The sequence below is a fragment of the Opitutia bacterium ISCC 52 genome (genome assembly GCA_014529675.2).
Lineage (GTDB): Bacteria > Verrucomicrobiota > Verrucomicrobiia > Opitutales > UBA2995 > UBA2995.
This window is the reverse complement of sequence record CP076040.1, coordinates 1-461,373: the sequence shown is the minus strand read 5'-3', so window position 1 is coordinate 461,373 and position 461,373 is coordinate 1. Positions and strand designations below refer to the sequence as shown.

The 461,373-nt window shown below is 49.3% G+C and carries 384 protein-coding genes, 8 tRNA genes, 1 other RNA gene and 5 pseudogenes; 203 read left to right on the top strand and 195 right to left on the bottom strand.

All coding sequences use genetic code 11. The features are described 5' to 3' along the window. Positions 1-157 precede the first annotated feature (157 nt). The 3 genes from hflX (at position 158) to feoB (ending at position 3,963) form a co-directional block, all read left to right on the top strand. Complete coding sequence (hflX, locus tag GA003_01990) at positions 158-1,414, top strand: GTPase HflX (GenBank protein QXD30318.1); 1,257 nt, start codon at positions 158-160, stop codon at positions 1,412-1,414. Positions 1,415-1,492: 78 nt separating this feature from the next. Continuing rightward, positions 1,493-1,723, top strand: coding sequence for a FeoA domain-containing protein (locus tag GA003_01985; GenBank protein ID QXD30317.1), 231 nt, complete (start codon positions 1,493-1,495; stop codon positions 1,721-1,723). A gap of 11 nt (positions 1,724-1,734) precedes the next feature. Next, positions 1,735-3,963 (top strand): ferrous iron transport protein B, encoded by a 2,229-nt coding sequence (gene feoB, locus GA003_01980; GenBank protein QXD28770.1) that lies wholly within the window; start codon positions 1,735-1,737, stop codon positions 3,961-3,963. A gap of 75 nt (positions 3,964-4,038) precedes the next feature. Here the strand turns inward: feoB and rrtA are convergent, their stop codons facing one another. From rrtA to GA003_01950, 6 genes are all read right to left on the bottom strand, one after another. Further along, positions 4,039-4,710 (bottom strand): rhombosortase, encoded by a 672-nt coding sequence (rrtA, locus tag GA003_01975; GenBank protein ID QXD28769.1) that lies wholly within the window; start codon positions 4,708-4,710, stop codon positions 4,039-4,041. Then, on the bottom strand, positions 4,691-5,104 hold the full coding sequence (locus tag GA003_01970) for a hypothetical protein (protein QXD28768.1): 414 nt from the start codon (positions 5,102-5,104) through the stop codon (positions 4,691-4,693). The genes rrtA and GA003_01970 overlap by 20 nt, the downstream gene beginning before the upstream one ends. A gap of 15 nt (positions 5,105-5,119) precedes the next feature. Further along, complete coding sequence (locus GA003_01965; GenBank protein ID QXD28767.1) at positions 5,120-5,347, bottom strand: hypothetical protein; 228 nt, start codon at positions 5,345-5,347, stop codon at positions 5,120-5,122. Positions 5,348-5,680: 333 nt separating this feature from the next. Beyond that, on the bottom strand, positions 5,681-7,474 hold the full coding sequence (locus GA003_01960) for an amidohydrolase family protein (GenBank protein QXD28766.1): 1,794 nt from the start codon (positions 7,472-7,474) through the stop codon (positions 5,681-5,683). A 5-nt stretch (positions 7,475-7,479) separates the two neighbouring features. Further along, positions 7,480-9,090: an adenosine deaminase gene (locus GA003_01955; GenBank protein QXD28765.1), complete on the bottom strand. Its 1,611-nt coding sequence runs from the start codon at positions 9,088-9,090 to the stop codon at positions 7,480-7,482. Positions 9,091-9,113: 23 nt separating this feature from the next. Then, entirely contained in the window at positions 9,114-10,478 is a 1,365-nt protein-coding gene (locus GA003_01950; protein ID QXD30316.1) for an NCS2 family permease, read from the bottom strand. 22 nt (positions 10,479-10,500) lie between these two features. Here GA003_01950 and GA003_01945 point away from each other — a divergent pair, with 22 nt between their 5' ends. Both GA003_01945 and GA003_01940 read left to right on the top strand, forming a co-directional pair. After that, positions 10,501-11,574 carry a purine nucleoside permease gene (locus GA003_01945; GenBank protein ID QXD28764.1) on the top strand — a complete coding sequence of 358 codons (1,074 nt, stop codon included), beginning with the start codon at positions 10,501-10,503 and terminating at the stop codon, positions 11,572-11,574. A gap of 14 nt (positions 11,575-11,588) precedes the next feature. Further along, positions 11,589-12,053 (top strand): annotated as a pseudogene (locus GA003_01940) (nucleoside deaminase). Between the two features lie 2 nt (positions 12,054-12,055). Here GA003_01940 and GA003_01935 read toward each other — a convergent pair. Beyond that, complete coding sequence (locus GA003_01935; GenBank protein ID QXD28763.1) at positions 12,056-12,733, bottom strand: queuosine precursor transporter; 678 nt, start codon at positions 12,731-12,733, stop codon at positions 12,056-12,058. 39 nt (positions 12,734-12,772) lie between these two features. Next, positions 12,773-13,237: a RidA family protein gene (locus GA003_01930; GenBank protein QXD28762.1), complete on the bottom strand. Its 465-nt coding sequence runs from the start codon at positions 13,235-13,237 to the stop codon at positions 12,773-12,775. 62 nt (positions 13,238-13,299) lie between these two features. Here GA003_01930 and GA003_01925 point away from each other — a divergent pair, with 62 nt between their 5' ends. From GA003_01925 to GA003_01910, 4 genes are read left to right on the top strand one after another with little or no spacing between them, the layout of a single operon-like run. After that, positions 13,300-14,580, top strand: a complete 1,281-nt coding sequence (locus GA003_01925) for an amidase (GenBank protein ID QXD28761.1) — start codon at positions 13,300-13,302, stop codon at positions 14,578-14,580. Further along, a complete protein-coding gene (locus GA003_01920) occupies positions 14,573-15,346 on the top strand; it encodes an ABC transporter ATP-binding protein (GenBank protein ID QXD28760.1) in 774 nt (257 codons plus the stop codon). Before GA003_01925 ends, GA003_01920 begins: the two co-directional genes overlap by 8 nt. Then, positions 15,339-16,172, top strand: a complete 834-nt coding sequence (locus tag GA003_01915) for an ABC transporter permease subunit (GenBank protein QXD28759.1) — start codon at positions 15,339-15,341, stop codon at positions 16,170-16,172. Before GA003_01920 ends, GA003_01915 begins: the two co-directional genes overlap by 8 nt. Continuing rightward, positions 16,169-17,170: an ABC transporter substrate-binding protein gene (locus tag GA003_01910; GenBank protein QXD28758.1), complete on the top strand. Its 1,002-nt coding sequence runs from the start codon at positions 16,169-16,171 to the stop codon at positions 17,168-17,170. Before GA003_01915 ends, GA003_01910 begins: the two co-directional genes overlap by 4 nt. A gap of 130 nt (positions 17,171-17,300) precedes the next feature. Here the strand turns inward: GA003_01910 and GA003_01905 are convergent, their stop codons facing one another. The 3 genes from GA003_01905 to GA003_01895 form a co-directional block, all read right to left on the bottom strand. Further along, the gene (locus GA003_01905; GenBank protein QXD28757.1) at positions 17,301-17,525 is read right to left on the bottom strand and encodes a hypothetical protein; all 225 of its coding nucleotides are present in this window, start codon (positions 17,523-17,525) and stop codon (positions 17,301-17,303) included. Then, positions 17,506-17,955, bottom strand: coding sequence for a hypothetical protein (locus GA003_01900; protein QXD28756.1), 450 nt, complete (start codon positions 17,953-17,955; stop codon positions 17,506-17,508). Before GA003_01900 ends, GA003_01905 begins: the two co-directional genes overlap by 20 nt. A gap of 153 nt (positions 17,956-18,108) precedes the next feature. Next, positions 18,109-18,183, bottom strand: a tRNA-Gln gene (locus GA003_01895). Between the two features lie 171 nt (positions 18,184-18,354). Between GA003_01895 and pyrH the strand changes: the two genes are divergently transcribed. From pyrH to GA003_01865, 6 genes are all read left to right on the top strand, one after another. Continuing rightward, on the top strand, positions 18,355-19,095 hold the full coding sequence (gene pyrH, locus GA003_01890; GenBank protein QXD28755.1) for a UMP kinase: 741 nt from the start codon (positions 18,355-18,357) through the stop codon (positions 19,093-19,095). A 22-nt stretch (positions 19,096-19,117) separates the two neighbouring features. Continuing rightward, positions 19,118-19,675, top strand: coding sequence for a ribosome recycling factor (gene frr, locus GA003_01885; protein ID QXD28754.1), 558 nt, complete (start codon positions 19,118-19,120; stop codon positions 19,673-19,675). Between the two features lie 99 nt (positions 19,676-19,774). Continuing rightward, the gene (proB, locus tag GA003_01880; protein ID QXD28753.1) at positions 19,775-20,902 is read left to right on the top strand and encodes a glutamate 5-kinase; all 1,128 of its coding nucleotides are present in this window, start codon (positions 19,775-19,777) and stop codon (positions 20,900-20,902) included. Positions 20,903-20,983: 81 nt separating this feature from the next. Continuing rightward, on the top strand, positions 20,984-22,990 hold the full coding sequence (locus tag GA003_01875) for an ATP-dependent helicase (protein ID QXD28752.1): 2,007 nt from the start codon (positions 20,984-20,986) through the stop codon (positions 22,988-22,990). A 270-nt stretch (positions 22,991-23,260) separates the two neighbouring features. Then, on the top strand, positions 23,261-23,713 hold the full coding sequence (locus GA003_01870; protein ID QXD28751.1) for a hypothetical protein: 453 nt from the start codon (positions 23,261-23,263) through the stop codon (positions 23,711-23,713). Then, positions 23,706-24,581, top strand: a complete 876-nt coding sequence (locus GA003_01865; protein QXD28750.1) for a DNA-binding protein — start codon at positions 23,706-23,708, stop codon at positions 24,579-24,581. The genes GA003_01870 and GA003_01865 overlap by 8 nt, the downstream gene beginning before the upstream one ends. A 219-nt stretch (positions 24,582-24,800) precedes the next feature. Here GA003_01865 and GA003_01860 read toward each other — a convergent pair. The 5 genes from GA003_01860 to trpD all read right to left on the bottom strand — a co-directional run bounded on the left by GA003_01860 (position 24,801) and on the right by trpD (position 28,975). Beyond that, positions 24,801-24,885 (bottom strand) — tRNA-Leu (locus GA003_01860). Between the two features lie 160 nt (positions 24,886-25,045). Next, positions 25,046-25,948 (bottom strand): phosphatidylserine decarboxylase, encoded by a 903-nt coding sequence (locus tag GA003_01855; GenBank protein QXD28749.1) that lies wholly within the window; start codon positions 25,946-25,948, stop codon positions 25,046-25,048. A 7-nt stretch (positions 25,949-25,955) separates the two neighbouring features. Next, a complete protein-coding gene (locus tag GA003_01850; protein QXD28748.1) occupies positions 25,956-26,588 on the bottom strand; it encodes a tetratricopeptide repeat protein in 633 nt (210 codons plus the stop codon). Positions 26,589-26,591: 3 nt separating this feature from the next. Beyond that, a complete protein-coding gene (gene glmM, locus GA003_01845) occupies positions 26,592-27,932 on the bottom strand; it encodes a phosphoglucosamine mutase (protein QXD28747.1) in 1,341 nt (446 codons plus the stop codon). Next, positions 27,929-28,975 (bottom strand): anthranilate phosphoribosyltransferase, encoded by a 1,047-nt coding sequence (gene trpD / locus GA003_01840; GenBank protein ID QXD28746.1) that lies wholly within the window; start codon positions 28,973-28,975, stop codon positions 27,929-27,931. Before trpD ends, glmM begins: the two co-directional genes overlap by 4 nt. A gap of 128 nt (positions 28,976-29,103) precedes the next feature. Between trpD and GA003_01835 the strand changes: the two genes are divergently transcribed. From GA003_01835 to rpe, 7 genes are all read left to right on the top strand, one after another. After that, positions 29,104-30,084 carry an undecaprenyl-diphosphate phosphatase gene (locus GA003_01835; GenBank protein QXD28745.1) on the top strand — a complete coding sequence of 327 codons (981 nt, stop codon included), beginning with the start codon at positions 29,104-29,106 and terminating at the stop codon, positions 30,082-30,084. 111 nt (positions 30,085-30,195) lie between these two features. Beyond that, positions 30,196-30,375 carry a 50S ribosomal protein L32 gene (gene rpmF / locus GA003_01830; protein ID QXD28744.1) on the top strand — a complete coding sequence of 60 codons (180 nt, stop codon included), beginning with the start codon at positions 30,196-30,198 and terminating at the stop codon, positions 30,373-30,375. A gap of 36 nt (positions 30,376-30,411) precedes the next feature. Next, entirely contained in the window at positions 30,412-31,479 is a 1,068-nt protein-coding gene (plsX, locus tag GA003_01825) for a phosphate acyltransferase PlsX (protein QXD28743.1), read from the top strand. 51 nt (positions 31,480-31,530) lie between these two features. Beyond that, complete coding sequence (locus GA003_01820) at positions 31,531-32,529, top strand: ketoacyl-ACP synthase III (GenBank protein QXD28742.1); 999 nt, start codon at positions 31,531-31,533, stop codon at positions 32,527-32,529. 2 nt (positions 32,530-32,531) lie between these two features. After that, positions 32,532-33,617 carry a tetratricopeptide repeat protein gene (locus GA003_01815; GenBank protein ID QXD28741.1) on the top strand — a complete coding sequence of 362 codons (1,086 nt, stop codon included), beginning with the start codon at positions 32,532-32,534 and terminating at the stop codon, positions 33,615-33,617. Further along, positions 33,607-34,122, top strand: coding sequence for a hypothetical protein (locus tag GA003_01810; GenBank protein QXD28740.1), 516 nt, complete (start codon positions 33,607-33,609; stop codon positions 34,120-34,122). The genes GA003_01815 and GA003_01810 overlap by 11 nt, the downstream gene beginning before the upstream one ends. A 4-nt stretch (positions 34,123-34,126) precedes the next feature. After that, positions 34,127-34,777, top strand: coding sequence for a ribulose-phosphate 3-epimerase (gene rpe / locus GA003_01805; GenBank protein QXD28739.1), 651 nt, complete (start codon positions 34,127-34,129; stop codon positions 34,775-34,777). A 12-nt stretch (positions 34,778-34,789) separates the two neighbouring features. Here the strand turns inward: rpe and GA003_01800 are convergent, their stop codons facing one another. Further along, positions 34,790-36,409, bottom strand: a complete 1,620-nt coding sequence (locus GA003_01800) for an ABC transporter substrate-binding protein (GenBank protein ID QXD28738.1) — start codon at positions 36,407-36,409, stop codon at positions 34,790-34,792. 13 nt (positions 36,410-36,422) lie between these two features. Further along, the gene (locus GA003_01795; protein QXD28737.1) at positions 36,423-37,493 is read right to left on the bottom strand and encodes an ABC transporter ATP-binding protein; all 1,071 of its coding nucleotides are present in this window, start codon (positions 37,491-37,493) and stop codon (positions 36,423-36,425) included. A gap of 117 nt (positions 37,494-37,610) precedes the next feature. Between GA003_01795 and hpt the strand changes: the two genes are divergently transcribed. Next, complete coding sequence (hpt, locus tag GA003_01790) at positions 37,611-38,156, top strand: hypoxanthine phosphoribosyltransferase (GenBank protein ID QXD28736.1); 546 nt, start codon at positions 37,611-37,613, stop codon at positions 38,154-38,156. Positions 38,157-38,385: 229 nt separating this feature from the next. Here hpt and dnaE read toward each other — a convergent pair whose 3' ends face one another. Beyond that, positions 38,386-41,718: a DNA polymerase III subunit alpha gene (dnaE, locus tag GA003_01785; GenBank protein ID QXD28735.1), complete on the bottom strand. Its 3,333-nt coding sequence runs from the start codon at positions 41,716-41,718 to the stop codon at positions 38,386-38,388. A gap of 150 nt (positions 41,719-41,868) precedes the next feature. Here dnaE and GA003_01780 point away from each other — a divergent pair, with 150 nt between their 5' ends. Together GA003_01780 and GA003_01775 are read left to right on the top strand one after the other, a co-directional pair. Further along, the gene (locus GA003_01780) at positions 41,869-43,593 is read left to right on the top strand and encodes a B12-binding domain-containing radical SAM protein (GenBank protein ID QXD28734.1); all 1,725 of its coding nucleotides are present in this window, start codon (positions 41,869-41,871) and stop codon (positions 43,591-43,593) included. A 46-nt stretch (positions 43,594-43,639) separates the two neighbouring features. Further along, on the top strand, positions 43,640-43,966 hold the full coding sequence (locus tag GA003_01775) for a DUF971 domain-containing protein (protein ID QXD28733.1): 327 nt from the start codon (positions 43,640-43,642) through the stop codon (positions 43,964-43,966). Between the two features lie 323 nt (positions 43,967-44,289). On the opposite strand, the gene lpxA is transcribed toward GA003_01775, so the two are convergent. Together lpxA and GA003_01765 are read right to left on the bottom strand one after the other, a co-directional pair. Continuing rightward, entirely contained in the window at positions 44,290-45,060 is a 771-nt protein-coding gene (gene lpxA, locus GA003_01770; protein QXD28732.1) for an acyl-ACP--UDP-N-acetylglucosamine O-acyltransferase, read from the bottom strand. Positions 45,061-45,072: 12 nt separating this feature from the next. Next, positions 45,073-46,416: a bifunctional UDP-3-O-[3-hydroxymyristoyl] N-acetylglucosamine deacetylase/3-hydroxyacyl-ACP dehydratase gene (locus GA003_01765; GenBank protein QXD28731.1), complete on the bottom strand. Its 1,344-nt coding sequence runs from the start codon at positions 46,414-46,416 to the stop codon at positions 45,073-45,075. A 113-nt stretch (positions 46,417-46,529) separates the two neighbouring features. On the opposite strand from GA003_01765, the gene efp reads away from it, so the two are divergent. Then, positions 46,530-47,087 (top strand): elongation factor P, encoded by a 558-nt coding sequence (gene efp / locus GA003_01760; protein ID QXD28730.1) that lies wholly within the window; start codon positions 46,530-46,532, stop codon positions 47,085-47,087. Between the two features lie 76 nt (positions 47,088-47,163). Here the strand turns inward: efp and GA003_01755 are convergent, their stop codons facing one another. Continuing rightward, a complete protein-coding gene (locus tag GA003_01755; GenBank protein QXD28729.1) occupies positions 47,164-48,507 on the bottom strand; it encodes a thymidine phosphorylase in 1,344 nt (447 codons plus the stop codon). Positions 48,508-48,845: 338 nt separating this feature from the next. Here GA003_01755 and argS point away from each other — a divergent pair, with 338 nt between their 5' ends. After that, a complete protein-coding gene (gene argS / locus GA003_01750) occupies positions 48,846-50,609 on the top strand; it encodes an arginine--tRNA ligase (protein ID QXD28728.1) in 1,764 nt (587 codons plus the stop codon). Between the two features lie 8 nt (positions 50,610-50,617). Here the strand turns inward: argS and GA003_01745 are convergent, their stop codons facing one another. Continuing rightward, positions 50,618-51,766 carry an aminopeptidase P family protein gene (locus GA003_01745; GenBank protein ID QXD28727.1) on the bottom strand — a complete coding sequence of 383 codons (1,149 nt, stop codon included), beginning with the start codon at positions 51,764-51,766 and terminating at the stop codon, positions 50,618-50,620. A 29-nt stretch (positions 51,767-51,795) separates the two neighbouring features. Between GA003_01745 and GA003_01740 the strand changes: the two genes are divergently transcribed. Then, a complete protein-coding gene (locus tag GA003_01740) occupies positions 51,796-52,344 on the top strand; it encodes a DUF192 domain-containing protein (GenBank protein ID QXD28726.1) in 549 nt (182 codons plus the stop codon). On the opposite strand, the gene GA003_01735 is transcribed toward GA003_01740, so the two are convergent. From GA003_01735 to GA003_01680, 12 genes are all read right to left on the bottom strand, one after another. After that, entirely contained in the window at positions 52,341-54,896 is a 2,556-nt protein-coding gene (locus tag GA003_01735; protein QXD28725.1) for an insulinase family protein, read from the bottom strand. The genes GA003_01740 and GA003_01735 overlap by 4 nt on opposite strands. 11 nt (positions 54,897-54,907) lie before the next feature. After that, the gene (locus tag GA003_01730; protein QXD28724.1) at positions 54,908-55,360 is read right to left on the bottom strand and encodes a hypothetical protein; all 453 of its coding nucleotides are present in this window, start codon (positions 55,358-55,360) and stop codon (positions 54,908-54,910) included. A gap of 75 nt (positions 55,361-55,435) precedes the next feature. Continuing rightward, positions 55,436-56,890, bottom strand: coding sequence for an Asp-tRNA(Asn)/Glu-tRNA(Gln) amidotransferase subunit GatB (gatB, locus tag GA003_01725; GenBank protein QXD28723.1), 1,455 nt, complete (start codon positions 56,888-56,890; stop codon positions 55,436-55,438). 45 nt (positions 56,891-56,935) lie between these two features. Continuing rightward, positions 56,936-57,325, bottom strand: coding sequence for a GxxExxY protein (locus tag GA003_01720; protein ID QXD28722.1), 390 nt, complete (start codon positions 57,323-57,325; stop codon positions 56,936-56,938). A 13-nt stretch (positions 57,326-57,338) separates the two neighbouring features. Next, complete coding sequence (gene gatA, locus GA003_01715; protein ID QXD28721.1) at positions 57,339-58,805, bottom strand: Asp-tRNA(Asn)/Glu-tRNA(Gln) amidotransferase subunit GatA; 1,467 nt, start codon at positions 58,803-58,805, stop codon at positions 57,339-57,341. Positions 58,806-58,825: 20 nt separating this feature from the next. Then, positions 58,826-59,119 carry an Asp-tRNA(Asn)/Glu-tRNA(Gln) amidotransferase subunit GatC gene (gene gatC, locus GA003_01710; protein QXD28720.1) on the bottom strand — a complete coding sequence of 98 codons (294 nt, stop codon included), beginning with the start codon at positions 59,117-59,119 and terminating at the stop codon, positions 58,826-58,828. Between the two features lies 1 nt (position 59,120). Next, on the bottom strand, positions 59,121-61,565 hold the full coding sequence (gene pheT, locus GA003_01705; GenBank protein QXD28719.1) for a phenylalanine--tRNA ligase subunit beta: 2,445 nt from the start codon (positions 61,563-61,565) through the stop codon (positions 59,121-59,123). Positions 61,566-61,570: 5 nt separating this feature from the next. Further along, positions 61,571-62,611 (bottom strand): phenylalanine--tRNA ligase subunit alpha, encoded by a 1,041-nt coding sequence (gene pheS / locus GA003_01700; GenBank protein QXD28718.1) that lies wholly within the window; start codon positions 62,609-62,611, stop codon positions 61,571-61,573. 43 nt (positions 62,612-62,654) lie between these two features. Further along, positions 62,655-63,014: a 50S ribosomal protein L20 gene (rplT, locus tag GA003_01695; protein ID QXD28717.1), complete on the bottom strand. Its 360-nt coding sequence runs from the start codon at positions 63,012-63,014 to the stop codon at positions 62,655-62,657. An 82-nt stretch (positions 63,015-63,096) separates the two neighbouring features. Beyond that, positions 63,097-63,297: a 50S ribosomal protein L35 gene (gene rpmI, locus GA003_01690; GenBank protein QXD30315.1), complete on the bottom strand. Its 201-nt coding sequence runs from the start codon at positions 63,295-63,297 to the stop codon at positions 63,097-63,099. 172 nt (positions 63,298-63,469) lie between these two features. Then, complete coding sequence (locus tag GA003_01685; protein ID QXD28716.1) at positions 63,470-64,219, bottom strand: hypothetical protein; 750 nt, start codon at positions 64,217-64,219, stop codon at positions 63,470-63,472. Between the two features lie 12 nt (positions 64,220-64,231). Then, positions 64,232-64,483: a hypothetical protein gene (locus GA003_01680; protein QXD30314.1), complete on the bottom strand. Its 252-nt coding sequence runs from the start codon at positions 64,481-64,483 to the stop codon at positions 64,232-64,234. On the opposite strand from GA003_01680, the gene GA003_01675 reads away from it, so the two are divergent. Further along, the gene (locus GA003_01675) at positions 64,429-64,644 is read left to right on the top strand and encodes a DUF2249 domain-containing protein (protein QXD30313.1); all 216 of its coding nucleotides are present in this window, start codon (positions 64,429-64,431) and stop codon (positions 64,642-64,644) included. The genes GA003_01680 and GA003_01675 overlap by 55 nt on opposite strands. On the opposite strand, the gene GA003_01670 is transcribed toward GA003_01675, so the two are convergent. From GA003_01670 to fusA, 4 genes are all read right to left on the bottom strand, one after another. After that, positions 64,641-65,069, bottom strand: coding sequence for a hypothetical protein (locus tag GA003_01670; protein ID QXD28715.1), 429 nt, complete (start codon positions 65,067-65,069; stop codon positions 64,641-64,643). The genes GA003_01675 and GA003_01670 overlap by 4 nt on opposite strands. A gap of 221 nt (positions 65,070-65,290) precedes the next feature. Beyond that, positions 65,291-66,028: an MBL fold metallo-hydrolase gene (locus tag GA003_01665; GenBank protein QXD28714.1), complete on the bottom strand. Its 738-nt coding sequence runs from the start codon at positions 66,026-66,028 to the stop codon at positions 65,291-65,293. 74 nt (positions 66,029-66,102) lie between these two features. Next, positions 66,103-67,404, bottom strand: coding sequence for a cytochrome P450 (locus tag GA003_01660; protein QXD28713.1), 1,302 nt, complete (start codon positions 67,402-67,404; stop codon positions 66,103-66,105). 116 nt (positions 67,405-67,520) lie between these two features. Continuing rightward, positions 67,521-69,605 (bottom strand): elongation factor G, encoded by a 2,085-nt coding sequence (fusA, locus tag GA003_01655; protein QXD28712.1) that lies wholly within the window; start codon positions 69,603-69,605, stop codon positions 67,521-67,523. A 193-nt stretch (positions 69,606-69,798) separates the two neighbouring features. On the opposite strand from fusA, the gene GA003_01650 reads away from it, so the two are divergent. From GA003_01650 to GA003_01640, 3 genes are all read left to right on the top strand, one after another. After that, positions 69,799-71,580 (top strand): M3 family oligoendopeptidase, encoded by a 1,782-nt coding sequence (locus tag GA003_01650; GenBank protein ID QXD28711.1) that lies wholly within the window; start codon positions 69,799-69,801, stop codon positions 71,578-71,580. Between the two features lie 30 nt (positions 71,581-71,610). Next, positions 71,611-72,492: a TIM barrel protein gene (locus GA003_01645; protein QXD28710.1), complete on the top strand. Its 882-nt coding sequence runs from the start codon at positions 71,611-71,613 to the stop codon at positions 72,490-72,492. An 83-nt stretch (positions 72,493-72,575) separates the two neighbouring features. Next, the gene (locus GA003_01640; protein ID QXD28709.1) at positions 72,576-75,998 is read left to right on the top strand and encodes a HEAT repeat domain-containing protein; all 3,423 of its coding nucleotides are present in this window, start codon (positions 72,576-72,578) and stop codon (positions 75,996-75,998) included. Positions 75,999-76,017: 19 nt separating this feature from the next. Here GA003_01640 and GA003_01635 read toward each other — a convergent pair whose 3' ends face one another. From GA003_01635 to GA003_01615, 5 genes are all read right to left on the bottom strand, one after another. Next, complete coding sequence (locus tag GA003_01635) at positions 76,018-77,817, bottom strand: hypothetical protein (GenBank protein QXD28708.1); 1,800 nt, start codon at positions 77,815-77,817, stop codon at positions 76,018-76,020. A 159-nt stretch (positions 77,818-77,976) separates the two neighbouring features. Continuing rightward, positions 77,977-79,110: a mandelate racemase/muconate lactonizing enzyme family protein gene (locus tag GA003_01630; GenBank protein QXD28707.1), complete on the bottom strand. Its 1,134-nt coding sequence runs from the start codon at positions 79,108-79,110 to the stop codon at positions 77,977-77,979. A gap of 178 nt (positions 79,111-79,288) precedes the next feature. Further along, positions 79,289-79,579, bottom strand: a complete 291-nt coding sequence (locus GA003_01625) for a hypothetical protein (GenBank protein ID QXD28706.1) — start codon at positions 79,577-79,579, stop codon at positions 79,289-79,291. A gap of 315 nt (positions 79,580-79,894) precedes the next feature. After that, positions 79,895-81,346 (bottom strand): DUF1501 domain-containing protein, encoded by a 1,452-nt coding sequence (locus tag GA003_01620; GenBank protein ID QXD28705.1) that lies wholly within the window; start codon positions 81,344-81,346, stop codon positions 79,895-79,897. A 163-nt stretch (positions 81,347-81,509) separates the two neighbouring features. Beyond that, positions 81,510-84,293, bottom strand: a complete 2,784-nt coding sequence (locus GA003_01615) for a PSD1 and planctomycete cytochrome C domain-containing protein (protein ID QXD28704.1) — start codon at positions 84,291-84,293, stop codon at positions 81,510-81,512. 388 nt (positions 84,294-84,681) lie between these two features. Here GA003_01615 and GA003_01610 point away from each other — a divergent pair, with 388 nt between their 5' ends. The 3 genes from GA003_01610 (at position 84,682) to GA003_01600 (ending at position 87,799) form a co-directional block, all read left to right on the top strand. Further along, positions 84,682-85,302 carry a DUF1080 domain-containing protein gene (locus tag GA003_01610; protein QXD28703.1) on the top strand — a complete coding sequence of 207 codons (621 nt, stop codon included), beginning with the start codon at positions 84,682-84,684 and terminating at the stop codon, positions 85,300-85,302. A gap of 243 nt (positions 85,303-85,545) precedes the next feature. After that, entirely contained in the window at positions 85,546-86,271 is a 726-nt protein-coding gene (locus GA003_01605) for a hypothetical protein (GenBank protein ID QXD28702.1), read from the top strand. A gap of 262 nt (positions 86,272-86,533) precedes the next feature. Then, on the top strand, positions 86,534-87,799 hold the full coding sequence (locus tag GA003_01600; protein QXD28701.1) for a glycosyltransferase family 4 protein: 1,266 nt from the start codon (positions 86,534-86,536) through the stop codon (positions 87,797-87,799). A 149-nt stretch (positions 87,800-87,948) separates the two neighbouring features. On the opposite strand, the gene GA003_01595 is transcribed toward GA003_01600, so the two are convergent. The 4 genes from GA003_01595 to GA003_01580 all read right to left on the bottom strand — a co-directional run bounded on the left by GA003_01595 (position 87,949) and on the right by GA003_01580 (position 92,352). Then, the gene (locus GA003_01595; protein QXD28700.1) at positions 87,949-89,772 is read right to left on the bottom strand and encodes a biotin/lipoyl-binding protein; all 1,824 of its coding nucleotides are present in this window, start codon (positions 89,770-89,772) and stop codon (positions 87,949-87,951) included. 93 nt (positions 89,773-89,865) lie between these two features. Then, positions 89,866-90,996, bottom strand: a complete 1,131-nt coding sequence (locus GA003_01590) for a sodium ion-translocating decarboxylase subunit beta (GenBank protein QXD28699.1) — start codon at positions 90,994-90,996, stop codon at positions 89,866-89,868. 9 nt (positions 90,997-91,005) lie between these two features. Further along, positions 91,006-91,272 carry an OadG family protein gene (locus GA003_01585; GenBank protein QXD28698.1) on the bottom strand — a complete coding sequence of 89 codons (267 nt, stop codon included), beginning with the start codon at positions 91,270-91,272 and terminating at the stop codon, positions 91,006-91,008. Positions 91,273-91,386: 114 nt separating this feature from the next. Beyond that, positions 91,387-92,352, bottom strand: a complete 966-nt coding sequence (locus GA003_01580; protein ID QXD28697.1) for an alpha/beta hydrolase — start codon at positions 92,350-92,352, stop codon at positions 91,387-91,389. Positions 92,353-92,873: 521 nt separating this feature from the next. Between GA003_01580 and GA003_01575 the strand changes: the two genes are divergently transcribed. Both GA003_01575 and GA003_01570 read left to right on the top strand, forming a co-directional pair. Beyond that, positions 92,874-93,458, top strand: coding sequence for a YtoQ family protein (locus GA003_01575; GenBank protein ID QXD28696.1), 585 nt, complete (start codon positions 92,874-92,876; stop codon positions 93,456-93,458). Between the two features lie 18 nt (positions 93,459-93,476). After that, positions 93,477-94,970 carry a sulfatase-like hydrolase/transferase gene (locus GA003_01570; protein ID QXD28695.1) on the top strand — a complete coding sequence of 498 codons (1,494 nt, stop codon included), beginning with the start codon at positions 93,477-93,479 and terminating at the stop codon, positions 94,968-94,970. A 404-nt stretch (positions 94,971-95,374) separates the two neighbouring features. Here GA003_01570 and GA003_01565 read toward each other — a convergent pair whose 3' ends face one another. Both GA003_01565 and GA003_01560 read right to left on the bottom strand, forming a co-directional pair. After that, positions 95,375-95,578 carry a hypothetical protein gene (locus GA003_01565; GenBank protein QXD28694.1) on the bottom strand — a complete coding sequence of 68 codons (204 nt, stop codon included), beginning with the start codon at positions 95,576-95,578 and terminating at the stop codon, positions 95,375-95,377. A 20-nt stretch (positions 95,579-95,598) separates the two neighbouring features. Further along, on the bottom strand, positions 95,599-96,978 hold the full coding sequence (locus tag GA003_01560) for a hypothetical protein (GenBank protein ID QXD30312.1): 1,380 nt from the start codon (positions 96,976-96,978) through the stop codon (positions 95,599-95,601). 208 nt (positions 96,979-97,186) lie between these two features. Here GA003_01560 and GA003_01555 point away from each other — a divergent pair, with 208 nt between their 5' ends. Together GA003_01555 and GA003_01550 are read left to right on the top strand one after the other, a co-directional pair. Next, positions 97,187-97,447 (top strand): hypothetical protein, encoded by a 261-nt coding sequence (locus tag GA003_01555; protein ID QXD28693.1) that lies wholly within the window; start codon positions 97,187-97,189, stop codon positions 97,445-97,447. Between the two features lie 33 nt (positions 97,448-97,480). Next, complete coding sequence (locus tag GA003_01550; protein QXD28692.1) at positions 97,481-99,082, top strand: heparinase II/III-family protein; 1,602 nt, start codon at positions 97,481-97,483, stop codon at positions 99,080-99,082. A gap of 20 nt (positions 99,083-99,102) precedes the next feature. Here the strand turns inward: GA003_01550 and GA003_01545 are convergent, their stop codons facing one another. Both GA003_01545 and GA003_01540 read right to left on the bottom strand, forming a co-directional pair. Next, a complete protein-coding gene (locus GA003_01545; protein QXD28691.1) occupies positions 99,103-102,051 on the bottom strand; it encodes an FAD-binding protein in 2,949 nt (982 codons plus the stop codon). A gap of 16 nt (positions 102,052-102,067) precedes the next feature. Then, on the bottom strand, positions 102,068-103,024 hold the full coding sequence (locus GA003_01540) for a pyridoxal-phosphate dependent enzyme (protein QXD28690.1): 957 nt from the start codon (positions 103,022-103,024) through the stop codon (positions 102,068-102,070). Positions 103,025-103,133: 109 nt separating this feature from the next. Here GA003_01540 and GA003_01535 point away from each other — a divergent pair, with 109 nt between their 5' ends. Together GA003_01535 and GA003_01530 are read left to right on the top strand one after the other, a co-directional pair. Further along, on the top strand, positions 103,134-104,048 hold the full coding sequence (locus GA003_01535; protein QXD28689.1) for an alpha/beta hydrolase: 915 nt from the start codon (positions 103,134-103,136) through the stop codon (positions 104,046-104,048). Positions 104,049-104,153: 105 nt separating this feature from the next. Next, entirely contained in the window at positions 104,154-105,968 is a 1,815-nt protein-coding gene (locus GA003_01530) for an arylsulfatase (GenBank protein ID QXD28688.1), read from the top strand. A gap of 231 nt (positions 105,969-106,199) precedes the next feature. Here GA003_01530 and GA003_01525 read toward each other — a convergent pair whose 3' ends face one another. Beyond that, positions 106,200-107,816, bottom strand: coding sequence for a fucose isomerase (locus tag GA003_01525; GenBank protein ID QXD28687.1), 1,617 nt, complete (start codon positions 107,814-107,816; stop codon positions 106,200-106,202). Between the two features lie 173 nt (positions 107,817-107,989). Here GA003_01525 and GA003_01520 point away from each other — a divergent pair, with 173 nt between their 5' ends. Continuing rightward, complete coding sequence (locus GA003_01520; GenBank protein ID QXD28686.1) at positions 107,990-109,045, top strand: Gfo/Idh/MocA family oxidoreductase; 1,056 nt, start codon at positions 107,990-107,992, stop codon at positions 109,043-109,045. 2 nt (positions 109,046-109,047) lie between these two features. Here the strand turns inward: GA003_01520 and GA003_01515 are convergent, their stop codons facing one another. Beyond that, positions 109,048-110,397 (bottom strand): alpha-L-fucosidase, encoded by a 1,350-nt coding sequence (locus tag GA003_01515; GenBank protein QXD30311.1) that lies wholly within the window; start codon positions 110,395-110,397, stop codon positions 109,048-109,050. An 85-nt stretch (positions 110,398-110,482) separates the two neighbouring features. Between GA003_01515 and GA003_01510 the strand changes: the two genes are divergently transcribed. Next, positions 110,483-111,337: a hypothetical protein gene (locus tag GA003_01510; GenBank protein ID QXD28685.1), complete on the top strand. Its 855-nt coding sequence runs from the start codon at positions 110,483-110,485 to the stop codon at positions 111,335-111,337. Between the two features lie 5 nt (positions 111,338-111,342). Here GA003_01510 and GA003_01505 read toward each other — a convergent pair whose 3' ends face one another. The 5 genes from GA003_01505 to GA003_01485 all read right to left on the bottom strand — a co-directional run bounded on the left by GA003_01505 (position 111,343) and on the right by GA003_01485 (position 115,955). Beyond that, positions 111,343-112,119, bottom strand: a complete 777-nt coding sequence (locus tag GA003_01505; protein QXD28684.1) for a PQQ-binding-like beta-propeller repeat protein — start codon at positions 112,117-112,119, stop codon at positions 111,343-111,345. A gap of 51 nt (positions 112,120-112,170) precedes the next feature. Then, entirely contained in the window at positions 112,171-112,848 is a 678-nt protein-coding gene (locus GA003_01500) for a hypothetical protein (protein ID QXD28683.1), read from the bottom strand. A gap of 222 nt (positions 112,849-113,070) precedes the next feature. Continuing rightward, positions 113,071-113,814: a DUF1080 domain-containing protein gene (locus GA003_01495; protein QXD28682.1), complete on the bottom strand. Its 744-nt coding sequence runs from the start codon at positions 113,812-113,814 to the stop codon at positions 113,071-113,073. Positions 113,815-113,827: 13 nt separating this feature from the next. After that, entirely contained in the window at positions 113,828-114,484 is a 657-nt protein-coding gene (locus GA003_01490; GenBank protein ID QXD28681.1) for a ThuA domain-containing protein, read from the bottom strand. A gap of 10 nt (positions 114,485-114,494) precedes the next feature. Continuing rightward, entirely contained in the window at positions 114,495-115,955 is a 1,461-nt protein-coding gene (locus tag GA003_01485; protein QXD28680.1) for an arylsulfatase, read from the bottom strand. Between the two features lie 138 nt (positions 115,956-116,093). On the opposite strand from GA003_01485, the gene GA003_01480 reads away from it, so the two are divergent. The 9 genes from GA003_01480 (at position 116,094) to GA003_01440 (ending at position 128,802) form a co-directional block, all read left to right on the top strand. Continuing rightward, positions 116,094-117,311: a PQQ-binding-like beta-propeller repeat protein gene (locus GA003_01480; protein QXD28679.1), complete on the top strand. Its 1,218-nt coding sequence runs from the start codon at positions 116,094-116,096 to the stop codon at positions 117,309-117,311. Position 117,312: 1 nt separating this feature from the next. Beyond that, complete coding sequence (locus GA003_01475) at positions 117,313-117,933, top strand: PQQ-like beta-propeller repeat protein (GenBank protein ID QXD28678.1); 621 nt, start codon at positions 117,313-117,315, stop codon at positions 117,931-117,933. A 48-nt stretch (positions 117,934-117,981) separates the two neighbouring features. Next, positions 117,982-118,533, top strand: coding sequence for a hypothetical protein (locus GA003_01470; protein QXD28677.1), 552 nt, complete (start codon positions 117,982-117,984; stop codon positions 118,531-118,533). Positions 118,534-118,548: 15 nt separating this feature from the next. Next, the gene (locus GA003_01465; protein ID QXD28676.1) at positions 118,549-119,235 is read left to right on the top strand and encodes an NAD-dependent deacylase; all 687 of its coding nucleotides are present in this window, start codon (positions 118,549-118,551) and stop codon (positions 119,233-119,235) included. Between the two features lie 67 nt (positions 119,236-119,302). Further along, positions 119,303-120,808: a sulfatase gene (locus tag GA003_01460; protein ID QXD28675.1), complete on the top strand. Its 1,506-nt coding sequence runs from the start codon at positions 119,303-119,305 to the stop codon at positions 120,806-120,808. 261 nt (positions 120,809-121,069) lie between these two features. Then, complete coding sequence (locus GA003_01455) at positions 121,070-122,671, top strand: sodium/solute symporter (GenBank protein QXD28674.1); 1,602 nt, start codon at positions 121,070-121,072, stop codon at positions 122,669-122,671. Positions 122,672-122,867: 196 nt separating this feature from the next. Continuing rightward, positions 122,868-124,289, top strand: a complete 1,422-nt coding sequence (locus tag GA003_01450) for a sulfatase (GenBank protein QXD28673.1) — start codon at positions 122,868-122,870, stop codon at positions 124,287-124,289. A gap of 87 nt (positions 124,290-124,376) precedes the next feature. Beyond that, positions 124,377-127,370 carry a PSD1 and planctomycete cytochrome C domain-containing protein gene (locus tag GA003_01445; protein ID QXD28672.1) on the top strand — a complete coding sequence of 998 codons (2,994 nt, stop codon included), beginning with the start codon at positions 124,377-124,379 and terminating at the stop codon, positions 127,368-127,370. 7 nt (positions 127,371-127,377) lie between these two features. Continuing rightward, the gene (locus GA003_01440; protein ID QXD28671.1) at positions 127,378-128,802 is read left to right on the top strand and encodes a DUF1501 domain-containing protein; all 1,425 of its coding nucleotides are present in this window, start codon (positions 127,378-127,380) and stop codon (positions 128,800-128,802) included. Here the strand turns inward: GA003_01440 and GA003_01435 are convergent. Genes GA003_01435 through GA003_01405 form a run of 7 tightly spaced genes read right to left on the bottom strand, consistent with a single transcriptional unit; the run spans position 128,799 to position 135,038 of the window. Then, entirely contained in the window at positions 128,799-129,692 is an 894-nt protein-coding gene (locus tag GA003_01435) for a hypothetical protein (protein ID QXD28670.1), read from the bottom strand. The genes GA003_01440 and GA003_01435 overlap by 4 nt on opposite strands. A 53-nt stretch (positions 129,693-129,745) precedes the next feature. Then, positions 129,746-131,158, bottom strand: a complete 1,413-nt coding sequence (locus GA003_01430) for a tetratricopeptide repeat protein (protein ID QXD28669.1) — start codon at positions 131,156-131,158, stop codon at positions 129,746-129,748. 5 nt (positions 131,159-131,163) lie between these two features. After that, positions 131,164-131,841 carry an energy transducer TonB gene (locus GA003_01425; protein QXD28668.1) on the bottom strand — a complete coding sequence of 226 codons (678 nt, stop codon included), beginning with the start codon at positions 131,839-131,841 and terminating at the stop codon, positions 131,164-131,166. A gap of 19 nt (positions 131,842-131,860) precedes the next feature. After that, positions 131,861-132,268 (bottom strand): biopolymer transporter ExbD, encoded by a 408-nt coding sequence (locus GA003_01420; GenBank protein ID QXD28667.1) that lies wholly within the window; start codon positions 132,266-132,268, stop codon positions 131,861-131,863. Position 132,269: 1 nt separating this feature from the next. Beyond that, positions 132,270-132,869, bottom strand: coding sequence for a MotA/TolQ/ExbB proton channel family protein (locus GA003_01415; protein QXD28666.1), 600 nt, complete (start codon positions 132,867-132,869; stop codon positions 132,270-132,272). Then, positions 132,869-134,281: a MotA/TolQ/ExbB proton channel family protein gene (locus tag GA003_01410; protein ID QXD28665.1), complete on the bottom strand. Its 1,413-nt coding sequence runs from the start codon at positions 134,279-134,281 to the stop codon at positions 132,869-132,871. The genes GA003_01415 and GA003_01410 overlap by 1 nt, the downstream gene beginning before the upstream one ends. Beyond that, the gene (locus GA003_01405) at positions 134,274-135,038 is read right to left on the bottom strand and encodes a DUF3450 domain-containing protein (protein QXD28664.1); all 765 of its coding nucleotides are present in this window, start codon (positions 135,036-135,038) and stop codon (positions 134,274-134,276) included. The genes GA003_01410 and GA003_01405 overlap by 8 nt, the downstream gene beginning before the upstream one ends. Before the next feature lie 223 nt (positions 135,039-135,261). Between GA003_01405 and GA003_01400 the strand changes: the two genes are divergently transcribed. Further along, a complete protein-coding gene (locus GA003_01400; GenBank protein ID QXD28663.1) occupies positions 135,262-136,158 on the top strand; it encodes a hypothetical protein in 897 nt (298 codons plus the stop codon). A gap of 733 nt (positions 136,159-136,891) precedes the next feature. On the opposite strand, the gene GA003_01395 is transcribed toward GA003_01400, so the two are convergent. The 4 genes from GA003_01395 to GA003_01380 form a co-directional block, all read right to left on the bottom strand. Further along, positions 136,892-138,379 (bottom strand): DNA photolyase family protein, encoded by a 1,488-nt coding sequence (locus GA003_01395; protein QXD28662.1) that lies wholly within the window; start codon positions 138,377-138,379, stop codon positions 136,892-136,894. Beyond that, the gene (locus tag GA003_01390) at positions 138,376-139,461 is read right to left on the bottom strand and encodes a deoxyribodipyrimidine photolyase (GenBank protein QXD28661.1); all 1,086 of its coding nucleotides are present in this window, start codon (positions 139,459-139,461) and stop codon (positions 138,376-138,378) included. Before GA003_01390 ends, GA003_01395 begins: the two co-directional genes overlap by 4 nt. Before the next feature lie 1,293 nt (positions 139,462-140,754). Continuing rightward, entirely contained in the window at positions 140,755-142,278 is a 1,524-nt protein-coding gene (locus GA003_01385; GenBank protein QXD28660.1) for a leucine-rich repeat domain-containing protein, read from the bottom strand. Between the two features lie 273 nt (positions 142,279-142,551). After that, positions 142,552-142,627 (bottom strand) — tRNA-Thr (locus GA003_01380). Between the two features lie 267 nt (positions 142,628-142,894). On the opposite strand from GA003_01380, the gene GA003_01375 reads away from it, so the two are divergent. Then, positions 142,895-143,299, top strand: a complete 405-nt coding sequence (locus GA003_01375) for a hypothetical protein (protein QXD28659.1) — start codon at positions 142,895-142,897, stop codon at positions 143,297-143,299. Between the two features lie 70 nt (positions 143,300-143,369). Here GA003_01375 and GA003_01370 read toward each other — a convergent pair whose 3' ends face one another. Further along, positions 143,370-143,927, bottom strand: a complete 558-nt coding sequence (locus GA003_01370; GenBank protein QXD28658.1) for a VPDSG-CTERM sorting domain-containing protein — start codon at positions 143,925-143,927, stop codon at positions 143,370-143,372. Positions 143,928-144,075: 148 nt separating this feature from the next. Between GA003_01370 and GA003_01365 the strand changes: the two genes are divergently transcribed. From GA003_01365 to GA003_01335, 7 genes are all read left to right on the top strand, one after another. Then, positions 144,076-144,624, top strand: a complete 549-nt coding sequence (locus GA003_01365; protein ID QXD28657.1) for a hypothetical protein — start codon at positions 144,076-144,078, stop codon at positions 144,622-144,624. Between the two features lie 36 nt (positions 144,625-144,660). Beyond that, a complete protein-coding gene (locus GA003_01360) occupies positions 144,661-145,170 on the top strand; it encodes a hypothetical protein (protein ID QXD28656.1) in 510 nt (169 codons plus the stop codon). Next, a complete protein-coding gene (locus GA003_01355; protein ID QXD28655.1) occupies positions 145,163-145,405 on the top strand; it encodes a hypothetical protein in 243 nt (80 codons plus the stop codon). The genes GA003_01360 and GA003_01355 overlap by 8 nt, the downstream gene beginning before the upstream one ends. A gap of 93 nt (positions 145,406-145,498) precedes the next feature. Further along, positions 145,499-146,065: a hypothetical protein gene (locus GA003_01350; GenBank protein QXD28654.1), complete on the top strand. Its 567-nt coding sequence runs from the start codon at positions 145,499-145,501 to the stop codon at positions 146,063-146,065. Positions 146,066-146,128: 63 nt separating this feature from the next. Then, positions 146,129-146,578 carry a sel1 repeat family protein gene (locus GA003_01345; GenBank protein QXD28653.1) on the top strand — a complete coding sequence of 150 codons (450 nt, stop codon included), beginning with the start codon at positions 146,129-146,131 and terminating at the stop codon, positions 146,576-146,578. Between the two features lie 5 nt (positions 146,579-146,583). Further along, complete coding sequence (locus GA003_01340; protein QXD28652.1) at positions 146,584-147,348, top strand: DnaJ domain-containing protein; 765 nt, start codon at positions 146,584-146,586, stop codon at positions 147,346-147,348. 127 nt (positions 147,349-147,475) lie between these two features. Next, the gene (locus GA003_01335; GenBank protein ID QXD28651.1) at positions 147,476-147,697 is read left to right on the top strand and encodes a hypothetical protein; all 222 of its coding nucleotides are present in this window, start codon (positions 147,476-147,478) and stop codon (positions 147,695-147,697) included. A gap of 155 nt (positions 147,698-147,852) precedes the next feature. On the opposite strand, the gene GA003_01330 is transcribed toward GA003_01335, so the two are convergent. From GA003_01330 to GA003_01315, 4 genes are all read right to left on the bottom strand, one after another. Further along, entirely contained in the window at positions 147,853-148,368 is a 516-nt protein-coding gene (locus GA003_01330) for a hypothetical protein (GenBank protein QXD28650.1), read from the bottom strand. Positions 148,369-148,471: 103 nt separating this feature from the next. Continuing rightward, entirely contained in the window at positions 148,472-148,924 is a 453-nt protein-coding gene (locus GA003_01325) for a regulator (protein QXD30310.1), read from the bottom strand. Positions 148,925-149,511: 587 nt separating this feature from the next. Continuing rightward, positions 149,512-149,587: transfer RNA gene (locus tag GA003_01320), tRNA-Thr, on the bottom strand. A gap of 2 nt (positions 149,588-149,589) precedes the next feature. Then, positions 149,590-149,665: transfer RNA gene (locus tag GA003_01315), tRNA-Lys, on the bottom strand. 290 nt (positions 149,666-149,955) lie between these two features. Here GA003_01315 and GA003_01310 point away from each other — a divergent pair. After that, positions 149,956-150,282 (top strand): hypothetical protein, encoded by a 327-nt coding sequence (locus tag GA003_01310; GenBank protein QXD28649.1) that lies wholly within the window; start codon positions 149,956-149,958, stop codon positions 150,280-150,282. A 177-nt stretch (positions 150,283-150,459) separates the two neighbouring features. On the opposite strand, the gene GA003_01305 is transcribed toward GA003_01310, so the two are convergent. Continuing rightward, positions 150,460-152,697, bottom strand: coding sequence for a carbohydrate binding family 9 domain-containing protein (locus GA003_01305; GenBank protein ID QXD28648.1), 2,238 nt, complete (start codon positions 152,695-152,697; stop codon positions 150,460-150,462). A gap of 267 nt (positions 152,698-152,964) precedes the next feature. Between GA003_01305 and GA003_01300 the strand changes: the two genes are divergently transcribed. After that, entirely contained in the window at positions 152,965-153,396 is a 432-nt protein-coding gene (locus GA003_01300; GenBank protein ID QXD28647.1) for a hypothetical protein, read from the top strand. 81 nt (positions 153,397-153,477) lie between these two features. Here GA003_01300 and GA003_01295 read toward each other — a convergent pair whose 3' ends face one another. Both GA003_01295 and GA003_01290 read right to left on the bottom strand, forming a co-directional pair. After that, complete coding sequence (locus GA003_01295; protein ID QXD28646.1) at positions 153,478-154,602, bottom strand: Gfo/Idh/MocA family oxidoreductase; 1,125 nt, start codon at positions 154,600-154,602, stop codon at positions 153,478-153,480. A gap of 115 nt (positions 154,603-154,717) precedes the next feature. Next, positions 154,718-155,755 carry a galactitol-1-phosphate 5-dehydrogenase gene (locus GA003_01290; GenBank protein ID QXD30309.1) on the bottom strand — a complete coding sequence of 346 codons (1,038 nt, stop codon included), beginning with the start codon at positions 155,753-155,755 and terminating at the stop codon, positions 154,718-154,720. 119 nt (positions 155,756-155,874) lie between these two features. On the opposite strand from GA003_01290, the gene GA003_01285 reads away from it, so the two are divergent. From GA003_01285 to GA003_01275, 3 genes are all read left to right on the top strand, one after another. Further along, entirely contained in the window at positions 155,875-156,069 is a 195-nt protein-coding gene (locus GA003_01285) for a hypothetical protein (GenBank protein QXD28645.1), read from the top strand. Between the two features lie 269 nt (positions 156,070-156,338). Continuing rightward, positions 156,339-156,887: a hypothetical protein gene (locus tag GA003_01280; GenBank protein ID QXD28644.1), complete on the top strand. Its 549-nt coding sequence runs from the start codon at positions 156,339-156,341 to the stop codon at positions 156,885-156,887. A 156-nt stretch (positions 156,888-157,043) separates the two neighbouring features. Continuing rightward, positions 157,044-158,942: an endo-1,4-beta-xylanase gene (locus GA003_01275; protein ID QXD28643.1), complete on the top strand. Its 1,899-nt coding sequence runs from the start codon at positions 157,044-157,046 to the stop codon at positions 158,940-158,942. 151 nt (positions 158,943-159,093) lie between these two features. Here the strand turns inward: GA003_01275 and GA003_01270 are convergent, their stop codons facing one another. From GA003_01270 to GA003_01255, 4 genes are all read right to left on the bottom strand, one after another. Next, complete coding sequence (locus GA003_01270; GenBank protein QXD28642.1) at positions 159,094-160,386, bottom strand: TRAP transporter large permease; 1,293 nt, start codon at positions 160,384-160,386, stop codon at positions 159,094-159,096. Next, complete coding sequence (locus tag GA003_01265) at positions 160,386-160,901, bottom strand: TRAP transporter small permease (protein QXD28641.1); 516 nt, start codon at positions 160,899-160,901, stop codon at positions 160,386-160,388. The genes GA003_01270 and GA003_01265 overlap by 1 nt, the downstream gene beginning before the upstream one ends. A gap of 13 nt (positions 160,902-160,914) precedes the next feature. Beyond that, the gene (locus GA003_01260) at positions 160,915-161,931 is read right to left on the bottom strand and encodes a TRAP transporter substrate-binding protein (protein QXD28640.1); all 1,017 of its coding nucleotides are present in this window, start codon (positions 161,929-161,931) and stop codon (positions 160,915-160,917) included. A gap of 81 nt (positions 161,932-162,012) precedes the next feature. Further along, entirely contained in the window at positions 162,013-162,531 is a 519-nt protein-coding gene (locus GA003_01255; protein ID QXD30308.1) for a glycoside hydrolase family 5 protein, read from the bottom strand. A 262-nt stretch (positions 162,532-162,793) separates the two neighbouring features. On the opposite strand from GA003_01255, the gene GA003_01250 reads away from it, so the two are divergent. Next, positions 162,794-164,890 (top strand): glycoside hydrolase, encoded by a 2,097-nt coding sequence (locus GA003_01250; protein ID QXD28639.1) that lies wholly within the window; start codon positions 162,794-162,796, stop codon positions 164,888-164,890. Positions 164,891-165,158: 268 nt separating this feature from the next. Here GA003_01250 and GA003_01245 read toward each other — a convergent pair whose 3' ends face one another. Further along, entirely contained in the window at positions 165,159-166,229 is a 1,071-nt protein-coding gene (locus tag GA003_01245; GenBank protein ID QXD28638.1) for a mannonate dehydratase, read from the bottom strand. Positions 166,230-166,315: 86 nt separating this feature from the next. Here GA003_01245 and GA003_01240 point away from each other — a divergent pair, with 86 nt between their 5' ends. Continuing rightward, positions 166,316-166,579 (top strand): helix-turn-helix transcriptional regulator, encoded by a 264-nt coding sequence (locus tag GA003_01240; protein QXD28637.1) that lies wholly within the window; start codon positions 166,316-166,318, stop codon positions 166,577-166,579. 4 nt (positions 166,580-166,583) lie between these two features. Here GA003_01240 and GA003_01235 read toward each other — a convergent pair whose 3' ends face one another. Then, positions 166,584-167,654, bottom strand: a complete 1,071-nt coding sequence (locus GA003_01235; protein QXD28636.1) for an isocitrate/isopropylmalate dehydrogenase family protein — start codon at positions 167,652-167,654, stop codon at positions 166,584-166,586. A 518-nt stretch (positions 167,655-168,172) separates the two neighbouring features. Between GA003_01235 and GA003_01230 the strand changes: the two genes are divergently transcribed. Beyond that, entirely contained in the window at positions 168,173-169,210 is a 1,038-nt protein-coding gene (locus GA003_01230; GenBank protein ID QXD28635.1) for a Gfo/Idh/MocA family oxidoreductase, read from the top strand. A gap of 5 nt (positions 169,211-169,215) precedes the next feature. Beyond that, a complete protein-coding gene (locus GA003_01225) occupies positions 169,216-170,532 on the top strand; it encodes a cyclase family protein (protein ID QXD28634.1) in 1,317 nt (438 codons plus the stop codon). Here the strand turns inward: GA003_01225 and GA003_01220 are convergent. The 4 genes from GA003_01220 to GA003_01205 all read right to left on the bottom strand — a co-directional run bounded on the left by GA003_01220 (position 170,529) and on the right by GA003_01205 (position 174,502). Further along, positions 170,529-171,008: a magnesium-dependent phosphatase-1 gene (locus GA003_01220; protein ID QXD28633.1), complete on the bottom strand. Its 480-nt coding sequence runs from the start codon at positions 171,006-171,008 to the stop codon at positions 170,529-170,531. The two genes, GA003_01225 and GA003_01220, sit on opposite strands and share 4 nt — an antisense overlap. Before the next feature lie 92 nt (positions 171,009-171,100). Continuing rightward, positions 171,101-171,652: an OmpH family outer membrane protein gene (locus tag GA003_01215; protein ID QXD28632.1), complete on the bottom strand. Its 552-nt coding sequence runs from the start codon at positions 171,650-171,652 to the stop codon at positions 171,101-171,103. A 124-nt stretch (positions 171,653-171,776) separates the two neighbouring features. Further along, positions 171,777-173,723: an ABC-F family ATP-binding cassette domain-containing protein gene (locus GA003_01210; GenBank protein QXD28631.1), complete on the bottom strand. Its 1,947-nt coding sequence runs from the start codon at positions 173,721-173,723 to the stop codon at positions 171,777-171,779. A gap of 5 nt (positions 173,724-173,728) precedes the next feature. Next, on the bottom strand, positions 173,729-174,502 hold the full coding sequence (locus GA003_01205) for a class I SAM-dependent methyltransferase (GenBank protein QXD28630.1): 774 nt from the start codon (positions 174,500-174,502) through the stop codon (positions 173,729-173,731). A gap of 134 nt (positions 174,503-174,636) precedes the next feature. On the opposite strand from GA003_01205, the gene polA reads away from it, so the two are divergent. Then, positions 174,637-177,420 (top strand): DNA polymerase I, encoded by a 2,784-nt coding sequence (gene polA, locus GA003_01200; protein QXD28629.1) that lies wholly within the window; start codon positions 174,637-174,639, stop codon positions 177,418-177,420. Here the strand turns inward: polA and GA003_01195 are convergent. Next, entirely contained in the window at positions 177,417-177,857 is a 441-nt protein-coding gene (locus tag GA003_01195) for a hypothetical protein (GenBank protein QXD28628.1), read from the bottom strand. The genes polA and GA003_01195 overlap by 4 nt on opposite strands. A gap of 135 nt (positions 177,858-177,992) precedes the next feature. Continuing rightward, positions 177,993-178,145: a hypothetical protein gene (locus GA003_01190; protein ID QXD28627.1), complete on the bottom strand. Its 153-nt coding sequence runs from the start codon at positions 178,143-178,145 to the stop codon at positions 177,993-177,995. A gap of 138 nt (positions 178,146-178,283) precedes the next feature. Here GA003_01190 and GA003_01185 point away from each other — a divergent pair, with 138 nt between their 5' ends. Next, positions 178,284-178,703 carry a penicillin acylase family protein gene (locus GA003_01185; GenBank protein ID QXD28626.1) on the top strand — a complete coding sequence of 140 codons (420 nt, stop codon included), beginning with the start codon at positions 178,284-178,286 and terminating at the stop codon, positions 178,701-178,703. Positions 178,704-178,706: 3 nt separating this feature from the next. Here GA003_01185 and GA003_01180 read toward each other — a convergent pair whose 3' ends face one another. The 3 genes from GA003_01180 to GA003_01170 form a co-directional block, all read right to left on the bottom strand. Next, on the bottom strand, positions 178,707-180,878 hold the full coding sequence (locus GA003_01180; GenBank protein QXD28625.1) for an AMP-binding protein: 2,172 nt from the start codon (positions 180,876-180,878) through the stop codon (positions 178,707-178,709). Positions 180,879-180,950: 72 nt separating this feature from the next. Continuing rightward, on the bottom strand, positions 180,951-182,690 hold the full coding sequence (locus GA003_01175; protein QXD28624.1) for a sugar phosphorylase: 1,740 nt from the start codon (positions 182,688-182,690) through the stop codon (positions 180,951-180,953). Positions 182,691-182,699: 9 nt separating this feature from the next. After that, positions 182,700-183,977 (bottom strand): glycosyltransferase family 4 protein, encoded by a 1,278-nt coding sequence (locus GA003_01170; protein ID QXD30307.1) that lies wholly within the window; start codon positions 183,975-183,977, stop codon positions 182,700-182,702. A 155-nt stretch (positions 183,978-184,132) separates the two neighbouring features. On the opposite strand from GA003_01170, the gene GA003_01165 reads away from it, so the two are divergent. The 5 genes from GA003_01165 (at position 184,133) to GA003_01145 (ending at position 189,379) form a co-directional block, all read left to right on the top strand. After that, positions 184,133-185,308: a M20/M25/M40 family metallo-hydrolase gene (locus tag GA003_01165; protein ID QXD28623.1), complete on the top strand. Its 1,176-nt coding sequence runs from the start codon at positions 184,133-184,135 to the stop codon at positions 185,306-185,308. Then, positions 185,301-186,287, top strand: a complete 987-nt coding sequence (locus GA003_01160) for a glucosyl-3-phosphoglycerate synthase (protein ID QXD28622.1) — start codon at positions 185,301-185,303, stop codon at positions 186,285-186,287. Before GA003_01165 ends, GA003_01160 begins: the two co-directional genes overlap by 8 nt. Positions 186,288-186,305: 18 nt before the next feature. Further along, the gene (locus GA003_01155; protein QXD28621.1) at positions 186,306-187,760 is read left to right on the top strand and encodes a hypothetical protein; all 1,455 of its coding nucleotides are present in this window, start codon (positions 186,306-186,308) and stop codon (positions 187,758-187,760) included. Between the two features lie 3 nt (positions 187,761-187,763). Continuing rightward, on the top strand, positions 187,764-188,618 hold the full coding sequence (locus GA003_01150; GenBank protein QXD28620.1) for an HAD family hydrolase: 855 nt from the start codon (positions 187,764-187,766) through the stop codon (positions 188,616-188,618). A gap of 290 nt (positions 188,619-188,908) precedes the next feature. Further along, positions 188,909-189,379: a hypothetical protein gene (locus GA003_01145; protein QXD28619.1), complete on the top strand. Its 471-nt coding sequence runs from the start codon at positions 188,909-188,911 to the stop codon at positions 189,377-189,379. Here the strand turns inward: GA003_01145 and GA003_01140 are convergent, their stop codons facing one another. From GA003_01140 to rpsP, 4 genes are all read right to left on the bottom strand, one after another. Then, positions 189,380-190,585 (bottom strand): anaerobic sulfatase maturase, encoded by a 1,206-nt coding sequence (locus GA003_01140; GenBank protein ID QXD28618.1) that lies wholly within the window; start codon positions 190,583-190,585, stop codon positions 189,380-189,382. Between the two features lie 311 nt (positions 190,586-190,896). Further along, positions 190,897-191,262, bottom strand: a complete 366-nt coding sequence (rplS, locus tag GA003_01135) for a 50S ribosomal protein L19 (GenBank protein QXD28617.1) — start codon at positions 191,260-191,262, stop codon at positions 190,897-190,899. Next, positions 191,246-191,953, bottom strand: coding sequence for a tRNA (guanosine(37)-N1)-methyltransferase TrmD (gene trmD / locus GA003_01130; GenBank protein ID QXD28616.1), 708 nt, complete (start codon positions 191,951-191,953; stop codon positions 191,246-191,248). The genes rplS and trmD overlap by 17 nt, the downstream gene beginning before the upstream one ends. 44 nt (positions 191,954-191,997) lie before the next feature. Beyond that, a complete protein-coding gene (gene rpsP / locus GA003_01125) occupies positions 191,998-192,558 on the bottom strand; it encodes a 30S ribosomal protein S16 (protein ID QXD28615.1) in 561 nt (186 codons plus the stop codon). Between the two features lie 154 nt (positions 192,559-192,712). Between rpsP and ychF the strand changes: the two genes are divergently transcribed. Next, complete coding sequence (gene ychF / locus GA003_01120) at positions 192,713-193,816, top strand: redox-regulated ATPase YchF (protein ID QXD28614.1); 1,104 nt, start codon at positions 192,713-192,715, stop codon at positions 193,814-193,816. Between the two features lie 181 nt (positions 193,817-193,997). On the opposite strand, the gene GA003_01115 is transcribed toward ychF, so the two are convergent. Beyond that, on the bottom strand, positions 193,998-194,684 hold the full coding sequence (locus GA003_01115; GenBank protein QXD28613.1) for a hypothetical protein: 687 nt from the start codon (positions 194,682-194,684) through the stop codon (positions 193,998-194,000). A gap of 31 nt (positions 194,685-194,715) precedes the next feature. After that, on the bottom strand, positions 194,716-196,383 hold the full coding sequence (locus GA003_01110) for a DNA repair protein RecN (protein ID QXD28612.1): 1,668 nt from the start codon (positions 196,381-196,383) through the stop codon (positions 194,716-194,718). A gap of 146 nt (positions 196,384-196,529) precedes the next feature. On the opposite strand from GA003_01110, the gene GA003_01105 reads away from it, so the two are divergent. The 3 genes from GA003_01105 to GA003_01095 all read left to right on the top strand — a co-directional run bounded on the left by GA003_01105 (position 196,530) and on the right by GA003_01095 (position 199,951). Next, positions 196,530-196,606 (top strand) — tRNA-Val (locus GA003_01105). A 450-nt stretch (positions 196,607-197,056) separates the two neighbouring features. Further along, positions 197,057-197,875, top strand: a complete 819-nt coding sequence (locus GA003_01100) for a sulfotransferase domain-containing protein (GenBank protein QXD28611.1) — start codon at positions 197,057-197,059, stop codon at positions 197,873-197,875. Positions 197,876-198,040: 165 nt separating this feature from the next. After that, entirely contained in the window at positions 198,041-199,951 is a 1,911-nt protein-coding gene (locus GA003_01095) for a hypothetical protein (protein ID QXD28610.1), read from the top strand. 164 nt (positions 199,952-200,115) lie between these two features. Here the strand turns inward: GA003_01095 and GA003_01090 are convergent, their stop codons facing one another. Continuing rightward, positions 200,116-201,693, bottom strand: a complete 1,578-nt coding sequence (locus GA003_01090; protein ID QXD30306.1) for a sulfatase — start codon at positions 201,691-201,693, stop codon at positions 200,116-200,118. A gap of 383 nt (positions 201,694-202,076) precedes the next feature. Further along, positions 202,077-202,940: a glycosyltransferase family 2 protein gene (locus GA003_01085; protein ID QXD28609.1), complete on the bottom strand. Its 864-nt coding sequence runs from the start codon at positions 202,938-202,940 to the stop codon at positions 202,077-202,079. A gap of 383 nt (positions 202,941-203,323) precedes the next feature. On the opposite strand from GA003_01085, the gene GA003_01080 reads away from it, so the two are divergent. Both GA003_01080 and GA003_01075 read left to right on the top strand, forming a co-directional pair. After that, on the top strand, positions 203,324-203,836 hold the full coding sequence (locus GA003_01080) for a sulfotransferase family protein (protein QXD28608.1): 513 nt from the start codon (positions 203,324-203,326) through the stop codon (positions 203,834-203,836). Positions 203,837-203,912: 76 nt separating this feature from the next. Beyond that, the gene (locus GA003_01075) at positions 203,913-205,382 is read left to right on the top strand and encodes a sulfatase (protein QXD30305.1); all 1,470 of its coding nucleotides are present in this window, start codon (positions 203,913-203,915) and stop codon (positions 205,380-205,382) included. A gap of 142 nt (positions 205,383-205,524) precedes the next feature. On the opposite strand, the gene GA003_01070 is transcribed toward GA003_01075, so the two are convergent. Continuing rightward, on the bottom strand, positions 205,525-205,887 hold the full coding sequence (locus GA003_01070; GenBank protein QXD28607.1) for a transmembrane 220 family protein: 363 nt from the start codon (positions 205,885-205,887) through the stop codon (positions 205,525-205,527). A 318-nt stretch (positions 205,888-206,205) separates the two neighbouring features. Here GA003_01070 and GA003_01065 point away from each other — a divergent pair, with 318 nt between their 5' ends. Both GA003_01065 and GA003_01060 read left to right on the top strand, forming a co-directional pair. After that, positions 206,206-206,517, top strand: coding sequence for a hypothetical protein (locus GA003_01065; GenBank protein ID QXD28606.1), 312 nt, complete (start codon positions 206,206-206,208; stop codon positions 206,515-206,517). 217 nt (positions 206,518-206,734) lie between these two features. Continuing rightward, positions 206,735-209,158, top strand: coding sequence for a TonB-dependent receptor (locus GA003_01060; protein ID QXD28605.1), 2,424 nt, complete (start codon positions 206,735-206,737; stop codon positions 209,156-209,158). Positions 209,159-209,387: 229 nt separating this feature from the next. On the opposite strand, the gene GA003_01055 is transcribed toward GA003_01060, so the two are convergent. From GA003_01055 to GA003_01035, 5 genes are all read right to left on the bottom strand, one after another. Then, positions 209,388-210,422 (bottom strand): aldo/keto reductase, encoded by a 1,035-nt coding sequence (locus tag GA003_01055; protein ID QXD28604.1) that lies wholly within the window; start codon positions 210,420-210,422, stop codon positions 209,388-209,390. Further along, positions 210,419-211,051: an aldolase gene (locus tag GA003_01050; GenBank protein QXD28603.1), complete on the bottom strand. Its 633-nt coding sequence runs from the start codon at positions 211,049-211,051 to the stop codon at positions 210,419-210,421. Before GA003_01050 ends, GA003_01055 begins: the two co-directional genes overlap by 4 nt. After that, positions 211,044-212,321, bottom strand: coding sequence for a four-carbon acid sugar kinase family protein (locus GA003_01045; GenBank protein ID QXD28602.1), 1,278 nt, complete (start codon positions 212,319-212,321; stop codon positions 211,044-211,046). The genes GA003_01050 and GA003_01045 overlap by 8 nt, the downstream gene beginning before the upstream one ends. A gap of 43 nt (positions 212,322-212,364) precedes the next feature. Beyond that, positions 212,365-213,042 (bottom strand): hypothetical protein, encoded by a 678-nt coding sequence (locus GA003_01040; protein ID QXD28601.1) that lies wholly within the window; start codon positions 213,040-213,042, stop codon positions 212,365-212,367. A gap of 171 nt (positions 213,043-213,213) precedes the next feature. Continuing rightward, on the bottom strand, positions 213,214-213,753 hold the full coding sequence (locus tag GA003_01035; GenBank protein ID QXD28600.1) for a YbaK/EbsC family protein: 540 nt from the start codon (positions 213,751-213,753) through the stop codon (positions 213,214-213,216). 516 nt (positions 213,754-214,269) lie between these two features. Here GA003_01035 and GA003_01030 point away from each other — a divergent pair. Further along, positions 214,270-215,127, top strand: coding sequence for an alpha/beta hydrolase (locus tag GA003_01030; protein ID QXD28599.1), 858 nt, complete (start codon positions 214,270-214,272; stop codon positions 215,125-215,127). A gap of 56 nt (positions 215,128-215,183) precedes the next feature. Here the strand turns inward: GA003_01030 and GA003_01025 are convergent, their stop codons facing one another. The 8 genes from GA003_01025 to GA003_00990 all read right to left on the bottom strand — a co-directional run bounded on the left by GA003_01025 (position 215,184) and on the right by GA003_00990 (position 221,264). After that, positions 215,184-216,104 carry a tripartite tricarboxylate transporter substrate binding protein gene (locus tag GA003_01025; GenBank protein QXD28598.1) on the bottom strand — a complete coding sequence of 307 codons (921 nt, stop codon included), beginning with the start codon at positions 216,102-216,104 and terminating at the stop codon, positions 215,184-215,186. Positions 216,105-216,162: 58 nt separating this feature from the next. Continuing rightward, a complete protein-coding gene (locus tag GA003_01020; protein ID QXD28597.1) occupies positions 216,163-216,405 on the bottom strand; it encodes a hypothetical protein in 243 nt (80 codons plus the stop codon). Then, on the bottom strand, positions 216,402-216,998 hold the full coding sequence (locus GA003_01015; GenBank protein ID QXD28596.1) for a cytochrome c oxidase subunit 3: 597 nt from the start codon (positions 216,996-216,998) through the stop codon (positions 216,402-216,404). The genes GA003_01020 and GA003_01015 overlap by 4 nt, the downstream gene beginning before the upstream one ends. A gap of 11 nt (positions 216,999-217,009) precedes the next feature. Then, positions 217,010-217,408, bottom strand: coding sequence for a cytochrome C oxidase subunit IV family protein (locus GA003_01010; protein ID QXD28595.1), 399 nt, complete (start codon positions 217,406-217,408; stop codon positions 217,010-217,012). A gap of 17 nt (positions 217,409-217,425) precedes the next feature. Continuing rightward, a complete protein-coding gene (locus tag GA003_01005) occupies positions 217,426-217,998 on the bottom strand; it encodes a cytochrome c oxidase subunit 3 (GenBank protein ID QXD28594.1) in 573 nt (190 codons plus the stop codon). A 26-nt stretch (positions 217,999-218,024) separates the two neighbouring features. Next, positions 218,025-219,734 carry a cbb3-type cytochrome c oxidase subunit I gene (locus tag GA003_01000; GenBank protein QXD28593.1) on the bottom strand — a complete coding sequence of 570 codons (1,710 nt, stop codon included), beginning with the start codon at positions 219,732-219,734 and terminating at the stop codon, positions 218,025-218,027. 26 nt (positions 219,735-219,760) lie between these two features. Then, a complete protein-coding gene (locus tag GA003_00995) occupies positions 219,761-220,462 on the bottom strand; it encodes a cytochrome C oxidase subunit II (GenBank protein ID QXD28592.1) in 702 nt (233 codons plus the stop codon). A 151-nt stretch (positions 220,463-220,613) separates the two neighbouring features. Beyond that, positions 220,614-221,264, bottom strand: coding sequence for a cytochrome c (locus tag GA003_00990; GenBank protein ID QXD28591.1), 651 nt, complete (start codon positions 221,262-221,264; stop codon positions 220,614-220,616). Positions 221,265-221,514: 250 nt separating this feature from the next. On the opposite strand from GA003_00990, the gene GA003_00985 reads away from it, so the two are divergent. After that, positions 221,515-222,321 (top strand): NAD(P)-dependent oxidoreductase, encoded by an 807-nt coding sequence (locus GA003_00985; GenBank protein ID QXD28590.1) that lies wholly within the window; start codon positions 221,515-221,517, stop codon positions 222,319-222,321. 11 nt (positions 222,322-222,332) lie between these two features. Here GA003_00985 and GA003_00980 read toward each other — a convergent pair whose 3' ends face one another. Continuing rightward, on the bottom strand, positions 222,333-223,040 hold the full coding sequence (locus tag GA003_00980; protein QXD28589.1) for an N-acetylmuramoyl-L-alanine amidase: 708 nt from the start codon (positions 223,038-223,040) through the stop codon (positions 222,333-222,335). A gap of 518 nt (positions 223,041-223,558) precedes the next feature. Between GA003_00980 and GA003_00975 the strand changes: the two genes are divergently transcribed. Further along, positions 223,559-226,369 carry a peptidylprolyl isomerase gene (locus GA003_00975; GenBank protein ID QXD28588.1) on the top strand — a complete coding sequence of 937 codons (2,811 nt, stop codon included), beginning with the start codon at positions 223,559-223,561 and terminating at the stop codon, positions 226,367-226,369. Between the two features lie 37 nt (positions 226,370-226,406). On the opposite strand, the gene GA003_00970 is transcribed toward GA003_00975, so the two are convergent. Together GA003_00970 and GA003_00965 are read right to left on the bottom strand one after the other, a co-directional pair. Next, positions 226,407-226,862: a cyclic nucleotide-binding domain-containing protein gene (locus GA003_00970; protein ID QXD28587.1), complete on the bottom strand. Its 456-nt coding sequence runs from the start codon at positions 226,860-226,862 to the stop codon at positions 226,407-226,409. Between the two features lie 151 nt (positions 226,863-227,013). Further along, complete coding sequence (locus tag GA003_00965; GenBank protein QXD28586.1) at positions 227,014-230,529, bottom strand: PKD domain-containing protein; 3,516 nt, start codon at positions 230,527-230,529, stop codon at positions 227,014-227,016. Positions 230,530-230,748: 219 nt separating this feature from the next. Between GA003_00965 and GA003_00960 the strand changes: the two genes are divergently transcribed. Together GA003_00960 and GA003_00955 are read left to right on the top strand one after the other, a co-directional pair. Beyond that, complete coding sequence (locus tag GA003_00960) at positions 230,749-232,194, top strand: sulfatase (GenBank protein QXD28585.1); 1,446 nt, start codon at positions 230,749-230,751, stop codon at positions 232,192-232,194. A gap of 148 nt (positions 232,195-232,342) precedes the next feature. Beyond that, on the top strand, positions 232,343-233,767 hold the full coding sequence (locus tag GA003_00955; protein ID QXD28584.1) for a sulfatase: 1,425 nt from the start codon (positions 232,343-232,345) through the stop codon (positions 233,765-233,767). A 227-nt stretch (positions 233,768-233,994) separates the two neighbouring features. On the opposite strand, the pseudogene GA003_00950 reads toward GA003_00955, so the two are convergent. Next, positions 233,995-234,957: pseudogene (locus GA003_00950) on the bottom strand (TIM barrel protein). Between the two features lie 321 nt (positions 234,958-235,278). Here GA003_00950 and GA003_00945 point away from each other — a divergent pair. From GA003_00945 to GA003_00935, 3 genes are all read left to right on the top strand, one after another. After that, the gene (locus tag GA003_00945; GenBank protein QXD28583.1) at positions 235,279-237,000 is read left to right on the top strand and encodes a DEAD/DEAH box helicase; all 1,722 of its coding nucleotides are present in this window, start codon (positions 235,279-235,281) and stop codon (positions 236,998-237,000) included. Between the two features lie 131 nt (positions 237,001-237,131). Next, entirely contained in the window at positions 237,132-237,392 is a 261-nt protein-coding gene (locus tag GA003_00940; protein ID QXD28582.1) for a hypothetical protein, read from the top strand. A gap of 376 nt (positions 237,393-237,768) precedes the next feature. Beyond that, positions 237,769-238,194, top strand: a complete 426-nt coding sequence (locus GA003_00935) for a heme-binding domain-containing protein (protein ID QXD28581.1) — start codon at positions 237,769-237,771, stop codon at positions 238,192-238,194. Positions 238,195-238,199: 5 nt separating this feature from the next. On the opposite strand, the gene GA003_00930 is transcribed toward GA003_00935, so the two are convergent. The 6 genes from GA003_00930 to GA003_00905 form a co-directional block, all read right to left on the bottom strand. Further along, positions 238,200-238,580: a type II toxin-antitoxin system death-on-curing family toxin gene (locus GA003_00930; protein ID QXD28580.1), complete on the bottom strand. Its 381-nt coding sequence runs from the start codon at positions 238,578-238,580 to the stop codon at positions 238,200-238,202. After that, on the bottom strand, positions 238,577-238,807 hold the full coding sequence (locus GA003_00925) for an AbrB/MazE/SpoVT family DNA-binding domain-containing protein (GenBank protein QXD28579.1): 231 nt from the start codon (positions 238,805-238,807) through the stop codon (positions 238,577-238,579). Before GA003_00925 ends, GA003_00930 begins: the two co-directional genes overlap by 4 nt. Positions 238,808-239,129: 322 nt before the next feature. Continuing rightward, positions 239,130-239,909 (bottom strand): hypothetical protein, encoded by a 780-nt coding sequence (locus GA003_00920; protein QXD28578.1) that lies wholly within the window; start codon positions 239,907-239,909, stop codon positions 239,130-239,132. Between the two features lie 425 nt (positions 239,910-240,334). After that, positions 240,335-241,000 (bottom strand): discoidin domain-containing protein, encoded by a 666-nt coding sequence (locus GA003_00915; protein ID QXD28577.1) that lies wholly within the window; start codon positions 240,998-241,000, stop codon positions 240,335-240,337. A 4-nt stretch (positions 241,001-241,004) separates the two neighbouring features. Further along, on the bottom strand, positions 241,005-242,378 hold the full coding sequence (locus tag GA003_00910) for a Gfo/Idh/MocA family oxidoreductase (GenBank protein ID QXD28576.1): 1,374 nt from the start codon (positions 242,376-242,378) through the stop codon (positions 241,005-241,007). Positions 242,379-242,399: 21 nt separating this feature from the next. After that, positions 242,400-242,852 carry a hypothetical protein gene (locus GA003_00905; protein ID QXD28575.1) on the bottom strand — a complete coding sequence of 151 codons (453 nt, stop codon included), beginning with the start codon at positions 242,850-242,852 and terminating at the stop codon, positions 242,400-242,402. Between the two features lie 215 nt (positions 242,853-243,067). Between GA003_00905 and GA003_00900 the strand changes: the two genes are divergently transcribed. From GA003_00900 to GA003_00890, 3 genes are all read left to right on the top strand, one after another. Continuing rightward, positions 243,068-243,826, top strand: coding sequence for a glycosyltransferase (locus GA003_00900; protein ID QXD28574.1), 759 nt, complete (start codon positions 243,068-243,070; stop codon positions 243,824-243,826). A gap of 103 nt (positions 243,827-243,929) precedes the next feature. Next, a complete protein-coding gene (locus GA003_00895) occupies positions 243,930-244,079 on the top strand; it encodes a hypothetical protein (GenBank protein ID QXD28573.1) in 150 nt (49 codons plus the stop codon). A gap of 9 nt (positions 244,080-244,088) precedes the next feature. Continuing rightward, positions 244,089-244,499 carry a GAF domain-containing protein gene (locus GA003_00890; protein QXD28572.1) on the top strand — a complete coding sequence of 137 codons (411 nt, stop codon included), beginning with the start codon at positions 244,089-244,091 and terminating at the stop codon, positions 244,497-244,499. 67 nt (positions 244,500-244,566) lie between these two features. On the opposite strand, the gene GA003_00885 is transcribed toward GA003_00890, so the two are convergent. Beyond that, a complete protein-coding gene (locus GA003_00885; GenBank protein QXD28571.1) occupies positions 244,567-245,316 on the bottom strand; it encodes an SDR family oxidoreductase in 750 nt (249 codons plus the stop codon). Between the two features lie 69 nt (positions 245,317-245,385). Further along, on the bottom strand, positions 245,386-245,940 hold the full coding sequence (locus GA003_00880; protein ID QXD28570.1) for a hypothetical protein: 555 nt from the start codon (positions 245,938-245,940) through the stop codon (positions 245,386-245,388). Positions 245,941-246,326: 386 nt separating this feature from the next. Between GA003_00880 and GA003_00875 the strand changes: the two genes are divergently transcribed. Both GA003_00875 and GA003_00870 read left to right on the top strand, forming a co-directional pair. Further along, positions 246,327-246,953, top strand: coding sequence for a slipin family protein (locus GA003_00875; protein ID QXD28569.1), 627 nt, complete (start codon positions 246,327-246,329; stop codon positions 246,951-246,953). A 60-nt stretch (positions 246,954-247,013) separates the two neighbouring features. Continuing rightward, positions 247,014-247,160, top strand: coding sequence for a hypothetical protein (locus GA003_00870; GenBank protein QXD28568.1), 147 nt, complete (start codon positions 247,014-247,016; stop codon positions 247,158-247,160). Positions 247,161-247,261: 101 nt separating this feature from the next. Here GA003_00870 and GA003_00865 read toward each other — a convergent pair whose 3' ends face one another. From GA003_00865 to GA003_00835, 7 genes are all read right to left on the bottom strand, one after another. After that, positions 247,262-247,609: a VOC family protein gene (locus GA003_00865; GenBank protein ID QXD28567.1), complete on the bottom strand. Its 348-nt coding sequence runs from the start codon at positions 247,607-247,609 to the stop codon at positions 247,262-247,264. A 52-nt stretch (positions 247,610-247,661) separates the two neighbouring features. Next, positions 247,662-248,705, bottom strand: coding sequence for a glycosyltransferase family 9 protein (locus GA003_00860; GenBank protein ID QXD28566.1), 1,044 nt, complete (start codon positions 248,703-248,705; stop codon positions 247,662-247,664). A gap of 126 nt (positions 248,706-248,831) precedes the next feature. After that, complete coding sequence (locus GA003_00855) at positions 248,832-249,968, bottom strand: metallophosphoesterase (GenBank protein ID QXD28565.1); 1,137 nt, start codon at positions 249,966-249,968, stop codon at positions 248,832-248,834. A gap of 154 nt (positions 249,969-250,122) precedes the next feature. Further along, the gene (locus GA003_00850; GenBank protein QXD28564.1) at positions 250,123-251,493 is read right to left on the bottom strand and encodes a thiol oxidoreductase; all 1,371 of its coding nucleotides are present in this window, start codon (positions 251,491-251,493) and stop codon (positions 250,123-250,125) included. A 13-nt stretch (positions 251,494-251,506) separates the two neighbouring features. Then, on the bottom strand, positions 251,507-252,694 hold the full coding sequence (locus GA003_00845) for an iron-regulated protein (GenBank protein ID QXD28563.1): 1,188 nt from the start codon (positions 252,692-252,694) through the stop codon (positions 251,507-251,509). Between the two features lie 91 nt (positions 252,695-252,785). After that, positions 252,786-253,088, bottom strand: coding sequence for a hypothetical protein (locus tag GA003_00840; GenBank protein ID QXD28562.1), 303 nt, complete (start codon positions 253,086-253,088; stop codon positions 252,786-252,788). A gap of 241 nt (positions 253,089-253,329) precedes the next feature. Further along, entirely contained in the window at positions 253,330-254,310 is a 981-nt protein-coding gene (locus GA003_00835; GenBank protein ID QXD28561.1) for a D-glycerate dehydrogenase, read from the bottom strand. 92 nt (positions 254,311-254,402) lie between these two features. Here GA003_00835 and GA003_00830 point away from each other — a divergent pair, with 92 nt between their 5' ends. Then, positions 254,403-255,419 (top strand): glycosyltransferase, encoded by a 1,017-nt coding sequence (locus tag GA003_00830; GenBank protein QXD28560.1) that lies wholly within the window; start codon positions 254,403-254,405, stop codon positions 255,417-255,419. A gap of 6 nt (positions 255,420-255,425) precedes the next feature. Here GA003_00830 and msrA read toward each other — a convergent pair whose 3' ends face one another. Together msrA and GA003_00820 are read right to left on the bottom strand one after the other, a co-directional pair. Then, on the bottom strand, positions 255,426-255,950 hold the full coding sequence (msrA, locus tag GA003_00825) for a peptide-methionine (S)-S-oxide reductase MsrA (GenBank protein QXD28559.1): 525 nt from the start codon (positions 255,948-255,950) through the stop codon (positions 255,426-255,428). A gap of 99 nt (positions 255,951-256,049) precedes the next feature. Further along, positions 256,050-257,057: a galactose mutarotase gene (locus GA003_00820; protein QXD28558.1), complete on the bottom strand. Its 1,008-nt coding sequence runs from the start codon at positions 257,055-257,057 to the stop codon at positions 256,050-256,052. Between the two features lie 104 nt (positions 257,058-257,161). Here GA003_00820 and GA003_00815 point away from each other — a divergent pair, with 104 nt between their 5' ends. Both GA003_00815 and GA003_00810 read left to right on the top strand, forming a co-directional pair. Further along, a complete protein-coding gene (locus GA003_00815; GenBank protein ID QXD28557.1) occupies positions 257,162-257,920 on the top strand; it encodes a DUF547 domain-containing protein in 759 nt (252 codons plus the stop codon). A 139-nt stretch (positions 257,921-258,059) separates the two neighbouring features. Next, positions 258,060-258,383: a hypothetical protein gene (locus GA003_00810; protein QXD28556.1), complete on the top strand. Its 324-nt coding sequence runs from the start codon at positions 258,060-258,062 to the stop codon at positions 258,381-258,383. A 25-nt stretch (positions 258,384-258,408) separates the two neighbouring features. Here GA003_00810 and GA003_00805 read toward each other — a convergent pair whose 3' ends face one another. Beyond that, complete coding sequence (locus GA003_00805) at positions 258,409-258,561, bottom strand: hypothetical protein (GenBank protein ID QXD28555.1); 153 nt, start codon at positions 258,559-258,561, stop codon at positions 258,409-258,411. 53 nt (positions 258,562-258,614) lie between these two features. Continuing rightward, a complete protein-coding gene (locus GA003_00800; protein QXD28554.1) occupies positions 258,615-260,858 on the bottom strand; it encodes a hypothetical protein in 2,244 nt (747 codons plus the stop codon). Between the two features lie 171 nt (positions 260,859-261,029). Between GA003_00800 and GA003_00795 the strand changes: the two genes are divergently transcribed. The 11 genes from GA003_00795 to GA003_00745 all read left to right on the top strand — a co-directional run bounded on the left by GA003_00795 (position 261,030) and on the right by GA003_00745 (position 273,848). Then, positions 261,030-262,019 (top strand): MoxR family ATPase, encoded by a 990-nt coding sequence (locus GA003_00795; protein QXD28553.1) that lies wholly within the window; start codon positions 261,030-261,032, stop codon positions 262,017-262,019. Between the two features lie 34 nt (positions 262,020-262,053). Then, positions 262,054-262,971: a DUF58 domain-containing protein gene (locus GA003_00790; protein QXD28552.1), complete on the top strand. Its 918-nt coding sequence runs from the start codon at positions 262,054-262,056 to the stop codon at positions 262,969-262,971. Continuing rightward, entirely contained in the window at positions 262,971-263,582 is a 612-nt protein-coding gene (locus GA003_00785; GenBank protein QXD28551.1) for a hypothetical protein, read from the top strand. Before GA003_00790 ends, GA003_00785 begins: the two co-directional genes overlap by 1 nt. Then, on the top strand, positions 263,582-264,583 hold the full coding sequence (locus GA003_00780) for a VWA domain-containing protein (protein QXD28550.1): 1,002 nt from the start codon (positions 263,582-263,584) through the stop codon (positions 264,581-264,583). Before GA003_00785 ends, GA003_00780 begins: the two co-directional genes overlap by 1 nt. A 6-nt stretch (positions 264,584-264,589) precedes the next feature. Continuing rightward, entirely contained in the window at positions 264,590-266,548 is a 1,959-nt protein-coding gene (locus GA003_00775) for a VWA domain-containing protein (protein ID QXD28549.1), read from the top strand. Then, on the top strand, positions 266,535-267,584 hold the full coding sequence (locus GA003_00770; GenBank protein ID QXD28548.1) for a hypothetical protein: 1,050 nt from the start codon (positions 266,535-266,537) through the stop codon (positions 267,582-267,584). Before GA003_00775 ends, GA003_00770 begins: the two co-directional genes overlap by 14 nt. A 53-nt stretch (positions 267,585-267,637) precedes the next feature. Then, positions 267,638-269,458, top strand: a complete 1,821-nt coding sequence (locus GA003_00765) for a BatD family protein (GenBank protein ID QXD28547.1) — start codon at positions 267,638-267,640, stop codon at positions 269,456-269,458. Further along, positions 269,455-270,198 carry a tetratricopeptide repeat protein gene (locus GA003_00760; protein ID QXD28546.1) on the top strand — a complete coding sequence of 248 codons (744 nt, stop codon included), beginning with the start codon at positions 269,455-269,457 and terminating at the stop codon, positions 270,196-270,198. Before GA003_00765 ends, GA003_00760 begins: the two co-directional genes overlap by 4 nt. 304 nt (positions 270,199-270,502) lie before the next feature. Next, a complete protein-coding gene (locus GA003_00755) occupies positions 270,503-271,084 on the top strand; it encodes a hypothetical protein (protein ID QXD28545.1) in 582 nt (193 codons plus the stop codon). 50 nt (positions 271,085-271,134) lie between these two features. Beyond that, complete coding sequence (locus GA003_00750; protein ID QXD28544.1) at positions 271,135-272,631, top strand: carboxypeptidase M32; 1,497 nt, start codon at positions 271,135-271,137, stop codon at positions 272,629-272,631. Positions 272,632-272,870: 239 nt separating this feature from the next. Beyond that, positions 272,871-273,848: a hypothetical protein gene (locus tag GA003_00745; protein ID QXD28543.1), complete on the top strand. Its 978-nt coding sequence runs from the start codon at positions 272,871-272,873 to the stop codon at positions 273,846-273,848. Here the strand turns inward: GA003_00745 and GA003_00740 are convergent. The 8 genes from GA003_00740 to GA003_00705 form a co-directional block, all read right to left on the bottom strand. Then, a complete protein-coding gene (locus tag GA003_00740) occupies positions 273,845-274,915 on the bottom strand; it encodes a hypothetical protein (protein ID QXD28542.1) in 1,071 nt (356 codons plus the stop codon). The genes GA003_00745 and GA003_00740 overlap by 4 nt on opposite strands. A gap of 143 nt (positions 274,916-275,058) precedes the next feature. Further along, complete coding sequence (locus GA003_00735) at positions 275,059-275,640, bottom strand: hypothetical protein (protein QXD28541.1); 582 nt, start codon at positions 275,638-275,640, stop codon at positions 275,059-275,061. 66 nt (positions 275,641-275,706) lie between these two features. Next, complete coding sequence (cdd, locus tag GA003_00730) at positions 275,707-276,105, bottom strand: cytidine deaminase (GenBank protein QXD28540.1); 399 nt, start codon at positions 276,103-276,105, stop codon at positions 275,707-275,709. A 10-nt stretch (positions 276,106-276,115) separates the two neighbouring features. Continuing rightward, positions 276,116-276,826, bottom strand: a complete 711-nt coding sequence (deoD, locus tag GA003_00725; GenBank protein ID QXD30304.1) for a purine-nucleoside phosphorylase — start codon at positions 276,824-276,826, stop codon at positions 276,116-276,118. A gap of 167 nt (positions 276,827-276,993) precedes the next feature. Further along, positions 276,994-278,235 (bottom strand): phosphopentomutase, encoded by a 1,242-nt coding sequence (locus tag GA003_00720; protein QXD28539.1) that lies wholly within the window; start codon positions 278,233-278,235, stop codon positions 276,994-276,996. Continuing rightward, positions 278,232-279,572 carry a thymidine phosphorylase gene (gene deoA, locus GA003_00715; protein ID QXD28538.1) on the bottom strand — a complete coding sequence of 447 codons (1,341 nt, stop codon included), beginning with the start codon at positions 279,570-279,572 and terminating at the stop codon, positions 278,232-278,234. Before deoA ends, GA003_00720 begins: the two co-directional genes overlap by 4 nt. A gap of 234 nt (positions 279,573-279,806) precedes the next feature. Next, the gene (locus GA003_00710; protein QXD28537.1) at positions 279,807-281,045 is read right to left on the bottom strand and encodes a NupC/NupG family nucleoside CNT transporter; all 1,239 of its coding nucleotides are present in this window, start codon (positions 281,043-281,045) and stop codon (positions 279,807-279,809) included. 99 nt (positions 281,046-281,144) lie between these two features. Further along, a complete protein-coding gene (locus GA003_00705) occupies positions 281,145-282,764 on the bottom strand; it encodes a Na/Pi cotransporter family protein (GenBank protein ID QXD28536.1) in 1,620 nt (539 codons plus the stop codon). Between GA003_00705 and GA003_00700 the strand changes: the two genes are divergently transcribed. Then, entirely contained in the window at positions 282,670-282,945 is a 276-nt protein-coding gene (locus GA003_00700) for a hypothetical protein (GenBank protein QXD30496.1), read from the top strand. The two genes, GA003_00705 and GA003_00700, sit on opposite strands and share 95 nt — an antisense overlap. Before the next feature lie 160 nt (positions 282,946-283,105). On the opposite strand, the gene GA003_00695 is transcribed toward GA003_00700, so the two are convergent. Next, entirely contained in the window at positions 283,106-283,648 is a 543-nt protein-coding gene (locus GA003_00695; GenBank protein QXD28535.1) for a hypothetical protein, read from the bottom strand. Between the two features lie 137 nt (positions 283,649-283,785). Between GA003_00695 and GA003_00690 the strand changes: the two genes are divergently transcribed. From GA003_00690 to GA003_00675, 4 genes are all read left to right on the top strand, one after another. Continuing rightward, complete coding sequence (locus tag GA003_00690; protein QXD28534.1) at positions 283,786-285,378, top strand: sulfatase-like hydrolase/transferase; 1,593 nt, start codon at positions 283,786-283,788, stop codon at positions 285,376-285,378. A 48-nt stretch (positions 285,379-285,426) separates the two neighbouring features. Then, positions 285,427-287,022: an arylsulfatase gene (locus GA003_00685; protein QXD28533.1), complete on the top strand. Its 1,596-nt coding sequence runs from the start codon at positions 285,427-285,429 to the stop codon at positions 287,020-287,022. A gap of 19 nt (positions 287,023-287,041) precedes the next feature. Beyond that, positions 287,042-288,475: an arylsulfatase gene (locus tag GA003_00680; GenBank protein ID QXD28532.1), complete on the top strand. Its 1,434-nt coding sequence runs from the start codon at positions 287,042-287,044 to the stop codon at positions 288,473-288,475. A gap of 129 nt (positions 288,476-288,604) precedes the next feature. Beyond that, the gene (locus GA003_00675; GenBank protein ID QXD28531.1) at positions 288,605-289,450 is read left to right on the top strand and encodes a DUF4159 domain-containing protein; all 846 of its coding nucleotides are present in this window, start codon (positions 288,605-288,607) and stop codon (positions 289,448-289,450) included. A 110-nt stretch (positions 289,451-289,560) separates the two neighbouring features. Here GA003_00675 and GA003_00670 read toward each other — a convergent pair whose 3' ends face one another. Next, positions 289,561-290,568 carry a sulfatase-like hydrolase/transferase gene (locus tag GA003_00670; GenBank protein QXD28530.1) on the bottom strand — a complete coding sequence of 336 codons (1,008 nt, stop codon included), beginning with the start codon at positions 290,566-290,568 and terminating at the stop codon, positions 289,561-289,563. Between the two features lie 406 nt (positions 290,569-290,974). On the opposite strand from GA003_00670, the gene GA003_00665 reads away from it, so the two are divergent. From GA003_00665 to GA003_00630, 8 genes are all read left to right on the top strand, one after another. Then, positions 290,975-293,659, top strand: coding sequence for a c-type cytochrome (locus GA003_00665; GenBank protein ID QXD28529.1), 2,685 nt, complete (start codon positions 290,975-290,977; stop codon positions 293,657-293,659). 176 nt (positions 293,660-293,835) lie between these two features. Next, positions 293,836-294,681, top strand: coding sequence for an aldehyde dehydrogenase family protein (locus GA003_00660; GenBank protein QXD28528.1), 846 nt, complete (start codon positions 293,836-293,838; stop codon positions 294,679-294,681). 39 nt (positions 294,682-294,720) lie between these two features. Then, complete coding sequence (locus tag GA003_00655; GenBank protein QXD28527.1) at positions 294,721-295,140, top strand: aldehyde dehydrogenase family protein; 420 nt, start codon at positions 294,721-294,723, stop codon at positions 295,138-295,140. Further along, positions 295,058-296,104: a hypothetical protein gene (locus tag GA003_00650; protein QXD28526.1), complete on the top strand. Its 1,047-nt coding sequence runs from the start codon at positions 295,058-295,060 to the stop codon at positions 296,102-296,104. Before GA003_00655 ends, GA003_00650 begins: the two co-directional genes overlap by 83 nt. Positions 296,105-296,227: 123 nt before the next feature. Further along, the gene (locus tag GA003_00645) at positions 296,228-297,541 is read left to right on the top strand and encodes a Gfo/Idh/MocA family oxidoreductase (GenBank protein QXD28525.1); all 1,314 of its coding nucleotides are present in this window, start codon (positions 296,228-296,230) and stop codon (positions 297,539-297,541) included. A 219-nt stretch (positions 297,542-297,760) separates the two neighbouring features. After that, on the top strand, positions 297,761-298,150 hold the full coding sequence (locus tag GA003_00640) for a hypothetical protein (protein QXD28524.1): 390 nt from the start codon (positions 297,761-297,763) through the stop codon (positions 298,148-298,150). Positions 298,151-298,174: 24 nt separating this feature from the next. Beyond that, on the top strand, positions 298,175-299,185 hold the full coding sequence (locus GA003_00635) for a peptidoglycan DD-metalloendopeptidase family protein (protein QXD28523.1): 1,011 nt from the start codon (positions 298,175-298,177) through the stop codon (positions 299,183-299,185). Between the two features lie 77 nt (positions 299,186-299,262). After that, positions 299,263-301,278: a sulfatase-like hydrolase/transferase gene (locus GA003_00630; GenBank protein ID QXD28522.1), complete on the top strand. Its 2,016-nt coding sequence runs from the start codon at positions 299,263-299,265 to the stop codon at positions 301,276-301,278. A 46-nt stretch (positions 301,279-301,324) separates the two neighbouring features. Here GA003_00630 and GA003_00625 read toward each other — a convergent pair whose 3' ends face one another. The 3 genes from GA003_00625 to GA003_00615 form a co-directional block, all read right to left on the bottom strand. After that, positions 301,325-302,146 carry a PIG-L family deacetylase gene (locus GA003_00625; GenBank protein ID QXD30303.1) on the bottom strand — a complete coding sequence of 274 codons (822 nt, stop codon included), beginning with the start codon at positions 302,144-302,146 and terminating at the stop codon, positions 301,325-301,327. A gap of 337 nt (positions 302,147-302,483) precedes the next feature. Beyond that, a complete protein-coding gene (locus tag GA003_00620; GenBank protein ID QXD28521.1) occupies positions 302,484-303,107 on the bottom strand; it encodes a sulfatase-like hydrolase/transferase in 624 nt (207 codons plus the stop codon). Between the two features lie 27 nt (positions 303,108-303,134). Beyond that, positions 303,135-303,482, bottom strand: coding sequence for a sulfatase-like hydrolase/transferase (locus GA003_00615; GenBank protein ID QXD28520.1), 348 nt, complete (start codon positions 303,480-303,482; stop codon positions 303,135-303,137). Positions 303,483-304,697: 1,215 nt separating this feature from the next. Here GA003_00615 and GA003_00610 point away from each other — a divergent pair. The 7 genes from GA003_00610 to GA003_00580 all read left to right on the top strand — a co-directional run bounded on the left by GA003_00610 (position 304,698) and on the right by GA003_00580 (position 314,022). Continuing rightward, entirely contained in the window at positions 304,698-305,300 is a 603-nt protein-coding gene (locus GA003_00610) for a hypothetical protein (protein ID QXD28519.1), read from the top strand. A 105-nt stretch (positions 305,301-305,405) separates the two neighbouring features. After that, positions 305,406-306,302 carry a sugar phosphate isomerase/epimerase gene (locus GA003_00605; protein QXD28518.1) on the top strand — a complete coding sequence of 299 codons (897 nt, stop codon included), beginning with the start codon at positions 305,406-305,408 and terminating at the stop codon, positions 306,300-306,302. Positions 306,303-306,379: 77 nt separating this feature from the next. Then, positions 306,380-307,246, top strand: coding sequence for a hypothetical protein (locus tag GA003_00600; GenBank protein QXD28517.1), 867 nt, complete (start codon positions 306,380-306,382; stop codon positions 307,244-307,246). A 99-nt stretch (positions 307,247-307,345) separates the two neighbouring features. Further along, positions 307,346-308,623: a sulfatase-like hydrolase/transferase gene (locus tag GA003_00595; GenBank protein ID QXD28516.1), complete on the top strand. Its 1,278-nt coding sequence runs from the start codon at positions 307,346-307,348 to the stop codon at positions 308,621-308,623. 33 nt (positions 308,624-308,656) lie between these two features. Next, the gene (locus tag GA003_00590; protein QXD28515.1) at positions 308,657-310,051 is read left to right on the top strand and encodes a sulfatase-like hydrolase/transferase; all 1,395 of its coding nucleotides are present in this window, start codon (positions 308,657-308,659) and stop codon (positions 310,049-310,051) included. A 100-nt stretch (positions 310,052-310,151) separates the two neighbouring features. After that, positions 310,152-312,689: a DUF1592 domain-containing protein gene (locus tag GA003_00585; protein QXD28514.1), complete on the top strand. Its 2,538-nt coding sequence runs from the start codon at positions 310,152-310,154 to the stop codon at positions 312,687-312,689. A 7-nt stretch (positions 312,690-312,696) separates the two neighbouring features. After that, complete coding sequence (locus GA003_00580) at positions 312,697-314,022, top strand: DUF1552 domain-containing protein (GenBank protein QXD28513.1); 1,326 nt, start codon at positions 312,697-312,699, stop codon at positions 314,020-314,022. Here the strand turns inward: GA003_00580 and GA003_00575 are convergent. Continuing rightward, on the bottom strand, positions 314,019-314,759 hold the full coding sequence (locus tag GA003_00575; GenBank protein ID QXD28512.1) for a lysophospholipid acyltransferase family protein: 741 nt from the start codon (positions 314,757-314,759) through the stop codon (positions 314,019-314,021). The genes GA003_00580 and GA003_00575 overlap by 4 nt on opposite strands. A 402-nt stretch (positions 314,760-315,161) precedes the next feature. Between GA003_00575 and GA003_00570 the strand changes: the two genes are divergently transcribed. Genes GA003_00570 through GA003_00550 form a run of 5 tightly spaced genes read left to right on the top strand, consistent with a single transcriptional unit; the run spans position 315,162 to position 320,938 of the window. Then, a complete protein-coding gene (locus GA003_00570; protein QXD28511.1) occupies positions 315,162-317,174 on the top strand; it encodes a carbohydrate binding family 9 domain-containing protein in 2,013 nt (670 codons plus the stop codon). Positions 317,175-317,226: 52 nt separating this feature from the next. Next, entirely contained in the window at positions 317,227-317,940 is a 714-nt protein-coding gene (locus GA003_00565; GenBank protein QXD28510.1) for a hypothetical protein, read from the top strand. An 18-nt stretch (positions 317,941-317,958) separates the two neighbouring features. Then, the gene (gene madL, locus GA003_00560; GenBank protein QXD28509.1) at positions 317,959-318,339 is read left to right on the top strand and encodes a malonate transporter subunit MadL; all 381 of its coding nucleotides are present in this window, start codon (positions 317,959-317,961) and stop codon (positions 318,337-318,339) included. 5 nt (positions 318,340-318,344) lie between these two features. Then, positions 318,345-319,106 carry a malonate transporter subunit MadM gene (gene madM, locus GA003_00555; protein QXD30302.1) on the top strand — a complete coding sequence of 254 codons (762 nt, stop codon included), beginning with the start codon at positions 318,345-318,347 and terminating at the stop codon, positions 319,104-319,106. Beyond that, entirely contained in the window at positions 319,106-320,938 is a 1,833-nt protein-coding gene (locus GA003_00550; GenBank protein QXD28508.1) for a DUF1961 family protein, read from the top strand. Before madM ends, GA003_00550 begins: the two co-directional genes overlap by 1 nt. Positions 320,939-320,950: 12 nt before the next feature. On the opposite strand, the gene GA003_00545 is transcribed toward GA003_00550, so the two are convergent. Then, on the bottom strand, positions 320,951-322,006 hold the full coding sequence (locus tag GA003_00545) for a mannonate dehydratase (protein QXD28507.1): 1,056 nt from the start codon (positions 322,004-322,006) through the stop codon (positions 320,951-320,953). 159 nt (positions 322,007-322,165) lie between these two features. Here GA003_00545 and GA003_00540 point away from each other — a divergent pair, with 159 nt between their 5' ends. From GA003_00540 to GA003_00520, 5 genes and pseudogenes are all read left to right on the top strand, one after another. Continuing rightward, positions 322,166-323,098: a ThuA domain-containing protein gene (locus tag GA003_00540; GenBank protein QXD28506.1), complete on the top strand. Its 933-nt coding sequence runs from the start codon at positions 322,166-322,168 to the stop codon at positions 323,096-323,098. Between the two features lie 353 nt (positions 323,099-323,451). Beyond that, the gene (gene glpK / locus GA003_00535; protein QXD28505.1) at positions 323,452-324,945 is read left to right on the top strand and encodes a glycerol kinase GlpK; all 1,494 of its coding nucleotides are present in this window, start codon (positions 323,452-323,454) and stop codon (positions 324,943-324,945) included. Between the two features lie 139 nt (positions 324,946-325,084). Further along, positions 325,085-327,685 carry an alkaline phosphatase D family protein gene (locus GA003_00530; protein QXD28504.1) on the top strand — a complete coding sequence of 867 codons (2,601 nt, stop codon included), beginning with the start codon at positions 325,085-325,087 and terminating at the stop codon, positions 327,683-327,685. Positions 327,686-327,708: 23 nt separating this feature from the next. Continuing rightward, on the top strand, positions 327,709-329,322 hold the full coding sequence (locus tag GA003_00525; GenBank protein QXD28503.1) for an arylsulfatase: 1,614 nt from the start codon (positions 327,709-327,711) through the stop codon (positions 329,320-329,322). 63 nt (positions 329,323-329,385) lie between these two features. Further along, positions 329,386-330,473 (top strand): annotated as a pseudogene (locus GA003_00520) (adenylyltransferase/cytidyltransferase family protein). A 22-nt stretch (positions 330,474-330,495) separates the two neighbouring features. Here GA003_00520 and GA003_00515 read toward each other — a convergent pair. After that, positions 330,496-331,212, bottom strand: a complete 717-nt coding sequence (locus tag GA003_00515; GenBank protein QXD28502.1) for a single-stranded DNA-binding protein — start codon at positions 331,210-331,212, stop codon at positions 330,496-330,498. Positions 331,213-331,363: 151 nt separating this feature from the next. Here GA003_00515 and GA003_00510 point away from each other — a divergent pair, with 151 nt between their 5' ends. The 4 genes from GA003_00510 (at position 331,364) to GA003_00495 (ending at position 337,069) form a co-directional block, all read left to right on the top strand. Next, the gene (locus tag GA003_00510; GenBank protein ID QXD28501.1) at positions 331,364-332,539 is read left to right on the top strand and encodes a mandelate racemase/muconate lactonizing enzyme family protein; all 1,176 of its coding nucleotides are present in this window, start codon (positions 331,364-331,366) and stop codon (positions 332,537-332,539) included. Between the two features lie 39 nt (positions 332,540-332,578). Continuing rightward, complete coding sequence (locus GA003_00505) at positions 332,579-333,892, top strand: MFS transporter (protein QXD28500.1); 1,314 nt, start codon at positions 332,579-332,581, stop codon at positions 333,890-333,892. Positions 333,893-333,924: 32 nt separating this feature from the next. After that, positions 333,925-335,670 carry an arylsulfatase gene (locus tag GA003_00500; GenBank protein QXD28499.1) on the top strand — a complete coding sequence of 582 codons (1,746 nt, stop codon included), beginning with the start codon at positions 333,925-333,927 and terminating at the stop codon, positions 335,668-335,670. A 241-nt stretch (positions 335,671-335,911) separates the two neighbouring features. Then, on the top strand, positions 335,912-337,069 hold the full coding sequence (locus GA003_00495) for a peptidylprolyl isomerase (protein ID QXD28498.1): 1,158 nt from the start codon (positions 335,912-335,914) through the stop codon (positions 337,067-337,069). A 6-nt stretch (positions 337,070-337,075) separates the two neighbouring features. On the opposite strand, the gene GA003_00490 is transcribed toward GA003_00495, so the two are convergent. From GA003_00490 to GA003_00480, 3 genes are all read right to left on the bottom strand, one after another. Further along, positions 337,076-338,638 (bottom strand): carboxylesterase family protein, encoded by a 1,563-nt coding sequence (locus tag GA003_00490; protein QXD28497.1) that lies wholly within the window; start codon positions 338,636-338,638, stop codon positions 337,076-337,078. Between the two features lie 7 nt (positions 338,639-338,645). Continuing rightward, complete coding sequence (locus tag GA003_00485; GenBank protein ID QXD28496.1) at positions 338,646-340,061, bottom strand: aldehyde dehydrogenase family protein; 1,416 nt, start codon at positions 340,059-340,061, stop codon at positions 338,646-338,648. Between the two features lie 100 nt (positions 340,062-340,161). Continuing rightward, complete coding sequence (locus tag GA003_00480) at positions 340,162-340,914, bottom strand: SDR family oxidoreductase (protein QXD28495.1); 753 nt, start codon at positions 340,912-340,914, stop codon at positions 340,162-340,164. 118 nt (positions 340,915-341,032) lie between these two features. Between GA003_00480 and GA003_00475 the strand changes: the two genes are divergently transcribed. After that, positions 341,033-341,842, top strand: coding sequence for a helix-turn-helix domain-containing protein (locus GA003_00475; protein QXD28494.1), 810 nt, complete (start codon positions 341,033-341,035; stop codon positions 341,840-341,842). An 11-nt stretch (positions 341,843-341,853) separates the two neighbouring features. Continuing rightward, entirely contained in the window at positions 341,854-343,131 is a 1,278-nt protein-coding gene (locus tag GA003_00470; GenBank protein ID QXD28493.1) for an iron-containing alcohol dehydrogenase, read from the top strand. A 432-nt stretch (positions 343,132-343,563) separates the two neighbouring features. On the opposite strand, the gene GA003_00465 is transcribed toward GA003_00470, so the two are convergent. Then, entirely contained in the window at positions 343,564-344,724 is a 1,161-nt protein-coding gene (locus tag GA003_00465; GenBank protein ID QXD28492.1) for a PLP-dependent aminotransferase family protein, read from the bottom strand. A gap of 91 nt (positions 344,725-344,815) precedes the next feature. Here GA003_00465 and GA003_00460 point away from each other — a divergent pair, with 91 nt between their 5' ends. From GA003_00460 to GA003_00365, 20 genes are all read left to right on the top strand, one after another. Next, the gene (locus GA003_00460; protein QXD28491.1) at positions 344,816-345,691 is read left to right on the top strand and encodes a LysR family transcriptional regulator; all 876 of its coding nucleotides are present in this window, start codon (positions 344,816-344,818) and stop codon (positions 345,689-345,691) included. Between the two features lie 174 nt (positions 345,692-345,865). Continuing rightward, positions 345,866-347,917 carry a DUF1592 domain-containing protein gene (locus GA003_00455; GenBank protein ID QXD30301.1) on the top strand — a complete coding sequence of 684 codons (2,052 nt, stop codon included), beginning with the start codon at positions 345,866-345,868 and terminating at the stop codon, positions 347,915-347,917. 207 nt (positions 347,918-348,124) lie between these two features. Beyond that, positions 348,125-348,670 carry a sigma-70 family RNA polymerase sigma factor gene (locus GA003_00450; GenBank protein QXD28490.1) on the top strand — a complete coding sequence of 182 codons (546 nt, stop codon included), beginning with the start codon at positions 348,125-348,127 and terminating at the stop codon, positions 348,668-348,670. 1 nt (position 348,671) lies between these two features. After that, complete coding sequence (locus tag GA003_00445) at positions 348,672-350,105, top strand: FecR family protein (protein ID QXD28489.1); 1,434 nt, start codon at positions 348,672-348,674, stop codon at positions 350,103-350,105. 64 nt (positions 350,106-350,169) lie between these two features. Continuing rightward, complete coding sequence (locus GA003_00440; GenBank protein QXD28488.1) at positions 350,170-353,379, top strand: efflux RND transporter permease subunit; 3,210 nt, start codon at positions 350,170-350,172, stop codon at positions 353,377-353,379. Positions 353,380-353,540: 161 nt separating this feature from the next. Further along, on the top strand, positions 353,541-355,118 hold the full coding sequence (locus tag GA003_00435) for a sulfatase-like hydrolase/transferase (protein QXD28487.1): 1,578 nt from the start codon (positions 353,541-353,543) through the stop codon (positions 355,116-355,118). A 139-nt stretch (positions 355,119-355,257) separates the two neighbouring features. After that, complete coding sequence (locus GA003_00430; GenBank protein QXD28486.1) at positions 355,258-356,580, top strand: efflux RND transporter periplasmic adaptor subunit; 1,323 nt, start codon at positions 355,258-355,260, stop codon at positions 356,578-356,580. 151 nt (positions 356,581-356,731) lie between these two features. Further along, a complete protein-coding gene (locus tag GA003_00425; protein ID QXD28485.1) occupies positions 356,732-359,905 on the top strand; it encodes an efflux RND transporter permease subunit in 3,174 nt (1,057 codons plus the stop codon). Positions 359,906-360,038: 133 nt separating this feature from the next. Next, entirely contained in the window at positions 360,039-360,551 is a 513-nt protein-coding gene (locus GA003_00420) for a hypothetical protein (protein ID QXD28484.1), read from the top strand. A 120-nt stretch (positions 360,552-360,671) separates the two neighbouring features. Further along, positions 360,672-362,015 carry a DUF1552 domain-containing protein gene (locus tag GA003_00415; GenBank protein ID QXD28483.1) on the top strand — a complete coding sequence of 448 codons (1,344 nt, stop codon included), beginning with the start codon at positions 360,672-360,674 and terminating at the stop codon, positions 362,013-362,015. 12 nt (positions 362,016-362,027) lie between these two features. After that, positions 362,028-363,410 (top strand): sulfatase-like hydrolase/transferase, encoded by a 1,383-nt coding sequence (locus tag GA003_00410; protein QXD28482.1) that lies wholly within the window; start codon positions 362,028-362,030, stop codon positions 363,408-363,410. Positions 363,411-363,451: 41 nt separating this feature from the next. Then, positions 363,452-364,864: a sulfatase gene (locus GA003_00405; protein ID QXD28481.1), complete on the top strand. Its 1,413-nt coding sequence runs from the start codon at positions 363,452-363,454 to the stop codon at positions 364,862-364,864. Positions 364,865-364,894: 30 nt separating this feature from the next. Then, positions 364,895-366,553, top strand: coding sequence for a glycoside hydrolase family 32 protein (locus GA003_00400; protein ID QXD30300.1), 1,659 nt, complete (start codon positions 364,895-364,897; stop codon positions 366,551-366,553). After that, positions 366,543-368,312 carry an arylsulfatase gene (locus GA003_00395; protein ID QXD28480.1) on the top strand — a complete coding sequence of 590 codons (1,770 nt, stop codon included), beginning with the start codon at positions 366,543-366,545 and terminating at the stop codon, positions 368,310-368,312. Before GA003_00400 ends, GA003_00395 begins: the two co-directional genes overlap by 11 nt. A 37-nt stretch (positions 368,313-368,349) precedes the next feature. After that, the gene (locus GA003_00390) at positions 368,350-369,327 is read left to right on the top strand and encodes a family 43 glycosylhydrolase (GenBank protein QXD28479.1); all 978 of its coding nucleotides are present in this window, start codon (positions 368,350-368,352) and stop codon (positions 369,325-369,327) included. 64 nt (positions 369,328-369,391) lie between these two features. Next, positions 369,392-370,915 carry a sulfatase gene (locus GA003_00385; protein QXD28478.1) on the top strand — a complete coding sequence of 508 codons (1,524 nt, stop codon included), beginning with the start codon at positions 369,392-369,394 and terminating at the stop codon, positions 370,913-370,915. A gap of 136 nt (positions 370,916-371,051) precedes the next feature. Next, entirely contained in the window at positions 371,052-372,431 is a 1,380-nt protein-coding gene (locus GA003_00380; protein ID QXD28477.1) for a sulfatase-like hydrolase/transferase, read from the top strand. Positions 372,432-372,438: 7 nt separating this feature from the next. After that, complete coding sequence (locus tag GA003_00375) at positions 372,439-373,389, top strand: hypothetical protein (protein QXD28476.1); 951 nt, start codon at positions 372,439-372,441, stop codon at positions 373,387-373,389. 19 nt (positions 373,390-373,408) lie between these two features. Further along, entirely contained in the window at positions 373,409-374,779 is a 1,371-nt protein-coding gene (locus GA003_00370) for a sulfatase (GenBank protein QXD28475.1), read from the top strand. A 23-nt stretch (positions 374,780-374,802) separates the two neighbouring features. Then, positions 374,803-376,284 carry a sulfatase gene (locus GA003_00365; GenBank protein QXD28474.1) on the top strand — a complete coding sequence of 494 codons (1,482 nt, stop codon included), beginning with the start codon at positions 374,803-374,805 and terminating at the stop codon, positions 376,282-376,284. Positions 376,285-376,350: 66 nt separating this feature from the next. Here GA003_00365 and GA003_00360 read toward each other — a convergent pair whose 3' ends face one another. Beyond that, entirely contained in the window at positions 376,351-377,598 is a 1,248-nt protein-coding gene (locus tag GA003_00360; protein QXD28473.1) for an alpha/beta hydrolase fold domain-containing protein, read from the bottom strand. A 301-nt stretch (positions 377,599-377,899) separates the two neighbouring features. On the opposite strand from GA003_00360, the gene GA003_00355 reads away from it, so the two are divergent. Next, positions 377,900-379,294 (top strand): sulfatase-like hydrolase/transferase, encoded by a 1,395-nt coding sequence (locus GA003_00355; protein QXD28472.1) that lies wholly within the window; start codon positions 377,900-377,902, stop codon positions 379,292-379,294. A 217-nt stretch (positions 379,295-379,511) separates the two neighbouring features. Here the strand turns inward: GA003_00355 and GA003_00350 are convergent, their stop codons facing one another. Beyond that, complete coding sequence (locus GA003_00350; protein QXD28471.1) at positions 379,512-380,432, bottom strand: AraC family transcriptional regulator; 921 nt, start codon at positions 380,430-380,432, stop codon at positions 379,512-379,514. Positions 380,433-380,636: 204 nt separating this feature from the next. On the opposite strand from GA003_00350, the gene GA003_00345 reads away from it, so the two are divergent. The 4 genes from GA003_00345 (at position 380,637) to GA003_00330 (ending at position 387,597) form a co-directional block, all read left to right on the top strand. Further along, a complete protein-coding gene (locus GA003_00345) occupies positions 380,637-383,399 on the top strand; it encodes a PSD1 and planctomycete cytochrome C domain-containing protein (GenBank protein ID QXD28470.1) in 2,763 nt (920 codons plus the stop codon). Beyond that, the gene (locus GA003_00340) at positions 383,396-384,880 is read left to right on the top strand and encodes a DUF1501 domain-containing protein (protein QXD28469.1); all 1,485 of its coding nucleotides are present in this window, start codon (positions 383,396-383,398) and stop codon (positions 384,878-384,880) included. Before GA003_00345 ends, GA003_00340 begins: the two co-directional genes overlap by 4 nt. Positions 384,881-385,008: 128 nt before the next feature. Further along, the gene (locus GA003_00335; protein ID QXD28468.1) at positions 385,009-386,190 is read left to right on the top strand and encodes an aldo/keto reductase; all 1,182 of its coding nucleotides are present in this window, start codon (positions 385,009-385,011) and stop codon (positions 386,188-386,190) included. Between the two features lie 501 nt (positions 386,191-386,691). Continuing rightward, positions 386,692-387,597, top strand: coding sequence for a TauD/TfdA family dioxygenase (locus GA003_00330; protein ID QXD28467.1), 906 nt, complete (start codon positions 386,692-386,694; stop codon positions 387,595-387,597). Between the two features lie 79 nt (positions 387,598-387,676). Here the strand turns inward: GA003_00330 and GA003_00325 are convergent, their stop codons facing one another. The 4 genes from GA003_00325 to GA003_00310 form a co-directional block, all read right to left on the bottom strand. Continuing rightward, entirely contained in the window at positions 387,677-387,841 is a 165-nt protein-coding gene (locus GA003_00325) for a hypothetical protein (GenBank protein ID QXD28466.1), read from the bottom strand. Between the two features lie 33 nt (positions 387,842-387,874). Further along, a complete protein-coding gene (locus GA003_00320; GenBank protein QXD28465.1) occupies positions 387,875-388,435 on the bottom strand; it encodes a hypothetical protein in 561 nt (186 codons plus the stop codon). Positions 388,436-389,148: 713 nt separating this feature from the next. Then, complete coding sequence (locus GA003_00315) at positions 389,149-389,589, bottom strand: 6-carboxytetrahydropterin synthase (GenBank protein QXD28464.1); 441 nt, start codon at positions 389,587-389,589, stop codon at positions 389,149-389,151. 65 nt (positions 389,590-389,654) lie between these two features. Beyond that, on the bottom strand, positions 389,655-391,232 hold the full coding sequence (locus GA003_00310) for a Gfo/Idh/MocA family oxidoreductase (protein QXD28463.1): 1,578 nt from the start codon (positions 391,230-391,232) through the stop codon (positions 389,655-389,657). A 134-nt stretch (positions 391,233-391,366) separates the two neighbouring features. Between GA003_00310 and GA003_00305 the strand changes: the two genes are divergently transcribed. From GA003_00305 to GA003_00295, 3 genes are read left to right on the top strand one after another with little or no spacing between them, the layout of a single operon-like run. Continuing rightward, positions 391,367-392,647 carry a Gfo/Idh/MocA family oxidoreductase gene (locus GA003_00305; GenBank protein QXD28462.1) on the top strand — a complete coding sequence of 427 codons (1,281 nt, stop codon included), beginning with the start codon at positions 391,367-391,369 and terminating at the stop codon, positions 392,645-392,647. A 10-nt stretch (positions 392,648-392,657) separates the two neighbouring features. Next, positions 392,658-394,031 (top strand): sulfatase-like hydrolase/transferase, encoded by a 1,374-nt coding sequence (locus GA003_00300; protein ID QXD28461.1) that lies wholly within the window; start codon positions 392,658-392,660, stop codon positions 394,029-394,031. 26 nt (positions 394,032-394,057) lie between these two features. Continuing rightward, on the top strand, positions 394,058-398,272 hold the full coding sequence (locus tag GA003_00295) for a HEAT repeat domain-containing protein (protein ID QXD28460.1): 4,215 nt from the start codon (positions 394,058-394,060) through the stop codon (positions 398,270-398,272). Between the two features lie 389 nt (positions 398,273-398,661). Here GA003_00295 and GA003_00290 read toward each other — a convergent pair whose 3' ends face one another. From GA003_00290 to ffs, 5 genes are all read right to left on the bottom strand, one after another. Next, entirely contained in the window at positions 398,662-398,961 is a 300-nt protein-coding gene (locus tag GA003_00290; protein ID QXD28459.1) for a hypothetical protein, read from the bottom strand. Then, on the bottom strand, positions 398,906-399,160 hold the full coding sequence (locus GA003_00285; protein QXD28458.1) for a hypothetical protein: 255 nt from the start codon (positions 399,158-399,160) through the stop codon (positions 398,906-398,908). Before GA003_00285 ends, GA003_00290 begins: the two co-directional genes overlap by 56 nt. Before the next feature lie 485 nt (positions 399,161-399,645). After that, on the bottom strand, positions 399,646-399,903 hold the full coding sequence (locus GA003_00280) for a hypothetical protein (GenBank protein ID QXD28457.1): 258 nt from the start codon (positions 399,901-399,903) through the stop codon (positions 399,646-399,648). Between the two features lie 82 nt (positions 399,904-399,985). Next, complete coding sequence (dnaX, locus tag GA003_00275) at positions 399,986-401,131, bottom strand: DNA polymerase III subunit gamma/tau (GenBank protein QXD28456.1); 1,146 nt, start codon at positions 401,129-401,131, stop codon at positions 399,986-399,988. A gap of 26 nt (positions 401,132-401,157) precedes the next feature. Beyond that, positions 401,158-401,254, bottom strand: an RNA gene (ffs, locus tag GA003_00270) — signal recognition particle sRNA small type. Between the two features lie 122 nt (positions 401,255-401,376). Here ffs and GA003_00265 point away from each other — a divergent pair. The 4 genes from GA003_00265 to GA003_00250 all read left to right on the top strand — a co-directional run bounded on the left by GA003_00265 (position 401,377) and on the right by GA003_00250 (position 406,152). Further along, entirely contained in the window at positions 401,377-402,669 is a 1,293-nt protein-coding gene (locus tag GA003_00265; protein ID QXD28455.1) for a mechanosensitive ion channel, read from the top strand. 232 nt (positions 402,670-402,901) lie between these two features. After that, entirely contained in the window at positions 402,902-404,581 is a 1,680-nt protein-coding gene (leuA, locus tag GA003_00260; protein ID QXD28454.1) for a 2-isopropylmalate synthase, read from the top strand. A 122-nt stretch (positions 404,582-404,703) separates the two neighbouring features. Then, the gene (locus GA003_00255) at positions 404,704-405,402 is read left to right on the top strand and encodes an energy transducer TonB (GenBank protein ID QXD28453.1); all 699 of its coding nucleotides are present in this window, start codon (positions 404,704-404,706) and stop codon (positions 405,400-405,402) included. 294 nt (positions 405,403-405,696) lie between these two features. Then, entirely contained in the window at positions 405,697-406,152 is a 456-nt protein-coding gene (locus GA003_00250; GenBank protein ID QXD28452.1) for an energy transducer TonB, read from the top strand. Between the two features lie 274 nt (positions 406,153-406,426). On the opposite strand, the gene GA003_00245 is transcribed toward GA003_00250, so the two are convergent. After that, positions 406,427-407,857, bottom strand: a complete 1,431-nt coding sequence (locus GA003_00245; protein ID QXD28451.1) for an FAD-binding protein — start codon at positions 407,855-407,857, stop codon at positions 406,427-406,429. 86 nt (positions 407,858-407,943) lie between these two features. Here GA003_00245 and dgt point away from each other — a divergent pair, with 86 nt between their 5' ends. Beyond that, positions 407,944-409,209, top strand: coding sequence for a dNTP triphosphohydrolase (gene dgt, locus GA003_00240; GenBank protein ID QXD28450.1), 1,266 nt, complete (start codon positions 407,944-407,946; stop codon positions 409,207-409,209). 197 nt (positions 409,210-409,406) lie between these two features. Continuing rightward, the gene (locus tag GA003_00235; GenBank protein QXD28449.1) at positions 409,407-410,930 is read left to right on the top strand and encodes a glycine hydroxymethyltransferase; all 1,524 of its coding nucleotides are present in this window, start codon (positions 409,407-409,409) and stop codon (positions 410,928-410,930) included. Between the two features lie 159 nt (positions 410,931-411,089). Here the strand turns inward: GA003_00235 and xylB are convergent, their stop codons facing one another. Together xylB and xylA are read right to left on the bottom strand one after the other, a co-directional pair. Continuing rightward, entirely contained in the window at positions 411,090-412,625 is a 1,536-nt protein-coding gene (gene xylB / locus GA003_00230) for a xylulokinase (GenBank protein ID QXD28448.1), read from the bottom strand. Between the two features lie 78 nt (positions 412,626-412,703). Further along, positions 412,704-414,017 (bottom strand): xylose isomerase, encoded by a 1,314-nt coding sequence (xylA, locus tag GA003_00225; protein QXD28447.1) that lies wholly within the window; start codon positions 414,015-414,017, stop codon positions 412,704-412,706. A gap of 391 nt (positions 414,018-414,408) precedes the next feature. Between xylA and GA003_00220 the strand changes: the two genes are divergently transcribed. After that, positions 414,409-416,628 carry a sodium-translocating pyrophosphatase gene (locus tag GA003_00220; GenBank protein ID QXD28446.1) on the top strand — a complete coding sequence of 740 codons (2,220 nt, stop codon included), beginning with the start codon at positions 414,409-414,411 and terminating at the stop codon, positions 416,626-416,628. Here GA003_00220 and GA003_00215 read toward each other — a convergent pair. Further along, positions 416,625-417,269: a PEP-CTERM sorting domain-containing protein gene (locus tag GA003_00215; GenBank protein ID QXD28445.1), complete on the bottom strand. Its 645-nt coding sequence runs from the start codon at positions 417,267-417,269 to the stop codon at positions 416,625-416,627. The genes GA003_00220 and GA003_00215 overlap by 4 nt on opposite strands. 64 nt (positions 417,270-417,333) lie before the next feature. Between GA003_00215 and GA003_00210 the strand changes: the two genes are divergently transcribed. Both GA003_00210 and GA003_00205 read left to right on the top strand, forming a co-directional pair. Then, positions 417,334-418,854: a sulfatase-like hydrolase/transferase gene (locus GA003_00210; GenBank protein ID QXD28444.1), complete on the top strand. Its 1,521-nt coding sequence runs from the start codon at positions 417,334-417,336 to the stop codon at positions 418,852-418,854. A 296-nt stretch (positions 418,855-419,150) separates the two neighbouring features. After that, on the top strand, positions 419,151-419,408 hold the full coding sequence (locus GA003_00205; GenBank protein QXD28443.1) for a hypothetical protein: 258 nt from the start codon (positions 419,151-419,153) through the stop codon (positions 419,406-419,408). Here GA003_00205 and GA003_00200 read toward each other — a convergent pair. After that, positions 419,395-420,375 (bottom strand): MBL fold metallo-hydrolase, encoded by a 981-nt coding sequence (locus tag GA003_00200; protein QXD28442.1) that lies wholly within the window; start codon positions 420,373-420,375, stop codon positions 419,395-419,397. The two genes, GA003_00205 and GA003_00200, sit on opposite strands and share 14 nt — an antisense overlap. A gap of 1,281 nt (positions 420,376-421,656) precedes the next feature. Then, on the bottom strand, positions 421,657-422,370 hold the full coding sequence (locus tag GA003_00195; protein QXD28441.1) for a PEP-CTERM sorting domain-containing protein: 714 nt from the start codon (positions 422,368-422,370) through the stop codon (positions 421,657-421,659). 169 nt (positions 422,371-422,539) lie between these two features. On the opposite strand from GA003_00195, the gene GA003_00190 reads away from it, so the two are divergent. Further along, positions 422,540-423,556 (top strand): hypothetical protein, encoded by a 1,017-nt coding sequence (locus GA003_00190; protein QXD28440.1) that lies wholly within the window; start codon positions 422,540-422,542, stop codon positions 423,554-423,556. Between the two features lie 29 nt (positions 423,557-423,585). Here GA003_00190 and GA003_00185 read toward each other — a convergent pair whose 3' ends face one another. Together GA003_00185 and GA003_00180 are read right to left on the bottom strand one after the other, a co-directional pair. Next, on the bottom strand, positions 423,586-423,963 hold the full coding sequence (locus GA003_00185; GenBank protein QXD28439.1) for a lipid A deacylase LpxR family protein: 378 nt from the start codon (positions 423,961-423,963) through the stop codon (positions 423,586-423,588). After that, positions 423,866-424,636 carry a lipid A deacylase LpxR family protein gene (locus GA003_00180; GenBank protein ID QXD28438.1) on the bottom strand — a complete coding sequence of 257 codons (771 nt, stop codon included), beginning with the start codon at positions 424,634-424,636 and terminating at the stop codon, positions 423,866-423,868. The genes GA003_00185 and GA003_00180 overlap by 98 nt, the downstream gene beginning before the upstream one ends. Before the next feature lie 198 nt (positions 424,637-424,834). Here GA003_00180 and GA003_00175 point away from each other — a divergent pair, with 198 nt between their 5' ends. The 4 genes from GA003_00175 (at position 424,835) to GA003_00160 (ending at position 429,480) form a co-directional block, all read left to right on the top strand. After that, entirely contained in the window at positions 424,835-426,118 is a 1,284-nt protein-coding gene (locus GA003_00175) for a DEAD/DEAH box helicase (GenBank protein ID QXD28437.1), read from the top strand. 152 nt (positions 426,119-426,270) lie between these two features. Beyond that, positions 426,271-427,455, top strand: coding sequence for a glycosyltransferase family 4 protein (locus GA003_00170; GenBank protein ID QXD28436.1), 1,185 nt, complete (start codon positions 426,271-426,273; stop codon positions 427,453-427,455). Positions 427,456-427,710: 255 nt separating this feature from the next. Beyond that, positions 427,711-429,003 (top strand): glycosyltransferase, encoded by a 1,293-nt coding sequence (locus GA003_00165; GenBank protein ID QXD28435.1) that lies wholly within the window; start codon positions 427,711-427,713, stop codon positions 429,001-429,003. Between the two features lie 123 nt (positions 429,004-429,126). Beyond that, on the top strand, positions 429,127-429,480 hold the full coding sequence (locus tag GA003_00160; GenBank protein ID QXD28434.1) for a hypothetical protein: 354 nt from the start codon (positions 429,127-429,129) through the stop codon (positions 429,478-429,480). A 267-nt stretch (positions 429,481-429,747) separates the two neighbouring features. On the opposite strand, the gene GA003_00155 is transcribed toward GA003_00160, so the two are convergent. The 4 genes from GA003_00155 to GA003_00140 all read right to left on the bottom strand — a co-directional run bounded on the left by GA003_00155 (position 429,748) and on the right by GA003_00140 (position 436,545). Then, positions 429,748-431,010 carry a diaminopimelate decarboxylase gene (locus tag GA003_00155; GenBank protein ID QXD28433.1) on the bottom strand — a complete coding sequence of 421 codons (1,263 nt, stop codon included), beginning with the start codon at positions 431,008-431,010 and terminating at the stop codon, positions 429,748-429,750. Between the two features lie 104 nt (positions 431,011-431,114). Next, the gene (locus tag GA003_00150) at positions 431,115-432,920 is read right to left on the bottom strand and encodes a T9SS C-terminal target domain-containing protein (protein QXD28432.1); all 1,806 of its coding nucleotides are present in this window, start codon (positions 432,918-432,920) and stop codon (positions 431,115-431,117) included. A 49-nt stretch (positions 432,921-432,969) separates the two neighbouring features. Then, complete coding sequence (locus GA003_00145) at positions 432,970-435,801, bottom strand: TonB-dependent receptor (protein ID QXD28431.1); 2,832 nt, start codon at positions 435,799-435,801, stop codon at positions 432,970-432,972. A 387-nt stretch (positions 435,802-436,188) separates the two neighbouring features. Then, on the bottom strand, positions 436,189-436,545 hold the full coding sequence (locus tag GA003_00140; GenBank protein QXD28430.1) for an energy transducer TonB: 357 nt from the start codon (positions 436,543-436,545) through the stop codon (positions 436,189-436,191). Positions 436,546-436,841: 296 nt separating this feature from the next. Between GA003_00140 and GA003_00135 the strand changes: the two are divergent. Continuing rightward, a pseudogene (locus GA003_00135) lies at positions 436,842-437,861 on the top strand (hypothetical protein). Positions 437,862-437,963: 102 nt separating this feature from the next. Here the strand turns inward: GA003_00135 and asnS are convergent. The 11 genes and pseudogenes from asnS to GA003_00080 form a co-directional block, all read right to left on the bottom strand. Then, on the bottom strand, positions 437,964-439,361 hold the full coding sequence (gene asnS, locus GA003_00130; protein QXD28429.1) for an asparagine--tRNA ligase: 1,398 nt from the start codon (positions 439,359-439,361) through the stop codon (positions 437,964-437,966). 254 nt (positions 439,362-439,615) lie between these two features. Further along, positions 439,616-440,014 carry an aspartate 1-decarboxylase gene (locus GA003_00125; GenBank protein ID QXD28428.1) on the bottom strand — a complete coding sequence of 133 codons (399 nt, stop codon included), beginning with the start codon at positions 440,012-440,014 and terminating at the stop codon, positions 439,616-439,618. Positions 440,015-440,084: 70 nt separating this feature from the next. Continuing rightward, positions 440,085-440,855 (bottom strand): type III pantothenate kinase, encoded by a 771-nt coding sequence (locus GA003_00120; GenBank protein ID QXD28427.1) that lies wholly within the window; start codon positions 440,853-440,855, stop codon positions 440,085-440,087. Then, positions 440,839-442,104, bottom strand: a complete 1,266-nt coding sequence (gene coaBC, locus GA003_00115; protein QXD28426.1) for a bifunctional phosphopantothenoylcysteine decarboxylase/phosphopantothenate--cysteine ligase CoaBC — start codon at positions 442,102-442,104, stop codon at positions 440,839-440,841. Before coaBC ends, GA003_00120 begins: the two co-directional genes overlap by 17 nt. Then, on the bottom strand, positions 442,079-442,855 hold the full coding sequence (panC, locus tag GA003_00110; protein ID QXD28425.1) for a pantoate--beta-alanine ligase: 777 nt from the start codon (positions 442,853-442,855) through the stop codon (positions 442,079-442,081). The genes coaBC and panC overlap by 26 nt, the downstream gene beginning before the upstream one ends. Continuing rightward, the gene (gene panB, locus GA003_00105) at positions 442,852-443,643 is read right to left on the bottom strand and encodes a 3-methyl-2-oxobutanoate hydroxymethyltransferase (GenBank protein ID QXD28424.1); all 792 of its coding nucleotides are present in this window, start codon (positions 443,641-443,643) and stop codon (positions 442,852-442,854) included. The genes panC and panB overlap by 4 nt, the downstream gene beginning before the upstream one ends. Before the next feature lie 229 nt (positions 443,644-443,872). Continuing rightward, complete coding sequence (locus GA003_00100; protein ID QXD28423.1) at positions 443,873-444,298, bottom strand: SUF system NifU family Fe-S cluster assembly protein; 426 nt, start codon at positions 444,296-444,298, stop codon at positions 443,873-443,875. Beyond that, positions 444,298-445,518, bottom strand: coding sequence for a cysteine desulfurase (locus GA003_00095; GenBank protein ID QXD28422.1), 1,221 nt, complete (start codon positions 445,516-445,518; stop codon positions 444,298-444,300). The genes GA003_00100 and GA003_00095 overlap by 1 nt, the downstream gene beginning before the upstream one ends. Before the next feature lie 106 nt (positions 445,519-445,624). Further along, positions 445,625-446,552: pseudogene (gene tal / locus GA003_00090) on the bottom strand (transaldolase). A 107-nt stretch (positions 446,553-446,659) separates the two neighbouring features. After that, the gene (locus tag GA003_00085) at positions 446,660-448,075 is read right to left on the bottom strand and encodes an HD domain-containing protein (protein ID QXD28421.1); all 1,416 of its coding nucleotides are present in this window, start codon (positions 448,073-448,075) and stop codon (positions 446,660-446,662) included. Continuing rightward, the gene (locus GA003_00080) at positions 448,062-448,454 is read right to left on the bottom strand and encodes a DUF423 domain-containing protein (protein ID QXD28420.1); all 393 of its coding nucleotides are present in this window, start codon (positions 448,452-448,454) and stop codon (positions 448,062-448,064) included. The genes GA003_00085 and GA003_00080 overlap by 14 nt, the downstream gene beginning before the upstream one ends. 416 nt (positions 448,455-448,870) lie before the next feature. Between GA003_00080 and GA003_00075 the strand changes: the two genes are divergently transcribed. From GA003_00075 to ligA, 12 genes are all read left to right on the top strand, one after another. Next, positions 448,871-449,521 carry a TorF family putative porin gene (locus tag GA003_00075; GenBank protein QXD28419.1) on the top strand — a complete coding sequence of 217 codons (651 nt, stop codon included), beginning with the start codon at positions 448,871-448,873 and terminating at the stop codon, positions 449,519-449,521. A gap of 131 nt (positions 449,522-449,652) precedes the next feature. Further along, positions 449,653-450,075 (top strand): 50S ribosomal protein L13, encoded by a 423-nt coding sequence (rplM, locus tag GA003_00070; protein ID QXD28418.1) that lies wholly within the window; start codon positions 449,653-449,655, stop codon positions 450,073-450,075. Positions 450,076-450,084: 9 nt separating this feature from the next. Beyond that, positions 450,085-450,480, top strand: coding sequence for a 30S ribosomal protein S9 (rpsI, locus tag GA003_00065; GenBank protein QXD28417.1), 396 nt, complete (start codon positions 450,085-450,087; stop codon positions 450,478-450,480). A gap of 109 nt (positions 450,481-450,589) precedes the next feature. Beyond that, complete coding sequence (argC, locus tag GA003_00060; GenBank protein QXD28416.1) at positions 450,590-451,615, top strand: N-acetyl-gamma-glutamyl-phosphate reductase; 1,026 nt, start codon at positions 450,590-450,592, stop codon at positions 451,613-451,615. 18 nt (positions 451,616-451,633) lie between these two features. After that, positions 451,634-452,530: an acetylglutamate kinase gene (argB, locus tag GA003_00055; protein QXD28415.1), complete on the top strand. Its 897-nt coding sequence runs from the start codon at positions 451,634-451,636 to the stop codon at positions 452,528-452,530. Positions 452,531-452,550: 20 nt separating this feature from the next. Further along, positions 452,551-453,771 carry an acetylornithine/succinylornithine family transaminase gene (locus tag GA003_00050; protein QXD28414.1) on the top strand — a complete coding sequence of 407 codons (1,221 nt, stop codon included), beginning with the start codon at positions 452,551-452,553 and terminating at the stop codon, positions 453,769-453,771. A gap of 12 nt (positions 453,772-453,783) precedes the next feature. Then, the gene (gene argF / locus GA003_00045; GenBank protein QXD28413.1) at positions 453,784-454,725 is read left to right on the top strand and encodes an ornithine carbamoyltransferase; all 942 of its coding nucleotides are present in this window, start codon (positions 453,784-453,786) and stop codon (positions 454,723-454,725) included. Between the two features lie 16 nt (positions 454,726-454,741). Further along, complete coding sequence (locus GA003_00040; GenBank protein QXD28412.1) at positions 454,742-455,977, top strand: argininosuccinate synthase; 1,236 nt, start codon at positions 454,742-454,744, stop codon at positions 455,975-455,977. A 96-nt stretch (positions 455,978-456,073) separates the two neighbouring features. Then, a tRNA-Leu gene (locus GA003_00035) sits at positions 456,074-456,158 on the top strand. 84 nt (positions 456,159-456,242) lie between these two features. Beyond that, positions 456,243-456,319, top strand: a tRNA-Pro gene (locus GA003_00030). 60 nt (positions 456,320-456,379) lie between these two features. Further along, a complete protein-coding gene (locus GA003_00025) occupies positions 456,380-456,775 on the top strand; it encodes a VanZ family protein (GenBank protein QXD28411.1) in 396 nt (131 codons plus the stop codon). 4 nt (positions 456,776-456,779) lie between these two features. Continuing rightward, a complete protein-coding gene (gene ligA / locus GA003_00020; protein QXD28410.1) occupies positions 456,780-458,786 on the top strand; it encodes an NAD-dependent DNA ligase LigA in 2,007 nt (668 codons plus the stop codon). Between the two features lie 49 nt (positions 458,787-458,835). On the opposite strand, the gene GA003_00015 is transcribed toward ligA, so the two are convergent. The 3 genes from GA003_00015 to dnaA form a co-directional block, all read right to left on the bottom strand. Further along, positions 458,836-459,405, bottom strand: a complete 570-nt coding sequence (locus GA003_00015; GenBank protein ID QXD28409.1) for a hypothetical protein — start codon at positions 459,403-459,405, stop codon at positions 458,836-458,838. An 80-nt stretch (positions 459,406-459,485) separates the two neighbouring features. After that, entirely contained in the window at positions 459,486-459,968 is a 483-nt protein-coding gene (locus tag GA003_00010; GenBank protein QXD28408.1) for a hypothetical protein, read from the bottom strand. 1 nt (position 459,969) lies between these two features. Further along, positions 459,970-461,373, bottom strand: coding sequence for a chromosomal replication initiator protein DnaA (gene dnaA / locus GA003_00005; GenBank protein QXD28407.1), 1,404 nt, complete (start codon positions 461,371-461,373; stop codon positions 459,970-459,972).

The window sequence follows — 461,373 nt, the reverse complement described above, 5'->3', positions numbered from 1 at the left end:
AACATCCATTTCATACGACTCATAACGGCACTGCGAGGACGCAGTTTCCCTACCGACTTTTCCAAAGATGGTAGGGCCATCGCATCCCTGCGATGCCACCGGATGACTCACTAGATTCCTTATAAGTCAGATGTTTGACGTTAGAGAAAAGCCCAAGATGGTAGAGCGCACGCTGTTGATCGGTGTGCGCATCTCTGGCAAGACGGAAGACAACACCGACAATCTGCTGATAGAATTGGCCGACCTGGTAAACACCTTGGAGATCGGCGTTATGGAATCCATGGTTATTACTATCAGGAAGCCACATCCTCATTTCTTTATCGGGAAGGGTAAAGCCTACGAGATCATGGAGCACTGCAAGGAACAGGGTTACGATTGTATCGTGTTCGACGACGCATTGACGCCTGCTCAGCAACGCAATTGGGAAAGAGAATCCAAGCTCTGCGTCATTGATCGACAGGAGGTCATTCTGGATATTTTTGCCAATCGCGCTCAAACCAAGGAAGCCGTTCTTCAGGTTGGGTTAGCAAGAATGGTTTACAGCCTCCCTCGCCTCACACGCGCCTGGACTCACTTAAGCAGACAACGTGGTGGTGGTACCAATATGCGTGGTCAGGGTGAGACGCAGTTGGAGGCCGATCACCGAATTGTTCGTGATAGAATCGCGACTTTGAAAAAGAAACTCGTTGTCGTGCGTGCCCAGCGGGAGACGCAAAGGAAGCGGCGAATGAAAAAGCCAGTCCCATCAGCCGCTATCGTCGGCTACACAAACGCCGGCAAATCTTCGCTTCTCAATTTGATCACAGGAGCCAACATTTTAGCGGAGGACAAACTTTTCGCCACCCTTGATCCGACTACGCGACAGGTCATTTTACCCTCGGGTTTAAAGCTCCTCCTCACAGACACGGTTGGATTTGTCCGTAAACTTCCTCACAATCTGGTCGAGGCGTTCAAAGCGACACTCGAGGAAGCGGTTGTCGCAGACTTTCTAATCCATGTCCTGGATGTATCCAGCCCAGAAGTAGAGAAACACGCAGAAACCACTCTCGAAGTTCTCAAGGAATTAGGGGCCGACGAAAAACGAATACTGACTGTTTTCAACAAGGTCGACATCTGCGACGACTCCTTCGCTCTCCAACGACTGCAGGCACAATTTCCGGATGCGGAATTCATTAGCGTCATAGAGAACAAAGGAATCGAACAACTGATTCGCCGCATGGATGAAGTTTTAGAAACCGATTCCACGTTTGGTGAATATCTATTCCCCTTTGATCGATACGACTTGATCTCCCAACTACACCAAGCTGGTTGCGTGAAGGAAGAAACAACCCGGGACGACGGCATCTACATTAGCGGGTTCATCTCCCCTGCCCTGGAACCGCGTGTCTTAGAGTTTAAACTGAACGGGAAATAAGTAAAATCTGGCTCTTTTAATTATTTCTTTCGGTCGTTCTTGACAAAACTTCATTCTTGAGAGTCATTCTCAACTAGAATTGTGACTAATTTACTTTCATTAAAGATAGGTCAATCTGCACGCGTTACCCAAATCCGTGCCATAAACCATATTGACCAACGCATCCTGTCTCTAGGAATCGGGGCAGACGTGGTCGTGAAAGTGTGTAAAGTGGCTCCACTCGGCGATCCAATTGCGGTGGAAGTAGACGGCGCCCAGATCATCCTGCGCAAATCTGAAGCGCAGGGAATCCTGGTCGAACCAGTATAAGTTAATCCGCCATGGTATCCGCCGTCTCTCCAGCGCCTGAGCGCACCGTCCGCATCGCCCTTATCGGCAACCCAAACACGGGGAAGAGCACCATTTTTAATAACCTGACCGGGCTTCGCCAGCGAACCGGGAACTATCCCGGCGTAACCGTAAGCCGAAAAGCCGGGACCATGAAGCTAGGCGGCAGCAACGCAGAGCTTATTGATTTACCCGGCACTTACAGCCTGTCGGCCCATTCACCCGATGAACGCGTCGTTATTGACGTCCTCAACGGCCGTTTCACGGAGATAGGCAAGCCAGACATCATACTCTTCGTCGCTGACGCGGCCAATCTTCGCCGCAACCTTTTTCTGGCTTCCCAAATTGCCACCTTAAAGATCCCCATGGTCATGATCCTGAACCAATGGGATTCCGTCGCACCCTCGGGACAACAGATAGATCTAAATCTTTTAAAGGGTCGCCTGAAAGTTCCAGTCATTCCAACCATTGGAACGAAAAACAAAGGCACCCAGGAGATCATCGAAGCAGTCGAATCACTTCTGGAAGAACCACAATTTCTTCCCGAAATTCATTGGCCAAAATCCATGGCATCGGCAGTGGATCATTTAAAAGCCACTTTGCCCTGTGTTGAAAACGAGTTACTTAGCGAAAGCGAAACCCATCGCCTACTCTTTGACACTCACTCAGCGGAAGTCAGTCGACTCAAAGTAAGCGCAGAGGAAGCTAGAAAAGAAGTTAAGACGGCACGTGAGTTTCTTCGCAAAGACGGGATGAACCCGTTGGTCGCTGAAGCCATGCTACACTATCGTCATATCGATGGACTGATCGGTGGCGTTGTATTGAAGGACGCACAACTCGCTCATGGAGCAACCGAATCGATCGACCGTCTGCTCCTACACAGAGGCTGGGGATTAGCTGCATTCGTAGGCATGATGTATGTGGTCTTCCAGGCCGTATATTCCTGGGCAGGTCCTGTGATGGACATCATCGAAATGGGAAAAGTCTGGGCCCAGGATCTCATCGGCCCTGTGCTTGCAGGAACCCCGATGCTACAAAGCCTGGTGCTGGATGGCGTCATTGAAGGCGTCGGTGCTTTCCTGGTATTTCTTCCCCAGATCCTCATCCTGTTCGCTTTCATTTCCCTTCTCGAAGATAGCGGCTACATGGCACGTGCTGCTTTCATCATGGACAAGCTATTTAGCTGGTGCGGCCTCAATGGAAAAAGCTTTGTCCCTCTCCTTTCGAGCTATGCCTGCGCTATTCCAGGTATCATGGCGACCCGCACGATCGAGGATCCGAAGTCGCGCTTGGCAACCGTGTTCGTTGCACCCTTCATGAGCTGCTCTGCCCGTTTGCCCGTTTATATCCTTTGTATAGGAGCATTCATCGAGCCGGTCTATGGTCCATGGTGGGCAGGTTTCACCCTTTTCGCCATGCACTTTCTTGGGCTGGCAGTAGCGGTCCCAACGGCTTGGGTGGTAACACGTTTTGTTTTAAAAACAAAGTCCCAGCCATTCGTCATGGAGCTGCCCAAATACCGGACCCCTCGCATGAAGGACGTATTATTTCGCATGTGGCAGGCAGGTTGGGAGTTTATCCAAAAGGCAGGCACCATTATTTTCCTGATCACCATCATTATCTGGGCCAGTCTTTACTTCCCCCGTTCCGACGACAAAGCAGCAGATTTTCAAGCTAGTTTTGTAGCAGAAAAGGTGACTGAAGGAATCGGTAATGAAGCACAGATACTCGCCCTTCTAGAGGATGCCGATTCGGAGCTGTCTCATGAGTTCAATCTGTTCCTGGGTAGTTCACAAATCAACCAGAGCTACATGGGCCATATCGGAAAAGCGATCCAACCTATTTTCGAACCAGCAGGATTCGACTGGAGAATCTCCATCAGCGTCCTGGCCAGTTATCCCGCTCGTGAGGTCATCATCTCAACCCTAGGTATTATCTATAGTTTGGGTGGCGATGTAGACGAAGAAGACGGAAGCCTACGCGCCGCTTTAAAAAACAGCGAGTGGCAAGAAGGTGAACGATCCGGCACCCCCATCTACACGGTTCCAGTCGTAATCGGACTTATGGTATTTTTCGCCCTTTGCTCCCAGTGCGGAGCGACCACCTCCATCATCGTAAAGGAAGCCGGATGGAAATGGGCTATTATTTCATTCGTCTATATGACAGCCCTTGCCTGGTTTGGCGCGGTGCTCTGTTATCAAGTCGGAACCCATCTCTTTTAGCGATGCTCACCTGGGATGCCATTATAGTTAGCTTGTTAGTATTAGGCGCCGCCGCGTACCTGGGAAGGCACTACTTCAAGAAATGGAAGTCTCCGAAAGCTTGCGGTTCCGGAAGCTGTGGCTGCAGCCAGCCAAATTCCAAACTGTTTCCCAAAAAGAAATCGTTTTAAAAAGCGCCACCGCAACCAGGACTCCCAAGAGGTGAGAAAGCGGACTGGCTTCGATCCCTTCTCCAAAGTGAGAGACGAATAAGGCACCTCCCCAAACAGTCTCCATCACCGGCTTTAAAACACTCGTGACGAAGGCGAATCCCCACACAAGCATCAACGCGCTTTTCTTTCTTAAACGGCAGTAGCTCATCGCTTGCAAACAGATCGCTGTAAACAAACTCATATCCAGCGCACTTAGCCCTCGATAGAAGTTCATGTCGGGTTGCAGAATTAACAAAGCCAGTGAAATGGTCAACGGAGCCAATACCAGAACGACTACCCATAAGCTTCTTCGCACCCATTCAACGAAAAGACCACAGGCGAAAAAAACAGCCACATCCCACAAAAGATGCGCGGAATTCCAATGGACGAAGTGTCCGGTAAACAAGCGCCAGTACTCTTCTCCAAGAATTTGCTCCCGGTCATACTGAAACGCTGTTACAAGCGATTCGGGGAACAAAACCAAAAAGCAGGCAGCTACCCCGATAACTCCACTTATCCAGGGTAGCTGCTTTGATTTATCTACGACCTTTGACATTATCAGAGCTGTCAGTTGTCACACTGCCATGAACAAAATCGATGATCGGAATCGCGTTGAATAAGTTGATTCCAAAGTAGCCACGGCGTTCACGTGTATTGCGATCCTGCTTTACCTCCATCGAGTGACTGGAACGCGGAACGGAACAAGAAGGAGTAGGAACAGTTGCACGAGGTGCAACGCTTCTCACCGGCTCGTCCGCGAGCTTAACATTCCAAAATTGTTCAATAGTATTATCCAGAGAAGACCTCTGTTGAACCAAAGGCGGATTACTCAATCCACGATCTGTCCAACTGAAACGGTCCATCCTATTGGTCGCATTGGCGACATTGATTAAGCCAATTAACGCGATAACGATACAGGCTTTCTTCATTAGATTATTATATCTTTTCATGCTCCTTAATCCTTTCTATTTATTTGCACCCCGTTTAATTGTGACGTCATCAACCCAGAAGCTCCCAGGCTTAAGAACGTTGAGCTCAAAACGGATTTGTTTAAACTCATGGGGCACCGTGTATTTATATGTATAGCGTTTCCAATTTGAGATGCGCTCATTGGAGCGAATGATTGTATCCATCCGACCATCAAAGGCAGACACAGCTCCACAGTTCACAAGAAACTCAGCCCCATCATTCATAACCCAAAATTCAATCGTGTAGGTCTCACCAGGAATTGCATCCCACTGTTGACTGAATCCAGGGGAATGCCATCCGATTACTCATGGCCAGGAAACTTCCGCGAGTTGGAGCAATGTGTCCGCAATGTTATGGTGCATGGAGAATACCAATCCCAACAAACCAGGTCGGCATCAAATGAAGCGCCAAGTTATGTTGAGACTCCCACATTAAATCAGTGGATCCAGACACTCGTTAACCGCGAGTACGCTAAAACCCCCAATTTGGCTCAAGTAGCAGAACGTCTTCAAGTAGACCGACGAACAGTGAAGAAGTATTTAAATCTTAAACACCACCTAGAGTGATTTAAACAACGGTTCGATTTCCATTTCAGGGACTTTGACTAAACCTTTGTCTGTGAGTCGTATTTCCGGAATAACCGATAGCGGCAATAAGTTGAAGCCCATGTAAGGCAACGTACAACCGGCAGCGACCCAGGCTTCCTTCACCTTGGAGGCGGCCTCCGCCACATCCGGCGCTCGAAGGTCAGAAATCAACCCGGCAATCGGCAAAGGGATAAAGGCATCCACTTTCCCACCCTGCACAACTACGACCCCACCATGGGAGTTGCGAATCGTTTCAACAGCAAGAGACATGGAAGCTTCATCGTGACCAGCGACAATAACATTGTGCGCATCATGCCCGACACTACTGGCCACAGCCCCTTCTCGCAGACCAAAATTCTGCAAAAAACCATAAGCGATATTACCTTCAACACCATAGCGCTCGATAACCGCCATGTGACAGCAATCATTATCTTTAACGAATGCCCCCCAATCAGTGGAGCCGCCGTCCAAATTAGCTTTTCTGTGAAGGGTTACGATACCGGGTAACTCCGTTCTTAATACGGTTACCTCGGTGGCGACTTCTGGAACGTCCGGAATTAACTTGGGCTCAGCAGGCATATTGACTGTTTGGTATGCCTTTTTCGGATATTGGTAACGATGATTACTCAATTGCTCATCTAAAACGGCAGTCACCTTGCTATCCTCAACAGCCAGCTCTCCTCCATACCAAGTATTGATTACTTTCAGATCATCGTTCAGCAAAACCATATCCGCTCGCCGCCCATGACCTAGTGCACCAAAATCACCATCCATGGAATAACGAGTCGCCGGGTGCAGTGACCCCATCGACCATGCCGTGGGGATATCGATCCCAGCTTTGATGGCTTCGGTAACGACCCAGTCCATACCAAAGGTAAACAGATCATCCGCATCCCGGTCATCGGTGCACACGCAAACCCGTTTAGTGCTAGCTCCAAGCTCGGTCACTGCCTTGATAGCCTCAGGTAAACTGTGCCAAGGTGTGGTTGGAGGTCCACCGCGCAGGAATACCCAAATGCCCGCTTCTAGAAAATCATCTGCGATATCGCGATCAATGGCTTCGTGCGTATCCGTCACTCCACTCGCGGCATAGGCAGCGACAAATTCGCGCCCATAAATATGCCCGCTGACGGGTCTACCTCGCTTCAAAGCTTCCTGAATCACACCATGTGAGCGATCGTCCCCGAAACATACAGGCACAAAGTCCATCTTTTCACCTAGCGCTACAATCTCGGGCCAGGCATCGAACATGGCCCCCGCTTTATGGGGAGTCAGATCCCCGCCGCAGGTTTCCATTTCAGCGCTGGTAGCAGGAATGGTACTAGGCAAAGTTAGGAAAATATTTAAGGGAGCAACTCGAGCATCCTCCAGCATCCATTCAATGCCTTCGGTATCACTCACATTGCCAATCTCGTGGCTATCGCAAAAGATGGTCGTCGTTCCGTTCAGCAAGGCAGATTCTGCATAAGCACAAGCCGTCATCATACTACTTTCGATATGGATGTGTGGATCCACCAACCCGGGAGCAAGAATGCCACCGGCCACGTCGACTTTCCTGGCAGCACCTTGATGACTACCCGCAGGCTTGACGGCAGCTATGCGTCCATTGGAAATCCAAACTTCCTTTTCCGACAACATCCGTTCGGTATAGGTGGACAGGATACGGGCACCGGTCACAACCAGATCAGGTTCGATGGTACCCGAAGCGACCCCGGCCAGTGTTTGAGTTAAGGAATGAAGCGGAGCGACGCTAAATCGATTCATGAGTATTAGCTAAGATTGAGATTCAGGTAAGTTTTTCCGTAGTCATACGTGACGGCTTGGCTCGATCGAGCGACCGACTTCCAGCCATCATTCTCGAGTTTGTTTTGGAATACCATGACATCAGCGTAATATTCCGACAGAAGCCTCGCCTTTGTTTGATCATCCAGGAATGAGTGCTTCAGACTGTTTTCTCCAAGAGCAATCATCTCCTTCCAGGTCAGATTGAAACGACTAACTGCGACAAAATACTCATCCGTCATATTAGAATGCCACATGCCACGATCGTCCGTATTCAAACAGCAAGGAATTCCCTGCCGCATGTAGATTGGAAATGGATGCTGATCCAAATCAGGAGTATACCCGAGCAGGTGATTACTGATTAGATTGATTTCGATAAGGAAATTTTCACCTCGCATCATCTGCATGGTCGGAGGATCTCGAAACAGATTGATACCGTGACCAATACGAGTCGCTCCCAGGCGAAGGGTATCAAATATGTGCGTATCTTTTTTCTCAGCTTCACCGGCATGAATAGAGATACCCACACCGGGGAATTTCCTAATCATGCGATCAAATACATCCGTGAACTTACTGGGGTAGCCACGGTTATCATCCTCTCGACCGGCCATATTAATTCCGAGCCACAGCTCAGGATGATTGTAGGTGTATTCGAAATACTCCTCAACTCCCTGAATCGCATCTGGAGAAAAGCGCAACACAATCGTTTGAAAGCGCACGAGGACACCCGTCGCCTTTGCATCGGGCTGATCAAAACGGTCCAGCCACATCTTCGTAGCCTCATCCATGGAGATTACATTCCCCTGGGCATCATACCAACCGCGAAAGCGTGATTGAATCTCCAAGTAACGCACACCTTCAGCACCAAACCGTTTCATGTTCTCCACGGTCAGTTCCATCATCACCTCAATCGAGACCAAGACATCACCCAGGCGATTCCAGATGTATTCAAAGAATTCATCACGACCTTCTCCTTCGTGATCAAGGAACATGGCATTCATCCAAGCTCGCTTTTCTTTGTCATTAAGATCTGCCAAAGGCTTAAAGTCATTTTGCAGAGAAGCCGTCAGCTTTTCATAGGAATGCCCTGCGATGGTTACCCACCCAGCTATGCTCCTTGAGTCTGTATGGTGCCCCACTTCAGCGAGATTCAAAGTCGATATGCGCACGCGCGTATAAAACGTCTGCCCACCATTTCGCTTGGAGTCAGTGGCAATATCCCAAATCATTTCCGGCAACATACCACCACCCAGGTGATGATGAATATCTCCGCCTTTGGGCAATGCATAGAGCACTCGGTAAAGATCCTCGGCTGATGCTTCCTCTTTCACCTTTTTCCAGGCAGCCTCGATCCCATCTGAGTACTGTAATCTGGCAGAAACGTTTCTACGCCTACCTTCAATTGCCATTCCTGAGGATGGTGATTGGGACGTCTCCTGTGCAGTCGCTCCACGAGACCCTGCGAATAAACTACCCCCTAATGCGGCAAGAAAGCCATGCCCGAGGAATCGCCGGCGACTGGAAGATATCTGATCCTTGTTTCCGGATACTTTCTTATTTTCCCCGAAAATCCTTTGTTTCAATTTTTCTAATATCATTCGTATAAGTATCCAAATTTTCATTACTTCAATCCGTAATACACCAGGAACAAGGCCGCTACCAGATAGCTGAATATCGGCACCTCTTTCATACGGTTGAGTAATATCATGACAAAAACAAATACTACCAGTCCGATTCCGATTCCTTCCGTAATACTAAAGGTGAGAGGAATCATCAGCATGGTGATAAATGCCGGCGCCACTTCGGACAGATCGTCAAAGTTCAATTCCTTGAGCCCTTGAGCCATAAACACACCAACCATGACCAGAGCGGGCGCGGTCGCTACTGCAGGGACAATGGTTAGTATCGGAGTGAATATTAGCGCCAAAAGAAAACAGATTCCACAAGCGACCGATGTCAGCCCTGTTTTTCCACCCGACTCGATGCCCACTGCAGATTCTACATAGGACGTAGTGGTGGATGTGCCAAGTAACGCGCCGCCCATAGTCGCAATCGAATCGGCTGTGAGCGCTTTCCCCATATTAGGCATATTTCCGTTTTCATCAACCAACTTTGCCCTGCGCGACAATCCCACGAGCGTACCAATACTATCAAATAGATCCAGGATGAGCAGGGTCAGAATGACCGGTAAGGCCTCTTTCCAGAATTGAAAAGGATACCAGAAGTTGAGCTGCAAGAATGTCTCTCCAATGCCCGCGGGAGCGGAGACCACGCCGGAGGGTGTCGGCGTTATGGGCGAGCCACCGCTGCTGAGGAAAAAACCAAGAAATGTAATACCTAAAATTGAAAACAGGATTGCACCAGGGATTTTCTTTATCGAAAGCACCGTCATCAAAATAACCCCTACAACAACCAGGATTGATGCGGGCGACTTTAAACTACCTACTGCGACCAAAGTGGCGTCATTATTCACCACAATGCCCACATTCTTGAGTCCGATAAAGGCAATGAAGAATCCAATCCCTACCTGAATCCCCACTTTCATCCCATTGGGCAACGATTCGGCTATTTTCTTTCGCAACCCGGTAACAGAGAGGATCAAGAATATAACTCCATTCCAGAAAGTCATAGCCAACGCCGCCTGCCAGGGGACTTTCATACCGATACAGATGACAAAGGTAAAATAAGCGTTTGTCCCCATCCCAGGCGCAAGGGCTATGGGGTAGTTGGTCATCCAGGCCATCAGAAAACAGCCAAATGCGGCTGCAACCGCTGTTACCGTGATAAGCGCTTCTTGCGGCATTCCCGTTTTTGCCAGCATCGAAGGATTCACCACAAGGATGTAAGACATAGCCGCAAAGGTAGCGATTCCAGCGAGGAGTTCTTTGCGAACAGTGCTACCTTGAGAACTAATGTTAAAGAGTTGATCGAGCAATTTCACAATTAGATTAGAGCAAATAAAATGCCGGGGTTGCAAGAGCGGCATGGAATCTGCCAATATTCTTCTCATGCGTCCTATTTTATGCTTATGCCTGCTGCTATCAGCATTGGCTTATTCTGCTTGTTCAAAATCATCCACCCAAGATGCTCCCATCCCCATCAAGGTGGTTGTCGTAGCCATGTTTGAAATCGGCGATGTCGAAGGGGACCGACCAGGAGAATTTCAATACTGGGTAGAAAGACTGCCGCTCAGTGAAACCATCGACTTCCCGCAAGGCTACTCTCCGCTCCGTTACAATGCGGATAAAGGAATACTAGGAGTCACGACCGGCATAGGAACTCAATTTTCGACGGCCACCATCATGGGGCTCGGCATGGATCCACGATTCGACCTATCCAATGCGTATTGGTTGGTTGCGGGCATCGCTGGTGGAGATCCAGAAGACACCTCGCCAGCGGATACCGTATGGACCGATTGGGCCATTGATGGTGATATCGGTCACGAGATTGATCCGCGTGAAGCGCCTGAAGACTGGCCGACCGGATACATACCGTTCCGAAATAAATCTCCCTACCAAATGCCGTTGCCCGCCGAAGATCAGCATTGGGGTGTTCGCTATAAACTGAATGCAGGACTCCTCAACTGGGCCTATGAGCTGACCAAAGATATTGAGCTAACCACCAGTGAGGGAGCAGAAAACCTGAGACTTAAGTTCAAGGATTTCGAAGGTGCCCAACACCCACCACGCGTTCGTGTGGGTGCCCAACTGGCAGCAGCTACTTACTGGCATGGAGCACTGATGAACGATTGGGCCAACGGCTGGGTGGATTACTGGACCGAGGGTGAAGGAGATTACTTTACATCCGCCATGGAAGATACGGGAACCTTGCAGTCACTTACCCGACTCGATAAAGCAGGCAAAGCAGACCTGGAGCGAGTCATGGTTCTACGCGGTGTTACTAATTACACACGTCCCATCGACAGCGTTTCTGCCTACGAAAGCTTGAAAGGCGAAACCGTAGGGCACTACTCCGCTTACATGCCTACGATGGAAAACGTATTTCGAACCGGTAATCCGATCGTCGAAGAACTAGTAGAGAATTGGGACACCTACAAAGATTCGGTTCCTTCAGGGAATTAAGTTACGACCACACGATGACCCACGATCAAATGCTCGCTCATCTAAGAGCGGCCAACCAAGAGGCTTTAAAGGCACTGCAAGAAGGCCATATGCCGTTTGGGGCACTCCTCATTGCACCCGATCACGAAACAGTCCTTCTCCGTCAGGGAAACATAGATACCGTTCGTCACGCTGAAAACGAGTTAGCTCGACGCGCTTCTAAACTCTACAATGAAGACTACCTATGGAATTGCACCTTGGTGACTACAATCGAACCCTGCGCTATGTGCGCGGCTACGCAATACTGAGCGAATATTGGAAACTTGGTTTATGGAGTGTCAGAGGATGACTTGAGAGCAATGACAGGTAACCATCCCGAAAATCCTACCATGAGCCTTCCCTGTCGCACGGTATTTCAGTCAGGCCAAAAAGAGGTTCAAATCCATGGTCCTTTTGAGGCACTGAAAACCGCTATTTTAGAACCCCACAAATCCTGCTGAAACTAATTAGTTTCGGTCTCCAGATCTCCTTTTGAAGTCCAATTTCCGGTAATCCAATATACGACCAAATAAACGATAGGAGTATCGATCAACGCCACCAACAGTTTCAACAGGTAACTGCCAAAAATCAATTTGGGTAGCACGTCATTCGGAATGACTCCATAGAATGCGATTACGAAAAAGATGGACGTATCCATGAGCTGGGAACCAAGAGTCGATACATTGTTTCGGAGCCATAAAAAACGAGGGCCCGTCTTTTTCTTCACCCACTCAAAAACATAAACGTCCCACAACTGGGCACAGACCGACGCAATAAGCGAACCTGCTACAATACGAGGAGCTCCACTGAAGAGTGCACGGTAAGCTTCATTATGCTCCCAGCCAGTAGCCGGAGGCAATTTCACTCCAATATATAAAAGGATAGTGGCTAGAATGTATACCGCGGTGCCGACATAAACCATCATCCGGGCCCGCTTCGCACCCCACACTTCCGCCACTGCATCGGTGCAGGGAAATGTGAAGGCATGAGCAAAGCTACCAAATCCAAATGCCAGCACTCCTAGGCCCAGCCAGGACAGATCCAACGGGACCAACTTCACCGTTAATACCTGCAACATTCCCCAAAAGCCTACATAGAGGCCAAAGAGGACTAAGAACTTCTGCTCTTTAGGGTCTTTCAATAAAAGTGAAGAAGAGTTGTGATTCGAGATCCGTCAGAATCAATCTTTGAAGGCCAAAGTGATCTGCACCTCAGTGGAGGTGTCTAAGGGCAGCCCAGAAGTCGAAACCGCTACTCGTGCGTGTTTACCTACCTCACCAAAGATCTCTACCAATAAGTCACTCGCCCCGTTGATGACAGCCGGAGCCTGAGTAAATCCATCCACCGCATTCACAAAGCCGGATACGAGCAATATTTTGTCTACACGATCTAAGTCACCCAAGGCAGCTTTCATGACTGCAATGGCGTTCAAGGTGCAAACCCGGGCGGCTTCATAACCATCCTCCACGGTTTGAACATCACCAACTTTTCCTGTGTGAGTGAGAGCTCCATTTACCATAGTAATGGCACCGGCAATGTAGAGCGTATCGCCATGCATTCGATAAGGCAGGTAGTTTCCTGCTGCTGCAGGAGCAGCCGGTAGTTCTAATCCCAGTTCTTTTATTTTGTTTTCGATATCACTCATGGTTCTCTAATAGAACTACACAATTAGGAATCGGCGACAAAGAAGCCACTGAAAATAAACGCATGAACTCCCAAGCCTATTGGTCCATTTCTGAATGGTCGACAAACAGCCGCAAAAACCCGCAGGCCGCTGCCGAGCATTTCTTTTCCCACCTGGACCAACAACCAAAGGATCAGCGAGCTGCGGCGATTGCGAAGACGCTCTCAAAAGAGCAGTTGATAAGCGCCTTTGAGACATCTGTCCAAGGCGATGGACCCCTATCTGGAGTACCCTATCTACTCAAGGACCTGTATGACGTAGCCAGTTGGGAAACCAACGCCTCCTCCCTATTTCTCAATGAACTTCGCGGCACCCCAACACAATCCAGCGCACTAGCCAGGTCACTGGATCAAGCCGGCGGTGTATTCGCAGGGAAAACCCATCTGGTAGAATTTGCCTACGGCATGGAAGGCAGCAATTGCCATTTTGGTGACGGAGTTCACCCCCATTTCCCCACCAGGATCTCGGGCGGCTCAAGCAGCGGATCGGTCTGGGCGGTAGCCAACGGCCTCGTCCCTCTCGCATCAGGATCAGACACCGGTGGATCCGTTCGTGTCCCTGCAGCCTATAACGGTCTCTATGGCATCCGAGTCACTCCCGATCATGCTTGGTCGAAAGACGGCTGCTTCCCCCTGAGCCCCAGTTTCGACACCTCCGGTTGGTTCACACGCTCAGCAGAAGACCTCTTGATCACGCTGGAAGCGTTGTTTCCAAATTTCCCTAAAGAAGCAGATGAGCCTAAGGGCCTAGAACTATTCCCCAACTACTCGTTTATTGACCAAAACCTGTCTACCCCACACGAGGAGGCCATTTCAGAACTACCACTCGAATCAAATAGTGAAGCAACTGATCGGCTGCTTTCCCTTCCGGACCTGGTGAGAGCTTACCTCGTAACCTCCAGTCATGAGGCGTATGAAGTCCATAAGGAATGGCATGAGGAAAAGAATGAGCACTACGATCCGCAAACCTGGGAACGGGTAGCCAAAGGAAACACTTGGCAGCCTTCAGAACTTGAAGAGGCCGCAGAAATCAAAAACCAGGTTCATACATTTTTCGATGACGTGTTCGCAGACTACGACTTCGCAGTGCTACCTGTCGCTCCCTGCCCGGCTCCACTTCTGGGCGAGGCAACCGAACTACGCGAAGCTCACCTTCGCCTGACCGCCCCTGGCAGTCTGGGCCAGCTGCCCATACTGACTGTTCCCTACTTTTTGGAATCAGGCCTGAGCGGTGGTCTACAGATCATTGTCCCAGATCTAAGCGAAAAGTCCCTATCCATCTGGAGGTATGTATTGAATGGTTGAAGGTAACGCTATCGTTCAGCTCAAAAATTTGAGCAAACGCTTCGACCAGGATCAAGATGTTCTCACCGACATCGATCTCAAAGTGAAGGAAGGAGAGTTCATTTCCTTCGTGGGGCCCAGCGGTTGCGGAAAGAGCACACTATTGCGAATGCTGGCCGGCCTCACCTCTGTATCCGGAGGCTCACTACTGATCGACGGAGCAACACCAACCGAACCACGAGATGACCTTTACCTCGTATTTCAAGAGGCCAACCTACTACCTTGGGCCCGGGTGAGAGAAAATGTGGAATTGCCCATGAAGCTTCAGGGTAAGCCTAAAATCGAACGACAATCTGTGGCAGATGCGATGGTAGAACTCGTGGGGCTTCAAGAGGCAGCTGATCGCTTTCCCAGACAACTTTCCGGTGGCATGAAAATGCGTGTATCCATTGCACGTGCACTTTCGGTGTCGCCGCGGATCCTATTGCTCGATGAGCCTTTTGGAGCGTTGGATGCCATCACTCGCAATCAGCTCAACGAAGACCTATTACAAATCCGCGAGAGGGATCCCTTTACCGCCTTTTCCGTAACTCACTCGGTGGCCGAAGCGGTTTTTCTCTCCACCCGCATCGTGGTTCTGGAAAACAATCCCGGAAGAATCGCCGATATCATCGACGTTCCCCATGACTATCCAAGAACCGCAGAGTTCAGAGAAAGCCCTGAGTATTTCGACTTGCTCGCCCGCACGAGCAAAGCGCTACGCAAACAGAAAGGCGGAAGTGAATAAGTCCGTATTCACATCCTGGATATATCCAATGATCTCCGGAGGCGTGATCCTTCTAATCTGGATACTCATAGGAACGATGCTGGGAAGTACGGATGGCGGTAAGCTAAGTGAAGAGCAAGCAGACAGTATTCGCAGGGTCGTGCTCCCCTATCCCAACGAGATCTGGCAAGCGGCGGTTGAAGAGAGGACTCATTTGGCTGCGGCTACCTTTAACACATTCAAAGCAGCAATCATCGGATTCCTATCAGCGATCGGCATAGGACTGAGTTTAGCGCTGATACTTTCATCGTCACTCGCACTAAAAAAATCTCTTTATCCCTGGATCCTGGTTCTCCAGATGACTCCTATCATTATTCTAGCTCCCATCATAGCAATCTGGCTGAAACAGGGAGCCCACAGTGTAACCATCATTGCATTTCTGATAAGTTTCTTCCCTATTGTAGCGAATACAACCCTGGGACTTACCAGTACGGATAAAAACCTCCTCGAACTGTTTGCCGTGAGCAAAGCAAGCAAGCTGCAAGAGATCTTGCACCTGCGACTCCCCTACGCACTTCCCCACTTTCTAACCGGAGCAAAAATAGCTGCAACCTTGGCGCCCATCGGAGCTATCGCCGGGGATATTTTTGTAGGCACCACTGCTGGTGGCCAGGGTGGCCTCGGATTCCTAGCCATATTGTACAAAGGAGACGTAAACACACCGGCGTTATATGCTTGTGCGGCAATCGCTTGCCTTATGGGCTTTCTCTTCGTGGGACTCATCCACTATGTGCAATGGGCGTTGCTTCATAGCTGGCACGAGTCGACGTTGGAAAGCGACACATGAAACAAAATCTTCTTCGAAGCCAGCGACTGTTCTGCCTGAAGCTCTTGAGCCTCACCGCGATCTTTCTCAGCGGATGCGGGAAACAGGATAATAAGAGCACAGGGTCATTGACCAGAGTTGTACTACAAACCGATTGGTATCCACAACCGGAGCATGGCGGCTTCTACCAGGCACTGGTCGAAGGCTACTACGAGGAAGAAGGCCTGGAAGTAGAGATCTTGCCAGGCGGCCCCAATACGGTGAGCGCCGAGAAGGTAGCCCTTGGACAGGTACAATTTGCTATGGGCAAAAGTAACGATCTCATGAATTACGTCGCGCGAGGGGTTCCCTTGGTCATGGTCGGCGCGTTACTTCAGCACGATCCCCAAGCATTGTTATTTCACCAGGAAAACCCCATTAACGATTTCGCCGATCTCGACGGCAAACGAATCATGGTCGGTCCGGGTAGTGCGTTCATTGATCTGATCCGGAAAAAATACCAAATCGATTTCGATGTTATTCCGCTCGACTACAGTATCGCCCAATACCTTTTAGATAAGACCTTCATACAACAGTGTTATATCACCAGTGAGCCATACTTCGCCAAAAAAGAGGGTGCCAACCCAGGCGCACTACTCATCAAGGAAAGCGGATTTGATCCCTACCATGTGTGGTACACACGGTCTGACTATGCGTTGAAAAATCCAGAGATCATGGAAGCCTTCAGCCGCGCCAGTATCAAAGGGTGGAAGGAATATCTCTTCGGTGAGTCTTCTAAAGCGGATAAACTTCTCAAGTCATTGAATCCGAAGCTCGATGATGATTTTATAGCCTACTCCAAGCAGGCGATGATAGACTATGGGTTGGTGACCGGAGAAAGCGGCGACAAGCAGGTCATTGGTACGATAACCCGATCGCGCATCGAGAATGAAATCTCACAACTGGTTGACTTGGGGGTGCTGAAAGAATCGCTGGATTCTGGAACGATTCTGTATTCCAGCGAGCGGGTGAAAGAGTAGGAAAATATCAAAATAGGTAGGGACGGATCGCCGAGCCGTCCGTCATTTTCTACTGTGGACGAACGGACAGCCCGGCGGTCTGTCCCTACCTTGTCTTCTTAGAATGAATGCTCCTACAATTTTCATATATCTACTTACCATTCGCTCCTGGCTCACAATAGCAGGACGAAGTAGGCCGCACATCGGCCTTTGCCCAGGCAGTTTTGATCTTCGTATCCAGGGATTGGGCTTCATCATACTTTCCTTGAGCGCGGAGAGAATTCTGAAGAGCAATCAGTCCCCAGCCGTTGTTCCGGTTCCTGACCAGATCCTCGCGATACACCGTTTCCGCTTCTTCAGCTCGACCATCGGCCATGAGCAAAGCACCTAACGCATGACGAACAGGGAGCATCCATACTGGAGGAATAAGCCCGAAGATCGTCACTCACGACCGGCTCCCCGTTCTGAAGCAGGCCTGGAATATTTTGACCTAGGAGATACAACAGTTCGGGAGGTCCTCCCAAGCTTCCCTTAAATACTCCGCGCAGCTCATCTTCACCCACAAGGATGGTTGCCATGAAGGTAACTGCCCCGGATTCATCCATAGATACTGGAAACTCGGAACCAGAGCCGGTTGTTAAAATCTGCTCAAATGCCAATCCCTCAGGACCAGAACCTGAATCTCCCGTTTGAGTTACAACCTCAAGCTGCAAATCACCGGGTGCAGCAAACAACGTTCGACCTAACAACAGCACCAGGATGACATAATAAGCCTTCCTCCAACTACAAACTCCCTTTACTGGCATCCGGAGATCACAGCTAAGGATATTACCTCATACAAATATATATTCCAAAAAACCTTGAACCATAAGGTAGATGAATTTCAGACGGATTTGAAATCAGCTCCAATACCAAGATTGAAAAACAAAAAAAGACGCCTCGAAAGACGTCTTTTTTTATGGCAGCCCGACAAGGACTTGAACCTTGAATGACTGGACCAAAACCAGTTGTGTTACCAATTACACCATCGGGCTACAATAAAGGCAGGTAAGGTGGTAAGATTTTTTTGGCACGTCAAGTACTGAAAACAGTCGAATATGAGGACTCACTTCTGCTCACAAACCAGCAAATCCGAGGGATAAGTTAGAATCTTTCCTTTTCAACGATTGACGACCCACCTGGGATTCACCTACAAGAAGGCTTTAATGCAAACAGACTCTTCTGCGACCCGCGAACTGAAGTATAAACGCATCATTCTCAAGCTGAGTGGTGAAGTATTAAAAAATCCCGATTCCGGTGATCCGATCGATCCCGAGATTCTGCTGAGAATTTGTAAACAGCTGAAAGAAATCTGGGATTTTGGGATGGAAATCGGCGTCGTAGTAGGCGGCGGAAACATATTCCGAGGGCTCCAGGGCGAAGGTAAAGGCGTGGCTCGAACCACCGGCGATTACATGGGCATGCTGGCCACCGTGATCAACTCTATGGCGTTGATGGACTGTTTGGAAAAACTGGGAGTGGTCACTCGAGTGCTTTCCGCCATACGGATGGATGCAGTGGCAGAACCCTACATTCTACGTCGAGCGACCCGTCACTTGGAGCGAGGACGCCTGGTCATCTTTGGTGCTGGGACCGGGAACCCGTACTTTTCCACGGATACGACGGCAGCGCTCCGAGCCAACGAAGTGCAGGCCGAAATCATTTTGAAAGCCACCAAGGTCGACGGTATCTACGATAAAGACCCAATGAAACACGACGACGCAGTCAAATACGACACGCTCACCTATATGGAATGCTTGAATCAGCGTCTCAAAGTCATGGATTCCACCGCATTTTCTCTCTGCATGGATAATCAGGTCCCTATTCTCGTGATTGACCTCAACGATCCAGATGCCATTAAAAAAGCTGTATCAGGAGAAACCATCGGGACCCTAGTCCACGGATAAGATCACTCAATCACACCCATTTATGAGCCAAGAAATTATTAACGATACCAAACAAAGCATGGGCAAGGCTGTGGAACACACCTTGCACGATTTCTCCACTCTCCATACGGGTAAGGCATCCCCTTCCATGGTGGAGAATGTCATGGTCGACGCCTACGGAAGCAACATGCGTTTGCGTGATATGGCAGCGATCACCACGCCCGATTCCAGAACGATCCAAATTCAGCCTTGGGATAAGTCAGTGATGCAACCGATCGAGAAATCTATTATGACGGCCAATCTGGGACTCAACCCATCGATTGACGGAGCCATCATTCGGATTCCTATTCCAGAACTCAGCGGTGACCGCCGCCAGGAGCTGGTCAAAGTAGCCCACCGGATGGCCGAGGATGGCCGTATCAGTGTGCGTCATGCACGTAAGGACGGACTCGATCTTCTAAAAGAAGCCAAAAAGGATGGAGAAATTTCCGAGGATGACTTCAAACGCTGGGAAAAAGAAGTGGAGAAAATCACCCACGACCATGTGGAAGACATTGACAACCACATGAAGAGCAAGGAACAAGAGCTCCAAGCGATGTAAGCCCGTTCTCATCCAATTTCAAAGCGCCGTTATCACGGCGCTTTTTTATTGGCGTTTTTAGGAGAAATCTAATCCCATCCGCCCAAGAACTCAGTTGATTTGAACGAAGAGACCACATTAAAGCATTTTTCAGACGCACGCCGAATGGTCGTGAAGGTGGGCACGAATGTACTCACTTCTGGAAACGGTGAAATGAACGAATCGTATGTCCGCTCATTTTGTGAACAAATCGCCAGCTTGAGAGAAAAGGGAATTCAGGTCATCCTGGTAAGCTCGGGAGCCGTGGGCCTCGGGATGGGGAGACTGGGATTAGAGAAACGCCCCAAAGCTATTGAAAAGCTTCAGGCCTGTGCCGCAGTTGGCCAAAGTATATTGACCCAAACCTGGCAAAAGCATTTCGAGCCATTTGATATTGTCGTCGGGCAAATTTTGCTGACTCGGGACGATGTCCACGGTCGGAGGCGCCACCTGGCCATTATGCACACGATAGAGACACTGCTTGGCGAAGGCGTGGTTCCTATTATCAACGAGAACGACTCAGTGAGTGCAGAGGAGCTTGAAATCAAATTTGGAGACAACGACATCCTCTCTGCCCTGGTAGCCAGTATTACGAAATCCCAAGTACTTTCTATTCTCACAACGGTTCCTGGACTACTTGATCTCGATGATGGTGACAGACTGATTCCCGTCGTTGAAAATATCAACCCTGAAATTGAAGCGCTCGCGAAAGGAACCACCAGCGAGACCTCCATCGGCGGAATGACTTCAAAGATCGAAGCGGCCAAAGTCGCTACACGGTCAGAGTGCGGAGTATTCCTCGGCGCTGGGGATGCACCTCACATTCTAACTGATCTTTTCAAGGGCAGTGCTGAGGGAACCTACTTCATTCCATCCGACATACCTCTTGAGAGCCGGAAGCGCTGGTTAGCCTTTTTTGCCAAGCCTCAAGGAAAAATCGCTGTAGATGAGGGTGCCGCCACCGCATTGGTTGAAGAAGGCTGCAGTTTGCTTGCCCTCGGAATTCGGAGCTGCGAATCGGATTTCCCGACTGACTCGCTCATTGAAGTAGTAGATCAGAATCACAATCTGATCGCACGTGGGCTCGTCCGCTTCAGCAGCGAAGAACTGCAATCTATTTTGGGGAAGTCGAAAGAGGAAATCGCACAATCGTTTCCTAACCGCAGTAAGTGGGACGTCATCCATCGCGATGATCTGGTGCTCGTCTAAGCGGAGCTAGTCTCGGCGAATTATTCACAATTGGGAGAATTTGTTTCCCTCCTCAAGGTCGATCCCTAACGTCGGCTCTTTATGGATTTAGACAGCTGGACATCATCGCCTCAAGATATGGGTTATCCACCCATTGATTTTCGTGCCGAACTCAATGACGAGCAATACGCCGCTGTAACGGCACCGGAGGGTCCAGCACTGGTCTTGGCAGGAGCCGGTTCGGGGAAAACCCGCACCCTGACCTATCGTGTGGCTTACCTACTAGAACAAGGTGTTCATCCCGGAAACATATTGCTGCTCACCTTCACCAACAAAGCTGCCCGAGAAATGCTGGCCCGGGTTGAGGAGCTAACCGGTGTGCAAAGACGAGCCTTCTGGGGGGGCACGTTTCACTCCATCGGACAGAGAATGCTGCGCATGCATGGGGAGCCGCTGGGCATAAAGTCCAACTACACCATCATGGACCAGTCCGATGCCGAGTCACTGCTGACGACGGTCATCCGCAGTAAAGACGCCTTGTTTCTTAAGGATAAGAATAACCCCAAGGCCAAAGTTATATCCAACACCCTCAGCCTCGCTCGTAACACCTGCCAATCGATCGAGGATTCTGTAAATCAATTCTCTCCCTACTTCCATGAGTACATCCCCGACTTCGAGAAATTCGCAGAGGGCTATACGGAAAGAAAGAAGACTCAGCAGGTTGCTGACTATGATGATCTACTCGCCTACTGGTTGGAGATTTTAAAGACCCAGGAGCAGGTTGCGAAATATTACCAGGATCGATTCCAGCACATACTCGTGGACGAGTATCAGGACACCAATAAGATCCAGGCACAAATCATCGACCTGATCGGCAGTCGGAACCAGATCATGGCGGTAGGAGACGATGCCCAGAGCATTTACTCCTGGCGCGGGGCCAACTACGAAAACATCCTCCATTTTCCTGACAATCACGACGGCACAGAAATGTACCGTATTGAAACAAATTACCGAAGCACGCCAGAGATTCTGTCATTTGCGAACGACATCATCAACCAGTTCGACTCAGGGCAAGGCTTCCATAAAGAACTACGCCCAGTCAGAGATTCTCACCTTCAACCCATGATGATCCAGGCTATGGATGGAAGGGAAGAAGCCTCAGTGGTTATACGAAGAATTCAAGCGCTTCTCGAAGAAGGTCGATCGCTTAGCGATATCACCGTACTCTACCGGGCTCACTACCAAGCAGTGGATCTTCAAATGGAGCTCACCCGTCAGCACCTGCCCTTTCAAATAACCAGCGGTGTTCAGTTCTTCGAACAAGCCCACATCAAGGATCTGGTGGCTCAAATAAAATTTGCCTATAACTCAAACGACTCCCGAGCCTTTCATCGTTTCTGTGGATTGCTCCCTAAGGTGGGTGAGAAAACGGCTGAGAAAATTTTCATTACTGCATATGAGGAAGCTAAAACAACCGGTGAACACATATCCGACATGTTTCTGACGAAGCCGGTCATAGCCAAAGTCCCCAAAGGCGCGCGCGATCATTGGGAATCCCTGGCAGCTACTGTTCAGTCAATTGTGAAAGCAGCTAACTCCGAGTCACCGAGCGAAGTAGTGGCTCTGGCCGTGGAAGGCTGGTATGCTGATTTCATAAAGACCCTCTACCCCAATTACCTGCAAAGGATGGATGATCTGCAGAGTCTGATCGGTTTCGCACAGCGCTTTACAGATCTGCAAGAGCTACTGTCGCAACTCGTGCTGATGAATTCGGAGACCTCTCAGAAATCCATCGATCCCGACGAAGACCAATTGCGCCTGACGACGGTTCACCAAGCTAAAGGATTGGAGTTTCCAGTGGTATTCCTCCTTGGTTGTTCAGAGGGACTATTTCCACTCAAACGAGCTATCGACCGCGGCGACCTCGACGAAGAACGTCGCCTTTTCTATGTAGCGGTTACTCGAGCTATGGACGAACTCTATATGACCTCGCCACGTATGACTCAGTTTGGAGGCAACACGAACTTCATGAACCCAAGTCGCTTTATCCAGCGGGTAAATCCGGATCTTTATGAGGTGGTGCGACTTAAGCGCTACTCCTCATGGTGATTCCGGACGGTTCACCGGATTGGTAAAAATACTAATTAGTTCGAATAGAACCTAGCCTAACAGGGGCTAACCAGCTCAAAAACTCTCGTTTTTTACGAATCCTCGGAACATTTCCGTGACCCGCCCGAAATCTCAGGCGAGTCTAAATATATAGTTCTTTCTCTTACTTTCCATTCAGGTACAATTTACTCATTCACCAACCCTCACGTCCTTCGTCCGGTATAATCCGGAACATTGACTCCCCTCTCCTTTTCCCAATCATTTACAACCATGCCGCTGATTCGATCCATTATCACTTTGCTAGCACTCACCTGTTCGGTGGGTTTTGCTTCTATCGATTATTTGGAGCAACGCTACTACTCTGAGGAATCCTTCACTCGAATCTCAGAATATTTCAATGGAGTCGAAGTAGCCGGCAACAGAACGATCCTGCGATCCGATTCAGAAGCGAGGACGGGTCACTATGTTACTTTCCAATTGTCCACTTCCGATGCGGTCGATCACTTCAAGCTGGAAGTGTATGAACCAGGCTCTCCAGACCTCAAAGAGTACATCTTTCAAGCAAGCTCGTCGATCGAACCTTCAAAACCCATCTACCTGGGGCTAACCGGTGAAAAGTGGGCGGATAAGACTCATCCTCCGGTAGCGTATAAATTATCGGTGATCGGCAAGGATGGTACTACGTTAGACTCAGCATCGAGTTTCTTGTGGGGAGATGATTGATTCGTGGTCTCCCTGGAAAGCCTACAGCGATTGGCAACCAGACCTAAATTCATTTAAGGAGACTCTGGATGGGGGCCAGGCATTTTGCTGGAACTCGATGGACGAATATTCCTACCAAGGAGTCGTATTGAATTTCCCGCTACGACTTCGCTGGCTAGAGAACAAGCAAGTCGAGTGGAGTTGTCTCCTGGAACAACGCGAAGGAGCTGAGAAATTACTAACCGACTACCTGGGAACGAACAAAGCTTATAAAGCTTACTACGACACACTCCCCTGGCGTAGTGATTCGCATTTAAAACGCTGCATGGAGACCTATCCAGAATTACGAATTCTGGCACAACCTCATGGCGAGACGCTCCTTGGATTCCTCTGCAGCGCTACCAAACAGATTGTGCAAATCAAAGAGATGATCCATCTGGTGCGCAATCGCTTCGGTCGTCCGCTGGAAGATCAGATAAATCAGCTACCTACTTGGGCGGATCTCACGACTATTGAGGAATCAGCTTTACGGGCGTGTAAGTTCGGATTTCGTGCTGCCAACATTCACAAGACGGCACTCAAAATTGCCGAAGAGAACATCGACCTAAGCGCACTCAGCTGGCAGCCCTACGAAGAGGCGAAAGATGCCCTGTGCGAATTTCCAGGAGTGGGCGAAAAAGTGGCCGATTGTACTCTCTTATTCGGCTACCATATGCTGGAAGCCTTTCCTGTAGATACCTGGATTCTGAAAGTCATGCGACGCCACTATGGGTTGGATGATTGGTCTCCCAAACAAGTCGCACACTTTGGTCGAACCCACTTCGGTTCTTATGCCGGACTGGCTCAGCAATTCCTCTTTGCCTGGGAAAGAAATCACGGAAGTAAGTAGCGAACATCGAAGGGAGTGGTAAATCTTTTACAAGGCATCTCGCCACAGTTTCGAACTTCGAAACGGCGGCGGATGGCACCTGGGAGGGGGGTCGTTCCGAAGGAGCATTGGCGACTGACAAGACCGGGGCCGAAGGCAACCGGAACACGCCGTATGGGGTGAGACCGTGAAATTTAGAAACAGATCAAGATCAATACGAAGAGCAAGATAGAGATTAAGTGGTACCTGGGAGGGGGGTCGAACCCCTACGCCTCGCGGCACTGGATCCTAAATCCAGCGTGTCTGCCAATTCCACCACCCAGGCATCTGTAACTCCGAAGAGTTATGAAAAATCTAAACTGTCAATTAACTCCTGAGTGTTTTGAGGTGACCTTTACTCGGCAACACCACCCAAATATGAATGAGGGAGAAAAGCTAAGTGGAGGTTTGATGAATGCAAGCCCTTTTTAGCATGGCTGTTTACCTTAACGACATACCGCAAATGGCCTCCCCATTTGGTCGTAAGATTCAACGCCTTCATGGGATTGGGAAGCAAGGCTTTCATCAAGTTGTACATATCCCGGAGGCAAGATGGTTGCTACACAGGAACCACCAAAGAGGAAGTAGCCGAGCTCTTGCCCTTTTTCAACGAAGCCGGGCTCAAAAGTAAACTCCGCGCTCCCGACAAAGGTGGCACCGATCACAACTACCACCGCAATCTTTCCATCCTTCAATTTGAAGGGGATTATCCAACGACGATTTTCAGTTAGATACTCCAGCTTTTGAGAAAGAGCCAACGGATTGACTGAATACAAAGATTTCCCAACCATTTGCGGAGTCATGGCAGTGCCTGAAAACGGAGCATGAAACCGATGGTAATCCACGGGACACAATCGCGAGATGAGGACAGTGCCGCCTTCTAACCCATGAACAAGAGACATTTCCCCGAGAAACTGCTCGAGATTAAATACCTGACCCTTTGCATAGATTGTATCCGCTTTCTGAATATTCGGAAAGGCGAGGTGCCGACCATCGGCAGGAAACACGATAGTGCCTTCTCCTTCTTCGATGGGGCGGCTCTCCGGCTTTAGTTCCCGATAGAAGAAATCATTGAAGTGACGGAAAGATTCAGGGGACTCGAGGAATTCATCGGGGTTCACTTTGTACTGTTCGATAAAGGGGAGGATCTTTTTGCGACTACTTGATCGACTCATCAGCCAACCATAAAAACGTGATAAGATAGGGTTCTTTACTATCAGCTTCGTAACAAGCTTCCCGATCGGATTATAGTAAGCCCATCGAAGAGACGCCTCGCCATATATATGTTCCTCTTCGAGCTTACCGGATAATCGGTTGTAGAATTTAACCTTTTGAATCGCTTCTGACATACCTTAGTTAGGACTGTTTTTTAGAATGAAAGGAAGTTCCCGAATCTTCCCAATTCCCACGTTGCAAGGTTTCCGCAACGGAGGCATTCTTAAGGAGGGTTTGAGCACTCGCATTGGAAGGCTCTTTCGATAGAGCCCATTCTAAAGATTCAATAGCCTGCTGAGGTCGACCTACTTCTATTAACAATTGGGCCAATGCAAGCCGGGGAGCTACTTTCTCTGATTCCAATTCAGATAATGCCTTGCAGGCAACCACGCGCGATTCCAACCAACCCAGGGCCTCCGCAGCCTTGTCCATAGAAACAAACAGTTCCGTAAATATCTGCTTTCCCCGCAGTTGCTCATCGCATTTGAGTAACAAGGCCAATGGATCCGTTTTTAATAATGATCGGGTCGAGAGCTTGAATTGGAAGCCACTCGATTTTTTGTTCGGCCAAGACAAGCCGGATGACTTTTGAATTTCTGAGTAGAGCGCTTTCCAGAGTAAGTCACGAACTTCAAATGCACCTGGATGATGCTTCAATAGCTCCCCACAGATTTGGACGATATAATCGACGCCTCCTCTTCCAAGTGCTTCACGAGCTGAATGCAACTGCTTCTGCAGGCGGTCGTCCAATTCAGAAATTTTCAGTTCATCCATAGGTCAGGTAAGGTGATCACAGACTACTGTTTCGAGCTGTTGATACCAAGCTTCTACAGCATCGGCATCCTCTCCCTCAACTAGGAGACGGATCTTGTTCTCAGTTCCTGAATAACGCAACAACACACGCCCAGCCTCACCCATCTCAGATTCCAACCCGTCGAGGACCGACTGTATTTCCGCCAGGTCCTCCAATGGTTTTTTTTCGACGACCTCTATGGCCTGAGAAATCTGAGGGAATAAGGTCACTCGCGATTGCAGCTCCGAAAGCGGTCTCCCTTCTTCCACCAAAATAGCGAGGAGTTTTAATGCAGCAGCCAACCCATCCCCTGTAGAATTGATATCGGACACTATAACATGACCCGAGCTTTCTCCACCCAGGTTGTAGCCCGACTTCGACATTTCTTCTAACACATGGCGATCTCCAATGGATGTCCTGACGACGGAGACGCCCGCTTTCCCCAAGGTGTGGTCTAAACCAATATTACTCTGCTTCGTAGCTACGAGCGTGTTCTTCTCCAGGCGACCGTGCTTGGACTCGTGTAAGGCAAGTAACCCGAGCAGTCTATCTCCTGAAACCACCTTACCCGACTCATCACAAATGAGTAGACGATCGGCATCTCCATCGTGAGCAATTCCCAAATGAGCCTGATGCCCGAGGACTTTTTCACTGAGATGATTTGGATACTGACTTCCTACACCTTCGTTGATGTTCAACCCATTCGGTTCATTGCCATAAACGAATAATTCAGCTCCCAACTCTTTCAATAAAGCCGGCGTGGTATTACAGGCCGCCCCATTCGCTGTATCTACAACGATGCGAAATCCTTTAAGCGATCCTTCAGGCAAAGTCGGACGAAGAAGATCCAGATAGGCTAATATGCCTGAAGAGCAAACTTCAACCTGAGGAGCATTCAACGTATCAGGCAATTCAATACGATCAACTAATGACTCAATCTCAAGCTCCTGACTATCGGTTAATTTCTTACCCAATGAATTGAAAAACTTGATGCCGTTGTCTTGGGCCGGGTTGTGCGATGCGGTGATAGCAACTCCAAGAGTCGCGCCAACGTTTCTCACGCTTACGGCTATCGCAGGAGTGGGAAGTGCTCCGAGGTCGACAACACGAATGTTGCTTTCCGACTGTAAGCCACGAGCAAACGCATTCAACAAAGCTGGACCTGAAGCTCGAGTATCGCGACCGATCGCAATCGTGAGGGCCTCTCCATCCGCTCTAATCCATTGAGCAACTGCTCCACCCAGACGCGCAGCAAACGCATCAGTAAGTACAGACACACCGTAGGCACCTCGGATGCCATCCGTTCCAAAGTATTTCCGCTTCATGCACTGAAATAGTCTCGTATCTTCACGAGGTGGTTGGCCACGGCTCCTCCGAGCATTTGCTCACGTGCAAGGGCGATACCTTCCTTAATAGAACTCGACTTACCAACGACTGAGAAGGCCACGCCGGCATTGAGTGCCACGGTATCTTCAAGCCCCTTAGGAGCGTTACCAGTCAACAATACATCTAGCAAATTCCTATTAAATTCCAAGTCACCTCCCTTAAGATCCTCTTCCGAGCACGCAGCCAAGCCGAGGCTATTCCAGTTCCAATCGATGGACTGTTCCCAGGAAGCACCGAATCCGGCACTGACAGGTTTACCACAGCAAGCGAGCTCATCCATACCCCGCGTTTCATCGAGTACGGTGTGGACGACGACTCCATTCTTCAGACCAAGCGTGTGAAAGGCCTCAGCCATAGGTTCCACCCAGTTTTTGGAAAATACACCCGTTAATTGGTGGGAGGGAGACCCAGGATTAATCATGGGTCCTAGAATATTGAAAATAGTTCGCTTACCTTCCTGAGCTAACTGCTGGCGGACCGGCATGATCTCCTTGAAGGCAGGATGATAATTAGGAGCAAAGAAAAATACAAAGTTCAGAGCCTCCATCGCCTTCCGTAGCTCTTTAGGATCAGTCAGAAACTGAACCCCAAGGGCTTCAAGCAATTCGGCAGAACCACATTTTGAAGTAATCGAACGATTGCCGTGTTTAAATACCTTCACTCCAGAAGAAGCGACAATCAGTGTTACGGCGGTCGAGATATTAAAACTGTGAGATTTGTCCCCACCGGTGCCACAGACATCCACCGCTTCATCAGCAAAGTCTTCTAAGCGAGGTTTGACAGCCAGGCGCCTGAACGCAGAAGCAAATCCAGCTACTTCTGCGGGTGTCTCTCCCTTTTCATTCAAGGCAATTAAGAAGTTTTTCTTCACTTCAGGTGAGATCTCAGCTGAAGCCAGTTCATTGGCAGCGGCTTCGGCCTGGATCAGTTCGAGGGCAATGCCTGATTTGAGATCAGGCAGCGATGTTTCAAGAACGCTCATAATATCGTGAGGATTGGCAATTTACCCTTGCGGGTCAGATAATCAGAGCCACAAGCTGCCAAACGGTTTCTTTGAACTCAAGTCCTGCTTTGAAAAATACCACTCAACGATTCTTTTGCTGCCTAGTCATGTCCATTTCCGTCCTCATTTCAGAGGTCCATGGGCAAGCTCCCGATCAGGAGGAACCACCTTCGGCCGAAGCGATCGAGCTTTCGTTATTTGAAACCGTCGTCCTGGGCGTGGTGGAAGGCCTGACCGAGTATCTACCGGTTTCTTCTACTGGGCACTTGATCCTTGCAGCCCAATTTATGGGATTATCCGAGGAGACGGTTCTAATCGATCAACAGGGCTCCATCGTATTCCTGGAAGAACCGTCACCAGAAAACCCGAACGGCACGCCCCTGACTCTCAAAGCAGGGATAGATGCCTATGTGATCATCATCCAGTTTGGAGCTATTGCCGCTGTTGTTCTGCTCTACTGGCAGCGCTTGATGGGAATTCTACAAGGCATGATGGGCAAAAACCCCGATGGATTACGCTTACTTAGAAACCTTATTTTTGCCTTCCTGCCCGCCGCGGTTATCGGCCTGCTTTTTGAAAGCTTGATCGATCAGTACCTTTTTGGTCCAGGACCTGTCATTGCAGCGCTGTTCATCGGCGGAATCGGCATTCTAATCGTCGATCGGTGGCACGACAAAAATATCGATGATGAGAAATCCCCGGAACTCCACGAGCTATCGATAACCCATTGCCTGTTTATTGGATTTCTACAATGCGTCGCCATGTGGCCAGGAACCAGTCGTTCCATGATGACAATTATCGGCGGATATCTGGTTCGCCTCTCACCCACCCTAGCCGCAGAATTCAGCTTTTTGTTGGGATTAGTGACCCTCACAGCCGCTTCAGTCTATAAGGGTTACAAAGAAGGACCCCCTATTATCGAAGCTTTCGGTTTGGGCATGCCACTACTGGGCTGCCTGATCGCAGCAATCTCCGCCGCCATAGCCGTAAAATGGATGGTTAACTTCCTGGGAAAGCATGGCTTAGCTCTTTTTGGCTACTATAGAATCATCATCGCTTTGATTCTCGTTTTCGTTTTCTACTTTTAAGAGCTTTGAATAATATCCAAAGCGTACTTGACCCGCAGAAAACCGACCCCTAATTAGATGCGTTTCCCAAAACTCGAGGAATAGAGAAAACACTTCAATTTTTGCAAAAACATGGCCAATCCAAAACGCAAACAGTCCAAGCAACGCAGCCGTCTACGCCGCGGTGCCAATCGTTTTAAAGCTCCCGAATTGTCAAAGGATTCAACCGACGGCACACTATTTCGTCCACACCGAGTGAATCCTGCCAACGGCATGTATCGTGGCCGTCAGGTAACAGATATCGACGTCTAATTTAGGAGGCCTGCCACTTCCCTTTTTCGCTCCGCAATGGCAGACCAACCGGGTGTATCCAAAGCTTCGATCGCGGTCGATGTCATGGGCTCAGACATGGGTCCAGGTGAAGTGATTGCTGGCGTTGCGCTTGCAATTAAAAGCCTGAGGCATCTTCCCAAGGACTTCATACTCGTGGGTGACGAGGCGCAAATCAAAGCCGCCCTTCAAGAAGAGGCGATTGATAATCATTCCCATATTCGGACTTTTCACGCGTCAGAGGTCATCCAAATGGATGAAAAGCCTCTCAAATCGCTGAAGTCGAAGAAGGACTCCTCTATGGTTCGAGCCATTGAGTTGGTAAAAGAAGGACAAGCTCAAGTCGTTCTCAGCTGTGGCAACACAGGTAGTCTCATGGCAGGAGGCACCATCAAGCTTCGAACCATTCCCGGCATTGCCAGGCCTGCTCTGGGCGTAATCATTCCCAATCAGACGAAGCACTGGGTACTCATTGACGCAGGAGCTAATCCAAGCCCTTCGCCGGAAAATATGGTTGGAAACGCTATATTGGGCAAAAACTACTGCAAAGTCGCCTTGGGTATCGAAAACCCAAGAGTCGGACTGATTTCGATTGGTACGGAAGAAGGAAAAGGCACGGATTTCATTAACGAATCCAATCAACTCCTGAAACAGCTCGGGGGATTAATCAATTACCATGGGCCCATCGAAGGAACCCAATTATTTAATGATACCGTGGATGTAGTGGTTTGCGACGGGTATGTAGGCAATGTCCTATTGAAAGCCTGCGAGGGCTTACTCTCCACACTTTCAGGCTTTCTTAAGCAAGAGCTCACGGCCACCCCGATTCGCAAAGCAGGTGCCTTTATGAGCCAGGGTGCTTTTAAAGCCATGAAAGCACAACTCAGCCCGGAACGCTACAGTGGTGCGCCGCTCCTGGGTCTTAATGGCGATGTACTCAAGGCACACGGGTCCAGCGACCGATTTGCGATTGAAGGAGCACTCACCATTGCCATGCAATTTATCGAGCAGGATATCGATCATCTTATCCGAGATGATGTCACCAAGAGTGTGGCTCTACTCAATGAGGCAGCGAGGCATAAATAGCCCCCGATTGCTCTAGACAGCCATTCTCTCAATCTATCTAGTTTCCAGCTTATGACTCGATCAGCACCTGGAGTTTTCATTGTAGGGACCGGATCCTATGCGCCTTCCAGAGTTGTTTCAAACGACGAAATTTCAACGTACGTGGAAACCTCCGATGAGTGGATACGTACGCGTACGGGCATTCGAGAACGACGGTTTGCAGAAGAGGGAGAAACAGCCTCCACGATGGGTGCAGAAGCAGCCAAGGTAGCCATGGAATCGGCGAGTGTATCGGCCTCCGAAATCGACCTGATCATCGTGGCTACTTTGAGCCCTGATATGTTCTTCCCTTCCACCGCATCGCTCATTCAACCCAAGCTGGGAATTAACAAAGTAACCAGCTTCGATCTTTCTGCCGCTTGCTCCGGATTTATTTACGGCATTGAAGTAGCATCCAATATGATGAGAAGTGGTGCGTTCCGAAATGCACTGGTAATAGGATCAGAAAAGATATCATCCATTCTGGACTGGGAAGATCGAACGACTTGTGTCCTATTTGGAGACGGTGCAGGAGCCGTGGTTCTGAGCAACACAGATAAAGAAAACACCGGGATTATCGACTCCTACACAGGTAACGACGGATCAAAAGCCCAACTCCTTTGCTTGCCTGGAGGAGGAAGTGCGATTCCACCAACTCACGACTCACTCGAACAACGCCAACATTTTCTCAAAATGAATGGCCGGGAGGTTTTTAAAATTGCTGTCCGCTGGATGGAACAATCGGCCCGTATCATGCTCGAAAGACATGGATTGAAACCTGAGGACATCAATCTCATCATTCCACATCAGGCCAATCTACGAATTATCGATGCTCTGGCACGCACCACAAAAATCCCAAAAGACAAGTTTTTCGTGAATCTAGACCGCTACGGCAATACCTCCGCTGCTTCTATTCCTATTGCCCTGCATGAAGCCCGGCAAAAAGGTTGCATTCAATCTGGAGACTATGTCCTATTAGTGGCTTTTGGAGCTGGATTAACTTGGGGCTCAACTCTTATTAAATGGCATTAATTATGCGAAAATTGACTTGGCTATTTCTAACAGGGCTTCTGGCCCTCTCTCAAGGTTCACTACAAGCCTCCCTCGTATGGAGTCCAGTGGAGGGATGGGAGTATAAAGGAGACATGTCGAGATTGTTCATCGGGGATCCCGAAGAACATGAAATGATCCGCGACATGATGAATGTTGCACGTGAGGCACAGGAACGTGGAAAACACAAAAAAGCGATTAAGATGTATCGCCGAGTATGGGACCGTTATCCAGGAACTATTTTTGCCCCTGAAGCTCTTTATCAGACCGCCTTGGTTGAATACGACCGCAGTTCTTTCCGTCGTGGCTTCAATGCATTAACGACCGTCATTCTGGGGTATCCGGATTATGAAAGGTACGATGAAGTCGTGCGGCTTCAGTTCAGTATTGCGACGGATCTCTACGATGGGAAACGGGCAAAATACTTCTGGGGTCTAATACCAGGTTTCAAAGGTTATGACCGGGCCATTGTCATGTATGAAACCATGGTTTCCAACGCACCGTTTAGTGATTATGCGCCGATGGCCTTGATGAAGGCGGCTGAACTCCACATCGGTCTTAAGAATGACTTCTACGCTCTCGATTCATTGGACCGCCTGATCAACAATTATCCTGAAAGCATGCTGGCCGGAGATGCCTACCTAATGCTGGCAGAAACATTTGCACGTCTGGTTGATGGGCCTGAATACGATCAAGGAGCCACCCGTGAAGCGATCAGTTATTTCGAAGATTTTCTAATCCTCTTTCCAAACCACCCAAATGTAAAAGCAGGGGAAGATGGCCTAAGTAGAATGAAAAGTGTGGAAGCTCAGAGCCAGATGGTGAAAGGAGACTTTTATTATTATAAATGGAAGGACTTCAGAGCCGCCAAAGTATTCTATAATGAGGCGATCACCACGGCACCGGAATCTCCAGAGGCTGAAAGAGCCAAAGAAATGATCGAGGTAGTAGATGCGAAGATTAAATCACTGGCAGAGAAAGCAGGAATCAAGGTGGATACGCTTGTCCCAACTTCCGATGACGAGGGGGTCAAGGATCCGACTAAATTCGAAGCATTCTATGACAACTAGGATCCAGCTTTGGATCTTACCCTTAGTGGCTGCCTTGGGCCTATTCTCACAAAGCTGCACCCACTATCAAGCTGGGGATGGATCGTCAGTTCCGTTCAGTTCCATTCAGGTCAATCCGGTTAAAAACCAGAGTCAGGCGCCTCAAATCACACAGGTGTTGAATCACGATTTGAGGCAGGCGTTTGTTCAAAGTGGAAAAGTGATTGTTGAAAGCAGCGGTGCTGATACCCAACTCAATGTAACTCTTACACGTTATGAACGTGAAAACATTGCCACCAATTCCCAAGATACCGGCCTTGCGAGAAAATATGCATTAACTTTGGTTGCCACCTGCGATCTAACGAATACGAGTGAGGACTCAGCCTACTTCCGTGAACGCACGGTGACTGCGACACTGGATATCTTTCTAGATTCCGGGCAAACGAGAGCCGAAACAAACGCCATTCCTCTTTTAAGTAAAAAGTTGGCAGACACCATCGCCAACGAAGTGCTGCAAACTTGGTAATTCTATGAATTCACCGCTTCTTGCCCCCTCCATACTTGCGAGCGATCACGCCAGATTGGCTGAAGGTGTTGCCACGATTAAGTCCAGCGGGCTGGAATGGGCGCACATCGATATCATGGACGGACACTTCGTGCCGAATCTAACCTTCGGGCCTGAGATAGTTGCCGCTTTAAGAAAAGATTCTGATCTGTTTTTCGATGTCCATCTGATGCTCGATAACCCCCACCTTTACGTGGAGGCCTTTGCAAAAGCTGGAGCCAATCTAATCAGCATTCACGTCGAACCAGACTACCCGATTGAGGAAACGCTTGATACCATTCATAGCTTAGGCTGCCAAAACGGCGTTGTCTTCAACCCAGGCACACCGACTGAAGCCGTGGCGCCTTATCTGGATAAAGTTGATCTCGTATTGGCCATGACGGTCCAGCCAGGATTTGGAGGCCAATCGTTTCAGACACCCGTTCTGGAAAAAGTGGCTGAGCTTGTTGATCTACGAGCACAAAAAGGACTGTCTTTTCGGATAGAGGTCGATGGCGGCATCGATCCGGATACCCTGCCCCTCTGCCGAGATGCGGGTGTGGATACCTTTGTTGCTGGAACCGCGTTTTTTAAAGCAGAAGACAAACAAGCGTTGATCGACTTGGCACAATCTTAGACTTACTGCCGACTATTTGTTCGCCAGGGAAAGAACTGCTTCATACTGCTCTCTAAAGCGCGCACCCAACTTTCTAGCCAAGGCAACTTCTGCTTCAGGATCCCCTGAACCAATCACCAGAGCGTATTTCTCCTGAACGAGATCGTAGTCCAGAATGGAAAGATCATCGAAAAGCTCGGTCGCCTGTTGAGGAAAATCCTTTTCAACTAAGGCCTTCCAGGCAGCTTTCAATTCCGGATGAAGGTCCAGGCACATTACACGAATCAGGAATCGGATTTCGCTAAACAGCGGTCCAGTCCACTCTGAGTGATAATAAAAATCGGCAGCACGATCGTAAGGCTGATAATCGGGATCCGACATGTGTGGTAGAAACTCAGAATTATACATATCTGGCCGGATAGCCGTTCTTCGCAGTGAGAATCTCGCAGGCGCGCCTTCAACAGAAGGGTCCGCTTTAAAGCTCCATAATTTCTGCCCTTCTTGAGACATGACGTATTCGATGAAAGCCTCTGCCAGTTCACGATTCGGGGCACCTCGTAATAGTGAAATAGGATCAGCTGAAATGGTCGTTCCCCCAACAGGCGTTACAAAGCCAAGTCGCTGTCTATCGGTTCGGTTTTCGATACTTTCGACTTGGAACTGCCCGTAGAAATCAATGGTCATGCCGACCGCCGCTTGACCAAGCGATACATCAATCGAGGGTTTCATCGATGAATCGGTAAAGTAACGCGCGTTTCCTGAAATCCTTTTGATTAGACGCATTCCTGAAGCCCATCCGCTTCTGATCGCCTGGCTCTCCGCTTGCTCTGAAGGGATTCCTTGGGACTTCAAACGATTATACTCCAACTGCATTTGCTGTTGGATGATCATTTCGAACGCCTGGGTTATAGAACCGCTTTTTGTCGGATCACAAACAGCAACTTCCCCCAACAAGCGAGGATCCATCAAATCCCACCATTGCTCAGGTGGTTTCGAAATCCCCAAGCGCTCAAGCGAATCCAAGTTATAGATCATACCATACGAGGATAGCACTGCCCCCAGCCAATGACCTTGTTCATCCCAATACTGTTCACCGGAAACCAACATGGGGATACCTTGATCTCCAAACCATTCAGGGCGCTTTTGCAGTAACTGGCTGGCTACCGTATTTCCGATCTGGGCCTGCCGACCATGATCGTAAGTACCTCCCCCAAAGAACACATCTATTCCAGAGGAAACTTCTGACTCTAAATACGCGCGTCTTGCTCTTTCTGATTCCGAGTCATCTTCGGGTGAATCATCAGGTGTTATTTTTCGATTCGAAAAATTAAGGAGCACCTCGGAGCTCCAAGCTCTACCCAACTCATTGACCCAATGACTGCGAAAAGCCGCGGTGTATTCTCCCTCCAAATAACGTGCAATCTCACTGGTGCCTCCCAAGACACGCCAATCCACATAGACTTCTTTCCCGGTTTTCTCTCGGTACCATTCTTGGAATCCGCGACCAAATTCATGGCGAATGGATTCATTGTGTGGTGAGACAATTACAACCGATTCCGCCTGCAGCGCATGCACTTGTTTCTCGTTGCGAAATAAAAACGGTAGCCCGACCACTAGGGCTAGTAAGAGGAGAATAGACAGGTTTCTGATCATTGGATCGCCGGATTCAGTCCTTTAAAATAACGACATCCTCCGCATCGGCCCATAGATAGAGGTCCTGCTCTCTTTGCCCCCACATGAAACGAGGATTCAACTCGAAGACCTTCAACTCCACACCGCCACTTTGAAAATGATATTGGGCTACTTCACCAAAATAGGTCGCATCCCCGACCTTCCCCTGGAAGCAATTCTCTTCCGATTGAAAGGTCTCGATCTTCAAACTTTCCGGCCGGATCACCGCAGTCGCTGTCATACCCGCCTCCAAATTTTTGGATGAGTCGGCCAGTGTCCCCGTAACAACACCCAATTCCGTTTCAATCGAAGCCATGGAACCAGAAGCATCCAGGACCGTGCCCTTCACAAAATTCGCTTCGCCAATAAAGTTGGCGACAAACTTACTTTGAGGTCGGCGGTATACTTCCTGGGGAGAACCCACTTGTAGCACTTTGCCCTGATCAAGAATCGCAAGTCGATCAGCCACCGACAGTGCCTCCTTCTGATCATGAGTCACATAAACCGTAGTGAGTTTGAAATCTTTACAGACTCGGCGAATCTCCAGCCGCATCTCATTTCGCAATTTTGCGTCCAAATTCGATAGTGGCTCATCGAGCAACAAGCAGCGTGGCCGCACCACTAACGCTCGGGCCAATGCGATACGTTGCTGCTGGCCCCCGGATAATTGATTGGGCTTCCGCTCGGCGTAGTCCGCCATTCTTACTGCCTCAAGGGCCTCAGCCGTTCTCAATTTCACTTCATCCTTGGGAAGCTTCTGTTCCTTGAGACCAAAGGCTACATTCTCATGCACCGTCATATGCGGCCACAGAGCATAGCTCTGAAATACCATGCCGGTGTTACGCTTATGCGGTGGAACCGCATTGACCCTATCAGAACCAAAAAGAATATCTCCTTTCTCTGGAACATTGAATCCAGCAAGACTTCTGAGGAGGGTCGTTTTTCCACAACCACTGGGTCCCAATAAGAAAAACAACTCACCCGGCTCAATCTTAAGGTCCACATCGTCCAACGCGATGGTTTCACCAAATGACTTCGTTAATTTTGCGACCTCAATAGATATCATACGATGGGAAAACCTTAGGCTAGAGCTTCGCTTGCAACTGAAAAGACAAAACTTATTCACAATGCCAAGAGAGTCATTGTCCTGCTCCACTAAAGTTGTCACAACAGCCCATCTATCATGTATAAAGAACTCGACGAAATCCTGGTTACTGAACAGCAAATCCGCATGCGTACGCACGAGCTCGGAAAAGAAATTTCCGATACTTACGGCGACGAAGAGATCTCGGTTATCTCAATTGTCAACGGTGCAATTATTTTCACGGCGGACCTTCTTAGGACCATTACCAGCCCAGTCCGACTCGACTGCATTCGTGTAAGCAGTTATGGAAATTCAACAACTCCGGAAACGGCACCTGAGATCTTAGACAATATGAGGCTCGATCTCGCTGGTCGCCATGTCCTGATTGTCGATGACATCCTTGATACAGGAAAAACTATTTCCAAAGTGGTAGATGTTATCACCAAGCAAAACCCTGCCAGCATTCGCTCCTGTATGCTTTTGGAAAAGATTGGTACCCGCGAAGTGGTTTATCAGTCTGATTTTGTTGGATTCTCAATCCCCAACAAATTTGTCGTTGGTTACGGCCTGGACTTTGCTGGTCGCTACCGGAACATTCCGGTCATCGGTGTATTAAAGGAAGAGCTACAAACAGTAGCGGTATAGGTAAGCAGGTTACCGAGGTGTCAGTGTTCAGGGGCAGGTATTTACTGCTTTCAGATCAGTCTCTTCCTCCTAGTCTTCCTCTTGTTCCGGTTCACTTCGTGCCCGGTCTTGTCGTCATTTCATTCCTCGGAACTCTTCTTCATCACTGATCACCGATTACAGATTACCGATTACTGATCACCAATGGACACCGGTATTCCTGACACCGGAACACTGACACCTGCCTTACCTACACCGCTCTCGCCAAAGCCTTGTCGACATCCTGAATGCCAGTACGGCCCTCGATCAAAGCAACTCCCTGAATACTAATTGAACTCTCGGTCTTGTCCCACTCGATCTTCACCCGAACACGTATGGCTCGAGACCGTGAGACTAAGTACCCCATACGTTTGTAAGCTCCAGGAAACAACGTCACCTCCGCGACTCCCGTTTCGTCTGCAATAGAAACGAACTTCATAGGCTTCCCGTTTACCGCAATGAAATTGCGCACCGCGACAATGCCCCCGACGATCTCGACCTCGCGGCCCACGTAATCCAGAAGCTTGTAGATCGACACTGAGCTTATTCGATCGATTCCCTCGAGCCAGAGATTAAACGGAGACACCGTAATAGGATAACCGAGTAGGTCCGACTCCCAACGGCCAAACACTTCGAGATCTTCCGCCTGGAATGGAAAAGGCTCCTGAGTGGGCTCAGGCTCGAGCAAGCATTCACTCCGTTCCGCATACGCTTCCCGCCTGTAGTGTTTCGCTCTCCAGATCGCCTCGTAGCGATTTTCGAAGAAAGGGTGCAGGGCCCCCGACCTGGCCAAAAGCAGCAAATCAGCCTGATCGGGAAGCACCCGCACCAAAAAATCATCCCAGTCACGGAAAGGTCGCTGCTCCAGTTCCGGCTTCCACGCGTCCAAGAATCTTCTGCTCAATCCTTTGATGCGAGAAACAGGGTACAACACCGTGTCGTCGCGAAACCAGAATGTGAAGATCGGGCGTGTCACATCGGGCAAAGCGAATTTGTACCCCCACCGCAACAACTCCAGCATATAGACCAAAGCACTGTAAAAACCCCGACTACTCTGCAAAACAGCCGTCAGAAAATAGCCAACGTAATGCTTTTTCAGGTACGCACCTTGAAAAGCCTCCACGGCGTAGGCCGCTCCATGAGCCTTGTTAAACATGTACCCCGAGAAACCGACCAATAACTTCCACACCGTTTCGATCGAAGCATCGTCTCTCCCCTTCCCTTCAGCACAGTGACGAAACTCTTCTTCCAAATCTCGCAGGTCACGCCCCTTGAGTTTCTTGATGAGGATTCGTCTTAGTAAATCGGCTCTCCCCAAGTCCATCCCGGCCCAGTGATGCGCAACTAGAAGAATATGCTCTTCATACACCATTAAGCCAAAGCAGTCTTTCAACACCGGCTCCAGGTCAGGATGCACATAACTCGGTTCTTCGAGTCCCAGATAACGTCGGGCAAACAAGGTCTTCTTATCTTCATTGGCCGCGCCCGGACGGATGACCGAAACCACACCTACCAGGCAATCAATGTCCGCACAGCGACACATTTTAAGCAAACTCGTCATCGCGGGTGACTCGATGTGGAATACTCCCCTCGCCTCCCCACTAGCCATAAGCTCAAAGATCTCAGGGTCGTAGTAGTTGATTCCCTCTAATGGATCGTGCACCTCCAACTCGTGAGCAAGGTTCTCGCAGGTGTCACGAATCACACTCAACCCAGCTTGCCCGAGTAGATCCAACTTGAGCAGGCCCAAGTCTTCCACTGGCTGCATCGACATCTGGGTCATCATAAAGCCTTTATTGGAAGGCATGAGCGGCATAAAGTCCGTCAATGACCGGTCAGCGATCACAATGCCGCAGGGATGCATCATCGGGTGGCGCGGCAAGCCATCCAGGCACAATGCAAACTTCAGGATCTCTTCGAAGCGCTCCTCATGTTGCAGATGCTTATTCTCCTGATGGTCCTTTCGCTTATACATCATATCGGCCATGCCGTTGTAAGGCATGTGGCGGGTCATCCGGCGGGCGTCGTTTTCCGAAATCCCCATCGTCTTAGCCACATCGGCAATGGCGGCCCGGCTCTTAAAGGTGCTGAAACCACCGATCATCGCGACATGGTCGGCGCCGTACCGGTTGTAGACATATTCGATCACTTCGTCCCGACGATCCCAGGGCAAATCCAGGTCGATATCCGGCAACTTCGAGTGCTTCAATCGCTCCCGGTTTAAAAAGCGCTCAAAATTCAATTCGAAGCGGAACGGACATACGTTACTCACTCCCAGGCTGTAGCAAACCAAACTCCCGGCCGCACTGCCCCGAGCCAGCAAGGGAATGTTCCGATCCTCGCAAGCGAGTACGATATCATAAAAAATTAGAAAGTATCCCGCATAGCCCGTCTCCCGAATGATGGCTAGCTCGCGTTGGATACGCTTCAACAAAGCTTTGCGCGACGGTTTACCTTTCCACGGGTATTGCTCTTTCACATAGCGAAGGATGATCCCTCTCAAGCACAGGTAGCGGAGCTTACGAAAGTCGCATTCTTTGCGAGCGTCAGTTGATTGCTCCGAATCTCTTCCATAGGTGCTGGCGTCTTCGGCGGCTATGAGTAAATCGTCGTTATCCTTCTCCTCGAAACGGCGCCCTCGGCGAGATCGCCCTACCCTTTCAAAAGAGTTTTGATCCATCTCGAAAAAACCCTCGTCCCGCGCCTCACGGCCCGCGCCCCGTTCTCCCTGCTCCACACTAGGCAGCCACAACTGGTCGAACACAAAATCAAAATCACAGTCCCCCACAAATTTCTGGGTCTGCTTAAGCACCCAAGGGACTTTCCCAAATCGATGACGTAAGGCTTCAGCTGCAATGAACGAGTAGTCCCCAGGAATGAGTTTATTCGGGTGAGCCTGACTCACCCGAGTTAAGGTGCCGATCGATTGCAGTACACGGAGCACCTTCCACTGCTCTCGCGCAACACAACGAGCACTACTCATCACCACCCAGCGATCCGTCAATGAGGAGAGCTCGCGGTAAACACGACGTTGTAATTCCTGCTCCCTCGTATTGCTCCATTGTAATTCAATCCACAACTCCGGCCCAAGCACCTCGATGCAGGCATCCCAGGTTCGTTTCCAGACGATCCAGTCACTGGTCTGTGGAGATGCGTTGCGCGGTGGAACGGGTCGCACCGATAAATGGAAGTGCCCTCCGAACTCTCTCCAAAAAAACTGGAATGCAGCCAGCGGGATCCGTTCACCCTGCATTCTCCACAAAGACAGGTAGCGTGACAGCACCTGATAGCCATCGGTGTTCTTGATCGTCAGTTGCAACCAACCAAGCCGCTCTACCTCTAAGCGGCAGCCAAAGATCGGCTGTATTTCCATCCGCCGACAAGCCTGAGAAAACTCCACCGTACCCCAAAGTCCACCCACATCGGAGATTCCCACCGTGCGGTAACCCAGGTGGTGAGCCAGTTCAGCTAGCTCCTCCGGCGACAACAATGAGCCGTAGAAGGAGTGAAAGCCGTAATTTCCCAAACTCTCCATAGTATACATATGTTCACTATATTTACCCCTATGAAGTCAAGCCCGAGATTTAAACAAGGGCTTGTAAGTCACTTTAGAACCAGGTCCGACCAACAATCGCTTGCACGGAAGTACAATGGGATAGACAAGCCGCACTCGAATGCGTAAACCCACACGCTGATGATCACATTAATCCGTCCACCTGCCACCGACGTGCTGCGTTTTGCAACCACGTCCATCAGCCCGCCTATTGGCTTGGCTTATATCGCAGGTGCCCTCGAATCCAAGGGCTACAAGGTGGACATCGTGGACGCCGTAGGGGAAGACCCCAAAAAGACGACCCGGTCCTTCAAAGGCTTCTTGGTTGGGTTGCGAATCGAAGACATTGTCGCACGGATCCATGAGGACACGGAGATGATCGGCATCAGCACTATTTTCAGCCACGAATGGCCGGTCGTGGTCATGATCATTCGGGCCATCCGTAAACGCATGCCAGAAGTCCCCATCATGGTGGGAGGAGAGCATGTCACATCGATGCCAGAGTTTTGCCTCAATTCATCGGAAGCGGATTTTATGGTTCTGGGAGAAGGGGAAGAAACCTGCCTGGAGCTAACCGATGCCGTGGTCAACGGATCGTCCCACAAAGACATCCACGGTATCGCCTACCGGAACGGAGACTCTGTAGTGGTAAATCCACGACGTCAGCGAAATGCGAAAGTTGATGATATTCCCCGACCTTCCTGGCATCTATTTGATATCGACAACTACAAGAAGCATGGATTGATCGGTGGCATTGATACCGATGGAGTAACCATCCCCATGCTTGCGACTCGTGGTTGTCCCTACCAGTGCACTTACTGTTCCTCTCCCAACATGTGGACCACTCGTTGGGTGGCACGCACACCCATGGATGTCATTGAGGAAATGGAACACTACATGCGAGAGTTCGGAGCGAGTAATTTCCCGTTTCAGGATCTCACAGCAATCATCCAAAAAGATTGGATCGTAGAATTCTGCCAGCTCATCGTAGACCGGGGCTTGGACATCACCTGGCAACTCCCTACCGGAACACGTGCAGAAGCCATCGACGAAGAAGTTGCCGAGCTCCTGAAAAAGAGCGGCATGGTTACCATGGCCTATGCCCCTGAATCTGGCTCGGATGAAATTCGCGAACTGATCAAAAAGCGTATCCACAAACCCAAACTGCTGGAAAGCATGCGAGCGGCAGTGAAGCATGATCTTCACGTAAGCTGTTTCTTCGTTCTAGGGTTTCCTCAGGATACCAAAAAACATTTCCGGGACTCGCTGGCCTTCGTTCGCCAACTCGCAGAAACGGGAGCCCAAGATGTTGCCATCGCCTTCTACATGGCACTCCCAGGAACAGAGCTGTTTCGCCGACTCTATAACCAGGGCAAGGTCGACTTCGATCGACGTTACTTCCGCCACATTCTGGACAGCCAGACCTTGGCCCCTTCCAATCTCTACATGGAGCAAGGTTCTCGATTGATGCTCATCTATTGGAAGCTGCGCATCTATTTTGAATTCTACGGAGCCAAGTCGCACAAGAACACATTCCTGGGCGTAATGCTAACGCTGCTCAGCGTCATTCCAGGAAGCTTCAAAAAGAAGCATGTCACGCGCCTGGAAACCGTATTTAAAAACTTCGTCGTAAATTATTTCCGCATGCTGAAGTCCCAGTTCGGCCAACGATGGATTACCAAGCAGGAAGAGAAGGACATGTTTAAAACCTGGCCCAAACTCTTTGCTACGACCATGGATAAAAAATCCGCCGGAGCACCCGAGCTCCAACAAGACGGGAAGATCAATTTCATGAAAGTACTCAAAGCGGAACACACGGAACGCGTTGAGTATTCACCCAAGAAAGAGGCAGAGGTTTCACAATAAGATTGGTGCTTGTAGAAATCTATGAAGCAACCTTCATTGAAGTAGTATGAAACGACCGAAGGACGTACAAATCATCGGCAATGAAATCGCCATTCTCTGGGACAACGGTGAGGAAGATTATTTCCCCATGGCATTTCTCCGGGAATTTTCCCCTAGTGCCGAAAACATGGGTGAGATGGATGTACTAGGCAACGTCCATGGAGGCACCGGTCCCATGAAATATCCCGACATCCAAGTCGTTGGCTGGGGATTCATGGGCAACTACGCCATACGTTTCGACTTCGACGACGGACACGACACAGGTTTGTTCAGTTACGACTACCTGGAAAAACTCCGCGAGCCGCTGAAGTCGTGGTCGGTGAAGGAAGACTAGAGACGAAAGGCGATTTTTTTGCTCTAACGAAACGGCCATAGCGCCCTACCATTCATTATCTATAAATTCGGTAATACTACGAATTTCGATCACGCCAACGACGCGAAGCAGGGCTTTGACGGGTTCGAGCTGTGGAGCTTGACGACTGAACAACGCAGGCGCGCACTGAATGTGCGTAACTAAGGAGTGAAGAAGGAACACTCCGCATGGAGACCCGAGGAAGGGATTGAATGGGAAAGTCGATGATCCGCTGTTCCTTCAAAAAGACACAAAAGTCCTAATGTATTAAAAGCAATTCAATCCCTTCCGCTCAAAGCCCTGCTTCAGTAGACACCGCGTTCGCTGGACTCCATAAAATCCAAAAAGAGCTTCGCACGTGGGTGGCTGGCATAGTCGGAGGCCAAGGCTGTTTCCATAGCCTGCCTTCGGTTGAGGCCTTCCCGGTAGAAGATCTTATATAGATACTTCACTACAGACATATCTTCCTTGGTGAAACCATGACGCTCGAGTCCCACCTTATTGAAAAACTTAACTTCGGGATCGCGACCATCGATCAACATGTAAGGGGGCACGTCTTTTACGGTCTTAGACATGCCACCAACAAAACAGTAGTCGCCGAAACGACAGAACTGATGTCCTGCAGCCCCCCAGGATATAATCACGTGGTTGCCGACTGTACAATGACCCGCCAAGGCATTTTGACCACTCATGATAAGGTGATCACCAATGATGCAATCGTGGGCTACGTGCGCATGGGCAAGGAACACATTATGATTCCCGATGGTGGTAAAGGTATTATCCTTAGTTCCCCCATGGATAGACGTAAATTCACGAAAAACATTTTGATTCCCGACTTTGAGGCCGGGTTTACCACCTTCGAATTTGAGGTCCTGAGTTTTGGTACCCACACAGGCATAAGGAAAGACCTCATTGTCTTCTTCTAAAAAAGTATAGCCCTCAACCGTGGCGTGATGATGCACCGTGGTGTTTTTTCCAATCGTTACATCGTTACCTATGAATGCATAAGCGCCTACTTCGGCACTCGGATCAATTTGGGCTCCGGACTCAACAACCGCTGTCGGATGAATACTCATACAAAATGTTCTTTATGAATCATCTTCGTCGACGAGAGCAAACATCATCTCCATAGAGGACACAACCGCTCCGTTGACTTTGCACCTAGCCTCGGCACTTCCAATTTTATTTCCGCGAAGCTTAAGAATCTTGGCCTCTATGATTAACTGATCCCCTGGGGTCACAATCTTGCGGAGTTTAACTTTGTCAGCATTTATAAAGAGAGGTATCTTCCCTTCTCCTCCACAGCGTAAAAGCATAAGGACGCCTGCGACCTGGGCCATCGCCTCAATCTGCAAGACACCAGGCATAATCGGATTCCCCGGATAGTGGCCGGTAAAGTGCGGCTCATTGACCGTAACATTTTTAATGGCGGTCAGTTCAGTATTGTCGTCCTTGATTTCAATCACACGATCCACCATCAGAAATGGATATCGGTGCGGAAGCAGGTTAAGAAGCTGCTGAATGTTTAGCTCCGTGACATCAGAAATATCGACTTTCGGTGAGGCCTTTTTTTCGGGAGCCTTCTTCTTGGGTGGCTCAGCTTCCTCAATCATCTTCTCATAAAGCGCCTGAGTCAGCTTTGCATTCAATGCATGTCCGGGAATCAGCGCTACGATGTGAGTTTTGATCGGTTTGCCGAGAAGGAAGATATCTCCGATGATATCGAGAATCTTGTGGCGAACCATCTCATCAGGGAACCGAAGGGGTTCTTTGGAGAGAATCTTATCCCCCTTGATAACCACCGCGCAGTCGAGGCTCCCCCCTTTGATTTTGCCCATTTTAAGTAAAGGCTCGATCTCCTCATAGATGGTAAATGTCCGTGCGGCAGCAATCTGCGTCGCATAGGTATCAGGATCAATATCGATCGATAAATGTTGGGTATGGACTGCTTTTTGGTCGGTAGAGGTGCAGGTCACCTTAAACCCGTCGTAGGGCAACGCGACCAGTGACCGGTTACCATTGGAAACAGAGATGGGCTCTTTGAGCACAAAATACTCACGATCTTTGTCCTGCTCAACCGGTTCGGCCTCCTGAATCATATTCAGGTACTCCTTCGCGGAGCCATCAAAGACGGGCAACTCATTGCCATCGACCTCAACGAGAATGTTGTCCACCCCCATACCATTGAGCACACTCAAAAGGTGCTCCGTCATCTCTATCTTGGTGTAACCATCGGAAACGGTGGTGCTACGTACAACCTCAGAAACGCTGCCAATGGAGGCTTTCACTTCTGGTTTGCCATAGAGGTCGACCCGCCGAAATACCACACCATGATCCACTGGAGCTGGTTTGATTGTCAGGGAAACCTCTTCACCCGTATGAACAGCTTTGCCCTTGGCGGTCACTTCTCTGAGAATGGACCTTTGCTTCATGGGTGGGTATCCTTAGCAATCTATTTGAAAAGGGAAGCCCGAATTTTCCAGCTTTTGGGCGGTTGACAAGCCGCTGGGTGAAATCTACGAAACCGATTAAACTTCAATTACATATGGCATCACCAACGGATATTCGTAAAGGACGCGTCATGGATCACCAGGGCACGCCACACCTCGTATTAGACATGCTTCACCGCACTCAGGGTCGTGGCTCGGGGTGGGTTCAAGCAACGCTGAGAAACCTCAAGACCGGCAGTAGCTCTACCGTCAAATTTCGTTCCAGCGAAAACGTAGAATTCATGCACACCGAAGTGCATAAGTTGGAGTTTAGTTACGATGATCCTACAGGGTATTTCTTCATGGATCTGGAAACCTATGAAACGATTGAGATCTCCGCAGACATAGCGGCCGCCCACAAAGAGTATCTAGTGGCCGGAAATATGTATGACATCCTCTACGTGGACGACAAACCGATCGACGTCACCTTGCCAACCGCTGTTGAGATGGAAATCACCGTAGCACCGGAAGGTCTGCGAGGCGACACAGCAAGTGCTGCCACCAAAGCAGCCACTACAGAATCTGGTCTGGTCCTACAGGTTCCGCTTTTTGTTAAAGTGGGAGATCGAATCAAGATCAATACAGCGGACAAGTCCTATCAGGGACGGGTTTAAGCAACTGGCGAAATTTAATTACTAAAAAGCCGCTCTCGAAAGAGAGCGGCTTTTTGTTAAATGGTTGTGCGAATCTTTAGGCCACACGCTCAACAATGAGCTGCGGAGGATTCGGACGCTTGGGAGCGAGACGGTAAGCTTGCTTGAAGTATTCGAGCGTGCTTTCGAGTTTCGCTTCATCGTTGTAGTGAATCATCATGAGTGGTTCACCCTGTTTGACTTGGGTGCCCACTTTCTTGATCTCAGAAACTCCAACGGATGGATCGACATGCTTGCGACGTCCCTCACGGTTTGCGCCGAGCATTTGAACTCCACGCGCGATCATACCAGCATTGATCGTGTGAACGTATCCACGCTTCGGTGCTGGCAGCTTGCGGATGTGCTTCGCAGTCGGGAATTTTTCAGGATCATCAATGTAACTGGAGTCTCCCCCTTGCACTTCGATGAGCTCTTTGAACTTCTTGAGAGCAGAACCATCAGCCAAGTGACGTTGAACGGTTTGCTTCGCAGATAGCGTTGATCCGGCTACTCCTGCGAGACGAACGATTTCCATACCGAGTTTCAAAACTAACTCTTGGAGATCTTCAGGACCTTCGCCCTTCAGCAATTGGATGGCTTCTTGAATTTCTAAAGCGGTTCCAACGGTGTCACCGAGAGGCTGATTCATATCCGTTACCAGAGCCACACAACGGCGTTTCAAGGAACGTCCAACACGTGTGATAGAACGAGCCAATTGACGGGCTTGCTCTACGTCTTTAATGAAAGATCCGTTACCCCATTTCACATCGACCACTAAGCCTTCCGCTCCTTCTGCCAATTTCTTACTTAACACACTACCGGTGATGAGTGGCAGACTTGGAATGGTCGCTGTATTTTGGCGAAGACGGTAAAGCGAACCATCGACCGGCGCGATTTCCGTGCTCTGGTCACAGATCGTGCAACCTGTGGTTTTCAGCTGATTTACGAATTGCTCAAGATCCAACTTGCTGTTGAAGCCTGGAATCGCATCCAACTTATCAAGGCTGCTTATTAAAAACTCTTCATCCTGACCGACCATCATGGGCATAACAACGCCACATGCTACTGCAAGAGGAGTAAGCACTAGAGAGGTCTTGTCCCCTACTCCTCCCGTAGAATATTTGTCGATTTTCGGACGGGTAATCTTGGAAAGATCAACCACTTCACCGGAGAGCATCATCTCTTCAGCCAAAATAGCGGTTTCCTGAGCAGACATCCCCTGAAAATATATGGCCATTGCAAGCGCAGCCATTTGATATTCAGGCATTTCCTTATCGAGCAAGGAATCTACAATGTATCGAATTTCTTCTTGGGAAAACTCCCCTCCGTCGCGCTTTTTCTCTACTAAATACGCGTAGGACGGTTTAATGAACTTCCTAGGTGTAAGGATATTTTTTCTCATAGATAACGTTTACAGACGAGCTTAGGTGCCTCGCTTATCAAAATTGTAAACTTTTAATTAGTAGGTAATTAGGGCCTCCCTGTCGAGCATATTATCATAGATCCGGCACTTTTTACAAAGCCTCCCTAAATGACGCCCAAACAGCATTCCTAATGCCCCGGTTACACCTTTAAGACAATTCTGGATACATAGGAATTTTAATTCCTGGCCCCAACTGTGATGGTCAAAAGATGGGGCTATCACTTAATATGCTTACTTGTCAGACAGAAGATATAACTCATTAAAATCCACCTAGGTATAAACTTGCAGTTTTAAATCCACCTACATTCCTTGGTTGGATGACGATATGGTTCGACATAGCCACTGGCCTCAACGAGACGGTCGCAGCAATAGCAGAGCAATTAGAAGACTTCGATGAAACGTTTTCTCCTGACGTAAGACAGGCGGATCCACGCTTTGGAGACTATCAGGCGAATGGCGTATTGCCCTACGCAAAACGCAATCAAAAGAATCCACGTGCCCTGGCAGAAACCCTGATCACCGCCCTGGTTGATTCGGGAAAGTTTGATACGGAACAAGTCGAGGTTTCGGTCGCAGGCCCTGGGTTCATCAATGTTAAGCTGAGCAAAGAATATCTTTTTGAATGGTTAAATCAGTTCCGCACCGCCGACGACTATAGCAATGCAGCAGCCCAAAGATTGAAGGGGAAAAAGATCGTCGTCGATTACGGCTCCCCCAACTCAGCCAAGCAAATGCACGTAGGTCACCTAAGGTCTACTGTTATTGGAGAAGCAATTAGAAGAATGCTGGCCTACTTTGGAGCTGAGGTCATCGGTGACAATCACTTGGGCGATTGGGGTACTGCTTTTGGTAAACTCATCCTGGCCATCAAAAGGAAGAACTTCGAACTGGATGCTGATCACGATGATCCACTTGCAGAGTTGGAGGCGCTCTATAAATGGGGCAACAAAGTCACGGACGAAGATGAAGCTGCCCTAAAAGAAGCCCGGGAAGAACTCGTGAAGCTCCAGGAAGGCGACGAAGAGAACGTTGCCATGTGGGAAGCGATCAACCGGATCAGTAGTAATGGTTTTAATAAAATCTACAGCCGCCTCGGAATCGAATTCGACTACGAGCTCGGCGAAAGTTTCTACCGGGACAAGGTACAACGTATCTATGACGAGCTTGAAGAAACAGGAGTTGGAGAAGAGAGCGAAGGTGCCCAAGTTGTTTTCTTTCCAGACCATAAACGATACAAGAAGCAACCGTTCCTATACCGGAAGTCCGATGGGGCTTCCAATTATGCGAGTACAGATCTAGCCACCATCCTCTACAGGCTAGAGGCCTTCAATGCGGCTGAGGTCATTTACGTAACCGATGACCGGCAACGGGATCACTTCGCCCAACTCTTCATTACGGTCGATAGATGGTTCAAAGCAAAAGGCTATAAAGAGCCAGAGCTGCATCATGTATATTTTGGCACCATTCTTGGCGAAGATCGTAAACCCATCAAATCGAGAAGCGGCACTCCCGTACTTTTGAGTGACTTGCTGGATGAGGCAGTCGAGCGCTCGAGAAAGGTGGTAGAGGCGAAGAATCCAGATCTTTCGGAAGAGGAAAAGTCCAATATCGCGGAAACCGTCGGTGTATCTGCGGTACGTTATGCAGACCTGATGCAGAACCGCTCCACGGACTACATTTTCTCTTGGGAAAAGCTACTCAGCATGGAAGGTAACACCGCGCCTTACCTTCTCTACGCCGTTGCTAGAAACAAAAGCATTTTTCGTAAGATAGGCGTTAGCGAAGATGATGCTCTTGACCATGCCAGTATGCTAGAAACGGATACAGAAATCGCACTTGCCAGAAAGATATCTGCATTCCCCTACGCTCTGGAACTAGCCATCAGCGATCTGAGGCCGCACCTCCTATGTTCATATCTCTTTGAACTCTCCGGGGCCTACAGCTCCTTTTTCAATGCAGATCACGTCAATGTGGAGGATCTAGCGGTTAGAGACAGAAGACTTTTACTCTGCAAACAGACGATGCTCGTTCTGGAAACCGGCCTTGAGCTCCTGGGGATTGATACGCTGGATCGGATGTAGGCCCGGTGTCAGGGTATCTCCCAATCATAGGGTGCACTAGAAAGCATTTCACAACCATCTTTGGTCACCCATAGGACATCCTCGATTCGGCAGCCTCCCAATCCGGGATAATATAAACCGGGTTCGATAGTCACAACAAATCCAGGTCGAAGAGTTTGTTTTATGTTTCCAATCCTTATCGATTCATGGATCTCGAGACCTAATCCATGACCGGTGCCATGGAAGAATCCGGTGGGAACTCCATTAACCTCTTTGGTCTCATAGCCTTCCTTGTCGAAAAGTGCCTGAATCGCTCGATGAATCTTTCGGCCTTGAGCATTTGCTCGAACCATAGAGATAGCCATTTTCTGAGCTTCGTGAACAGTCGAAACCAAGCGGCGTTGCTCCTCACTCGCTTCTCCTTTTAAGAATGTTCGAGTCATATCCCCAAAGTAGCCGTGATTCATCATCCTCGGAAAGATATCTACAATGATAAGCTCATTTGCTGATAGCGGCCCAGAGCCAACACAATGTGCGTCACAGGCCTGATCTCCACCGGCCACGATCGTGTTCATCGCAACACCTCCCATCCTCATGCAGTTGACGTCAATTTCCTGCCGGAGGCGCTCACTGGTCAGTGGCTTACCTTCAAAGTAAATAAGGCCCTCTTTGATCTCGGAGGCTTCGAGCATTTGCTTTACGATATGGAATCCCGCGGCAGAGCAACGGTTTCCCTCGCGCACCATCTCAGCCTCGATGACGGTCTTCTCTAAGCGCGCAGGAAACAAGGCTCCTTTTACAACCTGAAAATCAATCTTGTGCTTGTGTAGACCTTCCGAAACCCAAACAGGGAAGTTTTGAGGCAAACGGAGAATATCAATATAATACACATTTACCAACCAGGCGATCTGGTCGGCAACCGTTACGGTACGCCGGTCTCGCCATTCCTTGGCCGACCGATCAACCGCTGTCAGAGACAATATTTCAGTGAATCGAGATTCTTTCTGCGCCCGGTTAAATTCGAGGTCGCTAAACACACCAATCGACTTTCGTCCTATCCGCAGACTGAGAAATGGATCCGGGACAGAAAATCCCGATAAATAGCGTTGATCAGGATCCTGCTCAGAATCTGCGAAGATGCAGTCAGCAACAACGGGACGTTTTTTCCTTTTGACCATCGTCTAAGACCATTTAACTCCTAAAGAAAATGTCTAGGATATTAGATCTCAAGTCCTCAAGATCCATCGTTCTTGTTTGGAGCCTCATCCTGATAATCACCTCCATGTCGGCTGGTTGCGATAAACCGGCTGAAGGAGCAGGCACCACCACGGATCCAGCTACCGTAGATGAATGGCTCCCCCTGCAATTGGATGGCAAAGCTATACAGATCCAGATCGCATACAAACAGCACGAGCTAAGTAAAGGACTCATGTATCGAGCGTCTATGGGCGAAGACCAGGGAATGCTCTTCTTTTATGGGCCACCCAAGCAAATGAGCTTTTTTATGCGAAACACCAAGATACCCTTGGACATCGGTTATTTCACTTCTGACGGTGTGTTGAGGGAGATTTATCCCATGTATCCCATGGATGAACGCAGCGTAAGATCTAGGCGGAACGATATTCTTATAGCCTTGGAAATGAATCAGGGCTGGTATGCCAAGAACGGCGTCAAACCAGGTGCAACTTTCGATCTGCCAACTTTAAAGGCGGCCTTACTTCGTCGTGGGATCCCCGAATCGAAGATTCTATTCTAGGCCTCTGCAGGGCGAACGATGAGTTCCAGCTGCTGTTCTTCTTTGAAGTAGGTCTCAGCAAAAGCAGCCAGATCATCAATCGTCACAGCATCTAGCTTAGCGTCGAAGTTCATCCAATCATTCACGGCGAGGTCGTAAGTTGCATTCAGGCCGGCTTGCATCGCCCGAGCACCAATCGTTTGTAAACTCATTCGTCGCTGAGCTTTCAAACGGATCTTTATACGATCCAGTTCATCTGGCTCTACTTTGCCCGAGCGAATGCGCTCCATTTCGATCGACATTTCTTCAAGGACTTGCTCAGCAGTAGAAGGGTGAGTGCCGCCATAGAGAAACAGCATTCCGGAATCTAAACCAATGACACGACTGCTACCGACGAAATAGGCCAAACCCAAATCATCACGAACTCGTTCGAACAGTTGACTGCTCATCCCACTGAAAAGCTCATCCAGGACTGAAGCCTTAATCATCAAATCATCCTGCCTTACTCCAACACAAGGGAATGCTTGGAAAACCACTGCTTGTTCCCGATCCATCGCCACTTCAGATCGGCCTGTATTAGCTGGACGATGAAAAACTGGAAGGTCCTCTGGAACACCATTGGAAGGAAGTCTCAAAAATAGCTCTGATAACCGCGGCTCAACGGTAGAGCGATCAAAGAGCCCACTCACTGAAACCACACAGTTTTCTGAATGGATCATAGAAGACAGGTAAGCCTGCACGTCTTCCGGCTTCAAAGATTCCAAATGTTCGACTTTACCGTACGCATTTACTGAATACGGGAAATCACCAAAGAAAAGGTTTCGCAGTTCTCGAATCCCAAAGTCCACAACGTCGTCCAAGGTCTCTTTAATATGCGCAATCTGTCCTTCGCGTTCACGTTCAAAGGTTTCGGGATTCACCTTTAACTGAAACAGGGACTGCTCCAGCAATTCCAACCCTAGCTCCAGATCCTGAGGCAAGACTTCCAAGCTCAATCCGAAGGTGTTGTTTCCGGAGAACTCTGAGAAAGACCCGCCAAGCGACTCAATAGAGGTGGCCACATCGGAAGCGGATCGTACTTCCGTATCTTTTGTCAGAAGATTTGCCGCTAGAGCAGAGATACCGCGTTGCTCAGGTCTTTCCCACAAAGCGCCTCCCTTGAAAATAACGCGGACATGTACCTTGGGAAGATCGGGGCTTTCCTGAAATAACAAGCGTGCTCCGTTCTCCAGAGATACTTCATCAAACTCATGTCCTCTGACTTCTACCTCCCCAGTGGAAATGGATTCTTGTTCATCCTTCTCAGGATCAAATGTAATTTGTGTGAGCCGATCTGGAACTACGTATTCATTCAGAAGACGTTTCAAATCTTCTGGTTTTACGGAACGTAACTGCTGGAGATAGACACGTGGATAATCCAGATCACCTACCATAACTTCCGCAGCTCCAATTCGAGCGGCCTGCCCACTCATGGTCTTACGATTGTTAATCTCACCGACCATGGCTTGACGCAGTGACTTCTGGATGCGGGAGTCTTCAATTAAAGATTCCTTTAGAGTATCGACCTCTTCCCAAAACGCTTTCAGAGCCTCTTCCTTTTTGTCAGGGCCGGTCATCATTGAAACCCACAAGAGTCCTGATGTTCCCGGATTCCAGCTCGAGACGTCCACGTGGTGTACCACCCCTCGATCTTGGCGAAGTCGCTGCCAAAGAATGGAGCTATCGCCATTCCCAAGGATACTTGAAAGCAAGCTGAGCCCCGTTGCATCCGGATGTCGTAAACCGGGGATGGTAAAGCCAAGGCCAATCCTGCTCACATTTACATCGCCATTCAATGACTGCTGGCGTTTCGACAACGCCTTCGGTTCTTCAGGAATGTAAAGCGACTCCAAGCGCTGGCGTGGAAACACCTCCAGGATCTCAGAAGAAGATTTAAAAATCTCTTCTGCATTCACATCTCCAGTAATTACCAATACCATGTTGTTGGGCACGTAACGGGACTTATAATAATCCATCAACTCGTCACGTGTCACCGTCTCAAAAATATCCTTGTAACCAATTACTGGGTACTTGTAGGGATGAACTCGGTAAGCTGTTTCAAAAACGGCCCGACCAAGGAGATGATCAGGATCATCCTTGCCCATATCAATTTCCCGAAGAATCACCTGACGCTCCTTCTCCACTTCCTCCTCCGGTAAGGTAGAATTGAAACCAGCATCGGCGAGAATATCAATGGCACCGATCGTATTCTCACTTGGAAGGTCTATATAATATACAGTCCTATCAAATGTTGTGTAGGCGTTGATGCAGCCTCCCAGGCTTTGGACCTCTCGGCTAATCTGTTTTCCGGATCTTTTTTCAGTCCCCTTAAACAGCATATGCTCAAGATAATGAGAAACGCCTGCACCCAACAACGGGCCTTCATGAATACTACCCGTGTTCACCCAAAGCTGTACGGAACTTACCTGACTACTCGAATCCTCACGGACCAGAATGGTCATTCCGTTTTCAAGAACACGACGATGAACAGGTTGCGCAAAGAGCGGTTCAAGTACAGTATCAAGTGAATCCATTCAGTAGCGTGCTAATTTTCCGACACGTCCTTTTTGGATGGTCCTTTGCGATTCCTATCACGAAATGAAGGGATTCTTCGGTCTTTAGGAACAAAGGGATTAAGGAATGCAGATTTGAAATCATAGCCCCCATCGAAGTCTTCCCTACGATCCGTATCTGTCTTACCTAAGACGCCAAATTCGACCAGGTTGAATACAATATCACCAAAGTCACGGCAGCGCTTCACATTCCAATCTTTAAAGACGGTCAAGGTGAGAGGACCATATTGGTCGAGCGCATACCTACGAATTCCTTCGAGCAACTCTTGGCCGGAAACATGGTGGGAGGTACGCGTTTTATCCTCACTTAATTCTTTCACAGTAAAGTCTAAAGCTTTCCTGATGAAGAAATAAGCGCCTTTGCTAAAACGGCCGTCATCCTTGATAACAAGGTCTACCACTTCCGAAAAATCTTTTCCGCTCATAGGTGCTCAGTCTGTGCAGGTATTATTTGAGAAGTATGGATTCATCAGGGATAGAAGAAAGGCGAAATTTCAGATTTAGCCTTTTTTATCAATCAACTCCTTAAGCACTTGGTCGACAAGCGAGGGGTTGGCTTTCCCACGCGTGGCTTTCATCACCTGCCCTTTAAGGAAATTGATCGCCTTGTCATTTCCACCTTGAATCTCTGCCACGGGTCCGGGATTTGCATCGATGACTTCCTGGCAAACGGGCTCCAGCTCGCCCGTGTCGTTGCTTTGTTTCAAGCCTTTAGCTTCAACGACAGCAGCAGGCATATTGCCGTTTTCAAACATATCCCCGAAGACTTGCTCCTTCGCTATGTTTTTAGAAATAGCACCCTCCTTGATCAAGCCAACCAACTCTGCGATATGAGCAGGAGTCACTTTGCTGTCCGCCAGGGCCAGGCCAGCGTTGCCAAGCTCACCGAGCAAATTGTTCACGATCCAATTGGCCGACTGCTGAGCTTCACCGGAGGCTTCTGCCGCCTCTTCAAAAAAAGCACAGAGTTCAGGATCAGGAATCAGGACCGACGTAACCGTAAAAGGAAGATCGTAGTCCTCATAGTAGCGGCGTTGACGATCGAAAGGTCTCTCAGGAATGGTCTTCGCGACTCGCTCACGCCACGCTTCGTCGATACGCACAGGCATCAAATCCGGATCCGGGAAATATCGATAGTCATGCGACTCTTCTTTGAATCGCATATGGTAGGACACGTTTTTCGCCGCATCCCATCCACGCGTTTCCTGATGAATTGTTCCACCCGCTTTTGCAGTTTGGATCTGACGCTGAATCTCGTAGGCCAAGCCGTTCCGCACTCCGGAGATAGAGTTCATATTTTTAATCTCTACTTTAACTCCCAGTTCTTTCTGACCAACAGGGCGAATACTTATATTTGCATCGCAGCGCATTTGCCCCTTCTCCATGTCGCAATCGGAAATGTCGCCATAGATCATCAAGTTGCGCAAAGCAGTGAGATAAGCCCAAGCTTCATCGGGGGTATGTAACACCGGCTCAGTCACGATTTCCAAGAGCGGAGTTCCAGCCCGGTTGTAATCAACCAAGCTATCGCTATCGAAGTGATTGAGCTTCCCAACATCCTCTTCCAAATGAGCACGAGTCAGCTCGACCCACATGTGCTCACCCATGATGTTTCGCGAGGGACCGGGAAGTTCGATTTCCACTTTACCACCCTCACAGATCGGTTGATCGAATTGAGAGATTTGGTAGTTCTTCGGACTATCCGGATAAAAATAATTCTTACGATCCCACTTTGTAATTTCAGGAATCGTACTTTCTAGAAGCATGCCTACCTTGACCGATTTCTCAACTGCCTCGCGATTGATCACGGGAAGTGCACCTGGAAACCCAAGAACGACCGGATCGGTCAACGTATTCGGGTCCTGCCCGAAACCGACCCCCACCGAAGTAAATATCTTCGACTTAGTCCGAACCTGGACGTGCACCTCTAAACCAATAACAACTTCGTATTCCATGGAATTAAAAATTAACCACGAATGGACACCAATTGACACGAATATTCATAATACTACTCGCTCCCATTGCAGCTTAGCATGTTTAAAGTTAATAATTAGACCAAGGCGTAACTTGGTGAGTCGTAGATAGTTCAACATCTGACCCCGTTCGTGATCAGAGATACGATCAATCGTTTTTGTATCTACAACGATTTTTCCATGAGAGATGAGATCAGGGATATAATATCCCAATTCAACCCCCTTATACTGGACATCGTATTTCGCCTGCTGAACATATTGGATTCCATTCTCCTGAAGGTCTACAACGATTCCGTTCTCGTAAATCTTCTCATGGTACCCGTGGCCAACTTCCTTTAGAATACTTAAGGAGAATCCTACGAGCTGATAAACCTCATCAGCATACAGAACATCAGATTCGTGTCCATTCGTGTCCATTCGTGGTTACTTCCTATAAAACCGGATGTTGGTTTGAGTGATCGTGGGCCTCTTCGTAAGCATTCCCAATAGCAAGCAGGTCAGCCTCACCAAATGGTTTGCCGAGAATTTGCAGCCCGATCGGAAGCCCTTCGGAATTGAGACCACAAGGAAGGGATAGTCCAGGAATGCCAGCCAAGTTGGCAGAAATGGTATAGATATCGCTCAGATACATGGCCAATGGATCTTCATTCTTTTCACCGGCTTTGAACGATACAAAGGGTGAGGTCGGAGTCAGAAGTGCATCTACCTGTTCGTAGGCATTCATGAAATCCTGACGAATCAAGGTCCGCACTTTTTGTGCTCGAAGGTAGTAGGCATCGTAGTAGCCGGAACTAAGCACGTAGGTTCCCAGAATGATCCGCAACTTCACTTCGTCGCCAAAGCCTTCGGCGCGACTTTTGAAATACAAATCAATGGCGTTTTCTACGTCCTTACTTCGGTGAGTGTAACGCACCCCGTCAAATCGTGCCAGGTTAGAAGAAGCTTCTGCAGTAGCGATGATGTAGTAAGTCGCTACAGCCAAATTCATATTAGGCATGGACACCTCTTGGATCTCACACCCTTGATCGGCATACCAATCGATGGCTTTTTGAACGCTCTCTTTAACTTCCGGATCCAGGCCTTCTCCAAAATACTCTTTAGGCACCCCTAGCTTCCAAGGTCCTTTGCTACTTCCCAAATGCGCAGAATAATCAGGGGCATCCTGTTCAATGGAAGTTGAGTCCTTAGGATCGTGGCCTGCAATTGCTTGCAGGACGGATGCGACATCCTTCACCGAGCGACCAAAGGGTCCAATCTGATCCAAAGACGAAGCGTAAGCGACCAAACCGAATCGGGATACCCGACCATAAGTAGGTTTCATCCCAACCACTCCACAGAAAGAAGCAGGTTGACGAATAGATCCACCCGTATCACTTCCGAGAGATAAAGGTACCGAACCTGCGGATACAGCAGCAGCACTCCCCCCACTCGATCCACCAGCAACACGCTCGAGGTCCCAGGGGTTATATGTGGTTTTAAAAGCCGAATTCTCCGTAGAGGATCCCATGGCAAACTCGTCCATGTTCAGGCGGCCAAACAAAACTGCACCGGCATCCTTTAACTTGGAAGTGGTGGTTGCATCGTAGGGAGAAACAAAATCCTCCAACATTTTACTCGAACAAGTCAGCGGGCGGTCTTTGACCGAAATAACATCTTTGAGTCCGATAGGAATTCCATCAAGGGATCCTTTTATCTCTCCAGCTGCACGTCTTTGGTCCGCAGCTTCGGCTTCAGCGAGTGCGCCTTCACTATTCAGAGAATTGAATGCCTGAACTTGAGGATCAACCGCTTCTTTGCGATTAATCAAAGCTTGGGTCAATTCAACTGAAGACACATCGCCGGATGACAAAAGCGATTGAAGCTCTGTGAGTGTTTTAAAATGTAGGTCGTCCGCCATTTCGTAGATAAAGAACGGGGTTAACCTTCCACCACTTTGGGGACTTGTACCATGTGGTTTCTTTTAGCAGCGGCATGCTTAACCGCTGTTTCAGGATCGAAACCTTCAACTGCAGCATCGTCACGTAAAACATTCTCAACTTGGAAAGCGTGAGCCATCGGCTCAACTCCATCTACGTCCACCTGGTTCAACTGGTCGAAGTACTCCAGTATGCCGCCAAGCTGTGAGCTGAATCTTTCACGTTCCTCATCGGTCAATTCGATGCGGGCCAAGTTAGCAACGTAATCAATATCAATGGATCCTTTATCACTCATACTAAGATCGTAACTCGTAGGAGGTTTTGGATTCAATTTCCTGCTGGACGGTATTGAAAACTTCACCGACCTCTTTGTCAGTAAGCGTACGGTCGTTGGAGCGGAACTTCATGTTGAAGGCCAAGCTTTTCTTACCTTCCGGAACACCTTCCCCGGTATATACATCAAACACGCTTACCGATTCCAACTCGTAGCGATTATTCACCGCACGTTTGGTAATTTTGTGGAGGTCACGGCGCACGGTTTCAGCAAGAAGAGTATCATCAACCAGCAATGCGAGGTCCTTCTCAGTCGGAGGAAATTGGCTGAAGGGCTTGAACTTCACAATCTTCCCACTGGCTTTTACGCGCTCAGGTAAGATTTCAAAGGAACCTGCTAGAACCGTTCCTTCAAGGTCCCATTCCTTAACTAAGTTCATATTGAGCATACCTAGCTTAGCTTCGAAGCCTTGCTTGGAAATGCTACCCACATGTGCGGAATGATCTTCCTGCCAAATAGAAGTTCCCCAGGACAGACTCCTGTAGCCCACTCCATCAAGATTCACATTAGCCAAACCACCCAGTGCATTTAAAATATTCTTTGCGGTGTAAAAGTCTCCTTCTTCACGGCTCTTCCAACTGGAATAACGATCGGGTTGGAAAATGGCAAAGGCAACTGAGACCATTTCAAAAACTTGGCCTTCGTATTCGTGAAACACTTTACCGACTTCAAAGACTCGCTCCATCCCAGTCTTACGGGCGAAATTCAACTTCAAGGTATCGAGCAACCCAGGAATCAATGAAACCCGCAAGTGCGTTTGGTCGGAGGTAAATGGATTCGCCAATTTAAGAGTATCTAAGCTGAAACGACTGAACCATTGGCTCGCTTCATCACCCGAACGCAGGCTGTAGTGAACACACTCCTGAAAATGTTGCCCTGCCAGGTAGGATGAAAAACGATCGTTCAAACTAGCCGTGTTAGCGTCCTGATGGATAAGGCCAGATACTTCCACTGGTGATTCAGGAATCTGGTCAGTACCAAACATCCGAATGATCTCTTCAGAAAGATCCGCAGGGCGGTAAAGGTCGCCGCGCCAGCTTGGGACTTTGATTACCCAAGATTCTCCACCATCACTCACTGAGCATTCCAATGATTCTAGAATCTCACGGATGCGCTCATCTGAAATGTCATAGCCAGCGATGTCGCGAATGAATTGAGGATCCAGCTCTATTTCACGTTCAATAACCGGCTCGGTACCCGCTTGGATGTAAGGACCGACTAATTCACCACCCGCGATGTCCAGAATGAGATCAATGGTTCGCAAGGCGGCAAAGTTTGCACCTTGAGGATCCACTCCGCGCTCAAAACGATAAGAGCTATCAGAAGACAGTCCGAGTGATCGGCTGGTTTTACGAATTCCGGAAGGATCGAAGTAAGCAGATTCGAGAACGACATCAACGGTGTTGTCATCGACCTCAGCATTAACCGATCCCATAACGCCTGCAACGACGAGAGGCTTCTCCGCATCGGCGATGACCAGCATATCCGAATTCAGGGTACGTTCCTTTTCATCGAGGGTGACGATCTTCTCATCCTGAGTCGCTTTTCGAACAATGATCTTGTTGCCACCAATTTTATTGGCATCGAAGGCGTGTAGTGGCTGCCCAAACTCGAGCAGCACAAAATTGGTGATGTCTACGACGTTATTGATCGGGCGTTGATCAACTGCTTCCAAGTATTGTCTCAACCAATCGGGACTGGGGCCGATCTTAACTCCCTTGATGCTATGGGCATAATAGTTGGGGCAATCATCAGGAGCCTGAACGTCAACTTCAGAAATCAATGTGGGCTCACCTGTTTTTCGAATGCCATCAAAGTCAGTTTCAAGAATGGGGTAAGTTAACACCTTTCCGAAATAGGCTGCCATTTCTCTAGCGATACCCACGTGACTCAAACAATCGGGGCGGTTCGGCGTTACTTCGATGTCAAGGACCGTATCCGAATCGGTGAACACCTCATTGATAGGTGTGCCAATCTCAGGACGCTGATCTAGAATCAACAAACCATCATGATCTTCACCGAGGCCAAGCTCACGAGGACTACACATCATGCCAAAAGATTTTACACCGCGCAGCTTGGAGGCCTTGATCTTAAAGTTTCCTGGAAGGCGAGCGCCCACCGTTGCAACGGGTATGCGGTCTCCAACTTTGTAGTTATTGGCACCACATACGATTTGAAGGGCTTCTTTTTCACCTACATTCACTTCACAGACACCGAGTCGATCTGCATCCGGGTGTTGTTCGCGTGAGAGTACTTCTCCAACGACCACCTTTGGCAGATCGGGCAATCCAGTTTCTTGAGTTCCTTCGACCTCAAAGCCAATCATGTTCATGGCATACTCGATCTCCTCGACACTCTTATCAGACAGGTCGACGTAATTACTTAACCAACTAAGTGAAATGAGCATCGGATCTAGCTAAATTGTTTAAGGAACCTCAGGTCGTTTTGATAGAAGTAACGAATGTCATCGATACCATACATGATCATCGCGATACGCTCGATACCGAAGCCAAACGCATAACCCGAATAAACCTCGGGATCGTATCCCACAGATTCGAATACATTGGGATCGACCATACCACAGCCACCGAGCTCGACCCAATCCTTGCCGACTTTGGCGAGGTGAGAGGATTGCGCATCCATCTCGAAACTGGGTTCAGTGTAGGGAAAGAAATGAGGACGGAAACGCGTCTTCGCATCATTTCCCAGGAGCGACTTCATCAAGAAATCCAAAATCGCCTTCAGGTCACGAACCGTCACACCTTTATCTACATAGAGGCCCTCTACCTGAGTGAAGCTGGCACTATGGGTCGCATCCGTCGTATCGCGACGGAAACAACGACCAGGAGAAATGATTCTCACGGGTGGCTCTTGTTCGAGCATCGTCCGAATCTGCACCGTCGAAGTATGAGTCCTGAGTAGGTAACGCTCGTCTTCATGCTTCGAGACATTGCCTACCGAGGCATCGTTGGGCAGGTAAAAAGTGTCCTGCAAATCGCGAGCCGGGTGATCCTTGGGCGTATTAAGCGCATCGAAGCAGAAATGTTCTGTTTCCACTTCGGGACCTTCGGCGACTATAAAGCCGACCGACTTAAGAACGCGAACGATCTCGTTCCGAACCTGGGTCAGAGGATGTAGTCCCCCTACTGCGGGATCCGGGCTAGGTAGCGACGGATCAATGGGATCGCCCAATTTAGCTGCCAGTTCGGCCGCTTCGATTTTATCCAAAGCAGTCTGGAAGATAGCTTCCAAAGCTTGTTTGTTCTTGTTGAGAAGCTGTCCGATCCTTGGCTTGTCTTCCTTCGGTACCTGCGCCATGCCACGCATGGCTTCCTTCAACGACCCATTGGGGCCGACAAAGCGGGCTTTGAATGCTTCAAATTCCGGGCGGGTATGAACCGATGGGATTCCTTCCTCAGCCTCGGATACTAAGGCCTTGAGTGTATCCTCCATGGAGCTATGCGGGGCAAGTAGTCTTTAACTTGTGTGCCTCAGATTAAGCTCCTTGAGCTTCTTTAGCCTTATTGATGAGTGCGATGAACGCGGTCTCGTCATGAATGGCCATTTCCGAAAGCTGTTTCCGATCGAGTTCGATCCCGGCCTTCTTAAGTCCATTCATAAATCGGCTATAAGTTGTGTCATAGGCGCGACACATCGCATTGATGCGAACAATCCAGAGTGAACGCCAGGTGCGTTTCTTATTCTTCCGGTCGCGATATGCGTATTGCTGGCCGTGGTTGACGGCCTCGTGAGCGTAACGGAAAAGGCGGGAACGGTTTCCCCAAAAGCCTTTAGCCTGTTTTAGAACGCGCTTGCGGCGTTTACGTGATGCGGGTGCGTTGGTTGCTCTAGGCATGTTTCAATGAATCCTTAATGTTAAAACCGGCAGGCCGCCTAATCTAGAGTGTCGCCTGAACGATTAATTAGTAAAAGTGTTTCTAGGTACGGTTGCTGTGTGGAAGTGCTTTGTGAACAATCGCAGTAAAACCTTTAGAGGCTTCCTGATCTTGTCCGCTGCGGCGCTTCTGCTTAGTAGATTTACTGGTCAGCAGGTGACGACGGTTCGGGCTACGGCGCATGACCTTACCTGTTCCGGTTACCTTGAAACGTTTAGCAATAGACTTTTTTGTTTTTTGCATGTGAATTGCGGAAAAGCGGATCATAAAACCCCTCACGCCTCTGCTTGTAAAGGGCGAAATCACCGATTTTCAGGGAAAAATCGTCAAGGCCGAAGATCCCCCAATCTCCGGCCTTTTCTCCCCTATAAATAAAGAGATTCCTCTCCTCTTTTCCCTATATAGCCTCGCTAAATTATCCCAGATACTCGCGAACGGTCACTCCGGGTTCGGAACCGGTCAGCAAATAGACGTGCATATCGGTCACCCAACCGCCGGTTTCAAGGTCGTGGCTGACCAAGACTTCGTCCAAATTTGCAATGGCTTCTTCTGAAAACCCGTCGCGCTCAGCAACGAACATGTGAATGATCTTGCCGTCCTCGCGATGGAAGCAAACCAGCGACACATCTTGGCCCCTCCAGCTCATCTTTTTACAGCCGATGGGTTCCTTCGCCGCTAGCATAGCTGGCACGGACTCATACAGAGGCGCGTCTTCCTCCTCCAGCCAGTCACCGATATTCTCGAGATCCTTGTCCAGATAATCCAAAATGAAGTGGGATCCGGCAATAAAGTGAGACATGCCCTCACGGAGCGTGGCGTATTCGTGGATCTTGCTATTGTAATTCGCAGTGTATCCCCAGAATCTACCGCCTCCTATAAGCAATACAGCGGCCAGCGTAGTCGCCCACTTTACATAGCGGATAACGTTGTTACGCTTGGTTTTCTTATGATTCTGCAGCAGCTTGTCCCGCAGGCCTGCTGGCTCGGGTGCTTCGCTGAGTGCAGCTTTCACCTGTTGATCGAAGGCGAGCTGGTGCTCAAACCATTCGGCAAGTTCGGGATCCTTCTCAAGCATACTGAGTGCTTCGAGCATATGGGGATCGGAAAAATGATCTTTATCACTGTGATAAGAACTAAGCAGTTGTTTTGCTTCTGTAATGTCCATGATTCGTTTCGGCTAAATTTGTTGGGATTGACATTGGGACTGCGGATCCTTGAGCTGCTTGCAGAGCTCAGCTTTGCCGCGATAGAGACGCGACATCACCGTGCCCATGGGCAGATCGAGTGTTTCAGCAATTTCCTGGTAGGAATAATGTTCAAAGTAAAAGAGGGTCAGAGGAAATAGTAGTGATTCCTTCAAGTTTTTAAGAGCGGATACGACCGATTTGCGATCGAGGTGAATCACCTCTTGGGACAATTCTCGACGCAGCTGAACGACTCACCTCGAACCAAGACCTTGTAATCATCGTTCCTTTCGAACCGCTCCCACTATATGGGCTGCTGGCACAGCGAGGCTTTTCCCACAGCAGTAAACTACGGTCGGAGGACGCCTGGGAAGTGACCTTTCACCCAGATTCTAATCTATTCTAACAACGAATGTCGTCGTACATTGCAGCCAAGAGTCGGGTCGCAATAAAGGTGTAAATTAACACCCGCCATCGACGCCAACTCTTTGCATATTTCTGGGTCCACTCTTTGCAAATGCGAGCACGATCGTCGTCGCCACATTCACCACGAATCCAGAGTTCTTTATGCATTTCTTCACCTTGATCCAGCATTTCAGATGCTTGGTCCAGGGTACCATTTCTGAGCAGAAGGTCGATGAGCTCTCGTGATATTTTATCCCCATCACCTTGGGGGCCGAACTCTGTCCTGATAACCTTCTCCTGTTCCTCGATAAAATCACTTACCAAGGGAACGTAATTTTTAAGCTCTCCTTTGTTCCAGCCAGCTTCCAGGACAAGAAGCTCCACTGGCTTAAAGGAAAAGCATTCGTCTTCCTTTTCATTTTCCATAGCACAACACAAGGTTGAGCGGGACATCATCACCAATTATTACACCGAATCAAGCCTTGTGAAATCGTTCTCCAAACAGCTCCATTTCAGTCATTTATCGATCTGATATTTTGAGCCATTCTGACACCCGTGAACGGCTCGAATATCAGAAATGAAACAAGTGATTCTGAGATAAGGATTTATGCACGAAGCAGAAAGAATCCATAAGATCCTACTCTAAACTAAAGAGAATAAAGCTCCCCCTGCCGGGCGCAGCGTATTTGAGAAGGTTCCTCAACAAAGTCATCCTGATAGTGAACGAGCCGCATTTTTTCACGGGTTTCTGCAGGGAGTGATTTGAGTAGATCGTAGTCAGAATGCCCAGGCCCTACATTGGTTTCATGAAAGATCAAATCAGCCGGACTCAGAAATTCGATTAGCTGTGGATCAAAACGAGTGTCGCAGGAATAACCGAATGACTTACCACCAACGGATATTTTCAGCGCAGTCGCTCGAAGATGGTGAAGAGTCAGGTAGGCTTCTACTGAAAAGGGTCCTATCTGTATCACCTCTCCAATAGCCAATGAATTAAAGTTGAAATATTCTTCGCAGGTATTTGTTCCCCAACCCTCTCCATTAAACATGGGTTCGAGGGCTACTTGTAAACGCTTAGGCCACAAGTCTTCCAACACCTGGTCTTGTGCCCACAGATCTACTTTTCGACGTTCCCGGAATTTCCGATAGAAGGCAACCGACTCCAAGCCATTCACGTGGTCACCGTGCAAATGAGTAATAATAAAGGCATTCACATCCTCCAGAGTTAGATCGAGACTGGTCTCTTCCGAGGCCGACGCCAAAACACCCCGATAACGATCAGGACAGTCAATCGCCAGGGTGTAACCCTCGTGACGAACTAAAAAGGAAGTATTGAAGTATTTGCTGGTGAATGCTTCACCCACGCCGAGCACAACGATTTCCATAAAGATAAAGATTGATCGCTTATATTAAAAATCGGAAGTCCAATCTTCGCCTCTATTTTGCCTGCATGGCACCCTTACTGATCCCCTAGCTTCAATCGCCCGACCAAGTCAGAGCTTTGAGGAACTCCATAATTAAAGTTCACCTTAATGTCCGGTAATTCATCGACTTCCAAATCAAAGTATCGCACCAAATTGGCCATGACTATGGGCATGTGAATCCGAGCCAGATTCATTCCCAGACAAATGCGAGTGCTACCTCCAAACGTGCCGTGAGCCTTTTTAGGATAATCATTCTCGATCCATCGTCTTGCGTTAAACCGCAATGGTTCTTCATAAATCTCATCCAGGAAATGCGTAAGCGTATGCAAATGCAGAATACGCGTACCTTGCGGAATCTCATATCCTTCAAACTCTAAATCCTCAGCTGCTAAGCGTGGGTGCAAAGGAGCGGCCGGGAAAACACGTTCCATCTCCATGATCGTTGCTTTTAGCTTTGGAAACAAATCCATGCCACGGAGTAATTTGTCGGGCTGGTAATCTTTTACTTCCTCTTTTAGCTCGGCGAACCAATCGGGTTGCTCCTGCAAGTAATGAAGCCCGCAGTTAATGGTCCGCGCAGTATTACCGGTTCCGGCCATTAATAAAAGATAAGCTTCAGGGATGAGCTCCCCTAGACCTGGAGGGAACTCTCGGTCTTCACGATTATCGATCATCGTTTGGAAACTATCATTCTCACGATGGCCATCCAAACGCTTCGCAACCAGCTGTCTCAAAAATTCGAATACAATGGGCTTGAGCTGATAAAATGTAGAGCTATCGTAATAACGAGTTCGTTGCTCAGGAGTCATAGCCACTCCAGGAAGAAAGACTTCCTCAAATTCGATAAAGATGTGCCGCTCTTCAGGAGTAAGCGGGGTCACGATGACTGACTGAGAGTTCGCTTCTGTCAGCGCTTCCATGAAAAGATCCATCATGGTCCAGGTCTCGCCACAGTGATCTTTAAAAAACTGCTTCACCACTTGATCGATCTTTGGAATCTGCTGCGCGATGAGGCTCATAGCAAAACCTGGCTTGAGTGCTTTCCGCTTGGCTCGGTGCCGAACGCCATCGAGCTGCGTAACATGAGTCTCACCCATAACTTCACGGAATGCCTTCATGGGATCTTCATAATTCCAACGATCAGGATGCCCCCAAGCCCACTCATTGGCCTTAAGCCCCCCCACACACGCCCATTCCTCACCCCGGTATTGGATACGGTAAATGGGCCCCAGTGCTTTATAGGCGGACAGGTGATCGAATTGCTCCAAGTCATCCTCATTGATGCCTGAAGAAAGGCCGAGAGAGTCGTAGTGAGGTATTTCAGAAAAGCACGCCATACCCTATAAGAATCACAATCCAAACCGTGAGCCGAGTTCTTTCGGACTGTTTTCTGTATAAAAAAACACCCGATCCTTTCGAATCGGGTGTCTTAAATATTTGGTAGCAGGAAAATTTATTTTTTAGCGTTACGCTCTGCAGCCTCAGCGATCACTTCCTCGGCAATATTGCGAGGGCAGGCTTCGTAGTGGGAGAACTCCATGGAGAACTGACCACGACCAGAAGTCATAGAACGAAGGTCACCAATATAACCGAACATGTCACTCAAAGGTGCATCGGCCTTTACGCGAACACCGGTCGGTGTGGTTTCCTGTGTCTTGATGATTCCGCGACGGCGATTCAAGTCACCGATCACATCACCTACATTGTCGTCTGGACAGAAGACATCGATCTTCATGATAGGCTCGAGAATCTGAGCACCTGCCTTTGGCATGGTCTGCCGGTAAGCAGAACGGGCTGCGATTTCGAAAGCAACAGCCGATGAGTCAACCGCGTGGAAGGCTCCATCGACGAGAGTAACTTTTACGTCCACGGTTGGATATTCGGCAAGAACACCCTTTTCCATGGAACTTCCAAAGCCCTTCTCAACGGCCGGCCAGTATTCCTTAGGAACGTTTCCGCCAACAACTTTGGATTCGAAAGTGAAACCTTCACCACTCTCACCAGGCTCAACGATGTAGTCGATTTTACCGAACTGACCGGAACCACCGGATTGCTTCTTGTGAGTGTAAGAATCTTCAGTGCGCTGAGTGATGGTTTCGCGGTAGGCAACCTGTGGCTTACCTACATCCACTTGAACACCGTGGGTACGTTTAAGGATGTCGACCTTAATATCGAGGTGAAGCTCACCCATTCCCTTAAGAATGGTTTCTCCACTGTCTTCATCGGTCTCAACGCGGAAAGAAGGATCTTCTTGAACCATCTTACCGATAGCCGCACCCATCTTTTCAGCATTGATCTTATCCTTAGGCGCTACAGCGATTGAAATAACAGGGTCCGGGAAGACCATAGGCTCCAAGGTCGCTGGGTTGTTCGGATCGGCCAAGGTGTGACCCGTTTGAACATTCTTAATTCCCAGCAATGCGACAATGTCACCCGCTTGAGCAGAATCAATTTCCTCACGGCTATCGGCATGCATCTCAACAATACGACCGATTCGCTCTGTCTTGCCTGTGAAGGTATTGACGACGTTAGAACCTTTTTTGAGCGTTCCGGAATAAATACGGGTAAAAGTCAACGCGCCGTATTTGTCATCCATGATTTTGAATGCAAGCATACGGAGAGGACCATTGGGATCAACAACGGCGAAATCTCCAGTTGCATTACCATCGATGTCCATTTCTGGCTGAGGTTTAACTTCTGTCGGATTCGGCAGATAATCTACAACCGCATCGAGAATAAGTTGAACTCCCTTATTCTTGAAGGAGGATCCACAATAGGTGGGAAAGAAATCAAGATTGATGGTGCCCTTGCGGATACACTTCTTAAGCGTATCAATATCGGGCTCATTTCCTTCGAGATAAGCTTCCATCGCATCGTCGTCCTGCTCAACTGCAGTTTCGACGAGCTTTTCGTAGTACTCATTCACCTTGTCCACCATGTCGGCAGGAGGATCAGAGACTTCAAAATTCATTGGATCTCCAGAATCATCCCAGATGTAGGCTTTCTTGGTCAAAATGTCGACCATGCCAACAAAGTCATTTTCAGCACCAATAGGGAGCGTCATAACGAGAGGTCTGGCAGCGAGCACGTCTTCCACTTGTTTTACCACACGGTAGAAGTCAGCACCTACCCGGTCCATTTTGTTCACGTAAATAATACGAGCAACTTCAGACTCGGTAGCATAACGCCAGTTAGTTTCTGACTGAGGCTCAACACCACCAGATCCACAGAATACACCTACGCCACCATCCAGAACCTTCAGGGAGCGGTATACTTCAATGGTAAAATCCACGTGACCCGGAGTATCAATGATATTGAAACGGTGATCGTCCCAGTAACAAGTGGTAGCAGCAGATTGAATCGTGATTCCACGTTCCTGCTCCTGATCCATAAAGTCAGTGGTAGCCGCACCGTCATGCACTTCACCCATCTTGTGAATCTTACCGGTAAGCTTCAAAATACGCTCGGTTGTCGTAGTCTTGCCCGCGTCCACGTGAGCAAAAATGCCAATGTTTCTATATTTGCTTAAATCTGCCATAATTCGGTCCTCTTTGGTTGGCCAACTTAGGAAAAGCAGACATGGCTAAGGCTTAAATTCGTTTTGGCAATACCAGAATGCATATTATTGCCTATGTATATGGGGCCTCTCAGAAGAACGGTCTTCTGGAATTTCTCATACACCCGTCTCAAGCAAGCTTGATTGCGCTCTCATCCATCCTAACGTCAACACCATGGATTGGGATTTAAGCAGTTATTTTAAGGAATTCAACGGACCAGACTACCGGGCATTCAAAGCCGATCTTCTACGGGATCTAAAACAAGCAACAGATACCCTCTCTCGGCTCGATCATCTGTCGGATAGGAATGCCGAGGTCTGGACGCAAACTATCGAAGCGATAGAGGACCTATCGAGCCGTTTCGGGCACCTAAGCAGCTACCTTGAGTGCCTGTGCGCCGCAGATGCGACTGACGACAGGTATTCAGGAGAATATGCTTGGATGAAGGAGCATGCGGCGGGCATGAATACCTTAAACGCCCAATTTAACAGTCTTTTAGGCCAAACATCAGATGAAGCGTTTTCTAAATTAAGGGGTCAACCAGAGCTGGAAGACGCGACCTTCTATTTGTCAGAATGTCGGTCCAAAGCGCAGTACCAGATGGAAGACGCAGCGGAAGACCTGGCATCAGAGCTCAACGTCAATGGCATCAATGCCTGGAGTCAGCTTTACGATAGCCTATCCGGTCAGCTGAAATTTCAATATGTCGACGAGCATGGGGATACTCAGACCGCGCCCATGGGCCAACGCGTATCGCTCACCTCAGGGAGTAATCGCGACGTGCGAATTTCAGCCTTTCACGGCTCCAATGCGGCCTGGGAAGAACACGAGGCGACCTGCAACGCAGCGCTCAATGCACTGGCAGGCACCCGGCACAGTCTGGATAAGCGACGAGGCTCAGACCATTTCCTCAACGAAGCTTGCCGAGAGGCACGACTGGAACCTGCAACCCTCGATGCCATGTTCCAGGCAATCGACGACACGATTGATCTTCCAAGAGATATCTTGGCCTATCGCTCCCAACAGATGGGATTTGAGAAAGCGGGCTATTACGACCTCTACGCACCCATGGATCTTTCAGACCAGACACCTATCTCCTGGGAATCTGGAACCCAATTGGTCCAAGAAGCTTTTGACGCCGCCTACCCTGCCTTGGGCGCCTTCAATAAAGAACTTCTGGAAAAACAATGGGTGGATTACCAACCCCGTGACAACAAACGCCCTGGTGGGTTTTGTACAGGCAGCCACCTCAACCACGAGTCCAGGATCTACATGACCTTTAAGGATACCATGACTGCGGTGACTACCTACGCACATGAAGTAGGGCATGCGTGGCATTCACGTGTGATGTCCAGCCAGAGACGGTTCGCCAGTGAGTATCCCATGACTTTGGCCGAATCAGCATCCACATTTGCCGAACTGCTTCTCTCAGATGGAGTGTTATCTAACAGCGCGTTTTCTGATGCACAAAAACTAACGTTCTTGGATTCAGACGCGACTCGAATCATGGCCTTCCTTCTCGATATCCCTGTTCGCTGCCGATGGGAAAAACGGTTCTACGAAGAACGACGAGAAGGAATCGTATCCGTCAAGCGGATGAAGGAAATCATGATCGAAGAACAGCAGAAGCAGTTTGGTGATACGCTCAGCGAAGATGGACTCGATCCCTACTTCTGGTGCTCGAAACTTCACTTCTACATTGATGAGCTCCGATTCTATAATTTTCCCTATACCTTCGGTTATCTTTTGAGCGTCTCTTTATTCGCGCGATTCAAGGAGGAAGGAGCCAGTTTTCTACCCAGCTATGAAACCTTTCTTCAAAAATCAGGGTCCATGTCTTGCGAACAAGTCGTTCAAGAAACACTCGGTGAAAACATTCAGGATCCCATTTTCTGGAAACGAGCCATCGAGAGTCTCAATGAACCATTTACAAAACTAAAAGCGCTACTAGACTGAGCTCTTTAACAATTTACCACACTCATAATTATGAAAGATTCCATGCCCCGCAGAACCGCCTTGAAAACGATGGCCACCGGAGCAGCCGCTGTTGCAGCTACTCAAGCCATCAGCAATCAGGCAAGCGCCGCCGCACACAGCGGAGGTCTCAAAGGAAATATCAACCACTCGGTCTGTAAGTGGTGTTATAAAGGGATCGAGCTCGATCCCTTCTGCAAAGCTGCCAAGGACATGGGAATAAAAGGCATCGACCTAATGGGCGTAAATGACTTCCCGACCCTGAAGAAATATGGGCTCGAGTGCTCGATGGTATCAGGCGTCCCGGGTGGCATTAAAACAGGCCTCAATCGCGAAGAAAATCACGATGCGATCATTGAATTCTTTGAAAAAACGATCCCTGTCACCGCGAAAGCTGGCTACAAAAACATCATCTGCTTCTCCGGCAATCGGGATGGCATGAGCGATCTGCAAGGCCTGGCAAACTGTGCGGCAGGGCTAAGGCAGATCACCCCTCTGGCAGAGAAACACGGAGTCACCATCATCATGGAATTACTCAATTCCAAGGTGAACCACGCAGACTACATGTGCGACCTCAGTAACTGGGGAGTGGCCCTTTGCGATGCGGTTGGCTCTGACGCATTCAAGCTACTCTACGATATTTATCACATGCAGATCATGGAAGGTGACGTCATCGCCACCATTCGCAAAAACCACAAGTACTACGGCCACTATCACACAGGTGGAGTTCCCGGTCGCCACGAAATCGACGAGACTCAGGAGCTCTATTACCCGGTCATCATGGAAGCCATTCTCGAAACGGAATACGACGGATATGTAGCCCAGGAATTCATTCCTGCTGGTCCAGATCCTCTGGCTTCCTTGAAGCAAGGCGTTCACATCTGCGACGTATAAGAACTTTAAATGACTAAAAGCCCCTTTTTCGAAAGGGGCTTTTTTTATAAGCGCAAAACGATTGAGCGATACCAGCGAGATAGATGCAGCTCCACCGTTTGAAGCTTGCATCACCCTTCCAAGCTCACGATTTTTCCCACTTCAAAAACCACATCATGTACCCAAAGATCTGCCTAACAACCTTGTCTTTTCTACTCGCCGGAACAGTCCTGGCTCAACAATTGGACCTCGTTCCTGCTGACCGGCGGTCAGAGCCCATCATTGCGCCAGCCACCAATGAAGGTGAGCTCGCCTTGCAGATTATACAGGTTCCAGACGATTTGGATGTAAACCTTTGGGCTGCAGAACCGATGCTGGCCAATCCCGTGGCCATCGACATCGATGAAAAAGGAAGGCTCTTTACTTCTGAAACAAACCGCTACCGGACCAGCACGCTGGATATCCGCGACTACATGGAAATGCTCGAGCTCGATCTGGCTAGCCGGACCATCGAGGACCGCCAAGCTCTGATCCATACCGTCTTTGAAGAGGAAGCTTCGCAGTTTGAATTAGAAACGGAAGTAATTCGAGTATTGGAAGATACCGACGGCGACGGGAAGGCAGACTCAAGTAAGATATTTGCCGACGACTTTGACGAACCGCTAGATGGTATCGCCTCGGGAGTACTTGCGAGAAACGGAAAAGTCTGGTTCACCAATATCCCAAGCCTGTGGATGCTTGAGGAAGACGAGGCAACTGGCACAGCGAGTAAACGGACGGAACTAGCACGAGGCTTCGGAATTCATTTCGGTTACACGGGGCATGACTCACACGGCATGGTGTTTGGACCCGACGGAAAACTTTACTTCTCCATAGGTGACCGTGGTACCAATGTGACTACTCAGGAAGGCAAAGTCATTGAGCTTCAGGATGAAGGGGCCGTTTTTCGCTGCAATCCCGACGGTTCAGATTTCGAAGTCTACGCAACCGGGCTGCGCAATCCACAAGAGCTAGCTTTCGACGAATACGGCAACCTGTTTACCTTTGATAACGACTGCGACAACGGAGACAGTGAGCGCCTGGTCTACATTGCCGAAGGGAGTGACAACGGATGGCGTGTGGGTTATCAATACGCACCCCTTGGGAAAGCCGGCCCATGGATGCTGGAAAGCATGTGGACCCCAAGACACGAAGGTCAGCCGGAGTACATCATCCCTCCACTCGCCAACATTGAAGATGGACCATCAGGCGTGGCTTACTACCCTGGAAGTGGGCTCCACCCACGTTACAAGGGACATTTCTTTGTCTGCCAATTCAGAGGAAGCATTGCGAGTAGTGGCGTCTACACTTACACCGTAAAACCCAATGGCGCTTCATTCGAGTTGGACGAAAAAAAGCTATTTTTAAAAGGCGTATTGCCGACCGACGTGGTCTTTGCACCAGATGGAAAATTCTATTTGTCCGACTGGACACCCGGTTGGCCAAAGTCGAGCAAAGGACGTATCTACACAGTTAGCCATTCAGATACTCAAGCATCAGACTTGGTAAAGGAAACCCAATCAATCATATCGCAGGGAATGGGGAAACGCGATACCCACGAATTACTCAGGCTACTATCTCACGAAGATTGGCGCGTAAGACTCGAAGCTCAATACGAACTGGTTCGCCAAGAAGTAAATCCCGAGTATCTCTACCAGGTGGCTAGTGCCGATACAGAAGGCTACCATCAACTGCATGCAACCTGGGCCCTCGGACAACTTATTCCAAACAACCCGGAGGCTGCTCGCTCTGTCTTACAACTTTCAAATGCATCCAACCCGGAAGTTAGAGCTCAAGCAGCAAAGCTCATCGGTGATCACAACTTGTCAGCAGGCTACCATCAATTGATTGCCTCACTCGATGACGATTCAGATCGCGTGAAGTATTTTGCAGGAATCAGCCTTGGTAAGCTAGGTAATCCCGAAGCAGCCGACGCACTGATCGGCCTGCTACTTCTGAATAACGATCGCGATGTCTATCTCCGGCATGCTGCCATAATGGGCTTGGTAGGCAGCTCAAATAAATCTGCACTCGCAAGGGCGTCTAAGAGCAGCTACCGAGCAGCACGACTCGGCGCACTTCTCACCTACCGGAGGTTACAAGATCCAGCGGTTGCTAATTTCTTAACAGATTCAGACCACTCGCTAGTTCAGGAAGCTGCCCGAGCCATCATCGGGGCAAACATCTCAAAGGCGTTCCCAGCATTGGCAGCACTGAGCAATCAACCAGACTCACTGGACTACCTTCTCGGCCTACGAGTACTCAATGCACATTTCCGGCTAGGCTCAAAGAAGGATGCGCAGGCCCTGGCAGCATTTGCAGCAAACGCAAACGCAAGCGACGAACTTCGCGCAGAAGCCGTTCACCATCTGTCCACGTGGGAGCATCCGCCAGCTCGTGATCGAGTGATTGGACTTTTCCGCCCCCTCCCCTCGCGCGATGTGCAAGCTGCCAAGGACGCTCTCACCAGCGTATTCGACACGCTCTTAGAAGCACCTGAGCAGGTTCAATCAAAAGCGATCGAAACAGCTACTCAGCTAAACCTGGCTCCTCTCACGAAGAATCTTTTTTCAAAATTCCAGAGCAGCAACACACCTACCTCTGTTCGTATAACAATTCTGAATACGCTCTTAAAGCTCAATGATTCTCGACTGGAGGAAGCTGCGAAAATCGCAAACGCTTCCAACGACCAGAACATAAGACTGGCGACACTGCCCATTCTGGCAAAGCTATCCCCGGCAAGTTCAGCTCCTCTCCTACAAAAGCTGGCGACCACGGGTAGCTCCAAAGAAAAACGGGCAGCGTTCAAGGCACTGGGCACGATGTCTCATCCAATCGCCATAGCTACCTTGAAAGAGAACCTGCAAAAGCTGGCGTCTGGAGGCATTCCACAATCCGCACACTTGGAACTCCTTGAAGCTGCAGAAGCTGCAGGCAACACGGAGCTCAACAAACTTCTTGAGGAAAGAAACCAGGCAATCGCAGCAACAGGCGATCCTCTAGCCCCATACGAGTATGCACTGGCGGGAGGCAACCAAGATAAAGGGCGTAAGGTTTTCGAGTCCAATGGAGTCATGCCCTGTATTCGCTGCCACGTTGTCGACGGACCCTACAGCGGAGAACCTGGGCCTTCCTTAATGGGAATCGGTTCCATATTTGACGCGAAGTATCTTCTGGAATCCATTATCAAACCCAGTAACCAAATGGCGGAAGGCTTTGAGATGGCCATAGTTACTACCAAAAGCGGTGAGATCCTTGCCGGGTTTGTAACAGAAGACTCAGATGCTGAATTGAAACTGAAACTCACAGACGGAAATACCAAAGCCATTGCTAAAACGGAAGTCGCTAGTCGGCAAACAGCACCTTCCACCATGCCGGAGATTTTTGGTTCAACTCTAAGCCGTCAGAACATGCGCAATTTGATTACCTACTTAACAGGGCTTACAGAGACCTTCGAAGAGTCTGATCACGCATTGGAAGGCTTCTAATCCGTCCCCAAAAGAGTCTTTAATCACTCCGGTGGTCAGTATGACAGGCCTTACAGTTGACGGCAGTCTTATAGGCTGCGGCCGCGCCTTCATTCCCATCTAACAAATCTTGGGTCGAATCAATAAGTGCGTTGATCTTGATCTTCCAATTATCGGCCTCTCCTTTCGGCGGTGTCAGGCCAAGAATTCCGTGATAAGCCTCAAGCATTTTTCCCAAATCTTCTTTCTTGGCTTTGCCTTCTCGTGCCTGCACGGCAAGCGCCTCTTTACCTTTGTGGAAATCAACCATGACATCCGATATGGAAATAGCCGCAGACTCTGCTGGCTCAACGACCTTCAAGGGCTGGATTCCAAAATCAAACGCCGAAACAATATCCACTTCTAAATTATCCCGATCTTTTTCAAGCTGTTGAATCTGTATACGCAGGCGATCGGATTCAACGGCCGGGAAGAGAGACCCATGTAATCCTTCTACAGCCTCCTTCGTAACGTTCGTTTCCCAGAGGAAAATCTTTTTCAATGATTTGAGGCGACGAAGCACTTGCAAGGATTCATCGCTTACCTCCGTGCCGTACAAATTAATGTATTCCAGTTGGTACAGGTTAACTAACTTTTCCATACCAGCATCTGTCACCGCCGTATTATTCAAATGAAGGTGCGTCAAGTTGAGCATTTCACCGATCAGGTCTAGACTGGCATCGGTAACAGAGGATCCTCCCAGATTGAGCTCAACGATGTTGGCTACTAGTGGCCGTAAATTTTGAAGATCGCCATCATTGGTTTTATTGGCACGTACTCCTAAGCGATGATCGTCCAACGCAAGAAAATGCACCGCGGTTGTGGCCGGGATCTCCATGGCATCCATCTCAGCCTGCACTTCTTCACGGGTCTTGAAATCCAACGTTTCAATCTCCATGAAATGCTGAGCGACATCTGAAGTCACGTTCAATTCATCCAGCTTCGCCGTCTCACTGGCTCCTTGATCAATCCACCAGGAGAGGAGTTGGACCACTTCCTCAGTCGGCTGCGGTTTACCTTTTGGAGGCATATGCTCTTCTTCTTCAATCGGAAGATGAATCCGATGAATCATAGAACTTGCCTCACTGTCTCCAGGCACAAGCGCATCTCCATTTACTCCACCAGCCATGATCATTTCAAAAGTATCCAGCCTCAGTTCACCTTTCACTTTCTCCGGGTTATGGCATTCAGTACAATAGTCCTTCAATACAGGTTGTATGTGTGACACAAATACAGGAGTATCCTCAGTGATTTCTACAACTTCTTTCTCGGCCGCAAATGGGTTATATTGAGTCAGAAAATCAGAGCCGTGAGTGAGTGAACCCCCCTGATGCCCTGTAACAGTCATCGCCACAACGGTTGCCACTAAACCAGCCAGGTACGCGGTTGGCAGTTTGTCGGGATGACTTTCTCGAGACTTAGACAACCAATCCAAGGCTAAGATGAGCCCCGCGGTCACCACTCCAGCCCATTTGTGAAATCCCACTGCATTACCTTCATAACCACCCTCCCAAGATAGGAAGATGCCAAACAGAGCAGAAAACACAGTAGTGAAAAACGCAGCGGCTAATAAGAAATGAATTTTTTCCGGAACTCGTGATACAGGACGAAGAAACAGATAGCACTCCAGTAAGACGACGGCGGCAAATATGCCTATTGGTAAATGTAACAATACAGGATGCATGCGCCCGAGGAAAGGCACCCATTTAGAGGTGATATCCAACCCTGAACCGTCAATCAGAGATAACACCACAAGCAAGAGAAGCACCAGTACGCCGGACAATTTGGAAAGCAATTTCATAGAGGTAAACTCATGAGCAAAAGGATAAGATCAATTAGCCTGTGGGGTAACAATCGTCTAAATGGTTAAGCCACTCACCATTGGAGTAACGTGGGTAGAAACTTAAAGCTCCACAATTTTGCACAAAATTGCCAATATTTTCTTCGCCTATTTCCAATTTCACTGGGCCTTTGCTAATTCATCCTTAGCCACCTTTTCAATAAAGTCCGGCGTAATGAATGAGGTTCCATTTCCAGGTTCAGTTGAAGGCGTAACCATGAGACCCTCATGGGCCAGCAGCTCTGGCTTCTGTTCTGACAACCATTGATGAACGAAGTGATACTCTACCGAGTCACAGTTGGGAATCGAGCAAGCGAAATGGGTACTCGTAGAAAACAAGCCCACCCCCAGTGCCGAATGCACCGTACATTTGAGCCCTTCGGCCTCGGCCAAAGCAGCGATCTTCAAAGCTTCTGTGATTCCCCCGCAAACCGAGAGATCAAAATGCACATAGGTGGCGCCTCGGTGCTCCAGCAAATGCTTGAACTGATACACTCCTGAGAGTGACTCATTTGCGCAGACATCAATACCACTTTTAGAATTGATCACTCCATGGCCGGCTTGATCTTCCAAAGCGACCGGAGACTCAAACCAGTAAATATCATAGTCTCTGATCGCATCTGCAGCTTCCATAGCCTGAGGGACATCGTAAGCGTGCAATGAATCGACCATCAATCGCGCATTCGGACCTATTGCCTCACGAACCACTCGCACGCGTTCTGCATCTGCCGCAATACTGACCCCGCCAATTTTCATTTTCACGCCCGTGAAACCATCCTCAACGTACCCTTTTACTTCGGCCGCCAATTCATCAAGACCCTTATCCTTCCCATAAAGACCTCCACTCGCATAAGTGTAAGCGGATTCCGAATACGAGTTCAGCAATTTATGCAACGGGAGATTCAAGAGCTTTCCGCGCAAATCCCAGAGTGCAATATCAACACCACTAAGCGCGTTCATCATCACTCCAACCATGGTTCCCAAGGGCGCTATCCCATAAACTTTCTTTCGAATATGGTCTATGTCGTGTGGACTTTCTCCTGCAATCAACGGTGAGATATCGTTATTTACCACATGGACCAGTGTTTCAGGAGTACCGTGAGCAGACCATACTTCACCGACGCCGATTTCACCGGAATCCATTTCCACAAAAACATAGACGATGTCCTTGGTTGCGAACTTCATCATCGGGTTCCACAACTTGCCACCCATGTAGTAAGCAACCTTCTGGGCAAAACAACGCTTTATAACCATAGTGAAAAATCAGGGGAATTCAGGGGAAATGATACCTCTAGCAAAAGAAGCGAAGCGGATTTGTCGAAGGCAAATGTTGGTAACGCCCTAAAAACTATGGATTACCGTCACCCTGCGTCGTCATGCAAAAGCCAAAAACGAAAATAAAACCAAAGGACAAATCACCATTGTCACTATTCTAATCTTCTTTCCGCTTTTGTAGCTTTCGAATCGTCTCCCAATTCATAAGTTGGGTGACAGAATGCTTACCGTCTGTCCAAAAGACACTCTCGTAATCATCACGAGGAATCTTATACATTTCTCGAACGAAAGGGTTGTTTTCTGGCTCCTTACGAAGAAAATCGAGGAAGTCCGGAAATACCTCCTTGGGCGGTACGATTATATAGGTACAGGGGAGAAAATCATTCGCGATCGCCTCCCCTAGAATGTCAAGGGGAATGGTAGAGGCAGCTGTCAGGATGTTTCCCATATCAGATATACCCGGTTACACTCAGAAGGTTGCAGATAAATTCATGAGGGCAGCTTAATCCGCACGGAGAGCGTTTGATGGCTCGAGTTGAGCTGCTTTACTAGCAGGCACCCAACAAGCCAGAACCCCGATGATCCCTCGAGTCATGGATGCGAGCACCACCACCATCTGAGTATGTACGGGAGAATCTTCCCATGAAGTCTCTTTTTACGCACCTCGGCAATATCTCCGACATTCGGGAGGCAATACCGACCTCGCCATTTTCGTGGACGTCTTGGATGAACTTGAAAAAGTCGTAACGCTGTTCGCAGAGAACTAAGCAATCAGCTCGCTGATCACCTTCCCGCCGAACTGGGAGAGTTGCTTGAAACGCCCGCCACTGAAATAGGTCAGGCGGTTATCATCGAGGCCAAGGAGATGTAGCAAGGTTACATGCACATCGCGGATAGGGTGAACAACATCAACAGCTTCGGCACCGATCTCGTCAGTGGCTCCCACGGTGGTTCCACCAGCGACTCCACCTCCAGCAAACCACATATTCATCGCTTGTGAGTTGTGATCGCGGCCATAAGTTGTTCCTCCATCACGAATACCGTTGTCCGGACTTCGGCCAAACTCGCCACACCAGATGATGAGTGTGTCATCCAGCATACCACGGGCTTTGAGGTCTTTGATTAAACCTGCCATGGGTTTGTCGATGCTTGTAATGCGGGAGCCATGGGCACGTTCCAGGAAATCGTGTGAGTCCCATCCGCCGGAATATACCTGAATGAAGCGTACGCCTTTTTCAACAAGCCGACGAGCCAGGAGTAGTTTACGACCAAACACTTCGGTCTCGTCCGTGCCGATGCCATAAAGCTCCTTGGTTTTTTCATCCTCCTCGTCAATGTCGAGGATACCTGGCACCTGCATTTGCATACGGAAGGCCAATTCGTAATTCGACATACGAGCCTGCAAATCGTCCTGCCAGGGATGTTCCTCCAAATGGTCGTGATTGAAGCGACTGAGCAGATTCAGGTTTTTGCGCTGACGCTCGGGCGTGACTCCCGGAGGAGGCTTGAGATCTAAAATAGGCGATCCTTGCGGACGTAAGGGCGTGCCTTGATAGTGTGCGGGCAGAAAACCATTTCCCCAATTGGGGGAACCGCCCTGTGGATAGGAAACTTCCGGTAAGACGATAAAACCAGGAAGATCCTGATTGTTAGAACCGAGCCCATAGGTGACCCAAGATCCCATGGCTGGATCTCCACCAAATCGATTGCCGGTATTCATATGAAACATCGCGGTCGGATGATTCACGGACTCGGCCTGACACCCCCGGTAGAAACAGATGTCATCCGCCACATCAGCCAGGTGAACCCATTTCTCGGTCATCCAGGCTCCGGACTGGCCTACCTGGCGTGCCTCCCATGGGCTCTGCACGTAGTAGCGGGTACCACTCTCCATGGCCGATTTGTTTTCGCCACTGCGAGTAAATTTATGCAAATGGATGTTATTGAGTTGCGGCTTGGGATCGAAGGTATCGATGTGACTCGGACCACCCTCCATCATAAGGAAAATCACATTCTTAGCCTTAGGAGCATGATGCGAATCCTTGACGGCTAGAGGACCGGAAGCAGCTTCACTAGCAGCTGCCTTCTGAGCCGTCATTCCTGCCAACGCAACACTCCCCAGACTTGCACCCATGCTATAGATGAAATCACGACGATTAAGTGACTTGGCCGTCTTAAAGTTTTGGAGAAGTTCCTGCTTAAATTTCTTAGTCATGGCCTTACAGATAAGGTGATCTGATTTGGGAAAAGGTAGGGCTCGATCGCCGTTTCGAGCGCAGCGACACCAACACGAGCCGATGCTGAACCACCGACAAATAAACGGCTCGCTCGGCGATCGAGCCCTACCCTAAAACGAAACAATAAAAATTGGTTATTCATCAGTACACGTAGACAAACTCATTCGAATTAAACACCACCAGGCAGAGTTCTGCCAGTGCTCGCGTTTCGATGTCCACATCGGCCATGCCCGGATCTGGTACGTAGTCGTCGAAGCCAAAGAGAACCTCGGTAAATGAAAATTCCTCCCCGCTCATTTCTTCCACCGCCGAGCGGTGTACTTCGCGCTCAAAAGTTCCAGGCGGAAACTCCGTATTGGCATCACTTTCCTCCATGGTTTCCCAATGCTCGAGACTAAGTCTCATATCCGTACGATCCGGCTTCCGGCCATAAGCCCGCATAAACAGGTCTTCGACGACCCGCTTCCGACTCTTGTTCTTTTCCAGAAGGTCAATCGCTGTACCTATGGAACGATAGAGCGTGTCTTCACCGTTGAACAAACTGAATACCTGAGGCGTCACCGTGGATGCCTGACGCGCCTCGCAGGACTCATCCGGACTTGGTTGATTGAATACTTCCATGAATGGATTCCTCAACCCACGGATCTTTTTTGCGTACACGGATCGGCGGTTGCGCTCTTCCGGTGTACGGGCCGGCTCGTAGGAAGCCGCGTACGAACCCATGACCTGTCGTGGCTGAGTGGCCACATCGCGATTAATTTCCGGCAAAGCGGGAAGGCCTCCCATCGTGGTGCTCAATTCACCCGAGACATAGAGCATGCTATCCCGCAACTCCTCTGCGCTCAAGCGACGCGGCAGAAAGACGGCGTAAGATTTTCCGTTCGGATCTTTCTCGGCCAATCGATCGCGGTGTTTATACTCCGTGGACCGGCGATAGGCTTTCGAATTCATAATCAGCCGGTGCATCTCCTTGATCGACCATCCCGATTCGATAAAGCGACTGGCCAGAAAGTCGAGCAACTCGGGATGGCTTGGTTTACCGCCCATGGCTCCAAAATTATTGGGTGTATCCACAATTCCCTGACTAAAGTGATAGTGCCACACCCGGTTCATCATCGATCGCGATACCAGAGTGTTCTTGGGATTCGCCAACCACTCGGCGAACGCCAAGCGCCGTCCCTGGACCGATTCCGGGATCGAGTTATACCTGGTGCTCTCCAAGGTATCATTAGAATCCGGCAAAGCACTGAAAACACCGGGTGAAACTTCCTCCGCATAACCAAACGGATCTCCGCCGGCCAGGATGTGCGTCTCGTCCCGTTCACCTTTTCCCATGGGATCCGACGGCATGGCCAGCATGCTTCCCGAACGCTGGGGATTTTCCGGAGCAAGCCCACTATACACCGACAACGCGTAGGGCTCGAACTTCTTCATTTCGAAGGTGGTGCGCTGAACATTCTTGCTGCCCACTTTTCTGATCCCTATTTCTTCAAGAGTCAGACCAATATTGCGTGGCAGGTCGTCCACTGGAACTCCCCGATCCAACAATTGTTTGCGTGTTCCAAACTCGTACCCGTTTTCCTCGCACCAGGCTTTCAAGGCTTCCAGTGACTTCTTGTTGAGCCGACCGCGCATCTCTTCGAAATAGGCATTCCGCTTCTCCATGACCACTTTCTCTTCCCAACCGGCCAAGGTCTCGTTGTCCTGAAATGGCACCTTGCGGTCAGCAAAGTGGGTAGTGGCGAACACCGCCTGCATACGGTAGTAATCTTTAGTCGGAATCGGATCGAATTTGTGGTCGTGACAACGAGCGCATTGGAGTGGGTGAGACATGAAGACCTGGCCCACACTGTCGGTCACATCATCGAGAAATTGTTGACGGGTGATGCGTGCGACCGACATGCCGGTGTGCTCCCAGGGACCCATCCGTAGGAACCCAGTCGCCAGAATCGCTTCCGGGTTTTCAGGATCCCATTCATCACCTGCCACCTGCTCGATGACAAATTGATTGAACGGTTTGTCCTGATTGAAAGAGCGAATCACATAGTCACGGTAACGCCAGGCAGATGGCCGTTCATAGTCATTGGAGAATCCAGCCGAATCGGCATATCGAACGACATCGAGCCAATGACGTCCCCACTGTTCGCCATAACGAGGATCCGCGAGCAGTCGATCTACCACTTTAGCAAATGCCTTATCATCAGAACTACGATCACGCAAAAAGCCATTCACTTCCTCCGTTGTCGGTGGCAGTCCAATCAGGTCAAAGGTGGCTCGCCGAATAAGGGTGCGCCGGTCCGCCAGCTTCGCCGGGCTCAGCCCGATCTCATACAACTTATCATCGATAAATGCGTCGACCGGATGCGCACGCTTGGAACGGGCCGGTGGTTTGGGGTCCGCAATTGGCTGGTAGGCCCAAAGGTTTTCTTTTTCGTAGCGCCGGTTGGTCCAATCGTCATCAAGTCCTCCGCTGGTTTGTACGATGATACCCTCAGCGTATTTCTCCTGGATAATGGCTTCATCCTCCTCGGACGGCCAGGGCGCTCCGGCATTGATCCAGTCCCGGATCATCCAGGTCTGTTCCTCGGTCAACTTGTCTGCCTCTTTGGGCGGCATCTCGTAATCCGGATCCGACCAGGTGGTGGAGATGTACATCAGGCTCTTTGCCGCATCCCCCGGGACAAGCACCTCATCCGAGGACTCACCTCCCAAGAGCGAGTCTTCAAGATTGGTCAGAATCAGGTCCCCCTCAAGGTCCTCATCATTATGACAGCCAAAACATTTCTGCTTCAGTAGCGGTTTCACCTTCAGGGCAAATAGCTTCTCGCCATCGGTGTAGTCATCGGCTCCCCAAGCTGGAAAAGCCAAACTGGCTCCAAGAGCCAACATACAGGCTCGGAAAATGTGATTTAGGGTAAGTTTCACAGGGAAATTCATTCAGGGTAAAAAGCGAAGTAAGCGTACACAATCCGACACAGTATAGAAGGAAATAAGCATTTTTTCTATAAGGATCCGGGCATAGAGTTTTATTATTAGTTTTCATCAACTATCAGGCCTGGGGCTTTTTCCCGGCCTGACAACTCCCATGTCATCTTTTGATCCTCCGGCATGCAACCAGGACAACTTTAGTGCTGCTTCAGCTCAATGTTAATGTTTTGCGTTTGCCCCCTTTTGATCCTCCAAACATTGATCTAGCGACGTGTTACGAGACTCCGTACGCCGAGGAACGGTATCGTCTTTATCGATACGGCAGAACTCCTTTGTCGACGTATTCAACGTGACAATGCAGGAGAATCCGTGATTCTATTTCGCCATGAAGATTTTACTAAGCACGTTATCGATTTCATTGCTCCTATCGTTGGGTCTGGGCGCCGCGGAGAAAGCACCCTTTACGAAACTGTTTAAGCTCTCTGATTTCGAGACGAAGGGTAATTGGATCGAAGAGAAAAAGAATGTGCTCCACCTGATACCACGGGAAGGCGAGTCAGGCTGGAAACGTTACGATGCCTACCTCTGGTTTCCTGAACAGTATCAGGATTTTGTCTGCCAGTTTGATTTCAAGTTGGGAAAAGGAGGAAACTCAGGCTTTTATTTCCGTATATCGGATCAGTCAGATGCCACGCTGCACGGTTTCGAAATTCAATTGAAAGACGATCACGGCAAAGACAAGCTGGGACCTCATGACGTGGGCGGTGTCATAAAAACCTCAGGACCTATGGTGAATGCCGTAAATCCCACAGGAGAATGGAACACAATGGTCGTTCGCCTAAAAGGCTCCAGGCTCAACGTAAAACTCAACGACCAGGTTGTCCAGCAAGTGGATATCGATACCGCTCGCCCCCAAGACAAACCACTTGCTCAAAATGGTTGGATTGCCATTCAGGATCACGGGCAGGAATTCTGGGTCCGCAATGTCCGTATCCGGGAACTTTGAGAGCGCAATCTTAGGGATTACCTTTGGCCGATAGACTACCTTCCTACCCGTAATCTTGATTAAAAAGACACATCCAGCCAAAGAGCTGCAATCGGCATCATCGTATCGGGTTATTCCTATTCTAGCTTGGAATCTCCTCAGCCTTGATGCTCATCCAAATCGACGCCACAAAGCATAAGACAAGCTCTAAACCTTTCCTCTCGTTTTTCCAGACGGAATGTTCAAGCTTTCCAATCCTCAAGCATGTTGGAAATTGTATACAGAGACGAAACCTGCGTTGTTATCAACAAACCCGCGGGGATGTTGGTACATCGGACGTCGCTAGACTATGGCGAAACGGTATTCGCAGTTCAACGACTCCGTGATCAGATCGGGCTGAAGGTTCATCCGGTTCATCGTTTGGATAAACCCACGTCCGGACTCCTTTTGTTTGCACTCAACGTGGAGGCGTTGAAGGATTTGCAAACTCAGTTTATGGAGAGGAAGGTTGAGAAAACCTATTGGGCGGTAGTTAGAGGATTTTTAAGTAGGAAGGGAACCATCGATTATCCACTCAAGCGAGAGGTCGATCCTTACTCACCAGCTACGGCCGAGGTGACTCAAAGCGCTATTACCCACCACCGGTGTTTGGCGCAAACCGAATTACTGATTCCAGTGGGACGGTATCCAACAACCCGATACTCATTCGTTGAACTCAAACCTGAGACCGGACGTAAGCACCAGTTGCGAAGGCACATGGCCCACTTACGTCATCCAATCGTTGGAGACATACGTCATGGCGATGGCGTGCATAATCGTTTCTTCCGGGAACGTTGGGGTATTCATCGACTACTGCTGCACGCTCAACAAATCTCGTTTATACATCCAACTAGTACAGATCGAATCACGCTGACAGCACCGGTGGATGAAGCATTCCAAGAGGTACTCGAGAAAACCAACTTGGAGGCAACAAGAGAAGTCAGTCCTTGAGGCTAATCGAATGGGCGAGAACTGTTTTGCATTCGGTCTCCGAAACCACTCTATCTTAAATCATTGGAAGTAATAGCTTCCTGCCGATTTATAAAAACCTTCAATCAATGGGTCGAATATACGCTTCGATATGACTTTTAAAATTGTTCATGTGACCGTCCAGCCTCCGAGCCAAGCTTGTTTTACAGGGGGGTATTGGAGCAGTACGAGAGGGTTGAGCATCGCTTTGTTAGATCTTGGCTATGAAGTAGAATATATATCTATGAAAATTGCGGGGGATCCATCCTATGAGGTCGTCTCGGTCAATCTGGGCGAGAAAGAATATCGTCTACCCGTGCACAGGATTGAAGTCAGTGATTCAGAGACCATAAGAACCTTTAAGGAAGGGAATTGGGAAGACCACTTCAACCGAGCAAAAGAGTTTTCTGAAAAGGTACCGGCAATGGTGAAAGGCCAATACCCAAACCCGACGATAGTTGTTATTCATTGTCATGGTTATGGTTTCATTCCAACCATTCGTGGGCACTTGGCCGGCTATAATATAACCACAGACCATAATTCGATTTGGACTGAGCGGGCGAGAATGAGCCAAGGTATAGATCCTGAAACATCACCCGCGTTCTCTCAATACATTCCCATTGAGTTGGCTTCCTTCTATGCCAACTCCAGAAATCGAGCCATTTCTGAGGGGGTAAAAGATGAAATACAATCGGTTGCCGTAAGAAGTTTGAGTGTGTTCAAAGATCAAGCTCTCCAGTTAGCAATTGAAAGCGGCTTGTCTGTTCACGGACTTGCTGAAGCAACTCCAGATGATACAGGGCTCGAGAACAGGATTGTGGTAATCCCTCATGGAGTTAGACAGGAGTTTCTGCAGGAGAATACTCCTCGCTTATCTGAAAGAGACGAAGATGCAGTGCTGTCATGGGGAAGGATATCTATAGAAAAAGGCTTCAAACATCTATTGGAAGCAGCCAAAAAATTCCCAAAAAAACAGTTTGTGGTTTCAGGCTCTATAAGATCCGGACAACGTGAGAAAACAAAGTACGTTCAAGAATTGGAAGCGCAGGAAAAAGCCCAAACGAATGTGCATCTAAATTGTGTCGAAGGAGGTATTCATGGGGATGACCTGATTCAGCTGGTGGATAGAGCTGGGATTATCGTTGTGCCCTCCCTCCACGAACCATTGGGTAATACCCTGCTTGAGGCTTTGGCGAGGGGACAGGTTCTCATCACAACAGCTACTTACGGAGGCAGTGAAGTCATGGGCATGAGCCTAGGAAGCGATCAGCTCTTTTGTAAGCATGCGCTCGGATACCTCATCTCTTCTGATCCTACTAAAATCACCGAAGGTATCACTGCTGCCTTATCTGACTTCTTCCGTTTGGATCACTCTGAAAAGCAGGCGATGAGAAAGGCTGCAAAACGAAGAGTCGAAGAGCATTTTACATGGAAGCTCATGGCCCCAAGACTCATTGAAGAGTTGTACTGGCCAAGTTCTCCCGAACATCATCTGAAAGAAACGGACTAGCTAATTCCTATTTAGAAGAAGCTAATGATTCATTATGAAGAGCTGATCGATGCGGAAGCATCAGTGGCTCGCTTTGCAGCTTTCGTCTACACAGTGCCTAGCCCTATCCATGAAAGCGGATCTACTCAGTCTATCTATTACCGATATATCTAGTCCGTACCAATGACTGCGATCGTCTGGCCGCCTGTTACGTGGTCACCTTCGTTAACTTTAATCTCTAAGACAGTACCATCCACCGGAGCCCCAACTGCGTTCTCCATTTTCATCGCTTCAAGAATGATAATCGTGTCGCCCGCGTTAACCTTGGCGCCTTCCTTGGCAACCAACTTATAGACAACACCAGGAATGGGAGCCTTGAGTGGCGTGCCATCGCCCGACACCACGGGTGCCTTAGACTTTGTGGTCTGCGTATCGGACGGCGGCGGGACGGAATCAGGATCGTAGGGCTGTAAATCGATATTGTATACCTTACCGTCCACAATGGCCTGGTCATCCTGCAAAACCACGTAATGGCTGCGACCGTTGACTGTGACCTGGTAGTGGTCGGTGTCCTCTTCATCTTTGGTCGGCTCCACCTTGCGTACCCCCAACTCGCCCTCATTTTTCAGGAATTTCACCCCTTTGTCTTTGCAAGTCGCAACAATGAACAAGTTCTCATCAGTCTCGGCCAGCCCCTCCGCGATCAAAACCTCGCGCGCCGGCTCGAGCCCCTTGCTCGGGTCCTCATTATTCATCTCCAGCGGTACTCGAGTCGTGGGTTCCTTGCCCAATTGTTCGCTGGCCAATTTGACGACCGCTGGATCAGGTTCCACCGGTGTCTTACCAAAATAACCGAGCACCATTAATCCGTAAGGCTCGGCGATCTTGGCCCACGGCCCGAAAAGCACGTTGTTAAACGCCTGTTGAAAGTAAAATTGGGAGACGGGAGTCACCGAAGTGCCGTAACCGCCTTTTTCCACTACCACGCCCATGGCTTTGATGATAGCCGGGTATTTGTCCATGATGTTGTTATCGCGCAACATCTGCGTGTTCGACGTCAACGCGCCACCGGGCATGGGACACCAGGGAATGATCGGTTCAACCCGTTGTGCTTCTGGCGGAAGAAAATAGTCCGACATGCACTCCTGGAAGATTTCCTCGGCGGTCCGAATCTTGTCGATATCGATATCAAGGTCGTAATCCGATCCGCGCAAAGCATGCCACATCGAGAGAATATCGGGCTGGCTGGTTCCGCCGGAAACCGGGTCCATGGACAAGTCAATGGCATCCGCTCCGGCATCCAGTGCAGCGAGGTAACCAGCAATCGAGGTACCAGCCGTCTCGTGAGTATGGAAATGGATGTAGGTGCCCTCAGGCAGCATTTGGCGAGCCCGCTTGATCGTTTCGTGAACCGTCTGCGGGGTTGAGGTACCGCTGGCATCCTTGAAACAGACGGAGTCGAAGGGGACATCTGCGTCGAGAATGTCTTTCAAGGTCTTGCTGTAAAAGTCAGGGTCGTGGGCACCGCTGCAGCCGGGAGGTAGTGCCATCATGGTTACACAGACTTGGTGCTTCAATCCGGCGTTGGTAATCGCCTGCCCACTGTAGATCAGGTTGTTGACATCGTTGAGTGCATCAAAGTTGCGGATCGTGGTCATGCCATGTTTCTTGAACAACTTGGCATGCATATCGATTACGTCGCTAGGCTGGGACTCCAGGCCGACCACGTTGACTCCCCGGGCCAGGGTCTGGAGGTTTGCCTTCGGCCCCGCGGTGTTGCGGAACGCATCCATCATCTTAAACGCGTCTTCCTGGCAGTAGAAATACAGCGACTGGAACCGCGCGCCCCCGCCCGCCTCAAAGTAGGTAATGCCAGCATCGCGGGCGGCCTCAAGGGCTGGGAGAAAGTCGGGGGTAAACACCCGTGCGCCAAAGACTGATTGGAAGCCGTCGCGAAACGCGGTGCACATGAAATCAATTTTTTTCTTTGCCATGATCAGTTCGTCAAATGGTGGAAATCAGAGAAAGTAGTTTAAAAGGTTCGGGGATAATCGGGCGGGAAAGATGAAGTGTGAGAGCCATGTATCTTATCCTCCCACTAGTACGGACCAGAGAATGCCAGCGCCAATGGCACTGCCAAGAACCCCGGCCACATTGGGCGCCATCGCATGCATAAGCAGGAAGTTCTCGGGATCTTCTTTCTGGCCAACCATCTGGACTACGCGGGCCGAATCAGGCACAGCGGACACGCCAGCAGCACCGACCAGAGGGTTAATCTTGTCCTTAAGGAACAAGTTCATGAATTTGGCAAAGAGCACTCCTCCAGCTGTGGCGACGATGAAGGACAAGGCGCCCAATCCAAAAATCATCAAGGATTGCGAGGTGAGAAAATTATCGGCCTGTGTACTGGCCCCGACTGAGAAGCCAAGCAGGATGGTGACGATATCAACCATGGCGTTTCGGGCGCTATTGGCCAGACGCTCGGTAACGCAGCTCTCTTTAAGCAGGTTGCCAAAAAACAGCATACCGACCAACGTCAGGGAACCCGGGGCGATCAACGCCGCAATCAGGAACCCAGCAATAGGAAAGATAATCTTTTCTCGTTGGCTCACATGGCGGGGCGGCTTCATCCGAATCAGCCGTTCCTTTTTCGATGTCAAAAGGTACATCACCGGCGGTTGCAGCACTGGAACCAGAGCCATGTAGGAATAGGCGGCTATGGCGATGGCCCCCAGCAGGTGCGGAGCGAGCTTAGCCGAGAGGAAGATCGCGGTCGGTCCATCCGCTCCTCCGATAATCCCGATAGCGCCGGCCTCCTGGCCAGTGAATCCAAGGAAAAGGGCTCCGAGCAATGTGAGAAAGATGCCAACCTGCGCCGCTGCACCAAGCAGGATCAGCTTTGGATTGGAGAGCATAGTGCTGAAATCGGTCATCGCTCCAATGCCGAGAAAGATCAGTGGCGGGTAGATCCCGTTGCTAACTCCAAAGTAGATATACTGAAGGACACTCCCATCATCATAGACCCCGAGGGCCATACTCTCGACACTGGGGATGTTCCCCACAACAGCGCCCATCCCGATCGGTACTAGCAGGAGAGGTTCGTAATCCTTGGTGATCGCCAGGTAAATAAACACTAAGCCGACCAGTATCATGACCGCGTTGCCCCAGGTCATTTGCGCGAAGCCGGTCGTTTCTAAGAAAGAAATAAAAAGATCCATAATCGCAGTCTAGCGAGTCTCCTTAAGTTTCCGCCGGCGCCGAAATGCAGTGGCGATCGCCGCAGCAACCATCAAGTCCTCTTCTTCCGATACTTTGCCTTCAGCCCGCTGATGGCTCGATTTTTGTTCCGGAAGAATCTTGTCCAGGTGTTTGAGCAGCGTTGGCAGAAACGCGATATAGAAGGTGATCAGGAGTAGCGCGATAAATACGATACTCATACCGGTGATCGCAAGGCCGATGCCTTCCTGCTCCAGGATGTTTTCGATTCCGTTCATAGATTTCTGAAGGACAATATTTGTGGCATAGATACCGACAAATGAAAGCGAAAAATTAAGCGATAAAATTTTACCCTGCGCCAGCGCCCACCCGTTCGAGCAATCTAGGCCTCTTTATCTCCCCGACAATAGCCCTTGCGTAAACAACCATTCATGAAACCGATCGATCCAACCGGCGACGGCAGGTGAGTTCCTCGGTTGGATACCGAATCCATGTCCGACACCTGCATAAATATGCAACTCGGCTGATACGCCGGCAGATTTTAGTCGAAGATAAATATCAGGATAATCCTCCGCTATCAGATCGTCCCCACCGGCAATTAGAAACACGGGTGGCATATCTTTTCGAATTTTTGTTTTCCAGGAGCTGTTGGAACCAAAAGGAGAACCGTAACCCAGGCCGATAAAAGCTGGCTTGGCGCTCAGGTCATCGATCGCATCTGTCCGATCTTTCACGGGCTTATCAAAATGCGTGCCCACTAGACCCGAAAGTACACCGCCGGCAGAAAAACCCATGACCCCGATGCGTTCAGGATCGATCAACCATTCGGATGCACGGCTACGAACCGTTCGCAAGGCGCGTTGCGCATCAGCCAGGGAATGTTCCATCGTGGAGTAGTCAGACCCCAGGTCGCGTTCCAGCCGATACTTCAAAACAAAGGCGGCAACACCATGACTGGCCAACCAGTCCCCTACTCGATATCCTTCATGGGTAATCCAGTTCGAACGAAAACCTCCTCCCGGTATTACGACCACCGCCGCTCCAGTTGCGACTTCAGCAGGCGGAAGATAAACTGTGATCGATGGATGATGAATATTGGATAGCACCAACCGGTCATTGAGCGTTCTATAACGAGCGCCTTCGGTTTTGCCTTCCGATCCCGGAGCTTCGTCCGGCCAAAGCAATACTTCCGGATGCAATCGTTCGTTTGGAAGAAAAGAAGCAGGCGGTGGCCCGGCGAAAGTTTCGGGTGGTTGATCAGGTTCTTGACCTAGGACCACGGAGAAAGTTGTTGCGAGAATAGTCGCGACCAAACTCGACCAACGCCGTATCGCAGGGTAGTTTTGTTGAGAATGCATCGATCGTTTAAGTATCAAGTTCGACAAGGTTATTCAGATATTCTTCCAGATTCGTAAATCCATCATGGTTCTTATCACCATTTCTATCACCAGGGTCTTTTGGATTTAAACCGTTTTGTTTTTCCCAGGTATCGGGCATCCTGGGTATGGGGTACCGTTTTATTTAAAGGAGATTATTTCGTTTGGAAATAGGAACTCCGGATGATCAAAACCATAGGATGCTGAATTATGGGCAATGGTCTAGTTATTTAGCAGGAGCGAAATGGGGCAATCTGAAAGATTCGATGAATAAGGAAATATACCATCGATTCGCCGATCAAGAGATTCGAACATTCGTTACCAAAATAGCTGCTTCGCTTGCGAAAGAAGAAGGTGTTTCTAATACTTTTAAGATGATCGAAAAAAACCAACCTTCGCATGACACGGGAAGGAAGGTTTAAGGTGTATGTTTCTTAGGACGAGAAGAATAGACAGCGACCCCATTGAGAAACACCTTATCAGAACTCAATGAAATAAATATCATGAATTGGAAAATATATCTATCCGGCGAGATACATACTGACTGGAGGCAACAAATAGAAGATAGCTGCAGGGCAAGCAATCTACCAGCCACGTTCTCAGCACCCGTAACCGATCATGAAGCCAGCGACGAGGCAGGCGATGTACTCGGAGCCGAAGAGAACCGTTTTTGGCGTGACCATAAGTCTGCTAAGGTGAATACCATACGAACTAAAACACTGATTAATAGTTGTGATCTAGCGATCGTTCGTTTTGGAGATAAATATAAACAGTGGAACGCCGCATTTGATGCCGGCTTTTTCGCCGCTTTGGGAAAACCTTACATAACCCTCCATGATGAAACGATCATACATCCACTGAAGGAAGTAGACGCCTCTGCCTTGGCATGGGCCACAACACCCGAGCAAGTGGTTGAAATATTAAAATACGTGATCACCAAAGAATGGCTATTGGCTCCCAAGAGCCTCGATCATTCTTCTGATACCGAACGTAAATATGGTTTCAACGCACTCCCAATTCTGAGACGCTTGAAACGGTTCCATCTGAAGGCCGTTGCTTTCCATAAGCCCCATCGGCATGTTAGCTAGTTTACTACTTTAGATACCATGAGATATCCCACCTATTTTCTATCGGCTTTCCTAGTGGCTCTTTGTTCGTCGCTCTTTTCATCCACTCCAGCGGATCGCCCCAACATCCTCTATATCTTTACAGACGACCAAAGCATCCGGACCATCAGTAGTTACACTGAAGCTCAACCCTGGATTAATACCCCCAATATCGATGCCTTAGCTGAAAAAGGTCTGCGATTCCGCTACAGTTACACGGGCGCGAAATGTGTCCCCTCCCGGGGCAATGCCCTCACGGGTATGCTCCAGTTCAACTACCACAAAGGAACTCCCTACTGGGCCACTCACTTCCGATCACAAGGTTACTACACGGGCATGATCGGCAAATGGCACTGGAATGTCCCTCGCTACAAGGAAGCCTGGGATTGGTCTGCCGTATGGGAACATCACTTGCCAGGAAACGGTAAGAATTACTACTGGGATCAATCCCTGCGCATCAATGGGGAAGAGTCGGTAGAATTGGAACAATACAGTACGGACGCCTACACTGACCGGACGATCGCATTCTTGGAGGAACGTGCAACCGAACCAGATCATCCCTGGTATTTCTGGCTATGCTATGGTGCCGTCCACGGACCCTACACACCTGCCGATCGGCACATCGGCAAACTGGAAGAAGCTCCTGAAATGGTTTACCCGAAGGATATTTTTCCTCCCCGTCCCGACAAGCCGGCACACATGGTAAATCTGGAGACCAATCCCCCTCACCCGAAAACAGGTATCCCCATGAAGGGAAACAACACGCTCGATGAGACAGTGAAGATGTATCATGAAGCGGTCATGGCTATCGATGAAGGCGTAGGGCGTATCATGAAGGCCTTGGAAGCAAACGGACAATTGGAAAACACCGTAGTCGTCTTCACTTCAGACCAGGGCTACGCCTGGGGACAGCATGGCTTTAATCTGAAAATTGCTCCCTACGATGCCAACCTCCTTGCTCCTTTAATCATTCACTGGCCGGGCAAGGTGCCCTTCAACACCCGCAGCACCGTGCCGGTAAATGGCGTAGACCTCATCCGCACCTTTCACAGTCTGGCGAGTATCGAACCAGCAATGAAACTGGATGGCCGCGATCTGACGGACCTCTTCCTCCACCCGGAAACGCGAAGCTGGGACGAACGCCCCATGCTACAAACCTACACCGGAAACATTTACGGCCAGGAGCAGATGATCGAGGAGCTAAAAAAAGCGCACGAAACAGGAGACTGGGAAAAGTTCAACACCCACAAGACCGAGATCAAAGCCTGGCTCATGGTCCGTCAGGGAAAGTATAAGTATATCCGATACATCTACAAAGATTATCTGGATGAACTCTACGACATAGAAGCCGATCCGGAAGAACTAAGCAACTTGGCCGTGCGACCAGAATACCATAAAACTAAACTGGAGATGCGTGCGCTCCTGACTAAGGAGTTGGAGAAGAAAGGAACTCAGTTTCTTTCTCTACTTCCGGAACCAATCCAGCGATATTAGGTCGATCATCGATTAGGGCCTATTCTCATAGTTCAAATTCGTAATACATCCTAGCATACAGGAGGAACGCCGCTATCAAGAGCTCGTGTTTCAACTTGATTGGACGAGACGGATTTCATTTTAAGAACTCGCCCCCTCTTTCGTCCATTCATTATCTTGCCGATCACAGAGGAGCGGACTCATCTGCCGCAGCGATGCAATCAGACGCTGAAAAGGCTCAAAGCGAAGCAGCTGCTATGGCCAAAGATGCTGAAGCGGAAGCTAAAAAGAAAGCAGCCGAACTCGAGAAGGAAGCCGAGAAGAAGCTGTCAGAGCTTAATAAGTAAGCACTTACCTTTTATCACCCTCGACCGACTTGATGACAAAGTTGGTTGAGGGTTTTTTTGTACCTTCGAAGTAGTAGCTTACAATGGATCACTTGCATGACTCATTGCTGCTTCCTCATGTTTCTTTTGCAAGAGAGGCGCGGCAACCAGCCACAAAATAGTGCCGAGCATCATCACCCACTTGGCAGTGCTTAGGGTCATCCCATCAAAAAGAAAGAGTATGGCTGGTAGAATAGTTAGAAAAAGTCCAACGCGTGCCAGAATAGTCAATACGAGAGTCATGATTGAAATAAGTTCTAGGTCTAAGCTGAGGCGGTCGCCTCTTTTTTGTTAAGAGCCAGGTAAAGTACTCCGCAACCAAGCCAGCAGGGTAAAGGCAGATACCAGGCGGATACTCCATGGAATTTATAGAAATATAATCCTATGGATACTGGGACGAGCCAGGATATGAGCACAGGTATGCTGAAAGAAGAAGCAGGTCCGGCACTATGGAAATTCGCTGAATCCCCGTTTCGTCTGAAATACCAATCAAAGAAAATGATCGCCCCAATAGGTGCCAGGATAGTTCCGTAGATGCCTACAAAATCGAGTAGCTGCCATGCGATTGCAGGAAAGGTTCCTGCCACAGTAGCTATAAATCCGGTGAACAAAGTGACCTTGAAGCGTGACACTTTGGGAACGATAGCCTGAAAAGCGAGACCCGCGCGGTAGATGGTTGGGTTGGCTGTAGTCCAGCCGGCCACGATCACACAAATAATTCCGGCAATACCTGCGACACTGTAGGCCATGGGGCCAGGAACCGGATTGGCATCGCGCAGGAGTTTAATCTGAGCGGCCAGCATGAAGGCCGCGGCTATCCAAGCCATATAGTGACCGACATACATGCCCGCAGCGGAGGCCCAGCCATAACTAGGCTTTTTAGCAAAACGAAAAACAGATAGGTCGGACATACCTACGTGCATCGCGGCATTACAAAACCAGCCAAAAAATACCACGCTCCAGAAACTCATGGAGGATGCAGCCTCTTCTTCCTGAGCGAATACAATGGACTCACTCCACAAGCTGTTGAGTGCTGCCCAGTCCGAGACTTCCAGCTGTTTGAAAGCAACAATGCCACAAGCAGCAAACACCAGAATCATCCAAGGGGCAGCAACATTGGCGAACTTGGCAACGGTATCGTAGCCCTTGGCCGCTACCAAGGCGATGACAGAACCCACCGCAAGAACTATGACAACAAACGAAATACTGTTGGGGAAAACATCCTCCTTTGTTGGCATGGGAATATCGAAAGGGATCCCCACCGCCGTCGCGGACACGGTAATCATGGCTCCGGCTAAGAAACAAAACAGAATGCCGTTCGCCAGGTTGTAGAGAATCACCAGTTTATTGCCGGCGATCTTTTCCAAATGATAATAGAGTGTGAGCCGAGCCTGAGTCGCAATCGGTGCGCACAGGAATCGCCAACTAAGCACCGCCAGTAAGTTTCCTAGAAGAAGACCGAGAAAAATGTTCTGCAGACTCACTCCATTTAGGAGAAACAGTGGGCCGATCATAAACTCCGTTCCAGCACAATGCTCGCCCGCATACATACCCCAGAACTTATTGGCGCCTTTAAGCTCGGATGGAGGAACGGGTTCGCGTTCAAATTCGCCGGAAGAAGTGGGTGCTTGCGAAGGAGTAATTGGATCTGAGATATCGGACACGATTCGGAGTAAAATGATTAAGGAGTCACACCATGTTTTAGATCATCCATAAGAAGTTAATCAGAAGCAAGACCTTAGACCGGCAACCGGTATCTACCGTAAACTCAGAGGCACTTTGAGCAACGAAAATGACTGTTGCAAACTTTCTGCGGTTCTTTGAGTGATGAACTCCATTTGTTATCCAATTATGCCTAGATATTTCATTCTAACTTTTCTATGTTTCACTCTTGGTCTTTGCGCTGCGGAGGGACCGTTTTCAGTCGACCAGCTTCAGCAAGAGCATCCGATGATTTTGGCCTCGGCATCCGACTTCACACGTCTGCGAAACGGACTACCGGATGAGCTTGGGCAAGACCTGCTCGCGTTCCTTCAGAATACGGGAGAATCGTTATTTACCGCCGAGCCAGCACAATATGAGTTGGCCGGCATACGACTCCTCGCCGAATAGTGCCTAGCTCTAAAACACATCAGCACATTTGCAATGCTCTATCGTGTATATGAAGAAGATAGATACAAAGAGAAAGTCATTGAATACCTGGACAACGTTACCTCTTTTCCAGACTGGAACCCCCAACACTTCCTCGACATAGGCGAAATGACCCTCGCCGTTGCCATCGGCGTGGATTGGTTATGGCAGGACCTGACAACTGAGCAACGTGAACGCTACCTGATAGCCATCATCGAAAAAGGCCTCCACCCTTCCCTCGATGAAGAAACGGAAAAGAATTGGTGGATCTACTATAACAATAACTGGAACCCGGTTTGTCATGCCGGGCTTACTGCAGGCGCCATCCTCATTGCCGACCGGGAACCGGAGTTAGCTGAGAAAATTATTAACCGCGCCCTCAAAGCAGTTCCCATCGCCATGGCCGAAACCGATCCCGAAGGCGTTTATCCGGAAGGACCCACCTACTGGGCTTACGGTACGGAGTTCTCAGCCATCTTCATGGACCTTCTGGATCGTGCGGTCGGTCACAATTTTGGATTGGAGGATCACGAGTCCTTCAAGAAATCGATGGGGTTCCGCACCATGGCCGTCGCTCCCACCGGAGCTGCCTACAACTTCTTTGATAGTGGAAGCTATATCTACTACTCACCGGGCCCCACCTGGTTCGCCCAAAAATATGACGACCCGGTTGCTCATTACGAATACCGCAGACAACTCAGCTCGTTTCTAAAATCCGACGAGTGGACCAAAGGTAATAACCGGAATCGCCTGCTTCCTTTCGCCGCCTTGTGGTATCCAGAAAACGCCAACGATATTGATCCCGCCGAGATGGACCTACCAAACACCTGGTATGGAAATGGGAGTAATCCCATAGGAATGGTCAAGTCGGCGTGGGGAGATCCAGAGGCATTCTTTCTGGGTTTCAAAGGAGGCCTCTGTTCCATCAGTCATGCTCACATGGATGCAGGTAGTTTTATCTATGAAGACGAAGGCGTACGCTGGGCCGTGGATCTTGGCGCTCAGACTTACCTGACCCTGGAGTCGAAAAATATTGGCATCTGGGACCAAAGGCAAAGCTCTGATCGATGGCGCACATTTCGGCTGGGTCCGTATAGTCATAACATCCTTCTCATTGATGAACAACCACACTTGGTAAACGAACAGGCCTCAATCACTCACTTTTCCGAAAACGGAAATAAGATCTCTGGCACCGTCGACCTGAGTTCGGTGAATTCAAAGAACGTGCAAAGCTATGAACGCACCTTCACCACGCACGACATGAAGGTACTTCAAATTGACGACCGTGTTGTGGGTGCACGCAAACCCTTCGAACACGAAGGCAGAAACTCAGCGACTCTCCATTGGCGCATGGTAACCAAATCCAAGGTAGAAGTTGTAAACAAGTCCGCTGTCCTCAAACAAGAGGGCAAAACCTGCCACCTGAAAGCCATCATACCTGAAGGCGTTCGTTACACGCTGGAAGCACGCCCGCTGGATCCCCCCCCTTACTTCTGGGACGAACCCAACCCCGGACATACGGCTATCGACCTGTGGCTGATGGCCGATGAAGAAGGTCATCGAAACCTTCGCGTTCTACTCAGCACTGACCTCGCAGCGTTGGAGGCAGTTGAGTAATTCGATAGAGCAACGTGCACTTATTTCAATGCACGCAACAGTATCTCGGCCGGGTGTAATGCCTCTCGCTGTGCTCCATCGAGAATCTGATGCCGACAGGAGGTGCCTGAAGCGGCTACCAAAGTTGTATCCGCTTCATTCTTAACAGCCGGAAGGAGTACCAGGTCTGCAATGTTCATGGATACATCGAAGTGCTCTTTTTCATAACCAAAAGATCCGGCCATACCACAACAGCCACTGGGGATCGCCTCGACCGTATAGTTCACCGGAAGACTGAGCGCAGCCAAAGTGGGTTGAATTCCAACTAAAGCCTTTTGGAAACAATGCCCGTGCAAGAGTACCTTTTCCGCATCCTCAACAAAGTCTCCTGAACTGACACGACCGGCCTTTGCTTCGCGTTCGATAAACTCTTCTAACAACAAACAATGAGGTGCCATTTGTTGAGCAGTCTCTTTCAAATCCGGTTCGGCAAGATCGAGCGCCTCATCCCGAAAGGTAAGAATGGCGGATGGCTCGACGCCCACCAGGGGTCGCTCTTCATTTACCTTTTCCGAGAGGGTCTTAAGGTTATCATTGATGATGCGTTTGGCTTTTCGAACAAAGCCTTTCGATAACCAGGTTCTGCCGCTTTCACCATGCTCGGGAATTTCAACTTTATAGCCCAGACGTTCCAATAACTCAATGGTCGAAATTCCTGCACGTGTATCCTGGTAATTCGTAAACTCATCGTTGAAGAACCATACACTACCGTTCGATCCGGCGTTAGCATGCGGAGTACGATTCTTGAACCATCGCTCTAAGGTTTGCTTCGGAAGTAGTGGAATAGACCGCTCTGGATGGAATCCACTCAGGCTATTTAAAAAACGTCGAATGAAAGGTGTTCCGAAAGCCATGTTCCATAGCCCCGGAAGCATGGCCGCCCACCTTTGCATCGAGGCATAGCGCGCTATTAACTTCGAGCGAAGAGAAGCGCCATTCGCATCGTAATAATGCTGCTGAAACTCAGCCTTGAGCTTCGCCATATCGACCGAGGTCGGGCATTCTTTCTTACACCCCTTGCAGGAAAGGCAAAGGTCCAAAACGTCTTTGAGATACTCGTCATTGAACGGATTTTCATTTTCCGATGAGGTCAACACATCGCGAAGCATATTGGCCCTAGCCCGAGTTGTGTCTTTCTCATTGCGCGTTGCCATGTAACTGGGGCACATCGTTCCGCCGGCCAGATGGGTCTTGCGGCAATCCGCTGATCCCGTGCACATCTCAGCCGCCCCCAATAACCCACTGGTCGCAGACCAATCGAAATGTGTTTCAACCTCAGGGGGTGCCACGCCCGGCTGATAACGAAGATACTCATTCATCGGAGGGGTGTTCACGATCTTGCCAGGATTAAAGATATCCTGGGGATCCCAGCTACGCTTAACCGCTTCAACCAGAGCATAGTTTTGCTCGCCCAACATTTGCTTGAGAAACTCTCCACGAAGACGACCATCGCCATGCTCCCCAGAGAGCGAACCTCGATACTGTTTTACCAGATCGGCAATCACCTGGGCGACTTCCCGGAACTGCTGTTTACCTTCCTCCGTCTTGAGATTGATAATGGGCCGTAAATGTATCTCACCACTACCGGCATGGGCGTAGTGAATGCACTGCAGACCAAAGCGCTCAGCTAACAGACGATCAAATTCGGCAATATATTGTGGAAGGTCTGCCACATCGACAGCCGTGTCTTCCACCACCGGAACGGGTTTCGCATCGCCGGGAATATTGTTCATCAATCCCAAGCCAGCTTTTCTCAAATTCCAGATTTTTTCCGTATCCTGACCAAACAAGACTGGGTAGGCATAACCATATCCGGCGTTACGAAAGGCTTCTTCCAATTGATGGGTTATCTTCAGAACCGCATCCTCCGAATCCGCCCGAATCTCGGTAACGAGTACCGCTCCCGGCGAACCTTCGATGAAGAAGCGGCTGTTACGATGTTCCAGGCTCCGCTCAGTGCATTCGAGGATGAAATCATCAATCAGTTCACAGGCATAACAGTCAAAGCCGACAGCAATCTGTGTGGCTTTCAAAGCCTGATCGACTGAGTCAAATTGAGCACACTGTATACCAACCACTTTGGGTGGCAGAGGATTACAGTGGAGTTTCATTTCCGTGACCAGACACAAGGTGCCTTCACTCCCTGCAATGAGTTTAGCAAAATTGAATGCCTTATCACTCGCGGGATCCATGCAAGAGGCGTCCATAAGTAGATCCAGAGCATAACCGGTGTTGCGTCTCGGAATGGACGGCTTGGGAAATTCTTTTGCGATCTCTGCTCTCACTGACTCGTCACCAAGCTGATCTCGAATAGAACGATAGAGTCGCGTTTCTAAGGATTCCGGACCCTCGCATTTTGCCTCAAACGCCTCCAGACTTATAGGGCCAAAGATCACTTTCGAGCCATCTGAGAGTAAGGCGGTAACTTCTAGTATATGATCCCTTACACTCCCATACTTAACCGAATTCGAGCCACAGGAATTATTGCCCAGCATCCCGCCCACCATAGCTCGATTTTGGGTCGACGTTTCTGGGCCAAAGAAAAGACCATGCGACTTGAGAGCAGCATTGAGCTCATTTCGAATCACGCCTGGTTGGACACGTACCCAAGATTCCGATTCGTTAATTTCCAGAATATCGGTGAAGTGGCGGGATACATCCACAACGATTCCGTTCCCCACGACCTGCCCAGCGAGTGAGGTTCCGGCCGTTCTTGGGATAAGCCCTACTCCGTGCTCACCAGCGAAACGGATGAGTTCGATCAAATCTTTCTCAGACTCAGGAATTGCCACGGCGAGTGGCATCTCTTGATAAGCTGACCCATCCGTTGCATACAAGGTCCGCATGAGGCGACCGGTATGTAACTCTCCTTCGAGGAGGGAGCTGAGTTCAACGAGCTTCTGGGAAATGTCGTCTTTCACGTGATTCATATTTTCAATGAGACAATTATTTGAGCCACGGCAATCGCTCCAGATCAATATTGCCTCCCGAGAAGATCACTCCCACGCGCTCGCCAGGAATCTCACTGCGTTTTTCAAGTAGTGCGGCAACGGGTACGGCTGCAGACGGTTCAATAATAATTTTCATCCGCTCCCAAACCAGGCGCATGGCCTCGACAATGGATTCTTCGGAAACGGTTACGATACTGGAACAGCGTTCTTGAATGATCGCAAAGGTCAATTCGCCCAGGCTGGTAAGGAGTCCATCAGCTATAGTTTGAGGATTATCGGAAGGCTGTATCTCACCTGTTTGCGTCGAACGATAAGCATCATCTGCATTCAACGGTTCAGCGCCGATGACTTTCGTGGTTGGATTCGATTCACTGAAAGCGATGGAAGTACCGCTCAGCAATCCACCCCCACCGACCGGGGCCATAACAACATCCAGCTCGCCGACTTCTTCTAGCAGTTCGAGGGCTGCAGTCCCTTGCCCGGCAATAATACGCGCATCGTTGTAAGGATGAATCAGTACCCGGCCCTCATTCTCCAGGATATGGGCCAAAGTCCTCTCACGCGCTTCCAGGGTGGGTTCACAATAAGTAATTTTTGCGCCGTAACCCTCTACCGCAGCCTTTTTCACGGCCGGGGCATTCGAGGGCATGACGATGTGAGCACTCGATCCAGCCAGTTTGGCAGACAAAGCCAGGGCGGCGGCGTGATTGCCCGATGAATGAGTAGCTACTCCTCGCTTGAGTTCCTCCTCAGACAAACTGGTAACCGCGTTGCAGGCACCGCGAAATTTAAAGGCTCCTACTTTCTGAAAATTCTCGCACTTGAAGTAGAGTTGGGCATCCAGGGTTTTATCCAAAGCAGAACAACGTAACACAGGTGTCTTGTGCGCAAAGGGAGCAATACTACCTGCCGCTGCTTGAATATCATCGAGGTGAGCACAAAGTTCAGACATAATCTTAAAGTTTCAAACGCCTTCAAAAGTGCAAGAGGTTTAATAATAAGGTAGTACCAGATTCAGCCAATTTTCTTGTAGACGAATTGCTTCGTCCTATGATTTCCCTATGATCTACTCTAGGAATGTTCGCCATCTTCTTCCCACCATCCTATTCATTGCAGCCTTTGGCATCAGTACCCAGGCACAGCAAAGGGCCCCCATACCGCCGATAACCTACGAGGATGTTTCCTATGGGAACCACAGTAATCAAGTGATCGACTTTTGGAAGGCGGATGTAGATGGTCCTGCACCTTTGGTTGTTTATATTCACGGTGGTGGATTCACAGGAGGTTCACATAAAAAGGTCACTGCAAAGAAAATCCAACAATACCTGGATGCGGGGATTCACCATGCCTCAGTAGAATACCGCTTTATGAAGCATGCGAGACTTCCAGCCGCGCATGAAGATGCAGTTCGTGCATTACAATTTATCCGGAGCAAGTCAGATGAATGGGGCATCGATAAAAATCGGATCGCGGCCTACGGCGGATCAGCCGGGGCACAACTGGTCGCCTACCTCGCCTGGGGCGATGATTTCGCCGACCCGGAAAGTGATGATCCAATTGCACGTGAATCAACCCGCCTTGCAGCTGTTGCGCCATTAGCCGGTCAGTCGACCATGGACTTTGACTGGTGGGTAGAAAATATTCCTGGTTACAGAAAAGCCTTTCACGACAGGGACCGTTCGGAGTTTGATCTCTCGGACGTAGAGATGCGTGCACTGATGAAGGAGCTCTCTATCATCAACCACATCAGTTCGGATGATCCTCCTAGCTACATGAGTTATGGAATGAAACCGGATGATCAAATTCCAGATAACCCGGAGCGTGCGCGAGGCTGGTCGATTCACCACGTAAATTTTGGAATTATCATGGAAGAAAAACTACGAAGAGCAGGTGTGGAAGTATTTCTTAAGTATCCGCAAATACAGCTGCCTTTCGAAAACGAAGTGCCATTTCTGATCCATCATTTAAATAAGTAGGACGTCCATTACTACAAAAACAACCGCCCACTTGATGATTTAAGAGGACGGAAACAGAAGGATCCCGAACGGTTTACCAGACGTGACACAATTCATTTTTATTCTATGACTATCTTTAAAGAAATACCACGCTTCCCTTTTATTTTGCTTACAACCTTTACTTTGGTTGCGACATCCCACTCCAAGCTGGCAGCACAAGGTTCTTCCACCACTCCGGATCATCCGGCAGCTGAAAGGTTTCAAGGTAGCATAGGTCGATTAGCTGCGGACTCGACACCAGATCACCTTCAAGAAGTGAAAGCTCCCCAACAAAGCCCGAACGTCATCTACATCGTATTGGACGATACGGGCTTTGGAGATTTAGGTTCCTACGGGTCGATAGTTTCAACGCCTTACATGGATACGCTGGCTACTGAAGGATTGCAGTTTAACAACTTTCATTCGAAGGCGGTTTGTTCACCTACCCGAGCATCTCTATTGACCGGTCGCAATTCCCACGCAGTGGGTATGAAAGAATTAACAGGAAGCGATCAAGGCTATCCTCATACGCGAGGACAAGTAAGCGCAGCGGCAGCGAACATTGCTCAAATTCTTGGACGAAACGGGTACAGCACGCTGATGGCGGGAAAGTGGCACCTGGTACCTGCGGCCGAAATGTACGCTGCTGGTGAACGCACCCACTGGCCGCTGCAAAAGGGTTTCGATCGCTTTCATGGATTTCTCTATGGCTGGACAGATCAATACCGTCCCGACCTAGTCATCGATAATCGACATGTTGATCCACCTGAAGACCCCGACTATCATTTTTCCGAAGACATCGTAAATCAATCGATTCAAATGATCGGTGCGAATTTAGATGACAAACCGGACAAGCCATTCTTTCTCTACCTCACTTTTGGAGCGGTGCATTCACCTATACAAGTGCCCAAACGCTACATCGAAAAATACAAGGGCAAGTTCGATGAAGGCTGGGATAAGGTTCGGGAACGACGCTTTCGTAAGCAGCTCAAAACCGGACTCATTCCTGCCAGTTCCAAATTACCGGCGCGAGGGCTGGGAGATCCAGCCTGGGCAGATCTGAGTGAGGTCGAGCAAAAAGTATTTGCCCGCTTCATGGAAGCCTATGCAGGTTTCCTTGAACACACGGACGATCAAATTGGTCGCCTCATCAATTTTCTCAAAGAGAAGAATCACTTTGAGGATTCTCTAATTATTCTGATCTCGGACAACGGTGGAGCGCCAGAAGCTGGCGTGGAAGGCAATTTCGAACATCCCTATAACGGGAAGCTTACAGTGGAAGAAATGTATGAGCGACTCGATGACCTCGGCTCTCGCAATTCGCAGCCTCAATATCAAAGGCCCTGGGCAATGGCTTCAAGTGCCCCTTTCCAATATTACAAACTGTGGCCATTTAATGGAGGCGTTCGGACACCGATGATAGTGTCGTGGCCCGAAGGAATAGAATCAAAAGGCCTTCGCGAACAATTCGTCGATGTCATTGATATTACACCAACCGTGCTCGACCTGGTTGGCATCGAAGCACCGGATACCTTTGATGGTGTTCCTCAGATGCCACTTCATGGTAAAAGTCTGAGGGCCGTATTCCAAAGTCCGGAAGCACCGGCTCCTCGAGACACTCAATACTGGGAGCTTTGGGCAAGCCGATCCATTTATCATCAAGGCTGGAAAGCCATGGCTTTCCACAAGCACGGAACCCATTTCGCAGACGACCATTGGGAACTCTACAATCAAAACAACGATTTTACAGAGTCTACTAACCTCGCAGATACACATCCCGAGAAACTCAAAGAGCTCCAGGCACTCTGGTGGGCGGAAGCCGAAAAGTATGGGGCTCTCCCCCAACTCGAAGCAAGAGGCGGCAGAACCAGAAGCTATAATCAGATATTTCTCGACAAATAAGGTTGGAAGATCGCCAGGAAAAACAGCCTAAAATCACTTTTCCATTGAATAGAGTTCTGCGAGAACCATAAATTTTGATCTGAGAATTCGGGAGCCATTCAGAAAATACAATGAGCTTAACACAGCTAAAACACCCCAGTTCACTGATTTTATCAAAAACAATTTTTGATGGAGGGGCTGAATCTATCCCAAACTGCCCAGACTGGCTTGTTTACAGCCAATAAAATGAAACTAAGACAAAGGTGCCCCGCCCTTGCCCGTTCCGCACAGAGAGACCTTAATTCCTAGTTTGGCGGCCAATGCGGCCTTCGTTTGCATGGCCAGGTCCGCGTCTTCAGCGCTGTTGGCATAAGCAAGCTGAATGTGGTTGGCCTTATGACGGGCCATCATCTCGTCGCGCGACACTCCATAGGTGATACAATGCATGATCGGCCATTGAGGAGTCGTTTCATTGAGGCGGCGTTGAGTTTCTTCTTCCGGTAATTCAATAGCTTCTCCACGACCCAGATCCATGCAGAGCTGGCCGCCGGGCACAGATCCATCAACCCAGATACGACTCCACACCACTTCGCCGGGATGAGATATACCCTGCAAGGTGGATCCACCTTTACCAAAGTACATAATGGGCTGGCGATAACCATGACAGTTTTCATAGCCACCGTTGTGCTCGACTGGGACAGACCCACTGATGAGAAACACCCAGACGTATTCGTCGGTGGTGCCACTTTTGTCAGCATCGCCCCAACGTAAATCGTGCAGAGTATTTTCCGGCGGTTGACCCAGTGCATCGTGCACTCGCTGGGTCAGCAATCCATCCAGTCCGGCACACTCGTCAACTTCGTTGAAATGAGTAAATGGTTTCCCGGCCTTGATGACTTCTCCAGCATCATTGGTCACTGGGGGACGCTCGCTGCTATTAAGTAAACCTTCGGCAAGGTCAGAGGCAGGACACAGGTCTTTGAGTCCTTGTTGATATTGAATACCAATCGCGTCGCACCCGAAGAAATCTCCGATCCGACAGGCAGCAATATACAATTTGCACTGCTCAAGTACTTGCGCCTCGGTCAGGTCCTCAACTTCGTCTTCACCGAAATGAAAGTTGAATCCACGATCACAAATCCACTGATAGGCACTCGCAGCTTCCTCGTCGCTGACCTCCTGCATCCCAGCATAAAGGGCCGATTGGCTCAGACGTTCTTTGTAAACTCCGGTCGAGAAAAGCAGGTGATCAGGTATGATGGCATTGAACATTCCCATGCAACCTTCGTCGAAGACGCCCATTATGGCTTTGTCCCTCTGTAACTGTCCAGCTAGTTGGCCAGCAACTTCATCGGCCTGCCCCGATGCTCCGCCAAACGGGTTTACCTGCGGTGTGGCATGAACGACTTCGCCAGTTTCCAACCAGGATGTTAATCCGTTTAAGAACAAATCGTCACTAAAGTCCTCGCTCCAGAGCGTCGAATACTTCACTCCAGCTTTCGTAAGTGAGCCGTTAAGATTAAGCATACCAACAAGCCCTGGCCAGGTACCCGACCAGTTCGCTACAGTGAGTATGGGCGCCTGGTGGCTGATGAGCCCGTGCAAGATGTGGTGACTGTATTGCCACACCGCCTCTGCCACAATGATGGGTTGCTTAGGATCTATCTTGGAAAAGACATCCATGCCTTCCTTTTGACTTCCAATGAAACCATGGCCACGGGCTTTATTGTAGAGATGCGCCCGTTCAAGCTCATGCCCGAGCTTCGCCACCACGTCGCTAAGCTGCGCTTCCATTTCGGCTTGTTTCTCCCAGCAGGTTTGGTTGGCACTTTCGCGTAAGTCGCCACTCGCAATTAGGGTAATTTTCATAGTAGAGGATTCTATTAATAAGCTTTGTCCTTCGGATGAAAAGGCAAAGCTAGGGAAACTTTATCAGTAAAGCAGAAGTTAAGGCCGTTGATTAGATCCTTTTCTTACCGTCGAAAGGACAACCATTGACGCATTTAGTTCGCTATTCAAAGTCTAATCATCAATACAATACCATGAAAAAGATACAGTTCGGGCTCATCGGCGCAGGACAAATAGCAGATATTAGTGCAGGAGAAATCAACCAGCATGCAGCGGCTCAGGTAGTTGCTATCCAGGACCTCAACCAAGGAAGGTGCGAAGCACTCGCCACCAAACACAAGATAGCGGAGACATTTGCAAGCAGCGAGGAGTTACTCGCCAGCGATCAGGTGGATGCGGTTTACATAGCCGTGCCCAATAAGTTTCACGCACCCTTGGCAATCCAGGCACTGCAGGCAGGAAAGCATGTCATCCTTGAAAAACCATTTGCTATGAACCAACCACAGGCAGAGGAAGTCGCAGCGGCAGCCAGAGTCAGTGGTAAATGCTTTACTCTGGGCATGAACCTTCGCTTCTTCGAGGAAGTCCAACGAATCAGATCTGTAGTCGAAGAAGGCGAGCTTGGAGAGGTCTACCATGCCAAGGCCTATTGGTTCCGCCGTTCTGGTATCCCTAAACTGGGTACCTGGTTCGGAAACAAAGAATTGGCTGGCGCAGGAGCCATTAACGATATCGGTGTCCACTACCTGGATGCCTGTTTATACCTGATGAACAATTTTGAACCTGCTTCAGTATCGGGCGTCACTTATACAAAATTTGGCAACCGCGGTTTGGGAGAAGGTGATTGGGGGAACTCAGACAAGGAGGATATTACCTTTGATGTAGATGACTTTGCTTCTGCCCTCATCAAAATGAAGAACGGAGCGACCGTTCACCTGGAAGTTACCTGGGCCTGTCACGCCGCTGAGGAAAACCGGCAAGGGATAGAGCTCTTTGGAACGGAGGCAGGGGCATCCATGAGTCCAGCCAAGCTTTATCGTCCCGGTTCCAAACCGAATGACTACCATGCAGTTGAGATAGGAAGCCGATCCAATCCATTTCCACACGGCAATCGTTTCCACAACTTCATCAATCATCTGACCGGCGACGAACCACTGGCCATGAATCTAGAGCAAGGCTTGGCAGTTCAAAAAATCCTAGATGCCGTATCCGAATCGAGTCGGACCGGCAGAGAAGTGGTCTTCGACTAAAATCAGTACTCGAGCTTCACAACGGTGGCAATTGCATCCTGCATTTCTAACGGGAGAGAAATAAATGCATCGTCACCGCGGATCTCCCAAGCCAAGTCATCGCAACAATCGATAATCTGGATGCTTTTATATGGCATCCCATCCATGAGCGGAATTCGCAGCGTTCCGTCTTCTGGCCATTCAAAAATGTGAGCAAATACCTCACCCTCTTTCTGTGTGAACCGACCCCAATCAGGTTTTTCAAACGGACTCGCATCTGAGCCGTAAATCGATTCCCCATATACGGCCAGCCAGTCACCCATCGCACGCAGACGCTCGATACTGGGAGCAGGAATGAGACCTTCATGAGTAGGGCCAACATTCAAGAGGTAGTTCCCCCCCTTGGAAGCGATATCAATGAGGTTTCGTATCAGGAGCTCATCCGACTTCCACTCATTGTCGTAAGCTTTCCAACCCCAGGTTCTGTTCATAGTCATGCAAGACTCCCAATCAACACCGGGCAGCCCAGTATCAGGAATTTCCTGTTCAGGGGTTCCATAGTCGCCAGCAAAGTTGCCTTCCGCATTCAACCCTTCCATACCTTTGCGCCCTTTATCGACCCGGTTGTTTATAATGATGTCGGGTTGAAGATTGCGAACGAAGTTGTAGATGTCCTTTCCTATTTCGGTTTTGTAATCTGGAATCCACTCGCCATCAAACCAGAGAATCCCCAGGTCCCCATACCCGGTAAGCAGTTCCTTCAACTGGGGCTTCAAGTAGTTTTCTACATACAGGGGGAAGCGGGGATTTTCGCGCTTGCGATCATTATATTTGGGATAGAACGGTCCCTGGGCATCCGGGTGATGCCAATCCATGATCGAATGATAGAAGCAAAGTCGAATGCCATACTTCTCACACGCAATGGAAAGCTCTTTCAAAATGTCCTGTTTGAAGGGCGAAGCATCCATGATATCCCAATCGCTGACCTTCGAGTCCCACAACGCGAAGCCGTCATGATGCTTGGAGGTGATGACGATGTATTTCATACCTGCATTCTTGGCAATACGCACCCACTCCTCGGCATCGAAAAACACAGGATTAAACATTTCAGCATATCCTTCATATTCATCTACGGGAATAGGAGCTTTATTCATAATCCACTCACCAATACCCGGAACCTGATTCCCCTTGTAGGTTCCACCGTGAACGGAATAGACGCCCCAATGGATAAACATGCCGAAGCGCGCTTCCTTCCACCAATCCATCCGAGCATCCCGGTCTTCAGCGTTTTCTTCCAAATAATTTTTGCCCATGAGTGAGCAGACCAACATCAACAATAATCCTGCCCACAGTACACGATTTACCATTCGCATATTCATAAAATCAACATGACGAAAATAGACCTTCCCGAAACCAGGTTGCTGAGTTAGAAACCCAGCTTCTAATTCTCATTACCATATGTCTCGTATTATTATTTTTGGCGAAATCCTCTGGGACTGCCTCCCATCCGGCCCCCGGCTGGGTGGCGCACCTCTCAATGCAGCCGCAAACCTCAGCCTCCTCGGGCACGAAGCAGTTATGGTTTCAGCACTCGGCAAAGATGAGTTTGGCGAGCGTGCGTTGGAAGCAATGAAGCGATACGGTTTAAACACGGACTTTGTTCAAGTCGGCGACTACCCGACTGGAACGGTCGAAGTAACGCTCAACGAAGAAGGAGACGCCAGCTACGCCTTTACCCCCAACTGCGCCTGGCACCATCTTGCAGAATTGATGGAGACAGCACCACTTCCAAAAGGCGACGCGCTGCTCTATGGTTCCCTCGCGAATCACGTTCCGGAAAACTGGTCCTGGCTAAAAGCTCAGTTAAAGAATTTTCCCGGATTGAAATGTTGCGACATCAACTTGCGCGATCCCTGGGAACTCGAGCTCGTTCAAGAAATCGCAGCCACCCCCGATGTCTTAAAATGTAATGAGACTGAGTACGAAGCCATCACTCAATTGGAAGCATCCGTGAGCGACATGAGCCTGTTGAGATCCGCTAAGGAAAAGTTCTCTAATTTCCCCAAAAATCTTTGTGTCACCTTTGGGAAAGAGGGCGCGCTCTACTTTTCAGAAAAAAATGAAATCTTCTCAGGAGCCACTTCCGCAATCGAGGTGGCAGATTCTATTGGCGCTGGAGATGCCTTCATGGCAGGGCTCATGCACCAACTCGTTTCATCCGATCAAGATCCAGAATTGGACTTCCTCAATGTCTGCTGTCAACTCGGAGCAGAAGCGGCATCGAGAAGTGGAGCATTGCCTGAACTTCAATAGCCGAGTTAATCCTCAGCGATCGGAGTAAAGTGAATCGCTTTCAAATGGGCTTCCTCCCGTTTCCCTTCCAGGCGACGGACTACGACTTGATAGGTACCGGATTCGGGGAAATTTATCCAGCCCATAGGATACTCTTGGTAAATATTCGATGAGCTCTGTTGGTTTTGAAGATGCTCTCCACCAACCACGTTGACTGCCCAGGCCATACGTCCGTCCCCGGTATAGGTCAAACTCACATTGTAGTCTCCAGGCTGATACACTTCGATCTCCCAGGTAACTTTACCACGTGGTGACCAATCATGAACTGGACGAACACTCTTCCATTCTCCGAATTTTTCCGTCCACCGCTTGGTCGAGATCTGTGCACCTTCCACCGTGGCGAACTCGGCCAGTATTTCTGTTTCAATATTTGGATCCAGGCCGATCGTCGTATCCACTTCCGAAGTACACGCTAGTTCGATTTCAATCACTGAGACCAGGCTATCGGGAGCGAGTGGCGGCAAATCGATGGCGGTCCACCCGGGTGTCTTAGCACTCGTATCCGTTGGAGCATGACGCGACCACACAACAGAACTGTCGGCGACATTGAGCGCATTGAGAATACCCGTTGCCCCCAAAGCATATACCCGATCACCGCTTAGAGCTGGCGTGCCCCTGGGGCCTGCTCCAGCGTTCGCTTCCCAAAAACGAGTCGTGTCGCTGTGCATCCAAACGGGCCGCCCTGTTTGAAGATCGTAACAGGCAACCACTTCTTCTTCACCTCTTTGCTCCTGAGTAAACACAAGGTCACCCTGAACCGCAAAGGAAGACCATCCGGGTCCGATCGAACGACGCTATAACTCCTGAGGAGGAGAAGAATCCCAATCAGTATCGATAAAAACATTGCGAATAATGCTGTCCCGGTTTTCCCCACGAAATCCGGACCATTTTACATCTGTGTCGAGTAGCGCAGAGGCAACAGCAGAACCTGACAAATCGGCATTTGATTCAACTAGCAGTTTTTCCTCCGCTGTCTTTGACCAACGCCAGGAAAAGTCGTGATTCATGTCACTTGAGAAACCCGCTGTCTTTACCAAGCTCCAGATACCGGTCGACAAAAATAAGGCGATGGCGATGGTCGCCCATTTCGGACTTTCCGAATGTCGTCTGCAAAACACTGCCCATAGAAGGAACGCAAGGCACAATCCCGGAATAGCGAAAACAGGGAACATGATGCCCATCATCGCTGAGGATATGCTGTCATGGAGCAACAGTGAGCCCACTAGGAACGCCAGCCCCATAAGCAGTATCCCGCCAATGCGCTCCGCCCATCGCACTCGACTAAAAAACAACCACCAAAGCATAAAGATGATCCCAAGAGCCATCGACCCCAGCACTCCAACAATCATAGCACCGGGAATTATCACAGGAACGACAAATCGTAGCACCCACTGGAGCGCCACGATGGTTACTCCCGGCCATAGCCGAAGGTTAGAGGCAGAGTTTGATGATTCGGAAAGGTTTTTAGACATGTCTTATTTGCTCGAACGATTTTCTACACCTATTTTTAGCTATGGAACGATTGATTCCTCTATTACACAAACGAAACCGAGTAGTTGCAGGGAAATTCAAAACTTGAAGCTAACGACGGCACTGCGAGGACGCAGTAGCCCTAACTTTCTCGTTTCTAGTGGTAGGGCCAGAGCATCCTTGCTCTGCCGTCCGAAGTTCTAAGAACCTTGGAAAAGTCAAAGCTACTGATCATACTCCCCCATCGGCCGGATCCAAATATTTCGAAACCGAACCAGGTCGCCGTGATCTTGGAGTTTCAATGGGCCCGTTGATGCATGAGCCTCAGAAGGAGGGAGTTCTTTGTGCATAGTGGGCCCGAGAAGCTCTTTTGCATGGTGGACGACCACACCGTTGAGCAATGCGGTAATGCGTGCTGGCCTTTTCAATGCCTCATTTTCGAAGACAGGACACTCCCAGAGAATCTCATAAGTGTTCCACTCGCCCGGCTCACGAATGGCATTAACCAGGGGTGGACGCTGTCCGTAAAGTCCACCTACTGTGCCGTCTGCATAAGTAAGGTTCTTGTAATTATCCAAGACCTGAACCTCGTATAAACCCATGAAAAAAACTCCACTATTTCCACGGCCCTGCCCTTCACCTTTAATCTCAGTTGGACAGCGAAACTCGAGGTGCAATTGAATGTCGCCGAAAGATTTAAGTGTTTGAATGTCTCCGGTGCCAGGTACGACTTCCATCGAACCATCCTCAATTAGTTTCCATTGAGCAGGTCCCTCTTCCTTTACGGACTCCCAAGCATTCAGGTTTGTGCCGTCAAAAAGAACAGTAGCGTCAGAGGGTGCGCCATTCCCATCTGCTGTTACCACCGGTGGCTGCGGTCGGGTGCCATCGTGCACCGTGTATCCAGAATCTGGAAACACAGGTGTATCGCTATAACCAAAGTGTTCGTTTTCGGGTGATCGATTCATGACAAAAAGAGAGCTAGGAATGGGCAACCCAATGAATGCCCTGCCTAAGAATCGTTTCGAAGGACGAGTGATTCCATCCGATAGCATCGTGCCCCAATTGAAAACAAAATACACGACTGCTCCCAACCTCACGCGTCCAAGCCGTGGGTCGAATAGTCTTAGGATGATCCACTTTCAGAAGCATATGCCCCTGGGCATCCTCATCAGGCATGTGATAACCTTCATCGATCGCCTCGAAGGACTCGATTCCGGCCAGAATGGGATGAACTGAATCAAGAACCTCCACGCACTGTTCTACGTCGAAGTGAAATTCAAACCCCGCCTCTGGATCCGACTGGCGATTCTTTAACCCAATCACCTCATCCCAGAACGACCAATCGGGTAAGGCAAAGAACGAATGATGAAGCACAACGACTCCTTGCCCTCGTTCAAAGAGCCTCTCAATGGCCGGTCGTGGATCCCGCTTGAACCAGGTATCCTCATAAGCCACCAACTGCTCCATGGTGTAAAACACAACGGCATCGTAACTATCGCGAATTTCATCCGGCGATGTGCCGAAGTCATCCAAGCGCTGGATATGGGCATCGAGTCCTTCCATCTTCCGGAAGAGTTGATGAAAGGAAGGAAGGTCGAAGGGATGCCCACCGGTTATGACTGCAATTTTCAGCATCGTTTCACTCTCAATCCGTTGTGAGGTCCCAGGTCTCGTCAAAGGGTGTATGCTGTTCCATCATCATGGCCAAAAGCTGCTTGGCCAAGCCTGGATGCGCCGCCGCAACATCTGTCTGCTCGCCCACATCCCAAGTGATATCGTACAACTCAACAGGAGCATGCTTGTTTTCATACAAGTTGTGCCGGATCGCCTTCCATTGGTTTAAATAGAGCAGTGCTTGCCTGCCATCCAAAGACGGAAACTCCCAGTATAAAAACTCATGTCTCTTCTGGGCATCCCTGTTTGCAGTGAGGGTCGGAACGATGGAAATGCCATCAGTATCCGGTGATTCGGTACCGATCAGTTCAGCCATCGTGGGCATCATGTCATGGAAACCAGACATCAAGTCGCTTTCTTGGCCCACGGGAATCGTGCCAGGCCAGGATGCAATAAAAGGAACTCGCACACCGCCATCAAAGAGCGCGCGTTTGTAACTGCGGAAGTCTCCGTTCGAATCAAAAAACTCGTGATCATGGTTACCTTCATGGTGTGGACCATTATCACTAGAGAACATAACGACCGTATCTTCGGTCAGGTCTAATTCATCTAATAGAGCCACGATCTCCCCCACCCAATCGTCAATGTATTGAATCATGCGAGCAAAGCCTTGCTCTTGAATAGGCCAGTCCTGCATTGCGAATCCTCCAACATCGGGCACTGCCATGCCGTTAAACTGAGTTCCGCGGATGCGTTCGCCTGTCTCAGTATAACCACTACCACCTTCGTTGTTAGCATGCGGGATATTCAACGCATAATAGAGGAAGAAGGGATTCTTTTCATTCTCACGAATAAATCGCAGCACGTCGTCCTGAATAAGCTGTGGCGCGTAATCGACTTTCTTTGTAGCCACTCCCCGACCCTCCAGATAATAGGCATTCTGCATGTAATTGGTCGGCTCGTCAAAAAAGTCCGGCACCTCATTGCGAAGCATTTCTTTCTCTCCGTTTCGAATGAGAAACTCCGGCCAGTAGTTGTGAGCGTGAAACATGTTCAAATAACCGTAGAACTCATCAAAGCCGGCACGCTGCGGATCGTCATCGTCGGGGGGAGTACCCACACCCCACTTACCGATACAGGCCGTTCGATAGCCCGCCTTTTTAAACAGTTCGGCGATTGTGAACTCTTCTTCGCCCATGGCTTTGATGCGATTGTTGCGAATACCCGCATGACCATTGTGCTTCCCGGTCATCAGGACATAGCGCGAAGGCGCACACACCGTTGCTCCGGAGTAATGACTGGTGAAGCGAATACCGTTTTGGGCCAAACGATCGAGATGCGGCGTTTTCAAGGTTTCCTGACCGTAGCAAGACAGGTCATTGAATCCTAAGTCATCCGCCAAAATGTAAATGACATTGGGCGCAGCCAGACTAAAAACACCGGTACTTAGAAGGATCAGGGATGCAGAGAAAATAGCTTTCGGGGAACACATAGACCGATAGTGTTTCAATACTCCTGGGTCGGGAGCAAGCCCCAAGCATTGTCAGATGGCAATTCGCATTGAAGTTCCAAAACAATACGGGAATATTAGCCGGCAAAACACATCCACTTTAAAACCCTAAACGATATTATGATTTTAAGAAAACACTTTCTCACAGGCCTGTTGGCTAGTTTGTCGGTTACCGCGTTCACTCTCCAGGCTGAGGATTGGCCTCACTGGCTCGGCCCCAATGGCGATAATATCGTTGCCGCTGCCGACAACTTTGACCCGGACCTGAATAACTGGAAAATTGCCTGGCAAAAGGACGTGGGGCTTGGTTACTCCACGGTCACCAGCGCGAACGGTCTGGCTTACACCATGGGGCACGATGGCCAGTCTACAGAAACCATTCTCTGCTTCAATGCCACCACCGGCCAGAAACTGTGGGAACATTCCTACCAGGGGCAATTAATCCCCGCCATGCATGTAGGCGGCCCGAATGCCTCCGTAACGGTTAGCGGCGATGTCGTTTACACCATCAGCAAGGATGGCCGTGTGCTATCATTGGATGCTAAAACCGGGAAGGTGAAGTGGAGCACTCAGTTGACCGAGATTTTAGGCATGGAGGTTCCGAAGTGGGGTTTTGGAAGTTCTCCCATTGAATACCAGGGTGACTTAATTATCAGCGCTGGAAAGACAGTCGCTTTAGATAAAAACAACGGCCGGCCGAGTTGGACATCTGAGACGGCATACAAACCAGGCTATGGCTCGCCCGTTGTTTTCACCAACGGAGGGAAGGATTTTATCGCTAGTATGGATTCGAGCGGACTCTCTATTCTGAATGCGAAGAACGGAGATGAAATCGCACGCCACGAAGTTCGATCCAAATACACTATGATCGCCACCACGCCGGCTGTTTTCAATAAGGGGAAAGACATCTACATTTTCACGGATATGAAAACGGAGGTCCTTGGCTTCGATGGGTCCAGCTTATCCTCTCAATGGGAGGACCGGAAACTAAAGAACTCCCTATCCGGTTCATTGCTGATCGACGGAACGCTTTATGGCGTAAACGGCACCCATAAAAATAGCGGCACAGATTTGTATGCCCGGAACTTTTCCACCGGAGAAGAGAAATGGTCCGTACCCAACTTCGGATACGCATCGATGATCGCTGTGGGAGATACGCTCCTCATCCTGACAGAAGATGGAGACTTGGTAACCGCTCCTGTCAATGCCAAGCAGTATACAGAAATTTCACGCAAAAAATTACTCGACGCCATTTGCTGGACTCATCCTACTTACGTGGACGGACGTATCTACATCCGCAATGAGCACGGGACCTTGATTGCCCTGAAAAAGGGTTAAGATGCTCAACCCAGGACTCAAGCACTGCTGGTTAGCTACCTCCGCAATCATTTTCGGCCTCGTCTCCGCTGTACAGGCATCCGAGTGGAGCACCTGGTTAGGCCCTCATGAAGACAATACGACACGGACTCAGGATGGGTTCGAATCTGATCTTTCTCAATGGAACGTAGCCTGGACCAAGCAAGTTGGCCGTGGTTACTCAAGCATCACGACTTCAGGAAAGCGCCTCTATACAAATGGGCACGACCAGACTTCGCAGGAAACGATCGTGTGCTTGGATATTCAGACCGGGGAGGCCCTCTGGACGCACAGCTTTGAGGCCGACTTGATTCCGCGAGCTCATGGAGGTGGACCCAATGCATCGATCGTCATAGATAATGACCGTCTCTATGCCATCAGTAAAGATGGTCAGTTGCTTTGTCTCCGTCCGGAAACGGGTCAACTCATACGGGAATACCAACTCACTGACCTATTGGAAGTCGACCGCCCTAGCTGGGGTTTTGGCGCATCTCCAATCGTGACGGAAGAACAACTGATTGTCAGCGCGGGACCGGTAGCCGGACTCAATAAATTCAACGGCAAACTGATCTGGATGAAAGAAGTGGAAAGGCGCGCCAGCTAAGGGACGCCAGTTCCATTTAAACTGGACGACCTATCGTTTATCGCGGCCATGGATGGCAACGGATTTGCCATCCTAAGCTCTTCCGGAGAGGAGCTCTTTCACAAGCGAATGGTGACCAAAAACAATGTCATCTCGAACACCCCTCTGGTTTTTGCGGAAGGTACGCGTATCTTCATTCACACCAACGCATTTTCGGAGATCTTGAGTTTTGACGGCGTAGCGGTTGAAACCGTTTGGAATGATCGAAAATTGCAAAACTCGCAGAGTGCCGCGGTCATTGTGGATGATGTCCTATATGGCTTAAACGGCCTTCCGGAAAACAATCGAACTCGGCTCTACGCACGTAACCTGCAGACCGGGGATGCCTACTGGTCTGTTGCGGATTTCGGTTTTGGGAGCCTGATTGCCATCGATGACACTCTGCTCGTCCTGACCGAAGATGGAGAGCTGATAACGGCCCAAGCGGATCCTGACGCTTATCAGGAAATCTCAAGAAAAAAGGTTCTGGAACCCACCTGCTGGACCAAACCTACTTACGCACACGGGCGTATTCTCCTGCGAAACGATGCTGGTCAGATCGTGTGCCTTGTGCAGAACTAAAGCGCGGACGCACACATGGATGAAAAAGCTAAAATTGTCGTCCTGACCGGGGCAGGTATCAGCGCTGAAAGTGGATTGTCCACATTCAGGGATAGCGGTGGCTTGTGGAAAAGTTTTTCTGTTTACGAGGTAGCCACGCCAGAGGGCTGGGCTGAAAACCCTGAGCTGGTATTGGAATTCTACAATCAACGCCGCCGGAAAGTGGAAGAAGTTCAACCCAATGCGGCACATTTGGCCCTGGCGAAACTGGAAGAGAGTTACGACGTAACCATCATTACGCAAAACGTGGATAACCTGCACGAAAAAGCCGGATCCGCGAATATTGTGCACGTGCATGGTGAAATCACCAAGGCTCGTAGTTCAGCTGATCCAACTGCGATAACCGATATCGGCTATGCAGATATTCAACTAGGCGATACCTGCGAGCTCGGTAGCCAGTTGAGGCCACACATCGTTTGGTTTGGCGAGTCGGTCAATCATATGGAAGAAGCCGCCAGTTTGGTTGCCCAGGCAAACAAGGTTCTAGTGATAGGAACTTCATTGTCCGTTTACCCCGCCGCAGGCCTCGTCGATTATTGCCAAGCGACCGCAGAAAAGTTGCTAGTCGCCTTAGAAGTCGACCACCTCCCTGGTGGATTCCACTTTTACCAGGGCAAAGCGTCTGAGCATGTGCCCAAGATTGTAAATAACTGGTTGAGTTAGCTTGCTGCCACAAAAGGGTTGGCCAAGGGCCATTTATCTGGTCACTTAGAAGTTTACTACAAGCTCTATGACTCAACCCAATATTTTATTCTGTATTGCTGATGATGCCGGCATGCACTTTGGCGCTTATGGCTGTCCCTGGGTAGACACACCTAGCTTTGATCGAGTAGCGAAAAACGGTATCCTGTTTCAGAATACCTACACGCCGAACGCTAAATGCGCTCCGTCGCGCGCTTGTATCCTGACCGGACGCAACAGCTGGCAACTGGAAGAAGCCTGCAACCACATGCCCTACTTCCCTGCCAAGTTTAAGACCTTTGCAGAGACGTTGGGAGAAAATGGTTACCACGTCGGTGTGACCAATAAAGGCTGGGCACCCGGTGATGCAGGAATGGTGGACGGAAAGCCGAGGCAACTTTGCGGCACGCCGTATGATGAGCACACATGCAAGTCACCCACAGATTTTACCTCCTCTAACGACTACTCAGCCAATTTCAAAGCGTTTCTCGATGACAGGGATGGAGACCAGCCTTTCTGCTTCTGGTATGGTGCGCAGGAACCTCATCGCCCATACGAATACGAATCAGGGTTCAAGCGCGGGACTAAAAAATTGGAGGACATCGACGAAGTGTACGAGATCTGGCCTGACAATGAAGTCGTCCGCAAGGACTTGCTGGATTATGGATACGAGATCGAGTATTTCGATAAGCACCTCGGGCAAATGCTCGATGAACTGGAAAAGCGGGGAGAGTTAGAAAATACTCTGATAGTTGTCACCTCAGACAATGGCATGCCTTTCCCCACCATCAAGGGGCAGGAATATTATTACTCGAACCACCTGCCTTTGGCGGTCATGTGGCTGAAGGGGATCCAATCAACGGGCAGATCGATCGACGACTTTGTAAACTTCATTGATTTTGCCCCAACCTTTCTTGAGGTCACTGAGCTGGATGCCGAAGCGAACGGCATGAAGCCAATCACGGGACGCAGCTTGACCGAGTTTTTCAACACCGATCAGCAAGGTCACATCAACCCTGACCGCGACCATCATCTCATGGGCAAAGAGCGCCACGACATCGGGCGACCTCACGATCAAGGCTACCCCATTCGCGGAATCATTAAGAATGGCTACCTCTACTTACGCAATTTTGAGCCGACTCGCTGGCCAGCCGGAAATCCAGAAACGGGTTATCTAAACTGCGACGGCAGCCCCACCAAAACCGAGATCCTCAAATGTCGGGAAAATCCGGATACGCGACACTTCTGGGACTGGGCTTTCGGCAAACGTCCTTTTGAGCAGCTGTATGACATCAATCAGGACCCTGCCTGCATCACCAATCTGGCACACGACGGGGAACACAGAGCTCGCAAAGAGTCTTTGCGCGACCAGCTATTCGCTGAGCTGGCGGAACAAGGTGACCCGCGGATGTTTGGCCAAGGCGATGTCTTCGATAATTACCCATGCGCAAATCCTGATATGAACGGCTTCTACGAACGTTATATGGCTGGCGAACAAATGCCAACGTTCTGGGTAAACGATAGTGATTACGAAAGCTGGCCACTCGAATCATAAGAGCTGTAGGAGCGGCTTTACGCCGCGATTCATACGTCGTTGGCATATTGAAAGCTGGCCGCGGAAAAAATAAAACATTGTCGGAGGGACTTAACACAGCGATCCTATCACAACCTCTACGCAATCGCGGGATTACCGAAACTTTAGTCGACACATCTACAAGTAAAACGCTGAATAACAAACCGCTCCTACAATTTTTGTCCTTTCTTCGACGAATTTTTCATCCTTCAATCTTCTTCCTTCAGCCTTAATTCCTACCCCATGACTCTAGAAACCATTGATATCACCATCGTCATAGTTTACCTCGTAGGCGTGTTGGTTTTCGGCATCTGGATTGGTCGCCGAGAAAAGGCGGACCGCGAAGGCTACTTTCTAGGAGGTCGACATTTTACCTGGTTGCTGATCGGAACCTCATTGTTCGCGACCAACATCTCCAGCGTTCAGTTCGTGGGGCAATCGGGTCTAGCCTACCAGATTGGAATTGCCGCAGCGAACCCTCAACTCATCGGAGGCATCTGCCTGGCAACATCGGCCCTGTTTTTTATTCCGGTCTACCTTCGCACCAAGATATTTACCATCCCCGGTTTTCTCGAGCAGCGGTATAGCAAACCAGCCAAGCTGGTCTATTGTATTACGATGATCAGCTTCGGTCTGTTTATGACCTCGATCATTCTCTACACGGGAAGTCTGGTGATTCTCCAGCTGTTTGGCCTTGGAGAAGACATGCTTTTCACATGCTCATTAATTCTGGGAATAGCGGTAGGTGTTTACGCCATCATCGGAGGACTCACCTCCGTTGTATATACGGATCTTATCCAATCAATCGTCCTGCTCGTGGGCGGTGTGTTGGTTCTGGTTCTAGGCACCCTCTCAGTGGGTGGACTCGGCGAACTCTTCGCCACGGTGCCAGAAGAAAACTTTGAGCTATTGCTGCCTTCCGACCATCCCCAGATGCCCTGGACGGCTGTGTTCAGTGGCCTTCTTATGATCAGCTTTTTCTGGGCCATCAGTAATCAAGAGCTTCTACAGCGAACGCTGGGAGCCAAAGACACTCGCAACGCCCAACTAGGGATGTTGCTCGGAGGTTTTCTAAAAATCATAGCCATTTTCGTCCTGGTTTTCCCAGGCATACTCGCGTTCAAATTGGTTCCCGGCATCAACCCCGATCAAGCTTACCCGGCTCTCATCCAGAAAGTGCTGCCCATTGGAATATCCGGAATCGTATTGGCAGGTTTCCTAGCCGCGTTAATGTCGACCCTGGATTCCAGCATCATGTCTCTGAGTTCGATATTCGCGATCGATATCTATCCTCTGTTCGATAAAAAGATAAGCGAAAAAAAGGCGCTCAAAGTGGGCCGTATCTTTGCCATCTTTATTCTCGCTTGGGCCATCTTCACAGCTCCCATGGTCAAGGATGCGGGCGAAATCGTGTATCTGTTAATGCATCGGGTTTCCAGCTTCCTCCTGCCTGCCATCGGCGTGTGTTACGTGGTTGGCCGCTTTAGCAAACGTGCCAACGGATTCGGTGCCATGATTACTCTAACCGTCGGGTATGTGTTCGGAGTTACGATCCTTTCACTGAGGACGGTGCCAGCACTCCAGGCTTACTGTCCGGAAATTATTCTAAACAGCAATTTGTACCACATCAATTTCTTCCTCGTAGGAGCGTATGTAGTCGTCCTGTTAGTAAGTAGCCGCTTACGCCCGGCCCCAACAAAGGAAGATCTGGCCTTTTTGCAGCCATCGGAAGAAGAGAAACAGGAACGGGCAGCCACCATCAAACGCGTTGGTATCTTTGGAACCTTTAAGTTCTGGCTGGGCGTTTATATTTGTGGATTCGTGGGCGTGTATTTGCTGTTCTAAACAGATCCTCCCCACTTATACACTGTATTCTTACCATAGATACAACTTACATAACCATGACTGTAGCTGGTCGATCAATCTTCGAAAATTGTGTTACTTTACGCTTTGAATATAGAAGCCTAAATCATCGTGCGTCCCGGAATCTGGTTGCTGCCAGAGGAATCCGTTTTTAGGTCTTGAAGAAACTTTTGAGTTTATGATTACCTTTCTCCGCTTTGGCTTGCTTGCTCTTCTTTTTAAACTAGGTCTTTTGGCCCAAGGTCTTGCTCAGCCAACTCAACCCAACTTACTACTCTTTCTGTCAGACGATCTGACCTACCACGATATAGGTTGTTATGGAAATGAGGAGGTACGAACCCCAACGATCGATCAATTAGCCAAAGAGGGCTTACGATTTGAATACTGTTTCAATTCAGCCCCGATGTGCGCCCCGACCCGGATGAGCCTTTATACTGGCATTCATCCCGTCCGCAATGGAGCCCACCCCAACCACAGCCGTGTTTACGATCACATCCAGAGCATGGCCCATTATTTGCGACCCTTAGGCTATCGCGTAGGACTTATGGGAAAACGCCATGAAGCTCCGATCGAAAATTTTCCCTTCGAATTCCTCGGCGGCCAACACGGGGACCGTGGTGGTGGAATTGACCTGGACATGACACTTTTGGATAAATTTATCGAGAACACCGGAGACCAACCCTGGTGCATGGTCGTAGCATCCAATCAAGCTCACACACCTTGGAACCGGGGCGATCCCAGTGTCTATGAGGCTGATAAACTGACCTTGCCACCCTACCTTATCGACACGCCGGTGACCCGTGAAAACCTCACGCGCTACTATGCAGAGATCAACTACATGGATAACCAGGTCAAACAATGTCTCGACTATCTGGATACACATGGGAAGACCGAGGAGACCTTGGTCCTCTTTCTGAGTGAACAAGGTTCCAATTTTCCCCATTGCAAATGGACCTGTTACGACACCGGGCTGAGATCGGCTGCAGTGGTTCGCTGGCCAGGTGTTATCGAACCCAGGCGCGAGACAAAGGCCATGATTCAATACATCGACGTCCTGCCTACCTTCATCGAGGCAGCTGGAGGAGACCCTACAGACTTTAATTTCGATGGAAGAAGTTTCCTGGGAGTCTTAAAGGGGCAGTCGGACACACACCACGCCTACTCGTTTGGCGTGCAAACATCCAAGGGTATCTACTCGGGTCCCGAACCCGATGGATACGGCATACGAACGGTGAGAAGTGAACGCTACCGCTTGGTGTGGAATCTAAACTGGGACCAGGCCTTTAGTAATACGGTGATCACCAGGATGGATGCTTACCAGAGCTGGAAAACCAAGGGTGAGCAAGGCGATGATTTTGCAATGGAGCGATACAATTTTTATCAACGGCGCCCGGAATTCGAGCTCTACGATCTTGAGGAAGATCCCTATGAGCTGGAGAACCTGGCTGGAAAAGCACAGGTTCGATCGATCCAGGAAGACCTAAAAGCTCAACTCGTGGCTTGGATGAAACAGCAAAAGGATCAAGGTAAACAAACGGAGTTCGATGCATTGAGCCGTAAAGGCGAACACGACACAAGACCCCCTACAGCAAGCCCTTAACAAAGCGATTTCCTGATATCATTGACTGAATAGATCGCAGAAGTAAAAACTAGCAGTCGAATAAGCCGCTATTGGGCGCCATTACTTATGTTTAGATCTACCCTGTCAGTTATACTTTCTCTAATCTGCGTCTCAACTGCTTCCACAAGTGGAAACGAAGCGGCCCAAGCCGAAGTCGATGCCATTCAGGAGGTCGACTTCAACCGGCACATCCGCCCCATCCTGTCCAATAATTGCTTTTTCTGTCACGGACCGGACGAGGCAAAGCGGGAAGGCGACCTAAGGCTCGACATACGCGAGGACGCGATTGAGAGCTTCGCGTTTGTTCCAGGTGATACGGAAGATGGAGAGCTGCTGCTGCGAATCTTCAGCGATGATCCAGACGAGGTGATGCCGGAACCCGGCTCCAACAAGGTGCTAAGCGAAAAGGAAAAACTGCTCCTTAAACGATGGATTGCAGAAGGCGCCGAGTACGACAGTCATTGGTCCTACAATCCGGTGGAGAAACCAGACTACAACGGCATTGACGAAATCGTAGGGAAAGAACTCAAAGACCGCGGCTTGAAGTTCTCAAAAGAAGCCACCAAAGAAACCCTGCTTCGTCGAACCTATTTAGATCTTATTGGCTTACCACCCACACCAGACGAAGTAGACACGTTCATGAAAGACCGTAGCTCGAAGGCTTACGAGACTATGGTCGATCAGCTACTGTCCTCTAACCGTTACGGCGAAAAGATGGCCATTCACTGGCTCGATGCGGTGCGTTACTCGGATACGGTTGGATACCATGGCGACCAGGAACGCGATGCCACTCCCTATCGGGATTATGTGATCGAGTCCTTTAATAACAACAAACCCTACGATCAATTTACCATTGAGCAAATCGCCGGTGATCTCCTTCCCAATCCAACCATCAAGCAACTGGTTGCAACCAGCTATAATCGTATAAACCAACTCAGCCGGGAAGGTGGCATTCAAGACAAGGAGTACGTGAAAAAGTATCAGGCCGAACGCGTGAGGACGACGGCAACGACCTGGCTGGGTTCCACCATGGCGTGTGCCGAGTGTCACGATCACAAGTTTGACCCCTTTACTACCAAAGACTTCTACAGCATGGCGGCCTTCTTTGCAGACATACTTGAAAAAGGTGCCTACACCGGAGACGGTAGCTACCAGGAATCAATCGATCCTTATCTGGAAAAAGACTTCACTCATGAAGGATGGTTTGGCCCGGAGATGAGCGTCCCCAATTATGTCTTCCACGAAACACCTGATGAACTCCGGAAGAAAATTAAGGAACAAGAAGCTAAACTCGCGAAAGGGGCCGAAGAAGCATCCCAGGAATTTGAAAGCTGGTTGAGCCAACAATCCGAACTCGCTCGCCGCAATATCCGAACGTATCTGCCATTCAATTACACGGATAAATATTTAGAAACGGCCAACTCGGAATCCATTGAGGTCAGCAGCTACCCATACCCACTCAAAGAAATCGCAGCGCTGGAATTCGAAGCCAGGATGCTAGGGGGTGGAGGAAGAGGCAGCCTGGGATTGGAGGTGAGGTACGACGTAAACGGGAGGCTCCACAAACGCGCCTACCATATGGGCGATAACTACGAACGAGAGCTGGACAGCAAATCTACCGCCCCATGGCGCATCCAGGTATCCCCCAAACTTTACAAAGGGCCTTGGCACTCTATCAAACTGACCCAGGACACGCTCAACCTGCCACGAGGAGCCAAATTGATTTCTCTGCGCCCACTCAAAGGCAACTCCTCCAGTTTCCGAAACTTCAAAATGCGTACCCTAAGAAACGGGTCTCAATACGCTGAACTCAGCGACAGGGATTCCAAGCTCCTGGCTAAACAGTTGGAGGGAAATGCGACTCAGCAAGACACGGACCAACTCAAGCAAGTATTCTTTGTCCACCACGCGGACAGCTTTACCGAAGAACGTTCAGCAATAGATGCTCTCAAGCAGGAGCTCCACGGCAAGCGCTACACCCCGCTCACGGTCAGTGCCAAACCAAGGGAAGTAAAAGTGCTTCCCCGAGGAAACTGGATGGACGACAGCGGTGAAACCGTCTTACCAGCCAGTCCGGGGTTCCTACCCAACTCAATCGCATCCAACAACAATCGACACCTAACCCGTCTCGATCTCGCTCACTGGATCGTTGACCGAAAGAATCCGCTGACAGCTCGCACCTTTGTGAATCGGATCTGGGCGATGTATTTTGGAATGCCCCTTAGTAGTGCACCGGAAGACCTCGGGTTGCAGGGTGAATATCCACCCTACCCTCAACTCCTGGATTGGTTGGCTGCAGAATTCATGGACTCAGGTTGGGATATCAAGCACTTGGTCAAAACCATTGTAAGCTCTCGCACTTACCGCCAATCGAGTGACGTTTCAGAGAAACTCCACGAGCTCGATCCCTACAATCGATTGCTGGCACGCCAGAGTCCGGTTCGACTTCCAGCAGAAGTGATTCGTGATAACGCATTGCAGATCAGCGGCCTTCTCGACACCAAGATGGGAGGCATTGCGGCACGGCCTTACCAACCCGACGGGCACTACCGAAACCTGAACTTCCCGAGACGTAAGTACACGGCCGACACGGATGACGATCAGTACCGGCGTGGCGTGTATGTCCATTGGCAGCGCACCTTCCTTCATCCCATGATGACCACGTTTGACGCCAGTAGTCGCGACGAGTGTGTGGTAAAGCGGGACCTTTCCAACACGCCGCTCCAAGCGCTCACCCTGTTGAACGACCCTACCCAAGTTGAAGCTGCCAAGGCCCTGGCAGAGATTCTACTCACGGAAGAAAGCACGGATGCGGATCGGATCAAGGCCGCCTATACCAGAGCCTTGGCTCGAACACCCTCGAAGAAAGAACTCACGACACTTTCCTCATTTCTTAATCGCGAACGGGAACGTTTTAAAAAGTCGGAGAACCAGGCAGATGCCCTACTCCAGATTGGACTTTATTTCCCAGACCCAGATTTGCCAACCATTGAACTCGCTGCCCTGACCAGCCTGAGTCGAGCCATCCTCAATCTGCACGAAACCATAACCCGATACTAATCGAACTATGTCATCATTTTCTGAATACGCCACAGAAGTAAATCGGAGAACTTTCTTAAAGAAGTCTCTTTCCAGTTTGGGAGTGGTAGCACTCGGTGATCTATTTGCCACCGATGCTATAGGAACTTCAAGCCCCATCCTGGGAAGTGAAGGCTTACATCATCCAGCAAAAGTGAAGCGAATCATCCACCTGTGTATGGCTGGTGGCCCCTCCCACCTGGAAACCTTCGATTACAAACCGGTATTGGAAGCTCAACACGGACAAGCCATGCCGGCATCAGTGACTGACGGTGAACAGATCGCCCAGCTACAGGGTGCGGAGCTCAAGATTAAAGGCCCCACTTTCAAGTTTTCCCGCCATGGACAAAGCGGCATGCAAATCAGCGACCGCTTCCCGCACATCGCGGGTCTAGCCGATGAAATTGCGGTGATCCGATCCATGTATACGGAGCAGATCAATCATGACCCGGCCCACACCTTCATGAATACGGGATCGATCATCCCAGGACGCCCAAGCATGGGAGCCTGGACCCTCTACGGTCTAGGTAGCCTGTCCAACGATCTACCCGGTTACGTGGTTCTTACGTCCGAAGCTGGTGGCCAAGGGCAACCCATTTCCGCCAAACAATGGCACAATGGCTTTCTGCCAAGCAAACACCAGGGCGTAGAACTACAATCCAAGGGAGATCCGGTCTATTACGTCGGAAATCCCGACGGTGTCAGCCGCGGTTCCCAGGGGGACCTGGTTGAAACCATCAATTCCCTCAACCACCACCTCGCCTCTCGAAGGCATGATCCCGAAATCGCAACCCGCATCGCTCAATACGAGCTCGCCTTTCAAATGCAGGCCTCCGTGCCTGACTTGGCCGATTTCTCAAAAGAACCCCAGCATATTCTGGAGAGCTATGGTTGTACTCCGGGCGACGGTTCCTATGCATCGAATTGCTTGATGGCACGACGTTTGGCCGAGCGAGGCGTGCGTTTCATTCAACTCTACCACCGCGGCTGGGATCATCACAGTAATCTCGAGAAGAACTTTACATCGGTTTCTAATCTGGCTGACCAACCGACCGCTGCGTTAATCAAGGACTTGAAAGAACGAGGCATGCTGGGTGAGACCCTCATCATCTGGGGCGGCGAATTTGGCCGGACCCCGATGAGTCAGGGTGGTGGCGGTGATGGCCGGGATCACCACATAAAAGGGTTCTCCATCTTTCTAGCCGGTGGAGGCATCAAGGGAGGCACCACTTATGGGGCGACCGACGACTTTGGTTACAATGCGCAAGAGAATCCAACAGCCGTGCACGACCTGCATGCCACCATGTTGTACTTACTCGGTGTCGACCACAAGCGCCTGACCTACAAATTCCAAGGACGTGATTTCCGTCTCACGGATGTGCACGGTCACCTGATCGATGGTATCCTTGCTTAGCCGGCTGACTCAGCTGACTCAAGTTTCTCAAGCTCGCGAAATTTCTCCAACTGCTCAGGTGTAATCTCCTTGATCGCTTTGGCGATGTTGGTCGCTACGTGATCCCCATTTCCATCAAAGAGGAAAATATCCACCTTGGCATCAGATATGTTATGCTCAGGGAAGGTACAGGTAGATTTCATTTGTCGAGCAACTCCGGATTCAATATCACCTATGGGGATGACACGCACCACAGAGCGACGAATTCCTTGCAAACGCTTTTGGGCATTCTGCTCTTTGAAACTAAGTACTACAGCAGCATATGCATTTTCGATAGACTGCCTCGGTTGAAGCTCAAATCGCAGGGAGATCGTATCCTGCAAGATATTAGCTCCAAAAGCATCAGGATCATCTATGGATTGATTATACGAGAGCTGGTCCAGTTCATCTACACTCTGAGCACTATTCTCAAACGACTGAGATCCTCCTCCCTCTTCTAGCGACACTCCGCCTCCGTTTCCGAAAAAGGTACCGTTCTGCGTGGCTTGCTCAAAATTCTGCCCCTGTTCAAAACGCATCTGTTCGGAATTCATCTCATTGATTGCCATCAGTTCCGTCATATCGGCTCTGTTGGAGTTGAAACTATAGCTAAAGCTACTCACCTCCGCATACTTATTACTGATGGCGACGATAGGTTTCATCTGACACGGCAAATTCCCAGCCGGTCTTAGGCGCTTCTTGATGCCTTCCAATCGTAGGCGATCTCCGTCAAAGGTATCGATGGGATAAAAGTCTTCACTCACCGCGGCACTAATCTGACCACTTAGAAATACATAATGAGGTCCGGATTCAGCAGTCCCAACAATGACTGAGACGATCAATAAGCAAACTGCAGCGATACTGATTTTCATAATTTGATTTAGTTTAATGTTAGTATGGTTCTGTGGTCAGGGTTGGAAAATGATTATTGGAGCGTTCCGTGAGTCAGGCTGATTCGATCGAGTTCTTGTTTTCGAGCAGCGTGCATACAATCTTGGTAAAGGTTGGACGCGTGGTCACCAGCGCCCTCGGCAATGGCCACTTCCAGTTTCTCCCCCGCTGCATAGTAAGATTGAATACTCATAAGAATTTGCGCCTGCGCAATGAGTGCATTTCGACGAGATGATGCGTGGGACTCGGCAAGGGCTAGGGTTTCCAAAGAAGCTTCAGATTGGCCACTTTGAAACTGGACGATTCCCAAACGAAGTCGAATGTCTCCCAATCGCTTTCCTATTTCAAGCCCTTTTGTCAGGATCCGCTCGGCCTCCGACAGCTCCCCAGCAAGCTCAGCCCGCTTTGAACCGATCAGAACCAACAACGCCCGGCTCTCATCCGACAGTGAATCCTCATCCGCCGTTAGGCTATCGTCTAAACGATCGGCCAGGTCGACCCACTGGTTTTTGTAGAGGCCATTGACGCAAATGAGTAAAGCATCGCCATCCGGGACATGCCCCTTGGCGATCATCTCAATAAACACTTCGGCTGCGAGATCGAAGGACTCCGTGTTGATGTAAACACGCGCCAACATGTCGTATTCCTCAAAATTCATTTCGTTCGTCATCCGCAGAAACTCCATACAAGCAGCTGCTTTGGTAAAGTCTTCCTCTTGAATGTAGAGGTTAGACAAGGTTCGCCAGAATTCGCCCTCTTCCGGCTGGCGGCGCGTGAGGCTCTCCAAAATAACAATAGCCGCCTCATTGTTGCCCAAGGCAATGTGGCAGGACAGATTACCCCGCATCCAATCCAGGTTGGTCGGATCGTAGAGCAGCGCTTGTGAGTAGGCCGACTGGGCTGCCATATGGTCCCCCTGCAGGTAGTAACAATAACCAATCTGCCCAAAGGTGTCAGGTTCAGTATCACCAAGCTTGATCGCTTTACCGAAAGCGTCCAAAGCGGTCTCGTAGTCTTCCGCGTACAAACTGATCCAACCAATGGATCGCCAGGCACGCATGTAGTCCGGGTATTTTGCCAAGGCTTTCTTGTAAGACTGTAAGGCGTCCGGCTCACGCTGAGACTGATAGTAAAGATTTCCCAGGACAAAATCGAAAGAAGCAGAGAGGTCAGGATTATTGGCCGTCAAACCCTCGATCATTTCCAGGGCAAAATCCGGATCCTCTTCCAGGAAAGGCAAGAACTTCTCCACGATCGCATACTCTCCTTGATTCAAGGCAGGCTCGCGGTTGCTCAGGAACCCATAACTGCCTTGGATTTTTTTCGCCAACTCAGACTCAGTGATCGGCTTGTCGACACTGATTGATTGCGCAGTACCCATCAAGGGGATACAAAGCATGATTGCTGCTGCGAAAGCTATAAGACGAACTGTTTTCTGATTCCCCATAAAAGTTACAACCCAAACCTGGAGCTGGCTTTGTTGATAATGATTTTTTGTTTTACCCAACAGCGCACCTTCATGCCGTTTTTCTCTGCAGGAGAATAAGTCCATGTTTTGACGCATGCGACAACCTCCTCATTGAACTGGGCATTCGTGGTTTCAAGCACATAGGTATCACCCACGGTACCGTCGACGTTGACTACATAGATAAGCTGAACGGTTTCCTTGGGTTTCTTAATTTTCAAATCCGGCATCACGCGGTAGATGTGCTCCGGGCGTTTATCGACTTCCCTTCCCTCGTAGACGACCATGTCGTTTATGTCCCGACCTTTCACCTCAAACTTGGATAGATCGAAGTCCACTTTCTGCACGATATCCTGGGCACGTGTTGGGCGAATGTTGGAAGCCAACAATTTGATGGCCAAATTGTCCTGCGCCAAAGCAAAGTCGACCTTTGCGGATATGGTGTTGTCCGGCTCATCCGCCGGTTGCTCTACTTCGGGAGGCTCGGGGGGCGTGATCTGGACTGATTGAGTCACGAAGGCACTCACTTGCTCCTCCGGCTTCGCGTCATTTTTCAAACTCAAGGAGACGGTGTAGAAAAGACCAGCCGATACGTACACGCCAATAACCACATGGAGCAGCTTTTGGCCCCAGGTGTATGGTGTGGTTGTATTCCAGTCTTTCATATATGTTTCCCCAAAGAATTCAATACTCCGTGGCAAAGTTGACTTTCGTCGCCCCCGCTGCTTTAGCCTCTCCATAGACGCGGGAAAATACACCATGGTCGGCCCGTTCATCGGCCTGGATTATCACGGGGATCTCAGCGATCTCCATCTGACGTTTGACGATTCCAGCCACGCCGGAAATGCCGATCTCCGTTCCCGCATAGACGACGTTGTTCTCAGCTGTGATGGCAATGAGCAGGCTCTTCTTATCCAACTGGGTCGAGGCCGCGGCCTCCGGTTTGTTTACTTCGACTCCGGTTTCCTCGATGAAAACGGTGGTGACAATATAGAAAATCAAAAGAATGAACACACAGTCGATCAAAGGAGATAAATTGATCTCCGCGCTGTCGAAATCCCCGTCCGGGTTACTGACACGATTTCGGATCATACTAGCGCGTGCCCTCCATCGCGTTTAGAAATTGAGTTTCCAGGCTTCCAAAAACAGCCAGGGTTCGGTTCAAATGACGCTGCACCAGATAGGTGAGAAAGATTGCGGGAATCGCCACCACCAATCCGGCATTGGTGGTGAGCAGTGCCTTGGAAATTCCACTTGCAACCAGATTAGATGCATCTTCGCCCATACCTGTACTCAACGCTGAGAAGGTTTGAATCATCCCGGTAATGGTTCCCAACAACCCCAGGAGCGGTGCAGCAGCAATCGCAATTTTTATATGGGCCAACTTGGACGTCACCAACCTCTGGATACCCCGTCGAGCAAACTTCAGGTAAGAGATAGCCAGATGGGTGTTGTCGCTGAAGCCATCCAGTCCTTCCGACAAATTCCTCCAATAGCGATTCAGCTTAGCATTAGGTGGAAGAGCGTTCCCCTGAATCCTCACCACCTTGTAAGGAGCCGAGGTAGTCAAAGTCAGGTGAAGCGCACGCAACAGGGTTCCATACAAGAGGATGGAGAGCACAAAGATACAAATAATGATAGGACCTCCTGCTTCGGCCACTTCTATAAAGGGAGCCAACCATTCCGTCGTCATCAAGCACTCTCCTTTCTCGATTCCTGTAAGGAGATAACAAACTCAGAAGCGAGGTCTTCCAGGGACCCCAGCTTTTCTCGAGCTGAGCGCAACAACACACCATGTAAGATCAACGCCGGGATTGCTACGATGAGCCCAAACTCAGTCGTGACTAAAGCTTCAGAAATGCCGGCGGAAAACGATTGAGCATTACCCGATCCAAAGACGGTGATCAGCGAAAAGGTTTTAATCATACCCACCACAGTTCCCAGCAAGCCCATCAACGGGGAGGTGGCAGCAATGATAGCCAGGAACGGAAGCAAGCGCTCAAGCCGAGTCTTTACATTGCGAATCTCACCAATGATCACCTCTTCTATCACATCACTTTGGTGATCCGCATATTTTAATGCCACTGACAACACACGGTTGGCAGGAAAGGGTTTCTTCTCTGCCAAGGCGAGCGCCTCGTCGTTGCCTTGAGTCAATCGGTGTTCGATCAAGTCGGCCACGGGCACACTGTGAAGTCCACGTACCCGGGAGAGGTCGAGCATCTTGACGAGCACAATCAGCAAGGCCGCAGCGGCAAACCCGAGAATGACATAACCAACCATGCCCCCTTTCTCCACATGCTGACCAAGAGACCACTCCGTTTGACCAAACTCTTTGGCCTGTCCCAAAGTGATATCGATGGGGAAAACCGTGGAGCCGCCAGAGGACAGAGCATTGATTTGATCAATCGCTATGTCAGGCACAGTGCTCAACTCAGGTAATAAGGAATTGGTCTCAAACTCCAGTTCTCCAACCGACTGTTTATCTCCTCCAGCAAAGTAGGCTGTCGGTCCGGTTAAGCTGATGGATCCTTCTAAAATATCGCCAGCCTCATTCACCGCCTTGCCGTCAAAGCTGTAACCGCCCAAGGCCTTTTCGATGCGTTCGAAGGACAGGTCGATCACTTCAAGCTGAGCCAGCATCTGCTCCTCACGGGAAGCACCTTCGTTCTTCTTATTCCTCAACTCAGTAAACCTTGGTCGGTAAAGCTGATCTTCAGCCGGATGAATCAAGGTATCGAAATTGGAGAGGTGATCCACGAGGAGAGCGTCAATAAAGTCGATCTGATCAGCCTGTCCTGTATTTTGTTCCTCGATACGCTCAACCACGCTCAATCGTTCTGACCGCTTGAGCAAGAGCATGTCCGTTTGGTTACGCAGCTGACTTACTCGCATACGCTTGCCGTTCAGCGGGGTAACCAAGGTCAATTTCTTTTTAGATACCTCAGCCGATAGCTGTTCGTATTCCTCCAAAGCTTTCTCAAACTGAGCTTCAAGCGTGATGCTCTTTCCAGCGATGTTGAGCTCTTGAGCACGGAGGATTGAGCACGACAAAATTACAATGCCGACCACACCCAAAAAAGTTTTCCAAAGGCGACTACTCATGAGAGCTCCTGAGTGGAAGTTGAATAAAGGCCGGGATCTCAACGCCTTCATGAATAAAGAAGGCCTGGCGAATCCCTTCAAGGTGATCGTTCGCATCTTCCCAGACCCAGGCATCGTCCCCGGGATGCCCTACTTGAGCAATTGTGTTGGAAGGATCAATCCGATAGCCCGTGGCAATTCCCCAATAGAGGGTATCCAACTGCTTAGCTCCGTCTCCCCCCTCATAAGACTCCTTGGTGAAAAACGGTTTCTGATTAAAACGATGGACCAGATTAAGCGCCGATACGAGGGACTGATAGCGGGCACCTATAGTTTTAATTTCCCGATCTGGCGCCTCGCCCAATTCATCTTTAACCTGAGTGCTCAGCGGATCCGGTAGACGAGGTGTAAGTTTCAGTAACAAGGATTCATAATTCACAGCGCTCTCTTTCAGACGCTCCAAAATACGATCCTGATCATCAGCCGAACCGGTGGCCACGTCTTCCCGTGCTAGCAACTCGTTATTGATACCAAGTAGAACTTCCAGCTTCTCTTCCAAGCCTTTAAGCTCTGCATCCAACAAGTTTTCCTCCTGTTTGAGTTCAGCCTGGTCCAGCTCCCAATCGCTGCGCAACTTCGCGGTGTCTTTTTTGATTTCGATGCGTTTTTCCAACAGCTCAATGGCCTTGTCTACTTCGACCGAAGTCGCGCCAGCCAGGACCATTGGAATGAAACATAATAGAGGGATAGCCTTCGTAGGTAATTTAAGAAGAGTCATATAAACTGAAATGATGGTGCCAGAGCCAGGAGAGTCCTGAAAATGGCACTAAAAAGAGACGTCACAAAGAGTAACGGGATCTTGAAGGCTAGGGTTACTCGATAGTGGAAGAATCTTGAAATGAGGAGCAATGTTTTTATCAGCAGTCTTCCCAAGTTTCCCTTGCCGTTTGACTCAAAATTGAATCTGGATACGGTAATAATCTGCAAAAATCTACCCGATTATGAGAAACATTACTGTTATCAGCCTACTCCTCATTTCTATTTCTTTAGCCCATGGCCAAGAAAACGCCTCTTCTTCTGAGAAATCTCACTACCTCTTCCTGAGCGGGAAAGTGAGCGTTGATGTGAAGGGAGAAATGGTTCCCATCACAAGCTTCGACGGAAAACGCTACCAGGCAGGAGGAAAGAACATAAAGCCCTCCCCGAAATTGGCCGCTGGGCTAAAACCCATTCTAGCTGTCAGCACCATGTTCGCGGAGGTAGCCGAATTTAGTTTCAACCTCCACTCCTTAGAATCCGAGATCCGTGCACTACATTCGATGAACGAGGTCGGAGCCGAGGATTTACAAAATCAGATGGGGCTTGATTTTGAGCATGCTGCGCTCGCCTCTGACAGACTCTCCGCCACTGCCGCTGGAGACAGTGCACGGCTTAGTGAGATTCAGAACCAACAACGAGATCTCTGGAATAATGAAGATACTCAAGAAGATCTCAGCTATAACCAGAACATCGATCAAATCGACAATTTAAATGGCTTGGGGTTCATGGATATGATCAAAGGCCAGTGCACCTTCATATCCACGAAGAACATTGAGGATGCTTACGGCGCCTTGTCTATAAGCCTTCAAGTAGCCCAAAAAGATGGATCATTAAAAAAGGCGGCCCTCATTCGAACCTTTCCAGTGGGAGACCTAAAAGAAGGGAAAACCCAACCCGTGGAATTCGAATGTCAATTTCCTGAGCTGAAAGTGGCTGGAGCCAAGGTCGACCTCTTTCTCTTCGACAGCAAAGGCAAGCACGTGGCCACCAACATGGCTCGAGGGCTTAAGAAAGTTAGCAAAGAAGAACTTGAAGAGTTGCGCGCGCAAAGCAGATCCAAGCAAGGGAAAGAGAGCTAACTCGTTTTAAAATTAGCGACCTCAAATCGGCTCCAATGTCCAAATGAGATTTAGCTTCATGCCTACAGAAATGAGGAACACCCACAATCTGCTGATTGTAAATCACTTGTTTTTCCAATTTTCACACGGCCTCCAGAGACACTGTATACGGTCTTGTAGCTAGATTGCTTTCAGAAACAGCCTTGGCTCATCTTTTTTTGTCGTACACCCCGACGAGAGGAGATCTTATTTTTTTATGACCTGGCTATATGGGGACCAAGACGCTCCTCCCAGTCCAGATCAAGTTGTGGCCCCTGTAACAGCTCAGGGTACGCTTTCCTTCGAAAACATGTTTTTCGCGGAACGCCCTTCAAAGATTGAGAGACTCATCTGGGAAGAGTTGACTGAAGGGCCTAGAATCCCGAAAGGTCTTAGTTATTCTTCTATGCCGGATAAATAGTAGATGTCACCTAGCTCATGAAAAACCGGGAGAGATGCGGACTCTGTTAATTCGATCAGCTCAAAAAAGCCTTTCGAACTTTTGCAATGACACATTTACTGAAAGATCCGCATCGAATCGCTGGAGGTATGAAGTGGGCAGCAGAAAAAGGTTTCATGCATAACGAACTACGATACTGTTCAGCTTTGCCTATTTTGAGCAACCTGCTCAGCGGTTTGTGATCTTTGAGCCTGGATGATTTGTTTCACAATACAAAGTGGAAATGCATAATCATTTGGGACTCTTTTATATTCCTTAAATTTGTTGAGCCGGTTGAGCTACGCTTGAAGTGTTACGGGTATGTGTCTTGAGAATGCGGGCGCGTTCTGATCTGACCAACGGATTACTACGATGGCCCCATATTTTCTTACGAGCCTGTTTAGCTCGCTCCAATGGGTCTATTATAGGACAAGGGTAAGTCTCTCCGATTTTTACGCCACACATGGTTTGTTCCAATAGCTCCATTTTCCATGGGGTATGTGTAAATGCGTTCGGGACGCCCTCAAGTTCTGGAACCCAGCGATGAATGAAATGACCCAGCGGATCATGTTCCAGGGATTGTTTTACAGGGTTGTAGATTCGTATGGCATTTGTACCAGTAGTTCCGGCCTGCATTTGAAATTGGGTGAAGTGTATCCCCGGTTCGTAATCGAGAAAAAGTCGCGCCAAGTGGTTAGTACCTCGTCTCCAGTCTTGGTCCAAGTGGTGACACAAGACAGAAACCAACATGGCTCGCATGCGAAAATTGATCCAACCGGTTTCATGAAGGCAACGCATTAATGCATCGACCAGTGGCAAACCTGTATGACCGGTTTTCCAAGCCTCCAGCCAATCCGATCTGTTCTCGTGTTCCAGCGACTCATAACCTCGATTCACGCACTGGTATTCGTAACTACATTCGACTTCGAACTTTTGCATAAAATGGCAATGCCATTTGAGACGTTGCAGAAATGCCGAGAAGGGACGTTTGTGATTTGCATATTGGTCATGCTGCTTGATGAATCGATAGGCTTGTTTAACAGAAAGATTGCCCCATGCGAGATGAGTAGAAAGGCGGGAACAGGATACGCGACTCTCTGCCGGTTTAGAAATGTGCTTGTGGTAATTTAGTCCCCTTTCTTCAGCGAAAGAGGAGAGCTGATGGTATGCCTCCGGTTCTCCAGGTTTTTGGAAGGCATGAGGATAACTTTCCAATTCCTTAAGGAGATTGGCATTGAGGGTAAAGGGATGCTTTTTGAGGGTAAGGGACTGCATGGAATAACGATTCTCAATGCCAGGTGAATGCATAATAAAAAACCACTTTTTATCCCAACCCTTTCGGTCCTTGATTCCACGTAAAATGCCGTCACGTTGAAACTCCGTCCACTGCGTTCCGTGCTCTTGGAGAATCGTTCTAACCTGTTTGTCCCGGTTCCAGGTGGTTTCCGTCCCCGTCTCCTGATAACTAAAAACATTCCTTACTGAATAATGTTTTAGGGCCCAGCAAAAAACCTCGGTGGCCTCTCCAAAGAAAAGATCCACTTTTCGCCCAGAGGACCCAAGCCCTCGGTTCATGGAAGGCAGGCTGTGATAAGTAAACTGCCAATGACGTAGACTCCAGTCGGGATGCTTTTGGAAGGATGGTTCCAGCAAACAGCAAATAAAGTAAGGGATACCTGCCTCCTCTGCAGCTTGCAGAGGTGCATGATCGGCAAGACGTAGGTCTCGCTTGAGCCAGACAATGTTAATGGGGCACTTAGTCATCTTGTTTCTCGCTCGCAGCGTTTCCAAAAGGCAAAGAAAGAGCGGAAATAGCCTGTCGTTTCAAACATCCATTCCCGAGGCTCTTCTGTCCCTTGAAACTGATTCAGGGGATGCTCTTTGAACCGTACTTCTGTCCCGCCCAAATGTGATTGTAAAGCAGCAAAGCTTCCGGTAAAAATTTGGATGCCTGGTATATTTTTTGCGAGCTCTAAGACAAAACGTATACAAGGCTCCGATACTGGGTATTTGGAGAAGACCTCTGGCTCGAGTAAAAGTACACGATTTGCCTTCATTTCAACATGCCATCGCGGATCGAGGTTGTAATAATTGTAGATAAGTGTTGGGAGTTCTGCATCGATTTCAGAAGGTGTGGTTTTCGGCAGCTTGGTCGTTAGTTCGGGATCGGCGAGAGGCACCAAAGCTTCAGGTTTCGGGTCGGTCAACAATCGACTGTAGGGTTTATCGAGGAAAGTTCCGCGTTGCTGGGAATGACAATAACGGTTGATATTCTCCTGATTTGCGATGTATTGTTTGCGGCTGTTGGAGCCCGCTACCCACTGCCAGCTCAGCGCGTTACTCGCCCAATCCCCATCGAGAAGATGATGATACATCCAGCGAGCCGGGGCTCTCCAGTGACTTCTACCAAGGTTACAAGCCATGGCTGCAACATACATGCGAACATGGTTATGAAGATAACCGGTTTCATAAAATGTTTCGATCGCTGTATCAATCGCATGAATACCTGTTTCAGCCCGAATAATGGAAATCGCCAATTGATGATTGTCGAATCCAGGCTGAGGGTGAAGCAGATCCTTTTCAATCGCCGACCCCTTATGAATCCATACCTGCTGCCAGTAATCCCGCCAAGCCAACTCTTGAATGAACTTTTTAATCTTTTCTGGATTGTATCCCCGACCCAACACTGAATGGAGCACCTGTTTTGTAGAAATAACACCTCTGGAGATGTAGGGTGACAAGTAAGTTACGGCACCATCCACAAAATTTCGACTCCGCCCATAAGCAATGGGATCTACCTGCTCTATCCTGTTGAGAACCTCGTTGTATTGAGTTGGGAATATCATTACAGGATGATGTTTTCTTCAACAAGGCACCGGAAACTGTTGCTTCGGTCGTGTTTTGTTTTGGATCCGCTGAGCTCGAGCCGCAAAAGATGGAGGTCTACAGCTTCGGTTTGGACCCGAATTTTAAATTTCAGATCAGTAGCGGTTTGCTTCAATACCTCGCCGCAATATGCGAACAGGCTATGGGTTTTGGGGAACATTTTTTAGTTATTGGTTACAGCTTGGCTTTCCAAAAGATCTGCCATTCGAAATGGGGTTCTTGATAGAGAGTTGTAGAGTGGGCTTTTGGACTTAGTAAAATTGCTGGAAGTCTTCGCAATGGGGGAGATTTTGATGCCATGTTGAATTGAGTTGAAAACGCGCAAATGCTCGATCCAGTGCATCCGTAACGACGCTGCGGATGAGACAATAAGGAAATTCCAAAAACATTTTGTTTTGTGTATAACTTTGAGCAGAGAGAAAAACCACAAAAAGGCTGAAATTAATCTTGGTCACCAGCAACCCAACCGCGCTATTTGGATAAAATTAGATTATTCAAATACGACTCAGTGTGCCTGCTGTGCATCCTGCTTTTCCGTTCCTTAAAAGATACCTCAATAGGGAGCATGAAATGCTTTTTAAATCTCACAACATACAATCGGGCTGGTCGAATACCTCTCGTTGGAAGCTGTAAAACCAGATAAAAGTGCCATAACAAAAGAGAGTTAATAGTGAACCTCCCTTTTCAAAATGAAGCCGGCGATGGGACTTATTACGTGGAGCCTAGCGAGGATAAGACAGACTGCGAAGCAGATTGGAACACCCGCGCAGGTGAAAGAACCGAAGCTGGAAACATTTTTACAGGATAGCCAATCCCCAATTTATTGATATCGAATTAAAAGAAAGCATCGCTGAAGCGGTCGATGAGTTTGCCAAGCAGAAGAAGCTGGAGGGAATTAAAAGCTTGAGCCGATACAATCCAAAGAAGGTCGGACTGATCCTCTATCTATGGAGTCAGGGCGTCAGCCAATCGACGATGGTGAAGAAATATCATTTGTCTCACGGCACTATCAAACACACACTAATTGAGTATGCCAACCACACAACACGCTGGCGCAAGTTGGGTGTTGAAATTAATAGACGACTATTCCTTGAGCTAAGCTCCATTGAAGAGGACATGGTGTCAGATTTACAGCAGCGACTCAGCTCCGGAGAATTGAAACCAACATTCAGTGATTTGTTGCCGGTGAGCGTTGCTTTGGACAAGGCGGAACGGCAAGCGATGAGAGCTATAGAAGATGTTGGGCAGGTGAACTATTCGTTTGAAACCCTAACTCTCAAAAACTCTTTGTCTGAGCTTGGAATCAATTCGTATTCTGGAGCATCAAGGGTGGTCCAGTTTTGTAGGTCGTCCGAAGCTTGAATTTGGAAATCAAACAACAACTTACCCTCACTGTTCTTCCTCATCATCGGGGCACCTATTCTTACGTCTTCAACAGTGTTTTCACCAAATAGTCCATGAATGGTAGGGTTATTGATAACATCCGTTTGCCCTAGTGTGCGTGCGGCTGTTTCGGCATTAGCTACGAATGTATCTATTGAAGTCTTTTCCACACGAACTTGATCGGCTGACAAACTATAAGAACTATAGTTTTCCTCCATAAAGAGGGTTACCGGAAGAGTTACGCTGGTAAGGCTGGTGCAACCAAAGAACGCATATCCCTCAATATACGTGACGCTGTCAGGGATGGTGATGCTTGTAAGGCTGATGCAATGAACGAACGCCTCCCATTCAATAATCGTCACGCTGTCAGGGATGGTGACGCTGGTAAGGCTCCGGCAAGCGGCGAAAGCAGCATAACCAATACTCGTGACGCTGTTTCCGATGGTGACACTGGTAAGGCTGCTGGAACCAAAGAACGCACTAGGACTAATACTCGTGACGCTGTCGGAGATGGTGTAAGAGTCATTCTCTTTTGCAGTTGGGTATTTAATCAATGACGTTTGCAGTTTATTAAATAATACACCATCTACAGAACTATAATTTGAGTTATTAGTATCAACCGTGATACTAAAAAGATTATAACATGCATCGAAATTATTTTCCCCAATAGTCGTCACGCTGGCAGGAATAGTGAAATTGATAATGCCTTCGACATGATAGAATGCATAACGCTCGATAGTGGTCACGCCGTCTGGGATGATGATACTAATAAGCTGCGATCTCCCATATAAGAAAGCGTGATCACCAATAGTCGTCACGCCGTCTGGAATGGTGTAAGAACTATTTTCACTTCCGATTGGGTATAAAATTAATTCAGTCTGTAGTTTATTGAACAATACGCCAGCTAATGAGCTGAAACTTAAGTTGTCTGGATCAACCGTGAAGCTGGTGAGCTTGTAGCAAGTTCCGAAGGCTCTATCACCAATACTAGCTATACCTTTGGGAATGTTAACACTTGAAAGTTTAATACACGAGTTAAAAGCAAACCACTCAATAGACGTGACGCTGTCGGGTATGGTGACGCTTGTAAGGTTGCTGCAATTATAGAAAGCGCATTGACCAATGGTCTTAACGCCGTCGGGGATGGTGACACTTGTCACGGAGGAAGATGAGGGGTCGAAGATAGAATTAAAAGAGCCTCCCTCGACCTTGACGACCGACTTACCGTCAACTTCAGCTGGGATTACCACTTCTGTGTCATCACCCGAATAGCCCGTGATGGTAGCTTGGTTGTCGGAGACCGTGTATGTCCAATCTCCTGAAGTTTCTCCAAACAAAGTCTGATGGACGGAGGCAATAACAAAGGCAGCGAGAAGGGCTAGTGATCTTTTCATCAAGCTAGTGTTCGCACAGCTTGCCTAATAAGTGAACAATTTTTTTCGAGGGTGGTTAATGTATAAATATATCCGGAGACTGGATCCCCTCGACCCCCTCCCCGTGCGGTTCCAATCCTGACGAGTGCAAGGTGGCTGGAAAACAGTGGCTCGCAGGAAAATTGGGTTTTTATCGGAGATTTTTCGGAGATTTTACCCATATACCCACATCCCAAAAAATATTGTCAGAGCTTATGCTGGTTCTCAAGTCGTTGAACTACAACTATTTAAAAGTGGAGCCGGCGATGGGACTTGAACCCGCAACCTACTGATTACAAATCAGTTGCTCTACCAATTGTGCTACGCATGCAAATATCTTATAAATAGTAACTTATAAGATTAAAATCTGTTATTTTATCTGGATAAAAAAAGTTGATGCCCCTATATTGCCTCTAAGGATCTTGCCCTACTAGTGGAACCGTGAACCTAAAAGCTTCCTTTTCAAAGATTATCAAGAGCATTTTCCCACGGCAAGGGGGTCGGGGTCGCGGGGGGCGGCAGCATCGCAATATATATACATCAACTGCCCCCAGAAAAAATTGTCGCCCTATGGGGCAATCTCTGATTTGGTTAAGATATGAAATCGCTCTCCATCCTACTCGCCCTCGGTTGCCTCTTTTTTCCAGGCTGTGAGACTGTACCGAAAGTAGCTGAGACTCAATCAGCCCAAATCCCCGAAGCGGATGAAGAACCGCTCGGCGGCAATTTCCTTATTAAATATGTTAACCCTTGGCGAGGAGCGGAAGAGAATTCGGAACTACGGTTCAATGAAGCGAGTGAAGGATTTTCGGGTGCGGTTATTACTCCAACAGGCGAGGCACCACTCAAAAACGTAGTCCTTGAATCTGATGGCTCGGCAACTGCTAATTTTACAATTAGTGGTTATTCTTTTGATCTCAAAGCTGTCATTGATGGAGATGACATTGAGGGAGAGCTAAGTGGTCAGCGGAAAATCAGCTTTAGTGGATCGCGATTAAAATAGTGCCTTGATCGCATACCTAAGCAACTGCCCCCAGAAAAAATTGTCCCTCAAAGGGCGTCTGAAGCTATTCTTATCCCAGCTTCCGCCTAGCGAAGGCTAGAGCCGCAACACCCACTCCAAGAAGGGCTGCTGTGGACCCTGTGTCGGGGACGGAACTGTATTGAACTATAAAAGTATCGCCGTCATCCTCATACGTACCTACGTTGAAATCGCCAAACGTATGCCCTTCTCCCCCAAGGTCTATCGTTGCACTGCCTGAAATCTCATACGAGCCGGGCGTTGAAGTGAAGATGGCAAACCAAATCCACAAATCGTCATCGTTTGAGCCGCCACCATCGTTCAGCTGAATCCTAGTTAATGCATGTCCTGATGCAGTTATCCCAGATGACGGAGTAAACCATGTAGCATTTAACCCGGAGCCGTTTGTGATAAAATCCCCTATATTTCCAAAATATTTATCGCCGGCCGGCCAAAAGGTTTGAGAAATATAAGCCTCCCCAGTGGCCGTGAGTGTTATTTCGGTCGCCGAGTCGTTCAGAGCCGAAATGGTAATGGTTATCGCCGATGCCGAAGCAGGGAGGCATGCCAACAGGAGACTGACTTTGAGCAGGGGTAACACTCTTTTCATATCGTAACACAATATTATGCGTTGGCCGATGTGAAGCAGACCAACGGGGACGGGGTCGCGGGGGGCGGCAGCATCGCAATATATATACATCAACTGCCCCCAGAAAAAATTGTCGCCCTAACAGGTCTTCTTCATGTTTGGTTTTATTATGAAAACAAACACCTTCATCACCTTAAGTACAGCAACTGCCAATGTCGGGGTCCTAGTCGGACTGGTCTTCCTTATCTTTGAAATTAAACAGAATTCTGCCATCGCACTATCCGAGATAAGACAGGAAAGAACTCTTAGTATTATTAATGAATACACCGCTTACGCCAGAGATGAGCAATTCAACTCTCTTCTTCACCGAGCGATAGATAATGCGGATTTTGACTCTGTACCCAATAATGAATGGGGACAGATAAGACACTATGAACTAGCAAGGGGCTTCCGACTTGAAGACGTTTTCTTTCAGTACCAGGAAGGATTAATTGATGAGAATGCATACCGTTTCAGCATAGCTATGGCTGCAAGCAGAACGCCTCTTTGGAAATGGTTAAGAATTCCAGATCCTAACCCTAAATTTCGGGCGGCTATTAAGAGCTACATGGAAGATTCAGAATTCAAGGAGAGCAACTTTGCGATATTTTTCAAAAAATGGAGTGAGGGCAAGATAAGTCCCTCCAAAGGCTTAGGCTCACCCTTTGTGTTTGAATAATCTCACAGCTTCTTAATTCCCCAGTTTAGCGTAATTATGAAAACAAACACCATCCTTACTATCACCACAGCACTTGGAAACGTAGCTGTACTCGCTGGCCTCGTTTTCCTGATTATTGAAATGCGGCAGACTTCAAGCATCGCTCGGTCTGAGATCAGGCAGGATCGCAGTAACGCGATGATTGAGGAATTCAGCCAGATATACTCCGAAGATTCAGTGCTTTCTGTTCATATGGCTCTAATGGAAGGTGATTTTGAGGCAATCACTGGCCTAGATAAAGAAAGACTGTTCTGGTTTGAGAGGGTAAGGTACCAACGATTTGAAGACGTATACTATCAGTTCATAAATGGGTTGATTGATGAAAGTCCATTCAGGGAAAGCATGGCGTTTGCTGCAAACAGGAAGGCTTTGTGGGGATGGCTAGGTATACCTAAACCCAATGCTGGAATGAATGCTGAGGTTGATAGGTTTCACACTTCCGAATACTTTTCTCCAGAGCCATGGGCCATACGTTTCTCTAACTGGCTAGAATCAAAAGATGCCTAAAGTCTACTCACTAAAGAAACTCAATCCACAGGACTCCATCTGGAAACACTATCCAGAGGATGATTTTGTCCGCTGGGTCGGAGATGATGAGGAAGAAGCTAGGAAGAACGCGGCCAGAGGATCCCTTCCAAGGAACAAGGCCATGAGCATGTCTCCATGGCTAAATAAGGAGCAAACTTCCTGTGAGCTTGAGTACAACTCGGAACAGGATGGTGTCGCTGGAGTTACTGATTAGGGACACCCTCCCATCACAAGATGGGTTGAGAGCATCAACTAGCCTCCGAAAAAATGTTCTTCCTAAGCTCTAGTTTTTATCTACACTACAGCGATGAAAATAAAAGCTCTAGTTATATCCTTTGGACTGATTTCACTCCTTTTTCTAGGTTGCAGCACTACACAAAAGACAGCTGGAACTGGAGGCTACAGCGCAGTTGCCCAAAACGTAGTGAGAATTGCACTAGTTGAGGCTTCTAAAAATTTAGATTTTTCACCTTACGCTGGCCAACCAATTTCCTGCCAGATCATAGGATTTGCCGATGAAAATATGCGTCCATATTTCCAATATTTCTTTGAATCAAAAATAGAAAATGCAGGGTGTATTTTAAGCGGACCCGACTCTGATTTAGTACTTCAAGTAGTTGTCCATTCAGCAGGTAATGATCAGGGTGTCTCAGCAATCCCTGTTATTCAGAACCGCACTAGATCGGAGGGAAAAGTAAATATGAGCATCATATTAAGAGATAAAAATAACCAAAAGCTCATGGATGAAGATATTTCAGGTGAATCCAAATTTGAAAGTCGCACTACTCTGGGAATTGCAGCGATGGATGGAGCGTATTACGTCAATGAAAATGGGTTGAGATGGGTTAAAATTGATGACCCTAATAATTTCTAGTTAACCTAACCGCTCTCCCATTATTCCTTCACAAGCTGAAGGATGGGTGCTATATATTAAGCAATGAAAGCACTCCTAACAATTATTCTCCTTCTCGCCTTCGGCGCATGTGTTTGGGGCGACACGCCCACTCCCGAACAAATTGCGGAATGGAAAGAAGCTGCTGAAAATGGGAATGTTGATGCTCAGTATAATCTTAGTGTTATGTATGAGTACGGGAGAGGCGTTCCTGAAGACGACAAGGAAGCTTTGAAATGGCTTATGAAATCAGCCGAACAAGGGAATCCTCTGGCTCAGTTCAAGCTTGGATATTGGTATTATGTTGGGCAAGGAGTTCCTAAAGATTTCAAGGAATCAGCTAAGTGGTGGCTCATTGCTGCTGCCAATGGGGATGAAGATGCCAAGGAAGTGAAAGCAGATTTGGCTGAATTAATGACCAAAGAACAAATTGCTAAAGCTCAAGACCTCTCACGGGAAATGCTTAAGGCCAACCCGAAGTTGATGGGCGACTAGCCATAATGAGTAAGGACTACTATTCAATTTTGGGTGTTTTGCCCAGTGCAGAGCCAGCAGTAATCACAGCGGCATACAAAGCTCTTTCTAAGCTTTATCATCCCGATCTCTATCAAGGAGAGGATTCTCATGATCGCATGGCTGCTATAAACAAAGCCTACGATACATTATCAAATGAGGAGAAGCGAACCGAGTATGATGCTTCAAGAAAGGATGAACTACCTGAAGAAGATCCATTCTTCACTGAATCTCAAGGTGGGTCTAATGACCCTTTTAAGGATGAATGGGAAATTGCCCTGTCCTATCACCCCGAAGTGAAGGAGTATTCTGAGGAGCTTTCTTCACTATCATCACGGCTAGGATTTATCTTTAGAATAACACTCTTGGAATCCAAAAAATTTATGGAAGCTGAGGAATTAAAACAGCGTCTTAGAAAGGCTTTTTTGGAAACCTATTTTGGGGAAAATAGAAGTGTTATCGAATTAGCCAATTTCCTGATTAAGAAGAAAAATAAAGAGGTTTTAAGAGAACTTAATAAGGCCGTTAGTATCTTAGGAGATAGCAGTGCCATAGAAATTATAAAACGCTTAATAGAAAAGCATTCTCTACCATTGCGATGGGATGGATACCAGTATATAGCCTATGACCCTGAGAAAGAAAAGGCCAGTGTGAGAGAACCTGAGTATGATACTGATAGTTGGGTGATGCTTGGTGGATCAGTTTTGCTATTTATCATTTTTCTTATAGTTGTAGGCTCTTGTGAATCTTAATCCACCAATGAAAACCCTCGCTCTATTGGTGTTGTTAGCCACCTGCTCTTTGCTACAGGCGAAACGCCTGTACCCTGAAAGCCACTACTAGCAATACTACGCCAACTTAGTTGGAGGGGAAACGGAAGTGGTTCTTGAGGATAGAACTCGCTGCGACATTGTTACAGCCACTCACGCCATTGAGGTGGACTTTGCGGACAAATGGGCGGAAGCCATTGGGCAGAGTCTTAATTACGCTATGCAGACAGGCAAGAAGGCTGGCATTGTTCTGGTCCTTAAAGACAGAGGTGATGAAGAAGCACCTGGAAAGGCTAAGGAAGATGGCGAGACACTACTCAATGGACATTGAAATTTTCCCGCACAGAGTGTTCTGAAAAAAGCTTCACAAAGAATCTCAAAATTAGTAAATCCTCAGTAGAATGAAACACCTCCCCTTATTAGCACTCGCACTCCTGTTCTCTTTCCCAGTCTCTTCCTTTTTAGATTAACATCTGGGGGCTAAGTTCAGGCTTTCATCCTCTCCTTAGCCTTAGCTAGGACCTTTTCATAGTCTTCTTGGCTAACAACATTCCTAGTGTAATTTGTTTCCTCTCTCCGCTCCTCAATTCTGTGAGCTTGCTGCCAAGATTTTTCCTTAGCTGTTGAGACGTAATAGACATCGCGGAAGTTGGGCTTCAATTTACCGCTCTCCATACGCTCCCTGACATCTTCAATAATATCTTCCTCCAATGAATGAAGATTGAGAAAAAGCTGTTTGGAAAGCCTCGCTCCAACCTCGGCCCATTTACCCAAATGATCAGCGTACTCCATCAAGGTTTTCTTGATCGTCTTGTGGCATATTTTGTGTCGCTTTACCATTTGGCTCTGACTTACGCCTAGGGAGAACAAATAGAGGATCTGGCCAACCTTCTCAGGATTCATCCTAGAAAGACTCTTTACGCCCTCCTCCTGCTTCTTGCTCGCGTACTCATGCACCGCATCAGCGATACTCTCCTTCAACCCTGTGGCTTCCAATATCAAGGTACCATTATAGCACATGAACGCCGTGATTGCCCTTGGAAACCCATCTACTCTAGGCAGAAAAAAATATCTTCGTTAGCCCTAACGCTGAATAATATTTTTATTAGGAATATGCTTCGTAAAGTTCCTTAAGATCGTCAAAACACATGCCTGCAACAACTTCTAAGTTTTCATCTAGTATTTCATATATAGGGTCGGTCGATGTGTACGGCCTTAAACTAAAATATACGACTACGTCTTCATCGCCTCCACCCTCAGTATGTGCCTCTCCTGGAGTTCCCGCTTTAAATACACCTGCAGGACGAACGCTTTTCAAATTCCCATCGGTATCATAAGTGTGAAGTTCTCCCTGAACAGTGAAGGTACTGTAATTTGAGGAATGTTTATGCATAGGAATTTTTGCATTGGCTGAAAATTTAAACAAGATATCGATTACTTTTGCTTTCTCGTCGATGTTCAAAAAAGACAAGGAAACATGCTCTGTTGGTTCTCCATCGGGACCTGGTAGTGGTTTCCAGTCGATTTTTGTTTCATCAAAGGTATTGGCGACTTGGATTTCATTACCGTCACCCGCTTGCGCAAACCCTGCGACAGGGAGCATAGCCGCTGCCGCGACACCATTTTTGAGAAAAGCCCTTCTTTTGATATCTGTCATGTTTGAATTAAGGCAAAATCTGTTCCTAACAGTCAATTGCCTTCATGCATTATTTCACTAATAGCCAGAATGTCTCAGAGGGAGGTTAACTAGAGGGCCTTTTCGGGGAGTTTTTAGGATACTTTGAAATTGCAAAGATAGAAATTTTTGGAACTGCCTCGCCAGAACTAAAAGCGGTTCTCAAGTCGATGGACATGCCAGCTTTTTACAGATCAGCGATGGCAAGTTTCAGTAGGTCGAAATAAAAAAAGAAGCAGCCCTGTCGCCGACGGGGGCGGGGGTAGCGGGGGAGGTCGCCCTAGAATGTATATGCATCAACTGCCGCCACTTCCCATCACCCACTTTTACGGGCTTCAGCTTTGTTGTCCTTGGCATTACTGCCCTTATATTGCCCCTAAAACGGCTGAAAACAAGCTAAATCTGCCTACAATGAAATACAATGGAAATTGCCTTAACATTCACAACTCCCTCTAAAACAGTGTTTTAAATGGAGCCGGCGATGGGACTTGAACCCGCAACCTACTGATTACAAATCAGTTGCTCTACCAATTGAGCTACACCGGCCTTGGTACCCCCCCGGGGACTTGAACCCCGAACCAATTGATTAAGAGTCAACTGCTCTACCAATTGAGCTAGAGAGGCACTTAAGAGCGGACAAAGCTCCAAGGATTTCCGATAATGTCAAACATTATTGGCCCGATATTTAGACTCCTTTACCAATACCTTTAGCAACCAGATCCGAGGCTCTTTTCCAATGCGGAGCGATAGGGATCTTCCAGGGTCAGAACCAACTCCCTCGTCCCGACAGAGCGCAGCGTTTCTCTCTGGACCCAAAAGTATGCTTCGCTCAGGATACCAAATGAAGGAATCCACCGGTGCCATAGCCACTCTGCGCTCCTTCAATTCAATCACCATCGCTTACAAAAGTTTCCATGGAACCAAACTCAGACGAACAGTTCACAGCCGCCGTTGAAAAGTACTACCAGGAGACGCTGAGCTTCCGTTATCAACTGGATAACCGAACGGAAGAGGAGCTGGTTCGCGATGATTACGTGCTGGATCAGTATTCCCAAGGGAAACGCCTAAAAGTGGTTTTGCGAAAAGCCAGTAAGAAACTAAATCTCCCAGACCTGGCACCCGACTCACCCCAACATGCCGCGTGGATTAAATACTATCAGGACCTGATGGCGATCATCGCTAACGACATGAAGATAGAGGCCTACCAAAAGAGCAAAGCCAACTCGGACTCAGATTTATAAAACAGGCGCTCCTTAAACGCTTATAAAGCAGTCAGATATATCCTTACGGCTCTATGAATTCTGAACAGGAATCAAAGTCGTCTAGACCGAATCTAGAAACGCTACCTCTTAATGGAATCTGGCGAATAATTTGACTCAGGATGCTGAACGAATGACGGGAGAATAAAACTCTTTGCCTTAAAACCGAAAGATTGAGCTCAGTTTTATGGTGGTATCAGATTGCTGGCGGACGAAACCGGTCGTTTCATCCAGATAACTTTGGTTGAGTACGAGAAAGACTTTGGCGCCGGGTTTGTATTCCCAGATCAGGCGACTGTTGATGCCCATGCTGTCGGAGATGTTGTCGTACTGAACCAGATTCGACCAGGTGAAGTCGGGGGTAAAATTGATCAGAGCCGTAAGCGAGGCCAGCTTGATATCGAAGTCACCTTGGGGCAGTTCGACGCTTTGTTTGGTATGACCGACAATCGATGCAAAGTGCTTGGATGGGGCCCAGGTAATCTCCGAGGAGTTTTCAACTCGAGTCCCGTCGTAAAAGTCCCCGAATGACAGTTCATGGGTGAAGCTGACGGAACGCTTGGTTGCCGTTTCGAGTACCACTACACCGCGTGTCCAGGAATAGTCGTCCGCAGGAATGACCACGCCTTCTGATATTTCAAACTCTTCGCTCGGCACATCGGACGAGTGCTCCAAACTAAACTCCAAATACTCGGCACTCTCAAAAAGTAGCCCAGCCGGCGTCAGGGTATGGGTCTCCGACTGCAAATTACCAGACAGGTCGGTTACGACTTCCCCTTCGTAGGACAGATAATAGCGTCGCAACCAGGGGATCGACTGCGGTTGAGGCTGATAGGTCGCATTGGTAAAGAAGCGCCGGATGCCGCGCCGAGGAGCAAACCCCAGGGCCGGGTTGAAATCATCATCGATCTGCAGAAAGGCTCCCTCGACTTCGAAGTTGTCAGTCGGAATAACGACATTGCCACCGAAGCTGGGCGAAAGACTATCACTGAACCTTGGATCATCTGACTTGGTACCGAGCACAAAGACATTTGCCTCCAGTCGATATCGGGAAAGGAAATTATTAGTCAGGAAACGAAAGTCCGAACCGAGCAATAGGTTGTCGTACTCAGAATTTGGATCTCCGTGCGTTGCGAGGACTCCCAAAGAGGATTGCTCAAGCACCTGCCGGGATACCCGACCCACAAATGCATTATTAGAATCGAGTGTATCCGTATTATCCAGAACAGCATCGATGATCCCGATGTCGAACTCCCCGACCCTACCCGTCAGTTTGGCCGCGCCGACCAAGGGAACAACCTGTCCCTTGCTACTTAATCCAATGCGTCGACTGAAGTAAGGAAGGAATACCGGCGTGGTTCTCGAGCGACGGCGAAAGCGGCCGCCCAGCCCCCCAAAGTTGAACACTCCACTATCTTCTAAAAAGAAGCGTCGCTTTTCCGGAAAGAACAAAGAGAAGCGCGTGAGGTTCACCTGGCGCGCATCGGTTTCGGCGGCGGCAAAGTCGGTATTGTAACTGACCGTGGCACTCATCTTGGGCGTGATCCGATAACGGAAGTCTCCACCCCAATCAAATTCGAAGTCGTCTTTTCCCAGGACCTTGTCATCGGAATATTTGCCGAGAATGTAAGGATTGAACTCCAACCCAAGCCCCTGCTTCAACCCCGACAAACCTTTGAGCTTCCCTGCCTCCGACACATAGTAGGACCGCATGGATCTACGTGGTGATGACCAGATGCCGCGCTGATCATTGCGCTTGATGTTCCGAGTTACGTTTAAGCCCCAAGTGTCCGACTGAGGATCAAAACTGAACGTGGTCAGCGGAAAAGCCAACTCAGCGAACCAACCGTATTCGGTCACTTGAGTCTTAGCATCCCAAATACCATCCCACTGGGTATTAATGTTTCGGTTGTTACTGGTAATACCGTCCTGACGCGTACCATTGGGGTTGATACGAAACCAGTAGCTGTTGCGCTCATCGTTAAAGGTATCCAATACTACAATCGAGTAGTCATCTGGTCTCAGAGAGTCATCCCGCCGCATCAAGCGCGCTACAATCTTGTCCGGCTCCGAATCCCAATGCCATAAGGCCACGTAAATGAAGTTATCATCGTAAGCGACCCTGAACTCAGACGGCTGAAGCATCGGCTCACCAGAGTAAGGTGAATTTTGAATTAAAGGTCCGCTGGATGGTGCCGTTCGCCAAACTTCCTCATCCAGGAAGCCGTCAATCTTCGGAGGCGTATCCACTCGCGTCGCTATGATTTCCGGCTTAAATCCCTTTTCCATACGGTGCTCAGGCACTTCCTGCGTTTCGGGAATGGGAGCCTCCCAAGCTGACAAGCCGAGGCAAAAGGCAAAGGTTAGGATAAGGATTCTTGGGAGGCAGGTAGACATGGAAAGAGATCTCCGGCGAAGCCGCGGAAGAGAGATCACCAACAACCTGATGGCTTATTTCGCTGAAGTCATTCCTAAAAGTGGAAAACAACCGAATCTATTACCAGTTTTATGTCACTGACTATTTGCTAATTAAGCAGATAAGGAGAGCCATTAACTGCCAGATAGACCCTTCAATGAATCGACGATTCAACTTATTTGGTTATCATTAAGCTGTTTAAAAACGCCTATCTATTCTCTTTGAATTTACCCACGAAAGGTAGCTCTATGAAAAGGAACCCAACCTACGCTCTCCTCACAATCGCAGTAGGATGCCTTTCGATCATGCACCAAGTCGAAGCGGCCTACTGGGGATCCCAATGGAATGCGGATCCGGATGGCGATGAGGTGATCAATTTATTGGATCCCGATTCAGACAATAACGGGATTATTGATAGTGAAGATGTCCCGACCCTGGTCATCGATCCAGCCCTAAACATTACCGAAGTGGCTATTACGGGAGAGGTGATCACCTTCGTTTTGAAATCCTCCGTCGGTAAAAGCTATCAACTCCGTTATAGTGAAACACTGAAGTCTGGTGACTGGCAATTATTGGGCGATCCGGTGATGGGAACAGGCGAATTCCTGGTTCTGGAGCACACCATCGGCTCGACCAGTTCAGACAAACGATTTTACGATGTACTGGTAGCCGATCTCTAGATGAGAACGAAAATCGAAACCGCGTCTTCGGCCAAATTTAAGGAGGAGGACGAGTAGAAGGAAGAGGACGATTTTCCGCTTTTAGCTATCTGCTTTCAACCGTCCATCAAAGTCATCGCGGTCAGCCTCAGGAGCTAATGGAAACTTGATGGCCTTGCCATCACGTCCGCTGCGATAGATTGCGGCAAAGAGCTCAACCGCGTTGCGGCCTTCCAGACCGGTGGTGCTGGGTTCACGGTCTTCGATTACTGCTTCGATGAAGTCGTCAATCTGCAGTTGATGATAATGCTCCTCGGGATTGATGGATTGAAAGCGTTCGTTGTCTTCCGCACGGAACTGTTCGAGCAGTTGCTCTTCACCGGGTACGGTCCAATAGTCATTGAGCGGTGGCTCGGTGATGGCTGCCATTCCGGGAATGAACATCTGGCCGCCATCCGTTTGCACACCGACCTTGGCACCGGTCGATCCGAGAACACTGACCTTTCCGAACAATGCAGGATTAAAAGAGTTGCTCACGAGGATGTGCCCCATAGCTCCGTTTTTGAAACGCAGCGAAGCAACCGCTGTATCCTCAACTTCAATACCGGGGTGATTGAGGTTATCCCACATGCCGACGAGTTCATCGACCTCGCCCATATACCAGAGCAGCAGGTCCAACTGATGCACTGCCTGATTTACAAGAACGCCTCCACCCTCTTCGCTCCAAGTCCCGCGCCAGGGATCGGAATCGTAGTAGTCCTGATCGCGCCAACCAAGCATCGTAACCATACCCAAAATGGGCTTTCCGATCTTACCGGAATCGACGGCTTCTTTCACACGAACCACTGGCTCATAAAAGCGTCGCTGGCAAACCATCCCCATCTTGGCGTTCCCTTTCTCAGCTGCAGCCAACATGGCGTCGCAGTGCTCCAACGAGGACGCCAACGGTTTTTCAATGCAGAGATGCATACCTGCTTCCGCCGCCGCGACGGCTGAATCGACATGGGCTGGATGGGGCGTGCAAATGGTAGAGGCCTGAACGCCAGAATCGGCTATGTAGGCTTCGAGATCAGTGTAGGCTTTGACGCCGTACTGGTCAGCGAAGAACTGGGTCCGCTCAGGAGAACGACCGAGGACGGCTGTAAAGTTGCTGTTAGGGTTTTTAGCAAGAGCCGCTGCATGTAAATGAGCCACTTTACCTGTTCCGATGATACCGGTGGAGATCATGAAAATGAAGTTAGGAGATGGGAGCTAAAAGATGAAAGACGGCATTGCGGGGACGGAATGTTACTCTGCACTTCGTTTGTTGACGTGTCAGCATTCGCCTCGGTGGCCTTACCTATTAGGGATTTAGAATAACTTTAGTCAGGCCGGCTTCGCCTTTGTGCAGACGAGAAAACCAATCGCCACCTTCTTCTAGTGGACGTACCTGACTGATGAGTGGGCCCACATCGATCTTGCCGCTGGCGATCAGGTCGAGGCAGGCCGGGTACTCTCCGGATGAAGCGCAGCTACCAATCAGATTAATCTGACGGGTCACGACTTCCTGGAGAGGCATCTCTACTGTCTGGGCAATGTTACCGACCAGCGTGCAGCTGCCCCCTTTTCTGAGCGTGCGTATCGCCGTTTGGGTTGCAGCGGTGATTCCAACCGCTTCCATAGAGAGATCAGCACCTCGACCGTGGGTTTCTTTCACCACGGTTTCGATGACATCGACTTCGGATGGATTGAGACAAAAGTCGGCCCCAAATTGTTTGGCCACTGCCAGGCGCGATTCATCAAGATCGACTACAAAGGTTTTTCCGCAACCGGCAGCCTTAATCGATTGGAGACAAAGCAGACCAATCATACCAGCACCCACGACAACAACCGAGTCGTTCAGCTCGACCGGGGTGCGAGCCACAGCATGCACAGCCACGGATACAGCCTCGACCATAGCGGCTTGCTCGAAAGAAATTCCATCTGGTAGTGCGTAAAGAATGTGATCCGGAATGGTTACATACTCTGCAAATGCACCGTGTCGACGGTAGTCGCCACAGGATACGCCAAGGACCATACGATCGTCGCAGAGGTTTGTTTCCCCACGATTGCAGTGGTAGCAGTTGCCGCAATAGATCATGGAGTCGAAGGTTACGCGGTCGCCTTCACTCCATTTGGAAGCGTCCACGGAAGACCCCAGCTTGGTAATCGTACCGGCAGCCTCGTGCCCCATGATGATAGGTGGTATACGGCGTCCACTGGAGCCATCCATACCGTGCACATCACTTCCGCAAATCCCGCAGGCGGCTACTCGGACCAGCACTTCATTGGGTGCGATTTCCGGCAAGGGAACTTCTTTATATTCAAATTTTTCGTACTCAATTAACTCAAGGGCTTTCATGGAGCTCATGTTCAATAGTGGTGGGAATTCGGTAATGAAAAGGAGTAGATCAGGAATTCGAGTGGGTTCAAGGATAGGTTGCTTCCTATTAGCCGATACATGTAACAGGTAGCAATGCAGTGGCCCTGCTATACCTTTTCTCAGGCGGATTTACGGCGGAGCTGGGACGTTGGGAGTTTGGAGGTCCTGACCGGATGAAATCGGCAGCAAGCTACCTCCTACAATTGAGTTTCGATGCTTTGTTGCAGGACGTAGCTTACTGCCGAAACGAATTCCACGTTAACATCCATGGTCTCACGACCATGGCTATATAATTTGTATAAACCTGCAATCAATCTCAGGATCTTGACGTGGGTTTGCAAAAACTTCAGAGAGGAATACCTTGCCTAACGAAAGTGGGTGTCTGGAAATTTACTCATGTCGATGACGAGCGATCTTTGTTATCCAAAATTCAGTGCTGTAAACTCGATGAATCTCGATTCACCTCATTTTTGAGCTATATTTTGATTACCAAATCTCATCTTATCATCTCGTTCCAAAATCCCCAGTTACTCACTAGCCTCTCTTGAGGAAAATTAATAACATGAAAGATTACCCGAGAAAATGCTTTTGGATGCTAGTGACCTGGATCACCGGCGTCACATTTTCTAGCCAGGCTGCCACAAACCTGCCTGAGGGCGGCGTATCTATGATCGCAGCCGACCCCATTGCGGCTCATGGATTCTGGAACGGCAACAATGATGGGCCGGTCGGTTCCCGCGAGGTCGTGGAAGCGGACCATCCAGACTTCGATCAAGCCATCCGGGTAACGGTGACCAATCCCAATGGGGCTTTCTTCAATGGTCAGGTTTCTTTTTCATCCATTGAGGATACCGAAAACGGTGATGTGATGATGCTGCGCTTCTTCTTTAGATCCATCTCACCGGAGGACGAAACCGGAACCTCCTTCACAACCGTTTACCCACAGAGCCCAGCACCAAACTTTACTAAGTATCTCGTAAGGGAGGTCTCAGCATTCAAGGAAGATGGATGGCAGGAATTTCTGTTTCCATTCCAGATGACTGAGGAGCAACCGGCAGGTGATCTTGCCCTCCTATTTGGTATTGGCGGAGGAGCGCATCCTCAATCTTAAGAGTTAGGCGGTGTTGAGTTTCTGAACTACAAAAATAGTCTTACTGTCGAAGACCTGCCAAAGACCAAACCCAGCTATTTAGGCAGAGATCCAGATGCTGCTTGGCGATCGGAAGCGGCAGAACGAATTGAGCAGTACAGAAAGGGGCCGATTCGGTTGCACGTATTCGACGCCAATGGAAACCCGGTCTCAAACGCAGATGTTTCCCTTGAATTTCAACGACATGCATACCACTTTGGAACGGCCGTATCGGCAGGACGAATCGTGGACGACAGCGCCGAGAATGATCAGTACCGTGCAAAGGTTTTGGAATTGTTTAATCAAGCCGGACCTTTCAATGCCTTTAAGTGGCCTCCCTGGGCTGGTGACTGGGGAGGGGGGCCTGAGGAGGCCTTGGCAGCTGCGCAATGGATGAAAGAAAACGGACTCTATGCACGAGCCCATGTTATGGTTTGGCCGTCGGAACGCCACTTGCCGAACTTCATGAAAGCCTACATCCCGGATGGGGATCCGGCAAACACAGATCCCGCAGCGAAAAAAGCAGTCTTGGATCATATCGCCGATGTTGGGACACAATCCGCGCCATTCATCGATGAGTGGGACGTCATCAATGAAACCTTTGACAATCACGATCTCATGGACGCCTTTGGTAACGAAGTGATGGTGGACTGGTTCAATGCAGCGCGCGCCGTACTTCCTACTCAAGCACTCTACCTGAACGACTATAGCATTTTATCGGGTAGAGGTCGCAACGCGACTCACCAGCAAAACTACGAAGACCATATTCAATTCCTATTAGACAACAATGCCCCCATCGACGCCATGGGCATGCAGGGTCACTTCAACAACTCACCTACTCGCATTCCAATTCTTTGGGATGTTCTTCAGCGCTATACCGCTAAATTTCCGGAGTTGGATATTCGTGTCACTGAGTTTACTATTGATACCGAAGATGAAGCAATGCAGGCCGATTACCTGAGGGATTTCCACACCCTGATCTTCAGTCATCCGAAAACGGTTGGCATTCAGCTGTGGGGTTTTTGGGAAAGCCAAATCAACAAAACCAATTCTGCCTTATTCAGGAATGATTGGAGCCCAAAGCCCAATGGCCTGGCTTATGAAGCGTTAGTTTTCGGAGATTGGTGGAATGATTTCAATGGAAGGACCCATACAAGTGGGAGTTTCTCTGAAAGGGGATTCTTTGGAGACTACCATGTTTCTGCCAAATTAGACGGTATCGAAAGCTCAACTGATTTTAGCCTGATAAAAAACCAGGAAAGCTCCTTCACGCTCATGCTCTCCAATGCACAAACAGATGAAGTCCCTATACAAAATGGAAACTTTGAAACTGGGGGCACGGAAGGCTGGACCATCACGGCAGTCGACGAGTTCGAGCTCGCTCCCAATGTTGAATTCCGAGGTGCCGGTTCCTGTTTTCCGATCGAACCGACGGTTGGAAATGCAGCCCTAACGCTTGGACTAAGAGGCCAGGAAGTGGGCACCATTGAAGTGGCACAATTAATTCAAGTTCCGAACATTGAGAATATAAACCTATCGTTTGATTATCGAGGCTCTGCCCAATTGTTGGGTGCATTTAGCGGAACCCCGTTTGACCTGCACATTGAAAGAGAAAACGGAGATCCAGTAATGACTCCCCTAGCAATTTACCACCCTAGTTCAAGCGCCATAAGCCCAGATTCCGGGATTCAAAGACGAAGAGTTAGCCTGAGTGATTTTCGAGGAGACACACTCCGCATTCGATTCACACTGAGCAATAATGGAAGTGGTGAGAACAACTACACTTTTGTGATGCTGGATAATATTGTGCTCGTGCCGTACTCGCCACCAAGCATTCAAGCGGAAGTGAAAGGTGATAAAGTCAGCCTTAATCTATCGGCGGCCGACGACAGCACTTATGAATTGGAAATTTCCACCGACTTGGAAGTCTGGACAAGCGAAGGCATATTTGAGGATCTCGACCTTGAAGGTCAGTTTCCTTACGTAGATGAGAGCTTTTCGGGTGAGACGAAATTTTACCGATTGAAGGAAAGGTAGGGACAGATCGCCGTTTCGAGGAGCGAGGTAACGACACCAGCACTGTCTGCTTACAACGACGAACGGCGCCCTCAGGCTTCGCGCGAGGCTTCGACCCGACACAGTCGGCGAGGTCGCCCTACCCTCGTGGGACATAAATGGAACATGTCTACTACAGCCCAAACACACCTGGCAACCAGGTCGAAAGCGCGGGGACATAAGTAATCAGCAACAAGCCTATGACCATAGCCACAAAGATCGGGATCAAAGGTTTTACAACTTTGGCAATGCTGGTTTTTCCAACACCACAACCAATGAATAAACACGTACCCACTGGAGGGGTACAAAGGCCTATACAGAGATTGGCTATCATAAAGATGCCAAAGTGGACCGGTTCAATTCCCAGTTTTTCAACAACCGGCCAGAGGATGGGTGTAAAAATCAAGACCGCCGGAGTCATGTCCATAAATGTACCAACAATCAACAGCAGCAGATTGATGATGAGCAGAATGACGAACTTGTTTTCCGATATTGCGAGCAAGGCGGAACTGACGGTTTGAGGAATTTGCTCATACGCGAGCACCCAGCCCATTGCTTGGCTGGCACCCACCAAGATCATAACCACAGAAGTGGTTTTTGCAGCCCGTAACAATATTCGCGGAAGATCACTCACGCTTACCTCACGGTAAATAACTACTCCAAGGATAACGGCGTAAAGAACAGCGACAGCAGAGGCCTCCGTTGCAGAGAAGACACCTCCAAGAATTCCTCCTATAACAATAAATACTAAAAATAAACTGGGGAATGCCTGCCAGAAACTCACGAATACCTGCTTAACGGAGGCCACCTCACCGGACCCGACTTCCTGTGACCGATTCATAAGGAAACAGGCGCCCATAATTAACAGACCCATGATTACACCAGGTACAATGCCCCCAAGGAAAAGGCCGGCAACGGATACGTTCCCAGCCACGACCGCGTAAACGATCATGATGTTACTAGGCGGAATTAAAAGCCCAGTCGTTGCAGAGGTGGTAGTCAGAGCGACACTGAATTCGCGGCCATAGTTTTTTCGCTCCATCTCGGGAATCATAAAGCCACCAATCGATGATACCGCAGCAGCTGCTGAGCCCGAAATGGCGCCAAACATCATGCAGGTCATGGTATTCACGTAGGCAAGCCCTCCATGAAAACGACCGACAACCGCATTGGCAAAATCCATCAGTCTCCGAGCCATGCCACCCTCCCCCATCAAAACGCCTGACAATACAAAGAAAGGAATGGCGAGTAGCGGGAAACTGGCAATTCCAGCTGACATCTTCTGGGCAACGATATAGCCGGTGGGTACGTCACCCAAAGACAAAATGGTAACGATCGTGGCCACCGCAATACACACGGCGATTGGCACGTGAAGGATTAGCAACCCAAAGAAAACAACAACGAGGATTAAAACTTGTGGATCCATTAGAGGTCTCCTCCTTCCTCCGAGACTGAATCAACCTGAGTTGTGTAGCCGGTAAATAGCTGAATCAAATGTTCGATACTGAAGATTATGAAAAACAGACCGGAAATAGGCGCAGCGGTGTATAGATACCCCTTTTGCCAACCCAGTGCGGGAGTCACTTGTCCTGCGGCGAGCGTTTCGCTCACCGACAACCAACCACCGTATAAAAGACCGAATCCGGCAAAGAAAAGCACCATCAGCTCTACAAATACCGCACCCAGCTTTCGGGCTTCCGGATGCAGCTTACCGACAAAGTAGTCCACGCCCAGGTGTCCCTTCTCCTCATAAGTGAGAGCCGCACCCAAGAGAGATACCCAGATCAACAAATTGATAGCCAACTCCTCCGTCCAAACAGATTGAGCACCCAGGACATACCTGGAGAAAACGCCCCAAAGAACATCCAGTGTTAAAACTGCGAAAGCGAAGATCAGAAACCACTCAAGGAATTTGACCAGGATATCTCGTAAGGATTTCATGGGTACGAGTCCTTTATTTGATTGATTGAATTTGCTCGATCAATGACCGAACGGGCGTTCCATCGAAATTACTATACATCCCCTTCGCCATTTCTTGAAACGGTTCTTTGGAGGGGCGGTATATCTTGACGCCTTCTGCTTCCAGGTTTGTTAAGCATTCTTCTACATACTCACTCCAAATTTGCCTTTGATAGACCACTGACTCGTCCGCAGCCTCCTGTACCCACTGTTTCACTTGAGGAGAGAGAGATTCCCAAATCTTTTGACTGAATAAAACGATATCTGGAATGCGTGCATGCTCATCCATACTGTAGTGCTTTGCTACTTCCCAGTGACGGGTATCATACATGCTGGGTGGATTATTTTCAGCGCCATCAACCATACTCTGCTGCAAAGCCGTATAGAGTTCACCAAACGGAATGGGCGTGGGTGACCCGCCCAAGGTGTCGACCATATCCATGGCTGTCTTGCTGTTCATCACTCGGATTTTCATACCCTGCAGATCCGCCGGAGTAAGCACTGGTTTATCGACCGTGTAGAAACTTCGAGCGCCACTATCATAGTAACACAAACCTCGAATCCCAACCTCCGCACCTTTTCGCAAAACGCCTTGCCCGATATCACCATTGAGCACCTTCCAATAGTGATCCTCGTCGCGGAAGAGATACGGCACGCTAAACACAGCCATCTCGGGTATGAACCCTTCCATAGGTGCGGTCGATGCCTTCACCATCGCTAACGCTCCACGCTGCATTTGCTCAATCGTCTCGGTTTCACCACCGAGTTGGCCATTGGGAAATACCTGTATGTCTACGAGTCCAGCGGATTTCTCAGCTGCAAGTTCCGACATGCGAACCATGGCTTTGTGAACCGGTGCGGAAGCTGGGAGAACGTGAGCTAATTTAAGGACCACCTTTTGTTGGCCTCCCTCGGAACCCCCTCCACCGGTAATGAGCGAGAAGATGCCCGTTGTGAGCACGGCACCTATGACAAGGCCCAGAGCAAGAAAAGAAACTGATTTTTTATCCATGAGACGAATAGATTAGACAATATGCCTCATTTTCGAATGGCGGAAAGCTCAATCTCTTAATAAAAAGATATCGCTTCCCATTCAGGGCAAAACCGCGTCCCTTAGCCCCAATCTCCACTCATCTCTAGCACCGTCATAAAGCCCGAAGTTCGCAATGAATTCCCAGCAAGCCACAGACATACCGAGACGACGTGCTTCGTCGGCAACAAATTCAGTCCAGCGAATCCGCGATTCCATATCAGCCGCCTGATAGGCCCCGGACTCACCCAGATAAATGGGGACCTCTTTCTCCCGGGCGTACTCCACAGCAATCATAAAATCGCGTGTAATTCTTTGTTTTTCTTCTTCCGTACCCATCCATCGAATACCCTTTGCATCCCGATACTTGGGCTGAGACCAAGGAGTCCCTTGATGGGTAAACTCATGAGGGCTATAATAATGAGAGCTCAATATAAGATGGGGATCTGAGGGCAAAATCAGCTGAGGCAGATATTCTACATTACTCCAATGTGCAACTCCCAGCACCAGAGGACGTCCTCGATTCGTTGTTCGGATAACGTCCACTACCTGGGGGATCAAAGCATTCCGCTTTTCGGGTATTGGCTTGTTATTCGGTTCATTTAATGGCTCGAAGAATACTCTGGATGGTAAATGCTGTTAACGATTGGCGGATCCGTCCAGGGCAAGAGTGGGAAATCTCCAATATGTTTACTTTCTAAGCTAAGTGCCTAACCCATTTAAGCACCTCTGGGAAACCAGGGGCGCTTTTTTGTACCCAATTCCTATTGCGTGTTGCAGGTCACTAAGGGAAAAGGGAACTATTCCGATCGAATATTATCTCTAAAACCATCCTACTTTTTTCATGCTGCCATTGACCCTCCCACCCTTTAAAATTAACCACTATTGCCTGAGCTTTCTATTCCTCACCCAAGGCATTTCATTGGTATTAGCAGGCTCGGAGATTCAACTCGAATCCTCCGATTTCTCGACCGACTTTACGATCCAACTCCAAGCTACAGATAGCACCGAAATGGTTACGTGGTGGTTCCCTGAAGGAGCTACCTCTTTCAAATTACCCATCGCAGCTGGCGTTGAAGTTGATCCAAAAAATCCAGCACAAATAAAGTGGCTTCTCGAAAGCCGCTCTTGGTCGCTCATGGAGCTACCTGTTCTCGGCGCTAACTACGGAGATCAAACCTTAATCATAATCGCACCTTGGCCACACTATGGGAAAATAGTGGCAGGTAAATCACTAGGTATTCGCATAGAATTACCCCCTGGCAGACTAGATGCAAGCCCAGTAGAGATCGTAACGGTCAGGCGACCAGCAACTCCGTTAGCGGCTGCACACGCTTTTCGGGATTGGAGGAAGTCAGCCAAGGAATTAGGGGCCATCCCACCAGTAAGAACTTTGGGACAAAAGATAAGCGACCTTCCGAAGGTTGAAAGACTATTGGGAGCCCCCCATTTTTACCTATGGGGATCTGCACTATTCAGCGATCATGATGTCCCAAGAAACAAATGGGTGGGATTTGCAAAAGCCTTAAACAACTCCCCCTCTTCCAGTTTTGGAGACAAGCTCACACAGCTTTTTGCTCCTGAACAAAGGGAGCAGCTTAAAGAACTTTCTCAGTCAGACTGGCCTGCCGCCTATCTAACTCAAGGAGTCGCCGACACCATCAATGCGGCTCTTACCGACTCAAGCTTGCTTGGACTCAACGAGACTGCTCACCCGACTGAAGTTTCAGGACAAAACAAAGCGGCCTTTAAATCTCAGTTCCCTCACTTCCTAAAACCCACAGATCAATGGGGAGATGGATTTTCAAAGCCACTCCTCGATGCGATAAGCGAAGCAGGAATTGATCGAGCAAACCTAGTCCTCAGTGATCTTTACGGATATTCCGCAAAACCTGATGTGGCGGCCTACGCCAAAGAGCTGGGCTTCCTTATAGGCCCCTATGATTCCTATCATTCCGTTCACTCGCCAGAGGCCGAACCCGACGACACCTGGGAAACCGCACAATTCGACAAGGACGCATTTGAAGTAGGTCGTGTTATTAATTTCGATGGTTCAGGCCACGGAGGCTTCAAGGGAATCGGCTATCATTTTTCCCCGCAAGCAGCATGGCCGTATGTGCAAGACCGTGTGAACGGTATCGTTAGCCAAACAAACTATTCGACCTGGTTCATCGACTGCGATGCCACCGGAGAATGTTTCGATGACTATCATGCATTACACTCGGCTAATCGCATGGATGATTCACAACTGAGACGTCACCGGCTAAACTGGATTGAATCCAGTAAGGGCATGGTCGTGGGAAGCGAAGGTGGTTCAATAGTTTTTGCTGATGTAATTCATTACGGCCATGGAGTAAACACACCCTACATTGGCCATCTTTCTCCAGCATTTAAGGACAAACAGAGTCCTCATTTTTTAGGGAGGCATTGGCCTCCTCATCAGCCCGAAATGTATTTCAAACCCATTCCGGTTCCACCTGGCTTGAATGCCCCTTATTTTGATCCTGTAAATCGGATCCCACTATATCAGGCCGCGGTCGGGGATGAGCTCGTTACCACTCATCACTGGAATTTTGATTCCCTTAAGTTTGCAGATATCGAGCACACACGTGAATTAATCGAAATCCTCTACATGGTTCCACCCATGTACCATCTCAATCGTGCTATTTGGGAGACGCGGAAAGAAAAGATCCTTAAGCATTACACATTCTGGTCTCCACTTCATCGAAAGCTAGCCCCGGCTCCGCTTATAGACTTTGAATACTTGAGTGATGATCGACTCATTCAAAGAAGCACTTTTTTGACACCAGAGGGAGAGGTATCTATCACCGTAAACTTCGGGTCTCAACCTCAAGCTGGACTGACTCCTTTCTCAGTTGAGGTGGGCGGTGCGATTTCTCTTTCACAAATGAGTTACCAGGCACTTCCCAACGAAGGATAGTCCACGCTCAGACCAGCAGTAATGAAACCCCAAACGTTTCAAACGCCTTCAAATGTGCAGGTTGTTCCGGCAACCAAGTACCTCATAAAAAGAGCAAGCTCATCAAATTCGACTATCAATAAGCTTCTAAAGATTTCACAAGCTGCGCTCAGACTCTTTGCAATTACAGCCAGGAGAATAGCAAGTATACCAGTTTCATAGATTTCTTAGGTAGACCGGTAAAACGCAGAAGGTTTCCACTCATTCTGCTCTTGCAATCAATCCTCCACTATTCTGCTTCGAGCAGGCGGATCGCTGCTTTGAGGTAACCAAGGGCATAGGCCATTCCGGCATGCCACGGAGCCTCACAACTCATTTGAGGAGTATGGTCGGGGATCAATACCCCTTCATACTGATTTCGCTTTAATATTTGTAGGACTTTGACCATGTCTACGTCCCCTTCATCGATAAAGGTTTCCTTATAATCGGGAACTTTCCCCCGCACATTACGAAAGTGCACATAGGCAATCTTCTGCTGCGCGCTATACTGCTGTACTGACTCATAAATGTCCCCTTCCGTCATTTCGGCGAGACTACCAATACAAAACTCCAGGGTATTTGCTGCATGTGGTTTCAGATCGAGTAGTTTCTGATAAAGATGTGGCTGATAAACAAGACGCGGTTGCCCCCTTACATATTCACAAGGCGGGTCATCCGGGTGTGCGGCCATTTTAACACCGGATTCCTCAGCAACCGGTAAAATTTCCTCCAGGAAATACTCAAGACGCTGCCAAAGCTCTTCATGAGTGGCAGGCGGGACATTCCCTTCCGGAGCATCCGGATCGTAAATCATATTCCAAACCATGCCATTGGGCATAGGGGTATCCTCCGGTCCCTCCATGCCAACGGACTCCGCTCCTCCCCTGGCATAGGGTCCCTTCGTACGACCAGCCACTCCTGCCAGACTGAAGTTGTAGCCAAAGACAGGGATCCCTGCTCGCCCCACATTCCGGATAATGGTTTTCACATTCTCCATTTGCTCCGCTTTTTTAGGGCCATCCAGCAACACATCGTGCCAATGAGCTGGATCGAAATTTTCCAAGGCTTCCAAGACCAATCCCTCAGCTTCAACCGCCTTTCGTAGAGCCTTTAACTCCTCATAGGACCATACTTGATTTGGATCACCTGCCAGTCCCCATCCCTGATTGGAACCGGTCGGTTGGTCTTCCCGACTGTTGAGGGTGCCACTGTTAAAGTAATCTGTGTAGTGAGCTACAATATGAGTGGCTCCCGCCTGCTTAGCAAAGCGGAAGTGCTCAGGCGTCAACATGTGACGGTACAATCCCAGACCTAGTTTCATATTAGAATCGATAAAATAGAATTATCAGAGGGAAACAATAGCTTCCAAGCCTCTTTCATCTCGGTCTTTTAATCAGGGTGATTATAATGCCGCCAACCAATGAGATCAATGAGAACGACAGTGGCCTGGAACGACGGTTCAGAAAGTACCTCGGCAAAACACTTCAAGTGGACATCCGGGGAGTGCAGATTCAAAAAGTCAAACAGCTACTACTGGAAACCAATTATACACTGGCCCACATTGCGTCTCTGACGGGATTTGAACACCCCGAATACATGTCCGTCGTGTTTAAGAAAAATAACGGCATGACCCTGAATCAGTATCGGCAGAAGTTTAAAATCGAGCGCTGATTAATCAGCTCGCCTCGGCTAACATTTCCAGTGCCTCAATAATAAGAGCACCCATCAAGGTTGTGGTCAGTGATCCGCCCATGTCGGAAGTGCGATTCTCGGAAACTTTGAATACATTTTCAACTGCACCGTATATGAGGTCCGCCCCTTGCCTGGTTTCATCTGTATCCAACCATTCCAGCATCATAGCGGCAGATAGGATCGTGGCAATCGGGTTGGCTATGTTTTGACCCGCAATACTTGGTGCCGTGCCATGCGAAGGCTGGAAAACCGCATACTTGTCTCCGATATCCGCCGAAGGCGCCATGCCCATACCACCAACAATACCCGCCAGGAGATCTGAAAGAATATCTCCAAACATGTTCTCGGTTACAACCACGTCGAAATCACTCGGACGCTGTACCAGGAACAAGGCCATCGCATCGATATACTGCCTTTCGGTTGCCACCTCGGGGAAATCTTTGGCCACCCGATCAAAGATATTTCGGAAATAAGCCATGGAGGGCAGCACGTTTGACTTGTCGACCAAGGTCACATGCTTGCGCCGTTTCATGGCCTGCTCAAAAGCGGCCCGACAAATTCTTTCTGCGCCCTTGGCGGTTATCCGCATCAAGTCTTCCGCTGCTTCCGCTTCCATATCAGCCAAATTCTTCCGACCATAGAACAAACCTTCGGTATTTTCCCGAACGAGCATGATGTCGATATCCCCAGCTCCATAACCTTTCAAAGGAGTATCTGATTCATGGAACAACCTCACAGGGCGTAGCCCATTGTAGAGATCCAATTGTTCACGAATATCAAGTTGAGGAGTTAATTCTACCCCTCCTGGTCCTCGAACATCAGGAAGCCCCATTGCGCCGAGAAGAATAGCATCACATGCTGCACACTTCTCCAAAGTCTCTGGCGGCAGTGCATCGCCGTTTTCCAGAAATTCGTTCGCCCCAACTGAATAAGTCTCTCCAGTGAAGGAAAAGCAGGAAAGCTCCGCTACTTTTTCCAGGACCTTGACAGCCTCATCGGTAATTTCGGCGCCGATACCATCGCCAGGAAGTAATGCTATACGAAAATGCTTCATACAAGAAAGAATGGAAGAGTAGATCGATCCGGGGCACTGCTCTTACCAGTTTTAAATAGAGGATAGGCTTGAGCCTACAAGTTCAACTCCAATTTGTTCTAATTCCTCCTATCGGAGGACTGAGTCGAAAAACAACCACCTCTAAAAGGTTCAGGGGTCCTCCCAAGGGCCCCCGACCCACTGCGGGCGGACTAATTCGGCAAAAAGAAACGGCGCCCGGACTTCTCCGGACGCCGCAACAACAAACTACAAACGAGACTGAACTATGAACTTGTTTTGATTACATAGACGGGCCGTTCATGGATTCGTTCAAAATTTTTCAAAAAAAACTTAGATTTATCGAAAATAGGCTGAATTCAGTGATTTTCATGAAACAATGGAGCCAGATCCTGCCCCCCAATATGGCCCCCCAAACGACAATCGGATGGACAGCCTAAGTGAAACAGGTCATAAAATTATAGCGGTTGACACACTGGTCTGACCAGTCGAAGATTCCCAGGTTCTAAGATAGATACCAGATGTCACCTTTTCCTAGCACCCCACTGACCGGAGCCATTATTGGCGCAGGATACTTTTCCCAATTCCAGTACGAAGCATGGACTCGAATTCCTGAGGTAAAGATCGTAGCCGCTAGCAACCGAACCGTCTCTCGTGCGGAAGAAAAATGTGCTGCCTACCAGATTCCCAACGCATACAGCGACTGGAAGGAGATGATCGATCAGGAAAAACCGGATTTCGTGGATATTATTACGCCTCCTGAAACGCACCTTGAGATATGCGAATACCTGGCAGAGCGAAATATCCACATGATCTGCCAAAAGCCTTTGGCCCCTACCTTTGAAGAGAGTGTGGCCATCGCACGGATCGCTTCATCGACTGAGGCCCGATTTATGGTGCACGAAAATTTCAGATGGCAGCCTTGGTATCGAAAGATCAAAGAGCTCCTAGAGGATTGTACTGTGGGAGACCTCTTCAGCATTTACTTCCTTGCCCGAATGGGAGATGGCTGGGGTGAAGACGCTTACCTCGACCGCCAACCCTACTTTCGCGACTACCCCAAACTACTGGTGTTTGAAACCGCAGTTCACTGGCTCGATACTTACCGCTATCTAGGAGGCGAAATAGAGTCGATCTATGCAAAGCTGGACAAACGCAACCCGGTCATTGCCGGTGAGGACTCTGGCCTTATCATTTGTAACTTTCAAAATGGAGCAACCGCCACCCTCGATGCAAATCGATACAATGAAGCTCTTACCAATGATTCTCGCTTCACATTCGGCACGCTTCGCCTTGATGGATCCAATGGGCACCTTCAGATGGACTTGAATGGGAATCTCCTATTCAAGCCTCTGGGTAAAGATCCGCATGAAATTGAGTACGAGCATCCGCGACTCAACTTTGCTGGTGACTGTTGTTATCACCTGCAAAGACATTTTGTAGATCAACTTTTAGCCAATCAGCCTTTCGATTCCGAAGCTGAAGATTATTTGAAAACGCTAAGACTTGTAGAGGCCTGTTATGAATCAGCCTCCACGGGACAAGCGGTAACCCTGTAATAACTATGCCTGAAGAATCCAAAGTCTCTGCCTCGGAAGTGATCTTCCATTACTTTAGAGAAAAAATCAAAAGTGGTGAACTTAAGCCCGGTGACCCTCTACCCAGCGAGCGAACTCTCCAGAAAAAACTGGGCGTCAGCCGCTTCAGCCTTCGCGAAGGTCTAGCCCGACTCAATGCGATTGGAGCCATCGACACTCACCATGGTAAAACGACAAGGGTTTCCCAACAAGTGAACATGGACTCTCTGAAGAATGTGTTCCTTCCCATGCAGGCCAAAAGCGACACCCAATCCAGGGGTGACCTTGATGAAGCCAGAGTTGTGTTGGAAACTGAGATCGCCGGCTTGGCTGCACAAAGACACACCGAAAAAGACCTGGAAGGCTTACGCTCAAATTTACATGCAGCGGAATTGGCTCTCAATGAGGAAGACACATTTGGTTCACTTGACCTCGAATTCCATGAACGAATTGCCGATGCCGCTAGGAATCGTTTTTTCAACCAAATGCACGCCGTGATCCGTGATCAACTGGAATCTGTAATGAAATTGCATGCCAACGCGGAGGAACAACGACGGCTCATCTTAAAAAAAAACAAAGATCTATTTGAAGCTATTGAAGCAGGTGACGCACGAGCAGCCAGGCAATTGGCCCGCGATCATCTAGGCGTATTCAAAACTCATTACACTTTAGCCATGGCGACCATAATTGACCTTACCCATTCTGTAACCCCTGGAGATCGCGGCATCGAATTTGAGGATAGCCACTTGGTCGATCGAGATGGATGGAATGCTCGCACCTGGCACCTGTATTCCCATTCGAATACTCACATGGATGCGCCCAAGCATTTCTTCAATGAGGGCAACACGATCGACAATACCCCCTTGGAGGTTTGCATTGGATTGGCCTGGGTCATCGACCTCGGCATGGTGGAAGCTCGTCAGCTTCACACGGTAGAAGATTTGGGAGCCTATGCTGAAAAGATTCAGAAAGGGGATCGCATCCTTTTAAAAACAGGCTGGGAGCGAACTTTTGGCTCCGACGAATTCAGAGATGGATTGCCTAGAATCAGCAAGGAATTGGCTGAATGGTTTGTAGAAAAAGGCGTCAGCTTAATAGGCGTTGAGCCTCCCTCAGTAGCTGACGTCAACGACTTGTTGGAGGTAACTGAAATTCACCAAATACTGCTCGGAGCAAACATCACTATTGTTGAGAGCCTGAAAAACCTCCACCTCATCAAGCAAGATCAGGTTGAATTCATTGCCCTGCCCCTGAAACTCAAAGATGGAGATGGTAGTCCGGTAAGAGCTTTGGCGATCGTCTAGCTTCTAAACAACTCCAGGCCTTGCTTGAAAAGGCTATGGTTCAATCCATCAGGAACAAAGATGCACTGAATCCCAAGAGGCTGCAGGTCATGTAGATTCCTCATTTCATCATCAAAGAACAATATCTCGTCGAGACTAACACCGCTCGAGTTGCAGAGCTTATTCAGATGAGTCACTTTCGATCCCGGAAAGATTTCCTCAAATTGAAAACGACCGCGAATTCCCAGACGGCCTAATAGCTGCCTTGCCCAATCAGGTCTCTGCGTCCGTGAAGCAAGTGCCATGGGAATGTGCATGGCATCCAATGTGTCGAGAATAAGGAGCACGTCTTTGTAAAGCTGAACATGCCGACCGTGGGCATCATAGACGCCTTCAGCCTCTCCTGAAAACGGCGGAGTCAAGCAATCGCACCATGTACCGCCACCATCCCACAGGGTGAAATCCAGATCAAAGACTACCAAATCTGGCTGGTTCATAAAAATATTTGAAACGAGATAGCAGCTATAAACAATACAGGCCGAGAGCGCGAACGCTCTCAGCCTGTATGGAAAGTGATAAAGTAGAGAAACTACTGTTGCCCACCAGAAGCCGCATCAATCGTGGCTTGGTCCACACCCAATGCAAGGAGAACAGCCTTGGTAAGATTGATATCAACGTCGCCATAAACAACACCGGCTTCTTGAACATCAAAGACCAGACTATAATTCTGAGACTTGGAGACTTCCTGAATGGTTTCATTGACCTGTTTCAGGATGGGCTTGAACAGGACTGAACGGCGTTTCACCAAGGCATCCTGAGACTGTTGATTGTAATCTGCGAGGTCTTGCTGAAGTTGACCCATTTCCTGCTGACCTAGCTGGCGTAAGTTGTCAGAAAGCTGACCGGCTTCATTCTTAGCCAACAAATCATCGTATTTGGCCTTCATTTCTTCTTGGATGCTCTGGCCTTGAGCCAAGAACTTGGTCTGCATCTCTGCCAACTCTTCATTGGCTTTCTTGGTAACGGGAAGCAGCGCAATGACTGCCTCGGTGTTGACATAACCAACTTTTTGCTGGGCTTGAGCCCCAAGAGTAAGTGATGCGAATAGAGCAAATAGAGATAATAATTTAGATAGTTTCATAGCCTGAAATTTTGTGAAAAGGCATAGAATGGGGATTGACCGCAGAAATACAAGCAGGTTTCACACTGGCTTATTTTAGCAAAATGAAGCGGAATGGCCGAAATCTCGGAACACCCTGGTTTTCCTAGGAATTTTTCAATTCTGCCTCTAAGTCAGTGTAGGCTTGGGTCGCTTCCTCCCACTCTTCGTATAATCGGTCCACCTTGCGTTTGATGGAGTCATACTCCTGCATACCCACCTGCGTTTGTTCGCCTTGCTTGAAAAACTCAGGATCCTTCATTTTGTCCTCCCATTCCGCGAACCGGGCTTCGTATTTGGCAATGCGCTCCTCGCAGGTGGTCAGCTTCTTTTTTAAGGGCTTCAACTGTTCGCGGACTCGGGCGTTATGCTGCCGCCGTTCCTTTGAACTCATATTAGAGCTGTTCGATACCTCTTTGGGGGCTGCTACCGCCTGAGCCTCTAGGGCTTCCTCTTCTTTTTTCGCAATATAGTGCGAGAGACTCCCGTAATACCACCGGATCGAATTCTGGCTCACTTCCAGCACTCGTGTAACCAAGGGTTCCAAGAAATCTCGATCGTGAGAAACGATGAGTAGAGAACCCGTATAATCCAGCAGCGCGTTTTGAAGTTGATCCTTGGAACGCATATCCAAGTGATTGGTCGGCTCATCGAGAATGAGAAAATTCGAACGAGCCAACAGAATTTTGGCGAGCGCCAGTCGATTGCGTTCTCCGCCTGACAATACACCGACCTTTTTAAATACATCATCTCCTTCAAAGAGAAATGAGCCCAAAATACTGCGGGCACGCCCCACCTCCCCGACAGGCGATGCTCGTTCAACCACACTGAGAGCAGTGTCTTCTACATCCAATATATCAGCTTGATGCTGGGCAAAGTAAGCAGGCACCACATTATGACCAATTGTTACCTCACCTTCCTGGTAAGGCTCTTCTCCGGCAATGATACGCGCCAAGGTCGACTTGCCTGCGCCATTCACACCCACGACGGCAATGCGGTCGCCCCGCTCCAAGCTAAAATCAATTCCGGCTAACACCTTCAAATCATCGTAGCTTTTGTGAACGCCCTGCACTTCGAGTACCTTCTGGCCTGAGCGCGGTGGAGGTAGAAAGGAGAAATCGATTTCCTTTTCCGAGGACTCCAGCTCAATGCGATCCACTTTCTCCAAAGCCTTGATACGACTCTGGACTTGTTTAGCTTTGGTATTCTTATATCGAAAGCGTTCTATGAAACGCTCCGTCTTCTCCAGCTTACGTTGTTGATTCGCCTGAGCTTTAGACAACAGGTCCAACCGCACTGCACTTTCTTCTTCAAAATAACTGTAGTTGCCCGCGTAGACATCGAGCCGCCCCATTGAGAGCGCAAAAACCTTGGTGCACAGAATATCGAGAAAGGCTCGGTCGTGAGACACAATCAGCAATGCACCCTCGTAGGATTTTAGATATCCCTCGAGCCATTGAAGCGATTCAATGTCCAGGTGGTTGGTCGGCTCATCCAACAAGAGTAATGAAGGCTGCTTGAGCAAGAGTTTGGCCAAGGCGATGCGCATCTTCCAACCACCACTAAACTCATTGGTCGATCGCTCCATATCGGACATTTGAAAACCCAATCCCAGCAGCACCGTCTCAACCTTACTTTTCACTTTGTGCGCTTCATGCATGTCGAGCTCGTGCTCCCAAGCACCCATTAACTCGAGCAGCTCGTGGTATTCCTCAGACTCGGCAGACAACTTATCCAACTTGCTGTTGGCTTCATCAATCCGTTGTCGGAGCTCGATGACGGATTCGAAGGCCTCTTCAACTTCCTGTAGCAACGGTTGGCCTGAAGTCGAAACTCCATCCTGCGGCAAATAGCCCAGAGTCACAAACTTGGCTTTATCGATACGACCTTCATCTACCTCAGCCAGGCCCAGCAGCGCTTTTATGAAAGTCGTTTTTCCTGCTCCATTGGATCCAACTAAGCCGATTCGGTCTCGTGCATTGATGACCACTCCAATTTCATTAAAAATGACTTTGGGACCATACCGTAAAGAAATCTGTTCAAGCTCTATCATTCATCTCAAGAATTCCGGGCGAGAAAAACGGCATGAGGGGTCTGCTCATCCATCGGCTCATCCTGAAAATCAGAGTATGTGTCCAACAGTTCAAAGCCACATTCTTCAAGCAGCAAATGAAACTCATGTGGATAAAACCAGAGCAAACGGATATCACGCAGCTCTTCACTGAGCTGATTTCGATCGTTGTCCAGAAGCGTGTAACGATTCTCTACCACCAGGCTTTGGTCCTCGTAGTTGATCACCGTGGACTGGTGGCACACCAGTCGAGTGCCATCCGGCCGCTTGATTTTCTTTCGCAATCGCCACTCTCCGGGTTCGTCTTCTTCGAGCTCTTCCCATGGGAAAAAGAGAGAGACTGCCAACTTACCACCTGGATTCAGGTGGTTGTGGAATTGCTTCAATGACTGCTTTAGCAACTCGCGAGACTCGACCATCTGTAATGAGAATCCGGGAATGAATACCAGGTCATAGGATTTCCCCATATTCAGATCTTCCATCACCTGAACCCGAGCATCGACAGTCAGATTAAGTTGATCCGCTTTCTTAAGAAGCAGATCCACCATACGTTTCGAACTGTCCATGCCATCGATAGGATGACCCTCTTGAATGAGAGGCAGCATGATCCGGCCGGTACCACAACCCACCTCCAGGGCCGGCTCGGAATTCACCTCCATCAGCTTTCTCCAAAATGGGAGGTCTTCCAGCTCCCCTTCCAGTAGCTCATCATAAAATTCGGCATCGAGCCCGCTGTATAATTCCTCCTTCATTGTGCTCATGCCTTATCAGAGCAGTTTGCAGACCGTAAACTTAAATACGCATACCGAAACCAATTTGTAACATTAGGCGGCCACACAGTGATTCCGCTTTAACTCTCTATGGGCGCTGCTAGGCTTGTCCAAAATACTCATTCATGGCCTCCGAAAAAACGCTCTATCTCCTCGACGGCATGGCGCTCATTTACCGAGCGCACTTTGCTTTTATTCGCAACCCGATCGTAAACTCCAAAGGTGTAAACACCAGCGCCGCTTTCGGATATGTGAACACGGTTCTCGATCTCATAAAAAATCGCAATCCAACGCACATAGCCGTTGCATTCGACACTTCAGCACCTACGCAACGGCATATCGATTACCCTCCGTATAAAGCCCAGCGAGAAGAGATGCCAGAGGACCTGCGCGCAGCGATTCCATCGGTCTATGAAATGACCGCAGCACTCAACATTCCCGCCTTGAAAAAAGATGGCTATGAGGCAGACGACCTTATCGGCACCATAGCCAAGCGCTATGTGAAAGAGGGATTCGACGTCTACATGGTGACTCCAGACAAAGATTTCGCACAGCTGGTTGAGCCAGGCATTTTTCTTTATAAGCCAGGCCGTCAGGGCTCCGACGCCGAAATCATGGGCGTTGAGGAAGTGAAAGAAAAATACGGACTTGATTCACCTGAACAAGTCATCGACCTCCTGGGACTTTGGGGAGACAGCGCGGACAACATTCCTGGCGTCCCTGGTATTGGACAAAAGACCGGTGCAAAATTACTCCAGCAATTTGGATCCATTGAGCAGATTTTAGCCAACACCGACCAATTAAAGGGTAAACAAAAAGAGAACTTGGAAAACTTCGCCGAACAGGCCCGTATATCACGGAAGCTTGCCACTATTTGGACCGACTCACCGATCGAGGTAAGCGAAGAAGAACTGCTGATTCAAAAGCCGAACGCAGAAACACTAAAACCTCTCCTGGTCGAGCTTGAGTTTAATGCTCTGGGAAAACGACTCTTCGGTGACAACTTTATCGCCGGTCGTGGGCAAGGGGCTCAAATGGATCTCCTGATGGATGGGGATGGAGAATCGACCGCCCCCGAGGATGCAGAGATCAGTTTAAAGACCTTCGAAACAGAAAAGCCCGACTACCAGCTGGTTGATAGCCTGAAGGCTGTTCAATCGCTCGCTACACAATTAGCAAAGCAAAAGACCTTTTGCTTTGATACAGAGACTACGGGCCTGGATGCCCACACAACTGACCTGCTCGGTATCGCTTTTTCATATAAGGCAAAGACCGGCTACTATGTGGCCGTTCCAAAAGATTCTAAATTGAAGCAGGACTTTCTCGATGCTCTTATCCCTGTATTCAAAGACCCGGACATTAAGAAGATTGGCCACAATCTGAAGTTTGATTATAGCGTCATGCGACAACAGGGCATCGAAGTGCAAGGGCCGTTGTTTGATACCATGATCGTGCACACTCTGGTAGATCCCGACCAACGTCACAACATGGATTTCCTCGCTCAATCGATGTTGGGATACAAGCCAATCTCCATCACCTCCCTGATAGGGGAAAAAGGGAAAGATCAAAAGTCCATGGCCGACATTCCAGTCGACCAAGTATTCAACTATGCAGCCGAGGACGCTGACATTACCTTTCAACTCAAAACCATACTCGAGCCCCTCCTCAAGGAGTCCAAGCAGGAGAGGGTTTACTATGAGGTAGAAGCCCCTATCATTTCAGTGCTGGCAAAAATGGAAGCCACAGGCGTACGCATTGATCCTGACACATTAAGGAAATTCTCTGGGGAACTGGAAATCGAGATCAACGCACTTTCTGACCGTATCCATGAACTCGCCGGGACTGACTTTAATCTGAACTCACCCAAACAACTCGGGCAAATCCTCTTTGATGTCCTAAAACTCGATCCCAAGGCCAAGAAGACTAAGACCGGCCAATACGCGACCAACGAACAAGTGTTAACCCGCCTGGCTCCCAAACACGAGATCGTTCAGTGTATATTGGATCATCGAGGAGCTAACAAACTCAAGAACACCTACGTAGACACACTCCCCGAATTCATCGCCGAAAGTACAGGCCGAATCCACACAACTTACAATCAGACGATCACAGCCACGGGGCGCCTCAACTCGACCAATCCAAATCTCCAGAATATTCCCATCCGGACGGACAAGGGGCGACGCATTCGAGAAGCATTTATCGCCGGGGGAAAAGACTACACGCTACTAGCGGCCGACTACTCGCAAATCGAACTGCGTATCTGTGCCGCCTTAAGCAAGGAGGAGGCAATGATGGAGGCCTTTATCGAAGGCAAAGATATCCATACAGCAACAGCTGCACGGGTTTATGGCACGGAGTTTGAAGACGTCACTGCCGACATGCGCCGGACGGCCAAAATGGTAAACTTTGGAATCATCTACGGAATCAGTGCTCATGGCCTGGCTCAACGCTTGGGCATCCCTCGCGGTGAATCCGCCGAAATCATCGCAGAGTACTTCAATCAGTATCCGAAGATCAAAGAGCTTATGGAGTCGACCATCGTGACGGCACGAGAGAAAGGCTACGTCGAGACCCTACTGGGTCGTCGTCGCCCCTTACGCAACATCAACTCCGCGAACGGAACCGTTCGCGCTGGAGCCGAACGTGTAGCCGTCAACACACCCATTCAGGGCACAGCAGCCGATATGATCAAAATCGCCATGTATAAAGTTCAAGATCTTCTTGAAAAGGAGAAGACTCAGACGCGTATGCTTCTTCAAATACATGACGAACTTGTCTTTGACCTCCACAACGACGAAGCCGACACGCTCCCTCAAAAAATTGCCGAGTGCATGGAAGGAGCGTTACCATTGGAAATACCCATAGTCGTAGAATTGGGAACGGGTTCGAATTGGTTGGAAGCGCACTAGCCCAAAAAACTAAGCAGCAGTCCTGCCCTCGCAGTCCATAACAGTGTCCGTATCCAATTTGTCGATATGAGTGAGGAAATGGATTCCTCGTTCATGTTTTCGTTAAGACGACGGTAAATGGGAAACATCCTCAGGAAAGTCACACCCCAAACAAGAAAGAGAAGGGCCAGATTGATCAAAAGGTAGTTCCCATACTGTGTAATCCAGGAGCTGAACATAAGAAGAATGCCCGTTCCCATTTCTACCAGCACCAATGGGATGACAAGCATGCTCGTATTGCGCTGATGGATCCGCGCAGCTTCGCTCCCCTTATCATCAGCCACAAAACGAAAGCTAGGATAATGCACCAACTGCACAAACCAAACCACACCAGTCATAAGGAGTGTAGCAAAGAGGTGCAGCTGAATCACCAGCTGTTGGTTTGAGGGATCTAACATAGAGAGCCATTCTTCTACTCACATCTATTGGGTCAATAGCCATGAGATCTAATCCTCAAATAAAACCGTAGGTTTGAAAGCACCGGAGATTGCGGCGCTCAAGCAACTTCTAGGGATGGAACGAAAGCAGCTGAATCAGGCAGCCGCGATCGACCAGAGATAGTACTTTCCATATGTTTTCACCTCTACGGTCGTTTCCCGTTTCTCGACATTCGGATCGAGATTAGGAACCGCTTGGTCGACAAAGACTTTACCGCCTGGGCAAACACCGCAGAGGCGTGTGGCCACGTTGATAGGGCGACCGATGTAATCACCATCGAAAGGTAGCTTACTACCTAGTCCGATAGAAATTCCTACTCCAAGTGAGTCGGGTTTTCCCTCCGTAAAATGAGGACTTTGGCGAAGCTTTTGGTACCGACGGTTAAGATGGAGACATCCATCGAGAGCCGCAATCAGTTTAGCTACGTAGTAGATGAAATCGTGAAAAGCAGCCAGGACCGTGGGTGGGAAGCCTTCAAGTGGGGAAACAGGAATCAGTCCGATTACAGTCACCCCATCACCTATGGAGTTCCCTTCCTATCCAGACTACTCAACATGCCAAAGATTGGCCTTAGCGGCGATCACTATTGCCCAAAGGTCTTGAGCTACAGTTTGGCCAACGGTGTGAGAATGGTCATAAGTCTAGGCAAGCTCGAGGACAGTATTTTCCAAATGGGTTGTGGTCAAAGCGGGCATCCACTTTCTCCGCACTACAGGGATCTCCATAAAGTATGGTCAACAGAGGAGTATCTGCCATTCCTGCCTGGGGAGCCTAAACAGACACTGACTATTTATCCAGAACAGTAAGGCCTAGTCAGAAGCAAGCGCCTGACAGCCCTTGAGATCTAACTTCCCTGTGGCCAGAATCGGTATCTCTTCAACACGTTTGATTATCTTCGGAATCCAAAGATTGGGCAACCCTTCCTCGGTTAGCTTCTGCTTCAAGTCGTTCTCTTCAATGTCGATAGTTGAAAGAAGAACCAGCGCCTCTCCTTTGGCATCATCAGGTCTGGCACTGACCACGATGGGGACCATTTCGGCTTCCTTGAGGTCGAGCACTTCGATGATCTTTGTTTCGATGGTTTCATGAGGAACCATCTCCCCTCCAATTTTGGAGAAACGAGATTGCCGACCTTCAATATGGAGAAACCCATCTTCATCGAAACGAGCAAGGTCTCCGGTTTTAAACCAACCGTCCTCCAGGATTTCAGCATTGCGTTCGGGATCGTCCAAATATCCGCCGAATATGTTGCCTCCCTTTAAGTAGAGCATGCCCGGCTCAAAAAGACTTCGAGGCTCTCCAGTATCCGGATCTTTAATACGAGCAGTTATCCCCGGCACCAGGCGTCCGGCAGATCCCCGGCGATAGGCTTCCTGAGGCGCAGCTTGCTTATCCGGCTGGCCTGGGTTTTTCAAATTCACACTCGCAACGGGCGATGTTTCGGTAAGCCCGTATCCCTCATTGATGTCAGTTCCAAATTTGTCTTTCCACAAATCGAAAAATTCGGGAGTCACTTTCTCTGCACCAGCGACCACGAGATCTAAAGAGACCATTTTCTCGGCAGGAACCCGTTTTATGTAGGGCTTGAAAAAAGTACGCGTACCAATGAATACGGTGACCTTTTCCTTTTCGATGGCCTCCGCGATCTTCTTTTGTTCCAGCGGTGAAGGGATGGTGATCATCTTCAAACTACGAATCAACGGGTACCAAAGCGTAACCGTGTATCCAAAGCTGTGGAAAATCGGGAGACAGCACATGAGAGTGGTATCGTCTTTGCTCAGGAGCGCGATTTCATTAATCTGCAAAACATTGGAGAGAATGTTTCGATGCGACAATGGAACCCCCTTGGGCTCACCAGAGCTTCCACTCGTAAAGAGCAACCCAACCTCTTCGTCATTCCCATACTTGGGGATACCCATCATTCGAGCTAGAAGGCGTGCTGGGAAAATAATGATCATTAGATAACGCAGAATGATAGCTTTCTTATCCGCGCCTTGAAGCAGCGGAACGATATCAATCATATGATCAGGCCAGGGAAATTGAGGAATCTTCTTTTTCAATGCCTCTGCTGTAATTACCGTATCAATTTCTCCCTTACGGTAAGAAGATTCGATCGCAGCTCTTCCCGCGGTGAAATTGAGATTCACAGGGATCTTTCCTGCAAAAAGTAGCCCGAGGTTGGTCACTGTTACTCCAATTCCAGGTGGAAGGACCACCCCCACGCGTTTACCATCAATCTCTTTCCGGAACCACTTTGCCATCAAGAGACTGAGGGCCAAAAGAATCCCAGACTTCAACGGCTTACGACCTGCCGTATAGTCGACCAGTTGCTCAAAAAACGGACGACTCGCCAATCCACGGAAACAAAAATCTGCAATATTGCCCTCCAACTCCTCACGCCTTTGGAAGCACTCTTCTGATAAATCGAGTAAGACCTGTCTCACATCAGACAAAGTAAGCTGGTTGTGCGGCAGAGGACTTCCGATACCAATATTAATGGCCATCCGAAAGGGCCTGGGCTTGAGCTTCATACCATCTGGTTCAAAAAAGGAGAAGCGAGTTTGCCAAAGGTTATCCATGAATACGGGAACCACCGGGACGCCACTTTCTCGGGCGATCGCATCGAAACCACTTTTCACAGCCATCAAACTTCCAGTCCGAGATACCTGGCCTTCCACAAAAATTCCTAGAAGCCCACCATGCTTCAGAAACTCAATGTTATTATCAAAAGAAGAACGCGCCTTGGAAGGTGGAATCAATTCAACAGCAGACAACTTTAGCAACCACCGCATGCGGTTTGTTTTGTGCAAAGTATCTGAAGCGATGAAACGTATTCGTCGGCCCGTCGCGATGGTTAGGAATACCACGTCCAAAAAGGTAACGTGATTACTTATAATAATGGCACCACCGTCTTTCGGTACATGCTCCCTACCCTCTACACGGACGCGATAAAGAATCCAGACTAGTAACTTGGCTATCAAATGAATCTAACTTTAAAGAAGAAAAGCCGGGCAGATGCCGGACTCTGTAGAATCTTTTTGCAAACAACCAACTCAGGTCAAGACCAACCAAACCGTTTGAAAGGGTTTCAATCGCATATTCCCCTTCGCTACTGATTTGTTTTTGCCGCTGATGATATCCTTCACCTTAGTCAACGTTGAGTCATCCAGAAGTTTGTCCATGTTGCGAACGGTTTTATTCTTCGAAGTAAAATTACTGATTGAGAAAATCCGCTGCTCTCCCAACGTCGAGGTGCGCTTCAGGACAAAGATCCCTTCTCCGCCATCGAGAATCTCTTGCGGAGCATCAGGATGAAAGGCGGGATAGGATGCCCGGCGGCGCAAAATAAGTGTATAATCGTTAAACACCTTGCTGTGGATGGATTCTTCATCGTCCAGCAATGATTCCAACTGATCCACATCCCATTTGTGTCGATTGATTCTGCGAGGGATGTCCGACTCTTTGACGCCAGCGTGATCATTTAAACAGGCTGTCAGGCAATGAATATAAACGGCCGGAACACCGCGAAAAGCTGCGGCCACATATTGCGAGGTCAGAAATCGCTGCACACCAATGGGGTCATCAGGCACCCCCGGATTGGATAGTGCTTCAAAGTAAGTTATGTTCAACTCGTATGGACTCTGACTTCCGTCGGAGTTGGTCTTCATACTGACATGGCCGTCACGTCGTTTAACTTCATCCACCAGATTGTTAATCTCTGCATCAGGCAATAGGCCCTGAAGCGGTCGAACACCGACGCCATCATGCGAGGAAGTGAAATTGAAGAAGGTACAACCCTCTTGAATTTCACCCAATGAGTTTGCCCAGGTGCTGAGATATTCTGGATTTTCCGACAAGAGACCATGAAGTAACAATGGGGGGAGACTAAATTGATAGACCATGTGCGCCTCGTCTCCCCTTCCTAGGTAGCTGATATTCTCTTCATGCGGCACATTCGTTTCGGTAAGGAGAATTACCTGAGGCGCCAGCAGCGAAAGAATATCGCGAAACAGCTTCACGATTTCATGGGTTTCCTTCAAGTGGAGACAACTAGTGCCCACTGTTTTCCACAGAAAAGCGATCGCATCCAAACGAACGATGCGCGCTCCTTGGGAAATGTAAAACATCAGAATATCCAGGAATTCGAAAAAGACGTCGGGATTCTCCCAATTGAGATCCACCTGATCGGCACTGAAAGTTGTCCACACATAACGCGAACCATCCCGCGTTTCCAATTTGGTTAACAGTGGCGAGGTGCGCGGCCGAACAACGTCTGAAAGATCATCCTCTGGATCTCCCTCTTTAAAGTAGGTATTAAATGGGAGGATGCCGCCGATGTATTCCTTAAACCAACTGCTTTTGCTCGAACAGTGATTGGCTACCAGATCGAACATCAAATGGAAATCATCAGAAAACTGGTCTACATCTTTCCATTCACCTAGAGCTGGATCAACTTCTCGGTAGTCCTTAACCGAGAATCCATCGTCGGAAGTCCAGGGATAGAAAGGGAGAATGTGCACCACTTTAACGGCACCCTTGAGCCGCCGATGACAAAAGTCTCGCAATGTCTGAATAGGAACTTCGTCTTTCTTTCTTACACTATCGCCATAGGTGATAAGGACGACATCGTTTTCATTCCAAAGCTCATCAGAGGGGTAAGGATTCAATCCCACTCCATAAGCCCCCACCATCATCAGTAAGCGATCAATGCAACGCTCGGCCTGATCTCCATATAGATGAAAGAAACGGCGTTTGATTTGATCCAACTGGGATTTGTCGACGACGTGGGACATGAAATGAAATTAAGTGGGGCTAAGACCGGTCAGGCTAGTAATGATGGTTCGCAGGCTACGACGCAAAGCAGAGTAGCTGTAAAATTTGCGCGCCAAGTTATAATTGTGATCGACCATTTCCTGACGGTATTCGTGGTCAGACAATATACGTTGGACCTGCTTCAATACACTGCTGTTAACAAAGCCGTCCATCACTGGCAAACGAAAGCCCTTGGGCTCGATGTCCTGGATAAATATCGAATAGCGATTCACAACTACCGGAACGCGAAAGTATAGAGCTTCAAGCAGTGCATTCCCGAATCCTTCATAGATGCTGGGATAAGTGACCAGGTCGGCATGGGGATATAGATCCCAAAGGGTGTACATCTTTTTTCCGTCTTTGTTCAACTGACGGATGTCTGCGACTCGGTCCGCGATAAACCGCAATTCCACACCGTCTTCGTGAGCTAGTTCCTCCAGCATATGCTGATACTCGAAACCTTCATCTCCTGCATCATGCGAGATGACCAGTTTGCAACGAGGATCATTGAGAAGGCCGACCAATTTGATGGCATGCTCAATTCCCTTTCGCGGAACAATCCGTGTAGGTTGTAGAATAAAAATATCATCTTCCGCCAGTCCCACTTCTTCCCGGAAGTCTTTCGCGTACTCATCCATTTCCAGCGGTGGATTATCAAAATCAAAGACATTGGGAATGAGTAATGAAGAAGCACCCTTTCGCAGTGAAAGCTGCTCTTGAGCCGCTTGATTGATCACCACATGTCGAATATTGTCTCCCTTACAAGGGAAAGCCATATCGAGGTAATCTTTCACACAGGTCACCGCAAAGCGGTCACGCTCCCAATAAAAGTCATGGTGGTGGGCGATCGTAGGAATCTGCGTCTCGTTTATAAACTCTGTCAGTGCCACACCCAACGGTAGGTGCATCGGTATGGTCAGCACGTTTTGCGGGACGATGATATCGATGTGAAACTTGTCCACAAAATCGTAGAGCGTCTCCTTCAGATACTTTGCCACCTCCTGAATGCGTTCAGAAACCAAGCGACTACGATAAGTCGTTCCCCAGAGACGTTCGTTGATCCACTGATTTTCGGAATGCCCAAAAAATGCTTCTGGCACGCACATGCTGATGTCCGGATGCCGATCCAGTCGCCCTGCATACCAGTAGCTGACATTTTTATCATCCCAGAGCACTTGAGCCCATTTGGCTGACTCAAGCGTCACTCCATCTGTGCCGGCAAAACGGGTAGAGATAAACCCAATATTTTTGGCGCTATTATAGGAAATAGGATTTGGCGACTTCTGAAACTTCACAGTTGGAATACCCTAGAAAAAGATAGAGAAGGAGAAAAACCTGAATAAGCAACCATTAGTGACTTGCAATGACATACCCGTCACAAGCTAAAATCATGCCTAAGGTTCTTTAACCTTCTATATACATTATGGCAACACCGCCCAAGACTATTAACGACCTCCTCAACGGGGTCATCTCGATACGGGATCAGGTAAAAGATTTACGGGAAATCCTCCTCGCAAACCTCGTGATGATTGGCGAAGTCCCCTCACCTACTTTTGGCGAAGAAGCACGCATTCGGTTTATTTTGGACCGATTTACAGAGGACGGCCTGGATAGTATCTCCACTGACGAAGTAGGCAACGCCCTGGGATTTGTTCGCGGGAGCGAAGGAGAGAAAACGATTCTCGTAGCTGCTCACACGGACACCGTATTCAACTCGTCGGTCGATCATACCGTACGGGTGGAATCTAAACGGATCTTTGGCGCCGGCGTCGCAGACAATTCGCTTGGCTGTGCTGCGGTCGCTTCTATCCCGAAAATTTTGGAACACCTTGAGATCGTACCAAGACACAACCTGCTGCTCATGGGAATCACCCGAAGTCTAGGACGGGGTGATCTGGCGGGTATCCGTTTTTTTCTAAACAACTGCAAAGTACCCATCGACTATGGTTTATTTGTGGAAGGCGCTCAACTCGGACGCCTCAGCTACTCATCCATGGGTATGCTTCGCGGAGAGATTCAATGCACCATCCCTGACGAATACGACTGGACACTCTTTGAGAGCTCGGGAGCGATCAACATTCTGAATGAAGTGATCACCAAGATGTTGGCCATTCCTCTACCCACCAAGCCCAAGACCACGATCACCTTCGGCTCAGTCAATTCGGGCAACTCCTACAATACGGTGCCCACGAGTGGTTCTCTGCATTTTGAAATCCGTTCAGAACAAGCGGGAATGGTTGGAGAACTTCAAAACCGGCTGGAAGAAATAACCGACGAAGTGGCCTCCAACTCCCAAACCGAAGTTCGATTGGAAGTCATCGCACGCCGCCGACCAGGAGGCATCGATTTTTCACACCCACTGACCAAAGTCTCTAAACGTATCCAGGAGAGCCTGGGCGTGACCCCAAAAATTCAGCCGAGCGTTGGAGAACTGTCCGCCCTGATCGACAAAGAAGTGCCGGGTATCACAATTGGCATTACCTCTGCTTCCCAAATGCATAGTTTTAAAGAAAATATAGCTATAGAACCGGTTTTCAGTGGGTTAGCTCAAATGGTGGGCATCATTCAGGCCATGGACGGAGGATTTTGCGATGAGTAAGAAAAAGAAGAAGACCTGGTTGGATACCAATACCTTTCATCACTCAGAATTTTGGAACCTCCTTCACCTGATTGAGGAAAAAGAAAAACAAGGACTGAAAATCTCACTCTGTATTCCGACGCTGAATGAAGAAAAAACGATCGGAAAAGAGATAATCATCTTCAAGTCCGAGTTAATGAACCGCTATCCTCTACTCGATGAAATTGCGGTTATTGATTCCGGCTCAACTGACAAGACGCTTGAGATTGCAGCGTCCTTTGGAGCAGACACTTACCTCTCGGCCGATATCTTACCCAAGCAAGGCTTTAAGCCCGGCAAAGGGGAAAACCTATGGAAAGCCATTCATCAACTGAATGGGGATATCATCGTCTACGTAGATGCAGATATTAAAAACATTCACCCACGCTTTGTTTATGGTCTCGTGGCACCGCTGATCTATCATAAGAAGATTCAGTATGTAAAAGCCTTCTACGACCGTCCGTTGGCTTTTTCGCAGGGCATTCGCCCTTCCGGAGGTGGACGCGTCACAGAAATTTTGATACGCCCCTTATTTGCGATGTTCTACCCAGAGCTGACTGGCATCATTCAACCTCTCTCTGGTGAGTATGCTGTAAGGCGCGAGGTGCTTCAGGACCTTCCTTTCCCGATCGGGTATGGTGTAGAGACTTCGCACATTCTGGATGTTTACCACAAATGGGGGATGCAAGCATTCGGACAAACGGATCTGGATCAACGAGTCCATCGCAACCAGACCACAATTTCTCTAGGAAAGATGTCCTTCGGTATTCTGCAGAGCTTCTTCAACCGCATGCAGAAGTATGGTGGCATCGAGAAGCTTCCTGACATGAATCAGATCTATAAGCACTTCCAGGCACAGGACCAACAGTATCAGCTTGTAGAACAAGAGATTAAAGAAGAAGAGCGGCCACCGATGTCAACGATACCCGAGTATCGTAAGAAGTTTGGGCTAGATAAATAACAGCAGCTTGCCAGGACCATGCGCGTAGCCATTCTGCACTACCACCTCAAGCCAGGGGGAGTCACACGCGTTATTGAAAATACAGTACGTGAGCTATTAAAGGTAGGCGTAGAAACGCTAGTCTTCTGTTCCGAACAGCCCGACGACAAAGCCTATCCCTTTGACAATGTTCGTATTGTCCCAGGACTGGCGTACAATGATACTTTCACAGAAGAAAACGCGGATCGACTAAAGAGCGATTTGGAGAATGCATGTCTAAATGAATGGGGCAGCTTACCCGACCTTTGGCACGTCCATAATCACAGCTTGGCCAAAAACCTTGAACTCCCAGCCGTTGTCTCCAAGTGGGCGCAGGAGGGACAAAAGCTACTGCTGCAAATTCATGATTTCGCTGAGGACGGCCGACCTGGAAACTACAAGGCACTATTGGTGACCTTAGCAGGCAAGGATCCTAACAAGCTAAGTAAACTTTTGTACCCCGTGGGAGAACATGTCTCCTACGCGTTTATCAACGGCCGTGACCGATCCTTTTTTACTCTAGCCGGAATCGAAGAAGAGAGATGTCACCTACTGGCAAACCCAGTATGGTTAGAGATTGATGAGGAAGCTCAGCTCAATGATCCAACTATAGAAGGAAAGCGTCTTTTCCTCTACCCCACTCGATCTATTCGGCGAAAGAATATGGGAGAGTTCCTGCTCTGGTCGGCAGCGGCGGAAGAGGATGTCATTTTTGGCTCAACCATGGCACCGGCTAACCCTACGGCATTGCCTATCTACAAAGACTGGGTGCGCCTAGCCGATCGTTTAGACCTACCGGTCAGGTTCGGGTTGGGAGAACAGCATCGGTTCGACGCTTTGCTCAAGTCCTCCCATGCTCTCATTACAACGAGCATCGCAGAAGGATTTGGCCTGGCCTACTTGGAGCCCTACTTGATTGGGTCTCAGCTGGTGGGTCGCGACCTTCCAGATATTACCAGCGATTTTGCAAATACGGGAATTAGACTCGATGGACTCTATCCAAGACTAGACGTGCCGATAGCCTGGGTGGGTAAAGAAAGGTTGCGGAAATCTGTGCATGATAGCCTCTTCCGCTACTACCAACGTTATCGGCAACCGTTCCAGAAATCGATGACCGAAGAGGCGCTCGATTCCATAATCCAAGGAGATACCGTAGACTTCGGATATCTGGACGAAGGCATGCAAGCATCCATTATCGAGATGGTCTCAAAGAACCCATCGCTGCGATTGGACTTCAACCCAGAGAAACTCGACTGCTTTCTGAGTGACCGCGTCATAGACTCAAACCGCGAGGCGATCATGAAACACTTTAATCCCCAGGTGTATGGCGAGCGATTGCTTTCAACATACAAAGGCTTGGTGGAATCAAATGTCTCCCAAACCGACTTCCTGAATACGACAACCGTTCTCAATTGTTTCCTCGACCCCAGGCGCTTTAATCTCCTGCGAACATGACTCATGCAAAGCAATCTATTTAAAGAGCTGAACTCACCGTTGGAACCCATCCCGACGGAGTTAGAGGCCAAGCTCCCACGATTAAAAGATACTCGAGCCGTTATTTTCGATATTTATGGAACCCTGGTCATCTCTGGAACTGGAGACATCAGCATCGCTGAGAAAGTGGATCGAGAGGAAGTCCTAAGAAGCTTCTTAAATGCAACCGGCTCGAAGATCCCACTCGACTTTTCAGTGAGCGACGCTTTCTACGGCGTAATTAAGGAGGACCGCGAAGTTTCCAAGGCTAGAGGTGCTCTTTATCCTGAAGTCGACATCCTTGAGATTTGGAAGCGACTCATAACAAAGCTACGACGAAATCCTCCGGATGAAGAAACGCTGAAGTTCATGGCCATCCGATTCGAATGCGCGGTAAACCCGGTGTGGCCAATGCCTGGCTTAGAATCGGTTCTCCAGTCCATTCATAAAAAAGAGTTACTCCTAGGAATTGTTTCGAATGCTCAATTTTACACGCCCATCATGTTGCAAAGTTTTACGGGCAGGGCACTTGAAGATCTTGGATTTGAGGACGACCTCTCCGTTTGGTCTTTTAAGGAACATTTGGGGAAACCATCAGTTGAACTGTTTGAAAAGCTCAAGCAATCTCTAAGCTCACGAGGGATTCGACCGGACCAGGCACTCTACGTGGGCAATGACATGCTCAATGATATCTGGACGGCCAATCAAGCTGGATTAATGACCGCATTGTTTGCTGGTGATGAACGATCCCTGCGTCTCCGTGAAACAGACGACCGATGCCAAGGCCTAGAACCGGATGTGATTCTGACAGAGCTAACACAGCTCACTCAGATCCTTTAGGGGTAAATCGTAAGGATATATTATCAATCCTCTTAGCGCTAAGGAGGGTTGAAACCTAGTACTGATTCAGCCGGTTACAGAATGCTTAAATGTAACCGAAAAAGTGGAGAATATAGTGGATTATTCCCCTAAACAGCTTGGCAAATCCTGGTTGTGCATGTAACCTTAGAGGTCGTAAGCGTTTATACAGTTTAACACCAACCGGAATCACTATGAGTTATACAGCTGAACACATCAGAAACTTTGCCTTGGTGGGACACCAGGGTGCGGGGAAAACGTAACAGTCACTCATGCTGGCCCAACAAGTATCTCGCCTAAACCCAGGTAATCAAGAAGCGCGCGATCTCCTAAGGGAACTGGGAGATGATCCAAGTAGTAGCCCCACTCCAGATTCTGATGCGACGCAAGATGAGGATGCAAACGTCGTAAATAAATCGATCGTATTCGAAACACTGGAATCAAACATAGCGGCAAAAGATTGGGAGGCTGCAGAAGCAATGATTCAGAAAGTTCTAAGAGCTTCACCTGCCTGGTTGAACAGGGATCGTCAGAGCTTTGATCTCATTCATATCCGCTACTACCTCGAAAGTGGGAACTTTCCGTCCGCCAGCTCTTTGATCCGTATCTATATGGGTTCCGACGTTCAAAGCGCCCGCGAACTGGCCAACCTAGCCAAAGAATACGACAGCCAGGGTATGGAGAAAGAACGAGACTTTCTTATGGATCAGGTTCAAAGAAAGTTTCCAAATATGAAGCTGTGACTACTTCTTTTGGCGCATATTCATAATCTCAGCAGGCGGACGACCCATGCGGTAAAGGTGCGCCATGGCCTGCATCGCTCCCTTACTGTGCTCATAGAACTTCATATACCCCTGACAAAGGTAGTTTAGCCCTGCTTCACCCTCAGGCGTTTTCATAAAACGTTGTTTGGGGCAGCCCCCATTACAGGCAAACTTGTATTCACACTCCCGACACATTTTGGGAAGCGCATCACGCTTATCATCTCCAAACTTCTTTTGCTTGGGAGATTCGACAATTTCACCCAGCGACTGCTCCATGATATTGCCCACTTTGTGTTTATCGTAGACGTAATGATCACATGAATACACGTCTCCAGTGTGCTCAATCGCCATGGCAGAGCCGCAAGTTTCGCTGAAAATACAAAGCCCACCGGGAACTCCTAGCCACTTACCAAGCACAGTATCAAACATCTGCACGTAAACCTTCCCTACGTCTTCCTTGATCCATTCATCAAAAATGTCGCAGAGGAACTGCCCATAGTATTGGGGTCGAACACTCCAAGGAGTAACTGGAAGATCATCCTCTTCCTCCATCGTATCCGAGGGAGGCTCAGCCAACCAAAATCCGATTTCCTCCTCTTCCTTGCCTGGCTGCCGTTCCACAATGGGAATAAACTGTAAGAAATCGGAGCCAATCGACTTAAGGAACTGGTAGACCTCCTTACCCGACTTCATATTCTTACGGTTTACACAGGTCAGCGTGTTAAAGCGCACGTTGTTTTTCTGCAGACAACGAATCCCCTTCATCACGTCGTCGAAGGTGGGTCGACGTTTCTTCGTGATCCGATAGGCATCGTGAACATCTCGAGGACCGTCTATACTAAGTCCAATCAGGAAATCGTTCTGCTTAAAGAACTGACACCATTCATCGTCGAGCAAGGTACCATTGGTTTGGAAGGCATTCTCAATCTTTTTCCCGTTGGCAAACTTATTCTGAAACTCCACTACCTGACGGAAGTAGTCGACACCGAGCAGTGTGGGTTCCCCACCCTGCCACGCAAATGATACAAAATCATTGGGCTGAGATTGGATGTAGTCGCGGATGTAAGTTTCCAACACATCGGGCTGCATCTTACGAGAGTCACCGGGCTTAAACAGTTGGTCTTTCTCCAAGTAAAAGCAATAGGAGCAATCCAGGTTGCAAATAGCCCCGATGGGCTTGGTCATAACGTGGAATGGCGCTTTGGATTGTACGGAGGCGTTGGCCATAAGCTAGTGAGACAATAGGGCTGCATCAGTTTTGAAAACAAAAATCGCCTTTGATGAAGTAGCCGCGGTGGATCCAACGCAGAAAAATAGCGCAGGCTTCCCAGCCTGTCTTTGCTCAGTGACGGGAAAATTATCTGGGGACGTGATAGGTCTAAGTACTCAGAATGATGAGCACTCCTTGTTCCAATGAACAGGCAAGATGCCTGTTCTACTCTATAAAAAAAGCCCGCACTTCCGTACGGGCTTTTGAAAATTTGTATGGATCGACCTTAGCGGCGACCTTCCATGAGGCGGCGCTCTTTCACCTTGGTCGCTTCCTTGCCAATCCGATCACGGATATAATAGAGGCGAGCACGGCGAGTGATACTTTCGCGGTCGACTTCGATCTTGTCGATGGTGGGAGCATTCACAGGGAATACCTTCTCAACACCTTCACCGAAGGAGATACGGCGTACAGTAAAGGTCTCGTGGACTCCACTACCCTTGCGAGCAATGACGATTCCGCCAAATACCTGGATACGCTCTTTTCCTGCTTCCTGAATTTTGAGGTGCACACGCACACCATCGCCTACCTTAAAATTGGTGAGGTCAGTGCGGATTGCGTCTTTGGTGATTTCGTTAATGACTAGATTCATCTTCTGGATCGGGTGAAATTATATCGGGTCTTTTTGACTTAGTATTTTCCTTTCGCTGGGCGAGTCGCCAGGCGTCAATTTCCGCGTGATTTCCGGAGAGTAAAACCTCTGGGACTCGCATCCCACGGAACTCCGCAGGGCGCGTAAATTGAGGAAAGGTGAGGAGACTGGCTGTGAAGGAATCTTGCGTCAATGATTTTTCTTCTCCTAAAACACCCGGAATATAGCGGGCTAAAGCGTCGATTACAACACAGGCTGCAATGGTGCCATTTGTGATTACATAATCGCCAATACTGACCTCTCGATCGACTAAACAATCACGCACTCGTTGGTCGATTCCTTCATAGTGGCCACTTAGAAAAACCAGGTGCTTAGCCTGGCTCAATTCCTTGGCCAAGGGTTGGGTGAGTTTTTCACCATCGGGCGCCATGTATATAACCTGTGTCTCTTCCCTCTTTACCGATTCAATGACTCCGAAGAGTGGCTCAGGCTTCATTACCATACCAGCTCCACCACCAAACGGACGATCATCGGTGACCTTGTGCTTCCCTTCAGCCCATTTGCGAATGTCGTGTACATTGACCGACAGCAAACCATGCTTTTGGGCGCGACCAAGCATACTCTCTTCGAGATAGCCTGTAGCCATTCCTGGAAACAGCGTCAGTAAATCAATTTCGAGCGCTGCGTCCATGGTGCCGTGGATTCGGCGAGGTGAATCCTAAAGGGTGCCTAAAGTTAGACGTCCTTTTTCTTTTCTTCCTCGTCGTCGGATTCTTCAGCAGGTGCTTCTTCTTCAGCAGCGGCCTCGGGTGCCTTTTCGGCTTCCTCTTCAGCAGCAGGAGCTTCTTCCTCCGCAACAGGAGCCTCTTCAGCTTCAGCAGCAGGAGCTTCTTCGGCTTCGGCTACTTCTTCAGCTGGTGCTTCTTCTACCGGTGCAGCTTCTTCAGCGGCGGGTGCTTCTTCAGCAGCAGGGGCTTCTTCAGCAGCAGGAGTCTCTTCGACTACTGGAGCTGGAGTTTCTTCTTTTGCTTCAGGAGCGTCCAATTCTTCTGCCGGAGTACGACGTGCTTTATTAATAAGAGAGCGAACGGTATCCGTTGGTTTTGCACCAACGCCCACCCAATAATCCACACGATCCAGCTTAACTTTCAACTGGCCGCGGGCCGCTTTAGGTGAATAGGTTCCAATCCACTCTACAAATTTGCCATCACGCTTGGTGCGCGCTTCCCCTACCACGATGCGGTAGACAGGGTTGTGGGCAGAGCCGCCACGGGCTAGTTTTATGCGAAGTGCCATGTGTTTTCTGAAATAGGTTTAAACAAAAGAGGAAAGAAAACAATGGCCGCATCAATGCTTGTCAATACAACTTTGTGATTGTCTTTAGCCTAGGTCGCTTTCTTGCTGATCGGCTTCATTTTAGAGCCATTTTCACCTAAAAAACGCCCATATCATGCTTCAGGCAGGAATCGTAGGACTACCCAACGTAGGTAAATCCACCTTATTCAACGCTGTGACCCGGACCCGCAAGGCGGAATCAGCCAATTATCCCTTCTGTACAATAGAACCCAATGTGGGAGTTGTGCAGGTCCCGGATGAACGACTCCAACCCCTCTCCGAGATTGCGAAAACGAAGGTTATTATACCTGCAGCTATCGAATTTAAGGATATTGCCGGCTTGGTAAAAGGAGCCAGCGAAGGAGAAGGCCTGGGAAATCAGTTCCTGGCTAACATCCGCGAGTGCGACGCCATTATTCAAGTGGTGCGCTGTTTTGATGATGATGATATCATCCACAATATGGGTAGTGTGGATCCCATTCGGGATATTGAAGTCATCAATTCTGAACTCATTCTGGCCGATATGGCTTCTTTGGAGCGGAAACACCACAAGTCAGTAAAGCTAGCCCGGGGAGGTGACAAAGAAGCCGCCGCCGAAGTGGAATTGATCGACAAGCTACTCCCTCACCTCAACGAAGGAAAGCCCGCCCTGACCCTGGAAATGACGGATGACGAAAAGGCCCTCCTGAGGAACTTCTTCCTACTTTCCTCCAAGCCTACACTATTTGCTGCCAATGTTGCAGAAGACGATTTGCTTGATCCAGAAGCCAATCCCTATGTGGGCCAAGTAAAGCAATACGCAGCTGAACATCACGGTGCAGAGTGTGTATGTATAAGTGCGCGGTTAGAATCCGAGCTCATCGACTTGAGCGAAGAGGAGGCCAAAGAATTCCTGGCCGACTTTGGAGTCAGCGATTCGGGTGTATCCGGATTAATTAAATCAGCCTACTCCCTGCTCGGTCTCATGACTTACTTCACAGCCGGTGAACAGGAAGTCCGCGCATGGACGATTACGGAAAATACAAAAGCTCCTCAAGCTGCAGCAGCCATCCACACCGATTTCGAGAAAGGTTTCATTAAAGCTGAAGTAGTATCCTACGAAGATTTGACTAAAGCCGGAAGCACTCAAGCGGCTCGCGAAGCCGGTCGCTACCGACTCGAGGGCAAGGAGTATATCTTTGCAGACGGGGATGTAGCGCTCTTTCGTTTTAACACCTAAGAGTTAAAGAGGATCCTCTTCTTCCTCGTTCTCCTCCTCCCACTCAATTAACCGCATTGCTGGAAGCAATGGCCCTAGCTCACTGCAAAATGTAGCCACGGTCGTGAGACTGTGGATGTCCCAATATTTTTAAGGACGAGGACGAGTAAGATAAAGATTTACATTCACCCCGTGCCCCTCGTCACTCGCCCCGTTCTAAATCTTCTATCCGCAGCGCTGGCGTTCCTGTATTCCATCGAGCTTTCCAGCCGGGCTTCTCAATAGTTGCACGAAAAATGATCGTATTGTGAAGGTCCAGATCGCTCGTCCAAACAAACTCGGCTCCTTCAAAATCATAGTCGCGAAACACCTGGGGTGGGCGAACCGTCGCCTCTTCATAGATAGTCACAGAACGCCAATCACTGTCATCAAATTCAACAGACATCCAATCTTCAGGAATAGGAATATGCTTAACCACAGGATCTTCACCTTCCATCGGACCGAAGAAATAGCACTTGGCTTTCCAACTGGCATCACTGACGACATCGTCACCCAGCTTCATTATAAAACCACCATCTCCGATCATGACATGCTCGTATTCTTTTCCGGTAACCGCATCGGCATTGTCCCGCGCCATCACCGCAATCGTCATAGGGAATTGAGGTAGCACATCAACAGATACTACATTGTGAGGCATAAACTCAATGGAGTCGGTCGCAATCAGCTTCCCATTAATATATAATTTAAACCAATTGTCTGCGTAGACGTTGAGTTTAACCGTATCCCCCATATTGGGTTTCGCGATGTGCGCCGGCAATCGGCTACGGCGCTGACCAGATAAAGGGTTTAGAATGAGGAGACAAAGAAGAAGACAAACGATACGGATCATTCTAGGATCCTTGAGAGAGGAGTTGACCAGGTCAAGTCACGCCCAGCAACTCGCGTGCGTGCGTTTGTGCGACCTTGGAACGGCTGCTGCCTAACATACGAGCAAGCTCCTTCAAACGAACCGCTTCATCTTCATGGATGGCGTCAATCGAGACCTTGGTCTCGTCATCGGTAGCGGTCTTTTCCACTAGAAAATGTTGCTTACCTTTGGCAGCCACTTGGGGAAGGTGGGTCACACAGAATACTTGATGACTTCCAGAGAGTTCTGCCAATCGATCACCTACAACCGTGCCAATCTCTCCGCCGACATTGGCATCGGCTTCATCAAACACCAGAACAGGCGTGTCATCTAACTTGGCCAAAATAGTTTTCAGCGCCAACATCACACGAGCAATTTCACCACTGGATGCAATCTTGTTCAGTGGCAGTGTTTCCTGGCCTGGATTTGCAGAAAAGACATATTCACAGCGCGAATTACCGTGTTCACGAAAGGCATCTTCAGGATAGACGATCACATCGAATCGAGCTTTCTTAAAACCGAGCGTTTCTAGCAGGACCGCCGTCTCTTTAGCCAAATTCGTAGCGGCCTTCTCTCGTCTACCTGTTAACTGGGCACCCGCTCTTAGAAGTTCTTCTTCTTTGCGCTTAATCATGTTATCCAGCTTGCCGATCGTGCCTTCAATATCGGCTTGCATCTCTATCCTCAAGGAGAGCCGCTCGCGATTTTCCATGACCTGCGTCACCGTAGGTCCAAACTTGCGTTTTACCTCTAACCACTTGTCCATCCGCTCTTGCAAGGCGGCAATTTCGATTTCGTTGAAGTCTGCTTTTCGGCGTAATTGAAAGAACTCGGCGTTGATATCGTCCAATTCAACGACGGCTTGGTTGAGTCGCTTAGCCAATTCCGCAGTCCGTTTATCGATGTTGGCAATCTGATTCGAATTCATCGCCAGCCTCCCTAACTTGGGAATAATTCCATCATCCCCACTCAACCCATCTTCAACTTGCTGAAGTAACTGAACCAACTCGGCCGCTTGGCTCCCTAGATTAAAATCACTTTCCAGAGCTTCAATCGCGGCCTCGGTAATAATATCTACCGCATCAATTTGCTCCATCTGAGTCTGGTAATAGGCCAACTCGTCATCAGAAAGCTGAGATTTATTTTGGATCTCTTCTTTCTGACGAAGGAGCGACTTCCATTCTGAAAACAACTCCTGGTACACGGCTAAATCCATGGCTGAACCAGCGTAGCAATCGAGCAGCTCCAATTGATTTTGCCAGTCAAAGAGCTTTTGAGGCTCACCAGGACCATGAAAGTCGATCCAGTGTTTACCCAGCATCGATAACAGAGAGAGCGTGCACAGCTTCCCATTGATAAACACCTTGCCCATTTTCGCACGGCTGATCGATCTGCGTAAGAGCAGCACATCCTCTTCACAGGGAGGCAAGCCATTGTCTTCCAACAAGGTGTTGATCTTTTCGGAGTCTGGAAAATACAAAGCAGCCTCCACTTCACAGCCTGTTTCGCCCTGCCTGATGATGGTCTTTTCGATTCGATTTCCAGCCAACATGCTCAAGGCTCCCAACAGAACCGATTTGCCTGCACCGGTTTCTCCAGTGACCACCGTAAAGCCAGGATCAATATCCAAGGACGTTTCGGTCATGAGTGCGAGGTTTTGGATACGAAGGAACTGGATCATGAAATGTTGAATGAGCTTTAGAGAAAGCCCGAAAAAAACCAAGTATATATTGGCCTTCCTCCCGAGGAGGTCGCAGGTGGAAATTCCAATGATCCTTTTGACTTGCCAACCAGAAGATCTTGAATTCGCTCATAGCCCTTTCCTATGGGGGATTAGCTCAGTTGGTTAGAGCACTTGCATGACACGCAAGGGGTCGGCAGTTCGAATCTGCCATCTCCCACCATTTAGAAAATCGAAGACCACTAGCCTCACCCACCAAGTTGAGGCTTTTCTATGTACTCTTTAGCAGGTTCGAACTGCCGAAGGCTGTTTGACGGAGCGGAGCGGAGAAGGGGCACTCCGTGAGGAGTGAGTGCAAAGCACCGAGCAACGCGAGCCAATCTGCTATCTCCCACCATTTGAAAGATCCAAAACCTCCCACATCTAGGAAGACCGGGAGGTTTTCTGTGTACACACATGGCACATGAGTACCGAGGTTGAAAACCGACATCATCACTGCCGAAGGCAGTTGTTTTCTTGTGATCATGTCGCCTTCCAGGCTCGGCAGACGGAGCGCAGCGGAGAAGAAGCAAATACAACGAAGTCCTAAAATTTCTTTTAAATTAGACCGTTTGACAAAAAATCCGATCAAAGATGTTGGAAACTTCAAACCGATCTGTCCAAATATCACCAAATGGAAAAAATTCCTAGAGACAGGTTCTTAATCATCATTGGAGCAATGAAAAGTGGGGCGACAGCACTTTTCGATAAGTTGGAGCGTACCAGCAATATTTGCTCCCCGATTGGAGACAAAGAGCCTCATTATTTTTCATTAAAATGCGGAGAGTTCAATTACGACGATCTGTGGGACTATGACCCCAACAACCATTCTTGGGCATTGGAAGCGTCGACCACCTATACAATGCATCCCAGGATTAAAGGTACAGCTGGAAGGATGCGTGATTACGGGATTGATCCCAAACTATATTATATCCTCCGCAATCCATTGGATCGAATCGTGTCAGAATGCAATTTTTGCAGAGGCAAAACCTGGTCCGACCAATCCTTGACGATCACAGATGCACACTTCCACACCGTATCAAATTATTTTGTTCAACTGGAAGAGTTCCGCAAAGTTTGGCCGAATAAAAAGATTACGCTTTTGGATTTTGAGGACCTGAAAACCAATTCAGATGAAATGCTTGAAGACATCTGTAAAGAGCTGGAGGTCCCCTATACCCCGATTGAATTTCGGGGGGAATATGTGCATAAGACAGAGATTCCAACACGCGCTCAAGATCTAGCCTACCGTTTCAAGTTCATCCGCAAAGCGGCAAACACTTTACTCCCAGCTTCTGTCAGGCGTGGGATCAACAACCTGCCCATGCTTGGGAATCGAGAGAAATCGGTATTAAGCAATAGCCAAAAAGACTATCTACGAGGAGTGTTGGCAGAAGACATGCGACGCTTAAAGGATTCGTATGGATTCCCAGTTGAGAAATGGGGATTCTGATTCTCCGGGACACCTGCGAAACCACATCCTCTATTAGTCACACCGCAATCTCAATTCCTTGAGGATCCGGGAGAAATCTAAAGGGCATGCTAATATTAATCATTGCAGAATGAGGACCTACTCTTGTAGGCACTAAACTTCCTAATTACCCTGTACTAGAAAACTATGAAGAACTACTTAATGCTGATCATTGGCGCACTCCTCATCTGGAACAGCGTCGCCGCCAAATCCGCTTTCCCCGGTGAACGAGGTAAAGACCTCGATACTTCGACCAGAGAAGATATCTGGGAACGCGAGCCAAACGGATTTCTCGATGAGTTCGTCCGGGTCGAGCGCGACGATGTGATTGCCTTTGCGATCTACACGCAACAAGGCGGCAGCATGAAAATGACTGCCCAACTGTTTCCTCTTCAAGCAGGGGAAGAACGCGAAGTGACGTTGGAACTCAAGCAGAACGGAAGCTGGAAGGCGGCCAAAACGGCCAAGGTAAATTATCCTGGCTGGTATGCTCATTTTCGAATCGATGGTTGGGATGGGAGCCAAGATGTGCCCTATCGCGTAAGCCACTCTGGAGGTGCTATATTTGAAGGCCTCATTCGTAAGGATCCCATTGATAAGCATGAAATCGTAGTCGGATCTCTCTCATGTAACTCCAGCCGAGATCGTGGAGATCGTGCCTCGATTGTTGCCAACCTCCGAGCACAGGATCCGGACCTCCTCTTTTTTGCCGGAGACCAGAGCTACGACCATCGGGAACTCACAGCTGGCTGGACTTGGTTTGGCTATCTGTTCCGCGACGTGATCAAAGACCGCCCGACCATCACGATCATTGACGACCACGATATCGGCCAAGGAAATTTCTGGGGCGAAGGAGGAATTATCGCCGACGCCACCGATGGTAGTTCGGGGGGCTATTACTTTCCCAAGGAGTATATCAAGATGATCCACGATCAGCAAAACTGGCACCTGCCCGATCCATTTGATCCCACCCCGATCCAACAAGGCATTCAGGTATACTATACAGACGCAAAAGTAGGCGGAGTTAGTTTCGCAGTCATTGAAGACCGCAAATTCAAAAGTGGCCCCAAAGGTAAGATACCTGAAATGGGCCCACGCCCGGACCATATCAATGACAAGAGATATGATCCAAACACGGTAGATCTTCCTGGGCTCAAGCTTCTCGGGGATCGTCAGATTCACTTTCTAAACGAGTGGTCTCAGGATTGGGAAGGCGTGGAAATGAAAGCAGTCCTCTCTCAAACAGCATTCACTGGTGCCGTTCACCTCCATGGTAATTTTGATACCGGACGCTTATTGGCCGATCTAGACAGCAATGCCTGGCCACAAACCGGCCGCAACAAGGCTCTTGCAGCCATCCGACGTGCCTGGGCACCCCACCTCTGTGGTGACCAACATCTCGCCGTTGTCGTACAACACGGAATCGACGAACACCGCGATGGACCCTTTGGCTTTACCGGCCCTGCCATCGTCAACACCATCTACGGTCGCTGGTGGTGGCCTGAAAACGGTGAAGCAGGTGGTGGAGATCCCATCGACAACGAGCTGGAATGGACCGGCGATTACATGGATGGATTAGGAAACCGCATGACCATGCACTCTTACGCCAACCCCAACTTCAAGAACATGAATGCGGCCCGTGAGCTGTCCAACCAAGGAGGCGAAACCAATCTCGAGGACGGCTATGGCATCGCTCGATTCCACAAGCCAAGTCGCACGATCACTTTTGAGTGCTGGCCACGCTTCGGCGATGTGACCAAACCCAACGCACCACAATATCCAGGTTGGCCCATCACCATTCGTACGGAGGAAAATGACGGACGTGAAGTCCATGGCTACTTACCTGAAATGGTGTTCGACGATCCGGACCCCGTTGTCCAAGTGATCGACGAATCCAACCAAGAGATTCTCTATACCGTTCGTATCAAAGGGAAATCATTCCTTCCAAAAGTGTATACAGATGGAAAATACACAGTGAAAGCGGGAAGTGATCGTCCAGACAGCTTCACCAAGAAGGGGCTGAAGCCAACAGCAAAGAAATTGAAGGTACAGTTTTAAAAACTGCACTTTGGTTATTCGTTATCTGTTATTTGTTAATTTAAAAAAGGCGACCTCAATGGGGTCGCCTTTTTCTGTAGTAGGCTTTATCCCCAGATCATTCGACCGACCTCCATGCAATCGGGGGATACCCCCCCTTCTACAACTCGACGCAGCCTCTCTGCTTATTTTTCACTTTCAATCAGCTCACTCTGAGGCACAGCGATATCGGACTGATTGATCCATCGAGCCTCGATCGGCTCACCCGCCATGTAGCGTTCGTAGAAGTTCTGCTGAACGGGATCTGAAAAGCGAAAGTTATCATACTCATAACCTCGACCGAACATGCGGCGGTCACCTTGCCTGGCCAGATCGGCATACAGTTTCGCCGCTAGCTCCCGTTTGATAGATGGATCACCTCGGACCGCGAGGTTTTGGATACAGTCAGGATCTTTTTTAATATTGTAGAGTTCCTCAGGAGGTCGTTTACCAAAGTTCGTTTTCCACCACTGGATCCGATCTGGATCAAAGCGACCTTCGAGGATCAACGTCTTAGTCGCTCCTCCATCTGTATTCATATATCCCGTCTCAGGATTACCAGAAGGCCAACGACTTGTTTCGAAATTCCTCAAGAACAAGTAGTCCCCTTGAAGAATGCCCCGAATCGGGTAACCTGCATTGTTCGGGCGTCCAGCATCATGACGCTCCTTACCAAACAAAAGGTAATCTCGAAAATCTTCCGGACTCTGGACCTGGTTCTTAAAAATGGGAAACAGGCTTTTCCCGGAGACCGCTTGCATACCGACAGTTTGGGCAGTGACTCCCGCCACTTCCAGAAAGGTAGGTGCCAGATCAACAAAACTCACCAGACTATCTACATCGCGACCAGGGTTTTTAATACCCTTCGGCCAGGAAACGGCTAACGGCATATGATGAGAGATCTCATAATTGTTACCCTTCGACCGGGGGAAAGGCATCCCGTTGTCGGATGTCACTACCACCACTGTATTTTCCAAAAGCCCACGTTTTTCTAGCTCGTCGAGCATGCGCGCCAAATGACGATCGAAATGCTCAATCTCGAACGCGTAGTCTAGCATGTCATTGCGGACAATCTCGTCATCCGGCCAATAACCCGGCACATGATCAATATCGCTTAACGACTTTCCACCTTTGGCAACTCCAGAGCCATACTCGAAGCGACGATGAGGCTCATGCCCCCCATACCAAAACGCAAACGGCTTATCCTCATCGCGTTGATCAAGGAACATTTTAAAGTTTCCCGCATAGTCCTTATTACTCATGGCATTTGCCGGAGGAGTCATTGTTTTGCCAACAAACTGTGGTCCCGTAAGCAGCCGAGGCTTACCGTGTAGAGTGCCCGGATCACCTGGCCCCCACCCTTTGCCGGTAAACCCCGTATCGTATCCAGCGTCGGGCATAGCTTCCATCCAAGTCTTAAACTCATCCGGCCAAAAAAGAACGTGGTTCGCAGCCTCCTCTAGTTCCCAAGAATATCGGCCGGTAAGGATAATCGCACGCGATGGAGCACACTTAGCATTCGGTGTGTAGGCGCGGTTAAAAAGTAGCCCCATCTCCGCCACCCGATCGAAACCCGGCGTATTCACCCACTCGGTGCCATGAGCACTCGCATGCGGAAACGACTGATCGTCCGAGATCGTAAATAGAATATTGGGGCGACTAGCCGCAGGGAGTACGGCTTGTGAAAGTATGGCCGTAGCAAACAGAAAAAAGAATCGTTTCATCATAATAGGGACCGCTCATTATTGGAGGTGGGATGCTGCATTTCCAGCTGATTCAGCACTCAATTAAGAAATTTAAACAAAATCAGAAAATGGGTTCAGCATATTTTCTGGAACAGGTTTCATTCGTTGGAGGCAGGGCTTGCATTGCTTCCACTTGTGCGAGCCGCCGATGAACCACCAGACAACTGAGGCGCTAAGGAAGGATTAAGCGTCCGAATATTTGGAAGAAGAGCCTTCGAAACTAAGAGGTTTTGAAAATAGCTGGATACTCGCTTTTATCTTTGAGGCATAGTTGCGCCGAAGAGACAGCAACTGAGCCAACCTTCCAAGGTTTATGGCTACATTGATGGTTCGCATATCCTCCCGCTTGGTGAAGAGATAGATCAAGAGTCCCTTTTTCTTATGCGCCAAAATTGCACCTGCCGTTTGACTTCAGAAATCCACAAAGAAGGCCGAACGGTTTCCGGCTGCTCATGGTATTTCTTTTTATAACAATCGAGCATCGGCGTTGCACGACCAAAGGAAAAACTCAGCTTTTGAATGTAGGAGAATGCTAACCGCTCTTTTGAAATATAATGCTTCAGTTGTAGATCCGGATGGTAATAAATTCTATAACCCAATAAACGGGCCGCAAAACAGAATTCCGAGTCTCCTCCAGAACTTAGCGATTTCCCTGATCGATCGGAAGTAAGCATCTGATGCCCCATCTTCTTTAGATCCTCATACACCGTTCGTCTAAACGCCATCCCGGCACCCCACACAAAGCCTCTCAAATCTGTTATATCTAGAATGGCTTCGCCAAATTGTCCTACGGCAAAGTTATTCCTTACTTCATTAAACCACTTCGGTGGTTCGGACTCGAATTCAGCGTGGTTTTTACCTCCCACAATTCCTGCTTCCTCATGGCTACCGAAGAACTCCACAACATGGGTGATATAGTGATGGTCCAGCCAGTTGTCATCATCACATAAAACAACATACTCGCCGCTTGAGCATGAGATACCGGTTTCTCGCGCATGATTTAGGCCAGGCCGAGCTTCTTCTAGAATGATCACATCTAACACCTCAGATCTAATGGCATTACGAAAGCTCTTAACTATTTCCGCCGTATCATCGGTCGAGGCATTATTTACGATCACCAGTTCACACCTTACATTATCGGGGACTTTGAGAGCTCGAACATGCGCCAAAGTTGGGGCGATTCGATCTCGGCTATTGTAGCAACAAATAATGATACTGATGATCATGAACTCCTAAAAGGGATAAGGTGTCTGATTATGGGCGGGATAACTACTGAATAGAAGCATTTCATTTTCTCTATATTTCCGATCGGGCAACAACTTATCATCAGATGTACCTGCTTCTCGTCTGACAAACTGTGACCATAGACTCCGGGAGGAAGGAGCCCAACGCCCCATTTGAATATCGTTGCAACCCATACGCGGCCCTATTGGATAGAAGTCGATGAGTGGCAGGATTAAGCGGTTTATAAAATTGCATTTCAAATGCATACCCAAAGCTTCCAGCAAATGCTAATTTTCGAAAGGGATTCCTGTTCATTCACATTCCCAAAAATGCCGGCACCAGTCTGTGCAAATTGCTGAAAATAGAGAAGCCGAGCCACCAATACTTGAGTGATTTCCAAAACCAAATTCTCCCCGAGCATTTTCAAGAGCTAAAGATCATCGCTTTGACTAGGAATCCATGGGACCACTTCGTGTCTCTCTATAATTATGCCAGGATGGATATCAGCCATCATCACAACAATATTAACCCAGAGAAATCGGCATACGGCATACACGAGGATTATGAGATATTGAAAGATGCCAGTATCAATGAGTGTGCCCACCTGCTTGATGAGGGCGCACTCAAGCATTCCTATCCCAACACCCAATGGAACCCTCAAAGTGAATGGCTGAAGGACAATACAGGTAAACTTGTAGAAATGTATTTTCTCGGCAGAGTTGAGTCGATTCATGAGAACCTTTCCAAGCTCAAAGACCTAGTAAACTCAATCGAACCTTTGCCACATATCAATCGCTCCCAGAAAGTGGATTACCGTGATATTCTCGATCAAGAAACGAAAGAGTTGATCACGACTTATTACGCGGAGGACATTGAGAACTTTAAGTACAGCTACTAGAGTCGTAATGAATAACGTTAACCTAAAAACCGGCTATCAACCCCACCCAACAATTGCAGAAACAGAGAGGTCACCGATGAAAGCCATCATGGTAATGTTTGATACCTTGAATCGGCATTTCTTGCCAAACTATGGTTGTGATTGGACCCATGCTCCCAACTTCCAGCGCCTGGGTGAGAAGTCCGTCACCTTTGACAACGCCTGGGTAGGCAGCATGCCATGTATGCCCGCACGACGAGACATGCATACAGGACGACCGGGGTTTCTTCATCGCAGCTGGGGACCCATCGAACCCTTCGACGATTCCGTCCCGGAGATACTGAAGAACAACGGCGTTCACACCCATTTAGTAACCGATCACTACCACTACTTCGAAGAAGGGGGTGCTACCTACCACACCCGTTACAACACTTGGGAATTCATCCGTGGTCAGGAATGGGATCCTTGGAAGGGGGAAGTGAAAGATCCAGATCTACCAGAATTACATCAAGATCTTGAGCGGCAAAAGAACCGTCAGAATTGGGTGAACCGCAAACACATGGATACCCCTGAAAAGCAATCCATTAACCACACGTTCAATCACGGACTTGATTTCATTCGAACGAACGCCGATCAAGATAACTGGTTTTTGCAGATAGAGACCTTTGATCCCCACGAACCCTACTTCACTCACGAGAAGCATAAGTCTCTTTATCCACACGAATACGAAGGCGGGGAGTACGACTGGCCGGAGTACCGACCGGTCAATGAGGCTGATCGAGATGCGGTTGAGCATGTGCGATACGAATACGCTGCTGATTTGAGCATGTGTGATGAGCACTTAGGGCGTATTCTCGATACCATGGATGAACTTAATCTATGGGAGGACACCATGCTCATCGTGTGCACGGATCATGGGTTCCTACTCAGCGAACACGACTGGTGGGGAAAGAATCGCATGCCGCTGTATAACGAAATTGCCCACATCCCCTTATGGGTTTGGGATCCTCGAAGTGGGAAGAAGAATGAACGCAGGCAATCGCTAGTGCAGTTAATTGATTTCGCACCGACTTTGCTCGAGTACTTCGACTTGCCAGCCACGTCTACGATGACAGGACAATCGATCGCTAAGACGGTCGCAGACGATCAACCCATCCGAGACACGGCGCTCTTTGGCATCTTCGGCGGGCAGGTCAACATTACCGATGGTCGTTGGCTTTACATGCGAGGTCCAGTCACGCCGGACAATACCCCCCTTTATCAATACACGCTGATGCCTACTCATTTGCCCCACACCTTCGACGTGGATGAGTTACAGGATATTCAACTACAAGAACCCTTTCCATTTACCAAAGGATGCCGAACCATGAAGATCGCTTCCGGTCCGGTCCATCAATCGATTCAACACGAATTCGGAACCCTGCTCTTCGACTTGGAGAACGATTATGAGCAGAAATCTCCTGTAGATGATCCAGAGGCTGAGTCGAGTATGGTAGACCTGTTAGTACGAGAAATGGAACGCTTGGATGCGCCGCCCGAGCAGTTTGAGCGACTGGGGTTGGAATAAATTCGGCAAGCGTTCGGACAACTGTCCATGGTCTTACGACCTTGGCTACATTCTAATAAGTGGTAGGGCTATTGCTTCCAGCAATGCCGAAAGAGGCAAGATGCCTGTGCTACTCTTTAAAGCGTTTCTGAGAATCACAAAACTAAGTCGTCTTACGACTCTTCAAAATCAGCACACCCATCCAAAGCGCGATGATGAAGACACCTCCCATCTCACGCACCCATTCGACCGTAATGTTGCTCATACTTGCCTGCATGAAAACTTCGTTCCAGCGAATGTCACCCGCGGTGCGAATAATACCGGGAATAAGAGCCAAGCCCCAAACGAGACCAACACCACCAACCAAGATCGGCAACCACTTGGGTAGTTTGCCAATCCCATAAAGCAAACAGGCCACGCCTGCGGCTCCCCACATAATCATCCATAGCAAAGGATCCGGGTCATTGTATTGAAGTACGGCAGATAGAAGAAAGAGGAAGCACAGGATCCAATTGAGAATTTTCATAGCGGTAAGCTCTAAGCATCAGCCATACTGAGCTCTCAATCCAGCATTAATTGTGCTCTAAAACCATAGTTAAGCACCCCTAATTAAACCGAATACCAAATCCAATAACATAGGCGTGTTGCCAATCGCGATCGACACCCAGTCGCCTGGAGCGAACTTGAAGGAATACATTGAATTTATCGACCTCATTGAAATGGAAGCGCATATTGATAGGCCGGAATCGATTCTCATTAAATCCGTCCCCATTGTAATCGATAAAAATCTCATTGGAGCAATCGATTCGATCATACGGGAACCCTCAATCCGGCCCTTCCAGAATTGACCAATCAACTAGGAGAACCTGCGCCGCAGTATCAGGTTGAAGAAAAACCTGTGTGGAACGACAACTTTATTCAGCTTCTGGCCAGTGATGTCCCAGCCTACCTCGCCGCCAATGCTGGAGCCCGTCCGTGGGAACCGGATCCCGTTGACGATCGAATCGTCTCCGACTGGCAGAATGGGACCGGCTCGCTCATAAACTTTGAAACGGACGTAGGAGGCTTTCCTGATCGACCTTCAACTGCAAGGGCAGAAGGATTCGATATTACTGAAAACGATCGAGTGTTCCTACGCTGGCAACCGATTGATTGAAAGAGGAGAACCTCGCTGCTTTTTTAATACAGTTCATTGGCATTCCGATCCGCTGGTCTGATTCTGAGAAAGTAAATCTCGGGAACGCTAGTGGTATAACTGCTGGAAGATGCAAGCTGTGAAAATCCCTTAAATAAGGGCTATTCACGTCATATTGCGGCTTGATCCCCTTCTAAAATCCCCAATCGTATCCTGCAGTCTATCACCTTATCCTAAGTTGAAATCCCTTACCAAAAGTCTGCTTATCGCATTTCTGGCTCTCTGTCCCTTGGTATTTTGCCAAGCCCAGGAAGAATCAGTTGGCACGATTGCGCCTGATTCAAATTCAACAGAGAATGCGAGCAATACTACATCCGGGCAGGTTCAGGAAGCGACCAAAGACGGAACACAGAGCCTGGAAGAGGCCCTGGATAAAAAGCCAGGGATCAACTTCAGCTCGGTGCAAATCGGGGGTCAGAGTTCAGGGATTAACCTTAGTTCGATTCGTGCCGATTCTGTTGAATCGCTTGAAGCACTGAAGCTAGCCACTCCAGATATGGATGCGGATATCGTAGGCGGCACTCTCAATTTGAAGTTTCGCCCGGCGTTTGCCCAGCGGTCCCCCACTCGACAAGTGCGAGCCTATATAACGCAATACGAATTGGCCGAGAAACCTGGTGTATCGTTATATCTCACAGACGGACGATCTTTTCGGGAAGAGAATCGGTGGGGTTATTTGCTCAACGCAAGGGCCTACCAATCTTTTATAGCAGAAGAAAATCTATACCGTGATTGGGAGCTTAAGAAAAAGTCAGAGTGGCCAGACATTTGGCGCTTCCAAGATGTCCAAATAGAAAAAGAAGACTTCCGGTCTAGAAGCGTATCCGCGAACATACTACTCGACTACGAATTGTCGAAAGAACTACGCATTTTTACCCGAGGGATATTTGCCAACACCAACCGACAAGAAGTCAATCGAGGCATGGAGTATGAATGGGACGATGGTGACTTTGTAAGTTTAGATGAAGACTCCGCCACGGTAGAAGGCATGTCTTTGTTTAAAGGAATTGAAGAAAGACGAAACGAAAGAAAGACCCGAGAAGTAACAGCAGGCCTTCAATACAAGGGAGATCTGTGGCGCTGGGAAGCGCAGGCCAAGTACGATCTCTCCGACTCACAATATCCTCACCGTTGGGATTCATTCTTTGAAATGAAAAATGTGGATGCATCCTATGATGAAGCCATGTCCGACTATCCCATCTTTACGATACATCCCAATTCACAAGAACGTGCAACGGATACCGCAAACTATTTGTTTGATGAAGTACGCATTTATAAGTCGAAGGATATTTACTTGGATAAAATCGCCTCCTTCGATTTAGAACGTTTTTTCATCCATGAAAAAGGGAGTTTGAAAATCAAAAGCGGCCTCAAGTTCCTCAACCGTGATCTTGATAGTGGCGACGACATTCGGGTATTCGACAAAGCGGCAGGTGAACTCACAATCGCTCAGTTTGAGAGCCCTTGGCGGAACGACGATATTCACTACTGGAACTATAGTCTGAGCGGATTTCACGATCCGGTAGCGTTCAGAGAGTATTTCCTAACACACCCTGATGACTTTACGCTCAACGAAACACGCACACGTTCCCAATCGGACCCCGCTAACTATACGGTGAATGAAACAATTTCTTCAGCCTACCTCATGGGTGATTACCTATGGAACACCTGGCGAATACTCGCTGGGATTCGGATGGAAAAGACCGAAGACGAATTCACGGGCAAGGAAGTCTTATTCGATGAGACCGGAGCTTACACCCAAACATTGGATACAGAAGGTGGGCGAGAATACACCGACTACTTTCCTGGTATCCAAGCTGTGTATACAGCTAGTAATCAACTAACGCTCTATACCTCCTGGTCGAAAGCGATAGAACGACCACGTTACTACTACCTGGCACCTTTCCGGAGAATCAACCAACGATCTCAGTATGTTAGCGCTGGAAATTCAGAGCTAAAACCTACTGTCTTCACCAGTCTTCTTGCCGCTGCAGATTGGGCATACCACGACAGTGGATTCTTAAGCCTGGAGCTTCTTCGCCGAGACAATGAAGACATTGTTGTGCAAAGCCAAACCACGGTACCCGACGGACAGTTTAAAGACTACGATCTGTATACCTGGGCAAACGCTGGCTTTGGTATCCATAATCAAGCGCAAGTTATTTGGAACCAGGGCCTGGACCCTCTGTGGTTTAACCTGGAAGGCTTCTCGCTCGAAATGCGTTACCGCTACAATGAAACGGAAACCGATATTAGAGGACCAGAGTTTGATACCACGCCCATAACAGCGATTCCGGAAAATGATGTGCGAACATCCTTTATCTACCAGAACGACCACTGGCTACTTCGGCTGCGTGCGGATCATCGCTCAGATATGCTTCGCCGTATTGGTGCCAATCCCGACAAAGACACCTATTACTACGCCAAAACGACTTACACATTTTCGGTCGAGTATCGGGCCGAAAACGGCTGGGTGGGAAATGTAGGTGTCTATAATTTGAATCAGGAAGATTCCTTCTCCTATTTTGGTGATCCGGGACGACCCGCAGACCTGGCAAGCCGAGGGAGGTACTGGCGGGGCAGTGTCCGCTATACCTTCTAGTTTTGGAGTTCTGACCGGATGAGCGGAAAAGATAATACTACTTTTTCAACCTACATACCTCTCGAGTTACCCCTGCTCTAAGAACCTCATTTCCCACTCAACCTAGGGCCCCAAAACTCCTACTGCAAATAACAGGGGATGAATGCATCACATCAAATGTAGCCACGGTCGTGAGACCGTGGATCCCAGAGCAAATGAATCGGCGCTCTCGGCGATAGCGCCCTAGCTTTTAATCCTTAACCGGAGTTGGCACATCAACTCCAAGAAGCCCCTCTTCCTTGAGTTCAGCCCAGAGTTCATTGGGGATGTTGAGTTGGAACCACTCCAAATTTGTTCGAACGATATCGGGAGAGTTCATGCCAGGGATAACACTGGTAACCAGGGGATGACCGTGCGGAAATTGAAGAGCCGCTGCACCCAGTGGGACATCGTAGCGATCACAGACTCGTTCCATGGCTCGCACGCGGGACACGATCTCATCTTCCGCCGGCTGGTAACCATACAGTGGATTGTTTTTCACTCCGGTCGCTAAAATCCCGGAAGCAAAAACCGCGCCGCTGATCACAGAAACCCCATGCTTTTCACAAAGCGGAAAAGACGTTTCAAGCACTGGCTGGTCGAGCAAAGTGTAAGGCATGGCAACGAGAAAGAAATCAATGTCACAATATTCGAGGAACCGGGGCATAAGATCTGAAAAGTTGATACCGACTCCAATGGCTTTGATCTCTCCACTTTCCTTTAAGGACTTAAGGTAATCATAACCGCCGCCATCAATCAGTTCCTTAAAGCGCGCATCCACGCCTTCCATGGAGCCGTGAAATTTATAATCCAAATCGTGAATGATCAGAGAATCGACTCGATTCAAACTAAGCCTGAGTAAACTCTCTCGATAAGACCGCTCAAGTCCCGCAGCTGTATAGTCAAAATTTACTTCAAAAGAAAGACCACCTGCCCATCGACCCTGACCAAACGTATCCACATCATCAGGACGCGTAAGATACCGACCGACTTTTGTATTTAAAACGAAGTCGGCTCGAGACTGTTCTCTTAGACTTGATCCCAAGCGATGCTCACTCTTCCCAATACCGTACCACGGGGCTGTATCGTAAAAGCGGATACCCTTATCATAGGCCTCAGCAAGCGTATCGAATGACTGCTGCTCAGTAACCACAACATCCGGATCCCCAAGCGTACCTCCTCCAAATCCCAAATTGGGAATTTCCAGCTCGGTTTTTCCAATACGATTCGTTTTAAAAGGATTCATGAAGGGAAACTGGTGTTCAGATCTGCAATCTGTGCCGCATTGAGGTAGCTGGTTTCCCGTCCTTCTAGAATAAAGTAAAGCTTGGCAGTCTCCTCCAATTCTTCGGCTGCGTAAACAGCGCTTTCCAAGGTCTTACCCGCAATTACGGGACCATGGTTGGCCAAAAGAACGGAGGATGTTTCTTTGGCCGCAACACCTACTGCCTGAGCAAGTGTCTGATCTCCTGGGGCATAGTAAGGAATCAGTTTTAACTGCCCCACCTTCATTACATAGTAGGCCGTAATGGGTGGAAGCAGGTTGTCTGGGTCGGTATTCTTTAAACAAGATGCTGCGACCGAATAAGTGGAGTGCAAGTGCACGACAGACGTATCCTGGGGTCGACTCTGATACATCTCCAGGTGGAGAAAGGCTTCCTTCGAAGGTTTTCCTCCAGAAACATAATTTCCCTGAAAATCGACTTTGGAGATTTGCTCAGGATCGAGAAAACCCATGCAGGAGTTGGTTGGCGTAACCAGAATTCCGTCGTCTAGTTTGCAGGAAATTTTACCTGAACTACCGACTCCATAGCCGCGTTGATGTAACGAACGGGCCAGCTCAGCCATGCCGTCACGTATCTTAGTTTCACTCATGAGATGCTTCGTTTAATAAGCGAAAGGATTTTTCAAAAAAGTCTTCACCGCCAAAGTTACCTGATTTCAAAGCCAGAGCCAGAGGTTCTTCACCTACCGCCTCCACCCAGGGGACACCTGGATCAATTTGCGCACCGATACGAATAGCAACTACTCCCAGAGCATTCACAACCGCGCCAGCAGATTCGCCACCCGCAACCACCAGCTGACGCACTCCTGCGGCGACCAAGCCTTTGGCAATTCGCGCCAAAGCATCTTCGAATTTGTGTCCGACATCCAGGGCGCCTCCCTGCTCTTGTGCCTCCTTCACTGAGTCCGGATCAGCTGAACTGTAGATGAGGACCGGTCCTTTTTCTAATAGGGGTGCCGCCCACTCCAAAACTTCCGCGACTAATCCAGATCGTTTTAGGACATCCTCAAGCAACAGTTGGCAACTCGGGCATCGCTCCTTCATATACTCAACTTGCTTGAGCGTCATGGAAGAACAACTACCAGCCAGGATGGCTTGTTTGCCATCGACTTTAGGAAAGGATGCTTTCGATTGTTCGACCGGCAATAATCCGGCAGCTCGGTAAGCATTGGGTAATCCAAGGGCTATCCCAGAGCCTCCGGTGGCCAACGGATACCTGACAATTGCGGTACCGATTGCGCGCAAGTCTTTGTTTTTAATGGCATCTACGACAAAGATTTTGGCGTTGGAATCATCCTTCTCTAGCTTGGCTCGTATAGCATCCATTCCCTTTCGGACCGTAGCCAAGGGAATGAGATCAACCGCGTTTTCGGTTTGCCGTTTCAGCCACCGGACCAGATTTGCATCGGTCATGGGATTCAACGGATGATTCTCCATTCCCGACTCGGACAAGATTTTATCATACACAAACAAATGCCCTTGATAAACGGTCCGACCAGCTCCCGGGAAAGCCGGGCAAGCAATCGTTGTGCGAGTGTCCAACGCCTCCATCAAAGCCGAACTTACCTGGCCGATGTTTCCCGCAGGAGTCGAATCGAAGGTCGAGCAGTATTTGAAAAAAAAATGCTGGGCTCCGTGCGTCTTCAGCCATTCCAAACTCTCCAAGGATTGCGCCACCGCGTCCTCTGCAGGAATAGACCTCGACTTGAGAGCCACAATGATGGCATCCGCTCTGGGCAGTTCAATATCGGCATCGGGAACACCGAAAACCTGAAGCACACGCATCCCTTCGGAAACCAAAGTATTCGCTAAATCAGTGGCTCCGGTAAAATCATCTGCAATACATCCTAAAAGGGCCATAGGGGTGTAAACTGTAGGGACTCGAATTTATTTAGGGCAATCCCTAATCGGTATCCCGATCACCATACTTCTCATCTCCTCTGACAAGAGATAGATCTTCCTCGTACCCGGGTAGCTGACTTAGATCACAAGCTGCGCGTCGTTCTGCCATCACATCCTGATCGATAATCGATTCGTAGCTCCAAATATCCAGGAAGCTCTCTTCCTCCGGAGCAAATGATTTTACAAAGGTCGCTTCAGAACGGTTAGAGACACGAACCTTACGATCGTGATCTTTAATCCACATCCATGCTTTCCCCGAGTTTACTTCGAACCCTGCGACCGGGAAATAATTACTTCCCTGCTCTACATCGAAGTTCAACTGGGCCTGATAGACATAAATCTTTCCATCCCGATTGAATGAGCTTTCCAGCAGGATATTCCTGGAACCGACTGGTACGTGAATAGGCTCATTTCGTTTATTACCAAAAAACGAAAACGCTTCGCGCAATTCCAACTCATCTACCCGTTCAACCGTAACCATGCCTCGCATTTCAACTGCGTCCCCATCGAGTAACATCGCTGGGTTGGTCTTTTTTAGAAGGCTGGCGTCTACATCGTCTTTGGCTAACTGAGAAGTTGTCTCGCAGCCAATCCACAAGACCAAGCTTCCAAGCCATAAACAGTAGAGAACCAAAACTCGCGTGAGACTCCAGTGAATGCGGATTCTTGTCTTTTTCAAGATCAAGGAGACATCTAGCCGGCCAACCATTGCCCAAGGAGAAAAAGATTCTCAATCCCACGTTCTTTCCCTTAATTTATTTCAAATTACCCTCGTCGCCCTATTCAGATGTATCGGCCTCGTATGGCTCAATTGGCCGGACCAGACTGGGAAAGACCTTTACCAAGCCCTTCACATAGCAAAAAGCAACTCCTGAGGTTGAACTAAATCCTCGAAATCTACATACCTCATCTGGATGAGCTCAGCATGACTACCCGCATTGAATGCAATGTATTCGTCCTCAGCCAATTCAGGGGCTACATAAACATGCAAACCAAACAGATTGCCAAAAGGTGGCATCGCACCCACTTCGCAATTTGGGAACAGGTCTTCAAACTCATCCTCCGTAGCAAGTTCAATCGTCGTAGCAGAAAAGGCATCCCGTAAAAGATCGAAATCGATCATCAGAGATCCTGGCAAGACAACCATGGCAAATGTGCCGTCCAATTTCAGAATGACAGTTTTAGCGATTTCCTTGCCAGATACATGAGCCGAAGCAGCAATCTCCTGTGCTGTGTATGCGGGAGAATGGTTCAGACAAACATACTTTATATGATTTTGATTCAGGACTTTTTCAATTGTTTTATAGACATCTCTTTCACCTCCTTTTGAAACCACAGACCGGGCAAAAATGGTAACCAGCAAATCCAAAATGTCGAATCGATGGGCCATTCGGTCAGAAAATGAAGATAACATCCAGTCCGGTGAACTAGTTCCTCTGCCACCAAACGGTATTATCGCCACGATCGATAGACGACTAGCTCTCCCAGCGTTACATCGAAGTGGAATTAGGAGATCCAGAAGTTTCAGGGCTTTAAGCCGACCTCGACAAAAATGGCTATAACAATCTACAGGAGTATTTGTTCGAGGTAGATTATAGTTCGAGTGTACTTCCCAAGTTGGAAATTTTTAGGCAGAGGAACCCTGTCTGCCTACGATATTGGAGAAATCTGACAGCCTTAGGAGAAGCTCAGTTAACGGTCTGGTATTCCAATGACTTACAAACTTGAGACGATTCAGGAATCAATTCGCAGGTGATAGGAACAGAGGGTGGGCTGGAGCTCATCGAAGCCTACTTAAATCATCCAGAAAATGAACCCTTGTTTTTCGAGATTCGAGCCATCGCCGAATAAAGTTTGATATTGGAAGTTGATCTAGATTCCAAGCGCCCTAGCCTCATAAATCCCTATGAAAAAGCTTCTACCCATCCCTTTCATTTTGATTTCGATCACTCTCGGTTTGAATGGTGAAATCCAGAAACTCCTGAACGTCGAATTTGCGAAGGTGGGAGATATCTCGCTTAAGCTGGATGTGTATCTACCGACCGAGATTGAAGAACCCACTTTGATAGTTTGGGTTCACGGGGGAGCCTGGCGACGAGGCTCGAAAGAGAATCCTTCTATTTTACCCATGGTCGAAAAGGGATATGCCGTTGCCAGTGTTGGCTATCGCCTAACTCCGGTGGCGCCCTTCCCCGCTAACGTGCACGACATCAAAGCTGCCATTCGCTACCTACGTGCGAACGCTGAACTCTATGGGTTTAAGAAAGATGGGTTTGTAATTTCTGGGGCTTCTGCAGGAGGTCACTTGGCTGCCTTGGTCGGAGTCAGCAATGGACAAACTGAACTGGAAGGCGATGTAGGTACCCATCTGGATGTATCGTCGGATATTGCGGCCATAGTCGACTTTTACGGCGCTAGTAATCTCACAACCATCTTGAATCAGTCTACTCCGCACGGACTCAGTGTTCGGGTACCCGCCTTGGAACTACTGATCGGCGGTCATCCCGACGACCTGCCCAAAATCGCAAAGCTGGCCAGTCCTGTTTATCATGTGGATGAAAATGACCCGCCACTACTTTTGATCCACGGTGATCAGGATCCACAAATGCCGATCAACCAAGCGCATGAGTTACACGGTATCTATAAGAGCAAAGACCTACCGGTTGATTTTGAAGTGATTTACGGAAGCGCTCACGGTGGCAAAGCCTTCTATGATGAAGAGAGGATGGCACTCGTGGATTACTTTCTTAGATCGCGAATGTGACCGGTTGAGTGCGAACAATCTGGAATCCACGGTCTCACGACCCTGGCTACTTTTGCTTAGCGTTTGATCAACGGTCCGATCTTCTCAAGTAATCTGTCGAGTTCCTGGGTGACTTGATCCGCGTCTGCGAACACAGGAACAATCCCTTGAGAGGCAAAATCCTCATGGACAGCGGGAAGGGCCATCGCCTTCGTCAAAGCCTCGCGAAGGATCGTTATGCGATCTTCGGGAGTCCCTTTGGGGGCAATCCAGAAACGTGGTTCAGTCAGTACAACATTCACGCCACCTTCCTTGGAAGTCATGACATTCGGGAGTAGCTCATTTCGGCCTTCTGAAAATACAAGCAAGGGTCTCAAACCTGCCTCAGCGAAAGTTAGCATGGCCAAGGTTGAGAATAAGCTCACTTCGGTGTGTCCTCCCATGATGGAGGCCAGACGCTTGGATCCTCCGCCTGTTTGGACGAACCTGAATTCTATGTCGGCCTCGTCGGCAAACATGAGCGGAATAAAATGCACCGGAGTTCCAATGTCGGTTGAGAATTTGAGCGTGCCTGGCTTTACATTTGCACGTTGAACTAAGTCGGAGAAAGTCTTGATCGAAGAATCGTTTTTCACGGCCAGTCCCAGTTCCGTATATCCGGTCATACCGATGATCTCGAAATCGGTATGATCGAATTTAGAAATCCCCATCACTCGAGAAGTCACAAGCCCTGCATTCCACAAAGCGATGGTGTACCCATCCGGCTTAGCTGATTTAACCTTACCCGTTCCAACGACGCCTCCGCCACCAGGTATATTCACCACGACTACTTTTTCAGGAAGGAGCTCATGATCACCTATCGCCCGTTGCAGGATACGCGCCTGAGCATCAATCCCTCCTCCGGCATTGGTGGGAACAATAAATTTGATGGGCTTTTCGGGAAAGTCACCCTGAACCATAGGTACCAAAAACAAACTGAGGAGAAGCAGGCGTTTCATTATAAAGTTAATACACTAGAAGTTGGCCAAGGATCCCTCAATGACAACGGGAAAGCAGTCATTGGGTTGCAGCGAGCCTCTGACTGACTTCCTCAGTATTCAGACTCTGGGAGCGTTTATAGAGGAGATATACCGCGGTACCTACAGCCAGTAACGGAAGCATCGTAAGAAAGGCGGTAGTCGCGTAAAACGCCCAACGCTCTTCACCTCCCGATTGAAAACATACGGGACATGCCTGTGCCTGAATTACTCCAAAGAGCAAAGTGAAGAAGACTACTGCACTGATACGCCGAAGTTTCATGACAGATACACGAGCACGTATAGAACCGGCCATACACCCACCACAAAATACCAGAACACTTGCCCGCCCCAATAACTTTCAGGTTTAAAGGCTTCTTTAGAAAACTTACGGTAAACGGATATGAGAAACAGGAGCGCTCCCAAAACGTGCAATCCATGACAGCCAATGATCATAAAGAAGAAGCTGCCGTAGGTGCTAGACGTCATGGTCAACCCATGCTGCAACATGTTCACCCACTCATAGCCTTGAATCCCAAGAAAAATGAGAGCACATAGAATGGCATAACCCAGAAGCTTTTTGGCACCGAGTTTGTCGCCACGGGAAAGTGACTTGTTTGATAGATAAACTAATACACCACTGCCAACGAGGAACAGCGTGTTTACCGCTGTGAGGCCAATAGGTAGCCGAGGCTGCCCTGGAGGTGGCCACATGATGTTGCCCGACTTCACGATGAGAAAGGCACTGATCAATGCTCCGAAGAACATCATCTCGCTCATGACGAACATGATCATACCCAGAACGCTACTGGGTACGAGTTTCCGACGAACCCGAGGTTCGATCGGATCTGACGAGCTGGCAGCCACCGTAGTCACAGTTTCAAGAATCAATGACCGCCATCGGAGTGGTCATCTCCGTGGTCGTCTCCATGATCTCCATGGTGTACTTGAGACTCCTCGTAAGTAGGCTCGTGATAGAGTTGCTCCCAATTTTGACCAGACGGTTTCATGACATCAGGAGCCACTCCGGCAAAGAATACCAGCAAGAGAAGCAAAGTAGCTGAGATAAGATACCAGATATAGTTCTTCTCAATGTTCATGTGCATAAAATAGGCACAGACCATAAAAGCTTTTACGATAGCAATACCAAACGCCGTTATGAGCGTCAGCCATTTGATGCCCAATTCAGGACCGACAAAACTGATAACCAAAAGGACCAGAAGGATCCCCCAAATCTTGATATATTTACTAGAAGAATGACTGTGATCTTCAACTGCTTCAGACATGTGAACGTGGGATAAAATTATTTAGCGATATAAAGAAGCGGGAAGAGGAAAATCCAAACCACATCGACAAAGTGCCAATAGATACCAATGGCCTCCACTCGGTGTAGATTCTTACCCTTTTTAACGTCAAATGAGATGATGCCCATGATTACCATTCCACATAGTACGTGGAAACCATGTAGCCCTGTGGCCGTATAATAGAATGACCAGAAAACAGACTTGAACATGGTGTAGCCATGACTGATTTCCGTCGTATACTCATAGGCCTTGACCATCATGAAGACCAGACCACCACCAATGGTATACCAAATGTAACGAAAGGCTTTATCGGTTTCTTTGTGCTCCGCTGCATGGTGTGCAAGCACCACAAACAAGCTGGAGGTAAGCAGTACGAAGGTATTGAAGCCACCCGCTAAAGGCTGGGTATGTGCGGCTTCGTAGCCCCAACTTTCATGGTGAAGACGAAAGATGAGATAGCACATGATAAGGCCGCCGAAAATAACGACTTCCGATGCGAGAACCCACCAGACAGCAAGCCGTGAGGTTGGGATCCCCGTTGCGCTACGAGTAGTTGCGATTGGTACTTCCATGAATTTAAAAGTGCTAGGTGGAGGAATTAAGAGTTTCTCGGTTGATAATCAGGGTCCGCAGGATCGGGCCCAGGTTCATCCTGTGGCCAGTAATCACTCTCCCGATCGGGATGGCTGAATTCGTAGGGACCACGATATACCTTTTCAGGTAGCTCTGGCCAGTTGCCATGGGGAGGAGGTGAATCAGCTGTCCATTCCAAGGTATTGGCATCCCAAGGGTTCTTCGGCGCCTTCTCCTTACTGCGGAGGCTTTTGATAAAATTGTAGACAAAGACAAATTGGAAAAGAATCATCAAGATCAGCGATACCGTAGCAATGACCCGGAGGTTAAAAAGCTCGGGGGTTGCAAGATCGCTGTAATTTGAGAAATCCCAAATACGTCGGTGTTGTCCAGCCGTTCCCAAAAGAAAGAGCGGTATAAAAATGAAGTTGAAGGGAATTATCGTTCCCCAGAAATGGATTTTGCCGAGACGATCACTGAGCATCTTACCAAATATTTTGGGAAACCAATAAGTAATCCCAGCGTAGAATCCGATGATCGCAATAGGAACAAAGGTATAGTGGAAGTGAGCCACGACGAAATAAGTGTCGTGGAAGAAGATGTCTACTCCACTAGCCCCCAGGAAAATACCCGTTATCCCCCCAATGAGGAATTCGACCATAAAGGACAGCGCCCAAAGCATGGGCGTGTTAAAGGTGATCGATCCACCATACAAGGTAGCAATGTAAACAAAACACAGCTCCGCAATGGGTACGGAAATCAATAGGGTCGTCACGGTGAAAAGATTGGCCATGCGAGGATCAATCCCGGCGATGAACTGGTGGTGAGCCCAGACCACAAAACTCAAAATCCCAGTGGCAATGACCGAGTAAAGAATAGTTTTGTAGCCGAATAATTTTTTCCGAGCCATGGTGGCCATGATCTCAGCCACGATTCCCATAGCAGGGAGCAGTACTACGTACACTTCAGGGTGGCCAAAGAACCAGAACAAGTGCTGCCAGAGAAGAGGATCTCCCCCACCGGCAGGATTGTAGAAACTGGTCCCAAGAGTTTGGTCAAACAGGAGCATGACCGCTCCAGCGATCAGAGGTCCTACCGAGCACATGAACAGAATACTGGCGATAACAATCATCCACAATACAATCGGGATACGATACATCGTCATTCCCGGCGCGCGGGCGTTCATGAGAGTGGTGATAAAATTGATACCCCCCAACAGGAAGGCGACAAACTCAAGCGCCACCGCTATTAGCCACATAGGCGCACCTAAAGGAGTAGCATTGTACTCTGGATTTGCAGACAGCGGAGGGTATGAAGTCCATGCACCTCCAAATCCACCATTAGGCACGAAGAAAGAGGCGATCAGGATAATCGCACTCAACAGGAAAATCTGGTAGGAAAGACGATTGATTCTGGGGAACACCATATCATCACACCCGATCATCAACGGAATGAGGATATTACCAAAAGCCGCGATCAATACCGGCATGGCGAACCAGAAAATCATGATGGTTCCGTGGTTGGTCACCAGGGAGTTGTAGGCCAGAGGTGTTACTTCACCATACCCGGGAACACTAATTCCAGGGAAGGCCAACTGCATACGGAAAACATAAACAAAGAATCCACCGATGGCTGCCATAAACAGCCCCGTGAACAAGTACTGAAGTCCGATAACTTTGTGGTCCGTGGAAAAGACATACTTTTCCCAGAAACTCATTTCGTGCGAGTGAGACATATCAGAATGGTAAGACGATCAAAGTGTTAATTAGAGGCGGACGCGTAGGCTTGACCAGAACCGGCTGGCGAATTTTGAGCAATCCACTGCTGGTGCTCGTAGGCTGAAGTGATGTGTACCCGGGCCGGCATAAGTCCGTGTCCGATTCCGCAAATTTCTGTGCATTGAATATCCCACTCACCTTGCTTGATAGGTTTGAACCAACCGGTGATTTTACGACCGGGGATGATGTCCTGCTTCAAGCGGAATACGGGGACCGAGAAGGAGTGAAGTACATCCTTGGACTCAAGCTCGAAGTGGTAAGTGGTGTTCTCAATCAAATGAAGCTTATCGATCGTTTTGATGTCGTCTTCGGTGTGAAGCACTCCATCGGCTCCGGGATGAATGAACGTCCACGCCCACTGCTGGGCAACCACACCGATAGTGAGATCGGGTTCAGGCAAGCGTTGCTTGATATTGTACCACACCGATATCGCTCCCGCGATCAGGAAAACGTCGAACACCAAAACCAGGTAGTGGGGAATCGCGATCCACTTCTTCTGATGTTTTTCCTCTCCGCTAATATACTGTCCCTTAACTCCGTCCTTTTTGCGGAACTTGAAACAGAAATAAAACAGGATAATTTCAGCCAGGCCACCCCAGAGCACAACAATCCAGAATATCAGGGAAAAGAGATTATCAATATCGCCGGCGTAGGTGGAGGCGCGTTCGAGATATGCTTCGATCATAACGAGATTAGAATAGAGCCGGTATAGTACCTTATAGAATGAAAATGAATACAGCAGCTGCGTAGAGCAGGCAGATAGCAGTCAGGACAATGAATGTCTTTTTCGCAATGATGTCTGAGACGTCTTTGTCGTTCTTCATAAGAGGAAATGTTTATTTTTCAGCGAGGCTGCGAATGTGGGCGATAACGTCCTTCATCGCCTGTTCATCAACCAAAGTCATAGACATGGGACGCATTTGCATACCTCCGACGTCCTTGGGATTGGCTCCACGAACGCCTGATTTAAATTTTTTCAACTGCGCAAGCATATACCAGTCATTCTGATGCCTCAATGAAGGTGATTTCAGAGCAGCGTTTCCACCTGCATCTGGACCGTGGCATGCAAGACACACTGCGTAGGCCGCTTGACCTTTGCTCGCGTCACCACCCTCAAGGGTAGCTTCCGGCATTTTTGGCTCCAAGGTAGCGACGTAGGCAGCCACATCCTTGATGGTCTCTTCGTCCTTTAAAGTCATGGACATGGGACGCATCTGCAATCCGGCATGGTCATCGGGATGCGCTCCGCGAATGCCTTCCTTGAAGTGCTTTAGCTGTGTTTCCAGATATACCGCATCAAGGCCGGCAATCTGAGGCGCATTTAATACTTGGTTACCGTGCCCTTCTGCACCGTGGCAGGCCATACAGATTTGATACATCTTTTTGCCATTATCCAAATCCTGAGCGGATACAGATGACCCCAGAAGAATCAGTGATATAGCGCAAGCTGCTGCTGCAGATCGAAAAGAGGAATAGGAAGGAATCATTCTTTGGAACATCGCCTCTAAATAAAAGGAAAAGCCGAAATTTGGGCATGGACGATTCATTTTACAATGTATTTTTCCGGTAGATTTTTCAAATAGGTGCCTGAAGTGCCCTGTTATTAGTAAAGTTAATGCGGGCTATTTATTTTCTTAACTATAGTAATAATTCGAAAGCTAGGCACAGGTTGTTTAAAAACATTACATTAACAGGTGGGCTTGCCAGAGCAAAAACACCTCTCACAATGCGACGAACATGGCAAAAAAGAGGATACTCATCACAGGAGTTTACGGCTTGGTCGGTAGCTCTATATATAAGCTTCTTCTGTCGAAGCCCGATCTCTATGACGTCTATGGAATGGCTCGCAGAAGAAAACGATCTGATCGCGTCGCAGAGGAAGAAGCTGTGGATATTCCTGAAGACAAATTTTTTGCGGCCGATCTATCCGATATGACGGTACTGGAAGACGCCTTTAAAGGCATGGACACGGTTATCCATATGGCCGCTGATCCTAACACGGAGGCTCCTTGGGAAAGTGTTCTGAAAAATAACATTGAAGGCGGCTATCACATGTTCGAGGCGGCGAGAAAAGCAGGGGTCAAACGGGTGATCTACGCCAGCACCATTCAAGTGAGTACCGGTTGGGCCCTCAATGTGGAGCCTTATAAGAGCATCCGAGCATTAGAATTTGATAAAGTGCCCGACAGCTTTGATCGGCTGAAGACCTCAGAGGTTGCATGGCCAGTCAATCTATACGCATCGAGTAAGGTGTTCGGAGAAACGCTCGCTCGTATGTACAGTAGTACTTATGACATGTCCTGCATATGTCTTCGAATAGGCGCGGTGAACTCCATGGATGAGAAAATGGATCATCTGATTCCTCTCTCATGTACCAAAAACGACATCGCCCGGCTGACTGAGTGCTGTATCCAAGCGCCAGATACCCTAAAATTCGATATCTACTACGGAATGTCGAATAACCAATATCTCTGGCCAGATATCAAAAATGCGGAAGAAAACGTGGGCTATGTGCCCGAGGATGGCTACCGATACGACGAATAAGCTGATATCAATTAGTTAAATCGCTTGTGCATGGCACTGGTAGGGAAATTCTTCCCGGGACACAGCGTAGCATTCACTTCTTTGTGAACCATGAATTTGTATTTTCCGCCCAACAATCCGTTGCCCAGGTAATCGACCAATTCCGTAAAGGCTGCCATTTGCCGTCCCGTTGGCTTGGTTTTCATGAAGTTACCTACGAGACAAATACCAATTCCGGCATTGTTATAGCTCCACTTACTCACGTGACCACCGTGTAATTGCTTAGTCCAACGAGTTCCGATCTCAATCTCACCATCCCCTGAATCGCGTCCACTCCCAATCACAAAGTGGTAAGCCAGACCATTCTCCATACCATGACGTCGATCTACCTTATCGTAGGTCGTGGCATTTCCATAGGGCGTGGCGCTATGGTGAGCGATGATGTATTTCCACTTAGATTTGTTCAGTTTGATCTTGTTGGTGCGCGCTTGGACGTCTTTCAAATATTGCTGATTGGTGGGTATCTTTAACTTCTGACCCACCATGATCAGGTCCTTAGTTAGTCCATTATAACTCTTCAACTGCTTGAGGGTAACACTATTCTTCCGAGCTATTTGGCTCAAGGTATCCCCTTTACGTACTACATAGGTATAGTCAGAAGCTCCGCGCAAGATAGCAGGTCCGGCTAATAGCATGGCCATGGTACTCCTTAAAAAGGTCTGACGTGGAATAAAGGACATAAAGGAAAAGTAGGTTCTTGGGTAGGCTCAATGCAGGTTACACACCTAGCCTTTTCAACAACAAACACCCTTACTAGGTTCCTGTTTTCTGGCCGTCAAATCTCAACTGTACAAAGTGAGAAGCCATGGAATCGATCTCGAATCCCTATAAACTCACGTTTTTCAGTGCATTTTCCCCTAGAAACCCGGGCGCAACAATGCATCCATCAATGCCTGAAATTCGTAGTTGATTGAGAGCAAGGAACACTATTCAGTGTGACGCTTTTTCCAGTACTGGACCCTATTTTCGATAAATCATTAGCATCCACACAATCAGCTCAATTTCGGTGACTCTCATTAATTAAGGAAAGCCGAAACAAAGAGCCAATCGCTGTGTCCACTTTTCGAGGCAACCAAACCGTCAAATTCAGAGCCAAATTTCAGTCAATTCTAAGATAAAGTCGAGCGTTTCCAGCGCAATGACATACCGACTTGATCACCGGTATCAACTGTGCTAGCAACCACGTTTACTCATTTATATGAAGCGTTTCATTCCCTATGTCTTTCTACTAATAAGCTGCGTCTTACCTGCATCGGCCTACGAGCCAGACAGTGATGGCATGTATGCGGTTCTGAATGTTACGTATTATGACCCAGATACCACTGAGCAAGCGAGCGGAGAAATTGCCGTACAACTTACGTTTTGGCAGTCTCCCGTCACAGTTGCCAATTTTGTCGGGCTGGCAACCGGCGAACTTCCTTGGTTTGATTTTGAAAGTTATGAGGTCCGTGGCGGACCGGGTGATCTAGCCGAACCTTTCTATGACGGCCTGACATTCCACCGGGTGGTGCCCAATTTCATCATCCAAACCGGCTCCCGCAACGGCACCGGCAACGATGGCCCAGGCTTCGCGATCCCCAATGAGATAGACCCGACCCTCAATCATACCGGCGGAGGAATCATTTCCATGGCCAATTCGTCCTCGGGAGCTCAACGCTTAAATTCTGGCGGGAGTCAGTTTTTTATTACGGCTGCTCAATTTCCAGAAACGCAAGGCCAACTGGACAACCTCAATGGTAAACACTCCGTTTTTGGTTTCATTCGAGAAGGTCAGGATATTGTTCAGAAGATCAATCGTAGCCCCATCAGTGGAACAAGCCCGGTAAATGACGCCATTATCGACTCCATCGACATATTAAAGGTGGGTGCTGGAGCAAACGACTGGGATCCATCACTCTATTGGGTTTCGCCCGTCTTCAAAAACGCAGAGTTTGATGTGAGGTATGAATTGACGGATTCAGACAACGACCCATCTACACCAGCTATCCTTACCCTCTTAGGACGCTTTAATCGTTACAATAAAAACGAATACCAATTGAGAGAAACCAATGACTTGGACGAATGGTCGATCACCAACTACCAACGTGGAGGACTCTCTGAGGATAGGATCCTAGAGGAAGGTGTCGAACCCGGTTCCATTGACGACAATCGAGAATTTCGTTTTCTATTGGGCGATATCCTAACAGGTCCAGGAAGGCGCAGCTTTTACCAGCTACTCGAAGTTGAGCTCCCCGAATTGCCAGACTGGACAGGCAGGCAATTGACGCTCAACTTTGACCCGATTGCAGATTTGGATCCCGATCAAGTGCCGTTTACTCCAGAAACGATCACGGTCGACTTTTACGACAGAAGCTCAGCCGGCTGGCAAATGAAGCGCTCAGATTCTGAAACCCTGCTACCTTTGGGTAACATTCAGCAATACAGTATAATCCCTGTCGCCCACCGTGACCAAATCATCCTGGATTTTGATTTTTTCACGACGATGCAGTCTTATCTGCAATACGACACGCCAACATCAGGCACAGTGTACACATACTACACCTCTCCGAGACCTGAAGGGACAACGGTCACTGGCACTTTTACCCTTGGAGATGCTGATGACAGACCCGAACGCCAAAATAAAGACCTTACTCTTTTCGAATTAGTAATCACGGAAACACCCGAAGAAGGAGACCCCATCCTTACTACTTACACCATGAATCTGTGGGACAATTTTAGCCAAGAGTCATTGGAAGATTCCTTCGAAGGCGGCTACAGTATTTCCCGATCAAACTCCGAATTTGTCCAAACTGGAATCTTGCTCTACGAATGGTTTGAAAAGGACGGAGACACCTATGTACTCTTGGCCTTCGACATCGGGAACGAACTGTTGGTGAAATTAAATTTTACTTCGGAAACCGCCGGAACTGGAGAAACCTATTTTCGTGCCTCGTTTAACGACTTTTTCCCTGCTACCTTCACAACCGGCGTTGGCGAAGGCAGGCCCAATGCAATGGAAAGAGAAGGCGACAAGCTGATCTTGACTATCGACGTCAACAGCACGGAAACCGATATCATTCAGTCCGAGCTCAACATTGATTTCTACGACAACTTCGAAGGTGGCTACGAATCGACACGCACTGACAGCGAGGTCAATCAGTTTGGAGATGTTCTTGAATACGCTTGGTTTGAATCAGGCGGACAAACTCGGGTGGATCTTCTCTATGACACCATTCCAGAAATGCAGGTGTATCTGACATATACCTCGGCCACCGAAGGCACGGCCAAAGTTAATTACCCTCAATTCGGTCAGGTAGCTGATGCAACCTTCGTATACACCGAAGACGGTGGTAATGATCGCCCTGTTCGACTGGACAAAACAGATCAGAAGTTGGAACTCGAAATCGGACGTGAAGGTCTGGGAACCTTAACGCTGAATCTCAGAAGCGCGAACGATGGCGATTACCAATATTCTAGAAATAGCAGCGAGACTGAACCAATCGGCCGCGTCTTGGATTACATTTGGGACGAACGATCAGACGGAAGAGAGATTGCAACATTCACACTCGAAGGCCTTCCAACCATGCAAGTCCAGCTCAATTACTCTTCCGAAAATGGAGGAGAAATGGAAACCTTGTTTGTTGATAATGGGACGGTGCAAACAGGGCCATTCACCACAGGTCCTGCTGATCCTGAACGGGTTTCGGTTAACAAGGAAGGCATCAAACTGCTACTTGATATTGATACCAACAACTTCAATGCCACGATCGACAGAGAAGAGTTTACCATCACGGGTGACAATTCCGGATCGGTCCTTCGAGTTCGCCCAGATCAAACAACTTCTAGCGGAAGTATCGTAGAGTACCAGTGGCATGAGACTGCAGAGTATGATTTATTTGATGTGGCCATTGACAACCTATTAGACCAACAGATCTTTCTATTCTACGAAACTCCGACATCCGGAACTGTGGAAGTATTCTTTGTCACTTCGCAAAGCACAACAACCGGTACCTTTACAATCGAACAGTAGGCTAGAACTTATAGATTTGGGATAAATCTAAAGTGCTCTAGTCGTCATGATGGCGAAGTAATTGTAACCGGGTGGCTGTCATGCGATAATGCATAGTGAGTGCCAGTGACTTCATTACACGGTAACCAAATCCGTTGTCCCAATCCATTCGCCGCCGAACGCTTGTAGCGTCGAAGGCGAGTAATTCACAATGGTTCAACGCCAAGGCGTCAAAATTCCATTGGTGAGGCGGGATAAACCATGACCACCCAATGAGCTCGCCTGAATTCAAATTCATCAAAGGGAGAGGCCCACTTTCCTTATTCGGTAATTGCAAAGAAACCGTACCCTCTAGAATAACATAAGACCTGTCTGCATTCCCTCCCCTCAGGAACACATTCTGACCTGCTTCTACAAATTCAGTAGAAACGATAGATTCCAAGAATGAAATATCGGCCAGGTGCAGCGCGCTAAAACAAGGTATAGAAGACAGGGAGGAACTTAGAGCTTTCATAGTTATGGTTATGTCAAAGCTCAAAGGATGCGCTTTTTAAAAGATGGCAATAGGCACACAGGATTAGAAGACCTCGCTCTTAAGAGAATAAGAAGTGCTGATATTTCCCAAGCTAGCTGAGCAGGAGCATTCAGTGAATATTTTGGGAGTCCTATTCCACCGCCTTTACCCGGAGAAAACAGGGGACAAATGCAAGGGCTTCCTCCGAAGTCAGTTCCAGCATAGTATCCGTATCGCTAGTGATCGTCGTCGCTAGAAACGTCCAATCTTTTAAATTGCTAGATTTCTCAATGGAAAGTGCAACATCACCAGATTTCGAGAGCCGACTGATTTTGAAGACGATTTTCCCACTTCCATCAATAGACATAACCGGAGCAGCCGGAGCTGAATCTCCATCATCAGGAGCACTACCCACCGCACGCTCCAACAAATTCAGTGCCCAGTCACCATCCGGATTATCACTTGCTCCACCCTCGTCGCCCACGGTGAATCCTGCTATCCAAGAATCAAATGCGGAAACTTCTTCAGCAGCCTCAACTAAGCCAGACTGACGAATGACCCCACCATCGCTTACGATGATAAAGGAGCTATTGAAGTAAGTAATGTCGTTACCGTCTTCATCCACATCGGAGCCTACAACTTTCCAGATTTTACCATCGTTAGAGACCAGATTGACCAGGACACCCCCGTTGGTTTCATCTTCACCAATGGAGTAGAAAACTCCACCTCCAAACGCGAAAGAACTCATACGATGGCGGTTACCTTGCTCTAGTGTCTGCCAACTGATTCCCCTGTTTTCAGAGAATACCACACGGGAATTAAATCCGCTTCCGATGAAGATGTCGTTTAGGAACGCGATGCTGTCCAAACCCGAGTTGGGGTTGAGATCGCTGTTGTCCTCAAGGTCCTCCCAATTAGTGCCATCGGAAGTACGGAAAAGATACAAGCCCGTAGGCTGATTCGTAAAATCAAACCCTCCCAGAATAAAGACGTCCGCACCATACCCGACCCCCAATGAAGTAGACGCACTGAGACCCAATGAATCTACCTCGGTCCAATTACCATCGATTCGCTTGTAGACGATACTCTGATCTCCAAGCGCGATGACCATACTTCCATCTTCATTGCTGGCCAATTGATTGAATGCGAAAACAGAACTACCAGCCGAAGCAGGAAGCTCAAATTCTAGAGTCCAGCTGCTGCCATCAGGCGAAGTATAGACTACCGGCTTCCATCCGAAAAATGAATTGCTTTGGAATTCAGCATCCCGCCCAACGGCAATAAACTCATCACCGGCCCAAACCACATCGTTGAAGGCGACGTTGTTTGCACTACCCGGGGTTACATCACTCCAGGTTTGTCCATCAGTAGAACGAAGAATGGTACTTTGGCCTACAGCCACCACATGCGTATCATTGGTGGCCAAAGCATCTAAATTTTCTGAGGTGCCACTAGTCCGCGTGGTCCATGTATTGACTGGGTCATCAATCACAATCTGAGCCGATTGCGTCATGGTTCCACCTTTCATGTCAGTCACGGTAACAGACAAAGTATAAGTTCCACCCACGGTGTAATAGGCAGTTATAGCATCTTCACTCGTGTAGACCTCCCCATTCCCAAGGTCCCAGGAATAGGCCAGGGTATCTCCATCTCCATCATTGCCAGTAGCAGAAATCGCAATGGGGGTTCGCGCATCCCCAGTGGATGGGGCATTCAAACTGACAGTGGGGGCATTGTTACCACTAAAATCACCCACATTTACTACGACATCCAGATACTCATTGGGCGAACTTCCTCCAACGGTAATCGGAGTGATGTGCACTTGAGCCACGGGATCGGAATAGGTTCTTCCTAAAGCAATACCAGAGTCCTGACGTTCAGCATCCGACTCAGGAGTTGTGTCAATAATCCACCCCTGGTTGCGATCCGTACCATTGGGTGGTCGCTCCCAAAGAATATAGGCTCCTTGGTAGTAATTGGCATTTGACTCAAAAGCCCGGCGAAATCCCACCCAATAGTTCTCATCGTTGGATTTCTTGATTTCCAGCCCCTGAAGGCCAGTGGCATCCTTATGGTCAAACCGGTTGATACGATACGTCCTGCTGTCGCTGGGCTCGGTGAGCGTCCCGATTTGATTTTCTCCCAACCAGCCAAGGTAACGTTTGGCAGCCATGTGAAAGTGACCACGATTAGCATCTCCGTCACCCATGACGTCCCAGAGGTCTCCGTATTCTTCATTCGAACCGTCTGGATCCACGGGATTTGTAGAAGTCGGATCGGGGTCGTTGAAAGCCCAATAGTTAGAATGGCCTAGCCCATAGTTGTGCCCATACTCGTGCACGATGGTTTCTGTGCTGGCTACACCGTTTAACCAATGCTTGGAATTGGCACCACCCACAGTGCCCAATCCAGCCCAACCCACTGAATCAATCTTAGGGAAAATGATGCCTACTATGTCATAGGTATTAAAAGGATCTGTACCTCCGTTATCCTCTTTATAGGCATCAACAGCTTCCTGCCAAAGGTCACCTTCATCTTTTGGAGTACCATCATAGTCTCCGCTTGGCCCAACAGTATCATACACCTTTTCAGTGACCGTGGCCGTCATAGAGGTCTGATTATAAGAGAAATCTGCCAAGTGCCCTGATACCGCACCATTGATCTGTGCCTCCAAGTCGGCCTTGGAGATAGGAGCCTCGGTTTTATCAGTGAACACGATTTGAATAAACAGCGAGGTCTTGTCTCCAGTGGTGTCGTCTTCTGCGAGCTGATTCTGAATATTCCGCACCACTTCAATCGGGAAGCCCTTGGCCTGAACCTCTTGGACTTCCTCTGAAAAAATGACAGAGCTCCCGGTATGCTCACCAGCCATATTGTCGTAACTGATAAGCTCGGCCTCGAGGGAATCAAGATTCTCTTCATTCGCAAACAGGAAAGAAAATCCACCAGCAACGACCGTCATAGGATTAGCCCCCAAAGGCTCGCCAGTAAAGAAATCCACGGATGAATCCGGATTACCCGAAGGCAACGAATCCCATGCCCAATCAACATTTTCACCTTCAAGGCGATCAAACACCTGCGGCTTTAGGGCCGTCCAGCCACCTAATTCGATGCCTTGTAAGGGAACGTCCAATTTTGAAAGCCCAGATCGCATAGGTGAGTTGGGAGCCGTGCGAAGACGCTGCTGATCTTCCAGGTAAACATTCACACGATATTCAGGCGTGTGGTAATCATGGTCACAAAGGGCGATCACTTCCAAATCTCCTGTGGAGGAAAAAGGCTCTTCAACGATCGCCTGCATCGCATCCGGCAACGATGCGTAATCCGCATAGCTGATGGCATACGTCAAAGCCAAGCTCGCATCACGCTGAAGCAATTCAAGCATGGTCGATCTCCGTTGCTCGGCTAGGGCCAGACCTTGACTGATAAAGGTCTCTCCTCTCTCACCGGCACGGAAAGCGGTCATCCACGACTGGAAGCCGTCCATCAATATTGGGTCCACCTCTACGGGTTCCAACTCAGGAATCGCATGACCGTGATCATGACTGACGATCGGAACGGTCTCCAACGGTTTTTCAGTCTCTGACTGCTTGCTGATCCAGAAGATGCAAAATCCAGCAATGATTAATACGACGAGTGAAAGAGGTGTACGAAGGTTGCGGCGCATATCAGCTTGAGAGAGAGTGTTATCCGAAATCTCCGAAGTCAATTGGAGAGCATGCTTAAAGCTTAGATATTGTGGAGAAACCATCTATTCCTGTAACTTCATTTTTTCTTGAAAGTTATCCTTCGAATCACAGACCAGCAGACTTGAATGTATTTTGATATTCTGGTTCTGTAATCCCCTTGCTTCCCAAGGATTCAAATCTCGCCTCATCATCACCCTATGAACCGACTCATTGCCCTTTTGACCCTCGCGGCTTGCCTAAGCTCAAGCACAACTGCTGAAGAACGCCCCAATATACTTTTCATTTTGGCCGACGACCTGGGCTGGATGGATACCGGTTTTATGGGCTCAGCCTACTTTGAAACGCCCAACCTCGATCAACTGGCCGAAGATAGCATGGTTTTTAAACAAGCCTATGCTGGAGCCGCCAACTGCGCACCTTCTCGAGCCTGCCTCATGACGGGACAACAGTCTCCACGTCACGGTATCTACACAGTCAGTCCCTCCGATCGGGGAAATGCCGTTACAAGGAAGATCATCCCGGTAAAAAACATCGATGGCCTGGACGACGAAGATCAAACGATCGCTGAGTTTCTCCGCGACCTGGGCTACCAAACCTGCCAGGCAGGCAAGTGGCACTTGGGAGACGATTCACGCTCCCAAGGATTCGACCGCAATATCGGTGGCTGGAACACCGGCAGCCCACGTGGGGGTTATTTCGCTCCCTGGGACAACCCCTTTCTGGAAAGTGGCCCCGATGGCGAATACCTGACCGACCGAATCACCACCGAAGCACTGACTTGGCTCAAGGAGCGAGATGAGGGGAAACCCTTCTTTCTCTACTTACCGTATTACGCCGTTCACACGCCTTTACAGGCCAAGCCCGAGCTGATAGAGAAATACAAACAGAAAGGCCCACGAGGAAACGTAGATAGCCCGGTCTACGCCGGCATGGTTGAAAACATGGATACGCAAATCGGACGCATTCTTGATTACCTAGAGGAACAGAACCTGGGAGATGACACTCTCATCATTTTCTCCTCGGACAACGGCGGCATTCGGGCCGTGGCTCCCCAGGATCCGCTCCGCGCGGGGAAGGGCTCCTACTATGAGGGTGGTATCCGGGTGCCGATGACCGTTTCCTGGCCAGGTCACATAGAACCCGGGCTAAACACATCCACCGTTACCACCTTTGTCGATTGGTTCCCGACCCTCGCCAGCCTGCTTGGTCAGGAACGCCCGGCAGCAGCCCTCGACGGCATCGACTTCTCGCCAGCCCTCCTGGGAACTGGGGACATAGAAGAGCGCTCCCTGATCTTACACTTTCCCATCTACCTGCAGGCCTACAATACCAAGAAAGATGATGGTCGAGATCCACTCTTTCGTACTCGACCTGGTTCAATCATCCGGAAGGGCAATTGGAAACTACACGAGTATTTTGAGGATGGCGCATTGGAGCTCTACAACCTGGCCACCGACCTGGGCGAAACAAACAATGTGATCAAATCCCATCCCAAAGTCGCGGCAGAGCTCTACGAGGAACTGAAGGTCTGGCGAACATCCGTCGGCGCCGCTGTTCCCACCCAAGCGAATCCAAAATACGATCCCGAGAAAGCGGCCGACTTTCTTATGAACGCATTGGTCAAAGGCGGGCGGGGACTCTAGCTCTATACTTTGAAAACTTCTTCGATTCGGTCTTTTAAATGTAGGAGAGGAGCTTGCTCCCGATTCGACTAACCCTCGACAATCCTGATCGGGAGCAAGCTCCTCTCCTACAAAACGGCCCCATACTGATTATCATTTAGAATAACCCATGAAGTCACTTCTCCTTCCACTCATTCTTCTCTCCCTCTTCCTGGTCGCTTGCAGCAAACCAGCCGAGGAAACCAAAACACCCAAGAACGTCATCATCTTTCTCGTCGATGACCTGGGTTGGACCGACCTGGGTTGCTACGGCAGCACCTACCATGAGACCCCAAGGATCGATGCTTTCGCCGAAGAAGCCGCACGCTTCACCAACGCTTACACGCCGAACCCAGTTTGCTCCCCCACCCGTGCAGCCATCATGACCGGGCGCTATCCCTCTCGTGTAAATATCACCGACTGGATACCGGGGTTAGTTGCCAAAGATCCGACGCTAGTTACCCCGGAAGATCGGGACAACTTGGCCTTGGAAGAAGTTACGATTGCGGAGGCGCTCAAGGGGCATGGCTACCAGACCTTCTACGCAGGCAAATGGCATCTGGGCGATGAAGGACACTTTCCACAAGATCAGGGCTTCGACATCAACAAAGGAGGGCACCATCGAGGCAGCCCTCCAGGAGGTTACTACGCGCCTTTTAAAAACCCACAACTCGACGACAAAGCCGACGATCGATACCTGACCGATCGCCTGACAAACGAGTGTATCGAGTTTCTTGTGACACGAGATGAAAGCGCACCCTTCCTTATGTATATGTCCTATTATACCGTTCACACGCCTATCCAAGGCTGGGATGAGTACGACGGGTATTTTGAGGAGAAGAAAGCCGGGCTTCCCAATGGCGGTGAAATGACCACCCGGGAAGAACATGAAGGCACGACTCGTACGAATCAATCGGGCCACCAATACGCAGCGATGGTAAAAGCCTTGGACCACAGCGTTGGCCGCATCCTCGATTCTTTAAAAGCTCAAGGACTCGAAGATGATACCATCATCCTATTTTCTTCGGACAATGGAGGCCTGACAACCAAGGCGACACCGGGACCCACATCCGTCATGCCACTGCGAGCCGGCAAAGGCTGGTGTTACGAAGGAGGGATTCGCGTACCACTCATGATCAAATCTCCTGGTATCGATACTTCGGATACGACGATTGATACCCCGGCCATCAGCATGGATTTCTTCCCTACCATTCTCGACCTTGCCGGACTCCCCCAGCAACCCGACCTACACAAGGACGGTGTCAGCCTGAAGCCACTGCTCGAAGGAAATTCAATCGAAGACCGCGCCCTCTTCTGGCACTACCCACACTACCACGGTTCCACATGGACTCCTGGCTCCGCTATCCGTGATGGCGACTGGAAGCTGGTCCAGTTTTACGAATACGACAAAGTCGAGCTCTACAACTTAAAAGACGACATCGGCGAATCCAAGGATCTTTCAAAAACACATCCGGAGAAAACCGCCGAACTCTTGGCCAAGCTCAAGGCCATGCAGGAAGAAACAGGTTCCAAGCTTCCGTATCCGAAGTCTTGAAGCACACTTATTAAGGTAGGGACGGTGGAGACACCGTCGAAATTTCGATCAGACGGTGCTCTCCACAGTCTCACGACCGTGGCTACAGGCAATCACCTAAGACGCCCACTTGATCTGGATCGTTCACTGGATAGTGGGAAAACCTTCGTAGTCCGATCGCCGAATAGTTCAGAAGGGTTGGGTTATCTTATCTTTAGAATTACTTTTCTCACAATCCGGCGAACGATTCAGACCTCGAAGTCATCCACCTCACGGTAGGCTTCAATCAAACGCTTCTCACCGGCCTTGCCACCGATGCTGATACCATGCTCCATGCCGATGACGCCGTCCCAGCCTTTCTGATACAGATGACGGAAGACATTCTTGTAATTGATCTCGCCACTGGTAGGTTCCTTCCGGCCGGGATTGTCGCCGGATTGGAAATAAGCAATTTCATCCCAGCAATTATCGATGTTCGGAATGAGGTTTCCTTCGGTAATTTGCTGATGGTAGATATCGAATAGAATTTTGCAGGACGGCGAATTGACTGCCTTGCAAATGGCGTATGCCTGATCTGAATACTGAAGGAATAGGCCACCATGATTCGAATGCCAGTTGAGTGGCTCGAGGACCATCGTCAAGTCATGTGGCTCAAGAATTTATGAACAGCGGCGTAGCAACTCAATCACATTGGCGGTTTGATAACCTTCGGACAATCGAGAGCCACCATACCTGTTCCAGTCCTTACCTGAGGTTGCCGACTGCTGATCAACTGATCCTGGAACTACGGTGAAGCATTTGGCGTTTACGCGTTTGGCGATGTCAACGGCCTCGCGGATTTTCTGTAGCACGTCCGCCTGTGCGTCCTCGGACTTCACTGCGAAAGTAGGCTCAGTAAAATTCCCATAGGCAACAAATACACCCATCTCCATGCCGAGATCATCGAGTGTTTTACCGATCTTCTCTTGCTCTGCCACCGGTCGCGTTGGCATGCGGTTATCCTCCGAGGCTCGAAAGCCATGATCGTGGGCAAACTTGATTTGATCGATGATGTCGTCTCCCGCATGTAGCTTAAAGTGGTTCTGGTGGGGAGCATACTTGAGCTTGAAGGGCTTGGCTTTGCCCGCGTGACTGGCGGCTGAGGCGGTGTTGATCACAGCACTGGCTGCTGCTGCTATGGATCCGCTTTTGATAAACTGTCTACGATTCATGGTGGGGATCAAATGTTTGAATTTGGTGAACCTGTACTACAGGTCGTCGATTTGAATTTAAGTTGAAACAGACAGCATCGGACTGGCAATATTGAACCCATGGATCCTTTAGATGATTCACATGATCGTAATCTGGACCCTCTAATCTGAACACGGCGCCCTCGGCGAGGCCGCCCTTCCAAAACAGCTTCTGGAAGGTGGGGCTCGATCGCCGAACGAGCCGTTTTTTTAACACTTGCCATCACTCTTTTACCCATAAGACTGCCCGCCCGCATAGGAAAAGGTTTCCCAGGCGGCACACACAGCGCAAACACTGCTGCCATGGACACACCACCATTTTCAGAGCTTGGTCTCGCCGATCACCTATTAAAAGCCGTAGACAAACTCGGTTACGAAAGCCCGTCACCCATCCAGGCCATAACGATCCCCGTCGTGCTGGAGGGTAAAGACGTCGTAGGCTTATCCCAAACCGGATCCGGAAAAACGGCCGCGTTTGGATTGCCGGCTCTGCAAATGCTGGATCTAAGCCTTTCAAAGACCCAGGTCTTGATCCTCTGCCCTACCCGCGAGCTATCGGTTCAGGTATGTGAAGAAATCCATAAGCTGGGCGCGCACGTTAAGAATCTGAATGCGATTCCTGTCTATGGAGGTGCACCTATTGATCGCCAAATCCGATACTTAAAGAAGGGTTCCCACGTTGTGGTTGGAACGCCTGGTCGGCTTATGGACCATATGGAACGCGGAACGCTCGATCTAAACTTCCTCAAGATGGTCATCTTGGACGAAGCCGATCGTATGCTGGACATGGGCTTTCGCGACGACATGGAGCATATTCTGGGACAAGCTCCAGCAGAGCGGCAGACTATGTTCTTCTCTGCCACCATGAACAAGGGTGTCGAGCGACTGATTGAACATTTTGGTAACTCACCCGAGCAAATTCGTATCAAGCGTAAAGCGCTGACAGTTTCCACGGTAGAACAATCCTATTTCGAAGTACGTAATCGCTCTAAAATTGAAGTTGTTTCACGACTCCTCGATATTGACCCACCTCGCCTGGCCATCGTGTTCTGTAATACGAAGCGGATGGTTGATGACTGTTGCGATGCCCTCATCAATCGTGGCTACTCAGCTGATCGTATCCACGGCGACATTACACAGGTGGGCCGCGAACGCGTGTTAAAGAAATTTAGATCTGGGAAAGTTGAGATCCTCGTGGCAACCGATGTGGCTGCTCGTGGACTCGATATTGATGAAGTGGATGCCGTATTCAATTACGACCTCCCACAGGATCCCGAGGACTATGTCCACCGTATCGGACGAACTGGAAGAGCTGGACGCGAAGGCAAGGCCTACAGCTTTGTATTCGGAAAAGACATTTATCGTCTAGGCTCAATCGAACGCTATATCAAACAAACCATCCAACGCGCCAAGATCCCCAGCCAAGAGGACATCGAAGGTCGTCAATCGGATGTGATCCTCGAGCTGGTAAAAGACAAATTGGAATCCGGAAGTTTTAAGAACTACCGGGAATCGATTGATCGACTACTCGAGCAAGGCCATACCAACACCGACATAGCGAGTGCGCTTTTCTCCCTCATTAAAGAATCGAAGGGACGCGACGGGGAATCCATCATCGAAGACAACGAGGAGTTAAGACCCGAACGCAGACGCGGCGGTGGAGGCGGAAGTGGAAGTCGTGCAAATCGCTCCTACTCCAAGGGACGAAGAGAACGCGGACGCGACCGTGGACCAAGAGGCTCTAGACCTTCAGGAAACCGTGGTAAAAGCAGCCATTTCAAAAGTAAATCCAGGGATAGAGACAGTGACGATAGAAGGCCCAAAGAAAGCCAAGAACGCACTGCCCGTCCCAAACGCGTCAGCAAAAGCTCGTCTCCAGATGGACCTAAAGCAAAGGACAAGAAGACAGATAAGGCTGGCGGACATCCGTTTGGTGAAAAGAAAGTAGCCGCCAAAAAAGGCAAAAAGAACCGCACTAACAAAGACAAGGGGAAGCCCGACTGGTCGAAGCGGAAGAGTCGTTAAGCTCCTTTTATGGATCTCTGATTCTCACTAGCTCCAGAGAAATATGGAGTCAGCCGATATAGGGCGAAACCCAGTTGCTATTCTCTGCGTTCTTTGGGAGTATTATCATCACTCCACAACGGAAACGTTCAGTGATTCGCCTAAATTTCATATATACAAGCATTCTGCTCCTCCTGGCAGCTAACCTGCCCAATCACATGCACGCTCGGAACGAGCTAATCCTCAGCCTGGAGGAGGTAATTGGGAAACCACCTGAAAGACCGGTGGGCTATAATCTGAAGCAACGGGAAACCTTCTATAGTATCACTCAATGGTCAGAAGATGACGAAATGAAGGAGCTCATCGATACCCAGGAAAGGGGAATTCGAAAAACTGGGGGTAGGAGTCTGTAGGCGGGCATGAAAGTCCGATCATTCAAAGCTAGAAGAGATGGTGAACCAAGAAAATTTCTTTCCTAATAAATACAACTACCCTGGAGCCTTATCGGTTACACAGAAGCCGATTCCTCACTCACAGACACGACACCTGTCGGTGTCGTCAATTGGCTCCTCGAAACGGCGACCGGGCCCCACTGTCTATGCTTAAAATGTTAGGGCTACAGCGTCCTCGCTGTGCCGTTTTCTCTAGCGTATGAATCGGCGGAGCGGGGACGCTCTCGCCCTACCTTAGTCAAAATCGTAAAATCCCCAATTGCACTCGACAGAATTAATCGTAGACAAACGACGACTCCTTTAAGACAAAGGATGGAGCTTTGAAACGAACCCTAAGATGAAATACCTTAAATACACCTTTTATACACTCGCTGCGATCTTTGTCCTCATTCAATTGAAGCAGCCCGATCGCACCAATCCGTCCGAGATAGCCGACTCAACGATTCCGGCAGAGGTAAAGACCATTCTTAAGGCGAAGTGCTACGACTGCCACTCCAATGAAAGTCATTGGCCCTGGTATTCCTACGTCGCCCCCGTCTCTTGGTGGGTCGCTGATCACGTCCACGAAGGACGCCGGGAAGTCAACTACTCGAAATGGGACACCTACGAAGAAGATCGTCAGGAAAGTAAAATCGAAGAAACCTTCGACGAAATGCTCGACGGTCTCATGCCACTTGAAAGCTACCTGATTACCCATCGCGACGCGAAGGTGACAGATGACGACATTGACGTCATCGACATGTGGTTGGCGGGAGAGCTGTAGGTATCTTATTCGCAGCTAGACTCCAACCAGGAAGCAAACTCCGCCTCTTCCATTTCACCGGCTGCAAGGGCTAAGGTTTTCAAAACTGAGTCTACTTCGCTCGCTACAAACTTTTTCCCATTTAGTTCAAGAAACACGACGGATGTGGCAAAACCGATTCGCTTGTTTCCGTCGACGAAGGGATGGTTCTTAACCAGGCCATAGCCATAATTTGCCGCGAGTTCGTACACACTTGGTTGCTCGTAGTTGAATAAGTTCACAGGTCGACTCAAAGCGGAGTCGAGCATGCCCTCATCCCGGATACCTGTTCCGCCCCCATGACGCGATAACAGCATATCGTGGTAGGCGAGAACCACATCCCGCCTCACCCACACCGGCGTTTTCATTTAGCCAGCTCGTTCAACGTATTCCGGTAGCGATTGGCGATATCTTCCGCCACGGCCATCTGATCAGCAAAGGATTCTTTGTCTGGAGTCACACGAAAGCCACCATCGGGAGTCTCGGACAAAACCAGAGTATCTCCCTCTTTGGATTCCATTTTAGCGAGGGCTTCTTTGGGAATGACAACGCCAATGGAGTTTCCCACTTTGCGGAGCTTGAGTTTTAAAACCATGCTCAAAAAGTAATTACCTACGTTATAACATCAAGGATTTTCTATAATGACGAACATAGCCATGCCCCTTGATATAGTTTTACCCGCAATAAGGTAGGGCGACCTCGCCGAGGGCGCCGAAACATCGACCTTCGAGATCCCAAGAACTACGCAATTTACGACAAGAACAACTCAATCATCTCGCACGACCTTTGCCCAGGAGCTTGATGCGTATACTTCGGAAAAGGCTTTTCATAATTACTCCGTGCTCTCCGCTCCTCCGTGAGAGAAGATTTCAAATTCAGCCACCGTTACCTCCGTTTTCTCCTGTTCAAAAAAAACTTCATTCAGTCTCCTCCTCCGAGATTCCCAGCTCCTCATTCAATTGTTCAATCAGCTCGACAATGATACCCTCGGTTCGTTCGGCGCGGTCTTGGATCTGGAAATATTCATAATAAACCCTTTGTACCAATTTACGAAATGCAGAATCACTTTTTAATAGCGTGTAGTCCTCTTCAGTAATCTCAAAGAAAATGCCGTAATCCAGAGGCTCCAGGTCATTGACTGGCTGGCCGTTCCAGGACCAGGAAAAGTACTTCATCAAAGTCGGATGAACCGTTTGGATAGCAAACTGATTCCGCTCCTCTTCATAACGAAAGTAATAGGTATAAGCCGATTCGTATAAGTCGGAAATGGATCGTCGCAGTGCATCGTCCAAAATGATTTCAACCCCTTTGGATTTGAGAAGATCGTACCCACTGCGATTGGGATCAAAGTGCGGATTGATCCTCAGGTTACCCACCACTGATTGAAATGCGTCCGAGGGCACCTCTTCAATTCCGATCAAGTGGATAGCTTTCGTGCACGATTTTTGGACGACCTCTAGCAATACAATGTCCGCACGAATTTCGTCCAAATCCAAAATCAGATTGCTCCTGATCTCGGCCAAAATTTTAGTTTCAACACCGCGAGCTTTGTTCTCCTCGTTCCAGTCGTTGATCTTCAAGGCAAAGAGAATACCGATAATGATCAGCAAGATCTCCCCGACCGCGTAAGTTAAATAACGAAGCGGCTTCCCCTCGCCGAGAAGCTTATGACGGATGCTGCGGAATAGAGACTTCATTTTAATAACCTTTCCTTCCGGCTAATAAATACAACTCGAACAAAAGGTAACGAAGCGAACGAAGATTTATACGAACGCATCAACTCAACCCAGAACGAGGCATTCTTTGGAGAATCAGAATCTGGACTTTTCGGGGAATCAAGGTCCATGGGAATGAAAACGGAGAAAGATGAGTATTCAATAAGTTAAAAGATTCAGGAGAGAGACAAGGATGGATTGAACGGGACGGGGGACGAAGGGCGTGGGACAAAGGGCGAATAACCGTGAACCTTCCTCTTCCTCTTCCTCTTCCTGAATAGACTCTAATCGGTCGCCTCGGCGATGCGACCCTACCCTTTATCTCGGCGAGATCGCCCTACCAATTCTGCCACAAAAAAACCCCGGACCTTGCGGACCGGGGTTTTTTGAAATAGCGTTAGCTTAAATTAACGACCGAAGACTTGAGCTTCGATGTAGTGGTTCATCGTGTCAGTCGAATTACCATTGGAGTAGAAGCGAACGTATTGTCCTTTGACTCCATCGGCTTCGATGATCTTGCCCTCGTGAGTCTCGATGTAGGCTTTGTCTTTACCTTTACCGAGACCGGCAGAGTTGTCGTGGTCGCTGTTGAAGATGGTCTTCACGCCGCTACCGAACTCAGGATCGTCCGATACTTGCACGATTACATCGTGGTAGGCACGCGCTTGTGAGTGGTAGTGCCAGAGAGCGATGACGAAAATTTCCTTGGAAGCTTCCAAATCGATTTGCGTCCACTGCAGCTCAGGACCGAGCTCAACGTAGTAACCTTCGTCAGCGTCTTTGTCACCGTCAGTCAGGAACTCAAGTTCACCGATGATAGGCCAATCGTCACTGGAAGTGACTTCTTTGCCTTCGGAAATCAATCCAACATCATCAGGGACCTTAGGAAGCACGCGCTCACCGATGGTTGTTTTAGCCAGGTGCGGAATTCCTTTAATAGGAACGGGTGTTCCAGAGAATTTGGGCTTTGGTAGCTCAAGCTCCAAAGTCTTCTCCGCCTGGGCAGACGAAAGAGAGAATATGTAGGCTCCGACAAGCGCGGCAACCGTAAGAATTCTTAGTGTACTTTTCATAGAGTTATGCATGGAAATCTGCTTCAGTGAATTCGAGGCGACGACCTGCTTCAATAGCTTCGTTGACCTTCAAGACAGCTGCTTCGCACTCAAGTGCTACGTGGCCAGGACAGTTCAATGTATCTTCACCGCGGATGGTGTTCAGGAAGTTTTCGATGTGAGGCTGGTGGATGTAACCCTCCAACGAAGCATTCACCTCAAAAGCGTCCAACGCAGCAGTCTCCCGTACGTCAACGGTGTCGTAACCTGCCGGTCTTTGTGGTGGTAATGGTACTTGCCAGGGTCTCACTTCAGCTTCTCCTTGTTTCTTTAAGATCCCATCATTCATGTAATTGTTCCATTCTGGAGCACTTGCTTCGCGGAAAACCGTCGTATACTTCGGATTCTCGGACATCTTGATCGCGCCCTCAGTCCCCATGAAATACTCGAAGTATCCTCCACCGGCACTCGTGGTTGTAAGCACCTGGTAGAAGGCACGAACGGGACCTTGCGCGGTATCAAACTCGTAGATGGCCATCACATTGTCATGCCATTCGAGGCTGTCGTAGTAATCAGCACCTCCGCTAGCGGTAACCGCTTTAGGATTCGCACCGAGGAACCAGCCATAAATATCGATCTGGTGAGCGCCGAGGTCGGAAATAGGTCCTCCACCGAGGCCTTTGAACCAACGCCAGTTACGGAACTGATGCATGCCATCGAATCCAAACTCTTTAAGAATGTCATCAGAGATGGCATACCGCTCCGGCCAGCCAAGTGGATCAGAGACCGCACGGTTCCACTGTCCATTCACGTTGGTAATACGACCGCAGATGTTGTTATCAATCAAGTTATCTTTCACGAACTGGTAGCGTGGATTACTCCGACGTTGGTGTCCGATCTGAAGCAACTTACCGGTCTTCTCGGCTGTGCGAACCATGGACACTGCACCTTCGTGAGTGTTGGACATCATCTTTTCGCAGTAGACGTCGATTCCGGCCTCTAGACAGGCATTGGTTATTGGTGCGTGCCAGAAATCGGGCGTGGCGATAAAGACCGCATCGATGTCCGTCTGCTTCTCCAGCATTTCACGGTAGTCGGTATAGGGAGCTGGCTTCTGGCCATTCTTTCTCCAGAGACCCACACCCCGCTTTAAATTGAATTTCTCCCAGATATCGCAGACCGCAACCACGTTGATGCCTGGAATCTTCATGAGCGACTGCATAAGCACTTGGCCCTGCGCACCCACGCCAACCTGAGCGACGTTGATATTTTCGGTCTTCGATCCCTCTCCAACTGCAAACAGTGGAAGGTTTTGCGACAGCATCAGACCGGCTCCACCGGCGACACTGGATTTTAAAAAGCTGCGGCGATCGACGCCGAGTCCTGTATCCTTATTCATTTTTAGACTTCGGGCTTAGGGTTACTTTAACACCACCCATTTGGCATTTGTTACCATTTTCAGTGCCATGACTGATAAAATAACGTGAATTCCGAGCCAAGCAATACCGTGCTGCTCGTTGGTGGCCATCAGTCCGATTGAGAGGCCAACATAGAGAAATAGTGAAACAATCAATGAAATCCTCATTTTAACACCGAGGAGAATCGTCACGGACAAAATCAGCATGATGTAGCCCATGGGGAGGGCGAAGAGTTTGGCTGCAAAACCAGGTATGAGCGAATTATCCGCGATGCCGCCGGCCATACCACCCATTTTGTTGTAGTAGTTCTCGAAGCTGTAATTACCGGGCGATCCGAACTTTTCTATGCCGGCAAAGAACCAACGAAATGCAAGAACCAGACGCAGACCTAGAAAAGCCCACTCTGCATCGGCGGAATTATTACTTTGGGTGGATGGGGTGGATTGATCACTCATATGTATGTAGGTCTCCTATATCGTAAACAACCAAGGTTAGATAATTTCTACCCTACGAACCAAACAAAATCTGATAACATTTTGCATTTTCCATATTTACACCTGCAAGAGTCGATTTCTGAAACGATTTCGATAGTTATTCAAAGGCTGGTCTGAGCACCCATTCGTCGCTTTTCGTTGGACGCCTCGGCTATTTTTCTCCGATAAAAGAGTCAGTGACCCAAGATTCCGACTCGAAATCCTTTTATCTCGGCCTTCCCTCTTTCAACGAAGGCGAGCGCGTAGCCCAATTCCTACCCGGATTGTGTACGGCGATCCTCAAATCAGACCTGAATGTGCAGGTGCAAATCATTGATGATGGCTCCGACTTTCTTCACCAAGGGCTCTACCGACAGCTGATGGAACTGCTGGAGTCGACCTTCCCCTTTCTTTTGCAGCCACTCACGCTCGATGAGAATTCAGGTAAAGGGGCAACGGTCTACGCAGGCTGGGGCGCCAATCAGTCGGCTGATTTTCTCGCATTTGCCGATGCAGATGGAGCGGTTGGCCCGGATGAGGTGGTCCGCGTCCTCAAACACATTCGAGAGGATTCCGAGGCCGAGAACACCCTCTATGCCGCTAGCCGCATTGAAGATGAGGAAACTCAGGTCCAGCGCCGCGCCATACGAAACCTGGGTGGCCTCACCTTCCGTTGGCTTCGCAAACAGCTATTTTCCTTTCCCATCGAGGACACCCAGTGTGGATTCAAAGTGATTCCTGGTTCCTTTTTTCGCAAAAACCGGGAAAAGCTGTACGAAGCGGGCTTTGCCTTTGACCTAGAGCTGCTGTATCGTGCGCAACAGACCGGTTTGAAAATGAAGGAAATACCAGTCACCTGGGTGGACAAAAAGGATGGGCACATGAATTTCTTCAATTCGGCTGGTTTATTCAAAGACCTCCTTCGCCTGAAAGGCAGATTGGATAAGGAAGCGTAGGTATATTGCTACGCGCTCCGAGATTGACGAGATTTCGTAAACATGGTGTTTGTGGAAGCTCCAGTAGCTCTTCCATAGATTATACGCCCTGGAATCATCTCCTATGCCCCAAGAATCGAAACAACCGGTTGAAAACATGGATCCCCATGTCTCGGCGGTGTTTCAGACGATCTTGGAAGCCACGGCTACCAAAATCGGGGTCGATTATTTTCGAGCTATCGTAAAACACCTGACCATCTCCCTCGATTGCTGAGGTGCCTGGGTGACGCTTCTGGATGCTGAAACCCGAACACTCCAGCCCTTGGCCTGGTGGGCCCATAATGAATACATCGAACATCCGCCCTACTGTATTGATGGTACGCCCTGCGAGCATGTCATAGATCGAAACACGCTGCATTATGTTCCTGATCACGCAGTAGACCTTTATCCGCAAGATCAGGAGATGGCTGACCTGGGAGTTGTGAGTTACATTGGCATGCCTCTATTGGATACGTCCAAAAATATCCTGGGCCATATTGCGATTATGGATACCAAGCCGCTCTTGGAAAAAGAAAGGATCGCCATCTTCGAACTCTTTGGTGAACGCGCAACGGCTGAGATGCGGCGTCTAAAAACCCAGAACGAAATTGAGGAGCGCGAAGAGGAGCTCCGCAGGAAAGTTTCGGGCGACTAGGAGATGAACATTAAAAAAAAACGCCCGTAAGCATACGGACGTTTTTGATAAAAGGCTGTTTGTATGTTTATTCGGCTCCACCCGCCAACATCTCGGCCGTCTGAGCTTCGAACACCTTGGCGCCCGCTTCATAGGGAGGGATAAATCCTTCAGCCATGACGTCGGGGAAGACATCCACTTTTCCGGCTTCGACACCATTCAGAATGGTTTCGGCTACCGATTGTGGAGTCGCCTTTTCCATCTCAAGATCAGCGGCCATATCCGTATCAACTGGGCCAGGATAGACGCCTACCACCTGAATGCCAGCAGTACCTTTGGTCAGACGTAGCCCCTGGGTCATAGAATGCACTGCAGCTTTGCTGTCACTGTAGGTCGGAAATGGTGGGAAACTCACCAAGCTAGCCACACTTGCGACATTGATGACTGCGCCTCCCCCATTGCTTTCAAGTACGGGCACAAACGCTCGCAACATATTCAGGACACCCCAGTAGTTTACATCAAACTCCTGACGGGCAGCACTGATATCCTCAGCAAATAGATCTGTCTGCCCAGCAAAACCAGCGTTGTTGACAACCACCTGCACATCACTGGCTTCCGCAGCAATCGCTGCTACTTGCTCCGGATTCGTTACATCCAATGCCACGGGCACGATGCGCTCACCATGAGCCTCAACCAGAGACTGCAATGAGTCCGCATTTCTGGCGGTGGCATAAACTTTGGCCGCTCCGCGCGCTGCTAAAGCCTCTACAATTGCACGGCCAATGCCGCGATTACTTCCGGTAACCAAGGCTACCTTTCCTTCAATAATTGTTTTCATAATAAATGAGTTGAATTGTGTTTGAATGATAGGTGTTTCAGCACTCGGGTACCTTTCAGAATCTTTCTACTACACAGAGAATCCACCTTCTCTTTCTTCAAAAATGGCAGCTCCAAACGCAATAAAGCCCAATCGTTTTTGATCGGGCTTCAATGCAATTTGTTGTTTAGAACTAAGACTAACGAGGCAGATCGAAGTAGAGTAACTCCGCACTGGAGCTTGTTGACAGATCTTGAGCCGCCTCATCTTCCAGCGCGAGGCATCACCTCGTTTGAGATGAAGATCACCCACGGTCACTTCACCGTCTAAAACCTGCAGCCATCCTTTCCGGTTCATGGAGGCAGGAAGTTCAAGTGAGTGAGACGTTTTCAACTCCGCATTTAGAATGCGAGTATCCTGCCGGATATCGACGATACCCTCCTCACCGTGTGGTGAAGCTAAAGTCAGCCATCGATTGGAACGCTCACTCAGGTCAAAGTCCTGCTCCTGGTAACTGGGCTCCAAACCCGCTTGCTCCGGTTGGATCCAGATCTGAAGGAGGCGAGTCGACTCAGTTTCAGAAGGATTAAACTCGCTGTGGTAAATCCCCGGCCCGGTTGCACCTGCGAAGAGTTTCCCCATCATCTGTTTGCTATTCGGGAACAAATTGATAGAATTTTACTCTTACATTATAGACCTATTGAAGGTCTTAGATTGCCAGGCCTAGGAGAGCCTTGAGAGGTTGGCCTGACATTTAGCCCCAGGTGACCTGAGGGGATTGCTTGGGGCATTTCTTTGTTCGAGCTTACCTGACTGGACCTCTACTACCTATCTTGTCTGTTAATCTCTAAAGCACCCTCTGACGGGGCTTTAATCAGATTGTAGACCCTACTTAAGCTCAGCATCTAGACGCTATTACCTTACTGCTGGTTCTTGATCCTATTCCACCGTATCAACCTACCTGCCAACGGGGAGCGAATCTAGTTTACTCTTAATTTACCAGGGGGGAGATAGAGGGTGGGGTTAGTTAGTTGATTCTAGGTGTTACTCAGGCGTGTTACTGGACTCGTTTCCGCAATGTAGAGGTCGAAGTGGCAGACGCCAATGACCTTCGCGTGGCCGGCAAGGACCTCCAGGTCATTCTAAAAAACGTATCCGCCAAATCCTTCATGAACGTCACTGATATCCCGGAAGGTAAAGTCGGTGTTCTCTTCGTAAACGGTGAGCTCTCCGACATCCTGCCCGCCGGGAAGCAAGTCTTCTGGAAGGACATGGCTGTCATCAAAATCGTGCTCATCGAACAACGTGAGCAAGTCATGGACATCTCTGGTCAAGAACTCATGACTCAGGATAAAGTGACTCTGCGTATGAACGGTCAGCTGACCTACCGAATCGTCGATGTTCGTAAGTCTGTTGAAACCGTAGAGAACGTGGAACAAGCCCTCTACCGTGAAGCACAGCTCGTCCTCCGCAAGGAAGTAGGTGCTCGCACCCTCGAGTCTATGCTCTCCGACAAAGAAGACCTCGCGCAAAACCCCAAAGCAAACCTGGTCCAAGTGGCCAAGAACTTCGGTGTTGAAATGCTCGGTCTGGGTATTCGCGACCTCATCCTTCCTAGCGACATGAAGGAACTGATGAACCAAGTAATTGAAGCTTAAAAAGCATCTGAAGCGAACGTCATCAAACGTCGCGAAGAAACTGCAGCTATGCGTTCTCAGATGAACACTGCTAAACTCATCGAAAACAACCCTACCCTCATTCGTCTGCGTGAGCTGGAAGTTCTGGAGACCGTCGCTAAGACCTCCAACCTCCAGGTCGTTCTCGGTGAACAGGGTCTGACTGACCGTCTAACCAAACTGATTTAATCACATGGGCAGACATACAGACAGTCCCGAACATTCAAGGTGAACCTGTTAGGTCGGTTTCTAACCAAACCGTTCTGGCAGGTCGCCTTTTACTTTCTATATCAGCTGCGCTTGCGCGTCAGCATAAACTGATTCCCTTCAGGGTCGACGCACATTGCCAGGTGAGGTGGTTCACCATTTTCCGGTTTGGGTTCGTTCGTTAACTCACCTCCGGCAGCTACTACTTCGGATGCTCCTTCAACCACATCCGAAACCTGAAAACTCATTCCTGTCCAGGTGCGCTTTCCTTCTCCGCCACTGTGAATGCCTATAAAGGACCCGCACAGTTCCAGCTCAGCCATCACTTCGATTTGTTTAACGACCGTTGCGCCAAGAACATCGGTATAAAAAGCAATCGCCCGATCCATATCAGCTGCCCAAATAATATATTTAACTCGCTCTACGTTCATAGAAGAAACAGTAGAGGCGGACCTCAGATGCGCCATAGAAAAATGTTTGTCCCTAACAAGAAGCCTTCACACGAGGAACTGCTTCACTGTCTCTTCCTTCGGCGTTGTTCAGCAAATCCAAAATCAAATCGAGCGCTGCATCTGCTCGCGTACCATCTGGATCAAAAAGGGTCCGGTGACGGGGACCTAAGGGTCCTATCAGGTTGAAGTTGTGAATTCTGAAAATCGCCACGGTCGGAGTGCCAACCGCTACCGCCAAATGCATGGGCCCGGTATCGCAGGTCAGAAATGCAGCACAGCGGTTCAATAAAGCTGCAAAGCGACTGGGATCGTGTGTCGTGTCTATAATTACCTGTTCCGGAAGTTGAGTCTCCATCTTTGATAAACAATCCAATTCTTCGGGGCCTACAAACAAGATGGGTTGAACTTGCTCATCTATCAACTGTCTGATGACTCGATCAAAGCACGTGAGAGGCCAACGCTTTTTACCCCGAGCCCCCAGGTTGATGCCCACGCAAGGTGTTTCTTCGGAAATCTCCCAATGGCGCCAACGCTCGCTAGCCCAGTTTTTATGGGCCTGTGTCAACGTTAGCTTCATTGACTGGTCTTCAGAACCAATCCAAACAAAGCTCAAAAGGCTGAGGAGTTTTTCAATCCGATGATCATCGGGATCATTGGCAGGGGATCTAATATTGAAGAGACTTGCATTTGGACCCCCTTCAAATCCCAACCGATACCTGCCACCGGAAAATGCAACAAACGCGGCACCCAAAAGACTCGCTCCCTCAGAACAATCAATCACCAGATCATAGCGTCGTTTTCTGATCTGCCTCAAGAATGAGAATAACTCCCACCATTTCCAAGTCATAGCTCGTGTCAGTTCATGGACATAATCCAAATCCGAGTGATGATGAAGCATGTGACCGTAAGCGGACGTGGTCAAAAATCCGATTTTGGCCTCCGGCAATTGTTGTCTCACCGCTCTAAAGCCGGGTGTGATGAGCAACATATTACCCATACGGAAATTGGGGCGGACAAACAACACACGCTGGATTGATTTAATTGAATCGGGTCCAAGCCGTTTTCTCCAACACATGAAACACCGTGCCAGCAACCAGCAAGTGAATCGTTTACTAAAAATCTCCAATCGTTTCCCAATACGCATCGGTAACAGAATAAATGCCCTTTCTTAAGCGAAGCTTAATTTACTAATTAGGTGTATTCATCTTTCAACCACTTTTTGATTCGATTGAAAAGCGACTTCAAATGAAGATCCTTGCTCCATGTCGAATACCGTAATTTCAGGAGGAGCAAATACCCGCATCTGCGGCCCCCAGAATCCGGTTCCTCGACTGAGATATAAGTAGGTCGTTTCCGCCAATTTGGTGAGTCCATGACGCGCTTTGTATTGCAGGCGCGTCATAAAAATAAAGGGGAAGATTTGCCCACCGTGAGTGTGACCTGACAACTGAAGGCCAAACGCATCCAAATTTTCCCGTGAAATTTGAGGACGATGTTTGAGTAAGACGACAAAGGCTCCTTCAGGAATGGTGCTGAAGGCCTGAGCCTCGGCTGCTTGTGTTGAGGTTTCTCCTAAAGCTTCTGGATCATCCACACCTGCTACAAAGAAATTATCACTTACCTGTACGGGCTCATTCTTCAGGATTTGAAACCCCGATTGCTGAGTAAGATCATTGGCCTTCTCAAGTCCCGCATAGACTTCATGATTGCCAGGAACTGCTAACTTCCCTGCTCCAGGCTCAAGTGACTTGAGTCGCTCCACGTATCGACCTAGATGCTTTAGATCCGTATCAAAGAGGTCACCCGAGGAGACCAGCAGGTCCGGCTTTAACGAACGAACCTTTTCCACCACTCCTCGTAACTGCCCGGGAAGCGTTCCGTATCCCAGATGGACATCCGATATCTGCACCATCCGAAACGGCTGGTCTTTTGAAAAAGAAAGCTTGGGCGAACGCAGCTTGAGAAACCGAATCCGTACACACCGCAATTCCAGGAAGCCATAGATGCAAAGCAGAACGATTATCGTCGAGACGACCATCAAAGCCGTCGTTTGGGATATTCGCGGAACAAACACTTGAACCCCATCCATTACCAAAGCCACCGTCGCAAATAGAAAGGACACGCCCATCCAATTGTAGCCACCCCAAGCGATGGTAGTTGCGATCCATCTGGGAGCACGCTCCTCCGCCATTCGCAAAACGATTGGGGACAGTACCACAAGAATGAGCGCCACCGCAATGGGCAGGGAGTGAAAACCCAATCCAGCAACTATTGTCGTATAGACGTATAAATTCAGGCCACCGTACAGCAGTAGGAAAAAGAATATGAAAAGCAGCATCTATGAAGCAGTAGACGCATCGGCGGAATCCTTACAGCCTTATAAGTTTCCGTCAGTTAAGAGGTCGTTACTTGCATCGAACCCTTCACCTTCATAAACGCCTGTCTCCGAGGTAGGAGCTATAATCAACTCCTCTGGAATGGTACCAATAACTCTACAAACTCTCCACAAACTGGATCACCAGTTTTCTATCTGCCGCCGTCAGGCTCTTGAACTGCTCCTTACTTTGCTCTGCTTCACCCCCGTGCCAAAGAATGGCTTCCTCTACGTTACGAGCACGTCCGTCGTGAAGCAGACGCGTGTGCCCATTTACTTTCTCAAGGAGTCCGATTCCCCATAAAGGGGGGGTCCGCCACTCATTGCCATTCGCCTCAAAGTCCGGCCGACCATCAGCCAAAGCTTCTCCCATATCATGAAGGAGAAGATCCGTATAGGGTCGTATGAGCTGCCCGGCCAAAACCTCTATCGGGTAATCGTCGGAAGTCTTCATGGCAGGGATGTGACAAGTAGCACACTGGACGCTTTCGAACAACTGCTTACCCTTTTTAAACTCTTCTCTATTCTGTATCCGTGCAGCCGGTACGGACAACGTCTGTAAGTAAAAAACCACGTCCTCCAAATCCTGTTTCCCAATTTCAGGGAACCCGCCACTGGGGAAGTCTTCGCCGATGTTCTGGGCTTCCGTGTGATTTTCATCGGGGAATAAATCGGAAGTAATTCCCATGTCACCGACAAAAGCACCGGCCGTCTGGTCGAGCAAAGTGGCTTTATTGGCCTTCCAGCCAAAACGCCCCAAGGATTTCGCTCCAAGACTTTTGCTCCACACAAAATTCGGCCGTCCGGAAATGCCATCGCCATCTTCGTCATCCGGGTCAGCTAGATCGAGAATCGTTTGCTCAGGGATCGCGTCCAGAAGTCCCAGACCGAAGACAGCTGACGCCACGCGGGGCGAAGTCATGAGCTCAGGATGAGGCTCTCCATACTTCCAAGCATCGATGGTGTAGCTGGGCTTCAACAACTGGTAGGCGACATAGTCGGGATAAAGCTCTTGAATCGTCTGAGAACGAATCCAGATTCTCGCTTCCGGCTCGAGTTCCGGCAGAGAGCGAACACTGATTTGGTTTCCGTAAATAGGATCTGGTTTGGGTCCGCCTTGGTCGTCCTCTCCAGGAATACTGATACGCATGAGCCAGCCATTAGGAACTGCACTGCCCACAGGCGGCTGTCCGCGACCGTCTTTGAAGTGGCAGGTGGAACAGGAGCGCACATTGAATAAGGGGCCTAGCCCATCACTACCGTTCACCTCTGACGCCGCATCGACCCAATTTCTATTAAAAAACGCATTGCCGGCAAAAAAGCGCGGATGCTCATTCCAGGGCAAATTCGTGGAAGGAAGACTAAAGGCATTGGGCGAAGTATCAAATACGGTGATCTGCCCACCCGGTAATAAGTCTGCAGTCGCGGCGCTACTAAAATAATGCAGCAACAGAAGGAAGCACCCAATCCTAATCCCTCGCTTATACATTTAGAGGATTGGCTTAGTCGCGCTTAACATCCAATTCGAGTAACTCCTCAGCATCCGCCAAAGCATAGACCAGACTCCAAAGAGCGCCCACGGCTTCTTTCACTTGAGTTAATTGTGCTGAGCCTGCCTCGGCGACAATCGCCTGATCAAAGGGCGCATAAATCGCAGCTACCTTTTCTTTGGCGATATAAAACTTTTCTTTCACCTTTCCGGCAGCTTCCTCATCAGCATCCGCTATCACGCTTACGAGCCCCTTCCCTTCTACCAAGGGACCGTAGGCGGCTTTGTAAGAACCAAACAGAACGGCTTCCAAACCCTCCATATTGGCCACAAAATCGAAATGCGTGGTATCGCTAAAACAGGAATGCTCATCCTCTTGCGATTTGGAACGCATGGCAACCGACATACGTTCGGCGGCCAGCTCACGACCCGCCAAGGAAGTTACACCCGTCATCACTTGTTTGATCAAGGTGGTTGGACGTTTGAGAAAAAAGTCACCGGTATGATTTTCGTAGTTGGACATACTCCACTGATCGGCAACAGCAACCAGGTGGCTGCGCAACAACTCGGTGCAAGCGACCAGGTATTTCATACGGCGATCCGCGTTGGGTGCGGTCGTGAAGTCGGACCAATCACGTTTTCCAGGCCCATCGGCATAGAGATCTTGTCCCCAGAGCAAAAACTCAATGGCGTGCCATCCCGTTGAGATATTGGTCTCACCATCCCGCTCGTTCATCAGGCGCAGGAGCCGGCTGTTAATCTCGGGGTAATCCGCTGGATTGTTGATGATACCCGAATTGGGATTGTCCACGGTGTAATCGATGAAACTCTCGTCGATCGGCCAGGCATTAATGAGAATTTCTAGCTCCATTTGATCAATCGGTCCATTGGAGAACCGATACACTTCTGTGCGGCCATAAATTTTGCGTGCCTCAATCCAGGAAGTTTTGAGCGCCTCAAAGGTCTCTTCACTAGGCGACTTGCGAAAGCGATACACCGCCATATTGAAGCGGACGGTTTCTTTAACCGAGTCAGAGTAAAGGTACCAAGCCAAGGTCGCGTAATTACTCAGAAACTCAAAAGCCACCTCGTTTGTAAATGGCTGTCCTTCAGGAGTCGGAGGTGCGAACTCAAAATCGGCTTTGAGCAAGGAGCCGCTGCCAGTGAGCAGGAACATAACAAGTGTTAGACGGGTAAGCATGATTTCTTTAGGGACTCGCTATTACAGAGAATCGTTCCAAAGAAGGCAACTCTTGAGCGTCTAGCAATCACTTCTGAACATATCCCCGAATTCAGTTCAAAAAGAGGCCGGATTGGACTGAAGATTCGGTTCTTTCAAATTCGCTGGAGTATCGTTGAAACATCTGTGGATCGTCTCCTCTCAACAGGAGGTTCTTCCAGCTTTGCATTTGGTCCTTAAACTCAAGCTCGAGATCCATGGCCATATGGATGGCATCATCCATCTCTTCTTCCTGCATCCCTTGCACATCTTGCAGGTTCGTGACTCTGAAGAGTCCCCATAACGCAACGAAGAGTACTCCACAAAATGTGAGTCCGATCCATGACGCTAAATACACAGGCGACAGCCAGCGCATAAACAGCTGAGAAAACTGAGCTCGTAGACTTTTGAGAATGTTGAGTCCCACGCGATTAGATTGGGTTTAGGATGAGAATTGAGGATTCAATACCGCCCCAGTTTTTAAATCCCCTGGAATTGAAAAACGGAGAAGTCCTCTAATTAACCAGTTTTACGCATCTTTAACCAGATCCCGCAGGAAGCTGTGGGCTTTAACCCAATACCCAATGAAATTCCCTAGTTCCAGGATTCCCAGCGAATCACCCTTTGGGCGAATTTACGCAGGTCAAGAGCGGTTCCCCCTTGAGAAAAGCCTCAATATTGTCAGCGACAATCATGCCCATCTTGGTGCGAGTACCTATAGTGGCACTCCCAAGATGCGGAGCTAGCACTACATTTTCCAGAGGCAACAAGTCAGGGTCTACAACGGGTTCATTTTCATAAACATCAAGACCGGCGCCTGCAATTCGGCCTGCCTGAAGCACAGCCACGAGTGCTTTCTCGTCCACAACAGGTCCACGTGTTGTGTTAATTAAATAAGCTGAAGGCTTCATGAGCGCCAATTCTTTGGAACCAATCAGGTGTCGAGTTTCAAGCACTAAAGCCACGTGTAGTGAAACATAGTCTGCGGTACTCAATACTTCCTCTTTACTACCGTAACGAATGCCTAAGGCGTCCTCTTCTGCAGGATCCAATCGAGTACGATTCCAATAAATAACATCCATGGAAAACCCTTTTGCCCGGGGGATCATGGCTTTGCCAATGTTGCCGAGGCCAATCAAGCCAAGCGTTGCGCCCGTAATATCGCCTCCAAGTAATTGTAACGGCCCCCATCCGGGCCAGGCATTCGCACGAATCATTCGATCTCCCTCCCCGATACGCCTGGCCGCGTTCATGAGAAGCCCCCAGGCGATATCGGCAGTCGCAGCCGACAGTACGCCGGGTGTATTCGTAACGGGAATACCCATCTTCGCGGCCGTATCGACGTCGATGTTATTGTATCCCACACCAAAGTTAGCGATCAGTTTGAGATCTTTGGCTGTTTCCAAAAGCTCCGCATCGATCCTGTCAGGGCCATTCGGCACCAAAACCACTGCATCACTCACTTCACTTAAAAGCTCGTTACGTGGAAGGGTGTCATCAACAGGGTTAATGTGTAAATCACACTGAGGGCGCAAACGATCCAAAACAGCTGGAACCATTTGGCGGGTTAAATAAACTTTGGGTAATGGATTGCTCATGATATCAACTATTAGCAAATGCACCTCAGACGCAAAAAACAATCGCGATTACTGAAAGATCTGAATTTTTCTCAGATTGAATCCAAATACTGATGACTGAAGTCTCTATAATAATGCCGATAAAGAACGCCGAAACGCATCTGGTTCGGGCGATCAACAGCATACGAAGTCAGAGCTACAAAGATTGGGTATTGATGGTCGTAGATGACAATTCCAAAGACACTTCATATCAACTTGCTGAAACACAGGGAGGGAAAGATCCGCGAATTCGCCTGATTCAAAATTCGAATCCGGGCATTGCTGATGCGCTGAACCGCGGAATAGCCCTGAGTGCTGGAAGCTACATTGCAAGGATGGATGCCGATGATGTATCACATCCAGAGCGCCTACGGGAACAAGTCAAATTCCTCAATGAGCGTCCTGAGATTGGGTTGGTGGGCACGCAGGTCAATTTCCTTGGCGACCGAGACAAACACGCAGGCTACGCCGCCTATGTTGACTGGACCAATGACCTGGTAAGCTGGAAAGACATACGAATGAATCGCTTTGTGGAGTCTCCATTCGCACATCCGTCGGTGATGTTTCGTAGAAGCCTGGTCTCCGCCAATGATGAAACCTATCAACAAGGTAATTTCCCGGAAGACTATGAGCTATGGCTGCGCTGGATGGACGCAGGGATTCAGATGGGAAAGATCAATTCACCACTCCTCGACTGGTACGATCCACCCGGGCGCCTATCAAGAATAGATCCCCGTTACTCCCCCGATTCCTTTTATAGGACAAAAGCAAAGTACCTGGCTAAATGGCTTAAGAAAGAAAGGTTCATCGATCGCCCCATTTGGATTTGGGGTGCTGGTCGAATTACGCGCAAACGAGCACAATTTTTTGAGGACCACGGAATTCAGTTCTCCGGCTATCTAGACATAGACCCTCGCAAAACGAATACGGATTTGAATGGCATACCTGTTCTACAGCCAGATCAACTAGACCTCTCTAAAAAGCCCTTCATTATCTCCTACGTTGGAAGCCGGGGAGCTAGAGAAAAAATAAGATACTTCCTCATCTCGAAAGGACTTCAGGAAGAACATGACTTCATCCTTGCTGCGTAACGTTCTTCAGGACTTGAGCCCAAGTTTTTCGAGTTTGGGTCGAATTACGAAAGAGCAATAACCCTCCTCTTTATGTTTCACGTAATAATCCTGGTGATAGTCTTCTCCTCCGTAGAATACATCTAGAGGAGCAATTTCGGTGACGATCTTTTCAGGGAAATACGCTTGAGCTTCCTCAACCGATTTCATCGCCGTTTCTTTTTGCTCTTCTGAAAGGTAATAAATGGCACTCCTATACTGAGTACCTACGTCATTCCCTTGCCTGTTGAGCGTCGTGGGATCATGGGCCCTCCAAAATACATCCAGGAGTTCTTTATAGCTGATCGTTTCAGGATTAAACGTAATTTGAACCACTTCGGTATGCCCCGTGGAACCAGTGCAAACTGCTTGGTAAGTGGGATTCGGATTCTCCCCACCGGCATAGCCACTCACAACACTTTCCACACCTTCCAACTGTTGGAAAACTGCCTCAATACACCAAAAACAGCCGCCCCCAAAAGTCGCTTTTTCTCTATTCGATTCGTCACTCATCAATTCATGAGTGTCTATAGATCCTCTTTCCTTTCAACTGCTTCTTTCGAACTCAAGAGGCGTGTAGGGATGAATGAGTTGCCAGGGAATAGCTACGCCCTATTCGATGCCAAACTTGTATACCGTCTTGGTAAAGTATTCTTCGCCAGGATTTAGCCGTGTCGATGGAAACATGGATTTGTTGGGAGAATCCGGGAAGTGTTGCGATTCCAGACAAAGCCCCGATCGCCACTGATAGGTAGCTCCGGCTTTACCTGTCATTTCTGTAAGATAGTTCCCGCAATAAAACTGGATACCTGGCTCCGTAGTATAGACTTTCATCATTCGACCTGACTTGGGATCCCAGACAGAAGCCGCATGACTCAGATCGTAAGGGAGTTTATTCAAGACAAAATTATGGTCGAATCCTCCAGCAATTTCCAGCTGCTCGTATTCCGCGTTAATCCGATCTTCAATTCTGAGTCGCTTTCTTAGGTCCAGGGGGGTGTCCTCCACGGTGCGAATCTCCCCCGTGGGGATCCAACCTGAATCCGTCGGAGTAAAAAAGTCTGCGTTAATCAATATATCATGGTCCAGCACAGTGCCATTGTCATGCCCACCGAGGTTGAAGTAACTGTGTTGGGTGAGGTTGACATGAGTTGGTTTAGAAGTGCTTGCGCGATATTCGATACTTAGGTCATTCGTTTCATTGAGGGAATAAACCACTTCCACATCCAGTTCTCCTGGGTAGCCTTCCTCTCCATCTGCACTCACATATCGTAACTTAAGGCCACTTTCAGTTTTCTTACTGAATTCCTCGACGCTCCAGAGCACATTGTTGAATCCAACTTCACCTCCATGCAAATGATTCACTCCATTGTTGGCTGCCAACGTATAGGTTCTACCATCCAAGACAAATTGCGCTCGACCAATTCGATTTCCACAACGCCCAACCAGTGCACCAAAATAGGGTGAATTCTCTTTGTAGTCTGAAATTTGATCTAAACCTAAAACAACATCTGCCTGATCACCCTGCCGATCAGGCACCCATAGTTCTTTAATGATTCCCCCATAGGGAGAGACTTCGAGTCGAATGCCGTTGGAATTCTCGAGGGTATAGAGCGTCATATTGTTATAGTTTAGCGGTTTTAACTACTCCCTCTTTACCATGAAAGGAAAAAGCGTACTGTATGATTCTTTAGAACAGGGATTACTAAAGCTCGTAATCAGAAATGAAACACCATCCTCTAAAACTAATCTCGAACACGCTCTTGGTGTTTGCTCTGTGGATGAGCTCGGCTTCAGCCAGCTTTGACCATAGTCTATTTGATTCGGTTCTCAAAACGCATGTCCAGGAGGGCTTGGTCGACTACAAAAGCCTCAAAAAAGACAAACGACTGGATGAGTACCTGGAGAAACTCAAGGCGGCCAAGCTGGACGATCTTGAAAGCCGCAATGACAAGCTAGCTTTCTGGACGAATGCATACAACGCATACACTCTAAAACTCATAACGAATTATTACCCCTTATCCAGTATCATGGATATTAAGGAGCCGGGCTTTGCGGATACCTGGAAAATCCCCTTGGCCCATATAGCTGGGAATACGTACACCCTCGATCAGGTTGAAAACGCTATCATCCGACCCCAATGGCCCGATCCTCGCATCCATTATGCCTTGGTCTGTGCAGCACAGTCATGCCCACAATTGAGAAGCGAAGCCTACACAGCCGAGTTACTAGAAGAGCAGTTCAATGAACAGGCAGAATGGTTCATGAAAAACCGGAACCAATTCGATTTGAAAAATCGAAAGGCAAAACTATCCAAAGTCTACGAATGGTATGCAGTTGATTTTGGAAAGAATACAACTGAAGCGCTGGAAACCCTGATACCTCACGTTGACGACTCACTTGGAAAGAATCTCAAAAAGGAAGCAAAGAAGTGGAAGGTGAGCTTTAGTGAGTGGGATTGGAATTTAAACGAACAAAAGTAGTCAGCGTGAGTCGGACCCCGCTTTCCGACCCTGATAACAGACCGTTGAAAGTTACACTCCGGCGGCAATTGTAAAAAATTGGCAACTCTCGAAATAGACTTTGACGAATACAGAATACATCCAATTGTGGCGCGCCTAGATGTTCGAAGACTCCCACTCCATCCTACTCGCTGAACTTTTCGACGCACTCCAAATAGAGGAGCTGCGGCGTTGCGATTCATTCGGCCTCCCTTGTCTAAGAGGGAACGACCAAATCGTAGCAGCTCTGAATTCGAAAAATCATTCTTTAATTATCAAGCTTCCAACTCACAAGATACATTACCTAATAGCTGAAGGCTGGGGCCAATACTTTGCTCCTGGGGATCAAATCCATCCTAATTGGATTGAGATCACCCACACGGAGCCACGACTGTGGGTTGAGTTGATTCGCGAAGCCAGTCGCTTGGCACACGCTTCCTGTTAGGTCGCATTCTGGAGCTGAATAGCCGTCACACCAGCGGTGCAACAAAATGCCCGACAAACATCGCATCAACCATGTTGTAGGCAGCAATCACCATCATGCTAACCACGGACGGCGTGGACATCTGCATGATCAACTTGAGGACTGGGGTCTCTCCCAATCGACTGCTGTGCGACTTCATCGAAGAAGATGAAGGTTAAAGGGCTTCAGGAAGCAAGACTTGCCTCAAAAAAGCTACCTAAGAGCCCCCAGAATCATATCCTTAAGTGCCGCATAGTTTGAGTTGCTTAAGGTCCCTGAAAAATTGATGGGCTTGCGCCAAAGTTGATACTCACCTGAGAGTTGATTACTAGTGAGCCCAAGAATGGAAGCATTCTGCCCAAAACGACCTTTCGTACCCATAGCGAGATTCATGCTCAGGGCCCCATCCGCCAAACTCACCCAGTCATTGGCATTGATAGATCCATTTCCGGTTAAGAGTAGTTCAGGCCCTTGAACCGTAAATTCATGGATGGCCACTTTTCCGTCAGCGAGGCGATCTACTTTGAAGCGTATTGAGTTATAGGGTACACATTGCAGATACTGAGTCATCTGCGTAATAGCGGTAAGACGATCATCTTTAATGAACTGACCGAGAAGGGCTCCCAACTGCATCACTTTGGCCGCCTTGTCTGCATTTTCGTTGATCTTCGAAAATTGTAACAGCCCAGAAGATCCTTCTAAATCGAGAGATAACTGAACACTGTCAGCCAATCCGCCCAGGTCCTTCGATTGGCCCAGCATCGACAAACTACCATTCCAATTTCCGGTGATAGGAGAACCCCTACCCAGGTCCAACAAATCGGAGGGTATATTGCTAACAGCCCCATCCACACGCAAGGTGTAGGGTGTCTGACTTTTCGCAGAATGAATGAGATCGGCCTTTGCCTGAATGCTCCCTCGATCAATACGCAAATTAAATGAAGTCAAAGACACCGAGTCAGGTCGAATGCTTGCTCGACCATTTACGCCTTCCAACACAAAGCCTTGAGGCAGAATCAGCTGCTGGATAGCTAGATTTGCATTTCCAGTCAGACCTTGCCACGGAACCCCATCCGTTTGGATCTGCCTACCCTGCTCAATCGTATCTAGTTGCTGCATACCATACCCCCAACCTGCCAGAGCTTTACCAACCGATTGTAGATCGGCCAAAAAAACACTGTCTCCTGAGAGTGAAAGCTCGAAGGGATTAAACCGTGACTCTAAGGACTTAATATCTGTTCGGATCGATAGCTTCGAAGTGCGATTGCCCCGTTGCACACTCACCGGAATGACAACTTGGCCATCTCCCCGTGAATTGACATCCAGATTGACCGTAAGTGTTACTGGCCCGCCTTCATCAGAAAAACCTGTCTTTACAAATCCGGAAATTGCGGGAAGCGCATCAGCCGCCCCGCTTCCTTTTAAATGATATTGGAGAGGCCGCTCCTCTAGCACACCCGCGCCTTGAAGATCGAGACTTCCCACCCCTGCCAGATAGTTCCAATTCACATCTCCTCGGGTTGAAAAACTGGCCGAGGTGACAAAAGGTGGCAAATCGAGTAACTCGACTGGAACCAACGCGCCGTTTAAACTCGCAGATAACCGACCTTTCAAATCACCCGTCGTTACATTCAAATCGAACTCGGTATCAATCAACGGATTGTTATTTCCGGTTTCAGCAAGAAACACACTTATAAGCTCACCCGTGGCCGTTTTGGCCAAATTCCAATTCCCATTCAAATCCAATTGACCCGCAGGATTTAGTTTTTCACCCACCAAATTAAGGCCAAGCGTACCGGCCAAACCGTTTACCTTGCCATCTTCGCCCTGATCCAAATCGAGGGTTAACTCGTAGTTCGCCTGATTCACGGTCGACTCTCCTGCCTGATCTAGAAAAGCCCCTTGCAGTCTGATCCTTGCTTTCTGCCCGCGGGCAAAATCATCCAAGGCTAAATTAATATCAATGAATTGCTCGTCTGGTAACAACACCTGCCCATCGAGACGTACTTCACCAATTGAGATCGATTCTGGAGCGGTCATCGTCTCCAAAATCCCCCGAAACGGCCCGGTGTCTTGGGGCTCACCTTTTCCCAGCAAATCCAGCCAGGCACCCAGACCACCACCTGAAGCCATTGCCACCGTCTCAAGGTCGGCCTTGAGCCCACTCACTTTTACCGAATCAATGTGTAACTCCTGGGTCCGGGCAAAATCCAGCCAGCTGGCATGCACCTCCGCTTTGTCGGCCGCAACCTCTACTCCCTCTTCAAAGAGGGTAAAATTCTCCACCGCAAAACTCGAACCGGTAAAGCGAACAGAATCGACGGAGATATCATCCACTTTCCCATCCATGGCCCATAGAAAAGCAGCTTTATGCACGGGAGGGCTTAATACCAAGGCCACCAATGCACCCACAAAAAGCAGGAAAAATAGTCCCGCAATGATCAGAAATTTTCGCATGATTATTCTAAAAGTAGTAGTAGTTTGAGTATTAAGTCCCCGCAGGCCAACCAAAGTTTCGGAAATCCCAAGCTGAGCGCTCATAAAAAACGCCAATTTATTGGCAAATCAGCGAAACCTTGACCTTCGTCCTGTGTCGGTTACCCATCATCCTTTTACACGCAAAGATCCATGAGTAATTCCGTCATCGAATTGAATGAAAAAATCCAAGCCGCTTCCGCTTGGGTTTCACCTCTTAGGTCCGCTATCGGGCAGGTCATCATCGGGCAGCAATATTTGGTCGATCGCCTGATCCTTGGCCTCATAGCCAACGGTCACGTCCTTCTGGAAGGGGTTCCAGGTCTGGCTAAGACGCTATCCGTGCGAACATTGGCCTGTGCCATCGACGCCCATTTCCAACGAATCCAATTTACACCGGATCTGCTTCCCGCCGACATCATCGGAACCTTGGTATACAATCCGAAGGATCACAGCTTCGAAACCAAGAAAGGGCCCGTATTCGCGAACCTCATTCTCGCAGACGAAATTAACCGGGCTCCAGCGAAGGTGCAATCCGCCCTTTTGGAGGCAATGCAAGAGCGGCAAGTAACCATTGGGGATGAGACGCATCCTCTGCCGGTCCCATTCCTCGTTCTCGCGACCGAAAACCCCATTGATCAGGAGGGCACTTATCAGCTCCCTGAAGCGCAGGTCGACCGTTTCATGCTGAAGCTCAACATCGGTTATCCTTCAAAGGAGGAAGAGCGTGAAATTCTCGATCGCATGGCGACCACCTCGGCCATGAAAGATATCTCAGCCGTCATTACTCCCGAGGACATCCTCAACTCACGCAAAGTCGTGAACGAGGTCTATGTGGATGACAAAATCAAAGACTACATCGTCGATATCGTTTTCGCAACGCGTTCTCCCGCTGACTACAATTTACAATCGGAATCCCTCATCCAGTTCGGCGGTAGTCCTCGGGCAACGATCGCACTCACCCTGGCCGCTAAAGGTTGGGCCTTCCTGCAAGGTCGTGGGTATGTAACCCCGCAAGATGTAAAGTCCATCGCCATGGATGTGCTTCGCCACCGGGTCATCGTAAGCTATGAAGCCGAAGCCGAAGGAAAGACCAGCGAGGATATCGTCCAGGAAATTTTGGATACGCTTCCAGTACCTTAAGCCACCTCTTTCACCGAAAGGAGAGCTTTAACCCATGAAAGATCCAAGAGAGATACTGAAGAAGGTCAGGCAGATCGAGATCCGTACCCGGAAGATGGTTACCGATGCGATGGCAGGGCATTACAATTCAGTATTCAAGGGTCAGGGCATGGACTTTGAGGATGTGCGTGCCTATTCTCCGGGTGATGACATTCGCGCTATTGATTGGAATGTAACTGCGAAAACAGGCGACGCCTACTTAAAACGTTTTCGAGAAGAGCGGGAGTTAACTCTCATGCTGGTCGTGGATGTCAGTGCTTCAGGAGACTACGGCTCCCAAGAAGAAAGTAAGCGTGAGATGATGGCGGAAATGGCCAGCGTCCTCGCGTTCTCGGCCATTCGCAACAACGACAAGGTGGGCCTATTGCTATTTACGGATCAGGTGGAAACATTCGTCCCCCCGCAAAAGGGCAGACAACACGTATTGCGCATCATTCGCGAACTTCTCTTTTTCGAACCCAAGTCGACAGGCACGGACATCAAAGTGGCCCTCGACTACCTCAATCGGATCGTCCGAAGAAAAGCGGTTACATTCCTGGTATCTGATTTTCTTGTAAGAGATCATTTTCGCCAAGCGCAGATACGTAACCAATATACGGAGATGTATAAGGCTCTCAGCCTGACAGATCGCCGGCATGACTTGATAGTAGTCCGACTGTCCGATCCACGCGAGTATGCCTTGCCCAACGTCGGGATCCTTACATTAGAAGATGCGGAAACTGGTCAATTGGTGGAACTCGATACCAGTAACAGTCGCGTACGCTCAGCCTATGAAGGTCAAAACGCGAAACAACTCGAGGAGTTTAAAGACACACTCAAACGCCTAGGCATCGACAGTATCTACGTGGATAATGGAGAACCTTACATCACTAAGATCCGGGAGTTTTTCTTAACCCGGGAAAAGCGACGTTAATGAGCAGAGTTCGTTTCAGCCTTTTTGCCCTTTTGGCGACCAGCGGAAGCTTGATGGGTCAAGAAGATAACGAAGTTTCCCAAGCAGACATTCTGGATATCAAAGATCCAGTGTTTATGCTCGATCCCATGCTGCTGCTCTATATCGGCATTGGAATAGTGATAGCCGCCCTACTCTTCTGGATAGCCGTCATCATTTTCAAACGCATGACTCGCCCGCCAGAGCTCGCACCACCACCACCCTACGAGATCGCGTTGAACCACTTGCGCCAAGCACGCAATTGGCTGGAACCGGAGACCGCCGAGCGCTTCTGCACGGAAGTCTCAACCATCATGCGCGGCTTTCTCGAAGCCCACTTCAAGTTACCGGCTACCGAGCAAACGACTGAAGAGTTTTTTGCCGATTCGAAACACACGGACGTATTCACCGTTGAACAGCAAACCGAGCTGAAAGAGTTCTCTGAACAATGCGACTTGGCCAAGTTTGCCAAGTGGGGCTTGGGGACTGAAGAGATGGAAAACCTCTATGGTACTGCTGAAACGTTTATTGAAACCACCGGTAAACCCGACGAGAACCCGACTCATAACCCGGACGCCATTACGCCGAACTGATGCTCGAGTTCCAACATCCCTATTTTCTTTTCCTGATCCTGGTAGTGATCATTCTGCCGTTCTTACGCGGTGGGCTGACGCGAAAGGGAAGCATACGCTTCTCCAACACGCAATTAGCAGGAAAGCTGGCATTCCATGGAGGTTCCAAATCGGGACAATGGCTGGCATTGTTACGCACGGTTGCTCTCATTCTATTGATTGTCGCATTAGCACGGCCACGATTGGGTCACGGTGAAACGGAAATTGAAGCCAGCGGTATCGATATCGTCTTGGCGGTTGATATTTCCGGATCCATGCAAGCGATGGATTTCAAGATCGAAGACAAACGCTACAACCGATTGGAAGTAGTTAAAAAGGTCATCAAAGAATTTATTGAAAAACGGGAAGCAGATCGCATCGCCCTCATCGCTTTTGCTGGAGAACCCTATCTGGTAAGTCCACTCACCTTGAACCACGACTGGCTGAACAAGAATCTTGAGCGACTGGAGATCGGCCTCATCCAAGAGGATGGAACTGCGATTGGCTCAGCCCTGATCATGGGTGCCAATCGGTTAAAAAACCTCCAAGCCAAAAGCAAGGTGGTGATTCTTCTCACCGACGGAGTGAATAATAGTGGCTCCATTCAACCTGTAACAGCGGCAGAGGCAGCAGCAGCCCTTAAGGTAAAAGTGTACACCATCGCGGCAGGCACCAAAGGCAAGGCCCCCTTCCCAGTGCAGGATTACCTCGGTCGGACCCGTTACCGAAATGTTCCAACCGACGTGGATGAACCCACACTCAAAGAAATTGCTCGATTAACCCAAGGGGAATTCTTCCGGGCCACCGATACTGAGGAACTCGAAGAAATTTACGGCAAAATCGACGAACTCGAGAAAACCGAAATCAAGCTAAAGAATTTCACTTACTACGACGAACTGTTCATTTACCCAGTCCTGGCCGGACTTTTCTTCCTCCTCTTCGAATACGTACTGGGGAACACACGCCTGAAGACCCTGCCCTAACTTGAAATGACTTTTGCCTATCCCATCATATTTATCATCGCCGTGGCATTGATCCCGTTGATGCTTTTGTGGGCCTACCGAGTGGACCGTGGGAAACAAAAGCAATTGGGGAAGTTTCTGGCACCTACCCTGATTAAGAGTCTCACCGACTCCGTCTCCCCTAGAAAAAAGCAATTGAAGGCCGTCCTTTTAAGCATAGGCATTGCCCTGATTGTTATCGCGGTTGCGCGGCCTCAATACGGCTACGTCTGGCAGGAGGTTAAGAGCAAGGGAATCGACGTCGTCTTTGCGATCGACACTTCAAAGAGTATGTTAGCTCAGGATATGCGGCCCAACCGACTCGAGCGCGCAAAACTAGCGGTTCTAGATTTTATCGATAAGATGGGCACCGACCGTATCGGCCTGGTTGCCTTCTCTGGCTCAGCTTTTCTGCAATGCCCCCTGACACTCGACTACAACGCCTTTCGCCAATCGCTGGAAATCCTTGAACCTGGAGTTATTCCCGTACCCGGCACCGACATCGCCGCTGCCATTCAGATAGCCGAGAACGCATTTAATAAAGAAAACAACTTTAAGATCCTGATCCTCATTACCGATGGCGAAGACCTGGAGGAAAATGGAATTGAAACCGCACGCCAGGCGGCCGCTCGAGGAGTGCGGGTCTTTACCTTAGGAGTGGGCAGCAAGGAAGGAGAAATCATTCCGTATACCGATAAAAACGGACGCCAGGACTACGTGCGCGATGAAGCGGGCAACGTGGTAAGAACACGCCTGGATGAAGACACCCTACGCCAAATTTCCATGGCCTCGAATGGATTTTATAGTCCTCTCGGACCCCTCGGTGAAGGTCTGGAGAAGGTTTACAGTCTCGGACTGGAAGAGATCCCTCGCCAGGAACTCAATTCGCGAATGAATAAGCAGGCCATCGAACGTTACCAGTGGGTGCTGGCAGCGGGCATTTTCCTACTGATACTGGAATGGTTGATTGGCACTCGTAGACGGAGTGCCCGCATCAAGCGACGCACACAGCAAGCAGTTGCGTCTCTTTTAGTTCTCGGAGCTGTGTTTATGTCCACGCCCGATCTTCAGGCTGATCCATACAAGGCACAGAAGCACCTGCGCAAAGGTGAGTTCGTTGAAGCAGAACAGCTTTATCGTGCTGCCATCGATGAAGAGCCCGCGGACATGCGCCTTCGCTACAACCTGGGCATTTCTCTGTATCGACAAGGCAAATACGCAGATGCGGTCACCGTTTTTCAGCAGGCCTTGGAGAGTCCAGACCCGGACTTACAAGCCGACATTCTCTACAATATGGGCAACGCCACTTACCGGATTGGGGAAGGTATAATCTCTGACCGTCAGCCGGAGACAAGGAAGGACTGGGCCAAGGCAGCTGAGTATTATGAAGGCAGCCTGGTAATCCGCCCGGAGGACGATGAAACACTAGCCAATTTAAAGTTCCTAAACTACCAGATCGAATATCTGGTCATGTATGACATTCATCTCGATTCCAATTTCCCTGACGTCGTCGAATTGAAAGGCGCAGGTCGCTACGACCAAGGAATCAAGCGATCCATTTCGGTTACCTTACAGGATAAGGAGAATTATCGTTTCGATACCTGGGTGGGTGAAGGGATTGATCCTGCCGATAAAGAAAAGACCCGCGTCCTGGTCGATGCCGATAAGACACTCACCGCAAATTTGATCGAGCTGGTGGACCTGCGTGTGGTTGTCATTCCCCCGGAAGCAGGCACTTCCGAATCACCAGGAACATACGACAAGGGACAAGAAGTGGACCTCAAATTTGAATCCGCTTATGGGTGGCGATTCGTTCAATATGAGGGGCCAGACATTCAGGATCGTTCGAGTCCTGAAACAAAAATAACCATGAACGCAGACACCACTGTGGTCGTCATCTGCGAAGAAGCCAGGGAGCTCGTGTTTGATATAGATGAGAAGCAGTAGGACAGTCTCCCATTTTAGATACCTGCTTGGAAGTATCCTCCTAGGAAGCCTCCTTACGGCTCCCTTTGCGAACGCCCAACAACAACCAGCCGTGCCCGCAATCGAGCTACCCATGGAAGAAGCCATTGAACAAAGTAGGAATCGAGGCGCTACGACCTGGGAAGGAACTCTGTTTGGTCAGGATTCATATAAACCAGGTTCCTATGCCCAAATCGAAGTGGTGCCCAATCCTGGATTCGAATTTGAGCGTTGGGAAGGTGAGCAGATTGCTAATCTAGAGGAAGCCAAGACATTCGTAACCATGGACGATCATGTGAGCATCAAAGCTCACTATAACCGCATTTGGAATGTCATTGCCGCGCCGGACAACAAAGAAGCAGGTAAGGTCAAAGGAGGCGGAGATTACCCGGACGGAACGGAGGTCTCTCTTTCTGTTAAGCCTAATGATGGATTTAAGTTCCTCGGTTGGGAAGGGAAAGGCATCCGCGAGGAAGAGAAAGAAAACCCGGAAACAACCATCATAGCCGATGGCGACCACGACATCGTAGCCCGATTCGAAAACGAAAATCAGGACCAGAACCAAGACCAAAACGAAGATCAGAACGAGGATCAAAACGAAGACCAGAACGAGGACCAGAACGACAACCAAGATCAGAACGAAGATCAACAAGACCAGGATCAAAAGGAAGATCAGCAGGATCCTAACCAGGACGAACAGAATCCCAACGAAGGCCAAGAAGATGAGGGCGACCAAGAGGAAGAGCCCCAAGATCCAAATCAGGAAGAGGAAGAACCTCAGGAACCTGAAGAGCCCGAGGAGGGCGAAGACGAGGAGGACCAAGGCGGTGAGGAAGAACAACCTCAGGACCCGAATGAGGAGGAAGAAACTCCTGGCGGTGAGCAACCTATGCCTCTGCAAATGACACCGGAGGAAGCTGCACGCCTACTGGAAGCCATGGAAGGCGACGAAAAGAAACTCCCTCTCTTCATCGTAAATCCTAACGATCAGAAGAAGGACAATAAAAAGGATTGGTAATCCAGCTAGTTTGACTTTGGAATGACCCTCTTTCTCGACAGTTCAATTTCCCTATGAGAATAAGCATAAAGGCCTTGAATACGAAGCAGCTGGCATGGTTCCTGTTGCCGGCCTTCGCTATGTCCGCAAATTCCTTGTTGGCTCAGGTCAACGCGAGTGCGGTCGTTGAGCCCAATCCTGTGGTCTTGGGACAATCGGCACAACTGAAGATTACCATTGAAGGCAGCCAACAGTCGGAGCCCCCAACCATTGAAAGTAACGAGTATATGGAATTCGCCTACCGCGGTCCCAATACGCAGTTTATGAATGTGAACGGGAAAACGACGGTGAGTATTACTCATGTCTTTCAGGTGAAGCCTCAAAGGGTAGGTAAGTTCCGTATTTCTCCACTAACCATCTTTGTCGATGGCAAGCCGTACAACACAGAGCAAATTGATATCGAAGTGGTCGAGCAGGCCGAGGCAGGTATTGATCTCAAAGAAGTTGCCTGGCTCGAATTTGATTTGCCAGAGCGCAATGTCTACGTGGGCGAAACCATTTCTTCTGAGTTGAGAATGATCATGCTCAATCAGGCAACTTTCCCCAACAAAGGGCTACCGCAAATCGAAGGCGACGCATTTAGTATAACGCCGATCGACACACAGCCACAGATTACCCGTTCGGTAAAAAATGGACGCTACTACGATGTCTACCTTTGGAAGATCGGCATCACTCCAGTCAAAGCCGGGACACAAACACTTAAGTTTAAAGCCGCACACGTGCTCCGAATCCCTGAGAGCCGACGCAGTTCGCGGTCAGATCCTTTCAGCGCATTTAACGATCCTTTCTTCGACAGCATGTTCGGACGTTACAATGACACAGAGATTCTGGCAGAAAGCGAGCCAGCCGAGATCACGATCGAAGGGCTACCGCAAGAAGGAAGGCCAGCCAGTTTCAATGGCGCCATAGGGGAATTCAACGTGACAGCCACCGCAGATGTCACTGACCTCTCAGAAGGAGATCCCATCACCTTGAAAATTGGAATCGAAGGGGAGGGTAACTTTTCCCAAATGGGTCCTCCAGACTTTCCCGAAAACGATCAATTCAAGACCTACCCGCCTCGCGTGCTCGATGAGCAACTCGACACACAAGGTTATTCCGGAAATAAGCAATTTGAATACGTGGTGATTCCGCTCTCAGCAGACATCAATCTGGTTCCGCAAATCCCATTCTCCTATTTCAATCCAAGAACGGGCATGTATTCGGAGATGAATACGCCGGTCATTCCAGTTTCCATTAAAGCTGCAGCCCAACAAAGCTTACCAACTCCGCAGACTCAAACGCCTCAACTGTCTTTCCGCAATCCGTCTCAAGGCCAAGGAGATACTTTCCTGCCCATCAAAGTATCCTTGGGCAGCACGGTAACCCCCCCCACTCTGGCCCGTGTGCAAAATACACTCGCCGCAGGAGTCATTGCTCCCCTTGGGATTCTCGGATTGGCGTTTCTTATAAGACGTAGCCGTCATTCCTCTCAAAATGACAAGGAACGTATTCGACTGAAAGAGCTGGATCAAAAAATGGCGCAGCACCGCAAGGATTTACAGAAAGCACGCAATGACAATGAGACTCACGCATTCTACCAAGCAGGCTGCCGAGTATTGCAAGTAGCCCTGGCACGCCAGTTAGGATGTAACCCAGAATCGATCACCGAAAAAGACATCGGTGCATTATGGGTTCCCGCACTAGGGGACGATACCATCAAGCAATCCATTCAAGCATTCTTTGCCAAGGTGGATGTATTGCGTTACTCAGGAAATGCGGCCCCGGTTGGAGCACTTGAAAAGGAGGAGTTAGAGCTGGAGTCAATTTTACGCCAGCTTGGTAAGAAGAAATGATCGTCCGTCGTTTTCTAGTAGCTAGCTTCCTTTCTTTGACGGTCCACTTGGCTTACGGCCAGACTGAGGATCTGCAAAACCTCTTCAGCGAAGGCAATGCAGCCTTTGCCGATGAACGATACGAGGATGCCGTGGAGGCCTACCAAAAAGCCTTTTCAAGTTCCGAAAAATCCAGCCTGGCATTACTTTTCAATCTGGGGAATGCCTACTACCAGTTGCAAGATTTCCCCGCAGCATTGCTCGCCTACGAACGTGCCCTGACTCTGGAACCCGGCAACCCGGATGTGCTGGCCAACTTGCAAAAGATCATTGATCAGTCCGACCTCGAACGCCCGCAATACTCGATCGCCCAAGAATTCGCCTACACCCTGCCAGTCAATACCTGGCTGCTGCTTTTGATGATCGGATCCGGAGCCATTATCGTCTGTGGTCTCCTCATCTGGTATGCACCGAAATTGTCTCCGATTCCGACTCTAGGTCTTTACCTGGCAATTCCGCTCATGCTCATGTCGATCACAGGGGCGTTGATATGGAAACAGGATTTCTCCCGTGGCCTCGTCCTGATTCCTGATACCGGCTTACGCGTCGCCCCCACCGAATCAGCCAACAGTTTAAACACCCTTTCCAACGGTACCTGGGTTGAAGTTCTCGAGACCCACGAACCCTACCACTACATCCGCACACCCGATAAGCAGGAAGGCTGGGTAAAGGATGCGGCCATTGGGAAAGTGTGGCAGTAAAAATAGCCAGCCACGACCAAAGCAGGATTAGAAAGGTCCGTGCTACCTCCATTTGTGGGATTGGTATTTTCTGATATATTTTCGAGAAAACTGGGAACCAGCTTTGATTATAGTTATTAGCCTTTCCATCGCAGGCATCGGGTTTCCTTACTTCCCAATCCTTTAGCTTGATTGCAGAGAATTGAGCGGTCTCCGTGAAAGAACGGAAAAGCGAGGATCTGAGCTAAGACCTACTTTCGAATTTAGAATAACAGCTATGGGAAGAATCTTCATTTAGAGATTTCCGAATAACTCCACGCATCATATGAATATTGCCGTGTCTTCAGCCAAAGTTCGTTTTCAGTCTCTAAAAGGCAGTTCCAAGCAACGCTCAAAATTCGGTGAGTTAAGGGTTCTCATGGGTCTGTTTATATTAATCGGGCTGAGCTTAGTTTACATGGCACCCCGCTTTAAAGTGGGGAATCTGGTGTCCGATGCCTTTACGAAACAAAGCAAGGGGATTGTCCTCAACTATTTCTATATGACTCCTAAGCGAGCTACAGAAATCCTCGGAGAACCTCATTCCAAAACACCCTATAGGGAAGAGGAAGAGCTCTACTACTGGGAATTCGATCCCGTTACTTTGGAAATTCACTACCATGAGGAAAAGGTCGCTCGTGTAGCCTTTGCGACGTCCGACGAATTGATCAGAGACCATATTGAAGGGAGAGCTCTCAAGGTCTATGCGCGAGAGGAGGATTGGCAGCTAAAGCGACGCAATATTGATGGAGAATATAGAGTGGTTTACGAAAACGTACCCGGCCAAATGACCGTCGTAAAATATGCCAAATCCGTGATGGTCTACCACTACCTTTTCCCAGACAAACTCGCGATGGTTTCTGATTAGCGGAAGAGGATGAACTTGATGCAGCGAGATTCGCCTGCACACTTTCCTCTATGCTGAATCACCCTTCGATAAAGAACCTTCTGGAAAAGCAGGAAAAGCAACACCACCTGGCCAGCGTGCTAGGACTTCTAGGCTGGGATGAACAAGTTAATTTACCTCCCGATAGTGCTGCTCAACGTGCCCAACAAATGGCCACACTCAGTGAACTCCATCACGAGCTGGCATCCGACCAGGCAATAGAATCGCTTCTACAAGATTTGGAAAAGGATTGGGATTCTCTGGATCCCGCGGAACAAGCCGTCGTAAAGCATACGCGCAAAGACTACGACCGTGCTACCCGCTTGCCCACCGAGTACGTAACAGAAAAAGCGAAGCTCGATTCGGAGGCTTACCATGCCTGGGTCCAGGCGCGGGAGAACAACGACTTCGGTGCCTTTGCTCCATTTTTAAAACGCCAGGTAGAAATGGCCATCCGGGGAGCTGAGCTACTCGGACACGGCGACAAACCCTACGACTACCAAATTGATCTTTTCGATCCTGGCATGAACGCCGAGACCATCGAAGGTCTGTTTGGAAAGCTGAAGGCGGAGTTGGTTCCGCTGGCGCACACTATACTCGACTCCCCTATCAAAGCCCGAACCGAAAAGCTTCGCGGCTTCGCAATTGATAAGCAGGAAACCTTCCTCAAGGAGGTCAATGTAACCCTGGGTTTTGATTTCAAGCGCGGCCGCTTCGACGTAGCCGTACACCCATTCTGTTCCGGCAACGCAGCCGATACTCGGCTCACAACACGTTTCCATGAGGATGTGCCACTCGACTCTCTATTCAGCTCAATCCACGAAACAGGCCATGGCCTATACGAACAAGGCCTACCCCTCGATCAGTTGCACAACGCACTCGGGCAGGCTGTCGGCATGGGCATCCACGAATCACAAAGTAGACTTTGGGAAAACCAAGTTTCACGGAGCCGTGAGTTCTGGCAATTCTTTGAGCCCAAGTATCGGGACACCTTTCCGGATCAACTCGCTGATCTCAGCTCCGACGATCTCTACCTCGCAGTCAACGCAGTCACCCTCTGCCCTATCCGAGTTGATTCTGATGAAGTCACTTACAACCTGCACATCATCCTTCGGTTCGAGCTGGAAAAGAAACTCCTGGCCGGAGAACTTGAGGTGGACGATTTACCAGCTGAATGGAACCGCCTGAGTCAGGAGATTATCGGGCTGAAACCCACATCCGACAAGGAAGGCGTGCTTCAAGATGTCCACTGGTCCGGCGGTATGTTCGGCTACTTTCCAAGCTACTGCCTTGGCAACATGATCGCTGCTCAGCTCTGGTATAAAGTTCTCGAAGAAATCCCCGACCTCTCAACCGATTTCGCGCAAGGTAAATTTGATCGTCTGCTCAGTTGGCTCCGCGATCGCATCCACCAACATGGCAAGCTCTACGACACAGAGGACCTCGTCACCCGAGTGACCGGCAACCCCATCGACCCAAGTTTCCTCATACGGTATTTGAAAGATCGATACGTGCCTCTGTATACCTAAGACCTTCCTCTGGTTCCGGTTCTGCTGCGCAGCCCGGTCTTGTCGTCGCTTTGCTCCTCGGAACTCCGAAATTGAGATAAGTCAGTTTATAACAACTACGAAATGCGCAAACCCATGCGAAAAACCTCTGTCCTAAGTACTACTATTTTTGCGTATTTTCGCGCATTTCGTAGTTAATAAATCAGAGACGAAGAAAAACCCATCCTTGCTCATGCTCAGTATTGAGATAGAAAACAAAAATGCTCATTAAGGATTCAGTTTGGTTTTTTCTCTCAGCCGTAACCGTTGGGCTGATATTATCTGGATGCGCCGCAGAGAAGCCGGACTACTCAGCCATCCTTGAGGAAATGGAACTAAGCGAACTCGCGGCGACTTTTAATGAGGAAAAAACGAAACAGTTTGCACCTCCAAGGCTTAAAGAGGCGGGCGAGAAAGAGCGAAGAGCGGCAGCGGTTTTGGGCAGCTTAGATCTCAATGGAAGTCGTCAAGAAATGCTTCAACAATGGGCGAGCCATCCCATTCAACAATTTTTGCAAACGGCAATGCAGCCAAACTGGATGGAAAAAGATAAGCCCATCATCGATGCGTTTGAGAAGCGATTGGCGCAACCCATTGAACAACGAATCACCACGGGCTATAACATCATGCCAGAGAATCGCTGGCCACAGTTTGACCCTGCAAAAACGATTCTCTACGGGCACAACGATCTCAAGCATGCTCGTCAACTTTACGCGCTTTGTTATTCGGAAGGCATGAGGCCTCGAGTAAGTTTCTTGCACAAGCGTTCGGCCTTTCTTTTTAGAGACGATTGGGGAGAACCCAGTGTCCCACTGGTGCAGCTTAACAACGGCGACCGCTTGGTCACTGCCCAAGAACATGACTTGTGTATCGAGTTCGAAGCATCCGAGGACGTAGATCGATTTTACGACCTGGTTACGCGATACGCAAAGAAGGATACCGAAGATGAGGCAGGCCTCATTCACGATGCATGGTGGCAACCCTTTTACCGAACCTTTCAACCCAACTCATTCGGCAATCAATTGACATTACTACTGGTTCGTTACGAAGGATACCGGACCAACCTGATGTCGATGCCTGAGGAAGCCTCTGAGAAAAAGAACAAGTTGGAAGCCATGCATTCGGATTGGGAAGTTGAAGCAGTCGATATCTGGGTCAACCCCGCCTTCTATCGCTTTCAGCTCGGCGACTATCGTTAGTAACGTCTTTCTTCCCCTCTTCCGATCGGCCACCAGCTCTTGATATAGTTTTTCAGGTACTGATCGTAGTCGTAGTACCAGCGAAAGCGCAGAGACACACCAATGTTCTCATCCGTTTCCTCAATGATAGGAATGTCGAGCTTCACCCCGACGTCCCAGTTTCCAGGAACGAAAAATCCCTCCCGAAATTCGTCGGTTGGGAACCAGGTAATGCCTGGCGAAAAAATCACTTCATGTACCTTATCAAAGGCTCGTGTATACTCTCGAGTCCCTTCCCATTCTTCATAGTCCAGAGGATTGGGTGTTCGTCCATCCAAGGCACTGGTGCGGTATTCAAGTTCTGCTGAATAGCGAAAATTACCGCCGGGATAATAAATGATACCTGGACGAATAAATATGCGATCTTTCGGTCGAGGACTAATCGGATTGGACTCAAAGGGAGACGTTCCCACAAACTCATGAGCAATATTGAGATAAACCAACTTGGCGGGATCTTGGCTCAATTCGCGACTTGCTGAAACATAGACCTCATGTCGAGCCCAACCATCGGCCACTTCGATCGGTGGGTCAGACCAAGGCATTTTAGAATCAAAACCTACTGATAAATTATTCTCCGAATCTGCAAAGCCCCACCAGCTGTATTTACCACCCACACGCATGTTGTAGGTGCCCCAATCTCCACCACTGTTGAAAGGATTGGGAAAGTAGGTACCAACACCCAGAAACCCTTCAAAGTGGTTGCTGAAGCTATACTCAACTCCAAGTGGGAATCGAACATACTCGTCGTCAAAAAAATCACCAAACTTGGGATTCAAACGGATCCGCCACTGCCCTTCTCGGAAGAATGACGGAAGCCCGATCCCAAAGAGGTCACTATAAACACGATTATCAACGAAGGAATCGCGAGCCTCGGCCTCTTCAAGCGATTCACCTGGAAGTTGAGTCGGATTACCGGAATAGGGATTACTCCTATCTTTCCGATCTGGAACGGGCACAACTTGAGCCACTAAACAGACGGAGCTTAGGAGCAGCATTAAAAGTGAGGAGATGCTTTTAGCCGAGGACATGAATTCAAAACACAAAGGTAGGAAATCGGATGTTCATTGACACCAGAAAGCTGGAAGAGTGGCGAGTTTTCCCATTTTTTTCAGAACACACGCACGCTCTGAGCAGCAACACTTTGACTGTGCTGCTTCCAGACTAAGAAAACCTAGTCTTCAGGAATGAACTCAAATTTCTGCCCACCCACACTGGCTTCATACATGAGCCCGCCTTTGGCGACCGTGAAAATTGCGACCCCATGCTCATACTTGGCATTGGCCGCAGCGCCTTCTGCGGCAGCAACAGCACTCGCCTGAGCACTGAGCTCGAATTTGCTCTTCTTGAAGTTCAAAAGATTGGACTTCTTCTCAAAGAAAATGATTTCGATGTAGGCTTGGAAACCCAACTGAAGACCGAAAGAGCCCTGCGTAAGCCGTGCTTCGCCGATAAACTTTCCCTTTTCATAGACTTCGCCTTTGCCCCGCGCACCTCCAAAACCGATACCACCTTTGTAGACGGACGGAAAAATGACATAACCATATGAATCGTCCAACCAGTCTTCCAGTTTGGAGTCCGCATCTTCAAGGATCTCCATGGCGTTTTCCGTATTTTCTTTCAAATCCTTATCGCGCTTGGCGAAGGTAGACGTAGCCGTTAGCAGAATAAGTCCAAAAATGGTAAGGGTCTTGAGTAATGAATTCATAACAGAGTGCTGAAAATTAAGATAGCGATGGACAAAACTTGTTCCCATTGCCGCGTATAATCACCACCCATAGAAGGGAGTTCCAACAGACTCTTTCAACGTAATTGAGCGCTTTTATTCTTTTTTAAAATCTGGACCAAAAGCCTTGGGCAGTAGCTCTTTCAGGCTTAATTGCTCGGAGAACCGGCCGTCACGGTCTCCGAGGATCACTTGCATTTCTGGGCCAAATTCACTCAAAACCTGCCTGCAAGCTCCACATGGGGACGCCGCTCCGCCAGAGCTTACTGCAACAGCAACCACCTTGGAATCACCTTGAGAAATCGCATTGAAGATAGCCACACGTTCCGCACAAATCGTGAGCCCATAAGAAGCATTTTCCACATTGCAGCCAGTAAACACTCTGCCGGATGCGGTCTCAACCGCAGCTCCAACACAGAATTTCGAATAAGGAGAATAGGCGTGCGTTGCGGCCGAAGCAGCCGCGCTTAATAGAGCTTCTGGGTCAATAGACATGATTAAGCTCTCAATCGAGCAGTAGTGACTCGAGTGTCAGTTTCATCATATCGGTAAACGTCGTCTGGCGCTCCTCAGCGGTGGTCTTTTCACCAGTCCGAATTTGGTCGGATACGGTGCAAACAGCTAAAGCAGATGTTCCAAACTCAGCAGCCACGCCATACAGTCCAGCAGCTTCCATCTCTACACCATAGACACGCAATGCTTCCATACGATCGAACAATTCAGGGATGGGTGTATAAAATAAATCAGCCGAAAAAAGATTTCCTACCCAGGGTTGAATTCCCAGAGCCTCCGCCGCAGTCACCGCATTTTTTAATAAGCGGTAATCTGCAATGGGTGCGAAATCGTAGCCCATGAAACGGGCACGGTTGACCCCCGAATCGGTACAGGCCCCCATCCCAATGATAACGTCACGCACTTTAACATTTCGATCCACGGCGCCACAACTACCGACACGGATGATGTTTTGCACCTCATAGTGCTCATAGAGTTCTTTCGCATAAATCGAGATGGAAGGAATCCCCATGCCACTACCCATCACGGACACAGGCTTGCCTTTGTAGCTGCCAGTATAGCCAAACATATTCCGCACCCGATTCACCTCCTTCGCGTCGTCGAGAAAAGTATCAACGATGAACTTGGCGCGCAATGGATCGCCCGGCATTAGAACGGTGTCAGCAAAGTCACCTGATTTCGCTTCGATATGTGGAGTGGGAATAGACATGGTTTAGGTGGAGATGATGTTCGATCAGTAGTTAGGCAGCCTAAGAAAAGCAGGTCGAAACAATTTGTAGCCACGGTCGTGTTCACGACTGAAGGGAGAAGGCCTGATAACCGTGGAAATCTTCAGACACAGGGTCCGTGGTGTCACCACCACGGCTACATTTATAAAATGCTCCTACCCGTTCCTATGGAAGAAAGTCCCAGGTACTTTAACACCGTCTCACCGATGTCCGCAAAGGTCTCTCGTTTGCCAAAGTCCATTCCCGGCTCAATCCCATTTCCAAAAAGTAAAACTGGAACATGTTCGCGCGTATGCTCGGTACCGGGCCAAATAGGATCGTTACCGTGGTCGGCGGAAATGATGAGAAGATCATCGTCTTCAATCCGGTCCAAAAGCTGGGGCAATGCCTGATCAAAAGATTCCACTGCCATACCATAACCGGCAACATCCCGGCGGTGACCCCACACAGCATCGAAATCGACAAAATTGGTCATGATGATAGAGTTGTCTTCTTTGCGATCCAAAACCTCAAGTGTTCTGGCCATGAGGTCCTCGTGACCTGAAGCGCGTATCTCTTCGCTCATGCCAGTATGGGCATATATGTCTCCAATTTTTCCAATACCGACCACCTTGCCTCCGGCTTGTATCATACGGTCGAAAATCGTTTCTGACGGAGGCTCAACAGCGTAATCGTGGCGGTTGCCGGTACGCACATAGGAAGCGGAATCGTTTCCCACAAAAGGTCGCGCAATCACGCGTCCGATATTGAGGTCCGTTTCATCGAGGACTTCTCGCACTTGCACGCAAAGATCCAGTAGTCGGTCTAAACCGAATGACTCTTCATGACAGGCGATTTGAAACACACTGTCGGCCGAGGTGTAATAAATGGGGACTCCACTCGACACATGTTCCTCGCCAAGCTGAGCAATAATGTCAGTGCCGGAAGCATGGCAATTCCCCAAAGATCCTTTGACGCCCGTTCGCTCTTCAATCGCTTGAAGCAGTTCGGCTGGAAAACTATTGGGCACTTTGGGGAAATAGGACCAATCGAACAAAACCGGAGCACATGCGATTTCCCAATGCCCACTGGGAGTATCCTTACCTGAGCTCACTTCTTGCGCATAGGCAAAGCCACCACGCAATTCATCCTGTTCATCCAATCCTTCCGGAAAATAACCGGAGCTATTCTGGCAAGCATGCCCCAGTCCCAACGCACTGAGATTTGGCAATCGGATGGGTCCACTTCGTTGATCATTATCCGCCTTTCCTTGGGCAAAAAATTCGGCCATATGACCAAAAGTATTAGAGCCAACATCGTTGAACCCTTCACCCCCAAATTGATCCGCATCGGAGGCAGCTCCGATCCCAAAGGAATCCATGATGATAAGAACGACCCGCCTCATGAGATAGCAACGCTGGGGGTTATGCGTTCATACACCTCCTGTGTTTCTACGGTCGGTTCATTACCAATACTCACATACATCCGAATTTCAGCTTCGGCAGTCGCAAATGCATCCTCTGAATTCACATGCAGCATGCAAAGGGGCCAACCCTCATCGACATGTGCTCCAATACCAGCCAACTCACTGATTCCAACCGAGTGATCAATCCGATCGTCCGCACGCATTCGACCACCCCCCAATTTAACAACCAGCATTCCTATAGCTCGCGTGTCCATCTCGGTGACGATCCCGGAAGTTTCTGGGAACACAGGTCGAGTAATTGCGGACTCGGGCAGATACTTCTCTGGCCGTTCCATAAAATCCTTTGGACCTCCCAATCCACGAACCATATTCCCAAACACTTCAGCCGCCCGACCACTACTCATTTGATTTTCCAGAACCACCACTGCCTCATCGCGAGAACCGGATAGCCCACTGTTTACCATTACTTCGGCAGACAAGGCCATGGTAACGGCATTCAGACGAGGGTTTCTATACTCGTCTTTTAAAAACCGTATGGCCTCCAAAACTTCAACGGCGTTTCCAGCACTTGAGGCCAGGCACTGATTCATATCAGTGAGCAGCGCCGTAGTCGGGGTACCTGCACCCGTGGCCACATCAGAGATGCTTTGAGCGAGTTCTTTGGAAGTTTCATAGGTGGGCATGAAGGCTCCATCCCCCACCTTTACATCCATCACCAAGGCGTCCAAACCCGCGGCCAGCTTCTTCGATAAGATGGAGGAGGTAATCAGATCAATCGATTCGACGGTAGCCGTTACATCGCGCGTTGCATAGAAGCGTTTGTCCGCGGGTGCAAGATTTCCAGTCTGCCCAATGATTGCGACTCCTGATTCACCTACCACTTGGCGAAAAAGATCGTTATCCGGAAATGCATTGTAACCAGGAATAGATTCCAATTTATCCAGAGTGCCTCCCGTGTGTCCAAGTCCGCGTCCTGAAATCATGGGTACATATCCTCCGCAAGCAGCCAGCAAAGGTCCCAAGATTAAGGAGACCACATCCCCTACTCCACCTGTTGAATGTTTATCGATGATCGGCCCCTGGTCGCGCAAATCATCCCAGTTCAGAACATCCCCGGAATCCCGCATGGCCAAAGTAAGAGCAATACGCTCCTCCATCGTAAGTCCTTTAAAGAAAACCGCCATGGCGAAGGCTGCTACCTGCCCTTCTGAAATACTTCCATCGCCAATTCCCGCTACGAAGAATTGGATTTCCTCTTTACTGAGGACCTGGCCGTCCCGTTTCTTACGTATGATCTCTTGAGGAAGGAAGGTCATTCTAGAAATAACATCTGATTGTTAAAATGTGCTATCATGGAGTCGAGATGTTGGGCTTGACGATTGAGAAACGATTGAGCGCACGCCTGTGCGTGATTGAGGTTGATAAGAGGGAAACCGGCATGTCGGCCCAAGGTTGTGTGCAATCCAAACATCTTTGATAAACGCAGCCCCAGGGATGTCTCCAATTTTTAACCATCAAACTCATTGCACACAACCCGGTGAGAGTGCGTGTTAACAAAAGGAAATAAATACACCGGCAATAGCGGCCGACATTAGATTGGATAAGGATCCCGCAAGCACGGCCTTCAAACCTAAGCTGGCAATCTCCTGTCTCCTAGAAGGAGCCATACCACCTATGCCACCAAGCAAGATCGCAATCGATGACAAATTGGCGAACCCACATAGAGCCATTGTCACCACAATCCGGGTACGTGGAAGTAAGGTGTCCTGTATTTGTACGAAATCTGCGTAGGCCACAAATTCATTTAGGATCAGTTTCTGACCGATAAAGCTTCCAGCCTGTAGAGCTTCCACCCAGGGAACACCGATCACCCAGGCCAAGGGCGCAAAGATGGCTCCAAGGATCTGCTGCAGAGTTAGCCCTTCGAAACCAAAGATCCCAGCAATACCTCCAACGATCCCATTCAACAGAGCAATTAGACCGATAAAGGCTAAGAGCATGGCGCCCACATTGGCAGCGAGTTTTAACCCACTGGAGGCTCCAGTCGCAGCCGCATCAAACACATTAGCAGGAAGATCCTCTTTCGGAGCTACAAGAATTTCATCACTTGGCTTATCGGTCTCCGGGAGCAAAATCTTGGCGAAGAGTAATCCCCCGGGTGCGGCCATGAAGCAGCCAGCGATCAAATACTTTAACTCAACCCCCATTCCGGCATAGCCGGCCAAAACGGTACCAGCTATCGATGCCAAGCCACCACTCATCACCGCGAAGAGTTCAGACTTCGTCATGTTCGCAATGTAAGGTCGAATCACCAAGGGTGCTTCCGTTTGCCCAACAAAGATATTTGCAGCAGCCGACATACTTTCAGCTCGACTGGTCCCCAGTAGTTTTTGCAGGGAGCCCCCAATCAATTTAATTACCAGCTGCATCACCTTAAGATGGTAAAGCACAGCAATCAATGAGGAGAAAAAGATGATGACTGGGAGGACGCGAAATGCGAAAATGAAACCTAATCCGCCAAACAGCTCGAACATCTTGTCACTCACCAAACCACCAAGCATGAAGTCCAAACCAGCCTGAGAGTAATCAATCACTTGCTGAACCCCATAGGCAATCTTCTCCAACGCAATTTTCCCGGCTGGAACAAAAAGGACGATCCCGCCTATACAGAATTGGAGTCCAAGGGCGATTCCTACGGTGCGAAGATTGATGCCTTTTCGGTTGGTAGAAAATAGAAGTGCGATTCCAAGTAAAACCGCCATGCCAAGCAGGCTAATCAATGCATTCATAGAGTGTTGAGTGGGTGAAACAGAATGGATATATTACGAAATCAATCGCCGAAAAAAACGGTATTGGTGCGATGACCCTCTCGAAAGCAATCTGAAAGGTCAACTCTGCTGAACCAAACGCTTAATTAAGCCATAGATGCGTCGTTGCTTTTCTACCATATCCATCTCGACCCGAAATAGCGGTACGCGGTCTCCTTCCGTTTCCTCAAATCTGCGTTCCTGATGATTAAAGAAATCTTCGATCCGACCTTCGACCTCAGCCTCGGCAGCTAGAATGGAATCGCGCAACTCAGACTCCGGATTCCGAATCACCAGGTATGCATGCTGGAGCAGATCCACCAGCATTGTCTGCAATTCGAGTAACATGCTCGTCAACTTTTCGCTACTCTTCAGATTCTTTTTCAGCTTTTTGCGAGATATCTTCACCATATCATTGGAGATGACATCGCCGATCCGTTCCAAAGCATCGATCTGAATCATGGTTCGATGAAATTCCTCACTCTCAATATTGGTAAGGTTCTCCTTCTGCACACGACTGGCATAAAGCAAAATTTCTGCCTGCAATTGATCCGCTACATTGTCAGCTTTCTTAATTTGACGAAGCGATTCCTCTTTGGGCGCTTCCAGATCAGAGGTAATTTTTTCCATCGTCTTCAAAACATGTTTCGCTAGCTCGCTTGTTTCGAGCCTCACGTTTTGAAGAGCTACAGTCGGAATGTTTATGACATCTGGATCCAGAAATTTGGCATAGGTCGCTTTGGGCTTGGGCGGCCTACCCCGAACTAGGCTTCGAACCATAGAAGCCAGAAGGTGACTGAAGGGGAGTAACAATACCGTGTTTGTAATATTAAAGATGGTGTGGGCATTGGCAATCTGCCGAGGAACTTCTGCAGCAAGTCGGTCGGTTCCCGTCTTTAAAGAAGAACCTGGCGAAAGTACTTCCACCCAACCCACCAGATGTGGAATGAATCCGACCCAAAGAAGCACCCCAAAAATATTAAAAATAACATGGACCAATGCCACCCGCATAGCCTCACGCGATTTGCCAATGGTGGCCAATAGGGCCGTAACACAGGTCCCGACATTGGCACCAAATATAAGTGATATTCCCGCTGGCAGTTCTATCAGTCCCTGGCTCGCAAGTGTGATTAGGATCCCGGTGGTAGCCGAGCAGGATTGAACAAGCGCGGTAAAAGCCGCACCTACCAAAATCCCGAGCATGGGATTCTTCAGGGTCGTCATGAAATCAATAAACGGCTGATAAGAGCGCAGGGGGTATACACCGTCTCCCGTGATGGACATACCAAAGAAAACCAGCCCAAGCCCCATCATGACATTCCCCAGCTGGCGCCGAAGATCTTTCTTTCCTGGGAAAGCGAGAATGAACCCGATTGCGATGAGTGCCAGCGCCGCCTCCTGGACCTTAAAGGCGACTATCTGCGCGGTAATGGTCGTGCCCACGTTCGCACCCATAATGACTCCGACCGACTGGTTCAAGGTCATCAAACCGGCAGAGACAAAGCCAACAGCCAATACAGCAGTAACCGAAGAAGACTGAATCACGGCCGTTACCACACTACCCGTTATGGCGGCCTTAAATCGGTTCGAAGTAAAACGGCCCAATATGGACTTCATTTTGGCGCCCACGGCGGATTTCAAGCCACTCGCCATTTTGTCCATCCCATATAAGAATAGAGCCAATCCGCCTCCTAGACTCATCAATATAGGAACGAGGTTGAGCTCGGCATGCGCAGAAGCATTGCCCCCACTCGATGCGCCCAATAACTATGTCATTCCGACTGAGTACAGCAAGAGCACCGAAAAGGCAGCCAGTCCTTTGACGGAGCTGATCCGCAACCAAGTTCGCTTTTCCAACATAAATACCAAGGCCAATAGATAAGACTCACCTATGAAGATTCAATCTTTTCCTCCGATTGAATAGATTTTACTCCCAATCGATAGGGCACCATGCCCGTATTCATAAACCGGATGCGTATAAAAAAGCCTGCGCCACTCCTCAAAGCGACACAGGCCTGACTAAGCTAACTGCAAAGTGGAAATTATTGATTACTAAATATCGTTTGGTTCAGGTCCTTAGCGATTTGCTTGGCCAACTTGGTGTATATCTCATCCAAGTCTCGCTCAATGGAACCGGATGTCATGACCGCACTCGGCACATGGCGAACCAATTGCACACCAAAATCTTTTTCGCCTTTACTACCTCTGAATTTTGCCCAGGTGCGCAATTCTACTTCGATTCGATTGCGTGCATCGAAACTGAGTTGGGTAATTTCAAGCACCTCCGCGTCTCCTTTGTCGTTCACCGGGTAGAGTTTATATTCGAATTTTACTCCCCAATCCTCTTTTTCAAAGACTTTCTCAAAATTGCGCTTCAGATAATGAAGACGGTCCTGCTCGTTGAGCGTATTGTAACGACTTCGCTCCGGGTAGAACTCATCCTCCCGATACTCCACATAAATGGTCGGCAATGGGTCATTTGCCATGTTCTTACCTTCGCTTTTTTCCTCCTGTCCACGAAGACCTGGCATAGAAGCCATCAATGCGGCTAATACTAGCATTTCAATTTTAATTAAGGATTTCATCTCTATGTTCGGTTATTATTTTTAACGTATACTGGATGCTTACTCCTACGATTGTATTCCCAGTATGGATGCAGTAGCGGACATTGCCAGCAATCACAATTGACCCACACCTGCCGTACCAACTACAACCTTCATGCATGAAAAACTTTTATATTCCTCTTCAATTACTGGTGGCACTATTTGTTACGAGTTGTAATTCGGATGAAGTTGCTTCGGAAAGAAGTGATCAACAGTCACGCCCCAACATCATTTTCCTCCTGACGGATGATCAGCGGGACAACACCTTTGCGGCCATGGGGCACCCTTTTGTCGACACTCCGAATGTGGATCGACTGCTGAGTAAATCGGTGCGCTTTAAGAACACCTACACGGCTGAGCCCGTCTGTTCACCCAGTCGCGTCTCTTTATTAGTGGGCATGCACGAACGGGTCCATGGAATCGGTTTCACCTCGGCCTATGATTTGACCGAAGAACAATGGGACCGCTCCTATCCTGCACTCTTGCAAGAGGCAGGCTACTTCACCGGCTTCGTCGGCAAGATTGGTATTGAGTACTATACCTGGAAGGGAAATGCAGGAGACAAATTTGATTATTGGTGGGGACATGACGGTTGGACCAAGTTCCTACCCAAGAACTTCGATAGCCAAAGCACCAACCCCTACCATAAAGCCAAGAAGAACATCATTACCGAGATCATGGGCGAAGCCCTGGGCGACTTTCTCGATAGCAGACCGGACGACAAGCCCTTCTGTCTGTCCGTTAGTCTCAATGTACCGCACGGATCACAAACCACCAGTATGTATCCTGATTTCGGTGACTGGAGAAAGATGGCGCGCCCGGCGAATGAAAACCCGGAGCTACAAGGAACACGCTTTTACGATGAGCTCTACCGGGATCTGGACATCGAGATTCCCGACGAAACCGCCACTGATCCGTATCAGTTCATCCCAAGGCATATGCTTGATCAGGACGAAGGCCGCAAGACATCCACTTACCAATACAACTACACACGCGAAACCAATACCGAGCACCACATCCGCTATTACCAAACCATCGCCGGATTAGACTATGTGATTGGAGAATTTGTTAAGGACCTGGAAGAGCGAGAGCTCATGGACAACACCATCATCATCTATGGAAGCGACCACGGACTGTTGATGGGTGAATATGGGATGGGAGGGAAATCACTTCTCTATGACTTGGCATCCAAGATTCCCTGTTTTGTTTACGACCCCCATGCACCAGCCTCCCAAAAGGGATCCACCAGTGACGAGCTAGTCTCCAGTTTGGATATCACCAGAACGATTCTGGATTACGCGGGCGTGAATGCGCTAGACTTCATGGACGGCACGAGCCTTCAACCACTCGTCCGAGGCGAAACAACCGAATGGCGAGAGGAGCTCTTCCTCGAAAGCCTTTACACGGGACGTGACAATCCCTTCCAGGAAGGCATCCGCATGGGCAAGTGGAAATACATCCGCATGTTTGAGGGTGTGAAGTGGGAATACAATGAAAGCCATGTCGATTTTGCCGGACGCGAGCCGGAATTTGAAATGCTCTTCGACCTGGAAGCGGATCCTGCGGAGCTAAATAATCTGGCGGGGAAGAAGGAAGTCGCTGGCATCTTAAACACACTGCGCGAGAAGTGCGCGGCCCAGTCCATCAAACTTAATGAAAAACGTGACGCATTTAAAAAAGTAGTAGCGACCACACCTCGAGAGAAAAGATAGCGCAGCGACGTTGACGAGTGCTACGCTGCCCAACTACAACCCATTCCAATGAACAAAGTCTTCTACCCTATTACCCTGATGGTTCTAGTCCTCAATTTTGGCTGTGCGGCCAAAGATGAACCCACCGCTACAAAAGGCCCACCCAACATCGTCTTAGTCATAGCCGATGACATGGGCTACTCCGACCTGGGTAGCTATGGAGGGGAGATCGAAACGCCGACCTTGGACAAGCTGGCTGACAATGGGGTGCGATTCACCAACTACTACGTGCACAATATGTGCTGGCCGACACGTGCAAGCCTGCTGACGAGCCTCTATCCGAAAACGGCACTGGCCGATGGATCAGCCGCCAACGGATTTCGTGACGACATCATCATGCTACCTCAGGCTTTGGCCGAAGTCGGCTACAAATCCTACATGTCCGGCAAATGGCACCTGTCAGATCCGGGACAACCGCATGGACCCAGCGCGCCACACAAACGCGGATTCGACCGCACCTACTCAACCTATTGGGGCACCACGGATTTCTTTGCTCCCGCTGACCTGAACGAAAATGGTGAAGACCGCACTGACGAGTGGAAGGACAATCCGGACTACTATCAGACCGATGCCATTACGGACTACTCACTCAAATTTTTAAAAGAACACCCGAAAGATGAACCCTTCTTTCTCTACGTTGCTTACAATGCAGCTCATTGGCCTCTGCATGCCAGGCCAGAAGATATCGAACATTACAAAGGCCGCTACGCTCAAGGTTGGGATCATTTTCGTGAAACACGTCATGCCAAAATGAAAGAACTGGGAGTCGTTGACCCTTCCTGGGAACTATCTCCACGTCATCCAGACGTGCCCGCCTGGGAAGAAGAAGAACACAAGGCCTGGCAGGAACGACGCATGGAAGTGTATGCCGCACAAATTTCCTGTATGGACCGAAACATCGGTCGCATCGTCCAACAATTGGAAGCATCCGGCGAGCTGGATAACACCATCTTTATTTACCAAAACGACAACGGTGGCTGTCATGTCGAGTATCCTCCTGACCGCACCGGCTCGTGGACTAAACCCTTTACAACTGATGGCCTCAACCGTCCTGTTCGTCCGGGGAATTTGCCACACATCATGCCAGGCGATCAATCCACCTGGCAAAGTTATGGTTATGGCTGGGCCAATGTTTCCAACACACCGTTCCGACTGTTTAAACAACACGACCATGAAGGCGGGACTAGGTCCCCACTCATTGTCAGCTGGCCGGATGGTCTTAACGAAAAACTCACTGGCAATGTGACAGGGGAAATCGTCCACGTGGTTGATATGATGCCTACTCTCCTCGATCTGGCTGGAGGCAATCCTGGTTCACGGGATGGGCTACTACCTTTCGAAGGGAAGTCTTTTGGATCCGTATTAACTGGAAACGGTAAGTGGGAACCGACCGAAGAACTTTACTGGCAACACAGCAAAGGAAAAGCTGCACGAATCGGTGATTGGAAACTGGTTTCCGAAAACAGAAAGCCCTGGGAACTGTATCAGATATCCAATGACGGAACTGAGCTCAACGATCTTGCCGCTGAGATGCCCGAGAAAGTAGCCGAACTGGAAGCGAAACATACGGCCTGGGATAAGCGCACCAATCTTTCAAAGAAGTAGCCTAATTTTTCCTATGCCCATGATACGCGTTACCCAAGGATTGCTTGTTGTCATAGCCTTTCTGGTGAGCGGGCATCTGGTCATCGGTCAGGAAAGGCGATCGGCTGAAACTGCGGCTCCCAACATCATCCTGCTACTTAGTGACGACCAAGGCTACGGTGATATTGGACGACACGGACACCCTTATTTGAAAACGCCACACTTTGATCGCCTGTATGACGAGTCGGTAAGGTTGACGGATTTTAGTGTCAGCCCCACTTGCGCTCCAACGCGGGCAGCACTCATGACGGGCATGCAGGAGTTCAATTCGGGAGTAACCCACACGCTACTTCCACGCCGCAACATGAACAACCAGGTCACAACCCTGCCACAACTGCTTTCAGATGCCGGATATAAAACCGGGATGTTTGGCAAATGGCACTTGGGACAACAAGATGGATATCGACCCGAGCAACGCGGTTTCGACGTCGCTCTGACCGTTCCGGAAGACAGTCAACGCTCTCATTACGATCCAGATCTATTGCTGAACGGTCAGCCTGAAAAATCCAAAGGCTATCGAACAGATATTTTCTACAACCGTGCAATGGATTGGATATCGGAAAACAAAGAAGATCCGTTCTTTTGTTACATCCCTACCTACAATGCACACAACCCGACCATCGTACCCGAGGAGTTCATCGCACCCTATAAGGGAAAGGTGGATGACAAAGCAGCTGAATACCTAGGAATGATATCCAATCTCGACTGGAACCTCGGCCGCCTCGTGGACCACCTGGATAATCTCAAGCTGGCAGAGTATACCCTGGTCATTTACATGAACGACAATGGCGGCACCTTCGGCGTGGATACCTACAACGCTGGAATGCGCGGGTGCAAAGGCACCATCTGGCGCGGTGGGACTCGGGCTTTCTCGTTTTGGCGCTGGCCGGGGCAACTAGAACCCAGAGACGAGAATTCTCTGACCGGCCACATTGATGTACTACCAACTTTGGTCGAACTGGCAGGGGGAAAACTGAGCGAAGCAGTGGTGGCACAAATTGAAGGGATCAGTTTGGCCGAACGACTCCGCCATCCGAAAACGTCATTACCCGACCGCATGCTCTTTCAGCATGTATCTCGCTGGAGCACAGGGCTGGCCGATCAACATAAGTATGTGAATGCAAGCATCCGTTGGAAAAGCTGGCACCTGCTGCGAAGCGGAACCGTCGATACGTGTGAAGGCGAATGCAGAGTCTACCGCAAAGCAATCAATGGCGAGCGCATGCTCTACACCGAAAATCAGGATATTCACTACGCACAGACTTCCACGAAGCAATGGTCACTCTTCAATTTGACTAATGATCCAAACGAGAGTCATGATCTGACAGATACAAATCCAGAAGTCGTTGATCGAATGTCCGTAGCGTATGATCGGTGGTGGGAGAAAGTTCGTCCTTCACTGATCAACGAGTAGTCACAACACTGTGTGTAAACGTCAGCCTTTCTCGTTGCCCTTATCCGATAGTTGAGGAATACTGGCTTTGTTAAGGTTTACCTCATGCAACTCCGCGGCCTAATTATTTTAATCTGTTTCCTTTGCTCAATGGCAACGGTTTCTAGTGGTCAATCTCGGCGTGGAGAAGGAGACAACCAACGATCGCGTATCGAGCAAAACTATCAACAGGACTATCGTCAGTCCGGTGGACGGCGTAGGCCGATGCCCTCGCGCGACGAATTTGCTACCTGGGAAATTGATCCGGCATTCGAGGATGATGTGTTTACATTTGTGCGCATTCAATATGACTCCTTTGGCTCCTTCGGTTGGTGGAGTCGTTGGGATAATGACTTCCCTGATGGCGACTGGAATTTCTCCTATCGCTTACAGGAAATGACCTCCCTCCAAGTAAACCCCATGAGCAAGGTCATGGAGCTCACTGATCCTGATCTTGTGAACTACCCTTTCGTCTACATGGCCGGTGTCGGAAAGATCACGATGAGCAAGCTGGAGCAGGAAGCCTTTCGCAAGTACCTGCTCAATGGAGGCTTTGTGATGATGGACGACTTCTGGTCCCAGGAATCGATCGACAATGTGATGATGGAAATGAAAGGCGTTTTTCCTGACATCGAACCCATCGAGCTTACCATAGATCACCCTATCTTTCATAACGTCTACGATCTGAAAGAACTGCCTCAAGTCGTCGATATCCGCACCTGGCGCGAAGGCTATCTCTACGAGCATCGTCACGGTTATTCGGGCGGCGACGAAGGCCCTCACTTCTGGGCCTACTTCGATGGCTACGGCCGCATGATGGCCCTGCTCTGCCACAACAACGACCTCGGCGACGGCTGGGAACGCGAAGGTGAAAACCACGAGTACTTCCTACGCTTCTCCGAAAAGATGTCTTACCCGATGGGGATCAACATCATTACCTATGCGCTGACGCATTGATGGGAAACCCATCTTATAGAAACCTCTCAGGGTTATCAATTTTCACCACACAGGTACTGACCGAGGAACAGGGATATTGACTCCTGTAATGTTGAAGGACTGAGTTGACTCTACAAGGGACGTGTTCTGCCACTGTTGATGTAGGCTCTCAATTGAGTCTTAAGTTCGGTGACCACTTCAGGATAGTTATCGAATACATCCATTGTCTCATAAGGATCCCGATCGATGTCGTATAATTGTCCAGAATCACTCATGTCGGGACGCCAGGGCGACATGGTTGTATGGCGTTCGACTTCAGGAGAGTAATGGTAAAACCCGCCAGAGCCTTTCGTATCGAGGATGAGTTTCCACTTATCTCGTCGAATCGAGAGGATGCCAGTGTAGGATTGTGTAATCATGGAGTCACGACCTGCATTGGATTCACCCAAAAGATTGGGCAACTGATTAAAACTATCTTCGCCTGCCCAATCAGGTAATGGTTTGTCGAATACAGCAGAGATAGTTGCCATGATATCAGTGAGGCTTACTAAACTATCATTCGTGGTTCCGGGTTTTATCTTTCCAGGCCAGCGAGCGATAAATGGAACACGCGTTCCTCCATCCCAGGCGTCGGTCTTGTATCCGCGGTAAGGTCCGGATGCATCGTGTCCTTCTAGCATGTCATCCCCTCGCGCGGCAAAGGGACCATTATCGGAGGTGTATACCATCAGTGTGTTATCCGTTTGCCCCAAAGAAGCCAGAGAGTCATTTATTCGGCCCAAGCTTTTGTTAACCCATAGAACTTTGTCCGCGCGACTCGATACGCCGCTCTTGCCTCGGAATTCTTTCGGGACGCTTACGGCTCCATGTGCTGCGTTTATGGGCAAGTATAGAAAGAACGGTTTTTTCTCATCGACTGCCCGTTCCATGAAGACAATGGCTTCACCGGCTGGCTTGCCGGCGCAGGCGTCAAACCAGGCGTATCCTACGGCCGCACCGATGAGTTTGGTTTCAAAGCGGTAGAAGACGTAGCCACCCCTCTCGATTTCCACGCCACCATCCTCCACCTTCTCGGCCTCGATCACGAGCGACTCACCTATTACCACAATGGAATCGAGCGCCGTTTGACCAATGTTCATGGTCATGTGATCAAAGACATCCTGTCGTGAGCTTCCGGCGGCGAACGCCCTGAAAAAAATCTAATGACAGAATTCTACCATGACATAGCGGGGAAGTATCCCGTCACCTCTTCAGTGAGCAATCAGACCTACGAGAGCAGAAAATCCAGTTACTTCCAGATTCCTGTCTTGAATACAAATTCGGTCTGCTTAGCCGCCACCTTGATCAGTAATTAAAAGGGTTCTGAAGTATAATTGGTGATTCCTGCCATATTCCTGCCAATCGAAGTGTTTACGGCAATCCTACACGCCACTCTTTGGCGAGTGGCACCCAAAGGGTAGTCAAAAAATGTCTATAACCCTGTAGTTTCCTATGGCCTATCTCCTTAATCCCCGCAAGATTTCCGAGCATTGAAGTATATTTCCTATGTCGAAACGCTTACTTATTCTAATTCTCAGTTGGGCAGCCTTCACGCAAAGCTTCGCTCAGGAAACATCGATGCCCCCCGGTACGATGCTGCTACCGGAATCGGCCCTTCCAGACTACGAGGCGAACATCGATCACGAGGCCTACATTCTTCAGACCAACAACCAGGTCATCAATCATGGTCGCCAGGTCTACGAACGGATCTGCCACACCTGTCATGGAGATATCAATTTGCCCGGATCCATCCCCAACTCCCTGCGATTTGGCGAAGGTGAGTTTCAACATGGGAATGATCCCTATACCATGTACCAGACCATCACCCGTGGCTGGCGACTGATGGCTCCCCAAGCGCAATTGGTTCCGCAGGACAAGTATGCAGTCATTCATTACATCCGTTCCCATTATCTGAAAGAGTATAATCCGGATCAACACTTCGAAGTGAACGATGCCTATTTGGAGACTTTACCCAAGGGGACTGAAATGGGCCCTAAGCCGCTAAAACACGAACCGTGGAAGGATATGGATTATGGCCCCTTTCTGACCGGCACCTACGAAATTGTGCCCGAGGAAACAGAGCCGTATCGCTGGCCCGAAGGTAAAGACACGCGTGGCTATGTTGCGCCCGATGCCAATATAGCCTACAAGGGGATTGCGGTTCGTTTGGACCCAGGTGAGGGTGGCGTATCCGCCGGAAATACCTGGCTGGCTTTTGAGCACGACACCATGCGCGTCGCTGGTATCTGGAAAGGCGAAGGATTTACCAATTGGCAAGGCATCAATCTGGATCATCAGCATTGGTATTGGCCCCGTACCTCGGGAAAGATCATTTACGAAACCGAAGACGCCCCCGGTTGGGCCAATCCAGCGACCGGTATGTTTGATGACGAACGCTTTATCGGATTGGACGGTCGGCGCTTTGGCCCCCTTCCACGCGACTGGACCCAATACAAGGGGCTCTATCGCCACGGGCAACGTATCGTAATTTCTTATACCGTTGGCGGATCTAAAATCCTTGAGAGTCATAAGCTAACCAAGTCCGAAGGCATTGCTCGCATTCTCAATATCGGCAAGTCAGACAAAGATCTCACCTTAAGACTATCCAATGGCGGTACATCCATGAAGGTTCAGGGTGGCAACAAAATCAAACTCGTTGACAAAGATGACTTCTTAACCGCAACCATCCCCGCCTCAGAAACACCCCTGAACGTGGCGTTTATTTCCGGTAATGGGTCCCTTGCTAGAGATGACCTCGATCTCGAACCACTTACCAAAGGCAGCCCGTCCGAATGGCAGCAAAGTATCTCTTCTCCCATCATTCGCGGAGAACAAGACGGGCCCTTTCAATGGGATAGCTTTGCGATCCCACGTGACAACCCTTGGAAGAGTTGGATGAGGACAACCGGTGTCGATTTTTCTGCTGACGGGAAAACTGCCTACCTTTGCACCTGGGATGGCGATGTCTGGAAAGTGGAAGGCATCGCCGATGACAAAGCAGTGAATGCAGAGTGGAAACGGATTGCAGCTGGGTTGTTCCAGCCGCTGGGTATCAAGCTTGTCGATGGAGAGATCTTTGTGACCTGCCGCAACCAGCTCGTTCGTCTGCATGACCTCAACGGCGATGGCGAAATGGACTACCACGAAGCTTTCAACTCTGATCATCAGGTGACTCAGCACTTTCATGAATTCGCCATGGGTCTGCAGGTCGATGAAGAAGGCAATTTTTACTACGCGAAAAGTGCGCGACATGCGCGACCTCCGCTCGTGGCTCATCATGGAACCTTACTTAAAATTACCGCGGACGGTTTGAAAACAGAAATTCTGGCAAAGGGCTTTCGCGCCGCCAATGGAGTCTGCCGCAATCCGGACGGCACTTTCTTTGTCACCGACCAGGAAGGTCACTGGAATCCGATGAACCGTATCAACTGGGTCGTTCCAGGTGACAACTTCTACGGCAATATGTGGGGCTATGGCGCCCCGGATGATACTTCCAATGAAGCCATGGAACAACCACTCACTTGGGTCGATAAAGGATTCGATCGTTCGCCGTCAGAGCTTCTGTGGATCGACAGCCCAAGCTGGGGTCCACTCAATGGCAAGCTGCTCAACCTCTCCTACGGTCATGGACGCTTGGAAATCGCTCCCTATGAAACCGTTAACGGACAAATGCAGGGCGGACTTTGTCGCCTACCGATTCCTGATTTTCCAACTGGGACTATGCGTGGGCGTTTCAACGCCGAAGACGGACATCTTTACCTAGCCGGCATGTCAGCTTGGGGAACGGCACAAATGCACCTGCCAGGTGGATTTTTTCGCGTGCGGGCAACTGGCAAACCATCCCACCTGCCTGTCCAAATGAATGCCTTTCCATCAGGTATTGATATTACTTTTTCTGATCCACTCTCGAAAGGATCCCTCAAAAATATTCAGGACGCAGTCGAGGTAGAAAGCTGGTCCTTACTGAGATCTGCCAACTACGGGTCAAAACATTACGATGAGAAGACCCACGCCGTAGAAGGCGCTAAGATTACCAATGGTGGCAAAACCCTTCGACTTTCGATTGATGACATGTCCCCAGTCTGGCAAATGTCCATTCGCTACAAACTGACGGGTAAGAATGGAGAGCCCATCGAAGGTGAGATTCAGAACACCATTCATAACCTGGGACAAGAGACCAACTGGAATTAAAATACTTACTATGGATTCTTGCTATTATAGGTAGAGCGGTTTCGCCGCAAACCGCCGCCTTCCGAACGGCTCGTGTTGGTGTCGTCACTTCGTTCCTCGAAACGACAATCGAGTCCTACCCATCCTGATAACAAACGACTACGAATCTCCAAACTACCAAATATTTTCTATTCTACATGAACGTACCCGAAGTTCAATTACTCATAGACGGATCATCCGTCCCCGCAACTAACAACGCCTCTTATGATCTTCCCTCACCCGCAACCGGTGAAATCATCGGCCGAGCTGCCAGTGCAACGATTGAAGACGTCAACAAAGCCGTAGCGAGTTCCAAGGAGGCGTTTATGAGCTGGTCCAAAAAAACAGCTTGGGAACGCGAAAAGATTATCCGTAAAGCAACAGCTCATGCGAAGACCAAAGCTGATCTGATTGGCCGCTACATGGCATTAGAACAAGGAAAGCCGCTCAACCAATCAGTCGGAGAAGCCACCGGCTCGTGCGACATGATTGACTACTATGCCGCGGAAGGGGTTCGTATCGAGGGAACCATCAATCCAACGGAAAAATCGAATTTCCGATCCTGGGTGACTTACCATCCCGTCGGGGTTTGTGCCGCCATAACCCCCTGGAATTACCCAGTCGCCTTGCTCGCCTGGAAACTAGGCCCTGCCTTAGCAGCTGGCTGCACCATTGTGGTGAAACCGACGCCGATCACTCCCATGTGCGCCACGGCGTTTTGTCATGCATTGACTGAAGGAGGGATTCCTCCAGGAGTCATTAATGTCATTACCGGGCCAAACGCCGAGTTAGGGGAAGCACTGGTCAAACACGCGGATGTTAAGAAGGTTGCGATGACTGGCTCTACCGCTGTCGGGAAAAAAATCCTCGAAGCCTGCGCTCCTGATTTAAAGAAAGTTTCGCTCGAACTGGGTGGTCACTGTCCCGCGGTCTTATGTGAGGATGCGGATGTAGATCTCGCCGCCCAAATCATAGCCTACAAGGGTTTCCGCAATTGTGGCTAATCCTGCAGCACCGTAAACCGGGTATACGTTCATGGCTCCGTGCATGATGCCCTGGCAGAAAAACTGAAAACACTCGGTGAAGCCATGACCATCGGTGATGGCATTACCGATCCAACAGTGGACAACGGGCCCATGTGCACACCAGAAGCACGAGCGCAAGTCGAAGCCCATGTAGCCGACGCGGTTGACAAAGGAGCTACACTCGTGAGTGGAGGGAAAGCCCCAGAAGGTGAATCCTATACCCAAGGAAATTATTACCTCCCTACCGTAATCACCGGAGCAACTTCTGAAATGCGGATGATGAATGAAGAGACCTTCGGACCCGTGGTCCCCCTCGTTCCCTTCGATGATCTGGAGGCTGCCATTGCCCAAGCTAATGACACTCCCTGGGGCCTGGCCGCCTACTTGTTCAGTCAGAATACGCGAAGTCGATTTTCTAAATATCGAAGTCAATCCTAACTCAGGATTTCCCACTCTATCCGACTGGCTGCTTGGATTGAAAGTTTACTTTCAGTCCCGGGAGGTTGGTATTTCGCCCCGCGCTATTCTGCGAGTAGCACGTGGAGTTAAAGCTCTTAAGTCCACCTTCCAAGAGTACAGCGGAGAACTGGACACTTTTGTGTGGGAGAGCAATTTCGGCACCTATATGCTTCTTCCGTATATTGCCCAACACTTTGGTTTCCGAGTGATTGCCTATCCCCATAATCTGGAATCTCTTGTGCCATCACAGTCATCTTTTTACTCTAAACGAACCTCTCCGGATTGGTTTGACGAGGAATTAGCCGCGCTTCGTGTGTGCGATGAAGTCCACGTTATTTCCAGAGAGGAACAATGGTTATTAAGGTTACATGACATCGATGCTCAGTACCACGCATATCAGCTACCTGAAGCCCTGAAACAGAGAACCTCTCGTATCCTAAACAAGCGCCAGCATTCTCAAAAGTGTCACTATCTAATATTCGGGAATGTATGGAATCACCCAACCAAAATGGGGACGATTGAATTGCTGAATTTTCTCTCTATAAGCCAAGTCCATGAGCTTCCATTTGTGGTCGCAGGACTTGGGACAGATACGATGGAAGAGCAATTCCGTTTCACGAACTTAGGTTTTAGAGGCCAGGTTGATTCCACAAAATTGGAAGCGTTGTTTGCGCAAGCAACTGGCGTGATCATCCACACCGTTCCAAGTACGGGCTCTTTAACCAAGATCCCTGAACTTCTGGCCTCCGGAATCCCAATCATCGCCAACGAGAACGCAGTTAGAACCTACTACAATCTCCCCAACCTGAGGGTTTATAGGAACTTCGAAGAGCTGGAAACAATCCTTCGAGAGTCTTCCCTCTCCATTGAGAGCAGCTCCACTGAGACGTCTGAATTGCTCCAGCGTCAGGCTACACACACAGGCGAAAAAGGGAATAGCTGAAAAGAAGCAGTTAACGGTTAGGTGAATTGACTTCAATGGATTGAGTCGATTTAAACGTCTGATAAGTAAGTAAAGATTCCAGAGACTTGGAATGATCTGATCACACATACCCTGATTCTTCTCATGAACAAACATACCTCACGTCGCACTTTTCTTAAGACCGCTGCCGCAGCTTCCGCTGCTATTGGCATGCCCACAATCATACCAGCCAGCGCTCTTGGCAAAAATGGCTCTGTTGCTCCAAGCAATCGCCTGGTCATGGGCGGAATTGGAATCGGCCCTAGAGGTCGGAAAGTGCTCTCTTGCTTTCTTCAGCAGCCTGACGTGCAGTTCATTGCCATTGCCGATGCTCAGGAAGAACGCCGGGAAATTGTCCGCCGTGTTGTAAATCGCGACTACGAAAACGAAGACTGCTACAAGACGCGCGACATGTTCGAGATTCTCGAGAACAAAGATATCGACATCGTACAGATCACCACGGGCGACCGTTGGCATACCTTGGGAACCATCCTGGCAGCCAAAGCAGGTAAAGACGTCTATTGCGAGAAGCCCTGCAGCATGAACATCAAGGAAAGTCAGGAGCTGGCCGATGCGGTGAACAAATATGAACGTGTATTCCAATCAGGCACTCAGCGCCGCAACGTCAATAATTTCAAATTTGCAGCCCATCTGGCCTTGAGTGGCAAACTCGGCAATGTGCATACCGTGCACGCTGGTATTCTGAAGCTAAAGCCCGACGAAGAATGGCTGCCAGAAGAACCTCAACCGGACAAAGAGGAATGTGATTGGGATCTCTGGCTCGGACCCGCCCCGTGGCGCCCCTACAATAAGAAGTATGTGCAAGGCCGTTGGCGCGGCCACTACGATTTCCACGGTGGCGCCGGATTACCGGAGTGGGGTTCCCACACACTTGACTTATGCCAATGGGGAGCGAATGCCGACAATACGATGCCCATCGAGTATGAATACGAAGGCGACACCATTCATGGTAAATACAACAACGGGGTGAAACTCGTCATGCGTCTCTCCGGTTTCAAAGGCGAAGGAGACTGGAAAGTCCCGGGAACCTGCCCTGTAAAGTTCGAAGGTGACGAAGGTTGGGTCGAAGTCGGAGACCATGGTAACATCGTAACCAGCTCAGAGTCCCTGAAAGAAGGCGCACCCACTGAGGAAATGTTTGGCACCGACCCGATCAAGCATGTGCGAGATTTTCTGGATTGCGTAAAGACGCGCGAAAAACCTGCCTGTAATCAAGATATTACAAGACGAGGTCACATTGCCTGCCATGCTGCCGCTATTGGTTGGCAGCTCGGCAGAAAAGTTGAATTTGATCCCGTTAAGGAAAAGTTTATTGGTGACAAGGAAGCCCAAAAGATGGCCAACCGCGTTCGCCGCAAACCCTGGAGACCCAATCTAAAAAAACTTCCAGCTGTTTGATCAACCCCTGGTTCGACTAGGCACTAGTGCAGAGGAACATAATTGAGGATGCTTTATAGATCGCATTAGCGCCCTCATTCCCTGAAGTCTGGATAAGGGCCTGAATGAGTAAATTGGACTCGATGGACCTAAGCTCATCAGATCATAAAAACTCCAAGTATCATGTCTTATAATACGACAAGGCATCTATTCTTTTTTCTGTGTCTGCTTTGCCCCTAAATGCCTGTGCTAGCTCAAAGTACGGTAGCACCGATTGTTCGCACCATAGATTTGAACCTGGGAGAATCAGCAATAGTTGAATTGAGGGATGGTAGCTCAGCACAAATAAAACTCCTGGAACTGACCGAGCATACTAACTCACTACGTGGAGCTATTCGAACAGCTGTGGTGAAAGTTGAGGTGAACGGTCGTGTCGTCGAATTGTCTTCGGGGAATTATAATTTACCAAAATGGGTGGGAGGCGTTCAAATCGACTGCCCGATTACAGGAGGCTACCTCACCAGCAGTCACCGCGACAGGTGGGCCCTTAAGAAAGAGGCACGCCTACGCTTCTGGCCGGCAGACTCACCGTTAATTGATCCTACTACTTTTACCTACCCGGTTAAATAACGCTGGTTTGCTACCTACACCCAAATGTCGAATGAACCCACCTATGTGGATGGCGGTGAAGACCCAAAACGCAAAGCGATCTACTACCACAACGATCTGGATTTTGGCGGAGCTGAAGGAATGGTCGAAGTCGTAGCCGCAACCGATGGGCTGGTCGTTTCAAGTGGTAAGGACGTCTTGGCTGGGCATGAAGATTCGCCGGTGAGCGAACGCTACGATGTGGTTTACATATTGGATGATCGCGGATGGTACTACCGTTACAGTCATCTCTTCAGTATTGATGAATCCATCAAGATTGGCACACGCGTTCAGATGGGACAAAACATCGGAATTCTGGGGAAAGAAGGCGGCAGCGGTGGCTGGTCTCACTTGCATTTTGGTATCTATAGTCGCCAGCCATCCGGTGATTGGGGAACTCAAGATGTCTACGGCTTTGTCTGGGAGGCCTACGTGCATAAGCACAATCCAGCACTCCTCGCAGTGGCTCGTCCACACCGCTTCAAGGCAGTGGGTGAAACAGCCGTGCTCGATGGATCCAAGTCATGGAGTGCCTCTGACAGTATCTCTTCCTATAAGTGGATAATTACCGATGGAAGTGAAGCTGTCGGTCCAAAATCGAATCGAACTTACAACAAACCAGGCATGTATACTGAGACTTTGCGCATCGAAGACTCGTTGGGAAATGTGGCATACGACTTTGCCGTGGTCCAAGTGAGTGATCCCGATAGACCCGACGAGCGAGCTCCATCTATCCACCCCGTTTATTATCCAACTACAGATATTCATGCAGGTGATAAAGTCACATTCAAAGTGCGCACCTTTAACACTACGGACGGCTATGAAACCTGGGATTTCAACGACGGATCTGATCCGGTGACAGTGCACTCCGATGGCAACATCCGGAAACTCGCAAAAAATGGATACGCCGTGACCGAACATCGTTTTGAAAAGGCAAGTACGTATATTGTAGGAGTAGAACGAACCAATAACCGAGGAGAAAGCGCTATCGGCCGATTGGCCGTCCATGTGGAATGAATTGAGTAGCTGGCTTATTTGATTGGCATTCTGAAAATGCCACTTTAAATCAGTTTCTCTATCCAAGATTTTACTCTATGAATAATTCTCATTTAAGAAGCCTTTTGGTTTTCTGCCTTCTCCTCTCATCGGTATTCAGCCCCATTGCAATCCAGGCGGAGCATCATCAACCCAATATCATTTTCATCCTGGTCGATGATCTCGGCTGGGGAGATCTGGGCGTATTCTATCAAAATCAACGAAAGCAAGGCCGGAAGCATGCCACACCGAACCTCGATCAGTTTGCAGCCGAAGGCATGCAACTACGCCAGCACTATTGCGCCGCTCCGGTCTGCGCTCCTTCTCGTGCATCCCTTCTCTCCGGACGACATCAGGGACATGAACCGATTCGGGATAACCAATTCGACAAAGCCTTAGCCGACTCTCACAACCTTGGTACCGTGCTCAAACAAGCGGGCTACAGGACAGCCATGGTTGGTAAATATGGACTCCCCGGTGGTGACCGAGAACTATACGACATGGATCAGTGGGTAGCCTATCCTACCTTACGCGGTTTCGATGAGTTTTTCGGTTATGTTAAACACCGGGACGGGCACACCCAATATCCTGGCAATGATTATCCTCGTGGCGATTCCGAGCTACACCGCACTGGGAAACCGGTATTCCACAATGAGTACCGTCTGGATGATGAATTGGCAGGCTCCTACACTACAGATCTGTTTACCGCCTTTGCCAAGAAATGGATGGTTGATCACCAACGAGTGAATCCAGAACAACCGTTCTTTTTGTATCTGTCTCACAGTACTCCACACGCGGCCTTACACGTTCCTTCGACACCTTATCCCAAAGGTGGAGGCATCAACGGTGGAGTACAATGGCTTGGCGAAGCCGGTCAGATGATCAATACAGCGGAAGGCGAAATCGACTCTTGGATTCATCCGGACTATGCCAACACGGATTGGACGGAGCAGGAACAACGCTTTGCCACCATGGTTCGGCGGATCGACTCCTCAATAGCTGATGTTATTCAAACATTGAAAGATCTGGAAATCGACCGCGAGACAATGGTTGTCTTTACCAGCGACAATGGTCCGCACCGGGAAAGCTACATCGAGGGGCTCACATACAATGCCAGCTCGTTCGACTCGTTTGGACCCTTCCACGGAATTAAACGTGATGTATTGGAAGGAGGGATACGCATGCCGACCTTGGCTCGCTGGCCCGGCAGCATTCCAGCACAATCGATCAACTCAACTCCATCTCAGTTTCACGACTGGCTACCTACCCTAAGCTCAGTAGCTGGATTAGTAGCCCCTGCCATCTCCGATGGGGTTTCCCTTCTACCCTACTTAACTGGACAAGGTCACGCTCGTGAAAGCACTATTTACGTCGAGTATGTCAACACCCGCAACACACCCGCTTATGCAGAATTCGACCTCCACCATCAGGCCCGGATCCGCCAGCAAATGCAGGTTGTATTCGTAGATGGATACAAGGGCATACGCACGGGCATTCAGGAGCACGATGACGACTTTTTGATCTTCGATGTAGACAATGATCTTCGCGAAAGCATGGACCTCTCCGGCACCAATGATTATTTCACCAAGCTTCAACAACGCATGAAGGACCGGGTACTGCAAATCCGCAGGCCGAACGAAAGTGCTCCTCGCCCCTATGATGATGCTCCCATTCCCGGAATCGAGACAGATCGCAATCCTCAGCGTGTGGGATGGAAAGTCTATCAAGGCCCCTTTAGTTGGGTGCCTCAAACCTTTGGCCTCGAAGAAGTAGAAAGCGGCACCTCAACAAAAGTAGATGTCTCCAAATTGGATATTGAAGCAGGAGGAGCTGCCGAATTCAAAGGCCTGCTAACCATTGAATCACCGGGAGACTACCTTTTCAAAGTAGACTCGGACGGAGGCGCAATCCTCCGTCTTCACGATGCCGTGTTGGTCGACAACGAATCCGTCATCGATGGCAAACGAGCAACTCAAGGAAAGGCCCTTTTAGAACAAGGAGTTCATCCTTACACCTTGACCTACCTGCGAGGCTCTGACCGGGAAGCCAAGTTATCCTTTTCTTATTCGAAGTAAACGAAGTGCCAACGCTCTTCGGGCAACTTGCCTCCAAGCAACGCTTTTAGGGTAAGAAAGGAAACAGTCGTTTAATCGCATCAGCATCCAAGGGTGAGCCGTATTCACAGCCCTCAAAGGACTCTGCGTATTGAACGGCCTTCCCATGGCCTTCACCGTAGAACTTAACCAGGCAATCGCGTTCCTCCTCCCCCACTTGACTGAAGATGAGAGCAAACTCCCGAAGCTTTGCCAACCGCTCTTCAGGATCGTCGGGCATGCCACCCTTAAGCTGCCCAACCCAAGGCAGCCACTCATAGACCTGCGATTCATGGCAGTGCAGCATTTGCACTTTCGTTTCCACCACCGCATCGATATCCACTGCCACATCGGGCTTGAAAGGGATGGGCTTCTGGAAGTCATCTGACATATAAGCAATGACTGGCATTTTTCGCAGTGGTGGAACATCGGGACAAATATTTGGCACACCCACTAAGAAAGAACAGTCCTGAACCAGCTGCGACGTATACCGGTGGTCTGGGTGGTAGTCGTTGGGTCGGTGAGTTAAAATCAAATCAGGAGCGAACTCACGGATCAAACTCATGAGCGAATTCCGCTCTTCAAGGCCCGGCATCAATTGACCATCTGGGTTGTCCATTACTTCATATTCGATCCCGGCAACTTGCCCTGCGGCTTTTGCTTCCGCACGCCTCCGCTCAACGAGTGGTTCGCCCGACATTTCATGGTGCCCCCCTTCCCCATTGGTGACTGATGCAAACTTTACGGCACAGCCCGCCTGCGCCCACAAGGCTGCAGATCCACCGGCTTTTTCATCGCAATCATCAGGGTGGGCGCCAAGCGCCAGAATTCTGGTTGTATTCATAGTCACCAAGAATCTGCCCACCAGAGTTCCTTTATTCCAGAATTATCGACTGCTTATTATTAATTAACCTTTCACCCTTAATAGGAGCAACTTTTCAAAACTACCTTGCCGGCAGGCAAAGTATAAGATTCGTAAAGTGCAGAGCCTCGTCCCAGCTTACTTCAGATGCTTTCACCAGAAATAGGCGTCGCACCAATGTAATAAAATTAAAAGGACCCTAAGATTTCTACAACCTGTATCCACTCCAAGCATGGGACAAGATGAAACTTCATAGCTGGCAAGGAACCATTTTTCAGGTCAAATAGTAAACCCGAACAACTTACCACGGTGCTCTTGATCTAAGTCAGTCCTCCTGGATTACGATACCATCGAACTTTTCCTCATTAAATTCCACCTCTTCTAACAGGGCGACTTTATTTGACCGTTCGACAATGTATCTAGGCATCTGATTGAACCCTTCGGCAGTAAGATCATATTGAGCATCATAGTTTGAGCCATAGATTCCCATAGCACCCAATATGGTGTGACTAAGGTTGTCATGTGAGATGGGAATCAATGCTCGTGAACTTAATCGAGATACTTCATCCGGATACTTTTCCGCGTAGGCATTATTGAATACGACAAAGAATGGGACATCTATCTCGAATCGAGTTAGGAAATTCCTAGTTCCATGATCGTAAAACCCGTCTCTATAATCATTTAAATATTCCCCATGATCGGGCATATATAAAAGTATCGCTGGATGCCCCAGGTTCATCATTCTTGTTACAATCTCACCCAAGACTTTGTCAGTGTAACGGATACTATTTAAATACTCTTCCATGTGGGTATCAGGCTTAAAAAATTCCTCAGATTTTGGATACCTACTTGAATACCTGAAGTGGCTACCTGCAAAATGCAGGATGATTAAACGACTGTTCTGGGATGGATTCTGAATCTCTTCATCAAAATAGGGAACCAAATCCATATCATAGCTTTTCTTGAGCTCTGTTAATTATACTAGACGCTTTGCATCCTCCATATAAGCAGAGATGAAACTATCGTGAAATCCCTTTCGGTTTTGATTAGAAATCAAGATCGATTCACGCCCTGCAGCTTTGATCACTTTTAATATACTTGGCTTGCTGGAGAAGTCCTCAACCCTCTGAGTGGGAGAAGTCGACAATATCGAAGGAACGGATACTCGCGTGTAGCTAGCAGCGGCTACCACATCCTCGTACAAAACAAAATTGCTCGGATGCTCGTGTGAAAATTCATCGAAGAAGGGTGTGGTCTCGACCCCAGATGTATAAAGCCCGAGTTTGTCCTTCCGAGCGCTCTCTCCCAAAGCAAAAATAACCAAGACCTTATTTTCTTTTATGAGATCTCCGTCAAACTCGTAACTTAGCTTTTGGTATTTCTTAACCTTACGGTGAACCTCATCGTAATACCGATAAAATAGAGAGGCCTCTTTGAGAGGGTAAAATTTGGCAATATTATGTTGAGAATTAAAAAATAAACAACTCGCAGCAAGACCCCAAAAAAACAAACAAGGTACTGCGTAATTAATTTTTAACCACGCAGGTACTAAACGCTTTCTCTTAAAGAAAAATAACAAGCATGCTCCTATGAATAAGACCACTACTAGTATAATCTTCGATGCGAGTGGAGATTTAAGGAACTCCGCAAGTTCGCCTGAATGCGTATCAAGAATTGAAGCAAACACATGATAGTCCATTTCCGCACCAGTCAGAAGAAAGTATATGGAAACCAGAAGAGAGGGGATTACTCCTAGAGCGCAGATTCCAAAAACGAAACGCGGAAATTTATTGGCAACCAAGTGGAGGAAAGCCAAATAAAATGAGAAATACGATACAAAGAGAATCGCTTGTACCTTTCCAGTCGGGTTATTCTGAATAACTAACAGGGCAAAAAACTTAGAAAGGCTAGACAGAATAAATCTAGGCGTAAGACTCTCGATGAAAACTTCATAAACCGAAAAATTGATTAAGCCAAAGGAAGTATTCAATCTGTTTATGTGCCCCAGACTATCAACCTGTATATTTACGAGATTTTACCGAATCCGGATAAACCTTATTGCGATATGTTCGAGAACAATCGTTACGCCTTTCCGTCATTGTATTTCGGATACGCATAATGATCTTTGTTGAACAAAACTTGGTGGCCCATATATTTCATTCAACACTATCAGATTCCTAACACTGATGGGACATCCCTTAAGCCTCCTAACTACGAAGGCCACCTAGATCATTACCCAGGAGGATTATTCGAATTTTTCCCATTTAAGAAGTCGAGATGACCGGAATGGAACCCCACTTCTATCAACTATTTACGTGTTTTACATCAGCGTAAGTGGTTGCAACTTTCCCCTTGCCCCCACACAAGTCATTAAGCCTTTGATGGGCCACAATTTTAATTCCGCAATGAACGCATCCGACAATAAGAACGTAGTTTCCGCACTCTCCCTCGCGGTGATCGTAGCTCTCGTACTCGTGGTCGTACCGATCGCGTCGTTGCAGAAGTAAGTTGTTCTAAAAGAATTTCTTAACCCCCGCCGATGCGAATTCGGTGGGGTTTTTTATTGTCTGACCTCCCGAACTCAAATCGGCGCCAACTTGAACATCATCCACACATCATAATGAAACACACAGGCGCTGAAAACATCATTCAATTGTTGGAGCGACTGGGTACCATGGGCTTCGGCCTACCAGCTGCCATTGGAGCTGCCTTGAAAAAACCAGATGCGACGGTGGTCTGCTTTGCCGGTGACGGAAGTCTTCTAATGAATATTCAAGAGCTCATCACGGCCGTTGAAGAGGACGCCAATGTAAAGATCATTTTATCGAACAACAATTCGTTGGGATGGGTGCATCAGCAACAGGATCTGCTTTATAACAAGCAAATCTCCACATCACAGTATCACAGGGCAGTTGATTTTCCTACCAAAGCTGAAGGGTTGCAAATGAAAGCTTACGATATAGGGACCTGTACCGATCCTGCATCTACATTAGCAGAGGCTTTCGCTCAATCCGGCCCAGCTTTGATCAATGTCCCGATTGAAGTTCAACAACACGTTTTCCCCATGGTTCCTCCAGGAGGTGCCAACAAGGAGATACTGACCTCAAGTGGGCCGACCCGGGAGTGTGCGAATGGAGGTTGAAAAAGCGATTGGAAGCGTCCCCTTGACCTGTGTCGTACGCACACTCAGTTTACAAACTGATAGTCTGTCGATCGACAGCTTGAATATAACAATAAACTCTACCCTATGAAACGACGCCAAGCACTCAAACAACTTGCTGCCCTCGCGGCAGTAGCACCCTTTTCAAATTCTATACTTCAGGGAGCTTCCCAATCGAAGCTCTGGCTAGAACTTGCAGTTCAGCAATATAGCTTCAACAGGCAACTTAAGGCAGGCACTCTTGATCTTCTTGATTTCCCCAAGACAGTCGTGGAGGGCACCGGGATTAAAGTGCTAGAGTATTTCAATGGCCATATGGATGACAAGGCGGGCAAGAAATCGCATTTCAAAGAGCTTCGTAAGCGCACCGACGACCTGGGAGCCCGAAACACCATGATTCTCTGCCGTAGCGAACCAGCACTCGATTCCCCCGATCCATCCATCCGAGCGGCTGCCATTGAAGGTTATCGTCCCTGGCTTGAAGCAACCAATATTCTAGGTGCAAGCTGTATACGCGTAGACATACGTTCCGACGGAGATGCAAAAGAACAGAAGAAGTACGCCACCGAAGGCCTACGTGCCCTCTGCTCGGTATCCGACAAAGATTTTGGCGGCTTGGATATTGTAGTCGAAAACCACGGCGGGCATTCCAGCCGAGGTGATTGGGTAGCCGAGGTCATGAAAGCGGTTGACTTGGACAACTGCGGCACTCTCCCAGATTTTCAGAACTTTAAGGATTACGACCCCTATAAGGGCGTTAAAGAAATGATGCCTTGGGCCAAAATTGTATGCGCCAAAGCGAAGGACTTTGATGCGGACGGTAATGAGACCAATGTCGACTTTCGCCGCATGCTCAAGATTGTCAAAGAAAGTGGTTTCCGCGGATCCATCGGCATCGAGTTCGAAGGGCATGGCATGGATCCAGTCAAAGGCATTAACGCCACCAAGCGGCTGATTAATAAAGTAATGGCTGAACTGTCCTGAGCAGCTATTCTCATAATACTAGGAGCTGCATTCTAGAGATTTGACTCCCTCGCGGACGCGAAGTAATCATCTAAACTATGGACACGCATTTAAACGAACTCTCATCACTTCCATCGGCAAAGATCGCCATTCTAGGAGGCACCTTTCTCAATGACTACCTCTTTGGCACTGACATAATGAAAGGGTATTCTATTCTGGATACACCTGCTGGAGCATCGCCCAAGATCTATTATGGTGAGTCTGGAGAGGTTCCGTTTTATTATGTCCATTTTCACGGGGAAGGAAAATGGCTTGAGACCTGGCTAGCCTTGCGCGACCTGGGAGTAAAAGAGGCTATTGGTGGCGCTACAGCTGGAGGAATTAGCCCGCTACTAAAAACAAGAGACTATGTGATCCCAGTCGATTTCATGGACAAGAATGTAGACCGTGTATCTAACATTCCGGAAGAGTATTTGGAAGATCCAAGCCATGCCCTCTGTCGTTTCACCCCACCCTACGATGAAACGCTCCGATCTTTCCTCATTGAAGAAACACGAACAGTAATCCGAAACAACCCCAAGCTTTCGGACATAAACGTCATCGATGGCGGTCGCTTACTTCAATCAAGATTTGGTAGATTCGAAACCGTGGCAGAGATCGAAGCCTACCGCAGCCAGGGTGCAGATTTGATTACCCACAACCTTACCACTGAAGTTGTCTTCGCGAAGCAACTGGGCATTCACTATGCATGGATGAACATAATCAGTAATCCGGCAGAGGGAGTTGCCCCTTGGACATTCGAAAGCCTTGGCGAAGTTTACCTGCATTTGAATCCGGTAACCTGGCAAATCCTTGAACGGGTGCTCCCTAGAATTGTAGCTATACCAGCAGATGCGCCTAGAACCATCGATACCCAGCGTGAGCATCCACCGTTGAGTTACCTCGACATACGGGATAAACAATAGCCAGGGCAACCACGCCGCGTGAAAGCTCCATTCATCGTTCTCTTCTTTTCGGTTCTTCTAGCCACAGTTCACGCTAGGCAACCGAACATCCTCCTTATTATGGCAGACGACTTGGGGGCGGAGAATTTAGCTTGTTACGGAAACACCATTTACCAGACCCCTCATCTGGATCGATTAGTAGCAGAAGGCGCTCGCTTCGAGAATGCCTTTTCCACTCCTGTATGCACACCGACACGGGCAATGATTTTAACCGGACTATACCCGAACCGAACCGGTTTCCTCGAGCGGCTCGACAGCCCAAATGATCCTGAGAAGAAGAATCGGCTGCCGGTACACCTTAAAACCTTTGGGCAAGTGTTTCAGGAGGCAGGCTACAAAACAGCTATCGCGGGCAAGTGGCACTTGGGTGATTTTCAAACCTACCCGGATCAGCCCACCTCACACGGTTTTGACGAGCATTGCTTGTGGGTGCAGTACTGGAACGGCAAACGACCTAGCCGCTACTATGCCCCCCATGTATGGGAGAATGGGCAATATGTCGTTCATGAGAAAGAGGTCTTTGGTCCCGATCTCTATGCCGACTTCCTCCTCGACTTTATTGCACGAAATAAAGAGAGCCCTTTCCTCGCCTATTTTCCCATGAATCTAATCCACGGGCCTCTCATAAACCCACCTGGCCTTAGAGACCTGGCAGAATCCAACTTCCCCGAAGATCTTGGAACGAACGAGCGCAAGGCTGGGCACATGGTCACTTACATGGACGGCATTGTCGGACGTATGTTAGCCAAGCTGGAAGCACTTGGCCTAAGAGATAACACCTTGGTTATTTTTACAGGAGACAACGGCACCAGCCCTGGACTTACGAGTCGCCTCGGCAACTTTCACCTTCGTGGCGGTAAAATGACGATGAATGAAGCTGGCACTCGTGTGCCCTTCATCGCGCATTGGCCGGAACATATTCCAGCTGGCAAACGAACGAGTTTCTTCACCTTAATGGACGTGCTGCCAACTATGGCCTCCATCGCCGGCATCACTCTGGGGCACGAGGTTGATGGCATGGACCTTTCGCACAACTTCTACGGAATTCCAGGCAAGGACAGGGACTTCTTCAACATGGCCTTTGAGGGCGACTGCTACTTCGTCCGAACCGACCGCTTTCGTCTCCATGAAGACGGGCGGTTCTATGAGATCCCGGTGACCAGCAATGAAACGCGCTACAGCATGGAAGTCGTCGAGGACGGTCATTCACACGCAAACATACGCGCATTTTTGCAAGGCAAGCTCGATGACTACATAAGTATCAAACAAACGGATACCTCTTATTCAATCGTTCCATTTGGGACAAATGGAGATAATTACAAAAATGCGCAGCAATAGCAAAAATAACTTAAGATTTAAATAAAGACCAAGATGAAGACAAAGAATCAGCTTCTACGATCCCTGATAGTGCTCCTATCAATTCTATCTTGTTCGGCGCACGCCGCCGATAAGCCCAACGTGCTGATCTTGTTTACCGACGATCAGGGAACCCTCGATGTAAACTGCTACGGAGCAAAGGACCTGCACACACCCAACATGGACAAGCTCGCTGAGTCCGGTGTGCGGTTTACTCAGGCCTACGCACATACGGTTTGTTGCCCTTCACGGGCGGCTTTACTTACTGGTCGCCATCCCAATCGAGGAGGAGTGCAGAACTGGCTGCAGGGAGATCGCAACGGAAGCGATTCCCATCTGACAAACATGTTTCCTTCCGAAATCACGCTAGCGGAAGTGTTCAAGGAGGCCGGTTACAAAACTGCATTGTTTGGAAAGTGGCACTTGGGAGCCAAGGCTGGGCACGGCCCAATTGATCAAGGCTTTGACCATCACTTTGGCCACCTATCGGGATTTATTGAAAACTACCGCCACCACTTCATGCACGGAAAAGGCTACCACGACTTGTATAATGATAATGAAGAGATCTGGCGTCGCGGAGAGTATTTCCCGGATATGATAATTGATGAAGCGGTAGAGTACATCGATGAAAACAGCGACGACACTTTCTTCATGATGGTGGCTTTCAACCTTCCTCACTATCCTGAACAACCGACCGAAGAATTCAAAGACGCATTTTCCGATCTAGAAATGCCCCGTCGCTCCTATGCGCGGGTAGTCGCTACCGTCGACAGCCAGATAGGTCGCATCCTAAAGCAATTGGATGATTCCGGTGTTCGAGAGGATACCATCATCATCTTCAGCAGCGACAACGGACACTCGGAAGAAGACAATAAAGGTGTCATTGTTGAAAACCACACCAGCGGACATCCACTCGGTTATTACTACAGTGCTAACGGCGGCGGAGGCTATGCCGGCAAGTGGATCGGACATAAAGGCGATTACCTTGAAGGAGGTGTTCGCGTTCCAGCCATCATCAATTACCCTAAAGTGCTTCCCCAGGGCGAAGTTCGTGAACAGGCTGTAACGGTTATGGATTGGATGCCTACACTCATTGATTTGATTGGTTTACCAGAACCCGAAGTGACCTTAGATGGACGCAGTGTAATGTCCGCCATCAATAACCCTACCGCACCCACCCAACACCCGGTCCTCTACTTCGACTGGCAAGATAAGTGGGCCGTTCGTGAAGGGGATTGGAAACTTATCTCGCTGATGGACCGCAGGACAAAGGAAAGAAGTTACACCCTCCACAACCTGGTGGAAAAGAATCCGGAAGTGAAAGATCACGCCAAGGAACTACCGGCACTGGTTGCACACCTTAAGAAGCTTCACTCAGATTGGGAAAAAGACGTGAAACCCTCTATGTAGATGGATATTCTCCACTGTCGACCCTCCAAAAAGAATCCTTGAGGCAAAGCCATTTTTCCCAGAGGCTCCCTCCTCTACTTCGAAATTTCTTTTACCCTAAGTGAAATTACTTCGTCATATCCCTATCCTGGTTTTTCTATGCACAGGAACCAGTTTGATCTCAAAGGAAGCCCCGGAAGCTATCCTTCCAGAGAAACACTTTGAGTTTCTGAATGAGTATTGCCTCAAATGCCACGACTCAGTGGAAGAAAAAGGCGGCGTAAACCTTGAGGATCTATCGTTTAATCTGGATACGCTCCAAACGGCAGAACTCTGGCAAAAGGCCTTGAATGTGATGAATTCCGGAGAAATGCCTCCGGAGGATGAAGATCAGCCTGAGGCTGAACCGAAGACAAACTTTCTAGCCGACCTCTCAGAGCAACTGGTCCTGGCCCGGAAAATCCTCAGCGATTCGGGTGGTGTCATTGCCATGCGACGCCTGAACCGGCGGGAGTATGAAAATACCATTGAAGATCTTTTAGGCGTCACCATCAATGCGGCCGAGCTGCCCAAAGATGCCAGTACCGGATCCTTTGATACCGTGGGTGCCTCGCTCTTCTTTTCCAGCGATCAGTTCGAGCAGTATCTGAAAATTGCGCGAAGAGCTTTGACCGTGGCCCTCACTGCCCCCGCGACTGAGGAGCCTCAACGGAAGCGACAGCAATCGGAAGACGCCATCAACAAGATGGTTCAGAACCGATATGCAAAGCTATTGGACGGCAAGATTCGTGGAGAACAATGGAAGGAATCCGGAAAGTCACCCACAGAATTTGGCTTCATCGATGAGGCCCGGGTAAAGTTTGAAGCGGGTCTATACAAGCGAGATGGGGTCGGCTACGAACACTACCTTACTCTTCCCGAAACCGATACCGGGGCCGTGTTTTTCGCGACCTGGAACGGAGCCATGACGGATAGCATAACCTTACCTAAAAGTGCGCCGCCAGGTGAATATATCATACGCGCTCGCGCCGGCGGATTCGAAACCGCCCCTGGCCATAGACGCTTCCTCGAAATTGGCACCGTCGAAAACAGTGCGAGGCCAGGTGAACTGGCCGTCCTCGACTACCGTAAAATCTCCGGCAGCTACGAACAGCCGCAGATTGTCGAGTTTCCTATCACCATCACGCCCTCTTCCAGCCGAAAGATCGGAGTCCGCGAACGGCAGCACAACAATCGCGATGCGGCTCGAGCAATATTAAAGAAGGCTCGCAATCGGGACGTACCCCTAGAGGACCCCGCGCTTTGGATTGACTGGCTGGAATGGGAAGGCCCGATCAACATTGAAGAACGGACAACGTTTCAAAACTGGATATTCGGAAATGCTAAGGAAGCGCCTCGAAACGAAGCATACATTCGTAAAGCGATCCAGCGTTTCACCCGCCAGGCCTTTCGCATACAAGAACCGTCCCCATCCTTTCTCGACAAACTGGTGAGTCTATATCGCGATCGCCGGGAAGCGGGAGATGGCTTCCGTACCGCCCTGATCGAGCCACTGGCCGTAGTCCTTGCATCGCCCGCGTTTCTCTATTTGAAGGAGCCCCAGCCGGGCGACCAAAAACGGGAGCTCAACGATCTTGAAATGGCGGTCCGCCTCTCCTATTTCCTCTGGAGCCGGCCTCCCGACACGGAGCTTTACGAGGTGGCCCGGAAGGGTCATTTGAAAAACCCTTCCAAACTGAAACGCCAGACTGACCGCATGCTCGAAGACCCCAAGGCCTGGGAATTCATGAGCGGCTTTACCAGCCAATGGCTCCACCTGGACCGACTCGACTTTTTCCAGTTCAACTACGAGTGGTATCCAGAATTTGACGACAGCGCCAAGAGTGCTGCTCGCAACGAAATTTATCACACCGTTCGAACCCTGTTCGATGAGAATCTCAGCATTAACAAACTGCTCAAATCGGATTTTGTAGTCATCAATGATTTGCTCGCCGGCTACTACGGAATCGAAGGAGTTGAAGGACATCAGTTTCGCAAAGTAAAAGTTCCCGCAAGTTCACCTCGAGGAGGTCTACTTGGAACAGCTGCCGTCCTGGCGATGGGATCCGATGGCGAACGCTCCTCTCCCGTAGAGCGTGGCGCTTGGGTATTGAGAAAACTCCTCCATGACTCACCGCCGCCAGCTCCAGCCAATGTCCCCCAACTCAGCCGACTGGCCGACGAGATGCTCCCTGCCCGGGAGCTGCAAGTCGCCCACATGGAGGAGCCTCAGTGTGCTCAATGCCACCGAGATATCGATCCTATTGGATACGGCCTGGAAAACTTCGATGCCGCCGGCAAGTGGCGCACCCTGGAACGAATTGTGTCTCACAACAAGAAAGTAGAAGATGCCTGGGCCCCGATTGACCCCAGGGGATCCTTGCCAGACAAAAACACCTTTAAAGACTACTACGGACTTCGCGACCAAGTCGCCGAATACCATAGCGATTTCGCCCGCGGTTTGACCGAAGCACTTATTGAATACGGTCTGGGTCGTCCCTATGGATTTACGGACTATGATTTGGCCGAAGAGATCATCAGCCAAGCCGAGTCGGAGAACTTCGGTGCTCGCTCATTCGTCCACGCCCTGGTACAATCTAAACCCTTTAGACAAAAATAGCCTACCCATGAACGGTTCAAAATTCTCTCCCTTGTTTCCCAAACAAACCCGAAGAGCCTTCCTTCGAAGTAGTTCAGCACTCATTGCCCTACCCTTTATGGAATCATTCGGGGCCAAACGCTTTGAGTATGCTGCACCGCTAACCGGAGCCACTCCTCCCAAGCGGATGGTCTTTCTCGGTTTTGGCTGGGGGGTCACGAAAGAGAGTTGGTATCCGGATCTAAATACAACGGGAATCGACTATGTTCTACCGCGCGGCCTGAGAGGTCTGGAGCGACACAAGGATGACATCACCATCATCCAGAACCTGACCAATCAATTCTCGAATGAAGCCCACTGGGGAAGCACATTCTACCTCACGGGAGCCAATCGCTATGCCGAACCGGGGCAAAGTTTCTACAACAGCATTTCTGTGGACCAAGTGGCTGCAGAAACACTGGGTAAAGAAACCCGGTTCACCTCCATCCAACTGGGTTGCGATAATGCAGAAGGTTCCGGTCATGGCCCCGGGCTCTCGATGTCGTGGAACCGCCAGGGCAAGCCAATCGCCGGATTAGACACACCTGTGGCTGCTTACCACAGGCTCTTTTCTGACAGCAATACACCACTGGAAGAACAGCAGGCTATGCTTCGACAAAAACGAAGTGTACTCGATACGGTGCTGGAAAATGCCAAGACCATGAACCATGGCTTGAGCAAGATGGATAACGACAAGCTCGACGAGTATTTCCAATCGATTCGTGAGATCGAAGTTCGCCTTTCCAAGGAGGAGAAGTGGTTGGATGTACCCAAGGTCCAACCCAAAGATCCGATAGAAGAACCCCAGGGCGATATCGAAGGCTACGAAGAGGTCAAGCTCATGTACGACATCATGGTCGCCGCTATGCAAGTCGATGCGACTCGAGTCATCAGCTATCGCCAACCAGTAGACACCTTCATCCGAAGTCTTGGAGCCACCATAACGGGCCACAACATGAGTCACTACACCAATGGCTCCCGCCTGGGCGTTTCAGAAATGCGCGACGAGAAACAAACCGAGCTTTTCGCTTATTTGATCGATAAACTGAAAAGGACCCAAGAGTCCGACGGCAGCAGCTTGTTTGATAATATTTCCCTGAGCTATGGTAGTAACATCGAATCGATCCACTATTTGAGAAACTGCCCAACCATTCTAACCGGTGGTGGAGCTGGAGTAAAACATGGACGTCACTTGGTCATGGAAGATGCCAAGACACCCTTATGCAACTTGTGGCTAAGTCTGCTCCAAGGTTCCGGGATAAAAGCCGATTCTCATGGAGACAGTAATGGAGTGATTGAGGAGCTGTTTGTCTAAGATACGGAGGTATTGAGCACCTCCTGCACAGGCTCATAATCCGAAAATCCCGACAACGCATCCGCGGTCTTCTGAAGCGCCAGAAGATCGTCTTCGACGCGAATCCTCAACTCTTCCAGCTGCGCTGCATTTAGCTTTCTCGGAACATCAATAGGCTTCCCATAGGCAATGTGAACTTTGGCAAATGGATAAGGAAGGAGTGTGCGATCCCAACTCCGTCTAAATACAATAGCGCGTTTTGCCGAGGCAGTGATAGGAAGAATTCGACCTCCGGTCCAACGCGCCATACGAACAATTCCGCCCTGCACATGTCCTCGCGGACCTCGCGATCCGTCGATGGCTAATCCGGCACCGTAACCTGGAGTCTTTCTGATCAGCTGAATCATTTCCTGAATCGCTTCCAATCCATCTCGCCCTGAAGAACCACGAACCACCACCAGGCCAAGTCCCTCTTCCACTCGAGCCATGGCTTCACCATCGAGACTCTTCGAACACATGGTAACCCATTTACCATTCGTCTTCAGAGTCATATGCCGCAGCAAAACGAATGTTCGTCCGTGAAAGAAGGCTGCGATGGCAGGCTCCGGTGCGGCAACAGAAGAATCAAGATGTTCTCTTCCGGTTTCTTCAATTCTCCAACTCCAGCTAAGGCATCGAATGAATAGAAGAGTTATGCATGGGACAAACGTCAGCATCACAAAACGTTTGATGCCCCGGGTAACGGAGTTCTTTGGCATGAATGGCGTTCCCCGCGTCATCCAAAAATTTCACGGGCTCCTTTGCCAACAGATCTGCTATAAGAGGCTGGAGCTGATTAACTCCAAACGGATCCACCAGGGCAGGCGGTAACTTAAAGTAGGTTTTAATGTTCTCCGTCTATCAATTCGGAGGTGTAACTCCACGCAATCTCCACAACCCAGTTGAGTCAAGGAACAAGCAATTGGTTTCATTCTATCTTTGAACAAACGAGGGAGAAAATATGATATTATCTCTTTACTCTCCTAAGCTATCTTTTGACACCATCTTACTCTTACTAGATCAGTGCTAATTAACTCTTGTCTTCGCGATACCAGATCATTGTGCGTTTCTCTAACTTAAGCCTTAGTTCTCTCGGGACCTTCCTTTTCGTGATGATAGGAATGCCCATCCTCTCGGCCCACGAATTATCGAAGGACGACCGGCCTTCCTTTAGAGCACTAAAAGTCGATGACTCGTTGGTGGTCGATGGAATTCTCGACGAACCCTTTTGGCAGAAAGCGGATGTAGCGACCGGCTTTATAAGTCGACGCACTCAACAACTGGCCTCTCAGCAAACGAAAGTTCGCGTCGCCTATGGTCCTGAAGCGCTCTACATTGGCGTGGAAGCATTCGACGATAATATGGCCGAACTCCACGCTACCGAACGACGTGAAGACCGCTACCCCCGGGCCGACGACTTTGTTCAGATACATATTGAACCCAGCCATATTCATCGGACCAAGTATGGGTTTTTCTCCAATCCATTGGGTACTCGGGTGGATGGTGTGGAAGGATTTACGGGAAATTCCTGGACCTTCGGATGGTCAGCCGATTGGGAACTGGCGGCAAAGATACTCGAAGACCGTTGGGTATTTGAAATGCGCATTCCGTATGGAGCCATCAACTACAACCGGGAAGACGACCTGACCTGGGGATTCAATGTTTCGAGATCCAATCCAAGCCGCGACGAATTCAGTTGGTGGAGTTTCAATCCAACCGACAGTTTTCGCCCGCACAATTTCGGGCACGCCACTGAGTTCCATTTGGCCGACACCCACTTCGAACGTAATCTCGAGCTATCGCCTTACGTGAGTAGCAGGGCCGACTTGAGTGGAGAGGGTGACACCGATTTCGAGGCCGGTCTGGATGCCAGTTTTCGGTTCAGCCCTTCCTTGATCGCCGCCCTCACCTTGAATCCGGATTTTGGGCAGGTAGAAGCGGATGCCGACACGATCGAACTACTAGATACTGAACGATTCCTCCCGGAGCGCAGGCCCTTCTTTAGTGAAGGATCCGAACTGCTGCGCATGCCCCATCGACTTTACTACACCCGTCGATTTACCGATATCCAAGCCGGGGCAAAAATCAGCGGGGAATACAAAGGCTTCAACGTAGCACTCCTGAATATTCATGGGGACACGGTGCACGGCTCCACTCGGGAAGGAAACTCGACCGTCATTCGGGCAGTCCAAAATATCGGAACCAAATCATCGTTGGGTTACTACCTGAACAACTCCGAGTTTAATGACGGTTTTTCGCGAGTTATTAGTTCCGATGGCTTTTTCTTTCTCAATGAAGATTTTCGACTGGGGTATCAGGCTTCACTCGCCGATGACGAAATTGAGGGACCTTCGAATTCAACAATCAAAGACAGTACTGATTACCTCGGTCATGTATCATTGAGTTGGGAGAAGTACCCCTGGGAAATTCACACCACCTACACCGCTATCAGCGATGAGTTTGACCCCAACCTGGGACTGATATTTAGGCGCAACATTTTTGGACCCACCTTCGCGACTTCTTACAGCCACGATTCCGATCAAGCCTGGTATAAATCCTTTGATGTACGTTTTAACACCCAGCATTATCAGAATGACGATGGCGACCGGGTTCTGGAGGATTACGGGCTGTCTTCAAAAGTCATCTTTCACAATGATGTAGGACTCAATGCAAGCCACAGAGATGAATTCCATGCTCCCTACGATAACCACCGAACCAGAGCGGGGATTAGCTTCAAATCAACCGATTTTTCGAAGCTCACCGAAGTGGCCTGGGCCGGAGGAGAATTTCGCGGAACCGATTACAATGAACTCATCTTAGGGAAGCGCTACCAGCCCTCCGCTCGCTTCCCGATTCGCTGGGAGTACGTGGCCCGCTTCGAGGATCAACCCAATGGCATGCAACAAACCATTTGGCTCAATCGTATCATAGCCGATTACTTCTTCACCGACGACATGTGGATCAAATCCTCTCTTCAACACCAGAACAAGGACGTCCACAACATAAGCCTGATCTACGCCTGGAAGATAAAACCGAAGCTTCAATGGTATCTGGTATTCAACAGCGTGTCAGATCCAATCGAAACGGAGGACAGTGTGTTCACAAAGCTGGTGTATACGTTTGGTCGGAAATGAGTCGCTTCTGAATTCCCTTGCTGAATTTGGCGGACAAAGATTCCATTCATGCATGAAAATCAATCGAATTACCTTAACCCATCTCTGGTTAACCCTGATTGGCCTTCCCCTACTCATTAACTCTGTTCAGGCCGCCCATCACGCCGAAGTTGATCCTACAGGAAAGTGGAATATCGAAATCTCCGCTCAGGGTCAGACTTACTATCCTGAGGCAACGATTACGATGGGAGGCGATACCCTCAAAGGCTCCTACTACTCTCCAGTCTCCGGAGAGACATTCGACTTGGAAGGGGTCAGCTTCGAGTCTCCCGGCCCGCTAAAGTTTACACTAAATCACCCACAGTTAGTCGTAAAATACGCGGGTAACATTAAAGGTAACGAAATGAGTGGATCGGCAAATATTCAATTTCAAGGTGATACATTTGACGTTCCCTTTTCCGCCAAGCGCGAACCGACCCTCACAGTAGTCGGGACTTGGGATTTTAAACTCACCATCAATGGTAGTACCTACGAACCCACCGTATCCATTCACACAGAAGCAGGAGAACTCGCTGGTACCTACACCGCAGGCTATAATCGCCAGGATATGCCGATGGATGAAATCAAAGTGGATGGCAATCAACTGAGTTTCACCGCCGGCAATAATCAATTCACACTGAAATACACCGGAACCATCGAGGGTGATACCATGAGTGGCACCATGTCAGTCAGTGCACCTCAAGGTTCGATGGATGGCAGTTTTACCGGCACCCGAAGTTCAGATTAGTATAACCAATAAAACTCCATGGCCATTTACGGTACTGCCCTACTCTCACTCTGTCTACTGGCCGGGATCATTCTCGGAAATTGGCTGGGCATGGCCATTGGTGTGGACGCCAATGTGGGAGGAGTTGGCATCGCTATGCTCATCCTGATACTTATTGCAGAACGCTTGCGAAAAACAGGTCGCATTAAAACCCCCACCGAGAGAGGGATTCTTTTCTGGAGTGCTATCTACATTCCGATTGTGGTGGCCATGGCCGCTAATCAAAACGTACTCGCAGCTATTGAAGGCGGCCCGATGGGGATACTAGCCGGAGCTCTATCAGTAACCGTTTGCTTTGCACTCGTTCCCGTCCTCAATCGACTCGGGCAGTCCGATTCTGAACCAGAGGAAACCTTGTGAGCGAAGTGACCGATGTGGTAGTTAAGGTCTTAACCAAGTACTCTTTGATCACTGCTTTTGCGGTTATCGGGATCACGGTTTGGGTATCATACTTTTTGTCCGATAAACTCACGCGTGGTTGGGTGCATGGATCATCTATTGCCATATTGATTGGATTGACCCTGGCCTGCATCGGAGGAATCAAAACCGGGGGGTCAAAAGGCATCTCTGATATAGGGTTATTTGCAGGAATCGGAGTACTCGGCGGGACGGCCTTGCGCGACCTCGCCATTGTATCGACTGCTTTTGGAGTCAGATTGGACGTGTTCAGAAAGACAGGACTGGCAGGCATTCTATCGCTTTTGATTGGCGTATTCGTAGCATTCTTTGTCGGAGCGATCGTGGCCTATTCCTTTGGTTACCGTGATGCGGTTAGCATTACGACCATCGGAGGGGGTGCAGCTACCTTTCTGGTGGGTCCTGTAACGGGAAGCGCTCTTCAAGCCAGTTCGGAGGTGGTGGCCCTCAGTATTACGGCAGGTTTGACCAAATCGATTCTAGTCATGTCCATGACACCTTTTGTGGCCAAATATATTGGGCTCAACAACCCACGGTCGGCACTCATTTTTGGCGGGCTCATGGGAACGACGAGTGGAGTTTCAGGTGGCCTTGCAGCCACGGATCCCAGGTTGGTTCCCTACGGTGCCATGACCGCCACCTTCTATACCGGAATCGCTTGCTTACTGGGCCCCTCTGTCATATTTATTCTGATACGCTCAATAATCTGATGCCATTAAAAAAGTTTTTAGTCCCCTTTGCATTCATCCTTAGTACGCATTTAGCCAAGGCAACTCCCGCCACCCTCATTTACCAAAGCTCATTCGATTCTACGGAGGAGCTGGACAACTGGATCATGGAAGGACCCGGCGTAGCAGAGATCCACGACGGTCGACTTCTACTTTACTCCAAATGGTTACCGGAATTAGAAACAGTCGCAGATCAAATTGACCTCACCGAACCGGGTGGAAGCCATTATTATCCCTTTATTGAGAAGTGGGTAAAGGAACAGGAACCCGAGAATCTGGACAAGTACATCCTGAAGAAAACCAAGGCTTCTAGTTTTAATGGCGGGCACATGCAGTATTGGAACAAGCAGGTGCATCCGGAGAATTTTTTAATCCGCTTGAAGTTTCAGCCTGCCAATCCCAACCCGCTGCATATGATCAGTTTTTGCGCACGCGGTGTGGGTGGCGAAAGTATCTTCGATCCAACTCTGGCCCCGCGCTACGGATTAGGGGGGCAATACATGTCCGGCGACCTTAGCAACTATCGCATCAGCTATTGGTCGGGTCCACGTGGCACTTCCCATATGCGCCGAGCTCCAGGGCGGAAACTTACTTCGCAAAATCTGAGCGACATTCCTCGGTATGCTATGGAGCAAGAAGTGCAGCTCGAACTCTTCTGTTGGAACGGTCGCACCGTGTTTCGTTGCGACGGAGAAACGGTCATCGATTGGACCGACGATGAACCACTCGAAGACGGATTCTTTTCCATTCGACTGATGGCCGCAGCCAAGGGCTGCTATGACGATTACGAGGCGTATGAACTTCATGAAGATCCATTCACCTACACCGGCAAGGGAGAGAACATCACTTCCCGACTTTCAGCTCAGAAAGACATTCCAAAGACAGAAGAGATCGTTGACGGAATGTACATTGTCGTAGGTAACCGTGAGCCCAAAGGCATTTTGCAACGCAACGTGATCAACAGCTACAAGGGACACCCCGTCTACCACTTCTCAGCGACGCCGGATGTAAACCGCATTGAGCTAACCACTTGTTACGGATCCAATCTGGAAGTTATTTCGGATGAGAGACTGGATGATCTCGTGGCGACCAAAAACATTTATGCCTATAACGATCAGGGTTCCTATGGAGACACGATTACCTACGACTGGTATGCCCGGTTTCCCGAACCTTTGAAGACGGACGCGAAAGGCATTTTCGCCCAATGGCACGGTCGACCCGATCGAACGCTGGTGGAAACACCGGAGGGCGAAACCAAAATTCTCCCGGAAAAGGAATACCTTGAGCTCTTGGAAAAGATAAACATTGATCCCGATCAAGGACATATCGGTATCGATCCCAAAACAGGCAAACCCAATGGCTGGAAAATCGATGGTTCCGCTGGAGGCCCCATCGGCGCATTCAAATTCCAGGATGGTTACATGTGCTTACTCATTCGGAGCGACCCTTCTCCACGCTCAGACAACAGAATAAAGACCAAACCACGCCCCGGTGGCATTCGACCTTTCCAACAATTTGGAGATAAAACAGGCGCCGTTGTCTTTGAACGACCCATCTCTGAAGTTCCCATCAATCAGTGGATTCACTTCCGGGTAGAGATCAGGTATTCGGACTATAGCCTTGATTCGGATCGGGCACTCTCATCCGGACATGTCAAAGTCTGGATAGACGACAAGCAGGTCGCAGACTGGCCTGGTGATGTAGGTAAGAACGACGAGAAAGGACCCTACTTCAAATATGGAATATATAAACCGGGCACAGATGGCTTCAAAGTCGATTGTGCAGGATTCACGCAAACCATCCGAAAGCCTTGAGGCTCAGACCCATTATTCGCCAGAATTGGCAGCATGCACAAGCGCACGAATATAACCATGAGAGAACGACCGGCCCATCTTTCCAAATTCAACATCACCGGTGATCTTAGGCGTGTGATCGGAAACAAGCGATCCGGTGTAGTTTACTTCTTTGAAGGCCTTGATAGCTTCCAGCATGTCTACATCCCCTTCATCAATGAAGGTTTCCACATATTGAGGCACCTGTCCACGCACGGCACGAAAGTGCACATGATGAATGCGCCCAGTTCCACTTATGCGTCGAATGGCATCGATCACGTCTACTCCCATTTCTGTCACCGTCCCCTGGCAAAAAGTGAATCCATTAGCCGGACTGTCGACTACCTTGAGAAACTCAAGAATCTCTTCCGTATTAGTTAGCACACGCGAAATACCCCGCATGGATTTAACCGGAGGATCTTTTGGGTGAAGTGACATTTTAACCCCTGCTTCCTCAGCAGCTTTCATCACGGGTTTGGAAAAATATATCAGGCGATCCCACATCTGTTTGCGCGAAATAACTCCCAACTCTGGAAACGGAGGTTTATCTTTTGCTCCATTATAATCAAAGGCCTTGTAAGTAGCTCCCCCACGCCCTTCAGCCTCATAGTAACCCACGTCATCTCCCCATTTAAAATCTGGAGACCAGCGCCACTCGATCATTTGAACACCTTGTTTTCCAGCCGCACGAATACTTTTACAAACATTCTCAATTTTCACATCCTTGTCCGCTTCGTCGAGCATCGGACTCATCAACCTACTCAGCGGAATCATCATAGAGTAAAGCTCCAGACCCTGTTCGCGACAGCGCTCTTGAACTAACTCAATTTCCTCAGTCGTCCAGTAGCCATTGCCGTCTTTGTCGACCCAATCAGTTCCCTGAAGAACCACCCATTCACAACCCAACTGCGCCAACCAGGCCAAGGTTGCTTCATTTACGTCCGGTAAATTCTCAGAGATTTTGGGTGACCATGCTTCGTCGGAAGCCGTAACGGAAAACAAGGACATGGTGCAAATAGAGACCAGGAGAAATAGGGTATGGGGATTCATTAATCCAATTGATAGGAATACACCTTCGATGGCAATCCAGTTTACGGACAACAATAGACAAGAGTAACGCAATCACAGGGAGATCCCCTCAGCGGCTTGTTGAAGCTTGCACACCTAAGTCGAGTATCTGATTTTCAATTCAGCACCAAGCATTCGCATATGAATTCTCACACCCCGGAACCTATGTTCAAATTCACTCTATTCCTGCTTCTGAGTTGCCTCTGCGGTCAACTAACTCTTTCGGCAAAAACCATCAACGTCCTCGTGTGGGATGAACGCCAAGACAAGCAAAAGCCCGTGTATGATAATTGGTTAGGAAATGAAATTGTTACCCAGTTGGATGCCGTTACGGACAACCTAAATTTTCGTTCGGTCGCGCTGGACGATCCGGAACACGGCCTGTCCAATGAAAACTTAAAATGGGCAGATGTAGTGCTTTGGTGGGGACACGTCAGACACAGTGACGTGAGCTGGGCCAAAGCGAAAGAAGTCGCAGAGCTCGTCCGAAAGGGAGAATTGAATCTGGTGATCCTTCATTCAGCCCACTGGGCACGACCCTTTGTAGAGCTTATGAACCAGCGGGCGATCGAAGAGGGATTGGCCTATATTCAGAAACACAATCCTGGGAAGAAGATCACCTACGAAACAGTGAGTCCCCCGAAGGAACGATCAGCTCCCATGCGTGGTAGTGTTTTTACTCCGGCTTATTACGGCTACAAGAAAGGCAAAACCGCCGTTCACGGAATTATACACTTACCATGGTGTTGTTTTCCGGACTGGCGAAACACAGGAGAACCTAGTACACTCCGTGTGACCCAACAGGATCATCCCCTCACCAATGGGATTCCAAACCGCATTACGATTCCTGTCACCGAGATGTACAACGAGCCCTTTCACATCCCGGAACCGGACGAGGTCATCTTCGAAGAAACTTGGGAAACGGGGGAACGATTCCGCAGCGGCGTCCTCTGGAACATCGGAGAAGGAAAGCTCTTTTACTTTCGTCCGGGTCACGAAACCTTTCCCGTTTTCAAACAAAAGGAGATCATTCAAATTTTAGACAATGCCTGCCAATGGCTGGGTGCCCATTGAACAGCTGATAAGAAGCCCTTGAATAGAAAGTGGATTTGCTCCTATGATTTTTCCAATAAGTGATTTTCTGGCTGAACTCCTGGGCACTTCGATTTTGATGATTCTTGGCTGCGGAGCAAACGCAGGGGGCACTTTGAAAATATGCTATTAATCCTGCGAGAGACCTGGGACCTCGAATCGCACATACCATTTTACCCATTGCAGGCAAAGGAGACTCCGATTGGGGTTATGCCTGAATTCCGGTTATTGGCCCTATTCTAGGAGGTGTCCTTGGCGCCATCATCTACATTTCCCTTTGGTAAAAACCTCTTCTTCAAATTTCTTAACGAGTCTGTAACCCTTCTTTTCGATCTATGTCATTTATTCTATCTCTCGACCAAGGCACCACCAGTTCACGCGCCATTGTTTTTGACAAAGCAGGTTCTATTCAAGCCGTTGCGCAACGTGAATTTGAGCAGATATTCCCAAAACCAGGTTGGGTCGAACACAACGCCCAGGAGATTTGGAATACCCAGCTAGCAGTTGCTCGGGAAGCTCTCGAAAAAGTGGGAGCCTCGGCAGCCGACATCTCAGGTATCGGGATTACCAATCAGCGTGAGACCACGGTAATCTGGGATAGAGCAACCGGCAATCCTATCGCCAACGCCATCGTCTGGCAGGATCGTCGAACAGCTGACTTTTGTCGGGAGTTAAAAGAGGCCGGACATGCGGATGCAATTCAGAAAAAAACGGGGCTGGTCTTGGACGCGTATTTTTCAGGATCCAAGGTACGCTGGCTACTCGACAACACGGAAGGGGCTCGAGAAAAAGCGGAAGCAGGAGAGTTAGCATTCGGCACCATCGACAGCTGGTTGGTTTGGAACCTGACCGGTGGCAAAGTCCACATTACCGATGTGAGTAACGCGAGCCGCACCTTGCTGTTTAATGTAGAAGCCATGACCTGGGATGAGGATATGCTCGAACTATTGAATGTACCCAAAAGTGTACTACCGAAAGTAAGAAGTAGCAGCGAAGTGTATGGAGAAACAGCGGAAGATTGTTTCAGAGGCGCCATCCCCATTTCAGGAATTGCAGGCGACCAACATGCCGCCTTGTTTGGCCAGGCCTGCCACAAGAGTGGTATGGCCAAAAACACCTATGGCACAGGCTGCTTTATGTTAATGAATACGGGGACCGAGATGGTTCGTTCCAAGAATGATTTGTTAACTACAGTCGCCTGGAAAGTGGATGGAGTTGTCGAATACGCACTTGAAGGGAGTATCTTTATTGGAGGCGCGGTGGTTCAGTGGCTACGTGACCAACTGGGTATCATTGAGAAATCGCCTGAAGTAGAGGCACTCGCAGAAACGGTGGATGATAATGGTGGCGTTTATTTTGTACCTGCCTTCGCCGGACTCGGTTCACCTCATTGGGACCCTTATGCACGAGGAACCATTATTGGGCTAACACGCGGTTCATCGAAGGGGCACATCGCACGGGCTGCACTCGAAGGCATTGCCTACCAATCGATGGATCTATTGAAAGCCATGGAAGCAGATTCAGGGATCAGCTTAAGCGAATTACGCGTCGATGGTGGAGCGTCACTCAATGCTCTGCTCATGCAGTTCCAGAGCGACATACTCAACGTACCGGTCGTGCGCCCAACCATTCCGGAAACGACTGCGCTTGGAGCCGCCTACCTCGCCGGACTTGCAACCGGATATTGGCAGAGCAGAGAAGAAATTGCAGAGCAATGGCAAGTAGATGCCCGCTTCGAGCCCGATATGAAAGATGAAACAAAGGCTGAGTTGGTTAAGGGCTGGGAGAAAGCGGTTGATCGCTCTAAGGGCTGGGAAGACCAAGCATAGGCAAACAATGAAACTCTCATATACCTGAGGCCCTCTTTCCGAATCGGGTAGTTTTCGAGAATGAACTGGATTAGCGACTATTGCTATCAGGAACTACTTTTGATTGGAGTAATCTAAACCCCTCACAAACAATAGCAGGATGAAGATCGTTTCTGCTTTTACTACCCTACTTCTAACAAGTTCCCTTTACGCCTCAGAGTTTTCTGCGAATTGGTCTGAGGATGTGAACCAGAAGTGGATTGGCAGACATTTCTGGCAAAACACCTACCGTGATTGGCAACAGGCCAATGGAAGGATTGAAGTGACTCACCCAGGAGGCAATCGATCGGCCGTGGTTACGACCTATGCGATCAACGCCTCGAATGAATTTTCCATGAGCGTCCGGATGGGACAGCTACAGTCCGGCAAGAGCGGTTGGGGAGGATTCAAGCTGGGACTGCAGGGCAATCGCATCCACACCGATAATTGGAAGAACCAGATGATCCATTGCATTGGAACTGCAGCCGGGATAACCGCCGACGGGAAACTATTCATTGATCAAGTGAAAGCTGAGGCACCCACTCTGAATGACTGGAGTGACTTTACTCTTAAATTGTCATCGGTGGCCCGTGGCAACCGTATCGAATTGGCGTTAAGCGCTAGCAATCAATCTGAATCCATTTCAGTTAAGCACACGTTTCCGGCGGACCAAATCGATGGCGTGTTTGCACTCACCTCCCACAACGGCGTATTGAATGCCGATGATCAGTTTGACGATAGCAAAGGAAATGATGCCGGGCCTCTATCCCACTGGTTTGATGAATTAAGAGCATCTGGAGCAGGTATTGTCGAAACACCGGAACGGCAGTTTGGTCCCGTTGCCTTCAATCAGTTTCTTACGTCTTCCGGCACGCTGCGAATGAATGCTCAATTGGCGCCCTTCGAAAAGAAATACGTACAGTCCCTGGACCTCGAAGTTTTCGAAAATAATGGATGGAAGACCATTGCAGCCGGAAAGTATCATCGCCCTTCCAGCTCGGCACTATTCACCGTCCCTCAGTGGGATATTGAAAATGATATTCCCTACCGAATCGTCTGGAAGGGTACCGGGTTTGATGGGAAGTCTTACACTCAACATTACGAAGGAACTATTCGAGCTGAGCCGCTTAAGCAGGACGTCGTTCTGGGCTCTTTCAACTGTATGCATTGGACGGGTTATCCTTACGCCGGGTCGGTTGCCCAAATGCAGAAAATCAAACCCGACATTCTCGCCTTTACGGGCGATCAACTTTACGAAGGAGCGGGCGGTTATGGCATTGTAACTTCGCCCCTGGAGGAGTCTCGTCTCAATTACTTTCACCATTGGTTCCTGCATGGACTCGCATTTCGTGAGCTGTTAGCCAACACCGCCAGCATGACCATCAACGACGATCACGACGTTTTCCATGGCAACGTGTGGGGCGAGTCGGGTAAAGCAGCTGACATGAGCAAAAAGGGCGCAGCGGCGGCCCAGGACTCCGGTGGATATAAAATGCCACCTCAGTTTGTGAATCTGGTGCAACAGGGCCAGTGCGGGCACCTTTCACCTTCACCAGACATGTCTCCGGTCAAACAAGGTATCGAGACCTATTACACGGATGTGCGTTATGCTGGCATTTCATTCGCAGTATTGGAGGACAGGAAATGGAAATCAGCACCGGCAAATATCCACACTGACACCGAAGTCTATAACGGCTATTTCAGAGATCCCGCCTATGCCAAAGATACAGCTCATATTCGCAAGATAAGTGCCACGGAAGTACTGCTAGGAAAGAGACAAGAAACCTTCCTCGAACAATGGGCTGCCGACTGGTCGGAAGGCACCTGGATGAAATGCGCCGTCAGCCAAACCGTATTCGCAACCGCAGCTACCGATGGGCTCAACAACGACGAACCTTGGGATCGCTATTCGGATGCCAATTTCCCAACCCCTGGATCCTGGCCAGCCAATGCGACACATCCATCCCACGACATGGATTCGAATGGATGGCCTCAAGAAGCCCGCGACCGTGCGGTTCACCTGCTTCGCAAAGCGTTTGCTCCTCATGTGGCGGGAGATCAGCACCTCGGTTCAGCGATTCGTTATGGAATAGAAGAGCACGATAGCGGAAGCGTTGCGTTTTGCGTTCCTGCGGCCAGTACTGGATGGTCGCGCTTATGGATGCCGAAAGAGCAAGGAACCATTGACGAAGACTTTATCGGAAATCTCGACGGAGCAGACTTCGCTTTTGATCCCCAAAACTACACCGGAAAATTCCAAGACGGACAGGGCAACAGGTTCACCATGCTCGCCACCGCCAATCCTTATAAACAAAACGAACGTAATCCATCCTGGTTTTATGACAGAAACCCTGGCTATGGCATCGTCACCTTCCATCGGGAAAGCCACGACATCGCCATGACAGCCTGGCCCTCCTACGCAGGCCCTGGCGGAAGTGGCGAGGAAGGTCTACCCTACCCGGGCTGGCCCATCACTATTCAGCAGACTGATAATTACGACCGTTCTGCTCAAGGCTACCTCCCCGAGGTTAGCTTAATCGAAAGTCCCGTTGTCCAGGTCATCAACGATTCTACCGGTGAAATTGAGTACACCATCCGCCCCGCCGGAGAATCGTTTCGCCCTCGCATTTTTGATCTGAATTCGACTTATACCCTTCGTACTGGAAATCCAGGTACAGGAGTATGGAACCTCCAAGAAGGACTGACTGCGACTAAACCTTAGAACGGAATCCCTCCCTTTACCCCATGAAGCTTAAAATAACTACCTTAGTCCTATTCCTTTTATCCTTTCTTTCACTGGGGGCCGATCGCCCCAACATCGTCTTCATACTCGCGGACGACTTAGGCATCGGCGACATGAAGATTTACGGTGGGGATCGTTGCCTAATTGAAACGCCCAACATCGACAAACTCGCCGAGGGCGGTCTCCTATTTACGGACGCTCATGTGAACGCTTCCGTCTGCGGCCCCACTCGCTTGGCAATTATGACTGGCCGCTACCCTTGGAGAAACCAACAGTATCAACGAGGAGGCGCGTGGGGGTTTACCGGCTTGAAGATTGATCCAACGAAGCGTCACACCTTGGGTGATATGTTTCAGGAAGCCGGTTACAAAACCGGTTACATTGGAAAGTGGCACTTGGGAACCTTGATGACGACCAAAGACGGGAAGACCCAAGGCGAGACCAATGTCGACTACTCAAAACCGCTGAAGGTAGGGCCTCCTCAGTTTGGCTTCGATTACAGTTTCATTCTTCCAGGTTCATTGGATATGTATCCGTACGCCTACGCCAGGAATAGTGTATGGCAAGGAGAGATCACCGCACAAAAAGGATGGAGTGCTTTCAATCGAGTCGGCGATGCGGAGAAAGATTTCGAAGACCACGAAGTACTGGAAACCTTCTTTGACGAAGCCGATGCCTACATAGCCAATCAAAAGAGGAACGATCCTTTCTTCCTATTTCTTGCGCTTACAGCTCCCCACACCCCAACCAGCCCCGGCGTCAATTGGCGTGGGAAAAGTAAGCTGGGTGTGTATGGCGATTTTGTCATGGAGGTGGATCATGCGGTAGAACGTGTTATCACCGCATTGAAACAACAGGGACTGTATGAAAATACCTTGGTACTCTTTTCATCTGATCACGGTCCCGCTTCCTATGCAGGAAACACCCTGGCCGCTACCCCCGGACAGATCCATGAACTTGAAGCTGCCGGTCATCACTCCAATGGGCCACATCGAGGTTATAAGTTTTCCGTGTATGAAGGCGGCCTTCATGTCCCACTCATTGCTCACTGGCCAAAGGTCATCCAAGGGGACACTCAATCAGACGCCCTGGTGGGCCTCAACGATTTGATGGCCACATTTGCGGAAATTGCAGAATACAAGCTCGAGGAAACAGAAGGTCCCGATTCAGTCAGTTTTGCCAGCATCCTGCGTAACCACAATACGGGTACCCGGCGCCAACATTTGATTATGCAATCCGCGATGGAGTCATACGTCATCCGAGACGGTGACTGGAAGCTCTGTCTCGCACCCGGGAGTGGAGCGAGAGGAATATGGGGCAACACACCTGCTCCTGAAGTCGCTTGGGCAGAGGCCTTGACAGAATTTGAAGGCAAGCCCACACGAGAAGATTTCCAAGGTGCCCCCTTTGTTCAGTTGTTTAATCTGAAAAATGATCCCCATGAGGACAACAACCTCGCGGCCCAAAACTCAGAACGGGTTCAAAAAATGGTCTCCCTTCTAAAAGATCAGATCCAACGCGGTCGCAGCACTCCAGGGCCGGATTTGCTGAACGATAAACAGATCAATATCCACCAAAGGCTTCCTCAATCGATTCGCGATCAGTTAATAAAATAACAAAGTTTGTCCCAGGTAGTAAAAAGGTCTTAGCATTCTTTCGTTTGATCTTAATCCACTTGTATGAAGAGAATTTTCGTCTCTGGCTGCTATGATATCATTCACGCTGCCCATGTTCAGTTTTTCCATGAGGCCAAGGCATTAGGCGATCACCTGACCGTTTGCTTTGCATCCGATGAAATTCTTTGGCTTCACAAGGAACGGCGCTCATCTATTCCCGAGACTCACAAGAAAGGGCTCATTGCTGCCCTGGAGATAGTGGATGACGTGGTCATTGGAGATAATCACGAGGTAGGACTCGATTTCCAGGATCACTTCAGAAACGTAAAACCCGATATCTTGGCAGTCACTGTAGACGATCAATACGCAGACATCAAAAAAGCACTCTGCGAAGAAATTGGAGCCACTTACCTAAAATTACCCAAGACGCCTCCTCAATTTGAGGCGGTATCCAGTAGTGGCATCGTCAAGTGGATCAAAGCTCCGGACCAGGCCCCCCTTCGTGTCGATTTCGCTGGAGGGTGGTTGGATGTACCAAGACACGCTCGAGAAGGTGGATTCATTATCAATTGCGCAATCACTCCCATGGTATCCTTACGCGATTGGAGCTACAAGCAACGCTCGGGCCTCGGTGGTAGCGGTGCCTGGGCATTACTCAATGGCAAAAGTGGCGTGGACAGAGAGATTGCCTTAGGCGTGGGTTGGCAAGACCCAGCCATCATTCGTGAAACGGGACTCTGCATCTGGCGCAGCGCCAACGACCCGATCTTTATCTTAAACGCGACGGTTCCCTATTGAAAGGTCTCATGGCGGTTTACTACACCGGTATCGATCACGACACTCCAAGTTTAAGTGAAGGAGACCGTGACTACGATATGATCGTCGAGGCCAGTAATATCGCTGCTGAAGGCGTGGAGAATCAGGCCATCCACAAACTGGCTGAAGGAACAATGCACTACTACCAGATGCAGCTTAAGGAGGGTATGGAACCTCTTCCAGGCGCGGAAGGCATGCTGGCCCATAAATACTGCGGCGGTGGATTCGGCGGCTATGCGCTTTATCTCTTTGAAGAGACAGAAAAACGGGATGCCTTTGTGGCAAACAACGAAGAGGCATTGAGCATAGAACCTTACTTACGGCCTATCACCTAGCCTGGGAATAAGCACTTCAGGTCTACCAAACCCCCAACGCTTCAAGCTGTTCAGCGGGCCTGACCGGCCAACCACGGTTCGCAGCAGGAGATGCAGGGGATGGATGAAGGATCGTTCCGATCTTCGGGTGATTGGGAACTACACGCTCAAAGCATTGTTTGGCGTAGGCGCCGACACCGATGCACCATTCCGGTTCCAGGATGCGAATCACTTCACGCAGGTGAGCATCACACGCTTCGTTGAGCGGTTGTTTTTCAGCAGCCAGAATTTTATCGGGAGTAACGTTGCGTCCCGATTCCTCCATGAAGACAAGCGGACAATAATTAAGCACCATGTGATTCTTGAAAAAGTTTTCAGCTGAGCCAAAACGATCCGCCATGAGCCCCCAGAGTCGACGCCCTGATACCTCAGATCGCTTACAACCAAATCCATCAATGGGCCGCTTCACGTTTTCAGTAGTAGGTTTGCCCACAGGAGCCTCGATTTTCATCCAGTCCTGGACAGCTGGTATTTCACCAAAAGGCACCCCCGTCTGCGCCATTCCAAAGGGTCCGGGATTCATCCCCAGAAAAACGACCTTCTTCGTAGAATAGCCAAACTCCGACAGATAGCGCTCATGCGGTTCCCAGGCGTAAACCAAAGGATTGTAAACATGGGTAACCGGTGCAGAAAAAGTCAATGGGTCCACCAGATCACGGAGTTGTGCAGCAGCGGAAATAAGTTGAGTAGCAATTGCCATAAAGACTCTCATTCAGCCAATCCCCCCCTTACACGGCAAGCGCCATTTGGCGCCCATGGGCCCTGTTTCAAAATCTCCTACTACGAAATAAAAGTTGTCAGCCACCATTGCATGGGAAACGCTTGGTATGTCGTCTTAGATCTCATCATTTATGAAAATTACCTCAGTTACACCCTATGTTGCCTGGATAGGCTTCCGAAACCAATTACTTGTCAAAATCGAGGCAGACAATGGACAGTATGGTTGGGGGGAATCAGGATTATCCGGTCGAGAACTCGCTGTCGAAGGTGCGGTGAAACACTACCGGGAATTTCTCATTGGAAAAGATCCGAGGCAAATAGGAGGCCACTGGCAGGAAATGTATCGAAGCCAATACTTCGAAGGCGGACGTGTTCTCACTGCAGCCATTTCAGCCATCGATATTGCCCTGTATGATTTGGTGGGGAAAACCTTAGGCGTCCCTGTCTACCAGTTGCTCGGTGGCGCTTGTCGCGACCGTGTGGAGTGTTTTGCCAGCTATCCGGGAGATACTCCCTTGGACCAGTATGCAGACTTAACGCGAAAACTGGTCGATGCTGGTTGGACTTCCTGCCGCGTAAACATCGTTGGCCCTCAAGGTGCCGATTATGAAGGCAAAGAGGGTACTATATTTGACACTCGCGAAGGCATTGAAATCTCAACTCAGGCCATCTTGAGCTGCCGCGAAGCAGGAGGCCCAAAACTCATGATCGGCAGTGATGCCCATCATCGCCTCTCAGTACCGGAAAGCGCCACCTTCCTTCAGCGTCTACCGTCCGGGGCGTTAGACTACATCGAGGAGCCTATTCGAGATGAATCACCCGAAGCCTACGAAGCGCTCCGTAAAATGACGGATGTCCCCTTCGCCATTGGTGAGGAGTTTTCCAGTAAGTGGCAGTTCAAGCCGTACATTGAGCGCAACATCCTTCAGTATGCTCGAGTGGATGTTTGCAATGTGGGTGGTTTGACCGAGTCGCTCAAAGTAGCAGCCATGGCCGAGGCCAACTACATCGACCTGCTTTTACACAATCCACTGGGTCCGATCTGCACGGCAGCCTCCGTGCACCTTGCTGCGGCCATCCCTAATTTTTCACATCTCGAATCTCGGGAGTCACCCGTAGAGAAAATTCCAGTGACTGATGTTGATGTATTCACAGAACGCCTACAACTCGAAGGCAACGCCTACTCCTCACCTACAGCCCCCGGCCTTGGCGTTGAAGTCGATGAAGAGGTTCTAAAAGAAATGTCCGTCAAACTCTGGGAGCCACCCCGTCTCTGGCGCTCGGATGGCAGTTACCAAAACTGGTAATTCGTCCAAGAATATATGTAACACCCACACACCACCTCCATGCCTGATTCTTCTCCCCAATCTTCCTCGGGAATTCCCAAAAGGTTCATCGTCCTGGCCATGTTATTTGGCTGTGTGTGGATCAATTACATGAACCGCACCAACATCTCTATTGCTGGGACGACCATGCGGGACGACCTCGGCCTGGATGCAGTCAAAATGGGCTTGGTGTTTTCAGCTTTTAGTTGGACTTACGGGTGGCTACAAATTCCTGGAGGGGCACTCGTAGATGTATTTCGCACTCGTAAATTCTACGCAGTGATCATGTTCTTCTGGTCCTGCACGACCGTACTTACTGGCTTTGCAAATTCACTATTTGCACTCATCGGACTTCGATTGTCTCTCGGGGTGTTTCAGGCTCCCTCCTACCCTGCTCATAACAAGATGGTCACCCGCTGGTTTCCTACGGATGAGCGAGCAACCGCAATTGCCACCTATACATCAGCCCAGTTTCTGGTTCTGGCATTAATGCCTCCTATCTTCGTTTTTCTGATGAATACCGTTTCGTGGCGCGGGCTCTTCATCATCACCGGTGCGATCAGCATAGTGGGAGCATTCATCATGTATGCGATCTATCGAGATCCCAAAGATCACCCGTCAGTGAGTCAGGACGAGCTCGACTACATTGAAGCCGGAGGAGGGCTGATTAACGATGGCGTAACGGATGATCCGGAGGCAGAAAAAACCAAGTTTAATTGGGCGGATTTCGCAGAAGCATTTAAGCACAAAAAACTTTGGGGTGTTTACATCGGACAATTTTGCCTCGGCTCCTTGTTCGTTTTCTTTCTCACCTGGTTCCCTTCCTACTTAAAAGACACCCGTGGACTCACGCTGGAATCGATGGGGTATTGGACTATGATTCCACCTTTGGGAGCTTTTGCAGGAGTACTTCTTTCTGGATACATCTCTGACCTTCTGGTTAAAAAAGGAGTCTCCCCCGGAACCTCACGAAAAATCCCTGTGCTATGCGGTATGGTCATCGGTTCTTCCATCATTGGGGCCAATTACACCGACAGTACGGGTATGGTCATTGTATTTATGACCATTGCTCTCTTCGGTAACGGTCTGGCGTCCATCGCCTGGGTATTCATTTCTTCCATCGCGCCCATTCGTTGTATGGGACTGGTTGGTGGAGTCTTCAATTTCATCGGTAACCTGGCCGGCATCAGCCTTCCCATTGTGATCGGATTCCTCGCCAAGGATGGGAATTTTGATAGTGCCCTTATCTATATCGGAGTCGTTTCCATCATTGGCTTCTGCAGCTACTTCTTCCTGGTTGGGAAGGTTGAACGCATCGAACTACCCGAACGTTGATCTATATCCTTTTAAATTATTCCACATCTCCCATGCATATAAGACCAATTCTCTGCCTTCTTCTTGCCCTCTTTGCTCTTCACTCTTCGCTCTTTGCGGCGGAACGCCCCAACATAATCATCATCATGTCCGATGATATGGGCTACTCGGACATCGGCTGTTATGGCGGTGAAATCAATACGCCCAATCTGGACAAGCTGGCCAAGGACGGCATTCGCTACACCCAGTTTTACAACACCAGCCGTTGCTGCCCTACTCGTGCGTCGTTGCTGACTGGGCTCTACGCGCATCAGACCGGAATCGGCCATATGATGAGCGATTACGGATTGCCCACTTACCAGGGAGATTTGAATCAAAACTGTCTGACCATAGCTGAGGCGCTTCAACCGGCTGGCTACCGCACTTACATGAGTGGCAAATGGCACGTGACTCCTTATCTCTTCAAAGAAGAGAATCCCGATAAGAGTAACTGGCCACTCCAGCGTGGTTTTGATAAATTCTTCGGCACCATTCACGGGGCCGGTTCATTGTTTGATCCCAACGGACTTACACGGGACAATGAATACATCACACCTGAAAATGATCCCGAATACTCCCCGGACGGAACGTGGTACTACACCAACGCAATAGCGGACAATGCTATCAAATATTTCGAGGATCATGCGGAGAACCATTCCACCCGGCCTTTCTTTGCTTACATACCTTACACGGCTGCACATTGGCCGATGCACGCGCTTCCAGAAGATATTGCACTTTACGAAGGGGCCTATGATGACGGCTACACTCCTACCCGACAGGCGCGGGTAAAGCGAATGAAAGAGTTGAAGCTCCTCCCAGACGATTGGGAAGTGTCACCTCAAGTGGGCGATTGGGGATCCGTGAATAACAAAGTGTGGGAAAGCGCCCTCATGGAAGTCTATGCTGCCATGATCGATTCCATGGATCGCTCGATTGGCCGAATCGTGGATTCTTTGAAAGCCACCGGGCAGTATGAAAATACGCTAATCCTATTCCTTCAGGACAATGGAGGTTGTGCAGAAACCTTTGGTCGAAATCAACGTGTTGGACCCCTTGAACGCCCTTCGGCTCCGACGCTACCTCCCATGGGTAAAGACGAGCTTCAAACAGAAATGATTCCTCCCCAGTCCCGCGACGGTTATCCGCTGCGCCGAGGTGAAGGGGTGATGCCGGGACCTCCTGAAACAGAAATCGGTTACGGCGAAAATTGGGCCAATGTTTCCAACACGCCGTTCAAGGAATACAAACACTATTCTCACGAAGGCGGCATAAGTACGCCTCTGATTGTTCATTGGCCAAAGGGAATCTCAGGGGAAGGACAAGGATTCCGGAAAACCAAAGAGGGCCCGCTTTATGATTCACCCGCCCACTTGGTGGATCTCATGGCCACGGCCATCGACTTATCAGGCACCAACTATCCGGATTACACCGATGGACATAAACTGATCCCACTAGAAGGAATATCACTGCGCCCGTCCTTCACCGGTATTCCTTTGGAGCGCGGAAAACCGCTCTTCTTTGAACACGAAGGCAACCGCGCCATTCGCGACGGCAAGTGGAAACTCGTATCCAAAGGCCCCACCAGTGCCTGGGAGCTTTATGATATGGAGAAAGACCGTACTGAGATGAATGACCTTTCCAGGGAGGAACGAAATCGAGCAGCTTTTATGATGCACCAATGGGAACAGTGGGCCCATGAACGTGGTGTCGTTCCATTTCGTTCTTGGTTTGCCAATCCTGCAGTTAAGAAATCTAAGTAGGAATCAACAAAGGGAGGAATAATTATTCGACAGAGAGGGTCTGTTGAATAGGACACTTATATTTACAGGGATGATTTGGAGTAAATTTACCATTTTTCGAGTTTGTACACTGGCAATTTTTGGCCTGGTTTTATCGCAGTATGCGTCAGGACAAAATCAGGGACCAGCCATAACCACGCCTTTGCCGGACCAAATGCTGGATCAAGACGGGCCAACCCTGGATATTGACCTCACGGAGTAAATGTCCGATCCCGATGTCGCTTCTCCAGCTGTTCAGTTGGATATGACCTATAAAGGGAAAACTGAACCGATCTACCTGGCATTGTTTTGGGATGACACCCCAAAGACAGCGCAAAACTTTGTCGACTACATCGAGGCCGGTCGTTTTGATGGCAATTTCATTCATAGATCCGTACCTGAATTTATAATACAGGGTGGTGGCTACCGGTTTGGCGAAGATTCCACCTACCCTAGAGTACCAGCCTTTAGTTCTGTTCAAAACGAGCCTGTAGTTAGCAATACTCGCGGGACAGTTGCGATGGCCAAGCTGGCAGATGCCCCTAACTCTGCCACGAGTGGTTGGTTCATCAATCTGTCGAACAATGCCTCCAATCTAGACTTCCAGAATGGCGGTTTCACAGCCTTCGCCAAAGTCTTGGGAAACGGCATGACTATCGCTGACGAGATTGCAGACATCCCTAATTATAATTACGGCGGTGCCTTTGCAAATCTCCCATTGTCCCGGGATCCTTTCCCGGACGACCCCCTAAGAACGGACTTTGTGGAAACCAATGCCTCGCTCATCGAACCCCTGCAATTCTCCGCCACTTCAAGCGATACCGACCTGGTGACCGTGTCTGTCAATGATGAAGGGGAGCTCACTTTGACTCCTTCAACATACAATGCGGGAGAAGCAACCATCACTGTTGAAGCCACCGACCTGGATGGCGCGAAACGTGAAACCACTTTTGCGGTCAATGTCCTATCCAACGTGCAATCGTTTGAAGATTGGCAGGCCGCTAACAGTTTTTCAGATCCGGAAGATGCCCTGGCAAACAACGATCCGGACAAGGATGGGTGGATAAACTTACTTGAATACGTTCTCCTAACTGATCCCCTGAATCCAACTCACCCGGATTCACGTTCAGAAGCCTTGGGCAATGGTAACTTCCGGTTCTCACTTCGCAAAAATGTAGTGACCGATGTACGAGTCGAATCTTCTATCGATTTAGAAAACTGGCAACAGATCTGGGATTCCAGCCAAGGTCAATCTGGCCCGGGAGTGATTGCGTATCAAACGAACGGGGACTTAGCGACCATTACTCTGCGACCTAATCCCTTTGGACTCAACCTCGTCCCGCGCTACTGGCGGATTACGGTAGTTGAGGATGACGGCTGATAACGCCTACGGGAGATAAATCCCAACCGTTGCCTTATCCAGAACATCGCTGGCCTCTTTCTTAAGGTCTGCTCCGGTGGTGATTTCCACATCCAAATCCAAGTATATCTTTTCCTTCGCTGTGTATTCTGGCCAGTTGGGGAGTCCCTTAAGGTTTGGATTTCCTGTCTTGGAAAATTGCGCCCAATAATCAGTCACCTGGTCCGACAAACGCTGGCTATCCGGATTGCTCTCAGGTTCCTTGATGGTGTTAAACACGTAGCGAAGTTCGATAGCATGAGGAGCTCCTAGCTTTGGATTGTTGGGATATCCTCTCGAAAATTGATACTGATAAACGGGAGAAGATAACGGGGCCATGCCATCCAAAAGTTTCCGGGCCGGCTGTACAAACCAGGCATCCGTCACAAACTCACTCCCGGCAGCCTTCAACTCCTGTTTCGTTTCTGCTGGATAAAGAGCGAGCACGTCTGACGCTCGCGACCCATAAAACCCCTGAAGCTTTTTCGCAAATGCAGAACGTGTCTCAAAGTTCACAAAGCCGGAGAAATAGTTCCCCTCGTCTTTGGTTGTGCCAATGATGACCGGGATATCTGCTTGCTCCCCTTTGCTGAAAATATGCTCTGGGTGATCGGGTAATAACCAGCCATCAATCGTCGGTCGGGTCCGGTAGTAGCCAACCGTTTTTACGACCTCGCTAAATGGCAACGCTCTTAGAATGGCTATACCTTCAGGCCCTGTATCTGTGGTGTGCTTACTGGCCCACTCAACTCCTAACTCTTCTGCACTTGGTAGCTTTGCTACGGGCTGCTTCAGATTTGCAAAATTCGATTCAGCCATATTGTCAATATAGCCAAACATCCAAGGGCTTTGAATAATGGCTTTGTGGAACAATCCACTCGCCAATGGCGAGGAGCAAAGCACTGAGACGCTCGTCCCTCCTGCTGATTCACCAAAGATCGTCACATTGTCGGGATCTCCGCCGAAGGCCTTTATGTTTCGCTGAACCCATCGTAGAGCTTCTATCTGATCTAGAATCCCATAGTTGCCAGATACCCCATAGCCTGTCTCTGCCGATAGGCCGGGATGAGCCAGAAAACCTAACGCTCCCAAACGATAATTGATTGAAACCAGGACAACCTCTCGCTCCGCAAAGGAACTCCCGTCGTAAAATGCCTTATGTCCCCACCCTCTATTTAATCCTCCGCCATGAATCCACACCATGACAGGTAGTTTAGCTTCGGGCTGATTTGTTTTAGTCGTCCAAATATTAAGAAACAAACAGTCTTCGCTCTGGTGCTCGCTCACACCGTTTCCCACATTCTGAGGAGCAATGGGAGAAAACAACTGGCACATTTTTAAACCCTGCCATTCTTTAACCGGCAAGGGGGCACGCCAACGCAGATTTTTAACCGGCGGCTCTGCATAACGAACGCCTCGAAATACTTCCAACCCCGTCTCCTGGTCCAGAACGAACCCAGACAAGATACCTTCTTTTGTCTGTACCGGCTTTCCGCGTACACCGAAACAAATGGTCGGAACCAAAAATAGAAGTAATACCCAACGCTTCATAAGTTGCTTACTTAGAATGAATCACGACTGACTTCATTTCTGTCATTTCTTCAACGGCATACTTGGGACCTTCGCGACCGAGACCACTATCCTTCAACCCGCCATAGGGCATGGAATCGGTCCGCCACATAGGACCCCAGTTTATGTGAATGTTTCCGCTACGCACTTCACGTGCAAAGCGAACTGCAGCATCAATGTCCTGCGTAAATATGCTGGCGCTCAACCCAAACTCAGAATCGTTGGCCAAACGAATGGCCTCATCCACATCCTTCACTCGCTGAACGCCCACAGCAGGCCCAAATAGTTCTTCCCGAGAAATGCGCATATCCGATGTGACACCATCCACAATTGCAGGTTGCACGATGGCTCCATTTCGTTGGCCACCCGCCAGAACACGGGCACCTGCAGCTCCAGCTTCCTGGATCCAACTTTCAACCCGAACCGCGTCCGACTCACGCACCATAGGACCCACATTGGAGCCTTCGTCGAGTTGGTTGCCTGCAATAAGCCCTTCTACCTTGGGAAGTACCGCATTCATAAAATCGTCGTGCACCGAATCGACCACCAATAAGCGTTGTGCCGATATACAAACCTGCCCGGCATTTGCGAATCCGGAAGCCACTGTTTGCTGAGCGACCAAGTCCATGTCGGCATCGGGCAATACGATCATGGGGCAATTGGAGCCCAACTCCATTGTTACTTTTTTGATTCCAGCCACTGAGCAAATATGTGCGCCAACCTCTTTACTTCCCGTGAATGAAATCTTCCGCACCCGAGGGTCTGAACAAATACCTTCGCCAACCGTGCGACCACTTCCAGTAATACAGGATAGCGCAAGGGGTGGCATCCCAGCCTCAAGCAAAATCTCGACGAGCTTCAGAGAAATGAGCGGAGTGTCACTAGCTGGTTTAAGCACCACCGCGTTGCCGGCTGCCAGCGCGGGACCGACCTTGTGACAAACCAGATTGAGCGGGAAATTAAAAGGGGTAACCGCCGCGACAACGCCACAAGGAACACGTAAGGTGAAGCCCAGTTTGTTTCTAACATCTTTGCCGCCATCCAGTGGTAGGATCTCTCCCGACAGGCGCTTCGCTTCCTCACCGCTCAACTCGATCGTCTGGGCGGCCCGATCCACTTCGAGTCTTCCTTCAGCAATCGCCTTTCCCTCCTCTGAGCTGAGAACCTGGGCAAGGGCTTCCTGACGCTCACGCATCAAGTCGGCCGTTTTCCGAAGAATTAAAAAGCGGTCATAGCCAGTTAAAGCCTCCATCACCTTGGCTCCCTCAAGCGCCGCAGCAATCGCCGTATTCACATCGTCTGGGGAAGCCTTCGGCACCGTATCAATCAACGAACCATCGTAAGGATTAATTACTTCGAGAACCTCATCGCGGTCCTGCCAACTTCCATTAAGAAAAAACTTCATAGCGTCATTTTGTTTTCAGATTACAACCGATTCACTCAATCAAGGACATCCCATGGAAACAAGACAAAGAGAAGATCTGGGCCTTTCAAAAATTCATGTCTCACATCGTTCTCCCACCATCCAACACAAGAATCTGCCCGGTTGATTTGGAGGATTCGAGTGCGAGGTAGACCACGGTGTCCGCGACATCGTTCGGCTGAATGAGCTCGGGAATGGGAATCACCGAAACACGCTCATCGATCTCTTTCTCAGTCATGCCTTGACGTAGCCAGGTACTGTCAATGGGGCCTGGACAAACAGCGTTGATACGTATCTGTGGAGCAAAGGCTTTTGCTAAAGACTTGGTCATCGTATTTAAGGCACCTTTACTGGCACAATAGGCAATGGACGACCCGGAGCCCGACAAAGCAGCAGCGGATGAAATATTCACCACGGCTGCATTTCCCGATTGCTGTAGCAAGGGTATCGCCGCACGAATCACAAAAAACGGACCTTTGGTATTCACCGCCAGGATCGAATCCCACTTGGCCTCGTCCATAGCGTCCAAATCTGTGTGGTCGATAAAGTGAGTCGTGCCTGCCGAGTTAACGACCAAATCGAGTCGGCCAAAATGATCCTCCACTTTTCGGAGCATTTCCACCACCTCCTCATTTTGACTAACGTCACAATTCGCTAACAGCACCTCCGCCCCATGAATCTCGGCTAATCGACGAGTCTCTTGGGCTTCATCCTCACTACCCAAGTAGTTAACCACTAGATCAAAGCCCAATTTCGCAAATCGCACTGCACATGCTCGACCTACGCCAGAACCACTTCCTGTAATTAACGCCACACGCTTCATCTGCTCGCTCATAGTAAGATACTTAAAACCTATCCGCTTGTTTGGAGATCGGGCAACACTCTTGCGTTGACCTAAATGTTCTTTCTTCGAACATTTGTTCGAAGAAAGAACATCGTTTCAATTGCATAAAATGACGTCAACTCCCATAGATCAAAAGAACCAAGCTTCCATACTGTTTCGCAAAGGGGATCCCAATTTCATGAACTCATTGGCCCGGGGATTGGCCGTATTGAGCGCATTTTCAGACAATGCTACCGGATTAAAGATGACCCATCTCAGCGAACGAACAGGACTCTCCCGTGCAGTGGTTCGCCGCTGTCTCTATACCCTGGAGCAGTTGGGCTATGTCCGCAAATCCGCGGATGGATTTCATCTGGAACCCAAAGTCATTTCGTTGAGCCAGACTTACTTCTCAGCATCACCTCTCACCACTCAAGCTCAGGAATTCTTGGATCGTGTAAAGGATGCCACCGGTGAATCTTGTTCCCTCGCCGTCTTGGATGAGAACGAAGTCGTTTATGTGGCCCGCTCAGCCGCGAAGAAAGTAATAGATTTAACACTGGGCATAGGAAGTCGCTTACCCGCCTACTGCTCCTCATTGGGGAGAGTCTTGTTGGCAGACTATGACGATGAAGATATTCTCAGCAGACTCAAAGCCATGGACCGGGTCAAACGCACCGAGTACACCAAGACCGAAATCAATGATCTCTTGGAAGTTATTCGAGAATCCCGCTACAGTGGGTACTCGTTGGTCAATCAAGAGTTGGAGATCGGACTTCGCTCTGTTTCCGTCTCGGTGCGGAATCAAAATCAACGAGTTATCGCTGCCATGACAGTCGGAGTCCAAGCCATGCAAACCTCCAAGCGAGCAATGGAAACAGAAATCTTGCCTACTCTAAGGACTGCCTCCAAAGAATTGGGCTCACAACTCATCTGTTGAAGAAAGACCCCATGAAAAATGATACCGCATTTGAGATGGCGACATCGAACATTCGCTTCGGTGAAGGCATCACCGCAGAGATTGGTATGGATTTGAGTGATGCAGGGCACCAAACAGCCCTGGTCATCACCGATGAAAACCTCGCAAAACTTCCACCGGTCGAAAACACACTCGCCTCCCTGAAAACCAGTAAGATCTCCTACCAGCTGTATAAGCAGGTTCGTGTGGAGCCGAATGACCAATCCTTTCTGCACGCCATTCGCTTTGCCGAAGAACAAGCATTTGATTGCATTGTCGCCGTTGGTGGCGGCTCGGTTATTGATACCGCCAAGGCAGTCAATCTCTACACGACTTATCCTGCGGATCTACTCGACTACGTAAACGCACCCATTGGTAAAGGAAAGCCGGTGCCAGGACCTGTGAAACCCTTGTATGCGATTCCAACGACCTGTGGAACAGGAAGCGAAACAACAGGCGTATCAATTTTCGACCTCAGTTCCATTCATGCCAAGACGGGCATTGCCCACAGGCAGCTTAAGCCAACTCTGGGGCTGATTGATCCGAAGAACCTGAGCAGCCTTCCTGCCACGATCGTAGCATCTACCGGCTTGGATGTCCTCAGCCACGCCATCGAATCTTACACCGCCATCCACTTTCAGGAACGCCCACGACCCGAGCGACCCATCCTCCGTCCCGCTTACCAGGGCTCAAACCCCATCAGCGATTTGTGGTCGCTCGAAGCCCTTCGAATGGTCGACCAGTATTTGATCCGCGCGTATCAGGATTCCAACGACATTGAAGCTCGAGGACGTATGCACCTGGCCGCGGGTATAGCAGGCGTAGGTTTTGGCAATGCCGGGGTTCACCTGCCTCACGGCATGTCCTACCCGGTCTCGAGTCACGTTCGGGAATTTGTGCCCGAGGGATTCAACACCGACCACCCACTCGTTCCCCATGGCATGTCGGTCATCCTCAATGCACCCGCGGTGTTTCGATTCACCGCTTCGACCAACCCCAAACGTCACCGCCAGGCAGCTATAGCCCTGGCAGCAAAGGTAGATGGCGTTTCAGATTCTGACATCGGAGAAGCATTGGCCCAACGAATCATTGAATTCATGAAAGCCCTGAACATGCCCAATGGGCTGGAGGCAGTCGGCTATTCGGAAGCAGATATTCCAAAGCTGGTAGAAGGCACACTGCCACAACATCGGGTGACCAAGCTTTCTCCCAAAGCAGCTACCGAGTCAGACCTGACTGCCCTGTTTCAAGACGCACTGCGTTACTGGTAGACCAACCCATTCTTACTCTTCCTCCTACTCCTACTTTATTTCACTTTAAAGGTAGGGCTCGATCGCCGTTTCGAGGAACATAGTGAGGACACCAACACGAGCCGAAGTCTGATGTGACGCATTTTTAACAGAAGGAAACTACCGAAGCCAGAGGCGACACCTCAACGAACGTACGTGAGTTTCGAACGAAGTGACACCAGCATAACGCGATAACGGAAGGTTCGAAATTTCTGTTCTTTGTTTCCTTCGTTATCTTCTGTTCAAGAAATTCATTGCTGTAAGTAATTCTCCAGACCTAAGAGCACTGTTTTTTGGGGCAAAAAAGGAGGGCAAAAACAACTCATCACCAACTTTTTCTGGTAATATATTACGTTATGGGAGACCCCAACAACGGACGCCTCGGCGATGCGTCCCTACCTTAATCAATCTCTCCTAAGCTACCACCGCTGTTTGTTTCACCTGCTCAGCCAATACCTTCAATCCTTCTTCTATACGCTCACTCGGTGGGTTACTAAAATTCAAACGTATGTATGCTGCTCCTTCTTTCTCCGTCGGAAAGAACGGTCCACCAGGCATAAAGGCCACACCTTTCTCCAAGGTACGACCCAGCAAGTCACGGGCATCCATCTCCTCTTTCAATCGCAACCAAAAGAACAGGCCTCCCTCAGGAGTATTCCATTCGGCAATATCTTTGAAATATTTATCCAACGACTGAGCCATCAACCGCTGCTTCTCATAGTAGAGGGATCGCAGCTGTTGAGTTCGCTGGCTCATCATCTCCTCATTCGACAACCATTGATGAACGACTGCTTGTGAAAAACGATTCGAATGCAAATCAGCAGCCTGTTTCAGTTTTAAGAGGTAAGGGAAAAATTCTGGAGAACAAACCAGGCAACCTAACCGTAATCCCGGTGCCAGGATTTTGGATACGGTGTTGAATTGAATCCACTTGGCCTTCTTCAGAAACGAACAGATAGGAACCGTGCAAGCGTCCGTATAGTTCAGTTCGCCATAGGGGTCGTCTTCGATAAGCGTTACCTCGTACTTATCCAATAAGGCCGCCACCGCTTTCCGCTTTTCCAATGAGTAGCAAATTCCCGACGGATTTTGAAAACTGGGACAGAGATAAATGAATCGAACTTCGCCCTTTTGCAGGACCTGTTCGAATTCCTCCAAGTTGGGGCCATCAGGTTCGAGAGAAAAGGTGTCAAACGCTGCACCGAACAGAGCGAACGATTGAATGGCCGCCAGGTAAGTGGGCTTCTCAATGCCAACACGAATACCCGGCTCAATAAACAGCTTGCTCACCAAGTCGACTCCCTGCTGGGCCCCGGAGGTTATTAATACCTGCTCAAAGCCACACTCAATGCCTTTGGCTTGAAAGCGATTGGCAAAGAGTTCACGCAACGACTGCTCCCCTTCGGATGCTCCATACTGAAAGCTGGAACCTTTCTCATCCGGCATCTCCAAACCCTCAAAGGCCTCGGTGGCCGGCAAACCTCCAGCAAAGGACAACATGTCCTTCTTATTTGCGTGGGATAGGATTTCACGGGCAACGGAGCCCGTTAGGCGACTGATTCTTGAGGCGTACATGGTAAGTGCTGAGTTCGTTATGCTTCAAGAATAACAGAGATTGCTTAAATACACTAATGCTATCTAAATCTTATATTGATACTTTTATAATATGATTGATATTTCCCTGAAACAGTTGGAGTGCTTTCTCGAAGTCTGCCGCGATTTCCATTTCACCAACGCGGCCAAGCGCCTGAATATCTCGCAACCACCTCTCAGCCGTCACATTCAGGAGCTGGAGTCAGCCATCGGCGCGAAGCTCTTTCATCGAGAAGGAAAGCGCATCCGTCTCACCCGGGCTGGCGAGCTCTTCCTCAATGAGTCCTATCAAATTCCCACCATTCTTAACCGCGCCAGGGAGGCCGCCCGCCGAGCGGCTAGAGGAGAACCCAAGCGCCTGCGCATTGGTTTCGTGGGGGCATTGATGGAGGAACAACTGCTGAAACTGTTTAAGCAATTCCGGCAGAAACACCCTGACACCCAGCTCGCCTTGTCTGATCTCTCCCCTGCCCGCCTGCTGGAAGAGCTGGAGGCCGGTCGCCTGGATGGAGCCTTTCTCGGAGTCCGACCCAAGCGTGCCATCCGCGGACTGCAGATTGTGCCCTGGAAAACAGAGGACCTTCGCGTCATCCTGCCCAAAGAGCATCCGCTATCTCACAAACGTTCCTTGCTACCGGTCGAGCTTTCCGAAGAAAACCTGGTTACCTTATCCGAAGTGTTCGCTCCCGCCTATCGCGAAAAGCTTACCCGCATCTTCAACCGCAAGCTTTCCACCATCGGCAGCGAAACCAATGGAGTGCCCGCCATCCTCGCTATGGTCATAGCCGGCAGCGGTTTTTCCATACTGCCCAACTCAGCCCTGGGGGTCACCGACCCATCGCTGGTTTCCATCAAGCTCAAAGCCGAAGACGCCAAACTGGAGCAGGTCTTCATCTGCAAAGTGAGTAAAGAGAATGACGCCCTGCAGGCATTCAGGAAACAGCTGTGATCACTACTTTTTTGGGGGGCGGATCAACCCAACGCCTTCATAAATCTGAACATCTGCTTGTGCTATGTGCTTCAGTTTAAAAAAGGATTGAAGGAACCATCTAAACTGGGAGAAACTCAAAGCCTACTCCAAGGACCTACCCCATTGAAACTTCAGACTCCAGTGTGCTTTGCCATCCATCCATTTCGCCTTTCAGCGTTGATTGGATTTATCGCTGTTTGCTCGGCTTCATTACAAGCCAGCGAAGAAATCTTTAAAGACCTCGTTCAACCCGTCTTCGAACAAAGCTGTGCGAAATGTCACGGAGCCAAGGAAAAGATCAAAGGGGACGTGGACCTGACCAAGCTCCACTCGGCCAGCGACCTGATTCATCAGCCCGAATTGCTGCAGGACATGATCGATGTGCTGGACTTCGAGGAAATGCCACCGGAGGAAGAGGAGCCGCTGGAAGATGCTATTCGCACGGAACTTCTCTCCTACCTCAACGCCCTGCTCGAGACCGCCGTCGCGACGAACAAAGAGTTTCCTGCTACACCCATCCGGCGAATGAATCGCTTTCAGTACAATAATGCGGTGCAGGACCTCTTTGATCTCAAGGTTGATGTGTTTGCCCTGCCCGAGCGTATGATGCGGGACCACAGCAACTACTTTGATCCCGCCTCGGGCGTCATGCCAGATGAGCTGAAGGCCGGTAGCCGACCCTTGGGTAAATCACAGCTTATCGGTAAACGCCTGGCCGGAGTGGCCCCCTTTCCCCAGGACCTCCGTGCCGAACATGGATTCGACAACCGGGCCGACCACTTGTCCTTGTCCCCGCTACTGCTCGAGTCTTTTTTGCAGCTCAGCCGTTCGATTGTGGAGAGCCATGACTTCAATGAAAAGAACTGCGGTATCTGGGATGAGTTTTTTGCCGAACCGGTAGACAGTGATACAGCTGTGGAAATAAGGAAACGTCTGAGCACATTCCTCAGCCGTGCCTTTCGCCAACCGGTGTCGAGCACAGTGCTGGATCGGTATGCCAGTTACGCCGTGGCCCAAATGGACTCGGGGACAGGGTTCACCGATTGCATGAAGGAAGTGGCTTCCGCCGTGCTCGCCTCGCCGCGCTTTCTTTATCTCTACGATCGGGCCAGTTCGGAGAATGAGTCCGAGCGCATCGATGACTACGAATTAGCCTCGCGCCTGTCCTTTTTCTTATGGGGGAGTATTCCGGATGATGAGCTGCTCGACCTGGCGGCGATCGGACATTTAAAGGAGCCCAAAATCTTGGAGCAACAAGTCGACCGCATGCTCCTGGACAAGAAATTGAAACGCTTCAGCGATAGTTTTCCCTCTCAATGGCTTCAACTGGAGCGTATTATTTCCTCGGTACCTGATCCGGATAAATTCCCCGACTTCTACTTCGCTAAGTTCCGCGTCAGTATTCACATGATGTTGGAACCGCTCCTTCTTTTTGAATCCGTCCTCATTGAGAACCGATCTATCCTTCAACTGATTGATTCGGATTTCACTTACCGCAGTGATCTGTTGGATCAATGGTATACCGGAGGCCCACTGACCAGCCGTAAAATTCCAACCGCCGTACCTTTTAAACGGATACCGTTGTTGGATCGTCGTGAAGGAGGCGTCATCACCAACGCGGCTGTCATGACCATGACTTCCAATCCGACAAGGACCCAACCCATCACCCGCGGCTCCTGGATTGCCTCGGTCATTTTTAACGATCCACCGGAACCACCTCCGGCCGATGTGCCACCCCTGGAAGAAACCTCGGAGAAGCCAAACATGGAGCACCTCACCTTGCGCGAGCAGTTCGCCATGCACCGGGAACGCGAAGACTGCGCCGGTTGCCACATGCGCATCGATCCACTCGGCTTTGCCCTGGAGAATTATGGAGCCACCGGCGTCTGGCGGGACCTCTATGAAAATGGTCGGCAGGTCGACTCACGCGGCACGCTCTTCAACAAGCACCCCTTTAAGAACATTGTAGAATTCAAAGACGCTATCCTTGCTGAGAAAGATCGCTTCGCACGCGCCTTTGCCACGCACATGCTATCCTTCTCTCTTGGCCGTGAAACCGGTGTCGCCGACACCGCCTCCATCAACCAGATCGTTGAATCTATCGCCAAAGACGACTACCGCTTAAAAGACCTGATCAAGGAAGTCGTTCTCAGTGAATCCTTTCACCTCAAGTCGACCCATCCGGAAGTGGCCGACATCAATTAATCAGGTGGAATTCCATCGCCGAAAAGGGCGTGACGTTCACAGATGGATACGCCAATCATCCGGTCTGTTCACCTTAAAGAGCAGGGTCACCTTCCTAAACGATTCCAAGCTGTGTCGAACCAGCAGGGTGGATAAACTGATTTGAGAGCCGCAACCGCGGCGTAAAGGGATATAACGAAGAAATATTTGTCACACTTAAGCCAGTGAGTGACCATACTCCGCTACATGGACTCACCCTCCAAACATTCCAATCAGTTCGAATCACTGGTTCTTGAGCACCACATACGGGTACGGGCATTCGTGCGTACGTTGGGAGTGGACGCAGACTGGGTGGATGACATTGCACAGGAGGCTTTTTTAAAAGCCTATCTCGACTGGGAATCCTTCGATCAAACCAGAGATTTCGGCAAGTGGGTGCGGGGCATTGCCGCCAACATCGTCCGTAACGAAATCCGCAAGCAGTCTCGAAGGCAGCGTATCCTGAACACCGACCTGGCTAAAATGATCTTGTCCGAAGCGAAAGGGGAACTGGCGAACTGGGACCACTTGCCGATGGAAATATTGAAAACGTGTATATCGAAGCTCAACCAGCTTAACCGCACTGTCGTCGAGTACCGTTACCGGGATGGTCTGAACGCTTCCGAAATCGCGGAGCAAACGGAAAAGACTTCGGCCAACATTCGTCAGATGCTGCTGCGGATACGACGCCAACTTCGTCTCTGTATAAAACGACAACTAGCTATAGAAAGCTGATATGAACCACGACCGATTTGAAGAACTACTCGGCCGCCTGGTCGATGACGAGCTGACTACGGAGGAGCAGGCGGAGCTCATCCAACTGGTTGAGGAGGATCCTGCGCGTCTCGATGAAATCAGAAACCAATTAGAATTGAGCGAGTTGATCGCACTCTCTGAAGATGAACTCAAGGCACCCGAGTCGTTTCTAAATTCTCTGCAAGAGCGCATTGAGAACGATCCTTTTGTTACGGGCGTTCATACGCTCATCCATTCCGGAAAACGACTAAGAAAGAAAACGAGCGTACTGCCATGGATGATCGCCGTGGCGGCTGTTTTTGCGCTTCTGGTAACCAGCCTTTTCTTTTTTCAATCTACTCAAGAACCGGTGATCGCTGAGCTAACCGAAGTCGAAGGAAGCTTTCAATGGATCGACCCAAATGGACTGGTAATCGGGACCTTGGAAGAAGGACAAAGTTTCACCAGCGGTACTCTGGAGTCTCTTGCTCCTGACGGGATGGCGAAACTAACGTTTCACGACGGCACTTGGATTCGGGTTTGGGGTAAAACCTCAATTTCCATAACTGCAAACCCACAAAAGATACTTCGTTTGCGCTATGGTAACGCCTGGATTTTTGCCAACCGACAACCCCAAGAACATCCTCTGGTGGTTCATACACCAGAAGCAGATCTGAAAGTCCTCGGCACGCTCTTCAAAGTACTGGTCAACCACTCGCAGACCAACCTCCTGGTAAAGAATGGTCTCGTGCGACTCACTCGCAGCGCAGACGGAACCCAAGTCGACGTTCCCGCTATGCATCATGTTTTAAGTACTACCGAAACAAATGATTCGTTAACCGTGATACCTCAGACGCGACCGGTGGTGTTTTGGAAATCCAACCTCCCCAAAGACGTCACTGGCGGACGGTGGAAGCCAGAAATGCATGCGCTACGGGAGGAAGTTCGGGAAGCAAGAGACAAAGGAGAAATGACAGAGGAGGAAGCACGTCGATTTCTGGAATCTCGAGCGACTGATCTTTTGGAAGACAGTGGTCGCCTGTACGCCACACGCGTGAAACGGGATCCAGCTACCAGAGCAGGATTGACGTATATGGCATCCCTTTCAGTCCTACTAAGCCAAGCCGGTCCGACCTATTTAGCCGAAGGTGCGCGGTTTATAATAAAAGGAGAAGTGCAAACACCTACACAGATCATGGTTGGGTTCTGTGCCCTGGATTCTGGCCTTCCGAGTGGAGGGAGATACTATGTTGAAAAAAACGTCACGGGACCATTTGAACTGGAGATACCGATCTCCGCGTTTCAATTCTGGGGGAAGAGCCTTCGCAGTAGCAATCCTGCCGGAAAAGAATTGTTACAATGGTGGTGCTCCACCGATTCTCAGGAAGCCAACTTAATGATTTCAGGCCTCGAACTTCTGGCTCCGGAACAGTAAGTATGTCCAAATGCCGAAGCCGCACTAAATAAATCCGCACTCCCGAACCGACCCACTCTTCTCCATGCATTCACTGATCTCCTGGTTTACCCGCAACGGGGTGGCCGCCAACCTGCTTATGGTTGGTATTGTAGCTGGAGGCATCTGGGGTGGAAACGAAATCATTCTGCAAGAGTACCCAGACCGGGAGTTTCGAGAGATCAATGTGTCGGTCACCTATCGGGGATCTACGCCGGGGGAAGTTGAACAAGCTATTGTGACGCGTCTTGAAGAAGCTCTGTTTGATATTGAGGGGATTAAGGAGCTGACCGCACGAGCCAACTCAGGCAGAGGGACGGTAACGCTTGAAATTGAAGACGGATACAACTTGAGCGAAAAACTAGATGAAGTCACCAACCGCGTCTCCACCATTCGAACGTTTCCACCCGAAGCGGAGCGACCACAGATTAGTCTCCGCAATGTTCTTCAAAGAGTCATCACCATCGTTCTCTCGGGAAACCTCACTGAAAAAGATAACAAGCTTCTCGGCGAACAGTTGAGGGACGAGATTTCGAATCTGCCAAATATTTCCATCGTAACTCTTAAAGCGGTCCGACCCTACGAGATCGCTATAGAAGTCTCAGAATCTACCTTGCGGCAATATGGACTGAGCTTCGACCAGATCACCCGGGCCATTCGCAGGTCTTCCGTCGACCTCTCCGCCGGGAGTGTGAAGACGGAAACCGGCCGCATTCTTCTTCGTACCAATCAGCAAGCCTACCATCAGGAGGACTTTGCAAAGATTACAGTACTGACGAGATCCGATGGCACCAAGATCCTGCTGCAGGACATTGCGGATATCAAGGATGGCTTCAGCGAAATCCCCATCGTATCCAAATATAATGGCAAGCAAGCCATCGCCATCGATGTGTATCGAGCCGGCAGCCAAAATGTGATTGAGGTCGGTGATACCATAAAAGCCTTCATCGAAGCCAAACAAGATCAACTCCCGCCAGGGATAAAGCTGGACGTTTGGGATGATGATTCGGAGCGAATAAAGATTCGGCTCAATACGCTGAAGGATAGCGCTATTTTAGGCTTTGTTCTGGTGGTGGGAATCTTGTCGTTATTTTTGCGACCCATTTTGGCGTTCTGGGTTGCATTGGGCATACCCATTGCGTTTGGCGGAGCTTTTTTTATTCTGCCCCAGATGGGGGTCACTCTCAACATTGGTACTTTGATCGCATTCATTCTTACACTGGGCATCGTAGTAGACGATGCCATCGTGACAGGAGAGAATGTCTTTCAGCATATGCAAAGAGGAGCCACACCTCTTTCCGCTGCCATCAACGGTACTCATGAAGTTTCGATTCCAGTCATCTTTGGTGTGATTACCACCATGGTCGCATTTCTTCCGCTTCTCTTAATGACCGGTACTAGAGGAGCGATTTATGGAAGTGTACCCGTAGTGGTTATTCCGGTACTCTTTTTCTCACTCATCGAATCCAAACTGATTTTACCTGCCCACCTCAAACATTCCGCGAGCTTGGCCAGCGAGAAAAAGAAACCGGGGCCGTTCACACGATTCCAACAAAGTATCTCCTCAGGGCTCGAGGACTTTATCCAAAATCAGTACCGCCCGTTTCTGAATTATCTGTTAGTGCATCGGTATTTCACCTTCTCCGTATTCGCGGGATTGCTACTCATCTTTCTAAGCCTGGTCCTGGGAAATCGAATCGCTTACCGGGCTTCCGTGTCCGCACCCAGCGATACCACCACCATCCTTCTCCTGATGCCCGCAGGGACCAATTTTGAGGTCACTCAACAAAAGGTAAATCTCATTGAGGCAGCTGCATTGAAACTGAAGAAGCAAGTCAATGAGCGCTTCGGCACGACGGTCATCAAGAATGTGTTTGCGACTGCCGGAGGAATGCCCTTCCAACCGGCAGGCTACCAAACCAGAGGGCCAGCCGCAGGCGTAGCGGAGCTCGGTGAAGTTCTGCTTGAATTGACTCCTTCGGAGATACGGGATGTGGCTTATAGCAGCCGGGATCTCGTCAACGAATTGCGGCCTCTCGCCCCGGCCATACCGGAAGCAGAAAATTACAGTTTCTCCTATACCAGGGATGAGTCAGAAGTTATGAGTTTCAGCCTGGCTCTACCCGATGTAAGTAAGCTCAAGGAGGCGTCAGTAGACCTGCAACAGAAACTGGCCTCCTTTGAAGGTCTTTATGACATTGAGGATTCCTATGAACGATCCAACGACCAGTTCAACCTGGACCTGAAACCGGAGGCAGAATACCTCGGTATAACGGCAACCAACCTTGCCCAGCAGGTGCGTACCGCTTTTTACGGTACCGAAGTTCAACGTATTCAACGCGGGCGCGATGAAATCCAGGTCATGGTCCGTTATCCGGAAAAGGAGCGGCGTTCTCTCGCCTCTCTCAACACGATGATGATTCGTACTGCCAATGGTACGGAAGTTCCGTTTGAAACCGTGGCTTCCATATCGTCCGACAAAAGTTTGCCCACCATCCTACGTATGGATCGAAAGCGTGTCATCAACGTAAACGCCAACGGCGATCCTGACAAACTGGATGTCGCCGCCATGGAAAAAGAAATTCTCAATGAGTTTCTTCCAGAACTGGCGGCGGCCAAATATCCTGGAATGACCTTTGAGCCTTCCGGACGCTCTGCAAGAATCCGCCAGGCCAATAAGGACATGCAGCAAGGAATCTATTTTGTAATCGCGGTAATCTATGCCCTTTTGGCCATTCCGTTGAAGAGCTATATCAAGCCATTGATTGTAATGTCAGCCATTCCCTTTGGCGTGGTCGGAGCCATTGCCGGACATTGGATTATGGCAAGAATCTTTGGATTCAATGGAGGAAATCCCATCCTGACAATTACCTCGATTATGGGCATGATGGCTCTATCAGGTGTCGTGGTGAATGATAGTCTGGTACTGGTAGACTTCATGAACCAACAATTGAAGAAAGGACACTCTATCAATAAGGTTGTCCGCCAAGCAGCGGAACGACGATTTCGGCCCATCCTGCTTACCTCTTTGACTACGTTCTTTGGGCTGCTTCCCCTCATGTTTGAAGATAGCCCGCAAGCGGTCTGGATGATTCCTATGGCGGTATCCCTCGGTTGGGGCATTGTCTTCGCCACCTTTATCACCCTTATCCTTGTCCCCGTCCTGATCCTTATTTTCAACGACGTGAGCCAATTCTTTTATCACCTTTACGGCTTGGACAATTCTTACCTAGAGGAAACGGAACCTGCCATTTGAAATTCGGCGAAGATTCTTCTAAAAAATGTCACACTATCCACAGCAGGAGACCATACCCTATGTATCAATCGAGTAGTTTGATACTTTCATATACGTCTATCTGCGGGCTGGTCAGGCTGTCGTATTTAAACTAGGGTTCTACTCACCTATAGTTAGCCCACATGCGCAAATTACTTTCCATTCTTTCAGTTACCAGCCTCCTCGCTCTCTGCTCTTCGCTCTTTGCGGCGGAACGCCCCATTCGACAAGCTCAGGACAGGCCTAACATCATCATCTTCCTGGCGGATGATCTGGGTTATGCCGACGTGGGCTTCAATGGATGTGAAGATATCCCGACTCCTCACATCGATTCCATCGCGGAGAAGGGTGTGAAGTTTACCGATGGTTATGCGAATCATCAGGTCTGTTCGCCGTCACGGGCAGGGTTGCTGTCTGGACGTTATCAGCACCGCTTCGGCTTTGAAAACAACTCGGGGCCGGAGGAATACTCAGCCAAGAACTTTGGCATTCCGCGTGACGTGCCAACACTGGCGGAACGACTGCAGGAAGTGGATTATCGTACGGCCTGGGTGGGAAAGTGGCATGTGGGTTTCCAACCGGGTTTGCGACCTCATGAGCGCGGTTTTGACTACACTTACGGTTTTCATTCAGGAGCTCGTACCTTTTATCCCAACGGCCCACGACAGAACCATCAGATGTTCCAGAATGGAAAACCCTACCATGACGAGACCGAGTATCTGACGGATGCCTTTGCCCGCGACTCGGTGAGGTTCATTGAAGATCACGAGGCCAGTGATCGCTCTGAAGATCCCTTCTTCATATTCTTTTCGTTCAACGCGGTGCACCTGCCACTCGAAGCAACCAAGAAGTACGAAAGCCGTTTTCCAAAGATTAAAAACAAGAACCGCAAAACCTATGCCGGTATGTTATCGGCACTGGACGATGCCATGGGGCGAGTGATGGATACGGTGCGCAAACACGACGAAGAAGACAACACTCTGGTCTTCTTCTACAGCGACAACGGTGGTCCTACTCCACAAACCACTTCAAGAAACGATCCGTTACGAGGAACCAAGGGAACGATGTGGGAAGGTGGCATTCGCGTTCCCTTTGCCGTGCAATGGCCGGGACACATTCCTGCTGGAGAAACCTATAACCATCCCATCATGGGTTTCGACGTAACCGCCACTTCCTTAGCCGTGGCCGGTGTTGAGTTGGACGATGATGACCTCATCGATGGCAAGGATCTTCTCCCCTACCTCAATGGTTCCAACAAGAGCAAACCGCACGAACAACTCTTCTGGCGTTCCGGAGGCCAACATGCCGCACGCGTGGGCGACTGGAAGCTCGTAAAATCACGAGGCGAGGAAGAGATGCTTTTCAATTTGTCCCAAGACATCGGGGAGCAGGAGGACCTGGCAAAAAAGAATCCAGCAAAGTTTAAAGAGCTGCAAACAATCTACGCACACTGGAGTAGCCAAATGCAGGATCCGCGATGGATACGTCAGGACCGCACCAATGCCGAGGTCGGCGGGAAGCTCAAACAAGGCGTCCGTAGAGGAAACATCAGTATCGAAGAGCGACTGGCCCGACTCTTTGAGAACGACAAGAATGGGGATGGACGTCTATCTCGAAAGGAATACCAAAGCCAGCGCTTCGGTACCATGGACCGCAACGACAATGGCTTCATTACCAAAAAGGAAGCCACAGCCGCATTTAAACATTTTTTCGGAAATTAGCATTTGATTTGTGAAACGTTACCCCATTGCTCATAATGATCCTGTCTCAATTTACTGTATACCACCTCCAACAAAACAAATCTTTCAGACATAACCTTCTGGTAAGGTCCGTCTGATATGATTGGCCAAGGTCATCTCCATGGAACCCGAAGAAAAGAAACTACCCTCCGAACGCGTTGCTGAAAAACGCAAAGGAAGTAATCGTACCCTCGCAATCATTACGCGTCTGGTCCCGCCCATACTTATCCTTGCCGTAGGATGGTTCGGTTACTCTTCCTTATCCGTAGAACCAGAAGAAAAGAAGCGCCCGAAAGGAAAGCCGCGGCCCATCAAGACCCAGGTAGTGGAGCTCATAACCCAGGATTACCCCACTCAAATAGTAACCCAGGGAAATGTACGTCCTCACGACCAAATTACCCTGAATTCAGAAGTGTCGGGGAAGATTGTGAGTATCAGTCCCAGCTTTGAAGATGGTGGATTCTTTAAAGAAGGAGAGATTTTGGTGGAGCTGGACACAGCCGATTATGCAGCGGCAGTAGCAAATGCCGAAGCAAATGTCGCTCGAATGACCTCCCAGTATGCGCTGGAAAAAGCCCAGTCTGATGTTGCACGTGCCAATTGGGAGAAACTGAACTTAAATGAAGAACCTGACCCACTAGTGCTCCGCATTCCTCAATTAAAACAAGCGGAAGCCAACGTGAAATCTGCCGATGCTCAACTCGGTCGCGCGCAGCGTGAATTAGAACGCACTCGGATTCGCGCACCCTTTGATGGCCGGGTGAAGCAACGAACGGTAGGTCTGGGCCAGGCGATACGTATCAATTCTTCTCTGGGGACTATATTCGCTTCCGATTATGCGGAGATACGCCTGCCGATTCCTGGGGAGGATTTACCTCTTCTCGTTTTGCCGGAAGAGGTAGGTGATCCCCCCGTAGAGGTCGTGCTGAAAGACACTCTGAATCCCGCCAATGAAACCACCTGGAAAGCACAGATCATTCGCACCGAGGGTGCGCTCGACCCCAGCTCACTTGAATTATTTGCGATCGCTAAAGTAGATGATCCTTTCGGCATCATATCCGGTAAACCACCCTTACGAATAGGCCAGCCGGTAACGGCATCGGTTTCTGGTAAAGTACTGGAAAACGTCATGGCATTACCCAGACTTGGGGTAAAACGGCTGAACCAGGTTTACATCGTAGATCCGAAAAAGTTGACGCTGCACAACCGAACCATTGAGTCCGTCTGGTCGGATGAACACTATATACTGATTCGCGATCCAAACATTCCGGATGGATCGCTTCTGGCTACCACCAAATTAACTTATACTCCGGAAGGTGCGCAGGTAGAAATTCTTCCAGACATAGATCCGAACGCTCCCCTCAACACCACCATAGTGGATCCCAAGGCCGGTAAGCCGGATAAAGGAAAAAGTCTTAAAGGAGGCGGAGGCGGAAAAAAATGATAAGTTTCTGGATGGCTAAGCGGATGCGTGAAAAGGAAATGAACCGACTTTTAACAAACTGTAGGAGCAAACTTGTTCGCGACTCTTTGCATCTTCAGGTCGCGAACAAGTTTGCTCCTACAACAACTGTTTCTGAACCCCTTGCACTTCCATGATTCGCTGGTTCACAAAGAATGGCATCGCGGCCAACTTTCTCATGGTTGGCATCCTGCTGGCAGGTTTGTACACGGCCTTTTTCAAGATACCACTGGAAGTATCGCCTGCGCTTAGCTGGGACCTGGTAATGATGGATATGCGTTACCGAGGCGGCACACCCAAGGATATCGAAAAGGCCATTCTCATTCCGGTTGAGGCAGCGCTGGAAAGCGTTCAGGGCATTAAGGAATTGAACGCCGATGGCAGCAACGGCCGAGCCCGATTTTATTTGAGAGCCAAAGACGGTGTAGATCTTCGGGCATTAATGGATGACGTAAAAGCCCAGGTAGACACCATCAATACCTTCCCCAGAGAAACCGAACCTCCCCGCATATTTATCCCCGAATCCGCTAATTCGCGGGAAGTGCTCACCGTTGCAGTTTCTGGAGATCTGAGCGACCACGATCTTCTGAAAGCCGCTCGTCAAGTCAGGGATGATTTATTGGAAATTCCTGGGATCAGCCGAACCAACATTCAAGGAGACCGGAATCGGGAAATATCCATTGAGGCTGACGAAAAGCTACTCAGGTCTTACAACCTAACGTTCCAAAATATTGCCGATGCGATCCGTCGCAACTCCATCGATATGCCAGCCGGTTCCATTCGGACCGAAAGCGGTCGACTCAACGTACGAACAAAAGGACAGGCGTATTCAGAAGAAGATTTTTCGAAAATTCCCATTCGATCGGCCAACGGCGCCGATGTATTGATCGGTGAAGTGGCCACGGTAATCGATACCTTTGAGGGCGGAACGAAATTTGTTGAATTTAATGAGAAACCAGCACTCTACGTGGAGGTGATGCGAGTCGGGCAGGAAAGCGCGATCGATATCTCGGACAAAGTACACGACTATGTGGAGAACGCCCACGATCGTTTCCCGGATGGTGTGAATCTTCATATCTGGAAGGATGAGTCGGATAGCATTCGCGGACGACTGGATACCCTGGTCACATCCTTGTTCCAAGGCAGCATTTTGGTCATGATCATCCTGGGGATCTTTTTGCGCCCGCAGGTAGCATTCTGGGTTGTGTTGGGGATCCCGGTTTCCTTTGCAGGAGGTGCACTCCTCATGCCGGTTTTTGGGATTTCGGCAAACATCATGAGCCTCTTCGGTTACATCCTGGTATTGGGTGTGGTGGTCGACGACGCGATCATTACCGGGGAAAATGTCTACACGCAACTGAAGACAGGAATGGATCCCACCGAAGCAAGCATCCTTGGGACCAAACAAGTCGCCGTACCCGTAACCTTTGGAGTTATCACCACCATTGTCGCCTTCCTGCCCTTGCTCTATTTTGACGGTGTCTGGGGAGATTTTGCGAAACAGATTCCACCGATTGTAGGTGCGGTTTTGATTTTCTCCCTCGTCGAATCAAAGCTGATCCTTCCGGCTCACCTGAAACATGTCCGCGTAGGCCGTCACCCAAATTTCTTTACCCGATTCCAGGGTTCCATCGCTAACAATCTTGAGCGTTTTGTCGAAAAGGTGTATCGACCCTCCCTCAAGTTCGCGACATCAAACCGATTTTCGGTTCTGGCGCTTTTCACAACCATGGGTTTACTTATGGCAGGCTATTGCATAGGCGGCCGCCTCGGTTTTCAATCGTTCCCTTCGGTCGATACGGCTCGCCTGACCGCTACCCTAGCCTTTCCTGGTGATGTTCCAGTGGAAATCACAGATCGCTACATACGAAGAATAGTGGGCGCAGTCGATCAGTTGAAGGAGGAGTTTCTCGATCCTGGCACCGGTGAACCGCTGGTCCGCAATGTTTCCCTAGTCTCAGGCGCTAAGTACCCAGGAAAAGGGTACAGTCAATCGCAAGGGTTCGTCCAGGTGGAGGTCATCCCTCCAGAAGGTCGAAGCGAACCCGGACCCCGAAACAGCGTGATAGCCAATCGTTGGGCCGAGATCATTGGCCCCATCCCGGGGGCCAGACAATTCCGTGTGTATTCAGAATCCTCTTTCAAACAAGGGGGAGAGAACAACGAAGAATATTTAAACCTCGAACTGCGCGGCCCCAGCTCGGAGGGGAAAGCCGAAGTGGCAAAAAAAATCCGAGACCTGCTCATGGATTATGAAGGCATCAGCACCGCCTGGGCGGATATTAACTTCAGAGCGGAGGAGCTGGTGGTCTCTCTCAAACCACGGGCCATCGAATTAGGACTGACGCAACAATTGCTGGCACGCCAGATCAGGCAGGCCTTTTATGGGGAACAAGCCCAACGTGTGCTAGAGGATGTGGATGACATCCGGGTCATGGTTCGATTGCCGGATGACGAACGTGAATCTCTCTACACCTTCGAACGCATAAAAATCCGTGCACCGCGCGGCGCAGATGTCCCTCTCACCACGGTCGCAGAAATAAATTTTGCCCAGGCACCCACCTTTGTTGAACGTAACGATCGGGCGGAAATCATTCGCATTGGTGCACAACCCATGGATGAGACGGTGGATATCATCGGCATATCGAAAGAACTTACTCCGCAAATTCAGGAGTTCTGCAACGAAGTCGAAGGCATCTCCTACCAATGGAAAGGCTACGTGGCCGAAGCCGAAGAATCGAAGCGTCGCACCATTATCGGCTCCCTCGCCCTGATCTTCATTCTATACGCTCTTCTGGCTATTCCGTTCAAGTCGATGGTCCAACCCTTCTTTGTTTTGATCGCCCTTCCCTTTGGCGTGATCGGAGCACTACTGGGGCATATGATCATGGGATTGACGCCCTCTTACCTTTCGATCTTCGGTATGCTCGCCCTGGCTGGTGTGGTCGTAAATGACTCACTGGTGATGGTGGATTTTGTTAATCAGCGAACACGTGAAGGCATCCCACTTCTCGAGGCCTGCCTGGAAGCAGGAGGCAAACGCTTCCGCCCCATCATGCTCACTTCCATCACTACCTTTGTCGGGCTGCTTCCATTAATGCTGGAAACCTCTCTACACGCACAGTTCCTGATTCCGATGGCCGTGTCCCTTGGCTTCGGCGTGGTGTTTGCCACGGTCATTACGCTTTATTTGATTCCCTGCTCATTGCTAGTTGCTGAGGATTGTGGGACGGTATTGAGCCACATGAAGCAGTGGTATTTCCGGCCGTTTCGAAACAGAGGGGAAGAAGCATCTCAGGTAGCGTAATCGGAATTATCTGCAGGAGCTAGCTTGCTGCCGAATCAAACCTCCAAGGACTGACAAATCGGCAGCAAGCTACCTCCTACAATTTTAACATTCCAGTTGTCCCACTTCTCCACACCTCTGTAAGCTCCTTCCCATGAGTGAAGAAGCAGAGGCCAAAAAACCAAAATGGAAACTCCTGGGGCAACTTTTGGGAGCACTGGGCGTAATCCTGTCGCTCATCTTCGTGGCCTGGGAAATCCGGCAAAATACAGAGGCGGTTAAGAGCGCTACGATTCAGGCAATTTCTGAGCAGTCCATTGCAGTAGCAGACATGATGGTACAAAACGAAGACCTTAGAATCGCATTTTTACTCGCATGGAACGAGGCAGCCCTATCATCCGATCAAGATGCCCAAGTAACGTTCTTTTACGTGTCGCTCATGCGACTCAATATGAACCGCTATCTGCAATTTAAATTGGGAATCTTGGAAAAGGAGACGGTATTGTATTTGGGAATGCAGCAAGGGCCCTACCATTCCAACCATTTTAAAACATTCTGGTCTCAGGATAAAACAAGTTGGCCGGAGGATTTTGTAGAATTTATGGAAACGGAAGTGATGACCCGTCGCACAGAGCAAGGGCCTCTGATAGAAGCACTACAACGATAACCGGCGGACCCAACTTCGCCAGTGTAGGCTGCGGCGCTAGACAACCCCTTCCTAAAGTTTCCAATTGAGCTCAGCCCACAAACCTCCTAATACTCTTCCCTTACTCTTTCAATCTACCCTATGAAATCGATATCCAGGCGTTCCTTTTTACGTGGAGCGGGCGGTGCTTTAATGGCCCTGCCCTGGATGGAAAGTATTTCTCTCGCGGCCAGTCGACCCGTGCCCGCTCAGCGAATGGCCTTCTTCTACGTACCCATTGGGGTAGTTCGTAGAGGTTTCTTTCCTGGTGAACAGGCCGCGGCTATTCCTATCGGGAACAGCCCACCCGTCATTGATACCTCCTGGCTAAAAACCAAAGTAGGATTTCAGCCCATTCAATGGACGAATACGCTTCAGCCTCTAGAGAAGCTCCAAGACAAGGTGACTCTAATCACGGGCATGGATCGCACTTTCCAAAACGGCACCGATGTGCACGCCCAATGCGCATCCTGTTTTCTGAGCAGTGCCGAACCATTCTCCATTTCTAAATCGGCCTGGCCGCTGGACCGCACGCTCGACCAGATGGTGGGTGATCATGTGGGAAAGAATACACCTTTCCGTACACTCGAGTTAAGCTGCAACAGTCACAAAGATAACCTGGAGTCGATTTACTTTGATAATATCTCCTGGTACGGCACCGGTCATGTGGCGCCTTCCATTCGCGACCCACGCAAAGTGTATCGACGATTGTTTGTCACGCAGGAAATTCAGCGCTTTCGCAATATTACCGACCTGGTGCTTGAAGATGCCCGGTCTTTGCGATTGGAGCTGGGTTACAACGACAAACAAAAATTTTCTGAATACTTAGACTCCATTCGTACGATCGAAACGCAAATGGATCGACTGGAGGAAATGAAAGGTGAACTGAAGCAGGTCACCATGGAGGAACCCACGGCGGCTTACCTGCCTCGAGGCGAATACATTCGTTTAATGGGTGACCTCATGGTCATCGCTTTGCAAACCGGCCTGACCAACGTTGCGACCCTTATGATCGGTCCTGAACGATGGAATACGCCCTTCATGTTCGAAGGCCTATTCGACAATCCCGTGAGTTATCACAAGATGTCACATAACCAACCCGTTTATGTGGATCAATTAATGCAGGTGGACCGCTTTTACATGGATCAGTTTGCCTATACCGTGGAAAAGATGGACAGTATCATAGAGTCTGATGGAAGTAGCCTGCTCGATAACACGTTGTTCACTTATGGCTCCGGACTGGGGGATGGATCCACCCATCAATACAATGACCTCCCTATCGTAGTAGCCGGAACAGGTCAGGGAAAATTGAATACGGGGCAGCATCTCCATTGCCCAGACGGCACACCCCTCGCCAACCTATGGCTCACTCAAGCCAAAACCATGGGGTTGAATCTTGAGAAATTTGCTGACAGTACAGGCACACTGAAGCCGCTCCTCAGCTAAGGCATCCATATTATGGGTACGAAGCATCTTTTAGGAATATTTTTCTTCTGGGTCTTGCTTTGCACAACGGCCCTCACATTTGGGAAGAGCTCACCCAACATCGTCCTTATTCTGGCCGATGATCAGGGATGGAACGCACTTTCCACTCGGATGCATCCGGATATTCCGGGATCAGGCAGCACCTATTACCAGACTCCAAGGCTGGCGCAATTAGCCGAGGAAGGCATGCGCTTCTCGCAGGCTTACGCTCCAGCTCCTACCTGCTCACCCACCCGCTATGCCATTCAGTTTGGCCGCAGCCCATCCAGTCTTCAAATCTGGGCAGCCGACAATATCGGCAAGAACATCGATGCGGTTGTAAAGGACGCCCTGGCCAATCGCCTTAAGCAAGCGAATCCGGATTACGCATGTGCGCATATGGGTAAATGGCATATCGAGTGGGAGCCTTCAGAACTCGGTTATGACGTGGCCGAGTACGGGGATGGGCACAATCCGCACGCAACCCGAGGAAAGAACCGCAACAACCCGGATTCGCCTCACCCCCGGGATCCACGTTTCATCTTCAGCCTGACCAGAAAGGCTAATCAATTCATCAAGGAACAGGTGCAATCAGACAGACCCTTCTTCCTGCAAATTTCTCACTACGCCAACCACCTCACTTACCAGGCCCTACCGGAAACGATTGAAAAGTACAAGACCCAGCACGTGGACAAGGCGACCCCGTATCAAAAGAGTCCTTTGTGGGCTGCGATGAATGAGAACCTTGATAGCGGAGTGGGTAGTGTGCTCGACACCATCGATGCACTGGGCATTCGGGATAACACCTACGTCATCTACACCGCGGATAATGGTTACGAGGACAAGCATGACTTCCACCGACCTGTCGAGCAGCGGGGTTATTACAAAGCCTACCCACAACGCAGCCACAAATACCATGTAAGCGAGGGAGGTATTCGTGTTCCCTTTATTGTCCGAGGACCGGGAATCCCAGCGAATACCCATTCACCGGAACCGGTAGTAGGCACAGATATCTATACCACAGCCATGGAGATCATAAACGGCACGAGCCAGCTTCCAGACACAGTGGAAGGTGCCTCTTTACTCGACCATCTGAAAAGCAGTGGGAAACAACCGATCCGCCGCAAAGACCCTTTCCTCGTTTTTAAATACACCAAGCCCGACAACCGGCACGATCTCACGCTCATTCAGGGACAGCACAAACTCATCAAGGATGCCGACTCAGATCAACTACTGCTCTACGACCTGGCCGAGGACATCGGCGAGAGCAATAATCTGGCGGATGAGCAACCAGCACTGACGAAAGAACTCTACACCCAACTAACGGCCTACTTCAAACGCCTCGATTGGGATGAATCACAAATTCCCAAAAAATGAGCTATCCGGACAAAAGAATTAGAACCTTACCAACTATCCGCATGCTCACTAAGAAACCATTTTCTGTATTCCTGATATTTCTCGTTACCCACTTGACCTGCGCCGCCGCAGACAAGCCAAACGTAGTGCTCATGTTCATTGATGATATGGGCTATGGCGACATCGGTCCCTTTGGCAACACCATCAACCAGACTCCCAATCTGGACCGTATGGCAAGGGGCGGAAACATCCTTACCCAATATTACACATCTAACACCGCCTGCACGCCTTCCAGGGCAGCACTTATGACGGGCACCTATGCTACCCGCATTGGGATGGATGGAGTGGTTTGTTTCCCTAATGAAAAACGAGGTCTCAATCCATCCGAGTTTACCATTGGCGACGCTATGAAATCCGTGGGCTACCGAACCGGCATTTTCGGGAAATGGCACCTGGGAGATCAACGGGAGTTTTTACCCCTGCAAAATGGCTTCGATGACTATTTTGGCATTCCCTACTCCAACGACATGTGGCCGTTTAATCTTAATGGTCACCGGCACACTAAAGAAACCTACACGCCCCTTTCAGTTCTCAGGCAGGACGAAGTAGTAGCTTATGTCAGCGACGGAGCCGACCAATCCTTACTCTGTGAGGTCATTACTGATGAGGCCGTTAAGTTCATAAAGAAAAACAAAGACCAACCTTTCTTTCTTTATATGCCACATGCATATGTCCACTTGCCCCGCTTTGGTCGGCTGGATCTGGCAAAGAAAGCGGATGGCGATGTGGATAGAGCCACCGTTGAAGAAGTCGATACCAGTGTAGGTCGAATCCTTGATACCCTGGAGGAACTGGGGATTGATGAAAATACCCTCTTTATTTTCACCTCCGACAATGGTCCGGCACGTGGAATGAGCGCCGGACCCCTTCGCGGAAATAAAGGAGGCCCTAAATACGAAGGGCACATGCGGGAACCGACTCTCACCTGGTGGCCGGGAACCGTCCCAGCCGGTCAGGTCACCGAAGCGATAACCGCTTCGGTCGATGTCTTGCCCTCGTTAGCCAAATTAGTCGGAGCCGAAATGCCCAACGACCGCATCATTGATGGGAAAAACTCCCTGGAAGCCTTGCTCGGGAAACCGAAAGCAAAATCACCACACCAAGTACTTTTTTACGAGGTCGATGCCATTCGCCGCGGCAACTGGAAACTGGTTCGTGGAGGTAAAGGGAAGTTCGAGCTCTACAACTTGAAGAACGATTTGGGTGAAACAACGAACCTGATCGAAAAACGCCCCAAGCTGGCAAATGAGTTGAAAGCAATCCTCGATGCCCATGCAAAAGAACTCGCTGCTAACACCCGCCCTCCCGGAATGCTCGACCACTCAGATTTTCTCATCAGCGAACCAGGCGGCCTACCGAAACTTCGCGATTATTTGGGCATGAACGATTTCGAAGCATTGGAACGATCTGAATAAATCCTTATGAAAAGAATCTTGTTATCTTCAATGGTGGGTGTGGGATTAGCATTCGCAATCTGCGTAGAGGCGCAGACAGCATCTGGAAAGAACGCTTCCCCCGTCCCCAAATTTACCTTTTCGGACTCTTTGGAAGAACAGGAAAGGGAATTGGCTAACAATCCTTTGCTGGAACGGTTTCGCAAGTCTCGGGCCGAGTTGTTAAAAGATCCTCACTACCCGCGCTACCATTTCAGTAGTCCGGAGAACCGCTTGAATGATCCGAACGGTCTCAGCTATTGGAATGGCCAGTGGCATATGTTTTACCAGGGTTACCCACCGGAATTTCCTCGTCAGCATTGGGGGCATACCATCAGTGACGATTTGATTCATTGGCGCGATTTACCTTATGCCATTTACCCCGATCCGGAGCGAGCCTGCTTTTCGGGGACGGTCTATATAGAAGATGATCGGGCGATTGCCATGTATCACTATACGGAAGTCGGCTCGATGGTTGCTGTATCCAGTGATCCACTACTCTTAAACTGGGAGAAGCTAACCGGCAAAGCGGTGATTCCGGAATCCGTGGCCGGGGCACCCCCACTGCCGAACCGAATCTTTGACCCTTCCATTTGGAAGATTGATGGTGATGATTACTATTATGCGCTGACCGCTGGCCAATCTGAAGATGGTCCCGGCGGGAAATGGGTGCGCGCGGAATTTCTGCATCGCTCAAAGGACTTGGTCAACTGGGAATACATGCATCAATTCCTGGAAGGGGATCGTTTTGGAATCATCGGTGACGACGGAGCCTGTCCCTACTTCTGGCCGATTGGAGATGATAAGTATATTCTCATTCACTACAGCCACACGACGGGCGGGAAATGGCTCCTGGGAGACCTCGATAAGAAGCGGATGAAATTTGTGGCGACCGATGGCGGGGGCTTTAACCAAGGGGCCTCTGGACCTGGTGGCGTCCACGCTCCTTCCGCTTATCCCGACGGTAAGGGTGGCATCAATGTCATTTTCAATATGAACCCAGGCTACCCAAGCAAGGGGTGGAATCAGCTTATGTCGCTACCGCGCAAAATAACCCTGGCGCCCGATGATCCCTACGATCCCATTCGTCAGGAACCTACCGGGGACTATGCTTCGCTCCGTGGGAAACACCAAAGCGTTCAAAACCTCAGCTTACCTGCTAATGAGGAAGTTGTTCTAGAGAATATCCAGGGCAATACCATGGAATTGATTGCGAAAATTGATCCGAAGTCCGCCCAGACCATTGAAATTGAACTGCTGCGCTCACCAGGAGGGGAAGAACTTACCCGTCTGCTCATTCAGCCCGAACGTGGCAACAATCCCAGGATCTACGGAGTGATTAAGGCCAGGGAACGCAATAGATCGGGTGCAGTAGTCTATGATACGGTAGTCACACTCGACAACTCCAGGTCGTCCATCCTTCCAGACGCGCAGTCCCGCCCTCCAGAGATTGATAGTTTTCTGCGTGAGAAAGGTGCACCCCTCAAACTCCATGTGTTTATCGACCGCAGTGTGGTTGAAGTCTTTGTGAACGGGAAAGCCTGTGTGGCTGCTCGTGTGTATCCGGGAAGAAAAGACAGTCTCGGAGTTTCGTTGCGTGCGCAGGGTGCGGATGCGAAGCTGGTCTCACTCGATGCCTGGCAAATGGAAAGTATTTACGATGAAGATTAAACATTATTACCACCTGATTCTGGCGCTTTGTTTCGCGCTTTCTTCTGCCTTCGCGGCAGACCGTCCCAACGTCATCCTGATCCTGACAGATGATCAGGGCTATGGTGACTACAGCTGTCATGGAAATCCATTGTTGAAGACTCCAGAACTCGACAAGCTCCACGCCGAGAGCCTCCGTCTGACGGACTTTCATGTGGCTCCCATGTGCACTCCAACACGTGGCCAATTGATGACAGGAATGGATGCTATGCGCAACGGAGCTACCGCGGTTTGCCAGGGACGCTCCATGATGGGAAATGGAATTAAGTTGATGCCCGAGTATTTTGCTGAGGCTGGTTATTCGACCGGACACTTTGGTAAATGGCACCTGGGCGATAGCTACCCGCACCGTCCCCAAGATCGTGGTTTTCAGGAGACGCTGCATCATCCGGCTTGGGGCATAACCTCCTTGGCTGATCATTTCGGGAACTCCTATTGGGATCCCTGGCTGGAACACAACGGCGTTGAGAAACAGTATAAAGGCTACTGCACAGACATCTTTTTCAGCGAAGCCATGGATTGGATGAAGGAACAAAAAGAAGCCGACGAACCGTTCTTCCTCTATTTACCAACCAATACACCTCACGTCCCAAACTGGGTCGATGAGGAATACTCAAAACCTTACGCGCAAGTGGGGACCTTTAACGGGGTCGAGGTGCCGGCCGCCTTTTATGGCATGATCGCCAACATTGATGAGAATATGGGCAAGCTGGATGCCTTTCTGAAAAAAGAAGGATTAAAGGAGAACACCGTTTTGATTTACCTGAATGACAATGGTTCTCAAAGTAAGGAGGCCTCGCAAATCTACAATGCGGGCATGCAGGGATTCAAACGCGGTATGCTCGATGGTGGACACCGGGTGGGTTGCTTCTGGCGTTGGCCGGAAGGATTCCACGGCGCCCGAGACATTGGCGACCTGGCCATGGTTCAGGACATTCTTCCCACATTGGCTGAATTGTGCGGTTTGCCGAAACCATCAGCAGACATCAATGGAACCAGCCTCGCTAAATTGCTACAGGGCAAACAATCGAAATTGGATGACCGCAAAATCGTGATTCAATACTCCAACCGTAATACCTCAGCCGTTCGCTGGGATCATGCCATTGTGCTGTGGGACAAATGGCGCCTCGTGGGACCCGATACGCTCCACAATATCGCCACCGATCCACATCAGGATAATAACGTAATAAAACAATTTCCGGATGTCGCACAGGCCATGCGCGACCACTACGAACAGTGGTATACCGAGGCCAAACTCCGTTTCGATACACCCCGCTACATTACCGTCGGGAGCGATGCAGATCCAAGTCTGACGCTCTTTTCCAATGACTGGCAGGGAGGTTACTGTGACAACCCACCCAATTTGGTTGCCGCAAACACAACCGGTTATTGGGACATAGAAGTAGCAGAAGCAGGCACCTATGAATTTGAACTGCGCCGTTGGCCGGAATCGGCAAATTTGGCTTTGAGCTCGGGTGTTGAGGGAGAAAAAATAAAGGCTCACAATCCGTTCACAGGTTATGTAGGGGAACGTCCGATACACTACGCAAGCATTCATGTCGCCGGATTCCAGGAGACGATAGTTCCAAGAAAGGACGCGACCCATGCCACCTTTACTGCGAAGTTGGGTGCTGGAAAAACGAAGCTCAGCACTCTGTTTTCCGATATAAACGGAAACGAGTTGTGCAGTGCGATCTACGTCAAAGTCACACGGAAGTAGACCGGAAAGCCTTTCTTCAATCTTTGTAGCTTAATTGATGAACAGAACGCGGTTGATTACATTTTCTGCCACAGTGTTTGCTACTGTTCTGGTCGGTTGCACCGCACCCAATAAAAAGACCGCATTGGCTGGCGAAATACCCAAAGAGTTGATCGAGGTGTCCGATAGAGAAGTCTACGTGGACGTGCTTGATGTGCCAGACAAGCACCATCACGATCCCTCAAACATTATCAAATACAACGGCAAATACTACCTGTGGTACACGCAGCACCCAGAGGTGACCAACGGTTGGGAAGGTCACATTCGGCTGGCGACCTCCACGGATGGACTCAAATGGACCGCCCAGGGCGTCGCAATTCCTGTTGGCGAAAAAGGAGACATCGACGATAAGGCCGCCATCACATCTTACGTCGTTCCTCATGACGGAAATTACTACCTCTTTTACACCGCATACGGAAGCGCCGCCGAGCTGAAAGGTATCAGCTATGCCACTGCGGATACACCAGATGGACCCTGGGAAAAGTCTGGCAAAAAACTCCTCTGGCCTACTGGCAATAAGGAGGAATGGGACGGTGTTCACATTGACGATACGAATATTATCTTTTTCGACGGCAAGTGGTTTCTTTATTATAAGGGAAGACCGTTTGGAGCCGAGCCATCCGAAACAAAAATCGGGGTGGCAACTTCTGATAACCTTCTGGGACCTTACACGAAATATGAGAAGAGTCCTGTGTTCCCTGGGCATGCCTTCACAACCTGGGTTCACCGTAACGGTGTAGCCGGGTTTGGGTACGGCACCTTCTGGTCGAAAGATGGTTTCACCTTTGTAAAGACGTCCGATTGGACACCTAAAACAGTCGGCCTTTACTGCCCTGAGAATTTTGGAAATGGCGTCAATAACAACGGCGTTTTCTGGGGAATGAAAGTGAAGTTTCCTGATGACAGGTGCAGGTATATCACCCGAATGGAACTTCCGATACTGGATCTTTCAAATTCGAAAGAGACAGACAAATAGGAAGTCGGCTGTTCTGGTTAAAAGAGAAATGTAATCTTTCTACAAAATGCGAGATCACTTATAAATGAATCTAAAATCATCTAAGACAATCTCCTGGTTAACAGCATCTGTAGCATGCCTGGTACTGGAGTGCACAATAGCGAATCAAGTGATCGCAAGGCCAAATGTCCTCTTCATCGCAATCGACGACATGAACGATTGGACGACTTTGTTTGATGAGGGCAATCCGATCCAAACACCCAATCTAAAGCGCTTGGCTGCACGCGGCACCTTTTTCAGTCGTGCCTACTGTGCTTCGCCGGGTTGCAATCCTTCCCGAACAGCCATCATGACGGGTTATCGTCCGACTACTTCCGGTGTTTACGGAAACAAGACGGCGTGGGCAGAGATCATTCCGGATGCGGTAACCATCCCAAAATACTTCGAACTGGAGGGTGGCTACGCCACACGAGGAGCAGGCAAGATTTTCCATCACGGGACAACCGGTCAGGAACCGAAAGGTAAACCGGCCTTTCAGGAATTCTTTAAGAAACTGGATATTCGCGGTTCCGGAGTAGGCAAAAACTACAACGGCTACAAACCGGATTCGAATCCACGTCTGGGTCGAGTCGCCTTCGACTGGGGCGTCCATGATCAGAAAATGATCGATGTCGACATGTGTGAATACGTGGAAGCGCAGATGGAGAAGTTCATGGGCCCTTCGGCGAGCTCAGGACAAGACAAGCCCTTGTTTCTCGCCGCAGGGATTTTTAATCCACACCTACCCTTCTATGCCCCTCAGGAAACCTTCGATCGCTACCCGTTTGAAACCCTGCGCATGCCACCCATGCCAATGGGAGATCTCGATGATGTGGGCGATATGGCCCGACGGATGGTAAGGAAGGAATACTGGATCTGGGACAACACCACGGCCCAGCCACGGGAAGCGCCGGGGAGTCTTCCTCGTATGGTTCAAGCCTACCAGGCAGCAACCGATTACGCCGATCAAATGGTCGGGCGACTCCTCGACAAACTCGATGCCACCGGTATGGCCGACAACACCATTATCGTACTGTGGTCTGACCACGGCTACCATTTGGGAGACAAGGAAGCCTGTGTGAAATTCACGCTCTGGGAGAAAGCCAACCGGGTGCCTTTCATCATCGTTGCTCCCGGTATCACCACTCCGGGTACACGGATCGATCAACCGGTGGGCCTAATTGATATCTACCCCACTCTCCTGGAACTGGCGGGGCTGCCTCCCAAAGCAGACAACGATGGCCTCAGTCTCGTACCTTTACTTAAAAACCCGCACGGGAAATGGGTACGCCCTGCCCTCATGAATGAGGGCCCAGGCAACCATGCGGTCCGCTCTGAGCGCTGGCGCTACATCAGCTACAGTACCGGCGACGAAGAACTCTATGATCATCGTAATGATCCCTGGGAGCACAACAACCTGGCGGGGGATCCCCAATACGCCGGCGTTATTGCGGAGCATCGTAAATGGTTACCGAAGAAAGAAGCACCGGGAGAAGCCATGGCCCACTTACTCAGACCTCCAGCTGCTCCAGGAATTGGATTGCCGAAGAATTTGTCGAAAAGACCTTAGGAGTGTTGGAGTGTTTAAAGATGATTGCAAGTAGCGAGAAGGTAGGGCTCGATCGCCAAGCGAGCCGTGGAGCCAACAAACGAAGTAATCATACCGGACCGCTCGGCGATCGGTCCCTACCAGTTCTGCGTAAATCATGAAAACAATTATTTGTCTTTTCGGCTGCCTATTTGGTTCGATCTTATTCGCCGATAGTGCTTCACCCAACATCGTCCTGATTCTGGCTGACGATCAGGGGTGGAACGCCCTCTACAGTCCAACCGATCCTGATGTAGTCGGATCGAAAAGCGATTTTTACCAGACACCCAATACAGATCGTCTCTTAGGAGAAGGTATGTGCTTTACCGATGCCTATGCACCGGCTCCGGTCTGTTCCCCAACAAGACACAGTATTCAGTTTGGTATCAGTCCGGCTAAGACTCGGGTGACGCACAACGACCCGCAGCACAAACAATTCTGTGATCCCAACCTGGCTATTCCAAATTTGATTAAGAAAGCGGATTCCCGTTATGTCACCGCCCACTTCGGTAAGTGGCATGTATCGGTGAGCCCAGAGGATTGTGGCTATGACGAATCAGATGGTGACACTGGTAACCGGGAGGGCAGTAACAGTAAGAGCAAAGAGGATCCCAAGCGAACATTTGAGGTAACTGATCGTGCCGTTGATTTCCTGGATAGAACGGCAAGAACGGAACAGCCATTCTTTCTGCAGGTTTCCTACTACGCCGATCACCTGACCTTTAAATCGAACCCGAAGACGCTGGAGAAATATAAAAACCAGCCGAAGGGTGAGCGACATTCGGACCCCGTGTTTGCCGGCATGAATGAAGACCTGGATACCGGTGTTGGTCAAATTCTCGAAGCGATTGATCGTCTAGGCATTTCGGATGACACCTACGTCATTTATACCGCCGATAACGGTTATGACGAATCACCACGAAAACTGCATGGCAATCCCCGGCGCAAAGCCTGGCCGTTGAGCTACAGCAAAGGCTTTGTATTCGAAGGTGGGATACGTGTGCCTTTTATCGTGCGAGGTCCGGGAATCAAAGCTGGATCCATATCAAGAGCACCGGTAGTCGGCTACGATCTCATGCCAACTATCCTCAACTGGATTGACCCGGCGTTTGAACTGCCCGAAATCATTGAAGGAGGTAGCCTCCTAACAGTGCTGGCTAATGGCGGCCGTGGCTCAATCGAAAGGTCTAACGACTTTCTACTGTTCCACTATCCAACTGGGGTGTGGCCGGCCCAATCATCATTGCGGCAAGGGGATTTCAAGATCGTAAAGACCTGGGCTTTCGACCGTGTAGAGCTGTTTGACCTACGCTACGATCGAAGTGAGTCCAAAGACCTTAGTCAATCGATGCCTGAACGAGCGGATGCGATGCACACAAGAATGATGGATTACCTGGATTCCGTGAATACGATTTATCCACCAGAGCAAGAACTCGCGTTTGATCGTCAGGGACTGCTCATGAAGAAGGCAGGAACCGGATGGCGATCTGGGAATTAAGTTTCTTATGAAAAAGACCAACCCCATAGTTTGTCTCCATAAGGTGCCCGGATCGGTATTTATCCGATGGGTCTGCACGTTTGCAGGGCTCATGTACTGCAATACAATCGTGGCAGCGGATCCCTCCCTCGAATTACCCAATGGAACGATCGATCTCATCGTTGCCCCGGAAGAGAAATTCGAAGGACGTATATTCCTGATCAATGACTGGGATGGAGGCGACGCGGACAATCAATTAGTTGGCGAAGAACTGAATAGAAATCCAAGGATCAAACAGAATGTCACGATTCTGAGCGACCTTCCCAACCGGAATCCGAGAAAGGTAGAAGTGGAGGATCTGGTTAAGGATGCACAGGTTCTCGCAGATGCCAGTAAGAAGGGAAAGGTCGGTCTCGCCATGGGTGCGCATTCACGACACGTGCTAGCCTGGCTAACCGAGCTTCCGGAGAGTGCTTACAATTTCAGCTACATCGTTCTGGTAACCCACAGCAATTGGAATGAGCTGGATGGTCGCAGAGGCTACGATGCAAACAAAAAAGCCGGTGATCCACCCTTGTTAGATTCTCACGAGGTGGATCTGCGCCGTGGATTGTATCTTAGTTTGGCCCGGATCAGTGATCTGGGAGTGACGATTCTGGAAATTCCACGGACAGACTTCGGAGCTGGCGGATGGGGCGCTAATGTTACACGCCGTGACGGAGAAATCGCGACGGTGAAGCCCTACGATATAAGCGATCTCGGCCTCGTGCACTACTTCAAAACCGGAGTCGTAGAAGCAACCCGCAAGCAAAGAAACGCCTGGGTCTCCAGTATTATGCAAAAGCCTGAGCACCTGAGCCAAGTGGATCCGGATTTGATTACTCGTTTCTGGGAGAAGAACGAAAATGTTCCGGGTGAGAAGGAAGACTATCTTGCCGCTGGAGGCGATCTCCCCAAACATCCTAAAGTCCATAAATAGTCACAAGGAATACAAACCTATGAAGCATCTAAATCTCCAATTTCTATTGGCTGTTGTCACAATCCTATCCTGTTTCGCTGCAGATCAACCCAATGTGTTGATCATCTTCACCGACGACCAGGGTTATGGGGATGTCGCATGCTATGGCAATGAGCTGATCAAAACGCCTCGGCTTGATCAGATGGCACGAGAAGGGACGCTCTTTACCGACTTCTATGCTCAACCGGTATGTGGACCCTCGCGTTCTGCCCTTTTGACCGGTCGCTATCCTATCCGAAGTAAAGGCTGGGATATGCCAGCCGAGGAAATCACCTTTGCTGAGTTACTTAAACCTGCAGGCTACCAGACCGCCTGCATCGGCAAGTGGGATGTTTCGAATCGTAAAGCCATCATCGGCCGCATGCCGAATGCCCAGGGTTTTGATTATTACTTTGGCCCACTGGGAGCGAACGACGGTGGCACCGTAAAGTTTCATCACAACAACGAGCCTGCCGGGCAAACAACGGATATGGGAAGCCTGACTCGATTGTACACCGATAAGGCCATCGACTATTTGGAAAACAAACGGAAGTCAGATCAACCGTTCCTCCTCTACCTGGCGCATACGATGATGCATACCAATATTGATGCCTCTCCCAAGTTCAAAGGAACCTCGGACGGAGGATTGTATGGGGATGTGGTTGAGGAATTTGATATTGAAACCGGACGATTGCTGGACCGCCTCGATGCGCTGGGATTGAGTGAAAACACCCTGGTCATTTTTACCTCCGATAATGGCCCCTGGAGTCAGCCGCGATACACCCTCGTGAAGCAGGGACGCATCGGTAGACCCAACAGCAGCAATCCTGCATGGTTTATGCCGGAGGGCACCATTTTCTGGGGAGACCCAGGACCACTCAGAGGCGCCAAGGGTTCTGCATACGAAGGAGGCTCCCGCGTTCCCTGTATCGTCCGGTGGCCGGGTAAAGTTCCAGCAGGAAAGACTTCAGATGCCCTTTGGGCCACTATTGATTTTCTACCCACTATTGTCTCACTGGCTGGCGCCGATCTACCTTCAGATAAAGCGATCGATGGGCAGGATCAGAGCGATCTCCTTTTTGGAAACACCGACGAAGGTCGTGATACATTTATCTACGATCAGGTAAGGCAAGTGGACAGCCCTTATCTGGGTATAGGTATTCGCAAGGGAAACTGGAAACTCTTACTCCCGGGGCGCGAGCCCGCAAAACCTCACCGGTATGTCATGGATTATGGAACGAATGACTACGAGCTCTACGATTTGGAATCCGACATCGGGGAACGCTGGAACCTGGCCCATGATTATCCTGAGGTTGTCAAAGCGCTAGAAAAAGAGCTCAATCAATTTATGGCAGCCATTGAGACAGAATAAAAAGTTCAGAATGTAGAAAAGCTATGGATTTAAATTCAATTAAGAAGACCCATGCATTGGCGTTATTTGGAGCGGCATTGGGCCTGCTAGGCGGGTGCGCGAATCAGAAACCGGTGGCCACTGCCCCCAACGTTCTTTTCATCGCCATCGATGACATGAATGATTGGACTACCCTCTTCGATCCGAACAATCCCATCCAGACACCCAACCTGCAGCGTCTCGCCGCTCGCGGTACCTTTTTCAATAAAGCTTACTGTGTCTCCCCAGCCTGCAATCCTTCACGCACGGCGATCTTAACAGGTCTCCATCCATCAACGACCGGGGTCTACGGAAACAAAGACAGTTGGCGAACCTTAGTCCCAGATGCAGTGACGTTGCCTCAATATTTTAAAGACAATGGTTATGCCACCCAAGGGGCTGGTAAAATTTTCCACCACGGAGATGCCGGGAAGGATCGCGCTGACAATCCGTCCTTTGAGAAGTTTTTTGATATGCTGGCCACTCGTGCACCAGACACTAACCACAATGGCTATACCGAAGGTTTGTTGGCAAAGACTGTATTCGACTGGGGGGTACACGATCAAAAGATCATTGATCTCGATACGGTTGAATGGGTCGAGGAAGCCATGGATAAGTCGTCCAATAAACCTAGCTTCATGGCAGCTGGTATATTCCGACCACACATGCCCTTCTATTCAAACCAAGCTACTTGGGACAGGTATCCCTACCAAGGATTGATCATGCCCCCTGTTCAGGACAATGACCTCGACGACGTCGGAGCCATTGCACGCAACATGGCCAACAAAGAATTTTTCATCACCGACAATGTGCTAGGGAAAACGGAACAGCATCCGGGAAGTCTCCACACCTTTGTGAAAAGCTACCAGGCAGCATCGGACTATGCGGACCAGATGGTCGGCCGGGTGCTAGACAAACTCGATGCGACAGGCGAGGCCGACAATACCATCATCGTTCTATTTTCCGATCACGGTTATCACCTCGGTGACAAGAAAAGTTGCGTGAAGTTTACCCTCTGGGAAAAGGCCAACCACGTGCCTTTCATAATCGTTGCCCCTGGCGTCACCGAACCAGGAACGGTTTGCGAACAGCCCGTGAGTTTACTCGATATATATCCAACTCTAATCGACCTTTGTGGACTTCCGCAGAAAGAGGACCTGGATGGTGAAAGCCTGCTACCCCTGCTGAAAGATCCAAATACAAGTTGGGAGCGTCCGGCATTGATGACGATGGGGCGTGGCAACCATGCAATCCGATCCGAGCGCTGGCGCTACATTCGTTACAGCGACGGAAGTGAGGAGCTCTATGACCATGATAACGATCCCTGGGAATGGGAGAACCTAGCGATGCATCCTCAATATGCTCCTGTCCTCGCCGATCATCGAAGATGGATTCCAGAAACTGAAGTGCCCTGGCAAATCGATGAGTCAAAAAACTGGATCTACACCCGAGAGATATGGGATGATAAACCGACGAATGAGAAGTAGCTCATCGGAAAGTCTCAATATATAGAGAACGGGATACACTCCCCAATCTAAATTAGGAACCTGCGCCTAACGCCCTCGTCTAGTGGCGACCGCCTGAACCGTCTGATCGGACCAACTTGTTTTGTTTCCCCGTAGGTGGTGATCAAAGAATCTTTCGACGAGCTCACCGGTTAGGGGAGGGAACCCCCGACCGTGTTCGCCGCCTTCGACGGTGATGAGGGTTTTCTCAACTCCCTTCTTCTCCAATGCCGCATAAAGAAGCTCCGACTGATTGAAAGAGACTAAAGGATCCATGGTCCCATGCACGATGAGGATAGCCGGATCGTCGGCACTTACATAGGTAATGGGATCAGCCGTGGCTACCTTCTCCGGATTATCCTGAATGGCACCGCCGATGAGTAGCGACTCTGGAGAATCTGCTGCGTCGTGGTCCAATCGGGCAGACTCAATAGCTGTTTCATTCATAGTCAGAAAGTTGGTTGGACCAAAAAAGTCGACCACACAAGTCACTCGGCTTGAATACTCATTGTTGGATCCCAGTGAACCATCCATGGCCTTCACATCTCCGCTGGTTCCGAGCATGGTCACGAGATGTCCGCCAGCTGAGGTTCCCCAAACACCAATACGGTCTGCATTGAGATTGTATTGTTTGGCATGGGCACGAATCCAACGAATAGCAGCCTTACAGTCGTGGATCTGAGATGGCCATTGGGCTTCTCCGCTCAGGCGGTAAGCGACGGTTACTCCGGCATAGTTACCACTGGCAACGAATGGATTAACCCGATTGCGACCGCCTTGCTTATTACCATTTCGCCAGCCGCCACCGTGGATGAAAACGACAACCGGCAATGGTTCACCTTCGAGATCTTTCGGTAACAGCAGGTCAAGCATTTGACGCGGATTGTCCGTGCCGGCATAGGGGATGTTTTCGATCAGCAGTACCGAATCTGAAGCAGAACGGTTGGCTTGGTTTTGCTGACGATTATCTTGGGAAGGTGCTTCGTTACGATTGCCTCCATTCCGGTTACGATTCCCTGACAACTGGTCGGCTAATTGGCCCAGCTCAGCCCGATCAATAAAACCATCCTTGTTACGATCCAGGTTGTTGAAGTTGGACTTCATCTGACGAATGGCTTCATCGGGAGAGACTTTACCATCCTGGTTTTTATCCTGATCGTCCAACCACATCTGGATACGTTGCTCCTTTTGCGCATCTTCGTTGGAGGTTTGTGCGGAAATGAACTGACAACTACCGATAAGCGCCAGGATAGGCACATAATTGAGCACAGATTGGAGCGATCTTAAGTATTTCATCGTATGGGTAAGAATCTGAATGATAGAGTAGAGTCCAAAAGTAAATCTTCACCCATTTTAAATGAAATTACTATCCTGAAATTGAGACATTTCTGTCGCTCTCTCATATCATACCCCCTTAATCTGGAATCTACTTTCTCGAGGGGGCAACCCCGAAAGGCTCATTCAGATGCTCCTTACTTTCGTTGAATTCCTCCCCATCCGGAGTTATGAAATCCAGTAAGTATGTTTTATTGATTGTAGCCGATTAGGAAGGCAGGTTGGCTGAGGACTACATTCATTTTCCTAAAAAAGTTCTTATATGCCTGAAACTAAAAACTTCGTCTTTAGATGGGTGACTACCTCATTCGTAATCGCTATGGTGGGCCTCATACACATTGCGAGTGCCGAACGCCCCAACGTCATCGTCATTCTGGCGGACGACTTGGGTTATAATGATCTTGGTTTTCAGGGATCAGAGTGGATCAAAACACCGCACCTCGACCAGCTTGCTGCAGGAGGCACTGTATTCACAGATGCCCATACATCTGCATCCGTTTGCAGTCCGTCGCGGGCAGGATTCATTACCGGTCGTTATCAACAACGCTTTGGCCACGAGGCAAACGTTCCTAAACCGGGACAGGGAATGGAAACCAGTGAGTACACAATGGGCCAGGCCTTCCAGGATATCGGATACGCCACGTTCCTGGTCGGCAAATGGCATCTCGGCAACGATGAAAAATACTATCCGACACGTCGAGGTTTCGACGAGTTTTGGGGTCTGCGGGAAGGAAGCCGTCGCTATTGGTATGAACCGAAAGGATCAGACCGACCGGGCAATAGTCATGCCATCGAGAGTAATGGCGAGCAGATCGAATTCGATGGCTTCTTGACAGACCGGTTCACCGATCAGGCTATGCGTATGATTGGCTCTGCCGATAAACCGTTCTTTCTATTTCTTTCCTACACGGCGCCGCACGGGCCACTAGAAGCCGAAGAGGCCGATCTCGCACGAGCTGCAAAGCGAAATCCCTATGTGGCCCTTGTGCAAAACATGGACGACAACATTGGCCGCCTGGTCTCATTCCTCGATGAAAAGGAACTGCGCGAAAACACACTCATCTGGTTTTTCAGTGACAACGGCGGTACGGCTAGCTCGGCTTCAAACGATCCACTCAATGGTATGAAAGGCATAAAGTTCGAAGGCGGCCAGCGGGTGCCCTTCGTCATGAACTGGCCCGGCCACGTCCCCGCGGGAAAATCCTTCGACGGGTTGACTTCGGCCATGGATATCTTTCCCACCAGTTTCAAACTCGCTGGCGGCGAGCGCGTCCCCAAACCACTAGATGGAGTGGATATCATGCCGTATGTGACAGGCGACAAAAGCGGATCGCCCCACGCGATGCTGTTTTGGAAAAAGCTGGAAGGCTCCGCAGCTCGTGTAGGTGACTGGAAGCTGATCAAGACGGAGGGCTTGCCGGTCATGCTCTACAACTTAAACAACGACCTGGGCGAATACGACGAAATCGCCAATGAACATCCAGAGAGAGTCGATCAAATCCTTTATCATTACGATGCGTGGAATTCCGAAACGGTACCTCCACGCTGGGGCGAAGCGGAAATCTACGTGAAGCTCCGACGAGATAAGTACATTCGTTTTCGCGATCGTACTGAACCCATTCCACTAGCAGCTTCCCGAAAAAAAGAGAGTAAGTGACTTCAGGCCTGAGCCTGGATAACTTGGCGACAATCGTTGAATTGTTTCCGTATCCTATCATCTAATACGACTAGAACCCATCATCCCTTATTGGGCATGAGATTATTGAAGTGTAGCAGCTTTTCCGAAGAATCATCACAGGTTCTCATCACCTTGCCTTTAGGGGTAACGACGAGGCTGAAGGTGTTCCGGCGCTATCGCGGTTCAGCTGATCTGATTATTCAGATGACTCCTCAGAGCTGGCTTCTTGGACCTGACTTCGAAACTGAGCGGGAGAAACGCCTTGTTGATTCTTAAACGCTCGCGAAAAATAGTTCTGCGTGTCGAAACCCAGTTGGAAGGCAATTTCCTTGATACTGAGTTGCGTATGTTCGAGCAGGCTTCGGGCCTTATCGTAGACTAGCTTTTGCCGATACTGCATCGGACTGATACCAAAGGTCTTCCGGAAGCAGGTGCGAAACCAACTCTCGCTCATGTTAAGATCCTGCACGAATTCATAGATGGTCTCCTCATTGGCAAAATTCTCATCCATAAACTGTTTGGCCTGCTTCAGCGTTTCGGTGACGTAGGTGGAGGTATCCGGGTTGTTTCTCGCAAGCCGCTCGCCGATCTCTTGAGCCACCCGCTTCAGATCATTGGCCAATGCTGGGAATGCATCGACGGGTAAGTCCAGCGAATGGGCGGTGATCCAAATAGCAGCGAGCGGTTGGCCATCCTGATCACAAATACTAGTACCGAGGCAATTGATCCCTTCCGCATACTCGCCGACATCCACCGCATATCCCTGCTCCGAACATTGCGCGAGATCCTTCTTGAAAGCCGATGCATCCCTACAGGTCTTTTCTGTAAATTTCCTGAAATTCATCCGAGCCAACAAATCGTTTTGCCGAAGTTCCGGCAGGGCAGCCAGTATTGCTTTCCCTGGGGCAGTTGGATGCAAATGAAAGTGAAAACCAATTCGTGGGACATAGGCGTGGTCCCCCGTTCCTGGAAAGGAGGCCAAGACCACCCCACGGTTCTGTTCCTCAGACAGAACCGCCATCGCCGCCGTCATGCGGGTCTTATCCCGCAGTTCCGCCAGCAAGTCGGAAGAATTCTGTATAAGAACAGCCGTGTTTCCAATTTGGTTTTCACTCATAAGCCAAGAATACGTATTAAGCGATGAGCGGCAGAGGCGGTCAAGTCCGCCCAAGCCAACCAATCGAAAAAGCCATATGCACAGTCAAAAATTGCATAGATAATAAATTGAATCACTATATGCTAGTATTGGCAGGGCTTCCTTGCCCGATTTGTATCGAATAATCCGAAACAAATCATCAGAAAGAACTTTCCAAATTAAGTGATGCCTACTCTTTCTAAAATTTCAATCAGCCTAACTCTCCTGCTCGGGATCAGCCCCCTGGTAGCCGAAGACACAATTGATTTTCGCCGCGATATCGAGCCCATCCTCGAAAGACGCTGTATCGCCTGCCATGGCCCAGACGAAGTGGAGTCGGATTTCCGCGTAGACCGCAAGGCTACGCTCATTGGGGGTGGAGGCTCCGGGATCGAAACCGTCCTTCCTGGCGATCCTGTGGGTAGCTACCTCATCGAACTCGTTCGCGAACCAGATGACGAATACCGCATGCCATACGACGAGGATGCGATACCCGAGGAGGAGATCGTGCTTCTGGAAAAGTGGATCGAAGAAGGGGCCAAGCTTCCGGACGATTTTGAAGAAGAGGCTGATCTCGGAACCATCGATCACTGGTCGCTCCTTCCGGTTGAGCGTCCCGACGTTCCAAGCATAAGAGGAACTAGTAACCCCATCGATGCTTTCCTCCGGCAAAGACTGGATGAAAAAGGACTGGCCTACAATCCAGCGGCGGACGCCCGCTCACTCATCCGTCGCACGTCCATTTTAATGACTGGACTGCCTCCCAGTGCGGAACAAGTTGAAACCTTTTCCAAGGCCTATGCCAGGAACGAGGATCGCGCCTACACGCGATTAGTCGATGAACTCCTGGAGTCACCTCACTTTGGCGAGCGATGGGCGCAACACTGGCTCGATGTCATCCGTTGGGCGGAGACCAATGGATCGGAGGCCAACCTTTACCGCAAGAATGCCTGGTACTACCGCGACTATGTCATCAACGCTTTCAATGAGGATAAGCCCTACGACCAGTTTATCACCGAACAACTCGCTGGTGACCAAATGAACGTAGGTGAAGCGACCGGATTTATTGTCGCAGGTCCGCACGTTCCGACTGCCACCGTAGGACGCGAACCCAGTGCAATTCGCCAGGCTCGCGCTGACCGTATGGACGAGATCATGCAAACTGTCGGGGCCTCCATGCTGGGCATGACCGTGAGCTGCGCTCGCTGTCACAACCACAAGTTCGATCCTATTTCTATCAAGGATTACTATTCGCTCACCGCTGTCTTCCAAGGCATTGAATTTGGAGCCCGGTATCCCGAGCTCGCTGAGGACAATCCACTCCTGAAACGGGAGCAGAAACTTAAATTAGCGCTAAATTCAGAACGCAGCAAACTTCGCTCCCAAGGAACCTACTGGGAAGAAGATTGGACCGGATGGAACGAGCTGCATTTTCCCGCCACGGAGACCAAAGCGGTGCGTCTCGCTTTCACCACCAAAAACGTGGGGGTCGAAGAAATCGAACTTTACGGCCCAAAGGCACCCACGACCAACCTGGCTCTGTCCTCTCTCGGTTCCGTAGCCAAGACGGACGATTCCATGACACAAATCCGTTCAGAGGTATTCTTCGCAAACGACGGGGAGCTCAGCACAAATCGTTGGCGATCAGCAGCTCCCAAGGATAGCGATGAAAAACCCTGGCTCATTCTTGAATTTCAAGAACCACAAACCGTCGACCGCCTGGTCATCAGCTCCAACAAGCACTACTTTCTCGAAACCGATTACCTGACCAGCTTCACACCAGGCACCAATTATACCTATACCTTACAAGCGCTGCAGACGGACAGCACATGGAGGGATATTGCTGCTACAAGAAAAGTGGAACCTGAGGAAAACGTAAGCACTGAGAAAGCAGCGGTCCTTGAAAACATCCAATCTCTCATCGTCCAAATGGCCGAAGAAGGCCAACAACCAAGTTTCGTCGGGCAGTTTATCGACCCCGTCACAAGCTACGTCTTACACCGGGGTAGTCCTGAAAACCCGAAGCAGGAGGTGCTGCCAGCCGGCTTCGATTCCCTGGAAGGTGACCTGGGTCTCGATTCTTCTTCCCCGGATCCGGAACGGCGCATGGAATTTGCAAACTGGCTGACCGAACCCGATCACCCACTCACAGCCCGCGTCATGGCCAACCGTATCTGGAGTCATATTTTTGGCACCGGTATCGTGGCAACGCCCTCTGATTTTGGAACCGTAGGCGCACCTCCGACCAATCAACCATTGCTGGACTGGATGGCTGCTGAGTTTGTAGAGCCGACCGTAACCGGTGGTGAACCCTGGTCGGTCAAGAACCTCATTCGCACCATTCTATTGACCGACGCCTACCGGCAATCGAGCGCTCCGCGCGAGGATGGATTGGCCGCCGACGGATCGACTCTATATCTCTGGCGCTTCCCGCCTCGCCGGGTTGAAGCAGAGGTCATCCGCGATGGGATTCTGCAAGCGTCCGGAAAGCTCGACCCACAACTGGGGGGACAGAGCTTCCGTATCCACAACGAGAAGAAAACCTACGCCCAGTGGCAGGTAGTGGATAACCACGGGCCACACACCTGGCGCCGTATGATTTATCAGGAACGCATGCGCCGCGTAGACGATCAGATCTTCACCGCCTTTGATTTTCCTGACTGCGGCCAGATTCGTGCTCGACGCCCTGTATCCACAACACCCTTACAAGCATTGAACCTGATGAACAGCCCTTTCGCGATTGAGCAAGCAGGGTTCATTGCCGAGCGGGCACAAGAGGCAACGAATGGAGACGAAGTCGCCGCTACCAAAGAACTATTCAATATCATACTCGGAAGACAGCCGACCTCAGCTGAGCTGGAAGCTTCAATGGAGGTCACACGAAGTGGAGGTCTGGCACTGGTTAGCCGCTCCCTGATCAATTCCAACGAATTTGCATTTCTACCATGAACAATTCTGAAGAAAAAATTTCCCTTCACGGAAGGCGTCTATTAAGTCGCCGCAACTTCCTCGGACAGGCTGGTATGTCCCTCGGTGCATTGTCGCTCACGCAACTGCTAGCCAAGGACGAGCCTATGTTCGGCAAGGCACCGATCCGACCAGACATTGATCCGAACAATCCCTACACACCACGCGGCGCGCACTTCGATGTACCCGCAAAACAGGTACTAGTCATTTATTGCCCTGGCGCGGTCAGCCATGTGGATACCTTTGATTATAAGCCGGCGTTAACTGAAATGCATGGCAAAAAGCCGCCCAATATTCCAGCAGTTACCTTCGAGGGGCCAACCGGAAACATCGCCAAACCGTTCTGGGACTTCAAACCCCGTGGGCAAACCGGCAAGATGGTTTCCGACCTCCTTCCCAACTTGGCTGAGCAAGTGGACGACTTTTGCTTTATTCACTCGCTGACCACGCAGACCAGTGCTCATCCCCAAGGTGAAAACTTTATGAACACGGGCTTCACCATGGAGGGCTTTCCTTCATTCGGTGCCTGGTGTACCTATGCGCTTGGATCTGAGAATGAAGAGCTCCCCGCGTTTGTTGCGATCAACGATCCTCGCGGTCTGGCCCGTTCCGGAAAGAACAACTTCGGAAACGGATTCCTCCCGGCTGCTTTCCAGGGAACAGATTTCAGTGCCAAGAACCCACCCTCCAACCTCGTCCGTCCTGAAGGCCTATCTGCTGCGGACGATAAGAACACCGTGGATCTACTGCAGCGCCTCAATGCGTCCCACCTCGAGAAATTTCCTGGGGACGCCGACCTGGCAGCCCGCATCGCCAGCTACGAACTAGCCGGAAAGATGCAGACTTCGATCCCCGAGATCATGGGTATCGAAAACGAGCCGGAATCCATTCACAAGGAATACGGCACCGATCAAGGCAGCGACCTCAAACGTGAGTATGCCAAGAATTGTATCCTGGCCCGCCGCCTCGTCGAAAAAGGAGTGCGGGTGGTCCAACTCTTTAACGGAAGTGACCCTTCCGGTGGAAACGGAATCACCAACTGGGACTCGCATGCGAATATCGCTGACACGCACGCCATGCAGGCTGAGATCATGGATCAGCCAACCGCAGCATTGATCCACGACTTGAAACGCCGGGGACTCCTCGACCATACCCTGGTCGTCTGGTGCACCGAGTTTGGCCGGATGCCTTTTCTGCAAGGCAACGGAACCGGTCGCGACCACAACCCGGATGCGTTCACCTGTTTCTTCGCCGGAGCCGGTGTGAAAAAAGGCTTCAGCTACGGCGAGAGCGACGAATTTGGATTCAAGGCCGCGGTCAACCCAACCACCGTTTACGATTTCAACGCCACCCTACTCCACCTCATGGGCCTCGACCACGAACGCCTAAGTTTCTACCACAACGGTATCGAGCGCCGCCTAACCAACGTGCACGGGCATGTGGTGAAGGACGTATTGGCCTAATTAATTGCTCAACTGCGGGCGTAAAAAACTGGACTTGATTCTCATAGGAAGTCCAGAGTTTGGCATGCTGAATTTGTGACATACTATGCGCTAATTCAGCTCTGTGTAATCACCGACCCGTCAATTCAATGGATAAACCAGAACGTAGCAGAAGAACCTTTGTTAAGGAAACCGTAGCAACATCAATAGGCCTGGCAGCCGTTACCCCGGCGATTTTGCAGGGCGAATCAAAGTCTCAGAAGTCCCAAAGCTCGGCCAAAGCAGGTTCAAAGGATTGGCGTAACAAACAATCCGATATGGCTTACCGGATGTACGGAAACACCGGGATGATGCTCTCGGAGGTCGTGCAGGGAACCGCCCTCTGGAAAGATGAGAGTTTCGTGAAGGCTTTTGAAGTGGGCTATGAGAGAGGTGTAAATCTTATCGATACCGCCCCTGCCTATCAACAAGGCCAAGCAGAAAAGCTTGTTGGTGCCTATCTGAAACGATCTGGCAATAGAGACAAACTCTTCGTTTCCAACAAAATCAGTTTCTACGATGAATATATGGTTAAGCTCTCCGATGGCATTCTCAAAGGTCTCCCCAGTGAGAAGCAGTCTGCTCTGAAAAAGAAAGCACAAGAATTGATTGCCGAACGCGGCATTCTTCGGCCCGGTCATCATTTTAATTACTGGAAGGGGCAAGAGAACAAAATTGAGGCAACCTATATCCGCTACCTGGTGACCCAGGAATACGGGAATATGCAAAAGTGGAAAACCGACATAAAGAAGCGCATGCATGAGCTCACGGAGAATTCCCTGAAAGCCACTCAGGCCGACCGCTTTGATTTACTATACTGTCCTCACGGAGTGGCTATGCCCGAAATGCTGGAAGATGAGAATATCCGGGAAGTAATGGAAGAACTGAAAGCCAAGGGCACGATTCGTTATTCCGCTCTTTCTATGCACAATGACGTGGATGGAAACTTGGATAAGGCCATTGATCTTGGATTCTATGACGGAGCCATGTTCGCCTACAATATAGGGAATCACGCCGCTCTCGATCGTTTGATTTACAAAGCGAGCAAGAAAGGCATGGGCATTGTCGCCATGAAAGTCGCCAGAATCATCAGTATGGAAGATACCCCGCAATGGCGCATTGATAAATTGAATACAGCTATTCCAAACGATGTTTCGAAACATGCGAAGGCTTACTTGTGGGCCCTTCAGAATCCGAATATTACTTGCTGCATTTCGGATATGATAAGCCCGAAGATGGTTATTGAGAATACTTCCGTAGCAGGACTAAAGGTCGATATTCAGCATATATAGTGCGTGTGGGTTCAGTTGAGCTCCACATGCTAGTACGTCGTCTTTAGGTTTAAAAGTGATTCTAAACTGTAAGGTGCTTTTGAATGATAGTGGAAGGTGTTGTTATCAAGTGTTTCATAATTTCGTATTCAGTATTTGATTTCATTAATTCCCATTTGGGACTTCCTCAAATTAGCACTTGATATGCCACCTGCCCAACCAGACCTGACTTCAGTCTCATAATTACCGTGAAAGATTATAATGCTATCGATTAGCAGAATTCATCACCTCAGCTTAAGGTCCGCTGGCGCTGGTTTCTGAGTTTACACACATTAGGACGGCGGCTTGGAAATCGGTCTTACGGTTTCAAAGCCAAGTTGGCAAAATTATGCATTTTTCAGAGAATGAGAGTTTTAACCTGTGCAATAATCAATTTACTGAGCCCAGGTTGGGGAACAAGTTTCAGCGTTTCCCTGGGAATTAAGGCTCGCGCAGACTTGCAAAGGCTCAGAGAAGATAAGGATGGAAACAATCAAACATCCAGCGGCCTGGAAAGGGGCTGAACTGGGAGCCTCTTCAGACTGGGAAGCACGTTTTGGTAGTCTCTCGGTAAAGGACATCCAGACTCGGCTGGAAGAAGGTCCGGGTGTGGTACTTCTACGCGGGTTTCCTTTAGACCAGCTGGATAAAGAGAGTGCTCGTGAGAGTTTCCGGGAGTGGTGTTCGAAACCCGGCACCCTACTTTCTCAAAATGAATCGGGTGATACTATCTTCGATGTAAGCGATGCGGGGTTCAAAAAAGACGACCCACGTAAACGCGGTCCAAATACGAATAAGAAACTTTCCTTTCATACGGATCGTTGTGATGTCATTGGATTTCTTTGCTGGAAGCAGGCCGAGTCGGGTGGAGAAAATGAGCTCATAAGCTCTATGCACCTATACAATGAGATCGCACAACGACGACCTAACTTAATGAAAGTGCTCATGGACTCCTATGTTTATAAGCGACACACGGTCGACTTGGGAAATAAACAATCCTACTGTGAACAGCCCATCTTCTCGTTTCGGAATGGGCATTTCGCCTGCAGCTTTTTGCGAGTGCTTATCAACCGAGCTCACTCTGACCCAGAACTTCCTAATCTGACAGATAAACAGATCGAAGCCATGGATTTTCTCGAGTCCGTTGCCGAACAACCGCAGATGGCCTATCACTTTCGGCAGGAGCCTGGAGACGTGCTATTACTGAATAATTGGGTAACCCTGCATCGGCGTTCTGCCTTTATAGATCACGGAGATCCGGAAGAGAAACGATGTTTGTTCCGGGCTTGGTTAAGTATGCCCAATAGCCGCCCTCTTGATCCAAAGTTCGAAGCCAATTTTGGCGCCGTAGGTGCTGGTGAAGTTCGTGGCGGGTTTAAAGTTTCATAGTGAAAACTTATTTGCACATAGAACACTTATCAATTCTGCCGTCAGTAGTGTATGCTTTTACCAGATACGCCCAACAGGCTTACGAGTCGCTCGCCTCAATCCACTTAGACTTTAATTCCTGAAGCAGATCTTTTCGAACCTGAACACTATTGGGGATTTCTAACCCACACCCGGTGAGCATGTCTTCCCAGCCATATACGAAATCATGCCCATCCAAACTTCCCTTAACATTATTAAAGCTCATTCGGGCCATACGCTCCTTATCTGATTTCAATTCTCACATGAAATCCATTATATGAGAGGGATCATCAGGCATTTCCACCACAGCGTCCTCCCAGGGAAAGTGCTCCTTGAAATTTGGATTATCAGGAAATCTCCCAATCAAAACTGCACCCGCTGCAGATCCTTCAAAATACCTAAACCCAATTTCTTCCTGACCTCCGGTGTCATCCGGACAATCAAATTTGGAAGGATTCACTACAAAAAACTTAGAGCGACTCATTTTGGTCGCCAGGTTGTTGCGGTGCTCGGAAGGGTTGTGACACAGACCGGGCATTCCCGTGTCGTACACGTATAGCCACTCATCTTCACTCTCCAATTTTTTATATTTCTCGTGCTCAACTTCTACACGTCGACCCATACCAAATATGTCTATGGGTCTTGAAGGCGGGGGGATTCCTGGAAAGAAGCGAGCCGCATCAATTCCTGAAGAAACCACCACCATGTTTATGTCCAGGTTTTCTTCAATAAACTTCTTTGTTTCAGAACAGTTGATCACCAGACAGTCAAACCGTTCCAACACTCTCAGGTAAGCAGGATAATTTTTAAAGGATCTCACAAACGATTCGTCAATATAGCATATTGAGGACCCAGTCTTACTTCTCCAATCAGGCATGCGAAGTAGTACTTCCAAATCATAGGTAAATATTAACATCGCAAAGAAGATGTCGTAATTCTTTTCGATTTTAGGGAATAGGAAGGATGAATCCCATGGAATCCCTGGTAGTTTTTTTGACAACGATCGTGTGAATAAGGACAGGAGTGGGGACTTGTGACGCAGTTCCGGTAAATACAAATCAGCAGGGTCCGATTTGCTAATCACATCCTCATATTCATAGTCACAGCATCAAAATATTTCCTTATTGATGTTCCGCAGAGAAAATATCAGCAATCGTTTACTCATATATGGAGGGCCGGGCTATTTTGATGAACGAGGAGTTGCGATGAGGAAAGCCACACCGGCTAGGAAGTACTCGCCCAACAGTTTAAGCAGCACTAAATCAGGCCAGAATGAATAGGAAATCTGGCCATTTATCAAAGAATTTTTAAACTTGGGAAATGGGCAGATGCCTTCCGTTGTGAAGAATCTCCTGCTCATCAGCAATAAGGTTGGCTATAAGTTCGAGGGTTATGCTTCCTGTTTCTTAATAGACAGGAGTTAACCGAATGCTTGCTCTAAACACCCGCCATCACCCCTTTTCCTAGGTATTGGACGTGATGAATATGGCAATAAATACACAGTAATTGAGTGACATCTCTCAACGAAACTCCTTACGAGCAGCCATCCGCAGAATAGGCAGCAGAGTTTTTTGAGTCCTCTCTCACCTCAACTTCATAAATGGATACGCGGCCCTTTGTGCGCTCACTCACTATTTTGCTGAAGCGTTCAAATAGATGTTGGGCCAGTCCTTCACAGGAACAATTGTCGACCACATAGGGCTTCCAGCAAGTCTGTGAGGTGTTTATCATTACTTCTCGCTGGGGATCATCTTCGTTGAATACACAGGCATGGTCCAAGTTGTCATTGATCCACGTTTTGATGAAACCGAGTTTACCGAAGTCGATGACGAAACCGTTCTCGTCTGTCTCGGTGCAGGCAAAGGTGAGACTGATACTCCAATTGTGACCATGGATAAAGGCGCAGTGCCCGTCGTGCGAATGCTGACGATGCGCGAACGGAATATCGGCGTAGGTTTTCTTGCAGGTGAGCATGGATCAATCTGTGATTTAGGAACTTTTCTTCAAACGGTAACTAGGGCCATTGCAATCTAAGACGCTTACCATCCATTCTTATTCAGAATTTCGTCTATTGAAACTGGAACTCCTCCTCTGCGTTTGCTCACATCGGCCGCTTCCATAAAAGCATAAATTTCAATGGTCTCTTCCAATGGAACCGGGGCTTCGCCCGTGCGGAAAAACTGAACGACTTCCTGAAGCATAGGTGTGTAGTCGCCACCCTGGGTTTGCTCGACGATCTTCTCTGTGCCAAAGGCGGTGACCTTGTAATCGCGCTTGGAATTACGAATGCCATAGACAACGCCTACTTTTCCATCTTCCCAAGTGCCGGTGATAACGTCGTTGTCCGGAGTATAAGTTCGGGTGACTGATTTCACTCCTGGTCCCATCACGGTGAAGAGTGATTCGGTTGGATGAATACCGTACCAAAAGAAATCGGGGTGCGTTGGTTCGAGTGTTGCAGGGCCATAGGACATAGCCCCTTTGAGTTCACCCTTCTCGGCTTCGGCGACCTCAACCACTCCGGGGTAGTAGCGTAAGGAGGAGGAACTCCAACAGGGGACGCCGTGTTTCTTCGAAAGCTTATAGATTTCAATCGCATCTTTGAGGGACCCTGCGATCGGCTTGTCAATAAATACGGGCAAGCCGGCTTCAAACACAGGGATAACTTGTTCAAGGTGTGGACGTCCATCCACACTCTCCAACATGACCGCACTCACATGCTTACACATCTCTTCGATCGTGTCGTATAGTTTTACGCCATACGTTTCGGTCAGCGTTTTGGTAAAGCCATCAATGCGATCAGCACTACTGGCAATATCAGGACTACCTCCTTTGAATGCCGCGGTTACTCGAGCACCTGGGACATGCTTTGGATTGTCCGTTTCATTAAAGCGACCGGTGAAGGCAGTCACGTGTGAGGTATCGAGGCCAATGAGGCCGACTTTAAAAACTGTTTCAGGAATCATTGTTTCAATCGTATTTACAACTTGGATACCGAGTTTTCGAGAGCCCTCGGCTAAAAAATGGACATCACCCGGTGCACGAAACAGATCGGCATTGAACGAAGCAGTGAGTGAACGAAGATCATTGGTTAAAATCCCATGCCGTTCCATGACGCGAGCCGCGGCTGCATTGTAGTTAAGTTCGTCTCCAAAGATCCTACCGGCTTCTCCCTCAGGAACAAACGTGGTATTCGCCCAGATCAATTTGGCATCGGTTTTCTTTAGCCGCACAACCAGTTTCTCCAAATTCGATTCATAGACATCCAGAGTGTGTGTAAGCGTTCCGCGCTCTTTATCACGATGACCTTGGTTCGTGCTCTCCGAATGACGGTAGCACAGGTCCCACAGCCCCCAGTTGAAATGGATGACATCCCAGTCACCATCGCCCAGCCATTCATCAATCTTTTCCAATCCTGTGGCGGTGTGCTGCCCATTGCCTTTGATGCGCAGCACATCGGCTCTCCCTTTAAACATCTCCTGCACAAAGGGCGTGTAACCAATGGAAATCGAATCACCGATCAGAAGGACAAGCGGTAAATCTTTTTTTTCTGCGGCTGATAACATCGCGGCCTGAGCTAGGAAGAGAAGGATGGGAAGAATTCTTAAGTATCTCATAGAGTTACGGTAAGAGTGTCGGAGCATGGCGAGTCTGACAAGAAAGGAGAGAATGAAATCCTTTTCCCTTGTTCGGCCTCACCACGGGCTCCACAATGCGGTTCTCTTTCGACAGGTATTCAACCCAATTCTCAATGCAAGATTCTACCCTATCACGAAGAAACTTTGTCAAAAACACCAGCCTGGCAGGCGTCGCCTCCTTCGCCGTGTTCCCATCGCTCCATGGGCAAAAGGCACCCTCCCAAAAACTGAGAGTAGGCGTCATGGGGTTGAAACGAGGAATGGCTCACATCACTGGTTTCCAAGCGGTGCCCAATGTAGAGATCGCTTATGTCTGCGACGTGGATAAAAACCGTGCGGCGGCCGGAGCTAAATTGGCCAATAACAATCAAAAGAACCCAGCAAAAGTGACTGGAGACTTTCGCGATATCCTGGAGGACAAGTCGGTCGATATCTTATCCATCGCAGCTCCCAACTTCTGGCAAGCACCCGCCACCATTCTGGCCTGTGAAGCCGGTAAACATGTTTACGTAGAAAAGCCCGGCAGCCATACACCCGAGGAAGGTGAGTTGATGGTGAAGGCTGCTCGAAAGTATGACCGTAAAGTTCAACTGGGCACTCAACGGCGCAGCTACGAATCAATGATTCAAGGAATGCAACAACTCCATGATGGAGCGATTGGAAAGATCCTGCATGCCCGCACCTGGTATATCAATGCCAGGGCAGGAATTGGCAAAGGCAAGCCGGCGGCTGTGCCCGACCACCTGGACTACGATCTGTGGCAGGGTCCCATCCCGGAACGCCCTTACAAGGACAACCTGATCCACTATAATTGGCACTGGCATTGGCTCTACGGCGGCGGAGAAATCATCAACAACGGCGTGCATTCCCTGGACCTGGCTCGTTGGGGTATGGGTGTAGAGTACCCGACCAAGGTAAGCTACTTTGGAACCAGGCACTATTTTGACGACGATCAGGAGACCCCCGATACCGGTGTAGCTCAATTTGAATTTGGTGAAGCGGGAGCCTCCTGGGATGGCAGTAGTTGCCACCGTCGCCCTGAAGAAAACATTTCCTTCTGCACCTTCTACGGCGAAGGCGGAACCATGGCGTTTGATTTCTCGGGTTATAAAGTCTACGACCTTAAAGGCAGGATGATCAGCGAACGAGCCGGGACCCCTGGCGACGTTCCTCACTTCCAAAATATGTGCGATGCGATACGCAAAGGAACCCCACTTACACAGGAAATTGAGGAAGGGCAAAAGAGCACCCATTGGTGTCACCTGGGCAACATTGCTTACCGCACGAAATCTGTCCTCGATATAAGTCCGGAAAGGGGACGCATAAAAAATAATCCGGAAGCAATGAAGCTTTGGACGAAACCTTACCGCAAAGGTTGGAAACCAAAGGTCTGACTCTGGTAGCGTGAAAAAAGCCTTATTCAGAATAGGCTGCCTCTTGCTGTTGAGTATTTCTTTAACGGCTCAGAACCCCGTTCAACAACCTGAGGATAAGCCGAACCTCATATTCATTCTGGCCGATGATTTGGGCTATGGTGATATCGGTAGTTTTGGAGCACCTGACATAGAGACTCCAAACCTGAATGGTTTGGCACAGGAGGGTATGCGCTTCACCTCGAACTACTCGAACAGCGCTATCTGCTCCCCTACCCGAGCGGCCTTTATGACTGGGCGATACTTTCAGCGCTTGGGCCTGGAATGGGCGGTCTGGTATCAGGCACCGGATGAAGGCTTGCCTCCAACAGAGATGTCTCTCGCTTCCATGCTGAAAGAAGCAGGCTATCAAACGGCGCTGTCGGGAAAGTGGCACTTAGGCTATGAGGATGGTTGGAGGCCCAACCAGCACGGTTTCGATCATTTCTTCGGTTGCTTAGGTGGCAATGTAAACTACTTCGAATACTACGATAAGACGGGGACACATGATCTGTTTATTAATGAGGAAGCTATTCATCCGGATGGTTATGTGACAGATCTTACTGCAGACTACGCCGTCCAATTCATAGAAGAGATGAAAGAAGAACCCTTCTTCCTATTCGCATCCTTCAACGCACCCCACTTCCCCTTCCAAGGGCCCGAAGATGGAAACTCGGAATTCAGCTGGCATGAGGGAAACCGCGATGATCATTACATCCCCATGGTGGAGAGTTTGGACAAGGCTGTAGGGCGCATCGTTGATACCATCGACTCACTCAATCTCAGCGACAACACACTCATCATTTTCACAAGTGATAATGGCGGCGAAAAGCTGGCAAGAAATGCTCCGCTGAAAGGGCTCAAGGGAAGTCTATGGGAAGGTGGCATTCGCGTGCCCGCGATCGCTCGATGGCCAGAAGTCATTTTCGGCGGGTCCGTATCTGATATACCAATACAAACGATAGACTGGACCGCGACACTATTAAAGCTGGCTGGAGGGTCGCCTCCCAAGGGCAGGCCCCTAGACGGGAAAGACCTGATGCCTATCCTGAAAGGAGGACAAGCGCTGACTATGCGGCCCTTGTTTTTCAGGCGAGCCCTGGACCCTCACCGAAGCAAAGTCGTGGAACAACGCGCGGTCCGATTAGGCAAGTGGAAGTATCTGGACACTCCTGCCGGCGAACAATTTCTGTTTAACCTGGAAAGCGATATAGCTGAACAGAACAACCTGATTGATTCCAACATGGAGCTCGCCCTTGGCATGAGCAGTATGCTGGATCAATGGGAGGCTAACATAGATCCTCCCCTTTACGACCAACGTAATCAGGCACTCATCAACAAAGCCGCCAGAACAAACTCAAACTAATTTTCTCGATCAATCTCATAAGAACCATGCGACGCTTATTTCCCATTCTGCTTTCTATCTGTTTTATTTCGCTCGCTCTTATCGAGGCCAAGGCTGAGGAAGTTCGGGTGGCCACGTTTGATGTAGATGCAACGCCACCTGTAGGTTCAATGATGGCCTATGACGAAGTTCACCATCACAACGAACTGACCATCCGATTTCGTGGAATTGTCATAACTGGAATCGACAAACCTATCGTCATGGGCGCGATTGATTGGATAGGCGTTTCGAATGAAGCACAGGACGTGTTTCGAGATGCCCTGGCCGACGCAGCAGGAACAGATCGCCAACATGTTGCCGTTCATGCGCTGCATCAACACGACGCGCCCGGGGCCGACTTTACAGCTGAAAAGATTGTTAAGGAGCTCGGACTGGAAGGCTACGCGCGGCTACAAAGTGACTTTGCACGAGTCGTTATCAAGCGCGCAGCCGATGCGATTCGAGACGCCCTTCCAGATGCGCAACCTGTCACGCATTATGGTTGGGGAGAAGTGGAAGTTGAAAAGATCGCCTCCAATCGTCGCATGCTTGAGGAAGACGGTACATTTAGAGAAATGCGTTGGACTCGAACGACTGACCCAAGGCTTCGAGCCGAACCGGAAGGCGTGATCGATCCGGAAGTGTCCTTACTTTCGTTTTGGAACGAAGATCAACCGGTGGCTGTTCTGAGTTACTACGCCTGCCACCCGCAAAGCTACTACCGTACCGGCGTTCCCAGTCCGGACTTTCCCGGAATTGCTCGATTCATTCGTGGGCAAGGACAGCCAGCGGCTTTGCATGTGCATTTCAACGGAGCAGGTGGAAACATCGGTGCAGGTAAATACAATGACGGTGATACGGAAAATCGAATGGTTTTGGCCGACCGCCTGGCACAAGGCATGCGAAAGGCCTGGACCACCACTTTGAAACATCCGCTTACTGCTGACGACATCGGTTGGGCCATAGAACCGGTGCGTCTGGAGCCTGCGGATCATATTGATGAGGAGAAGCTCCTTGAACTATTGAAGTCGGGTCAAGCAGAAGACGCGTTTCTCACCGAGGTGGATAAGTTAGCTTGGCTCCGTCGCTATAATGAGGGACATGCCATCAACATCTCCTGTTTGAGCGTGGGTAAGGCGCGAGTGTTGAACATGCCCGGGGAACTGTTCGTTGAATATCAATTAGCCGCCAAAGCGATGCGACCTGATCTCGACGTAGCCATGGCAGCCTATGGCGAGTATGGCCCCGGCTACATTGGTACCGCTATTGCCTACGAGGAGGGCGGATACGAAACCAGTGACCGCGCATCCAATGTCGGCCCAGAAGCAGAAGCCATCCTGACCGAAGCGATGGAAAAGTTGCTTGGGCAAGTGCCAGAGGAGAACGATTTCCGGATACCCCCACGTAGCGTAGAAGATGCGATACAATCATTTGAGGTTGCAGAGGGTTTTGAAATGCAACTAGTAGTTGCAGAACCCAACGTCGTGGAACCCATCCTTATTTCCTACGATGAAAATGGTCAGATGTATGTGGCCGAGTATTTGAAGTTTCCTTCGAAGGGAGGCGTCAGCCATCGACCCGATGGACGCATTCGGATGCTAAGAGATTTAGACGGCGACGGCCACTACGAATGGAGCCAAGTCTTCGCCAACAATATTGAGTGGCCCACCGGAATTCTACCCTGGAAGGGCGGCGTCTATGTAGTGGCGGCTCCTGACCTCTGGTATTTCAAAGACACGGATGGTGACGGTGAAGCGGAAGTTCGTGAGAAACTGTTCACCGGTTTTGGCTTCCGCAACGATGAAGGCACAGCCAACAATTTGATCTGGGGACTAGACAATTGGATCTATGGTGCAGGCTCAAATAGCAGTGGAGATATTCGTTCCGTCAACGACCCAGATACCAAAACACTTTCATTACGCAATCGGGATTTTCGTTTTCATCCGGAAACGCTGGAATTCCAAACGATTTCCGGCTCGCAACAATATGGAAATTCCATCGACGACTGGGGTAACCGATTCATCTGTGAAAATTCGAAGCCGGCCGTTCAGGTAGTCTTACCTTCGCACTATCTCGAGAGGAATCCCTACCTTCCAGTTTCCAATCTCCTAGCTGAAATCTGGGAAGGCGATGATGTCTACCGCATCAGTCCTCCCGAGCCCTGGCGTAAGGCTCGCACCAAAGTGCGTCTGGCTGCAGACCGTGTGTATGCCGCACCCTTCGTTGCTCACGATGTATTTACAGGAACAACGGGTGTCACTATTTATCGTGGGGATGCCTATCCGGACTCAGCCAAAGGAAACCTTTTTGTTGGTGACGTGCAGAGTAATATTGTGCACCGCCGAGTTCTCGAAAAAGACGGAGCAATCTTTAAAGCCGTTCGCGTTGATAAAGAGACTGAGTTTGTTCGCTCCAACGACAACTGGTTTCGCCCGACTAATTTTTCAAATGCACCGGATGGCACACTGCATATCTCGGACATGTACCGGGAGTTTATTGAAACCCCCGACTCACTCCCGGATGATATTTATGCCAAAACGGATTTCAGTAGTGGAGAAAACTATGGTCGTATCTACCGATTGGCACCCAAAGGCTTCAAGGCTCCTCCACCGCCTCAATTAGGGGAAGCCTCCTTGGCTGAGTGGGTTTCCACTCTGGAGAATCCGAACAGCTGGTGGCGAGAAACGGCAAGTCGATTAATTTTCCAAAGCCAGGATGCTTCAGCAGTACCACTGCTTCGTGAATTACTGAAATCGAGCAAGAGCGAGCTGGCCCGACTTCATGCACTCCACTCTCTCGAAGGTCTGGGCGCATTGGAAGCAAGCGATATTGAAAATGCTCTTCGAGATAAGAGCAGTGGTGTCAGAAAGCATGCCATTGTCCTGGCTGAGTCTCATCTTCAATCTCACTCTGGTATTCTGAAACGCGTCATGCAACTGGCAAAGGATTCAGATCCCCATGTACGATTTCAGGCTGCCTTATCCTTGGGTTCGGTCGACGATTCAAAAGTAGCGGCCACGCTGGCCGGGATAGCCCAACGCGATGTAGAGGATATCTGGATACGCACAGCCGTCCTAAGCGCTGTTCCAGAAATGGCGATTAAGATACTCGAAGTAGCTGCCCCACAATCGAAACAGAGTCCCGAGTTTTTAAGGCTTCTTCTTCAGGTGATTGGAGCACGGAACCAGGAAGAAGAAATTCAAAAAGCTCTCACGTTGATTAGTGACGCAGATCACTCAAAGACCCGGTCCATGGTGCTTGCGTTGGGAGAAGGCCAACTGCGTGCCCAGACAAACTTAAGCCGCGTGGCACAAAGTGATCCCTCCACCGGAAAGCTCATCGAGGAACTCATCGAAGGAGCCATGGAGACTTTATCCAGCTCCACTGAGAATGAAAGCCGACGCAAACAGGCGGTAAACACTTTGGCCCATGGGGTGTATGAAACCGTTTCAGAGCCGCTGACCAAACTGCTCTCTGCAAGCGAGACTTCCACCATCCAATTATCGGCCCTGGCAGTCCTATCGGGATTTGGAATAGACGAAACTGGATCCGCACTCATTGAAGCCTTTCCAAAACAATCACCTCAAGTTCGCAGTGAAACCATTGAAACGCTTCTCAGCCGTGAATCCTGGACCCGTGAACTGCTCGAGGCGGTGGAGACCAATCAAATTGTGCGAGGTGAAATAACATCGGTCAGGCAGGACCTGCTAAAAGAGCACCCATCGGCAGATATTAAAAACCACGCCATTAAATTATTCGGACAAGGGGCCAGCAGCCGGGATGCAGTTATCGACGATTACCGAAGCGCATTGGACCTGCTAGGAGACAAGGAACGGGGGCGTAGCATTTTCGAACAGCAGTGTATGGTTTGCCATCGGCTCGGAACCAAAGGCTTACGGGTAGGCCCCGACATGGCCACGATCCAGAACCGAACTGCTGAATCATTGATGGTTCAGATTCTCGATCCCAATCGCGATGTCCTGGCCAGCTACACCCAGTACTTCATTGAACTTCTGGATGGTAGCCTGGTTAGCGGACGGATCGAATCGGAGTCACCCGCAAGTATCACCCTTCAACGAGCAGGTGGGGCGGAAGAAACAATTTTAAGACAAAACATAAAATCTATAAAAGCCTCGAACCGTTCGTTGATGCCCGAAGGTCTTGAACACGCCATCGACAAGCAGCAGATGCGAGATTTGATCGCATTGTTGTTGGACGAGTGAGCAGCACCTGAATAGGTAGGGCGACGGCGTCTCGCCGCGCCGAGTTACATCGTTATACGAAACAGAAGAGTAGATTGGCTGAGGCGTAAGAATTCGGTAGGGCCGGAGGCCCTTGCCCTACCCTTCTAGCGATAGAATTTTGAACAGAAGGCAACGGAGGTAACGAAGGAATAGCACAGGCTTATACACAAGACCTAGAGCATGGGTAAACCAACCTAGATTACTTTAGTTTTCATACGCACATCTCCTGAAGTGGTAGGGCTCGATCGCCGAGTGAGCCGTTGGTCAGAGTTCTTCGGACGGCTCGGCGATCCGTCCCTACCTAGTTGTGGATACACAGGCCAGCCGTCGATCCGCGAGCTATGGCACGGCGAGGCAAGATGCCTATGCTACTCTTTTACCCGTGGTGTTGGGTTTGCTACTTGGCCTATTGCACGGACTCCTGCACCCACTCGGTCCGTATCTCCCAAATCGGCCCGCGCTACTTCAGCAAGAGCACTTAAGCGGGCGACAATATCAGGATGTTCAGATGCAAGGTTGTTTTCACTTCCGATATCCTCAACGACATTGAACAGGAGGGCCTCGGTTGGACCGATTTCCGTTCCCGTATAATGTGGGTGACGATAAGAGGTCTCACGAGGAAGGAATAGTTTCCAAGATCCTGAGCGAATGGCCTGGAAGTATGGCATCAGGATGCTCCAGAGCCTCGGCTTTTGTTTGAAGCACAAAGTCGCCCTCAGCATCTGTGCTGTTATGACAGGAAAGACAGTGCCCTTCGAATATGGGGGCAATCTGGGATTCAAAATCCGGAGCAGCGGTCGCAGCAACCGATGCAGCAATCATGCCCAAAATGAAAATGGAGAGACTCGAATACAGGTTTTGGCCCATACAAAAGATGCTAGAAGAAGAATGGAAGCTGTCCAATCATTTTGCCGGTACAAAAATTTGCCCTGGCTGCGAGAGCCAGGGCACTTTTGAGGACTCAGGTCTAAATATTAGAGAGGAGCCCAGAGCTAAATTCGATGTACCGGGAGCTACTAAAATTCAACCGGGGTTAGGTCGGAAAACTTACGGCAATTGTTAGCACCATACACACACCCACTGCGCAGCCAGCAACAAATAGACTTTTGCGACGACGAATACGACGCAAAGTCCAAAACACCAAATCAAATACAGGCAAAGGGCCAAGGAATCTGACAACAGACGTTTGGGGAGAGTATCGATTAAACAACAATCCAGTAAGCAAAGGCATAATTGAGACTAAACCGGAACTAGGGTGTTTAGCTCAACTTTAAATTACGCTCATGACCCATGATTGAACCCTAAGGGATTCCCCTAACCCACTTTCAAACTAGAATGAAATCGAGTTCTGGCTACTCGCTCTCTTTAGGTATATCCAGTTTCTGAATACGCGTATACCGTGCGCGGAACAAATCATCCATTTGATCTTTCACGCGTTCAGGCAGTAGACTCAACAACCGTTGAATCTCCTCCTGACTGGCACGAACACGTGTTAAGTCAGCTTCTTGTCGTTTGACGGTTTCTGGTTCGCCCACAGCATCGGTGACAGCATCGGTGACAGGAAATGATGCAGCCAAGGCTTCGGCCTGTGCTTCAACGCTGGCATCCAACGAATCCGGGGTTTTGTCAGAGTTACGCTTTGCAGGAGGGACCTGCTTGGTTTGCTCAGCTTGGTCTGAAACCGATGGGGCTTCAGTTATTTTTTTTTTGACCGGACGTTTCGGGAGCGTCCTGGGCGATTGCTGAAAGCTCCTTGATGAGCGAGTCAATGGCTCGCGTGCGGCTTTCTTCTACAGCCCTGAGCAAAGTCACCTCAAAATTGACGGTTTGGGACAGCCCCATCTTGACCCCTGCTTCCCCTCGGTGAAGAGCATCATTCATGCGCATGATGCTTTCTATTTGAATGGGCGGTCCTAGAGCCGATGTTTTGCCACCGCTCTTGATTCCATCCACCAATACTTCGCGAAGGTAGTTTTGAAGATCGACCAAAATGCGGTAGAGGTCTTTGCCTCCTTCGGCCAATTTTTCGACCGTAGATAAAATAGACGGATAGTTGGCCTGAGCGAGCAGTGTGGCCAACTCGTGGATTTGCTCCTGAGAAGCCAATCCATACACTTCCAGCACATCAGCCTCTGAGATGGAGTCCCCACAAAAGGAAATCAGCTGATCCAAAGTCGACTGAGCATCGCGCATACCGCCATTGGCCAGGCGAGCGACGGATTTCAAAGCTTCATCATCAATACTGATCTTCTCCGCATCGGCGATTGTCTTGAGCTTGGAGCAGATTTGCTCGTCGCTAATAGGACGAAACTCAAAGCGCTGGCAGCGGCTTACGATCGTGGGCAGAATTTTGTGAGCTTCTGTGGTGGCAAAAAGAAATTTTACGTGAGAAGGCGGCTCTTCCAGTGTTTTCAAGAGTGCATTGAAGGCTCCAGTCGAAAGCATGTGCACTTCATCAATGATGTAGATCTTGAATGGGCACTGGGCTGGTGCGTATTGGCAATCTTCCCGCAATTGGCGGATCTGCTCGACCGAGTTGTTGGAAGCACCATCGATCTCGATCACGTCCATGCAGCTCCCATCCATGATTGACTTACAAATATCGGACTGGTCGTCGGGAGTTATCGATGGCCCCTCCTCACAGTTGAGGGCCTTGGCGAACATGCGCGCGGTCGTGGTCTTTCCCGTGCCGCGAGGGCCCACAAACAAGTAGGCATGAGCAATGCGGTTGTTGGTGATCGCATTCTTCAAGGTCCGGGTAATATGGTCCTGCCCAACAATTTCGTCGAATTGCTTGGGTCGCCAGCGACGGGCGATAACCTGATAACCTTGAGCCATAGAATAAGTGCGAAAAAAATGAAAAGGACGACCAGGTTACCCACGGCTAGCACGATCATGACTACCGTTGCTACCTTCCGGTCCTGGCGGAGTTCGTCTGTCGAGCACCCGTGGGACCCGGCCGAGGATCAAAGGTGGGAAACGAAGCGCCCTAAATCAACTCCCTTTTTAAAAATCTTCAGGAAGCTATTTTAGGACTGGAATGTAGCGACGCATATCCCAAAACTGGTACCATGGTGGAACGAATGCAAAACTGGTACCAATCTGCTTTGGACTATATTAACTCTCCCGGATTCCTCTGGGAAGGAGGAACGATCCTAGCAGTACTTCTCGTGAGCATAATACTCGCAACGATTTTAAAGAAAACTCTCTACAAAAAGTTGGGTGCGTTTCCTTCCCCTTGGGTCGCTAACTCCCTGGTACCTGCATTTGCTGCACTGACCATGCCAGCAGCCTACGTGCTGATTTGCGCGATGGTGAAGGGAAACATCATCAGTAGAGGCATCGACGATGTGCTTCTCACCCCGGCTTCCAATCTGGCGATAGGTTGGTTTCTGATAGTCATGGTCAATCGAATGACTCAGGAGCCATTTTGGCAAAAGCTGTTGGGGACGATCATTGTCATCATCACCTTGCTCGGGATCACTGGGCTACTGGATCCTACCGCGAATGCGCTCCAGGCAATCCAATTCCCTATTGGATCACCTCCCATTACCTTGCTCGGGGTCATCAAAGGCCTGTTCATGCTCTTATTCTTTGTCTGGATAAGTATCAGACTTTCTGGAGCAGCTGAGTCCCAGATGCATAAGATGCCGAACATCACTCCGTCCATGGAGGTATTATTCGCGAAGATTCTGAAGGTCGTCTTGATCTCTCTCGCGCTAGTGATGGGGCTACAATCTCTAGGAATACCACTCTCCTCATTAACCGTCCTCGGCGGTGCTATTGGTCTTGGTTTAGGTTTTGGCCTTCAGAAGGTCATCTCCAACTTAATCAGCGGAGTCATCTTGCTGCTGGATAAATCGATCAAGCCCGGCGATGTCATTTCAATCGGTGAAACCTATGGTTGGATAAACAAACTGAGCGCCCGCTACGTCTCTGTCATTACACGAGATGGACGCGAAAATCTTATCCCAAATGAAAATCTCATCACCAATGAGGTGGAAAACTGGTCTTTTTCAGACACGAAGGTGAGGCTCAGAGCCCCCATTGGGATTTCCTACGACGCCGATGTGCGCCAGGCCATGGAGCTTTGTAAACAAGCGGCTTTAAACTGCGATCGGGTCCTCAACAATCCTCCTCCCCAATGCCCGATCAAAGGCTTCGGAGATAATTCGGTGGATATTGAGCTTCGGTTCTGGATCTCAGACCCCGCCAAAGGAGTTACTAATATCAAAAGTGCTGTGTACCTGGAAGTCTGGGATTTGTTCCACGAGCACAATATTGAGATCCCCTATCCGCAGAGGGATATACACATCCGAAGCGGGGGGGCATTACCGGCGACGGATCCACCGAAGCAGGCTGAAGAAACGGAATAATGTTGGCTTGACTCAGACCCTTATTTTGGAGGAAAAAGCCAATCTCTTTAAGAGTCATGAATACCACTTGCCCAATTTTAGGACTGCTCCTACTAGGCCTACCGCTGCTTCTCCCCTTGGGGGAGTAAATATCTATGCCCATTGTTTCCCGGGTTCTGGCAAGTAACTTTAATAACCGGGAATTCACTCAAAGAACAAAAAAGCAGCACAATTTTAACACATTTAGGCCCAAATGCAAAAGGCACCTATAACCAAGTATAAGCCATTTAAAGGCGTCGAATTACCCGACCGCACATGGCCCGATCAAACGATCGATGAAGCACCCATCTGGTGCAGCGTCGACTTGCGCGATGGCAATCAGGCCCTCGCCATTCCCATGAACATCGAGGAAAAGCTCCAGATGTTCAAACTGTTGGTGGACGTCGGTTTCAAACAGATTGAAGTCGGATTCCCCTCAGCCAGCGATACGGAGTACAATTTTCTCCGTAGATTGATTGACGATAAGCTGATCCCGGATGACGTAACCCTGCAGGTCCTTGTCCAGGCTCGCGAACATTTGATTCGTAAAACCTACGAAGCCATTGACGGCGCACCAAACGTCATCGTCCATCTCTACAATTCAACCAACCCACTCCAACGTCGAGTGACCTTTGGTTTGAGTAAGGAAGAAATTAAGGACATCGCCGTAAAAGGAACCCAGCTCTGCAAAGAGCTGGTTGAAACCGTTCCAAACACCAAGATCGATTTCCAATATTCGCCAGAGAGTTTCTCCGATACAGAAATGGAATTCGCACTCGATGTATGCGAAGCGGTTTTCGCAACCTGGAATCCCGGAGCCGCAGAGAGAATCATACTGAATCTTCCAGCAACCGTGGAGTTGGCTACACCCAATGTACACGCGGATCAGATTGAATGGTTCTGCCGGAACTTTTCAAAACGCGACCAAATCATAGTAAGTCTGCATACTCACAACGATCGGGGCACGGGAGTAGCTGCGACTGAATTAGGTTTGATGGCTGGAGCTGACAGGGTGGAAGGCACTTTGTTTGGTAATGGCGAGCGAACCGGAAATCTGGATATCGTCATCGTCGCCTTGAACATGTATAGTCAAGGTGTCGCACCAGGACTCGACTTCTCGAACCTGAGCGAAATCCGAAGGACCTATGAGCATTGTACTCGTATGGATGTTCATGATCGCTGGCCGTACAGTGGTGATCTGGTTTTTACAGCCTTTAGTGGCTCTCACCAAGACGCCATCCGCAAGGGCATGGAACAAATGGATCCGGAAGCAGGAGCACTCTGGCAAGTGCCTTATCTGGCTATCGACCCCAAAGATATTGGCAGAAATTATGAGGCCATTATCCGCATCAACAGCCAGTCAGGGAAAGGGGGCGTAGCATTTGTATTGGAAAACGAATACGGCTACCAAATTCCTCGTCCCATGCACCCGGAACTAGGGAAAATGGTTTACGACCTTGCGGACACACAGTCACGCGAATTGACGCCTGATGAAATCCTGCAATCGTTTATTGAGGAATATTCGGACAAACATTCTCCATTAAAGGTGAACGACATCAAGGAGCTTGGCAGGTTTTCGGCCACTCGAGAAATCGAACTCGATATCAGCCTTACTTGGAATGCCGAGGACAAACAACTCCAGGGACGCGGTAACGGCCCAATTAATGCTTTCTGCAACGCCCTGGAAAAGGCGGAGTTAAAACACTTCAACTTAGTTTCGTTCTCTGAACATTCTATAGGATCTGGATCCGGAACCAAGGCGGCTGCTTATGTTCAGATTCAGAAATACAACGCCGGTCAACACTGGGGAGTCGGTATCGATACCGATATCGAGCTCGCTAGCATGAAAGCCCTGGTGAATGCCATCAACCGCTCCGAAATGAACGAGAGTTGATTACGCAGAGTATCCATTAATTTGAAAAGGCCGACTCTTGGAAGTCGGCCTTTTCTTTTGCCCAGGTTCCCTATAATCGACCGTCTTATTTCAAGTAGTAGCATGACTTATTAGTCCTCGGTATGGTTGATGGAAAAGGGCTAACAATTAATTTTAGTGACATGAAAACGCCGCCCGTAATGTCATTCTTAGGTGGTGGTACAAAAGTACTGGCTTTGGTCCTAGGTGGATTCATAACCAGTGCAATGTTTGTCGCCATACCGTTAACGCAAATCGTATCTGAAAACAACTTCGCAAATGATGTTCGTGCGATTTCTCTCTACAAGGCTCCGCCTCCGGAAATTGAGCCCTATAAAAAAGAAGAGAAACAAGATGAGGAAGATGAAGATCTCAACATGAAGAAAGAGGTTCAAAAATTGACTCTTTCAACCATCAACATGGCACTAAATGTTGGATCCGGAGGAACCGGAGCAAGCGTCTATATTGGAAGTTTTGAGATTGATGACTCTGATTTGAATCTGAATATCGCGTTTGAGATATCTGATTTGGACAAAGCTCCCTTCCCTATTCTGCAAATTGCACCTATTTATCCGACCGCTATGAAAAGGGCAAATATTAGGGGCAAAGTGATTGCCGAATTCATAGTCACCAAAAGGGGTCGGGTAGTTCGCATATCAATTGCGGAGGCCTCCCACAAAGAGTTTGAAAAGCCGGTCATCGAAGCCCTTCGCCGCTGGCAGTTCGAACCTGGAATCAAAGATGATGAGGCAGTAAACACCCGCGTGCGAATTCCATTCAATTTCACTTTGGATTCTATGTAATCCAGGCGGCAAACATTCGGGCCGCTTCACTAACGAAGCGGCCCATTTTTATGTACCGGTATTAATATTATCGGGAGCTTCTACGTTAGGAGGGGTAACAAATAACCCATAGATAAGGAAGCAATGCCATGACACACACCCAATCCGATATACGAAAACAAGTCCGGTCGGACGACCCTTTCCATTGTATTCACAATTCTGATAACAGGGGGACTCTTTTTGATTATTCCGCTGCCCCAGTTGTCGTCGGAGGTAGAAGACCCAGAGGAACCAGATGATTCTCAAGACATCTATATGACACCTCCCCCGGATCCTCCAGAACCACCCAAACCACCAGAGATGGTCGATAAGCCTGAAAAACTCACCATCGAGCAAATCAGAAATCTTATGGATCCTCGCCACGGAACCGGACCTGCAGTCTACAGTATATTCGACCCCAAAGACTTTCCGACGGAGCTACCTATTTTCAATCCGGACGAACTGGATGTGGCTCCAAGACCTATACTAACCACTGCTCCTGTTTATCCTCCTGAACTCAAACGCAACGAAGTCGAGGGAAAGGTGGACGTCATCTACATCGTCACGCCGAAGGGTAACGTGTCAAATATCCGAATCGCAGATGCTACCCACCGTGAGTTTGCCGAGGCATTGAGAAATTGCCTGCGGGGGTGGGATTTCGAACCTGGCAGAAAAGACAACCAGGACGTCACCACTCGTGTCCGCCAAAGCTTCGGTTTCAATTTAAAGTAAAGTCCAGAAGTTTATAAGAAGTTTTCTGACGGAATCGAGGTGTCGAGATTGACTACCGAATGCTGAGGGAGCGCACATCAGTGCGTGACCGAAGAAAGAAGGTGTTCCGAGAAGCTTAACAAGACCGGATGCGAAGCAGACCGGAACAACATTCGGCACGTCGGTCCGAGGATGGATCTGAATAATTCGTTCGGGAAAGAGAGTATTCAAAAATACCCTGGGAGGATATTTAGTATTTTTTAATCCCTCAGATCCATCCGTTCAGAATCACTGCTTACTTATGATCCCAGGGAAGTTGAACCTTTTCTGGGGTTTTTTGCCATACAATGTAGGGCTCGAAGATTTTCCCCGGGTTGAGAATGTTATTCGGATCGAGCACTTCTTTAATAGCCCGCATAGCGGCAATCTCTGCTTTGTTGTGTTGAAACTTAAGGAACGGTGACTTGGCAAGACCCACCCCATGTTCACCCGTAATGGCACCACCCATCGCGACCACGGTCTTCATGAGCTTCACGACCGCCTTCTCGGCGATACGCTCCTGCTTCTTATCTCCGCGATTGAACATGATGTTCACATGAAAGTTGCCATCGGCAGCATGACCGAACGTGGGAATGGCCAATCCAGTTTCTTTTTTAAGCTGGTTCACAAAGCGGATCAACTGAGCTGTCTTGCGAAGCGGAACCACAATGTCTTCATTGAGCTTAGTGTTGCCCAGTTCATACATGGCCGGTGAGGACTGTCGTCGAACCGCCCACAATTGTTCTGCTTCCTCAGCGTCGTAGGTCTCTGAGAATTGGAGCCCTCTTTCTTTGGCCCAAGCCAGCACCTTCTTGCGATCTCGCTCAAGCGATTCCTTATACCCATCCAGCTCAAGCAAAACCATGGGCGTGGTCCCCACCCCGGGGAAGAAAGGCTGCCCCGTTCGACGTTCAGCGCACAAAACCGTCTCATCGTCGAGGAACTCCAATATCGCCGGAACAATTCGATCCTTAGTCAGCGCGCGAATGGCAGCCAGTGCTTTGCTGTCACTCTTGAAGGCCGTTAACAAAGTCCATCGCAGTGGTGGTTTGGGGATGAGCCGCAGCACTGCACGAGTTATCACACCCAGAGTTCCTTCACTCCCGATCCACAGATCCTTCATGTTGTAACCGGACACATACTTTCGTACATCCGAAGCCCAACGTACAAATTCTCCATTCGGAAGAAATCCTTCCAACGCGTAAATGTAATCGCGTGTCACTCCATACTTCGCACCGGTCATACCGCCTGCGTTGCAGGCGATGGTTCCACCAATGGTGCAAAAACGTTTAGACGATGGATCCGGCGGGTAATACCAGCCCACACGTTCGGCCCGCTTTTTGATAGTCTCCAAAACCGCTCCCGTCTCCACGTAGGCCATACCGGTTTCGCGATCGACACGGACCTTTTTCCAGCCGGATAAATCGAGCACCCAGCCCCCCTCTTTGGGCGAAGCCGCCCCAGTGAGGCAGGTGCCTGATCCACGTGTAGTGACTGGGACCTTATGTTTATTTGCCAGCTTAAGTAGCGCTCCGATCTCTCGATCGTTCTTGGGTTCAATGACGGCCTCGATTGGGAAAGAGAGCTTACTGCTATCGAAACTTTTCCAATACAGACTATCGGCATCTGTTTTTACAGATCCTCTCAGTCGTCGTTTCAATTCTGATAGAGCCGATTTTTTTGGCATAGCTATGGCTTAGCATAAACGCTTTAGGCCTCAAGATCCATTTTCCCGATTGAATCCTGAAGGAGGAGCCGCCTTAGTGGTCCAAGATGGAGAACACCTTTTACTCGGACTTCGACCAAGCTAGCATTCCAGAGCGTGCGCCGGATGACTACCGTAACTGTTTTGAGGTCGACCGTGACCGTATCATCCACACCTCCGCCTTCCGCAGGCTCCAGGCAAAAACCCAGGTCTTCCAGTCAGGCGAATACGACTTTTACCGCACACGACTCACCCACTCGATCGAAGTTGGACAAATCGGTAGGTCCATTTGCAGCTACCTTAAAAAGTCGAGTGATTACTTGGGGGAAGACTTTCATGTAGACCCGAATCTGGTTGAAGCGGTGTGCCTCTCACATGACCTCGGGCATCCACCCTTTGGGCACAATGGCGAAAAAACGCTTAATCGGCTCATGCGACCTTACGGAGGATTCGAAGGGAATGCTCAAACCCTTCGGCTACTAACCGAAACGATCTACTCGGATTTAAAGAAACGCTCTGGCATGCGCCCAACTCGAGCTTTGCTCGACGGTGTTCTCAAATACAAATCGCTATTTTCGGAAAGAGAAAATCCGGCCAACCATTTCCTCTTTGATGACCAGAAGCCGTACTTGGATTTTGTTTTTGATGGGCACGATCTGGAATCGGAGCTGCCCGGCCATAAGGCGAAAAACAGTTTCAAAAGTCTTGAGTGCCAAATTATGGATTGGGCCGATGATACCGCTTATAGCATCCACGATATTGCGGACGGAATCCGCGCGGAATTTATAACGATTGATAAACTGGAAAAATGGGCTTCAGGCGTAGAGCTGGATAGCGAGGACACCGCTCATCTTGAAGGCATTATAAGTATCATTCGAAAAGGTAATATAGACGCCATGCTCGGGATCAAGATCGGGCAGTTCATTCAAGGGGCATCTTTGAAAGAACGGAGCAACTTCATGAGCGAAACCACCAATCGTTACCGGTTTGAGTTGATAGTCGATCCTGCCAAAAAACAGGAGTGCGAACTCTACAAACGCATCATGTTCGAAATCGTTTTCCTAAGTACCCGGGTCAAACAATTGGAGTACAAAGGTGACAGCATGCTCGAGCGCCTTTTCGAAGCTCTTTTAGACAACTACTCTTCCAAGGGGAAAAATCCGCCACGGCTGGTTTCTCCCAAACTTGAGGGTCGCCTAAAAACGACCGAGACGGACACTGAAAAAGCCCGACTCCTTTGTGACTACCTGGCTGGAATGACCGATAGCTTTGCTATAAAAACCTACCGACGGTTGTTCGACCCAGGTTTCGGGTCGATTGTGGACATCGTATGATTTTGAGCGTTGGCCGGGTTGAGGTAGAATTGAAGCACTTTTTCACAGCGCTTCATTGACTTCCTTTTCAAAAAGAATTTTTTTCTTCTCATCTTTTAAAGCGACTGGCGCAACCAAGAGCGGAATCAACCGCTAGGAAGCCACCAAGTTCTATCGAGCGCCTGGGTAGAATTAAAATACATATCTATCGCTTCCACATGTTACAGACATCAACAACCACACCGCTTGCCGAGTATCTTGAGCAAGCTGGATCCAGTGCCAACCCAGCCTTTATAAGCTACCTGGCCAATCTTCAACAAGTTGCCGGAGTCAATTCGACCATCGCACGTAACATTGTCCAGGAGCTGGCAGATCAGCGAAACAATCTGAAGCTGATTGCCAGTGAGAACTTCACAAGCCTGGCTACGCAAGCCACCATGGGCAATTTGCTCACGGACAAATACGCGGAAGGCTTTCCCGGCTCGCGCTTTTACGCCGGTTGCGACAATGTCGACGACCTGGAAACCGAAGCCTGCCAGCAAGCCTGCAAACTTTTCGGAGCCGATCATGCCTACGTGCAGCCTCACTCAGGAGCCGATGCCAATCTGATTGCATTCTGGGCCATCCTTCAAGCACGCGTCGGAGTCCCCAGTCTGGAAGAGCTTGGCGAAACCAACCCTGCAAAACTTTCCCGTGAGGATTGGAACAAAGTCCGCCACGCCATGGGCAACCAGCGTATGCTCGGACTCGACTACTACTCCGGTGGTCACCTGACTCATGGCTATCGTCAAAATGTTTCCGCTCAATTCTTCGACAGCTACGGCTACGCGGTGAGTAAAGAAACCGGATTGCTCGACTACGATGAGCTTGAAAAACAAGCTGTGGAAGTAAAACCACTCATCCTGCTTGCGGGCTACAGCGCTTATCCAAGAAAAATCAATTTCCGCCGCATGCGCGAAATCGCCGATAAGGTGGGCGCGGTCCTGATGGTCGACATGGCTCACTTTGCCGGACTGGTTGCAGGAGGTGTCTTTGAAGGTGATTACAATCCGATGCCGTTTGCCGATATCGCAACCACCACCACTCACAAGACTCTACGTGGTCCTCGTGGCGGAGTGGTCTTCTCTAAGAAAGAGTTCTCAGAATTTGTAGATAAAGGCTGTCCACTGGTCATAGGTGGTCCCCTTCCTCACGTCATGGCAGCGAAGGCAGTAGCTTTCACTGAAGCCAATACGCCTGAGTTCAAAGCCTACGCACAACGCATTGCCGACAACGCCAAATCAATGGCTCAAGCCATGATCGATGAAGGACTGACCATCCCTACCGATGGCACCGACAACCACTTGATGCTGATCGACGTTACGCCGTTTGGGCTCAATGGCCGCCAAGCCGAAAGCGCCGTACGCGAGTGCGGAATTACTTTGAACCGCAATTCCCTGCCCTTCGATCCGAATGGTCCTTGGTACACCAGCGGACTACGTGTGGGAACTCCGGCCATCACCAGCCTCGGCATGGGTGAGGAAGAGATGAAAGAGATCGCAGCGATCTTTAAGCTCATTCTTTCCAACACCACTCCGAAGACCTTGATCAAGGGAGCCAATGCTGGAAAAGCCAGCAAGGTGAAATACGATATCGCAGACGGTGTAATTGAAGCGGCTCAACAACGGGTGTCGGCTCTATTAGGCAAGTTCGTGCTTTATCCGGAGCTGGATCTGGAGATTCTGAAACGGTATTTCGGGTAAACAAAAGCTGAATGGCCCAGCACGAATGAATCTATAATTCTGTAGGAGTCATTTTAATCGCGACCCGAATTTTGTTTTAGTCGTGAATTACCGAGGCGAAGCCGACAGCGTAGCGGAAAACAGTTTGCTCCTACATTGTGCCTTCAACTTTCAGCCTTTTTACAGATGCTTCTCCACCACTTGGCTGATTGAGGCAAAGCGATCTTTGAGTGCCGGATAGAGTGCCTGGTACTCAGGATAAAAGTCAGCATAGACAGATTGATCAGTTCCTGGATTTACCTCACCAGTGTTCTTTACAATCCGACTAGCAGCAGAGTCGAGGTCATCATAAACACCTGAAGCCACCCCTGCCAAAACGGCTGCTCCAAAAGCAGCGCCTTCGGTCACGTTGGTAGTTAACACCTTGGAGCCGTATATGTCGGCCTGCATTTGTAACCAGAAGTCGCTCTTCGCTCCACCTCCAGAAGCGCGAACTTCTGAAATCTCGAGACCGAGGTTTCGCATTAACTGCAGAGAGTCGTTCATTCCGTAAGTGATGCCTTCAAGAACAGACCGGGTCATATGTCCCTTACCATGACGAAGCGTCATCCCAAAGAACGTGCCTCGGGCATTCGGATCCGGGTGAGGAGTCCGCTCTCCTGAAAGATAGGGTAAAAATAACAGCCCTTCTGATCCAGCCGGTGCCGCTGCTGCTTGCTCTGTGAGAAGGTCGAATACGTTGCATCCATTCTCTTCGGCTAAACGGTCTTCCTCTCCACCAAAGGTATTTTTATACCAATCGAAACTACCTGCTGCAGACAGCATGACCCCCATCAAATGCCATTTTCCCGGAACGGCATGGCAGAAAGCATGCAACAAGCCGTTCGGCTCAACTCGGTATTCATCAGAATGCGCAAAGACGACTCCTGAGGTCCCCAAGGTAGCAGACACAATCCCTTCGCGAACAATGCCCGACCCAACTGCCTGTGCTGCTTGATCTCCACCTCCAGCCGCAATCGGCGTTCCTTCCAGCAATCCAGTAGCCGCCGCAGCTTCAACAGAAATACGCGTGGAAGCCACGGTAGACTCCGTAACTTCCGACAAAAAGGAGCGATCGATTTCAAGCGCCTCGCACATTTCATCGGACCAATCACGCTGGCCAACATTGAGAAGGGATGTGCCCGAGGCATCGGAAACGTCTGTAAAATGCTCTCCACTTAACAAAAAGCGGACGTAGTCTTTAGGGAGGAGAAATCGTTCGGCCTTGGCGAAGATCTCAGGCTCATTCTCGCGCGCCCAGGCAATCTTTGGAGCGGTGAATCCTGGTAGGAGCGGATTCCCTGTAAGTTCCAGCACGCGCTCAGCTCCCACTTTCGCAGTGATGTCAGCACATTGCTTGGCTGTCCGCTGATCATTCCAAAGAATGCACGGGCGAAGGACTTGATTATCTTTATCTAGAAGAACCAGTCCGTGCATTTGCCCTGTGAGGCCCACTCCAGCCACATCCTTCGCATCCACTCGAGTCTCTTCAAGTACCCGCTTAATCGATACACAGGCAGCTTTCCACCAATGAGCAGGGTCCTGTTCAGACCAAAGAGGCTTCGGTGTTTCGAATGGATAAAATTCGGTTACGCTTCCAACCACAGCTCCTGACTCATCAATGAGCAGGGTCTTCATACTGGAGGTACCAACATCAATGCCAATGAGGTAATTCATACTAAGAAAAGGGTTAAATGAACGAAGGCGTGAAGTCCACGCCTTTGCTCTAAATTAAAACGGTTTCAATGAAGGAGCTTAGATAAACTCGTTGATCAAATTCTCCAACATCTCCTGACGGCCACTTTCCACCGACGGTTCCGGATTCGACAGGCTGTACTCGGAAAGCTCGCTGAAGCCAACCTCACCGGATTCGATCTTGGCACCGATTCCGGAATCCCAAGAGCTATAGCGCTTGGACACAAACTCGTCGAGACGTCCATCTTCAATGATCGCGTTGGCAATCTTCAATCCACGGGCAAATGCATCCATCCCGCCAATATGGGAGTGGAAGAGGTCGACCGTTTCGAAGCTTTCGCGGCGCGGCTTGGCATCGAAATTCAAACCACCCTCTTTGAAGCCTCCCATACGCAGGAGCTCGAGCATAATCTCGGTGGTCAGGTAAATGTCAGTCGGAAACTGATCCGTATCCCAACCGAGTTGCGGGTGACCCGTGTTTGCATCCACCGAACCGAGGGCTCCTGCATTACGCGCAACGATCATTTCATGCTGCATGGAGTGATTAGCTAAAGTCGCATGGTTCGTTTCCAGATTCAGCTGGAAGTGATCCATAAGGCCGTACTCGCGGAGGAAATTTAAACACGCTGCGGCATCAGAATCGTATTGATGGGTGGTTGGCTCCTTGGGTTTCGGCTCAATAAAGAACTGACCTTTGAATCCAATCTGGGCTGCATAATCGACAGCCATGTGAAGCAGGCGGGCCAGATTGTCCAACTCGCGCTTCATGTTGGTGTTTAGCAAGGTGGTGTAACCTTCACGTCCTCCCCAGAAAACATAGCCTTCACCCCCAAGGGCATGTGTCGCATCCATAGCCGCCTTCACTTGGCCTGCGGCATAAGCAAATACCTCAGCGCTGCAGGAAGTTCCTCCTCCATGCATGTAGCGAGGGTGAATAAAGAGACAAGCGGTACCCCACAGAAGCTTTTTGCCCGTCCGATCCTGGTGCTCTTTCAGCGTACCGACAACCGCTTCGAGACTAACGTTGGATTCAGCAAGCGTCGCACCTTCAGGGGCAACATCGCGGTCATGAAAACAGTAGTAGTCCATACCCATCTTTTCGAGGAACTCGAAAAAGGCACCGACTCGGCGCTGGGCGTTTTCCACCGAATCACTACGGTCATCCCATGGTTTTTGGGAAGTGCCGACTCCGAACGGATCTGACAATTCATTACGCATGGTATGCCAGTAAGCAGCGGCGAAGCGCATGTGGTCTTTCATGGTCTTGCCCCCTACGACTTCATTGTGGAGGTAGTGCTTGAAAGCCAATGGGTTTTTAGACTCCGGACCTTCGTATGGAATCTTGGGAATGTTTGGAAAGAATTCTTCAGACATTATATATTCGTTTATGGGTTTACCCAGAGAAGCCAATAAAGATGGCTCTCTCTAACTGCCGGGGCAATCGGATTTTCACTTGACCGAAAAGAAAGGAGAAAGGAGTCACTTTATAAGCTAAACTTACCAGGTGAATTCTATCACCAAATGCCCGACTTAGAGGTTAGAAAATTTCGAAGACTTGGATTATAATTCAATTCATTCACAAAAACGAAATAGAAAGTAACCGTAAACCAAGCAAGGTGGTTGACGCCAACAACATAAGGTTTCTATCCTGCCCGCACAAGCATTCCCGCTCTGTCGTGCAGTCCAGGAGCGAACCCTAGTTTCACAGTTCCACTACATAGGATCACGTGATCTCCCAATCCATAAATAAATCCCACTTACCAAAATGAATTCAGCCTATTTTTGGCCTGTTCCCTTAGCTGCAATTATTGCTCTCATTTTCGCCTGGATGTTCTTTAAGGGCATGATGAAGGGCGACGAAGGCGATCCTATCATGATCAAGATCGCGGAACACGTTCGAAAGGGCGCGATGGCGTATCTAAGTCAACAATACAAAGTAGTGGGGATCGTTTTCGTAGTGCTCACTGCGGTATTTGCATTTCTCTCATTTGGATTGAAAGTTCAGAACAACTGGTTGCCCATTGCATTCATAACGGGCGGTTTCTTCTCGGGTCTCGCTGGCTACTTCGGCATGAAGACCGCTACCTACGCATCAGGCCGAACGGCTCAAGCAGCCAAAGAATCATTAGACGCAGGTCTGAAAATTTCCTTCCGCAGTGGTGCAGTCATGGGACTCTCAGTGGTGGGACTGGCCTTACTTTATATTTCTATCTGGTGGTTGATATTAAACAATTTCGTAGAAGCCGCCTCCGAAAATCAGAAACTACTAATTATAACAACCACCATGCTGACCTTTGGTATGGGGGCATCATTGCAAGCATTGTTTGCCCGCGTAGGTGGAGGAATCTATACCAAAGCGGCCGACGTGGGAGCTGACCTCGTGGGAAAAGTGGAGGCTGGTATCCCTGAGGACGATCCCAGAAATCCAGCTACCATTGCGGACAACGTTGGAGACAATGTGGGCGACGTAGCAGGCATGGGAGCTGACCTCTACGAATCATATAGCGGTTCCATTCTCGCAGCAGCCGCACTTGGGGCAGCCGCATATATGACAGGCGAACATGCATCACATCAATCCGCCGCAGTGATGGCGCCTATGCTGATTGCAGCCGTAGGTATTTTGCTCTCCATTGTCGGAACTTACTTTGTTAAAACCAAACCGGGTGCGACCCAGAAAGAGCTGCTGGCTTCACTCGAAAAAGGCATCAATGTTTCGTCAATTCTGATAATCATCGCTTCTTTTGGTATCCTCAAGTGGCTGGGGCTTCCCAACTATATAGGGATCTGGGGATCGATTGTAGTCGGTCTTGTGACAGGCATTGTGATCGGCAAAGCAACGGCCTACTGCACGTCCGCAGAATTTAAACCCACCCAAAACATTTCAGCAAATGGGCAAACCGGACCTGCTACGGTTATCATAGCCGGACTGGGAGTCGGATTCATTTCCACCGCTATTCCTGTGCTAGCAATCATGGTTGGAACGACTCTCGCCTACTTCTTTGCAGCTGGCAGTTTAGATATTTCCAATATCAGCCAAGGACTTTATGGAATCGGAATCGCTGCAGTGGGTATGCTTTCTACACTCGGGATCACTCTAGCTACCGACGCCTATGGACCCATTGTGGACAATGCGGGCGGCAATGCAGAGATGGCACACTTGGATCCAGAAGTTCGCAAACGAACGGATGCTCTCGATTCCCTCGGGAATACAACAGCTGCAACCGGAAAAGGATTCGCAATAGGATCGGCCGCACTTACAGCTCTCGCACTTCTTGCTTCCTACTACGAAGCGATTCGCATTTCTATCGGCCAAGTCTTAGCAAAGGCCTCCAGTTTCGAATTCCCTAATGGTATCGTCATCAACTCGGTGGAACAGCTCAGCCAAATTGATTTGATTGACTTGGTGAACTACTACGACGTTCACCTGATGAATCCTAAAGTGATCATCGGACTACTGCTTGGTGCGATGATGGCATTTGTCTTTTGTGGACTTACCATGAATGCGGTTGGCCGTGCTGCGGCCTCCATGGTAGACGAAGTTAGACGACAGTTTAAAGAGATCCCCGGAATCCTAGAAGGTGAGAATGAACCCGACTACGCAAGATGCGTGGAGATCTCAACCAAAGGAGCCCAAAAAGAAATGCTCGTTCCATCCCTATTGGTAATTCTGGTTCCCGTAGTTTTTGGTATTCTGCTAGGCGTTCCTGCCGTGGTTGGTCTTTTAGCCGGCGGTCTCTCGGCCGGATTTGCATTAGCGGTGTTCATGGCCAACTCAGGTGGAGCCTGGGACAACGCCAAGAAATACATCGAGGAAGGCAATTACGGCGGCAAAGGTTCAGAGGCTCACAAAGCAACTGTCATCGGCGATACCGTTGGTGATCCGTTCAAAGACACTTCAGGACCAAGCTTAAACATTCTGATCAAGCTCATGTCGATGGTCGCCATCGTTATGGCCGGAGTCACGGTTGCCTACAGTATTTTCTAATACTTTAGGCGATTCCGTTTCCGCCATACGACGAGTCCAACAGCAAATACGCTGAAGATGATGCCGTAGGTGGAAGGCTCTGGTGTGACTCCTACGCCACCGGTCTGATCTCGAGCAATTTCACCAGGAGAAAATGTTCCAAGTGGGACAGGATCCTCTGCGGTGGCATTCGACGTTTCGTCGTCCAAAGTATTTCTTCCTGGCAGAATCCAATTGTCTACGTTGAAAGTAGTGCCGTCAGGTCCAGTTTCATCCACTCGGTAAGCCCATGAGTCAGCAAATTTCCACGGGTCTGAATTGGCCGCCTGAATTGTGATGTCACCAAACACATCAATCACAGATCCATTTTTATAGAGCTCTACTCCAAACACGCCCCTGACCTGCCGCAACGTGTTGTTGGTGATATCGGGGTTGAAACCGAAAAAGTTATTAAAGTTCGTCGATTCATAGGAGAGATAAACGAACTCGCCTGCCGATACGCTTATGGGATCAAAAGCGAAGTCCATGCCTTCTTTACCTGGCTCTATATTGGACACGCCTAATCCGAATATACTCAGATCAGCGATATCACTGTCAGCAAACAATTCAACCCCTCTGGGTTGGCCGTCAAATGTTCCTCCTGTGAGAGGACCGTCAAACAAAGCAGTTAGCCTTCACACCGTTCGCCCTTGCCAGATTGCACGAGGTTAAAGTACCATCAGCTTTATGTTCGCCAAAGCTACCCCATTAGTACGTTGCCTCGCGGCTTTTCTCGTGTGCTCGATTTCGTTTTCCGGTTGGGCCGAAGAAAGACCGCTTCGACAAGCTCAGGACAAGCCGAACATCATCCTCATCATGACCGATGACATGGGCTTCGAATGCCTCGGGGTCAATGGCAGCGTATCCTACAACACGCCCAACCTCGATCGCATGGCCCAGGAAGGGGTCCGCTTCACCCGCTGCTATTCTCAGCCGATCTGCTCCCCGTCCCGCGTTCAGATCATGACCGGGATCTACAACAACCGGAACTATACGAAATGGGGTACCCTGCCCCAATCGGAAACGACCTTCGGGCATATCATGCAGGAGGCCGGCTACGCCACCGCCACCGCCGGGAAATGGCAGCTCAGCACCGAAGGGGTCACGGCCTCCAAGGCAGGCTTTGACGAGACCTGCATGTGGGCCTATGGATTCGACCTGGAAGGCTTCGAGCTAAAGCATCCCATCGGAGCAAAGAACAATTACTACTACAACCCCAAGCGCCCATCGGAACGCTATTACGCCATCGAGGACGATCGGCCCCATATGACCTCGCGCTACTGGAACCCCTGCGTCCTGCGCAACGGGAAGCTGGTTAAAACGAGCTACGTGGATTATGCGCCGGACATCTGCACGGATTTTCTGGTCGACTACATCGAACGCAAACAAGCGCAGCCCTTCTTCATCTACTACCCGATGATCCTCACCCACGGACCCAATGTCCCGACCCCGGATTCCGAAGGGATCGACCAGATGAGCAATGCTCAGAAACTGAAAAGCAACAAGGTCTACTTCAAGGACATGGTGGAATATGCCGACAAGCTCGTCGGACGCATTCTCGACCAACTCGAAGCCCTGGGACTGCGCGACAACACCCTCATCCTCTTCACGGGCGACAATGGAACCCAGCTCGGCACCCGAACTGAAACCGAGGATGGAATGATTATCGGCGGCAAAGGCCGCACTGCCAACGCTGGAACCCACGTCCCCCTTATCACCAGCTGGCGGGGCAGCGGCGTCACGGGTCAAGCCTGCGACGACTTGGTGGACTTCACCGACTTCCTCATGACCATCATTCATGCAGGCGGTGTTCCCCTTCCCCAACACCTATCGCTGGACGGTCGCAGCTTCCTTCCTCAAATCGCCGGAAAGTCGTATCGGTCGGATGTATACAGAACTGAGAAACGCGACTGGGTATTCTGTCACTGGGACAAGAACCCCGCCAGCCCCATGGCCAACCCAAAATTCCCTCGAGCCAGATTCGCCCGCAACGAACGATTTAAGCTCTACGACAATGGCCGCCTGTACGACCTGTCCACCGACCCCCTCGAACAACGCGTCCTTCCCGATAATCCGGAGCGGCAGTCCGTTCGAAACGAGCTCCAAGCCGTCTTGGATGCCATGCCCATGAAACCCGATTTCTACACCCAGGGCGGCGTCACCCGTGAAGACAATCTGGCCGACCCCCAGAGGTCAGGGTCCCAGTGAAGAAATCGAGGCCAACCCCAAGGTGATGGGTGATTAGTCTTTCGTATTTGGCTTTTCACGGACCAGTTGCTCCAGAAGCAATTGGTCTGGGTTCGAGTCCCAGTCGACCCACCATTTAAGTCACTAACAATCAGTTAGTTATCCGATTAAAGAAATAAGTATCTTGACCTGCTTAACCGTTGTGCTTCACCCGAAGCAAAAGGACGGTTAAACGCACAAAAAGAAGGTTTATTAAGACCCGAACCCCAAACCTAGTAAGATACCTTAATAGCGGCGAATACTACCTGCTCTACAAGTTGAGCGGTAAGCAGGTTCATACGCCTTTAAAAACGACTAACTACAAGGTGGCCGTAAATCGGCGAAACGAAAAGATGCTGGTCGTAGAAAAGCAGCGTCAGACAGTTACGCCGAGCCGTGGCGATAGTGGCGGACCCATAACCATCGGCGATTTGTGTGATGAGTACGCACAGAAAACGCGTGATGATTTCACACTAACAGAGAAAGCAAAATACGCGAGGCTCTCTGCCTTGAAACAACTGTTCATTCCACAGTGAAGAGCATATTGTCGCGCCCGACTACAATCGGACCAGAATAGATTTCGGCCATACCACGGACAAAATTATTCTCCTGTGCTTCCAGAGGCTTGATCGAAGGAACGAGGTGCGTGAGGACGAGCTTTTTCGCATTCACCGCCTTGGCCACTTCAGCGACCTCCAGGGTGGGTGTATGATGCGACATCATGTCTTCCACCATAGCGCCGGTTCGTGGACGGTTTCTTATGAGCATAGGTAAAGTCCGATTCAATATCGTAACGTTCATGGCTTCGTGTATCAACAGGTCACATCCCTGCGCCGCATCGATCAAGCTGTCTGACTTCTTCGTATCGCCAGAAACGACGACGGATTTCCCCTCGTAATCGAAGCGATAGCCGACAGCCGGAACAATCGGCTCATGGTCGACGTTGAACATCGTTATTTTGAGGCCATCTTCATCAAAGATCACCCCTGGTTCAAACTCCCGGACCTCACATTGCATGGCCTGTTCCGACCAGTGTTCCCCGTGATGGTCGATTCGGTACTTCTCATCAATAGCTACGGATGCAACGATCTTGTTGACGACATCCTTCGTGCCTTTGGGTCCCAGAACTATCTGCGGCTGATCGGGGTTAGCCCCTCCACGTCGAAACATCATCCAGTCCAGATCAGCGGTGTGGTCGAGGTGGAAGTGCGTATACAATACATAATCCACGGTCTGATAGCCGTTCTCCGTCAGACGTGCGGTGCTCCCGGGGCCTGTATCCACCATGAATGTTTTGCCACCTGCTATGATAAGCGTTGCCGCCTTCGCGCGTTCCGGATTAGGAATGGGGATGCCGGTCCCCAGCAGCAGAGCGTGAAGGCCAGTGTTGGGAATCTTCGATCTGGATTGCCCAGGTCCCCGGAGTTGAGCCTCGGTCGGCGTTAAAGTAAGAAATGCAAGGGTCAGTGCGAGTATGAGATAGCCCGTTGTTGAGTATGTCATTGTATCTTTCTGTTGATAGGAAATTCAATTGTTCCGATTTGATTCGGAGGGGAGGGTCAGAAGTTGGTTTTGCGTTACCAAGTTATAAACTCCGTGGATTATATAGTACCGCAAGGCTTTATCGGTACCGTTGGTCGATTTCTATGGCTGGCAGCCGTTGATTTCGGGAGAATGCCCTGTTGTATCTGCCTAATTGCTGCAGAATGACTAGGGCCGACCGCTACGGTGCTGTCTCGCTGGGATCTTGGATCCGGCGAGTTATTCTTCGTAGAAGACAGGTTCGTCGTCTTACGGTATGGGATTGACGCCATCCCAGCGATTCGCATCGATTGCCCAACGGTCCAGCGGGGTAGCGTTCCAGAAGGGAGACGTTTGGTCACACTGCTGCTCGTCCTCGGCGGCGCTTTGGTCGATTTCGAGCTCAGCTAGCGTTTGCTGGACGGTCGCATCTGCAATTGGCTTCTTGCGTTTAACCCTCGTGCCTAAAATCCCCCCTAAAAACGGGTTAAATTCCCTTAAAGTGGTTTAAATAAAAATCGCTGTAAGCCTTTATTCATCATGTAAATATCGATAAATTTTAACTGGCTTTAATTGTTACGTTTTAATCCAGAAGCAATTGGTCTGAGGGCCGCCAAAATGTATCCTACAAATGTATCCCTAATCTTCAAAATCAGCCGAGTCCTACCTTTTTTGCTTGTTTCTGGAGGTTGTAGCTTCTTCAGGATCGTTTTTTTTAACTACTGAAGGTTAGCAATTTAAAACAATCTGAAACGTAGTTAAAAACTGGATTCATGGCCTTAACTGCGAATAGGCGGCTGAGTAACCAAGTACAACCGCAAGTACAATGATAGGAATCAGTTTTTTCATGACGATAGGATGTGAGTTCCTGAGAACTCGGTGATAAGATGCTCATTTTATCCCATATCGAGAACCTAACCGCTAGTATAACCGTGAATCCCCATGAAAGATTAAGAGTTGTCCCTATCCCTACAAGAGGGATTTTTATGTAATTCGAGGAATTTGGAGACAAACAAGGCCCAATTCGCCCTAATTGTGATACATGGTCAGAGGGACCTTCCATTAGGAAGTACGTTTCGTCTGCCTTCCATTCCATTTTTTTCGGAGCACAACGAGCCTTAAACAGACGCCCCCCCACAATCAGAGCGTAGGTTTGTGGTTCAGGAATTACTTCAGCGCTTATCTTGGAGGTGAATGAAATACAAAAAACCCCGGTCAAAACCGGGGTTTTAAAAAGGTCAATTGACTGGGAGGTCGGTCAGGTCAAGCGCGACGACGTTTCCAGATAACTAATCCAAGCGCCAGGCCACCGAAAATCAGAGCATAGGTAGAAGGCTCAGGGATAGCGGAGGGTGTGATTGTGAAGGCCTGCAATGAAAAGTTTTCTCCAGAGACCGCAGAACCAGAAACGGCTAAGGTGATCTCCTGACCAGCAATGAACGTTTCAGTTATCGTATAAAAATCAGTAGTACCTCCCGTCGTCTCGGTGGAGCTACCAGCAAAGATGTCATAGGAGTTCCCTCCATCGAAAGACAAAACTGCCTCAGCAGCATCTTCAATAAACTCAAAATCAATGGTGTTAAAAGTACCTCCTACATCAAAACTGAAAACCATACTCTCAATGCCATTATCGTTATCAAATCGCTGCGTTTCGTCTCCAGTCCCACTTGCGTTAATTCCGAAGCCGCCAGAAGCACCGTTAAAAACAGTTCCTGCACTCACTCCGGCAAGATAAGCTTCAGCTGATAAAGTAACTCCACCTACCAGAGACGTTCTCGAGCTTCCACCTGTGTCGAGGTCGGATCCCGAGCTTAAGATAGATACGCCATCATGAAAACTGAAAGTAATCTGCCCATTGAGTGATGTGACCAGACACATGAGGAGATAAATAAAAGCGACTTTTTTCATCAGAATTCCAATCCTGTCGTGATTCCAGAAGGACGAAAGCCCAATCGTTCGCATCTGCGCCTGAAACATATAATTAGTGGAATCTCTACAAAGGCGGCTGGTAAATCTTCAAGCAATCGCTAGGCACTTTGTTAATAATGCACCGCTCAAGACTCCATCTGGCTATGTAACTCGGATTTGAAATCAAAACGGGCTGGTATAATCGCTTAGGTCATGTTACAGCTTTCTCTATATTTTTATGCTCCTACGCAAAAAAATCCTTATCCTGTCTACCGTCACTTTTATCTGCCTTTTTATTGGAGTGGCCGGTCTCTATTTCTACTCAATAGGCAAGGTGAAGAATGGGCTGACCTATTTTCATAGCCGCATTGTGCAAGGCCAGGGCTACGTTGAATCGTTGGAGGTAGACCACGAGAAACTTGGCATCAAGTTTCCCTTTGGAGTGGAAGCCAGGAATCTCCAATTGGACATTGTCACCACCGGAAAAGACCAAGAGATTTTGATAAATACGGGTTGGTTAAATTGTCAGCTTCAGGGAGTCCCTGCAGGTACGCTGAAGGTTCTAGCGCGTGACATCAACGTGACCTCAGGAGTTGAAGATAAACCGCTCTTTAGCAATCAATACCGCATTCGAAACATTCAGCTACGCTTTGCCGAGTATGAAAGCTATGTATCGATGCTGAAACCCGATCAGTCGATGCGAAGGATCTACAATCATTTGTCAGAAGTCCTGGCCCGAGGGGATACGACAGGCCGGCTTAAAATGCAGGGGACCGTCTACTTTGACTTCGGCGAAAACGGGATCTTTCCTCAGCGATTCAGCACTCGAAAGACCGGAGACCTGACCAGAATTTTACTGGACCGAAATGATCTGAATAGGGTCGCTCCCAAATTTGCCAGCCGGCTATCAGAAGGCGACCTCGACCTCGTTGCCGAGCATCCCTTGAAAGCGCCTCGGCTGTTAGCGATTCGTCAGGAAACCGAGGAAAAATCCAGAGAGTTACGTTGGGCCAAGAAGAATTTCCCGGAAGACGTGTACCGGCATGTTTTATGGAGCTATTTGCTCACCAAGGAATATGGAGCCGAATTCGCACAGATCGTAACCAACGCTCACGAAATTGGCTCCTATAATAGCGAAGAAGAAATGGCACGGGACCGACAAAACAATCGTGTCGGAATCAGCTATGCCGTGAATAACATTCCGGAAGCTAAACTACTTGAGCGGGTTCAAGCAGATCCTCGCATTCAATTCTGACTCCCCCGTTGGACTCAGGATGGTGCAGGTCAATAGGTGAAGGACACCATCATGGACCCAAAGGTATGAGCCTCTGGTTGCAGGTCGAATTGCTTGGTTCTATGAACCATAGAATACGAGACCTTAAATGAGCGAATTTTGAATTTCACTCCAAGAGCAAGGTCGGCCACGAGAGGTTCTTTATTAACTGAATGGCTATCTCGAAACGTATTTCCATCCAGGAAAATATCACGTCCGACTGCTCGGCCCTCCACCGAGGCAAACAGCAGAAATCCATACTCTTGCTCGCGCCGCATGCCTTCAAAGCGATCATCTAGAAATGGAATATTTGTCTCCCCGCCAGGACGGATATGGGTCGTACCGAAGTCTTGGGGCAGGTTGTAGCCAAGCCGACCTTCGACCCCCATGTTCAGGTAGGAACTCACATTGCCGATCACAAAACCTCCACTGGCAATCGCATCCGTTTCCCATCCCAGTGTTGTCTGCTTCCAAACGAATCCGCCGCTCTCCAACCAGATTGAGACCAAGTTCATTACGGATCTGATTCCCCCACCCGTTTGCTTTCGGAATTCCCCGGAAGTCATGCACAATATCCTGAATTTCTTCGCCCAACGCAGCCGGACCGACCATACCCAACTGCACCTCAAAGGTATCCTGAATCCGGTCATTCTTAGCATGGAACCCTGCACTCAAATAGAGCCACGCCGCGTAGGGCCTATCGGTTTCAATTAACTCATTGGCTGCGATATCCTCAGGAGTGTACATGTTCTGCCCGATAGAAAATGCCAGATTCTTCACGTTATATGCATCGGAAAGAAAGTGCACTTCTCGGTCAAAAAACTCAGTTAGGACTGGAAAGTTAGTGTGCACATATTCGCTCACATAGGGAGACACCCAAGAAACTTTAGTGCCATTGGTATATTGCTGATCGGTATCACTGAAGAGATCGTTCTCAAAATAAATATTCAAGGACCAAGGTCCGGGTTTTTCCAATGGCTCGTCCAAAAAGTCATCTTGTCCCCATACGCAGGCCGAAAAGACGAGAAGACCAGAAAGACTGCAGGTTAATATCTGCTTCATTCAAACAAAGCCTAGGGCGGCGTCTGGAAAATCAAAGTCTTTTTCATTCAAGAACTTGATCTAGTCACGGCAACGGTCACCTATTCGGGGAAAAATGGAGTAAATACGGTAATTTGCCGGTAAAAAATGATCTTGGGTTTTCCACCGTTATAGCTTCTGGTGTGGCTTTAATTTAAGACGAGACTCTTTAAAACAATTATGGCCGAGGACGACTCCACTACAGAATCCCCAGAAAAGCAGAACTTAGACGACCATGCGTTCGCTGCTCTGGGGCTATCCCACAAGGTCGTTCGTGCAGTCGCGAATAGCGGCTACGAAAATCCGACTAATATTCAGTCGCAAGCCATCCCCGTGGTCCTGGAAGGCAGAGATGTGATTGGTTCCTCCCAGACTGGAACTGGAAAAACAGCCGCATTTGCCTTGCCCGTAATTTCTAATCTGAAGAAGCACGGCAAATTGCGCTGCCTGGTGTTGGAGCCCACACGGGAGCTTGCAGACCAAGTCACCAGCGCTTTTCGCACCTATGGTAAATTTACCAACCTGAAAACGGCCTTGATCCAAGGTGGAGTCGGCTATGGTCGCCAAATTGAAATGTTGAATAAGGGAGTCGATGTCGTTGTGGCTACGCCAGGTCGACTTCTGGATCTCCACAAGCAAAAGAACATCAGCTTCAAAGACATTGAGGTGGTAGTACTCGATGAAGTGGATCGTATGCTCGATATGGGTTTCCTTCCGGATGTAAAGCGCATCGTGAAACTTACTCCACGAAAACGTCAGACCCTATTCTTTTCCGCCACGATTCCATCGGAGATCGAGTATCTGGCTCAGTGGTCGCTTACAAATCCATTTACCATTGATGTCGGACAGCGCCGATCAGCTGCCGAAACCGTTAACCACTGCCTCTATCCAGTCGCACGTGAACAAAAGATGGAGCTATTGCTCAGATTGTTGGACGACATGGACTACCAAAGCGTGCTCATTTTTACGGAGCGCAAATTGGATGCAGAAGTTGTCGCACGGAAAATGGAATTAAACGGCCATGAAGCCGTGACTCTGCACTCCGACCGTAGTCAACGAGAGCGCAAAAAAGCTTTGGACGGATTTAAGAGCGGTGATTTTGAAATATTGATCGCAACCGATGTTGCGGGCCGAGGCCTGGATATTTCAGGAATCAGCCACGTGGTGAACTACGATGTGCCTCGCAATGCCGAGAACTACGTCCACCGCATCGGCCGTACCGGAAGAGCCAATACTGAAGGAGATGCCATCACCCTGTTTGCCGCCGATGAAATGGAACAGGTAAAGGGAATTGAAGGTTATATCGAACAGGAGATCGAACGCGTGACCATCGAGAATTTTGAATACGCGTTTACCACCTTGCTGCAAAAGCAAGAGGTCGCCAGACCCGTGAGAAGAGGCCGCAATCGCGGATATGTTCCTGCCAACACGATGCCTTTCAATATGAAGGGTCGTCGTAGATAAATGCCAGGCCATGTCGGAGGCTATCCTACACCTGCTCTTATTCCTAAACTTTAAGCAACCCTAGCTCCGTCATCCGCGTAACGGTAGTAGGCATCAACTATCATCCGGAAACAACCGGTATTGGACCATTTAATACAGGTCTATGCGAGTATTTGGCCAAAGGCCATGAGGTGGAAATGATATCCACTTTCTCCTATTATCCGCTTTGGAAAAAGAACCCGGAAGACGAAAAGCTACTTTTTAGAACCGACGACATCAAAACAGTCACCGTTCATCGCGGCTGGCATTATGTACCCGCAATAGCCACCGCCATCAAACGCATGGTCCATGAGCTCACCTTTATCGGTTCGAGTGTGTTGCGGGCATTGTTCTCACAACGAACCGATGTCTATGTAGTCGTGGCACCCCCGCTCTTATCAGGCTTAGCCATTGGGTTTATCGCTAAGCTAAAAGGCCGCCCGGTCATTTTTCATATTCAGGATCTACAACCCGACGCCGCAGTCTGGCTGGGCATGCTCACGCAGCGCTGGCTGATTAAGACGCTGTACTGGTTTGAGGCACTCACCTACCAATGGATGGATGTAGTCAGTGGTATTACACCAGCCATGGTCTCGGTTCTCCTGGACAAAAATCTCCCTCGGCAAAAAGTAAAACTGTTACCCAATTGGATCCCCATTAGTCAGGATGCAGAACGACCCGCTCGCAATACGGATTCCGCGATGAGAGTTCGCCGCGACCTGGGAATCGCTGACGATACCTTTCTGGCAGTTTACTCAGGCAATCTTGGTTCAAAGCAAGGATTGGATGTCTTGTTGGATGCCGCCTTGGAATTAAAGAAACGCAACGTACCTGCTTCCAAAATCACGCTCATGATCTGTGGCGACAGAGCGGAGAAAGTACGCCTGACAGAAAAAGCCAATGAGCTCGGTTTGGAGAACTTGGTTTTAAAACCGCTCCTTCCCTACGCAGATTACCAGGCCATTCTAACCGCTATCGATGTGAGCCTTGTCACCCAAGTACTTGGATCGGGAAAAGCATTTTTCCCCAGCAAGGTGCTTAGTATTCTCGCTGCCGGCTGTCCCATCCTAGCGGTATGCGACGATGAGAGTCCCCTTCACGAATCTCTTGCTGAGGCACATGCAGGAGTCTCCGCACACCCAGAAGAGCCAAGCGATATGGTAGACCAACTACTACGGCTAGCAAACGAACCTGAGATCCTGGAAACGTATTCAAAATCCGGATTCACTTGGGTCAAACGATTCTCTCCTGAAACAGTCCTCGCAAATTTTGATTCGGTCCTGCAGGCTATGAGTGAAAAGCAAACCAGATTGCTCTAATTAGAAACCATGACCACCACTCCAGAAGACCCCAGATTGAATAAAGGCAAATCCTCCAAGAACTTTGCCATCTATGCCATAGCCGCTGTTGCCATGGTTTATGTCATCGTTCGAATATTCCTTTTTTTGAAAGCCGGGGAATAGATCGACGGTCTGGTGGCTCGGATTGGCAAACGTTCGTCACACAACAGACAATAGATTGTCACATAAAACTGGTTGAGATGATGCAGGTTTCCTGAACGATAAGTTCTCCATATGCGCGTACTACTCACTTCCCACGGATCGATCGGAGACATCTATCCGATGATTGCATACGGCAAGGCTCTCAAAGACGCGGGGCACACCGTCACGTTCGCGTCCGCCCCACTCTACAAAGACGAACTACAGAGGGCTGAGCTGAACTACGCGCACCTCCCCCCCGACTGGGAACAGGAAATATTCACCGAGTTTATGCGTGAGCTCGACCGTACTAAGAATCCAATTCTACAACTCAAAGAAATCTATAAAGGTGCCGTTCCCTTTCTCGCCGAATTGTTGGACCGCATCGACGAGACACTCCGAGACAATGACGTATTGGTCAGTTCCTATTTATTTCCCAACTACAAGGTCATTGCGGAAAAGCAGGGAAAACCCTTCGCCTCATTTGCATTCTGCCACAATACCATTCCATCCCCCAATTATCCACCCGAGCTGGTTCCTGCACTGAGGTTTATGCCAAAGCCAATCGAGGCACGTTGGAATATGCTGTTCTGGCATCTTTCCAATTTTGTGGTCGATCGCACTATCAATAGTGTCATTGGCAAAGAGCTGAAAAAAAACAACCTGCCACTGGCGAAAGACTTCCTTATCCGTCCATGCGACCTTGTATTGACCGCTGTATCCAAGGCGCTGATGTCAGACCGCGGAGAAATGGACGACATCTTCAAATTCACCGGTTTCCTGCGCTGGCAATCGAAAGAGTCCGAGGAGGAAGAAAAGCGGATCGCTGCTTTCAGACAAGGGCGCAGAGTCCCTGTCCTTACATTTGGTAGCGTAGCCTTCGATGATACCCATGCGATCATGAGTCGCTTCGAACAGAATTGGCCCAAGGGCGAACCCATTATTGTTCAAACCGGCTGGTCCGGTCTCTCAGTCGAAGTAGAAAGACCGGATATCCTGGTGGTTGGCAAGATGTCTCACGATCAACTGTTTCAGCATGCTTCCTGCGTCATCCACCACGGAGGTGCAGGGACGACGGCATCAGTGCTCTCTTCAGGAAGGCCACACATTATTATCCCCCATATCGCAGATCAGAATTTTTGGGGCTCAGAGATTGAACGCCTGGGTGCGGGCATCGTGCTTAACAAACAAAATTGGCCTGAGAAACTTCATGCCCGAGTACGAATCATTGAAGAAACGCCCAACTACAGCGACAGGGCCCAGGAAGTACAAGCGATCATGCAGACAGAAGATGGTCCGGCGAATGCGGTACGCACCCTCGAGGAATTCGTGGACCAACACCCCTTCGAACCCACCGAGAGCAGGGCCGTAACCACCGTCGCTGACTAGCCAATTTCAACCCCTAAAGATGGGAAAGTGGGGTGAGAATGGAACTTTGAAGAGCCCAGGCTCTCCAAAATTGACGTATTCAGATTTTGACAGGTAGAAACTCAATCGTTTTAACCAGCACCAATGAAGGGCTCCTTTTTAATTTTTCTCACGTCGCTTTGTCTTATTTTGACCGTCACCGGTTGTGGTAAACGGATCGCGGAATTTTCCGTAACTCCTGTTCCAGGAGCTGACGCTACCCGAATTGCAAAATATCGTTATGAGGTTTTCCGGACTGCCCCCGAAGACCGACCTTACGAGAAAATTGCGGAAGTAGTGGCAAAGACTGCGAATATCGAAGATGCCAAAGAAATTTTCACCAAGCAGGGGAAAAAAGTAAAAGGCCAAGCAGCCGTGAACATTCGCGCGCTCAAGGTCGGAAACTACCGTGGACTGTCCGTTCACCACTGGGTCGCCGATATCGTTGTTTGGAAGTAGGACTTTGCTCCTGAGCACCAAATAACGGTACACCTGAGACATACATTCTGTCTCCGAGCTAGCTAAGCTTCTGACGGGATTAAGTTGTCGGGCTTAACGACTGAATAGGCGAAGGAGCGCACGCAGGTGCGTGACTGAGCTGAGAAGGAGGCATACTCGGCAAGTTAGCCCGAAGATGGGAGTAAATGGAATACCCTGGACCTTGAATCAAGGAAGACTCCAAACACTAAAGAAACACACCTATTTTGCTCCCATCTACTGAGAAGCTTAGCTCAGTGGGACTTCATTCTGAAACACTTGATCTAGGGTCTGGCGCTTGCGAATAAGGGCAATCTCACCGGATTCTCGAACCATTACCTCGGGAACTTCGGGAAAGGAGTTGTAATTCTTGGCCGGCATTCCAGAGCAGTAAGCGCCCGCTCCATCGATCACAAACAGGTCTCCGATGTTTGCTCGGGTAAGGACTCGTTCTTTAAGCAACCCAGGGTCAGAGGGGTCGGGTGTTAATAGATCTCCCGATTCGCAACAATGGCCGACCACGATCACTGACTCATCTTCACGATTCGGATCTAAGTCCAAAGGCACCACTGTCATCGGCTGTTGAGCCGCATAAAGCGTTGGACGGAGAATATCGGTCATCCCTGTATCCAGCTTTAGGAATTCATGGCCTTCGTCACCCGTGCTGGTTTTGTCCTGCACACTGGCGAGCAAGCAACCGGCATTGGCAACCAGGTAAGTTCCCGGCTCAATCTCCATATGGAGCTTGCGGCCTGTTCGTTCAGCAAAAGCTTCGAAGGTCTTTTTGACGGGTGCACCCACCACTTGCAGATCTGTGGAAACTTCGTCCGGCATGCGCCCGACTTTGAAGCCACCTCCCAGATTCACGTGCGTCACATTCGGGAAGCGCTCTACCTGAGCTAACGTAAGATCAACCGCCTTCACCCATACGTCGGGGTCACTGCCTGATCCGATGTGAGAATGGATCCGAAACACCTGAAGCGAGTATTTTTCTACCAGGGCCTCCACCTGATCGAGCAATTCGTACCAGATCCCAAAGCTGGAAGAAGGCCCCCCCACATTGGTCTTCTTGGTTCCACCCGAGCCTACACCGGGATTCACACGTAATCCTAATTTTCCACCAGGAAAGGCTTCGCCGAATGCTTCCACTTGTTTCAAGGAACAGGCGTTGACGGAGATACCTAAATTTACCAAGTCGGTAATATCGTCTGGGAATTCCTGAGAGCTGAGGCTGATTCGCTCGGCCGGCACACCGGAACGCACTGCTCGTTGCACCTCGTGTCCACTACTGGCATCGAAATGCAATCCCCAGTCGCGAAAACGTGTCAAAATCGCACCGTTCGGACAGGCCTTCATCGCATACCTGCCCGTTAGCCCGTAAGGAGCAGGAAAGGCTAAAACCTCTTCTGCTGCCTGTTTTAACGAAACTTCATCGTATACATAGATCGGAGTACGATACTCGCGAGCAATCTGCTTACATTGTGAGTGTGATAAGAAACGAGGTGTGGACATAAGCAGGTGGAGTTTTGAAAAAGCAGCACGGTCGTCGATAAAAAAAGGGAGCCCGCCGCACAAAACGTGCGACGGACTCCCCGGTATTATGCTGGCTTGGAAAATTAGCGATAAAGGTAGATCTCACCAATCGCGATGCCCTCGTTACCACTCTCGCTAGAAACGGTAGCAGTGTACAAACCAGGAGGGAGCGTAGCTACGATCGCCGCATCCGCGTCATCGGTGGGTGGAATCGTGGTCGCTTCGATGAGTCCACGATTGGGTGAATCCTTCCAACTGCTGTTGGTTTCGATAGGAGCTCCTCCAGAAAATAGAGTCAGGATAGGATCATCCAACTTGCCGTCCAAAGTAAGGCTTGGCCCCTTCGCAGTGATGTAAACGGTTTGTGGTACCGTGCCACCCACTACGAAACCAAGGTTGGCTTCTTCTCCATCTCCAACGCCGATCAGGGCGCGGGTAGAGAGGTTGGTAAATTCATTGTCCAAATCAAGGTCGTCTGCAGAGGTTGCAAGATAACCTAATTCGTCCAAAGCAGTCCATCCCTTCATCCAGTTGAAAGTTCCAACCGCACCTTTGTGGTCCGCCGCTGAGTAAAACGGATCGTCTGGAAGATCCATCATGGTAGCCATGTCATAAACAGGACCATCCAAGTCGAGGACGCGAGGGTCCAGAGTTCCGTCTCCGTCACGCGAAACGGATGCCACAATGAGTTCGTCACCAACGATGGTGTTATTGGTTCCATTGATGATCGCGATCTCCGCAGCCTTTTGGTCTTTTGTGAGTGACCCTGCACCTGTGCCTGCATCGTAAGTTCCAAAGGCACCCCAAACGGAACCAGAAATGGAAGCACGACCAGCGGTTACCTGAGCAACGGTGGTGTCGTCGTCGACCCGGATACCATACTGCTTATAATCGGTGAATACTGAGTTCCAGTAGGTAGGCGCTGAATTATCCTTCCAACGGAAAGTGGCGTTGTCTTGTGGGTTTCCACCTCCAACGCCTGATCCAATGAAAGTGGCATTAGCAATCTTGGGCTCAGAGAAAGGCTCGAGAGTCTTGTCTGTTCCGTCGCCGCCGTCCTGCTCAGCTCCGTAGTTGGAGCCATTGCCAACATCCTTCTGGATAGCGAACCAGAATTGATTCTTACCGCGCCATCCTTGGTCGGAGTCAAATGACTCATCTTCATTGAAGGCCATGACCATGAACTTCGTATTCACAGTGCCACCAAAGAATTCAACTCCATCGTCCGAGTTGTTGAAGACCTCCACAAATTCGATCGTGGTTCCACTTCCGACTGCACCGAGGGTGAGTCCATTAATTTCTTCATCTTCAGCAAACTCAAACCCACCATAACGGATGGATACAAAACGGAGCACACCTGAATTGTCTTCGTCATTGATGCCACCGTAGGTGATCAAGTCAGAGCTTCCAGCTGGGAAACCTTCAACCTCAAAGGTGGGAGGATTGGTAGTGTTGGAAGGATCGATGATGATATTTCCTGGTCCATTCACAACTGCTTCACCCAGGAGGATCAATCCACCCCAGAGACTTACGTCCGTGATTTCGATGGGACGGAAAACACCCGGTGAAGTTTCAACACCGTCTCGCTCAGCAAGTGCGGTGAATACGATAGGGGCAGTCGGAGTTCCCTCTGCAATGATTTGGCAGCCACGAGTGATCACAAGCGAACCAAAAGTTTGGTTTGCTACATCTTCGAAACCATAAATTTTGGTTCCAGGTTCAATCGTGAGAACAGCACCATCGGTAACAAAAATGGGAAGACCCATGAGGTACTCATTATCGGCGGTCCACGTAGTATTCGTGGTTATATTGGCGGTAACTTCCACATCGTCAGCAAAAGCAGATGAAGTGAGGGCTACCAAGCTTAGTAGGCTTATCAGTTTTTTCATTTTAGATCGGTTTATTAGATTAGATTTCGTTGATTCAGATAAAATTGATTTAGTAGCGGTAAGAGGCGCTCAGACTATAGGAAGGACCAGGCTTCCAGGATTCGTAGATGGGCTTCTCGCTCGTATCATCGTAGAAGAATAGTTTTGCCTCATCGGTAAGGTTCTTCGCCGTAAACTTGACGGTCCATTTTCCGATGGATTTGGAGGCGTTAAAATCTACCGATGAATAGGCGTCCTCAAAAATGTTTGGGACAATGTCTCCCACGAACCGCAATGTTTCTGCCACGTGATTGAGGAACAAGTTGGCCGACCATCCAGTATTGGGGTTGTTGTACCCTGCGTTAAAATTGAAGATATATTCCGGTTGTCCTTCAAAAACGGTGCCTGAAGATTCCGAATCCAGCGGATCAATCTCGGAGTCGATGTAGGTGACATTTCCACCTACACTCCAGAACTCTCCTAACGATTTTCTGACTTCAAACTCAGCGCCCGAAATTGCTCCCGAAGCTGCATTCTCCCAGGAATACAATGGGTTGGCATTCACACCACTGGAAACCGTCTGAACGATGGGATTCTTGAAGTCCTTGTAATAAACACCAAAGGCGATCAAATCGGACTCTCCGATAAACCACTCCCACCTCAGGTCAAAGTTGTCGGTGAAGGTCAGCTCAAGATCAGGATTACCCGTGTAAATTTCTCCACTTTGAGAGTCCTCAACCCGAAAGGGGGAAAACTCTCTGAAGGTCGGACGAGCGAGGGTCTTGCCGTAGGAGAATCTGAGATTCTGCATTTTGTCATCGCCCAATGGATACACAGCATGAAGAGCTGGCAGCCAGTTTTCATCTTCGATGTTGCCTGTGTTACGGAGTGCCTGATTTACAAAGTCATCCACCGTTGCGACATCCATTTGAGTGCTCTCAACGCGTGCACCAAAAATCAATCGTAGATCGTTTGTGAACTCTAGATCCGACATCAGGTACACGGCATCGATCTTTTCCGTTCCTTCGTAGGACTGGACGTTACCCTGACGGCTGGTTTGTTCCGTAAAGGTCACCTGCCCTGAGCGAAATTCCCCATCCGTAGAATAGGTCTGATCAATCCAGACGGATTCCTCAATTCGATCGAAAAATTCTATTTTGGAATCCGTGTTTCCAACAATTCGGTTGGACCCGGTTGCCGAAAAGTAACGTCCAATGGAGTTACGATCTGATTCCGAAGTAAAGGCACCCAACTTCATTTCACCCGAGTTCAGCTTCGGGTGATCCAAAGGAATGGTTATATCGACTATGAAATTGGTTTTTTCGTCCAGCAGTTCATCGTAGGACTTAAAAGGAAACTTTGGGTTTTCCGACAAGTAGAGGAAGTCCGAATCGCCGTCCGGATAAGCATATTTCAGATAGGTAAAGTTTCGCTGATCCGGATTATCTTCCGAGGTTTCCGAGAAGTTGGCGGACCAATTCAGTTTCATTTCTGAAAGAGCTGGGATGACATGCTTCCCTTTGAATTGATGCAGCTCCAACTCTTTAACCGAATGCTTTAAACTCGTAATATTTAAAAACTCCTCAGCGGATTCGCGGCCTGTAGGTAAGTTGAAGCTTCCTACCGGTGTTCCGGCCTCGACAACGTTTGTGGTATTTTCAAATCCGTCTTCCCCAAACTGTACTTCATCGGTGCTCTTCGAATTAATGATATAGTTATAAGAAATTTCGTGCTCGGGATTGGGGAGTAAGGCCAGGTTGACCAATCCACCCCATCTCACTTCCTCTGTGGATTCAGTCATATCAAACCCGTTTTTGGGTCTCATTTCATCCGGAGTTCCGATCCATCTTTCGGAACGTTTTCCGGTGACCAGATCAAAGTTGTGATCGTGGGTAAAACTGACTACGTAGCCAAAAGTTCCCGAATTGAAGACCGGTTTGCTATCTCCAATCGTAGCGCCAAAGGACAGATTTGGATCCGCTTTCTTAAGCACCGGATACCATCCGGAAGAATGCAAGTCCCGGAAAAGGGACTTTGCCTCATCGGTCGTTCGGAAACGTGTGGCAAGCGCATATTCTCCAGGCGTTGCGGGGATGCTCGCGGGAATGGCATCATCCGTATCTCCCCAGAAATCCATGTCCCTTCCCGGTATACCCAGTATATCTTCCCCAGTAGCCTCGTTGTAACCGACTCCGATACTTGTCGTTAGAACAAACTCATCCGGGAAGGGCTTGGTGGTTATCTCGACAGATCCACCTGTAAAGTCTCCCGGCTTATCAGGTGTAAATGATTTCGTAGTAACAATCTTCTCCAACAGGTCGGACGGTATAATATCCAATTGCACTGTCTTCTTGCTCGGATCGTTACTCGGAAGTACAGCCCCGTTCATTAAGGTATTGGAATAACGATCACCTAATCCACGCACTACAGCATACTTGCCATCCACAATGTTGACTCCGGTAATTTTCGCGACGGCTTCGGCAGCATCCCCTGCACTCGCTCTTGAAAAATCTTCCGCACTTAAAGCATCGCTCAATCCAGCGGCCTTTTGGCGATCAGCCATCAGATAAACGTTTTGTGAAACGACCTGATCAACCGTAATCTCAAATACATCCAGAGTAAAATCAGCACCGGTCGCAACTAACGGAACATCGAGTGAAAACACTTCGCCAGGTTCGACTTCTACATCCGAAATTCTCGCCGTCTGGTAGTTGTTCTTACTGAACACCAAGGTATAGGTACCAGCAGGGATGTCCCTCAACTGATACCTTCCTTCTAAGTCCGTGAATATAGAAGCAGTTTCTACTCCTTCGACTTGGACAGACACACTCCTTAGCTCATCGCCAAAGTCCTTATCAAGGACTTTACCAGCGATTGTGCCGTTACTGTTTTGCGCGTTCATCGAAGAAGTAAATAATACTATTCCAGCAAAGCTCAGGATTAACCTAAGCGGTTTAAAAGGCAGCATAACCATATATCTCTGTTAGTTAAAACAGGACCGATATGAGTACCTAATTTTTCAAAAACAAACTAATTCAAGTGCTGTAACTGAATCGTTGCATACGTAACATCCCCGTAACTATTTCGCGCAATGTTATCCACAAAGGCAGATCCCCAAAGTGGCTGAGTTATAGCAATAATCGGTCACAAGAAACCTAAGTTTGAAGGCACCAACTTCTGAAAAGCAGGAATACTTCGTGGACTGACCCACATCTCCCTTTCAGTCAGGGGCGCAAAAAAAAAGCACCACCCAAAGGTGGTGCTTAGAAAGTTGAAATGTTGCTTTCGCTTACTTCGCAGCAACTGTGAACTTAAAAGGTATATTGATCGTTGATCGTTGAGGTTCGCCTTTCTCCACCGATGCTTCAAACGTCCAGTTTTTAACAGCTGTAATAACGGCGTCCTCAATATTGGGATGCGTTGCCGAAATGCTCTTGGTTCCTATTAATTTTCCATTCTCATCGATGGCGGCACGTAAGGTAATTTCTACAGTCTCACCGGGTTTAAGAAGGTCCTGAGGAATATCAGGTTGAGCGTAGTTGACGACAGAAGGTGCCTTGCAACAAGTGACCTCGCAATCGGACCCAAAAAGGGTCGCTTGGGCAATGAGCGAGGTAAATAGGGCTAATACACTTACTGATTTCATAACCCCTATTGTTACAGCAATGTAACATATGTAAAGCCAAATCTTGGCTAAAATCCCGTAAAATGGGGATAATTGCCCCATTTCCGGTCAAATACAATGTTACAGCTATGTTACAGACACCTATCACCCTCTGAGGGATTTCCCCCACGTACCCTGGTAGTGGATACCTTTTCTAACTCCTAACGAGCGAAAAGAATTAGACGAAAATCCCCCATATTTCAAAAGATCTAGAATGAATGATTCTCCTCATTGCAGTTTGCCATTCAGCAGAAAGCAGGCTTCTTTTGAAACTGACAATGAGTAAACTTAGCCCACAGCGTCGTGCGACAGACAAAAAGCCCTCCTACCCAATCGGTGATGAGCTGAGGGAATATTTGGCCCGTTTCAATCGGGACATGGAGTTGCCAGTACGGTATTCACAACTCCTTCATTGGGATGAGGCGATGCCGCTGTATGACAAAGAAGGTGAAGACACTTTATGGCTCACAGTCGTTTATGCACCTGAGAAGATGAAGCACTTTTCCCAAGGTCTGAAAAAAATCTACGCCATGCTGAAGACCGATGGTGATTTGAGCTTCATGGATCACCTCTACGTGGATCGGATTGATTTCTGTACCTTTGGGAATTCGAATCCATTCCGTATCCGAATTGTGAATTCACACAATGACAATCAGGATTACTACTATATAAAGAAGGCGGACGCATCGCGTATATTTGGGTTGGAGCTAGAGCACTTGCTCTCACCCAATCGCATGCACTACTTCACCTTTCACAACACGCTGGCTGAAGAACATATCGTCGGAATTCCTGGGGACATGTTCATCTACAAATGGCTCAACAGCAAGAGACTTAAATCTGTGCGGATCGCCAAGGAGTTGGTGAAGTTTAATGAGCGTTGCTTCATACGTCTGCTGGGCGATATGCGGGCCTACAACTTCATTGTCGATATCACGCCCGACTTCGAAGACATCCAGCTGAAGATCCGCCCGATGGACTTCGATCAACAATGCTACAACGGTCGCCTCAACTTTTATCGTCCTCAATTCTTTAAAGAAAACAACGAACTCGTATTCTTCTGCACCAAGCACCTCAATATTGCGACCTCACTCCAATACCAACGTGAGGAACAAACGCATATCTACCGACGCATGCAACTAGGCCACCATCGCTTCGAAAATCTCCTGGCTTGTATGCGAGCTACCGAACTGTCGACACCGAATAAAGTGAAACAGCTACGGACATCGCTTGCTGAGTTTTACAAACACTCTCCTTTTGAAGCCTGCGAATCCATGGGTGAAATTGTGTCCGTCAACCTACACCGACTGGCTCATGCCCTACGCAGTTCCCAACAACCGATCTATAATCACTTTACCGCTCCGTCCGAGGATCAGTGGGAGTGATTTCGTAGGGTATCTCATTTAAAACTCCGCATTCCCCGGAGTTCGGGCAAAGGGAATCACGTCGCGGATATTTCCTACACCGGTGACAAGCATGAGCATGCGCTCGAAACCTAAGCCGAAGCCGCTGTGAGGAACGGAACCGTAGCGACGCAGGTCTCGGAACCACCAATAGTCTTCTTTAGAAATTCCGTGAGCTTCGAAGTTGGCATCGAGTAATTCGAGACGTTCTTCTCGCTGGCTTCCGCCCACGATTTCACCGATCCCGGGCACCAGGACATCCATAGCTGCAACGGTCTTATCATCGTCGTTGAGACGCATGTAAAAGGGCTTAATTTCTTTCGGGTAGTTGTAGACCGTGACCGGGCATTGAAAGTGTTCCTCAGTCAGGTAGCGTTCGTGCTCGGACTGTAAGTTCGCTCCGTACTCAACCGGGTATTCAAATTTCTTGCCGCTCTTTTCAAGAAGCTCCACCGCTTCGGTATAACTGACGCGAACAAAGGGTCGCTCTGCGATAAACTTCAGGCGCTCGATCAGTCCCTTGTCGACAAAGCGATTGAAGAACTCCAGCTCTTCGGAACAATGTTCCAGCGTGTCTCTAACCAGGTGTTTGACGAAGTCTTCGGCCAAGTCCATATCGCCTGCCAAATCACAAAACGCGACTTCGGGTTCGATCATCCAAAATTCGTTGGCATGTCGACTTGTATTCGAATTTTCGGCACGGAAGGTTGGCCCAAATGTATAGATGTTGGATAGCGCAGTCGCGAAGACTTCACCTTCAAGCTGACCGCTCACAGTCAGGTAAGTAGGACGCCCGAAAAAATCTTTTGAGAAATCAACCTCGCCCTCTTCTCGTGGCAGGTCGTCCAAGTCTAAGGTCGATACCCGAAACATCTCCCCCGCCCCTTCACAATCGCTGGCGGTGATGATTGGTGTATGCACATAAATAAATTCCCGCTCCTGGAAAAAGTTGTGGATGGCATAGGCGACCCGACTACGAACCCGGAATACACTGCCAAACAGATTAGATCGTGGACGCAAGTGAGCAACCTCCCGGAGGAATTCCAAAGAGTGTCCTTTCTTCTGCAAAGGATAGTCAGCTTCTGATTCACCCACCACCGTGAAGGTTTCGGCTACGACTTCCCAGCTTTGGCCCTTCCCTTGTGACTCCACCAATTTACCGGTAATGCTTACGGACGCGCCAGTGGTTGCCCTCTCTACATTTGAATAATCGGGCAGCGAGGCATCTACAATGACCTGCAAGTTTTTGAGGCAGGAGCCATCGTTGATCTCAAGGAAGGAAAATGCTTTTGAACCACGCTTCGTTCGCACCCAACCCTGAATCAGGATGGAATCAAGAGCGGAGTCGCTCGCTAAGGCGTGTTTGACTAAAGTACGTGGAGTGGAATCTGAGGACATTGGGAAATTGTTTCTTCCCCAACTGTGGCTATGCATTCGAACCAATCAACTCAAACATTCCAACCGCCTTCAAAAGAGTCGGTTTTATAAAGAAAAATTGGATTCCCAACTGCAAATGAAGTGATGTGGCTAAGGATACCCATTTGAAGGCTAACATCCACATGCGCGAATAGCTTCGTTCCAAGCCGAAATCCGCTTGGTCACGTAGCAATCTACGTTCCCTCACTAGATTTCAACTAGCTCCTTGCTCTTCATCACATCTGGATGTTTTGAATCTGCTGAGTTACCTCTTCAATCGCTTTTTGTTTAATCGATTTGATGCTGTTGTCTTTGTGGACCAGGACGACCGTGGGATCGAAGGATTCTGCTTCCTCTTCACTCATCTGGGCGTAAGCAGCAATGATCACCTCGTCGCCGGGCAATACTTTCCGCGCGGCTGCACCATTCAAGGCTACTTCGCCCGGCTCTCCTAAAATAATGTAGGTGGAAAATCGTTCGCCGTTGCTACAGTTATAGATATCCACTCGCTCAAACTCGCGCAAGTTCGCTGCTTTGAGTAGGGCGCGGTCGACGGATATGGACCCTTCGTAATCGAGGTCAGCCCCAGTAACAGTGGCACGGTGGATTTTCGCTTTTAATAAGGTGATGTTCATAAGGAAATTGGCCCAATGGTTTCAACCGCCTTCAAAAATGCAAATAAGGTCATGTTAGAAACATTCGGGTTTATTGGTTCATGTAATAGGCTAAATAGAGCCCGTTTAGCACAAGATTGGGGTAAATGTGATCAAACAAGTTTTCGGACTGAAACAGACGAGCATAACCCCCAGTACCGAGAAGCACGGGTTCTTCCCCCGAAGAAAACCCTTTGGCAAACTGGTCCGCGAGCTCACGAACCGTGCCGACTTGCGAATAAAATAGCCCCGCTTGAATACTCTCCACCGTGGATCGCCCGATCGCGGCCTCAGGTTTGATGATTTCAACCAGCGGTAGTTTCGCGGTTCGCTCTTCCAAGGCTTCCATTGAAACAGCAATCCCCGGGAGGATAGCACCGCCGAGGTATTCCTTCTTCGCGTTGATCGCACAAAATGTCGTCGCCGTTCCGAAATCAACGACAATGACATTTTTGTCGGGATTGAAATGAGTCGCCGCAATGGCGGTCGCAATCCGGTCGGCACCCACTTCCAAGGGGTTCCGGTATTTTATTTTTAAGCCGGTCTTGGCTCCGGCCTGGAGGATAAAGGGTTCTAACTCGAAATACTTATAACAGGCATTGCGGATCGAGTGTAGTAAAGACGGTACCACAGAACATAGCGCGATGCCCGACACTTTATCAGGCTCAATTCCGTTTTCACGAAGGACAGAGCGCAAGAAGAGCCCAATCTCATCAGAGGAGTTTTTGATCTCCGACGTTTTGCGGAAGTGAACGATCAATTCGTCTCCCTCAAACGTACCGCCATGAACGGTCGTATTTCCAATATCAAGACAAAGCAGCATCGGTCTTCTCCTTCTCTTGTATAGATTGGGTTACTAATTGAAGTACTGATTGAATCAGGTCGTTTTTAGTATCCACGTGTTTATCCAGTCGGTTGCCTGAATAAATGGCTGCTCGGTGCTGCCCCTTCTCAGGATTAACCTCGGTCAAATCGTTCTGGACCACAATGTCAGCCAATGAGTGCTCGAGCAAATGAAGCACTGCTTTCTCGCGTTCCACTTCAGTCGCATGATTCGTCAACTTGAACGCCACCAGCAGTACGTTTGCATTTTTACTGTAGCGATGAATGCGGTCCACAATCTTGTAATTGCGGGCGAGGTTCAAAGTGATGTTTTCATCGGAATTAAACTTGGTGTCCGTTCCTGGATCAACCTTCTCTCCATTGATCAACAAATGATCTACCGTGTAATCACTGACCGCTGCCAAATGGATAACACAATCGTAATGCTGGGAGGACAACAACTCCTGCAGCCCGTGGTCCAAATCATGGAAGGACTTAAACGTGGTCTCTGAAACAAGTTCCGTTGCGGACATTGCACGCTCAGCACGCAGGAGGCTCACATCATGGCCTTGCGAGTAAAGGTAGTCTGCAAATTCGGAACCGGTCCTACCGCTGGAGAAGTTGGAAATTGAACGCACGCCATCGATGGGTTCTTCAGTGCCTCCGGAAGTGATCAAGAACCGTAGTTTGCGCTTGGATGTCTCAGCAGGCCTAGCCAAGGCATGGTCTACGTACTTAGCAATGAGCTCTGGCTCAAGCAGCTTGCCTTCCCCGATATCTCCACAAGCAAGCCGTCCTTCACCGGTTGGGAGAATGTTGATACCCCACGCTTCCAGCTTTTGCAACGAAGCCTGAGTAGCAGGATGTCGATACATGGCGGTGTTCATAGCAGGTGCTATAAAGTATGGCTTTTTAAAATCGTGTGCTAAAAACAGGCTACTCAACAGATCGTCGCCCAAGCCTTGGGCCAGTGTGTTGACTGTATTGGCTGTAGCTGGACAAAGTACAGTGAGGTCGGCCCACTTCACCAAGTTGATATGAGCCATCTGTTTCCCATCTTCATAGAGATCGTGAAATACGGGCTTACCAGTCAGCCCCTCAAAGGTAGAAGCCCCGACAAACTTGAGAGCTGCCTGTGAAGCAACGACCTGAACTTCGTGGCCTTCCTGCACCCACTTGGATATGAGGTTGCAGGCTTTGTAACAGGCAATGGAACCCGTCAGTTTAAATAGAATTTTTGATGGCGACATTGTCTATAAGGCGAACGTTATCGATTACAACCGCTCCGAGGCGGCGATCCTCGTAGTCTTCAACATACTCTACATTGATGCCCTCTTTTGTAAGAGCCTCACGAGCTTCCTCGGCCGTTTTCTGCCCAGTGAGATTTTGATGAAACACAGGAGCCCGCTTGCGACCTTCCTCAGTCAGGAGGGAATTGCGTGAGCTCATGGCCAAGCCATCCGATTCTCGCACAGTGGGGACGGCAACCACTTTTGTTTTCAAGAAAAATGCCTCGACCATTCCTTCAATCAATTTGAGCTGCTGGAAGTCTTTTTCGCCAAAGTAAGCCCGGTCAGGCTTCACCAAATTGAATAGCTTCATAACGATGGTTAACACTCCGTCGAAATGACCGGGACGATGTTCCCCCTCCATGAAGCTGGAAAGATGAGATTCACAGATCTTGTAATTGTATCCATCAGGATACAAAACGTCCTTGGATGGTGCGAGCACCGCATCGGCACCCGCTTCAACTGCCAGCTCGCGATCTCTGCCCAAGGTTTTTGGGTACTGCTCGTAATCTTTGGGATCATTAAACTGAGTAGGATTAAGAAAGACACTGAGGACCACACAATCGGTCTCCTGCCGCGCCTTTCGGATGAGCTCCAAGTGCCCTTCATGGAGGGCTCCCATGGTTGGTACAAATCCTATTGTGAGACCGGCCCCAGTTACGTCGTCCCGATAGTCGATCCAACTTTCCAGGGTTTCAATCAATGCGTTCATACAAAGCTCTCCTTCTTTACTGGGAAAGACTTGGACTTCACATCCTCATCAAATTGATCGATGGCATTCTTGATGAGTCCATAGCCATCGAGATAACGCCTTACAAACTTCGGTTGGAAACTAGGGTCCATTCCTAACAGATCATGCAGAACTAACACCTGCCCCGAGGTATCCGGACCAGAACCGATCCCAATAGTCGGAGTAGTTAAGGCATCTGTAATTTTTTTAGCCAAGGGAGCTGGAATACATTCCAGAACCATCGAGAAACAACCGGCCTTTTCTAATGCCACAGCATCCTCCATGATCGCACGTGCCGTTTCCTCACCTTTGCCTTGGACCTTGAATCCACCGAGCTGATGTACCGACTGAGGGGTAAGTCCCAAATGCCCCATGACGGGCACCCCTGATTGAACGATATGAGACAGCTCATCGAGATGCCCCTGTGCCCCCTCAAGCTTCACAGAATGAGCCCCAGCTTTCATAAGCCTATCCACCGTTTCCATCAATGGCTGAATACCTTTGCGGTGCGCGAGGAAAGGAATGTCACCAATAATGAACTTATCAGGGGCTCCTTTTGCCACCGCCCTCACATGGGCAGTCATCATATCAACATCCGCATGCACGGTGCTGGGGTGACCATGCATCACCATGGAGGCACTATCACCCACCAAGATACAATCGATCTCAGAATCGTTAATAATGCGGGCAGACCACGTATCGTAGCAAGTAACCATGGAGATAGGATCTCCTGACGCTTGCTTTTTTTGAAATTCGAGCACGCTCTTCATAGCCTGCTCCTTTCCGCCGCATCTGCTACCAAAGCACATGCGGTGACCAGTGGAAACTGAGTCTCCAGCCTAGGTACCTGTCTCATAGATCAAGTCCTCTTTTTTAAAAATTGATGTTATTGTAAGCGGGTCGCGAGCTAGTTCGCGCCCAATAAGGGGGATGAAGGTCGACCAAAGTCCTCAATTTTTCAACCGAAAAAGAGACATTTTCGGACGGTTGAATTTTCAATCACGCCCATTCTTCCAGCAGTGCCTGCCAGGGTAGAAATGCGCATTTGATGCGACTCGGATACTGCCGAACTCCCGACAGAGCCTTCAAGTCACCTAATTCTACCACTTCTGTGGACGCTCCGCTTTCCTCTTCTAACAAAGCTCGGAATGCATCAAATATAGCTACCGATTCCTTCTTTGATTTTCCAGAGAGCAGCTCCGTCATGATGGAGGCTGAAGCCCGGGAAATAGCACAACCTTGTGCGGTAAAGCGGAGGTCTGAAATTTGATTATCTACTGCTTTCCAATACACCGTTACTTCATCGCCACATAGGGGATTATTCTTTTCGGCCTTCCCCGAGAAATCTTCTAATGTGCCGTAGTTTCTCGGACGCTTATTGTGACCGAGTATGATGTCTTGATACAACTGAGTCAGGTCAGACATCAGGCAAACAAGACCTGTATCTTGGTCAAAGCCTGGACCAGCTTATCAATCTCTTCACGGGTATTATAGAAGGCAAAGGAGGCGCGAGCCGTCGCGGGGACACCGAAACGCTGCAGAAGAGGCTGGGTACAATGGTGACCCGCCCGAATAGCAATGCCATCGGCATCCAGAACCGTTGCAACATCGTGAGGATGAGTGCCCTCCATGGTGAAGGAAACTAAACTCACTTTGTTTTCAGCTGCTCCAATAATTTTAAGCCCTTCAATCTCGGACAATGACTCCGTTGCATACTCGAGTAACTCATGCTCGTAGTCCAGTAGAGCAGACCGATCCTGTTTTTCCAGGTAGCGGATGGAAGCGGCCAAGGCAATGGCCCCACTGATGTGCGGCGTACCGGCTTCAAATCTGCCAGGAGGTGCTTTGTAAGTGGTACCTTCAAAACTCACACGGCTGATCATATCTCCTCCACCCTGGTAGGGAGGCATTGAATCGAGTAGGTCATACTTTCCATAAACCACCCCAATACCGGTAGCACTAAACAATTTGTGCCCGGAGAAAACGTAGAAGTCGCAATCAAGATCCTGAACGTCTACGGAGAAGTGTCCGACAGCTTGGGCTCCATCCAGCAGCACTTTCGCTCCCACAGCATGTGCTTTCTCGATAATGCTCTTAACAGGATTAATCGTACCTAGTGAATTGGAGGCATGCACAACTGAGACCAGTTTGGTGCGTTCTGAAAGTAGTGATTCGTAGGAGTCCATCTCTAATTCTCCGGCATCGGAGACAGCGATCACTTTTAGTACAGCTCCCCGAGCTTCACAGAACAATTGCCACGGTACAATGTTCGCGTGGTGCTCCATTGTGGAAATAATTATCTCATCTCCTGCCTGGATGAACTGATTGCCAAAACTGTTGGCGATTAAATTGATACCTTCTGTCGTTCCACGGACAAATATAACCTCATCTTCTGTGGCCGCATGAATGAACTGAGCTACCTCCCGCCTGGCCTGCTCGTAGGCCTCGGTTGCCTTTTCGGCCAAATGGTGAACCCCACGATGAATGTTCGCGTTGGTTTCAGTGTAATAGCTATCCAGAACATCAATGACCTCTTGCGGCTTTTGGGTCGTAGCGGCGTTGTCCAGATACACCAGGGGTTTCTTCCCTACGTGGGTGGATAATATGGGGAATTCTTCCCGAATTTTGGTGACATCAAATGACATAGGAGGTGCAAGTTAATGAGAACGAGTCTCGTTTCAACCTCAATTGTGAAAGATTCCGCACAAATTTTTCTGTAGGCCGACTTATTTCCAGCCGGCAAGCGCATGTTTAGAGTTTTGCGGCAATAATCGACTCGAGTTTCACAATGTCAGCGGCGAATAAGCGAATTCCGTTGGCCAGCTTCTCGGTCGCCATGGCATCCTCATTTAAAAGGTAGCGGAATGTGCTTTCATTGAGGTCGAGCTTTTCAATTTTGGCATCCCCGGCGGATTCTGCGTCCAGCTTACGAGTAACCGCTGCTTCGGACTCTTGAAGCTCACTCAACAACCCAGGACTAATCGACAATAGATCACAACCGGCAAGTTCTAGGATCTCATCGATATTTCGAAAGGATGCCCCCATCACTTCTGTCTCGTAATTAAACTTTTTATAATAGTTGTAGATTTCTTTAACTGACTGTACGTCAGGGTCGTTTTCGCCGGTGTAGGTTTCTCCGGTCTTGGCTTTATACCAATCCATAATTCGCCCAACGAAAGGTGAAATGAGTTTGGCATTTGCTTCCGCACAACCAACGGCCTGAGGAAGCGAAAAAAGAAGTGTCATATTACAATTGATGCCTTCTTGCTGAAGAACACGAGCTGCTTGAATGCCTTCCCAAGTAGTGGCGATCTTAATGAGAATACGCTCCCGGTCTATACCTTCAGCTGCATAATCAGCAATCAGCTTCCGCGCACGGGCGACCGTAGCATCTGCATCAAACGACAAACGGGGCATCTACTTCAGTAGAGACGCGGCCAGGTATGAGTTTAAGAATTTCCAATCCAAATAAGATCAGGACACGATCGATGATCAGTCCCAATTTCTCGGTCAGTGAACCATCATGCCCTTCCAGCTCTTCAACTGCCTGGTCTAACAAGGCCGCGTATTCTTCTTGCTGTAAGGCCTTAAAAATCAGGCTCGGATTGGTCGTGGCATCCAGCGGTTCATATTGATGGATCAGACCGAAATCTCCGGTATCTGCGACGACCTTGGTCATCTGTTTAAGCTGCTCGAGGGAATTTTATGCTTCTGTAGACATGATAATGTTGATGATTGAATCTGAATTCGAAACTCAATGAAAAGCCATGGCAAAGCCAATCGCGACTATGTCAATTGACCGTTACAAACTTCTGTAATGTGGGGCTCTGCGTCTTCCAGTGTCTTAAATTGTCCATCCAACTGCCGCTCAAACAACGCATCCAGAATCCCCTTAAAATGCTCCCCGGGTTCTAACCCACGGCTGATAAGGTGACGACCTAGGACAATCGGTGTAGGGGGATCCACATGAAGCGATTCCTCGTGAGCAACTTCCTCCAACCACATTAATCCCTCACTTGGGCTAGTTGGCAAAGGTGGGCGACCCGCTATGTCGGACCTGATAACCGTGAATAATTGCTCTAGACTAGCTGGTTGAACTCGCCGGGCCAATCGCCTCACTTGCGGAAGACTGGGGCGCTTCCTAATCTGAACGGAAGCCATATGGTTTCCAACCAACGACTGAACATGAGGGATAAAGGAATGCGGAGAACCAATCGAAAGAAGAAACTTTTCCGCCAAGGGTATTCCCGCCTGATCGTGGCGAGGACTGACCCAACGCTCAACATCCCCTTTCAGCTTCTTTTCCGTTGTCTCAGGCTTACCAAAGTCATGGGCCAAAACGGCAAACATCAAAGTTAATCGCTCCAAACGATCGGACTGCTGAAACACCTGCAACTCTGTCAGCGCATCTAAACAATGACAGGTATGCACAAACACATTCCCTTCCGGATGCCAGGCTGGATCCTGAGGGCAATCAATCAAAGCGGCTATTTCTGGAAAGTGATCGAGCCAGCCAGAAGCCTGGAGAAATGCTAACCCCAAAGAGGGTTTCCGGGATCGAGTGGCCCATTTCTCCCACTCAATCCAAACACGCTCGATGGGTAGTTCCGCAAAACTGGATTTAATACTTCGGCACAAATCGATTGTTTCATCGGCTGGCTGCAATTCAAACCGAGCACAAAACTGAAATCCTCTTAGTACTCGCAAGGGATCCTCAATGAATGCGTCGCTGGAGTGTTTAAGCCGCCGGTTTTTTAAATCTTCCACTCCGCCCAATGGATCGACCATCTTCTTTGCTTTCCAATCATAGGAAATCGCATTGATCGTAAAATCCCTTCTTAGGGCCGCTCGCTCGGGATCCAAATTAGGATCTGGGACTACGTCGAATCCCTTGTGTCCGCAGGCAGTTTTAACTTCTGAGCGAGGCAGAGAAAAATCAACTTCCCACCCAGACTTAGTAAACTTAGCCACTCCAAAGCTCTTTCCAACCAAATCAACTTTCCCAAATGGCATAAGGGTTGAGACCAGCTCGTCCCAAGCACATCCAAAAACCTCGATATCCAGGTCTTTGCTACTCTCGCCAAGAAGCCAGTCCCTCACCGCTCCGCCGGCGATTTGAGGAGTTCCCCGCGAAGCCACTGCATCTAAAACAGGAATCAGTTCCTCGGGGACTGGGAAATGCTCAGATTTAGGTAATTTCACTAGTGGTTTTCCAAGTACTATATATATTCCAGACAAGAAGGGCCCAACCAATAAGGAAGCACAGGCCACCAAAAGGAGTAATCATCCCCAATTTGGACACGTTTGTCAGAGCAAGTACATATAGGGACCCGGAGAAAAGGATCACTCCAGCAATCCAAAACATGGCCACCTTAGGAAGTCCTTTTACCTTACCTGCATTCCCTAGGCTTGCAGTGGCCAATAAAGCCAACGCATGCACAAACAGGTAGAGAGTAGCGGTTTCCCAGGTATCTATATGCCCATTGGTTGAAAGCCGTTTTTCCAGACCATGAGCGCCAAAGGCACCCAAAAGCACCCCAAGAAACCCGAAAACACCAGCAACTGCAGCGAATTTTAACATATGTGAGAGCTTGTAGAATTGATTTAAAGAATTTGTAAAAAAGCCCATCTCCTTTACAAACACTATTGTTGCCCCATTTCAAAAGAACACAACCCGGTGCCTTTTAATTGGCAAACCGACTTCGGTCATTGGAAGAAATTTTATCGTTAGACAACAACAAGCTCTGCTCAAAACTTACAAAACTGCTCACATCCGATCACCACGCGGCTGAAAATGTACACATATCGGCCAATTTCATGCCTTTTCACCTCTTGGGATTTCTTGGCATCATAACTGCTAATTGCTTGACGCAAAACGAAACAAATGTTTCTCACTAAAACCAATTCACTGTTTTCTGTACTCCTTTTCTAATCGTTGGGAATCAACTAAACTTAACAACGACAGGAACGAACTAACCTGAAATCAGAAGATAAACTATGAAAAAGCTACTAGTAATCGCTGCTTTCCTTGCAGCTTTCTCCTCAGTAAACGCTGAGACCAATATGTCAGCATCTGTTGGCTACGATTCAAAATACGTCTTTCGCGGTGTTGAACTCGCGGATGAAAGCATGACCGTGTCACTGGACGTCGAATTCGACGATGCATACTTGGGAATGTGGACTAACCAGCCTATCACCAGCGGCATCGACAATGAGTTCGATTTCTACGGCGGCATGGGTTTTGACGTTGCGGAAGGTATCACCATGGACGTTGGAGGAACTCTTTACTACTATCCAGAATCAGGAGGTAGTTCAGAAACATTCGAAATCTACACTGGTTTCGCCTTCGATACTGACTTGAATCCAGCATTCTATATCTATTACGATTTAGATCTAGAAGCTCTGACCTTCGAAGGTTCAGTAGGACACAGCTACGAAATGGATGAAAAATCATCCCTCGATGTGGCTGCATTCTACGGACATGTTGATGGCGACGGATTCAACTACAGCTATTATGGTGCTTCTCTCGATGTTGTTTACAGCTTGAGCGACTCATCAGCTGCCAGCGTAGGTGTCCGATACACCAACGCTTCAAACGACCTGGCCGACAAGGTCTACTTTGGTGCTGCTGTTAGCACTGGATTCTAATCTGAATCAACGATCATTTTGCCTAAGAGCCTGTCCATTTGGGCAGGCTCTTATTTTTTTAAAAAATGCGTCTTCTCGGTAGTTGACAAAGCAAAATCAACTATGCATTTTCTCCCCCTTTCTCAAATTTTATGAAAACCACGTTAGCAAAAAAAGAGAACGTCCAAAGGAAATGGTACGTCGTTGACGCTGCCGGCCAGAATCTAGGTCGACTGTCTGTCAAGATCGCCAATATCCTGCGTGGTCGCGACAAGCCCACATATACACCACATGTGGACACAGGTGACTTTGTCATTGTTGTTAACGCCGAAAAAATTGCCGTTACAGGTAAGAAGGAAGAGCAGAAAAACTATATGTTCTATACTGGCTGGGTAGGTAACGAATACTACAGGACACTCGCTGATTTCCGCGAAAAACGCCCAGACTTTATAATGCGGCACTCCGTTAAAGGCATGATGCCTCGGAACAACCTCGGCAGACAAATGCTCAGGAAGCTGAAAGTTTATACTGGCCCATCACACCCGCATGAAGCCCAAGAGCCAATCGCGCTATAATTTTTATTTATGAGTACTACTACGGTATATTTAGGAACGGGTCGTCGCAAAACAGCGTCGGCACGAGTACGTCTTTCTGAAGGAGAAGGAAAAATTCAGGTCAACGACAAGGAGCTGAATGATTACTTCAGCCTCGACCAAGCTGTACGGGTGGTTGAAGGCCCTTTTAACACAATTGAACAAAAAGGAAAATTTGACGTTATCGCCAGAGTTGAAGGTGGCGGGGTAAATGGCCAAGCAGAAGCTTGTGCTCATGGAATTGCCCGGGCACTTCTCAAATTCGACGAAGAACTGAGAGCTCCTTTGAAGAAAGCTGGTCACCTCCGACGAGACCCTCGCCGCCGCGAGCGTAAAAAGGCAGGTCAACCAGGAGCCCGTAAACGCTTCCAATTCTCAAAGCGTTAATCCGGGAACCAGCAACACTCCCTTTTTACGCCCTCCCAGGATCAAACCTTGGAGGGCTTTTTATTTCCAATTTTCCTAAACACACTATTTAAATTTCTCCCTTAATTTCATGAAAACAGGCATAGTCGGCGCATCCGGTTATTCCGGAGAGGTACTACTCTCCCTATTACTGGATCATCCCAATATAACGCTTACCACCGTTACTTCCAGGTCTCTGGTCGGTCAGTCCGTTGAATCAGTATTCCCTTCACTTAGAAATCGAGGCAAGGGACTAGAGTTTTCTGCATCTAACCCAGAAGAGCTAGCCGCGAACCAAGAGCTAGATCTCGTCTTTCTCGCTTTGCCGCATGGGGTTGCCAGCGAATATGCGATACCCTTGTGCGAAGCTGGGAAAAAGGTAATCGATCTGAGCGCAGATTTTCGGCTCAACTCCCCCGATATCTACGAAGACTACTACGGCCATCCCCATCCAAACCCGGATTGGTTGGCAAAATCTTCCTACGTCATCCCCGAGATTACTGAAGACGGTTGGCAAAAAGATAATTTGATCGCGGCTCCCGGCTGCTATCCAACAAGTATTCTTATGCCCCTTCTCCCTCTAATGAAGGAGAAGATCATCGGGGCAACTGGAATTGTCATTAACTCAATGAGTGGGGTAAGCGGAGCAGGCAGAAAACTAGCCGAAGACTTCCTCTACTGCGAGAGGAATGAAAGCGCCAAAGCGTACGGGTTGGTAAAACATAGGCATCTTTCAGAAATCGAAGAACAGCTGAGTTTGTCTGCCGAAGCTAAAGTGGTCGTTCAATTTACACCACACTTGTCTCCCATGAATAGAGGTATCGTCACTACCATTGTAGTTCCTGGAGCGGGCGATCATTTGGCTGAAGCATACGCAACTTGGCAGAATTACTACTATGACAAGCCCTTCGTTTCTCTGCTTGAGTCAGGCACAACTCCTGATTCCAAATGGGTTTGCCAGACCAATCGGGTTGATTTCTCAGCTATAGCCGACCCACGGACAGGCAATTTGATCATCACTTCTGCGGAAGACAATTTGATGAAGGGAGCTGCAGGTCAGGCCATTCAGATAATGAATGTATGGCACGGTTTCGACGAAACCGCGGGACTACTCTAATTTCTACCCTCAAGAGCTATGCAAATCGTCACTACTCCCTCAGAAGAAGAAGTCATCGCCAAGGCTAAGGTCCTCCTGGAAGCACTTTCCTATATCCAGCAATTTAAAGACAGCATCTTTGTAGTAAAATACGGAGGAAGCTTCATGGACGATCCAGATCCAGAAGTTAGAAATCGAGTGGCAGAGGACATCGTTTTCCTCGCAGCTGTTGGAATTCATGTCGTCGTCGTTCATGGCGGAGGAAAAGCCATCAGTGCATCCATGGAAAAAGCAGGCATTAAGCCCGTGTTTATCAATGGACTTCGATACACGGATAGAGAAACCGTTTCCATTGTCGAAAAGACACTCAACAAGTCGGTCAATCTAGATATCTGCGAATTGGTGCAAGCCAAGCTCGGGAAACCTCTGGGTATGGCCGGACAAACGCTATTCTCCTGCACCAAACTTGAAAAAGACGCAGAAGGAAATCCCGTCGATCTCGGCTTTGTCGGCCGAGTTAAAAGCGTGGAATCGCGCCTGATCAAGCGAGCCATTTCCCAAGGTTATACACCCATCATCTCTCCCATCGGCAGTGATGAGCACGACAATTTGTACAATATCAATGCCGACGTAGCAGCTGCTCATGTAGCATGCCATCTACGTGCCCGACGATTGGTTTATATGACCGATGTGCCAGGTCTACTCCGAGATCCCGAAGACCATAAGTCTATCATCTCAACACTGCGCGCCAGTGAAGTTGATTCGCTTAAACAAGAAGGAATCATTGGAAAGGGAATGCTCCCAAAAGTAGACTCGGCCATTCAAGCCCTGCACGAAGGCGTTCATCGAGTTCACTTCGTACACGGCAGACTCCCACACAGCATTCTCCTCGAAATTTTTACGGACAAGGGTGTGGGAACAGAAATCGTTCACTAGTCATCAACTAATCGACACCCATGAAATTTACCAAAAATACAGAAGAACAATACGAGGCGTATCGGCTAAAAAACTACGGTGTGCCATCAATAACGCTCGTTAAAGGCGAAAATGAAAAGGTCTGGGACGACCAAGGAAACGAGTACCTCGATTTTGTAACAGGTATCGCGACTGCATCACTCGGACACTGTCATCCTAATTTAGTTCAGGCGATTAAAGACCAAGCCAGCAGGTTGATCCACGTTAGCAACCTCTATCGGATGCAAGCTCAGGGGAATCTTTGTGAGGCATTAGTATCACGAGCTGGACCGGGTGGCCTCTTCTTTTGCAACAGCGGGGCAGAAGCCAGTGAAACACTCATTAAGCTCTCCAGATTGTTCGGTAACAAAATGAACGCGTCTGAGAACCCCTCGAACAAAGTCATCGTCTTCAATAATGGATTCCATGGACGGACATTCGGAGGTATGAGCGCAACTCCTCAGGCTAAAATTCAACAAGGGTTCTTTCCCATGCTGAATAACTTTCCTGTAGCTCAGCTCAACGACATGGAAAGCGTGGAAGCCTTGGCAGACGATGATACGGTGGCTATTCTTATAGAGCCCATTCAAGGCGAGGGCGGCATCCACGTTGCCTCAGAAACTTTCCTTCAGGACCTCAGACAATTTTGTACAGACAAGGGGTTGTTACTCCTAGTCGACGAAGTACAAAGTGGCACCGGTCGAACCGGAACATTTTTTGCCCACGAATCCGCCGGTATCAAAGCAGACGCAATCGGCATGGCGAAAGGACTTGGCGGAGGATTCCCTATCGGGGCGGTATGGGTATCAGAGACCCATGCCGACCTATTCACTCCCGGCAGCCATGGAAGTACGTTTGGCGGAAACCCAATGGCCTGCGCTGCCGCTCTTGCTGTTTTGGAAACTATTGAAAAAGAAAACCTCCTACAAAGGGTCCGCGACTTGAGTCGCGCTTGGATTGGACAACTTAATCATTTAGCAGAGAAATATGATTCTCTACTAGAGATAAGAGGGAGAGGCTTTTTAATAGGAATGGATTTTGCAGAGGACCCAACCGCCATTCAAAACGATTTGCAGTCTCGGGGTCTGTTAACTGTTAGAGCCGGAGGGAATATTCTGCGCCTCTTACCGCCCTTAACCGTACCCGAAAAGAGCCTACATCAATCCGTCGAAATCATTGATGCTGCTTTAGCTCAACATGCCTCATTGGCAACCACCCTTTAATAAGCTTAAATTATGAGACACTTTCTAAAATCAACGGATTTTTCCCCTCAAGAAGTCGAAGAAGTTTTCAACCTAGCTCGTGACTTGAAAAAGCAACGGGGCCGAATCGACTCGGAATGGCTGGAAGAACAGTTTTGGGGGATGCTCTTTTTCAAATCGAGTACGCGTACTAGAGTCTCATTTGAAGTAGGTATTCAGGAGCTTGCAGGTAAAGTCCTATACTTGAACAAAAACGATGTACAGATAAGCCGAGGCGAAAGTATTGCCGATTCTGCGCGCGTCCTCTCACGCTACTTACATGGGATTGTTATCCGCTGCTATGATCACAATGTCTTAGAGGAGTTTGCAGAAATGGGTTCGATGCCTGTTATCAATGCCCTCTCCGATTACCTTCATCCCTGCCAGATTTATGCCGACGCATTCACCATGGTCGAACGCTGGGCAATGGACGGGCCATTGTCAGAGTCTCTCAAAGGCCGGAAGATTGCTTTCCTAGGTGACACCGCTTGCAATATGGGAAATTCATGGATACTAGGTGGAGCATTATTCGGCATGCAAGTAGCCTTGTCAGGTCCCCAGGGCTATGAACCCGGAGACGAGATTAAGGAAGAGTTTCGAAAATCAGGACTGGATCCTAGCTGGACATTTTATTCGGATCCGATGAAGGCAGTGAAAGATGCAGATGTGGTGTATACGGATGTTTGGGTAAGTATGGGCATGGAAGATGAAGAGGAAGAAAGGCTTAAGACTTTTAGCCCCTACCAAGTGAATGAGCAAATCATGCAAAATGCCAAACCAGATGCACTCTTCATGCACTGCCTTCCTGCTCACCCAGGTCAGGAAGTAACTCAGGAGGTACTGGACAGTCCGGCCTCCATCATTTTCGATCAAGCTGAGAATCGGCTTCACATACAAAAGGCCATTCTCGCCATGCTCGCAAAAATCAACGGCTAATTACTTTATAATACTCATGAAAATCGTACTCGCATACTCAGGCGGACTAGACACTTCGGTCTTAGTCCGTTGGCTTAAGGATCATTACAACGCAGAGATCATCACCTTTGCGGCAGATGTTGGACAAGAAGAGGAGCTCAATGGTCTTGAAGAGAAAGCCAAAGCAACAGGCGCATCGGAGCACCATACCATCGATTTAGTAGAAGAGTTCGCTAGTGATTTTATTTATCCTATCATCAGAGCCAATGCGATTTATGAAGGACAGTACTTATTGGGAACTTCCATCGCACGTCCTCTCATAGCCAAAGCTCAAATTGAAATTGCCCGTAAAGCAGGAGCAACTGCAGTTGCCCATGGTGCAACTGGCAAAGGCAATGACCAAGTCCGTTTTGAACTGACCTATGCGGCGATGGCACCCGACCTTCAGGTTATTTCCCCATGGCGTATGGAAGTTTTCCGTCAGGCATTTCCAGGACGCACAGAGATGATCGACTACTGCGCAGCCAATGACATCGATGTTGAAGCCTCTGCTTCCAAGCCCTACTCGATGGACCGTAATCTCCTGCACATATCCTATGAAGCTGGGATTCTAGAAGACCCATGGTTCGATCCCACTACACCCGATAACAAATCCATGTATAAACTGTCAGTCGACCCAGAAGATGCGCCCGATGAAGCAGAGTATTTAGAGCTGGATTTCGAAAAAGGTGATTGTGTAGCGGTCAATGGAGAAGCTGGAAATCCAGCTTCCATTTTCAAAAAGCTAAACGCGATTGCAGGCAAACATGGCATTGGTCGCGTAGACATTGTAGAAAATCGTTTTGTCGGGATGAAGAGCCGCGGCGTTTACGAAACACCGGCTGGCACCATTCTAATTCATGGGCATCGTCAATTGGAGACCCTGACCATGGATCGCGACCTCATGCACTTACGCGATAGCCTGATCCCCAAATATGCAGAGCTGGTTTACAATGGTTTCTGGTATGCTCCGGAAAGAGAGGCATTACAGGCTTTGATCGACAACAGTCAGCAATCTGTAACGGGCACTGTCCGATTGAAACTTTACAAAGGAAGTATCACAACAGTGGGACGCAAATCGCCTTATTCACTTTACGACGAAGATGTGGCGTCCATGGAGGGAGTCGACAGCGACTATAATCCAGACGACGCAGGCGGATTCATCCGTTTGCAAGGCCTCAGATTGAGGGCTCGCCACAAGGCGCACAAAGACCTTTTGAAAGATTACGAATAGCACTTTCTTTTTTATGGACTTGGGGACTGAATACTTCCATAAATGCCCCCCTTATTTCTGAAGGCGATCCCTATAAATGAGTTCGCATTCGAGTAGGCCTGGATGGCGGAATTGGTAGACGCGCCGGACTCAAAATCCGGTTCCTTCGGGAGTGGGGGTTCGACCCCCCCTCCAGGTACCACTCGAGGACAATAATTTGCTCGGGTTAGCACTTGACCCTCAAAGTAGTAAAGGAACAAACTTTCCGCCTTCAATTTTTTTGGTACGGGCCGTAGCGCAGTCTGGTAGCGCACTTCGCTGGGGGTGAAGGGGTCGGGAGTTCGAATCTCCCCGGCCCGACCATTTTTTTAGTCCCTCAAATTCTTAACTTTCAAAACCCATTAACCCCATCGGTTATCCGATATGAAACGCTGGATCTGGCCACTTATATTAGCAGGCACGATTTTCATGGCATCCGGCTCAAGCTCAATCGTCGGTCCAGATATAGTGAGTATCGATAAGGTCGCTCACTTTTTAATCTTTGGGCTAATCGGAATTCTTGTTCTCCGATGCAGAAAATCCGTTACCTGGAAGTGGGCCATCTGCGCTTTTCTTATCACTTCTGGCTACGGCGCCTTTGATGAATTCCGGCAGTCATTTACTCCAGGTAGATCTGTTGAGTGGTATGACTGGTATGCAGGCACTTCCGGCGCTTTTCTTTCAATTTTCCTCTACAAGGTCGTTCCCCTCTATTCGAAGCTATTAGAAATGAAATTCACCAGTAAATCTGGACAAGCAGAAACAGCTCTAAACAATTAAGAGTATGGCTGATGAAGCGATCCAAGCTCGACTCGATGAATTGCGAAATTCAATTCGGCATCACAACGAACTCTACTACCGGGAGGCTGTCCCAGAAATCTCTGACCGTGAATATGATCGCCTGAAAGAAGAGCTTTTGAAGCTCGAAGCACAGCATCCGGAGTTAGTAATAGAGGAATCGCTGGTCGAGGTGGTAGGTGATGACCGGCTCTCCGGATTTAGTTCTTACACACATCGCGAACCGATGCAGAGCCTGGATAATACCTACAGCTTTGAAGAACTAGAAGAATTTGAAAACCGGTTAGAACGACTCCTCGGAGAAACACCGAAAGAATATCTAGTAGAACCTAAAATCGATGGAGTAGCCGTAAGCCTGACTTACGAAAATGGATTGTTTGTCAGAGCGGTCACCCGAGGAAATGGAATTGAAGGTGATGACATCACGGCCAACTTCGAACTCATTGACAATTTCCCACGTCAACTATCGGCACCTTATCCGGATATACTAGAGGTTCGTGGAGAGATCTACATGACGAACGAGGAATTTGAACGGATCAACGAACAACGAAGAGCCGATGGTCAACCCGAGTTCGCAAACCCGCGAAACTTGGCTGCAGGCACCATAAAGATGTTGGACCGAAAGGAAGCTAAAAGCAGGAAACTGACCTGGGTTTCTCATGGCAGAGGATATTGTGAGCCTCTCAGCTATGATAAGCTTTCGAGCTTCTTTTCTGATTTGGACCGTTGGAATTTCCCTTTGGTTGAAAACCATTGGCTGGTTGAAGGAATCCACAAGAGTATCGAGGCAGTAGAAAATTTAGATGAGCTCCGAAAAACCTACACCTATCCCACGGATGGTGCGGTTATCAAACTAAACAGTTTGGAACTTCAGGATCAGGCAGGATCGACCTTTAAAGCCCCGAGGTGGGCGATCGCCTATAAGTTTGAGGCGGAACAAGCGATAACTCGATTGAATGACATCGCAATTCAAGTAGGTCGAACCGGGACCCTATCACCTGTAGCAATTTTGGAACCGGTGCAACTTGCGGGAACCACGGTATCTAGAGCTACCTTACACAACAGCGATGAGATAGCCCGCAAAGATGTCCGAATCGGGGACAGCGTCATCGTTGAAAAGGCAGGAGAAATTATTCCAGCCATCATTGAAGTCGTACTGGCTCAAAGACCCGAAGGAGCAGAATCCTACGCATTCCCAGAATCTTGCCCTTCCTGCGGAACTCCGGTTGTAAGAGCGGAGGGAGAAGCAGCACATCGCTGCCCCAATACAATGGGCTGTCCACCACAAGTGCGGCGCCGGATTCAGTTTTTCGCATCTCGTCAATGCATGGACATTGAAGGGCTAGGCGAAGCAGTAGTAGACCAGTTGGTAGACAAAGAATTCGTTACTACACTTCCCGATCTGTATTCCTTAAAAAAAGAGGAGTTATTAACTCTGGAAAAATTCGCCGAGAAGTCCGCTGACAATTTGCTCAAGGCACTGGAAGAGAGTAAGAGCCGGGAACTCTGGCGTCTCATACATGGATTTGGCATTCCTCATGTCGGGTCTTCTGCATCGAAGTTGCTTGCGAAGACTTTTTTAAGCCTGAGCTCCTTGCTCGAAGTAAAAGTTGATGCCCTCGTCGAAGCTGAGGGGATCGGGAAAATCGTGGCAGAAAGTATCGTTTCTTTTTTTGGTGATCCTGATCATAAATCTATGATCGAGGCTTTGATGGCAGCAGGGCTGAAAACCGAAGAAGAGCCACCTGACCAAAGTGCTAACAAAGAAGCGGTCGCAGGGAAAACTTTCGTCCTGACAGGTACGCTACCCACGATGAAGCGAAGCGAAGCCAAAGCACTTATCGAAGTAGCGGGTGGAAAAGCCAGTGGCTCAGTTAGTAAAAAGACGGACTTCCTGGTAGCCGGTGAGAGCGCAGGTTCAAAACTAACCAAGGCAGAATCTCTTGGAGTCTCAGTGATCAGTGAATCCCAACTGCTCGATCTGCTAAAATAAAAAGCCCCGGAGAAATCTCCGAGGCTTTGAAAGTTGTTATGTATGAAATTTAGCTATTAGTTCCGCTAGGGCTAACATTGACTTCATTGTCATAGTAAATTTCCACAGCACCAGCCGATGCCTGGTTAGGACCGCCCTGGTTTCCTCCACTTGAGTCTCCATTACCAGAAGCACTGGAAGCAGAGTTCGCTAAGGAACCGGAATCAACTCCTAGAGATCCAGCAGCGTCAACAGCACCGGATACGATGCCATCGGCAACGATTGAGGAACCACCACTCGCTTCTGAACCTGCACGAGCTACTAAGCGGGCTGCAACATCCGGGGAGTAGCAGTTAGCAGAAAGACTGACAATGGCCAGCTTGGACGAAACTCTGGATACGGCACGAATGGTCGCATTGTTACGACCTTCTGCAGCCTTAACCACTGTGCGATGCACTTGAAGTAATTCGTCACAATCCATAGAGGCAGGAACGAACAATTTGGAAAGACACGATTCAAGAGCTGAAGCATAAGATCCGTTTTCAGAAATGCATGCAGTCGCTTGCTCCTCGAGACCGGTATCAGCAAATACCGGGATGAAAATGAGAAGCAGGACAGGTATAATGAGTAGCTTTTTCATAATGGCTCCGCGGGCTTAAAAAGGGTTAGCTATAGGCCCTAAAATCTAGAAAATCAGCGGAAAGTATAGCTAAAAGCCGGCTAGAAGCCCTGCTTCTGGAGCAAAGCACTGAGTCGTTGCTGGAATGCCTGAATATCCGATTCAACAGGCTGATAGCCTTCTGTGGCAGCTTTTAGGGACAATCTTCCCGTCTGGTCGAGGGCCCAATCTGCTTGCTCTCCGTCAGAAAAGGTTACTTGCCCACTTACAACTGCACCTGGTTGATAGAGTCGATCCAAAGCGACTGAGACATTACTTCCTTCGGCCATTGGATCTGCCATTTGGCCCTCAGGCTCATCGGGAGCTGGTGGCGGGGGCGGTGGAGGTGCGTTTCTGAGATCGTTATCCACCGACTTCGGCTGGTCTTTCAACTCAAGCTCGAGATCATCGATGAGGAAACGTGCATCCATATAGGTAAGAGATACTTCAAAGGTTTCCTGAATCTTGGTCTGAATGTCACTGAGTTTCAGCCCGTCAGATACCCACTGGCTGATGGTTGCTTTTTGAGAATCGTCGAAGTCCATTTCAACCGGAGGCTTTCGCCAGTTGAGACTTTAAATACTCAACACTGCGCCGAACCGACTCATCCTGATCCATAATGTTTTCCACCGTCTTGCAGGCGTGGATCACGGTTCCATGATCTCGGCCACCAAAATTTTCACCGATTTCCTGCAAAGGATGACTGGTGAGAATTCGGCTTAAATACATGGCAATCTGTCTGGGAAAAGCGATGTTTGCCGGACGCCGTCGACTAACCATATCAGAGATACGCAGGTTATAATAGTCGGCGACACGTTTTTGGATCTTTTCGACGGTAACTTGGTTTTGGGCTTCTTCTTGAAGAATGTCCCCAAGGAGTTGCTCAGCTACTTCCAAGTTAACACTTTTTCCCATCAAAGCGTGATAACTCGCCACACGAGTAAGTGCGCCTTCCAGGCGGCGGATGTTACGCGACACTTTTTCCGCAATAAACTGCAATACGTCTTGCGGCATTTGTAAGCCAAGGGAATTAGCCTTGTTTGACAGAATAGCTACTCGCGTCTCGAGATCCGGTGCCTGCATGTCAGATACAAGGCCCCATTGGAAGCGAGATACTAAACGACTCTCCAATTTGGAAATCTCACTGGCCGGACGATCACTGGTAAGGAATATCTGCTTCCCGGATTCAAAGAGATCATTGAAGGTGTGAAAGAACTCTTCCTGGATGCGCTCTTTTCCGCTGAGGAAATGGATGTCATCAATTAGCAGCACATCGACCGAACGATACCGTTTTCTGAATTTGACGAGGGTATTCTCCTGAATGGCTCGAATGAATTCGTTAGTAAACTTTTCCGTCGAGACGTAGGCGACCTTGGCAAGCCGATTGTTTTTCAGGATGAAGTGACCAACTGCATGCATAAGGTGAGTTTTACCGAGACCGGTATCACCATATATAAACAAGGGATTGTAAGCTTTGGCAGGAGCATTAGCTATGGCAACAGCAGCGGCGTGCGCCAAGTTGTTGTTTTGCCCCACCACAAAATTTTCAAAGGTGTTTTTCGGATTGAGAAAATTGCCGATTGTAGACCGCGTCTCTCTAGGACGCTCTAGAGCAGCAGGAGTCTCGGTGGTTCGTAGGGTTTCTTTAGAAGAAATTCCTAAATCCAACTCCTGATTGTCACTACGTTTTGAATTCTCCAATACCCTCAAAAAAACTTGCATGGGTCGACCTGCTACGAAGCGAATCTTGTCTGAAATAAGTTCCAAATAATTGTCTTGTACCCAAATCGCTGAGAATTCGTTCGGGACACTTAACACCACTTCCGTATCGGTCTGCTGCATGCAATTCATAGGCTCGAACCACATGTTGAACACATCCGCTGTAAATCGAGCTTCGAGCTCAGGCTTTACCGCATCCCAGAAATTTTCTACTTTTGAAAACTGTGACAT

What these genes read in the sequence shown, in the direction of transcription:
- hflX (QXD30318.1), top strand. Translation starts at nt 158, where the DNA reads ATGGTAGAGCGCACGCTGTTGATCGGTGTGCGCATCTCTGGCAAGACG.
- feoB (QXD28770.1), top strand. Translation starts at nt 1,735, where the DNA reads ATGGTATCCGCCGTCTCTCCAGCGCCTGAGCGCACCGTCCGCATCGCC.
- rrtA (QXD28769.1), bottom strand. Translation starts at nt 4,710, where the DNA reads ATGTCAAAGGTCGTAGATAAATCAAAGCAGCTACCCTGGATAAGTGGA.
- GA003_01970 (QXD28768.1), bottom strand. Translation starts at nt 5,104, where the DNA reads ATGAAAAGATATAATAATCTAATGAAGAAAGCCTGTATCGTTATCGCG.
- GA003_01965 (QXD28767.1), bottom strand. Translation starts at nt 5,347, where the DNA reads ATGAATGATGGGGCTGAGTTTCTTGTGAACTGTGGAGCTGTGTCTGCC.
- GA003_01960 (QXD28766.1), bottom strand. Translation starts at nt 7,474, where the DNA reads ATGAATCGATTTAGCGTCGCTCCGCTTCATTCCTTAACTCAAACACTG.
- GA003_01955 (QXD28765.1), bottom strand. Translation starts at nt 9,090, where the DNA reads ATGATATTAGAAAAATTGAAACAAAGGATTTTCGGGGAAAATAAGAAA.
- GA003_01950 (QXD30316.1), bottom strand. Translation starts at nt 10,478, where the DNA reads ATGCCGCTCTTGCAACCCCGGCATTTTATTTGCTCTAATCTAATTGTG.
- GA003_01945 (QXD28764.1), top strand. Translation starts at nt 10,501, where the DNA reads ATGCGTCCTATTTTATGCTTATGCCTGCTGCTATCAGCATTGGCTTAT.
- GA003_01930 (QXD28762.1), bottom strand. Translation starts at nt 13,237, where the DNA reads ATGAGTGATATCGAAAACAAAATAAAAGAACTGGGATTAGAACTACCG.
- GA003_01925 (QXD28761.1), top strand. Translation starts at nt 13,300, where the DNA reads ATGAACTCCCAAGCCTATTGGTCCATTTCTGAATGGTCGACAAACAGC.
- GA003_01920 (QXD28760.1), top strand. Translation starts at nt 14,573, where the DNA reads ATGGTTGAAGGTAACGCTATCGTTCAGCTCAAAAATTTGAGCAAACGC.
- GA003_01910 (QXD28758.1), top strand. Translation starts at nt 16,169, where the DNA reads ATGAAACAAAATCTTCTTCGAAGCCAGCGACTGTTCTGCCTGAAGCTC.
- GA003_01905 (QXD28757.1), bottom strand. Translation starts at nt 17,525, where the DNA reads ATGGCCGATGGTCGAGCTGAAGAAGCGGAAACGGTGTATCGCGAGGAT.
- GA003_01900 (QXD28756.1), bottom strand. Translation starts at nt 17,955, where the DNA reads ATGCCAGTAAAGGGAGTTTGTAGTTGGAGGAAGGCTTATTATGTCATC.
- pyrH (QXD28755.1), top strand. Translation starts at nt 18,355, where the DNA reads ATGCAAACAGACTCTTCTGCGACCCGCGAACTGAAGTATAAACGCATC.
- frr (QXD28754.1), top strand. Translation starts at nt 19,118, where the DNA reads ATGAGCCAAGAAATTATTAACGATACCAAACAAAGCATGGGCAAGGCT.
- GA003_01875 (QXD28752.1), top strand. Translation starts at nt 20,984, where the DNA reads ATGGATTTAGACAGCTGGACATCATCGCCTCAAGATATGGGTTATCCA.
- GA003_01870 (QXD28751.1), top strand. Translation starts at nt 23,261, where the DNA reads ATGCCGCTGATTCGATCCATTATCACTTTGCTAGCACTCACCTGTTCG.
- GA003_01865 (QXD28750.1), top strand. Translation starts at nt 23,706, where the DNA reads ATGATTGATTCGTGGTCTCCCTGGAAAGCCTACAGCGATTGGCAACCA.
- GA003_01855 (QXD28749.1), bottom strand. Translation starts at nt 25,948, where the DNA reads ATGTCAGAAGCGATTCAAAAGGTTAAATTCTACAACCGATTATCCGGT.
- GA003_01850 (QXD28748.1), bottom strand. Translation starts at nt 26,588, where the DNA reads ATGGATGAACTGAAAATTTCTGAATTGGACGACCGCCTGCAGAAGCAG.
- glmM (QXD28747.1), bottom strand. Translation starts at nt 27,932, where the DNA reads ATGAAGCGGAAATACTTTGGAACGGATGGCATCCGAGGTGCCTACGGT.
- trpD (QXD28746.1), bottom strand. Translation starts at nt 28,975, where the DNA reads ATGAGCGTTCTTGAAACATCGCTGCCTGATCTCAAATCAGGCATTGCC.
- GA003_01835 (QXD28745.1), top strand. Translation starts at nt 29,104, where the DNA reads ATGTCCATTTCCGTCCTCATTTCAGAGGTCCATGGGCAAGCTCCCGAT.
- rpmF (QXD28744.1), top strand. Translation starts at nt 30,196, where the DNA reads ATGGCCAATCCAAAACGCAAACAGTCCAAGCAACGCAGCCGTCTACGC.
- plsX (QXD28743.1), top strand. Translation starts at nt 30,412, where the DNA reads ATGGCAGACCAACCGGGTGTATCCAAAGCTTCGATCGCGGTCGATGTC.
- GA003_01820 (QXD28742.1), top strand. Translation starts at nt 31,531, where the DNA reads ATGACTCGATCAGCACCTGGAGTTTTCATTGTAGGGACCGGATCCTAT.
- GA003_01815 (QXD28741.1), top strand. Translation starts at nt 32,532, where the DNA reads ATGCGAAAATTGACTTGGCTATTTCTAACAGGGCTTCTGGCCCTCTCT.
- GA003_01810 (QXD28740.1), top strand. Translation starts at nt 33,607, where the DNA reads ATGACAACTAGGATCCAGCTTTGGATCTTACCCTTAGTGGCTGCCTTG.
- rpe (QXD28739.1), top strand. Translation starts at nt 34,127, where the DNA reads ATGAATTCACCGCTTCTTGCCCCCTCCATACTTGCGAGCGATCACGCC.
- GA003_01800 (QXD28738.1), bottom strand. Translation starts at nt 36,409, where the DNA reads ATGATCAGAAACCTGTCTATTCTCCTCTTACTAGCCCTAGTGGTCGGG.
- GA003_01795 (QXD28737.1), bottom strand. Translation starts at nt 37,493, where the DNA reads ATGATATCTATTGAGGTCGCAAAATTAACGAAGTCATTTGGTGAAACC.
- hpt (QXD28736.1), top strand. Translation starts at nt 37,611, where the DNA reads ATGTATAAAGAACTCGACGAAATCCTGGTTACTGAACAGCAAATCCGC.
- dnaE (QXD28735.1), bottom strand. Translation starts at nt 41,718, where the DNA reads ATGTATACTATGGAGAGTTTGGGAAATTACGGCTTTCACTCCTTCTAC.
- GA003_01780 (QXD28734.1), top strand. Translation starts at nt 41,869, where the DNA reads ATGATCACATTAATCCGTCCACCTGCCACCGACGTGCTGCGTTTTGCA.
- GA003_01775 (QXD28733.1), top strand. Translation starts at nt 43,640, where the DNA reads ATGAAACGACCGAAGGACGTACAAATCATCGGCAATGAAATCGCCATT.
- lpxA (QXD28732.1), bottom strand. Translation starts at nt 45,060, where the DNA reads ATGAGTATTCATCCGACAGCGGTTGTTGAGTCCGGAGCCCAAATTGAT.
- GA003_01765 (QXD28731.1), bottom strand. Translation starts at nt 46,416, where the DNA reads ATGAAGCAAAGGTCCATTCTCAGAGAAGTGACCGCCAAGGGCAAAGCT.
- efp (QXD28730.1), top strand. Translation starts at nt 46,530, where the DNA reads ATGGCATCACCAACGGATATTCGTAAAGGACGCGTCATGGATCACCAG.
- GA003_01755 (QXD28729.1), bottom strand. Translation starts at nt 48,507, where the DNA reads ATGAGAAAAAATATCCTTACACCTAGGAAGTTCATTAAACCGTCCTAC.
- argS (QXD28728.1), top strand. Translation starts at nt 48,846, where the DNA reads ATGACGATATGGTTCGACATAGCCACTGGCCTCAACGAGACGGTCGCA.
- GA003_01745 (QXD28727.1), bottom strand. Translation starts at nt 51,766, where the DNA reads ATGGTCAAAAGGAAAAAACGTCCCGTTGTTGCTGACTGCATCTTCGCA.
- GA003_01740 (QXD28726.1), top strand. Translation starts at nt 51,796, where the DNA reads ATGTCTAGGATATTAGATCTCAAGTCCTCAAGATCCATCGTTCTTGTT.
- GA003_01735 (QXD28725.1), bottom strand. Translation starts at nt 54,896, where the DNA reads ATGGATTCACTTGATACTGTACTTGAACCGCTCTTTGCGCAACCTGTT.
- GA003_01730 (QXD28724.1), bottom strand. Translation starts at nt 55,360, where the DNA reads ATGAGCGGAAAAGATTTTTCGGAAGTGGTAGACCTTGTTATCAAGGAT.
- gatB (QXD28723.1), bottom strand. Translation starts at nt 56,890, where the DNA reads ATGGAATACGAAGTTGTTATTGGTTTAGAGGTGCACGTCCAGGTTCGG.
- GA003_01720 (QXD28722.1), bottom strand. Translation starts at nt 57,325, where the DNA reads ATGGACACGAATGGACACGAATCTGATGTTCTGTATGCTGATGAGGTT.
- gatA (QXD28721.1), bottom strand. Translation starts at nt 58,805, where the DNA reads ATGGCGGACGACCTACATTTTAAAACACTCACAGAGCTTCAATCGCTT.
- gatC (QXD28720.1), bottom strand. Translation starts at nt 59,119, where the DNA reads ATGAGTGATAAAGGATCCATTGATATTGATTACGTTGCTAACTTGGCC.
- pheT (QXD28719.1), bottom strand. Translation starts at nt 61,565, where the DNA reads ATGCTCATTTCACTTAGTTGGTTAAGTAATTACGTCGACCTGTCTGAT.
- pheS (QXD28718.1), bottom strand. Translation starts at nt 62,611, where the DNA reads ATGGAGGATACACTCAAGGCCTTAGTATCCGAGGCTGAGGAAGGAATC.
- rplT (QXD28717.1), bottom strand. Translation starts at nt 63,014, where the DNA reads ATGCCTAGAGCAACCAACGCACCCGCATCACGTAAACGCCGCAAGCGC.
- rpmI (QXD30315.1), bottom strand. Translation starts at nt 63,297, where the DNA reads ATGCAAAAAACAAAAAAGTCTATTGCTAAACGTTTCAAGGTAACCGGA.
- GA003_01685 (QXD28716.1), bottom strand. Translation starts at nt 64,219, where the DNA reads ATGGACATTACAGAAGCAAAACAACTGCTTAGTTCTTATCACAGTGAT.
- GA003_01670 (QXD28715.1), bottom strand. Translation starts at nt 65,069, where the DNA reads ATGGAAAATGAAAAGGAAGACGAATGCTTTTCCTTTAAGCCAGTGGAG.
- GA003_01665 (QXD28714.1), bottom strand. Translation starts at nt 66,028, where the DNA reads ATGGAAATCGTTGTGCTCGGCGTGGGTGAAGCATTCACCAGCAAATAC.
- GA003_01660 (QXD28713.1), bottom strand. Translation starts at nt 67,404, where the DNA reads ATGGCGTGCTTTTCTGAAATACCTCACTACGACTCTCTCGGCCTTTCT.
- fusA (QXD28712.1), bottom strand. Translation starts at nt 69,605, where the DNA reads ATGGCAGATTTAAGCAAATATAGAAACATTGGCATTTTTGCTCACGTG.
- GA003_01650 (QXD28711.1), top strand. Translation starts at nt 69,799, where the DNA reads ATGGATTGGGATTTAAGCAGTTATTTTAAGGAATTCAACGGACCAGAC.
- GA003_01645 (QXD28710.1), top strand. Translation starts at nt 71,611, where the DNA reads ATGAAAGATTCCATGCCCCGCAGAACCGCCTTGAAAACGATGGCCACC.
- GA003_01640 (QXD28709.1), top strand. Translation starts at nt 72,576, where the DNA reads ATGCAGCTCCACCGTTTGAAGCTTGCATCACCCTTCCAAGCTCACGAT.
- GA003_01635 (QXD28708.1), bottom strand. Translation starts at nt 77,817, where the DNA reads ATGAAATTGCTTTCCAAATTGTCCGGCGTACTGGTGCTTCTCTTGCTT.
- GA003_01630 (QXD28707.1), bottom strand. Translation starts at nt 79,110, where the DNA reads ATGGTTATAAAGCGTTGTTTTGCCCAGAAGGTTGCTTACTACATGGGT.
- GA003_01625 (QXD28706.1), bottom strand. Translation starts at nt 79,579, where the DNA reads ATGGGAAACATCCTGACAGCTGCCTCTACCATTCCCCTTGACATTCTA.
- GA003_01620 (QXD28705.1), bottom strand. Translation starts at nt 81,346, where the DNA reads ATGACTAAGAAATTTAAGCAGGAACTTCTCCAAAACTTTAAGACGGCC.
- GA003_01610 (QXD28703.1), top strand. Translation starts at nt 84,682, where the DNA reads ATGAAGATTTTACTAAGCACGTTATCGATTTCATTGCTCCTATCGTTG.
- GA003_01605 (QXD28702.1), top strand. Translation starts at nt 85,546, where the DNA reads ATGTTGGAAATTGTATACAGAGACGAAACCTGCGTTGTTATCAACAAA.
- GA003_01600 (QXD28701.1), top strand. Translation starts at nt 86,534, where the DNA reads ATGAAAATTGCGGGGGATCCATCCTATGAGGTCGTCTCGGTCAATCTG.
- GA003_01595 (QXD28700.1), bottom strand. Translation starts at nt 89,772, where the DNA reads ATGGCAAAGAAAAAAATTGATTTCATGTGCACCGCGTTTCGCGACGGC.
- GA003_01590 (QXD28699.1), bottom strand. Translation starts at nt 90,996, where the DNA reads ATGGATCTTTTTATTTCTTTCTTAGAAACGACCGGCTTCGCGCAAATG.
- GA003_01585 (QXD28698.1), bottom strand. Translation starts at nt 91,272, where the DNA reads ATGAACGGAATCGAAAACATCCTGGAGCAGGAAGGCATCGGCCTTGCG.
- GA003_01580 (QXD28697.1), bottom strand. Translation starts at nt 92,352, where the DNA reads ATGCATTCTCAACAAAACTACCCTGCGATACGGCGTTGGTCGAGTTTG.
- GA003_01575 (QXD28696.1), top strand. Translation starts at nt 92,874, where the DNA reads ATGAATTGGAAAATATATCTATCCGGCGAGATACATACTGACTGGAGG.
- GA003_01570 (QXD28695.1), top strand. Translation starts at nt 93,477, where the DNA reads ATGAGATATCCCACCTATTTTCTATCGGCTTTCCTAGTGGCTCTTTGT.
- GA003_01565 (QXD28694.1), bottom strand. Translation starts at nt 95,578, where the DNA reads ATGACTCTCGTATTGACTATTCTGGCACGCGTTGGACTTTTTCTAACT.
- GA003_01555 (QXD28693.1), top strand. Translation starts at nt 97,187, where the DNA reads ATGCCTAGATATTTCATTCTAACTTTTCTATGTTTCACTCTTGGTCTT.
- GA003_01550 (QXD28692.1), top strand. Translation starts at nt 97,481, where the DNA reads ATGCTCTATCGTGTATATGAAGAAGATAGATACAAAGAGAAAGTCATT.
- GA003_01545 (QXD28691.1), bottom strand. Translation starts at nt 102,051, where the DNA reads ATGAATCACGTGAAAGACGACATTTCCCAGAAGCTCGTTGAACTCAGC.
- GA003_01540 (QXD28690.1), bottom strand. Translation starts at nt 103,024, where the DNA reads ATGTCTGAACTTTGTGCTCACCTCGATGATATTCAAGCAGCGGCAGGT.
- GA003_01535 (QXD28689.1), top strand. Translation starts at nt 103,134, where the DNA reads ATGATCTACTCTAGGAATGTTCGCCATCTTCTTCCCACCATCCTATTC.
- GA003_01530 (QXD28688.1), top strand. Translation starts at nt 104,154, where the DNA reads ATGACTATCTTTAAAGAAATACCACGCTTCCCTTTTATTTTGCTTACA.
- GA003_01525 (QXD28687.1), bottom strand. Translation starts at nt 107,816, where the DNA reads ATGAAAATTACCCTAATTGCGAGTGGCGACTTACGCGAAAGTGCCAAC.
- GA003_01520 (QXD28686.1), top strand. Translation starts at nt 107,990, where the DNA reads ATGAAAAAGATACAGTTCGGGCTCATCGGCGCAGGACAAATAGCAGAT.
- GA003_01515 (QXD30311.1), bottom strand. Translation starts at nt 110,397, where the DNA reads ATGCGAATGGTAAATCGTGTACTGTGGGCAGGATTATTGTTGATGTTG.
- GA003_01510 (QXD28685.1), top strand. Translation starts at nt 110,483, where the DNA reads ATGTCTCGTATTATTATTTTTGGCGAAATCCTCTGGGACTGCCTCCCA.
- GA003_01500 (QXD28683.1), bottom strand. Translation starts at nt 112,848, where the DNA reads ATGTCTAAAAACCTTTCCGAATCATCAAACTCTGCCTCTAACCTTCGG.
- GA003_01495 (QXD28682.1), bottom strand. Translation starts at nt 113,814, where the DNA reads ATGAATCGATCACCCGAAAACGAACACTTTGGTTATAGCGATACACCT.
- GA003_01490 (QXD28681.1), bottom strand. Translation starts at nt 114,484, where the DNA reads ATGCTGAAAATTGCAGTCATAACCGGTGGGCATCCCTTCGACCTTCCT.
- GA003_01485 (QXD28680.1), bottom strand. Translation starts at nt 115,955, where the DNA reads ATGTGTTCCCCGAAAGCTATTTTCTCTGCATCCCTGATCCTTCTAAGT.
- GA003_01480 (QXD28679.1), top strand. Translation starts at nt 116,094, where the DNA reads ATGATTTTAAGAAAACACTTTCTCACAGGCCTGTTGGCTAGTTTGTCG.
- GA003_01475 (QXD28678.1), top strand. Translation starts at nt 117,313, where the DNA reads ATGCTCAACCCAGGACTCAAGCACTGCTGGTTAGCTACCTCCGCAATC.
- GA003_01470 (QXD28677.1), top strand. Translation starts at nt 117,982, where the DNA reads ATGGATGGCAACGGATTTGCCATCCTAAGCTCTTCCGGAGAGGAGCTC.
- GA003_01465 (QXD28676.1), top strand. Translation starts at nt 118,549, where the DNA reads ATGGATGAAAAAGCTAAAATTGTCGTCCTGACCGGGGCAGGTATCAGC.
- GA003_01460 (QXD28675.1), top strand. Translation starts at nt 119,303, where the DNA reads ATGACTCAACCCAATATTTTATTCTGTATTGCTGATGATGCCGGCATG.
- GA003_01455 (QXD28674.1), top strand. Translation starts at nt 121,070, where the DNA reads ATGACTCTAGAAACCATTGATATCACCATCGTCATAGTTTACCTCGTA.
- GA003_01450 (QXD28673.1), top strand. Translation starts at nt 122,868, where the DNA reads ATGATTACCTTTCTCCGCTTTGGCTTGCTTGCTCTTCTTTTTAAACTA.
- GA003_01445 (QXD28672.1), top strand. Translation starts at nt 124,377, where the DNA reads ATGTTTAGATCTACCCTGTCAGTTATACTTTCTCTAATCTGCGTCTCA.
- GA003_01440 (QXD28671.1), top strand. Translation starts at nt 127,378, where the DNA reads ATGTCATCATTTTCTGAATACGCCACAGAAGTAAATCGGAGAACTTTC.
- GA003_01435 (QXD28670.1), bottom strand. Translation starts at nt 129,692, where the DNA reads ATGAAAATCAGTATCGCTGCAGTTTGCTTATTGATCGTCTCAGTCATT.
- GA003_01430 (QXD28669.1), bottom strand. Translation starts at nt 131,158, where the DNA reads ATGGGGAATCAGAAAACAGTTCGTCTTATAGCTTTCGCAGCAGCAATC.
- GA003_01425 (QXD28668.1), bottom strand. Translation starts at nt 131,841, where the DNA reads ATGAAAGACTGGAATACAACCACACCATACACCTGGGGCCAAAAGCTG.
- GA003_01420 (QXD28667.1), bottom strand. Translation starts at nt 132,268, where the DNA reads ATGATCCGAAATCGTGTCAGTAACCCGGACGGGGATTTCGACAGCGCG.
- GA003_01415 (QXD28666.1), bottom strand. Translation starts at nt 132,869, where the DNA reads ATGACGACGGAATGGTTGGCTCCCTTTATAGAAGTGGCCGAAGCAGGA.
- GA003_01410 (QXD28665.1), bottom strand. Translation starts at nt 134,281, where the DNA reads ATGAGTAGTCGCCTTTGGAAAACTTTTTTGGGTGTGGTCGGCATTGTA.
- GA003_01405 (QXD28664.1), bottom strand. Translation starts at nt 135,038, where the DNA reads ATGACTCTTCTTAAATTACCTACGAAGGCTATCCCTCTATTATGTTTC.
- GA003_01400 (QXD28663.1), top strand. Translation starts at nt 135,262, where the DNA reads ATGAGAAACATTACTGTTATCAGCCTACTCCTCATTTCTATTTCTTTA.
- GA003_01395 (QXD28662.1), bottom strand. Translation starts at nt 138,379, where the DNA reads ATGACTAAGTGCCCCATTAACATTGTCTGGCTCAAGCGAGACCTACGT.
- GA003_01390 (QXD28661.1), bottom strand. Translation starts at nt 139,461, where the DNA reads ATGATATTCCCAACTCAATACAACGAGGTTCTCAACAGGATAGAGCAG.
- GA003_01385 (QXD28660.1), bottom strand. Translation starts at nt 142,278, where the DNA reads ATGAAAAGATCACTAGCCCTTCTCGCTGCCTTTGTTATTGCCTCCGTC.
- GA003_01375 (QXD28659.1), top strand. Translation starts at nt 142,895, where the DNA reads ATGAAATCGCTCTCCATCCTACTCGCCCTCGGTTGCCTCTTTTTTCCA.
- GA003_01370 (QXD28658.1), bottom strand. Translation starts at nt 143,927, where the DNA reads ATGAAAAGAGTGTTACCCCTGCTCAAAGTCAGTCTCCTGTTGGCATGC.
- GA003_01365 (QXD28657.1), top strand. Translation starts at nt 144,076, where the DNA reads ATGAAAACAAACACCTTCATCACCTTAAGTACAGCAACTGCCAATGTC.
- GA003_01360 (QXD28656.1), top strand. Translation starts at nt 144,661, where the DNA reads ATGAAAACAAACACCATCCTTACTATCACCACAGCACTTGGAAACGTA.
- GA003_01355 (QXD28655.1), top strand. Translation starts at nt 145,163, where the DNA reads ATGCCTAAAGTCTACTCACTAAAGAAACTCAATCCACAGGACTCCATC.
- GA003_01350 (QXD28654.1), top strand. Translation starts at nt 145,499, where the DNA reads ATGAAAATAAAAGCTCTAGTTATATCCTTTGGACTGATTTCACTCCTT.
- GA003_01345 (QXD28653.1), top strand. Translation starts at nt 146,129, where the DNA reads ATGAAAGCACTCCTAACAATTATTCTCCTTCTCGCCTTCGGCGCATGT.
- GA003_01340 (QXD28652.1), top strand. Translation starts at nt 146,584, where the DNA reads ATGAGTAAGGACTACTATTCAATTTTGGGTGTTTTGCCCAGTGCAGAG.
- GA003_01310 (QXD28649.1), top strand. Translation starts at nt 149,956, where the DNA reads ATGGAACCAAACTCAGACGAACAGTTCACAGCCGCCGTTGAAAAGTAC.
- GA003_01305 (QXD28648.1), bottom strand. Translation starts at nt 152,697, where the DNA reads ATGTCTACCTGCCTCCCAAGAATCCTTATCCTAACCTTTGCCTTTTGC.
- GA003_01300 (QXD28647.1), top strand. Translation starts at nt 152,965, where the DNA reads ATGAAAAGGAACCCAACCTACGCTCTCCTCACAATCGCAGTAGGATGC.
- GA003_01295 (QXD28646.1), bottom strand. Translation starts at nt 154,602, where the DNA reads ATGATCTCCACCGGTATCATCGGAACAGGTAAAGTGGCTCATTTACAT.
- GA003_01290 (QXD30309.1), bottom strand. Translation starts at nt 155,755, where the DNA reads ATGAAAGCCCTTGAGTTAATTGAGTACGAAAAATTTGAATATAAAGAA.
- GA003_01280 (QXD28644.1), top strand. Translation starts at nt 156,339, where the DNA reads ATGAAAGATTACCCGAGAAAATGCTTTTGGATGCTAGTGACCTGGATC.
- GA003_01270 (QXD28642.1), bottom strand. Translation starts at nt 160,386, where the DNA reads ATGGATCCACAAGTTTTAATCCTCGTTGTTGTTTTCTTTGGGTTGCTA.
- GA003_01265 (QXD28641.1), bottom strand. Translation starts at nt 160,901, where the DNA reads ATGAAATCCTTACGAGATATCCTGGTCAAATTCCTTGAGTGGTTTCTG.
- GA003_01260 (QXD28640.1), bottom strand. Translation starts at nt 161,931, where the DNA reads ATGGATAAAAAATCAGTTTCTTTTCTTGCTCTGGGCCTTGTCATAGGT.
- GA003_01250 (QXD28639.1), top strand. Translation starts at nt 162,794, where the DNA reads ATGCTGCCATTGACCCTCCCACCCTTTAAAATTAACCACTATTGCCTG.
- GA003_01245 (QXD28638.1), bottom strand. Translation starts at nt 166,229, where the DNA reads ATGAAACTAGGTCTGGGATTGTACCGTCACATGTTGACGCCTGAGCAC.
- GA003_01240 (QXD28637.1), top strand. Translation starts at nt 166,316, where the DNA reads ATGCCGCCAACCAATGAGATCAATGAGAACGACAGTGGCCTGGAACGA.
- GA003_01235 (QXD28636.1), bottom strand. Translation starts at nt 167,654, where the DNA reads ATGAAGCATTTTCGTATAGCATTACTTCCTGGCGATGGTATCGGCGCC.
- GA003_01230 (QXD28635.1), top strand. Translation starts at nt 168,173, where the DNA reads ATGTCACCTTTTCCTAGCACCCCACTGACCGGAGCCATTATTGGCGCA.
- GA003_01225 (QXD28634.1), top strand. Translation starts at nt 169,216, where the DNA reads ATGCCTGAAGAATCCAAAGTCTCTGCCTCGGAAGTGATCTTCCATTAC.
- GA003_01220 (QXD28633.1), bottom strand. Translation starts at nt 171,008, where the DNA reads ATGAACCAGCCAGATTTGGTAGTCTTTGATCTGGATTTCACCCTGTGG.
- GA003_01215 (QXD28632.1), bottom strand. Translation starts at nt 171,652, where the DNA reads ATGAAACTATCTAAATTATTATCTCTATTTGCTCTATTCGCATCACTT.
- GA003_01210 (QXD28631.1), bottom strand. Translation starts at nt 173,723, where the DNA reads ATGATAGAGCTTGAACAGATTTCTTTACGGTATGGTCCCAAAGTCATT.
- GA003_01205 (QXD28630.1), bottom strand. Translation starts at nt 174,502, where the DNA reads ATGAGCACAATGAAGGAGGAATTATACAGCGGGCTCGATGCCGAATTT.
- polA (QXD28629.1), top strand. Translation starts at nt 174,637, where the DNA reads ATGGCCTCCGAAAAAACGCTCTATCTCCTCGACGGCATGGCGCTCATT.
- GA003_01195 (QXD28628.1), bottom strand. Translation starts at nt 177,857, where the DNA reads ATGTTAGATCCCTCAAACCAACAGCTGGTGATTCAGCTGCACCTCTTT.
- GA003_01185 (QXD28626.1), top strand. Translation starts at nt 178,284, where the DNA reads ATGGAGACATCCATCGAGAGCCGCAATCAGTTTAGCTACGTAGTAGAT.
- GA003_01175 (QXD28624.1), bottom strand. Translation starts at nt 182,690, where the DNA reads ATGTCCCACGTCGTCGACAAATCCCAGTTGGATCAAATCAAACGCCGT.
- GA003_01165 (QXD28623.1), top strand. Translation starts at nt 184,133, where the DNA reads ATGGCAACACCGCCCAAGACTATTAACGACCTCCTCAACGGGGTCATC.
- GA003_01160 (QXD28622.1), top strand. Translation starts at nt 185,301, where the DNA reads ATGAGTAAGAAAAAGAAGAAGACCTGGTTGGATACCAATACCTTTCAT.
- GA003_01155 (QXD28621.1), top strand. Translation starts at nt 186,306, where the DNA reads ATGCGCGTAGCCATTCTGCACTACCACCTCAAGCCAGGGGGAGTCACA.
- GA003_01150 (QXD28620.1), top strand. Translation starts at nt 187,764, where the DNA reads ATGCAAAGCAATCTATTTAAAGAGCTGAACTCACCGTTGGAACCCATC.
- GA003_01145 (QXD28619.1), top strand. Translation starts at nt 188,909, where the DNA reads ATGCTGGCCCAACAAGTATCTCGCCTAAACCCAGGTAATCAAGAAGCG.
- GA003_01140 (QXD28618.1), bottom strand. Translation starts at nt 190,585, where the DNA reads ATGACCAAGCCCATCGGGGCTATTTGCAACCTGGATTGCTCCTATTGC.
- rplS (QXD28617.1), bottom strand. Translation starts at nt 191,262, where the DNA reads ATGAATCTAGTCATTAACGAAATCACCAAAGACGCAATCCGCACTGAC.
- trmD (QXD28616.1), bottom strand. Translation starts at nt 191,953, where the DNA reads ATGGACGCAGCGCTCGAAATTGATTTACTGACGCTGTTTCCAGGAATG.
- rpsP (QXD28615.1), bottom strand. Translation starts at nt 192,558, where the DNA reads ATGGCACTTCGCATAAAACTAGCCCGTGGCGGCTCTGCCCACAACCCT.
- ychF (QXD28614.1), top strand. Translation starts at nt 192,713, where the DNA reads ATGCTTCAGGCAGGAATCGTAGGACTACCCAACGTAGGTAAATCCACC.
- GA003_01115 (QXD28613.1), bottom strand. Translation starts at nt 194,684, where the DNA reads ATGATCCGTATCGTTTGTCTTCTTCTTTGTCTCCTCATTCTAAACCCT.
- GA003_01110 (QXD28612.1), bottom strand. Translation starts at nt 196,383, where the DNA reads ATGATCCAGTTCCTTCGTATCCAAAACCTCGCACTCATGACCGAAACG.
- GA003_01100 (QXD28611.1), top strand. Translation starts at nt 197,057, where the DNA reads ATGGAAAAAATTCCTAGAGACAGGTTCTTAATCATCATTGGAGCAATG.
- GA003_01095 (QXD28610.1), top strand. Translation starts at nt 198,041, where the DNA reads ATGAAGAACTACTTAATGCTGATCATTGGCGCACTCCTCATCTGGAAC.
- GA003_01090 (QXD30306.1), bottom strand. Translation starts at nt 201,693, where the DNA reads ATGAAACGATTCTTTTTTCTGTTTGCTACGGCCATACTTTCACAAGCC.
- GA003_01085 (QXD28609.1), bottom strand. Translation starts at nt 202,940, where the DNA reads ATGATCATCAGTATCATTATTTGTTGCTACAATAGCCGAGATCGAATC.
- GA003_01075 (QXD30305.1), top strand. Translation starts at nt 203,913, where the DNA reads ATGAAAGCCATCATGGTAATGTTTGATACCTTGAATCGGCATTTCTTG.
- GA003_01070 (QXD28607.1), bottom strand. Translation starts at nt 205,887, where the DNA reads ATGAAAATTCTCAATTGGATCCTGTGCTTCCTCTTTCTTCTATCTGCC.
- GA003_01055 (QXD28604.1), bottom strand. Translation starts at nt 210,422, where the DNA reads ATGAATCCTTTTAAAACGAATCGTATTGGAAAAACCGAGCTGGAAATT.
- GA003_01050 (QXD28603.1), bottom strand. Translation starts at nt 211,051, where the DNA reads ATGAGTGAAACTAAGATACGTGACGGCATGGCTGAGCTGGCCCGTTCG.
- GA003_01045 (QXD28602.1), bottom strand. Translation starts at nt 212,321, where the DNA reads ATGGCCCTTTTAGGATGTATTGCAGATGATTTTACCGGAGCCACTGAT.
- GA003_01035 (QXD28600.1), bottom strand. Translation starts at nt 213,753, where the DNA reads ATGGCCCATCGATTCGACATTTTGGATTTGCTGGTTACCATTTTTGCC.
- GA003_01030 (QXD28599.1), top strand. Translation starts at nt 214,270, where the DNA reads ATGAAAAAGCTTCTACCCATCCCTTTCATTTTGATTTCGATCACTCTC.
- GA003_01025 (QXD28598.1), bottom strand. Translation starts at nt 216,104, where the DNA reads ATGAAACGCCTGCTTCTCCTCAGTTTGTTTTTGGTACCTATGGTTCAG.
- GA003_01020 (QXD28597.1), bottom strand. Translation starts at nt 216,405, where the DNA reads ATGAAACTTCGGCGTATCAGTGCAGTAGTCTTCTTCACTTTGCTCTTT.
- GA003_01010 (QXD28595.1), bottom strand. Translation starts at nt 217,408, where the DNA reads ATGTCTGAAGCAGTTGAAGATCACAGTCATTCTTCTAGTAAATATATC.
- GA003_01005 (QXD28594.1), bottom strand. Translation starts at nt 217,998, where the DNA reads ATGGAAGTACCAATCGCAACTACTCGTAGCGCAACGGGGATCCCAACC.
- GA003_01000 (QXD28593.1), bottom strand. Translation starts at nt 219,734, where the DNA reads ATGTCTCACTCGCACGAAATGAGTTTCTGGGAAAAGTATGTCTTTTCC.
- GA003_00995 (QXD28592.1), bottom strand. Translation starts at nt 220,462, where the DNA reads ATGATCGAAGCATATCTCGAACGCGCCTCCACCTACGCCGGCGATATT.
- GA003_00990 (QXD28591.1), bottom strand. Translation starts at nt 221,264, where the DNA reads ATGATTCCTTCCTATTCCTCTTTTCGATCTGCAGCAGCAGCTTGCGCT.
- GA003_00985 (QXD28590.1), top strand. Translation starts at nt 221,515, where the DNA reads ATGGCAAAAAAGAGGATACTCATCACAGGAGTTTACGGCTTGGTCGGT.
- GA003_00980 (QXD28589.1), bottom strand. Translation starts at nt 223,040, where the DNA reads ATGTCCTTTATTCCACGTCAGACCTTTTTAAGGAGTACCATGGCCATG.
- GA003_00975 (QXD28588.1), top strand. Translation starts at nt 223,559, where the DNA reads ATGAAGCGTTTCATTCCCTATGTCTTTCTACTAATAAGCTGCGTCTTA.
- GA003_00970 (QXD28587.1), bottom strand. Translation starts at nt 226,862, where the DNA reads ATGAAAGCTCTAAGTTCCTCCCTGTCTTCTATACCTTGTTTTAGCGCG.
- GA003_00965 (QXD28586.1), bottom strand. Translation starts at nt 230,529, where the DNA reads ATGCGCCGCAACCTTCGTACACCTCTTTCACTCGTCGTATTAATCATT.
- GA003_00960 (QXD28585.1), top strand. Translation starts at nt 230,749, where the DNA reads ATGAACCGACTCATTGCCCTTTTGACCCTCGCGGCTTGCCTAAGCTCA.
- GA003_00955 (QXD28584.1), top strand. Translation starts at nt 232,343, where the DNA reads ATGAAGTCACTTCTCCTTCCACTCATTCTTCTCTCCCTCTTCCTGGTC.
- GA003_00945 (QXD28583.1), top strand. Translation starts at nt 235,279, where the DNA reads ATGGACACACCACCATTTTCAGAGCTTGGTCTCGCCGATCACCTATTA.
- GA003_00935 (QXD28581.1), top strand. Translation starts at nt 237,769, where the DNA reads ATGAAATACCTTAAATACACCTTTTATACACTCGCTGCGATCTTTGTC.
- GA003_00930 (QXD28580.1), bottom strand. Translation starts at nt 238,580, where the DNA reads ATGAAAACGCCGGTGTGGGTGAGGCGGGATGTGGTTCTCGCCTACCAC.
- GA003_00925 (QXD28579.1), bottom strand. Translation starts at nt 238,807, where the DNA reads ATGGTTTTAAAACTCAAGCTCCGCAAAGTGGGAAACTCCATTGGCGTT.
- GA003_00920 (QXD28578.1), bottom strand. Translation starts at nt 239,909, where the DNA reads ATGAAGTCTCTATTCCGCAGCATCCGTCATAAGCTTCTCGGCGAGGGG.
- GA003_00915 (QXD28577.1), bottom strand. Translation starts at nt 241,000, where the DNA reads ATGAAAAGTACACTAAGAATTCTTACGGTTGCCGCGCTTGTCGGAGCC.
- GA003_00910 (QXD28576.1), bottom strand. Translation starts at nt 242,378, where the DNA reads ATGAATAAGGATACAGGACTCGGCGTCGATCGCCGCAGCTTTTTAAAA.
- GA003_00905 (QXD28575.1), bottom strand. Translation starts at nt 242,852, where the DNA reads ATGAGTGATCAATCCACCCCATCCACCCAAAGTAATAATTCCGCCGAT.
- GA003_00895 (QXD28573.1), top strand. Translation starts at nt 243,930, where the DNA reads ATGCCCCAAGAATCGAAACAACCGGTTGAAAACATGGATCCCCATGTC.
- GA003_00885 (QXD28571.1), bottom strand. Translation starts at nt 245,316, where the DNA reads ATGAAAACAATTATTGAAGGAAAGGTAGCCTTGGTTACCGGAAGTAAT.
- GA003_00880 (QXD28570.1), bottom strand. Translation starts at nt 245,940, where the DNA reads ATGATGGGGAAACTCTTCGCAGGTGCAACCGGGCCGGGGATTTACCAC.
- GA003_00870 (QXD28568.1), top strand. Translation starts at nt 247,014, where the DNA reads ATGAACACTGCTAAACTCATCGAAAACAACCCTACCCTCATTCGTCTG.
- GA003_00865 (QXD28567.1), bottom strand. Translation starts at nt 247,609, where the DNA reads ATGAACGTAGAGCGAGTTAAATATATTATTTGGGCAGCTGATATGGAT.
- GA003_00860 (QXD28566.1), bottom strand. Translation starts at nt 248,705, where the DNA reads ATGTGTTGGAGAAAACGGCTTGGACCCGATTCAATTAAATCAATCCAG.
- GA003_00855 (QXD28565.1), bottom strand. Translation starts at nt 249,968, where the DNA reads ATGCTGCTTTTCATATTCTTTTTCCTACTGCTGTACGGTGGCCTGAAT.
- GA003_00850 (QXD28564.1), bottom strand. Translation starts at nt 251,493, where the DNA reads ATGTATAAGCGAGGGATTAGGATTGGGTGCTTCCTTCTGTTGCTGCAT.
- GA003_00845 (QXD28563.1), bottom strand. Translation starts at nt 252,694, where the DNA reads ATGCTTACCCGTCTAACACTTGTTATGTTCCTGCTCACTGGCAGCGGC.
- GA003_00840 (QXD28562.1), bottom strand. Translation starts at nt 253,088, where the DNA reads ATGCGCTGGCTGTCGCCTGTGTATTTAGCGTCATGGATCGGACTCACA.
- GA003_00835 (QXD28561.1), bottom strand. Translation starts at nt 254,310, where the DNA reads ATGAGCAATCCATTACCCAAAGTTTATTTAACCCGCCAAATGGTTCCA.
- GA003_00830 (QXD28560.1), top strand. Translation starts at nt 254,403, where the DNA reads ATGACTGAAGTCTCTATAATAATGCCGATAAAGAACGCCGAAACGCAT.
- msrA (QXD28559.1), bottom strand. Translation starts at nt 255,950, where the DNA reads ATGAGTGACGAATCGAATAGAGAAAAAGCGACTTTTGGGGGCGGCTGT.
- GA003_00820 (QXD28558.1), bottom strand. Translation starts at nt 257,057, where the DNA reads ATGACGCTCTATACCCTCGAGAATTCCAACGGCATTCGACTCGAAGTC.
- GA003_00815 (QXD28557.1), top strand. Translation starts at nt 257,162, where the DNA reads ATGAAACACCATCCTCTAAAACTAATCTCGAACACGCTCTTGGTGTTT.
- GA003_00810 (QXD28556.1), top strand. Translation starts at nt 258,060, where the DNA reads ATGTTCGAAGACTCCCACTCCATCCTACTCGCTGAACTTTTCGACGCA.
- GA003_00805 (QXD28555.1), bottom strand. Translation starts at nt 258,561, where the DNA reads ATGAAGTCGCACAGCAGTCGATTGGGAGAGACCCCAGTCCTCAAGTTG.
- GA003_00800 (QXD28554.1), bottom strand. Translation starts at nt 260,858, where the DNA reads ATGCGAAAATTTCTGATCATTGCGGGACTATTTTTCCTGCTTTTTGTG.
- GA003_00795 (QXD28553.1), top strand. Translation starts at nt 261,030, where the DNA reads ATGAGTAATTCCGTCATCGAATTGAATGAAAAAATCCAAGCCGCTTCC.
- GA003_00790 (QXD28552.1), top strand. Translation starts at nt 262,054, where the DNA reads ATGAAAGATCCAAGAGAGATACTGAAGAAGGTCAGGCAGATCGAGATC.
- GA003_00785 (QXD28551.1), top strand. Translation starts at nt 262,971, where the DNA reads ATGAGCAGAGTTCGTTTCAGCCTTTTTGCCCTTTTGGCGACCAGCGGA.
- GA003_00780 (QXD28550.1), top strand. Translation starts at nt 263,582, where the DNA reads ATGCTCGAGTTCCAACATCCCTATTTTCTTTTCCTGATCCTGGTAGTG.
- GA003_00775 (QXD28549.1), top strand. Translation starts at nt 264,590, where the DNA reads ATGACTTTTGCCTATCCCATCATATTTATCATCGCCGTGGCATTGATC.
- GA003_00770 (QXD28548.1), top strand. Translation starts at nt 266,535, where the DNA reads ATGAGAAGCAGTAGGACAGTCTCCCATTTTAGATACCTGCTTGGAAGT.
- GA003_00765 (QXD28547.1), top strand. Translation starts at nt 267,638, where the DNA reads ATGAGAATAAGCATAAAGGCCTTGAATACGAAGCAGCTGGCATGGTTC.
- GA003_00760 (QXD28546.1), top strand. Translation starts at nt 269,455, where the DNA reads ATGATCGTCCGTCGTTTTCTAGTAGCTAGCTTCCTTTCTTTGACGGTC.
- GA003_00755 (QXD28545.1), top strand. Translation starts at nt 270,503, where the DNA reads ATGAATATTGCCGTGTCTTCAGCCAAAGTTCGTTTTCAGTCTCTAAAA.
- GA003_00750 (QXD28544.1), top strand. Translation starts at nt 271,135, where the DNA reads ATGCTGAATCACCCTTCGATAAAGAACCTTCTGGAAAAGCAGGAAAAG.
- GA003_00745 (QXD28543.1), top strand. Translation starts at nt 272,871, where the DNA reads ATGCTCATTAAGGATTCAGTTTGGTTTTTTCTCTCAGCCGTAACCGTT.
- GA003_00740 (QXD28542.1), bottom strand. Translation starts at nt 274,915, where the DNA reads ATGTCCTCGGCTAAAAGCATCTCCTCACTTTTAATGCTGCTCCTAAGC.
- GA003_00735 (QXD28541.1), bottom strand. Translation starts at nt 275,640, where the DNA reads ATGGGAACAAGTTTTGTCCATCGCTATCTTAATTTTCAGCACTCTGTT.
- cdd (QXD28540.1), bottom strand. Translation starts at nt 276,105, where the DNA reads ATGTCTATTGACCCAGAAGCTCTATTAAGCGCGGCTGCTTCGGCCGCA.
- GA003_00720 (QXD28539.1), bottom strand. Translation starts at nt 278,235, where the DNA reads ATGAGGCGGGTCGTTCTTATCATCATGGATTCCTTTGGGATCGGAGCT.
- deoA (QXD28538.1), bottom strand. Translation starts at nt 279,572, where the DNA reads ATGACCTTCCTTCCTCAAGAGATCATACGTAAGAAACGGGACGGCCAG.
- GA003_00710 (QXD28537.1), bottom strand. Translation starts at nt 281,045, where the DNA reads ATGAATGCATTGATTAGCCTGCTTGGCATGGCGGTTTTACTTGGAATC.
- GA003_00700 (QXD30496.1), top strand. Translation starts at nt 282,670, where the DNA reads ATGGACTTCATTTTGGCGCCCACGGCGGATTTCAAGCCACTCGCCATT.
- GA003_00705 (QXD28536.1), bottom strand. Translation starts at nt 282,764, where the DNA reads ATGAGTCTAGGAGGCGGATTGGCTCTATTCTTATATGGGATGGACAAA.
- GA003_00695 (QXD28535.1), bottom strand. Translation starts at nt 283,648, where the DNA reads ATGAAATCCTTAATTAAAATTGAAATGCTAGTATTAGCCGCATTGATG.
- GA003_00690 (QXD28534.1), top strand. Translation starts at nt 283,786, where the DNA reads ATGAAAAACTTTTATATTCCTCTTCAATTACTGGTGGCACTATTTGTT.
- GA003_00685 (QXD28533.1), top strand. Translation starts at nt 285,427, where the DNA reads ATGAACAAAGTCTTCTACCCTATTACCCTGATGGTTCTAGTCCTCAAT.
- GA003_00680 (QXD28532.1), top strand. Translation starts at nt 287,042, where the DNA reads ATGATACGCGTTACCCAAGGATTGCTTGTTGTCATAGCCTTTCTGGTG.
- GA003_00675 (QXD28531.1), top strand. Translation starts at nt 288,605, where the DNA reads ATGGCAACGGTTTCTAGTGGTCAATCTCGGCGTGGAGAAGGAGACAAC.
- GA003_00670 (QXD28530.1), bottom strand. Translation starts at nt 290,568, where the DNA reads ATGAACATTGGTCAAACGGCGCTCGATTCCATTGTGGTAATAGGTGAG.
- GA003_00665 (QXD28529.1), top strand. Translation starts at nt 290,975, where the DNA reads ATGTCGAAACGCTTACTTATTCTAATTCTCAGTTGGGCAGCCTTCACG.
- GA003_00660 (QXD28528.1), top strand. Translation starts at nt 293,836, where the DNA reads ATGAACGTACCCGAAGTTCAATTACTCATAGACGGATCATCCGTCCCC.
- GA003_00650 (QXD28526.1), top strand. Translation starts at nt 295,058, where the DNA reads ATGACACTCCCTGGGGCCTGGCCGCCTACTTGTTCAGTCAGAATACGC.
- GA003_00645 (QXD28525.1), top strand. Translation starts at nt 296,228, where the DNA reads ATGAACAAACATACCTCACGTCGCACTTTTCTTAAGACCGCTGCCGCA.
- GA003_00640 (QXD28524.1), top strand. Translation starts at nt 297,761, where the DNA reads ATGCCTGTGCTAGCTCAAAGTACGGTAGCACCGATTGTTCGCACCATA.
- GA003_00635 (QXD28523.1), top strand. Translation starts at nt 298,175, where the DNA reads ATGTCGAATGAACCCACCTATGTGGATGGCGGTGAAGACCCAAAACGC.
- GA003_00630 (QXD28522.1), top strand. Translation starts at nt 299,263, where the DNA reads ATGAATAATTCTCATTTAAGAAGCCTTTTGGTTTTCTGCCTTCTCCTC.
- GA003_00620 (QXD28521.1), bottom strand. Translation starts at nt 303,107, where the DNA reads ATGGATTTGGTTCCCTATTTTGATGAAGAGATTCAGAATCCATCCCAG.
- GA003_00610 (QXD28519.1), top strand. Translation starts at nt 304,698, where the DNA reads ATGCGAATTCGGTGGGGTTTTTTATTGTCTGACCTCCCGAACTCAAAT.
- GA003_00605 (QXD28518.1), top strand. Translation starts at nt 305,406, where the DNA reads ATGAAACGACGCCAAGCACTCAAACAACTTGCTGCCCTCGCGGCAGTA.
- GA003_00600 (QXD28517.1), top strand. Translation starts at nt 306,380, where the DNA reads ATGGACACGCATTTAAACGAACTCTCATCACTTCCATCGGCAAAGATC.
- GA003_00595 (QXD28516.1), top strand. Translation starts at nt 307,346, where the DNA reads ATGGCAGACGACTTGGGGGCGGAGAATTTAGCTTGTTACGGAAACACC.
- GA003_00590 (QXD28515.1), top strand. Translation starts at nt 308,657, where the DNA reads ATGAAGACAAAGAATCAGCTTCTACGATCCCTGATAGTGCTCCTATCA.
- GA003_00580 (QXD28513.1), top strand. Translation starts at nt 312,697, where the DNA reads ATGAACGGTTCAAAATTCTCTCCCTTGTTTCCCAAACAAACCCGAAGA.
- GA003_00575 (QXD28512.1), bottom strand. Translation starts at nt 314,759, where the DNA reads ATGCCAAAGAACTCCGTTACCCGGGGCATCAAACGTTTTGTGATGCTG.
- GA003_00570 (QXD28511.1), top strand. Translation starts at nt 315,162, where the DNA reads ATGCCCATCCTCTCGGCCCACGAATTATCGAAGGACGACCGGCCTTCC.
- GA003_00565 (QXD28510.1), top strand. Translation starts at nt 317,227, where the DNA reads ATGAAAATCAATCGAATTACCTTAACCCATCTCTGGTTAACCCTGATT.
- madL (QXD28509.1), top strand. Translation starts at nt 317,959, where the DNA reads ATGGCCATTTACGGTACTGCCCTACTCTCACTCTGTCTACTGGCCGGG.
- GA003_00550 (QXD28508.1), top strand. Translation starts at nt 319,106, where the DNA reads ATGCCATTAAAAAAGTTTTTAGTCCCCTTTGCATTCATCCTTAGTACG.
- GA003_00545 (QXD28507.1), bottom strand. Translation starts at nt 322,006, where the DNA reads ATGAATCCCCATACCCTATTTCTCCTGGTCTCTATTTGCACCATGTCC.
- GA003_00540 (QXD28506.1), top strand. Translation starts at nt 322,166, where the DNA reads ATGAATTCTCACACCCCGGAACCTATGTTCAAATTCACTCTATTCCTG.
- glpK (QXD28505.1), top strand. Translation starts at nt 323,452, where the DNA reads ATGTCATTTATTCTATCTCTCGACCAAGGCACCACCAGTTCACGCGCC.
- GA003_00530 (QXD28504.1), top strand. Translation starts at nt 325,085, where the DNA reads ATGAAGATCGTTTCTGCTTTTACTACCCTACTTCTAACAAGTTCCCTT.
- GA003_00525 (QXD28503.1), top strand. Translation starts at nt 327,709, where the DNA reads ATGAAGCTTAAAATAACTACCTTAGTCCTATTCCTTTTATCCTTTCTT.
- GA003_00515 (QXD28502.1), bottom strand. Translation starts at nt 331,212, where the DNA reads ATGGCAATTGCTACTCAACTTATTTCCGCTGCTGCACAACTCCGTGAT.
- GA003_00510 (QXD28501.1), top strand. Translation starts at nt 331,364, where the DNA reads ATGAAAATTACCTCAGTTACACCCTATGTTGCCTGGATAGGCTTCCGA.
- GA003_00505 (QXD28500.1), top strand. Translation starts at nt 332,579, where the DNA reads ATGCCTGATTCTTCTCCCCAATCTTCCTCGGGAATTCCCAAAAGGTTC.
- GA003_00500 (QXD28499.1), top strand. Translation starts at nt 333,925, where the DNA reads ATGCATATAAGACCAATTCTCTGCCTTCTTCTTGCCCTCTTTGCTCTT.
- GA003_00495 (QXD28498.1), top strand. Translation starts at nt 335,912, where the DNA reads ATGTCCGATCCCGATGTCGCTTCTCCAGCTGTTCAGTTGGATATGACC.
- GA003_00490 (QXD28497.1), bottom strand. Translation starts at nt 338,638, where the DNA reads ATGAAGCGTTGGGTATTACTTCTATTTTTGGTTCCGACCATTTGTTTC.
- GA003_00485 (QXD28496.1), bottom strand. Translation starts at nt 340,061, where the DNA reads ATGAAGTTTTTTCTTAATGGAAGTTGGCAGGACCGCGATGAGGTTCTC.
- GA003_00480 (QXD28495.1), bottom strand. Translation starts at nt 340,914, where the DNA reads ATGAGCGAGCAGATGAAGCGTGTGGCGTTAATTACAGGAAGTGGTTCT.
- GA003_00475 (QXD28494.1), top strand. Translation starts at nt 341,033, where the DNA reads ATGACGTCAACTCCCATAGATCAAAAGAACCAAGCTTCCATACTGTTT.
- GA003_00470 (QXD28493.1), top strand. Translation starts at nt 341,854, where the DNA reads ATGAAAAATGATACCGCATTTGAGATGGCGACATCGAACATTCGCTTC.
- GA003_00465 (QXD28492.1), bottom strand. Translation starts at nt 344,724, where the DNA reads ATGTACGCCTCAAGAATCAGTCGCCTAACGGGCTCCGTTGCCCGTGAA.
- GA003_00460 (QXD28491.1), top strand. Translation starts at nt 344,816, where the DNA reads ATGATTGATATTTCCCTGAAACAGTTGGAGTGCTTTCTCGAAGTCTGC.
- GA003_00445 (QXD28489.1), top strand. Translation starts at nt 348,672, where the DNA reads ATGAACCACGACCGATTTGAAGAACTACTCGGCCGCCTGGTCGATGAC.
- GA003_00440 (QXD28488.1), top strand. Translation starts at nt 350,170, where the DNA reads ATGCATTCACTGATCTCCTGGTTTACCCGCAACGGGGTGGCCGCCAAC.
- GA003_00435 (QXD28487.1), top strand. Translation starts at nt 353,541, where the DNA reads ATGCGCAAATTACTTTCCATTCTTTCAGTTACCAGCCTCCTCGCTCTC.
- GA003_00430 (QXD28486.1), top strand. Translation starts at nt 355,258, where the DNA reads ATGGAACCCGAAGAAAAGAAACTACCCTCCGAACGCGTTGCTGAAAAA.
- GA003_00425 (QXD28485.1), top strand. Translation starts at nt 356,732, where the DNA reads ATGATTCGCTGGTTCACAAAGAATGGCATCGCGGCCAACTTTCTCATG.
- GA003_00420 (QXD28484.1), top strand. Translation starts at nt 360,039, where the DNA reads ATGAGTGAAGAAGCAGAGGCCAAAAAACCAAAATGGAAACTCCTGGGG.
- GA003_00415 (QXD28483.1), top strand. Translation starts at nt 360,672, where the DNA reads ATGAAATCGATATCCAGGCGTTCCTTTTTACGTGGAGCGGGCGGTGCT.
- GA003_00410 (QXD28482.1), top strand. Translation starts at nt 362,028, where the DNA reads ATGGGTACGAAGCATCTTTTAGGAATATTTTTCTTCTGGGTCTTGCTT.
- GA003_00405 (QXD28481.1), top strand. Translation starts at nt 363,452, where the DNA reads ATGCTCACTAAGAAACCATTTTCTGTATTCCTGATATTTCTCGTTACC.
- GA003_00400 (QXD30300.1), top strand. Translation starts at nt 364,895, where the DNA reads ATGGTGGGTGTGGGATTAGCATTCGCAATCTGCGTAGAGGCGCAGACA.
- GA003_00395 (QXD28480.1), top strand. Translation starts at nt 366,543, where the DNA reads ATGAAGATTAAACATTATTACCACCTGATTCTGGCGCTTTGTTTCGCG.
- GA003_00390 (QXD28479.1), top strand. Translation starts at nt 368,350, where the DNA reads ATGAACAGAACGCGGTTGATTACATTTTCTGCCACAGTGTTTGCTACT.
- GA003_00385 (QXD28478.1), top strand. Translation starts at nt 369,392, where the DNA reads ATGAATCTAAAATCATCTAAGACAATCTCCTGGTTAACAGCATCTGTA.
- GA003_00380 (QXD28477.1), top strand. Translation starts at nt 371,052, where the DNA reads ATGAAAACAATTATTTGTCTTTTCGGCTGCCTATTTGGTTCGATCTTA.
- GA003_00375 (QXD28476.1), top strand. Translation starts at nt 372,439, where the DNA reads ATGAAAAAGACCAACCCCATAGTTTGTCTCCATAAGGTGCCCGGATCG.
- GA003_00370 (QXD28475.1), top strand. Translation starts at nt 373,409, where the DNA reads ATGAAGCATCTAAATCTCCAATTTCTATTGGCTGTTGTCACAATCCTA.
- GA003_00365 (QXD28474.1), top strand. Translation starts at nt 374,803, where the DNA reads ATGGATTTAAATTCAATTAAGAAGACCCATGCATTGGCGTTATTTGGA.
- GA003_00360 (QXD28473.1), bottom strand. Translation starts at nt 377,598, where the DNA reads ATGAAATACTTAAGATCGCTCCAATCTGTGCTCAATTATGTGCCTATC.
- GA003_00355 (QXD28472.1), top strand. Translation starts at nt 377,900, where the DNA reads ATGCCTGAAACTAAAAACTTCGTCTTTAGATGGGTGACTACCTCATTC.
- GA003_00350 (QXD28471.1), bottom strand. Translation starts at nt 380,432, where the DNA reads ATGAGTGAAAACCAAATTGGAAACACGGCTGTTCTTATACAGAATTCT.
- GA003_00345 (QXD28470.1), top strand. Translation starts at nt 380,637, where the DNA reads ATGCCTACTCTTTCTAAAATTTCAATCAGCCTAACTCTCCTGCTCGGG.
- GA003_00340 (QXD28469.1), top strand. Translation starts at nt 383,396, where the DNA reads ATGAACAATTCTGAAGAAAAAATTTCCCTTCACGGAAGGCGTCTATTA.
- GA003_00335 (QXD28468.1), top strand. Translation starts at nt 385,009, where the DNA reads ATGGATAAACCAGAACGTAGCAGAAGAACCTTTGTTAAGGAAACCGTA.
- GA003_00330 (QXD28467.1), top strand. Translation starts at nt 386,692, where the DNA reads ATGGAAACAATCAAACATCCAGCGGCCTGGAAAGGGGCTGAACTGGGA.
- GA003_00325 (QXD28466.1), bottom strand. Translation starts at nt 387,841, where the DNA reads ATGAGCTTTAATAATGTTAAGGGAAGTTTGGATGGGCATGATTTCGTA.
- GA003_00315 (QXD28464.1), bottom strand. Translation starts at nt 389,589, where the DNA reads ATGCTCACCTGCAAGAAAACCTACGCCGATATTCCGTTCGCGCATCGT.
- GA003_00310 (QXD28463.1), bottom strand. Translation starts at nt 391,232, where the DNA reads ATGAGATACTTAAGAATTCTTCCCATCCTTCTCTTCCTAGCTCAGGCC.
- GA003_00305 (QXD28462.1), top strand. Translation starts at nt 391,367, where the DNA reads ATGCAAGATTCTACCCTATCACGAAGAAACTTTGTCAAAAACACCAGC.
- GA003_00295 (QXD28460.1), top strand. Translation starts at nt 394,058, where the DNA reads ATGCGACGCTTATTTCCCATTCTGCTTTCTATCTGTTTTATTTCGCTC.
- GA003_00290 (QXD28459.1), bottom strand. Translation starts at nt 398,961, where the DNA reads ATGCCATACTTCCAGGCCATTCGCTCAGGATCTTGGAAACTATTCCTT.
- GA003_00285 (QXD28458.1), bottom strand. Translation starts at nt 399,160, where the DNA reads ATGGGCCAAAACCTGTATTCGAGTCTCTCCATTTTCATTTTGGGCATG.
- dnaX (QXD28456.1), bottom strand. Translation starts at nt 401,131, where the DNA reads ATGGCTCAAGGTTATCAGGTTATCGCCCGTCGCTGGCGACCCAAGCAA.
- GA003_00265 (QXD28455.1), top strand. Translation starts at nt 401,377, where the DNA reads ATGCAAAACTGGTACCAATCTGCTTTGGACTATATTAACTCTCCCGGA.
- leuA (QXD28454.1), top strand. Translation starts at nt 402,902, where the DNA reads ATGCAAAAGGCACCTATAACCAAGTATAAGCCATTTAAAGGCGTCGAA.
- GA003_00255 (QXD28453.1), top strand. Translation starts at nt 404,704, where the DNA reads ATGGTTGATGGAAAAGGGCTAACAATTAATTTTAGTGACATGAAAACG.
- GA003_00250 (QXD28452.1), top strand. Translation starts at nt 405,697, where the DNA reads ATGACACCTCCCCCGGATCCTCCAGAACCACCCAAACCACCAGAGATG.
- GA003_00245 (QXD28451.1), bottom strand. Translation starts at nt 407,857, where the DNA reads ATGCCAAAAAAATCGGCTCTATCAGAATTGAAACGACGACTGAGAGGA.
- dgt (QXD28450.1), top strand. Translation starts at nt 407,944, where the DNA reads ATGGAGAACACCTTTTACTCGGACTTCGACCAAGCTAGCATTCCAGAG.
- GA003_00235 (QXD28449.1), top strand. Translation starts at nt 409,407, where the DNA reads ATGTTACAGACATCAACAACCACACCGCTTGCCGAGTATCTTGAGCAA.
- xylB (QXD28448.1), bottom strand. Translation starts at nt 412,625, where the DNA reads ATGAATTACCTCATTGGCATTGATGTTGGTACCTCCAGTATGAAGACC.
- xylA (QXD28447.1), bottom strand. Translation starts at nt 414,017, where the DNA reads ATGTCTGAAGAATTCTTTCCAAACATTCCCAAGATTCCATACGAAGGT.
- GA003_00220 (QXD28446.1), top strand. Translation starts at nt 414,409, where the DNA reads ATGAATTCAGCCTATTTTTGGCCTGTTCCCTTAGCTGCAATTATTGCT.
- GA003_00210 (QXD28444.1), top strand. Translation starts at nt 417,334, where the DNA reads ATGTTCGCCAAAGCTACCCCATTAGTACGTTGCCTCGCGGCTTTTCTC.
- GA003_00200 (QXD28442.1), bottom strand. Translation starts at nt 420,375, where the DNA reads ATGACATACTCAACAACGGGCTATCTCATACTCGCACTGACCCTTGCA.
- GA003_00195 (QXD28441.1), bottom strand. Translation starts at nt 422,370, where the DNA reads ATGTTTCAGGCGCAGATGCGAACGATTGGGCTTTCGTCCTTCTGGAAT.
- GA003_00190 (QXD28440.1), top strand. Translation starts at nt 422,540, where the DNA reads ATGCTCCTACGCAAAAAAATCCTTATCCTGTCTACCGTCACTTTTATC.
- GA003_00185 (QXD28439.1), bottom strand. Translation starts at nt 423,963, where the DNA reads ATGGGGGTCGAAGGTCGGCTTGGCTACAACCTGCCCCAAGACTTCGGT.
- GA003_00180 (QXD28438.1), bottom strand. Translation starts at nt 424,636, where the DNA reads ATGAAGCAGATATTAACCTGCAGTCTTTCTGGTCTTCTCGTCTTTTCG.
- GA003_00175 (QXD28437.1), top strand. Translation starts at nt 424,835, where the DNA reads ATGGCCGAGGACGACTCCACTACAGAATCCCCAGAAAAGCAGAACTTA.
- GA003_00165 (QXD28435.1), top strand. Translation starts at nt 427,711, where the DNA reads ATGCGCGTACTACTCACTTCCCACGGATCGATCGGAGACATCTATCCG.
- GA003_00160 (QXD28434.1), top strand. Translation starts at nt 429,127, where the DNA reads ATGAAGGGCTCCTTTTTAATTTTTCTCACGTCGCTTTGTCTTATTTTG.
- GA003_00155 (QXD28433.1), bottom strand. Translation starts at nt 431,010, where the DNA reads ATGTCCACACCTCGTTTCTTATCACACTCACAATGTAAGCAGATTGCT.
- GA003_00150 (QXD28432.1), bottom strand. Translation starts at nt 432,920, where the DNA reads ATGAAAAAACTGATAAGCCTACTAAGCTTGGTAGCCCTCACTTCATCT.
- GA003_00145 (QXD28431.1), bottom strand. Translation starts at nt 435,801, where the DNA reads ATGAACGCGCAAAACAGTAACGGCACAATCGCTGGTAAAGTCCTTGAT.
- GA003_00140 (QXD28430.1), bottom strand. Translation starts at nt 436,545, where the DNA reads ATGAAATCAGTAAGTGTATTAGCCCTATTTACCTCGCTCATTGCCCAA.
- asnS (QXD28429.1), bottom strand. Translation starts at nt 439,361, where the DNA reads ATGTCCTCAGATTCCACTCCACGTACTTTAGTCAAACACGCCTTAGCG.
- GA003_00125 (QXD28428.1), bottom strand. Translation starts at nt 440,014, where the DNA reads ATGAACATCACCTTATTAAAAGCGAAAATCCACCGTGCCACTGTTACT.
- GA003_00120 (QXD28427.1), bottom strand. Translation starts at nt 440,855, where the DNA reads ATGCTGCTTTGTCTTGATATTGGAAATACGACCGTTCATGGCGGTACG.
- coaBC (QXD28426.1), bottom strand. Translation starts at nt 442,104, where the DNA reads ATGTCGCCATCAAAAATTCTATTTAAACTGACGGGTTCCATTGCCTGT.
- panC (QXD28425.1), bottom strand. Translation starts at nt 442,855, where the DNA reads ATGAACGCATTGATTGAAACCCTGGAAAGTTGGATCGACTATCGGGAC.
- panB (QXD28424.1), bottom strand. Translation starts at nt 443,643, where the DNA reads ATGAAGAGCGTGCTCGAATTTCAAAAAAAGCAAGCGTCAGGAGATCCT.
- GA003_00100 (QXD28423.1), bottom strand. Translation starts at nt 444,298, where the DNA reads ATGTCTGACCTGACTCAGTTGTATCAAGACATCATACTCGGTCACAAT.
- GA003_00095 (QXD28422.1), bottom strand. Translation starts at nt 445,518, where the DNA reads ATGTCATTTGATGTCACCAAAATTCGGGAAGAATTCCCCATATTATCC.
- GA003_00080 (QXD28420.1), bottom strand. Translation starts at nt 448,454, where the DNA reads ATGTTAAAATTCGCTGCAGTTGCTGGTGTTTTCGGGTTTCTTGGGGTG.
- GA003_00075 (QXD28419.1), top strand. Translation starts at nt 448,871, where the DNA reads ATGAAAAAGCTACTAGTAATCGCTGCTTTCCTTGCAGCTTTCTCCTCA.
- rplM (QXD28418.1), top strand. Translation starts at nt 449,653, where the DNA reads ATGAAAACCACGTTAGCAAAAAAAGAGAACGTCCAAAGGAAATGGTAC.
- rpsI (QXD28417.1), top strand. Translation starts at nt 450,085, where the DNA reads ATGAGTACTACTACGGTATATTTAGGAACGGGTCGTCGCAAAACAGCG.
- argC (QXD28416.1), top strand. Translation starts at nt 450,590, where the DNA reads ATGAAAACAGGCATAGTCGGCGCATCCGGTTATTCCGGAGAGGTACTA.
- argB (QXD28415.1), top strand. Translation starts at nt 451,634, where the DNA reads ATGCAAATCGTCACTACTCCCTCAGAAGAAGAAGTCATCGCCAAGGCT.
- GA003_00050 (QXD28414.1), top strand. Translation starts at nt 452,551, where the DNA reads ATGAAATTTACCAAAAATACAGAAGAACAATACGAGGCGTATCGGCTA.
- argF (QXD28413.1), top strand. Translation starts at nt 453,784, where the DNA reads ATGAGACACTTTCTAAAATCAACGGATTTTTCCCCTCAAGAAGTCGAA.
- GA003_00040 (QXD28412.1), top strand. Translation starts at nt 454,742, where the DNA reads ATGAAAATCGTACTCGCATACTCAGGCGGACTAGACACTTCGGTCTTA.
- GA003_00025 (QXD28411.1), top strand. Translation starts at nt 456,380, where the DNA reads ATGAAACGCTGGATCTGGCCACTTATATTAGCAGGCACGATTTTCATG.
- ligA (QXD28410.1), top strand. Translation starts at nt 456,780, where the DNA reads ATGGCTGATGAAGCGATCCAAGCTCGACTCGATGAATTGCGAAATTCA.
- GA003_00015 (QXD28409.1), bottom strand. Translation starts at nt 459,405, where the DNA reads ATGAAAAAGCTACTCATTATACCTGTCCTGCTTCTCATTTTCATCCCG.
- GA003_00010 (QXD28408.1), bottom strand. Translation starts at nt 459,968, where the DNA reads ATGGACTTCGACGATTCTCAAAAAGCAACCATCAGCCAGTGGGTATCT.
- dnaA (QXD28407.1), bottom strand. Translation starts at nt 461,373, where the DNA reads ATGTCACAGTTTTCAAAAGTAGAAAATTTCTGGGATGCGGTAAAGCCT.